Origin of the sequence: Halalkalibaculum roseum (assembly GCF_011059145.1) — a bacterium.
GTDB classification, from domain to species: domain Bacteria; phylum Bacteroidota; class Rhodothermia; order Balneolales; family Balneolaceae; genus Halalkalibaculum; species Halalkalibaculum roseum.
This window is the reverse complement of the sequence record NZ_JAALLT010000004.1, coordinates 230,687-692,059: the sequence shown is the minus strand read 5'-3', so window position 1 is coordinate 692,059 and position 461,373 is coordinate 230,687. Positions and strand designations below refer to the sequence as shown.

The following is a 461,373-nucleotide window of genomic DNA, read 5'->3' as shown; positions in this document are numbered from 1 at the left end:
CAAATTATCTCAATAATATCGGTACACTGTATAATCTAATAGGCAACCAGAATAGGGCTCTAGAATACTATGAAGAGAGTTTGGCCATTCGAGAAAAAATTGATCACCCCAGCCGGCTAACAACATTGTACAGCAATATAGCCAACCGGCGGTTTGACCTTGGGGATGTTCAGCAGGCCAAAAAGTATTATACAACAGTACTCTCTATTCGTGAAGAGCAGGGGAATGCAACCGAGATTGCGAAAACGCTGCTTGATCTTGCCAAAGTGGAACAGAAGAAAGAAAATCTAAGCCAGGCCCATGATTATTCCCGCCGCGCATTCGCAATTGCGGATTCCACAAAGGATTATTCACTGTTGCTGGATTCAAGCAGAAGGCTAGGTTTTATTAAAAGGGAAATGGATCATTCTGCCGAGGCGTTATCCCTCTTCAAGAACAGCTTTGCATACAGTCGTTTCTTAAGCAAACGCCACCAAATCCATCCCTTAATGACGCTTAGCGAGGCCTATGACAAACAAAACTCTGACAGTACGTTGGTATACGGGCAGGAGGCAATTGCACTGATTGAAGAAAGCCGTTCCAAGACGGGTTCCTATTCCGCTCTCAAGGCCGATTTTTTTGAACGATTTTCTGACTTCTATGTCGACATGGCCGGCTGGGAGTTGAAATACAGGAACGATGTATCCAAAGCTTATGCCTACGTGGAACGTGCAAAGGCCCGTACGCTTGCCGATGAATTGACCCAGGCTTCTCAACGCATAGATGAAGCCCTGCCTGACTCTGTCCGTATCGAACGGAATCAAAAACTATCGGCTATTGATAATTTATATTCCCAGCTTCGCGCCACAGAAAATACTGGAAAGAGAGAAGAACTGGAATCAAAAATACGAAAGAGCGAGCTGGAGTATGCGGCTTTCCAAAATGAGCTTCACAGCAAATATCCGGAATATAAAAAACTGGAACTTCAAGACCCGGTCACCATCCACACGGCACGGTCTATCAACAGTTCCGATACCGCTATCCTTGAATATGCCCTCAGCAATGAGCAGCTCCTTGTATTTTTTATTACCAGATATGGTCAGTCAGTACACAAATATTCCCTTAAAGAACTTGCGGAAAATAGAGACCTTGAACTAAAGGAATTGGTACAAGACTTCAAGGATGCTATTCTTTCGCAGGCCGGCAGGGAAGAGTTGGATCTGCGATCTTCTACTCTCTATGAACTTCTATTAGAACCTTTTGAGGAGGAACTTTCTGATTACAAAAATCTGCTCATTATTCCGGACGGACCACTTGCCTATCTGCCCTTTGAAGCTCTTCGAAATAATAACAGTTACCTTATCGAGCGATTTACGATCAAGTACTCTCCTTCTGTAACCAGCCTCACCTTGCTTAAAGATCCTGTTAAAGAGCAGAAAAGGGACCTGCTGGCCGTTGCCGGTTCAGAAGTTATGAATGTTGACTCGGAAACTGGGAGACGGATGATCTCCTATTCCGCACTGCCCTCTACACTTATAGAAATAGATTCAATCGCTTCACACTTTAGCAGGGTCACTAAACTGAAAGAAGAAGAGGTGACGGAGCCTATTCTCAAACGGCATCTAAATAACCGCTATCAATATATCCATTTGGCCACACACGGATATATTGATGAAGATCATCCTACACAAAGCGGCCTCAGGCTCATCGGCACGCAGAATATGGAGGTCTCTTCGGAAAATGACGGGTTACTAAAAAGCTCAGAAATATACCGCCTGAATTTAAACTCAGATATGGTAGTGCTCAGTGCCTGCAATACCGGGATGGGCAAAGTCGTAAAAGGGGAGGGCATGCTAGGCCTTCAGCGTTCTTTTTTCTATGCAGGAACCTCAACTGTAGTGGTTAGCCTGTGGAATGTATATGATCGGTCTACGGCTTCACTGATGAATGAGTTTTATAAGTCCATATTGGACCATCAACAGAATCCAAAAACTTCTATGTGGGATAGAATTGCCCGCAAGTTAGGTTGGGACGATTCCATCCCTTTTGGGGAAAAAGCAAAGGCCATGCAAACGGCAAAAATACAGTTAATAGATCACCCGATCTACAATCATCCCGTTTATTGGGCGCCCTTCATTGTGGTGGGGAGATAGAGGTATAAGGTATAAGGTATAGGGTATAAGGAATAAGGATGATAAGATAGATTTTAGCTACACATTTCTCTGTGAAACTCTGTGCTACTCTGAGTCAATCTGTGATACAGTTAAACTTATACCCTATACCTTATACCTTATACCTAAAACCCCCTACTCACGGGTGATTTCAATAAACTCCTGATTGTCCACTTCGGGAGCTTTATCGTTGTTGGCTAGCAGTATGGTAGTGGCATACATGGTTTTGGCAATTCTGGCCATTTTTTCAAACCGTATTTTATGCACTTCATCCCCGGGCTTGTGATAGTCTTCGTGCACGCCGGTAAAGAAGAATACAAAGGGTACCCCCAGTCTCCCAAAGTTCCAGTGGTCGCTTCTTCGGTAGAAGTGATTGGGATCTTCCAGATCATTATAGCGGCTACTCAACTCAATATTTCCCGATTGCTTATTGGCTACCTCAAGCAGGCTGTCAAGCTGCGAAGAGATGATTTTACCCCCAATAATGTAGCTGTAGTTCTCCTGACCCATTTTCTCATGTCTTGCATCTATTCGTCCGATCATATCGGTATTGATGTTGGCAACCGTCTTCTCAATCGGGATCACAGGATGATCCGAGTAATATCTTGAACCTAACAGGCCTTTCTCCTCACCTGTCACATTCAGAAATAGAATGCTTCGTCTGGGAAGATAGCCGTTTTCTTTGGCCTCGGTAAGTGCCTTCGCAATATTCAAAATGGCAACCGTACCGCTTCCGTCGTCATCGGCCCCGTTATAGATACGATCCCCGGTACTGTCGGGCCTTCCTATGCCTACATGGTCATAGTGCGAAGTGAGCACTACAACTTCATCCTTTAGTTCGGGATCTCCACCTTCGAGCAGAGCAAGTACGTTTTCAGTTGCTAATTTAGGTTTGCTGGTGTACGGCGTCTGGCTCAACGCATAGCCTGTTTCCACAGGTGAGAACTCCGTTATGGTATCTATCAGATTGGTTTTGAGAGAGGCCAGATCTTTGGATTCCGTCAAGTCCAGTATTCTTGCGGCCATTTCAGGATTGATTACCGTATAGCCTTTACTGAAGCCGCCTTGTGAGCCCCGGTTTAAATAATCCAGGGTCATGGATGACGGATTATTATAAATCGGCTGAATTCGCCTCGCAAGATCCTGAAATTCTGTTCGGCTCATGTCACGAATCAAAAGCAAGCCTTCCGCCCCTTTTTGTTCGACAATCGAAGCAAGTCTCCGTCGGCCGTCAATTGCAGGGTCAATAAGGGTATCGCCGTCGCTAAAATGTGGTATCTCTTCAAAAATCATCACCCATTTTCCGGAGAGATCCATACCTTCGAGGTGAGCGACATTATTTGCCGGGTCGTTTACTCCGAACCCCGCAAAGACGATTTCGCCACTCAGTGAATCGCTGCCACCGTATGAACGAATGTAAGAAGCAATTTTATCCAGGCTTTCCACAGAACGTTCAATAAGTACTTTCTGCCCGTCTTCCATCTTGTAGGTTTTGAAAACCGTACTATCTCTTTTAGTAGCCGAAAGGTCAAAGTTTTGATAGTAGGTATCGTTATCACCGACCGGTTTCAGTCCCATACTTTTATACTGTTCAGCCAAATACTCCGCTGCCATAATCTGCCCACGTGTTCCGGTCTCTCTACCTTCCATGGAGTCGGCTGCCAAAACTGAAAGATGTGTTCTCAGGTAGGGTACGGTTATCCTGTCCTGAAATGAGATCAGGGTCTCTGTATCGGTTGAGGTTTCTTTGACTGCACTGGAGTCGCTAACTGCGGAATTGCCGGATGAACTGCAGCCAATGGCCATACATATAACCAGGTAAAGTAGTTTCATATTACAATCTGTGCTTTTATAAAATAGGATTATTAGAGCTCGCTCTCTTTTTGTGCAGGTGAGCTGCCAATAATTTCATCGACGGGTTTCAGGTCCAGGTAAAAGTCTGTGGGATCGTCATTCTCTACGTACAGATTTATCTGTTGTTCCTTAAGCATCTCTAGTATTGCAAGAAAGGTGACTACAACCTTCGCCCTGTTATTCAATTCCATGCAAATCTTGCGAAAAGCCGTTCTCCCGCCCTTATGCAGCCGTTCCAGAACGTATTCGGTCTGTTGCTCTATTGTTACACTTATCTTTTCAACATGGTGCACCAGGTTCTGTTTTTTGATATCGGATAGAACCTTTTTAAAGGCTGCCATCAGGTCAAACATAGTGACATCCTGAAGAGCTTCCCCGCTGGCTTGTTTCTTGACCTGGTCTACTTCGTAGTGCCGACGGTAGTACCTTTTCTGGCTCTCATCCTCAATATCGCTCATCTTTTCGGCCATCTCTTTGTACCTCTTGTACTCAAGCAGCCGCTGAACGAGGGCGTAACGCGGATCATTCTCATCCATCTCGTCATCATCGGAGTCTTCTTTAGGAAGCATCATCTTCGCCTTGATCGACATAAGCATGCTGGCCATGAGAATGAACTCGCTAGCAACATCCAGATCCAGCTCTTCCATAAGGCGGATGTATTCCAGAAATTGCTCCGTGATATACGATATTGGGATATTATATATATCCAGCTCATCTCTTTTTATAAAGAAGAGCAGTAAATCGAGAGGGCCTTCGAAGTTTTTAAGTTTTACACGGTACATGCAATGGGATTGTCAAGGAGTCTGAGAACTGATATTAATGCTCTATTGATAAGAAAAGAAATTAAATAATGTTTTAATAGCCAATTTTTGGCGATATCACCTATTGTAAGGAATCGCTAAAAATGTTATAAATAGAATATTAAAGTTGTTGGCTTAACATATAGTACATGGAATATTCGGAACTGGCTAAAGCCATTAGGGAAAATGACTCATCAAGAGTCAATGAAATGATGCAAAAGCTTGTGCCTCGCCTCAAGCGCTTCTTAAGCATCCATATGAACGCATCGAAGTCTGATGCCGAAGATTGCGCACAAGAAACAATTTTACAGTGTATTGAAATCATCAAGCAAGACAAGCTTAGAGATACCGACAAAGTCCTTTCTTATATCATGACCTCCTGCCGGAATAATTATCTCAAGATGAAAGAGAAGATGAAAGAAGAAAATTATGAGGAGGTACCCGACCGCAATTATTCCTCCGCAGAGCAACTGCTGAACCTGCTGGATAAAGAGAGAAAACGTATCCTTGAGTGGTGTTTAAGGCAATTAAAGAAGGAATATCAGGATTTTATGCGGTACTGGTTTCAGAACCCCGGAGCCGAAGCAGAAAAGGTGGCAAAACACTTCGATTTGAGTGTCAGCAACACCTGGACTCGAAAACACCGAATCATAAGCAAATTAAATGATTGCTATAAGAAAAAAAGTGAACTTTAATTGTAAGGAATGCCCATCTCGTCGGTCATACATACAGTGCAATTAACATTGGTTGCTGTAATTGCAGCTTAATAAACTTAAATGCTGACCCCTACATATGGAAAATTCAAGAGATTTAAATCTTGAAAAACAAATTGACGCTTACATTAAAGGACAACTTTCTGCGCAGGAATCAGAAGATTTATGGAAAGCGTTATTGTTTAGGCCCGATTATATCGAGCTGCTGGAAACAGAACTGTATATTAAACGCATCATAGAAGAGCAGGATGCAAATAACGGACAAAAAGCGCCGTCTCCTTCCGGTAAGCAGAAAGAGACGAAAAGAAAAAGAAAGTTTAGTCCTCTTTTGAAATGGATGGCAGCAGCTGCATCGGTGGCAATACTCATTATTTCTATATCTTATATACAGAGTGAACAAGAAAAGAGCCTTCAGGAGCTGACGCTTGGTGAAATCAATATTGTGGAAAACCTGGCTTCCCCGGAAGTTATGCGCTCGCAGGATACAGAAATTACAGGTATCGATTCGCTATTGAATCTTGGATTCAAAGCTGCCATTTCCGGAGAGGTTGAAGAAGCACTGGGTTTCTATAATAATATTATTGAGAACTATAAGAATGCGCCTAATGTATCCATGGCCTATTTAAACCTGGGTATCATACATTATAATCGCGAGAATTATGATGAGGCCTCCGGTGCATTTGAAAATGCCATTCAAAATGTCCGCGATGATCGTATACTTGAAGAAAAAGCATTCTGGTATCTCGGAAATTCTTATGTGAACATGGACCGTTTCAAAGACGGAAGAGAGGCCATTCTCAGTGCCTATCGTATGAATGGTATTTACAAAAATCCTGCCGAAAGGCTTCTTGAAAAACTGGACGAAGAACTGGGCATAACCGACCCCGAATATTAAGACGCCCGTTATAAACATTGAGTCACAAAGCACTTCGATTGTTTGGAAATAATGAGTTACTTTTGACCCAACGATTGTCATTACTCATTATCAGCAGTTATCGTGCAAAACCCATTGTTAGACGCCTCCAATAACGACGAAGCCTTCGAGCAGACGGTTAGGCCTAAAAGCATTGAAGAGTTCATAGGCCAACAGAAAGTGCTTAGGAATCTGTCTGTATTCATACAGGCAGCCAAAAAGCGGGGTGAGGCTCTGGATCACGTAATCTTATCAGGGCCTCCCGGCCTGGGAAAAACGACCCTGGCACATATCATTGCCCATGAGATGGGCGTGCAAATCAAACCTACTACCGGGCCTGTTCTTGAAAAGCCCGGTGACCTTGCGGGAATGCTGACCAATCTGGACGAGGGCGATGTTATTTTTATTGATGAGATACATCGATTGAATCCGGTGATCGAAGAGTACCTCTACTCGGCAATGGAAGATTATAAGCTAGATATTGTGATCGACTCCGGGCCGAATGCGCGCAGTATACAGATTGACCTTAACCATTTCACACTGGTGGGCGCAACTACGCGAAAAGGTCTGCTGACCGCCCCTTTACGAGCTCGTTTCGGCATTGATATGCGGCTTGACTACTATGATGTGGAACTGCTACAGCGAATAGCTCTAAGAACGGCCGCCATCCTGAATATGGGAATCACAGAAACGGGTGCGCATGAAATAGCACGCCGGAGCCGGGGTACACCTCGAATTGTAAACAAACTGTTGCGCCGGACTCGAGACTTTGCCCAGGTAGAAGATATGGATACCATAACCGATGCCATTGCCGATAAAGCCCTGAATGCACTGGATGTTGACCAAAACGGATTCGACGAGATGGATATCCGAATCCTTCGGGCTATCATAGAGAATTACTCAGGTGGTCCGGTAGGTCTGGGTACCCTGGGTGTGGCAGTCGGAGAAGACAAAGGCACCATCGAGGAAGTTTATGAACCCTATTTGATCAAAGAAGGTTTTCTGCAACGAACCCCAAAAGGCCGCATTGCCACCCGTAAGGCTTTTCAATACCTGGGAGTAGATCCCGAACAGGAGGCACCCGGTTTTTTTGACTAGTATTTTGCCCCGGGATATTGGCTGATTTTGGTGTTAACTATGTTCTTTTTTTCTTAGCTTCAGTGCCGCTAAACTATATTAATTGAACTTCTTATTTTCATGAAACATCTTTTCACTTCCGAGTCCGTATCTGAAGGACATCCTGATAAAATTTCCGATCAAATTTCCGATGCTATCCTGGATGCCATGCTCGAGCAGGATGCTGATTCAAGAGTTGCCGTAGAGACACTCGTCACCACCGGCCTGGCTGTAATTTCCGGGGAGGTAACTACAGACGCCTATGTAGATGTACAGGAGATAGCTCGAAAGGTTATCCATGACATCGGCTATACCAAGAATTCATATCGTTTTGACTCCGAGTCTTGCGGTGTTTTGACTACTATTCACCAGCAAAGTGCAGATATTGCCCAGGGAGTGGATGAAGGGGAAAGCAAGAAGATGGGGGCCGGAGACCAAGGCATGATGTTTGGATATGCCTGTCGTGAAACCGATACGCTGATGCCTATGACTCTTCAGTATTCTCATGACCTGCTCAGGGAGCTGGCACACATCCGTAAAAATACTACGCTGATGCCTTACCTTGCTCCTGACAGCAAAAGCCAGGTAACGGTTGAGTACGATGATAACGGCAAACCAAAACGTGTGGATACTATCGTAATATCCACCCAGCATGATGAAGGAGTCGACCAGTCCAAAATTAAGGATGACCTCAAAAAGCATCTGATCCCGGAGATCATCCCTGAGGAGTTGATGGATCCTAAAACTATTTTCCATGTAAATCCGACCGGCAAGTTTGTTATTGGCGGCCCGCACGGGGATACCGGACTGACCGGCAGAAAGATTATTGTCGATACTTACGGCGGAAGAGGAGGACACGGTGGCGGAGCCTTTTCCGGCAAGGACCCTTCCAAGGTTGACCGCAGCGCGGCGTACGCTGCACGTCACATTGCCAAAAACATCGTAGCTGCAGACCTGGCAGATGAGTGCCTGATACAGCTGGCTTACGCAATTGGAATTGCGGAACCGGTATCTATCAACGTCAATACCTATGGAACCGGCAAGGTTAAAGATATGGAGCTGGCAGACGCAATACAGCGAACCTTCGACTGCACCCCTGCAGGAATTATTGATCGATTCAAGCTCAAGCGTCCGATCTATCAGAAGACTGCTGCTTACGGCCACTTCGGCAGGGAAGAGTTCCCATGGGAAAAGCTTGACTTCACGGATAAGATTCAAAATGCACTATAAACTTTAAGATAGTGTAGGACACCTCGGAGGTGTTCTACACTTTATAGGATAATACCTTAATTTTCTTGTTTTAGTCCCCCTCTTTGTGCTTTATTTATAGCAGTTCTTAACAACCAATTTGGCCTGCTATGAAATATTTCATTTCTCTTTTTTCCCTGCTCTTTATTTTAATCTTCCAGTGCACTGCCCAGAGAACCGCTTTTACCGATATTACGGTAATCCCTATGACCGGCGATGAACTGCTGGAGAACTATACCGTCATTGTGGAAGGGGATCGTATTTTAGAGGTTGGACCGGCTCAAGATATTTCGGTAAACGAAGAAACCACCGTTATTAATGGCAACGGCAAATTCCTGATGCCCGGACTGGCAGAAATGCACGGACATGTTCCACCTACAGATCCTCCCGCCAATGCACCTTCCTACTTTACGGATCAATATGTAGAACACACATTGTTTCTTTACGTGGCTGCGGGAATTACTACCGTCCGAGGCATGCTTGGTTGGCCGAACCAGCTTGAACTGAAAGAGAAGGTAAACAACGGAGAGATGATCGGGCCGAACCTCTACCTGGCCGGACCCAGCTTTAATGGCAACTCCATTGATTCTCCGCGGCAGGCCAGAGAAAAAGTTAAAACCCAAAGTGAAGAGGGGTGGGACCTTTTGAAAATACATCCCGGACTTACCCGCGCTGAATATGATGCCATGGCAGAAACTGCAAATAGCCTGGATATACGTTTTGGCGGACATGTACCCGAGGATGTCGGTATAGAGCATGCCCTAGAGATGGGTCAGGAGACAATGGATCATATCGACGGCTACTACCGGTGGCTGCAACAGTATGAGCAGCCGGAATGGGAGAGTCGCATGCAGCAAATTATTTCCAAAACCATAGAAGCCGAAGTATGGATTGTACCTACGCAGGCTCTGTGGGAAACAGTGATAGGCGCTGCCGACTTCGAGGCTATGCAACAGTATGATGAGTTGAAATATATACCTACTGCCCTCCGTAAAAACTATTTTGGATATGCTTCAAGGCAGATGGAGGAGCAAACGGAAAGCGAACGAGAGCAAGCCCTGAAAGAGGCTGAATGGCGACGCAAGCTCTTGGCAGAGATGAATCGGCGCAATGTACGTATTTTAATGGGTACCGACGCTCCTCAATTGTTCAGCGTTCCGGGATTCTCCATCCACAGGGAGTTGCCCCACATGGAAGCGGCAGGTATGAGCCCCTATGAAATTCTGAAAAGCGGCACGGTGAATGTCGGGGAATATTTTAAAAATGAAGACACCTTTGGTACCGTAGCAAAGGGGCAACGTGCTGACCTGTTACTGCTCAATGCCAACCCCTTGAATGATCTTGATCACCTGAAAAATCATGCAGGTGTCATGGTACAGGGTCGTTGGTATTCCAGGGAAATGATTGATGCCAAGTTGAAAGAGATAGAGCAAACCTACTCGGAATAGGTAAAAAAACGCAAATCAGTTGTAGTACACCTCCAAGGTGTACTACAACTTTGTTAGATAGATCTGTTGTCAGTTAGCCGAACCACCGCTGATAGTCTGTCCGAAGAAGATGGCATTCATAAACAGCTTATTGGTGCCGTACCAGAACGCCCTGAAATTCGGATTATCAGTCATGGTTATGACCTTGCCCCCGCCAAAACGACTTACTACTATGGCAGCCGTGCCTTTCAGTTTTTCCATATTCTCATCCGAAATATAGCCGCTCGCCAATGGCTCATCGGTGTAGTAAAGGGGAGTGGCGTATGGATTTTCCGCTTTTTCCATAAACAGGGTGCTGTTTCGGAATATTGTTAAGTCATCATCGTTATATCCATAGCCTAATGGGTGCGTCAGGTCAAGCTTGGTATTGAAGATAGAACCACCGATATACTGGGCACCTTGCGCCGCACTTCGATCGGCATAGGGGCGGGTCTCAACCTCTTCGTTCTCATCCTCCTCTTCACCCTCTCCCAAGAAGGTAATGTTCGCCAATTCATTGCTTTTGGCCCAGTTGATAGCATATTTGGTAGCTATCAGCGTGCCGCCTTCCCTGACCCAGTTTTTCAGTTTTTCTACGGAAGAGTCGGACATATCGTTATATCCTCCGCTTACCATCACAATGACGTTGTACTTGCTGATATCACCATAACGGAACCGGTCTTTGGTAATCAATGTGGGGGTCATGGCATAACGCTGGTCGAGCAGGTGCCAGGCTTCACCAACTTCGTAACTGCTGGTGCCGTCGCCGGCGATGATCGCTACATTCGGCTTCTCAAGATTTTCAAAGGTGCGGCTGCCTAGATCTATTCCTGAGGGGGTCAAACCTGTTTCTACAGAATAAACTGTTAATGCATCATCTGCTGCAGCCTGTTCAACCAGCTCATGAATGGTTTCGGCATCTACCTCTTGCGGACCCATCGGTACCAGTATGGTACCGTAATCAAATTCTCTGGTACCTTCAGAAACTATTGCTGTAAAAGGCTCTGCTGCTACTTTTGCACTCACGCCTCGGTCCAATATTCGATTCAGAGCCCGAGGGGCATAGTAGCCATCCCATTCAAATAAATAAGCGTAATCGCTGCGTCCGCCCACGACCTCGCCTTTTGGCATTTCGGGTACTCCCTCTACCCGGGCACCCAGCAGGTTTCGGTTAAACTCCCTGCTGCCCAACTCAGCAAAAGGCAGATTGTAAGCATATGGCATGGTCCAAGTGGAAACATCATAAAAGAGACTGTCAGTGAAAGTGGTTCTTCTTTCAAAAAGCGCCTCAATAAATTTGTACTGTTTTTGGTCTGAGGGAACTACAAAGGCAGAACCGCTCTCAAATTGCTCCCCGTCGGCTTCTAGGTTTCGAGCCAGGTTGTAGACTTCAATATTATGCCTTCTTAGCATTTCGGTGAAATGATAGGTTCGGGCCCGATCATTTGAAATACCGTACACATATCCTTTGACGGCGCTATTGGAGGCCTGCTCCTGAGCCTGACGAAAAAAGTCACGCTGGTAATTGAGAAACTCCGTTCGTAAACCCTGTGCTGAAGCCAGTGTGGAAAGAGAAGTTATGAACTGGTTCTTAATGGTATAAGGAAACTTGAGTACCCCATGGATAGTCTGCTGGGCATGACCCCTCGAGCTGGCCTGCTCAAACAGGATCCCAACTCCACCATTGATATCGGGATAAGTCGAACCCTTTCCGTAATAGAAATCATCAAAACCCTCTTCAGAATAGTAGAGACGCTGCTCTTCATCCAGAAAGTCTGCGTGGTACTCTGCCATCGCCTTGGTCAGATTCTGGTTTTGCTGAAGGGTCAGTGGGTGGGTTCGTGACTGAACGCCCGGTTGAAAGAAAAAGGTAGCGTTGCTCCCCATTTCGTGATGATCCGTAAGGATATTGGGCTTCCAGTTATGAAAAGTGTTGATACGTCCCTGGCTTTCAGGATGCTGAACCAACATCCAATCCCTGTTAAGGTCAAACCAGTAATGATTGGTCCTTCCGCCCGGCCAGTTTTCATTCAGCTCCATACTGTTGGGGTCCGAAACCAGGTTTTTGCTTTTATGTGTATTAGCCCAACCGGCAAAACGGTTCAGTCCGTCAGGATTTAAACTGGGGTCCAGCAATATTACCGAATTATTCAGCAGGTCGTCCATCTCTTCACCCTGGGCTGCAGCCAGATGATAGGCAACCAGCATCGAGGCATTGGAGCCACTGGGCTCATTTCCGTGGATACTGTAACCCATATAGAGCACGATAGGCATGTTTTCGGTATTTAGGTTAGCCGACTGAGACGGATCGGACAATGCCAGATGATTCTGCCTGATCTGTTCAAGGTTGCCGTGATTTGAAGTCGAGGTAACGGTAAGATACACCAGATCCCGATCTTCATAAGTTTTACCGAACTCAGTGATGGTGATCCGTTCAGATGCATCTGCCAGAGTTCTCATATACTTCAGAAGCTGGTCATGCCTCACATGCCATTCTCCCGGCACCATCCCGATCACTTCTTCAGGAGTAGGTATGTTGCTGTCGTAGCTGACATCTTGCGGTAAATAATAATCCATTTCTGCAACGCCATCGGATGGGTTTTGGGCACCGGCAGAAAATGAAATCAGGAATAATAGGGTAACTAGTATACACTTAAATCGTAACATAAATAGCTGCTTGTAATTGGTTTTAATCCTTGGCTAAATAAGGCCATATAATGGCTTATAGTAAAGAAAGTGTTTGAAAAATCTTTTAAAAACAGAAAGGCACCGGATGACCGGTGCCTTTGTTGGTTTCTTTTGAGAGGAACTACAAACTGATATCAGTAACGGAAAATGGCCGCCACCGTTGAAGTTTGCGGCATATCTTCTTTTTCAAGAGCATAGACGTTTCCACCCTGGGAGAGCGTCTTAATTGCCGCAGCGTTGATTAAGTCATGTTCACCGTTTTGCTTCTTACTGCTGTGATGAACGGTATCTTTATCCTTGTCAAACCAGCCCCAACTCTGCTCTCCGATGGTAACAAACAGAGAGTCAACCTTTCCGTAATAGGCCCCCTCTACAATTTGCGATAAGTTGTCTGTCTGTTTATCGCTGCCAATCAGGTCGGAATAGCGGCTGATATCATTATACATATCTTCCAGGAAGTATGACTTAATGATCTCCCAAGCTTCATCCTTGATCTCTACGTCGGATTTTGGATCCGGGTTGCCGCTTATTGACTGATCCATAAGTCGACTATAGTGGTTTACTTTTCTGTATTCTGCCATAGCCTCATCCACCCCGGCCAAAATAAGCGGGTCTCTCCTCTTTCTCATAATGGAGGTCACTTCACTTTCAATGGCCTTGAGGTAGTTTTGAACTTCCCTGGTATCGGTATCAGAGCTGCCGCCTTGTCCGTGGAAAATTGCATTTCCCTTACCCTGACCCGAATGGTGCTGTAAATGAGGTTCATTCACATCATATTTCAGATATTCATCCAGGCTGACAGGAGCATCCTCCAGATAAATAGTGTTTACGGATATGCGTGTACAGCGTAACAACCTGACTTCTTTCTGGCTGAGGCAGAGTACGGTAAACGACCCGTCGAGGGTAATCATCGGGATTAAGGGAGTAATTAAGAAATGATTGTCTACCAGCACCTGCTCCTTAAAGTCGAGCGGTACCCGAAAATACTCAAAACTGTCTTCAGTAATAAACACGGCCAATCCTTTGTCGGCATGCTGCCAGAAGATCGGCTGATCCAATAATTTCTTGGGCTCTTTCAGAAGTTCATCAATCTTAGACTGCTTGACTTCATACTCTCTTAATTCCTGCTCGGCTTGCTTCAGTAAATTCTTAAAACGTATTGGGTCTTGTTGTACTTCTTCACCTTTTTCATGCGTGGGAAGAAAAATGGATATGCTTGGATTCCCAGCTTTTTCAATAAGGCTTAAAATGGTTTCACGGGTAATCATATAGACCTCCAAATAATTATTATTTAAGATCCCAATGTAAATTTTTAAACAACAAAAATTCACTTAAGATTCGAAAACCATTTACAATTTTTGAAGATAGCAGGTAAAGCCTTGCAGGCCGGTTTATATTGATCCCAAAAATCAGTATATATTTTTTGTCAACAAAAAGAAGGGGATAATGCACAGCTCAGAAGAAGCAGAGAAGTCACATAGTTGGGATGGAATAAAACAGAGCCTCGGACCGGGTCTATTGATGGCCGCAGCTGCTATCGGAGTATCACATCTTGTACAATCTACCCGCGCCGGCGCTACATTCGGATTTGCAATGGTCTGGGCCGTTGTCCTCGCCAACATCTTTAAATACCCATTTCTCGAATACGGTCCGCGTTATGCGATAGCAACCGGAGAGAGTATGATAGAAGGCTATAAGCGCCTGGGTAAATGGGCAATCGGAATATTCATTGTCTTTACCATCGGAACCATGTTTGCCGTACAGGCTGCAGTCACCGTAGTAACCGCAAGCCTTGCGGCGGAGCTTACCGGTATTGCACTGTCACCCCTTGCCTGGAGCGCCATCATATTGGCAATTTGTATCCTTTTGCTGTTATCGGGACAGTATTCTGCTCTTGACGGGGCCATAAAGTTGATCATGGTAGTCCTTGCGGTCTCTACTGTAATAGCTGTGGGAGCGGCGCTGCTGCAGGGAGAACAGCATGCCATGCCTGCAAACCTAACACCTTCTATTTGGAATGTAGCAGGTGTATCCTTTTTGATTGCCCTGATGGGTTGGATGCCCATACCTATTGATGCTGCCGCCTGGCACTCGCTTTGGTCGCTGGAACGGGTGAAACAAACCAAGTACCAGCCCAAACTCAGGGAAAGTCTGATTGATTTCAACATCGGCTACATCGGGGCAGCTGTTCTCGCACTCGGCTTTCTGTTTCTTGGGGCCCTCGTCATGTTCGGAAGCGGTGAGGAGTATGCCTCAAGCGGTACCGTATTCTCGAGTCAGTTGATCAGCTTATATACCTCGAGCCTTGGACAATGGGCTTATCCGGTCATCATCATTTGCGCCTTTACCACCATGTTCAGCACCACCCTGACCGTGACCGACGCTTATCCAAGGGTTTCGCGGCGCATGCTGGAAGTTATGATACCCAATAGTTTTTCGACCAAAGACGACATTCTGCTTTACCGTTCTCTGCTGATTGTAATCTCGCTATTATCACTGGGTGTGCTCTATTTTATGGGAGACCGGTTTACCCTGATGGTAGATCTGGCCACCACGTTATCATTCCTCACCGCGCCGGTGCTTGCCTATATCAATTATAAGCTTGTCACTGCCGATCACATGCCGGAACACTGTGTACCCAAGCCTTGGCTTCGTTGGCTTAGCCGAGGCGGACTTGTATTCCTGACCGGCTTTGCGCTGCTATACATATATTGGCAACTGCAGTACGGCTGATCTTTTGCCTAAATAATTAATATCCCTCCCCGTGAGCCCACGGCACAATACGCTCCTGAAACACCATTATTTCAAGGTATTTTCAATTATCCTATTGTGTAACTGATTAGTTACACTTATATTGGTAACCAAACAGTTACATATTACCAAAAATGTATAATAGCATGCAAAGAGACGTTTTCCAGGCTGTGGCAGACCCGACCCGAAGAGAGATCATCGACCTTTTGGCCGGTCAATATCTATCGGTCAATGAAATTGCGGGCAATTTTGCCATTAGCAGACCCGCCATCTCAAAGCACCTGAAAATATTGGATGAATGCGGGGTATTGACCATAAAGGAGAAAGGAAGAAAACGTCTCTGCAGAACTGATGTCCGGAAACTGAAAGAGCTGGCTGAGTGGGTGAATCAGTACCGGGTGTTCTGGAATAGCAAACTGGACGCCCTTGAGGCATCGTTACTTAAGGAAGATAAAACCAAATAAAGCGGGTGGAGGATACCAATGGATGATAACAAGAAAAAAGCGCATGCAGCGGACTCTTACGGTGAGATGATTGAGACCGAAACAATTCGATTTGAAAGGCTGCTTCCCAGACCCATTGAAAGGGTATGGGATTACTTAACCGACTCTGATAAACGTGGAAAGTGGCTGGCTTCGGGAAAGATGGACTCTCGTGTAGGCGGTACTGTAGAATTAATATTCAAACATGATAACCTTTCAAAACACCCGGATCCTATTCCGGATAAATATAAAGATTTCGGCGAGGTTAGTACCATGCAGGGGACCATTACGAATTATGACCCACCCTACCTTTTAAGTTATACCTGGGGGGAAGCATCGGGTACCGATTCCGAGGTCACCTTTGAGCTTACTGAGGAAGCAGATAAAGTCAGGTTAGTATTGACGCATAGAAAAATTGGAGACGATCCCGAACAGCTAATAGGTATTGCAGCAGGGTGGCATACCCATCTTAATATTCTCACTAACCGCTTGGAGGGGGTGGAACCCAAAGGTTTTTGGTCGGTTCATATAGCCTTTGAAGAGGAATACAAACACCGGCTAAAACTATAGCTTTGCCTACCAAACCGTATGAAGCACTTGTCAATAAAGTCTTCATACGTCTGATAACATTGACTTTAGCTGTAACTTTAATTTTTAATTTGTATCGATTTCTCCATATTCCGGATCAATAAGTCACAAATCTAGATGGGGATAGTATGAAAAAAACTACCAGAAAAAGGTTTCTGATGGGGCTTGGTACATTAGGGACCGGGGCACTTGCCACCTGGTTTTTCAGAAAACCGATTATAAGAAACCTGATTTTTACAGGAGACTTCGATCCGGCAAAACTTACCAATGCACCTTCCGGCAGCGAGGACCTGTGTATCTTAACTTCAGGACAGACTGAAGGCCCCTTTTATTATCCTTCACCCGAAAGGGTTAATATTTCTGAAGACCGGGATGGACAAAAGCTTACTTTGCGGCTGCAGGTAAACCGGCATCCGAATTGTACCCCGGTTGAAGGTGCCGTGGTAGAAATCTGGCATTGTGATGCAGAAGGTACCTACAGCGGATATCCCGAAGAGATAACCCGAGATGAGTGGAAAACCTTTATCTTCTTGCTTAGGGAAGGTGAAGATAAAAACGGGGTATACCATGTTGATCCGGTCAATGAAACCCGGTTTCTTCGTGGACTTCAAAGAACAGACGCAGACGGGTGGGTGCAATTTGAAACTATTTTCCCGGGATGGTATGTAGGCAGGGTGCCCCATATACATGCTAAAATCATGGTTAGCGAAGACGAACAACTCACTACCCAGTTCTATTTTGACTCAAACTTGTGTGATGACATCTATACCCAAAAGGCATCTTATAGCAAATTTGGGAAAAGTCCCCTGGCCATTGAACAGGACGTCGTTTTATCGGGAGGTGATGCCAACGGTCTGTTGCTTAATGTTCAGCCTAATAATTAAGACAGTGAACTTCTGGAATGCCAGGCAAGAATCGGAGTTCATCGGGCTTGAGGCTCAGAGGTAATTAAATGCCATCCCGCCTAGTAAATAACTTCACCTACTGCTCAGGCTGGATCAGGTCCTCTGAATTATTCTTCACATTACCGACCTTTTTACTCACCGGGTAGAAATCTATGGCATCATCCGGAAAGGGCTTAAGTAATTCCTTAAGTGCTTTGGTATCGTGATTATTCGGATTTAACCAATCCTCCCACTCCTCCTTAAGTAACATGGCAGGCATGCGGTTGTGCAGTTCTTTCATCTTTTCATTGGCATCGGTAGTAACGATAGTATAGGTGGGAATTTTTTCCTTTCCGTCCGGGGAGTCCCACATACTATACAGACCTGCAAATGCAAACAACGGTTCGTGGGTCGGATAGATGTAGTGCGGTGTTTTATTACCCTTTTCACCTTTCCATTCATAAAAACCCGAAGCCGGCACCAGGCAACGCTGCTTTTCAAAATAGGGTTTAAAGGATTTCTTGCTATCCAGTGTCTCCGCGCGGGCGTTGATCATGCTATAACCCACGTTTTTCTCTTTTACCCAAAATGGCAGCAAGCCCCACCGGAAAGGCTTCAGGCTTCTATTTCCATCTCTGTTCTGACCGACAACAGGCATGCTTTGTGAGGGAGCCACATTATAGTTTGGGTTAAGACGATCCAGTTCTTCGCCATCGGCATCGAACCACTCTTCCAGTTTCTCTTTATTTTCCTTGAGCGTATATCTTCCACACATACTGTTTAGACTCTACTTATAAAATCTTAAAGCTTATCCCCAAAGAGTTAACAATAATTCTTACTCTTTGGTAGCGATTACTTCCGAATCATATACTCGAACTTCCGCCCATAGATCTTCATACTCATCAATAAACTCCAAATGAACCGGATGTTCGGCATAGACCTGGTAATCTTCCAGGTTCTCAAACCATGAGGAGAACGAATATCCAAAAGAGTGGTCTGTTACATCCCGCTGTTCCGTATCTCCCGGTATACCGATCTGGTAGTCGTACACCTCATCAATAGCCAATAGTATCTTCAGTCCTTCTTCGAATTGTGCTCTCTGATCTGTCGTCACATCATCTTTAAGATAGAAAAACACATTATGCTGCAGCATGCCCTCACTAACGGTCGTTTCGCTGCCGGCTGCTTGCTGCTGATTGGTGCTCTGAGAGCACCCTGCCACTACCATTGTTAAAAATAGGGTAATGAGTACGCTGTTACGGAAATTCATCATATTCTAAGTCTTCAGGTTATTTTGACGTATAGTTCGATATCAATCAATGCCAAAAAAGTAGGTTCTTTTTGTTGGCAACTTGGACTTTCATTGCCCTTTGTTCATCAAAAGAGAACATAAATTTTTCTAATCTCAATTAATATTTCTGAAAAAAGAATTTTATTACCCTTTGCTGCGTTATCTTCTCAACATGACAAAACATAATCTTTCGAAAATACAACGCTACATAAGAGAACCTGTCAACGGTTTAACCCACGGCCTGGGAGCTATTCTGGCTGTAGTTGGTCTCATTGCACTATTATATGAAGCCGTTTTACAGGATTCCATCAGCCATATTGTAGCCTTTTCCATCTTCGGTGCGAGTATGGTGCTGCTCTATACTTCCAGCTCGTTATACCATTCTCTGCCCGTCAGGGAAAAAGCACTTAAGTTTTTTCAGAAGCTTGACCACAGCATGATCTATGTGTTGATAGCCGGTTCCTATACTCCTATATGCTTGATTGTACTCGAAGGAAATTGGAAATGGGGTATCTTTATCACCGTCTGGAGCCTTGCACTGCTGGGCATCATAAAGAAGTTTTTGTATATGAAAACGCCTCGCTGGATCTCCACGCTCCTTTACCTAGGTATGGGTTGGATGGGTGTCATTTTGTTTCCCACCCTGTTTGAAAAGCTGCCTGCGGCCTTCTTGGGATGGATTATCGCGGGCGGCCTGGCTTACTCGCTGGGTGCCATTATTTACGGACTGGAAAAACCGAACCCCATACCCAACTGGTTCGGACATCATGAAATCTGGCACCTCTTTGTTCTGGCCGGTACCTTTTCACACTTCTGGGCTTTTTATTCCTATCTCTCGGGCTACGGGGTTTAACCTACCCGCATCAAATGCCGCTACTTAATGGAACACGGAAGACACCGGTATAGCTGATAGCCACGGCTTTCTTAATTTGTCCGCTGACTCTATTGTTATATATTTATTATAAGTACATTAATAATAGCTTCTTAGGCAAAGAAATTAGAAAACTAAAAAAGTCAAGAAGAGATAATTAAAACACACTTCTTCTAAGTCCCATAGGGACCTAATGCCGGTAGAAAATATCAAACCTAAAAATCCTTGTGCCGCTAGGTACAACATATAAATAGCAATATGGCCAATACCTACACACAAATTCATATACAAGCTGTATTTGCTGTTCAAAACCGAAAAAGTCTGATTAAAGACCCTTGGAAGGAAGAATTGTACCGATACATAACCGGCATTGTGCAAAATCATTCTCACAAGGTGTTACAGATTAATGGCATGCCGGATCACATTCATATCCTGATCGGAATGCGACCCGCTCAGTCCATTTCAGATTTGATCAAAATCGTCAAACAAGATTCATCTAAATGGATCAATAAGAAAGGGTATTCGGGTCATAAGTTTTCATGGCAGTCAGGATACGGCGCCTTTTCTTATTCTAAGTCTCAGCTGCCTAGGGTGATTAAATATATTCAGAAACAGGAGAAACATCATAGGAAGTTAAGCTTTCAGGAAGAATATCTTAATCTATTGAATTCGCATGGAATCAAATATGATGAACGGTATGTGTTTAAACGGGTAGAATAATTAGATGCTGTACCTACGGCACAGTCACCTGGAGGTGCTTTCTTTTTCTACCGGGATAAAGTCCCTACGGGACATTCTATCCTACCTAAAATAGGTGTTACCTCTACCAAATGGAACACGGAAGACGCGGGTAGAGCTGATTGCTTCCATGTTCTAAGTGTCTAAGTGGTAATCCATGAAACTTAGTTTGCCCGTTAATTCTCTTGTTATATATTTAACAGCTGCCATCCGATAAAAAACATTCACAGACTGAAAGCAGGTGGAACGGCTCACATGAAAAAAATCACAGGTATATTACTCTTTCTGCTCCTGTATGCATCCGCCTCTGCCCAATTTTATCCCACCCAGTATCGCCCGCCCAACTTGCAGTGGCAACAACTTGAGACCCCTCATTTTAAAATCGTGTTTCCCTCCGGTGAAGACTCTGTAGCCTGGCGAACCGGACGTATCCTGGAAAGCGAATACAACAAGGTACAAGATTTGGCTGACGGGAAATTATCCGACTTTCCCGTTATCCTTAACAACTATAACGACCGCTCCAACGGCTTTGTGACGCCGTTTCATTTCCGCTCCGAAATCGAGATTCCCCCAATTAAAGGGAAAGCCCTAAACCCACAATCAGGTAACTGGCTGGAGGCTGTGGAACCCCACGAGCTGGTGCATGCATTGCATTACAGCAACACGGGTGGTTTTGGTATTGGCGGATTGGTAAACCTATTTTCCCCTGACCTTGCCCGATCCTTTCACAGCGCCATTCCTTCCGGTATTACGGAGGGTCTTGCCACATATCATGAAACAGAATTCGTGGCTCCGAATGGTGGAAGGGGCAATCATCCCTATTTCTACAATCAATTCAACGCTGTTTTTGATAGTCAGGAGCGGTGGACCATGGGACAAATGTCCCACTTTCCGGAACACAATCGCCCATTCAACCGGCACTATATCGGCGGTTATGAATTTACTCGGTGGCTCCAAGATACCTACGGCAGGGAAACTACCCGCAAAGCCCTTAACTTCTATATTGACCTGCCCTTCCTGGGATATGGTGTAGCTTTAAAGCATGCCACCGGAAAATGGCCGGCTACGCTATATAATGAATTTGAAAAGTCAGTAGCGGAAGAACGAAGTAAAGATACAATAGCCCAAAAGCCTATACCGACCCTTGGTATTCCATTACAAGGTGCTTCCGTGCACAGACCAAAATGGCTGGACCCAAATACTCTTATTTTCTATGCCTCCTTTTATAATGGGAGCCCCGGGTTTTATACATACGACCTGAACTCCGGAAATCTCACATGCCTTGTCACCACCAACTCGGTGACCGATTACCTCTATGATCTATCCGATGACAAGAGTACTATTACCTACGCCTACTACCGATCCAGTGCGTTGTATGACCGAACCTATCTCTCCGAATTAGTTGAGGTCAACCTCAAGGACCAAAGTCAAAAAAGGCTTTCTCAAAATGGTAGGGTATATGCGCCCGAAATAAGCGGACAAAATACCTATGCGTTGCAGACCTCAGGCGCATCCAGCCGGCTGATACGTTTTAACACCGGAGAGCAAACCTCCAAGGTCATGGTCGATTTGGGTCCGCATCAAATCATTGAGATAGCAGTCAATCCCAAAGAATCCAACCAGTGGGCTGTTATTGTCAATAAAAGGGGCATACAGGGGCTTTGGCTGGTTTCCGAGCAGTCGGTTCAGGAAGACCTTCAACAAGACCCGATTTTGGCGTTTTCTAAAGGATCTATTTATGATATTTCCTGGCATGAAAACGGTGATAAGCTCCTCCTGACCTCTGACCATTCAGGGACCATGCAGATCTATGAGTATGATCTTCAGCAACAACAGCTGGTTCAACTGACACAGAGTAACTACAACGCTTTTGAAGCATCCTACAGCCCTGATGGGAAACGTATTGCCTTCATTCTCCAAAAAGAAAATGAGCAGCTGCCCGCTGTCCTGGAAATGGAATCTTTTGTATACAATGAAGTTGACCCATATTTATGGAAGCCAAACAAAGATAAAGTGGCTTTTATGGAACGCCCCGAGCTCGGTGAACAGGTGGAGACGGAGAGTCAGCAATGGGAGCAGTCATCTTACAAAACTGGCATTTCATGGCTCAAACCCCGGGCAGTTCTGCCGGTAGTCGAGGAAGTCGGGCGTACCGATTCCTACCAGATTGGAGCGACACTTCACAGTGGGAGTCTGATACAGGATCAAGCCTATTCCCTTGAGCTTACCGGTTATGAACAGCGTCTCTGGTATGATTTCAGCTACCGAAACAAGACTTATTACCCCGGTTTTAAGGCAAGCATATTCAGCGAGCCCGCTTTCCGTACCTTAAATTTTTCTTCCGACCAGGGTAATTTCAGTCTTCCGGCCGTGCGCCAGGAGCGAAGCTTCGCATTGAGCGTACCGCTTACCTACAATCTGGAGCGCAATGTTTACTTTTCCTCGTTTACTATTGAACCCGAACTTCGGCGTTCGCAGATACGATACCTGCCAACAGGGAGCGGAAGTGCTTTCTCTGACTTTGGTAACTTGACGATAGGCAACCTTTTCAGCTCCCTTCGGTATAAGCTACAGCAGAATATCCGGGATGTTCAGCCGAATACCGGACTCGTGTTATTCGGCGAAATAGAGCACTATTTTTCCAGTACTGATCTAATATTCAATGTAAACAACCAACAGTTTCGTCAATCATTCCTGAAACCTACCGCACTTCGCGGAGGGTTTTATACCTACCTGTCTCCATTAAAACAATGGAACCAATCCCTAAGAGTCAGCTTGCTCGGAATTACACAAACAGCCGGTGTTTTTGATAACCAGTTTTTGGTTTCGGATGGTTTTTCAGAATCCGTATTCCCTACAGCCAATAACGCACTAAGCCTGGGAACCCGCTATACAGTTCCCTTGATTTTCCCTGATGACGGGGGGCTGCTGTTACCGTTGTACCTGAGTAATATTTACCTGGTCGGTTTTACCAATACCGTTGCGGATGCTTCCGGTCGTATCACACTTGATCAAACCCGGACGGTTATCGGTGCCGGTATTCGCGCCCGTTTCAGACTATCGAACCTGGCTTTGGATATTGGTGTCGGGGTAGGCTATGAGCCAACCAGGGGAAAAACCAATATATTTGTCGGTAATTTTTAAATTGTAGTCTCTTTAGCTAGTATGTCGCTAAACCTATTTTTAACTGTTAGATAGTCAATGGATTAATGAAATTATTTCACAGCTTTTTGGTCATGCTTCTGGCCGTTTCACTTGCTATTATCTCTTGCAACAGCAAACAACCAAAGGAACCTGATCCCGTACGTCGCAAAAGCCCGACAGCCATTGCCTCTGTTAAACATGCCGATACCTATATCAAGGTGGTCTATGGGCAACCCTATAAAAGCGGTAGAGAAATATTCGGTGAGTTGGTTCCCTTTGGAGAGGTTTGGCGGACAGGAGCCAATGAGGCTACCGAAATAACCACTACTAAAGATATACTCTTTTCCGGGGAGCAGCTGGAAGCAGGCACGTACTCTCTGTTTTCCATTCCGGGGGAGGAGAGCTGGACCATCATACTTAACAGCGAGCTGGGACTTTGGGGTGCCTTTGAGTATGATTCTTCAAATGATGTGATGAGAATCGATGCAGATGCCCACCAGACTGAGCAGTCGGACGAAGCCTTTACCATTCAGTTCGAAGAAGTAACCGACGATTCCACAGAGATGGTGATTAAATGGGTACAGACTGAGGTGCGTGTACCTATCACATTCTTATCGGCAGATACGGCAACGTCGTAAATTTATTTAATTCAACTGTTAGGCAATTCGGAAACACTACCTGAATTAACCGATCTGACTTTAGGAAGCCCGTCTCTTGCGAACTTTTTCTATCAGCTCTTGAGGCACTTCCATTTCCATTCTTAGCAATTGGGAGGCGTGGGTTTTACCCTGGGCATCCAATTTAAGGGATACCGTACCGCCGCCACCGAGACTTTGGTGCAACACAAAGTTCAGCGCGCCGATATTAGGCATCTCGTACCGGTCCACATCCCCCTTACAGATGTGCTTCATGTGTTCCTTTACGACATCGGCCGTCAGCTTTTCTTTTAAAAAGGGGTAGACATCCGGGTGGCGTGCAATAATGCCCACGTTGCTGCCGTCGCCCTTGTCGCCACTTCGCCCGTGTGCAATATCAATAAGTTTTGCTTTTGGCATGGGTAATGAAATTCATTGGGTTCTTTTGGATTATATCGGTATGAATATATAGGCTGGCAGTATATGTGACAAGTGGCATCTTATCGTTAATAGCATTGCTTCCGCAGCACAGCTATGGAAGCAGGGTCAGAGATTCAGAATAGTTAGTACCCTATGCCTAGATGTTGTAAAAGGTTTAAGGAGTTCAATTCAATCTCTAAATTATTTTCCTAGTCATCCCGAGCTTGTCGTGGGATCTCATCCGTTTCTGCGGGTCTCTCTCTATCAATATATTTACTTCCAGGCTTGTAAGGAATCCTCCCTAAAAAGATCAAACCTTTAAGCAGACATATTTATTGAAAATACAATGCACACTTATCATCAACGAAAACAAAAAGCTTATTACGTCTATTTCATGACGAGCATTTCAAGAGTGCTTTATATAGGTGTGACTAATAACATTTATGCTCGAGTTCAACGACATAAAAATCCGAAAAATGGAACCTCATTTACTGGTCGATACCGAGTTTATAGACTTGTTTACTGTGAAATATTTAGCAATATCTATGATGCTCTTGACCGTGAAAAACAAATCAAAAAATGGAGGAGAGAAAAGAAGTTGGATTTAATTACTAGTGTTAATCCCTGTTGGAAAGATTTATCACTAGATTAGTTTTGAAAGCCATTAAGTAACGGATGAGATTCCTCCACTACGCCCAACAGACCGCGGGCTTCGGTCGGAATGACTTAAAGATTGCTCCTGCAACAGAGCGGTGGAAGCAAAAGAAGAGATTGTTTTACTCTGCGCCCCTCTGTGTCTACTCTGTGCAACTCTGTGAAATAGCCAACGATGGCTCATCCTTCATTCTTACACAAAAATGACAACTCCTTCTACCACTCTATCGCCGTCTGCTTGGCAAATACCTTGAAGCTGACCGGTTCATGTCCCAACAATTCAGTCAACCTTTCAACATCACCTTCACCGGCTTTTAAACCGTGCTCCTGAAAATAGGCGTACATGTGTCTGAAATCGTACACCATCCAATCCGGCATGTATTGCAGCATCTGCTCCTCCCAGCTGTCCAGATCATTGCCTCCATAAGAGATCGATTTATCGAGCGCCTCACTCCAGATCTCCGCCGTCTGCTCTCCGGTCAGCACCTCGGGGCCAACCAGGTTCAATATTTCATTAGCAGCCTGATCGGTAGTGAGCGCAATGGCTGCGGCTTCGGCGATATCCCTAATATCCACACGGGAAAGTCCAACATCGCCAATTGGCTGCGGGTATACCCCATACTGCAGGATAGCATCCTTAAACCAGTAATCGTTCTGATAAAAATTATTGGCCCGCAGAATAGTATAATCTATTCCCGTTTCCTTGATGGCCTGTTCGATGGGAATTTTTGCACCAAAATGAGGGAGGTGAGGTGCGTCATCCACGTTATGAACCGACAAGTAAACGATCTTTTTAACCCTCTCTGACTTGGCAGCAAGTAGTGCCATGAGCCCTTCACTGCACTCGGTTGGACTAACGGCATTCAACATAAACACCCGGTCTACCTCTTTGAATATCGACCGCAGTGTTTTAGGCTGTAGCAAATCACCTACTACCCCTTCGACTCCTTCCGGCAGCTTTTCAAAATTATCACTGCTCCGTGTAAGAACAACGATTCCTGTTTCTTCAGTTAACAGTTGATTTACTACTTCAGAACCAACTGTTCCGGTCCCGCCAATCACTAAGGTTTTCATAAAGCCTGTATTTAAGTATTAGTTCGTAATGTTCTTTGATGATTCTAGCACAGCCAAACCGGTTAGAGGTTTCCGCTTTCTAACAACACATACTAAAGTGAACATTATCAAAGTCATATAGCTAATGTAATGCTTAAATTGGAATCCTCTGTGTTAGAAATTATGCAGCGATATTCATTTATCTATACCGGTCACTATGTTATCTATGTATAGATATATTTTTCATCTTTTAAATTTTGAGGGATACAATTTTTAGTATGATTATTGAAGCATTCATCCAAAAAAATAATTTCCAATACCATGAAAAATATCGGTTTAGCTCTTGTTATTGTTCTCTTGCTGGCTTCCTGCAGCCAGGACTCCATCGACTCGAATAATGCCGCTTTCGTAACCTATCTGGGCAACGATACCCTTGCCGTTGAACAGTTTGAAAAATCCGGCAATGAAATGAATGCCAAAGTTATCCTTCGCAGCCCGCGTACTACCTTTACCTCTTATGATCTGGTGCTGGATAACACCGGGGCTATTGAGAGCATGACAGCCACCAAGTATTCACTGGATGAAGGTTTCGGTGGAGAAGGGACAACTGTTCAGACCATTGAACGAATGGGAGACAGTCTTCTGGTAGAGGTGAACACTTCGGAAGGCAGCAGAACCTATTCCGTATCATATGAACCAGGTGTTCTACCCTTTATCGATATGGTACACTGGCCCTATGAGCTGGCTCTTGAAAATGCCGCTTCCGTCGACAGGGATACGGTTGACCAGAGGATGCTGACCGGTTCTCGGTTGTCCAGTTTTATCCTGGCTGATATTGAAACCGATTCCATGACTATCCGGCATCCTTTCCGTGGAGTCATGGGCGTCGATGTGAATGAAGACGGGGACCTGCTCTTTCTGGATGCCGGTCTGACAACGCGTAAACTAAAAGTCCATCGCGTGCCTTCGTTGGATATCGAAGCTATTGGCGAAGACTTTGCGGCAAATGATGAAAGCGGTAACCCCTTCGGTGAACTGTCTAGCGCTGAAACCGGTGAATTTTCTTTCAAGGGAGCTAATTTCAGAGTGGAATACGGATCTCCCAAGAAGAGGGGACGTGATCTTTTCGGCGGTATTGTACCGTGGGGGGAACGATGGAGAACCGGGGCTAACCGGGCCACCCATTTCTATACTTCCACAGATTTAACCATCGGTACTCTTACTGTGCCGGCCGGCGAGTATACCCTCTTTACAATTCCGGAGCCGGATGGCGGTACGCTGATGATCAACAAGCAAACCGGACAGAACGGCCAATCCTATGATGCGGACCGTGATCTCGGACGTGTACCGATGGAAATCGACACTAAAGAAGATGTTACCGAGGCCTTTACCATTAATATCGAAGAGACAGAAACCGGGGGTGTACTTCAATTAATTTGGGGAGAAAGCGTCTTCTCCGTTGATTTTACTGTAAACTAGGCAAAAGGAAGGCCTATTATCGTTTCTTCTTGAGGGGTCTCTGATTCCTTAGCTTCACGTGATGAGTATTTACGTTATGAGATCCTTGTATCCTCAGGGATGAAGGGTGCAATAACTGCTTTTTCAATATTACACAGAATGACCCTAAGCTTTGGTAAACTAAAAGCGTAGTGAAAGGCAGCTTAGTCCGCCATCCAGTTTTCGGAATTCAGAGGTATCTGTTGTTACAATGCGGTCGTATCCGGCATCTTCAATTTTCTTCAATGTGGTAGGATACCCTTTTGGAATTATTATGGTAGTATTCACCCAAATGCAATTGGCGGCATAACTCTCTTCCAAAGCAACCTCAATCGTTCGGTAATCTTCTAAGAAGTCAGCATCTTTTAGCTCAGGACCAACAAGCATGGTATCATGCTCTAGGTATGATACCCCGGTCTTAAGATGTAGTAGGTTCTCAAGCTCAACCAGGATAGTGGCAAAACCGAATTTATGAAGGATGGCTTCAAGCTGTCTGGCTCCCTCCTCATTGGTTCGTCCCGAAAGACCAATAAAAAAGCGATTGCCCGCCATCATTACATCACCTGCATCCAGGGTGCCAGGCGGTTGAATCTCAACAATTTCGTCATAAAATTCCCACAACACCTCTTTAATACCTTCTGTTTCACCGCGGCGCGATGGTGCTCCGGGACGTGTAATCACCGCAAACTCAGGCGTGAGCAGAGCAATATCTTCAATGAAAACGGAATCCGGGTATTCTTCAGATGCCTCCAGTTGCATAACCTCTAATCCGCACTCCATTAGCGTTTGCACATAGCTCGCATGTTGTACCAGTGCCTTTTGGTAATCCGGTTCGCCTAGCTTCGCTGATGTTATTCCTTCAACTATATTTTTGCAGGGTTTTCGTACGAGAGCATGGGTAAACATGATATGTAATTGAGTTTTGTCTCAGATTGATAGATAATAAAATCAATGGAATTGATCCTGAAAATATTAAAAATGTCCACGGTCATGTTTGTAATTTGGCAATGGCTCTCCTTCCGGAGCCGCACACAGGACGGAGAAGAGAATATTATTCATAAAACAATCATCCATTGCTTCTGGTACCCGGCTCCGTAATCATTTTAAATATTTAGATATACTCATGATTTAATACACTTCTTTGAAGCAGCCTGTCTACAGTGTAAAATCATTTCTTCTTCCTGCCCAGGTAATGTATCAGTTAAACTCCGGCAAATATCGATGGGGATCGGCCAGTTTCATATCGGGGTGCTGGCTGATGAATTCATTGAAGAAATAAGAGTGTCCGGCCCCATAGACAATCAGGATACGGTCGCCCGGATCTGCGATGGAGGTCAAATTGGCAAAGATGCGCATATTCCTTTTGTACACCGAGGCATTAGGTTCTATCCCTAAATAGTTTTCATCCGCACCGACTTCCATGATCTGCATCCTGGCTTCCTGAATCCGATCTAGATAGGCATCACTGGCCTGCAAAGATAAGATCTGACCAATGGTCTTACTATTGAATAGTATGGAATCCAGTCGCGCATTATCTTTCTGCCACTGTTCCACAAACTCCACAAATTTGGGGTCATTCTTCTTCGCCCATTTTAGTACTTTCTCCATGCCCCATGGCTTCTTATAGTCAATGGCTTGCACCTTTTGATGATCCAACTGTTTTGCAAGGCGAAAGCCAACCTGCTCCCGTTCATTCACCCTTAGCTCATGATTATCATTTCTATAAGCCCGATACAGGCTATCCACGTAGCTACTGTCCTTTCGTTCGAACTCTAGTGCAATTTTATCGGGCCTGAATTCAGCCAGATTATTTACCAGCGTATAAATTTCGCTCTGTTTTTCTTCTGACTCCATATCATAAAATTCAGGTACGCTATTGAAGTGAAAGGAGCCTACTACCAATACTTCTATGGATGGTTCTTCTTGTTCAAAAAACTTCTCTTTAATAAACTGTTCTCCCTCTGTAGTCTGCTGTCCCATAACGGTAACAGGCTCAATCATGAATATGAGGATAAGTAGAAGAGGTATTATACCACGTTCTGTTGTAACATTTATGCCCCAAAGTTTAGCCGTAAAATCGATCATAAGTCTTAATATACGTCTATATTAACCTTTTGATTTATTATGACTTACGAATTGATATAAAGGATGTTACAATTCGCCTAAATAGCTAATCCTGGAATAGGTGAATATGGACTTTTACTTAGACTTCTATAATCGTTCTAACACAAATTTTGAAATCTGAATATCCTGTGTCGCAATTCCGGTTAGATCAGCAACAGTTATTCCCTGCTTTCTAACGTGCCGTTGTTTGGAAGAAATAAATTCCCCGAGCTCTATCACCGATTTTTCTTTGAGTTCTCCTGCCTGAATAACTTTATGCAGTTCCCCATGCTCCCGGCACTGCTCTGCTGAATCTACAACCAGGAGCTTAGCCTGCTTAAGAATATCGGGATCCAACTCCTGTTTGCCTGTGGTATCAGCCCCAACAGCGGTAATATGTACATCTTGACGCAGGTCTCCCGCATCTAATACCGGAGTAGTGGAAGGAGTAACGGTTACTATCAGATTACACTCTCTCGCTACTTCTGCGGCACTTAATGTCGTTTCAATCTCAAAACCGTACGAGCTCATCTCTTTCTTATAAGCCAATAGACTCTCTTCAGATCTTCCCCAAACCAATACTTTTGTGCAATCTATACTATGCTTTAAAAACCGAAGCTGCATTCTTGCCTGAATGCCGGACCCAATAATTCCAATTGCATCTACCTTAGCGGGAGCCAGATACTTTGCGGCAACAGCGCCTGCCAGACCGGTCCTGATATCAGTCAGATAACCTTCATCCATCAAAATGGCTTTGATCTGTCCGGTATTTTGACTGAACACAAGATTGAGCCCGTTACTAGAGCTGATACCCAGAGAAGGATTTTTATAGAACCCGGATGCAATTTTTATAACATAAACAGGATCGTCTTTGATATAACCGTATTTGATATGAACATCTCCGGGAGGTGAATCAAAGGTAAGGGTTCCAACTGGCGGAATTACCGCATTTCCGGAAGAATACGCGGTAAAGGCCTTTTCCATACACCTAATCAGCTCAAGTATTTCAGCCCGATCGATAATTTGTTTAATTCTTTTCTTGTGGATGACTGACTCCATACGGAAATTTTTAAATGATTGTAATTGGGACTACTATCTCCCAGAATGCAATTTAATCATTTCAGCTGTACGATTGGCACTTTCTACGGCTCCATCCATATAACCGGGAAATTCACTTGCCGTTTCAGAACCTGAAAGCAGCAGCTTTCCATCCCAGTAAGACTGCTTGAAAATGGGGTTCCCATTATTCTGATGCGGTAGAATCGGCTCTCCATATTCTGCAAAGGTGAATGGCTCATGACGCCAAACGGTTTCACGATAGCTAAGATAACTTAGGGCCTGTTCCCCATATATACTTTCCAATTTTTTGAGTACCAGACGCTTTCTCTCTTCTTCCGAAACAGTATGATAGGCATCCTTCAAAAATCCTTTCAGAGCATAGCCTAATCCGGTGGTTGCTGAGTGATCGTACATTTCCGGTATCGGACCGGTGTTACTGAAGAGGGTCCCGCTGATATTATTTTCCTTCCAAAATGGTTCTGGATAACTAAGTCCAAACTTGATGGATTCAGCCATCCAGGTATGCGTCTTCTTTGCCGTTTCAACAAGCGACCCAGGCAAGGAGGGATCAAATTTAATGCTTTCAACAAACAGTTTTGGGGGAATGGTAATGACGACATGATCGACCTCCAAGCTGCGATCTGTGGTTTTAACCAAACATGTATCCCTAGTGTTCAGAATAGTTAGAACCGCTTCTCCCATAATCAGATCGCCGGACTCAAGTGAATCAACCAGCGCTTCTATAAGGCCGCTGCTTCCCTCTGCAATTCGGTAGCTCGGTTCATCATTAGGCGGAAGCGTAACCAGCTGGGGCGGACTTGTTGAAATCGGTTCGTAATAAGCGCGTTCACCCATATACTGCTCTGTTATTTCCAGCCCAAGTTCTTGAAGCAGTCCAATCAGGTTTCCATGTTTCTTGCCCAACCAGGTAGCTCCCATGTCTATGGGTGGTTCATCATCTTCTTCAAAAGTAAATATTCTTCCTCCCGGCCGATCTCTTGCTTCAAGAACCGAAACCTCCAAGCCGGTATTTCGAAGACGATAAGCCAGCGTTAAACCGCTTAGCCCTGCTCCTATTATTGCTATAGATGTATTTTTCACTACTATATTCTGGTTCCCGTATTGCTCTTTCGAATTGTTGATTCCTTCACTTCCCATCTCCAAAAAACATTAAGGAACTTCTAATGTAAAGGGTTCGCTTTTCATTCGTCATACATGCGAAAGAACTTTAAAAGATGTATACAACCATTGACGTCCGACTGATTGCGGTCAGAAACGTCCAACAAAATGAGCACTTATGATAGAGCTAATTCAAAATATAAATACTGACCAGTTTGTGATACTTTTTTTAATTGGACTGATGCTGGCATGCGGCTCTATTGTCTTTTTAATTGATAAATTTATACCGCGTAAAAAGAAGCATTTGTAAGCAACGAGTTTGGTTTATCGGTGGTACATAGAACACCGGTGTTTAGGAGTGAATCCCGGCCATTGAAAGGCCGGGATTTTTTTATGTCCAAAATCTTTTCTTATCCATTATCTCATTGAAAAGAGGTCTCATCCAGTGAGGAATTCTCCTTGAAAAATCGCATTATTTCAAGGTTTAAATCATATATGAGAATGGTATCTCTTTGCTCACTGCCCATCTGACAAGCAATAGCATCCAGGTAACCGCAAATTTTATTAATCTCTTTTCTTGGTGGAAACTTATGTTCAAGGTGAGAAGCCATCAAATCATAATAGGGGATATTATCAATGACGGTTTCAAGCTGGGAGGAAAGGTTTTGCAGTCGCTTTGATAATTTTGAATGGCAGCATGAGACGTCATAGAATGCTTCTCTATGATCTGTAATAAACGTACGTATTTCTCTCAGTACCGCACGATAATTCGATACCGGTCTGGCGGTTAAATCCATAAAAACAGCCTAAACTCCAACGTATATTAGGTAGTCGTTTTTGTACTCCCGAATGTGACGTAACTATTTTTTTAGCAGTCACTTGTCAATCTTAATGAAACTCTGTACTCAAAACAATATTTATCGAAACCGGATAAAAATTTTCTATCGTTATTTATAATCCTTTTAAGAAATTCTTCTCAATACTGATTAGGGCTCACAAATCTGGTTACATTCTCTTTTCTTTGTTTGCGATGCTTGGTCTTTCTTCCACTGACTCTCTTTCTCCACATCTTGTAACTGGAGCTTGTAAGCTCTTTTCGCATGAGCTCTATGGTTTCCTGCTCACTTAAGCCAAATTGGTATTCAATAGCACCGAAGGGCGTTCGATCTTCCCAGGCCATTTCAATAATTCTGCACTTTTCTGCCTGACTAATTTTTTTTTCGGAACTCATCTCAAGAAACGTGTTTGATCTGTTTTCATTAATATGATCAAACCCCAATGAGCTCTTTTACATTCCTACAAGCTAACCGGAGACATTTTCTTCGGTGTTGCCTCCTGACTCGATTTCTCTCACCCGGTAAACTTTCCCGGCAGAATCCCGATATTTTTGCTCATCTATTCTGAATAATTCCAATCTCTCTGCTTGATCACTTTTATCGTTTTCATCCGTTTTCAGTTTCATCAGTATGGGAATCGTAAGGGTTTCCAATCCCACCAAAATACCCACAGCGGCCATTATTCTAAAGTAGGTTACATTTTCCAGTTCCAGCCAAATTGCAAAAATAATTTGAAGTGCCAGTATACAAATAGAGAGAGCCGTTACAGCCTGTACCCACTTGTGCCGCTTTTCCAGTTCGGGCAGTGCCAGTAAAAAAGAGTGAGCAAATGCAAAGGAAGCGGTAATTAATGAGCCTATTAATTTAACCCATGTATCTCCTATCAGGGAAGCCCAGATCACCAATAACAGCAGAACAACAGTGATGGCAGAAGTAATTAAACCACTAAGACCTACCACCATCATCTTTTTGCGCTCAATAAATGCGGCGCAAGACATAGCGCAGATACTGCCAATGGAGATGGTAAAGGTAGTAGCCAGTATGCGCTGCTGCAATTCACCAAATTCGTTGGAAAAGACAACCACAATTGCTATCACAGCAGTTAGAACCAAAAAACCGATAAAAAATTTCAGCAGCAGCTTTCTTATCCTTTCAAAATCCATACATATAATCCCTCTTTTGAGCTATTGAATAGAGTAAACTATCGGAAATGCCACCAACAGCAAACCTCGATGACTTTTAAAAATAATTCATTTAGGTTTCAAAGAGGATTATGTTACTGCCAGACCCCTTTTGTAGGCGAGCTTTTTAGCTCACAACCTCACCGACCTCAACCATTTCCCCACTCGGTATACCTGCTTCCTTTTGGACTCGGTCAATAGCATCGGGTGATATGACAGCAATCAGTCCGATTCCCAGATTGAAAGTCGCTCGCATATCCTCTTCAGGAACATTTCCCAGATCCTTGATGAGATTAAAGATCGGTGGACGCTTCCAGGAATCCCAGTCGATATCCAGTTTTAAATTATCAGGCAAAATACGCTTGGTATTACCCACTATTCCTCCCCCCGTGATGTGAGAAAATCCATGAACACCTTCCTGATCACGAAATTCTCGGATAATCGGTAAATATGACTTGTGTATAGCCAGCATAGCTTCTCCCACTGTTCCACCCAACTCTTCTACCCGGTCATTCACCCCATATTTGCTGAGGAGTACCTTACGAGCAAGAGAGTACCCGTTGGTATGCAACCCCGTACTGGGAAAGCCTATCAGCAGATCACCTTCTTGGATAGCTTCTCCATTGATTACTTTCGAGCGGTCTACCATCCCCACAATGGTACCCGCTAAATCAAACTCGCCTTCACTGTAAATGTCAGGCATTTCTGCTGTTTCCCCGCCAATCAATGCTACACCGTTTTCCTTGCAAGCTGTAGCAAAACCTTTTACGACCTGGTAACCGACCTCTTTCTCCAGTTTGCCGGTAGAAAAATAATCCAGAAAAAATAAGGGCTCTGCACCGCAAACAGCGATGTCATTTACACAGTGGTTGACCAGATCCTGTCCAACGGTATCGTACTTTCCGGTTTTAAAAGCTACAATCAGTTTGGTCCCGACACCGTCAACACTGCTCACAAATACCGGATCTTCGTATTGGGACAGATCCGGCCTGAAGAATCCGCCAAAACCACCAATATTGCTTAGTACGGCATCACTATGGGTCTCTTTGACCACATCCTTGATGGATTCCACCATCTCTTCCCCGGCCTTAATGTCCACGCCGGAATCTTTGTAGGTGAAACTCTTTGGAGGTTTCTCGCTCATAATACCTTTTACCAGTTTTTTCTTTCTTTCAAAGTAGTGATATGGGCCAGGTGGTGATTTCCATGCCATGCATAGTGAGCTGTAAGCAGTTTTAAACTCATTTCACCATTCTCAGGGTGACGCAGTGTTTTATCCCAGTCTTCCTTCGAAACAAATTCAAGCACTCTCACCCAACGCTTATGGACACCTCGAATGATATTCAAAGATACCTCAATCGGCAGATCATTATCTCTGAGTTCTGACCAGGATTTCTCATCATAAGCCTTTATCTCAGGATTTTCTTCTGTCAGTAAAAGCTTTACTCGAACAATGGCATTCATGTGACTGTCAGCCAGGTGATGAACAACCTGTTTTACAGTCCAGCCGCCTTCACGATATCGTGTCTTAACCTGATCTTCGGAGAGACCTAAAACAGCATTTTCCAAACGATCGGGTAACCGGTCAATATCCGACATCCATTCAGTGATCTCCCTGGATCCCGAAGTTTGATCATACTTAAATTTTCCTATCGGATATCTTAATTGGTCCATTTGGTTCTACACAATTTTGACTGAAACGAAGCTTAAATATAGAAATATTGAATCACCTTTATAAGGAATATTTCTCCACATTATCCACCGGAAGATTCTAAAAACAATAAGATTATATAATTTGTAGTACATAGTAGAGGCTGTGGAAATGTTGACAAAAAAGATCTCTACTTTTGAGTAAATTGATGTGAGCGTGATGTTGATAATATTGTTAATAAATCTGTCTTGTTTCTTAATGGTTTAGCGGTAAGATCATGAAGTTATCAACAGGAAGAGAGAGCAAAGTAAATGTCAAGAATTTCTTTTATACATTGGTTTTGAACTGTATAACTTGTTGATAACTGTTCAAAAGTGTTGAACCCTGTGGAGAATTTTTGTTGGTTTCGGAATTGAACTCTCAATTAACATTTATCAACATAGTAATCAACATACTTATCAACAGGGGTTTTTATGAAAGTTGTGCTGCAAAGAGCAAAAAATGCGTCAGTTAGTGTGGACGATGAAGAGGTTGGTGAGATCACCTCGGGACTTGTTTTACTGGTTGGAATCCACGAAGACGATACGGAAGAGGATATGGAATGGATCTGTGACAAGATACTAAAGATGCGCATTTTCGATGATGAGGATGGAAAAATGAATCTTTCTATACAGGATGTGGGAGGGGAGTTGCTGGTAATCTCGCAATTTACGCTTTACGGGGATGCATCTAAGGGAAACAGACCCAGTTATATTGAAGCGGCGGGACCGAAAAAGGCGAAAAAATTGTATAACCGGATGATTGAATACTTTGAGGATAATTCAGATTTAAAGGTAGAATCCGGCACCTTCGGCGCCTACATGGATGTCAGGCTAACCAACGACGGCCCGGTTACAATCATACTGGATAAATAATTAATTGCAAGCAGCAAATTACAAACAAGCAACAAATACAAATAATTAGTGCTATAAATTTTAAAATTAAGCATTGTTATTTGTTTGTATTTTGAATGTTGGGATTTGAATTTTACTAATTAAATGTCTGTCATATTTCTATTTATTGATGGCGTCGGTTTGGGGGATGAGGAGGCTCATAACCCTTTTGTAAAAAACAGCTATGACGCCTTTGCTCGCATGACCGACGGCCAGGCATTTACCCATAAGGCGGAACCCTTTCTCAATGGAAAACACCTCTTTAAGCCGGTCGATGCCACCCTTGGCATTGAAGGATTACCGCAGAGCGGTACCGGTCAGACAGCTCTTTTTACCGGAGAAAATGCACCCGGAAAAATAGGCAAGCATTTCGGGCCATTCCCGCATTCGGGTATCAAGCATCTGTTGAGGGAGCAGAGTATTTTTAACAAGGCGCAGAAACAGAGTTGCTCCTGTCATTTTATGAATGCCTATCCCGATATCTTTTTTGAGAAATCCGGGAAGCGAAATCGATGGAGCTGTACCACTCTAATGGCTAAAAGTGCCGGACTTCCTTTGAATAATACCGAATCCGTAAAAAAGGAGAATGCTATCACTGCCGGTATAACCCAGCAGGGGTGGCGGGAAAAACTGAATATAGAGATACCGGAAATAGATCCCGAAAAGGCGGCCCAAAGGTTACTGGAAAAAGGAAAATATTATGATCTCATATTGTATGAATATTACCTAACAGACAAGGCGGGTCACAGCCAGAATCACGAAGATGCGCAAAGAGTGCTCTCAATCTATAACCGGTTTTTATCGGAGTTAATACGAACTAAAAGAACTGAAGAAACACTCGTGTTAAGTAGTGACCACGGAAATGTAGAAGACCTATCCACTAAAACCCATACTTTTAATCAGGTTCCTCTGTTTGTATATGGTCCGGGAGCATCGGCTTTCGAAGATGCCGAAAGTATTATGGATATCACTCCGGGCATCCTAAATATATTGGAACACGGCTAATACAGATTTATGTGATCCTTGTTCTATTCATAAGGGTCTTCAGCCAGAGCCTTCTTGATTCGACTGAAGATCTCATCAATGGATCCTACTCCATACACTTCTTTCACAACTTCCTGTCCCTTATAATAATCCAGAACGGGTTGGGTTTCTTCCCAGTAAACGCTGAGTCTTTTTTTGACGCCTTCTTCGGTATCGTCTGAACGACCCTCACCGCGGCTTAGAATTCGTTTTATCAATTCTTTTTCCGGTACCTTCAGCATCAGGAAAGCATCCAGTTCTTCATTATTTTCATCCAAAATATCGTCGAAAGCTTCTGCCTGGGCAACCGTACGAGGGAAACCATCCAGAATATATCCGTCATCGTAGCGGCTCTTTTGAAGCTCCTCAGCTACCAGGTCGACAACCGTTTCATCCGGAACAAGTTCTCCGGCATCTAGAATGGATTTCACTTTTTCTCCAAGGTCGGTTTCGTTTTTAATAGCATTGCGGAAGATTTCACCGGTAGAGAGATGGGGGATATCGTACTCATCCTTGATAAGCTTCGCCTGTGTACCTTTTCCTGCGCCCGGTGGGCCAAAAATGATAATCCTCATGAAGTTAACTGATTGATTTTGGGAATAGTAATTTATTGAGCACAGAAAATAGCGCAAAAGCTCAGTACATTCAATGCTTAAATAGATCACCTTAGAGCGTAATATTCTGGCTTATCAAAATTTGGAATTGCTCCTGAGACACTTTCCAATTATGTTATTTGCGAGCGTAAACTCATCTTTTGAACCTGCTGATGTTGACCACTTCGTCATAAAACCAATCTCATATAATTGAATTTAATACCTGTTACCATGCTTAAAAAAGTCGGAATACTTGGCACTGTAATCTTACTGTCTCTTATGATATCTACATCAGCGCTGGCACAGAAAGAGCTGCTGAGAGCCGGACCCATGCTGGGCTATGTGGAGATGCAGGAAGCCAATATTTGGGTGCAAACTACAGAGGAGACAACGGTAGAAATACGTTATTGGATTAAGGGAAATGAGGAAGGTACGGATCAACTATATACCGGACGTACCGATGCCGCTAATTCATTCACTAAGCATATTAAGTTGCAAAATCTTGAGTTTGGTTCTGCCTATATCTATGAGCTTTATCTTAATGGAGAAAAGATATCGCTCGCTTATCCCACCGAATTTACCACTCAGAATTTATGGCAATGGAGAACCGATCCGCCTGCCTTTACGATGGCATTCGGATCCTGCTTGTATGTCAACGATAAAAAATATGACAGACCGGGTGATCCCTATGGAACCAGTCCGGAAATATTGGATGCCATAAATGCCAAAAATCCTGACTTGATGATTTGGATGGGCGACAATGTCTATTATCGTGAGCCTGACTTCTATTCTCTCTCGCGCATGGATTACCGCTATCGTGATGCACGTGATACGCCTGAGATGCAGCCACTGCTTGCCGGCGCCATTAACTTGGCAACCTGGGATGACCACGACTACGGCCCAAACAACTCCAATCGCTCGTATCGGATGCGTGAAGAGGCTGTTGATATTTTCAAGCGCTACTGGGCTAATCCCGGAAGCAATGGCGGAGGCATCTATACCAAGTACAAATACAATGATGTTGAGTTCTTCCTGCTTGATGACCGCTATTTCAGAGCACCAAATCAGGTCGATAATACCGACAAAGCCTACTTTGGTGAAGAGCAGATGCAGTGGCTCAAAGATGGTCTGGTGAGCAGTAATGCGGCCTTCAAAATTGTGATCAACGGTAACCAGGTGACAAATGTCGATAACACCCATGAATCTTTCCCCATGTATAAAGAAGAATTCGGAGAACTGATGGACTTCCTTGCAGAGGAAAAGGTAGAAGGGGTATTATTCCTATCAGGGGATGTACATTACAGCCAGTTATTGAAAACCGAAAGGGAGGGACTCTACCCCATATATGAGTTTACCTCATCGCCGCTTACGGCCGGAGTTTATGAAATTGCGGATAGCGAAGAGAACTATAATAATCCGCTACATGTAAATGGGACCTTGGTTACGGAATACAACTTCGGGATGATTGAAGTGAGCGGTCCGCGCCAAAAGCGGGTACTCACATTGAAAAGCTTTGACCGTGAGGGGAATCTTCTCTGGGAGCGCGAGGTCAGCAGAGAAGAGCTTAGTATATCGGAATAACTTTGTGCAACTCTGTGCTTCTCTGTGTACCTCTGTGGAATAGTCATTCGTATCTTTCTTTTCTATTGTAGGCACCTCATATTTTATGTATCGTATATCAACTAATAAAAGAGAAGTAAAAGCACCGCTATGACGTGGGATGAAGTACTGTCATTTATAAATGAGATATTAAACTATACCCTCTTTCAAATAAAAGAGACGCCGGTTACGGTCATCTCTATTCTGATTTTTCTATTTTTTATCTCAGGATTCATATTTCTGGCCGTGGCGGCAAGAAAGGCCTTGAATCGTAAAATTTTGCGGCGCTTCAAAATCGATGAAGGGACCAGCTACACACTCTCCCGAATAACCCAGTATGTGATTATTACCATCGGTGCTTTGGTCTCTTTCCAGTTTGTTGGAATTGATCTTAGCGGGCTTGCAGTAATATTCGGTCTCCTTTCGGTTGGTATTGGTTTTGGACTTCAAAATGTGACTTCCAACTTTATATCGGGACTGATCATTTTATTTGAACGGCCTATCAGTGTGGGCGACCGCGTTACTGTAAGCAATATTGAGGGTGATGTTACCGAAATAAATATTCGCTCCACAAAAGTAAGGACGGTCAATAATGTTTCTATCATTGTTCCCAATTCCGAATTTGTTTCCAAAGATGTGATAAACTATTCCCATGGTGATCCCACCTACCGCTTGGATATTAATGTAGGTGTCTCTTATGGTTCCGACCTAGATAAGGTACTCAAAGCGATGAGAGAAGTGGCCGACGAAAATAAGCATGTACTGCAAAACCCGGCACCTGATGTGCATCTAATAGAATTCGGGGAGTCATCTTGGAATATGCAGTTGCGTGCGTGGGTTGGCGATGTAAAAGATTATCCCCAGATAAGAAACGAGCTGAACCAAGCAATTGTAAGGAAGTTCAGGGATTACGAAATTGAAATTCCCTTTCCACAGCGTGACCTGCACGTCCGCAGTTCTGTTTCTTTACCGGTTAATAATAAAGGAAGCGCGGATAAAACGAATTAATCCATTTCACCCGCGCTTCTTTAAGCTTGTTGATCAGTTTTCTATAGGAATTGACTCAATATCCAGTTCCTGAACCAGGTTAGGTACTTCACCGGTTAGAATAGGTTCAATGCGCTGGAACTGGGCGTCCACTTTTGCCTCAAGGTCTTCGTACACAGCATATTGCTGCTCGGTCGGACGATTGTCGCCTGTACCCACTGTATTGGCTAGCGAAGCCAGTTTATTATTAAGCTTGATAGGATAATTGAGTACATCCTGAAATGATTCAGCCTTGGTCTGCATCAGCTCACTCTCTACATCAGAAAGCAGCTTTAGCATAGCGTCGGCCTTTTCCTGCACCTCGCTGTCACCTTCAAACTCTTCCTTGATATCATCGAGTTCGGATCGGATTTCACGAATCCTGTTGATGGTTTTATGCGTGGTGTCTAGCTTGGCTATAATGGTCTGGTGCAGATCGAATTGGGCCTGGAAGTCTTCCTGTGTTGTCTCGATGCGTGGATCTTTGGTAAGCTCGAAGGTACGGCTCATGACGGTTTCATCATCAACGATCAACCGAACTTCATAAGTGCCCGGGATGGCATCAGGTCCGCGTGTGGATCCTGCCCAGAGAATCTGACGACCGTCAAGATCGGCAGCACCGGGATAGCGCATATCCCATACAAAGCTGTTCAAACCCTCTTCGGATTTAAGCACATCGGAAGGAACTTCTCCCTCTTCTTCATAGAACTCCTCAGACTCCTTGACCGGTTCCCCTTCAAGGTTCTCTTTGTTTGAGAAAGTGCGTATTACATCACCATCCGATTCCAGGAACTGTAGTTTAATCTCCTCGTCTCCCGGGGTACGCAGGTTATAATGAATAAGTACACCTTCTTCCGGATTCTCGCCAAAGGTTTCTCCAGGATCTACATCCGAATGCCGGCCAAAGAGGTAGGTGGTTTCCGGCTTATAGAGATAGTGATCGGATTCGGAAACCTCGTCACTGAGCTCGTGCAGCACGTTTAGCTCATCAAGCACCCAAAAGGAACGCCCCTGGGTAGCTACAATAAGATCCTTGTCACGCTTGTGAACGGACAGGTCGGTAATAGGTACCGATGGTAGGTTTAGCTGAAGCGGCTGCCATAAAGTACCGTCATTGAAGGAGACATAAACACCTGTTTCGGTACCCGCATATAGCAGACCCTTTTTATTGGGATCTTCACGAATGACCCGGGTGAAATCCTTTGCAGGAATTCCGTTGGTAATTTTCGTCCAGCTTCTGCCGTAGTTTGTGGTTTTATACAGCATGGGAGTGAAGTCGTCAAACTTATAACGGTTTGCGGCAAGGTAGGCCGTACCGGCGTCATGCGGGGACGGATCGATGATACTGGCCATGGCTTCGGGCATACCATCCGGGGTAACCTCGGTCCAGCTCTCCCCATTATCCCGACTGACATGGATAAGCCCGTCATCAGCGCCGGTCCAAAGTACTCCCTGTTGAACGGGAGATTCGGCAAAGGTGAAGATAGTATTATAATACTCTACAGAGGTGTCGTCTTTGGTAATCGGTCCGCCCGACTCCTGCTGCTTCGATTTTTCGTTTCGCGTCAGATCGGGACTGATATCTTCCCAGCTCATACCTTCGTCCATAGACCGGTGGACAAATTGCGACGTTGCATAGAGCAGGTCAGGGTTGTGAGGGGAGATATAAATCGGAAATGTCCACTGGAAGCGATACTTCAACTCCGAGGCGCCGGCACCCATTGGGTTGTCGGGCCATACATCAATGCGGTCGCTTTGGTCGGTGAATTCATTAAACTTATTAAAGTAACCGCCGTAGCTACCGCCATACGTGATGTTGGGGTTTTCAGGATCGGGTGCGATATAACCGCTCTCACCACCGGCAACCGGTGCCCAGTCGCGTTCGGTAATTCCGTTATCGGCGGTTCTGCTTTTGATCCCAACCGTACTGTTATCTTGCTGAGCTCCGTAAATAAGATAGGGAAACTGGTTATCGGTGATAACCTGGTAAAACTGAGCGGTGGCATACTTATGGTACGATGACCAGCTGTTACCATCGTTATAGCTGACCTGGCCGCCGCCATCATCAGCCACTATCATGCGATCACCGTCTTCTGGTGAAATCCAAAGGTCATGATGATCACCATGCGGTGTCCGTACGCGATCAAAAGAACTGCCGCCGTCGGTAGATTTGTAGAATCCAACGTTCAGCACATATACTTCATTTTCATTTTCAGTTCCCGCAACGATGTGGGTATAATACCATGCACGCTGACGCAGGCTACGGTCACTGTTAATTCGTCTCCAGGTTTTACCGCTGTCGTCAGAACGGAATACCCCGCCGTTATCATTTTCAATGATGGCCCATACGCGATCCGGGTTTACCGGAGAGATAGCAACACCGATTTTACCCAGTATGCCTTTTGGCATTCCGGGGCGCTTGGAAATGTTTTCCCAGGTTTCTCCGCCATCGGTACTTTTATACAAGCCGCTACCTGGTCCGCCACTGGACATCTCCCAAGGGTTACGATAGGCTTCCCATAAAGAGGCATAAAGAATGCGAGGATTGGTTGGATCAATTTCGATATCCACTGCACCGGCTCGCGGATTGTTGTAGAGTACTTTTGTCCAGGTTTTACCGCCATCAGTGGTCTTAAATACGCCGCGTTTTTCATTGCCTTCCGTACCGAAAGCGTGACCCAGCGCGGCAACCCATGCAACATCCGCATTGTCCGGATGCACTACAATTTCTCCGATGAAATGAGTTTCACCCAATCCAACATGACTCCAGGTCTTACCGCCGTCCACCGAGCGGTAGACACCGTCACCGGCCGACATGTTACCCCTGATACAGGTTTCACCCATACCGGCATAAATAACATTGGCATTGGAGGGAGCTACCGTCACCGCCCCTACCGAACCGGTCTTGAAATAACCGTCGGAAACGTTATACCAGTTCTTTCCTCCATCCGTTGTTTTAAAAACACCGCCACCGGTGAACCCGGTATAATAGGTGTTCGGCTTATCCGGGTGACCGCTGACCGCAACCGACCGTCCGCCTCGATACGGACCGATATTGCGATAACTAAGATTTTTGAGAAATGACTCTTGGAATGTCGGGTTTGCGGTTTCGTCACCGTGCCCAAAGATCTGCGCCTCGGCTTCGGGCGCAAATCCAATCAGTGCGAAACAAACAAAAGCGACTGGAATCCAAAGGTAATTATTCGTTGCAGAAGAGTTCCATCCTAACATATATACCCCATTAATTATATTGATATTACATAGTCCGGCAAATAAAGTAATAAAAATGAATTAGTTCCATGGTAAAAAAATGTGAACCGCGATAGGTCCACTTTTACCGCTTTTATGCTTGCCGATTATTCCTATTTTAAACGCCATGAAAACAACAGGATTTATAGCCCGGCGCTACCTCTTTTCAAAGAAGCATATCTCCCTGATATCCACACTGACTATCATCAGTATAACCGGGGTAACTATAGGTACAGCCCTGCTCATCGTTGTTCTTTCGGTGTTTAATGGTTTTTTCGAAGTCATCAAAGATATCCTTCTAACGAACGACCCGGACATCCGAATTGAATCAGCGGAAGGGAAAGCTTTTCGGTACCAGCAGCAAGTGCAGGGTAATGAGGATGGCAACATGATAAATTATACTGAAGGAATGATGCCCGGCCTAGATGAGATACCCGAGGTGAGAGCGGCAGAGCCCTTCGTCACCGGTAAAGCGCTGCTGGTTTATAAACAGCGACGAAACAGGGTGGTAACCATAAAGGGCATTCAGCCGGCCAATTATAAAGAGCTGAATAACCTGGAAGAGAGCATTACAAGTGGGGCCTTCGATCTGGGTGTTCAGGACAGAATGCCCGGGCTTCTGATGAGCGAACAATTGATGAATGAACTGGGTGTTCAAGTGGGCGAACGCATTGTTCTACTCAGTGCCGAGGGGATGAGAAAATCACTTACCCAGTTTTCCTTACCGCGCACTTACCAGTTCGAGATACGGGGCGGCTATAGCCTGACTCAAATTATTGATGATGCCCCGGTTTATGTAGACCTGGAAGCGGGCCAGCGCCTGTTTGATTTTAGAAACACCGTGTCGGGTATTGACGTCAGGCTGACCGACAGTGATTTGGCAGCGGCCGTGAAAGATACTATGCACTCAAAGCTGGGGGATAACTATAAAATTTCAACCTGGTATGATCTGCAGCGACCGCTTTATGATGTGATGTATCTTGAAAAATGGGGATCCTATATCATTTTGATGATCATTGTCATTGTAGCAGTCTTAAATATAATTGGATCCCTAACTATGATTGTGATCCAAAAGAACAGGGATATAGGTGTGCTGTTAACGATGGGATACACACCCTCGGATATCAAAAAGATCTTTGTAAAGCAGGGTCTTTACATCGGACTAATTGGCTGTGTGCTGGGAGGGGGTTTGGGCTTGCTGATTAGCTGGCTGCAGCAGACCTATGGTTTGATAAAACTCTCTTCTGCATTTATTATCAGTGCCTACCCGGTAAGTATTGAGGTGCTGGATGTGAGTATTGTTTTGGCTGGGAGTCTACTTCTGTGTCTTGCGGCAAGCTGGTACCCCGCAAAACGAGCCGCCTTGGTGGAACCTGCCGATGCCGTTCGTTTTGAATAAAGACACTTTTACGCACGCCAACTAAAACTGTAAGCTCTTATTAAGACTTCATTTACGGGTTTTTACAATTGGTTATCCCTTCCCATCTTCAATGAAGGCCTTATTTCACACTATTTTCTTATCTATAAACCTAAGACTGACAATAACTTGCCATTAAACATTAGAAATTATTAATTATTGTAGCTGCATTACATTCACGAAACGTGATGAAGATGCAGAGCGAAAATAATTAACCAATATGTCTCTTAGGGGAATTTGTGATGTTGAAAATACGTGCCTTTCTAAAGCAACGTATTAGCCGTACAGCTCTCCAATTTACGATTGAATGAAATCAATTCATTCCATCAGATTCCACGCTTGCCAATTAATATGGGATTGAAGCAGGTGTCCGGAATTCTATACAGGGATATAGTATATACTAATCTAAACAGGTGGGGATTATGTTTAAAAAGATCAGTTACAGTGTAATTGCAATATTTTTATGCCTTCCGATTACCCTTTTGGCACAAGCCACGATTGAGGGTACCGTCACGGAGGCCAGAACCGGTGAGCCTATGCCCGGTGTAAACGTCATTATACAGGGCACAACTATCGGTGCGTCAACCAATGCCGATGGAAGATATTCCATTGAAAATGTTGACCCGGGCACCTATACGTTGGAGGCGCGATTTATAGGATTTGCCAGCAGCACACAGGAAGTGACCGTCAACACAGAAACGGTTGAGGTCAACTTTGTACTGCGGCAGAGTTCAATAAACCTTAATGAAGTTGTGGTGACCGGTGCCGGAGGACCCGTGGAAAAGAAGAAGCTGGGTAATTCTATTGGTACCATTGATTCGGAGGAGTTGACTACCGCGCCCATCAGTACCTTCTCTGATGTACTGCAGGGAAGAGAACCGGGCTTGGTCGGATTGCCATCCGGCGGTGCTACCGGCGAGGGTTCCAGAATTCGAATCCGGGGATCAGCCAGTCTATCCCAAAGCAATGAGCCTCTCATTTATATTGACGGGGTGCGTGTTGATAACGGCGGCGGTTTTGGCGGACTGGTCGATAATGATGGCGGATCGCCATCACGTCTCGATGATATTAATCCCGATATCATCAAACGCGTGGAGGTATTGAAAGGAGCCGCTGCAGCTACACTCTATGGAACGGAAGCCTCAAACGGGGTAATTCAGATTTTTACAAAGAAAGGAGCCGTTCTGGACCAGCCGCAATTTGATATTAAAATTCAAAATGCTGCCATTCGTTATCCTACGAATATTATTGAACCGAATACGGGTTGGGCAACCACGCAGGGCGTTGCGGATAATATGAATGATACCTACGGAACGAGTCTGGTACCCTATCAACTTCATGAAGAGGCTTTTATGGAGGAGATGTTTGAGACCGGTTATGGACAAAGCTATACGGCCTCCGTACAAGGTGGTAATCCCGGTATTACTTATTATGTAAGCGGACGCTGGTCCGATGAAAACGGACCCTTTGCTGCAGAGCAATGGCCCGGAATGCCGGCCGGCACCCAGTCACGGGTAGAGGATGAGAACAAAAAGCTGCAGTTCAATACAAATGTAAATATTTATCCCAGCGATAAGCTGCAATTTCGTATAACCACCGGGTACACCGATACCAAGCATTCTACCTGGCCGCTGAATAACAATACGGAAAGCCCGACTTCACTGGCGCTTTTGAGTAAACCGCAACTGGCTTCTCCAACCAACTATTCTGGAATTGTTGCTTTTGCGACGGTTGCCGAAGCTACCCAGCTGACCTTCGATCAGGATGTACAGCATTTCAACGGTAGCATTGGTACTAACTATCAACCCTTTGAAATGTTGGCCCTGGATGCAACTTTTGGGGTAGACTTTACGAACCAGTTCAGTGAATTCAACAGACCATTCGGCTGGAATATTAGCAACTTTACCGGGACGAATGTAGAAGGTGAACGAACGTTCTCCGACAGAAACAACCTGGAAATTACGGCTGATATTAAGGGTACCCTAAATAATACCTTGAGCGAAGATTTCGAGTCTTCTTTCATTTTCGGAACTCAGGGCTTTGTAACACGCGAAAATATTTCCTCAGGAAGTGCGGTAGGCTTTCCGGGACCGGGTCTTACGGTAAGTGAAGCTGCCGACCAGCAAGCTCTGGATGAAGATATTCTCGAAAACGTAAACCTGGGTGTCTTCGGGCAGGAACAGATCGGATTCCAGGATTACCTTTTTGGAACGGTTGGAGCCCGTTTGGATGCCAACAGTGCTTTCGGATCTGATTTCAGTGTGATCGTTTATCCAAAAGCATCACTGTCGTTTATTCCGACTGATGCTCCCTTCTGGGGAGATGGTGATGGAGTCATCAGTTCCTTATTGTTGAGAACTGCCGTCGGACAGTCCGGTCTTCAACCCGGAGCCTTTGACGCGCTTACAACCTTTACCTCCTTTTCTTCCACATCAGGAGCGGGTATTGCACCTCAAAACTTGGGTAATCCGGATCTTAAACCTGAAATATCTACCGAGTGGGAGCTAGGTATGGAGCTTGGCATGTTTGACGGGCGTCTTGGTTTTGAAACCACCTATTGGAACCGAACGGTCACCGACGCCTTGGTTGCCCGCCAGTTTCCTGTCAGTGGAGGTTTTGTAAATCCCCAGCTTGATAACATCGGAGAGCTTTCCGGTGAGGGGATTGAGATTAGTCTGCAGGGTACTCCGATCTCAACGCAGGATCTGCAGATTAACGTCTTCGCCAATACCGCCTATTTATATGAGAAAGTTGAGTCACTGGGAGGTGCGCCACCCATTAAGGTAAGCGGCAGTTATACCCGACACCGTAACTTTATTACGGAAGGATATGCTCCCGGAGCACACTTTGGTGCCAAACTCATGGATGTACAGGACGGGTTTCTTCCTGTAGACCTTAACGGTGATGGTCAGCCGGATAGCGAGCAGGAGTTGTTATCCTTACTTGCAGGATCAACATCCGAATTTACAACAGCATGGTTCTCCAATTTGCCTTCTTCAACATCGAATGTTCTTATAGTAGATGAAGACGGTGATGGAGATTTTTATGATCACTACCTGGGTAAACCAACCCCAGATTTCTCAGGAGCCTTCGGTACCGGTATTGATTACAAGCAGTTCAGCCTGAATGCACTCTTTGAGTACCAATTCGGTAACTACTATGTGAATAATCTCGGGGAAGCATTCCGAAGCGCCAATCCGGCTATTGGACGAAATACTCCCGAAACGGCCCGTGTAGACCGGGATTATGCTACCGGCGGTGTGGATTCAAATTACCAGCCTCAGAATGATCCTGAGGTACGCCTCAATGCCCTTAAAGATTGGGTAAACAACTACCTCGGATTAGCTCCCTTCCAGGGCTTGAACTGGGTACAACAGGCTGACTTCCTGAGATTCAGAGAACTCAGTCTTACCTACCGGGTGTCAAGGGAAAAACTGACTCCTTTAGGAATCAGGAACCTTTCATTTACTGCTTCGGGTCGAAACCTGGCATTATGGACGAAGTTTGACGGCGATCCTGAAGTAAATGAGGTAGGCCGTGGGGCAGGAAACTCGCTGGATCAGAACTTCCTGTCCGGTGTGTCTACGCTGGGTGTACCGATACCCCGCCGATTTATTTTCACCGTCAATCTAGGATTTTAATAAGAGGAGGTATGAAAATGAATCCATTTAATTTTTTGAATACAAAGAGGTTTGAAATGAAACATATAACAAGAAGCTTTTTAGCATTTGTAATTATAGCCGGTACGATGCTTGCGGGCTGTAATCTTTTGGATGTAAACAATCCGAATAGCCTGGTTGAGGATGATATTAACCAGCCTGTAACAGCAGAATTTCTTACCAATGGTTCGGAAGCAACCGTTGCAGATGGGGTAAGTGGTTTTCTTGCCGTCTATTCTGTAGCCTCCGACGAGCTAAACTGGGTCGGAAGTTTTGATGCCTGGCAGGATATCATGATTGGTAACTTTAACGATCCCACCAACCAGTTTGTGGACCAGGAATATCCCACGGTTTCACGAGCGCGCTGGTGGGCTGACGATGTTATCCAGCGGCTTAACGAATTCGACAGTGAGGGTTTGTTGTCAGACAGAACCCAGTTGAGCCGGGCCTATCTGTATGGTGCCATCATCTATGTTACTATAGCTGATATGTTTGATAATTTCGTGTTCACGGATCGTGCAGAAGGCGGACCTCCTATAGGGGAAGAAAACATGGTTAATCTTTACACTACCGCAGTCGAATACGTTGACCAGGGCTTGTCGGTAAGCGGTATTTCAACAGAGCTGGAAGCGGCACTGTTGGGGATGCGTGCAAGAGCCAACTATTCAAGAGCCATGTGGAGCAAGATGAATCCATCGGTAAATACGGCCGACCCTTTAATCAATGATTCAGAGGCCGTAGCGGATGCGCAGGCGGCACTGGCCGTTATGGGTGCAGATTATAAGTACCAGCTTACTTTTTCACCGAGTACGCTCAACAATTATGTTGCTCAGCAGACCAACCAGCGTATTGAGCTCGTTGTAAACCCCTCGGTTTATATCGTGGCTGACGATGCTGGAAGAAGGGTGAAAAACATCCAGTATGCTGACTCAACGGTTCAGCTTCAGGATCCAATAGATAATATCCCGGATCCGGTACTGTATAATTCCCTGGTAGAATTTATTACTGCCATAGAGTACGCCCCTATTACTGTTGTTTCGGCCAGAGAGATGCATTTGATACTGGCGGAAGCTGCAGCGGCGGGTAACGGAAGCGTTGACTTCAATACCCAGATAAATGCGATTCGTTCTCTGAACGACCTTACCGATTACAGCGGACAGATTACTCAGCTTGAAATGCTTCAGCATACACGACAGGTCAATCTGTTTCTGCAGGGAAGGAGATTGCACGACATGTATCGCTTCGATACAAGCTCACCGCAATGGGAGACCAATTCAACGGCGGAGTCCACTCCGGGGACCTTTTTCCCGATTTCCATAACTGAATGCAGGGCAAATCCTGACGTCAGCTGTTAGGGCACTCAATAAATCGTTAGTATATAGCGCTGTCGGGTTTAACCGGCAGCGCTTTTTTAAACTCAAAAACATAGGGATGGAAAAAAGATGGAGTCAGAAAATATGAGAGATGAGGTTAAGAGAACTAACACCATAGGAAGATATCTGTCTATGACAGCAGTATTCTTGCTATTTCTGTTTTTGGCAGGGGGTTTAGGGCTGGAAAAAAGTCAGGCACAAGACAATAGTGAAGAAGAGTACCAATATCCGACCAAGTTGTACAAAGCCATGAAATGGAGAAATATCGGTCCTTTTCGAGGTGGAAGGGTTACCGCTGTTTCCGGCGTCATTGGGGATGAAGATACCTATTACATGGGCGCAACAGGAGGCGGAGTTTGGAAAACCCATGATGGCGGAAAGACATGGAATAATATTTCCGATGGATTTTTCAATACCGGTTCCGTAGGGGCCATTGGGGTTTCTGCCTCTGATCCCAATGTTGTCTATGTGGGAATGGGGGAATCGCCGGTACGTGGTGTTACCACCTCCCACGGTGACGGGGTATATAAATCTACCGATGCCGGAAAAACCTGGGTACACGTGGGCCTGGAAAACACGCGGCAGATTTCCAGGGTGCAAGTACATCCCGATAATCCTGAATTGGTATATGTGGCAGCTCAAGGCAGTCCTTATGGAGCCAATGAAGAACGTGGCATTTACCGTTCTAAGGACGGTGGAGAAAACTGGGAACTGGTTTTGCATATCGATGAAGATACCGGTGCAAGTGACATGAGCGTCGATATGACCAATCCTCGCATTATTTATGCCGCTTTCTGGGATCATCGTCGTTTTCCCTGGAAAATTCGCAGCGGAGGTCCGGGCAGTAGCATCTGGAAAACAACGGATGGGGGCGATAATTGGGAGAAGTTGACCAACGGACTCCCCGACCTTATGGGGAAAATCGGAATTTCTGTATCTCGAGCCAATAATGATAGGGTTTTTGCCATCGTGGAAGCCAAAGGAGATGAAGGCGGACTCTATCGCTCTGATGATGCAGGAAAATCCTGGAAGCTCATCAACAGTGACAGGGTTATCCGTGCACGAGCCTGGTACTATATGCATGTCAAGGCCGATCCACAAGATGAAAACACGGTTTACATTATGAATGCCCCATTCATGAAATCTACCAATGGTGGAGAATCGTTAACACGTATCGAGGTGCCACACGGAGACAATCATGATCTCTGGATCAATCCGCATAATAACGCCAATATGATTAATTCCAACGACGGCGGGGCCAATGTGAGCTATAATGGAGGTAAGTCTTGGTCAACACAGAGAAACCAGCCCACCGCCCAGTTTTACCGGGTAAATACTGATAATCGATTCCCATACTATCTATATGGTGGACAACAGGATAATAGCACGGTAGCTATAGCCAGCCGTACCGGTGACGGCGGTATCGACTGGAAGGATTGGTATGCAACGGCGGGTTGCGAAAGTGCCTATCTGGCCTTTGATCCCGATGATCCAAAACTGGTTTACGGGGGATGTTACCAAGGCATCATCAATGAGTACAACCATGAAACGGAAAAGAGTAAAATGGTGATGGCCTATCCGTATCTTGGGCTGGGTACCAATCCAAGCGATCATAAATACCGGTTCAACTGGAATGCACCGATTGTTGCCTCCCCGCATGATCCAGGCACCATTTATCATGCCGGCAACCACCTTCTCAAGACCACTAATCGCGGTGTAAGCTGGGAAGAGATCAGTCCGGATCTCACCAAGGATGTATCTGAGAACCTGCAGGAAGGAGGGGGGCCAATTACCATAGAGTCAGCTGGGGGTGAAATATACCATACGATTATGTATGTGATGCCGTCGCCCCATGAACAACGCACTATATGGGTCGGAACCGATGACGGGCTGGTTCATATAACTCGAGATGAAGGAGAAAACTGGGATGAGGTGACACCCAATGGTGTTGAAGATGCCATGATCAATTCCATAGAAGTCTCTCCGCATGATCCCGCCACAGCATATGCAGTTGCCACCCGGTACAAATTCAATGACTTTACCCCGCATATTTACAAAACCGAAAATTACGGCCAAAGCTGGGAAAGAATTGTAGATGGAATAGGAGTAGAGTCTTGGGTGAGAGTAGTTCGCGAGGATAAACTGATTGAAGGGTTGCTGTATGCCGGTACCGAGCTGGGCATGTACATTTCCTTTAATGAAGGTGATGACTGGCAGCCTTTCCAGAATAATCTACCCATTGTGCCTATTACAGATCTTCAGATTCGCAATAATGATTTGGTAGCCGCTACACAGGGAAGAGGCTTTTGGATACTGGATGACTTGAGTCCGGTGCAGCAACTGAGCGAAGAGGTAGCGGATGCCGAGAACTACCTATTCAAGCCCGGTCTCAGTTACCAGGTTGGAGGCAGCCCGGGTGACGGACTTACAGAAGGGCAGAACCCGCCAAACGGTTCTCTGATCTATTACAGCTTTGCTGAGAAGCCGGATACCTCAGAGGTAGAAGTCAGGCTGGATATACTCGATGACAATGAAGAGGTTATCCGTACCTATGCTGTTGGAAATGAGGAGCCATATGATCATCAGAACAGTTCAGGAGACCAGCCTCAGGGGCTGCCTCTCGAAGAAGGGCTAAACCGCTTGGTATGGGATTATAATACCTCCGATATTACTTCAGTACCCGGCTTTTTCATCTTCGGTGGGACCTCCGGTTATACAGTTGATCCGGGAGTTTATACAGCGCGCCTAACCGTTGGCGAGCAAACCTCAGAGCAGGATTTTCAGGTTAGAGCCGACCTCCGTGTCGATCCATCAGACGAAGGATTGGCCGAAAAACAGCAACTGCTGGCTGAAACCTACAATCACATTGATGAGATCCATGAATCGGTGAATCAGATGATATCCATTCGCGACCAGGTGAAAGGCTTGATGAAGGTCACCGAAGACCGGTCAAACGGTGAGATGATAGCTGAAAAAGGCAAAGAGTTAAACGGCAAGATAACAGACTGGATTGAAAGCGTGATTCAGCCGGACCAGGAGACCTTCCAGGATGTCATCAATTTCCCAAATAAGCTGAATGCCCAGTTTATTTATCTTTATGGAATCATGAATGACAACCTGCCGCCTATTACCGATGGCTCAAAACAGAGGTTCACTGATCTGAAAGACCAATGGGAAAAGCGGAAACAGGATATGCAGCAAATTCTCAACACCGAGGTAGCGGCATTCAATGCCATATTCGATGAGAATAATATTCCCGCTGTGATTACGGAGATGGAATAGAAACTTCCACACTTCAGGTAAAGGTTTAGGAAACTTCGGAAGTTTCCTAAACCTATTACTTTAAAACCACGCTCATTTCATCTTCTCCTCCTTTTTTGGACCATAGCTTAATGGTCACTTCCTTGCCAGCCGGAGCTTCAACTTCCCACTCTCCGTAATAAAAACTCTCAAACCCCGAACCGCGTGTCCCCCTCAAAAAGGGAAACTCATGAGTGCTATGCTCATCACTGTTTCCGGAATCCAAAGAGAGCTCTACTGGTTTGGCTCGTCCTATAAACCGCGCTTGCTCCATGGAGGTATCCAGGTATCCTTCATTGACAATTTGGGCTCGCACGCTCCAGGTATTTTGACCCTTCCGCTCCACCTCAACATCCCGGATCTTCACTAAAGGAGTCAGCAAGCCGCGCCGCTTGGCAAACTCAGCCTGGTCAACGGCCACTTTCTTGAAATATGGCCCGGGCGGCGGATTTCGCAACCAGTATTTGGTGAATCCTCCCAGCTCAACCTCACCAAGCGATGGGTGTTCGTAGGTCTTCCAATCTACATATTTTTGTCCGCTTAGCTTTGGATCTCCTTCATGTTCATCCAGCCACTGCAACACTTTCGCTTGCACATCCGGACGTCGATATCGACCGGGAATCGCAAACAGGGGTTTGTCGCGAGGTATCTCTCCCCATCCCACTTCATTGACAAAGTCTTCCATGGTCCATAGTTCGGTAGTTGTTGAAAATATGCCGTGGTGCAGGTATCCCCAATCAACAAAAACACCGTGACGCGTGCCGGGTTGTTCCTCCGGTGTAAGATCCGGATCAATGGTGGTAAATTCATGATAGATGGAAGCCTGGGGATAGGTCGTGATTTCGGTACCCATACCAAGAATAGCTGTGTAGTCCTGTAAATCTTTTCGGGGGAGATCTTCGGTGGGGCGAGCTGAAAAAGGACGCAAGTGAACACCGCTGGTGGTATGATACGACTCAATCATGGCAATATTCGGCCGGTGTACGATGAACTCCACGATATTTCGGGAGTTCAATTCATCGAGGGGGTAATCGCCGGCACCACGGTACTGGCCATCATCCGAAGACCAGTGACCTGGGTAATTGCGATTGGTGATAAACCGGGTGTGAGGCGGATCGTTATTGATTTCGCCATCATCGTCATTGTCAATACCCTCATCATAAAGATCATAAAATGTGCCGGTTGAATCGCCCTCTTCTCGCCGCACCATTATTCTGGGATCTGCATCATAGGTTTTCCAGTCTCCATCCGGGTTTTCGACCCGCATCTTCAGAATTTCTCCATCCCCGTCCAGATCTTCCGGGCCGTCATCTCCATTCTCACCGGGTCCATAAAGACGATCGGCGTTATCAATGTCCATAGGATCCCAGTCTACCTCGCCCGTGATGTAGGCTTCTGCCCCATCAGGATTAGCCAGGGGTAGGATATACAGTACCCGGGAATCGAGCAAGCGGGTTATTTCTTCATCCTCGCCATATTGCGAGAGAAAGTAATAGGGTAAAAAAGTGGCGACCTCACCCCCCATCACTTCATTGTCGTGTTGATTACCGTCAAAGTAGGCGCCGGGTTTTTGTGACGCGGGCCCGGTATCCTTGTTTGTGATCTCTATCATCCACATCTCTCGTTGCCCCGTGGCGGTTTTGCCAATGGAATACAGTTCAACAAGTTGAGGATACTCCTCAGCGAGTTCATTAAGCATCGTAACCGTTTCATCGTAGGTATGGTAGCGAAAATCGTAATCGCTGAAGTCACCGCTTTGTGCAACTGTGGTAATGCAACCTGTTAAGCTTATTAGAGCGGTAAGAAATAGAGTGATTGAATAATTAGCTAGCTGTTTCATATGGTATTTGGTTTGTAATTATAGAGCTGGACCGAAAAGCAGTGCGTTGAGAAACAGTAGGTTGGTGCCATACCAGTATCCCCTGTAATTAACAGGTTCGGTCAGGTATATAACCCTGCCTTGCCCTACAGGATGGTCAATCGCATAAGGTCTGCCCGCTATTTTCTCTTTGTCGCTTTCAACCATAAATCCGTCCAGCAGAAGAGCGTTGGTATTTTCAGTATAACGGGCTATTACTTTGGCATCACTTTCCATTTCTACTTCATAGAGGATAACATTGGCACCTCTGGCTGCGAACTCTTTTCCATACCCGACTGACAGCAAGGGGCGATCTACCTTGATCTCAGGCTCCCACTCTACCCATTGCCCCGGTGGCGGGGAGTCATAGGTTTGCCATTCCGCCCGAAGGATGGTTCCAAAAGTTTGATCCGCGCTTCCATCGGAATGGATGTTTTTGCCAAGCACTGAATCTTTTGACAGGGCAAGACCGGCCTCTTTGGCGGCAATTATGGTCCCGCCCTCTTGCACATATTTTTTCAAGTTGTCCAGCTTTAATCGGCCTTCATAGTTGCGTCCGGTAGGCAACACAATGGTAGTATATTTCGATAAGTCCCTGTTTTCAAGAATCTCTTTCCTTACGGGGCTGAAAGTGATGTTAAAATCGATATCCAGCAGTGTGCGTATTCCAGCAAAAATATCGCCGTAATCGGCAGGCTCATCGGCCAGAACTGCTATGTGGGGATTCGGAATGTGCTCAACCAGGTCCGAATTGCCGAAATCTACTCCGCTATTATTGATAGGTGAATCGATACTGATCAGCTCTGCACTAAACTGCTCTGTGAGTTCATCAATACGTTCGTGGAGCTCATCCGGATTGCGACTGCTAATGATCGCGAACGATCCTTTTTCCAGAATACGATTCCCATGTCGGAAAGGACCCTTAAATACCCGAACTTTATAGTCTTCCTGCATAAGATTTACCGCAACTTTATAGCTGCTTTCGAGACTGGGTGGCAGAACATAGGCATAAGGGTTACCGGTGTCGGAACCGCTAGAAGATGAAACCAGGTTAATCCCTTGGTAGGGTTCGCTTTGTACTGAGGGAATGTTTTCCTCGACCGTATAAGCTTTCACCCCGAATAGGAGTGGCAGATTTTGCACCTGGGAATCGTAAAAGGGAACTTCACGGGGATTCCTGGGATCCACCATCGGGACCGGTGTTTTCAGGGTAGGGTCTAGTATAGATCGTGCCAGGCGGCTGTAAGGCTGAACAAAGTCGATAATATAGGCACCGCTTGGAAATTGGCGGTCGGCCGTCGTAGAAAGATCCATAAACGGACTCCCCTCTATACTAAAAGCTTCTGTTGTCATTTGAACTTCTATTCCCTGAATGCTTAATCGGTCGAGCAGTCTCTTTACCTTTGCCGGGTCAACGCCGGGCCCGGAAGCAGGAATCACTACACCCTGCACTTCGGCATCCCTGGCTTTTTCGGCGCTGGCAATTGATTGCTCATAGGCGTCCTTAAGCAGTTCCTGCTTGTTATTGCTCAGGGCTTCCATCACAGACCAGGTACCGATGATATGCCGGTCTATACCCATCTTGAGGGTTGCTACGGAACCGTCAGATCTTTTGACCGCCGGCTTGCCACCAATGCTCTCAAACATTTGTCCTGAAATCGAGGGACCCAAGAGGCCCCAGGTAATGCCATGGCCAAGGTAAGTGATACCGGCGTAATCCATGCCGCTTGACATGCTGTAGCCTTTTTTACCGAACTCTTCTTTCGCCAGATCAACAGAACGATTGGCCCATTTACGATTCACCTCCGGCCACATAGGATGATCGGGCGGACCCGTGGGAGTCATGAAGAAAACGGGCGGACAGCAGTGGAGGTCAAGCATGGTTTGTGGCTGCCACTCAACAGAGACTTCAGCCATGGCGCGAGTTTCCGGTGTTACAAACCATGTAAAGTCACGATTGATATCTATGCCCCAGGCATTTCCGTCACTGCGTAATCCCCAGGGAGTACGATTCTGTTTCGAGTTTGGATCTACAGATGAACCCGGTATATCGTACACATGATGCCATTCAACATTCTTGGCATGAGCATCAGGGTTGGGCATGGGTGACATGATAACCAGCAGGTTCTCCCTGATATTTTGGGTTACCGGATCCTCTTTGGTAGCAAGATCATAAGCTATCTGCATCGATCCTTCAACACCCGGCATTTCGTTAGCGGCATCCAGCACATAGATGTATAGCACGGAAGGGGTTTCCGCCGAAAGGGCGTCCACTTCACTATTGGGTAGAGGCTCGGTGGCCTTGGTCAATTTTTTGATATGCTGCTTTATCTCCGATTGCCTAGTCAGGTTTTGCTCACTCCCGACGATCACCAGGGGAAGGTCTCGTCCCAGAACACTTTTCCCATAACTGCGATATTCTACCCTAGGGGAATTTTTCGCCAGCTCTTCATAATAGGCTTCAAGATTTTGGGTAAGGCTAAAAGTACTGCCCAGTTCATATCCCAAAAACTCTTGGGGGGATGGAGGGGTTTGGGCTTTTACAGATACAATGCCCACCATCATCCCTATAGTCAGGCAAAGAACTCCATTCAGATACTTATTCATTGTATAGTGATTTTTTATTGGTATTAAGACAAATGCTTTTGGAGCTAGTGATCCAGTGCAAAGGGCAAGCGATTCTTTACGATATGCCCGTTGCTGATGATGACCACCGCATCCTGCAGGGATCGGATATCATCCAAGGGATTTCTTTCCACGATAATGAGATCTGCGTCGTATCCCTCGGCGATTTTTCCTGTGTGATCTTCAACCATCAACAGTTCGGCAGCCAGGGAAGTACATGAGCGAATGGCATCGAAGTGGCTCATACCGAGATCTACGAAATTGGCGGCTTCCATGGCAACACGGTTAATGCTTTCAGGACCGTAGCCTGAATCGGTACTGGCTACAAGCGGTACACCGTGTTCCATAGCAGTCTGGATCATCTGTTCCATACGAGGGAGCATATGCAACCCGCGAATGGTTGTGACCGGGTGATCGTAATCACCGCCCGGCTCGGTCAGGTCCACAACTGTGGTGTAGGTCGGAACAAGATAGGTGCCCTTCTTTTTCATTTGTAGGATGGTCTCCTCTTTCAGATAGGTCCCGTGCTCAATGCTTCTAACCCCGGCGGCAACGGCAGCTGCAGAACCTTCCGCCCCATGAGAGTGGGCCATTACGGGGATACCGTGTTTTGAAGCCTCATCAACGATAATGCTGAGCTGCTTCTCAGAGTATACCTGTTTTCTCGGATCGGTGTCAGGAGATCCTGCCCTTTCGGTTGCCCTGGTCTTTATGACCCTTGCACCTCTTTCTACATTGATTTGCACCAGTTTCCGAAGGGTTTTTTCCGTGGTTATCGGTTTGGAGAGATCGGCAAAGCGTAAATCTGCTAATAGGTCCTCCCCAAGGTTTGGCTGTACAAAAATGCCCGCACCGACAATTTCAGGACCCGCGAGTTTACCTTTTATAACCAGGTTGTTGATGGCGATGTCGTGGTAAGAATCAGACCCTGCGGTTCTCAGGGTGGTGACACCGGAATGGAGTGCTCGATCTGCCGAAGCTAAGCTTGAAATATGCGTATGAGCATCTATCAGTCCGGGTAATACATACCTGTTTCCTGCATCAATCACTGAATCTGCTCTCGGTACAGGTTCATTAGATTCCAGAATTGCCGCTATTTTTCCTTCTTTCAATAGTATCGAGACATCGGTTATTACTTCTTCCTGCACACCGTCAATGATATTGGCATTGGTGATTAGCACGGTTTGAGATGACTGCTGAGCGACGCTTGTGGATGTAAAGGTAAAGAGTAGGGTGAAAACAAGTAGCAGAGAGGATCGTAGAATTTTAAACATCACCATAAGTCCCTAATATTTATTTGTTAAGCTATAACAATTAAGCAAAACAAGAGAGTGATAGAAAAGGATATGTTGTAAAAGGATTAAAAAGGCAGGGGGAAAGGTGATAACTATACGGCCTGTGATTGATGAGATGGAATAAAAAAATAGCTGTAGGTTTAGGAAACTTCCAAAGTTTCCTAAACCTTTACTGTTTAGAAAAAGAAAAAGGGAATGAACCGTTCAGGCTCATTCCCTTTAGGGATTTACGGAGTCAGTATGGGATATAACATCTAAATGAGTAGTCAAACACTCACATATATAACCCACCTGATCAAGATTTATTGTGTAGAGTCAAACCGGAACGGCTCATCAATAGGCAAAAGGAGCGGGTTAAAGCTTTGCCTTACTCTTTGAGTCCCAGTTTCTTACAGATGCGTGCCAGCTCTTCCTTCTCCTTTTCGGTGAGAACGGAAAACTCTTCCTTAATATGATCGAGATGCTTTGGGAAAAAGGATTCTATAAACTTCTCGCCCTTATCCGTTAAATGAATGAGCATGGCTCTACGGTCGCTTGGATCTTGTTGCCGCTCGACGAAATTGCACTTTTCCAGGTTATCAATGACCAATGTGATATTTCCGCCGCTTTTGAGCAATTTTTCCCCTAAGGATTTTTGATTTAGGGGACCTAAATGCCAAAGGGCTTCCATAACTCCAAACTGGCTGACGGTAAGATCTGCTTCTGCAAGATGTCGATTTAGCCTGTTATTGATCGACTCTGTGGCTCGCATTAGTTTAATGAAGGCGTTGAGCGTTCTTTTTTCCTTCTTGCTTCCCTGGAAGTGTGTACCCATTGACTCTGCTGAATTATTAATTTGATATTAAATTAATAAAATTACAGATAACAAACAGGAAAATGGCGCTTGCTTACAGGCTATATGTGATTGTAACCGGGGCGTGATCGGAGAGGTCCCACTCCATTTCAATAACAGCATCTTCGGCCGCATCCAGTAGTTCGGGACTGCCCATATGATAATCGATTCTCCACCCCTTATTTCTGTCTTTCGAGGCAGCCCGGTAGCTCCACCAGCTGTAGAGGTCGGTTTCACCCTCGTGCAGGCGTCGGTAGACATCTTCATAACCGGTCTCCAGCAGGCGGGTTACCCATTCTCTCTCTTCAGGTAGAAAGCCGGAAGTGTTTTTATTCTGTTTGGGATTATGGATATCTATGGAGGTGTGACAGATATTGAAATCGCCGCAGAAGACTACCGGCTTGTCACCGCTTAAATATTTCTGGGCAAAGGGCAGGAAGTGATCCAGAAATTCCATCTTTAGGTCCTGCCGTTCGTCTCCCGTGGTACCGCTGGGAGCATAGATGGAAAATACAATGAGGTCAGAATATTCAGCCATGAGCACACGCCCTTCCTCATCGATCCAGTCAACACCAATGCCGGCTTCCACTCTTACTGGCTTTTCTTTGGATAAAATGCCAACCCCGGAATAGCCTTTTTTCTCGGCCGTATGGTATGCTTCATGGTAGGGCAACTTCTTTATCTTCTTTGGTACCTGGTGTTCAAGGGCTCTCAATTCCTGCAGGCAAATGATATCCGGATCGGTTTGTGCTACCCAATCCGTAAATCCCTTTCGCTGCGCCGCTCTTATACCGTTTACATTAAAAGATGATATTTTGACCATTATATATTTGTCTGTACAACCAAAGTTTGGAACACGAATAAAACGGACATGACCGCTTATAATGATTAGTCTGTGTAAGTCCGTTCAAGCCGCGTTTTCAGCGTTCTATGATTTGCTTTTGATGATGGCGAAATTTCGTTTACCGACTTTTAGGGTGAATTCGGTATCATCATCGAAGGCAACTTCATAGCCCTTGTCGGTAATCTTCTCATCGTCGATGCTGACACCACCTTGCTTCATCAGGCGCTTGGTCTGCCCGTTGCTATCCGTAAAGCCGGTGTCGGATATAATATCCAGTAGCCGAACTTCTTTACCTGATTCGTATTCGTAAACCGGCGCATCATCGGGTATCTCCTTGTTGATGACTGTCTGCTCAAAATGCACCCTCGCTTCTTTTGCAGCCTTTTCACCATGATACATACGGGTAATGGCAAGAGCCAGTTCGTGTTTTGTATCCCGGGGATCTTCTTCGGCGCGCTTTTTAAGTTTCGGCAGCTTGTCCACGGGTACGTCAGTGACCAGTTCAAACCAAGAGTAAATCAGGTCGTCGGGGATGGAGAGCACCTTGCCGTACATGTCGTTGGCATCCTCGGTGATACCGATGTAGTTGTCATACGACTTGGACATTTTTAGCGTACCATCGGTACCAACCAGCAGGGGCATCATCAGAGCAATCTGCGGCTCCTGACCGTCATCTTTTTGAAGGTCCCGTCCAACCAGCAGGTTGAATTTCTGGTCGGTGCCGCCAAGCTCTACATCGGAGTGTAGGTGCACGGAATCCTGACCCTGCGCCAGGGGATAGAGAAATTCGTGTAGCGAAATAGGTTCGTTGTTATTATAACGTTTTGAGAAGTCATCCCGCTCTATCATTCGCGCCACGGTTAGCTTCGAGGTCAACTTAATGACATCCTGAAATCTCATTTTGCCAAGCCATTCGGAGTTATAGACAATAGTCGTACTCTCTGGATCCAGAATTTTGGTAGCTTGGTCAAGATAGGTCTTTGCGTTCTCTTTGATCTCTTCTTCCGAAAGCGCAGGACGGGTAGTATTTTGTCCGGTCGGATCCCCGATCAGCGCTGTAAAATCGCCGATGATCAATATGGCCTCATGACCCAGATCCTGAAACTGCCGGAGTTTTCTCAGTATAACAGAATGTCCCAGGTGAAGATCCGGACGGGTGGGATCACATCCAAGTTTTATCTTGAGAGGTTTGTCCTGTTTGCGCGATTTCTTAAGCTTTTCCACCAGTTCTTCTTCAGGGACTATTTCGACGGTCCCGCGGCGGATAACTTCCAGCTGTTCTTCTACAGGTAAAAACGACATAAAATGATTCTTAACTTATTTATCTAAGGTTGGAAAATTTTCAATTGGGTTATATTTGCCCAGGGTTTTTTCTACCGTTTCGGTAAAATACTCGGCTCCGGGATATATCAGGGCAACGGCATCGTAGGTATAGGGAGCCAGGTAAATGATGTAGGGATAGGAAATAGAATTTTCCCGAGCCTCTTGAGAGGGCAGGTTAAACCCTGCCAGAATTAACAAAAGGGCACTCACAACAATGCCGCTCTTCAAAAATCCGAATGCTACTCCGGCCAGGCGATTTACAAAATTGAGTTTAATGGTTTCCAGGAATTTTTTGGATAAAAAGGCAATGAGCTGTACGGCCGAGATGGTTCCTACGAAAATCAAAGCCCCGGAGAGCAAAGGAATGTAACCGGCATTTTCACTGAACATTGGACGTATCAGTGAGGCTACGTTATCCATGTATTGGAAGGATAAAAATACGGCAAGCACAATCCCGACAATACTCAACACCTCATGAATGATCCCATTCACAAATCCACGATAACAGAAAAATACAATCGGAATTAAAATGAGATAGTCGAGAAGATTCATCAGGCCGTTACGAGAGTTCTTCTTTAACTACTTTACTGACGGTTGATCCTTCAGCTTTACCCTTCAACTCCTGCATGAGCACTCCCATCACCTTGCCCATGTCAGCCATGGTTTCGGCTCCCAGCTCTTCGATTTTTTGACGGGCGACATCTCTTACTTCCTCTTCGGAAAGCATTTTTGGGAGATAATTTTCAATAATCTCAAGTTCCATCTCCTCGTTCTCCACCAGGTCGTCACGACCCCCGCTTTGAAACTGCTCGATGGATTCCCGCCGCTGCTTGGCTGCCTTCATCAACACCTCAATAGTCTGTTCATCGCTTAGAGAGGCTTCGCCTTCCTTGCGTTCGCTGATCTCTTTTTCCAGCAGTTTGGCTTTTAACGAGCGCAGTACCCGCAGCCTGTCCTGTTCCTTGTTTTTCATGGCCTGTTTTAAGTCGGCCATAATTTGATCTTTCAGAGCCATGCCTGGAATTATCGTTTAGGTAAATTGCGATTGGTATTGCCGGCGCCACGCGCCTGGCGACAATAATAATATAGTCAAAAAAAAAGGTTCCATCCGCCATGAACGAATGCAACCTTTTCCATTTTATAAAGAGAACTTAAGACTGCTTCTCCTTAATAAACTCCTGAACACTATCCTGATCAACCATAGCTTCTTTGAAAGCGTATTTGTTGCGGGTAGTTTTGGTAGAAATGATTACTTTTGCCATGCGGCGGTGAGTCCCTTTACGCTGGGCAGCTTCTTCGCCAAATGATTGCTTCTTAGCCATAGTTAATTCCTTTTACTATTTAATTTCTTTGTGAACGGTATGCTTTCTCAGCACCGGATTGTACTTCTTCAGTTCCAGCCTGTCGGGAGTGTTACGCCTGTTCTTGGTAGTAACATAGCGTGAAGACCCCGGCTTTTCGGTGCACTCTAAAATTACCTGTATTCTATTACCTTTTGCCATAATGCGTTATTGCCTTAGTCACTTGTAATGCGGTGTCATCGTTGCAATCCAGAAACGAAAATTGAAGGATGCTTCCGCAACTATATATTCCTGTTTATACGTCTTTAATAAGAGTTCCTTTTTCTCTCGCTTCTTTCAATACGGCACTGATGCCTTTCTTGTTGATAGTACGAAGCGTTTTGGCAGATACTTTAAGTGTTACCCATTTGTCTTCTTCGGGCACATAGAACTTTTTCTTCTGCAAGTTCTGGTGAAACTTGTGCTTCGTTTTATTATTGGATTTGGAAGAGCGATATCCATTAAGTGCGCCCTTTCCTGTTATATCATCTTTGCGTGCCATATTCTTAAGTAAAAATCTAAGGTGTTTCTGTTTTTAGAGAGACCAGAAAAATAGCGGTATTAGCTAAAAAGATCAACGTTTCTTTTAAGGTAAAAAATTTTACATATTAGGGCTGAATTAAAGGCGGCCTACAGAAGCGGGAGCGATAGTTCTTGAAGTATCAAAATTCATTTTACGGGCACATCTCGACATATGTCGATAATTATCATTCTTTCTTTGATTTTGCCACATTTAACACTATTTTCAGGCGTCTTCATCAATATTTAAAACCCTAGTCACATCTACATTTATGGCGAAAAAATCTCCTTCGGATTATAAGGCGGAAAATATACAGGTTCTGGAAGGTCTTGAGGCGGTGCGAAAGCGGCCGGCCATGTACATTGGCGACGTTGGTCAGCGCGGACTTCATCACCTTATTAATGAGGTGGTGGATAACTCCATTGACGAAGCCCTTGCCGGATACTGCGACGAAATTAAAGTGATCATAAATAAAGACGGATCCATGACCATTTCTGACAATGGTCGAGGCATACCTGTCGATGAGCATCCGAAAATTAAATTGCCGGCTGTTGAGGTAGTACTTACCAAGCTTCACGCCGGGGGTAAATTTGACAAAGACACCTATAAGGTATCGGGCGGACTGCACGGTGTAGGTGTAAGTTGTGTAAACGGGCTTTCCTCTCATTTCTATTGCGAAGTTCACCGCGACGGGGAAATCTATGTGATGGAATTCGAGAAGGGTAAAACCGTTCAGCCCCTGAAAGTTAAGGGCAAGACGGACGAAACGGGTACGCTTATAACTTTTAAGCCCGATGCCGAGATATTTACCCAGACGACCGAGTTTAAGTTCGATATTATTGCTGAACGGATGCGGGAGTTGGCCTTTCTGAATCCCGAGATTACGATAGTTCTGCGCGACGACCGGGAAGAAGAGGATGAACTCAAAGAAGTATTCCACTACGAAGGCGGCGTGAAAGATTTTGTCTCATACCTCGACGAGAGCCGTGAGTCATTGATGGATGAGCCGATTTACATTTCCGGGGAAGTTGATCTGGTACCTGTTGAACTGGCCATCGGTTATAACCGAACCTATTCGGAAAATGTGCATTCCTACGTTAATAATATTAACACGCGCGAGGGCGGTACCCACATTACCGGTTTCCGGAGGGCGCTTACCCGTTCGCTGAAGACCTACGCTGAGAACAATCGCCTGCTGAAAACCAATGTCGGAATTTCCGGAGAGGATTTCAGGGAAGGCATGACCGCCGTACTCAGTGTTAAAGTACCCGAGCCGCAGTTTGAAGGACAGACCAAAACAAAGCTGGGTAACTCGGAAGTACAATCTGCTGTTGAGGTCATCGTCTATGAAAAAATGAACGAGTTCCTCGAGCAGAATCCGAAGACGGCTAAAAAGATTTTAGAAAAAGTGATACTGGCTGCAGAGGCACGTGAAGCAGCCCGAAAAGCGCGTCAGCTCATACAGCGAAAAAGCGCCATGAGTGGTGGCGGACTTCCCGGTAAGCTAGCCGACTGCTCCATCAACGATCCTGAGCATTGCGAAATTTACCTGGTGGAGGGTGACTCTGCCGGCGGATCTGCCAAGATGGGCAGGAACCGTAGTTTTCAGGCCATACTACCCCTTCGCGGAAAGATTTTAAATGTCGAAAAAGCTAAGATCAACCGGATCCTGGAAAACAACGAAATCCAGGCTATGATTACGGCATTGGGTGCCGGCGTCGGACATGCCGAAGAGGATTTCGAACTCGAAGACCTGCGATACCACAAAATCATCATCATGACTGATGCCGATGTGGACGGGTCTCACATCCGAACGTTGCTGCTTACCTTTTTCTACCGGTATATGAAACCGTTGATCGAAGGCGGACATGTCTACATTGCTACACCTCCGCTGTATCGCATCTCATACACCCGCGATAATATTGAGTATGCATGGGATGATGAAACCCGTGACAAAATTATTAAAGACCTCAAAAAGTCTAAGAAAAAGTTTGATGTCTCCCGATATAAGGGTCTCGGTGAAATGAACCCCGGACAGCTCTGGGAGACAACCATGGATCCGGAAACGCGTACGCTCCAGCAGGTTACGGTAGAGAGCGCGGCCGGCGCCGACAAACTGTTTTCAACCCTCATGGGTGGTGACGTAGAACCCCGGCGTGAGTTTATTGAACGCAATGCCAAATACGCTACCCTGGATATTTAAGAATATATGGTCCCGCTAACCCAAATAGCGGGACAACTACTTTTACCGAGGCGGGAGTGAATAGGCCTTGGATCGTTGAAGGCAATTACCGACAACCAAATAATCATATAACGAGTAAACCAGTAACAAGAATACTTCATGGCTAGAGAAAAGATTGTTCCCATTACGATAGAAGACGAGATGCAATCGTCCTACATTGACTATTCGATGTCGGTAATTGTATCCCGTGCCCTACCTGATGTTCGAGACGGACTTAAGCCGGTTCACCGCCGTGTTCTTTACGGTATGAGTGATCTCGGCATGCTGCATAACAGAAATTATAAGAAGAGTGCACGTATTGTCGGTGAGGTTCTCGGTAAGTACCACCCGCATGGCGACTCCGCCGTTTATGATTCTATTGTGCGTATGGTGCAGGACTTTTCTCTGAGATACCCGCTGGTTGACGGTCAGGGGAACTTCGGTTCTATTGACGGCGACTCGGCTGCGGCAATGCGTTATACCGAGGTTCGCATGCAGCGTATCGCCGAGGAGATGCTTACTGATATCAACAAGGAGACCGTTGATTTCCAAACCAACTTTGACGATACCCTCCAGGAGCCTACGGTACTTCCGAGCATGTTACCCAACCTGCTGATTAACGGAGCATCCGGTATTGCAGTCGGTATGGCCACCAATATGGCCCCACATAATATTACGGAAGTGATCAATGGCGTCGTGGCCTATATAGACAATCCGGATATTGAGGTTTCCGGACTTATGGAGCACGTTACAGCTCCCGACTTCCCAACCGGCGGCATTATTTACGGGTATGACGGGGTTAAAGAGGCCTATGAAACGGGGCGTGGAAAAATTACGATGCGTGCCCGAGCCAACATCGAAGAGATTCGCGGTAACAGGGAACAGATTGTTGTTACCGAAATTCCCTACCAGGTCAATAAGACTACGCTGATCCAGAAAATTGCTTCCTTGGTTCAGGATGACAAGGTTGATGAGATTTCAGAAATCAGGGATGAGTCGGATCGCGATGGTATGCGTATTGTTATCATTCTCAAGCGGAATGCCAATCCGGGTATTGTACTTAACCAGCTTTACAAGTACACCCAGATGCAGCAGACCTTTGGTGTGATCAGTCTTGCCTTGGTCAAGGGCCGTCCCAAAGTGATGTCTCTCAAAGAACTTATTTACCACTTTGTAGAGCACCGCATTGAGGTCATCATTCGCCGCACCATCTATGATCTCGACCAGGCAGAAGCTCGTGCCCACATACTTGAGGGTCTGAAGATTGCCAATGATAATCTTGATGAAGTTATCAAGACCATTCGGGCAGCCGACAGTCCCCAAGAAGCTAACGAAGCCCTGCGTCGCCAGTTTGCTCTGACCGATCTCCAAGCCAAAGCGATTCTGGACATGCGTCTTCAAAAGCTTACAGGTCTTGAGCGTGATAAGATCGAACTAGAATACAGCGACATCGTCGATAAGATTACAGAATATCGCGGAATCCTATCCGACCGAAACAAGCAGACCGATATAATTAAAGAAGAGCTGCTGGATATCAAAGATCGGTACGGTGACGGAAGACGTACAGAAGTGATTTACTCTGCAGAAGATTTCAATGTAGAGGATATGATAGCGGATGAGGATGTGGTCGTAACCATTTCCAATAAAGGATTTATCAAACGCATGGCCGTTTCCGGTTATCGTCGCCAGAAACGCGGTGGAAAAGGGATGAAGGGTACCACCACAAAAGATGAGGAATATGTAGAGCATCTATTTGTGGCTACCAATCACAACTATATTCTCTTCTTCACTGAAAAAGGTCAGTGCTACTGGTTGAAGGTCTATGAGATTCCGGAAGGTTCCAGGTTATCTCGGGGACGGGCTATCGTAAATCTTATCGATATTGATAAGGACGATTCCATAAAGACCTTTGTACCCGTTAAGACGCTGGATGATGAAGAGTATATCAACAACCACTATATAATAATGGCTACCAAAGGCGGTCAGGTTAAGAAAACAACGCTCGAAGCCTACAGTCGTCCGCGACGTGATGGCATAATTGCCATTAATATTAAGGATGATGATTCCCTGCTGGGTGCATCTCTAACTGATGGCGACAGCAGTGTTATTCTTGCCAACCGAAAAGGAAGAGCTATTCGATTCAGCGAAGAAGATGTGCGCGACATGGGTCGAAATACCTCCGGTGTGAAAGGTATGAGTCTCGGAAAGAATAACGAGCTCGTAGATATGGTAGTTATCAAAAATACCCATGAAGCTACCGTTCTGGCCATATCAGAAAACGGATACGGCAAGCGCTCGCTGGTAGAAGAATATCGGGAGCAAAGCAGAGGAGGGAAGGGAGTGATCACTCTCAAAGTCACCAAGAAGACCGGTGACCTCATTGCCCTCAAGGAAGTTTCTGATAAAGATGACCTGATGGTCATTACCGAAGGCGGAAAGGTCATTCGGATGAACTGCGGCGGTATCCGCACCATGGGTAGAAATACTCAGGGTGTTCGCATCATGCGCCTCGATGGCGAAGAACAGATAGCTGCCGTTACCCGTGTGGTCAATGAAGAAGAAGACGATACGGTATAGAGTCATTAAAAAGTTTTAGGAAACTTCCGAAGTTTCCTAAAACTAATAGAAAAGAACAATTATTAGAACAAGCCAAGTCTCAATGACTTGGCTTGTTCTATTTCAGGCATTATTTGTTACATGAAATTACCCGAGCAAATCTTCTGAAAATCCTACAAATAAAATTGGATCAACGGTTTGTAATTATTTGTTTTGGAACAAAGAGCCTTAAATAAATAGCAAGAGTTTTAAGAAGCATAAAACTTCAATGAGTCCTGCTACCGGTTTTTTAACAGGAACTCAAAATCAAAAGACAAAACATCAAAGTCATGCCCAGAAAGGAAATAGATTTGTCCAAACATGGAATCAAAGTAAATAATATCATACGCAATGCAGCGCCGGCGCAATTTTATGAAGAAGCGATCAAGAATGATACGGGATCTGTAATTGCCAATAAAGGGGCATTGGTGGTACGGTCCGGCAAAAGAACAGGAAGAAGTCCGGCTGATAAACGAGTGGTAGAAACAGATGGAGTTAAGGATGAAATCTGGTGGGGAAAAATTAACATTCCACTGGACAAGCATACTTTTAAAATCAACCATCAAAGAGCCACAGATTATCTTAATACACGCGAACGGCTGTACGTGATTGATGGCTTTGCCGGCTGGGATCCCAACTATCGTTTGAAAGTAAGAATCATAACTGAACGGGCTTATCATGCTTTATTCATGCAGAATATGCTCATTCGTCCTACCGAGGAAGAGCTTGAAAATTTCGGTGAACCCGATTTTGTAGTCTACAATGCCGGGAAATTTCCTGCAAATAAATACACCGAAGGGATGACCTCCGATGCCAGTGTGGATGTTAATTTCGAAACCGGACAGATGGTTATACTTGGTACCGAATATGCCGGGGAGATGAAGAAAGGCATTTTTACTGTCATGCACTATCTCATGCCAAAGGAAAACGTACTTTCCATGCACTGCTCGGCCAATGAAGGAGAGTCCGATGATGATGTCGCTTTGTTTTTTGGCCTTTCAGGTACAGGTAAAACCACCCTTTCGGCCGATAGCAGTCGCAAGTTGATCGGTGATGATGAACACTGCTGGAGTGAAGACGGTGTGTTCAATATAGAAGGAGGGTGTTATGCAAAGACGATTGATCTCTCTGAAGAAAAAGAACCTGAAATCTATAATGCAATTAAATTTGGTACGGTGCTGGAAAATGTTGGCTATGATCCTGAGAGCAGGGAAGTTGATTACAAGGACACCTCGATCACCCAGAACACCAGGGCTTCATACCCGATTGAATATATTTCGAATGCCAAAATTCCCTGTGTCACCGGACACCCGCGTAATGTGATATTTTTGACCTATGATGCATTCGGTGTGTTGCCGCCCGTCAGTAAATTGTCACCGGAACAGGCGATGTATCACTTCATCAGCGGCTATACTGCAAAGGTAGCAGGTACCGAAGTGGGGGTTGATGAACCGGAGGCAACGTTCTCAGCTTGTTTTGGAGCCGCCTTCCTGGCATGGCCGCCAACGAAATATGCTGAAATGTTGGCCGATAAAATGCGTAAGCACGATGCCAAAGCCTGGCTTGTGAATACGGGACTTACCGGCGGCCCTTACGGAACCGGCAAGCGAATTGATCTCAAACAGACTCGAAGCATTATCAATGCCATTCATGCAGGAGACCTGGATGATGTTGATTCCATAAAAGATGACGTGTTTAAATTTGAGATACCCAAAGAATGTCCGAATGTAGATTCAGGAATATTGCTGCCACGAGAAACCTGGGAGAACCCTAAAGATTATGACCGTCAGGCAGATAAGCTTGCAAAACTGTTCATGAAAAACTTCGAAAAGTATAAGGATGACAGTCACAGCTATATTCGGGAGGCGGGTCCTGAAATTTGATAAACCGCAAATAGGAAAAGACAGAAAGCCCGGATAACAATTCCGGGCTTTTTATTAACGGACTATTTGTATATACACAATAAAATCAATAGGTGAGTATAATATTATGATGTGGGAAAAAATTGAAGCCTGGCAAGTAAACAACTAAAAAATACAACACATATATAATTTGATAAATATGTAATATAAATAATAGTAAATACTATTACTTTGTTATTTTCCATCCATCATAACTTCAAGAAGATTGATTCTTTTTTCTATTAATACTTCCGGCTCGGCTATGACAACTTCTCTTGGAAATTGCAGGAGCCACTCATTAATAAAATCAAGATTATCAAACAAAAAGCTCAACCTAAATAAATTAGGATTAATCCTTTTTTTCTTAATAATCTTAGCCGGTAGATTAGCTTCAAATCGGCGCAAAGCAGATTCGGATACATCTACCACTATTTTGCTCGAACTCTCGTCAGACCGAAAAATAAGTGCCTCTGTGTCGATTTGCCCGTAAGGCACAAACTTTTCATCCAAAATTTGTATCTCTGACATGCGATCGAGCACAAAATTTCGAATTGCCTCTCTTTTGTGGGAAAAACCAATGACATTCCAATGGTCGCGAAAAAATACGATTAGATACGGGTCGATTTTTCGCTTGGTCATTTTCTCATCACTCTTGCTTCGGTAATCAAAACCGATGGATTTATTTTGGGAGATGGCGCTGCTGATCAGATACCAGTTCCCGCCGTCTATTTTTTCGGCTCCGTAATTCATATAGGGATCGACCACGGTACGCTCTTCTAAAGATTCCATGAACTCCCGAAGATCATCCGGCAGGAGTTCTTTGATTTTCAACTCCACACCTTCCGCATCTTCCACCAGTGTTTTGTCGACCTGGGATTTAACAAAATTGAGTCCCACCATAATAGTGGCCAACTCCTTGGATGTGAACATGAGGGGTGGGATTTTGTATCCGGGCATGATACCATAACCGCTGTATTCATCCCAGGTAACCGGAACATTCAATTCGGATAGGGCATTGAAATCCCGGAATACCGTACGGCGGCTGATGTCGAATTTTTCGGCTATATCATTTACAGTAAGCCGGTGGTTGGACTGTTGGAGAAGCAGAATAAGCTTCATCCGGCGCTCTGAACTTTTCATACAATGAGGTTAGTTTACCGCTTTGATACTCTTTATTGAAGCACAAAGATAGAGCTTTTTCAGAAGTGTTCTAAGTGAAGGAATTTAAGAACGGGAAATTACCACTAGGGCTTTATTCTTGTAAAAAGACTCCCGGCTTTCTTTATACAAATCATAAGCATTAACGGAAAATTCTTCAGAGGGTCCGGAAATTTCATCGGCAAAATTCATTCCTTTATAAAATATAATGTTCTGCCAGGGCAAGCCGGAAGTCATTTGCACGAGGTCATTTATCTTAAAAGCATGCTTGGTAACCATCAGAAACTCCCTGTTTATAGTTGCTTTTTCTATAGAAAAGTCAACGGCTGAGGCATTTTTGAGACCAAGGGTGCGGGCCATTTGTTTTACGGCCATTACTTTTTTGGTCACTATGTCATTTAAAATAAACTCTTTTTCCGGTGAAGTGATGGCAAGGGGCATCCCGGGTAATCCACCACCGGTACCGGTGTCTACAATTAAAGAGCTATTTTGGTACGCCGGAAGTCTATGAATAAGAAGGGAATGACGTATATGTTCAAAGATTGTTTCACGTGGAACATCCCGGCTTACAAGGTTAATGCGCTTGTTCCACCATAGCAGGCGATCCAGATAGGTGTTAAGCTGTTCTTTGTTTTGATCTATCAGTTCGTCTACGTATAGAAAGGTTTCACGTGGAACATCATGGTATGTGATATCTGATTGTTTCACGTGGAACATTTTATAGAACGCGGATGATACAGATAATATGAATACACGCTGATTATTTAATTTTTTGGAGTCTTAAGATCTGTGATAGCCCTTTTCGATTTAGTTTTTTAAATAAACCATTAAGACGGAAATATCGCTGGGGGTTACACCACTGATTCTGCTGGCTTGTCCAAGGGTTTCGGGTCTTACGCGATTTAGTTTTTGACGTCCTTCTGAGGAAAGAGAGTTAATGCGTTCATACTCAAGTGTTTCCGGTATGAGCATGTTTTCTTTTTGATTCATCTCCTCCACCATTTCAAACTCTTTTTCTATATAACCGGCGTATTTGATCTGTATTTCTACTTGTTCATAGACGCGTGGATCTTCGGTTATGGTTGCTGCTTTTTCTCTTAGTTCCGGATCTGCCTCAATGAGATTGTAGATGGAAATTTCCGGTCTTGGAATCAGGGTTTTGGCCTTAACCGGCTGGGAAAGAACCGTTGTACCTTGTTCTTTAAGCATGGGGTCCATCTTCTCGGGGTAGACGGTATAGTCAGCAATCAGGTCATGCAGCTTGTCGATGGCCTGCTTTTTCTCTTTATAATTCTTGAAGCGTTCTTCAGATGCGAGACCGATTTTATGCCCCAGCTCGGTGAGCCGAAGGTCGGCATTATCCTGACGAAGCAGTATGCGATGTTCAGCCCGGGAGGTAAACATGCGATAGGGCTCTTCAGTGCCCTTGGTAATTAGGTCATCAATGAGTACGCCGATATATCCTTCCGAGCGTTTTATTATAAACTCTTCGTCCCCATTGACTTTTCTGGCTGCATTGATACCTGCCATAAGTCCCTGGCATGCTGCTTCCTCATAACCGGTTGTACCATTAATTTGTCCTGCGAAGAATAGTCCTTCTGTAATTTTTGTCTCCATACTTCGCTTTATCTGATGAGGAGGGAAGTAATCATACTCTATTGCATATCCCGGTCTCAACATTACAACTTCCTCAAAGCCCGGTATGGTACGCAAGGCTTTAAACTGAACATCTTCAGGCAGTGAGGTTGAGAAGCCATTCAGATACATTTCATAGGTATCCCAGCCCTCAGGTTCCAGGAAAAGCTGATGACGATCCTTATCCGCAAAGCGATTTATCTTGTCTTCTATACTCGGGCAATATCTCGGTCCGGTAGATTGGATACGTCCGTTAAACATCGGACTCCGATCAAAGCCGGTGCGAAGCATGTCGTGAACCTCATCATTAGTATAGCCTATCCAGCAGGTAAGCTGTTCCTCTTTAGTGGGAAGATTTTCTGTAAGGAAAGAAAAAGGTTGAGGTTCCTCATCTCCGTACTGAATTTCAAGTTTGTCATAATCAATAGAACGACCGTCGATGCGCGGGGGAGTTCCGGTCTTCAGTCGACCGACTTCAAATCCTAGTTTTTCAAGGGCGGCAGAAATACCTACAGAAGCTCGCTCACCGGAGCGTCCGCCACCATACTGGTTTTCCCCAATATGAATCAACCCATTCCCAAAAGTACCGGTTGTAAGTATAACCGATTGCGCCTCAAAGGTTTGCCCGGTCTGTGTTCTGACGCCGGTTACTTTTTTACCATCATCGGTGGTAATTACATCAACGACATTGTCTTGCCTGAAATGAAGATTTTCTTTTTTCTCAAGCTGATCACGCATCTTTTTGGAATAGAGGGCGCGGTCGCTTTGGCAACGCGGGCTCCACATCGCAGGACCCTTACTCATATTTAGCATGCGAAACTGTACCCCGCTTTGGTCAGCAACAATTCCGGAAAGGCCGCCTAAGGCATCGATTTCCCGGACCAGTTGTCCCTTAGCTACACCACCCATAGCCGGATTGCAAGACATTTTGGCTATGGCGTCCAGGTTCATGGTGATGAGCAGGGTTTTGGCCCCTATTTCTGCAGCGGCTCCGGCGGCTTCACTGCCTGCATGACCGGCACCTACTACAATTACGTCGTAAGATGGATAAAGCGATTTCATTGATTAAGTGTATGTTTATGTTACACTTATAAGTTGTTATTATGTTATACAGCCTTGTAATACTGGTAGAAACTGCTTGATTTATAGAATGAGCAGCATATCAAGGCAAGTTTCCTAAAATAAGATATTTGCAGGAAAAATTTTAGACCCGGCAAATACATATATTTGAATCAATAGGATAAAAAGGAAAATGGAATGAACCGATCGGTCTCCTTAATTATTATTAGTAATCTACTATTAGATTTAAGGTATTAATGACAGCATTCCACAAAGCAATCATTCCGGCAGCAGGTTTGGGTAAACGTATGCGACCACTCTCTTCATATATCCCCAAACCAATGCTCCCGCTGGGTAAGAAACCGGTACTTCACCATATAGTAGATGAAATCCGAGCAGCCGGAGTCAAGGAAATATTGATCCCCACTCGATCCGATCATGAGGAAATAGGGGAGTATTTTCAAGATGATGGAAACATAACAATTAAGATCGATGATTCAGCAGGTGGCCCGGGTGAAGCCGTACTCACCGGAGAGGAGTTTGTTGATGGTTCTCCGTTCCTCGTCATATTCTCGGATGCACCACTTGCGGGTGAAAAAACTGAGAAAGTCATTCAGGGGATGTCAGAAATATTTCAAAAGAATTCCCCGGACGCGGTTATGTCCATTTATCCGGTGCCAAAAAAAGAGGCCGGTTCTAGAGGTATTGTTAAACTTGCAGATCAAAAAACGAACGGATTGTTTGAAGTAGAGACTATTATAGAGAAACCTGATTCAATTAGTATATCAGAACCTATGGCATCCACCTGCAGGTACCTGTTCACGCCGGATCTATTTGATGCCTTAAAAAATGCAGAGCGCGATGAGGATGGTGAACTGCAGCTGACGGCCGGAGTAAATGAATTACTCAGGAAAGGTGGTACTGTGTTAGCTAGTTCATTACCTAAAGGACTAAAGCGACACGACACCGGAAACTTCGATGGTTATGCTAAAGCTCAGGCAGCCTTTGGCCAGTATAAATAAAACTTTTCATTTACTAAATTTCATTGAGTTAGGTAGCTAGGTTCAACCTTTAACTTCTATTTATGCCAAATCCGGGTGCTAAGTTTATAATCTCATCGTGTAAAAAATGGAAGTAAGTAAGAAAATCAGGTATTCTAGTCTTAACTAAAGATATCTTTCAGCAGACCTGTCAGTATGTTTCGTTTTCAAAAAACCGTAATACAGGAAGGAGAATCCTATCAATTTTTACTTAGCCGGGATGAGGAGCCTTTGCGATATAAATATTTTATTTCTCTCCTGCAGGATAGTGAATCCTTCCGCTCTTTTTATATCAATTTGCTGAAGGAAGAGATTCCTTTCAAAGCGTATCAATGGGAAACGCCGCCGGTTACACGAGACAATTATGATCGCCGGTTTGAATTCGTCGTTTATAAAAGTCCCGGTATCGATCTTCCGGCCGATCCCGGACCTTTCCGATCCTATTTCAGGAATCTTCAGCTTGGGGAACAGGTGGCGGTTTTTGACAATCTGGGAGGAGATGCACGGCTGGTTGCTCCCGTGCCTGTTCGTCCGTCAAATAACTATTCCCATATAGGAGTTTTCACGGAGTCAGCCCCATTAGACCAACAGCATGTCCTTTGGAAAGAAACGGGTAGGGTAACAGAAAAGATGCTATCAAATCGCCCGTTGTGGCTCAATACTGCCGGAGGCGGTGTAGCATGGCTTCATATTCGTCTTGACTCAATCCCCAAATATTATCGGCACCGGCCTTATGCCCGGGATGCCCAAGGTTGAGAATTATTAACCGGATAGTATCGCCAGGGTTGACCATTCCGAATTGAAATGGTGCAACAGTATCCCACAGGCAGGTATTGGCATCTTTAAGAATATTCAATTTTTAGATCACTCAATAAAAAGAGAATGAACAAATAATTAGTCACCCGCTTCGTCGTTAAGTGTAAAATAGTAGCAGAATTTGTATATTGTAACGATGAACAGACCGACAAAAATCGCGCTGTTTGTAGCAGCTATTCTCTTTGCATGGAACGCAGCAGCGTTCTGTGCATCCGCCTCCGAGCATCGGTCTCTCTTCTTACAAACTCCCGTTCAAAGTATTCTCTCCAATGCCCACTCTCAGGGAGAGCCACTTGCCTATCCGGATAACCGGCAGACAAAACCCGGCATTTTGCAGATTGACTCTCTGACTGATGTAGAGCTTGGCGACCTGCATATGGATCTTTTCGGGATTCTATTTGTTCGCGTACCGCAATACGGCAATAAAGCGGGTATTGGTGCTGATACAGAAAATATTGCTCTTCTGCTGCAGCGAAAGAAGATCATCTATCCATTTCATTCTTTCTTATAGACCATCCTTTAGTAACTCTTTCCTACTTAAAAATTAACTCGCCGGTCGTGCAGAGTGAAACCTGCATTTATTTAATCCAACGGCAGGCTTTAAATCAAAAATACTACCAGGATGGAAATCGATTTAAGTTCAATTATTATCAGTGCAATCGTTTGGATGTTTTTTATCGTGCCGATTGCCTATGACCAGTGGAAAAAACACAAAAGATAATCGGCCAAATGGAAGGTCGAGATAATCTATAAATTTTGACAGTAGGGGATTTAGAAAACTATAAACTAAGCAACCTGTAGTTAATTACTTCCTTAAAATAAATTGCAGAACTCTTTACAAATATGTGGCATAAGGGATAGCAGCAAGGGGGATCTTTGGATGTTACAGCGTATCAGGCAATGACTTGATGAAGGGAATATCTATGAATTCAATATGCCGGTCGTTTTGAATAAATGGATCGATGACAACTTTGGTCCGTGCATTGCATTCCGAGCGATGAGAATCTGAAAAGGTCCCGTTGCTGCTCTTTTTTACATCGGAATAGGTGGTGTCATCGCCGCAGAAGTAGATAAACTGAAGACTGTCGGCATTAGCTTCTACTTTCCAATGGATAAAGTAGGTTTCTTCTCCCCTGATTTCTTCAACCTGCCAGAACGTATTTAAGAAGACCTGACCGCTGTATTTAGTGAACGGGTTGATAAAGCCCAGTGATATCAGCAGTGCTACTGCTATTTGTAAGCCAAGAGTTTTCAAAATGCCGGTAGACCCTTAATTACTCGATATTATCGTACAGGCAGGGCATTAGATTGGCAGAATATTTCTTATACGCGCTGCTAAGTGTTAATCTCTATCAACACCCGCATCCACCAACCCAAAATCACTAATGTACTCTCTTAGGGAACCCTTCCTGTAGCATTACTTCTTATTAGAAACTAAAACCAATTTATTAATGATTTGAGACTTAATATGGAATGTTAGATAAATTTAACATTTCCCGTTAAACTCCTTGCAGCTCTTTAACTTCGGGTGTTTGTCAATTCATTTATCTCGTGAAAAATTGCTTTGAAAAGCTTTATTGCAATGAGTGACTGGTTGTAAATACAATAAATGATGAGAATAGAAATGCAGACGAATAAAAATTGTATATACAAGCAAATATTAAGATTCTACCTTAGCTTAGGTGACAATGAGGTTAATACGAATCAGATAACTGCCCCCAAAAAGGCAGTATAATCTGCTTAATAAAAATGGCGAGATTATCCGTTACTCGCCCCGGGATTTATATACAGCCCAAGCCGTCAAGCCAACCACAGCGGTTGTTGCACCCAGCAGCAGGGCTATATTTATATCTCGTTGAATACGCTCGGCTTTCTGCAGGTAGGAAGATCCGACACCTTTATGTGCAATGATATTTTCCAATTCCCTGACTCGTTCTTCCAGTTCTTTTCTTGTTTTATCTTTAATACCCATAATGTTAGCTCCTTACTGATTCGATTTACCTATGTAACAATTTTCATTTGATAATCTATCCTTCACGATATCGGATATTTCAAACCGGTAGGTAAGGCGGTTGCTAAACTAACTTAAGTAATGAGGTAACTATATGTTTCACTACCTGTACAGCTCCATGAATGTAACCTCATCTTCATCGGTACCGACCATCACCAGCTCGCATTGTTCTGTGATACTGACATCAGGATCCGGATTAATAAGTTGATGGTCTTCTTTTTTGATAGCGAGAACACTGCATCCGGTCTGCTGTCGAATTTGTGATTCAATCAAGGTTTTTCCATTAAGCGCTGGTGGAGCATTGACTGTGAACACATTCAGACCTTCCGCCACAATAAGAATGTCATTGCGTTCCAGGATATTAAATATGGCATTTGCACCCATGGTCGCATAGGATAGAACAAAATCAGCACCGGCACGGTGCAGCGTTGACACGTTGCGTTGCAGGGTTGAACGGCTGATGACCTGTATATTGGGTCGCAATTTCCGGGCATATATTGTGAGATAGATATTCATATCGTCATCGTGCGTGGTAACCAGAATACAGGGTGCTTCATTGATACCCGCTTGATCGAGTACACTGAAATCTTCAGCCGCCCCGAGGATATACCTTTCATCCTGTTTCATACGATCCGGATTCTTATCAATGATTCGGTAGTTCAGGCCGCGCTCGTCAAAAGCATCTGCTATTCCGCGTCCAACGCGACCCGCACCGACAATAATCACCGGACTGGAAGTGGAGCGATAGATGGCCATGTATTCATCATAGGTCCTTAGTTGTTCAGGAGAACCGGCCATGATCAGTACGCTTTCGTTTTTGATAGTTAACTCTGGGTGTGGTTTGTTAAACTTGCCCCGTTCCCAAATACCGACAAGATTAATACCCATTTGTTCTCGCAAGCGACTTTCTTTGAGTGTTTTACCAACCAATGGAGTCTGATAAGCCATCGCTTCTGCGATAACCAACTGGTCGAAACGTCCGACAACATGTACACGACTATCCTGCCCTATGGTCCTACGCGAAAGGGCTCTTCCCATCATTTCACCCATGCGCATTACGTGATTACAACCGGCCATTTTGAGTAGGTCAATGGAGTCCGCAGAGTCTGCTGTCGCTACAATTGTGACATCCTCATCCAGTTCCCGTACGGTATTGCAGATGTTGGAGTTAACCATGTCGGTACCGGCGGTTACCACCATGGAAGCCTGAGTAACTCTAAGTTTTTTATAGGTTTCCGGATCATCTATATCTCCAAAAACGACACTAAAGCCTTCATCATGATATTCCAATGCTTTAGACAGTTCACTTTCCAGCAGTACATAAGTATAGTTATACTGCTCAAGCTTTTTCATGAAAGCCCTGGTGATGGGATTATAATGGGTAATAATGATATGGTCGCGGGTCTTCTCCGGTAGTTCTCGGGGTGCTCTTGCCCTGGATTGTGCCTCAAGCCACGGTGCGTAAAAAAATTGGATGAAGGTAAAAGGAAGTAGTATCAAAAGAGAGAGCATGCCCGATATTAACACAATCACAGAAAAAGCACGCCCAAGGTCGCTTGTAAAGGTAATATCACCGAAGCCAAGCGTAGACATGACAGTAAGGGTCCAGTAAAAGCCGGTCATCCAGCTATGATACCGGCCTTCATACTCCATGATATAGTGAAACAGAACCGAGTAAATGACTATGAGCAACAGTAGAACTCCCAAGAATCTGGCTAATCGCTTCAGATTATATTTGGTACCCCTGCTGGATATGATTTGCGTAAGTTGCGAGGTAAAGAATTTCAAGAATAAAGACTATAGGTTTAAGAATGATGCTAAATATGTTATCAATATTAGTTGAACTTCGCATAACTTAAAAATCAACTGCTAAAATGAATTGGAAGGTTTATGATTCAAAAGTTTGGCTGCTGTAAATATTCTTAGCCGGACTCATAGCTAGATTTACTTTTCAAAATGAACAGACTTAACCCATCTTTTCCCGAATTACCTAGATAGTTTGTCTACCGATATGAGATAAGAGACCATTTATTGTAGTCTGATTAAAGAGGGGGAGAGCTGAGTCGGTTTTATTAAAACGTTGGATTTAAGATAAGCAATAAGTAGTAAACGGTGCGGTTACTTTATGGCACAAAGAGGCGAGCAGGAGAAAGGTGTGTAAATGATAAATTGAGATAGTGAGAGGTTGCCGTCGGTACGTTTAGACATAGAAATTATACGGCATGGTATTTTAAAATGCCGGTGCATTTTTGGTAGTAGTTAATCGACAGAGTGTACTGATGTTTAACCTTCCAAAGGTTCTGTACTGGGGGCAACACCATCAAAAGCATTGTTTATGACCAGCTTCTTGACCTTTTTTGCCAGGTTTGTACAACCCTGAACTATTTCCGTATTGTTGCAGAAGTAGATTTCCTCATTATTGAGAATATCTTCAACATTTTCGCAGCTGCAGCGCATGATATCAAAATTGATCTCACCTAATTCGTTGCTGTACTGTCGTGCAAAATTGAGCAGTTCATCAATACTCATTTTTCCTTCTTCCAGTGATTTGTCTACTTCTTCATCGGTAAAATGAAGGTACATACATCCCAGAAAATGATATAGTGCACTTCTCGAGGAAATACATGCGGAGTAGTTCACAACATCCTCTTGCGGCTTGTACAGTTCTTCGGTAGCCTTTGACAGCAATTTATCAGCTTTGGCATACAGCTTGGTTAATCGTTCATCATTCATAACAGTCGGTATTTTTAGTGAATGTTGACGTTTTAGGGAAATTTCATGTTCAATTTAGTCCTAATATGGTTATTGATTGTTTTGCAAATTCTATGAGTGGAGTGAAATACACTCCCAAAAACAGGGTCGGTACCAATAATGACCCAAGTATTAACTTGGACTTGAGATTAAACGTGAGTTTTTCAGAATTGGGCTCAGGCTTAAAGAGAAACAGGTTTCTAGCCACTCGGATATAATAGTAGAGGGAGATAACCGTCGTTATACCGGCTATGGCTACCAGCCAGATCCAACCGGCATTAACGGCCGCCCCGAATATATAGAGTTTGGCTATGAATCCGCCTGTGGGCGGTAGCCCGGTGAGTGAAACCAGAAAGATCGTCATACTGATGCCTTCCAGGGGAGCCCGGTGTCCTAGTCCTTTGTAGCCTTCGATAGATTCGGTATGGACAGAGTCGGAAAAGAGCATGGCAGTGTAAAAAGCTCCCAGATTCATAAACAAATAGATGAACAGATATACCAGGATGGATGATACGCCCTGTTCAGAAAATATGACCACGCCCATTAGAATATAGCCCGCATGGGCTATGCTTGAATATGCCAGCATCCTCTTGATATTATCCTGCATGAGTGCAGTGAGATTTCCGACAATCATGGCAAGAGCAGCCATTATTCCAATAATAAGATCCCAGGGAATTTGATCCGTAAACAGCATTTCCCATATTCCGCCACCTGCTGTTTCGACAGCGCCAAATGACACCGAAAAGAAGCGAATGAGCAGTCCGAAAGCAGCAATTTTGGATGCCACCGCGAGGATTGCCGCGATAGAAAAGGGTGCGCCTTCGTATATGTCGGGAGCCCAGAAATGAAAGGGGACAACTGCCACCTTAAAGCCCATGCCTACCAGGATCATAGCAATTGACAGGTTGAACATGGTAGGTTGGGAAATACCGGCATTCAAGGTTTCGTTGATACCATATATATCCGTTGCCCCGGTTATACCGATCAGCAGCGTTAGGCCATATAACATGATGCCCGATGACACCGCACCATAGATAATATACTTCATGGATGACTCTGAAGAACGTCCTGACTTTTTGGTGAAACCCACCAATACATAGGAGCTGATACTGGTGACTTCAAAGGCCAGGTACATGAGTAACACATTGGTAGCACCAACCATCAGCAGCATTCCCAGCACCATGCCGGAAAGCATCATATAAAATTCACCTATTCGAGAGCGGTAGCTACTCAGCTCTGCGCTGTTCATGGAAAAGAGAACTACAAAGATTGCTGCCACTATTATGACCAGCTTCATGAAAACGGCAAAAGCATCTACAGCGACCAGGTCAAAAAAGACCGATTCGTTGACTCCCACTTGAAACAGTATGGCTACCCCGGAGAGAATGAGTCCGCCAAGCAAAATCCGGCCGCCGATCATTTTATCCCGCTTTATAATGATGTCGGCAAGAATGATCACACAAAGCGTAAGTACGAGTATGATCTCAGGATAAAACCAGCCGATACTATGAAGAATCTGTTGATCCATAATCAGTGAATAGTTCTGTTAGATAAATTGATGTTTGATCGACTTGGAGCTTTCTTCATCATACACCTCCAGCACTTATCAGTTCAACCAGACCGCTTAACGAGCTGTTTATGAGATCAATGGCCAGTGAGGGATAAATTCCAAGGAGGATAATGAGAATAATCAGAGGTACCAGGCTGATATATTCCCGTAGCGTGAGATCTTTCAGTTCTTTCCAGCGGTCGGGCACTTCACCGAGGTAAATACGCTGGATGGTCCATAGTATGTATGCAGCCGTGATGATGATGCCGGTTACCGATATTATGGTGATCCACCGGTAGGTTTCAAAGGCCCCGAGGAAAGAGAAGAGCTCACTGACAAAACCATTGAGTCCCGGAAGCCCCATAGCAGCGAACATACCGATCATGGCAATTCCGGTATAGCGTGGCATTTGGTTGGCCATGCCTCCAAAGTCGTTGAGTCCCCGTGTATGGGCGCGGTCATAAAGGACGCCCACGGAAAGAAAGAGTACCGCAGTAATGATGCCGTGGTTGAACATTTGAAGCACGCCTCCGACCATTCCCTGCGTATTGAAAGCTGCTATACCCAGGATCACAATTCCCATGTGACTGATCGATGAATAGGCGATCAGTTTTTTAAAGTCTTCCTGGGCCATGGCACACAAGGCACCGTAGATAATACTAATCATGCCGAGAATGGCCATGAAGTAACCGAAGTAGAGTGTGGCGTCCGGTAGTATTGGAAAATTAATTCGTAGCAACCCGTAAGCTCCCAGTTTCAGCAAAACTCCGGCAAGAATGACACTTATCGGGGTGGGCGCCTGTACGTGGGCATCAGGCAACCACGTATGGAAGGGGAATACCGGAATCTTAATGGCAAAGTTGATAAACAGTGCCATCCAGGCTACATAACGCCAGGTAGTATCCCAGCCGGATAGCAGTCCGCCATCCACAAAATTCTCCGGATTCATCATGTGGAGAATATTAAAGGTATGAACCGATTCGCCGGTAACAGGATCTGTATGGGCAACGCTAAAATAGAGTGCAAGCATGGTGAGAAGCATCAAAATACCGCCCACGAATGTGTAGAGAAAAAACTTGATGGCTGCATATTCCCGTTGCGGGCCACCCCATATACCAATAAGGAAATACATGGGCAGCAGCATGACTTCCCAGAAAATAAAGAAGAGGAAAAAGTCCAGCGCTACAAAGACACCCATAATTCCGGTGATCAACAGCAGGTAGAGTGCAAAGTATCCCTTTACCATTTTTTTAATATTCCAGGAAGAGATAACCCCGACAAAGGCAATTAATGCAGTGAGGATCACCATTAGGATACTGAGTCCATCTAGTCCCAGAAAATAGTCGATGTTGACTTTGCCCACCCATGGTACGGCGTCAACCGTAATCCAGTTGAAGTGTTCTACAAATTGCAGGCTTTCTATGTTGTTTATACCGGTCTTTGCCTGATCGAAAGACATGTAGATAATTCCGGCCAATACGACCTGAATGCCGGTTACAACCGCAGCCGTCCATCGCATGGCATCGCGTTTTGAATCAGGAAGCAGTAACACTAATGCCATTCCAAGAATCGGTATAAATACAATCCAGCTTAGTATGCCAAGTCCCAAAAATTGAAATTCCATATGTTCAGCGTCGCATTAATAGTGAATGTTAAATGTTCATTGAATCAGCAGGAAAAACAGAATCAGAAAACTGAAGACCACATACACGAGGTAAGTTTGAATATTTCCTGTCTGAACCTTGCTCAATAGGTTGCCGGCGTGATCAGCGGTTCTCGCTGTAGCGTTTACCAGTCCGTCAACAATGTAATCGTCAAACAGACCTGTGAAGCTTGAAACTGCTTTGGTTACCCATGCTGTGCCATTTACAATGGCATCGATAATATGCTCATCAAACCATTTGGAGATGCGCGTCAATAAAAACAGGCCGTTGACAAATACCCGGTCATAAAGCTCGTCAAAATACCAGCTGTGGAGCGAGCCTTTATAGAGCGGTCCGGCTTTTTTGACCATGCTGGAGGCATCAATTTTCTTCCAGTAATACATTGCCAAGGCAAGCAGAATACCGCCTAAAGCAAACAGTATTGACAACCCCATGGCTGATCCGTGGACCTCATGAAGATGTTCGTTAAAGAGGCTCAGTCCGGCCGGCTGAAGGGCTGCAGGTACGATGCTCAGGGGCCTGTCTATGAACTCATAAAACCATCCATCAGCAGCCCCAAATGGATTGAAACTGTAAAAGACAAAGAAGGAAACCGTAGCGAGTACCATTAATGGGATGGTCATGACCAGTGGAGATTCCTTAATACCGGCAATTCGTTCTTCATTTGACGGCTTCCCATGGAAAGTGAGCAACAGTAAGCGAAACATGTAAAAAGCTGTCATTCCCGCTACCAAAAAGCCGAGCATTGGGAGCAGCCAGTGTCCGTTCATGCTACTGAATGCCAGTGTACCGGCCAGGATCTCATCTTTGCTCAAGAAACCGGAAGTCAAAGGTATGCCCGAGATGGCCAGCGTAAAGACCAAAAAGGTGTAATAGGTGATGGGCATCCTTGATTTCAGCCCTCCCATATTACGTACGTCCTGGGCATCGGTATGGTGATCTCCCTGTTCATGCAGGATCTTATGCATGGCATAAATTACACTTCCGGCACCCAGAAAGAGTCCCGCTTTAAAAGCCGCATGCGTAACCAGATGCATAAAGCCGGCTGTGTAGGCGCCCACCCCGAGCGCCAGAATCATATAACCCAGCTGGCTTATGGTAGAGAAGGCGAGTACCCGCTTTATGTCGAATTGTGTAAGGGCAACAGAGGCGGCCAGGAACGAGGTAATGGCCCCGATATATGCTACAACGAGCAGGGCATCGGCGGTAAGCATGGGGAAGATACGGGCAACCAGATATACGCCGGCCGCTACCATGGTGGCTGCATGTATAAGTGCACTAACAGGTGTCGGACCTTCCATGGCATCCGGCAGCCAAACCTGTAGCGGGAATTGGGCTGATTTACCGATGGCCCCGCAGAAGATCAGCAATCCCGAAGCCGTCAGCCAACCTGTACTTTCAAATGGTAGCTGACCGGATTCCAGAAGGCGGAAAATCTCATCGAAAGTGAAGGTGTGAAAATTGACGAAAAGGATCATGATTCCAAGGAACATACCGAAGTCGCCCACCCTGTTAACAATAAAGGCTTTATTCGCGGCATTGGATGCGGACTTCTTCTCATACCAAAACCCGATAAGCAGGTATGAGCTGATACCCACCAGTTCCCAGAAGATGTACATAAAGAGCAGGTTGTCAGTGAGGACGATGCCAAGCATGGAAAAGGAGAATAAGCCTAGGTAGGCAAAGTACCGGGTGTACCTGACATCATCTTTCATATATCCGATAGAGAATAGGTGCACCAGGGCGCTCACGAGAGTCACTACCAAGAGCATTACCGAAGCCAGGTTGTCAATAGCAATGCCAAAGCTAATACTATAGCTTCCGATAACCAGCCACTCATAGCTGCTGCCAAACGTTTCAGAAGGATGAGCAAGAAATTTGTCAAAAAGCATTACCAGGGAGAGGATGCATGCGGTAATCAGCAGGCCGGTTCCCAACCAGTCACCTTTGCGAGGCAGTTTTTTCCCGAAAAAAATGAGCAACACAAATCCCAGTAAAGGAAGCGCCAGTATAATTAGTGGTAATGATGTATACATGCCTTATTTCCGGTTATTGTTAATAGTTCTCATGCCTGTCATCCTTTTAGCGAATTAATTTCATCGAGATTAACCGTCTTATGACGATTGTACATATTTAACACAATGGCGAGTGCGACAGCAGCTTCTGCAGCTGCGATGATAATGACGAAAAGGCCGATCATATGACCCTCCACAGAGAGATTTGTGAAGCGACTGAAGGCAATAATATTCAGGTTCGCCGAATTGAGAATCAGCTCCACACCCATCAAAACCATTATGACATTGCGCCTGGACAGTACAGCCAGAACTCCCAGGGAAAAAAGCAGGGCACCGACAATCAAAAAGTGTTCAAGTGCCGGTTCACTGAGCAATACTGCGTTTGATATGGCCGTGATCAAGAGGTTATTCATTGGTCGAAGCGGTTAGGCGAGTTGACATTAAAATGGCCCCGATAATGGCAATCAGCAGCAGTACCCCAACTACGATAAATGGCAGCACATAATCGTTCATGAGCAGTATTCCAAGATCATAAACGGTGCTGCTTCGCTCTTCGGGAATTACTGTAGGCCATGTCGTCGTGGTGTAGCTGTAAATCAAGAGGACAGAAGTAATTGCTGCCAACAGGGAAGCAGGAAGCAGGTTGACGGTCACTGCCTCGAATTTTTCAGTAAGCCCCTGGCTGGTAAGCATCATGCCAAATAGAATCAGAATAAGAATGCCGCCGACATAGACCAGTAGCTGAGTGGCTGCGATAAAATCGGCATAAAGCAGCACGTAAAGAACCGCTACGCCCAGTAGGGAGAACATTAGTGCAAAGGCTGAGTGCACAATGTTTTTAGAGAATACCATAATGCCGGCAGATACTATGGTAACCAGCGAGAAGAAATAAAAAACCAAGGTACTGACATCCATATTTATTCCTCTATTCTTCTGTCGATTTTGTTTCGGCCGGTGAATCTTCGCTTTTGTTTTTTTCGGCCTCTTTTTTTCTTGCGGCTTCTTCCTTTTGTCTTTGCTTTTCTTCCTGCTCCTTCTCCAACTTCTCCTTTACTTCCTCCACTTTATCAGGACTTAATTCACTGAATTGGAATAGCAGGTTATTTCGGTCGAATTCCGAGTATTCATATTCTGGAACCATGGTGATGCAATCTGTCGGACAGGGAGGAACACACAGGTCGCAATACATGCACTTCGCCATATCTATTTCAAAGTTGGTAACCCAGAACCTCTTGGGATTGCCTGTAGAGGTTTTTCCCAAGTCCACGTCAGAGGTAGCCTGTACGGTTTCAATGGAGATACAATTTACAGGGCAGGCTCTTTCGCAAAGCTTGCAGCCAATGCAATCGTCAATATTCACATAGAGCTTGCTTCTGGCCGTTTCGGGCAGTTCATCTCGTACATCGGGATATCGAATGGTTACCGAAGGCTGGAAAAGGTGGCGCATGGTCACTTTCATCCCAGTTAGGATCGATTTGAGTGTTACCAGGCTTTTTTTCAGTGCATGTACCATAGGTTTATTGTTCTAGCTTTAAAAAATCATTTCCCATAGTGCGATCAGTACAAAGTTTACAAAGGAGATGGGTATGAGGAAGCCCCAGCAGATTTGCATCAGCTGATCTACCCGGTATCTGGGCAGGGTCCACCGCATCCACATCATTACAAAAACCAGCACCATGCCTTTCAGTATAAACCAGAAGAAACCCCAAATCGGACCTGCCATGAATTCTCCAAAAGGACTGTTCCATCCCCCGAAAAAGAGTACCGAACCCAGCAGTGACAACAACAGCATGTCGGCATATTCCGCCAGCATGAAAATTCCCCATCGCATGCCCGAATATTCGGTTTGAAAACCGGCTACCAGCTCCGATTCCGATTCGGGTAGATCGAATGGCACCCTGTGTGATTCGGCTACGATAGAGATAAAGAAAATGACAAAGGCGATCAGCAGGAAGGGATTTTGAAATATCAGCCAGTCGGGCAAGAAACCGAGTGTTGTATTGCCCGTCTGCATTTCGGTTACGGTCATCAGATTCAGCGAGCCGGCTACCACCAGCACCGACAAAACGGACATTATGGTGGGCACTTCATAGCTTACCATCTGGGCCGCCGTACGCATACCGCCCAGCAACGACCACTTGTTGTTGGATGCCCACGCACCCATGAGGACGCTTAATGTAAGCAGGGAAGTAATGGCCAGGAGATAAAACACACCAATATCTACGGAACTGCCTATGTAGGCACTGCTAAATGGAATAACTGAAAATGCCGCGTACGATGCGGCAAACAGAAGAAAAGGTGCCAACTTAAATAGAAAACGGCTGGCATTGGTCGGAATGATATCCTCTTTTTGCAGCAGTTTCAGCATATCGGCAATGGTTTGGGCCCAGCCGTGCCACCCGCCTACACGCATAGGTCCCAGCCGGTCTTGTATATGAGCTGCCACCTTGCGTTCCATCCAAATGGCAAAGAGTGCATAAATACTGACCAGTACCAGCGGTAGTGCTACAAAGATTAGTAGTGCAATGACTGGCGAAGGGATAATATTTTCAAGCGTATTTAGCATAAGATCTTTTCATTCTCAGGTTTATTCATCGATCCACTCCTCCTAATACAATGTCAATACTTCCTACTATGGCAACCAGGTCAGATACCAGCGCCCCTTTTGAAATAGCAGGTAAAATGCTCAGGTTCACAAAGCTGGGTGTTCGGGCTTTCACGCGATAGGGGCCGGAGGAATTATCACTTACGATATAATATCCCAGCTCGCCTCTTGGGGTCTCGGTACGAACATAGACTTCACCCTCCTTAGGACGTACTCTTCTCGGTACGGCTTCCTGCACATCTCCTTCATCGGGCATTTGATCGAGGGCTTGTTCAATGATCTTAAGACTCTCAATCATCTCGCGAACCCGCACGATGTAACGGTCCCAGCAATCTCCCGTAGTGCCTACTTCGCCGCTGCCGACAGGGATATCGAATTCAAAGCGATCGTAGATGGAATAGGTATCATTTTTTCGGATATCCCAGGAAACGCCTGACCCGCGCAACATGGGACCGGAAGCCCCGTAATTAAGCGCTACTTCCTCAGGCAGTACACCGATATTTGCAGTTCGGTCAATAAAAATGCTATTAGTGGTGAGCAGTTCGTTTAGCTCATCGATTTTTGGGCGGAAAGAGCTAATAAACTCCCGTGTTTCGGTTTTGAAATCATCCGGTATGTCACGCATCAATCCACCGATGCAGATGTAATTGTAGAGCAGGCGGGCACCGCTTGCTTTTTCCAGAATTCGAAGAATCTTTTCCCTTTCGATAAAGCAGTAGAGGAAAGGGGTGAAGGCACCGAGGTCCAGCCCGAAGGTACCGATACCCAGAAGGTGACTTGCAATACGTTGCAGTTCAGCCAGAATCACCCGCATATATTCCACCCTTTCGGGTATTTCCAATTCCAGCAGTTTTTCGACGGCAATGACATAGCCCATTTCCTGGTTAATGGCTGATACGTAGTCGATGCGGTCGGTATAGGGAACAACCTTTGCATAGTCACCCAGAGATTCTGCATATTTTTCGAAGCAGCGATGCAGGTATCCGATGTCGGGCTTGGCCTTTTTCACCACTTCGCCATCTACCGTTACCTCGAGGCGCAGCACACCGTGAGTAGAAGGGTGCTGTGGACCCATATTTATGGTCATCGTCCTCTTATCAGCTTCTTGTGTCAATACTTCGGTCTTCATAGGTGCAAATGATATTAGATTCCTGTGGTCACTCCCCGGTATGATTCCTGTTGTTCGTAGTCTTTTCTAAGCGGGTGCCCTTCCCAGTCTTGTGGGGTAAGTATGCGCCGGAGGTCCGGATGACCTTCAAAATGAATACCCACCAAATCGTAGGCTTCACGTTCATGCCAGTTTGCTGTTTTCCAAATGGATTCAACAGAAGGCACATGGGGCTCCTCTTCCGGAACTCTAACTTTCAGTACCAGGGTATGTCCATGTATTGTAGAATGCAGATGATACACCGCTTCCAGTTCGTTTTCCTTTGGGTAGTGAACACCGCTCAAGCACATGAGGTAATTAAACCGGAGCTCTTCATCATCTCTCAAAAATTTGCAAACCTCCTTTATAGTAGGTGCAGAGACAAGGACCCACGACTGTCCGGTTTCCGCTTCGTTATAGGAGAGTCCCTCCTCAAATGTAGTATTCAGGTATTCGAATATGTCACTCATCTCTTTCATCAGGATTCAGCCTCCACGGGTTGTTTCTCTGCTTCTTTCTCTTCAACGATTGTTTCATTTGTGATACGTTCCTGTAGTTTCAGGAAACCTTCCAGGAGAGCTTCTGGCCTTGGAGGACATCCGGGTACATAGACATCAACCGGAATGACCTTATCCACTCCTTTTAGAACATGGTAACCGTGCTCCCAGTAAGGGCCTCCGCTATTTGAACAGGAGCCCATGCTTATTACATAGCGGGGTTCTGACATCTGTTCATAGAGTCGTTCAATTCGTGAAGCCATTTTCAAGGTCACGGTACCTGCCACGATCATTACATCCGCTTGCCTGGGCGAAGAGCGTGGAATGACGCCGAATCGATCAAAATCATATTCGGAAGCCGCGGTAGCCATCATCTCGATAGCGCAGCATGCCAGACCGAACTGTTCATACCACAATGATGATTTGCGGGCCCAGTTTAAGGCGCTTTCAAGCGAGACGATAATGATGTTACTGTCGTGGTATTTTTTATCTAGAAGTCCCATAAGTGAATCATCCTATTTCAATTGGGTTTGGGATTTAGATTTGTCTCCATAATCGGTTCTGCAACCGGGGATTCTTCTTCCTCATCTGCTTCTTCCACAACTCCGACGCCTTCGACATAGGTAGGGATCACCGGTTTGGGGAGATCCCATTGCAGGTGGCCCTTACCAAGTTCATAGGCAAATCCGATAAAGATTAGGAAGACGAAGATGATCATGGCTGTAAACGCGTACCATCCGATCTCCTGAAATACCATCACCCAGGGGAACAACAATAGTATTTCCACTTCGAATATGAGAAACATCAATCCGATGATATAAAAGCGGTTATTGAACTGTACGCGGGCCGAACCGAAAGGGGTTTCCCCGCACTCATAGGTTGCCAGCTTTTCGGCATTTGGACGATCAGGACGAAGAAATTTGGCCACCATGAGACTCATGGCTACGAAAAGAATTCCTACAATCAGGAAGAGTAAGATATTTCCAAATTCAGCAAGCATAGGATATGTACTGATGAGTTTTCATTATTTTGATATTTATACCTTAATATCCAAAATTAACTTAAATTTTTATTTTGCCCCCACTGCCCGAATGCTGCTATTTATAAAATAGCTCTCATACTTCATTACGTCTGAATTGCATCGAGTTGGTTGTTGCATTACATATACTTGTTGTGAATATGTCATTTTCACATTCATGAACACTAATTAACGGTCTGAAATAGGAACATAATCTCTTTCATTGGCTCCCACATATATCTGGCGGGGACGTGAAATCGGTTCTTTGTTATCACGCATCTCCTTCCATTGAGCGATCCACCCCGGTAATCTTCCCAAGGCAAACATCACCGTAAACATCTCGGTGGGGATATTCATGGCCCGATAGAGAATACCCGAATAAAAGTCCACATTGGGATACAGTTTCCTTTCTACGAAGTAGCTGTCATTCAGGGCAACTTCTTCTAGGGACTTTGCAATATCCAGCAGCGGATCATCAATGCCCAGCTCATTGAGCACTTTGTCGCAAACATCTTTGATAATTCTGGCCCGCGGGTCGAAATTCTTATACACACGGTGACCGAAGCCCATGAGTCGGAAATCACTGTCCTTATCCTTAGCCTTCTCAACCATTTTCTCCACATTACCTCCTTCTGCCTGAATGCGCTGCAGCATTTCAATAACCTGCTGGTTGGCACCGCCATGTAATGGGCCCCAAAGTGCACAAACTCCGGCTGAAATTGCAGCGTAGAGGCTGGCATGAGAGGAACCGGCCATTCGCACAGTAGAAGCCGAGCAGTTCTGCTCGTGATCTGCGTGCAGAATTAACAGGGTATCAAGCGCATTGGCCACAACAGGATTTACCTTGAACTCCTCTGTGGGCTGGGCAAACATCATATGCAGAAAGTTTTCGGTATAACTGAGTCGATTCTGCGGGTACATCAGGGGAAATCCTTTCGACTTCTTATATGACCATGCTGCGATAGTAGATACCTTGGCAAGTAGTCTGATGATGGTCAATTCAACTTCATCAGGGTGTAGCTCCGACTTGTGAGATTCAGGGTAGAAGGTAGACAAAGCACTGATCATAGAGGCGAGGACGCCCATAGGATGAGCCTTTGAGGGATAGCCCTCATAAAACTTCATCATATCCTCGTGAATCAAGGTGTGCTGGGTGATTTTAGAAATAAACTGATCAAGTTCCTTCTGCGTAGGCAGTTTGTCATATATCAGCAAATAAGCAACTTCAAGAAAGGTGGATTGCTCAGCCAGTTGTTCAATCGGATATCCGCGATATCGCAATATTCCGTTTTCACCATCCAGGAAGGTTATAGCACTTTTGGTAGACCCGGTATTTTTGTATCCGGTATCCAGGGTGATATACCCGGTTTCGTTGCGAAGTCGTGATATGTCAATCGCTTTTTCGTCTTCGGTTCCAACAACCAGAGGAAGTTCAAAGCTGCTTCCATCTAAGTCGATCGTTACTTTCTTGCTGTCTGACATATTCCTGTAATTTAATTTTTTAAATATTCTTATATCTGCAATATAACCCGTTAGGAGACATTCCAGGTATTACCGGTATGGAAAAGTTCCGTGACATTTTTATAAGGACTTTTCTCCTGGGAATCTTCGATAATATGGTGCAAGGTCTCGTCAAAACTGACGGATTCGGTATTTCTGATAATTCCCATGGCCACCGGATAGTCGGGAAGCTGCAACCTGGAAAGCGCAATATGCATCTGCGTTTCCATTTCTGTAGGATCATGCACCAAAGGTTCATGGTCACTGTCATCATCGAGTGATACCTTCTTCAGCTTCATACCATCCATTGCAATTCCGAATTCCTGATCTTTTCCGAAAATCATGGGTTTACCCTGCTCCAGGACCAGCTGATTTTCATCCTTCGTATCTTTACCTGTCAGCTGTTCATGGATACCATCAGTGAAAATAACACAGTTTTGCAGAACCTCAATAACCGAGGTTCCTTTATGTTTATAAGCCTCCATCATCACATCTCCCAGCATATTTGGACTTTTATCCGGGACGCGGGCAAAGAAGGTGGCACCGGCACTGATTGCCAGCTCTCCGATAGTAAAGGGAGGTTCATAACTGCCGTAGGGCGCTGTTTTGGTTTTGGTACCGAGAGGAGTGGTAGGAGAGGACTGTCCTTTGGTCATACCATAGATCTTGTTATTGAATATGATGATATTCAGATCCAGATTTCTACGGCAGGCATGAATGAAATGGTTGCCGCCAATCGCCATACTATCTCCATCACCGGTAACAACCCAGACACTCAGATCGGGATTTGCCAGTTTCAATCCGGTAGACACTGCGGGAGCACGCCCGTGCAAAGAGTGAATGCCAAAAGTTTCTAAGTAATAAGGCAGGCGTGAAGAGCAGCCGATACCTGAGATACAGACAATATCCTCCTTCTTATGATCCAGCTGGGTAAAGGTTTTCTGCATCATGGCAAGGATCATGTAGTCGCCACAACCCGGACACCATTTTACATTCCGATCGCTTTTAAAATCATTGACGGTTAAGGTCTCACCGTTTGTCTTGGTTTCGGTTTTCATAACTCAACCTCGAGTGTCTTGTAAATCTTGGATTTAATTTCGGATGTGAAAAATGGCTGGGCCTGATTCTTGTTAAACTGTACATATTCATAATCCGGTAGGGTGGATCTCAGGTATTTCACAAACTGTCCGTTATTCAATTCACAGACCAGGACGCGGTCAAAACGGTCAAATATTTCAGCCGTATTGCCCGGTAGCGGACTGATATAATTGAAATGTGTAAAGCCGATATTTTCGTAGCCCTCTTCAAGCAATTCCATAATGGCAGAATTGATAGCACCGTAGGTACTACCCCATCCAACGACCAGTAATTCTCCGGATTGGGCCCCGGAAACTTCCTGTTTAGGTAGTTTATTGGCAATGAGATCAACCTTTTTCTGACGGATCTGTACCATTTTCTCATGGTTTTCAGGGTCATAGGTCAGGTGGCCCGAAATATCTTCTTTTTCAAGACCGCCGATGCGGTGTTCAAAACCTTTTTCGCCGGGGACCTTCCAGTATCGATTGAGGTATTCGGGCTGTCTTAAGTAAGGAGCCCATTCTTCCGGCGTGCCGGTATATTCGGGAATGGTAATATCCGGCAGTTCACCCAAATCAGGGATTCGCCACGGACTTTTGCCGCTGGCAAGGTAAGAATCAGAGAGTAGTACAACCGGGGTCATGTGTTCCATGGCCAGTCTGCACGCCTGGTAACTGTAGTAAAAGCAGTCATCAGGAGAACTGGCAGCCAGAACTACAATCGGGGCTTCCCCGTGACGTCCGTATAGTGCCTGCAAAAGGTCAGCCTGTTCCGTTTTGGTCGGCAGGCCGGTTGACGGACCTGATCTCTGAACATTGATGACCACGAGCGGCAACTCTGCAATAACTGCGAGACCCATCGCTTCGGTTTTAAGTGAGATCCCGGGGCCTGAGGTACTGGTTATCGAGAGATTACCTGCGTATGCGGCTCCAATTGCTGCACAGACAGCGGCAATTTCATCTTCAGCCTGAAGCACAATGGCACCCAGATCCTTGCGGGCCGAGACCTCGTGAAGAATCTCTGATGCCGGGGTGATAGGATAGGAAGACAGGGAGAGCTTGCGACCGCTTTTTTCAGCAGCTGCCAATGCGCCCCACGCAATGGCGGTGTTTCCGTCAATATTTCTGTAGGTCCCTTTAGGCAGATTAGCCGGAGGAATAACAATCGAGGCCGGCAAGACATCGGTATTCTCCGCATAATAGTAGCCGGCTTTCAGGGCCCGCATGTTTGCCTGAATGAGATCGGGTTTTCCACTGAATTTTTTTTCAAAAAAATCAATAGTAGGCTCAATAGGTCGGTTGAAAAGGTGGTAGACAACCCCCAATGCAAACATATTTTTGCTTCGGGTGACCGACTGCATGTCCAGATCCAGATCTTTTAGGGCCTCTTTGGTAAGAGATGTCGCCGGCGCGGCAACAACCTGGTAATCGTCAAGGGAGCTGTCTTCCAACGGGTTCTCTTCATAGTCTGCCTTCTTCAGAAACTTCCTGTTAAAGTTATCCTTATCGGCAATAATGGTCCCACCCGATTTAAGGAATTTCAGGTTGGCTGAAAGAGCGGCAGGGTTCATTACCACAAGAACATCCACTTTATCACCGGGGGTATAGATTTCCGTGCCGCCTATTTGAATTTGGAAACTTGAAACCCCGCCTATACTACCTTGGGGAGCCCTTATCTCGGCGGGAAAATCAGGTACGGTCGTCAGGTCGTTGCCGGCTGAACCTGAAGACTGCGAGAATATTTCTCCTGTCAGCTGCATCCCATCCCCGGAGTCACCGGAAAAACGGACGACAGCTTTTCTCATGGTCTGTTTAGTTTTGGTAGAAGGCATTGGTTCCAGGTTTTAAAGGTGAATCTTTTTATCTCTTTTGGGCGATATTAATTATGCAGGAATGACTGCCGCTCCAAAAGCTGGTCTTCCGATTCTTCATGATCGGGATGGACGATGATACATTCCGGTACCGGACAAAACGCGATGCACTGTTCCTCTTCGTGGAAACCTTTGCATTCGGTGCATTTATCAGCTACGATGAAATAGAAGTCATCCGAAAGAGGCTCCTGCATTTCTTCCGCATCCACTTCATCTCCGTTCAATAAGGTAACAGTGCCTTGCAGGCTGGTACCTTCTGCCATAGACCATTCCGCGCCGGGCTCATATATTGCCTGATTCGGGCATTCCGGTTCACATGCAGCACAGTTGATACAGGTATCAGTAATCAGTAATGACATGGTAGTGTACTTTTTGAATTATATGTTGTTGAAAACAGGTTTTAAGAGAACTAATTCTAATTTAAGATATTTAGACAAAAAACTCTAAAATAATGTAGCTAAATTCGCGTTTGGATACAAATGCCGGATCAAAAAATTGGGAAAATTCACGTTCTGTAGTTGATACTTCGCCTTGCAGGGTAAACAAGTATGGATTCATCTAGGTGATATCCTCCATAGTGAATCCCTGAAGGGTCTTGATATAATTGGCACGTTCAAATTTTGAAGGATCTCCGATCGAAGATGAACTCATGGCTCCTTTCATTTCAGAGACAGACTCGTATTCTTTTTCTTCCATGAATTCTTTGATTCCTTCTGTTATGTCACGGAGCGTTCCTATTCCATTTTTGAGCAGTACTGAAGCCATCATTGCCACATCGGCACCTGCCAATAGCATCTTAATGACATCTTCGGCAGTATGAATACCCGAAGTAGCTGCGAGGCTGCCTTTCAAATGGGGTCGAAGCATCGCAATCCATCGCAGGGGGAGTCTTTTTTCAAAGCTGCTACTCAGCTCAAGGCTGGGTTCCACTTCAAACTCATCGAGGTCAAAATCCGGCTGGTAAAAGCGATTGAACAGCACCAGTCCGTCAGCTCCTGCTTTTTCCAGGCGGACAGCCATATTTGCAAAGGCACTGAAATAGGGTGCCAGCTTTACTGCCACAGGGATTGTGATGTTCTTTTTCACAGCCTTTACATCATTGATGTATTTCTGCTCAACCTCCTCCGCACTGAGGTTAGGATCTGCAGCGATATAGTAGATATTTAGTTCCAGGGCATCGGCACCGGCCTGTTCCATTTTTTCGGCATAAGACATCCAGCCTCCTTCCGAAACGCCGTTTAGGCTTGCTATGACAGGTATATCAACCGCCTCTTTGAGCTTCCGGATATGAGTCAAATAATCTTCCGCATTTAGGTTGTGATACACCCCGGGGTCAGGGAAATAGCTCAGTGCTTCTGCATAGCCTTCGTTGGCGTGCGTTAAAAAATGGTCCAGCGCAATATTTTCTTTTGTAATCTGCTCTTCGAATAAAGAATACATCACCACTGCTGAAGCACCGGCATCTTCCATTTTTTTGACGTAGTCTACTTCGGTAGATAACGGGGAGGCCGAGGGAACCAGAGGGTTTTTTAAGGTCAGGCCAAGGTATGTAGTTTCTAAGTTCATTGATTTATGCTTATTTAAATTTTCAGTCTCATGTTAATCCTGCGGCTCCTTTTCAGTCGCTGTTCCATTCGGCTCGAAGAGTGCTTCCATACGCTCGTAGATCTTCCACTGCTCCTTCACATCTTTTTGTGCATGATTCATAAGATCTTTGGCTACCTGCGGCTTGGATTTTGAAAGCATCAGGTAACGCATCTCATTATAGGCGTAGTCCTCAAGAGGAATTTTGGGTGGCTTTGAATCCAGTTGGAAGGGATTCTCATTCTTGTCAATCTTCGTAGGATCGAATCGGAACAAGGGCCAGTAGCCGGAGTCAACAGCCAGTTTCTGCTGGTTGAGTCCGAATTTCATGTCATAACCGTGGGCTATACAATGGCTGTATGCAATGATAATGGATGGACCCGGGTATCTTTCGGCCTCCAGTATGGCTTTCATGGTTTGCATATCACTGGAGCCGAGTGCAACACGTGCCACATAAGCTCCGCCTGAAGAAACAGACATTAGTCCAAGGTCCTTTTTGGAGGTGCGCTTACCGGCAGCAGCAAATTTTGCTACCGCACCCAGTGGCGTTGCTTTAGAACACTGTCCCCCGGTATTGGAGTATACTTCGGTATCCATGACCAGTATGTTCACATCCCGGCCGCTGGCCAGCACGTGATCAAGTCCCCCATAACCGATATCGTAAGCCCATCCGTCACCTCCGAAGATCCAGACGCTTTTGCGCACCAGGTAGTCGGCGATGCTGTAAAGTAGCTTGGCTTCTTTCTTATCCGATGATTTGAGTAGCTCTTTGAGTTCTGCAACACGTTCTCTCTGCTCAAAGATACCCGGCTCGGTGCTCTGATCAGCATTGAGAATCTCTTTCTTCAACTGTGGATCTATATCACCGTTTAAAGAATTGAGAAGTTCTTTTGCCTGTGTCTCCTGTTTGTCTATGGTGAGCCGGAAGCCGAGTCCGAATTCCGCGTTATCTTCAAAAAGTGAATTAGACCACGCAGGACCTAGTCCCTGGCTGTTTGTGGTATACGGTGTAGCCGGTAAATTCCCGCCATATATAGATGAACAACCGGTGGCATTGGCAATAATCATCCGATCACCGAATAACTGGGTGATCAATTTGATATAGGGTGTTTCACCGCAGCCGGCGCAGGCCCCTGAAAATTCAAACAAGGGTTCGAGGAATTGCGAACCTTTTACGGTTTCCTGTTTCAGTTCCGAGCGATCATACTCAGGAAGTGACAGGAAGAAATCCCAGTTTTCTTTCTCCTGTTCAATCAGCGGCTGAATTTCTGCCATATTGAGGGCTTTTCTTCCCACTTTCTTACGGTCCTTAACCGGGCAGACTTCCACACACAACTCACATCCGGTACAATCCTCCGGTGATACCTGAATGCTGACTTTGGTATTATCCGGCCATTCCCGGCCGCGTGCATCCATATATTTGAAGGTCTCGGGAGCCCCGGCCAGCAGGTCTTCGTCAAATGCTTTCATACGGATTACTGCATGGGGGCAAACCAAGGCACATTTACCGCATTGTATACAGATATCGGGTTCCAGCACCGGTATTTCCTGGGCGATATTCCTCTTTTCCCATTTGGTAGTACCTGTGGGGAAAGTGCCGTCAGGTTCAAAAGCACTTACGGGTAGGTCATCGCCATTACCTGCAATAATTTCTCCAATTACTTTTTGTACATATTCGGGTGCTTCTTTAGGAACGGCAGGCCTCATATCAATATCGGAGGTCACCTTATCGGGAATCTCTATCTTATTCAGATTCTCTATGGAATTGTCCACAGCCCTATAGTTGCTCTTCAACACCTCTTCGCCCTTACTGCCGTATGCTTTCTTGATGCCTTCCTTAATCAATTTTATGGCTTCCTCTCTAGGCAGTATTTCGGATATGGCAAAGAAACAGGTCTGCATGACCGTATTAATGCGGGTTCCCATGCCATTTTCACGGGCTACTTTGTAAGCATCGATACTGTAGAAGTTGAGATCCTTTTCAATAATCCGGCGTTGAACCTTTTCGGGTAGATTATCCCATACCTCTTCAGGCTCTAGCGGGGCATTTAACAGGAAGGTTGCCCCCTTTTGGGCTTTTTCAAGCATATCAAACCTGTCCAGGAACTGAAACTGGTGACAAGCCACAAAGTTGGCTTCATGTATCAAATAGGCGGATCGGATAGGATCGGGACCGAAGCGGAGGTGCGAGACCGTCGTTGCACCGGACTTCTTGGAATCATAGACAAAGTATCCTTGAGCGTAATAATCGGTATTGTCGCCGATTATTTTTATGGAATTCTTGTTGGCACTCACTGTCCCATCAGATCCAAGACCGTAAAAGAGTCCTTCAAAGCGATCCTCGGTACTCATCAGTCCGTTTACATTGAAATCCAGACTGGTATGGGTAATATCGTCTTCTATTCCGATGGTAAAATGATTCTTAGGCTTACTCTTGGTTAATTCGTCAAAAATTCGTTTAACCATGGGCGGAGTAAACTCCTTGGATGAGAGTCCGAACCGACCGTTTATGACTCTTGGGTTGGTATCGAAAGTCTTCCACTCTTCCGTTTGGTTTTCATAAAGGCTGGCAATCACGTCATTATAAAGAGGCTCACCTGTACTCCCGGGTTCTTTGGTACGGTCCAGCACTGCAATGCCCCTAACGGTTGCAGGCAGACTTTGAATAAGGTGATTCATGCTGAAAGGTCTGAAAAGACGTACTTTAACGAGTCCGACTTTTTCGCCTTGTTTATTCAGCTTATCTACCGCCTCATGTGCGGTTTCGGCACCCGAACCCATCAGAATGATAACACGCTCGGCATCCTCTGGTCCATGGTATTGGAACAAGCGGTAGGTCCTTCCGGTTAACTCGGCAAATTTGTCCATATGCTCCTGTACAATGCCCGGACAGTTGTCATAGTATTGATTAACGGTTTCCCTCGCCTGGAAAAAGACGTCCGGGTTTTGGGCGGTACCTCTTAGCACCGGGCTATCAGGTTTGAGAGCTCGGTTGCGATGTTCAATAATCCATTCGTGGTCAATCATGTCTGACATGACTTCCAGAGGAATCTGATGAATTTTCTGTACCTCGTGAGAAGTTCTGAAACCGTCAAAAAAGTGAAGAAAGGGAATGCGAGTCTGCAGGGTAGCGGAATGAGCAATCATGGCCATATCCATCGCTTCCTGCACACTATTTGAGCTTAGCATGGCCATACCTGCCAGGCGGGCCGTCATGGAATCACTGTGGTCACCGAATATGGAGAGGGCATGTGTAGCAACGGTTCTTGAGGCCACATGCACAACAGCGGGAGTGAGTTCGCCGGCTATCTTATATAGGTTTGGCAGCATCAGAAGCAATCCCTGGGAAGCGGTGAAAGTGGTTGTCAGGGCACCCGTCTGCAAAGCTCCATGCATGGCACCTGCGGCGCCGCCTTCACTCTGCAGTTCCACCACATCAGGAATGGTTCCCCAGATATTTTTTTTCGTTGCCATGCTCCATTCGTCAGCCCACTCACCCATCGGTGAGGCAGGTGTTATGGGGTATATGGCAATAATCTCACTTAGGTTATGAGCAACATAGGCTGTCGCTTCATTTGCATCGATAGTTACTTGTTGATTTTGCACGATTTCACCTTCTTATATCACGATTATGGTATGTTGAATTCTTTAAACTTCGACGATGAGTCATCTAATCTGAGGGTTCCACGATTTTGCTCATGCTGTTGCCGCTTTTAATTTCTTCGTTGAGGCTTACCAGGGTCTTATCCTCAAAAAGCCTGTATACCCGATCCCTGATTCTTTTGTAATCATTGTGGATGGGACAGGGTTTATCCGGATTGCATTTTCTAAAGCCAATACCGCATTGATCGAAAATGTCAAGCCCGTCTATGGCGTCTACGATTTCAAGCAGAGTGATTTCATCTGCGGGGCGACTTAATTTGTAGCCACCGGTCGGCCCTTTCATGGATACCAGTAATTTATCCTTGACAAGCATCTGCAATATTTTGCTCAGGAAGTGCTTTGGGATTTTTTTCTCCTCCGCAATTCTATTCAGATCCACATTTTTCTCATCAGACGAATGCAGTGCGATATAAAACATCGCTTGCAGACCGTAATGACATGATGCAGAAAACATGGGATCGTGTATTCATTAATGTTAAATGCCCACCGGGCATAGAGGTGATGCATAGGCATCACGGATGCAGTAAGGCACCGGATTTTGTATGGTTCTATTCCTTGAACTGATGATGACTATTTCAACAGGGAGGTGAATTACGCACTCATCCATACACACAAATAGGTTTGATCAACAGTTAGGATTGAAATTAAGATTTGGCGATTGCCAGGTTAACCTGTCCGCCGGGTCAATGTATTGCTTCAAATCAGCTCTAGATTCAGTGTGGACTGTTTTTGAATTAGGTCAATTAACTTTTCGTTGTTTCTGAATTTTCTAAAACTCAATGGGTCAGGACACACCACGTTGCATTGAGGCTCATCAAATACTCCCATACACTCTGAGCATTTTTCAGGTACTATATAGTGGAAGTTGTAGGAAAGCGGCGGGTACAATTGGTCGGCATTCAGAAACTTGTTGCGGCCAACCTTTACCTCACCTCGGAGCTGCGTGCCTTCGGCCAGCGACCACTTCATACCGGGTTCGTAAATAGCCTGATTCGGACATTCAGCAATGCAATATCCGCAGTTAATACAGGCATCTGTTATTCGTAATGCCATGACAGCCTCCAGCTATATGTTTGGATAGCAGGTATTGTTAATTCATGAAGCTAAAAGAATAATAAGATAATTAGACATAAAACTCCAAAATTAAATAATTAAAGTTTTATGGAAACGGAAAATGAGATGTTGGAGAGCTATTTTGAAGTCACTTTGTGTCCCAGTGATACAATGCTTTCGCCGCTCTTTACATCCTTGGTGAGCTCTTCCAGTGTCTTGTTTTCAAATAGGGTCTGTATTTTGTTGCGTATCTCCTTGTACTCCTGGTGGATGGGACAGGGATGTTTGTCGTCGCATTTTTTAAAACCAATGCCGCACTCATTGAAAATATCCAACCCGTCAATAGCTTCAACAATTTCAATAAGAGAGATTTCGGAGGGCGGGCGGTTGAGTCTGAATCCACCTTTGGGACCTTTCATGGATACCAGCAATTTATGTTTTACCAGTACCTGAAGTATCTTGCTAAGGTAGTGCTTGGGGATGTCCAGTTTTTCGACAATGCTGTTAAGGCCAATATTCTCTTCATCGGAATAATGCAGTGCCAGGTAGAGCATCGCCTGCAGACCATAATCACAAGAGGTTGAAAACATGTAAGTATGAGTGTTTAACTATTTTGGAGTGCCATGTCTAGAATATATAAAACTTTTATCCAAAATGATTTCATCCTTTTAATATTCAGTTATGATCACAGCTTTAATGCCAGATTCAAAGTTTTACTTAGCCATTATATTAAGTTGGGAAAACGGACGATAAATTGCGATTAGCTTACATCCATAATACCCCAACTGGACATAATGAGCATTCCTCCAAATTTTATGACCACAAAACGAGTGAGGGTGTAGTTTATCTATCCAATTAATGAAAAATACCGTATAAAATTATACGTACTATAACCATAATAAATCCTTGAAAAACAGTGATTTGATTGTTAAATATATAATCTAAACATCACTGGGAAATAAGAGAGAGCTTTTCCTAAAAAAATAAATAAGGGAGGTAGTTATGCAATTTCTAAAGAATGGAATATCCTTACTTGTCATAGTAATCTTTGTTTACATCCTGGCCGGGTGCAATGATGTAGCCACCAATGCAGATAAAGATCAAGCTTTGACCATAGATGCTTCAAAAGCCAAAAAATCAGAGCAAATGGATCGCAGAGCCGATTCATACACCTTTAATCCACCCGTATTTAGTATCGATGCAACACCTAGCGGTGGCATCATACTGGCCGAGACCGTTTTTCCGGGTACTGAGGTACCTCCGCCGGGTACGTCAACAACTGTGGTGAAAGAGATCCAAATCAACGGCAAGGTAAAGACTGTAACTGAATTAACTACTGTAACGAATTCTCCGATCAACGGATTGGAGTCTATAGGTAATGGTAATTTCTTTGCAACAGGAGGCGGCTTGGATAAAGCCGTGGGGGCAAAAGTTTTTCATGCTTCTAATGGAAGCCAGCGATTAATAGGAGATATTGAAAAATATGAAACCGATAATGATCCGGATGCAAACGCCGGGCTCGGGTGGAAGATTCCTGCATGTGAGGAAAATCCGGGTGCAGGTTTCACAGCCGGTCCACAATCTAATCCATATGGTGTGGCAAGTCTTGGTGGGAATGAAGCTCTTGTCGCAGACGCAGCAGGCAATGCTCTATACTGGACCAAAGCAAACGGGCAGCTAGAACTGGTTGCAACGTTAACACCTCCCACCGAATCGGGTATCGGATCCAGCAATTCCGAAGATTGGCTTGTATTGTTTCCGTTGGGAGAAGAAAGCAACTGTTATGTTCAGCCGGTGGCTACTTCAGTGGCTGTTGGGCCAAATGGTGATTACTATGTAGGAGAGCTCACAGGAGTTACCCCCACAAATATTGGTTTGGAGGAAGATGGTCCAACCACAGGTCTTTCCAGAATTTGGAGAATAGACGCCGGTGCCCGTGATGCAATATGTCCCTCAGATCAATGTGAAGTAGTAGCAAGCGGATTAACATCTGTACTTGACCTTGAGTTTGGTGCCGACGGGTGGTTATATCTCGTTGAGTATGATAAAAACGGTTGGTTCCCTGCAACACAAACTCCACCGGTTACAGCAGGGGGAACCATTAAAAGATGTGACGTACTCGGAGGGGGAGACTGCGAGGTAGTTTATGGCTCAGATGAAACGGTTATATATCCATCTGGTATTACCTTTGATAAATGGAACACACTTTGGTTGCTTAAAGAAAACCTGTTTAATCCGACAGTTATGAAAGTAAGTTTGGATTAATAATTATCAATTAATTTCACAGAGAAGCCCATACGGCATTTTGCTGTATGGGCTTTTTTTTACCCGTAAAGGAAATCTATAGGAAGTCAGTCTGAAGCAGCTGAGAATAATCCTCATGCTACCCAACTTTCGATTCCACAATATAGATTATTGGTAATTGAATGCCGGATCTTTGCTCGCCATTCTTCAGTCTACGGCCTGCCGGATCCTGCTTTCTGATCCCTTACTTTCCGTATTCAACCAATACAATTCGTAGATAACTGAATAGTATTCTTATTAACTAAGTCAGTTTCCGTATCAGTCGGACGATTCGTTTATTTGATGGACTTCTGCTCTTAGAGACTCGAAATTAATCGGTTTGGTAAAAAACTCTTTGGCGCCGGCATTAATGGCATTCTGATAATTTTCATCATCACCGTAAGCTGAAATCATACTCACCTGGATGTCAGGAAATTCTTTTTTTACCTGTTCAAGTAATTCCAGGCCCGACATCCCGGGCATATTGATATCCGAGAAAATGTAGAGAACGTCCGGTGGCTGACTGTTGTGTAAAAGCTCCATCGCTTCCTGACCCGAAAAAGCAAATTCAAGCTCAATAAATCCGCTGCGGATCTCTTTCCTGAATTTTTGCCGGAACAGCATTTCCACGTCTCGTTCATCATCAACAACTAATATTTTCATGCCTGATTCTACTTAACCTTTGATGTTATTTGTTTGTTCAACAGAACGGTCAGATATTGAAATGTCACATACACTACAACTCAATGATATCTTTTACCCGTGACATAATCTTGTACTATTCGCCCAAAACTTTGGACTTTTCATGCATTTTACGGTCTCCTATAGTATATGAGGTATACAGTGCAATTTGATAGTGCGCCGAATCGGATTAGCTTTTTGTCAGTTGTGCGGAAGAATTTTTGCATTAGTTAAGCATTCCAAAAAGTGGGATTGAATTTCTATATGCCGGATTCGAGAATCCACTGGGCCGCGTATTTGCCATGGGATAAAGGGTTTTCTTCACTCGGGTCGCTGGCAGAGTATGCATGCAAGATTCCGGTTTCCCAGGCCAGACCTCGTTCTTCGTTCACTATTATTTCATCGGGAGTTCGCCTCGTTGTGTCTTTTTTGCAAGGATAAACGAATAATGTCACTGACTGATAATTTCCACACTTGATGCCCGATTAACCACCGCTTGCCGCTGCATAATCACCAAATGATACGTGTGCGGGTTTGTATGATATTCCTAAATCCTGCTCAGCCGCTATTCCGCTATACACAAACCTGGGTTCATCGCTGGCCGGCTCATTGTTCAGCATTCTGGTGATGTCGGATACTTTCCAGCTCTCGTTGCTCAGGTAGTACTGTTTCCCGTGCAGACCGTCTGTGATTGCCGCCCTGTAAATACCCTCAGCCACGTCGCGCACATCCACGATGGCAAACTCGGTGTCGGTATCGAACAGCATTTGCACAAAGGGATTTGGGGCAATCTTATTCTTAAACAGGTATTGCAATCCCATAGACGTGGAATCATCGCGATTTGAGAGGGCAGGGCCCATCACCCCAACCGGGTAGACACTCACGATATCAACATCCGAATTCGGATGATCTGCAATATATTTCCGAACCACCTGGTCGGCATAATATTTAGCCTGCGCGTAGGGATGCCCTTCTTCGTTGAGATGAGGTTCATCGCTTTCGGTGTAGAGATAATCAGCAGGTTGACCTGCCACCGGCATTGGATACCCGGTATTGTACGAAGCAACAGAGGCAATAATGACTATTTTTTTTACCGTGGAAGTTTCATCTATGAGGCTAAGAAAGTTTTCAGTTCCTTTTATAGTCGGCTCGAATAAGTCTTTTGCAGGATCCTTCACGTCGAGCTGAAAAGGAGTACCGCCGTGCACCACTATATCACATCCATCTACAAAAGTCCTGAGTGAAGTGATATCCCGTGTATCCAGCGGATAAATATCCAGATTTTCCGCTCCGGGTAAGGTTCTTAAATGACTGTACTTCTTCTGTTTTTTTATATCCGTAGCCGATACCCGGACGCTGAACCCATTGGCAAGGAAGATTTTTGTGACATAGCTGCCGATATAGCCCGACCCGCCGATTATACCTACTGTTTTCATGTTGGTTCGATAAATGGTTGGTATGGAAGAACCGGATGCAAATTGGTCCCTGCTTCAGAACTTCTTGCTGTTGTAATTCAAAATGTAAGGAAATCAGACTAGGCGAACTTGTACTATTCGCGCAAATGTTTGGACTTTTCGGTTATTTGGATGAAAAGTTTAAAGAGAAAACTCATTTTAATGCTAGAAACTAAAAAAATAGTCTCCCCGGTTTCGGCCGGAGAGACTAATGGAATTGCAGCACTATAAATCTTATGTGCTTGGGCACTTGTTCATTTGGTACTATGCTTTTTTAAATGCTCTCCTGACTAAATTATGCTCTGCTTACCAATGAATTTTTTTAAGTAAACGAAATTACTCCCATGTTTGGAAAATCCGCTCTGCGAAATAGACACGGTCGTTTTTGCAGCTTACAACGGAGCTCATTTGCTGGCCGTGGCTATCAGCAATTTTATAATAGTTTTGAGCCATATTTCCCCTGTGTTCAAAACTTTGCCACCAGACGGCAGATATAAAATCATATTCAGCATCTTCGAAACCCAGGTAGGGCATCTGGAAATGGACACCGTATCCTCTCATATTATTTTTAACTGCTGCCTGATGCACCTCTTTCTGAACCTGAATGGCGTAGTCCATGGATACTCCTTCTTTGAGAGAGCAATCAGCCAGCTGAAGAGGCCATCGCTGATCTAATCGTTCATTTTCGCGATAGTCATCTATTACAATATGGTCCATCGTTGCGTATGTTAACCTGCAGGTGTGTGGGCTGTTTTCCCGGTCGGCATCAATATGTTTATTTACATAGTTGCCGTACTCTTTGTACATCTCCTGACCGTTGGGCCAGACACCCGCAAGGATATGGGTAACACCATCAAGGCGTTCGCCCACAATCATCGGACGCAATAGATACTGATTATACTTGCTTCCATCAGCTGTAACTTTTTCCCCGTACGTTTTTGCATCATTCATTACATCTTCAAATGTAAATCCTTCATTCAAGGTACAAAGGAGGTACTCCATGCGTACATTCTCTTCTGTTTCCTGAGCTAAAGCATCGGGAACCAAAAATGGAAGGGTTGCAAGCAGAACTATCATCACTTTTATTTTATTCATAACTGTTTATAGTTGATTTAAATTATTTTAAAAAAGTGGATTCCGTATAAAGTGGTTTTGAGAATGAGTGTCAGCGGTTACTCCAATTTCATGGAATAGATGGTTTGAACTTCTTAAAACCATATTGCTGAAATTCCCTCCTCATTAAATACAATACTGACTCCGGTATCATGCTACAGCATAAATACCCGCCATACTTGGACTTTCGGTGCAAATGTTAGGATTATCCGGTCAAATGGGGTCCTTTTGTAAGTAGAGAGGCGTTACGTAGACTTTTATAAATGTTATGAAGTAAACCCTTAGAGCATTCCTGCTTATCATCTCGGGAAGTGGTTAAATATTTAATCTGTCAATTTTACCACTAAGGCTTCGAGACCCGAAGGTTCATTATATGGCCAATCGATAATTGAATTCTATTGATTAAGCCAATAAACCAGAATTGTCAGTAAAGTCAAATAGACAACTTCCTAAATGCTGACGGGCTTTTGCCATACTGTTTCTTGAAAGCGCGGGAAAAATAGGCTTGGTCATTAAATCCCACTTCGAAGCAGACTTCGGCGATGGTCTTATCCGTCTGATTAAGCAGCTCAGTTGAACGCTGTAGTCGTATTGACCGTATAAAAGTACCGGCCGGTTGCTCTACGAGGGCATTTAGTTTCCTGTTGAGCTGGGAAACGCTCATATTGAGGGAGTATGCCAAGTGTTCTACACGGTATTCCTCATCTTGAAGATGCTCATTGATTACATCAATAGCTTTCTTCAAGAAAGCCTGATCAACCTTACTCTCTGCAATAGCTGAAGGTTTGAAATAGGTAGCCTTGCTGTATTGTTTTCTCAGATTCTTACGCTGTTCAATAAGAGTTTTAACCCGAGTTTTCAATTCCCGAGTATGATAGGGTTTGGTCAAGAAGGCGTCTATACCAACTTCAAGGCCTTCGATTTTTGCATCCAGCCCGGCCCGGGCAGTGAGCATAATAACAGGGATGTGGCTGGTTTTTTCGTTATTTCGAATTTTTTCACTGAACCGGTAGCCATCCATTTCAGGCATCATTAGGTCGGTGATAATCAGATCGGGAATTGAAGCCTGAGAAACTTCAACTCCTTCTCTTCCGTTTGCAGCCTCCATTATTTTGTAATCATCTTCAAGCTGTTCACGGATAAAAGAGCGAACTTCAGCATTGTCTTCCACGATCAGGACAATCTCTTCGTTTTCTGACAATATGCTCCCGAAATCGGGCAGGGCGGGGTACTCTTCTTTAGCAGTGGAGGAAGCCTGCACACTCAGCTCCTTTTCTTCTTGATTCTGAACATCAGAATCAACCAAAGGAAATTGAATCACAAATTCGGTTCCAACTCCTATCTCGCTAAACGCACTGATTGAGCCTTGATGGAGCTCTATCAACTCCCGGGCCAGCGCAAGGCCGATACCCGTGCCTTCATGTTTGCGTGTTACCGTTTGGTCGGCCTGGTAAAATCGGTCAAAAATATGCGGCAGTTGTTCTTCCGGAATGCCCATTCCGGTATCCTTCATCCGAATTTCAATCAACCCAGAAACCGGCAGGTCTATTGAAAGATCGATACGACCGCCGGATTCAGTAAATTTGAACGCGTTGGAAAACAGGTTTAAAAATACCTGTTCCATTTTTTGATCATCAAAATCCATGTTTATGACAGGTCGTGATGAATAGAAATTGAGCTGGATTTGATTGGCATCTGCAAGTGACTCAAACGAGAAAAAGATATTTTTGAGGAATGAAACGATGTTATGTTGACTTGTTTGCAACTCCATTTTTCCGGCCTCCAGTTTGGATAATTCCAGGAGCTGGTTAATAAGGCCTAGCAGCCGTTCTGCGTTGGTATTAACGGAGAGCAATTTTTCTTTCTTCTTGCGGTCCTCCTCAGCCTGAAGCAAGGTTTCGGTCTGACCCAAAATGAGAGTCAGTGGTGTTCTGAACTCATGAGAAATGTTTGCAAAGAATTGTGATTTTAGCTGGTCGAGATTTCTAAGCGTGCCGGTTTGAATTTTTTCAATCTCGAGCTCATTTTTTAAATTAAAGCGGTTCAGTTCGTATCGCCGCAAGGAATAAAGTACGGAAACAAAAACTATCAGATACAGACCATACGCCCACCAGGTGTGCCACCATGGGGGAGTCACGATTACTGCCAAAGCCAGTCCCTCTTCATTCCAGATACCGTCATTATTCGAGCCCTTTACCCGGAATGTATATTCGCCATGCGGCAGATTGGTATAAGTTGCGGAGGCAAGATTGCCGGATTGTATCCATTCTTCATTAAATCCTTCAAGCTTATATGCGTATTCATTCTTTTCAGGAGAAGAGAAGTCAAGAGCAGCAAATTCAAATGAAATTACGTCATCGCGGTGTGAAAATGTGATGTGATCAACTTCGGAAACTGCAGCATCGAGCAAGCCGCGATCTGTTTTATAAGAGATCGGGTGGGCACCCAGTTTGATCCCGGTAAGTACTACCGGGGGTTGATGTGGGTTGTCATAAATATCGTCCGGATAAAAATAGTTGAGTCCCTGTATTCCACCGAAAAAAAGCTCGCCGCTATCGCTGCGGAAATAGGCACCGGTATTAAACTCATTGCTCTGGAGACCGTCCTTAACGTCAAAATTTCGAAATGTCATACGTTCCGGGTTGAACCGGGAAAGCCCTTTGTTTGTACTCAGCCAGAGATTCCCAGCACCATCAGGCAGTATCCCATAAACTACTTCATTGGGCAGGCCATCTTGCTCAGTGATGTGTTCAAAGGTCCCCGCTCTGTAATCGAACTTATTGAGCCCGCCTGAGGTGCCAATCCAGAGATACTGTTCGGGTTGAGCGGGATCTTCAAGGATAGATTTTATATGATTGTTACTAAGGCTATTGGGCTGATCGGGATTGTTTAAAAAGGTGGTAAAGGTTTCACTTTTGGTGTCAAAACGAATCAGCCCTTCTGCGGTTCCCAGCCAAAATATTCCATTTATATCCTGGAATATGACCGGACGGGCTATCCCGATAGAGTATTCCGACGACCGGTATCGAAAGTGTTGGAATGAACCCGCCTGCTCATCTATCATTTTGCTAAAGTAATTGTACGTGGCTATCCAGATCGTTCCGTCACGGTCTTCAAACACAGCATTTACTTCCTGATCGCGAAGGCCGGAATCGTCTCCCGGTAAATATTTATAAAGCTTGGTTTGATTGGTATTCGGATTGAGCCGGAATAATCCCTGTGATGAAGCAAACCAAAGCATTCCATCCGATGCCTGAATCATGGAATAGGCACCGGTATTTCCGAATTTATCGATCATACCGGAACCCGCTTCATAGCTTTTGAGATCCCCGGTTTGGCGGTTCCAACGGTACAAAACATCTGCACTTATCCAGACATCACCTGAATTGTCTTCTAGTATGGAGCGAATGCTAAAACCTGCGATTCGTGAGGAAGGGTCCGGAGTTCTTTTAAGCGTTGAAAACCGGTTTGCTTTGAAATCATGAATATTAATGCCGAGACCCGAGGTTCCCGCCCAAAGAATACCGGTGTCATCTATCAAAAGACTGGAGATGATATTAAAACTGAGAGACTGCGGATCAAACGGCTTGTGCTGATAATAGGTGTATTGTTTTGTAGAGGGATCGAAGCGCATCAGTCCTGCGACAGTTCCAAGCCAGAGTTGCCCGTTTTGGTCTTCCGCAATTCTATTGATACTTCCCCATCCATACTCGAAAACCTCATACTTATTTGGATAGAATTCGTAGTTGCCGGAGTACCGGTCAAACTTTACAAGTCCGCTTTGGACTCCAATCCAAAAAGTACCGGCACGACTTACATGCATGGCTGTGATTTTGTGTTCTCCCGAGCCTGCAGGTGCTTCCGGGTGTTTGGTATCAAACTGAGTTCGGGTAAATGCCGTACTGCTTTCCTGGAATTGATTGAGGCCTTCCTCTGTGCCAATCCAAAATGTTTGATCTTCATCAAAAAACAGATTGCCCACCCTGTTACTGTTCAGACTACGATCGTTGGCCGGGTCGTGCAGATATTGCCTATAGCCGTAATTGCAGCCATCACTCTTATCTACAAGAATTTCAATCAGTCCGTCGCCTTTGGTCGCGATCCACATATTTCCGTCAACGCCCTCCGCAATATCCGTAATTTCATTGGTTACTAAACTTTCTCCTGTCTCATTTTCCAATGGGACTTTACAGAAAATTCCGGTTTCTGTATTTAAAATATTGATATCCCCGGTTAATGAACCGGTCCAGATATTTGCATTCCTATCTTCAACCAACCTGGTAACATACGCATTGGAAATGGAGGTGGAGTCGAATGGATTGTGCTGATAAACCACAAAATTACGGCCGTCATACCGGTTCAGCCCGTCTTTGGTACCGAACCACATAAAACCGCGACTGTCCTGAAGAATAGCATAGACGGCATTTTGTGACAGGCCATCGTCTATGGTTATATGTCGAAAGTTAACCTCTTGCGAGAATGCATCCGAAGCAATCAGACAGAAAACCGATAATATGAATCCTTTTAGAAATTGCATGTAGCATCGTGTCCCGTTTGAGATAAACTAACCCAAAGTAATTTCTTGAATATAGTCTTAAGCTTTATAAATATAATCATTTGAGGGTCAGTTTTATGTTTTTACATTTTCCGGAAGCGAAATACAAAACGTGGTTCCATTTTCCGGGTCGGAATTAATACTCATTGTTCCACCATGCGCCTTGACGATATCATTGGAGATACTCAGTCCCAGTCCGGTACCTTGCGTGCCTTTCTTCGTGGTAAAAAAAGGCTGCAGTATCTTATCCTTTAATTCATCCGGTATCCCGGGGCCATTGTCTTCGATTTCGAAGGTAACGGTACCACTATCTCTTTTGGTACGGACAGTGAGATTGGGCTCATACTTTTTATCAGGATGTGCTGATAGCTGTCGGCTGTCAGCTGTCAGTTTTTCCTTTTCTCTCATTGCATCAAATGCATTGTTGCACAGATTCAAAATCACCCGGCTGAAGTCTTCTGCAATCAGGTTTACATCATCGATGGACGCATCCAGATTCATTTTGATGTCTACATTGATAGGCTCTGCTCCGGCACGCATGCCGTGATAGGCCAGGTTCACATATTCTTTAATCAGAGGGTTGAGCGGTGTGGGTTCCGGCTTGCCGTCCCCGCCACGGGAGTGCTGGAGCATCGACTTGACGATAGAGTCGGCCCGTGAACCGTGTTCGTAGATTTTGCGAAGGTTGGATTCGATGTCGTCCAAAATAGCTGTCAGCTGTTGGCTGTCTGTTGTCAGCTTTTCTTTCACTTCCTCTCTTGCTTCCTCAATCAACTCAATACTCACATCCGAAAAGTTATTCACGAAGTTGAGCGGATTTTTGATTTCATGGGCGATACCGGCAGTGAGCTGGCCCAGGGAAGCCAGTTTTTCCTGCTGTATCAACTGATCCTGCGTGGCATGAAGCTCATTCAAGGCCACTTCGAGACGGTCCCGTTCTTCAAGAACGAGCCTTGCCTGTTGCTCTGCCGCCTGCAGATCCTCAAACCGCTGATAAGCAAGATCAAAAACCCCGGCAAAACGTTTCAGCGTATCCAGTGCTTCCTGGGGCGGATCTGGGACTTCTCCGGGAAGGCTGTATCCGATTTCACCATGCGACGTTCGGGCAATGATAAATGTGAGACCTCCGATCTCCTGAATGTCCTTCTCCGTCGGTGCATTCGGGTCGGCCTGCTCGTACCGGCCGTGGGTATTCATATTTTCTATATAGTCCCATGCATCATCTGCACTGAGGGGCATAATATATACAGGATCAGAGCTTCTTTCCCATTTAGCAAGACCGGGTATACTATCATGCACGAATTTCGGAATTCGAATAATCATCCCGATTCGATTACCATCTTCGGAGGTCATCGACATCTCATAGGACTCCTGCCTCCAGCGCATATGCCAAAAATAGTCCGCCTTGTGACCCAGTGAAATGAATTCCTTACGCATATTCACCACGATATCGAAGAGATCAGATGACTTTTGCATGGCCGTTACCTGGGCACGCACCCTTTCAAGTGCCAGTTCGATTTCGGATTCACGAGCCCTTTTTTCAGATTTTTGCAGGTCGAGAAAGCGGGTATAAGTCTGTTCAAAAACTTTGGCAAAACGCTTAAAGATGGAATGATACTCAGGTACTTCATCATATGTGATGAACATCAAATATCCCTGTTTGAAATAAGCTATGTGATCAACCTGCTTTTTGGGTAGCGTTATACCGGCTGATTCTAATTCATCAAATATCTTGTCAAGTGTAGGCAGGGAGGCCATATATCTATACGTTTCCTCCAATTCCTTACCCGCGTTTTTCTCGATGTATAGAGGCTCATCTTTATATGAATGCTCGGTAATGCGTTTAAAAATGTCTTTATCGGTAGGAGTATCAAATGGCTCAATAGGCCTTCCATCACCTGAACTCACCCATTGAGATATCACTGTTTTATCCTCATTAAAAATATTAAAACCGCAACTCCAAGGGTTAAGTCCCAAATCCTTGATCTGACTGAACATTTCGGATGCAGCTTCAGTCAATTCATCGCTGGATTGCATGGCCATGGTTCGGGATCGCACTTTTTCCAGGGCTGTTTCAATCTGTGCCTCCCGTGCCTGTTCTTCGGCCTTTTGCAGGTCGAGGAAGCGGGTATAGGATTGTTCAAAAACCTTGGCAAACCTATTCAGAATATCCTTTTCACCCTCTGTTATAGGACTTAGCTTTGTTGTAGCAATTGTTCCGTATTGATGCTTGGCCCAGATTTGGTACAAATCATTTGGTACGTCGGAAATCTTGAAGATGGGGTCTGAACTCGCAGAATACAGATAGTCAAACCACTCCTTAACCTCATCGCCATGAACTTCAAGTTCGATGAATTTGGAAGAGGATTTAAAATCCCTGTAGAAGTCGGACATCGTCTCATCAAAGTCCAACGGAAAAGTAGCGGGGTTTGGCTGAAAGTTTCCTTCAAAGTCAGTTGACCAGGTCAGTACATATCCCTCCTCCACATGAAAAATATCGATCCAGGATCGGTATACATCAATATCCAGAATCCGTAACTGTTCAAAAACAGTACGGGCAACTGAGGCCAGTTCGCCACTTTCTTGCATCGCCATAGATGCCGAACGTACTCTTTCGAGGGCTGTTTCAATCTCAAGTTCCCTGTTTTTGTATTCCAGTTCAGTGGTTCTGCGTTTTATAGCATCTCTTAATTCCTGATTTTCCTTTGAGACTTGTTCGAAACCTATTGTTTCTCCTTCATGTGCTTTTGAATCGGGAACTGAAAAATGCTGGTAAATAAATCGCCAGCCATCACTCGTTTTACGGAGCATGGAGGAGAAACGGAATTTTCCATAAAAGGTCCATTCATCACCGAACAGTAAATATGCGTCAGCCAATTCGGTTATAAATACAATCCCATCATAATATTGTGCTGTAAGCTTACTGTTTCTCTTTTGTGTTTTTCCCGAAAGCTGATCTGCAGTTGCATCAAAGAATTGTGTGGTATCCACTTTATTCAAAAAATCTTCAGCCACTGTGGAACCGACAAAACGATAGTCCTCGTCAAGGTAATGATCATAGGTTTTAACATCACCGTTCAGATAGCTATGCCACCACTCTTCATAGATCGGCATTATTTCCGCTTCCTGTTGTTTTGTTAATTTCATGGGATTACATTAGCTGAACATTTAAGGGATATTGGTCCAATTCCTGATCAATCAGATTTAAAATTAGTTCCACCCGTTCTTTGAGAGCCTCCGATTGGATATTTGTCGAAAAGTGCCAGGACCCGAATGTCATTCTTTTCTTCTAAGAGTTTTTGGCGAAATTTGAAGTAAAAACTAATCATAGAGGTAAGATTTGATTTCTTCCTGAAGGGACATTATTTGAGTAGAACGAAGTTCCAATTGGCTTGTCATGTTGAAAGACCGTCCAAGGTCTCCGATGAGGTAAGACTCAAATTCCGTCTCTTGTAAAAAGTTCTCTATCTGTTTTTGTGTGTCTATATTTCTTTGATCCTGAATAGATTCCATCAAAGTATAAAATCCTTTGTTTCCATCGCTGGTCAACACTTGATCAGACGTCTTTTCAGTCAAAAAATCATTTGGGACAGCAGCCATTAAAGGCTCAAAGGAGTTTTCCAGAAATCGAAGCGTGGAGGAAAGCACATCTTCTCTTTGTTTGAAATTGGAATAGTATTCGACCAATTTTTTCAAAAGTTCTTTGTTGGAGAATTTTTCAAAGGCTCCTCCGCTTTTGGCTGCTTCAAAAGTTGCATCAAAACTGATCGCCGATTCATTGTAATAGAGCGGTTCGGTATGTATTCCAAATTCCTCAGGTTTCACTCCCAGGTCTGGGTTTCTCACCCGATTGAGTAGCCAGGACAGGTTTTCAATTCTGTTTTTGTAAAAGGTGGAGAGATGCTTCATTTTCTTTTGATCATTCTCCAAGTCATCCAAAATAGTCTGATAGAAAGTTTGCTCACTGAGTTGATGTTGACGTTCCTCTTTCCAGGTGTTGAACTGCAGGGCAATCAAAATGCCTATCACCACTAGTAGGATCTCACCGATGGCATAGAGCAGATACTTTCGAACATTGGCCTGCTCTATAAGATTTTTACGAATTGTGCGGAAGAAATTTAGCATGCTTTAAGTTGTGAGTTTAATAGTAAAAACCGTTTTTCCCGGTTGAGAATGAACGTCCAGGTTTCCACCGTGTGCCTTCACAATATCGTTGGTAATACTAAGTCCTAGTCCGGTACCTTGAGTCCCTTTCTTTGTGGTAAAAAACGGTTGAAGAATTTTGTCTTTTGCACTTTCCGGAATACCGGTGCCGTTATCTTCGATCTGGATTACAGTGCCGGTTTCCATTTTCCTGGTTCGCACTGTAAGTTTTGGGTTGTACTTTTCCCCGTTTACTCTCACCTTTTCCCTCATTGCATCAAACCCATTATTGCACAAATTCAAAATGACTCGCGAAAAATCCTCAGCCACTAGAGGGATCTCACACACATTCTCATCCAGCTGCAGGTGAACATCTACATTTATCGGATTATTTCCTGCACGCATCCCATGAAAAGCCAAATTGGCGTATTCTTTAACGAGAGCGTTCAGTCCGGTGGGCTCCATTTTGCCGTCGCCTCCTCTGGAGTGCTGAAGCATCGATTTAACAATACCATCGGCCCGTGAACCGTGTTCGTAGATTTTGCGAAGGTTGGATTCGATGTCGTCCAAAATAGATGACAGCTGTTGACTGTCAGCTGTCAGCATTTCTTTCACTTCCTCTCTTGCTTCCTCAATCAACTCAATACTCACATCCGAAAAGTTATTCACGAAGTTGAGCGGATTTTTGATTTCATGGGCGATACCGGCAGTGAGCTGGCCCAGGGAAGCCAGTTTTTCCTGCTGTATCAACTGATCCTGCGTAGCATGAAGTTTATTCAAAGCTATTTCAAGACGGTCGCGCTCTTCGCGAATCAGAAGTGCCTGCTTTTCTGCCTTCTGCAGATCAAGAAATCGGGTGTAAGCACGTTCAAATTCTTTAGAAAACCGTTTTAAAATGCTTTTTTCTTCTTCCGAAAGTTTGCGACGGATATTTATCCCAAAACAGCCATAGCGCATGTACGCTTCTGAATAGTAGATACCATCAGGAAAATATTGAGCTTTCAGTTTTTCGGCTCCCGACAAAAGCTCCTTCCAGACGTCAAAAAATCCGGCGATATCCGGCGGAGGTATAAATTCTTGCAGGACCTCTTCAGGGTTTGCCCAGGCTTCAAAGCAGGCTGCTGTATAGGGTTCTGATTTATCGAGCGGATAGGTGACTTGTTTACTTTGCAACGAAGCTTCACCGTCATCTTCTTCAAACCAACTGGCCCAAAACTGATGGGTTTGATTGGCTTCATCCGGAAGCCATACGTAGGAAAATTCAGATGGGATGCCAAGGAGGATAAGTTGCTCATGAAATGCATTTGAAATAGAGTTTATTTCATCCGAATGCTGCATCATCATACTTTGAGCCCTGGCGCGCTCCAGTGCAGCCTCTATTTGTGCTTCCCGAGCTTGTTTCTCAGCTTTCTGCAGATCAAGAAATCGGGTATAGGTTTGTTTAAATACGTTGGTAAAGCGCTTGAAAATGTCGACGGCTTCCGGATTGTGGTTCAGTGAGATGAACATCAGATGGCCATGCGAGAAAAAACCACAATGTGTGACCTGATACCGGGGCAATTCAGCGCCCGCATCAACTATAGCTCTCATAAATTCTCCCACCACAGGGAGTGTATCCATATAGCTATAGGTTTGTGCCAGTGATTCCCCTTCAGATTCGAATACCAGGAAATCGTCACCCCGTCGTTTTGATTGCCGGATGGTCTTGAAGAAGACATCTTCGTTGAGCGGTATTTTTAGCGGATCCCCCATTTTTCCGTCCGGCCCTGTATTGTAGCCTATGAAATAACTGTCATCTTCAAACCAAAGGCTAAACCCGCACGACCATAATTCGATACCCAGATTTTTAATTTGATCAAACATCAGTTCAGAAGTCTCTATGAGCTCATCACTGTGCTGCATAGCCATCGTGCGGCTTCTCACTCTTTCCAAAGCTGTTTCGATCTGAGCTTCGCGGGCCTGTTCTTCAGCTTTTTGAAGATCAAGAAAACGGGTATAGGCCTGATCAAAAACCCTCGCAAAACGCTTGATGATATCAATGTTTTGCTCGGCTAATTCTTTCCCTTCAAAATCATTGATATTAAAAACGGCATTCTTCACTGCAACCGTTGAAATGGTATAGGTCGGGCTTTCGAATATCATGTTTAAAATATCCTTAGGTAAATGCCTGAATTCAGCAGTGTGTTCAATCACATATTCATAGAAAGAATCTTTTTCTTCTTTTGAATAGCATCCTACAAAGTAATCCAGTTGCTTTTCGAGGGCGTTGTAAAAATCTATAGGTATTGGATTATCAAAGTAGGGCAGACGATAATTGGTGATGACCAGACCATCTGCATTGTCTCCACAAACGTATGCATTCAGATCTCTAGAGCCCTCAATTCTGGTCGCAATACCCACTGCTGTGAAAGGAATCTGCAGGTCTTTAAATTTTTCGAAAAGAACTGAGACTACTTCAATCAGCTCCTCACTCTTATGCATGGCTAAGGAACGGGAGCGTACTTTTTCCAAAGCGGTTTCAATTTGAGCTTCTCTGGTTTGTTTTTCGGCTTTTTGCAGGTCCAGGAAACGGATATAGGTTTGCTCAAAGACCTTGGTAAAACGTTTTAAGATCTCATTTTCTTCATCGGAAAATCTTTTACCGAAGTGATTGATGATGAAAATGCTGACAAGTTTGCCAACACAACAGGATCGGGTATAGCCACCCGGTGCAGACAGGACTTCTTTTTTCTCTTTCTCACTCAGCTGAGACCAGGGTTCATGTTCAAAAAGAAACTTAAAAAACTCTTTCTTCTGCTCATTATTAAACTCTTCAGTGAAAAAGCCGGGTTCACCCTTAAGTCGGTTAAGAAGGTTGTTGTAAAAGGGCTTGTCATAGGCAGGAATAAGCACCTCATCCGAAGTATCAGCGGTTCCACCGGCTCCCCAGCAACGAATTTCCTGGTCAATTTCCTGATTTAGAGCTATAAAAGATCCGCCATTGTTACCAATGCCTAAACCTAGCAGCTCTTCATGTACGGTATGGATCACCTGTTGCAGCTCAGAAGTGTGGTGCATAGCCATCGACCGTGACCGTACTCTTTCCAATGCTGTCTCGATCTGGGCTTCCCGGGCCTGTGCTTCGGCACGTTGCAGATCGAGGAAACGAGTGTAGGTTTGCTGAAATACCTTCGCAAAACGTTTGAGGATTGCATTTTCCTCTTCGTTATATGGAGTGCCCGTGAAGTTTTCAATATAAAGCCCGATATCTTTTTCAATAGCGGTAGATATAGCCAGCCCGGGGCAGTTAAAATAAAATTCAGTCGCCTTTTCCGTAAGTCCTTCAATGTGGGGCAGCATCGTTTTATAGAAGCTGTTTTTCTCTTCAAAATTAAGCTGCGTGGTGAAAAATCCTGTCCCGGTTTTTTTTGCTTTCGTGAATTGCCGATCCCAAATGGAATCCAGATAGGGAACGGTAACTTTAGCCGGGAGATCCTGTGTTTCAGCCACCCAAAAACTCCAGTCTTTTTTGGGCTTATAATCCACGACGATACCGGCATGCTCTGCATTGATATTAAATTGTGCCAGTTGATTGAAGATTACCTTTACGACGTTCTGGAGCTCTGCACTGGTCTGCATTCCCATGGATCGGGAACGTACTCTTTCCAATGCTGTCTCGATCTGAGCTTCGCGGGCCTGTGCTTCGGCTTTTAGGAGGTCGAGGAAGCGTGTGTAGGTCTGGTCAAATTCTTTTGCAAACCGATGTAGGATAGACATCTCCGCATCCGTCAGAGACACTCCGGAATAATCATTTATGAAGATGGCCGTATTTTTTTGAAAGGCTATAGTAGTGGCATACGTTTCAGCGGCAATACAATACTCTTTTACCGGTTCCGGTGTATGTCGGAAATCGGTATGCTGAAAAATATGATTCAGAAAAGATTGGTTCTCTTCGGCTGAGTATCTTTGGATAAGCTCTTTTTGGCCCTGCTCTCTGGCTTTCCAAAGGTTTGAAATTACGGGATGGTCAAAATAGGGAAGGTGAAAGTTTGTGGCCGTTTCAAACCCTTCATTGGCCATCCACTCGTTCAGATCTTTTGAATCTTCATTGAATGTTATAAGAGCAACACCGTCATGTACTGGTATTTGAAGGGACTCCATCAGTTCAGATATGAGAGCGATTACATCCCCCAGCTCATCTGATTTCTGCATGGCCATGGTTCTTGCCCGTACACGTTCCAGGGCTAATTGTATTTCAGCCTCACGCGTCTGTGCTTCCGCTTTTTGGAGGTCAAGAAAGCGTTGATATAAAGTGCCAAATTCAGCAGCTATTCGCCTCACAATATCTTTTTTTTCATCTGTTGGCTCCCGATGATGGGCAAAGCCGATGTACCCGAACTTGCAGTAGCCTTCCGTAATGAAGAGGCCCTCAGGAAAATCTTTAATTTCCGGTACGGCGTTTTTGGGTATGGTAGAAATGATGTCCCCATAGACTTCCCACACATCCGGCAGGATTTCAGGCGGATATTCGTTGACATTGACCGCATTTGGCGTGCTTTTTTTCCACTTTTCGGCGGTGTCAACCCAGTCATCTACTACATTTAAATCAACTTCCTGTTCAGCAAAAACCCGGTAACCATTTTTACCGGTGGTTCTGAAGGTTAATGTGTTTTTCTCTTTATTGATCAGGGTTAAAACGGCATGGCTGGGATTTATACCCAGGATATCAAATTGTTCGAAGAGGGTGGAAAGTACGCTGCTTAATTCCGAGGAATTATGCATGGCCATTGCAGCAGCTCGTACCCTCTCCATAGAAGCGATGATTTGTGCCTCCCGAGCCTGTGCTTCGGCTTTTTGGAGATCAAGAAAACGCCGGTAAGCTAGGCTGAAGGCTCCGGCCATTTTAATTACAATTTCCCGGGTATCTGCCGAAGGTGGACTAATCAGATCGATACTCAATATACCATGAGGATGTCTGGCTATCGGATTCCACTGATGAGTCAGCTTTCCATTGGCCAATGCTTCCCTGAAGCCAGCTGCAACTGAAGGATCTACTTTTTTCCATTCGTCAATGGCTTTCTCAAGCTTTTCTACAGGATAATCCAGAACAAAATAGTCGTCGCCTGATTCCTGAATCATCCTCCAGGGTTCTCCCAGAAGATCATATTTATTAGGATTGTACCGAACAGTGGCGCTGTTCGGATCACCCATATTACCCGGACTGGAAAGATCCCAGGCAGTAACCATGCCATCCTTATCGATCAGCCAAATACTTACCCCTGTCAGACCTTCCACCTGCAGATTATTGAGTTGGTTTAGCAATTCCCGGTTCACTCTATTGAGGTCATCGGGGTGTTGCATGGCCATGGATTCAACCCGAACCCGTTCTATGGCTGCTTCAATCTCAAGTTCGCGGGTTTTATTTTCGAGTTCTGCGGTGCGACGCTTCACGGCATCCCGGAGCTCCAGATTCTCCCGGTGAATTTTGTCGATCGCCAGGGTTTCGCCTTCCTGAACTCTTATGTCCGGAAAGGAACCATGCTGACTAGCTATTTTCCACCCTTCTGGAGTTTCCCTTAAAAGAGTTGAACTTCTGAATTTTGAGTAGAACGACCAGTTGTTCTCCGCGAGGGTGTAAATGTCACAGAGTTCAATGATCTGAACCAATCCGTCAATCTCAGCGGTACTGACTTGCCGGTTTCTCATTTCGACGTTGCCGATGAGCTCTTCCATTTGCTGCTTAAAGAATGCAATACCTCCGGCTTTTGTATGGCATCGTTCCGTTTCGGAGGTACCGATCATCTCGAACTTGTCATCCAGTGTTGCGGAAAATGCATCGAGATCTCCGCCCTGGTAGCTGTTCCAGAAGATGTCATACACGGATCGAGCTTCTTCAAGCTGTTGTTGAGTCAGTTTCACAAGCTCATCCTCAATTGTATAATGTAATCCAGAATGGCAACCGGCCTGTTTCGGTTACCGATGTACTGCTCTCTGATCTGAGGTCTGAGGCATGTCCAAACAACCGCCGACATTATTTTGGGGATGATAAAAGCTAGATATTTGCAGCGGTTATTCTTCACAATTCATTGGATATGGAGTGATATATGGTTTCTCATCAGCATGGTAGTAACCATGATGCGTCATTATAAATACATTATTACCCGACTTTGGCTGAACGGACATCGTACCGGCAGAACAGTCACATTATCATTGGTTAGGATCAGCCCCAATGGTAACGCCCAGTTTCCCTTCATCGCCGGTAATGGATGACTTCTTGAATCCCCAAATTCCTTGAAAGTTAGATACAAGGATCAGCTCAAAGCAAGACTTGTAATGAATGAATTTTTAACAATATAGCCATAAACCGTAAAATGACAAGCCCCTGCCTGTATATTCCCTCTTCTTGAATGAATTTATACTATTTCAGAAAGACCCTGTTATTAACTTGCACATTATCATGAAAAACAAAGACACAAGGATCACTAAAATTTGGTTGCGAAAACCAGGGTAAACTTACTGATATCAATATCTCGGTTGCTTACAGATACGGTGCCGGAGGCCTGATTTTCCAGTGACATCTTCCATTGATATAATTCTGCAAGCGTATGTTGAACTTTTTGCAACAGGCCCCGGAAGGTCCCTTTTTTTTCGTATCGTTCAACCGCCTCTAAATTATTCCATATAGTAAAGGAAAGTACCTCATTTTCGTTTTCTGAATTGTCGATAATAAAGGCGTAGTGGCAACCCGGAACCTTGGCTAGTTCCGGTTGAATATCATTATAATAGATTCGATTAAATTCCTCTTTTTTTCCCGAGATAAGACTAAGGGAAAGAATTCGGAGATATTTTCTGGTGAAGGTCATCTGATCGGCTACTGAATCGGGTTCCAGTTTGGCCCGGTAACTTCTTATGGTCGGTTCATTATTAATCGGCTCATAGTTTAATTTATGTTCTTTTGAGAGTTGAATTTTCCATTCGGAACTTCCCTTCATATAAGGTCTGACAAGGCCGGTGTTTTTTTCGAAAGCACCCGACTTCACATAGGCATCAATCTGATTACTATTTTTCCACATCGTTAAAGATACCACCTGGTTGGGTGTGGAAATATTTTGAAGCAGTCCGGCAAAAATGCAGCCTGGAGTTTCCCGCAATACCGGTATAATGTTTTGAAGATAAACGGATTCGAATTCTTCCAGTTTGCCCGGTATCAAGGTGGTTTCTAATAAACGTACAAGCATAGTAGTACAGGTCTAATTGATTCTGGAAAGTACAATCATGGTCATATCATCAAATAACTGTTGATTGGCATTGTGATTTAAACTTGCCGCAAAGATGCTTTCCATAAGTTGGTCACCGGATACTTTGGAATTCTCTACTAAGAGTTTTTTCAGGGTATGCAAACCAAAAGGTTCGTCCTCCTGGTTGCGGCTGTCAATAATTCCATCGGAGAACACGATCAGCTTATCACCGGGCATGAACTCTATGGATCCTTCTTCATAAAACTGTTCTTGAAAAATTCCCAGGGGAATTCCTCCGTTGGTAAGCCGGGTAAAGGTACAATCCGGAGTTATCAATATTGGATGTTCATGACCTGCATTGGAATAGCGCATCGTGTGTGACTCGGTGTCGAGAATGCCCAGGAAAAGGGTGGCAAATTTTTCACAATCGGTACAATGAAATATCTGTCGATTGGCATCACGAAGCAAAGAACCAGGTCTTGGCAGGTAGTTTATTTGTCCCCTTAATATTGCCTGTAAGTTAGACATCAGTAGCGAGGCAGGCATACCTTTTCCGCTCACATCCCCCAGGCAGATTGCCCATCGGTTATCATCTATTTGAATAAAGTCATAATAGTCACCCCCTACGGAATGCGCCGAGATATTCCTCCCAAACAACCCGTAGTTATTTATGGTAGGATGTTCCTTGGGCAAGAGTTTTTTCTGAATTTTACCAGCAAGGTCTACTTCTTTTCTCATATCAGAAAGCTCCTGTTCCTCATGGTGGAGCCTTGCATTTTCCACTACTTGTGCTGATTCCGAGGCAATGATGGTAAGTAGTCTGAGGTCATCTTCTGTGAATCCCGTTCCACCTTTTTTATTGTATATGGTAATCATGCCAATGAGTTGGGAGCGAACCAGCAGTGGGGCAGATATGATGGAATGGATGCACTCTTTCCACCCAACATTGGAGAAGCGGTTATCAGAAGCGGGATTATTTACAAGAAGAGGGCTCTTGTTGGTTCTCATCCACTCCACGATACTCTGGTTGAGATGCACTTGGGACGGATCCTGTGTTCCAATAGCGCTTCTGGCAAGCGTTTTACCAAGACGGTGGGCATGCTCGTCAACCAGCGTGATATCCCCCTGTTCGGCATCGAAGGATCGAATAGAGTGGCGAATAATGATCCTCATGATCTCCTCGCTATCCATACTGCCGCTGATAGCCAAGGCAATTTCATTCAATGTTACCAACTCCTCAACGGCTCTGCGTAACCTTGAATTTTCTTCAGACAAATTCTTTATCTCATTGGTGAGATCATCAACTTCCTGTGAATATGAAAACTCAGAAGTCATATATGCCTCTAGAGATTGGAGCCTGTGGTTTTTATTTAAAGACCAAACAGGCCAACGGGCCTTCTACTAACTCAACATCATCTACTTATAATTTAGAATATTTTCTGTGATTATGAAGGATAATTTTCATCCTAATTAATATATGTTTAGGGATGTTCGCGCCAATCCTTGAGTTATTCTTAAGAAGCTGAAACGATAATCATAAGGGCAAATGAAAGGTCTGTATTCATTACTAGTTTGCCTTAACTCATTATCTTGTTTAGATTGAATTTAGAATGTCATTAAAAGAGGTTACAGTACCTTTGCTAATTATTCGAGGTAAGAAAAACAATTCATCTTTTAGACTGTTACCCCACCAACATTAAATAAAAAGGGATGTATTATGGGTAACAAAAAACAACTAATAGCAGTACAATTGTTAAGTCTCCTTCTGTTTGGGGTGACGGTATTTGCGCAACAAAATCAAGACACAACTGCGGTTTATTACGTAGCAGATTACAATGTTGAATGGGAATCATTGATGGAATGGAATCAAATGTACCGGGACCATTCCGTACCTACACTCCAGGAACTGGAAGAAGAGGGTATCATCACAGGTTGGAGTGCCTGGATGCATAACACTGGGGGTGAGTACAACTGGCGTTTAGTTATTGGCAGCTCTGACTGGGATAACTATGATGAATTCTGGGATCGATATTTGTCAGGTTATCCGGAGGAAGTGATGGAGCAAAGTGGTGACATGCTTACAAGCCATAGAGACCAAATATGGGATGCAGCACTTGTTAGATATGCAGAAAATGTTGATGAAACCCAATATATCTATGAAGCTCTCTACCAGATAAAATTTTCTAACATGCCATCCTGGAACAGTACCATGCGTGAGAGGGAAGTACCTTTATGGGATTCGGCGCTCGAAAATGGTTTGATTAAGGGTTACGTCGTACTGGGACATAATACCGGAGATCGTTACAATCACGGAAGAGTATACTTATTCAGCGAATGGGATGATATGGATGACTTCACCGGATCTGTAATGGGAGAAATCCTTTCTGATGCAGAACTTTGGAATAGAATGGGTAGCATGATTGAAGCACACACCGATGCAATTTGGGAAAGAGTGCCAGACCAGGTGGAAGAATCCAATTAAAAAGAGGACTTACACAAAAAAGCCCCGGGTTTACCGGGGCTTTTTATATGTTTATTTTACCTAAGTACGCAGATCTAAGGATATTTGTCACCTGGAAAAGACCAACGTGCCTTCCCAAACATGATCTGTTTTTTCAGAAGGTTGCATCATTACCAGACTATGTGTGGTACCGGTACCTGTGACATTCTCAAACCTCCCGGTGCCCCCGGTAAATTCGAAGGGATCGTTGAATTCAAATACGTACCCCGGTTCGTTGGTTGGTAGAATCTTTCCTTCAGGGATATCGACATATAATATATCACCATTTGCTGCTATTAAATATCCCTCGGTAAATTCATTGGAATAATAGGGAATCGATTCATCTTCGGTAAGCATGCCGTCATCCAGTAGTTCGGTAGCATCAACACAAAAGGTGATTCGGATATGAAACCGGCCCAGGTGTGTAGCCTCACCGTACCCTTCCTGCACGTTATAAAATAAGGGCGGATCCCCACATTTTTCCTCGCTTTCAGGACCGGGTTGAATACCGCCACCTGTAAAAAAATCAGCGCGGAATGGTTTCACCAGTTGTCCGGATTCAGATCCGAACTGCTTGGTTTCCTTGAGAGATAAGTTGTCTTACGAGCTAATACTATTCAATCCGGTATCGCTACATGCAATCAATGCAAATGTGATCACAAATAAAACTGATAAGTTTATACATGATATGCCACATTCTTTCATAAGACGCCTCTTTATTTTGAGGTTGAATAATAAGAGGGGACTAACATCCGGCAGCCGGTAGAGAGGAATAGCAAATAGTTGCGTAAATGATCCGTATTACATATAAATCAATATAGAGAATATTGAGAAAATAGGTTTATAATTTTCAACTATTTAGGAGGTGAAAAAAGAGAAGTTCGTGTATTATTAATTAAATGTAGCCATCAAGAAATTCTTTATTTTTTTACCGGCTAGAGTAATATCAGGAACCTATCTCTGATATAGTACCGCTCACCGACACGGGAATAGCTGCGCCAATGACTTTGAAGGAAATCCCAAAATGGTTTTAGTTTTCCATAGAGAAAAAGGCCCGCAAAGTCTGGCAGGCCTTTTCTATGATCAATTAAATTCTAATACATGTTATCGTATTATTTGGATCAGTTTTCCTTTAAGGAAAACAATGTTTTAGTGAGTGCTTTTAGGCAAATCCAGGGCCGGGTTTCGATCGAAAAAATCAAAGGGTCTCAACTCAAATGAATGCCAGAGAACCGGCATCACAGGCCAGTCTTCGGCGCGGACCATATGATGCATAGACATGGTGTACCAGAGAACGATATCTTGATTTTCAATAGAACGATTTGCACTGGTCCACTTGGGTAAACCTTCTCCGGGTTCACTTAAAGTAGGAAATTCACCGGCAGCAAAATACTCATTTTTATTCCGGGGAGTTACCCACAAGTGATTATTTATAAAGCCGGCTCTTCTTCGCGGATAATCATCCTTGCTTAATTTAGTAAGTGCCGTAACGCCGGGCATTAATTGATAGCTGGTAGGATACCCGACATGGTTTTTGCGCGAGTTACTTATTACTCTCCAAAGTGCGGGGTTCTCTATTTTCTTAATTAGTTTGCCATCCCTTTCATTTTTAGCAACAGTTGATTCGCCCACCCAGACGCTTCTTCTGGGATGGTCTTCGGGGAGAATTTTAGTAGTCAACCGGTCTATTTGTAAGCTGTTATCGCTACCATCTACATCCATATCCAAGCGATAACTGAAATAGTGATCGTGGTTAACAGCAACAATATGCGGATCTACAAACCGCCCGTATGCATCATCTCGTGAATTTGAGGATAGAGCTTCCGTGGCATCTTTCTGAATGGTGGATTTGGCTTCAGCAATACCTGTAGCACCTGCACGAACCACTATAGAGCCGTCCTGCTGAAACACCCAGTCCAGAATATAGTCGTAATTACCAACAACAGCGGCAGCTCTAACAACGAGATCGCGTTTGACACGGCTTTCCGGTCCCATCGCACTACTGTTATGTCGCCAGGAGGGATCACCTGACTCCCGTTCAAAAATGGCTATCAAATTTGGGACATGTTTTGGCTGACCGTTATCGTGCATAAACAGGCCGTCCATGTAATAAGCATAATCCGGGGCATCAAGGCCCCGTAAAAGGGGATTGGTAAATCCACCGGCGGTATATTCGCCTAAGTCAATGAAGTTTCTGGGATACCAGTCAAAGGCGGGGTCCATATATGGGACAAATATTTCGGATAGAAAACCTTCATACATAATTCTCCGCTGATCGTTGTCATCACCATAGGTAATGGTTGACATCACCATACCAACACGATGGTCCGGGCGAACATGAAACCTCCATTTTTGCCACTCTACTTCATGCCCTTCAATCTCAAATCCTGAACCGTTGGGTTGATGAATAATTATTTTTCCAGGCACTTCCCGTATATTGGGTATGGAAGAAAAGTTAAAATCAATGTTTGTATCTGAAGCAGGTACTACTCCTTCATCAACTACACGCAACACTTCCATAGTATGCATATCTGCTACTACCGTCAGACCTTGAATATGACGTCCCCACCTGTTCCGAAACCCTCGTGGATCACTGGCGTGTCCGTGAGCAATGCGACGACCTACTTCTTCTTCAGTACCGAAATAACCGGGTGGGCCAAAAAAGATGTCTATCAAAGTGAGATCATCATATCCCCGCTTTTTCATCGCTGCAATAAAATCCGGGTGCTGTTTGGCTTTTGCGGACATCTTCCCAAACTCCTCTCCCAGCCAAGTCGGTTGTATTCCTACAAGTTTTTCCCAAGATGCTAATGTTCGATTTTTTGCATCTACCACAGCTTTATAAGTATCTGACCCCTGGTGAACTGTAGCATATACCATCCTTGGAATAGTATCGGTACCGTTCCAATTCCAAACATCCTGCTTATCCGGTGAAACTAAATTAATATGTGAAAAGCGGGTCTCTGCATCGAGATTACCGGCTTCCTGAAGCGTTTCAAGAACCGTCCAGTATTCCTGCCAGGTTAAAGGATCAAGCGGATGGGAGTTATTTTGCGCAGAGATATTTTGATAAGACGCCATCAATAAAAGAGACATTAACAGAACTGAAAGTGTTTTCATAGATTTATCATAAAGTTTAGCAGGCAAACAAAAATCCAGGATCTGCTCGCATGTTATTATTGCATGTAAGAGTTCAATCTTAGCCTAAATACACCCTCATTCTTTACACTTGTATTTAGCTTTTAATAGAAATGACTTTGTCAATATAGCTATAAACCAAATAATGACAACTATTTGATTGGTTCTTTTGCCGGGTAACAGCTATGAACTATTCTGCACCGATGACCGGTAGTTATTAAACTGTACCGGTTGACTGATTTTTTATTCCGCTTTAAAAGTAGATCCTACTGTAGGAGGGAACTCAGAATACACGGATAGATTTGCCTGGTTTAGGTGGCTGATAATTTGTACCTCACTTATTGTAACCGTTCGAATTGAGCCAATTGCAAAACCTGAACTGATCTCGTCCATTTTAACTGACAAATTCTGTTTTTGAACCTGAACTCCAGATGTGGCATTGAATTTAATTGGGGAAAGAATTTCAATAAAAGTCGATTTTGTGACGAATAAGAAACTTACTGAAGACTTTGGAGATAGGTGCATATCAACTTTATTCGAATACCCATTAGTATAAGGGTCACAAAACATTTGTAGCTAAAGTCCAAATGTTTTATAGTGAGATTAACTTCAAGAGAATTAATTGTCTTCTATAGCAGCTAATACCTACTCAATTATAAAATTTAGAGAGGAGGTTATGCTATGATTAAAAAGAGTTATCACCTAATACTTGTATCGTTTTTTGCTTTTGGTTTATTAGTAACTAATGATGCTTATTCACAAACTGTTGTTGAAAGAGAAACCATATCATTTTTTACTTTGATACCTTGCGCAAATAATGGGGTCGGTGAATTTGTCATAGCTGATAATGTACAATTGCAATTTGTATCAAAATTGACTTTGGATGCAAATGGTGGGGTACATATTAAATCTCATGTTCAGCCTCATCAATATTGGGATTTAATTGGACAAGAAACAGGCGATAGGTATCAGGCTACAGGCTTGACAGGTTCTACTACCAATTTTATTTCTAATGGCGAGTCATTCAACTACACATTTTATAATAATTTTAGAATTATCGGACCTGGAACAGGTAATAATTATTTACTCCATGTAAATTCCCATGTTACTATCAATGCAAATGGAGAAGTAACTATTGATGCAATTAACGCCAGTGTGAGCTGCAAATAGTTAAAAAATTTAGAGCGAGCTTGGATATCTCGCTCTAAATAATTTTTCAATTTATTGTAAAGCAACTTTTTAATTACAAAGTTGCTAATCTTTATTTTCTTGTTACTTATCCTATCCATTTTTCCGAGATCAATAATTATCACAAGACCTTTTCAATATCTTAACAGAACTAATTTCAATCTTTGAAATTGACGTTTCTAAGTTCTCTTAGATAGGAAGCTGACGAACAAAAAATTCCCCAAGCACAACTCATCGCTAGGGGAATTATTAAGTAAGTCATGCCAAACTTACTATTATCTTACATGGTATTATGACTATTCAATTTGAGATGGTTACAACAAAAAATAAAAAAACCGGCTATCTGAAAATAACAGGGGAATAAAGGAAGGATTATTTGGATAAAGAGTTTGTTTCTCACCAGCTAAGGTATGCCTGTTGAAAATAAAATTGGTTACTAAGGCGGGTTCTAAGCTATTCTGAATTTTGTTCCGAAAGTGAGAGATCCTCTTTCGAAACAATACACGTATGTATATAAAAAAGCCCTTAACTCTATGTGAGTTAAGGGCTTGTGGAGATGCGATCCGGAAGGGACTCGAACCCTCGACCTCCTGCGTGACAGGCAGGCGTTCTAACCAACTGAACTACCGGACCGTATTTTTAATATCTCGAGATTCAAACGTCAAATACCAAACAAATCTCAATTGATAAATATTTAAAATTTGTGATTAGGACCCGTTTGAATCAGAGCACCAAATATAACCACCTTACCACTCATATGTCAAGGAATAATTGAACCTTTTTTATTTCTATTTATTATGAAATTCGAATTTACTTAGTCGGGGAAAAATGTTATTTAGCCATCGTTATGTATCAACAGACTTTTATAGAAATATCGTACGACATCAGCGTGGAGGTTAAGCCGCTCTATTTGGAAGAGGAATCGAGTCCGGTTGCCGGCAAACATGTGTTTGCCTACTTCATAACCATACGGAATATGAGCGACCAACCGGTACAGCTGTTAAAGCGTCACTGGGAGATCAGCGATTCTATCGGTGAGCAGTATAATGTGGACGGCGACGGGGTTATTGGCAAGCAGCCGGTAATCGAACCGAATGGCGAACATAGCTACAACAGCTTTTGTGTGTTAAAGTCCTACAAGGGGAGCATGAAAGGCTACTACCTAATGGAGCGGGAAGACGGCACAGACATTAAAGTGCGCATACCTGAGTTTCGTCTGGTTTCGCACATGTTGAATTGATGTCAACTTTTACCTGATCTTTACTAAACTTTTGGAAGTTTAGTAAAGCCGTTGTTATACAGTGCATAAAAAAAGGAGGACCGTAAGTATCAGTTACGGCCCTCTGTCGGGATGGTGATGGGATGTATGTTAGGGATACATTAACTTAACTGTTTAATGCTTGTTCTATTGCATTAATCAGTTCATCACTCTGAGGTTTCACTTTGCTTCTAAATCGGTGTATCAAATTTCCTTTCTTGTCAACGAGGAACTTCTCAAAATTCCAGTTTATTTCACCGCTGAAATCAGGATTTTCACTTTTCGTCAGGTAATCAAACAGTGGATGAATATCGTCACCTTTAACGGATACCTTTGAAAACATTGGGAATCCTACGTCAAAGTTCACCCTACAAAACTGTTTAATTTCCTCGTCCGTTCCCGGTTCTTGTCCCCCAAAATTATTGGCAGGAAAACCCATCACTACAAGACCTTGATCTTTATACTCTTCATAAATAGCCTGCAGACCTTCGTACTGAGGGGTGTATCCACATTTTGAGGCCGTGTTGACGATTAAAAGTACCTTTCCTTCATAATTACTCAGGGGGGTTACTTCTCCGTCGATGTTCTCGGGTTCAAACTGGTAAACGGTACCATCATCCATTTGTGTTAGGCTTATTCCCATAAGAGATAGTATTATAAGTAGACCCAGAGATTTCATAGTTTATTTCCATCAATTAATGTGATACGTTCAGATATGAAATGTGAAAATTTAACACAGCATTCCCGTTTGCTCGAAAATAAAAATATATTTCTGACACTCCTGGTTTTTCTGGTATTTTTTGCCGCAGATGCTAAGGCCCAGATGTTTTCAGTGGGTGGTGAACCCGGTCGAATCGATATTCCCACCACGGGTATTTACCTGGGTCTGGAACCTATTGATTTTGAATACCAGGGAGGTGCCCTGGACGTGCCTGCAAACGAAGGACGTTTTGCTTTTTCAGGATCCCTGGTGCGCCTTCGACTGGAAACACCTGCGCTACAGTTTTTCCTGGCTACCGGCGGGCAGCTCACCGGCATTGATGATTTTTCTTACTTTGACGCGGGTGTGCAAGCCGGGTACAGTTTTTCTATTCTCAGGCAGAAACAGCTGACCATCCAGATTCCTTTTCAACTGGTTTCCAGCCTGACTTCGGTGAATTCGGATGAGAGTATCACCAACGCTACGCAATTTCGCCAGGGGGCCTTGGCAGCCGGACTCGGTGGTTTTATCGGTGTGCGTCCTTCCGAACGCGTCAGAATACAGGCGGGATTTGTACCGCATTACGGGTTTTCTTTTGCCACCGGAGGTACTTTTGGGGGTAGCCTTGCAAAACTTGACGGGAAGTTCAGATTGTTTCTCGATCGCGTATTCGGGGATACCGGGTTGAGCCTGGGCTACAATTACAAATTTAACCGGTTTGACGTTGATGAGAATGAATTTGATTATGACCTTACCTCTCACAGCATTCTGGTAGGTGTAACATTCTAATAGATGTATGAAATCTGAAAAACTGATTATTGAACTTGAGCAGCTCGTGGAACAGGCGGGCTACACCATTCGCAAGGAGCGTGGCACGTTTCGTGGTGACCATTGCATCATGGAAGGAGATATGTTAGTGGTGATGAATAAAAACAAACCTCTTCAGCAGCAGGTTGGCTTGTTGGCCCGCGTACTGCATGACAAGGAGCTGCAGGATATCTACATTAAACCGGCGGTTCGCAAGCATCTGGAAGAGCTGTGGGATCGTTTCGATCAGTTTGCTGAGAGTGAAATTGAAGAACTGGACATTGACCTGGATTAAATGAAGCTTACCTTTCTAGGAACAGGCACATCGATGGGCGTACCCGTAGCAGGAGGCTTCGGTTCGGAGCGGCTGAAGGGAGATCCCAGAGATATTCGCTGGCGCTGTTCGGCTTGGGTTGAAAGCGAGGAGAGTTCTATTGTTATCGATACCGGTCCTGAATTTCGCCTGCAAAGTATTCGTTCGGGGCTGGATACGGTAGACCTGGTGCTGATTACTCATGAACATATGGATCATATCGCGGGACTCGATGACCTTCGTCCGTTCTGCTACAAACAGAATCAAAGCATCCCGCTCTATACTACGGAGAAGGCTGCCGAAGCCATTCGTTCGCGTTTCGATTATATGTTCGGTCCCAATCGCTATCCCGGGTCAACCTCTTTGGATATTCATGTTCTGGAGCGAGCCACGGAATTCAGGGATGTGAATATTGTGCCGTTACCGGCTCATCATGGAAATGTCACGGTTATGGGCTTTCGGCTGAATGATATATCCTACCTTACCGATGTAAAGTCTATCCCGGACAGCACCAAGGATATAATCCGGGGTTCCAAACTGCTAGTTCTGAGCGGATTGAGGTGGGAGCCGGAACATCCCACACACCTGACGATTCCTGAAGCGGCCGAACTGGCGGAGGAGCTGGAGGTGCCGAAGACCTATCTAATTCACATGAACTCCTATGTTAATCATGAGGAGAGCAACAAGAAGCTGCCGGATCATGTTCAACTGGCTTATGATCAGCTTATAGTCGAGGTGGAATAGAACACGGGAACCGCGGATTTTGTATCAGCGTCATCTGTGTTCCATTGTATTAGAGATATTTTTCGAGGTCTTTGTTTGACTTGAGGGCTTCTACGATTTGTTTCACACCTTGGGATTCATCGAGATTGCATACCAGAATGGCATCTTCGGTTTCTACTACAGCCAGGTTCTCAACCCCTACCAGGGTGATCAGCTTTTTGTTCTCACTGTGCACTAGATTGTTTTCTGAGGATTCCAGAATGGCAGTATCTGACTGGATCACATTACCCTTTTCGTCTTTTTCGCGCAGATCGTAAACGGCGCGCCAGCTACCAACGTCATTCCAGCCGAATTCACCCGGTACCACGTACACGGTTTCGGCTTTTTCCATGATGCCGTAATCGATGGAGATGGAGGGGCAGTTCCGGTAAAAGTTGTTGATAGCTTCACCCTGCTCATTGGTACCCACGGCCGGTTCCAGTTCTTCCATCTGCTCGTATACTTCGGGGAGGTGTTTTTTAAACTGATTTGCAATTACTGCAGCTTTCCAGACAAACATCCCGCTGTTCCAGAGGAAGTTGCCCGAAAATATAAACTGACGGGCCGTTTTCAGATCGGGCTTCTCCCGGAACTGAACAACCTTTTTTACTTCGTGTCCTTTTACGGTTTCATCGGAGTCCTTGCTGAATTCTATATAGCCGTAGCCGGTTTCCGGTCGGTCGGGACGGATTCCGATAGTTATCAGGGCGTCGTCTTCGTCAGCCTTATGGGCCGCTGTTTCCAGGATAGTGATAAACTTTTCCGGATTCCCGATGCTGTGATCGGCAGGTAGCACTACCATGGTTGCTTCCGGATCTTTTTCCTGCAGCAGTGTGGCGGCTGATGCTACGCAAGGGGCCGTATTTCTTGCTACCGGTTCACCGATGATGTTTGACTCGGGCACATCGGGAAGCTGTTCCTTAACCAGCTGCATGTATCGCTCGTTGGTGATCACCCAGACTCGCTCTGGCGGAATTACCGGCTCAATGCGATCGACCGTCTCTTGGAGCATGGTCCGGTCACCGAATATTTTAAGAAACTGTTTGGGCTTTTCTTTAGTGCTTCGCGGCCAAAAACGAGTACCGGATCCTCCGGCCATAATTACAGCATGTAGCATAGATTCTATTGAATTTTGAGAATTAATTTAAATATAAGAAGAACTTTCACGCAAAGGGCGCTAAGTATGCGCAAAGATATGGATTTACAAATTGTTTACAATTCGGTGAATACCGTCCTTTAAATATCGGCTATTAAAATTGATAAGCAGAGCCAACTTTAGTCCAGCCAGTTTTAAATAGGTTAAGGTTTGAGCAAAATGAACCGGAGCAAGTTTTTCAATGGATTTCAGTTCAATGATGACTTTATGATCTATCATCAGATCAATCCGATAACCAATATCCATTTGGATCTCTTTATAAATCATTGGCATGGGTAATTGTCTTTGAACAACGAAACCTGATTTAATTAAATCATAGGCAAGAGCCTCTTCATAGGCAGACTCCAGTAAGCCCGGCCCTAAAGTAGAATGCAATTGCAGGGCGACACCAATAATCTTATAAGATAACTCATTTTCATTCATCCTCTTCTCAGAATTCTTTGCGTATACTTAGCGCTCTTTGCGTGACTTAATGTTCTCTAAGAATATCTTGACTAGAGATGGGCTGGCTCAAAAATTAAATAATCACATAAACCCATTAATTAAAAACTTTACCTTTAGCCGAAGTTATACAATTGATTCCATTCTCAGTCAATTGTGTCCGAAACTGGGCTGCGCTGAACTTTTGTGAGGGTAAAACTGAAGGTAGATCCTACGCCGGGTGTGCTTTCAATAAAAAACTTCTCACCGTGTGCTTCCATGATATGCTTTACAATGGCCAGGCCAAGTCCGGTACCGCCTTTTTCCCGCGAGCGTGATTTGTCAACCCGGAAAAATCGTTCGGTGACCCGGTCAATATACTGCTGGTCAATACCAATGCCGGTATCTTGAATGTAAACGAGTATCCGGTTTTTATCCTTCGAAAATGGTTTAGTGCCTACCGTAACCGTACCGCCTGAACGGTTATATTTGATGGCATTTTCGACGAGATTGATCAACACCTGCTTGATCTGATTGCGATCGGCATGAACCAGGATGTTTTTACCGATATCCTCCAATTCTATTTCAACGTTCTCTTTTTGCGCCTTGTACTGCAGGCTTTCAACCACATCCTTGATCAGGTTACCTACATAAATATCCTGAATTTCTGATTTCAGCTCACCGGTTTCCAGCTTGGAAATCTCCATCAAGTCTTTGGTGAGGAAGGTTAGGCGGTTCACATTGCGCATCGCTTTTTTCAGGAACTGGCGGTTCACCTCTTCATCCTCGATGGCCCCATTAAGCAGGGTTTCAATAAATCCTTGGATGGCAAAGATGGGTGTTTTAAGCTCATGAGAGATATCACCGATGAACTCCTTGCGATAGTTTTCAATGCGGTTCAGCCGCTGTATCTCACGCTCCACCGTTTTACTGGCTCGTACCGATTGCGTAATCAAATAGTCCAATTCATCCTTATGGTCGGTGGAGAGGTTTTCATAATCCTCGAACCGCTTTCGGGCGATATTGCGGGTGATCCGATTCAGCTGTTCAAGACGTGAGAACTGAATTTTATAAATAACCCAATAGGCAATAATAGAGGTGATTACGGCGAGAGCAGCCATAAAAATGAGGGCATTCGAAAGCGGAATGCTAAAAAAAAAGTAGGAGAGCAGTCCGCCGGCTATTCCCACCGGTATTGCTGAGATCAGCGCACTGCGAACCGCAAGCCTGGAGTTCCGTTTAACTGGATTTTTAATCATTCCTTAAAGCGATATCCTACTCCTTTCACAGTTTCAATATACTCATCGCCCAATTTCTCCCGGATCTTTCGAACATGAACGTCAATGGTTCTGTCCACTACATAGATATTATCACCCCAAACCTGGTTGAGCAGGGTCTGACGATCCATCACCTTGCCCTTTCGGCTGGCCAGGAAATAAAGCAGTTCAAACTCCTTGCGTGGCAGCTGAAATTCTTCCTCGTCCTGCGTTACAATGTAGCGATCTTTGTCGATGACCAGGTCATGCACTTCAAGCCTGTTTCCGAAATCCTCATTATCCTCAAATCGCCGGAGTACAGCCTTGATACGTGATATCAATTTGGTTGTACTGATGGGTTTTGTGATGTAGTCATCTCCTCCCTTATTGAGTCCCTCTACTTCGGTCTTCTCGTCTCCCCGGGCAGTCAGGAAAATTATTGGGATTCGTTTCAGTTCTTCATCATTGCGAATCACTTCTACCGCTTCAAGCCCGTCCATCTTGGGCATCATGATATCCAGCAGGACGAGGTCCGGCATATGCTTGCGGGCCATCTTTATCCCTTCTTTTCCGTCCTCGGCTTTCAGTACGTCAAAGCCCTCTTTTTTGAGATTGTATTCTATTAAGTCAAGGAGGTCTTGTTCGTCATCAACAACCAGAATTGTTTTTTGTTCAGCCACAGGAAAAGAAATTAATTGGGTACAACTATAATAAACGAAAAAATAAGCTCTATTTCGTCACCATAGTACGAATTGCATGTTCCAACTTAAACCCAAGGTACATTAAATAATTGTTATCTCTTGAGCTGGGAAAGGGCATTTTTTATGAGGAGTTGCACGTCGCCTCCTGCATCATTTTCCCGTGCGGCGGCAACCACTGCTTTCTCAGCATCCCGTTTTTTAAAGCCGAGAGACTCCAGGGCCGATATGGCTTCGTCCTTCAGATTTCCGGAAACAGAACCGGAGGGTGCGGTTCCCGCGGTAGTGGCTATTTCACCAATCTTATCTTTAAGTTCCAGAATCATACGCTCAGCGGTTTTTTTACCTATCCCCGATATTTGAGAAAGGGCCGTTTTATCGGCCTGAACGATAGCCTGTATAATATCGGGAGCCGGGAGGCCGGAGAGTATTTTTAGGCCCAGTTTCGGCCCGACACCTTTTACACCGTTCAGCAATTCAAAGAGCTCTTTCTCGTCGGAAGAGAAAAATCCGAATAAGCGCTGATCGTTATCTGTGATGTGGTGGTGAATCAACAACTTCAGGTCTTTGCCCTCTGCCGGGAGCTGGTCGAAGGTCTGGCTGGATATTTCAACTTCGTAGCCGACATCATGCACATCAACTATGATGGCTTCGGATGCTTTCTTGGCAAGAGTACCTTTCAGATATGCAATCATGTTTTTGTCACTTAGATATTTCTGCTACGTGTATCGAGGTGTTGCCTGCTGTAATAAAAGGTTTCAATTTCAATCCCTGACCCGGTCCGGATTATTGGCTACAAATGATTCCCAGCTGCCTTTGCTATTATTCTGATGAAGTTTCTGTCCGGAAGAAGGTACTTGATTTTCAAGCGAGTTATATTTCATGAGATGACACCAGGCCACGGCAAGGGCGTCGGTGGCATCCTTGGAGAGCTTCTCCTCGGGAAGGGTAACCATCTTGCGAAGCATAAAGGCAACCTGATCTTTGCTGGCGTTACCGTTTCCGGTGATGGATTTCTTCACCTCTTTGGGATAGTACTCTTTTACAGAGATACCATTGTTTGTGATGGCCAGGATGGCAGCAGCTTGGGCTCTTCCCAGTTTCAGCATGGCCAGAGGATCCACCCCATAGACCGGCGTTTCCACGGCACAGGAAGTAGGATTAAACGATTTAATGATATCGGTTACCTTTTCAAAAATATGCTGTAATCGATCGGAGTGATCATCGAGATGGGCCAGTTTTATCACGTCACACCTCAAGGCTACCAGCTTGCCGTTTTCTTCCGTGAGAATAGAGTAGCCGGTATTTCTGGAACCCGGATCAATTCCTAAAATAAGGTCTGGCATCTGTAAGAGTTTGGATAAATATTTATGGTAATATAAAGGATTGGGTCTATGAATCCATAAATATAAAAAACCCCAGATCGAATCCAATCGAACTGGGGCTGAGGTTATCTATGCTAAGATTTAATAGCTGTGTCTTGGGGAACAATCAGCTTGTCAAGCTCTTAAATAATGTCTTTATGTAAAGCGTATTTCATTGCTGCGTTAAATCTATATTACTATACGTTGGCAACTTCTATTTATTGTATACGCCTTTAGACATTTAATGATGACTGTACCGGTTTTAGGAGGTAGTTCGTGTCAGTTCTCCATCCCCTTTCAATGCATCCTGTTCAGCATCCAACAGCTGACGGTATACATTGTCATGCCCGTAGGCTATGGCAAAGCGTGAAGCGCGAATACCGTTATGGTTTTGGATCAATGGATCGGCATTATGCTGCAGGAGCCTGTCTACCACATGAGCATGGCCGTATTTGGCTGCAATCATGAGGGCGGTTGCGCCGGCACTGTTGGTGATGTTGGGATTTGCATTATTATCCAGCAATGCATCTACGACCAGCTTGTCGCCTATTTTAGCGGCAACCATGAGAGCGGTATTTTTACTTTGATCCATCTGGTCGATATCCATTCCATTGTTAATCATCGATTCCAGAGAGTAGTGATCGCTGCTGCGAACGGATTCGAACAGCTCGGTATCCTGTGCCTGAATGGTAAGCGGCAGAGCTGCAAAAGCAGCTATTAACATTGCGGTGACTATTTTAAACGCTTGTTTTTTGTTGATCATAATAAGACCTCCATATTGAGTTATTAGGCTGGTAGGAGATACGGAGATTGTTGCGCCGGGATTGAAAAATGTGACGAGCAGAGCTTTGTCGTGTTGAGCCGGATGTGCAGATGGGAAAGACGGAAACTAATATTTTTAAGTGCAAACAAACCGGCTAAGTATTTTGCAACACACGGTGAAACCCCTGATCATAAAATCAAGGATAACGGCAATTATTTATAAATCTTGAAGGTATCCATCCGTGAGAAGTAGTCTCGTGCGGCATCCATCACCTTGGGTGCCAGCAGAAGGGCTACCGTCATTGTAGGAATTGCCATGACGGCGTACATACCGTCGATAAGGTTAATTACGGCGGATATAGTTGTCACCGATCCAAATATAATGGAGATGACGTAGAAGTAGTTATAATACTTCTGTTTGTCAGCTCCCACCAGGAATCCGAAACACTTGGTTCCGTAATAGGAGTAGGTGAATAGGGAACTGAAGGCAAAGACTGCTACGCAGAGAATTAACAGGTAGGGTCCTGTGGGGCCGAGGGCTTCTCCGAAAGCGGCTGCGGTAAGAGCGATTCCATTCTCATCGCCGGTTCTCCAGACGCCGGTAACCAGAATGGAAAGGGCAGTCAGTGTACAAACCAGCAAGGTGTCAATAGCAGGACCCATCATGGCAACCAAGCCCTCCCGGATCGGTTCTTTGGTTTTTGCGGCGCCATGGGCCAGGGTAGCGGTACCGATCCCTGCCTCATTGGAGAAAGCAGCGCGCTTGAATCCTGTGATGATAATCTGGCCGACTGCTCCGCCAAGTGCTGCCTGGGCCGTGAAGGCATCAGTCACAATGAGTTTCAGGTATTGGGGCAGTACGTCTATATGGATGCCGAGTATCACAAATACGATACCCATATAGAGAATCACCATCGCCGGAACCATCCGTGAAGCAACCTTACCGATACGCTTTATGCCGCCGAAAATGACCAGGGAAACGATTGCCAGTATGATCAAACCGGTAATGAGATCTCCGGTAAAATGCGCCTGTTCGGTAACCCAACCGTTTGGTATGTAGACAATTTCTCGCAGTGCCTGGGTAAGCTGGTTGGCCTGGAATATGGGAAGCGGACCGAATAGTCCCGCAATGGCAAAAAGCACAGCAAGCGGCTTCCATTTCCGGCCTAGCCCTTCCACAATCATGTACATGGTTCCGCCTTGTATGTGTCCTTCGCTATCTTTACCGCGATACATTATCGACAGGGTACAGGTAAAAAATTTAGTGGCAATGCCCAGGAAGGCGCTTACCCACATCCAAAAAACGGCACCCGGTCCGCCCATAGCAATAGCAACAGCCACACCGCTGATATTACCCAGTCCCACAGTGGCTGCCAGGGCACTGGCAAGCGCTTGGAAGTGATTGATATCACCCGGGTCATCAGGGTCATCATATTTACCCCTTAGTACCTGTATGGCGTGACCGAAATATCGAAAAGGTGTAAACCTGGAATAGACCATGAAAAAGAGTCCGCCCCCGCATAGCAAAATGACCAGCGGGGTGCCCCACATGAAACTTGAAAAAGCTGCTAAGATACTTTCTAGGGTTTCCAGAGTACTGTCCTGTTAATTGAAAATGTCAGTGGTGCATTCGTGTAAAGTAGATGAAATCAGTTGGCGGCGGGTCGATATCTGACTTCCTGAACAGGGTAGCTATCTGGGCACGATGGTGCTGTCCGTGAATGATAACATGGTAAAGTATATCCGATAGCTTGGTTTCGTAGGAGTCACCCTTTGTATTTTGATAGGAAATGAGAATATCGGGATCATCTTGGTGCTTAGACAACAATTCGTCCCATTTGTCAGGCATGGAGTTGTATATGTTTTCACATTTCTCCAGGTCGATTTCGGGCCATAGGTTCAGGTGATCAGAACTTTTGCTAACTGTCCGCAGGTACCATATCTGCTGGGTATTGAGCAGGTGTCCAAGCAGATGAAGGGCCTCTTGGTATTTATCGAGATCCGGATTTTCCCTCAGAACTTCCATCATATGCCGCGTAGCCCAGACATCGAATCTGAATAGGCGCTTAAGACGTGTGGTGGCATCCATTTTTATACCTACAGCTCTTTATGGGTGCCATCACAGAAAGGGGCATTGTCGGAATGCTTGCACCCGCACCAGGCAACACGCTTGGATTCTTCAACCTGTTCGATAATTGGCTTGAATTCCGAACCTTTATGGGAACCGTCGCAATAAGGCTGATTATCAGATTGGCCGCAAGCACACCATGCATATGTGCCGGCATCTATTTCCATTACAAATGGTTTCGTCTGTGCTATGTTCGGGTCACCCATATAGTTTTGTCTTTGATTCAAATTTTCGCATCCTTAGCATAGCAGGTTAGCGTAAATAATCCAAATAGACACAGGAAGTAATTACATGTTTTTAGCAGTTGATGCAGGTAACAGCAACATTGTGCTGGGTATCTATGACGGTGGAGAGTGGATACAGGTTTGGAGAATTGAAACGGAAAAAGATAAAGGTAGCGATGACTACCGCGCGATTTTTCTTTCCCATTTTGAACAGGCTGATATTCCATTGGAAACCATCAGCGGGGTGATGATAGCCAGCGTGGTACCGCACCTGACGGATCATTTGCAAAATGCCCTGCATGAGTTGACAGGGATTATGCCCCTCATTTTAGGTCACCATACAGATTCGGGTATATCCCTGGAGGCTGATAACCCTAAAGAGATTGGTCCGGACCTGATTGCCGGGGCTGTGGGCGCGTACCACTCCACTCAGGATACCTGCATTGTTGTGGACTTTGGGACGGCCACTACCCTCGTTGCGGTTGAACAGCCCGGTAGGCTTACGGGAGGGGTGATCTGTGCCGGACTTAAGATTACCATTGATGCCTTGATTGGTAGGACGGCTCTGCTGGGAGATATCCCGCTCAGGGTTCCTTCAAAGGTATTGGCAACAGATACTGTAGGTGCTATGCAGAGCGGATTGATCAGGGGACATGCCTGTATGGTAGAGGGGTTGATCAATAAAATAAAGGAAGAGATCGGTCAGGCGCAGGTCGTAGCCACCGGCGGGCTTGCCGAAACACTGGCTCCCTATATCGAAAGTTTCGATAGGGTGGATCCACTGCTGACGTTGGATGGGATGAGGATGATTTATGACAGAAGGGAGTAGTGAGAAGGTCAAAGGGAAGAGAATTGGGAATTCAGAATTCAGAATTCAGGAGTTTGAATTTCTCTGTTTCCGGCGCTCTGCTCCGGAAACAATGGATGGGGCAGTGATCCTCCCAGTGGTGTTTTTTTAAATAGCTACTTGCAATGGAACACTGATGCCTCGAATGATACGAATTAGCGCGGATTGATTGTAGATTTCCAGTTATGAAAATCAATTAAAGCTTGTTTTTTTCTTAGAAAAGAAGATCCCCTGTNTCAGAATTCAGAATTCAGGAGTTTGAATTTCTCTGTTTCCGGCGCTCTGCTCCGGAAACAATGGATGGGGCAGTGATCCTCCCAGTGGTGTTTTTTTAAATAGCTACTTGCAATGGAACACTGATGCCTCGAATGATACGAATTAGCGCGGATTGATTGTAGATTTCCAGTTATGAAAATCAATTAAAGCTTGTTTTTTTCTTAGAAAAGAAGATCCCCTGTTCCAGTATCCAGTATCCAGTATCCAGTATCCAGCATCCAGCCCTATCCTATCCCAAAATACCTGGAAATGCCATTGAGGATAAATTGAACGGCAATAGCCATGGCGATAAAGCCCATCATGCGGGTGACGGCACTCATGCCGGAAGGTCCGATGTATCGGGCTGAAATGGGGGCTAGACGAAGTATGAGATACGAGATCAGGGCCACTATTGCGATTGCCACCGTAACCATTAGCAGATCGAAAAAACCTTCAGCCTGAGATGCCAGACCGATGACAACGGCTATGCTACCGGGACCTGAGAGCATGGGCATGGCCATCGGCGTGAAAGAAATGTCATCCTTCTCCTTGGCTGCCTCACGATCTACCTCCGAAAGCTTACGACCTGGATCTTCAGGGCTCAACATGGATACAGCAGCGCGCATAATAATGAGTCCTCCCGCGATACGGATGCCAGGCAGACTGATGCCGAAAAAGCTCATGATGTAGGTCCCGCCAAACAGGAAGATGGTCAGCACCATGAACATATAAAAGGAAGATTTCCTGGCGATATTCGATCGCTCAGCATCGGTATTCTCCTCGGTCAAGGATACAAATACCGGCATGGCCGCCAGTGGATTCGCGACTGAGATGATTGAGGTAAATGCAGCAAGCAGGAACGTTGTTGTTCCTACAAAATAGCTGGAAAGTGGAACGGATTCTTTAATAAATTCTTCAAACATAGGCGCAAAGATAGGAAAGTATTGATGACAATTTAAAGACCACAGAAATTAATTATGATGCTTTCCAAACGATAAATTAAACCGTAGATTTAAAGCTTTGGAACTTACCATATTAAATAGTGAAATAATGAAAACGGCAGACAAAATCTCCTACAGTGAACTCATTGACAGAACCAAAAATATCGTTTCGGGTGAAGGGACTCGCGATGAAAAGCTGAATCAAGTTTGCAGCATGCTGGAAGAGCATGTGGAGATATTTGATTGGGTTGGTTTCTACCTGGTCGATCCGGATGCGGACCGTGAGCTGGTGCTGGGTCCTTATGTAGGCGAGGAGACGGATCACACCCGGATTCCGTTTGGAAAGGGTATTTGCGGCCAGGCTGCCAATTCATTGGAGACATTTGTAGTTCAGGATGTCAGCAAAGAGGATAACTACCTGGCATGCAGCATGGAAGTACAGGCTGAAATTGTGATACCGGTCATGAAAAACGACACCTTTGTGGCCGAGCTGGATATTGATTCGCATACGAAAAACTCTATTTCGGAAGAACACCGGGAGATGCTGGAAGAGATTTGTGATATTGTTTCGAAGCTTTTTTAATACATTAAAAGTCGGGCTACAATTAGGCCTGTAAACCTAGTTAAACAGAGTGATATGTCTTTTGAATTAAACAATGAAAAAGCGACGGATGTTCTGATATGGTGGGTTGAGGGAGCTGACGGAAGTATTGACTATAGGGAAGAAGAAACCGTTAAGAAAGTTATCGAGGATGTTAACTATAGTCTGGAAACATTTTACCAGGAGACCCTGATGCACCTGGGAGGATTGAGTACCGAGAATCTGAAAGAGCTTGTTGAAGATGCCGTTGAGTGGGGGGCTGATCATTTTGACGAGCATCGCAAACAGCGAACCGTCGCCCTGCTGTATGTCATAGCGGAATGCAATGGAACAATTACCGATGAGCAACAGGAAAAGATCGATAAGGTCAAAGAAGCCTTCGGTGTTGAAGATCCGGAAGATTTTTGATCTGTAGTCGGGGTTATGGTCGAGATAGCGAACTTGTTAGCCTCTGAAACTACAGCCAACTTAGCACATCGTACTTAGGTTTTTCCACTTCTATATAGCTTTCAAATATTTCATTGAGACTGGAATCTTTCTGCAGCTCTCTCCGGCTTTCTGAGTCGAGGTAGGCGATGATTTTTCCCTTATGTAGAATAGCGATATCATTACAAAGGTTCTCCACGATCTCCAATATGTGACTGGTAATGATAATCGTTTTTCCTTTTTGTTGAAGGTGTTTAAGGATAGCCTTCATCCTGCCGATGGAAATGACGTCTATGCTTTCAAAAGGTTCGTCCAGGAATAAAATCTCCGGCTCAGAGAGAATGGCGGCACAGAAGGAGAGCTTTTTACGACTGCCGGATGATAGCTTATTGATTTTGGCGTGTTCGAATTCGGTAAGTCCGAGATAATCCAGCAGGGAAGAAATTTTTTCAGCTCGCCCCTCCTCCCGGATCTCATAAATATCACAGATATAATTCAGGAAATCGTGACTGGTGAAATGCTCAAACAGCAACGGTGGCTGAAGCACCGAGGCAACCTGTTGTTTGATTTCCAGCTCATTTCCTTCGTTCAATTCCAATCCATTTATCAGTATCTCTCCACGGCTATAATCCAGCAGCCCCGTCAAAATGCCTATTAGCGTACTTTTACCGGCACCGTTCGGACCAATGAGTCCGAAGATGTTTCCGGTCGGTACCTCAAGCTGAAGGTCGGAAAGAACCTCCTTGGACTCGTAGGTTTTGCTAAGATGTTTTATTTCTATGGCACTCTTCATCAGAGCCAATTAATTGGTTTACGTAAAAAATGGTGCTGGTCATGAAAAGCATCATTCATGAGCAGTGATAAATTGCTGAACCCCGAAAAAATAGTATCTGAACTACCTTAAGACCCTAAGCAAACAGTTTAATAAATATGATAAAATCTATAGCAATATAAAATTAAGTCAATTAACCTTTTCTAAATCTGTTGTATTGACTAATAATGGACTGCTGAATGTACGCAACCTTTTGGTGAAAGGTCAGTGCTCTTTCCAGATCTGCATTAATATTTTATTATTGAAAGCATTGACAAGCACCTCCATATTTTGCCAGAGATAAATTACAATAGCGCCGATCAAAGCAGTCATAACCCATAGGCGGTAGAGTTCAAAATCCCCCAGCGGGACAAAGATGGTATATCCCAGCCCGAAAATAAGGAAGGTCATCATAAAGGTAACTTTCTGGGATACAATGGGATGTTTGAAGCTGAATGAGGTGTAGCTTGCTTTCTGGAAGTAGTAGAATGACGACCAGAGGAAAACAATCATGAAACAGAGAAAGAAAAAGGTATTGGCAATATAGATGCCGAAAACCGTACCGAGCTGGGGAAGATATACGATCTCTCCGATGGTTATGAGGTAGAAAATGAACAAGGGGACGGTAATGATACCCAGAAAGCGTTCTTTTAGCTGTTTCTCAAAAGAAAGTGGAAATTGTTTGTGTAGTAAAAATTCCCGATGCTCGTACCCGTACATATTAGCCATCCCCATGGCAAGCAGGGCAACCGGTATGGCTGCCAGCATGGTAGGGATGAGAATGGCACTTAGGTAATCGTTCTCGATATAAAGCAACAGCGGTACATATATGGCCGGAATTAACAGGATAGTCAGTGCCTGCAAGCGATTGTAAGGATGGGAAATCACATAGTAGTAAAACTTGCCCGCGTTGATGCCCAACCACTTACGCAGGAAAATCCACAGCCTGTTTTTTTGCTTCTTGAGCTTCTGGTTGACCGGTGACTGAAGGCCCTCTTTGGTTTTAAAAAAGTGATCCCGGAATATCAGAAAGACCAGCAGTGCACAGAAACCGTAAATTGCAGAGGCTGTGGCCAGATTATAATCCTTAGTAGCGGAAGACAGGAGCAGTCCGCCGGGAAGATACTCAAGAAAGCCGTTTATGCTTGACAGGCTGGGGAGGTAGCTGCTTAAAACCCGTGTGGATTGCCGGGAAATGATAGCAATAGCCTGAAAAGTACCAAACAGCAGGAAAATGGTACTGAATACTATAAGCTTAAAGCGCTTTTCTACTATCTTTAAAAACCTGTGTTTAAAAGAGTATATAATGGCGTAGTTGAGCAATACCACGATGATGACTACCGGTATATACATCACGTGCTTGATCTGCAGCAGTAGAAAAGCAGTCCATGTAAAATTATAGATGATGTTCAACGGGTGAAAGAATCCGATCAAGTTCAGGTGCCATGCCAGTTTATTAACCGGGTAGCCGAATGAGAGCAGCTTGCGGTTTTCTTCCATGTTAAGCAGCCGTGTGCTTGTAAAGGAAAAGTGCAGGATCCATAAAATGTTGGCAAAAACCAGCAGTATCAGGTAATGTATCTCCGGTGTAAGCCATGGCAGTTCCTTAAGTACCATCGGATTCTTATCAAAAAGGACGATGACCAGGGCGCTACCAAGCAGATTGGAGAATAATATCAGCAGAAAGATGATATAGCCGATCACTAATACCGTCTGGAATTTTGACAGACGAGACAGGAAAGAAGACCAGTTTAAAAGTATCAGTTTTCGAAGCATGTGCTATATTTGAATCAAGCCTGAAATTATACTACCAAAGATAGTCCTGTAAATGGATGATTCCAGCTTATTAATTAATTTATTCTCAATGATTTTAGGGCAGTTTGAACTCGCGGAAGCTGTTAATTATTCTAAAGAATTTTGTAAGACATATTCAATCCCACCCTTCAGATGATTCAGGAAGGGCTCACTGTCAAAGCTTTCAGAGGTATGTCCGCCACCCGTGTAGAAGATGTGCCCTCCCTCAAATTTGTGAAACCAGGCAATCGGGTGATTGTCCCCATTGTTGCCGCCCTCATAACTGTTTTCATCAAGGTTAATAAGTACGTTGATGCCCGGATTAATATCCATAAAATTGTACCACTCATCGGTTCTGATCCACTCCTCTGGGAGAAAATCGGTTGAAGGGTGACTCCTATCTACCACCTTAAGTCGCGCTTCCTGTATTTGGGGATGGCTCTCGAAATAGGCACCCACCATATCCCCATACCAGGGCCAATCATATTCCGTATCGGTTGCGGCGTGAATACCTACAAAACCGCCCCCATTTTGGATAAAATCTTCAAATGCATTCTGTTGAGTTTCGTTGAAAATATCTCCTGTGGTGCTCAGGAAAATTACCGTTCGGTAAGTATTAAGCGTATCAGGATTAAAAACGGAGGCATCTTCGGTATGATGAATACTCCACCCGTTTTCACTTGCTATCTTTTCCAATGCTTCAACACCTTTTGGTATAGAAGCATGCCGGTAGCCTTCGGTTTTAGTAAATACCAGCAGCCGGGGCTGGTCTTGCATGTCCGGCACGGGAGATCGTGACTGTTCACTGCATGAGTAGAGAGATAGAGTACAAAAAAGAAGAATGAAAACAGGAAAGAACGTGCTTTTAGGCATGATAATAAAATCGCATTGAGAAGTAGTAATTTAACAGTGTGATAAGAATACTTGTTTAATAAAAAAGAGGCAATCCGTATTGGATTGCCTCTGAAAGGGTCAACAAAAGATAAGGCAAAACTTACAAAGCGACTCCAACAACGATGGAAAAGACACCGTTTTTACCTTGTCCGTTATCAAAAGCATCATTTAGTCCGAAACCGTACCGGGCACCGGCATTGAGTTTCGTCAGACCCAGGTTAATATCCAGACCGGCACCAACAATACCGCCAAAGTCAGTTTGAGCATTGTCGATTTCAACGCTTCCACCGCCACCGGAAATCTCACTGTTCAGGACAAAACCTACGTAAGGACCGACATATACATGAGGAGTGGCAGGACCGGGAGCGAAGCTAAATTTGGCAAGTACCGGAATTTCGAGATAATCCAACTCTACGGTTGCTCCTGATTCTTCAGCCCCTTTTTGAGTGTAGAGTACTTCAGGTTGAATAGATACAGGACTCATAGGAACCTTGAAGTTTAAGTAACCCCCAACCATAATTCCGGTTCGAGAATCAGGTCTATCTCCATCTAAATCATTGAAATTGGCGAAGTTTAATCCCGCTCTTAGGCCAAAATTAAGCGGTGATTGTGCTTTAAGCGTGTCTACACCGGCGGATGTTACCAGGCCGATTACAAGTAGTAAAGCGAATAATTTTTTCATAATAGAAGTAATTAGTTTTAGAATGATGGCAAATACTTTATACAAAGATGAATCTATAGTGAGATGTTACAAATAACAGGCTAGATTAAATAATATTAATAATTCTAGACATCTTAGTATTTAATCAATTATACGTATTCAAATACGTAAAAATAATATTATAAATATCCATATATCCCGGTACTTAGTACGTATTCTACAGTTTATAGATGCCTGCTATTTATGGTATTGTAGTGCCTGTAAGTTAGAAGTAATGTGGTTGTTTTATTACTTTGCTATTTGGAAGCGGAATTATCTAAGCCTCTAATCGATTCCGCTATTCATTCAAAAGCTTTATTTACAAGAATGCACCCCAGGTACCTTTTAACAATTATAGTCGCAATTTCTGCATTGTCAGTGGCGTGCAATCAATCGGATTTGCCGACAAATATTCCCGACGATCAGTTACCGGTCATTCAGTCAGTTGAACCCGATAGCGGTACTTACGGCACAACTGTATCCATACGCGGAGACCGTTTTAGTGATGCTGCACAAGGTTTGAAAGTAGCTTTCAATGGTGTAGAAGCTGAGATAAATACCATTTCTGAGAGCGAAATTGAGGTTACGGTCCCGAAAAGGTCAAAAACAGGTCCCGTTTCGCTGACTATAGGCAAACAAACTGTAAGTGGACCTGTCTTTAACTATCTGTTAACCGTCACCGTAACCACGGAGGCAGGCAGCGGATTTGAAGGAAATGTGGATGGGGAGCAATCTTCTGCTCGTTTTAACCAGCCCTGGGGAGTTGAGGTTAATGATGCCGGTAGCATTTTCATATCGGACTATCATAATACCGCTATTCGGAAAGTTTACCGGAGTCAGACAGTATCGACCTTTGCTTCAGGTTTTACGAGCAATCCGATGGGTATGGCACTGGGTGTAGATGGGACTCTTTATGTTGCAGGTTCATTTAATAATTTGGTTCATGCTATCAGTCCCGCAGGAGAAGTAACGCGATTTGCAGGAAGCGGGTTTATCGGTGATCAGAATGGTGAAAAGCTATTAGCCACCTTTAATGTGCCGGCCGATGTTGCAATAAAGCAGTCCAACCTCACACTATATGTGGCCGATGCTTTCAATAATAAAATCAGGGTCATTAGTCCGAATGGAGAAGTATCTACCTTGGCAGGTATGAGAGCACGAGGTTATCGAGACGGTCCAGGGCCACAAGCGCTCTTTTACCGGCCGGTCAGTCTGGCTTTGAACTTGGAAGAAACGGTACTCTACGTCTCAGATTTATTTAATCACAGGATTCGTAAGGTCGACCTGAATACCGGTTTTGTCAGCAACTTTGCGGGGGAAGGTGTTCGAGGATTTAAGGACGGGCCGGTGGATGAGGCACGCTTTAATGAACCCCTAGGGATAACCGTGGATCGCGATGGGACCATGTACGTGGCGGATTCCGAAAACCACAGAATCAGAATGATCAAAGACGGAATGGTAACTACGATTGCAGGTACCGGTGAAGCGGGACTACAGAATGGATCCGGAAAAGAAGCGCGTTTTAATGATCCCTATCACCTAGTTATAAGCCGAAATGGGGGGTCTGTTCTATTCGTCGTGGATCGCAAAAATAATGTCATTAGGCGCCTGTTGATTGAGTAGCAGGGCCCTGTACTTCATTTTGAAAAGTCTGATTTCAGTTCTTTTCCGGCGTGTTTTATAGCACGTCTTTTAGATACTTTCCGGTATAGCTTTTTTCAATCTCCATGATCTCTTCCGGAGTTCCTTCCCCAACAATTTGTCCACCTGCAAAACCGCCTTCAGGACCGATATCAATAATATGGTCAGCACATTTGATGACGTCCAGGTTGTGTTCAATGATGATAACAGTATGCCCGTTGTTAACCAGCTCGTTGAAGGAGTCCAGCAGTTTGGCAATATCTTCGAAATGAAGTCCTGTGGTGGGCTCATCGAAGAAGTAGAGCGTATGGTCGCCGGCCGATTTTGATAGGAATTTGGCAAGTTTAACTCGCTGTGCCTCTCCACCTGAAAGAGTGGTGGCACTTTGCCCAAGTTTGAGATACCCAAGGCCCACATCCTCCATGGGTTGTAGACGGTTGGTGATTGAAGTTTCATCCACAAAAAACTCCAGTGCTTCGGAGACCGACATTTCCAAGACATCGTGAATATTTTTGCCTCGGTATTTAACCTGCAGTACATCCTTACGATAGCGTTTACCGCCGCACTCTTCACAGGTCAGTTCAATATCGGCCATAAACTGCATCTCAATTTTCTGTATGCCTTCGCCCTGGCAGTTCTCACATCGGCCACCGGGAACATTGAATGAAAAATGTCCGGGTTCGTAACCCATAATCTTTGACTGCCTCGTATTTGCAAAGAGATCGCGGATTCCGTCAAAAGCTTTGGTGTAGGTGGCAGGATTGGATCGGGAAGATCTGCCGATAGGTGACTGATCGACCATTTCTACCGAATCGATATTATTGAGACCCGAAAGGGCTTTGTGTCTGCCCACCTTATCGTTGTAGGTACCCATTCGCTTCTGGATGCCTGCATAGAGGGTATCATGTACCAACGTGGATTTTCCGGATCCGCTGACACCGGTTACGCAGATTAGTTTGCCAAGGGGGAAATCTACCTTAAGGCTTTTCAGGTTGTGTTCGGTAGCACCTTCAAGGGTGATGGCCTTATCATTTCCTTTTCTGCGTTTTTCGGGTACCGGTATCTCCTTTCTTCCACTCAGGTATTTCCCCGTCAGGGTTTTTGAATCAAGAAGCTTTTCATAGGTGCCTGTGAAGTTGACTTCACCGCCATGAACCCCGGCAAAGGGTCCGATGTCAATGATATTATCTGCAGCTTTGATCATTTCGGGATCATGTTCAACTACCAGTACGGTATTGCCAATATCTCTGAGAGATTTCAGTATATTTATGAGACGGTCATTATCTCTCGGGTGAAGACCTATAGTCGGTTCATCCAGTACATATAGACTGCCGATCAGTGAACTTCCCAGGGAGTTTGCCAGGCTGATCCGCTGTGATTCACCTCCGCTCAGGGTATTGGCAAGACGGTTCAGGGTAAGGTATTCGAGTCCGACTTCATCCAGGTACTTCAGACGCTTACGAATCTCATATAATACCTGGTCGGCAACTTCCTTCTCAAACTCCGTAAGTTCCAGGTTTTCGAAGAATTCACGGGCATGGCCGATGGTCATTTCACCCACTTCACCGATATGTTTATCATTTACTTTTACATAAAGAGCATCTTTTCTTACACGGTATCCTTCACAATCCGGGCAGCGGCTGTACCCACGATAGCGGGAATAAAACACACGCATGTGCACTTTGTATGACTGGCTTTTGATATCCTCAAAGAAGGGCCGGAGGCCGACATATTCATCTTTGCCCTCCCAGAGTATCTTTTTTACCTCCTTGGAGAGATCACTATAGGGTGTATCGATGGGTAAACTGTATCGAGCAGCAACTTTGATAAGGTCGCGCAGATTCTTGCTGAATTTTTGTCCGCTGAACGGTGCGATGGCCCCGTCACGTATGGTTTTCTCGGGGTCGGGAATGACCAGATCTTCATCTATGCCTGAGACCTGTCCGAAGCCCTCACAGGTATCGCAGGCACCGTAGGGATTATTAAACGAGAACATTTGAGGACTCGGTTCTTCAAACTCAATGCCATCCATCTCAAAGCGCTCACTGAAAGGAAGTTCCTCCCCGTTTCGAATCTTCAGGGAACAGCGACCGTGACCCTCCTGAAAAGCAGTTTCCAGGGAACCGGCAATACGACCGCGGGTATCTTCGTCAGTCTTGACGGCCAGGCGGTCAACCAGCACCCGGTAGTCGTCGGTATCGATATCACTGGGATCCACATCATCGGTGGTCATATCCAGCATCTCTTCATTGTCTAATTTAAGCAGCCGGGTGAATCCTTTTTCCTTTAGAACCTTCAGTTCATCTTTTACTTTCTTCTCCTCGTGTTGGGGAATAGGAAAGAGTATATAGAATTTTGTGCCTTCCTCGTATTCATCAAATAGCCGTTCAATAACTGTTTTTGTTGTATCCTTTCCTACTTCACGGCCGGATTTCGGGGAGATCGTATGACCGATACGGGCGTAGAGCAGGCGCATATAATCATAAATCTCCGTTGTGGTACCTACCGTGGATCGGGGATTTGTGGAGGTAGTTTTTTGCTGAATGGCCATGGCCGGAGAGATACCTTGCATGAAGTCTACGTCCGGTTTGTCCATGCGTTCAAGAAATTGTCGGGCGTAGCTGGAGAGGCTTTCCACATACCGGCGCTGTCCCTCAGCGTAAATGGTATCAAACGCCAGGCTGGATTTGCCGGAGCCGGATACCCCGGTGATGACCGTCATCTTGTTACGGGGTATTTCAACGTCAATATTTTTAAGGTTGTGTACGCGTGCACCTTTGACGATGATGGGGCGTTCTTCAGTATCGGGGCTGCCGTTTTTTTCTTGTGTAGTGACTGCTTCTTTCTGGGCCATTCAGGAATTAACTTAACATTCGAATAAACAGGTTAATATACGAATTTTGGAAGAGAATATGGGTATCGTAATTTGAGAAAAATGGTCTTGTACAGCTTGTTTGTAAGCCTCTTGTGTGAACAGGGATCCACTTTCAACCGTTCGGAAATGGGTAAGGGCTAAAGCCCTAGTAGATTGAAGAATATCTTTTTATTCCCCGACCTGAAGGACGGGGCAATGATTGGAGGCTATAATGGGGCAGTTTGCTAGAATGAACCTACTTGGCTTTGTACCAAACTTATAGTAAAAGGAGGCTGATAATTTGTAAACCGGGCTGTAAGGAATACTCAATTTGTCGGTCTAACAGTTATTCCAAAGAATAATTTATCTGAACACATTATGCCTTATACTCGGCTGGTTTTGCATGCTGTTTGGTCGGTCAAAGAAAGGAAACCTTTGATGAGCAAGTTTAATAAAGATGCTTTATGCTGTCACATTCGGGAATATGCCACGGGAAAGAACATTCATCTACTTAATATCAACGGTTGGCTTGATCACCTGCATGCTCTTATCTCTTTATCAACTGATCAAAATGTGGCAACGGTAATGAATTTGATTAAGGGAGAATCGTCGTATTGGGCTAACAGGAATCTATTTTGGGCAGAGCACTTTGGCTGGCAGGATGACTATTTTGCGGTATCAGTTAGCCGTTCGCATGAAGAAAGAGTATACCGATATATTGAAAATCAGGAGAAACACCATCGTCGCAAAACATACCTGGATGAATATTATGAATTTATTGATCGATTTAAATTCGAAAATAATCTTTCAAAATCCTAAGTGCGTTAACTGGGGTCTATACCAAAATGAGAAATATGTTCAGTTGCCCTGTCCTTCAGGGCAGGGAGGATAGTGTATATAATGAATTGCAACAGGGCTTTAGCCCTTTACAAGGCGGGTATATTTATCAACCACAATCCTCTCTGTGACCCTCCGTGCTTCTCAGTGCAACTCTGTGGTACAAACACAGAGGGCACCATTCCACAGATCTAAAATTTCGATTTTAGTTTACAAATTTGAGTAGTGCATTTTACCCGGCTGTTGGTTATTTATGAAAGGAGTAAATGAACCCAAAAAAGAAAGGCGTAACAATGTGGAATAACACCAAAACAGAATCAACCATCCTGAAAACCGGCGCTTGTCTACTTGCATTTTGCTTCAGCATGCTTTGGGCCCTGAATGCATATGCCCAGGACAACGCAGAACAGCCGGAGGGCAAAGTTCTCCAAAGCAGCCTGGAAACCTATAATATCGAAACCGGTGAGCGCGAAGTTGTATATCAGGTCAAAGACCATATTGAGGCGCCCAACTGGTCACATGACGGCAGCTATTTTTTATTTAACAGCAACGGTAGGCTTTATACCATTCCAGTAGAAGGTGGCGAGCCCAAGCAGCTGGATACGGGCTTTGCCGATAATTGCAATAACGACCACGGCTTCTCACCGGATGGCAGCATGCTGGCTATCAGCCATTCACCGGAGGGAGAAGGATCTAAAATTTACGTTATGCCCGCCACAGGAGGTACGCCGCGCCTGGTAACTGAAAAAGCTCCATCCTATTGGCACGGCTGGTCACCCGACGGTGAAACTCTTGTCTACCCGGCCCAGCGCAACGGCGAATTTGATATCTATGCCATATCCGTGAATGGTGGAGAAGAGACTCGGCTAACAACTGCGGAAGGCCTGGACGATGGCGCCGAATACACACCGGACGGAAAGTGGATCTATTTCAACTCGGTTCGTACGGGTGTGATGAAGATATTCCGTATGCGACCGGATGGAACCGGCGTAGAACAGATTACTTCCAATGAGGAGTATGGTGACTGGTTCCCGCATCCATCGCCGGATGGAAACCATATTGTCTTTCTTTCCTACGATGCAAGCGTGGAAGGGCACCCGCCCAACAAAGATGTGGTGCTTCGGCTTATGCCTATAGAAGGCGGTGAACCTGAAGTAGTGGTTGAACTCTTCGGTGGACAGGGTACCATCAACGTGCCTTCCTGGTCACTTGACAGCAAGAAATTCGCTTTTGTGAGTTACAGCTGGGTTGACACCGATTAAAATTAATGTTGATATGCTGGCGGGCTCCTGACCCTTCCAGGATGGTTTAAAGACTAATGGAAAGGCGACTGCCAATCTCAACTTTGTGCTTTCAAAGTAATCACATCTAATTTTATAAATTCTAGATACGCAGCAGAATGAGTCTTGATGTACCTACCCGTCAATTTCAGCGATGGATTGAAGAAGCCGGAGAGCTTATAGCTGAATACTATGAAGAGAAATCAGATAAAAGAGTATTTGCCGGTAAGTCCGCCGGGGAGGTCATAGCCTTATTTGACGAACCCTTACCGGAAAAGTCTTCTGAAATAGAGAGCGTGCTCTCTGAAGTGCGTGAAAAGGTACTGGAGAGTATTACCAACAGCGCAGGACCCAAATATTTCGGTTACATAACCGGCGGTGGGAACCAGGTGGCTGTGCTTGCTGAGATGATCAAGGCTTCACTAAATCAGAATAATTTGAAATGGCACTCTTCCCCGGTCAGCACCGAAATGGAGCGGCTGGTCATGCGATGGGTGGCAGCATTTATCGGCTATCCCGAGACCAGTGCGGGGGTATTACTCAGCGGAGGGTCTGTCGCCAATTTTAACTGCCTGGCCGTGGCAAGAAAGATCAAATCGCCGGTAGATGTGGCTGAAGAAGGAGTATATGGGAGTCCGCCTCAAACCGTCTATGTCTCGGCTGAGGGCCATTCGAGTTTTGACAAGGCGGTTGATATGCTAGGGCTTGGTAAGAAATATCTGCGAAAAATTCCTGTGGATGAAGAACAACGTATCATCCCTGACGCCCTTGATGAAGCGATCGGGAAGGACAAAGAAAATGGCCTCCATCCTATATGCGGAATTGGCGTAGCGGGAACCACAAATACAGGGGCTGTTGATGATCTCAATGCAGTCGCTGATATCTGTGAAAAGCACAATATCTGGTGCCATGTGGATGCGGCATATGGTGGACCCGCTGCGGCAGTATCGGGCGTGAGTCACCTGTTTGACGGTATTGAACGCGCGGATTCTGTGGTAATCAATCCCCATAAATGGATGTTTGTGCCTTTTGAAGCCGGCGGAGTGCTGGTTAAGGACCCGGAGCACTTACGGGCCACTTTTAGTACTATTCCCGACTATCTAAAATCCGACAAAACCGGTGATGCAAGAACGGATCTGATGGAGTATAACCTTCCGCTGACCAAAGAGTTCAAGGCGCTGAAAGTTTGGATGACCCTCAAAGCCTACGGTGCCCAAAAAATCAGAGAGACAATTCGAGAGGATATTGACAAGGCAGCATACCTGGTAGAGAAAATCAAAGTAGAGCATAGCCTGGAACTGATGGCACCCGCCCCATTGTCGATTGTCTGTTTTCGGTATCGGTCACCCGGAGCGGAACGTAACGAAAAGGAGTTGAATAAGATTAATGATGAGCTTATTCACCACGTGGAGCAGGATGGAAGAGTATTTCTGACAGGAACCAAAATCGATGGAGCGACAGCCATGCGGGTTTGTTTTATCAACCATCGTACGGAGCGAAGGCATATCGATGAGTTGGTTGAGGTGGTTTTGGAACTAGGTGAACTGGTGAGTGCCTGACTATTCCACAGAGCGACACAGAGAAGCTCGGTGGATCACAGAGTTAATAACTTAACTGTCACGCGGTAGTGAAATGGGGTCAATTCCGTTGTCATTTAGAACTTGTTTCAGGATCCTTAGTAGAAGTTAAAGCTACAGCGTTGATCCGGAGTTCTTAATAGATCCCGGATCGGGGTCCGGGATGACAACAACTTTTCTTACCATTTAGCCCTGTCTCTGCATCTTATTAATAACCCTCTGGACCTTCTCCTTGAGCTTGTCATAGTGGGAACCTTTCCAGTAAACTTTACCGCAGTCTTTACATCGGTGATATTGGTCACACCACTCACGTACCTTCGGAGGAACTTCTTCGCGTACCTCCTCCGGTGAAACCTCGTCAAGCATACCATTGCAGGTCATACATCGGCTGAAAGGTTGAATCATTTCAAACAGATTAAAGCGGGAGAGAACCTCATCCAATTGTTGGTCAGGATCTTCGGAACGTACCCAGTACCCGTATTGTGTGGAGCCGTGCCGAAGCAGGTTCAGGTTCCGGGTGAGTATCATTCTCTTCTCATTGTTTGACAGGCGAATGATCTCTGCATCTTCTTTTTCCTCATTTATTAAGGTATCAATCCCCAATAATCTAAGGTCACGACCCAGCTTTGCTAAATGGCTGTCGGCGATAAAAGCGGGAGGAGACGAGAATATCGTTTCAAGCTCATCAGGATCCACTTCTTCCATTGGGAAGACTTCAATTTCATCGTCTGGCATAACATTATAATCTGCCGATTCCGGTGCGCCATTGACCAGAACCCGGAATACTGCCGTATGTGGAATACCTTTAGATTCCATAAGGTCCTAGACCGAGGGTGATAGTTCAAAAGAGATCGTCAGACGGGTGGGATCCGATAACCCTTTATCCAGAAAATCATTCAGGGAACCGTGTACTGTGAGGCGGATCTTTTTATCGGGTTTTGACATATAAGAAGATGAAATCTGGTCATTAGTGGGTAATTGCGGAAAATATCACATATATTTGGCCAAAGAACACCATATATAGGACCTCTTATCACAAACTTGTAAATGCAATCGTTTTTGAGAAACGGCGAATTTTGGTTATTTTTAAAATCTTTTTACAAGGCTCTGACGGCCTATTTTTATGTGTAAACTCATCTTAATTCGAACATTAGAAATACAGTGAACGGGTATGGATTTATTTGAAAAGCTTCAGGACAGGCCAAGTCCCCTCGGCGAATTTACTTCAGAAGGATACGGTTATTATACCTATCCCAAGTTGGAAGGCCCGCTCGGTCCGGTAATGAAGTTTAATGACAAGGATGTTATTGTTTGGAGTATCAATGACTATCTGGGTGTAGGGAATAAAGAAGAAGTTTTAAAATATGATGCAGAAGCCGCTGCAAAGTATGGGTTTAGTGCTCCGATGGGTGCTCGATTGATGACGGGTAATTCCGATCAGCATGAAGCCCTTGAAAAAGAACTGGCTGATTTTGTACACAAGCCATCGGCACTGCTGCTGAATTACGGCTACCAGGGAATCATGAGTGTCATCCACGCCTTGGTTGACCGCAACGACTTTCTGATCTATGATGAACTGAGCCATGCATGTATTGTAGACGGAAAACAGCTGGCTATGGCCGATAAATCAGTCTTCAAGCACAACGATATTGAAAGTTTTGAAAAGCAGCTTGAAAGAGCCCACCGTAATAAAAAGCCTAACTCCTCAATTCTGGTTGTAACGGAAGGAGCCTTTGGTATGACCGGTGATCTTGGGATATTGAAAGAGATCATTGCTCTTAAAGAGAAGTATCCGTTCCGCCTTTTGGTGGATGATGCTCACGGTGTAGGAACCATGGGGAAAGACGGTTCTGGAACAGGAACGCACCTCGGCTGCCAGGACGGTATTGATATTTACTTCGGTACCTTTGCTAAAGCTTTTGCCTTAATCGGGGCTTTCGTTGCCACGGAAGAGCGCGTCGTTGAATTTTTAAAGGCAAATACACGAAGCCAGATTTTTGCCAAGTCGGTGCCCATGCCTATTGTGGAATCCGCACGCAAGCGTCTCAAGCTTATTCAGGACCATCCCGAATGGAGAGAGCAGCTTTGGGAAAACACCAACAAGCTGCGTCAGGGTCTCATTGATATGGGCTATAATGTACTGCCTGCTGAGTGTCCGGTAACTCCTGTCTTAACAGAAGGAAGTACTGAACTGTGTCAGCTGATCATGCGCAAGCTCCGTGAAGAGCACGGCGTCTTTGTAAGCGGTGTTGCCTACCCGGTAGTGCCCAAAGGCACCGTACTGATCCGATTGATTCCGACAGCATCACATACGGATGAACATATTGAAAAGACGCTGAAAGGCTTTGAAGCCATTAAGGATGTGGTCTTTGCCTCTGCCAGCGAAAAGAAAAAGATGACTGCCTGATGAAAGGCACTCAATAATTCTTACTGACCAATTATAAAACAGACCTCCAGGGTTACCGAATCTTGGAGGTCTGTTTGTTTAAGAAGCATCGAAAAAAGAGGAAAGGCTATAACTAACCCTCCAAGGGTCCTGACCCTTGGAGGGTTAATAGGTTATTCAATTTCAGGTCAGGAGGTTAGGAAAACAGTTTTCGGAAAAACTCCACAACGCCGGTTCGCTCATCTGCTTCTCCCGTGCGGCCGCCACTCAGTTTTTCATAACTTGGACGAGGCAATTCCATTTTGTTCTTGCTACGCTCTTTTTTCTCTTTCTTGCCCTTGCTCCCCCTCTTGGGTCGGCTGTCTCTTTTCTGTTTTTTGCCCTTCTTCTTACGTTCTTCAAGCTTTTCAACAACCTTTTCAGGAAGCGGCAACTCTTCGGGTGACTGACCGATTTCATTTTTAAGTTCCCGGATATCACTCTGGTCCTGTTTCGAAACCAGTGACACGATTCGGGACGCTTTGCCGGCTCCCACCAGGTTAGCCCGATACTTGTATTCATCAGGGTCATTAGGCACGTCGTAATTAATGACTTGGGTGACCTTGTCAAGGTTCAGTTCACTGGCTGAGATATCGGAAACCAGCAGGAACTGTACATCGCCATTGGCAAAATTGGCAAAACGCTGTGATCGCTTCTCATCAGAGAGTTTGCCATGAAGGCTGGTCACCTTCATATTATTTTTTCTGAATATACGGTAGAGCCTGTCTGTTCCCCTTTTGGAGGCCGTAAAAATAACACACTTGTCGGCCGGTGTTTTTTCAATATGAGCCATAAGAGTAGTAATTTTCATCCGGCTCGGTACATTGATGTAACCCTGACTGAGGTCTTTAGATACTTCTGGCGGGCCCTGAAGCGTCTGTCCGTTTGAACCCAGGTTTTCGAAGCCTATCAGTGCAGGACTCTCCAGAAAGTTATCGGCCAGTGACTTGACATTATTATTCAGCTCATTGGTGAACAACAGTTTCTGAGACTCACTCATCACCCGTTTTTTGATCTTTTTGAGCTGCTCTTCAAGACCGATATCAATCATTTCATCCAGGCCATCGATGACCAGGAATTTCACATTTCGAAGTATAAAGAGGTTATCCTCCATGATATCCAGGAGTCTGCCGGGGTTGGCCACCAGTACGGAAGTACCGTTCAGAACGGCTTTTTCCTGTGCTTCCCGATCGCCGTCCATATCAATAGTAGCGGTGGTGACTTCTTCGTGTTTGGCCAGTTCAGAGATTTGCCCCACGATATGATGGGCACCTTTGGGATTGGGTGTTAATACCAGTACCAGTGTACCTTTTTCGTCCTTGTTTTTGGAAATGGTATCAACGGTGGTAATGGAGATAACTTCAACCTTACCTTGGATATCACCGGCTTTTACAAATGCGTTTTTACCATCCAGAAATGCAGGAATTATCGTTTCTTGTAGGGAAGTCGGATTCGTATTTCCCAGGTCGTTCAGCCCTTTTAGTACAGAAGGGTTCAAGTTTAGTTCATCAAATTTCAACGTTCTCACCTTTCTATTTTATTATCATTTTGCTTCTTAGCATCGCTTCAAAATCAAACGATGTTCATCAGGTAGAAGAATATACAAAACTTATGGCCTTCACTCATCCTGATTCACAGATTTTGATGCACCATTTTTAAAGGATGAATGAACCTTCAGGCCTTCACTATTTCTACGTGTATAAACGAAAAAAATTGCCAATATGAACAGCATGCCGAATATTCCAATCAGGCCTGCTTCCGGACCAAAACTGCCGCCTGTGAGATACTTTTCTCCTCCCTGCCTGATTTGAACCAGTGACCCTCTGAAAGGAGTACCGCTAACGGCAAATCCTAATAACCCCCCCTGAACAAAATTCCAGGAAATATGAATTCCCACAGAGATGCCAAGTCTACCTGTGACCAAAAATGGCACAGCCAGCATGACACCTGCAAATACGATATTGACAGTAGAAATGATCGTTGCATTGGGATTCCCGGCATGAAGCAGACCAAAGATCGTTGAGCTTATTAGAACAGCAAGCAAAGCCGCTTTGAACAGGCTGACTCTTTCAGAACGAAAGCCTTCTACCAAGTTGATGATTTGGTAGCCTCGGAAAATCAGCTCTTCGTAAAAACCGACGATGAGCATTGCCATAAAATAGCTTAAGATCCATACCAGGTAGGGGATAGTGGAAGACCTCTCCCAGCCGTAGCCGGTTATTTCAATCCAGCCGGCAGACCATTGAATCACAAAAATCAGGCTCATTGCTGCCAAACCAAGCAGGAGCCCAAAACCCAGCTCACGAAACCAAAGACGGTTGCTTGCCAGTCCGTAATCACTGAAAGCACGTTTATCCCAAAGCCGGGTGGCAATCCACACGCTGAGGATTCCTGCAGAGCACATGAGTAGGGCATCGTAGATTTTCAACGGCGCGATACTCAGCACATTTCTGACAAGCATAAATCCAAAAACAAGCAGCACGAATAATATAAACTGCAAAAATATCCGCCAGCCGGCTCTTAGCCGCTGCTCTTCATGGTTGACAAAAATATTCATAGCCACGAAACAATCTGTTATCTTTGAAAGTTGATTAGAATAAATACCTCTTTGACACCATCAGCAAATTTAATTTAACATAACCGGTTTACAATGAGTGAGCGACTAGCACGACACAGTGAAAAAAGTGTTATTGAAGAAGAGTTTCAGGTTTCGACACATCGGGATGAATTTTTTGAGCCCGACTACAATATAAGTCCTGGATCGCTTATGCCGGTGGTATATGAAGAACAGGAGGAAAGAAAAATTTACAACTTTCAGTGGGGACTGATACCCGAAAATGCGGATGCCGAAAGTGAAGGAAAGAAACATTACCAAGCCAAGTCGGAAGAGGTTGAAGAAGATGAGTGGCTAAGTGAATGTTTTGGGAAACGTCGGTGCATTGTTCCCGCCAATGGGTTTTATAAATGGAAGACATCCGAAAAGAAAAGCACCCCTTTTTATATCCGGTTGCTGGCCCGTGAGATTGCCGGATTTGCAGGTTTGTATTCCGTCTGGCAGTCAGGGAGCGGACGGGATGTCTACTCATTTACGCTTCTGACCACCCAAGCCAATGCGCTGGTTCAACCTGTTGATGACCGCATGCCGGTAATACTGCAGCCCGATGATTATGAGCAGTGGTTGAATAAAGATGCGGATGCAGAAGATCTTAAAAAACTATTGCAGCCACTGGGGATGACGGAAATGGCGGTAAACAGGGTATCCGAAAAGGTCGCCGATCTAAACAGCCAGGGCCCGGAGCTTATTCAGCCTATTCCAAAATAGGATCAACGTTCGATCCGCATCGTAGGATAAGCCAGATCAATATTGTCGTGTTCATCAAATCGGTCCAATATATCTTCCCAGATCGCCTGACTAACCTTGCGACGTGTCCTCGGGTTGGTTAAGTGTCGAATAGTAAGATTTACGCCGCTGTCTAGCACATCCGTATAAACGATGGGGGTCAGGTAGCGGTAGTGAATAAGATAGGATTTTGTTGCCCGTTTTACCTGTCGCTCTGCTTCATTTACAAAATCTTTCAGGTGTTTATCAGCAATTTCTTGCAGTATTTTCTTAGCTTTTTTCCAGTCGCTTTCGAAGGTTATGAGAACCTGGATTTCATTCCAGATAAATTCAAAGTCACTGGTATAGTTGGCGAGAGAATCGGTAAAAACCTTGTGATTCGATACATGTACAACACGTCCGGTGCTCTGGTCGGCATGCACCCAGTTTCCGATCTCAAGGACTGTAAATTTAAAGAGCCTGACATCAATTACATCCCCTTTTACATCTCCAATTTGAATACGATCGCCTACCTCAAAAGGCTTGCGCCATAAAATAAAGGCCCATCCCGCAAAATCCGAGACCGGGTCCTTGAGGGCGATGGCAAGACCGGCACTGAGAAGACCAAGAAAAGTAGAAAACGATTTAAATCCGTCCGACCAAATGCTGCCGATGATAAAAAGTCCAAGAAAGCCGGATACATAAGTCAGGTTCTTACGCCATTTATACTGTAGCTTCTCATCGTCGATCTTTTTATTGATGATTCTAACGGCAATCAGACGAATCAGCCATAGTCCCAAAATAACGATTATCGTTGCGGCAATCTGGTAGGAAATACTGGGAAATTGCTCAATAAACGTTGAGAACTCCTGGTTAAGACTTTCTAGATCCATTTACGGCAATAATTATTAAACTATAAGGTTTAAATACGGTATACAGACTGCTTGCGCAAGCAGCAAAATTAATTGATTACCCTTCGTTGTAAAAAAACGGAATTTTGGGTACCTTTACTAGTTCGAAATTCACCCGTACAAAATAAAATTATGCTTTACTATACCATACTTACGCTGATCGTTTTGATCTGCATACTATTGACGATTGTTATTTTACTGCAACCAGGTAAAGGATCCGGTTTGTCAGGCGGTATCGCCGGCGGATCACTGAGCGGAGGAGCCGGACTTGGAGCCCGTAGAACGGCCGACCTCTTGTCGAAATCGACAACCGTACTGGGAACCGCTTTATTGGTTCTGTGTGTATTGGCAAACTTTGCAATCGATGCCGGTGGATCAACACAAAGTGCCGTGCAACAAAGCGGAGTTGAACAACCTGTGCAGGACAATGGAGGGCTTGACAATCAGTCCCAAACGCCTTCCGCTGTCCCCGAGCTACCTCAACAGCAGAATCAAGGTTCCGGGTCTGATGGAGATGCTTCCGGTTCAGATGATGGAGGAAGCAACTAGCAGTTATTTAGTCTAAATTTTTATTCAGCCCTGTCTCATTCTTGAGGCAGGGCTTTTTTATTTACAATAAATCTGGTGATTTTGGTCAGAAGGTCAACGGAACATTACTGATCAAGGAAATATTACATGCCGGTTTTTTGGACGTTATTTCGGTGAGCTGATTTTTAGAACCTGGGAATAGTACAAACCGGAAAAGGTTTGTACTAAATTCTAATCTTTGCTAAAGGCACGCATCTTGTTTGCATGATAGTAATGCAACCGGAACGCGTGCCTTTTCTTCTATAGGAAATAAATATTATTAGATTATTCTCCTCTATTTACCGATACAAAACCTCGAAAAAATGCTGTCAAGCACATCCTCATTGGTGATTTCGCCGGTGATGGTCCCCAGCTCATTAAGTGCAGCGCGAAGGTCAATGGATAGGAAATCACCTGTCATACCACGGTCCAGAGCCTGTAGTGCGCTGCGAACATGTTCCTGGGCTTTGAGAAGGGCATCCCGGTGACGCGAAGAGGTTACAAGCAGGCTGGAAGCATCGTAATGCTTGTTTTCCAAGGCCCGCTGTTTCATCAGTTTTTTTAGTTCTTCAATCTTTTCGCCTTCCAGTGCCGAAATTTTCAAATCATAATCCAGACGTTCTTCCTCTTTTTCAAGTTCTATATCTTTTTTGGTGCCCACGAGTACAAAGGGGGTATCACCTGCTTTCTTCTGAAAACCGCCAAGGTCCTCTCGTTCTTCCGGAGCGAAAGGTTTGGATAAATCCTTTAGGTAGACGGCCAGATCTGCCTCCTCAAAAGCTTTCTGAGAACGCCTGACCCCTTCGGCTTCTATTACATCTTCGGTTTCCCTTAAACCGGCGGTATCGATAAGTTTGAACAGGAGTCCGTCGTAGCTCCAGTCTACATCGATGGTGTCTCGAGTGGTACCTGCAATTTCGGTGACGATGGCCCGATCCTTACCCACAAGGGTGTTAAGCAGCGTTGACTTCCCGGCATTGGGCAAGCCGATAAAGACGGTTTTCACCCCGTGTTTGACCAGGCGACCTGCTTCGTAGGTTGATAGCAGGTTATCAATCTCTTTATCCAGATCCATAAGCAGCTCTTCCAGTTCTTCCTTGTTGGCAAATTCCACATCTTCTTCAATGAAGTCGAGCTCAAGCTCTACCATGGCCGTGGCATCGATGATCTGCTGTCGGAAGGTTTTGATATGTTCGCCTAGGCGTCCTTCCAGCTGCTGGTGAGCTGCATCCAGTGCTTTTTTACTTTTGGCATGAATGAGATCGGCAACAGCTTCAGCCTGGCTCAATTCCATCTTACCGTTGAGAAAAGCCCGCTGTGTAAACTCGCCGGGCTCTGCCGAGCGTATGTTCAGTTCCAGAATGGTCTCCAGCACCTGCTGGGTAACTAACACCCCGCCGTGACAGGATATCTCTACCGTTTCCTCACCCGTATAGGATCTTGGGGAATGAAACAGCGTAACCAGCACTTCATCAATAACTTTTCCAGATTGGTCTATGATGTTACCAAAATGAACGGTGTGGGATTTCTGATCCCGGAGGTCTTTCCCATCAAAAGCGCGGTTTACCTTGGCAATAGCCTCGTTGCCCGAGACACGGATGACAGCTATGCCGCCTTCCCCTACAGGGGTGGCAATAGCAGCAATAGGCTCTTTCTGGATAATCTTCAACTCCTTGTTCATGAACGAATCATTCTAAATTTGACTGATAAACCGAGATGCCAAGTTTTGCTAAACTTGGCATCTTTGCACTATTAAATATAAGGTCTTTAGCAGGCACAATGAAGCCGCTAACTACTTCCCATCGTAAAGGCAGGAACGTCAACAGTACAATTTATATTGAAAGCATTTAGAATGAAGGTAATATCTAATTCATAAAATGATTTTCACCATGTCGACTAGTCGAAACATGTTTTGTCTGCTATTCCTCCTGATATTTGCCGCTAGCGCACCGCTAATGGCACAGGATAATATCTCACCTGATCGGCCAGGAATTGGAGACGGTTCCTATATCGTCGAGCCTAAAGTCACGTATCTGGAAATTGGGGTAGAATATTTTACCGTGAATGATCTCAACCAGTACAGTTTGGGACAGTTAGTTTTTCGCAACGGTCTTTTATCCGGAGTGGAGCTAAGAATGTTGCTAAATTCATTTGTAGTTCAGAGCTTCCCTTCAACCGATTTCACCGGAGTACCTGATCCCGGGGTGGGACTGAAATTCAAACTTTTCGACCGTCCCGGTAGTAACTTGCGCCTATCAGGATTGACCACTCTTTCCATTCCGGTAGGATCTACCGATTTTACGACCGATGAGTGGATACCTTCAGCAGCCCTGCTGGCCGATTACAGTTTGACCGACTATGCCGGCATTTCTGCCAATTTAGGTTACACTTTTGATGTCGGTCCGTTTCCCGATGTATGGAAAGTAACGCTCACTCCCGGATATGCCTTGCCGGGGGATTCGAATATCGGGATCTATGGTGGTTATGCCGGATTTTATAGTGAAGGAGTTAATGAACACTATATCGAGGCCGGATTCACCAAGCATGTTAAGTCATTTCTTCAGCTTGATCTTAATGCCGGACTGGATGTAGAAAGCCAGGGTACATTTATAGGTGGCGGACTGGCGTTGCAGCTATAATCAATACAAAAAAACCACCCTTGGAGGGTCATGAACCCAAGGGTGGTTTAGAAACATTATAGTCGTAAAAAAGATCTTGCTTTTACTCTACGTCGCCCATCAGCTTTTTAACGCCGGGACTCGCAAGCAGTGCGATGATTCCACCGCCGCCAACGAATAACGCAACGCTCCAGAAGAGGTTTGTTGGGGCAAGGGTTTCGAGCTGTCCCGCCATAATACCGGCAAATAGGTTGCCAAGAGCTGCAGCTACAAACCAGATTCCCATCATCTGACTGACACGGCTTTTCGGTGCCAGTTTGGTCATAGATGAAAGTCCAACCGGTGAGAGTGCAAGTTCACCGCAGGTATGTAGAAAGTAGGTAACTACCAGCCAGGCAGGAGTTACGGGATTCGCAGCGGTAGCATTGGCAGCACCCCAAGACAGTACAAAGAAACCTGCAGCAAGTCCCAGCAAACCGAGTCCGAATTTCACCGGTATGGATGGATTGGCATTACGGTTTGCTAGCCAGGTCCAAAGCCACCCAAAAATCGGTGCAAAGATTACAATAAAGAAGGGATTGATCAGCTGCAGTGTACTGGCTGGAACTTCCGTACCCAGAATTACACGATCGGTCAAATCTTTTGCGAATAAGTTTAGCGAGGATCCTGCCTGTTCAAAACCACTCCAGAAAATTGCAGCCAGAATGAAGAGCCAGAAGATGACGCCCAGTTTCTTTTTCTCTTCAGAGGTGTGACCTCCGAAGAAGATGATATAGGCAAAAAATGCAACGGTAATGGCAACGGCAGCATACCCTAGGTACTCAGCCATTGCTTCAAGCGTAACAGTAATGGCACCTGATGAGACAAGGAATCCAAAAATAACCAGAAGGGCGGTTATAAAGGATAGGATGCCATAGAATTTCTTGCTTCTCTTTTGAAGTATTTCCTCACTTTCACCGGTTTTCAGATCGCCTGCATCACCTAGAAATTTGAATCCGTATTTATAAGAGATCAGTCCAAGTACCATACCGAATCCTGCAAGAGAGAAGCCGTAATGCCAGTTGTATCCTTCCCCAAGAATACCGCAAAGCAGGGGACCTAAAATAGCACCCACGTTGATACCCATGTAGAAAATTGAGAAACCTGCATCACGACGGGCTCCTCCTTCCGGATATAAGTCGCCAACCATGGAACTTACATTCGGCTTGAGCAAGCCGGTACCGATTACAATCAGGGCCAATCCGATGAAAAAGAAGGTGGTAGTCGGTACGGCCATACTGAAGTGTCCGGCGGCAATGATACAGCCCCCTACAAAAACGGCCTTCCTTTGACCCCATAACTTATCGGCCACCCAGCCGCCCGGCAGGGACAATACATAAACAAAGAAGGTATATAACCCGTAAATGGCTGTTGCTTTACCGACGCTGAATCCAAGGCCGGGATTGCTGCCCATAGCCTCGGCCGTCATGAAAAGCACGAGCAGGGCGCGCATTCCGTAATAACTAAATCGCTCCCAGAGCTCTGTGAAAAATAATGTTGCCAAGCCTCGGGGATGTCCAAAAAATCCCTTCCCGCTGGCGGCGTTCATAGCTCCCGACTGTTCCTGTGCCATGTAATACCTTTGGTTTTAATTAGGTTTGCTGTTTTAAAGGCGTAATCACGTTTAAGATGCCGTGCATGATAATTAAACCTTTAAAGTGAAGCAAGAATATAGATGCGGGAAGGTATTTGTTAGTATAAACCGTCAGAAGTATTAGGCGAAACAGATAAAGAGTCTGAATACTCCGGAAATTACTTGGATTAAGTGATGATAATGGCAGGAAGCCGCAGTCAGCAACTTCCTGCTTTATGACTAAAGTTCTATATCAAGAGCAATTTGATTATTGCTCGCGAATTAATCAGGGCATTTTTATCTGAGATCTACCTGGTATAAGTATTTTTTAAACTCTTTAAGAATAGTTTGTCCCATAGCGCTTGCGGAAGCAGTGCCAGAACCCGTGATCAGGCGTCCGTCAGTAATAACGCTGTCTGTTTCAGGTTCAGCCCGGACCATATCGGCTCCGCGTTTTTCAAGTTCCTCCCTAAGCATTTTTGTGGTAAATGAAAGGGCGTTATCTGCAACATTTGGTTCATTACCCGGTGCAGCCAGCTTTTTACCATCGATCAGGTAGCTGCCATCGGAAAGAGTTACATTCAATAACCCTGCATAACCATAGCCGATGGAGGCTACAATACCTTGGTTCTCCCAAATTGTTTGGGCAATTGTTTGCAGCGGACCGTTATTTTCTATATCACTAATTGCACCCAGACTTCCGATAATATATACAGCAGGATAATCATGGGAAGTAATCTGCTCGGGTCTAAGAGTTTGTGTTATTTTCTTTCGGGCGGCTTTATCGTTCAGAAACCAATCATTAACCGTGTCATCTAAGTCAACACCGTCAAAGGGTGCAATACCACCTTCCGGGGATACGAAATCAACTTTGAACCCGGCTTCGGTTATTGTCTTATATGGGTATGCTGCCTCTGAAAGGTGAAAGCCACCGGATTTTTCAGAAGAACCCGGTGAATTTTGACTATTAACAAAAAAGAGTACATCTCCTTTATTCATAAAGTATAGGGGTAACTTAAAAATTATGTTTACATCACAACCAATAGGCTAATGGCTGGTACAGCGATATCAAATGATGTACATCACTTTTTTCGTGTGAGTTATATCACAGTTATTTTGGAGAGAGGTCGAGTCGACTTAGGGTTTCCCTGCTAAGTCCAAGAAAACCAGCCAGGTATTTTTTTGGCACTCTTTGTATCAGGTCGGGCTGCTTTTCCAGTAAATTCCGGTATCGTTCTTCCGCATTCTCCCTGAGCAGTGAGAGGATACGCTGCTGCAGGCGGATATACCCCAGGTTGAATTTAATACTGAAAAAACGATCCATCTTGTGGAACTCGCGGCAGATCTTTCTTCTGTTCTCCAGAGAGAGGGCTAGCATCTCACAATCTTCGATGCAGTCAATATTGATGGAAGCCGGCTTCTCACTGAAGTGCGCCTGGTAATCACTTATCCACCAGTTTTCCATGGCAAACTGAAGGATATGTTCTTTGCCTTTGTCGTCAATGACATATGCTTTCAGCAGTCCCTTTACAACAAAAAAATCATAAGGAACCGGCATTCCTTCCTGTACAACAAACTGATTTTTTTTAAATCGTCTCTCTTTAAAATGCGAGGTGATGTATGTGAATTCTTCATCGGTAAGAGCTTCAATCTCTTCAATCTCCTTGCGCAGCTTTTCTTTCACCGTATGTGCCTGATTGCCTTAATTAATAAATTCAGAAGAAGATACATTTTTAAATTTATAAGTAAGACAAAAAATGATATTTAAATTAAAAAATCATATAAAAATAGTATTTGATCTCAATAAATAAGTCTTAGGGAAGGTTTACATTGAAAATTGAGTCAGAAGTGAAAAATGTTGACTGCTTTTTAGTTCCAATTCGTGATTTTCTGAATATACTTATGACCTTGTTGGTGCCAATAGGATGTACCTTCTGAACAGATACCACTTGAATCGAATGAGTAACCTGTTGAATCCTATGAGTGTATTTGTTTGCGAAAGCATTACCGACCCTGCTATGAGAGCGCCGCTCAAGGCCAGCAATGCCCCAACCCAGTTGGCAGAAAGAAAACCATAACCGAGACTAATAGGTATACCGCCCAGGAAAGCACCCAGAGCGTTGGCAATATTAAAAGCAGCCTGATTAAATGAAGAACCCAACTCTTCTGCTCCTTTTGATGCACGTATCATCAACATCTGCACGGGAGCCGCAATGGAGAAAGAAACGGTTCCAAGTGCGAATGTCATTATCAGAACGGCAATTTTACTACCTGCGAGAAACGTAAAAAGTAATAAGCTAAAGCTCATTACAAAGAGAAGAATAGATGTTGCGGTAACGGGCGAATACCTGTCCGCCAGTTTTCCTCCGATCATGTTTCCTGCGGTCATCCCTAATCCGGCAATCACAAGTATGTAGATAACCAGGTATTCTTCAAATCCCGTAACCTGAATCAACAGGGGAGCTATATAACTGTACCAGGCAAAGAAACCGCCTGTTCCTATGGCTGTCACCATCAATACCATCCAGGGTTCTTTTCTTTTTAACAGGCCCATCTGTTTAATTAAACCGGGGCCTGATTTGTTCGGTAAAGCTGGCATCCAGAAAAAGAGGCTAAGCATGGTACCCAGGCCTATTAAACCGACCAGGGCAAAGGTGATGCGCCAATCAATATGTTGCCCGATGTAGGTTCCCAGAGGAACACCGATGATGTTGGCAATGGTAAGTCCACCGAACATAACAGCCACGGCTTGAGCTTCCTTGCCGTTTGCAGATAACCTGCCGGCTACCACAGCCCCTACCCCGAAGAAGGCCCCATGCGGCAATCCGGAAAAGAAGCGTGTCACCAACATTATTTCATAAGTACCTGAAAAAGCTGTCAGAGTGTTGAATAATGCAAACCATGCCATCAAACTGATAAGGACAATCTTTTTTTGGAACCGGTTACTTAACAGTGTAAGTGTCGGTGCACCGATGACTACCCCCAGGGCATAGGCCGAAATGAAATGTCCGGCTTTGGGTATGCTTATACTCATAGATTTTGCCACTTCCGGCAAAATACCCATGATTACAAATTCTGTCATTCCAATACCGAAGCCACCCAGAGCGAGGGCATATAGTGCTTTGCGCATCATAAAAAATGAGTCTCTAATTGTTTAATCGGTTTAATAGGATCTCTAATAATATTTCCTTTAAACCTGTTATTATTAGTTTCGCGCCCATGCTACGTTTCAGGTACCGGGATTCCAATGAGATAGGTCACAATATTTTGGTGAGCTAGGTCACATTTTTAAATCATATTATCTTATTCCGGATGTATTTATAACCCTCATTAGATTTAGTATCACAGCTGTATTACCTTAAGGAAAAAGTGAACCAAGAAAGAGGATAACGTGATGGAGACCAAGGCTGATACCAATATCAAGGCACCTACGGGAACCGGATTACAATGCAAGGGATGGCACCAGGAGGCTGCCATGCGCATGCTCATGAATAACCTGGATCCTGATGTAGCCGAAAAACCGGAAGAGCTTATTGTCTATGGCGGAGGCGGAAAGGCAGCCCGCAACTGGGAAAGTTATCATAAAATTGTGGAAACGTTGCAGCGACTGGAGAACGACGAAACGCTGCTGGTACAGAGCGGAAAGCCGGTAGGCGTATTTCAGACCCATGAGGAGGCTCCAAGAGTGCTTATTGCGAATGCGCACCTGGTACCCAAATGGGCGAACTGGGATGAATTTCGAAGACTCGATAAGATGGGCCTGACTATGTATGGTCAGATGACGGCCGGCTCCTGGATTTATATCGGTACGCAGGGCATTCTTCAGGGAACCTATGAGACCTTTGCAGAATGTGCACGGCAGCAGTTTGGCGGAACCCTACAGGGCAGGCTGCTGGTTACCGCCGGACTCGGTGGCATGGGAGGGGCACAACCGCTAGCTGCAACCATGAATGGGGCTGCTTGCATTGGAGTTGAAGTGGATGAAACAAGGATCGACCGTCGTGTTGAAACGGGCTATTGCGATATCAAATGCAAAAGCCTTGATGAGGCCCTGGAAAAAGCGTTGGATGCCAAAGAGAAAGGTGAAGCTTTGTCAATCGGACTATTGGGTAACGTTGCCGAGGTGTTGCCTCAAATGCTACAGAAAGGCGTCATCCCTGATGTGTTGACCGACCAGACTTCGGCTCATGACCTGCAGCTTGGATATATACCGGCAGGCTACACGCTTGATGAAGCCAATGAGAAAAGGGAGAGTGATCCTGAGGGCTACCAAGAAGATGTGCTTGACTCCATGGTTACACATGTGGAAACTATGCTCAAGATGCAGCAAAAGGGAGCGGTCACCTTCGACTATGGCAACAATTTGCGCGGACAGGTTGCCGATCACCGGGATATGGAAGAGGCATTTAATTTCCCGGGCTTTGTACCGGCATTTATTCGTCCGCTCTTTTGCCGGGGATCGGGCCCTTTCCGATGGGCGGCACTCTCGGGTAAGCCGGAAGATATCTATACTACCGATAAAGCGGTTCTTGAGACCTTCCCTGAAAAAGAGGCTTTGGCGCGATGGATCAAAAAAGCACAAGATCAGGTGCACTTCCAGGGATTGCCCGCTCGTATTTGCTGGCTGGAGTATGGAGAACGGGCTGAGATGGGGGAGAAGTTCAACTGGCTGGTGAAAAAAGGAAAGGTGGATGCGCCGCTGGTCATCGGGCGTGATCACCTGGACACCGGATCGGTGGCATCTCCTAACCGCGAAACAGAGGATATGAAAGACGGGTCCGATGCGATTGCCGATTGGCCGCTGCTGAATGCGATGCTCAATACAGCCAGCGGGGCTAGCTGGGTATCGCTGCATCACGGCGGAGGAGTTGGCATCGGATATTCTATTCATGCCGGAATGGTGTGTGTGGCCGACGGAACTGAAATGGCGGACCGACGGCTGAAGCGTGTACTGACCAACGATCCGGGCAGCGGGGTAATGCGACATGCCGACGCAGGTTATGAGGAAGCCGTTAAAACGGCTAAAGAACGTGGTATTGACTTACCAATGGTGGAGTAAACAGTTAGTAGAATGGGTTGCCAACCCGTTCAGCACAATCCAAATAGGACAATCCGTCGGACGGGCATCTTGCCCGTCCATTTTTTTAAAAATAGTTACCCGGTGCAATTAAAGTGTCTCAAAAGAAAAAGAAAGCTGCTATTGCTAAATCAGCATACGTAATATCAATGAAAAGCTGACAGAATCCATTACGATTAATGAGATGAAGAATTTTAAAAATTATATAATCCGGGTAGCGTTCACCTATGTCATATTGCTTCCAATAAGCGGCTGTTCCCTGATTGAAAACAACAACAATGAGAATACCCGTGATCTTCTGCGTGCCTGGGAGTTGGCAACCATTACCGATGAGACGGGAAATACTATTGAATTATTCGATGGGGAGGTACACACTCTTCGTTTTTCCAGCGAACGTACGCTGGGCGGAGAAACGGCTTGTAACTTTTATGGGGGAGATTTTTCAGCTGAAAGAGATGGCAATATACGGATAAATAATATACTTACCACCGAAATAGCCTGTGAACAGCCCAATCACAGCCCCGAATATCTCAGTGCACTGGGTGAAGCAGATGAGTTTTCCGTGCATAGTGGGAGACTGGTATTGCGTTATGGAAATGCCGGGGAGCTAATTTTCGAAGAACGGCTGGAGTAAAAGTGCAGCCCTTTTACACCAGCTGTATCTCACCTTCTTAAAGAAAACCGGTATATTGCATGAAACCTGCGGACACGTAAAACGTGAAAGGGGTGTACTCCAAAAACAAAAAAGTGTGTCATGGAAACCATCATTATTATTTTGGGAGCTCTCCTGATCCTTGCCGGGCTATTAGGCTCTTTCCTGCCTGTGTTGCCCGGTCCGCCCATCAGTTACATCGGTCTGATACTGCTTCAATTAACCTCCACACCTCCCTTCACTATTCAATTCCTGGCGGTTTGGGCTCTGATAGTCATTGCCATCATGATACTTGACAACGTGGTTCCGGCCTGGGGAGCCCGTAAATATGGTGGTTCACCTTTCGGTGTATGGGGTAGCATCCTGGGTTTAATTGCAGGTTTTTTCTTTCCGCCGATGGGTATAATCATCGGTCCGATAGTGGGTGCTTTCGTGGGTGAACTGGCCGGTGGAAAAACATCCGACCAGGCCTTGAAAGCTGCATGGGGCTCTTTTTTAGGCTTCCTTGCCGGTACCTTAATGAAGGTTATTGCTTGCGGCATGATGGGGTACTATTTCTTTGTCAATATGTAGATAAGTTCAAAAGAAAGATTATCGGAATCGGGAGTTGCCTGAAATCAGTATTTAATAACTGTAACGGGTCTGTACATGACTGTTAATTAATTGATGTACGTTACCAAGGGTATCTTGTTCCTCTCTAGTTGTTGGTGTATACTGCCTAAATATTAATAGTAAAAATCTTAGTGCAACACCGGATTTCTATGCAGCAGAGTATTCCCAAAAGAATTTTACCTGTAATTGTTTTTGCACAGTTTGCAGGTACCTCTCTCTGGTTTGCGGGCAATGCGGTTATTCCGGATCTTGTAGTCGAGTTACAGCTGAATGAATATGCAGTCGGTTATATCACATCCGCTGTTCAGTTCGGTTTTATCAGCGGGACGCTACTTTTTGCTTTTTTAAGTGTTGCCGATCGCATTTCACCAAGTAAGGTATTCCTTGGATGTGCGATCCTCGGTGCAAGTGCCAATGCCCTCACAGTTTACAGTGGCTCACTATCTGTATTGATTCTTGTTCGTTTTGCCACCGGCTTTTTTCTTGCCGGTATCTACCCGGTAGGTATGAAGATAGCATCCGATTGGCACGACATGGGGCTGGGAAAAGCACTGGGTTACCTGGTCGGAGCCTTAGTTCTGGGGACTGCTTTCCCACACCTCGTCAGGTTCATCGCATCTGAACTGCCCTGGAGGGTGATACTTTTCGCGACTTCATGGCTGGCAACAGCGGGTGGTGTTTTGCTCTATTTCACAGTACCTGACGGACCCTATCGGAGTAAACAGAGTATATTTCAACCATCAGCATTATTTAAACTCTTCAAACATTCCAATTTTCGGGCTGCTGCTTTCGGCTATTTTGGACATATGTGGGAGCTTTATGCATTTTGGGCATTCGTCCCGATTATGCTCACCTATTATAATGAGATGAATCCGGGTTCGGGTTTACAGGTCGGCATTTGGTCTTTTATCATCATCGGAATTGGCGGTGCAGGATGCGCGATAGGAGGTCATCGATCGCTAAAATCAGGGAGTAAACGCGTGGCGCAGTGGTCATTGGCGATCTCCGGACTCAGTTGTCTATTATCTCCACTAATTTTTGATCTTGCCGCCCCCGTTTTTTTAATGTTTCTGATGGTATGGGGATTCTTTGTGGTATCCGATTCTCCACAATTTTCAACTCTGGTTGCAGCTTCATCCGATCGTGATTATGTAGCTACCGGACTTACCATAGTTAACAGTATCGGTTTTGCTATTACTATCATCAGCATTCAATTGGTTAACATGCTCTGGGCAAACCTTGGGAGTCCGTTCGTTTTTCTCATACTGGCTATAGGTCCGGCCCTGGGTTATCTGTCTCTCATACAGTATGGGAAAAACCCAAAATAGAATACGGTTGACGCGAATGCTGCAGGTTTACACCGATTTTAGTATACAATACACAAAATAATATGTGTGATATCCACACTTATCTGCGACTATCCGTGTTCCATAGTTTCAATTTATTTTCATAGTACGACTTCAGAACAAAAAAGGCCTTTTTCTTGATACCGTCATCTGAAATAAGTCCCTTTCGATTCCATTCATCCTGAATATCCGGCAGCTGTCTTCGTGGTGACCTGAAATCAGCCAGTATCCACGGGGAAAGGCCACTCAGACCGTCAATCTTATCAATCATGTTGAGGGTTTCACTGTACAGGTAAGCCTGGTATTCTTCAGACCAGCGGGTGAGGCTGTCGGCGTGGAAACCCTGCTTGGCACCGGCCCCGAACTCGGAAATGATTACCGGTTTGTTTTGGCTGATTTCCCACGTGATTTCACGAGCTTTGGAAGGCAATCCCTCATACCAGCCGATGTACTGGTTGAAGCTCAATACATCAACCACATCAGCAAAAGGATCATCAATAGTACGAATATTTGGATTTCCTTCAAGGCTACTCTGTTCAAGGGCTGCGCTGATCAGCCGGGTTTTGTCCAGGGATCGGGTAAGGGTGGCCAGTTCGTTGAGGAAGTTGTTTCGTGCTTTACTGACGGGTGTTTCATTGGCCATTGACCAGATGATCACCGACGCCCTGTTTCTGTCTCTTTGGATGACCTCATTCAACTGATTTTTTGCATTTTTAAGAGTAGCGGTATTATTCCAGTCGATGGTCCAGTACACAGGAATCTCCTCCCAGACCAGGATACCCATTTCATCGGCCAGTCGAACCATGTGCTCGTTATGCGGATAGTGAGCCAGCCGAACATAATTGCACCCCAATTCCTTGGCCCACTGCAGAAGCTGTTTCGCCTGCTTCTTGTTACGTACCCTGCCATCATCAAAGGGCCGCTCTTCATGAATGCTAATTCCCCTTAGGAAAACCGGTTGATCATTGAGCAGTATCCGGCCGCCTTCTGTTTCTATAGTACGGAAACCAATCCGGTCTTCTAGTGTATCGGAAGGTGTGGTGAGGACTACTTCATATAGATATGGATTTTCTGGTGACCAGTAGTTTATGTTATCTGACTTCAGGTCTAGAGAGGCACTACCTTCGCTATCAGTATTTAAGGTCTTCCTTAGATCCAATTCCGGTATGGAAATAGTGACTTCTTGGTTTGCAGAAGATGTACCATCCAAACTCATAAATCCTTCTATAGTTTGAGCATTCTCCGGACTCAACTGAATCATGTAGTCGCGAATAAATGTCTGGGGCATTTCCACAAGCTTTACATCCCGAGTGATGCCCCCGTAGTTCCACCAATCGGTATTCAGGGTCGGGATTCCCTCTTTTTTACGGGTATTATCGACCTTAAGGATCAGGAAATTGTCCTTTTCATTTAGCAGGTTGGTAACTTCAAATGAGAACGGGGTAAATCCCCCGATATGGGTTCCCAGCTTAGTACCGTTCAAGTATACTTCCGCCTTGTAATTTACAGCACCGAAATAGAGTAAAACTCTGCTACTATCGGTTTTCCGGAGGTAGTCAAATGACTTTTTAAACCAGACTGATCCTTCATAATAGTACAGTTTTTCTACCTGTGAATTCCAGTCACCCGGTATCTCCATTGTCGGGGATCGGTCAAAATTGTATTCCACGAGATCGGTTTTATCATCAGGTTTGGCGTTCATGAAAAATGCGTTCTTACCGGGATTTTCCATTTGGTCGAAGGGTTCATACCGGTAATTGTAGTATCCGTTTTCGTAGGGATCGACAACGTAGTGCCACTCTCCGATCAAGCTTTGCGCGGACCTGTTATAGATATTGACCGGAACAATATTTTGCGCAAATGAACAGGATGCATAAAGAGTGAGGATAAAAAGAACTGTTGCAATGTTTCTCATGGAGATGAGTAATCATTTTTAAATGAATAATAATTTGTAAACTACTCTTTGGCGGGAGAAACCGAAACATGAATTTTAAATAATCGTGTAGTAAACCCACCGTGGAATTACTTGACAATTGCATTAAACAGATCAGGATAGTCTAATCTATTTTTAAATAGAAAAATCAATATTAAGGGAGAATCAACCAATGAAACGCATTTGCACAATACTTTTTTCAGTTTTGCTTCTATATGGAAGTTTACAGGCACAAGACAGAAGGGAAAAAGTAAGATCAATTACTGTAGGACAAGAATATACAGACTCACTCGCATTGCGGAGTTCTCATACTTATGTCCTCGATGCTGATTCCGGGCGGTTTGTTTACGGATTCGTCGATCAGTTAAGTGTTGATGTTGAAATTGAGATTAAAGATCCTACAGGCAAAATCATCGGTGCTTTTGATATTCCTGCAAGAGGGAAAGAGCTCTTTCAGTTCGATACGGAAGAAACAGGTAAATACAGTATTAAGGTGATGCCTTTTGAGGATGAGGAGGGCCGGTACTCCTTTACAGTGTCCCTGCTAGAAGCTGTTGCCACCGAGTCTGAAGAGCGGGTTGATCAACTGATGATAAGCTATAGTGGAGATGAGGTGCCCGGTGCTGCAGCAATGGCGATGAAAGATGGAGAAATAATTTTTGCCGAAGCCTATGGGATGGCTAGCCTAACCTACGATATCCCGTTTGAAGTAGATACACGTACGAATATCGGTTCCACCTCCAAGCAGTTTACAGCTTTCGCTGCCGCTCTGCTTGCCGAGCGAGGTAAGATTTCATTGGATGATAACGTACGTAAATACATTCCAGAGCTGCCGGAATTTGAATTCCCGGTTACCATCAGAAATCTGCTTACCCATACCAGCGGTTACCGGGAGTACCTGAATACCCTGGCGATGAGAGGTCATGATTTGAGCAGCTCTCTGGATAGGGCAGAAATAATTGAAGTTGTTCAGCGCCAGCCCGATCTGCAAAACAAACCCGGAGCCGAATGGAATTATAACAATACCGGATTTGCCCTGATGGTTGAAATTATAGAACGGGTTACTGAAACTCCGTTTCCTGAATGGATGCAGGAGAATGTCTTTAACTCTTTGCAGATGAATCATTCTATGGTTCGCCATGATCAGAACCAGGTAGTACCCGGCAGGTCGCAAGGATACGCCATTGGCGAAGGTGGAAATTATGTTGAAATGACAGACCTGGGTGGCGCCATGGGAGCAGGCGGTATCTACACAACGCTGAAGGATTTAGCTAAGTGGATTCGAAATTTTGAGGATCCTAAAGTCGGCAACGAAGATATTATCAGGGAGATGACTACCCCGTTTGTGTTGACGAGTGGCGATACCACTGGTTATGGCCTGGGGCTGTTTGTGCAGGAGTATAAAGGGTTGAAATATATACATCACGGCGGCGCGGATGTGGCCCATCGCTCTATGTTGATGTATTTTCCAGAGATTGATGCAGCTGTAGTGACCCAAAGCAACAATGCCAATTTCAGAGGAGACATACCTCAGAAAATTGCCGATCTATTTTTCGGAGAATATATGCAGGAGGATGGGTCGGCACCTGTAGAGGAAACGCAAACAGCAGCCGATTTTGAATATGATCCGGAAAACTTTGAGCCACTCACCGGACGATATGAACTCAAGATTCAACCCGGATTCATACTTACCTTCTCACGAGATGGAGACCGAATCTATACCCAGGCTACCGGACAGCCAGAAATCGATATCAGGGCAACTTCCGATTCAACCTTTAGCCTGGTGGGCGTGAATGCTGATATTACTTTTCATAGGAATGAAGATGGCTCGGCCGATTCACTGACCCTGCACCAGAACGGCCATCATGTGGCAACCCGTATAGAATGGAATCCTTCCCAGTCCGAAATGAAGGAGTATTCAGGAACCTATTTAAGCAATGAACTTCAAACATTCTATACGATTGCTATAGAAGACAGTAGTCTGGTACTAAAACACTATAGCATGGATGATATGACCATGACACCGGGTGATAAAGATTCATTCTCGGCGGGCTTTCCCATTGCAGAGATGAAATTTGTTAGAAATGAGGAGGGTGAGATCGTCGGATTCGAAGCTTCCAATGGTAGAACCATGGGTGTTCTATTTGAAAAATGGGAGGAATAGTCAGCTAGTTTGATTACAATCAACTCTCTCATCAACCCTCCAAGGGTCATTCGACCCTTGGAGGGTTTGGTTCATAAATATCATTTGTCCGAATTAGTCGGCTTCATTAACCTCAATCCAGTAGCCGTCAGGGTCCTGAAAATATACCTGGCGAACCCCATCGGCTCGGGTGGTAATGCTTCCCGGTCTAGCTTTGGAATCGTGAGTCAATATGTTTTTTGATTTCAGGTGAGAGATAAATCCGTCAAAATCATCCAGTTTCATTGCCAGGTGCACGCCAACATTGGTATGTATACCACGGTTATCTCCCTCTACGATATGCAACTCTGTACTCTTACCGATGGAAAACCATCTGATATAAGGCTTTCCTGTTCTATTTTCAATTTCATCCAAACCCAAAACGTTTTTATAAAATGCTGCGCTGGTTTCCAGGTCTTTTACTTTGATCGTGTAATGATCGAAAGTCAGTTTCGGCATAACAATTGGTTGTTTGAACTTAATTTTCGCTAGTCATGATAAAAAGAGGCTGCATTTCAAAGCTTTTGTAAAATGGGCGCAGGCGTTCCCTATTATAGTGTTTTTCAACATTCACAAATTTTTTACGGCTTGTTACCATCTCAACCGGAATATTATCATATCGCCCATTTTTAAGTACCACCAGTCTGCCGTGAATATTATTCAAGATAAGATCAAGAGCCAGATTGCCATAGGCCATGGGTACTATGGAGTCTATGGCATCGGGATCGCCACCCCTAACCATATATCCAAGCTTTTGGGTAATGGTATTAATTTTTTTGCCATTGTTAAATTTAGGTGAGAGTCTTTTCAACTCTTCAGATACAAGGTCACCAATGCCACCTAATTTTTTATGACCATAAGCATCGGTTGTTGCATCTTTAAAGACCATCTCTCCTCCTTCAAACATGGCACCTTCCGATACCAGTACCATGGAATAACGGCTTGGGTTTTTTTCACGGTCATAAACCAGAAGCTCAGTAAGGTGTTCCATATCAAACTTATATTCAGGAATGACGCAGCGCTGAGCAGCTCCGGCCATAGTTGGAAGCATAGCAGTAAAACCTGCATAGCGCCCAAAAACTTCCATGACCAAAAAACGCTCATGAGATCCTGCAGAGGTTCTGAGACTGTTTGCCAGATGGATAGTACGGGTAATACAGGTGCTGAAGCCGATACAGTAGTCGGTGCCCGGAACATCGTTATCCATGGTTTTTGGAATTGCAACTACTTTAAAACCTTCGCTGTTCAGGCGCACCCCGTAACTTAGGGTGTCATCTCCGCCGATAGGTATCAAATAATCGAGTCCCAGAAAATCCAGGTTTTTTAACACTTCAGGTGTTAAGTCGTTTATTTCATCTGAGTAGGTATCCATAAGATGACTGGGCACCCGGTCTTTTTTAACTTTGCTCGGATTTGTTCGGGAAGTGTGTAAAAAAGTACCACCGGTTCGACCGGCTTTATTAACGACCTCTTCGGTTAGCTCCTGAAAATTATTGCTGTTATCATATTCCTTGTCACGAATAATGTCAATTGCACCACCCCACCCACGACGGATACCGATGACCTTGTAACCTTCCCTTAAAGCTCTTATCGTTACCCCTCGAATAGCAGGGTTTAAGCCGGGAACATCTCCTCCACCGGTCAGGATACCTATAACTCCTTTAGTCTTTTTAACTGTAGCCATTTATTCAGTCAAATTTTTAATGAAGAGTAAAAAAATAGATCAGCATATCATGCATAGTATTAATATAGCTACTGCAGGTTAACTAACAACTGTTAAAAAAGGCTGCCGTTACTAACGATTACTCTTACCGGTAAGGCCGGCTGTTAGTATTGGATACTAATTCCCGTGCATAGCTACAAATTTCCAGGATGTTTAGGCCAAGGATTTCATTTCAGAATCGAACCTGCGAAAATTATTCATTAGGAAAATAGAGGTCTTCTTAGTAAGATATTTTGTCAAAAGAGCCCCCACCTGAATATCACCTGAGACATTTTGCTATAAGCCACCACAACGGGAACTCAAAAAAGGTGCGTAGTATGAGAGGTTTGTCAATTGAAGGAATGACTAGAGAGCTAAAAAAAGCTGAAAGGCGTTATAGCGGTATATGGATTTTCAATAAGTTTATTGTAGCTTTTTTAATCTCGGTAGTTTTTATGAGCTGCCGTTACAAGGATGAACGTATTGTAGTTGATGACCGTGCTCTTTCTGACCAAAACCTGGTTTCTGAATGGTTAGCCTATGGAGGTACTCATTATGAACAGCGTTTTAGTCCGCTTGAAGATGTTAGCACAGCAAACGTCAATGAACTAAAGGTAGACTGGTTTTTAGACTTACCTAATGATGTAGGATTGGTATCCACACCCCTAGTTGTTAACGGTATCATGTACTTTACGGGTACCATGAATATTGTCAGGGCTGTTGATGCGGTATCTGGCGAGCTTATTTGGGAATACAATCCTGAAGTAGGTAAACATGTGGCAGGTAAAAGACAGGTGGGCTGGGTTCATAACCGCGGCTTATCCTTTTATAAGGGAAGTGTATTTGCTGCAACATGGGACGGGAGGTTGATTTCCCTGGATGCTCAAACGGGAAAGCTCAATTGGTCGGTTCGAACTTTTGATGAAGACAAAGCACTCTATATTACGGGAGCTCCTAAAGCATTTAAAGACAAGGTGTTGATTGGCAACGGGGGAACAGAAAATGGCCCTTCCCGGGGTTTTGTAACGGCTTATGATACCAAAACAGGTGAGGAAGCATGGAAATTCTATATTGTTCCCGGTAATCCCGCCGATGGTTTCGAAAGTGAGGCCATGGAGATGGCTGCTGAAACCTGGACAGGGGAATGGTGGAAACATGGCGGTGGTGGCAATGCCTGGCACGGTTTCACCTATGATCCCGATTTGGATGTGCTGTATGTCGGCACCGGTAACGGCTCGCCCTGGAACAGGAAAATTAGAAGTCCGGAGGGAGGCGATAACCTCTTTCTCTGTTCAATTGTAGCACTTGATCCGGATACCGGTGAATACCTCTGGCATTATCAAACAACACCCGGAGAAACATGGGACTACAATTCCAACATGGATATTGTCTTAGCCGATTTGGAGATCGATGGAGAAGAGGTAAAGGCCATATTGCATGCTCCCAAAAACGGATTTTTTTATGTGATTAACCGGGAGACAGGCAAACTGATTTCTGCCGAACCATTTGCAAAAACCACCTGGGCCTCTGAAATAGATACCGAAACCGGACGGCCGGTAGAAGTGCCGGGCGCCCGATATGAGGAAAATGCCGCACTCATTTTGCCATCACCCTGGGGAGCACATTCATGGCATGCTATGTCATACAATCAACAAACCGGGCTGGTTTATATACCGGCTTTGCATCTTGGTACAGAGTTTACAGATGAAGGACTGGATCTGGCTAACTGGCAGTCGGTTGAATTCGAAGGGGGTATTGGAGTGAATATAAGTATCAATGAAGATGAGCGCGGGGATTATCCTGCCTCTCTTATTGCCTGGGATCCTGTCAAACAGGAGAAGGCCTGGGAAGTTCCGCAAGAACATTTCTGGAATGCAGGAACACTGACTACTGCCGGAAATCTGGTATTCCAGGGGCGATCTGACGGGATGTTACTTGCCTATGATGCTGCTACCGGTGACATCGTTTGGGAGTATAATGCAGGTTTGGGTATTTCTGCTCCACCCATTACTTACAAAATAAACGGCCGGCAATATATATCATTATTGGTCGGCTGGGGTGGCGGATATGCCGGTCTTGGGGGAATTCCTGCTTCCGAACTGGGATGGGCGTACAGGCAACACACCCGCAGACTGATTACCTTTTCTCTAAATGGGAGCGCCGCGATGACTTCTTTGCCACCACCCAAGGTACCTGAACCAATCAGCGCCCGTGAGTTTGTTTTAGACTATAAGCTGGCCAATAAAGGGGCAGTCGTATATAATAAATGTGATCAGTGTCATGGTCCGGCTGCTTATTCCGGAGGGATGGCTCCTGACCTGCGGGCATCAGCCATTCCTCTGGATGAATCTGCATTTGATCTTATTGTACGAGAGGGGACTAAGGTTGATATGGGGATGCCTGCCTTTAGCCAACTTACTGATGAAGAATTGCTTGCACTTCAACATTATATCAGGCAGCAGGCCGGACAAAAAAATCTAGAATAAAACAGTACATATTCTGGCTGCCATCATTGGCATATTAGTCGCTTATATGTATGAACTAATTGGATTAGCACAGGAAAATTTGTATTTCGTGATATTCATGTCCATCAAATACCGAAATATGACATTACCCAATAATCGGCATTTTTTCACCTTTATCATGTTATTCGTTGTACTTGCATATACAACATCATGTACTGAGGAAACTTCAACTAGAAATATTCAGATTCTAACCGGGGCTGATATAATTGATGGGACGGGGAAGGCTATTATTGAGCATGGTGTAATACTTATTCGTGACGGCCGTATTGAATGCGTAGGTGAAGAGGGCGACTGTCCAAATCCTGCGGGTGCTGACATTATCGATGTAACGGGCAAGTATATTACACCGGGACTTATTGACGGACATGTTCACTTTTTTCAGACCGGGTTCTTTGACAGTCGTCCCGACGCGATGGATATTACGGATACCTACCCATATTCGGAAGTAGCGGCATATCAGAAGCAGCACCCGGAACGCTACTATAACTCCTATCTTTGCTCCGGTATAACGGGGGTGTATGATGTCGGGGGGATGTCTTGGTCTGTAGATTTCCAAGAGTCAGCCGAGCAGAATCCGAACGCTCCGCATGTTGCCGCTGCAGGTCCTCTTATCACCCCGGTTTCGGGTGCCCCTTTTGACTTGCCTTCTGACAAAGTACTCGTTCCCTTAGAGAGCGCCGAAGCGGGTATCAAAACCGTCCAGTACCTATCGGCACTTGGATCGACGGGCATCAAGCTGTGGCAGCTGGATGCCGATAATGATGAGTATATGGATCGTGTAAGGGCTGTTGCAGAAGAGACCGAAAGGCAAGATAATAAGTTGATTGTACATGCAACTACTTTAGAACAAGCTACAGCTGCTGTTGAGGCAGGTGCAAAGCTGCTGGTTCACAGTGTAAGTGACGTTGCGGTGGATCAAAATTTCTTGGATCTAGCTAAGCAGCAAGGTACCTATTACAACCCAACCCTGATTGTTTCAAGCGGTTATATGATGGCTTACCGGGCGGCGGCCGGTATTGAGCCCCTGCCGGTTGATGATCCCAATAGCTGTGTGGATTCCAAAACACTTGAGCTGGTGAACAATTCTTCGCAGTTTGAGGATCATTCGCGTTTTAGCGATGCATTTCTGGAGCGGATCCAAGATTTTGATATCGAAACTGATCGGGTGAGTGAGGTAGCAATGCAAAATCTATTGAGAGTTTATGAAGCAGGCATACCTATCATTGTGGGTACGGATGCCGGAAATCCGGGAACCCTGCACGGACCTTCGATTTATGAGGAGATGGAATTTATGCAGGAAGCGGGTATACCAGCCGAAGACCTCATTGTGATGGCCACTCGCAACGGTGCGGAAGCCATGGAACGGGGAAATGATTTTGGAACCCTGGAAGCGGGTAAACTGGCTAATCTTATTATACTGGATGATGATCCCTCGGAAGATATTTCAAAAATGCGTAGCATCACTCATACCATGATTAAAGGGGTGTTAAAAAAGGTTGTAGAAATACCTAAATAAGTAAGCTCCAACTTTTCAGAAGTTATCAAATAACAGTTACATGAACAGGGAATTTAATAACTTTGGAAAAGTTATTAGGTGTTATTATTTCATCCTCCAATTTTGTATATCTACCTATTAGACCGTAACTAAAATTTCATTGCCATGAATTCCTATCTAAGCACTGCACTTTCGTTGATTATAATATTGTTTTTGAGTGCTGATGTACACGCTCAAGAAAAACAACTTGGTAAAATTGACTTCCTCAATTCAGGAGCGACAGAAGCCCAGGCTGATTTTATGGAAGGAGTTAAGTTTTTGCATAATTTTGAATATTCAGATGCCGCCCGGGCATTTAAAAGAGCTAGAGAGATAGATCCTGACTTTGCCATGGCTTATTACGGTGAGGCGAAAACGCACAATCATCCCATTTGGATGCAACAAGACCGGGAAGCTGCCATGCAGGTATTGAAAGAGCTAGGCGGTAGTGTAGCTGAGCGCCAGTCCAAGGCTCCTACACAAAGAGAGAAAGATTATCTGATGACACTGGAGGTGCTTTACGGTAATACTCCTCAGTCAGAAGGCAAAAGCAAAGAAGAGCGTGATGATCTGTACCGTCAGGCAATGAAAGAACTTCATGAAAAGTATCCTAATGATCATGAAGTAACGGCATTCTACGGTCTTTCCATTTTGGGCACAGCACACGAAGGAAGGGATTACAAAACTTACATGCAGGCTGCAGCGCAGCTTTTTAAAGTATGGAATGAAAATCAGCAGCATCCCGGCGCGGCTCACTATCTGATACACTCTTTCGATGACCCTATACATGCTCCACTGGGATTGCCAATGGCGAGAGCCTATTCTAAAATAGCACCTGCGGCAGCTCATGCGCAGCATATGACATCACATATCTTTCTGGCACTGGGGATGTGGGATGATGTTGTGGATGCCAATATCGTGGCCCGGAATGTGCAGACCGATCGCCAGAAGGAACTAAATGAACAAACCTCAGTCTGCGGGCATTATCCCTGGTGGCTGCAGTACGGGTATCTTCAGGAAGGAGCAACCGATAAGGCAAAACAGGTTCTGAATACCTGTAGTGAGAGAATTGCCGAAGATGCAAGCTCCGGGGAAATGTGGCATTTTGCCGTGATGAGGGGACACCAAATTGTTGACTCCGAGAACTGGTCCGGCGCGGATACTTGGACAGCTAAATATGATACCGATACTCAAGGAAGCCTCAACTACTTTTACACCTCGGCTCTGGCTGCTCTGATGAGAGATAAAGAATCCACAGCTCGTGAAAACCTAAACAAGATACTTAAGCTGCCTCAGAGTGCCGAGCGGGATATTCAGGCTGATCAGATTAAAAGTCTGCTGCTGATTGAAGAGGGAAACCCCCAGGAGGGCCTTAAGTTACTCAGGGAGACCGTAGCAGCTGAACTGGAATTGCCCGTGGATTTTGGTCCGCCAACCATCGTAAAACCTTCCCTTGAGCTGTTGGGTGATGTACTGCTCGAGATGGAAAACTATGGAGAAGCAGTGGAAGCATACGAAAGACAACTGGAGAGGACGCCAAAACGGAGGCTTTCGCTGCTAGGAAAAGAAAAAGCCATGGGCATGGCTACTAGGTAAAGGTACCCCCAACCCTGACAGGCTTCGCAAGCCTGTCAGGGTTGGGGGGGAGGGTAGAAGTAGGATAAAAATTCAGGAGAGAGACATTGATAAAGCTTGAACCGCATAAATATTACCATATCTACAATCGCGGTAATAACCGTGAAAAATTATTCCATCAGGAAAGAAATTACGACTACTTCATTAACAGGTATATTCATCATTGCTATCATGTATTAGATACTTACGCATACTGTTTGATGAAAAATCATTTCCACATGTTGGTCAGTGTTAGATCTGAAGAGCTTCAAGAAGAGTTATTCCAAAAGGTGGATTTGAACTCCAATAAATTACGATCTCCATCCAGGCATTTAAGTAACTTTTTTAATTCCTACACGCTATCGATCAATAAACAAGAAGATCGGGTTGGCAGTCTATTTCAAAGACCATTCAGGAGAAAGGAGGTCAGCACCGATAGCTATTTTCGTCGACTTGTTATTTATATTCATCAAAACCCTGTAAAGCATCGATTTGTATCTAATATCGAGGGATATCCATATTCATCTTATCATTTCTATTTCCGAGAAGGTGAATCATTCCTAAATAAAAATAAAGTGCTGCAGTTATTTGATGGTATTGAGAAGTTTAGGGCAGCTCACGTAGAAATGCTTGAAGATTTTGATCAATACCCAGAAGAAGCCTGACAGGTTTCTAAAACCTGTCAGGCTTCTTCTGGGTTATTCCGGTACCTTGGTAGCCTGCCAGTTAACGGCTTTCCACTGTCCTTGTCTTTTCACAAAGGTACCACTGTTCAGGTATTCGGTACGTTCTTCACCGTCTGTTAACTCTGTTTTGCCTACCAGTTTGAATGCAACAATAGCTACCTTGCCATAACTGCGGATCTGAATATTCTCGGCTGACCATTGGGTAGCTGGTTCGCTTTCCTCATTGCCGCTGCTTTGTAATCCATCCATGATTCGTTGTTTTCCATAGCGCTGGCCGGAAGAGCTTGTATAGATCAGGTCTTCCGCCCAAAAGCGATCATGCATTTCCACACTGTTTTCACTGGCTCCCTGGAGAAATCGATTAAGTAAACTGGTTAACTCTTCGTTTACCTGTGACTGCTGGGCAGAAAGTCCTGATACCAAAAAGAATAAAAATATGGAGAGCAAGGGTAGTTTTTTTATCATGATTGTCACTTTGTTGTTGAACTATCTATTTATCGCTGGAATTTTTTGCCGGTAACCAGAGTATACTTGTCAATCCCGATATCCTGACTCGTAATAGTTTTTGTGGAAGAGCTGTCACTCAATGCCATTTTCCACTGGTATAAATCACCCAGGGTATGGCTCAGTTTGTCAAGAAAACTGTCAAATCTGCCGTCTTCTTCATAGCGGGCTATGTGCTCCTGCGAGTCCCATATGGATAGGGAAAGCATTTCTCCGTCATTACCGGAATTATCAACGAGGAAAGCATACTTACAGCCTTCAACACTTACTAATTCAGGTAATATTTCAGAATTATAGATTTCAGTAAACTCCTCTTGGGCTCCCTCACGAACTTTATGCGAAATAATCCTCAAGTAAGTTCTCTCAGATGCTACTTTTTCGGATAAAGGTTTTTCATCTTCCTCTACAGGGTAACTTTTAACGACCGGATTACTGGCGACCGGGGTATATTCAACCATATTATCTTCTGATAGCTGTATTTTCCATTCTGAGCTCTCCTCAAAAAGAAGGCGAACCTGATCGACGTTTTGGTCATATTTGCCCGAAGCTATGTACTTTTCTGCTGATTCCTGTTTGTCCCAGATAGTAAGTGAGATATACTCCTTGGGTTTGTCCAGGTTCTTTAAAAGGCCGGCAAAAATACATCCTTTCGTTTCTTCCAGTACCGGCATGATCAGATCAGTGTATATCTGTTCCAATTTAGATATGTCTTTCATGCGAATACGGGCTTCTACGAAACGTATGAACATTGGTCGGTCCCCCCCCTTATTGATTTCGGGTTAATACAACAGCCGTCATATCGTCGAATCGTTTTGACTGTCCGCTGTGTTTGATGCTTCTGTTAAAAACTTCATTGATCATGGTCTCTGGATCGGTTTTGCTCTCCTGTAATTCTAGCAAAGCTTGCTCGAGCCTCTCTTCTCCAAAACGTTCATCCTCAACGTTTATACTGTCTGTGATACCGTCGGAGAAAACAAACAGGCAATCGCCTCTTTCCAATGAAATGGTTTCTTCTGAATACTCTTGTCCTTCAAGAACACCCAATGGCACCCCTCCGGATTGCAAACGTTGATGAGTACCGTCTGACTTAAGTAAAAAGGGATATTCATGTCCCGCGCAGGAAAAGACCAGATTATTTTGCGATAGGTCGAGGATGCCCAGGAACATGGTTGCAAATTTTTCCGAACTGGTACTTTGAAACAGTTGATGGTTGGCTTTATTCAATATGTCAGAAGGGTTCTTGAGGTGAAGCACCTGTCCGCGCAAGATAGCCTGGAGGTTAGACATGAGCAGGGAAGCCGGCAGCCCTTTTCCGCTGATATCTCCGAGACAAAGCGCCCAGCGGTTATCATCTATCTGAATAAAGTCAAAATAGTCACCTCCCACGGTTTGTGCCGTCAGGTTTTTACCTGAAAGGGTATAACCTTCGACCTGCGGAGCGGTTGAAGGGAGCAACTTTTTTTGTATGCTGGAAGCCAGCTCCAGTTCCCTGCGTACAAATTGCAGAGCCTGTTCCTCCTCATACAGCCTGGCATTTTCTACTACCTGTGCTGACTGTGCTGCGATAATCGACAACAGGCGCTGGTCTGATTCGGTAAATTTTGCATCGCTGTTTTTGCTTTTGTTGTAAACGGTAAGAATGCCGATCAGTTTGGAACGTGCCATCAGCGGAGCACTGATTAGGGAGCGTATCGAAGATTCCCACTTAGTATTTCTGAATCGCTGGTCGTTATCAGGATCATTGATCATCAACGGCTTCTTGTTGATTTGCATCCAGCCCAGAAGATTCTGATTGAGGTGAAGGGGTGTTCTTTCGGTAGAGCTAACCATACTTCGTACAAGCGTCTGACCGGTATCAGATTTTTCTTCATCCACAAGGGTGATATCTCCCTGCTCTGCTTCGAGGGCTCTTATAGATTTACTGATAATGGAGCGCATAATTTTTTCACTATCCAGGCTACCGCTTATAGCTAAAGCCAGGTCGTTTAAAATAGCCAGCTCATCTACCGCCCGGCGCAACCGGGTATTCTCTTTGGTCAGTCGCTGTAACTCTTGCTCGGTTTGCTTTTTATTATTGGTGTCTTTGAACAATGCTAGCTGAATTTATTTATTATTTGCTCCTATTCACCCGCCGGCCAGTAGTTTTTAAAACATGATAGCACCGGATCATCTCTGTGAATTTTACCGTGCCTCTCTAATTACACGGATGAATAACGGTTTTCCCCACCGCTTGGTTAATAAATCAAACTACATATTTTTATGAATAAATCTACTTTTATCAGAGATATTTGGTTAATAGTAACCAAATGGGGCGTCACTTGCGGAGTGATGAGATTGGGTTGATGAAAAGATTCTGCTATCTTGTTCAGGTAAATTTTAAAGTGATAAATCGGGAAAAGAATTGTGAAGATTAGCGTCAAGAACTTGTACAGGGATCTGGATCAAAGAGTCTCTACTCTGAAGAGCGATATGTCTTCCGTCAAACAGTCAAGAACCATTGTTGAGGAAGCCCTTCAGGGTAACGAACCGTTATACGGCATCAACACGGGTTTCGGGGCACTGGCCAACAAGCAGGTTAACAAGGAGCAGCTAAAACAGTTGCAAAGAAACCTGATTCTTTCCCATTCGGTTGGTGTTGGGGAGTTGATTCCGAAGGACATATCCCGCCTGATGCTTCAGCTTAAAATTCATGCCCTTGGTATCGGGCATTCAGGAATTTCCGTTGAGACCTTTGAGCGTTTGATCTATTTCTGTGAAAATGATCTGATTCCTGCCATGCCGGAGAAAGGCAGTGTAGGTGCATCCGGTGACCTGGCGCCGCTGGCTCATATGTCCTTGCCGCTGCTCGGTTACGGTTTTTTCTGGAATGAAGAGGGTACGGATACTATCCCGGCAGAGAAGGTTCTGAAGCAACATGATATAGAACCCATCGATCTCCAGGCAAAAGACGGATTATCACTCATAAACGGTACACAGCTTATGAGTGCCTACGGGTCCTACGTGCTGGAAAAGAGCCTTGCTCTTACAAAAACGGCAGATCTAATCGCCGCTATGAGTCTGGAAGCGCTTCAGGGAAGCATCAAGCCCTTTGATGAGCGCATACACGAAATTCGTCCCCATAAAGGTCAGAAAGAGGTGGCGCAAAATGTAAGGGATCTTCTCATGAACAGTGAAATCCTGGAGTCACATCGCAATTGCGGCAAGGTTCAGGATCCCTACTGCCTGCGTTGCGTCCCCCAGGTTCACGGAGCCAGCAGAGACGCGTTGCGACACTGTGTTGGAACCATAGAGACGGAGATCAATTCGGTTACCGATAATCCACTGGTTTTTGAAAACGGAGATATTATCAGTGGGGGCAATTTCCACGGCCAACCGTTGGCGCTGGCCATAGATTATGCAAAGATTGCTCTTGCCGAGTTTGCCAGCATTTCTGAAAGAAGAACCTACCTGCTGCTTGAAGGACACGATGGCCTGCCTGAATTGCTGATGGAAGAGACCGGGATAAACTCGGGTTTTATGATACCTCAGTACACATCAGCTGCGCTGGTTTCAGAAAACAAAGTTTTGTGCCATCCGGCATCTGTAGATTCCATCCCAACCAGCCTTGGGCAGGAAGACCATGTAAGCATGGGCAGTATCGGTGCACTGAAGCTGTTGGAAGTATATCATAATGTGGAGCAGGTACTGGCCATTGAGCTGTTTACTGCGGCCCAGGCGCTGGACTTCCGAAAACCGCTACGCCCGGGGAAAGGTGTTGAAGTTGCGCATGAATTTATCAGAAACGCCATTCCACATGCCGATACCGACCACTATTTTAAGGACGATATCAATAATGCCGTGCGGTTGATCCAGGAAAGGAAGATTACCGAAGAGGTTGAAGAGCAACACAAAAAACTGGTATAACGATGCCTAAACTCACAAACATCGGTTATCTGGCAACCTGCCGACAAGAAGGAAGGCAGCATGAAATTCACCTTATCGAGGATGCAGCCATTGTCTGGAAAGGTGATAAGATTGTCTGGGTCGGTAACGAGGTTGACTTGCCCGCAGAGTATGAGGACGAGAAAACTTTCGATGCCGAACAGGCGATGGTTATACCCGGACTGGTTGACTGCCACACGCACCTGGCTTTCGGTGGATGGCGTCCGGATGAATTCGAGATGCGCCTGAAGGGTAAAAGCTATCTGGAGATAGCCAAGGCAGGAGGCGGTATTCTGTCTACAGTCAGGGAGACTCGAGAGGCTACGGTTGAGGAACTGTATGAAAAGGCTTCCGGATTTCTGAGCGAAATGGTCAGGCTAGGGGTGACGGCTGTAGAATGCAAAAGCGGGTACGGGTTATCGGTTGAGGAGGAGCTTAAGATTCTGGAAGTTTACCGTCGCCTATCTGAAGAACAACCGGTTCATATGGTATCTACATTTTTAGGCGCTCACACCTTTCCTGCCGAATACAGGGAAGATCATACCGCTTATGTCGATCTGGTTATTAATGAGATGATTCCGGCTGTCGCTGAAGCGGGCCTTGCCGAATTTTGTGATGTTTTCGTGGAGGATTCGGCTTTTTCTGTAGAGGATGCCAGACGCATTCTGGTTTCGGCACAAGCAGCAGGGATGGTACCTAAACTTCATGCTGACCAGCTGACCTCCTGCGGGGGAGCTGAGCTTGCAGCCGAGATGGAAGCCGCAAGTGCTGATCACCTGGAGAAGATTTCCGATAAGGGTATTCTGGCAATGGCTGAAGCAGGAGTGGTAGGCGTCACATTGCCTCTGGCATCTCTCTACACACAGGAAACCCCACTGGATTGCCGCAGGCTAGTAGATGCGGGACTCGAAGTTGCGGTTGCAACAGATTTCAATCCGGGATCCGCACCGACTTTTGACTTACCTTTAGCGATGATGCTTGCCTGTAACCAGGGGAGGCTGACACCATTGGAAGCATTAAAAGGCGCAACCATCTATGCTGCCAAAGCCATTCACCGGCAGCGGGAAATCGGCTCCATTGAACCCGGTAAATCAGCTGATTTTGCTCTGATAGATGCCCCGGACCCCAACTTTTGGATGTATCACTTCCGCCCGAATACCTGCAGGGAGGTATTTCTGAAAGGTGAGAAGCTAAATATGGGCGGTTGATAATTTTTTTAAGAAATTCCGCAAGTTTTTACCGGGGCCGGCATCTAACCACTTGAACACCTTAATAAACAAGTGGAGCACATTATGAAGACACTACCCTATTTAAAAACTTTAGCACTCACCTTCACTCTGGTCGGACTCACCGGCTTGAGCTATGCCCAGCAGGGTCCCCGGAATAACAATATGGATCGTATGGAAAGAATGCGTGAAATGCATCAGCCGGGGAACCGCATATTTGCACTTCCTGATTTGACTGATGAGCAGAAGGAACAGTTACGTATTGTGATGACAGATAGCCGCAAGGAAATGCTTCCCTTGCAAAATCAGGTTCGGGTAAAGGCCGCACAACTTATGACCTTGCGAACAGCTGAAAATGCAGATATAAATGCAATTAATGCGATGGCCGATGAGATAAGTAGCCTAAGAGCTAATATGATGAAGACACGTCTGGCTTCGGAACAAGAAATTCGAGCTCTTTTAACCGATGATCAGCGTATCATTTTCGACAGCCGCAGGCAAATGAGTAAAAAAGACGGACCCGTTAAAGGTGCGTTGAGAATGCGTCGCGGAAATTGATCGGAATCAAATAGCGAGTATGGGGAGAGATAGGTATCCTCCCTATACTTATCTGTACACTCTTTAAGTGAATGACCTGAACCTATATTCTAACGTATATTTCTTCGATTGCAAGAATCCGAACTCATTAAGCAGCTTCAGCTCGGCAACCGTGAAGCCTTTCGCAGGTTGGTTGAAGATTATAAAGATCGTGTTTATAACACCTGCCTGGGTTTTCTCAGAGATCCGCACGACGCTGAGGATATGGCGCAGGAGGTATTTATGAAGATTTATGAGTCTATTGGTGATTTCCGGGAAGACGCCGCACTTGGTACCTGGATATATCGAATTGCAGTATCCAAAAGCCTGGAATTGATTAGAAAGCGAAAGCGAAAAAAGAGATTTGCCTATTTTCAGGCCTTGTGGAATAAAGACGGAGTACCTGATGAAACGGCTGATCGGGATTTCTTCCCGCATCCGGGAATCGCTGTTGAAAACAAAGAACGCGCAGAAATTTTAATGAAAGCAATTCAAGTGTTGCCGGAACAGCAGAGGATTGCATTTACATTGCATAAGTTAGAGGATTTAAGCTACAAAGAGATCGCCGGGATTATGGATAACAGTTTGTCGGCTGTAGAGTCCTTAATACACCGGGCAAAGAATAATCTTAAGAATGAACTCCATGAATATTATACATCGGAGATGAACTAAGACCACAGAAAATTAACGTACTGGTAGCCAGCATGATGGATAACAAAGATAAGGTTCAAAAAGAAGTTGAGGAGACCATGAAAGCCCTTGACGGTGTCGATCGAGCATCGACGGATGAATATTTCTTTACGCGATTGGAGGCTCGTATGTCTCGCAATGAGGAGCACGCTTCCCGGTTACCGGGGCTTTCATGGGGTATCGCTGCCGTACTGATTATTTTGTTTGTAAACACTTATACGCTAATCTCCTTTACAGGAAGTGAGAACTTCGACGATGGGATAAGCGAACAGGAGATAACGGCACTTGCCGAAGAATATGCCTTGACGGTGCCTTCACTGTACGAACAAGAAATCGATGAATAATGGAATATAAAACAAAATACCGATGGGCACTGACCGGTTTTTTGGTCATGCTAGTTCTCAACATTGCAGTTATTACGGGAATTTGGATTCTTCGTCCCGGCGGCGGTCCTCCTTTCCGCGAAGGACAATCACAATTCCGGGTGCAGCGCTTTATTGAACGGGAGCTGAACCTTAACGAGGATCAGAAACATAGATTCAGAGAACTTCGAAGGGATCACATCAGGGATACCCGCACTTACTTCAAGGACATTCGCATGGCTCGAGGTGAGCTGTTTCAAGCACTGAGTGATGATGCTTCAGATGCCTCTGTTGATAGTCTTACAACAGTTATTGGCCGGAAACAGCAGGAGCTGGAGCAAGCCTTTTACGATCATTTTTCTCAATTGAGAAGCATCTGCGATGAAGAACAGAAAGCGAAATTTGATCGTATTATCCTGCGGATGATGCAAAGGGTTGACCCCTCGCGCCAAATGGAAAGACGGAATGCCAATTGACTATTAAATATGGAAACATTTTCTAAAGTAAACCTGAAGGACAAATTTTCACTCTTTAAGGACCAATGGAGTCCAAAAATTGTAGGTGAGTTAAACGGTCAGTTTGTCAAACTGGCAAAAGTTGAGGGCAGTTTTGACTGGCACACTCACGAAGAGGAGGATGAACTATTCCTTGTGGTGAAGGGATCACTTACCATAAAAATGAGAGAAAGCGATGTAACACTTGAAGAGGGGGAGTTTTTCATAGTACCCAAGGCCGTTGAGCATAAACCCGTGGCAGAACATGAGGCATGGATTTTACTATTCGAACCAAAAAATACCGCCCATACCGGGAATGTTCAAAACGAAAGAACGGTGGCCATAGAAAACCAGGAGTGGATCTAGTTTAATGGAGATCCGAATCAGTTTACTGTTCTGTTGAAATTGTGAAATAACGATAGTCAGTCGAAACCGTCAAATCTATATTAGTTCCTTACTACTCTTGCCTGCTGCCAACAAATTTGTCACTAACCTCTTGTTTTGTTTGAAAGGTTTACATACTGTATCCAAATAATAATCAGTGTGTTGGTTAAATAATGTGGTTCCTGGAAATGATTGGAGCCGTATAACACAAATAAGTCTTAAAACGGGAGGCAGTCATGGAGCAACGGGATAATGTAATCGCATGGGTAGAAATACCGACCAATAATCTTGACAGGGCAAGGAAGTTTTACGAAGCCATATTTGAGACGGAATTACAGCCCATGGAGCTGGGAAACGGCCTTAAAATGGCCATGTTTCCGGTGAAGGAAGGAGGTGTCGGTGGCGCACTGTGCGAGCATAAGGATTTTTATACACCAAGTCATGAAGGTCCATTGGTATATTTAAGCGCCGAGCCGGATCTGCAACAGGTATTGGATCGCATCAAGAAGCAGGGAGGCAAAGAGCTGGTACCCAAAACCCAGATATCCGAGGATTATGGGTACATGGCCGTGTTTGAAGACTGCGAAGGAAACCGGGTGGCTCTGCACTCGAGCAGTTAAGTCACTCTTCAACTTCCACAATCATTTCAACTTCCACTGCGATGTTGCGCGGAAGGGATGACATGCCTACTGCGGCGCGGGCATGTTTGCCTCGTTCTCCGAATACCTCTACCATGAGATCAGAGAAGCCGTTTATTACTTCCGGCTGGTTGCCAAAGCCGGGCGGACTGTTAACCATGCCGTTGACCTTTACAATTCTCTTCACCTTATTTAGGTCACCCAGTTCCGCCTTGAGTACGGCTAGTTGGTTTATTGCTGTTAAACGAGCTGCCTCCTGTGCCTCTGAAAGGGTCAGTTCTTCGGTCACTCGCCCTGTAATATAACTCCCGTCTGACTTCCTCGGGCCTTTGCCGGCGAGGAATAGCAGGTTGCCGCTGCGCACGGCATTTACGTAGTTGGCAACAGGTGCGGATACTTCCGGTAGTTCAATTCCCAGCGCGGCCAGACGTTGTTCAACATCAGGTTGCTCCGTCGATGCAGCTGTCTCAGATCCGGTATTTTCTTTTTCAGGGGTACATCCCAACAAAACTGACAACAAAAAAACGAAGAATAATCTATACATAGGTATGAGGTTTTGATGCATACCGGTATCCGGTAATTATTAGGATGGTAACTATTCAAAGGTTAAAAGCCAATTATTGCAGCCGTTATTAAGCTTTTAACCTTCATTTGGGCTTGCTCATGTTTATGAATATCCTTTAACTGATTGATCATAAAATTAAATACCATACACTTTTATGAAATTGCAAAAACCGGCACTTGAAATTCCAAAGACCGCCCAAAATGATCCCAGGGTTGGACATCTGATAAACACGGAAAGGGATTCAGCAAAAAATATCAGAGTTGCCATAATTGGATTTCCATCCGATGAAGGAGTTCGCCGGAATAATGGTCGCCCGGGTGCGGCAGCAGCTCCGGATGAAATTCGTCGGCAACTGTATAAGATGACACCGCCGCCCGAAGGGAAGGAACAGTTTGCCAATCTGCTTGACACTATTTTGGATATGGGAAATCTAAGTGTATCAGTGGATCTGGAGACCTCTCAAAGTGACCTTGGAAAAATCTTAGCGGAGCTGCTCTCTGAGGATATTTTGCCGATTATTTTAGGAGGGGGTCATGAAACGGCTTTTGCTCATTTCCTGGGATATGCGGAATCCGGATTGGAGACAGCAATCTTCAACCTGGATGCCCATACGGACGTTCGTAACTTGAATGAAGGAAAGGCGCACTCCGGTTCCCCATTCAGACAAGCCATGGAACACCCCGGCAAATGCTGCAGCAAGTACCTGGTAGCCGGGCTTCAGCCTCATTCGGTTGCGGAAGAGCACCTGATCTATATCAAAGAACAGGGAGGTAGTTATGTTTTCAGGGATGAGACCAACATCACCTCTATTTCGGGCATGTTCCACGAACACGAAAGCGATAGAATGATGGTGACTTTTGATATGGATGCTGTGGACGATGCCTATGCACCGGGCGTCAGTGCTCCCTGTACCAACGGATTGCATCAAGACTTGTGGTTAACAGCAGCTTACCTCGCGGGAAGAAATGAACAAGTCACGTCATTTGACCTGTGCGAAGTAAACCCTTCTTTTGATCGCGACGGTCAAACAGCACGGCTTGCAGCATTAACCATCTGGCAATTTCTTCTGGGTCTCAGCCAGCGATGGTAGTACACGAATTACCTATGTTCTTTTACGGTTTGATCTTGATATCGATCTTTTGGGTAGGATCCTGTTCCTTATTTCGTATAGCCAGCTGCTGAATTACATTGTTGGATAGCTCTACAAAGGCACGTGCCGACTCTGATTCCAGATTTTCTTCCAGTACAATTGGCTTGCCGTCATCACCGCTCTCTCTAACCGACTGCTCCAGCGGTATTTCTCCCAGGAAGTTCGACCCCATACGCTCCGCAAGATTTCGTGCTCCGTGTTTTCCGAAGATGTAGTATTTCTTTTCAGGCATATCCGGTGGAATGAAATAGGCCATATTTTCTACGATACCCAGCACCGGTACATTTACTTTTTTAAACATGGCAACTCCTTTTCGGGCATCGTCAAGTGCAACGGTTTGCGGCGTTGAAACTACAACAGCGCCGGTCAATGGGACTGTCTGAACCAGGGTAAGCTGAATATCACCGGTTCCCGGAGGAAGGTCCAGCACCAGGTAATCGAGTTCGCCCCATTCAACTTCCTGCATAAACTGTTTTACAGCACTTGTCACCATCGGCCCGCGCCAGATCATGGCTTGGTCAGGATCCACCAAAAGGCCCATGGATAGAAATTTGACCCCGTGTTTTTCAAGCGGAATAAGCTTTTTCTGGGCCGTGATATTCGGACGTTCATGGGTGCCGAACATGGTCGGAATACTGGGTCCGTAAATGTCGGTATCCAGCAGACCTACTTTAGCTCCAGTTCTTGCGAGTCCGCACGCCAGGTTGACGGCCACGGTTGATTTACCGACGCCACCTTTACCCGAGGCAACAGCAATGACATTGTCTACCCCGCCCAGTATTTCATCCGGCTCCTGTTCTTCTTTTTTCTTGCGGTGGCCCTGCCCGGGAAAGGCTTCTGATTCTTGCTGTTCGGAATCGTCCCTGAATTTGGAAATATTTACTGCCGTTGTAATATCCAAAACCGCTTCACTGTCTACATACTTGTGTATGGCTTCCCGGCACATCTCCTTCAGCTTGTTGTCAAGCTTCGGATTTTTCTCAGGGAGGTCAATGGTAAAAGCGATGAATTTGTCCTGTACGATCAGGTCTTCAATCGTGTTCAGGGTCACAAGATCCTTACCCATTTCCGGGTGCATTACATGGGTAAGGGCAGTGCGTACTTGTTGTTTATTAATAGACATTGGCCGTTTCAGAATTACTTCAATTTGTTTGAACCCCATAAAGATAAACAATTACGATCAGATGCTAAACGCTTTATCGGTACTGAATATTCACTTTAAAAAGAGCCGGGATAAAGAAGAGTTAGTAATACATCAGGTCAATCTTTAATTAAGAATTCATTCTCCATTCTATTTATAAATGGTTAACTTGAAGGCTTGTTATGGATGCAGGATTCCGGATGCAAGGTGCAGGGTTTTTGGTACCGAAATTATTTGCATTCTGTGTCATACATCGCTACAAAGTGCTATAAAATTAAAATACGTAAGACGAGACATGCTAAACCGTACACCTTTTTACGATATTCATGAAAAATTAAACGCCAAGCTTATCGATTTCGGTGGATGGGAGATGCCCGTCCAGTATGAAAGCATCAAAAAGGAACATAATGCCGTCAGAAACAAGGTCGGTATGTTTGATGTATCCCATATGGGAGAGTTTTTTGTCTTTGGTCCCGAAGCACTTGACTTCATACAGTATGTGACCATCAATGACGCCTCAAAGCTAAAGCCCGGCAAAGCACAGTACTCAGCCATGTGTTATAACGACGGGGGTATCGTGGACGACCTGATTGTGTACATGCTTGACTATAACCGTTATATGCTGGTAGTGAATGCATCCAATATTGAAAAGGATTTTGATTGGTTGACCAATCACAAGCATTACGATATGAAGCTTGAAGACCGTTCTGCAGCCATGTGTCTGTTGGCTGTTCAGGGACCTGATTCGGAAAAAGTATTGCAGAAACTTACGGATGTAAATCTGAGTGAAATAGGATTCTACAATTTTGAGATCGGTGATTTTGCAGGCTTTGAAAGAGTGATTCTCTCTGCTACCGGGTACACCGGTGAAAAAGGCTTCGAAATATATTTTGATCGTGAAGATTCCAACCCTGCTAAAATCTGGGAGTCAATCATGGAGGCAGGAGAGGAGTTTGATATTGAACCCTGCGGATTGGGTGCCCGTGATACGCTACGCCTGGAAATGGGCTATGCTCTTTATGGCAATGATATCACCAAAGACACAAATCCGTTGGAAGCACGTCTGGGTTGGCTTACGAAACTCGACAAAGGAGATTTTATTGGCAGGGAAGCCATTCAAAAAGCAAAAGAGGAAGGCGTTAAAAAGAAACTGATTGGTTTCAGTACTGAAGAAGATCGCTCCATTCCGCGTGCCGGCTATACTATTGTGGATGAAAACGGTGAAGCTATCGGAGAGGTGACCAGCGGATCACGTTCAATTACACTGGAAAAAAATATCGGGATGGGATATGTAGATACCGAGTTCGCCAAAGAGGGAACAAAAATATATATCAGCATTAGAAACAGGCAGGCCGAAGCGGTAGTGGAAAATCCGCCATTTCTAAAGAAATAAGTTATTTTAGAATAACACTTGCCTTGGATACAAGAATATTAAATATCTACACAGATAATGATTAAAGAGCTTGAAGTATTCACTTCGGCTACCTCTTTTCAGGAAGACGAGATGCGAGGTAAGACCGCGGTGATGATTGATGTGTTACGAGCCAGCTCAACCATTGTGACGGCACTTGCCAATGGGGCCAAGGGTGTAATACCTGTAGCCGATATGGGAGCAGGCAGCAAAATTTCCCAAAGCATGGATACGGAAAATATTCTGCTTTGCGGTGAAAAGGATGGGGAGAAAATTGAAGGATATGACCTTGGCAATTCCCCGTTTGAATATACACCTGAGCTTGTCAATGGCAAGACGATTATCCTGAATACTACCAACGGTACCAAAGCGCTGATGCGTGCCTCGCATGCCCGGCATATCACGGTAGGCAGTTTTCTGAACCTGGGAAGCGTGGTTGAATACCTGAAGGATAAAGAACGAATAATTTTGGTTTGCGCAGGCTGGAGAGGGCGTTTGTCTCTGGAAGATTTACTTTGCGCTGGTAACATTATTTACGAACTTACGAGCGGTGAATTGCCCGATACAGCCTTTGACGGGGCTAAAGTAGCTTTTGGCCTTTACGAAAAATTTGGTGATGATATAGAGAAAACGGTGCTTTCTTCCAATCATGCCCACAGGTTGCAGGATATCGTGGGTACGGAAGATTTGTCTTATTGCAGCAGGGTTAACGCAATGGATGTACTGCCCGTAATGAAAGAAGGAATTATTACAGATTTTCATGGCAAAGAAAAGTAGTTCAGGAAAACTTACGAGCGGCTTATCAGAATCCCGTAAGCTGGAAATCCTGGGGATATTAATCATGGCTATCGGCGCGCTGCTGGCCTTGAGCATTATTACCTACAACAGCGCGGATTACGCCCTGATCCAATCGCTTTCTACAGATACCATTTTTACAGTTGATGAGGGTCCCGCCCTACGTATACAGAATGGATTGGGTGTTGTTGGAGCCTATTTGTCATACGTATTTGTTTACCTGCTCTTCGGCTATACCAGCATCATTATTCCGATACTCATTCTCAGTTACGGCTGGTTTATCTTTCGCGGTTTTGATGTGAAACAGCTTTTATGGCCGACCGCCTATGGAATATGGACGATGGTTCTGCTCTCAACAATCTTAGGCTGGGTCTATAATCGATACGAGGCCTACTCTTCGGTATGGAACGGTTCTGCAGGAATAGCCATGTCGCGGGTACTTGAAAACATCACAGGAATCGGGTCTATCGTTATTTTGGGAGTGTTGTTTGTCGTCACAGTTTTGATGCTGCTCGATCGCGACCTCCAAAAAACAGTAGATTTCATTAAAAGTACGGTTGCTGAATGGAAGGAAAAACAGGCCGAAAAGAGGGAAGAACGTGCCCAAAAGAAGGCGGAAAAAGCAAAGCAAAAGCAGGAACAGCAGGAAATCGAAGCTCAGCGCCAGGCAGAGCAGAAGATGAAGCAGCGACAGGCTTCGACTCAGGCCCGTCAGAATTCGGAGCCTGCCAAAGAGCAGTCAATCGATGACATTGTTGAGCGTTCCCAGGAAGAAGATCTGGAACGCATGCGACAGCAGAAGGAAGAAGTTAAGGATCTTGATCAACGACCCCGTGCTATTATTGACAAAGGAGAAGCGGAAAAAGTAGTCGACGAAGAGGAAGATGATGTAGACATTGCTGTTTATGTTGGGAAGGGTGATGAAGAGGCCGATGCCAAAGAGCTGGATCGCCAGAATAAGGACAAGGCCAAAGAAGTACCGGAAATCAAATATAAATTTCCGACCATCGACCTGCTGGATTCACCCCCGCATGAGGGTAATGAAGTGGATCTGGAAGAGATTAAAGAGAACAAGCGTATCATTCTCGACAAGCTCAAAAGGCACAAGATCGAGATACTCAGTATTAATGCCATCGTAGGTCCAACAGTAACGCTTTATGAACTTGAACCGGCCCCCGACGTCAAGATCAGCAAGATCGAGAGCTATGCGAACGACCTGAAAATGGCTACAGCTGCTCACGGGCTTCGCATCATTGCGCCGATACCCGGGCGATCGGCTGTTGGTATTGAGGTGCCTAACGGGGCACGGGAAACGGTTTATATCAAGTCGGTCATCAATACTAAACGTTTTGTGGAAACCGATATGGAGCTGCCGGTTGCCTTCGGTAAAACGATTGAAAACGAGGTGTTTCTGGTTGATCTCACCCGGATGCCTCACCTGCTCATTGCCGGTGCGACCGGTTCGGGTAAAACGGTAGGTATCAATACCATCATCACCTGTCTGCTTTACAAGTGTCACCCGGACAATTTGAAATTCGTGATGATTGATCCGAAGAAGATTGAACTATCGCTTTTCCGAAATATTGAGCGCCATTTTCTGGCAACCCTTCCGGGTGCGGAGGAGCCTATTGTTACCGATACAACCAAGGCCCAGGAGACACTGGAGAGTCTCACCAAGGAGATGGATGAACGGTACGATCTTTTGAAGATGGCCATGGTTCGTGATATCAAAGACTATAACAGGAAATATGAAGAAGGTGACTTGGACGAAGAACTTGGACACCGTCACTTGCCTTATATTGTGGTTGTCATTGATGAGCTGGCTGACTTGATGATGACGGCCGGCAAGCAGATTGAGGAACCCATTGCCCGTCTTGCCCAGCTGGCCAGGGCCGTAGGCATTCACCTTGTGGTTGCAACCCAGCGTCCCTCAGTGAATGTAATTACCGGTACCATAAAGGCGAACTTTCCCGCACGGATTGCCTACCAGGTGGCATCAAAAGTTGACTCCAGAACCATTTTGGATACCGGCGGCGCGGACCAACTGATCGGACGCGGAGATATGCTTTTTACCAACGGAGGAGGCATGACGCGTATTCAGAACGCTTTTGTGTCTACCGAAGAGGTGGAGAAGATTACCGCTTTTATCGGTAATCAAATGGGATACAAGCATCCGTATCACTTACCCGTTATAGAGGACGAAGATGGAGTGAGCGACATCCCGGATCCTCTGGAAGATATTGATGAATATTTTGAAGCAGCTGCAAAAATTGTAGTGCTTCACCAGCAAGGCTCGGTATCGCTGCTTCAGCGCAAACTGAAGATAGGCTACAATCGTGCCGGAAGGATCATTGATCAGTTGTATAACGCCGGGGTGGTTGGTCCTTACCAGGGCAGTACCGCACGCGATGTACTGGTGGATGATGAAGATGAATTAGAACAATTACTTGATGAACTTGACGAATTTGAAGGTTGATTTTTCTTTACTAATTGGTGCCGCACTGCTTGTACTGACAGTAGCTCTATTGAATCCGGTTGCTGCCCAGCAGTCGGCTTTCGATAAGCTAAAGCAACGTTTTGACAACGGTGAGATATTCCATGCCGAGTTCCAGCACCAATATATCGATTCCTATACCCAGGATACCGTTTCCAATAAAGGCTCTATCTGGGTAGGGGAAGATAAGTACAAGGTACGGACCCAAAACCAGTCGGTCGTCGTCGATGGCGAAACATCCATGGTTTTTGATGACAGCCGTAACCGGGTAATTCTCAGCAAATACGAACCCGCGGAAGATGATTTTGCCCCCTCCCGTATATTAAACGGGGCTGACTCTACTTACGCCATCGAGAGTCAGGAGAGGCAAGACGGCAAGGTTTTCATAAACTTGGTTTCAGAAGATCCCTTTTCCGTATTCCAGGCGGTTGAAATCACTCTCAACACTGATCTGATGCCGCTGCGTATTTTCGCCAAAGACCAGGCCGACAACCTGATTACTACCTCGTTTAAAGAAGGAAAATTTATTGCACCTGAACAGGGCATGTTTAACCTTGATTACCCGGAAGGTGCTGAAATTGTGGATATGCGTAACCAGCCATAATGTTTAGAAAAACGTTCAAAATAGGCCTTGCTCTGGTATTAGGCGGGATCTTTTTGTGGCTTGCTTTCCGTAATGTCAACCTTCAGGAGCTTTGGGAATATGCACGCAATATCAGCTATGGCTGGATTTTGCCTTTGGCACTGACATCCCTTGGCAGTCACTTTTTAAGGGCCGAGCGCTGGCGCCTTCTTATCGAGCACGACAAAAAAGATCTCAGCCGGGTCACGCTAATATCCGGAGTGATGGTGGGATACCTGCTCAACATTGTGGGTCCCCGTTTAGGTGAAGTCAGCCGTCCTGTCTATGTTGCAAAACGTGAAGGTTTGAGCTCGTCGAAACTGATGGGCACCATTGTACTGGAACGGATCATCGATCTGGCCACCATGATATTCCTGATGGTGGTGGTCTCTGTTTACCTCGTAGCTGACCTTTCGCTTTTGAGGCAGATATTCGGGGATGAGACGGTGCATTTCCTAACGGAAGGTTATACCATGGTAACGGTGCTTTGGGTGCTGTTCTTCACAGGTTTTATCCTTTTAATGGTTTATTTGACAATTAAGGCGGCAAGAGCACTGGGAAGACGCTTTGAAAATGTTCAGGTATGGGTAGAACGAATAGAAGAAGCGGTCATCATGTTCAAGGACGGTCTGCTTTCGGTACGTGAAGTACAGCGCTGGTGGCTCTTCATATTTTATACTCTTCTTATATGGTTCGGTTATACGCTAATGACCTACATTCCATTCTGGATGTTTAACATGCAGGAGGTCTACCAGCTGGGGTTCCTTGATGCCCTTGTGATAACCGTCATCTCTGCAATCGGTATTGCTATACCTTCACCCGGCGGCATTGGTACCTATCACTACTTTGTTAAGCAGACTCTTTTGGTGCTGTTTGCGGTGCCTGCTGTAGTCGGATTGGCTTATGCTACCATAACGCATGCTTCCATGATACTTATTGTAAGCTGCTTTACCCCCGTTTTTCTGGCTATCGACAAGTTTTTGGCAGCCAAAAGAGGTGATCCCTTATTCTGACTCTGAGGATCAGTTTATATACTGATTTTGGTAATTCCTATCTTTCAGACGAGCACTGAATAAATATCAGCGAAGGAAACAGAACCCGGATAATAATGTATAAAGCAATGTAAATACACATTAATCGTTGCTAATTTTTTAGTACCTTTAATGATGTTTGACCGGCTAACTATTGATTACTTACGTAAATCCAATGTCACGTAACTTTACCCTGTTTCTTTTCTCTATATTTTTACTGGTATTAACGGTTCCATCTATTGCTCAGCAACAGGATACTGAGAACTCTCTGCTCCCTGAGATTGATCCTCAGGATATTGAGATTCGCAGCCAGTTCAAAGCACGCTTCCCTGGCATCCGGCGCCAGCCTATCCTGGGCTTTGATCCGACACCGCGTGTTTACCAGGTCGATCCCAATCGGCAGCCCTTTATGGAAACACAAGAACAGGTTGTTGCCAACCTCCCGGTGAGTGAACTTTCACGACCAAATCCACCGGGGTATAATCCAATGACGTACTCGGAAAATATTCAAGCCTACTCCCGGCTGGGATATGGCAGCTACAGCAGCCCCGAAGCTACCTTCTGGGGCGTTCACAGGCTCAGCGAAACCAGCTACGTAGGCGGAGATTTGGACTTTTCTTCTTCCGATGGTCACCTGGACGGTCAGCCTAGCAGTTTTCGTTTCTTCAACGCCAATGCAGAATATGCCACGAAACTGGATCAGGACACGCGTCTTCAATTCAATGCAGGCGGGCAAAGTGACTTTCACTATCTCTACCAGCTTGAAAATCTGCTTCCCGCACAACAACAGCTGGGTAAAGATTATACAGGTTTTCACTTAGGTGGTGAACTCAGCCGTTTCCAGAATACTATTGACGGATGGAACTTAGAAGCCGGGCTGCAATATTTTGATGTAGATCTGGAAGACGACACATTTACCGGTGATGTCAATGAAACGGTATACCGGGCATCTTTTGCGAAACGATGGGCCGGGAACAACGTCAGTGAAACATTTACGGTGAAAGGCGGGGTAAGAAGCGGGGTCTACGATATCGGTGATCAGCAGGAAGGATGGACCACGTTGCAGGGCGGTGTGCAGTACCAGCGCCTGTTTAACTATATCACCAAAGTTACGGGTGAAGCAAATGTCTATTATGCAGCCGATTTCGTCGAAGATAAGGTCTACTTTGCTCCTTCCCTGCAGCTGGAACATACCTTTGCCGAAGGGTTAAAAATAACCGGAAAAGCAGAAGGTAAACCCTACCTGAAAAGTGTGCGTCAGCACCATGAATACAACAGGTTCATTGCTTCCGATAATATTTTGCGTCACGCCTACGAGATCAAAGCTTCAGGAGAGGTCAGCCTGGAGTACTTCCGGGGTTCGACACTACACGGAGGGGTGAGCTACTCGAATACAAAGAATTTGCCTTACTATTCACAGAGCACACCGACACCGGGAAATTCTTTTTACCGGATTAACTACGAAAATGCAACGAATTTCAGAATTTACGCAGGTTTAACGCACCAGCTCCTGCCCGAACGATTCTGGGTAAATGGCAGAATCTACGCCCAGTCTCCAAAACTGGATGGAGGTGATAAAGTACCGTTTCAGGAATCATGGGGGATAAATTCCAGTGTTCATATCAGTCCGATTAAACGCATAACTGTAGAAGGATGGCTTGACTACATCGGCAAGCGGGAGACGGGCATTACCGGACAGGAGCTTGACGGTATTTTCTTGCTTGGCGCCCAGGTGGATCTGGAAATTACAGAACGATTCGGGGCATATTTCCGGGGAGTGAATCTGCTGGATGACAATTACCAGGTTTGGGAAGGTTACAGCGAGCGACCGCTGCAGTTATACGGAGGAGTGACAGTAAAACTTTAAGCAAGATATGGATCAAAAATTTTTAGGGGCTTTTTCGGAGATACTCAGAGAAGAGATTGCGAAAAAAAATGAGGTTTCAGTAGACGGATTGGGTGTGTTCAAACCCGAGCACAAGAAACAGTACCAGAAGCAGTTTGATGACGGCAGAGTGGTCATGATGCCTCCTAAAGATTTAATTACATTTGTTGCCGATAAAAAGTTGATGAATGACAGTGAATAGAAAGAAACTGATCGATTTACTGGCGGAGAAGACGGGTTTTGAAAAAGCCTCGGTAGAAGAACAGCTGGATCTTTTTATGAATCAGCTCAGTGCTGAATTATCCAAAGGAGAATCATTCGAAGTAACAGGCCTTGGGACGTTCAGCCTTGAAGATAATGGGATAGTTTTTCAGGCCGGGGAGAAGTTATCTACGGAAGTGAACTACAAGTATGCGGGTATGAAACCCATTGAGCTGATCGGGGCCTATAAGGAGACGCCCGATATTTCTACCGGCCGTACTTCAAAAGATAGCTCTGAAACAGAATCGGTTCCGGGAGTGGAGGAGTATAGCGAGGAGATGGACACACCGGTGGAAACAGACAAGGAAATCAAAAAAGATATTCCCGAGCAACCTGCACCGGAAAAGAAAAAAACTGCAGCAGAAAAAGAGAAGCCTGAAACTCCTGTAAAAGAAGAAGGTCAGAAAGTAGCGCAAAATGTAAATACGCCTAAGAAATCTTTGAAAAAAGAGAAAAAGCCGGCTGCGGCTGCCTCAGCGAAACCCACTGCTTCTTCGAAAAAGCCTTCATCTGTTAAAAGGAAAAAGGAAACAACGGATCCAATAGGGAAACTGCTCGTTGCTGCTGTGGTAGTCATTGCGCTGGGTATTTCAGGCTGGATGTTTTACGATCTGGGATATTTTGGAACTTCCGCAGACACCGGTAACAGTAACGGAGTATCGGAAAGCGCTGTGGAAGAGACCTTGAAAACCACTCCCGGGCAACAGGAAAATTTTGCAGGAGAGGAAAATAATTCGGCAATTGACTCTGTTACCAACGAGAAAAGTGCTGGTATGGATAATTCTTCGGAACAGGTTGATACGAATTCGACTTCAAGTATTACCAGCATTGCCGAAGCATCGCGTCAATCCGCATACGGATTGCGGGGAGGGGCATCGCCCAATGTGGATGACGGCTACACGATTGTAGTACATTCTCTGCGGGACGAAGCCAAAGTACGAAAGCTGAATGAAGAACTGATGCAGTCGGGTTATCGCACGGTTATTTCAAGAGCCAATATCATGGACACGACGTTTTGGAGACTAGGATTGGGCCGGTTCAAGACGATAGAAGATGCTCAAATGGCATCACAGACGCTGCCCAGTCCTTACAAGAGCAATCACTTTATCAAACGCATTCAATAATCTAATTCTAATAGACAGCATATGTTTTCAACGATTTCACTTATCATTCTACAGCAGGCGGATACCGTTGCCGCTGATACCCTGAGTCTGGCAGCGCAAGATGAAAGCATGTCCATTTTAGGATTGCTTGCCGAGGGAGGTATCCTGATGATACCCCTGTTCCTGTTATCGCTCCTGGCCGTATATGTTATTGCCGAGCGATGGCGCTCCTTGAACAACTCCCGTATGGAGATTGACGGATTTCTCCGCACCATAGAGGGGATGCTGAAAGACGGTGACCGACAGAGGGCACTGACTTACTGTGACGGGATTGATAAACCTCTGGCACGCATATTGAAGGCAGGCATCAGGAGGTTGGGTCGACCTATTCGAGATATTGAAGATGCAATCCGTAACGCCGGAAAAAAAGAGATCTTTCACCTTGAAAAAAGAATGAACTGGCTGGCAACTATTGCCGGCGTTGCCCCGCTCATCGGTTTTACCGGCACGGTTACCGGAATGATTGAAGCATTTATGGATATACAGTCTCTGCAGGGAAATGTAAATCCAAGCGTATTGGCCGGAGGTATCTGGGAAGCTCTTATCACCACGGCAACCGGTCTTATCGTAGGAATCATAGCCTATGGGTTCTATAACTTCCTGCTGGGTAAGATCAACCGGATGATTCACGAGCTGGAAAACGCCTCTGCCGATTTCGTTGATCTTTTGCAGACCCCGTCAGCCAAAAAAGCCAAACAACGTGAGGAAGTCGCATAATGAATTTTCGCAAAGATGAAGACCGTATGGAGCCGTTGACGCTGTTCTCACAGTCGTCATTGACGGATATCGTACTGTTGCTGCTGATTTTTTTCCTGCTGACATCGTCTTTTGTTACCAATTTCGGTATAAAAGTGGATATCCCTAAAGCAGAGACCGGTGCGGAAACACAAAACCAGTTCATCACGGTAGCCATAACCAAGGACGGTGAATACTATGTTGATGGCAATCTGACGAGCAGCGGAATGCTGGCTTCTTCCATCAGAAATGCCAAAAACAACAAACCTCAGGGTACGCTCGTTTTGAGAGCAGATAAAGAAGCAATCATTGACAATGCGGTACGGGTCATGAATATCGCCAAGGCTCTTGAGCTAAGGATAATTATGGCTACTGAAAGAGGTTCTACCTAACTTTTTGACATGAAATTTTTCGATAACATAGATGAGGAAGATCGCTTTGCGATAATGGTCACGGCAGGCATACATGTTGTGCTGACCATCATCTTTATACTCTATACCTTTTCTATCAATCAAAATGCGAGACCGTCTTTTATCGAGGTGGAATTCGGCGAGTTTAAAGCAGGTACTATTGCTGAACGATCTGAGGTAAAGAACCAGGAGGTGGCTACCCGACCGAATCCTTCTGAAATTGAACCGGAAGAGCCCCAGCCTGAAGAGCCTGATCCCATCGAAAAGCAACAGGAAACCACTCAGGAAACCGTAAAACCTGTAGATGCCCCGGAGCAGACGGAAGAAATTGAAGAAGAACCTATTGAGACCCCTGAAACGGACAAAGTAGATCCCAAGCAACAGTCCGACACCCAGGAACAGGAAGAGGTAACCATCCCCCCGAAGACCAAGAAAGCAGAAACCCAACAGGAAGGGGCAGAGACCAGCGGTGATGTCAAAGGAAATACCGGTGATGTTAATGCTGACCAAGGTACCGGAAACGAGACTGAGAAAAGCGCTCCTTATGAGCTTCAGTGGGAGGGTGATTTTGATCGTACTGCCAGGGTTCAGCCACTTCCACAAAATAATAGCGACATTGAAGCGACTATTAGTATTCGTTTTGAGGTTAAACCAGATGGAACTATTGGACGTATTATTCCTATCAAAAAAATGAACCCAGAGCTCGAGCGTGAAGTGATGAGCACCCTCCGGAGCTGGCGTTTTACCCGGTTGCCCTCCGGTGTACCGCAGCAATCGCAATGGGGTACCATAACCTTCCGCTTCGTACTCGAATAACTTTTACCACTTAGTACACTGAGTGACTAAGTGGTGATAAATAAAAAAGCCCCGAGATTTCACTCCCGGGGCCTGGCTATTAGGGGTAGCTTAGGTCAGTAATTAATCGTCGTCCCCGTCTCCATCGTCGTCATCATCATCATCATCTTCCTCATCGTCGCCGTCATCGTCAAGATCGTCTTCGTCTTTTTCGGCTTTAAATGACTTCTCGATATTCTCTTCAATCTGCTCCTTATTGTCGGGGTCAGTCGGATCAAGTTCATTGCCAGCTTCATCTAAGAACCAGGAGTTGATATCCACGATCAGGTTGATATCAACATTGGTGGTATTTTCATCGATTTGGATGGGTGGATTGAATTCAAATTCAATCTCAAAATCCTCTTCACTTTGAAAGCTAAAGTCTTCTCCGTTATAGGAGCCTTCAATGATAATGGAGGTCTCTTCTGATCCTTCTGTAAAATCAGGGTCATTTACGTTGTCATTATCATCCAGACCTTCGATTTCCATTTCAAATTCATCATACATTCCCGGAGCAATATCTGCCGCGGCCAGCTGATAGGGAGAGCCGTCTAATGGGAGTTGTATCACCTGGTTTTCAATCTCGAAATCCAAAGAATCTTCTTCTACGCTTTCAAGTTCCAGCTCCTCAACCAGCATTTTGACACTGCTAAGAGTAACATGACTGGAAGTTGCTTTGGGTGCAACAGGGGCGCTACCGGCTGTAGCAACCTGCATATTTACATTTACGGGTTTCGGTGCATTGTTATTGCTGTCGCTGATTGAGCAACCTGCGGCAATAAACGTAGTCAGCACTGCTGCTACAAGTATCTTGGTGTTAGTAACTATTGAATTCATGACGCTAAGAATATTGATTAAGATTATCAGATGTCTTCATGGGTTATACACATAAGCCAAGGGGGTACCCCCAAAGATTATCGGAAGTCATCAGTAATAATTTGAAAATCAGGTCCTATAGCTGTTAAAAAAGGAAAAGAAGGGTTCCATTCCTGTACTTTTGCGGGTCAATTTTGCACATTGAGCCACATTCAAATTAAACCTGATGTAAGTATGCTTGTTAAAAAACGTTCTGCCTGTTCACTGATACTATTTATACTGCTTTTTGTTTCTATTCAAACAACCGATGCCTTTCAGCAATCTGATCTGTTCGCCCTGGAAAATGTCTTTGACCTTGAATATGCTTCCGATCCGCAAATAGCACCGGGCGGAGATCAAATTGTGTATGTCAGGAACTTCATGGATATCATGGACGACCGACGGAAATCAAACCTTTGGATTATCAATGTCGATGGCCCCCGGCACCGTCCCTTGACCTCCGGCAATGCCAATAACTTTTCTCCTCGCTGGTCACCCGACGGTAGCAAGCTGCTCTATGCCTCCACCGAAAGCAGTTCCACGGAACTTTACATTCGCTGGATGGACACCGGTCATTCCGCTAAAATTACCAACCTGACTCATTCACCGGGTGGACTATCCTGGTCGCCGGATGGCAGCATGATTGCATTTACCATGTTCGTACCGAAAAAAGATAAGCCGCTGGCTTCCCTGCCCGGCAAACCGGATGGAGCTGAGTGGGCCAATCCTGCCAAAGTCATCGATAAGTTGAAATACCGTGCCGATGGGGCCGGTTACCTGGAAGATGGTTATTCCCATGTGTTTGTTGTTCCTGCCGAGGGAGGGACGCCGCGACAAATTACATCGGGTGAGTTCAATCACGGTGGTAGCCCGCAATGGACTCCTGATGGAGAACATTTGATAATTTCAGCCAACCGTCATGAAAACTGGCGTTATGACCCTAATAATTCGGAAGTTTATAAGGTTTCTGTTTCCGACGGTTCCGTAACGGCATTGACCGATCGAAAAGGTCCGGATAGCAACCCGGTTATCTCCCCCGACGGTTCACAAATAGCGTATACCGGATATGACGAGAAATACGAAGGATATCAAGTCAGTAAACTATATGTGATGAATAGTGACGGTTCAGACAGTCGGTTGATTACCGGTAATCTGGATCGAAATGTGGGCAATGTTCAATGGGTCACCTCCGGAAACCAGATACACTTTCAGTATGATAACGAAGGGAATACCAGGGTGGCGACGGTAACTATGGACGGAGAGGTACAGGACCTGGCTGAAAATGTGGGAGGTACCTCAATCGGACGCCCTTATGCCAGCGGTTCCTTTACCGTAGCATCAAACGGTACCTTTGCCTATACCCATACCCGACCAAGCTATCCTGCGGATGTGGCAGTTGCAGCCAGGAATCAACAGGCAAGAAAGATCACGCAGCTCAATGAGGATCTGTTCGGGCACAAAAAACTCGGGGAGGTAGAGGAGGTATGGTATGAGTCTTCTTATGATGGCAGAAAAATTCAGGGTTGGATTGTAAAACCGCCGAATTTCGATCCCGATAAAACCTACCCAATGCTGCTGGAGATTCACGGCGGACCCTTTGCCAATTACGGAGACCGTTTTTCTGCAGAAGTTCAGCTCTATGCGGCAGAAGGTTATGTAGTGCTCTATACCAATCCAAGAGGCAGCTCGGGCTACGGAAAAGAATTCGGTAACCTGATCCATCACAACTACCCCAGCCAGGATTATGACGACCTGATGTCGGGCGTGGATGCGGTATTGGAAAAAGGCTATGTAGATGAAGACAGGTTATACATCACCGGTGGAAGCGGGGGCGGCGTGCTTACGGCCTGGGCAATCGGTAAGACCGATCGTTTCAAGGCAGCAGTCGTGGCAAAACCTGTAATCAACTGGTACAGCTTTGTGTTGACGGCTGATAACCCATCCTTTTTCTATAAATACTGGTTTCCCGGATTACCATGGAATAACCTGGATCATTACATGGAGAGATCACCTATCTCTCTGGTTGGAAACGTCACGACGCCAACTATGCTGCTGACAGGTGAAGAAGACTATCGCACCCCCATGTCAGAAACCGAGCAGTATTATACGGCTCTAAAGCTGAAAAAAGTGGAATCGGTGATGGTTCGCATTCCCGGCTCGGGTCACGGCATAGCCTCCCGGCCCAGCCAGCTTATGACGAAGGTTGCGCATATACTGGAGTGGTTTGAGAGGTATTAGTATAAGCCGCGAATTGTCGCGGATTTAATTAAATAGTAGAGCGATTTGGCAAATCGCTCTACTATTTATCTGATAAAAAATCCTTAGAAAGTTCTAATACTGTTCCACTCCGAAATCCTCTACATGAAGATTCAAGCGGTGATTCACCCTTAGTCCCACATAGCCTGCGGTATCAACCTGATCTTTACTAAGCGTTTCCACTTCTGTACCGTTAACGAAGAAACTGACAGAATTTTCACTCACTTCAACCGCTAAGGTATTCGGAACCGAACTTTCTGTGGTGTCGGTATAAGTAACCATGGCATCGGTCTTGGTCCAGTCCTTGACCAGGGTGGTTTCATTGCCTGTACGCTTTTTAATAAGATAATCTCCACTGTTTCTAAGCAGGAAATAAGTATAGGTTTGATTCTCTACTTTCAGATTTTGCCCGCCGAAAAAAAGACCGAAGGCTTCATTTCTTCCCTGGGGATCAAAAAGAAAGATTTTTGTGTGGGCCCGGTAGGTACCTTCAGCCATGCTTTCCGGATGCCAGAAGATAGCTCGCGGGCCGGTAGTAATATGCCACCCCGGTTTCATATTGACGAAGTAGATATCGGCAGATTCCGGGTCAGAGCCGATGATTACACTTTCATCAGGATTATCCAGACGAACCTCCCACTCAGAGGGGACGGCTAAATTCTTAGGAACCGGGTTTTGTGGATCCGGCTGCTGAGCTTTTGCAGTTTGCAGCGTCAAAAAACTCATCAATACCAATAGTGAAGCACTTAAAAGTAGGGATCTCATAATATTACGATTTTGCGATTTGGGTGGAATACTAGATACATAAAATTACCCAAAAAGTTAAAGAACGAGTTTATGGGTAAAGCAAAATTTAATTGCGCATAACGACGGCCGGCAGTACATTTCAAATTCCGGGATGTTGCGCATAAATATAGTATAATAAATTACTTAATAAGGTAGCGCAGGGGTTAGAATTCCGGGATTCCATTTCTCAAAAACTTAACCTTTGTTGAGGTGACTTATGAATTGCAAACCAATCTCTCTAATTACAGCAATGATGGTCAGTCTGCTTCCTTTACTGGCTGTTCATGCCCAGGATCAAACAGCTGCTACTCAATTATTTACAATTCACGAAGATGTAGTAATACCTTCGCGAGTGGTCGAATATGAAAAAGCCGCCAAGAATCTGGCTGATTTAATGAAGCAGCATACTATTGCAGGTATGCAATACTCAGCTGCCAGCGGTGATGATTTCACCTATATTTATATCAGTCCGGTAAGCAATTATGCTGGACTCGATGCTATCAATGCCGGCTTTGCGGAGCTTCAGGATAAAATTGGTAAAGAAGCTTTTGATAGAAACATGAATATGTTCAGCGGCAACTACCACAGTCACAGAGACTATATGGTTCGCTTGCATCCAGAATTATCCTATAAACCCGAATACGGAAATCAAATGAATGTTGGTATGGATTTCCGGCATTGGGATTTCTACCATGTATACCCAGGGAAGGAAGCTCAAGTTGCAGAAATCGCCAAAGAATGGATTGAACTGAACAAAAGCATGGATATACAACAAGGCTACCGTTTGTATATGGGTGACATGGGAACGGATATGCCGCTTGTCATCGTAGCTCATTCAGCAAAAAATGCTTCAGATTTCTATAGTAATTATGAGAAAAATATGAAGAAAATGGGTTATGCAGGTAAAAAACTCATGGAAAAGACTATGGCCATCACATGGAAGATTGAAAGGAGAGAAGGATCTATGCGTCCCGATCTTTCTTATATTACCCAACCGGTGGTAACGGCATCAGACGGTAATTAAACAGAACTGTGATTTAGAAGGTGAGAACCCGGCAGGAATAACATCCTGCCGGTTAATTTTATTGGATTTCGATTCTATGTCCGTTCAGAATTTTAAACACACCCCTTCACAGACCACCAAAAGGGTCTTTCTTTTTTATTTAGTGAAAACTTTTGATAATATACTCAGACGTCTCCAGGTATTGATATAGGTAATAAACTGATTCTTCAAGAGTTAACACCTAAAGGCTACCTGCACGCATACCGGCTCTTACCTGCCGCAAACCAAGTTTGATCACTATGTACAATTCACGTTTACGAGCAATTGTTTTGTTACTTATGGCTTTTTTGATTGCTTCATGCAGCAATACCCCTTCCGGTAATATTGATGATACCGATAACGATGATGTGGGCAATACTCCGGTGATCTCGGCAGATTGTGAAAGTGGTTTGGCGGGCGAATATCCTTGCAGCAATGTAAATCTACTGGCACATATTCCTGTTGCTGATCTTTTGGGAGAACGGTTAAACGATATTTGGGGATGGACTGACACTCAAACCGGTAAGGAATATGCTTTAGTGGGAATGACGGATAGAGTAACATTCGTGGATATAAGCACACCTACCCAGCCATTGGTTATTGGTACGCTTCCTGAATCCATAAATAATAAAATGAAGAGTTCCGCTTCTAAAAATCTGTATGATGAAGAAGAGAATTCGACATGGCGGGATGTTAAAGTGTATAAAGATCATGCTTTTATAGTTAGTGACGGCCAGCCTCATGGACTTCAGGTTTTTGATTTAACTCAATTGCGAGGGATTGAGGAACCTCCTGTAACTTTTACAGAGAATGTACACTTTACAGCTTTTGGTAATGCTCATAATATTGCAATCAATGAGGAATCAGGATATGCATATGTGGCCGGATCAAATCAAGTGGGGGGAGGATTATATATTTTAGATATAAGTGACCCCTTGAATCCGGTCTTTGCAGGTAGTCATGCTGATTCATCAGTCGGATTTGCCAGGTCAACCCCAAATGGTACTAGCCCTACCGGTTATGTTCACGATACCCAATGTGTGATATATAACGGACCGGATATTGATTATGTGGGAGATGAAGTTTGTTTTAATTCAAGCGAAACACATCTGGTTATTGCTAACGTGACGGATAAATCATCTACAGTGACTATAGGGAAAAGTGATTATTCCGGACAGAGTTATGCCCATCAAGGGTGGCTGACGGAAGATCATCAATATTTTCTCTTAGATGATGAGCTAGACGAAAGCAATATTGGTACACAGACAACCACTTATATTTGGGATGTTAAGGATCTGGAAAATCCAATGCTGATAGGAACCTATACAGGCGAAAGCAACTCAATTGATCACAATCTGTATGTTAGGGATAATCACGTATATCAGGCAAACTATACATCTGGACTTCGGATATTAAATCTTGATGATATATCCTCAGGAAATTTGAGTGAAGTTGCTTTTTTTGATACCTATCCTTTAGATAATGCAACGAGATTTGACGGAGCTTGGAGCAATTATCCCTATTTTGAAAGTGGGATTGTCATTGTAAGTGATATCTCGAACGGCTTGTTTATACTTTCCCCTCAACTATAACAAATCCGGGAGGGAGCTTATGAAAGCTTTAAAAATTATCGGCGGTATCATTTTGCTGCTGATACTCGCCATGTTTCTGATCGGTTTGATTAGTCCCAGAGCCGAGTACGAAAATAGTATTACTATCAATGCACCGGTGGAAGAGGTCTGGCAGGTATTTACCGATTCTGAAAAGATCGATCAGTGGCTATATGGGGTAACAGGAATAGAAAAACTGGAAGGAGAGCCCTTAACCTCCGGGAGCAGGTTTAAGCTGTTCTTTGATGTTGATGGTGAACAGTTTGAAATCACGGAAGAGGTGACCGACGTTGAACCCAATAAACGATATGCTTTCAGTATGCAAAGTGAGCCCCTGAACTCTAAGGTTGATATAAGCTTTACCGTTATTGATTCTGCCAAAACACAGCTTACCGCCTTGACCACAGCCGAAGGCAACGGTGTTTTGTGGAAACCGATTATCCGTTTTTCAGGATCTATGATGAAGCAGCAGTCGCAGATTTCCTATGAAAATCTTAAGTTGCTGGTCGAGTCCGAATGACTATACCTATTCACTGAGAATCCCGTTTCTGCCAGATATATTTATAGAAGAGAAGAGTTTAAATAAAACTAAGCCGGCTAAGATTCAATCTAGCCGGCTTTGCAATTTGAGAGGCAATTCTGTTAGATAAACGATATTCGTACGGTACCGCCGGAAGTCCGGGCGGAAATTTTTGGGCCGCCTCCGTTAATGCTTCCTTCCACTTCATCACGCTCTACCTTGCCGGAAAAGTTCTTAAGTTCGGTACGGACTCTGTTTCCGCGCAATTCCAGATCCATACCCAGACCATCCGGTACTGAAATATTTACATTGCCACCGCTGGTTCGTAAATCTATAAATTGTCCGATACTGGCAATATCAGCGTTTATGCTCCCCCCACTGGTGGATGCCTCTACAGTTCCGCTGATTCTTTCAAGATCGATATGACCGCCTGAGGTACGCAGGTTTATGCTTCCATTGGTATTTAGCACATTGATGTGGCCTCCGCTGGTTCTTGCGTTCATCTCTCCTTCGAAATCACTTATTTCAATATGTCCGCCCGAGGTCCTTGCATCTACGGTGCCCATCAGGTTCATAAGCTGCAGGTGACCGCCACTGGTTGCAATTTCCTGGTTACCTTTAAGTCCGTCGGTTTCAATATGTCCGCCACTGGTTTTCAGGTCACTGCTCATTTCACGCGGGGTGTAAACAACAAATGAGATGGAGACGTTATTGTTATTCCAAAACTTCCAGTTATTCCCGTTTTCTCTTTTGGCTATAGCTCTAACGGTATTTCCGGATTGACTTATGTCGATTTCAAAATCATCCAGGTCATAGTCGGATGCGGATAAATCCCTTCCGTTTTTTCGGACATACATTTCTACGCGTACACGATTGGATTCTGAAGCCTTAACAGTGATATGCCCGCCCGAGGTACGTACATTCAGATTACCGGGGGTGCTCACGGTAAATTCTTCAACTCGGTAAGGTTCATCCTTAACCGTTGTATTTGCTGATGCTGTGGAAACCAACAGTATCATACTTGCAAATGACAGTACAAAAATAAGAAGTACTTTCATTTTGTATCGATCTCTGGTACTCATAAATCCTCTTTTTTCAAGTTGCTTTATTGTTACAATCATTACCCAATACGGTGAGATCTTCAAATAGTTTCAGGCGGTGTAACCGTACGGCAATCTATTGTACAACGGATACATAATTGGCTCAACAGGTGGCAGTTAGCCCTATATCTTTTGCATGCATTTTATTATTTTCGTGTCTCCCAAAAATTAAGAGAATTGCTTAGATGAAATTACCATTTGCACTTGCCAAGAGATTCGTCGCCGGAGAAGATTTAAAGCAAGCTATACCCAAGGTTGAAGATCTGAACAGCAAAGACATAAAGATAACCCTTGATTTATTGGGTGAGAATGTCACGGATCGGGAAACGGCAGATGAGACGGTCGATGAGTATATCGAGCTGCTTCGCAGTATAGAGAAGGCCGGTTTGGGAAGCACCATATCTATTAAGCTTACCATGCTCGGCCTGGATATCGATTATGATTACTGCAAGCAAAATCTCTTTAAGCTGCTTGATGTGGCCCGTGAGGAGGATCAGTTTGTGAGAATTGATATGGAAGGATCCGATTACACACAGGTGACGATTGACCTGTTCAAGGAAGCCTTTAAAAAATACGGCAAACACGTTGGTATTGTCATCCAGGCCTACCTGCATCGCAGCAAGAATGATATCCCGGAACTGGCTGAGATGGGTGCCGATATTCGCCTGTGCAAAGGCGCCTATAAGGAACCGGAGCGTATTGCCATCCAGAATATGCCTGCTATCCGGGAAGCCTTTAAGGAGTATGCTAAAATTCTCTTTGAAAAAACCACATACCCGCGCATTGCCACTCATGATGACGAGCTGGTTGAGTGGACCAAAGAGTACACCACCGAGAATAATATAGGCAAGCCGCGTTTTGAATTTCAGATGCTCTATGGATTGAGGCAGGATACCATGGAAGAGCTGACCCGAGAAGGATACAATACGCGCGTCTATGTTCCTTATGGCACAATGTGGTTCCCCTACTTTAAAAGAAGACTGCTGGAAAGAAAGGAGAACATTTGGTTCATACTCACAACCATGTTCAAGAAATAGTAATGAAACATGCAATTATGCGGATAGAGTCTTTCAAGAGTGATCACATCATTCAGCCTCCAATCCTGACTGATCGATGACAATCGAATTTCTGCTTAGCCCGGAATTTCACCACTACCTCATTGGTGCATCATTTATGCTGGCCGGCATTCTTCATTTCCTAAAGCCTGCCTTTTTTGTGCAAATCATGCCCGATTACATCCCTCGACATACATTGATGGTATACCTGAGCGGTGTAGCTGAGATAGCCGGGGGATTAGGAATACTGTTGCCCGAAGTCAGATTTGAGGCAAGTATCGGACTCATTCTATTGCTAATAGCTGTTTTTCCTGCCAATATAGATATGGCAGTAAAATCCATCCGTAAAAGAGGGTGGTCTGAATTATATAGTATATTGCTTATCGTAAGGCTGCCGCTTCAGTTCGTATTGATGTACTGGGTATACTGGGCGGGTATTGCGAACTAGGGATTTTTACGGGGGAAGGGAGCAAAGCAGACGGTGGAAAAGGAGAATGGAGAAATAGTTGCCGGATTCATTAATATTGGTTGTCATAAGCAATGATGGCCGGTTCAAGCGTGGATGCTTGAACCAGTAAAGTTGGCATCGTGATTATGGCAATTACCATTCCCTTACGGTTATATCCATAAATATAGGCCGGGAATCAATAGTCGACTGAAATTCAGGTAGCAAAGTTTAGTAAAATACTAAGCTGATTTTAAAATCTAGGCTACAGATTTATATAAAGATCTTCTCTACATTTAATCATGAAATGGGCTTTTCTTAAAAATTATAAACTGTTATTACCTATAGCATTGGGTTTGGTTGCCCTTTCAATTCCCCTTCTCCGTGATTTTCATATCGAATCGGCACTTCTCGCAGCTTTTATAGGATGTTTTTGGGCGGGATGGAAAGCCTCCAAAAAGAGTTCAAATGGTAATGATATCTCACAAGCTCTATCTATTCTAGGGTATCTCTATTTGTTCGGACTTCCACTACTGGTTTATACTATACTTGCGGGCTGTTTTAGTTTACATGGTCTTTACTTCTGGGTGCTCTTTCCCATACCGAGTGTCTTTTTTGGAACAGCTGTAGGACGCCTTTTTCGAATCTTGAATATCCCCTACGGACGAATGGTCACGGTTCTCGTTCTTTTGGGAGTTTCGTTTGGCGCTTTGATTCTGGAATTCTATAGCTACCCCCAGGTTTATTTCTTTAACCATGTGTGGGGCGGCTGGCCGGGTCCCATCTATGACGAGACTGTTCAGGTAACGGGCAGCCTGCTCAACTTTCGATTGCTGACTCTGATGTGGATTTGTCTGCTTTGGTCGATCCCTCATACCCGATCTTCGTCCATTGCGAAAGTCTTTGTTACAGTATTGATTTCTGCCATAGCACTCTTCTACTTGTACCTGCCCCAGTTGGGCATCATATCTCCGGAAACTTATATTCAGAAACAGCTGGGAGGCCAAAGAGAATCAGATCACTTTACACTCTACTATGATGAAGGTTCATATACCGTTGATGAAATTGATCTTTTAGTGAAGGAGCATGAATTCTATTATAACCAGATTAGTCAAAAGCTTGAGCTGTCACCGAAAAATGAGAATCATCGTATAGAAAGTTACCTCTATGCACACCCCTGGCAAAAGAAAAAACTGACAGGCGCAAAGTTTACCAGTTATGTTCCGGTTTGGCTTGAGCAGGATCAGCTTCATATAGCAAAACAGCAGCTCTCCGGAAGCCTGAAGCATGAGATGGTTCATGTTTTAGCCAAACAATTTGGAAACCGGTTGCTGAATGCCAGTTGGAGTATCGGCTTGATAGAAGGTCTGGCTGTGGCCGTTGCCCCCGATGAGTCCACCAACTCCACTATCGACCAGATCGTAGCCTCGGAAAAGCCCTTGCCGGATGCTGACCAAATGGAACATTCACTTTCACCCTTGGGGTTTTACGGTGGTCGATCGACAGTCAACTATACTACTTCCGGCTCATTTGTGCGCTATCTACTTGATGATTACCCCGTCTCGAACTTCAAGCAGGCATATCGCAGCAGTGACTTTTCGGACGCCTACCGTCAACCGTTCAGTGAATTGGTCAGGGGTTGGCATAATCATCTAGATACCGTAAGCGTGGATTCTGTAGATCAAAGAATAGCACGTCGACTGTTCAGCATCCCCTCCTTATTTGAGAAAGACTGTCCGCATATAGTGTCGGATTTTGCTGCTCACTGGGATGACTATCAATATCATCTGGCTGATGGAGATACCGCCAAGGCAGTCAATAGTCTGGATGAGGCCTTTATTCTGAAACCGGATAATCTTTTTATTAAAACTGAATGGACGTTCAGAAATCTACAGCAAGGCAATCCTGAACGCGTACAACAAAGAGCCGCAATCGAGGATACGCTGGTTGATTTACAACTTCTCTATGCCGATGCCTTTAGACTTACCGGGGATCATACAGAGGCAGGTAAATATCTGAGCGGTGGGGTTAAACTATTTGAAGAAGATCCGGAACCTGATTCATTATTAATAGCCGCCATTGAAACCCGATCGGATTCCCTGCAATGGAGCTATTACCTGGATCTTAGATATGAGAATAAGCTTGTACAGGAAAATATGTATCCTGATTTATTATACAGGACCAAAATTTTGACTATGAGTCAGGTAGCTGAAAAGGAACAATGGTCGAAATTCATTGCTTATTCTAGACTGCTTTCTGAATTCCCGTTGAATACCCGCTACTTTGACCGGTATCTCTACATGTTGCATCTGCTTGGATATTTGCAGGAGTGGGAACTTGCGGAGCTTTGGTTGTCCAAATTGGAAGCAATGGATCATAGAAAACGGTTTGAGGAGAGATTTCATCAGCAAAAAGAGTGGATAACATTTTTAAAACAATCAGAGGCTTCAGGGTAGTTATGAGTCAAAAGGGCGATCAATATTCCCTCTCCATAATTGAGGCCAATTGGAAAAGTCTGCTGATAGTGGTACCTCTTGCGGTGCTCATAGTATACACATACAGCCTGGTTTGGGGTTGGGGAAAAACAAGCAGTGATCTTCTGGTCATGTACAGGCATTACGGTTTTGCTTTGCTTCTCTTGGTAACAGGGACATTTCTTCATGAATTGTTGCATGGTGTAACCTGGATGAAAATGGGGGGTCTGGATTGGGATGACATAAAATATGGCTTTAAATTACGGGTAGTAACACCTTATGCACACTGCAAAAAACCAATAGCTGCAGACGCTTATAGATGGGGCATTTTATCACCGGGTATCCTTTTGGGTATGCTACCTTTTACTGTCAGCCTGCTATTGGGTAATGCATGGCTATTTATATTTGGATTTATATTTACATTGGCAGCCGGCGGAGACTTTCTGATGTTCTGGATTATCCGGGATATTCCCGCTGATCGATTTGTTGAAGATCATCCCGAGAGAGTGGGCTGTAGAGTTGTTACTCAGAATTAGTTTATGATGGGTTTAAAAGCAGAAGGCCCAATTTTAATTTTAACCGGTTTCGAAATTTAACACCGATATGACCACTGAGAAACAAAACTTTGTTTTATACAACGATTACAAAAAGTATCCTGTGGAAGAAATGCGAGCACGCGCCCGAAGTTTTTATAAGCTGTTAAAGAGAAGAAGAACCGTGCGTGAATTTTCAGAACGTCACGTTCCCAAGGAAATCATTGAAGATTGTATCAGGGCTGCAGGTACTGCACCAAACGGGGCAAATATGCAGCCTTGGCATTTTGTCGTTATAGAGGATATCGGGGTTAAAAAGAAAATTCGTGCCGCTGCCGAAGAGGAAGAAAAGGAGTTTTATGGGAGAAGGGCTTCCGAAGAATGGCTCAAGGCTTTGGCTCCACTGGGCACAGATGAAAAAAAGCCCTTTCTTGAAAAGGCGCCCTATCTGATTGCCATATTTGCCGAGAAGTATGGGTTAACTGATGAAGGGGATAAGGTGCTAAACTACTACGTAAAAGAGTCGGTGGGAATAGCAACCGGTATGCTGGTGACGGCTATCCATAATGCTGGCCTGGCCTCTCTCACACATACGCCGAGCCCGATGGGGTTTTTAAACGAAATATTAGACAGGCCTTCAAATGAGAGTCCGTTCCTCTTGCTGGTTGTCGGATATCCGAAAGAAAATGTTAAAGTGCCTGATATTACTAAGAAACCATTAGAAGAGATCGCTACATTCATCTAGGGAAAGAGGTCATGCCGGAGAAAGAGACACAAAAGAAGAATAGAACCTGGAAAAGAGAAGTGCTGGACTGGATAGTCATTCTGGGTATAGGTTTGTTCGTATATGCAATGGGGTGGCATACCGAAATAATCGGACGTTTGCAGCAGGCAATTCTTTGGACCGGAATCATACAAGCCGATACGGATATGGAGTCTGCCGATCGGGAAACGATTGATTATGATATGCTGCTCGTTAGCTTGGAGGGCGAATCTACCAACCTGTCTGAGTTTAAAGGTCAGGTAATTTTCCTGAACTACTGGGCAACCTGGTGCCCGCCCTGTATTGCTGAAATGCCAAACATTCAATCGCTCTATCAAGAATTTAGGGACAAGCCGGGGCTCACCTTTGTCATGGTTTCTCTGGATGAGGACCCTCAGAAAGCAAAAGACTTCCTGCAAAGAAAGGGTTTCACTTTCGGTTCCTATCAGCTGGCCGGCAGACGTCCGGAAGTTTTTCAGAGCAGTGTTATACCGACTACCTATGTTATTGGACGTGATGGAAGACTGGCTTCGAAGAAACGAGGTATGGCTAATTATAACACTGATGCCTTTAAGAATTTCCTCAATCAATTATTAGATGAGTAATAGTTTCGATTGTTATATCTTTAGTTTGCTCATTTGTAGAAATAGATTGAAAATGGTAATCTAGTTAAAGCAAAAAAAAATAGTTCAGCTTCGCCAAACATTAATAGAGACCACCTATACGACATGAAAATCCGGTTATTTAAGACACTCTTAACGCTTGCAATTTTATTTGTTGGAATCAGTCAAGCAGAAGCTCAAACAAAGGATCAGCCTTCCTGGTTGAATGCCTATTTCGGACACCAGGAATTTGACGGTGATCTGGGCAATGAAATGCTGGAGTTTAATGTTGGGGCTGACTGGGCCGGAGGTATCGGAATCAGCCAGTATCTGCACCGGTATCTGGATCTAGAACTTGCCATTATTTATGGACAGCTGGACTATAAGAACTTTGGCGATCCAATCAGTCCGCTGAAAAGGCTTACCCAGTTTGAAAAGTATTTCATAAACGTAAACACCCTGTTGAAATTTCGCCCGCTGCGGAATCCCTATCCGGTTCAGCCATATATCGGTACCGGCTTTGGTATTACACGGGTTTGGGGCAGTTTATATCGTATCACCTCTATCTCGCCGAGGGAATTGCAGGAACTGCCTACAAGTAACAAAACGGCATTCCAGATTCCGCTTCAGCTGGGTGCGGATATTAGGATTACGGATAACATTTACGCAACCGCCAACGCCACCTATAATCGCACCTTTTCGGACGGTATCGACGGAAGGGGCGGCGAATTTGATATTGATGGAACCGATCACGATGATTTCATGGTCTATTCGGTTGGTATAAAGTTCGGAATTAACAAAACCAAGGATGCCGATGGGGATGGTATCAAAGACAAGGATGATCTCTGTCCGAACAAGTATGGAACTTCTTTCTGGGGTTGCCCGGATAGTGACGGTGACGGTATCGAAGATAATAACGATGCCTGTCCTGAAGTTGCTGGAAGGTCAGAACTGGACGGATGTCCTGACAGCGATGGCGACGGCATCATCAACAGCAAAGATCGGTGTCCTAACCGGGCAGGCAGTTTTGAAAATGAAGGCTGCCCGAATGATACCGACGGTGACGGGTTATTAGATGATGAGGATGCTTGTCCCGAACGACCCGGAAATCGGGCAAATAACGGTTGCCCGGAAGATGCCGATGGTGACGGAATTATCAATTCAGAAGATGATTGCCCGCAGGAAGCAGGAGTAGCAGAAAATAACGGATGTCCTAAGCCCGAGCCCAAACAGCTGGAAGAAACCGTACAACGAGACCTTGAAAACATTATACAAAGTCTGCAGTTCAGGGTCAGCAGCTCCAACATTGATCCTTCCTCTTATGATGAACTTACCCGGCTGGCTCAAATAATGCAGGAGGATACAGAACTGCGTCTGATTATCAGGGGCCATACCGATAATACGGGCAATTCAAATGCAAATCTCGAGCTTTCCATCGACCGTGCCAATGCGGTTAAGGACTTCCTCGTAAAGCAGGGTGTGGATGCTGATCGCATAGCAGCATTCGGCTATGGTGAAACGAGACCTATAGCATCCAATGATACACCGGAAGGACGCGAGCAGAACAGAAGAGTGGAGCTGGATCTCTATTACCCGCAATAGTCTCACCAAAAGAACCTGTTGAGTTGAACAGCACCATCAAAGCAATCGGCGACCTTCAAAAAGTCGCCGTGGCTTTGATGTTAAACATCAGGGCGCGATCTGCACCAATGGGATGCAACCCTACTTCTTCATTAAGAAGGTTTTGAACCGTTACCTGTAGACTTAGCCGCCTCTCCCAGAACCATTTTAGGGCACCAATCTCCAGATCTACCTGAGAAGGCAAGGTGCTGTCGTAGGTTCCTGAAAAAACGGGAAATAGATTGTCGATATCCTGGTATTCCCTTCCGTCCAGCGCATTGAACTCTATCCATCGGGTTGAACTGCGGTACCTGCCTTGCAAGGAAACGGCAAAATTTCGGACCGGGGCAAGGTCTAACCGGTATGAAATTTGGACTCCGGGAACCTGGCGAAAATAGTTTTTATACCTTCGCGAACCCAGAAGGGTAGTACGAAAATGAGTGGAAAGTCTTTGTCTAAGCCAATCCATAGTTTGATAGGTGGCGGACGTTTCAAAACCGAAACGTGCACCCTGTTCACCGGTAATTTCAAAGCTACCCGGTGTTGATCCGGTTCCAAAATCATAGTCCACTTCCTGCCAGGGGATGTTGAGATCGGTATGGTGCGTCAGCTCCGAATTAAGAGAGAAACTAAGCCGCTCTGACAGCTCAAGGGTATTTTGAAGATTGAAATGATAGAGACTGTTTTTCCCAAGATTAAGAGGGGAATCCAGTTGAATACCGAGTTCCCTGTAAAAACTATAACCGCGGGTTATCCAGTAACCAAATGAATTCTGACGGATTGGAAGCGTTTCGCTATAGGTAGCGGCAAGCTGCATCTCCCATCCTTCACCTTCATTGTGGTTGTAAAGAGCACTAACTGTTTTTGCAGTTTGACGGCGGGATACATTCAGACCCGCGTTGAACCGGTAACGGGATGTACCACCTGCTGATAAGTCGAAGCTCACCAATATACCGGTTATGGCGTCATTGATTCTACGTATTCCCGGAGCCTTGGTTGTTAGATCGTCGTAGCTAATAGCACCGGTTAGGGTGTAGTTATTATTTGAATAGGCAGCGGATCCTTTGAGCAGATTACCGAGCTGGCTCCAGTCAAAAACATAGTCATGATCGGGATTTCTTTTTGTTAGCTCTTTCTGATTCACAATATATCGTAAACCGAAATTCCAGGATTCCCGGTTGTATTTGGCATCGAATGCAAGCTGACCGTACCGGGTTTCTGAGGGTACTTCCCGGCCAAAAGGCTGCAAGAAGAGATAATTGCGATCTTCGGCAACAATTCCCCTTGCCCTGATAGTAAGCCTGTCAGATTTATAGCCGCCTTCCAACATTCCGCTTTGTGAATTGGTTTGAACAGGATAAAAGCGGGTGCCTCCAAGAGCTCTCATGGTGCGGTGTATTCTCTGATGAGTCAGGGGGTCGGTCTGCTGATGGCGTCTCAAGACATACGTGCCACGCCCGTACCAGCTATCTTTTCCGAAAGAAATTTGTCCCCCTGTATCAGGTCCCCAGCGATCGACATTCGGTGTGACCTTGGTTGAATCATATACCCAGGGACCGGGGTCTCCGGTTTCATTGCCCAGATAGACATTCCCGCCGGCATGCAAACCGGGACTTACTGGACTGTTTTGAAAATCAATGACGCCTGCTGTATGTACGGTATGTTGGTATGTTGATGGACTGGATTTCGTTGTTATCCCTTCAACACCCGGTAGGTAAATAGGCAGCATATTCAGGCTTTGCCATCCAAAAAAATTGATATCTACAGGTAATTCGTCAATCATTAGGGAGGGTTGCATCCCGTAATTACCATATAGTCCGTTGCTGAAATGGTAAGTGTACATGTCAACTGAAGAAAAGCTCCAACTGGGATTGCCAATTACAAGGTCCGCCGGTCGAAGTGCGGTAGCATCGGTTAGAGTATCGGACTTTACTTCCGACAATGCCTGTCCCATCACAAAGTGAGGTACGGTGAGAATGGATATCAGAAATAGTAAAAACCTCATTTTAGTCCCTTTCTTAACCAGTTTGGGGTGTCAAAGGTGTACATAATACCTGCCGAGAGGTAGTTCAGTTGGATGGGATGATAGGTCAGTGTACGGTTGTAAGATAGGTCTGCATAGGCACTGAATTTATCGGATAGACGATAGGTCCCGCGAAAAATCAACTCGTAGGCAAATTCACTTTCGTTGCTATCGAAAGCATAAAACCATGAGCCGCTTGGACTCGGATATCGTTTGGCATTCTTATAATGAAAAAATTTGGTGCCGAATCTTAGTAAGGGACTTATAAATAAATTCTCACTTACGGCAAAGTCGTAGCCCCATCCAAGGAAAATATAGGTGGTGCGGAAATCGGAGTAATCCGGTAATTCCGGTGAATGAGTGAATTTAGAGTAACGCAGTCCGCTTTCGAGTTCACCGGCATAAAAAGGAGTTCGGAAATTGAGCTGAAGGCTTGGTTTGGAATCCCAGCTATCTAAAAGTTCATTACCGGAAATGGTATATCCCATGGTAGCTCCTACAGAAATAGTTTCAAAGGCTTTCTGTTGTGCAAATAGCAGGGTTGCATGCAGCCAAATAATAAGTGCAGCTAGCGGTATTAGATTTCCAGGCATAAGCGGCTCGCTTGATAGGTTCTTATAGAAACTCTTCTATTGGATTTAGACAAACTTTGCGGTTCAAGGATGAATAAAATAACATTAAGCCCTACAGTTTAAAATGCTTATACTTAAAGTTATAGACCTATTTCGGGATAACATCATTTTAAAATATCATCGGAAAATGTAGCCAGAACCATTTTAAGAATTCCTAAGGTGATTAATAAATGGATGATTTAAAAGCGGAACTGTTCTTAGAAGCTAGCAGAAAGTCGCTGAATGGTGTTGCTATACTTTCAAGAGAGGGAAAAGTGGAATGGGTTAATCAAAAATTTTGCGAAATCAGCGGCTTAGATTCTAAAAAGCTGTTGGGCAATTGCATAGACACAATTGCAAGTGATCTGAAACAAATCCGTTTTCCTATTGAACAGGAGGAGAAGTTAACCTTGTTTGTCAATAAGGAGCTGTGCAAAAAAGCAATCCTGAGCCTTAAACCTATTGGTGAGAAAGATGGAGGCGGATATCACCTGGCGGAACTCACTTCTTGTGAGGATACTACCGACAAGGTGCTGGAACAAGAGGTGAAAGAGCATCGAAGAATTATCTCTTCTTTGAATGAAGGTTATATCCTGGTTGACGAACATGCCAATATTCACGATGTAAATGCCGCCTATTGCGAGTTAGTCGGCTATAGCCGGGATGAACTGCTCTCCATGAAGCTGACCGATCTCAGGGAGGGCATGACCAAAGAGTACCGGGAGAATTTTGTTAAGCAGGTGCATCAGGAAGGGGGAGTTAAATTCAGGACCCGGCACCGTAAAAAAGACGGAAACCTGGTAGACCTGGAGGCAAATGCAGCGGCTTTTGAGAGAAATGGCACCACTTTTTTAGCAGGTTTCGTTTGGGACATTACTGATCGGCTTGAGTCCCAAAAAAGGTTGAAGGAGAGCGAACAGCGATGGCACCAATTGGTAAACAACAATCCTCTTCCGGTGATTATCAGTACCGGGGGAATAATAAACTTTGTGAATCGAGCAGCTCTGGAGCTTTACGGCACTGACGATAAAGATAAAGTATTGGGAAAGTCAGTATTGGATTTTGTTCCTGACGAGGACAAAGAATCCATCACTAAACGTATTGAAAAGGTGAACAGAGGTGAGAAAATCAGCTCTTTTGAACAGACTTTGATGATGCTGAGCGGGGAAGAAAAGCAGGTGGAAGTGCATACGGTTCCTATTGTCTATAAAGGGGAAAATGCTGCACAGACAGTATTTAAAGATATTACTGAGCTCAAGCAACGGCAGCGACAGATTAGAATAAACCAGCAGCGGTTTATGTCACTGTTCAGGAACAATCCGCACCCCGTTTACTACTTTGATATGGAAGGCAATTTTATGGGGGCTAACAAGAAAGTGGAAGAGATCTCAGGATATCCCGAGAGCGAGCTGCTGAATATGAATTTTGCCCCCATCATTGTAGAAGATGACCTTGAGAGAACGATCAGCCATTTTGAAGCTGCTGCAGGGGGAGAGGTACAGGAGTACGAGATAAAAATTAAAACAAAAGAAGGGGATATCAGGGACCTGCGGGTCAATAACTTTCCCATGAAAGTGTTCGACGAAATTGTTGGTGTTTTTGGCATCGCGGAAGACATTACGTCCTCCAAAAAGGCCAAGGAAGACTTGATTAAGAGCGAACAGAAATGGCAGCATCTGGTTGAGGATAATCCCCAGGCTGTTCAGGTGACGATCCATGGAGAGATTGTATTTATTAATGAGGCAGGCGCAAGGCTTTACGGTGCCGAAAAACCAATAGAGGTGATCGGACGTTCGGTTTTTGAATTTAGTCATCCTGATTATGTCGATGAGATAGAGGAACGATTAGAAAAAATTGAACAGGATAAGGAAATTGAGAAAGCGCATGACCATAAGATCATTTCCCTCGATGGGGAAATAAGGGATGTGGAGATCAGTTCCATTCCTATAGAGTATCAGGGGAAAGAGGCCATTCAGACGGTTTTATTTGATGTGACTGACCGTAAAAAGAAAGAGAGTATCATTGAGGCCTCTCTTATAGAAAAAGAAGTACTGCTTAAAGAGATCCATCACCGTGTTAAAAATAATATGGCGGTGGTTTCCGGACTGCTGGAGCTTCAGTCCATGAATACGGATGATGAGGAGTTGAATAAATTGCTTAAGGAAAGTCAGCTCCGAATTCATTCCATGGCGATGATCCACGAAAAACTATACCAGACAGAGACGTTCTCGGTTGTGGATTTCGGTGATTATATTCGGGAACTGGTTCAAACTATTACAGACACCATCGATACTACTGACAAGGAAATCACGGTTGACTTTCATTTGGGTTCAGTACGCCTAAACATAAATCAGGCTATTCCCGCGGCTCTAATTCTCAATGAAGTAGTAGTGAACAGCTTCAAGCACGCTTTTAAGGGTCGGCAAACCGGTAGCATAGCTATAACGGTTTCTGAAGAAGGTAATGCCGTTGTTTTGGAGGTCACGGATGATGGGATCGGTTTACCCAAAGACTTTGAACCGGAAGATATTCAGAGCCTGGGTACCACTCTTATCCATACGCTATCTTCTCAATTGCGGGGAGAACTTATCTTCGAAAACAGGCCGGACTGCTCCGGGACCTATGTCAGACTATCCTTTGAAAAGGATATTTGACGGTGATTTATACAGAAACTCTTGGACGAAACAATTTCAGGCAAAACGGTCCGCCAGGCGGTTTATAAGATAGCCGCTCTCTTCAAGTGCCTGGGTGGCAAAACTGCCAAAGAAATCGGTCACCGATTCGAACTCCTTTATAAATCCCTGCTTGTCGTCTGTTTTAACCATCTCAGCAAGCTTGTCGTTATGTTCAATAAATTTGAGAAGCAGCTGTCTTCTCTCCTCATTTGCAAAAACGATGTCGGCATACAGTTCGGCGCTCTGGGCAAAAATTCGTCCCGTCATCATTAGCTCGGCACGATAGATAGGACTCGAGTAGTTAAGGATATCCTTTGGGTTCAGGTCATAGGTTTTCATGAATGAACCGTGAAGCAGTGCGACGAAGTGCCTGAGTCCCTGAACCATGTGCATGACGTGGTCGTGTTTTTCTGCTTCGGCCTCAATGACCCGCATGCCCCAGAGCCGGCACTGTTCCACAACCCACTTGCTTTTTGATTCATCACGTACCGGGCAGTAGACCATAAGTTGCTTGGACAGGTTTTGAACATCTGGGCCGTGCATGGGGTGGAGACCAAGTATCGGGCCCGGATGTACTTTTTGCATGGCTTCAATAGGGGTAGTTTTGTTACTGGTGAAATCGGCCAGAATGGTTTCTTCTTTAAGCTTGGGAGCGAGTCGTTCGATTACGTCAACTGTAGCATTGATGGGAACAGATACGATAGCGAGGTCTAGCTTGGGAGCAATCTCTTCCAGCTCATGCCAGTTGTGTTTGTCAATTTTATATACTCTGTGCCCGGTCTGTTCTGCAATTTTTGAGTAGAGACTACCCATTCCTCCCTTGGCACCGACGATAAGTATATCCATAGGTTCGTCAGTTGCCCGTGGAAATTTGCTGGCTGACTGACTGGCTCTTGAGGCCGCCATGATCATACGCAGGAAATCTTCGGCCCACTCCGGATCCAGATCATGTTCAATAGCCATATCCCGGAAAGCAGCTGTTTTGTCATCTTCACGTTTAGGGGCAAATATCGGCAGTTGGTTTTCAACCTTCTTTTCAATGACCTCCCGAACTATCTCTTTGCGTTCACTCAGTAGGTCAAGAATTTGCCGATCTATTTGATCAATACGCTCTCGCTGCGGTGTCAATTGCTGTTCTTTTGGAGACATTCTTAGAAGGTTGTTGTGTTAAAGTCGAAACTTTCAAAAATAAGGATTATTCCTGCCGAATTCGGAGGATAATATTTGATACCTTAAGAGTCGCTGCTTCTCATAAATAATTATTTCAATTGCCCTAAAAATATGTGATTTTTGATGAATGATTACAGCTATTTTACGTTTTATGATGTTTGATTAAAGTACTTGCCTCAGGTTTCGAATAAAAGACCCCTGACAGCTATCAGCCGACAGTACATGGCTATACTTTTATAATAAAATCATCCAATTAATTCGGTTTCTTTATTTGAATCGTTAAAGCTTTTTGTTGATGTCTCACTTTGATTTACAATCTCCCTGGCCAGCGGCCGGTGATCAACCCCAGGCTATTGAAGAGCTGGTGCAAGGTATAGAGAGCGGTGATAAATATCAGACGCTTCTCGGAATTACAGGGTCAGGAAAAACCCGTACAGTCGCCGATGTTATCGACCAGGTTGAACGACCTACGCTGGTGATGAGTCATAATAAGACCCTGGCAGCCCAGCTCTACCGGGAGCTGAGTGATTTCTTCCCAAATAACCGCGTCGAGTTTTTTATCTCTTATTACGACTATTACCAGCCTGAAGCTTACATCTCGTCACAAGACAAGTACATCGAGAAAGATCTATCCATAAACGATGAGATACAGCGTTTGCGCCTGCGGGCTACGAGCTCCCTGCTCTCTGGAAGACGCGATGTGATTATTGTTTCAAGTGTGAGCTGCATTTATGGTATCGGTTCGCCATCGGAATATGAGAAACTGATCATCAGCCTGGAGACCGGGATGGAGATCCCAAGAAATACCCTCCTCTATGATTTGGTGGATCTTCATTATACACGAAAAGACAACGACTTTGGCAGGGGTACCTTTCGTGTACGAGGCGATGTAGTGGATTTATACCCGGCCTATGCCGAAGACGGTCTGCGTATCTCCTTTTGGGGAGACGAAATTGAAAAGATGGAGATCTTCGATGTCGATTCAGGGGAGATTCTGGAAACAGTAAACGAATTCCGGATTTATCCCGCATCCCACTATGTAACCACCCAGGATCGTTTGGAGGATGCTATTGAACAGATCCGTGATGAGTTGAACTGGCGGGTGGAAGTCCTGAAGGATGAACAGAAGTACCTCGAAGCCAAGCGCCTGGAACAGCGTACCCTCTTCGATATCGAAATGATGCAGGAGATTGGTTACTGCTCGGGTATTGAAAACTACTCCCGTTACCTGAGCAACCGCAAGCCCGGTGAGCGTCCATATTGTCTATTCGACTATTTTCCTGACGATTTCTTGCTGGTGGTGGATGAGAGCCACCAGACCGTACCTCAGATTTCGGCCATGTACGGCGGGGATAGGTCCCGAAAAATAGAACTGGTGGAGCACGGTTTTCGTCTCCCTTCTGCTATGGACAACCGACCGCTGACATTCGAAGAGTGGGAAAGCGTAGTGAACCAGGCCATCTTTGTCAGTGCCACGCCCAGCGATTACGAATTGGAGAAGAGCGGTGGCGTGGTTGTTGAACAGATAGTACGACCTACCGGTCTCATGGAACCCGAAATTGAGGTGCGTCCGGTAGACAACCAGATTGACGATCTCATAGACGAGATCCGCGATCGTGTGAGCAAAGGCCACCGGGTATTGTGTATCACGCTTACCAAACGATTGAGTGAGGAGTTGAGCGAATATCTCAAGAATATCGGTATCTCAGCTGCTTACATGCACAGCGAGCTCAATGCCATGGAGCGAGTCGAGGTGCTCTATAAATACCGGCGCGGTGACTTTGATGTGCTTGTCGGAATTAACCTTTTGCGTGAGGGTATTGATATTCCGGAGCTCAGCCTGGTGGCCATTCTGGATGCGGATAAGGAAGGATTTCTGAGGTCCGAGACTTCACTCTTCCAGATTGTCGGGCGGGCAGCGCGTAATGTAGAAGGAAAAGCGATCATGTACGCTGACAAGATTACCGACAGTATGCAGACGGTGATCGACGAAACCGAGCGACGCAGGAAAATTCAGAAAGAGTACAACGAAGAGCATGGCATCACGCCGAAAACCATCGAGAAAGAACTTAAGCCTCTGGTAGACCCTGCGCTCATATCCACCAAGAGTTTCGACCTTGACGAGGGAAGAGAAGGTGAAGAGGAACCGCTGGAGCTGGTGAAAGTTGCGGAAGAGGGTATCAAGTACAAGGCCAACCCGGCCATGAAAGAGGTCACCTTTGAGAGCAAGGAAAAGTTTATGGAATATCTGAAAGATTCCATGTACACTGCGGCTAAGAATATGGAGTTCGAAGAGGCCGCTCGAATACGCGACCAAATAGAACAATTAAAAAATGAGTTATAGAACACGGTTGACACAGATCAAGCTGATGGCCGCAGATAAAGCATAATATACGTTGGTAATCTGCTCAATCTGTGTAATCAGTGTTCCAATATTTCTATGAGTACATTAGCTTATCTGCGAAGTTTTTTTATGGACAAGGATGTGGCTTCCGTAACGCCTACATCCCGATTTTGTGTGCGCACGGTCTGTAAGCCGATTGATTTTTCTAAGGACTTGAATATCGTTGAGTACGGTGCAGGTACCGGTGTTTTTTCCAAATACCTTCTGAAGCACATGTCCCTCGATTCACAATTATACCTATTTGAAACCAATGACATTCTGTACAAGAAACTGCTGGAGATCAAAAATCAGCGGGTCCATTTCTATAGAAAGAGCGTAGAGCATGTGACCGAAATTCTGGGTGAAGAGCTGCTCGGAAAGGTCGATTATATCATATCGGGTATACCTTTCTCATTTTTGGATGAAGCCCAAAAAGAATCCATTCTGAATCAGAGTAAACAAATCTTGAAAGAAGGGGGAGGATTCCTGGCCTATCAGACCTCAGGACATTTAAAAGATCCGCTGGAAAAAACTTTTGGCAACGTAGAGACTGAATGGGAGTGGCGCAATATCCCGCCGATGACGGTTTACAGGGCTTTTAAATAGATAAAACCCTGAGAGGGTGCAAGACCCTGTCAGGGTTAGTAATCAAAGCAAATAAGTAAATCAGGAAAAACTACTCTTCTTCAGAAGAAGCTTCTTCCTTTTCAGCAACGGGCTCTTCTTTTGGAGCAGCTGCTTTCGCATTACTGTTATTGTCTGTCATACGACGATCTTTCTCTTTGATACGTGCGGCTTTACCTCTTCTGTCGCGCAGGTAGTAAAGCTTGGAGCGACGAACGTCTCCTTCCTTTTTGACTTCGATTTTCGCAATAAAAGGTGAGTAGAGTGGGAAAATACGCTCAACACCGATATTACCCGCTGATATTTTGCGGACGATAAAGGTTTGATTCGGTCCTGTTCCCTTGCGTGAGATAACCACGCCCTGGAATTGCTGAATGCGTTCCTTGTCACCTTCGCGAACTCGGTAGTGTACGTTTACCGTATCACCCGATTTGAACTCGGGGATATCGTCGTGTACAAGTGATTGTTCTGCTAATTTTAACTTATCCATGGTTGTTTCCTCTGGCTAATGTTCTTTTCTAAATTTTTTAAATAATTCTGGTCGTACGTTTTTGGTTCGCTCCAGCGACGTTTTGTGTCGCCATTCTTCAACTTTTTTATGATCTCCTGATCTGAGCACGTCAGGCACTTTCATGCCTTTGAATTCGGCCGGCCGTGTGTAGACCGGACCTTCCAGCAGATCATTCTGGAAGGAGTCGCTCAAAGCACTTTCGGCATCACCCAATACTCCGGGAAGTAGCCTAACCATGGCATCGATCATCACCATAGCGGGCAGTTCGCCACCTGATAAGACATAGTCACCGATGCTGAACTCTTTGGTGATCAGTGCATCGCGTACGCGCTGATCCACGCCCTTGTAATGTCCGCATAAGAACATAACGTTGCCTTTGAGTGATAGCTCATTGGCATGTTGCTGTTTGAACGGGATACCATCCGGTGCCGTGAAAATAATTTCATCATATTCCCGCTGCTTTTTCAAATGATTGATGCAGGAGAATATAGGCTGCGGGGTGAGAACCATTCCGGCTCCACCACCATAAGGGTAGTCATCCACCTTGTTATGCTTGTCTTCCGAATAGTCCCGGAGATCGTGGATCTGTATTTCCACAAGGTCGCTTTCTCGTGCATTGCCGACAATACTGTGGCTCAGCGGACTTTCAAGCAGCTGTGGTACAGCCGATATGATGTCAATTCTCATCATGCTATAAGTTGGTCAGTTGTTCCAAGTTTTGGCAATAAATGATACTCTGATCTTCATCGACTGATTGTATGTATTCATCCACAAAAGGGATGAGCAGCTTTTCTTGGTCATCTGTGATGACCTCCAGGATGGGATGCGCCGGACTTTCGATTATACCTGTGATGATGCCAATATTGTTATTTTGGTCATCTTGAATTTCAAACTCCGTATAATCAATGGCCTCATCGCCATCAACAAGGGATTCTGCCTTTTCACGTAACACGTAAACTGCAGAACTTTTAAGCTCTTCAGCCCTATTGCGATCGGACACGTGCTCAAATTTTACAAAGAACGAAAGCCGGTTGTTTTTTTCCTGAACCCGAACCGACTCAATCCGGGCGGGGACTAAATCCCCTCTGGCATTCTGAATATGAACCAGATCAATTTCATCAAAAAGTTGCGGAGCGAAAACCTCGGAGATGATTAAAACTTCTCCTTTAACTCCGTGCGACCGGGCAATATGCCCAATCATTAAATACTGGTCTTCAATGGGTTCCAGCATGTTATTCCATTCAGCCCCATGTCAGCTTTACCAAACTTTCAAAGTCTAATAAAGCTTCTCTTAAAGCTGAGCTTGGATTAATAATTTATTACCCTTCCTTTTTATCTTCCCAGGCGCGTTGAACGGTAACCCGGTCTTCATCATCAGGGACAAAGCCTTCAAGCTCTTCTAAAGGAGTATTCTCAATATGCTCAATGGCTTCTTTAGCGAGCATTTCAGTTGAAACCTGTTCCGGTTCGGAAGCTGCTTCTGCCTCTTCTTCTTTCTCTTCCTCTTGGGCTTCCGCTTTTGCTTCTTCCTCAACTTCCTCGGTTTCTTCCTCTTTAGCTTCTGCTTCTTGTTCTTCGGCAGGCTCTTCTTCTGTTGCTTCAGCTTCTTCCTCAGTCTCAGCTTCCACTTCTGCTTCAGCAGTTTCTTCCGTTTCTTCAGCTTCTGCCTCTGCCGTTGCTTCTTCTTCTGCTTCGGTCTCAGCTTCAACAGTTTCCGCAGCAGCTTCTGTCTCTTCAGTTTCTGCTACTTCTTCTTGAGTTTCGGCTTCTGCTTTAGCTTCCTGCTCTTTTGATTCCTCTTCTTGAGCAGATGCAAGAGCTTCTTGCTTGGCTTTCTCTTTGGCAGCTTCTTCTGCTTTCTTCTTAAGCTGCTTTTGGAATTCCTTTTCTTCAGCCTCAAGCATAGCGCGCTGTCTTTCTTTGCGGCTCGGCTCTTTCTCTTCTTTGGCTTCGCGAGCTTCACGCCATTCGGTAAGAGCTTCTTCTATCTCTTCTTCCGACTTGCCCCAACGAATCAGGTGCATCTTATACATGATACCCTGCTTTTTGAAGATGGAACGTACGGTATCGGAAGGCTGAGCTCCTTTTTTGAGCCAGTGGATGGCACGCTCTTCGTCGAGCTTGAGCTCGTTGACGGCTGTAATGTTGTTGAAACGTCCGAGATCTTCAATGATTCGTCCGTCTCTTGGTGAGCGGCTGTCCGCTACCACTATGTGGTGCAAAGGTCGTTTACGACGACCTCTTCGTTGTAATCTTATTCGTAACAATGTATTTCTCCTATTTACTTATAATTTGCGTTGATTAATAGAGGAAGTTGTCGGAATCTTGCGCAAACTTTAGGATCTCCCGATTGGCTAAAAATCGTCAGATCCATTCTATTTCAACACTAAGTTTCTTTTATCCGAAGGGAAGATTCTTCATCCCTTTCATCATCTTGCCCATTTTACCCATTCCTGAGAACTGCTTCATCATCTTCTTCATCTGATTGAACTGTTTCATCAGGTCGTTGATATCCCGAACCTTGGTTCCGGATCCCTGGGCGATTCTGCGCCTGCGTGTCCCGTTCAGTATTTCGGGATTTCTTCGTTCTTCAGGGGTCATGGAATTAATAATAGCTTCAATGGGCTTGAATGCGTCTTCGTCAATTTCTTTATCCTGCAGTGCTTTGCCGGCTCCCGGAATCATTCCTACCAAATCCGAGATATTGCCCATGCCTTTAATCTGCTGAAGTTGCTGCCTGAAATCTTCCAGGTCGAACTTGTCTGACTTAATTTTCTTTTGAAGCTTTTCGGCTTCCTCCTGGTCAAACTCCTTCTGGGCTTTTTCCACCAGCGAAACCACATCACCCATACCCAAAATTCGCTGGGCCATCCTGTCGGGATAGAAGGGCGATAGTGCGTCAAGTTTCTCTCCGGTACTTACAAATTTGATCGGTTTTTCAACAACCGTTTTAATAGAGAGAGCCGCACCGCCGCGTGTGTCACCGTCAAGCTTGGTGAGAACCACGCCGTCGTAATTGATTCGTTCATTAAATTCTTTTGCCGTGTTCACGGCGTCCTGACCCGTCATCGAGTCGACGACGAAAAGTGTTTCGTTGGGCTGAACGGCTTCTTTAATTTCAGCCACCTCGTTCATCATCTTCTCGTCCACGTGCATGCGTCCGGCCGTATCAATGATCACTGTATCCAGCGCGAGACTCTTGGCCATGGATACCGCTTCTTTGGCTACCCTGACGGCGTCTTTCTGTTCAATAGAATAGACAGGAGTACTGATCGATTCCGCCAGCGTCTTTAGCTGGTTGATAGCAGCGGGACGATACACGTCGGCTGCAGCCAGAATTGGATTCCGGTTGTTCTCTTCCTTCAAGTATTTGGCCAGCTTCGCCGAGAAGGTGGTTTTACCCGAACCCTGTAAACCCGCAATCAGAATGACCGTCGGCGGAGTGTGGGCGACTTCAATGTCTTCCCGCTCCTGACCGAAGATGGTCACCATCTCGTCATATACAATCTTGGTGAACTGCTGTCCGGGATTAACCGCAGTAAGCACATCTTCACCCATTGCGCGGTCTTTAACCTTATTCGTGAATTCCTTGGCAACTTCATAATTCACGTCGGCATCGAGTAGGGCGCGGCGTATTTCACGTACCGTCTCAGCGATATTGACATCACTGATCTTGGCTTCACCCTTCAGGCTTTGAAAGGCTTTCTCAAGTTTTGACGATAGATCTTCAAACATAAGTTAACGTATGCTTACAAGTAGTTGATTACGGTTTTTGGACGTATGTCACAAAGTCCCGCAAAATAAGGACAAAAATGGGTCTTATCAACAGAATAAAATCAATAATATTGGAACACAGATTACACGGATTCTACTGGTTATTGCAGATAAAAATTACATAGTAGTCTGCGTAGATTCGTCGAATCCGTTTTATCTGTGTTCTATTTTAATTTCGGAATTGGTGATTCATATTTATTATTTTCCGACTTCAATAAATCTAAGCAATAAACAGGATTGGGTATAGTCATGGCTGAGCAACAAGGATATGGACTGTTAAAAGGTAAAAAAGGAATCATTTTCGGGGCACTGGATGAGCGCAGTATAGCCTGGCGTATTGCTCTTGCCTGCCAACGGGAGGGAGCCGAATTTGCATTGTCCAACGCACCGGTTGCTCTGCGACTGGGAGCCCTTGATGATCTGGCCGAAAAGACCGGTGCTTCCGTGTATCCCTGTGATGTTTCCAAGGAGGATGAGGTGGAAGATCTCATGCAGAAAGTGAAGGATGAATACGGTAAGATTGATTTCATGCTTCACGCCATCGGGATGTCACCCAATATCCGAAAAAATAAAGAATACAAAGAACTTAACTACCATTGGTACCAGCAGACACTGGATATATCTGCTGTTTCCCTCCATAAGATTCTTCATTTTGCAGAAAAGAAAGAGATTCTGAATGACGGTTCCAGCATTGTTGCGCTCTCTTATATCGGCGCCCAGCGCATTTTCTCCAAGTACAGCGATATGAATGATGCCAAGGCCCTGCTGGAAAGCATTGCCCGGAATTACGCCAGCCGCCTGGCCGACAGGGGCATTCGTGTAAATACTGTTTCCCAGGCACCTACCCAGACTTCTGCCGGAAGCGGTATCAAAGGATTTGACGGGATGTATACCTTTGCGGACAAGCTGGCGCCTATGGGCAATCCTTCGGCAGATGAGTGCGCCGATTACTGTGTAACCCTGTTTTCAGATCTAACCCGGAAAGTAACCATGCAAAATCTCTATCATGACGGCGGATTTGTGAATGCCGGTGTTAATGAGGAAATGATTGAAGGACTTGCTAAGCTCTATGGCGGTGAAAATGAGGATGAGTAGCATCTAATTTCTTAGGGTTAGGACACCTCCAAGGTGTCCTAACCCTCTTTCATTACTTTCTCATCAAAAAGATACCTTTCTATTTTACTGTTTGCCCGAAAGTTGGTTAATTAATCCCATCCTCTACCAACATCAAACAAATGAATAACCAGATATGAAACAGTTTTCAGCTTTCGCCCTGGTTTTGCTCTTTACCTGTTTCTTGGCAACACCACAGATTCAGGCACAGGACAAAACACCTACCATCAGTGAAAAAACAAAAGGACTCGATAAGCAGGAAGGATTTTTTACCTATTACTGGGATGAAAAAGAAGGGAAAATCTGGTTGGAGATCGACAAACTGGATCAGGAGTTTTTGTATGTGAATTCCCTAGCCGCCGGTGTCGGGTCAAACGACATCGGACTTGATCGTAATCAACTGGGCGACGATCGCGTTGTTTACTTTGACAGGAGGGGTCCCAAGGTGCTAATGGTGCAGCCCAACTATTCCTACCGGGCTATAACCGATAATCAAAAAGAGACAGAATCGGTGCGAGATGCTTTTGCCCAATCAGTTTTATGGGGGTTTAAAGTGGCTGCCGAGAGTAAAGGGCGCGTGCTGGTTGATGCAACTGACTTTCTTCTTCGTGATGCACACGGTGTGGTTGATCGTCTGAAAGGCATGAACCAGGGGAACTACCGCCTTGATGACTCCCGTTCGGCACTCTACAGGGATGGTACGATGAATTTTCCCAAGAATACGGAGTTTGAAGCAACCTTGACCTTTACAGGTGACGCATCGGGAGGATATATCCGTTCGGTCACACCATCCTCGGATGCTGTGACGGTTCGCCAACACCACTCTTTTGTGGAACTGCCGGATGATGACTATGAACCAAGAGTGTTTGACCCACGATCGGGTTATTTCGGGACTGATTACCAGGATTACAGCACCCCAATCGGTGAATCGCTGACCAAGCGTTTTATCACCCGTCATCGCCTGGAAAAGAAAAATCCGGGTACTGCTATGAGCGAACCCGTAGAGCCTATTATCTATTATCTCGACCCGGGCACACCTGAACCGGTGAGAAGCGCCCTGCTTGATGGAGCCCGCTGGTGGAACCAGGCTTTCGAAGCGGCGGGATATCGAAATGCATTTCAGGTTAAAATGCTTCCGGAAGACGCTCACCCCCTTGACGTTCGATATAATGTCATCAACTGGGTCCATCGTTCTACTCGCGGCTGGTCGTATGGCTCGTCGGTTGTGGATCCTAGAACTGGAGAAATCATAAAAGGGCATGTACTCTTGGGTTCTCTTCGGGTGCGTCAGGACTACCTGATTGCCGAGGGTTTGCTTGCTCCCTATGAAGATGGACAACCGGAAAATGATCCCATGATGGAAATGGCACTGGCTCGCATCAGGCAGCTATCGGCTCATGAAGTGGGACATACGCTTGGTATCGCACACAATTTTGCGGCCAGCACTAATAGCAGGGCATCGGTAATGGATTACCCGGCGCCTAAAGTGAATATTGATGAAAACGGCAATCTGGACTTATCAGAAGCCTACGATTCCGGTATCGGTGAATGGGATAAGGTGACCGTGGCCTACGGCTATCAGGACTTTCCGGAAGGTACGGATGAGAAACAGGGTCTTGATGAGATATTAAATAAAGCTTTTGAGGATGGACTACTCTATATATCGGACTACGATGCACGACCGGCGGGCGGGGCTCATCCGAAAGCCCATCTTTGGGATAACGGGACGGACGCTGTCGATCAGCTAAATCACATCATGAATGTCCGTGAAATTGCTCTTCAAAATTTTGGAGAGGCAGTAATCCCCAACGGTCGTCCAATGGCAACTATCGAAGATGCACTGGTGCCTATTTACCTGTTTCACCGCTATCAAATAGAAGGAACCGTGAAGCTGATTGGCGGCATGGACTACACTTATAAGTTACGGGGAGACAGTCAGCCAGGCCCCGAACCATTGGCACCTGCGCAGCAACAGGCCGCTCTTGAAGCGATGCTGAGCACCATTTCGGTTGAGGCTTTGCGCATGCCTGATGCTATTATTGACATTATTCCACCCCGACCCATCGGTTATTATGGTTCTCGTGAGTTATTCAACAGTCACACGGATCCTGCATTTGACCCGCTGGGTGCCGCAGAAACGGCTGCTCATGCCACAACCTCATTGTTGTTCAATGCCAACCGTGCTGCAAGGCTAGTCGATTTTGAAGCCCGTAATCCGGACCATTTGGGACTGGCCGAAATGATTGACAAAGTATATGAAAATACTTGGATGGCGGAGCCTCAAGATGGATACAACGGGGCTATTCAAAGGGCTGTCAACTTTGTTACATTGTATAACCTGTTACAATTGGCGGCAGATGAGGATGCTTCAAGCCAGGTCAGAGCGATTAGCAATGAAAAGCTTGTTGAACTGTATGACTTTCTCAATAAAGAGGAGAAGGCTACCGAAAGCGAGCAGTGGCTTGCGGCTTACAATTATGGTGCCAAATTGATTGACGGTTTCATGGAGAATCCCGAAAGAATTGAAGAAATGACGCCTCCATTGTCACCACCTCCCGGCTCGCCCATAGGTAGCACAGATTCGTTTTTAGGCTGCTCTTGGTAAATTGTGGCAAGGGAAAACCAGAAGATTATTTTGTAAGGACAGCCAAGGCCGGTATCCCCGGGGATGGGGGTTATGAGTTTAATTTGAATAAATAACAAGGCGGGTGTGATGCCCGCTTTGATTAAATGGTATGATTGCACCGGAAGATTTATTAACCGGATATGCCAATGGAATTTTTCCCATGGCGGATGCTCGCGATGATCCCAAAGCTAAATGGTATACCTCTCGACGTCGCGGTATCATTCCACTGGACAGCTTCAAAGTCTCCTCCAACGTACGTCGTATTGTCCGTAACCACCATTATCATGTAAAATTTGATTATGCCTTTAGGCAGGTAATGGAAGCCTGTGCAGACCGCAGTTCTACATGGATATCTGATGAGATCATCGATTCCTTTTGCAATCTTCATGAGATAGGTCATGGCCATTCGGTAAGTGTCTATGATAAGCAGTGGGAGCTTGTAGGCGGGCAATACGGCGTATCGCTGGGGGCAGCATATTTTGGCGAATCGATGTTCGGGACAGCAAAAGAAGCCTCAAAAGTTGCCCTGTTTTGGACCCATCGTTCGTTGGTTCAAGGAAATTTTGAGTTGTGGGATACTCAATTCTGGAGCGAACACCTGGCACAATTCGGCTGCATTGAAATTCCGGCGGAAGAGTACCGGGAAATGCTCAAGAAGGCAATCAGGAAGGATGCCTCTTTTGACCCCGTTAACACGGATAATCTGTAAAAAACGTCTATCCAAATCTGGCTAATATATTAAACCCTCCAAGGGTTCGATCGAACCCTTGGAGGGTTAGTGATAGCTTTGATCTCTTTTCTAATACTCCCTCACAACAATCCTGTTCATTGCTTCTTCGCGACTAATATTTCCGCGGTCGGCCGATTCCAGAACCGATTTCTCGATCTGCAAGTCAACTCTCTCGGGTATCTCTTCTACAGGAGAAGATACCGTAGCGGAGAGCAGAACATATTGACCGGATCTTACCGAGCTAAGTGTTTGACCGTAATCAACGAGATACTCTTTTAGGTTTGCCATAAATTCATCGAAACGCTTTGTGACCTCTTCTTCTGTCTCTTTTTGTTTTTTGGAAGATTCTTTGAGCCTTTCCTGTAATACACTCTCCACTTCAATTTGGGCTCTTTGATCATCGTCATTAAAATCCATACCGGCAATTTCGGGCATTCTGATTATAAATGATCCGGAGGGTGAGGTATATCGAACATCAAAAAAGAACAGAGCACCGAAGTTATCCAGATAGATGTGATTGACAGAACCGCGAATTCGAAATGCTTTATCCTCTTGCTCTTTCAATGCAGTCTCAAAAATATTGCCCATCACTTTTAGATCCAGGCGTCCTTTTTCATTTTCTTGGGCTGTACTTGTCGTTATACGATTGTTTAATTCTGCCTCGTCGATACTGCCTGACCTATAGGCCTGCAGGTCGCTTTTAGTGGTCACAACCGATATAGTCGGCAGGTTAGGTTTATTGGTTTTGTCTTGGCTACCAACAGAGAAGGCAAAATCAGAAACTCGGCTCGGGGAGTTGTATATGATCATGATGCGATCATCCCCGGAGAGTTGACCTAGCGTGGATCCATAGTCCCTCAAAAATTCTTTTATGCGTTTCGTAACATTTTCTTCATTAACCTGGCTGTCTGTTGATTCATTATCGGAATATCGAAATGAATACGAGTAGCTGCCGCCATTCTCCTTGCTGCTGTAGGCAATAAACCCAGGACTATCACCCGGTATAGTGAAAATAACACCATAATCCGGAAGGTAGGTGCCGCGTATGTCTTTTCCTCTGGAGAAAAAGCTACCCGAGGAAGCAATGTGAACTCTGGTGTTCTGATCCTCCCATTGGGTTTTAAAGAATTCTTGTAAGATGCTTTCCATAATTTTGATATCGCGCTGCATCCGATTCATATCTATGGAATTTTGTGCTTTCAGTGTTGGAACCAAAAGCAGGGCAGCTGCCAGTAGCATAATTGTTTTTTTTATGTAGTTCATGATGGATACCATTATTCGTTTTCATTGAAATTTACATTCTGTAATACCTCACCCAGATACCGGTTGGTCTGTTGCCATCGATACCCATTAGATTCCTGAATACGACTGAGTTGGTGGTCAATAAGCTGCAGGTCATTCATTCGCTGCTGTTCAAAGTAGCCCACAACCTGACGCAACTGCTGGTTGTTTTCTTCTGCCAGAGCTTGCATATATTCGGTCAGCATAGCGGCATTTTCCCGGCGAATCTGCTGAAGGAAAGATTCTGCCTGTTGTGTGCTTAAGCCTTCATTGACAACAGGCTGATAGCCCAGGCTCAGCGCGTAACCTGCATCGGTAGGGGCTATATGTACCTTTGCTACCGAACCGATAATCATGAGCAGCACAAATCCGGCGGCAATTGCAAAACCGGTTTTACCAAGATAGGTTTGGGGAAGCAGGTTTCGGGCCTCATTCCACCAGCTCCGGAAAGAACGTTTACGCGGTTCCATGACCAGTAATTTTTGGTCGGGCTCCCCCGCCGGCATGCGCTGTAGCAGCGCCCTGGTTTGTTCCAGCTTATCCAGCTCTTGCTGCAATCCCGGGTGCTCTTCCAGGTAATTTTCCAGTTCTTTTTTCTTTTCGGTGGATATCTCATCATAGAGATAATCCATAAAGAGATTTCTTGCCAGTTGATCATTCATAATTCAGTGCCTCCATTTCGATATTCCATTTCTCAAAAATTGTTCGCAGTGAACTAAGTCCATAATACATGCGTGATTTAATAGTGTTTTCCGGTTCTTCGAGTACTTCTGCAATCTCTCGGAATTTTAATCCTTCATATTCTTTCATAATGACTACTATCCTCTGCTCCGGTGGAAGCTGGTTCAATGCCTGTTGAAGTATTGTACCCAATTCTCGCTGCTGTATGCTCAAGTCCGGATTTCCATTGATGCTTTTTACTATGGGTGATTCTTCTATGGTTTCCAATGGCTGAGAGCGTTTCCTGCCCGCTCGCTTCATTTCATCCAAACAGAGATTATTTGCAATTCTATAGATCCATGCAGAGAATTTATCAGCGTCATCCAGAGTGTGAAGCTTTCTATACGCTTTGATAAAGGTTTTCTGTGTAATCTCCATCGCATCGTCATGACTGGAGAAATAACGGTAGGCAAAACGGTGGATACGATGTTGCCACCGCTCAACCAGGTTGTTGAAAGCGTCAATATTGCCGCTTCGAAACTCCTTTATCAATTTTGCATCGTTCATGAATGTTGCTTCCAGACGTTAGCGGTACTTTATGCTGCTATCTAGAAGTATGACGAAGGAAGGCGCAGAAAAGTTTTAAGTGAAATGAAAATAGGACAATAAAAAACCCTCCAAGGGTCCCGAGGACCCTTGGAGGGTTTAGTAAATATTACTTTAAAAGTATTGTAACTACGCGTTCAGCGAATAGGTCTTCAGCACCTTGCGCACCTGCTCTTTGATACCATCCGGACCGATGCCGACTTCGTCGTGCAGCTCTCGCTGGGTCCCGTGTTCAACAATGCGGTCGGGGACACCCATAATAGTTACCGGAATGTGGTAAGGTTTGTCAGCCAGGAATTCGGCGACGGCACTACCGAATCCGCCCAGCTTGGTACCGTCCTCAATAGTGATGATATGCCGGTAGGTTTGGCAAACCTGTTTTATCAATTGCGTATCCAGCGGTTTGGCAAATCGCATGTTTAAGTGTCCGGCATTAATGCCTTCTTCTTCCAGATCATCCAGCGCCTCAATTACATAATTGCCCATGGGACCGAAGCTGAGAACGGCAACATCTTCACCTTCTCGGATGCATTCTCCTTTTCCGATTTCCATTGACTGAAATTCTTTTCGGAAATCCATTCCGGTCGCCTCGCCCCGGGGATATCTGATAGCCCAGGCGTCATCCTCATATTTTGATGCTGTATACATCATATCGCGCAACTCCTGCTCATTCAGCGGTGATGAGATGATCATATTCGGGACTGCGCGCAGGTATGAAATATCATAAAGTCCGTGGTGGGTCGGCCCGTCAGCTCCTGCAATACCGGCCCTGTCAATACAAAAGACCACAGGCAGATTCTGAATGGCAACGTCGTGAATGACCTGGTCATAGGCTCTCTGCAGGAATGAGGAATATATAGCTGCGAATGGCTTTTTACCTTCAGCAGCCAGCCCGGCTGCAAATGTAATGGAGTGCTGTTCGGCAATTCCTACGTCAAAAGCCCGATCCGGGAAGGTATTCATCAACGGCCAGAGACTTGAACCGCTGGGCATGGCAGGGGTGATGCCTACGATACGTTCGTCTTCTTCGGCCAATTCTACGATGGCATCACCAAAGATGTGCTGGTAGCGCGGTATCTTAGGACCTTTTTTCTCAGGTGCCAATGATTTACCGGTAATCTTGTCAAACGGACTGCTTTGGGCATGCCACTTGGTTTGTTCGCGTTCTGCAGGTGCGAACCCTTTGCCTTTAACAGTCACGGCATGCAACAGTTTAGGTCCGGGGATATCCTTAAGGTCTTCCAGATGCTTGCGCATGGTATCCACATTGTGACCGTCAACCGGTCCATAGTATTTGAAGCCCAGTGCCTGGAACAATCCGCCCGGTGTGATGGCCGTTGTTACTGCCTTTTCAAGGCGTGAGGCTACTTTTCTCATTTTTTCACCGGCGGACTTGAAATGACCCAGCATGTCATAAATCTCGTCGCGAACCTTATTGAAGGTCTTGCTGGTAGTAATGTCTGTCAGGTACTCTTTTAGGGCACCGACATTTGGGTCAATAGACATGCAGTTATCGTTCAGAATAACCAGCAGATCGGAATTCATAGCCCCGGCGTTGTTCATGGCTTCAAAAGCCAAGCCGGCGGTCATGGCACCGTCACCGATTACGGCAACTACCTTTTTGTCTTCATCACTTAAATCTCTGGAGACGGCCATTCCGAGTGCGGCAGATATGGAGGTGCTGGAGTGTCCAACGCCAAAGGTGTCGTATTCGCTTTCACTTCGTTTCGGGAAACCGGAAAGACCGCCGTATTTCCGATTGGTATAAAAATTTTCTCTTCTACCGGTTAAAATTTTATGGCCGTAAGCTTGATGACCGACATCCCAGATTAAAAGATCTTTTGGGGTATCATATACGTAATGCAAGGCGACAGTCATCTCTACGACTCCTAAACTGGCACCAAAATGCCCTCCGTGAATCGATACCGTCTCAATGATATAGTCTCTCAGTTCATCGCAAACCTCTACAAGTTGATTGGGATCCAGCTTCTTTAGATCTGCAGGAGAGTTGATGTTGGCTAACAGCGGTCCGGGTTCTACTTTGTCGAACTCCATATTCATAGTTCAGAGATCTTCATTATCAGCGTGTTGCTCATTTACTTTCTCTATACGCAACTCTGCTTGTTCAAGTGTTTCAGTGCATTTTTTTGAAAGCTTAATTCCCTCCTCATATAGCCGGATGGTGTCTTCCAGCGATATGGACTCGTCTTCAAGCTCGTTCACAATTTCTTCTAACCTTGATAAAGCCTCTTCAAAGCTCTGTCGTTCCTTCTTGCTCATAAAATGGAGAATGGAGTGGTATTATGTTAAATATAGATGGTAAGTAAAAAGATTAACCGGCAGATTCCAATTCTTTTTCCTTCTGTTCCTTCTCTTTCTTCTTTTTCTGTTTTTGTGATTCCCGGTCAAACTGCTGAATAAACGAATCCAACTCACTTCCGCTGAGAAATGATATCTTTTTTGTCTCCTTATACTGCTCATAAAATACGGATATCAATGCAGCCGAAGGCACGGCTATTAGGAGTCCCAGGAATCCGAACATAAAACCGAATAGCAGCAAAGATAGCATTACCAGCAGTGGGTGTAAACCTACGTGCTGCCCGACCACTCTGGGCACAATAAAGCCGGATTCAAGTACCTGCTCGATGGCAAATACAATGTAGATTCCGGGCAAATAGATGTACCAAGGTTCACCCAGCGTGGCACCGACAATTGTTGATACCGTTATGCTGAACCAGAGGCCGAATGTGGGTATAAAATTGGTGATACCGGCGAATATACCGAGTACCAGTGCATAGGGTACTCCAACGAGGTAAAAGCCGATACTTAGGTTGATAGCACTGATGACCACAACTATAAACTGTCCCCGGAGGTAAGCCCCTACGATTCTGCTAATCTGAGTGGTGTAGTCGGTAGAAACGTCACTGGGCGTAATTAGTGATCGTACGAAAACACCAATTTTTTCATAATCGCGGATCATAAAGAAACACAAAAAGGGCATGAGAATAACCAGGAACAGGATGGCAACCAGGCTTCCGATTCCGGTTACATAGGTTGATGAAAAGTCGGTAAGGCTGGAGTAGAACCTGTTGATCCAAATCTCTAGTTGTCCGGAAAGCTGTGTTTTTAGTTCGGCCGATTCAAAGCCTATTCGTTCTGCTAGCGTCAGAATACCCGTACTTTCAATCCAGCCGCCGGTATCCTTTCCAACCTCATTGACCAGATTTCCTATGCGGGTTAGCTGTTCAAGAACTGCAGGTACGGCAAAGAAAAGAGTCACGGCGAGAATGCCAAGGCTGACAATGGTGAATAAACCTGCTACCAGTCCGCGCGGAATTCTCCGAATTTCAAGCTCTTCCACCACAGGATTTATAATAAATGCAATGATATAAGCCAGAACGAATGGAATTAACAGGTGCCCCGAATCGTACACCAGCCAGAGTCCCGCGGCAAATGAAGTGGCGTAGAGTAGGGCTCGTGCAACCGGTTGCTGCCGGATGGGATATAGAACGATACCTATAAGCAGTGCATAGCCCAAAGGATTGATCAGGTGCTCAAGCAGGTACATCAGAAAAAGCAATCCCGCTATCCCTCCTCCCAGGAGGAGTAGCTGACCACGTTCATTTAACCATGACTGTGAGTATTTTGCCATATATAGATATTATTCAATAGTGCACGAAAAGTTACAGCTTCGTTGCAAATGATCCAATTTTGCCTTTTTTCTTCAGGCGTCCTTATGGTACTTCAGGGGCTATTCCCAATACGAGCGACTAACTTTTCTTCCGTCTGAACTGAAAACGACAGCACCTTCAAAACTGGTATATAATATGGTTGTATTCGATTCTATTAGTCTTTTAACGGCTTCCTGATGAGGATGTTTGAATTTATTGCTTTTATCAAGAGAGACCACCGAGAAATAAGGACTCGCAGTTTTCAGAAAATAATCAGAGGAACTGGTTTTGCTACCGTGATGGCCTACCTTTAGAAAATCGGTATCCAGCAGGTTTCCATAATGTTCTAAAAGGCGCTGTTCCTGGGCTTGACCGGCATCTCCCATAAACAGGAATTCGGTTGACCCGTAAACCAGCTCCAGAATTATTGAACGTTCATTGGGATCATCGTCCTCAGCCGACTCTTCCGGACCATATAGTAATATTCGCATCGAAGGATCAAGACTGATCAGTGTACCGGCCGAAACTGAAACTACGGGGATATACTTTTCAGCAGCCCTGGTGAGATATGACCGGTAGAGATTAGAATCATATTGGTAGCCAGAGTTATAGATAGTATCAATGGGTATGTGTTCAATTAATTCGAGAATGCCACCGATGTGATCGGCATGCGGATGGGATAAAAATACTGCGTCAAGCTTATTAATTCCTTCTCCCTTCAGGTGAGGCAGGATGGTGTAGCGACCGCTGTTAAAGCCCGGGGTCCAGCGTCCTGCATCGATCAAAATACTCTTACCAAGCGGGGTTTTAACAACTGCCGCATCCCCTTGGCCAACATCAAGGACAGTCACTTCAAGCTTTGGAGGCCTAAAGTCTTTGACTAGTGCCGTTATTTGCTGAACAGAGATTAGTGCTAATACAATAATTAGCATTTTCCAGCGGAGTGCCGGGACGGACAACGATGCGAGTAAGAATATCACTGCCGCCCAAATTAGAAAAAGAATCGGACCGGGAGAAGAAACCTGCACCCAGCTATTATCCCAAGCCGCTAAGGTGATGACGAATTTATTCAAACCCTGCAGGAAATACTCGGCCGGCAGAATTAAATAAAATCCTGCCGGCGCTGAAATAATCGATATGAATAGCATAAATACTGCAAAGGGAAGAATGATACCCAGGAAGGGGACAATGACGGCATTTGCCAGAGGTCCGATAAGTGAAAACTCACCGAAATAATGACTTAAAATAGGGAAGAGACCCGCCTGCACAACCGCCGAGACCATTACGATACCAATCAAGGGTCCAAGCCGGCTATAACGCAAGCGATTGGGAAGGAATCTGTTTATAGTGGGAAGAGTGAGCAGAATGATATACACCGCTGAAAAAGAGAGCTGGAATCCGATATCAAAGATGGCGGTAGGATCAACAAGTAATATGATAAGGGCTGCCAGGGCGGTGAGATTGATGGAATCCCTTAATTTATTAAACAGACGAGCATAAATAATAAAACCTCCCGTAATGGAAGCGCGGGTAACCGAGGCCGAAAAACCGGTAAGACCCGCGTAATAGAATAGAATTAAGACAAGTATCAAAAGCCCGGTTTGCCTACCGAAACGGTAGGTCCAGAAGAATGGGATGATCACCCAGAACGGTGCTAAAAGAAAACCGACATGTAATCCTGAGACGGCCATTATGTGAGATAATCCGGCCCTCGAAAAAGAAGTTTTTTCCTCCCTACTGAGCTCATTTTTATAGCCAATCAGTAATGCTTTGGCCAATGGCGCCGTATCACTGCTGAAATTGCGATCAATGATACTAAGAGCAGATTGTCTAATATGATTCCAGCTGAATGTTCTAGTACCCGGATAAATTGCATATAAACTATCAATCCCGGCTTGAACAAATATGTCTTGCGAATGGAGGTATGCTTTATAGTCAAATTCATGCGGGTTTCGCTTACCGCCTAAAGGGTAGATTGTGGCCGTAAAATTAATCCGGTTGCCTGCTTTAATCATTTTGCTATGGCTGATGAACTGTTCCGGTTTTAGCACAGCTCGCAGGGAGTAGCGATCGGCGAGAAAATGGGCTTCCGGGCTAATCGTAGTATCTACAGCTACATCAATTTGATAACTGCCCGAATCGGTAGTTCGCATATTCTGCACTTCTCCATTGAAAGTAACTTTCTCCCAAACCAATGCATCTAAAAATTGCTTATAAAAGGGTTCCTCTCTTTGCACCTGAAAGGAGTAACGATAGGCACCCAGAAGGAGAAGCGATACCAGGTAGCAGGACACGGATAAATGATATAACCGGAAAGTGAAATGCGGAATTAAAATAAACTGTACAATAAAAAGCATGGCAAGTGTAATGCCCAGCATGCAAGCCCATAAATAGCTTTCTATAGCCAAATAATGTGAAAGCAGTATGCCGCCGATCATCAAAAGTGACAGGCGAACGGCCGGATATTTCGCAAAAGGAAAACGGTAGTTATTTATGTATGTGTGAGAGCCGGGCATACCTGTAAGACTGGTGCAAAGCGCTATCCTTACAGTACTTCCAACGCTTATTTTAAGAATCGCGGTAAAGGAGGCTTGTTGGCATTGAAAAACAGTGATTCATTAGTTAAATGTTGTATCAGTAATTTGAAAAACTGAAGTTGCTGGTTATAATGACGCCAGTATCAAACCACTAACTTTGAAAGTTATGATTATGGGATTTTCTAAAAGATTATCAGTGAGTATGCTCTCCGTTTTTTTACTAATCGGGGGTATGCTGCAGAATGCAAACGCACAGGATACCACTAAAAAAGACTGGGCTATCGTTCTGCATGGAGGGGCCGGAACTATCTCTAAAGATTTGCCCGATTCTGTAAAGCAAGCCTACATGAATGATTTGGATGAAGCCATTTCTATTGGAGAAGAAGCGTTAGCAAACGGTGAATCGGCTATCGATGTAGTTCAGAAGGTGATCAATTACCTGGAAGACAATCCTAAGTTCAATGCGGGAAAAGGTGCTGTATTTACACACGAAGGGAAGCATGAGCTCGATGCCGCAATCATGGTGGGAAATACACGGAATGCCGGTGCAGTTACCGGGGTCACCTCGGTGAAAAATCCGATCAACCTGGCAAGAATGGTCATGGAAAACTCAAAGCATGTCATGTTTGCCGGTGAAGGGGCCGAGGAGTTTGCTATTGAAATGGATGTAAAAAGAGTGAACCAGGACTACTTCTATACGCAACGAAGATATGAAGCCTATAAAAGGGCAATTGCCGAAGACTCAGAATCCGGACTTCTTGATTCCTCCGAAGATTACTGGGAAGATGATAAGTACGGTACGGTCGGTTGTGTGGTGCTGGATCAGGAGGGGATGCTGGTAGCAGGTACCTCTACGGGAGGCATGACCAACAAAATGTACGGACGCGTGGGTGATGTACCTATTATAGGCTCGGGAACTTATGCCAGTGATGTAGTTGCAGTATCCATGACAGGCTGGGGTGAGAAGATTATGCGTGCGGTTTCCGGTCACACCGTCAGCAGTTACATGAAATTTAAGGAGGGAGCGACGCTTGAAGAGGCAGGAAACTACTTGTTAAATGATGTGTTAGAGCCCGGTGACGCCGGCATGATAGCAGTGGACAAATACGGAAATATGTACATGAATATGAATACCAGCGGTATGTTCCGTGCCATGTCCGATTCAGAAGGAAACCGTGAAGTGGCTATATGGGAGTAGGTTTAGGTATAAGGTATAGGGTATAAGGGGGGGTTCGAGCAATAGATGAACTGTTCGTGTCCTTATACCTTATACCCCTATACCCCCAATATCACTCAAAACCGCGGTTAAACTGTTGCCGCAATTCCTGAACATAAATGCCGATGTCGTTCCTCAGTTCGAAAAGAATTTCATGCAGGTAAGCATACTCATCCTTTTCCATAAACGGCGTTTTCTTCATATAGTCTTGCAGTAAATGGAGTCCGTTGTTAGCACACTGCAGTGCTTTCTTGGTGTAGACGATATTGCCGCCCAAAAAATCCTGTTCAAAACCGAAAGAGTATCCGCCGGCCAGTTTCGCCCCTATCTTGAGCACATTGGCTACAAAGTCGTTGAACTGTGGACTTAGATACTTTGGGTGAATACCCTCCGACCATTGCAGTACGTGAGCAGCCAATTCGCGAGCATCGTTGTAGATGTCCAACGATTCGATGGATCCGTAATCAGACATTACATAATCGCCGCTGAGCTCTTTCCAGTCTTCTCCCTCGTCGAAATCATCATACGACTCATCCAGCGAGTATTCATCTTCATCGTAATCATCGAAAAAGAAGTCGTCTAAATCGTCATCCAGCTCATCCTCCCAATCTTCGTCATCCTCATCGGGGAAATAGGCATCTTCAATTTGAAGTTCTTCCTCGATAAAGGCATCCACGGCTTCCAGTTCATCTTTGTTTTCTTGTAGGAGGGTGATCCAACGGGGGATATTTCCGGAAGGGTCGGGAGCGATGAACTTTCTTAACTGTTCGCTCTTCTTTTCGATTTCATTCAGGTGAGCTTCCCACTGGTGCTCATCCCAAATGCCATCATAAAATTCACCTTTTGGCATATATACGAGATATGTAAGGGTATATAATTTTGGTTACTAATATAATTGTAACAAATTCTCAGCTTTAGTGGCAATAAAAAATGAAGGGCTGTTCTTATTTTTTAAAATATATGCTCAGTAAATGCTATAAGGCCGATATTTGAGACATTATAAAATATAAATAAACGGAGAGAGCCGGTTAAAGTTTTTCTAGTACGCCTGTGATGACCTGGGTCATTTTTGGTTCAGCCATTCCAGCCGCTTCCAGCACGTCTTCTATATTTACGGGTTCCAGCGCATCGGGCAGGCATTCATCGGTAATTACCGAAATGCCCAGCACTTCCATACTCATGTGCACTGCCGCAATAACTTCGGGCACGGTACTCATGCCGACTACATCAGCCCCGATTAATCTCAGGTAGCGATATTCGGCCTTTGTTTCAAGGGTCGGGCCGCTCAAGGCCAGATACACGCCTTGATGCATCTTGATACCCTTTTCAAGAGCTACATTTTCAGCAATTTCCAACAGCCTCTCGGTGTAGGGTTCGCTCATATCGGGGAACCTTGGTCCAAGCTCGTCATCGTTCGGACCTATAAGCGGGTTGTCACCAAGCATATTGATATGGTCATTGATCAGCATGATATCACCACGCTTGTAATTCGGATTCATGCCTCCACAAGCGTTGCTTACAATCAAGGTATCGGTTCCGTTTGCCTTCAGAACACGCAGCGGGAAAACAATTTCCTGCATTGTGTAGCCTTCGTAATAGTGGAATCTTCCCTGCATTGCGACGATCTCTTTACCGCCAAGTTCACCAAAGAGCAGTCTGCCCGCATGACTTTCAACCGTGGAAACCGGAAAGTGCGGGATGTCTGCATAAGAGATAGTGTGTTTTACATCGATCTCATCAGCAAGGTGTCCAAGCCCGGTACCCAAGATGATGATATAATTCGGACGCATATCCGTTTCATCTTGTATGTAGCTTAAAGCTTCATCACGTTTTGTTCGGAACTCTTCTACGGTTTCTCGCTGCATACTGCTGTCAGGTGGTTAAACTTTTGAAATTTATTAGCTGAGATGATAAAGAAACTATATGAATTTAGGTATAAGGTATAAGTATCTATACGACTTGATATATTTTTAAAACTGAATGAGGATTTATGTTCGTTTTAAGTGCTGATAAGCAGAAAAGATTCTGACTAACCCCTTATACCCTATACCTAAATCCTCAATCAAGCTCGTCAATCAGGTCATCTACATCTTCGGTGCCGGGAGGAAGTGTCTGAGCATCTTCATCTGTAGCGTCGGAAGAGCTGTCGGATGTACGATTGTTTATTTTTGATCTAAACTTGCTGTCAAATTCCTTCTCTTCGCTTTTGGGTACTTCAAATAAAGCGGCTTCATCCTTGGAAAACTGATCGAGGGATTCCTGAGCCAGTTCAAGATAGGAGCGGATACCGCCAATGATCTCCTTGCGGCGGTCCAGCAGCCGGAGTATACTCTGACGAATTTGCTGCCGCTGCTGGTTGGCTTCTCTTACGATGGTATCAGCTTCCATCTCAGCTTTCTCAATTTTATTTCTGGCATCCTTTCGCGCCCCGGCCAGCTTCTGTTCGGCAGACTCCTTGGCCGTTTGAAGTGTTTCATGAAGTGCTTCTTCAACTCTTTCGTAGTGCTTGAGTTTCTCCTCCAGGCTTTCTATTTGCTGCTCAAGTTCCCGATTTTTGGCAACCAGGTGCTCCCACTCGTTCGACATCAGGTTCAAAAATGCCTGAACCTCTGCCTTGTCATATCCTCGTATGGATTTTTCAAAATTTTGCTGCTTTATCTCAAGTGCTGTAAGCTTCATAGTGGTAAATATTTGCCTGCCAAAAGATCTGTTATAGTGAAACGTCTACTCTCGCAACATGTTCCTCAAGTTACCATCTGAAGATTTGGTCTCTTGATTTTCCTCGTCTTCTTCAATTTCAATGGTTCGCCGCGGCTCCTCGATTTGCTTAGGCGATGAGGATCCGGATCGTGATTTGGAGATGGTATGCTGATCTTCATCGGTGACAATGGCTTCCAGGTTCTGAAGTCGCCTATCTGTCTCTTTCTTATGCTGCATGAAAGCCCTGGCCAAGCGCTCAAAGGTTTCATCATCATAACTGTTCCCACCCAGCCATGTACGGATAATTTTAAAAATGTTATAAAAAATGAATCCTGTTAAACCTACTCCGCCTATTATGGCTAATATTGATAGTACAAATTCTTCTCCACTCATGATCTGACCTTGTCTTTTTCTTGTAAATCGTTGGTTAACCCACCTTCTCTGGGGGCCTCAATTTGTTCATAGCTTTTTTTATTCTTCATTCCTTGCTTAGCGAGGGCGTCTTCCAGGTTGCTGACTCTCTGTTGCATTTCTTTTTTATGCTTAATAAATGCCTGGGCCAATTGATTATAACTTTCACTTTCAACATTGTTATCGCGGTACCGGTATTTCATCCAGGTACTGATCAACCCTGTTGCACAGCCAATGGCAACAACTGCTATCACCATGATAAATTCAGGTTGCATTATTGGGTCCTCCGTTTTTCAGCTAATTCAGATACTTTCTGTTTATTCTCTTCGGCATGATCTATCTCCTCGATCTCAATTTCTTTCATACCTGCCCCGGCACCCGTTTTAAATTCCTCCGGTTCGCCTGCTGCAATGGCCTCAAGATTCTCTATTCGTGTCTTAAGGGAATTGACAAGCTTTCGCACATCATCCACTTCCTGTTCGTTTTGACGGCTTTTGTTCATCAGTTTCATTTTGTTTTTCTGGTATTCCAGAATCATTCCGCCGATGATTGCCACTAATGGTATGAGCACCCAAATCCAGCTTGCCATAATAGAAGGTATTTCATTAATGTTAATATAATGTACTAAATCTCAGGGATATTGAAAGGTTGGTTTCACGATTAATCGTCACCATAGTTTCGTTCTCCGAATATCGCGCGTCCTACCCGTACCATTGTTGAGCCTTCTTCAATGGCAATTTCCATGTCGTTAGTCATGCCCATCGAAAGCTCATCAAGTTGAATGTTCTCGCACTCCCATTCCCGGTGACTGTCACGAATTTCTCTAAGGAGCCTGAATTCAGGACGTACTTCCTCCACTTTATCGGGATCCACAAACGTTGCCATGCCCATCAGTCCGCGCACTCGAACATGATTTTTGCCTTGTGCATACTTCAGAATTTTCTCCAAATCTTCGGGTTCGCATCCGCTCTTCTGGTCCTCGCCGCTTATGTTCACCTGTATCAGTGTATTAATCACCCTGTCAATGCGGGATGCTCTTTTTTCTATTTCTCGTATGGTCTTCTTTTTGGGAACAGAATCAATCCAGTTCACACGTTCAACCATATACTTAATCTTGTTGGTCTGAAGATTGCCAACCATATGCCATTGAATATCATCATGCTCGCAGGCATCCATCTTATCCTGCAACTCTTTGGCACGGTTCTCCCCAAAATGAATTTGTCCGCATCCATAGGCCTCTTCAATATCTTCAAGAGGTTTCATTTTGCTGACGGCTATAAGCGTAATTTCATTGCTGTCTCTCCCGGCTTTCTGGCAAGCTTGTTCAATCCGGTGTTGAACATCTTTTAAGTTTTGGCAAATATCTTCGGACATAAATCAAAAGTTGGTTTGGAATACCCTTGCAAAATAGTGGGTATCGTATTTGGTTAATAAGGATTTAATTTCACTGAACGAATTCATTAAAAATAAGCTTTTAACAAACGGATTTAAATCGTATTTTTGGAGTCTGAATCAAAGATATGATCAATAATTTATTCGACTCGGTTCTGAATAAACTTAAATTTAGCAATCGTTATTTATTTGTTTCTAGGCGTCTTTGGTCTGCAACCTGTAACTCTAAGAATGGGGGCAGATAGCCAGCTATGAACATCCAGGTTCGGCATATTTCTACCTTCCTGAATCAATGGGCACCGCCCAACACGAAACTGGATTATGATAACGTAGGTTTACTGGTCGGAGATCCCAACAGGCACATTTCTAAAGTTCTTACCTGCCTCGATGTCACTCTGGATGTGGTGGATGATGCCATTAATAAAGGGTGTGAACTGATTGTTGCCCACCATCCTCTCATTTTTCAGAGCATAGACAGTATCAATCCCGTGAATGAGCAGGGTAAGATTATATACAAGCTAATTAAAAATGATATAGCTCTGATTGCAGCTCACACCAATCTGGATGCTGCACTTGATGGGGTCTCTTTTGTGCTTGCACAAAAACTCGGGCTAGAGAATGTAAAGTTTCTGGATAACAGCTATAACATCAGCCGGAAGATTGTTTTGACCACTTCTCATTCAGACAGTGAGTCTATGCTTAAGCTTTTGAACTACTACTCGGCTGAAGAAGCACATTATTATACTGTGGAAGGACGGAAAGGTCAGCAGTATACCTATGAAGCCATTATTGACGAGCATAATGTATCCGGACTCAAAAACGAATTGAAGAAAAACGGGCTTCTCGAGCAGAGTGACTTCAGGATCATGGACATTGCCAGTCCCTCAAATAATGTGGGGATGGGTGTGGTCGGTTTTTATAGGGACCAGGGATTGACCCAGCACGATTTTCTTAATGTGGTATCCAGGGCACTCGACACCGATGCTATTCGTTATTCAGGCTCTGCAGACCAGATCAAGAAGGTAGCTGTTTGCGGCGGTGCAGGCGTTTCACTTGCACGAAATGCCATCAGGGAAGGTGCGCAGGCTTTTGTGACAGCCGACATCAAATACCACGATTATTTTACGGATGCAGATGATTTTATTTTGATCGACGTAGGCCATTATGAAAGCGAGATTCCTATTGTAGAAGCGCTTCAAAAAGAGCTTTCTGAGGCTTTCGAAGAACTCGAAATATTCGAGACCGGGGTGAATACCAATCCGATGAACATTCACATAGCAGATTTTAAACAAAACCAACAGGACTAAACGATTACAAAGCAATCTATGGAAGAAGTACTTCAACAACTAGCCAATCTTCAATACATCGACAGCCGAATTGACCAACTAAAACAACTGCGAGGGGATCTACCGGAAGAGGTTCTGGATATTGAAACTGATATTAATCGGTATGAAGCTAAGTTGAATCAACTCGAGGAAGAAGAGCAGAACCTGAAAGTTGAGCTGAAGAATATGGAGCTCGAGGTGAAGGATGCTGAAGAGAAAATGAAAAAATATGAAGATCAGCAGACCTCGGTTCGCAACAATCGTGAATACGATGCCTTAACCAAAGAGATCGAAGCTCAGAAGCAGGTAATTGAAAACGCCGAATCCAGGAAAGAAGAAATTGAAAAAAGACTGGAAGAGATTGAACCGGAAAAGGAAGAGGCAAAGGAACATCTTGATGAGGTCAAAGAGCTACATAAAGAGAAAAAAGAAAACCTGGATAAGGTAGTTCAGGAAACCGAGGACGAAGAAGAAGAGCTCATCAAAACGCGTGAAAAAATTGAGGAAGAGATTGACGAACGGTACCTGAGAAGCTACAAGCGTTTACGTAACGGGCTTTCAAACGGCCTGGCAGTAGTAGCTATGGAAAAGGGTGCTGCACTGGGTATGGCACTGCCGCCACAGACGCAGGTAGAAGTTCGCCGCAAGAATAAGATTATCATTGATGAAAACAGCGGTCGAATTGTAGTAGATCCTTCATTCTTCGAAAAAGCCAAGAAAGAACTCTCCTGATTGGTTCTATTCTTCTATGATTGCAAACTGAAGGGGTTTTAAATCCCTTCAGCCCTCCTGTAGGTTACTATTGGTCTTTTTCCTTATCTTTATTAGTGGATGATCGGGTAATCGCCCGCCTGCGCCAAGGCTTCGGCGGGCAAGTTCTATAATTGGGACTTGCTCACCGAAGCTTTACGCGTAGGTGAGAGGAAAGTCCGAACACCTGCGAGCATTGTGCTTCCTAACGGGAAGATTCGGGAAACCGGATAGCCAGTGCCACAGAAAATATACCGTCCGCCAGCCGGCGGATAAGGGTGAAATGGCGGGGTAAGAGCCCACCGCTCTGGTGGTGACATCAGAGGCATGGCAAACCTCACAAGGTGCAAGTTCACGCAGGCTGTGCGCTGCTCGTCGCTATACGGCCGGGTGGAACGCTTGAGCCCGTGGGTAACCGCGGGACCAGATAAATGATTACCGGCCACATTTATTGTGGCTTACAGAATTCGGCTTACAGATCATCCAAACTATTCATAAAGGCTGCCCGAAGCACTACTCGGGCGGCCTTTACTATATGCCCCTACATTAACGAATACTAATTCTTATTGGCAATAGAATTTATTTATTTATTTGAATGCGGAGTGTGGCTAATTAGAATTAAAAGGGGTTTTATAATGGTGACGGACGGTTATATCAGAAGAAGTTGTAAAAAAATCAGCATACTTCTGGCTTTTTCATTTTTCGTAACAATTTCAGGCTATTCGCAGAATATTTTTCTTTCTGATTCACCGGGGCTGTTGACTTACGGTCAGTTTTCCCAGGTGCAGCAATTCGATGGTGCTTCGGTTGGACTCAACTATTCCTTAAACGGCAAAACCGCCTTTGGAATTAGTTATGGTTCCAATTCGCTCAATAACCGCAATTACCAGTCGGTTAGCGTACTCGCTAATGTTCTCATCAAAAAGCAATCGGAAGGCGATATATTGAATTTTGAAGTGATGCCTTCCTTTGAACGAAAATATCACAATCCTACCAATCAGAATCTGAGTCTTTTTGCGCTGGGTACCGGCATTTCCAGGGACTTCAGCCAGCGGTCTGACATCAACCTTATTCCGCGTGCTTCTTTTTCCTATCTCATGTCTCCCTCGGTAGGCCTCACCAATTATTTTTCAGCCGGTTTGGATATGGGTTTGGGTTACGATATCAGCAGCAACTTAAAGCTGATCGTCAATCCCGGTCTGAATGTTCGCATGGATACCGGTAGCTATAATGGGACATTCACCGGCGGTTTTCTGGTTCACTAAACCCTTCTCTAAATTGTTGCCACCATCGGTTCAGACCGTGAAGATTTAAAAATAATCATAGGGAGAGGGCCATGGATTTATCTCTTTCCACAGAAGCTTAACGCCACTTTTGCACGTAAAATATTATTAACAGCCTATAAACTTTGTCAACCTTAGTACGTATAATGCTGTCAATTTAGAGGGTGTGTCTGTTGCTTTTCTTCATCTTCTAAAGAAAAAATGTCGCCAATCTAATTTATTAATAATATGAATAAGCTAATATTGTGTATGGGGATGGTACTCCTGTTAGCGACAGGATGCGAAAAAAAGAAGGGTGAGAACCAACCGGAAAATAGTGTAATAACTGCGGCAGATAGGGTTGAGAAAGGAAGGTATTTGATTATGACCTCCGGTTGCAACGACTGTCATACGGATGGTTTTATGCAGGATTCGGGCAAACCCGAGAGCAACTGGCTTACGGGATCGGCTTTGGGGTGGCAGGGTCCTTGGGGAACAACGTACCCACCAAACTTGAGGTTGACGGTGCAAACACTCTCTGAGCAGCAATGGCTTGATATGCTGAAAACGAGAAAAGGCATGCCTCCCATGCCATGGCCGAGTGTCAACGCCTTTAATGAAGAAGATGCAAGAGCATTGTATGCCTATATTAGGTCACTAGGCCCAAAAGGTGAACATTCTCCACTGGCACTTGCACCCGGTGTTGAACCTCAAACACCCTATCTGTCGATGATGCCTCAAAATCTTCCGCTGGCTGTTTCAGCCCAATGATAGGTAACATGAGTATTAATGACCGTAGAAAAGGCTGAATTCTGAAGCCTTTTCTATGGTATTACATATTCACTTTGTAGGTGCCTTTATACTTACGTTCCAGCTCCCGCTTGGTATCTCTCTCTTTGATATCTTCGCGTTTGTCGTATTTCTTTTTACCGCGGGCCAGGCCAAGCAGTATTTTAGCGTATCCTTTTTTGAAATAAACTTTAAGGGGGACCAGCGTGTAGCCTTTTTGGGTCACAGCTTTATCCAATTCTGCTATTTCCCTCTTGTTTAGCAGCAGTTTTCGCTCACGACGTTCATTATGGTTGGCGTAGGAACCGTGGGAATAGGGTTTGATATACATGTCGCGCAGCCAGACTTCTCCGTCTCTCAGGTAGGCAAAAGCTTCCTGAATACTGGCTTTGCCATTTCGAAGTGATTTGGCTTCTGTCCCTTTCAAAACGATGCCTGCTTCATACGTTTCTTCTACATCATACTCATGCCGGGCCTTCCGGTTCTTAATGGTCGGTGTAGAATTTTGGTTGTTGGACATCTACAAATTGGTTACACATTAGTTGTATTGCTCCTACAAAAGGTAAGCTTTTTATAGGACTGTATCAGGTGAGACGTGAAACGTGAAACGTAATGCTTGATGCAATTTATTCAGAACTACATCTTACCGTCTCCCGTCTCCCTTTTCACCTTTCACATACATCAGTAATTAAATCCCAGTTCGTTCAATTGGCTCACAATATCCTGACCTGGAGATTTGTCCGGCATTGTGCTGTAGATATTCATAATCTGGTCAATTTCAGATCGCGCTTTCTGGTTCTCCGGATTGATTTTTAGGACTGCGATATACTGCTCCAATGCGGATGTCATTCGGTTGCGCATGGTACTTCCTTCGGGCCCGCGGTACTCCAGGTAAATACCGTAATTCAGGTAGGTTTTTTCCTTTAGGCGGTCGATGTCGGCTTCGGTCTCCGAGGGATTGGCATCATCAAGGAGATTGAGCGCTTGCTCGTATTTGTCTTCAGCGATCAGCTGATCGATCCTTTCTGAAAGGTTTTCCGGAGTACCGGAACTGCAGGAAATAAAGAACAACATAAGGCTTAGGGATAGGATATACTTCATATATGAGGAGTAAGTGTTAAAAATTTGGTTGAAAATATACGGAAATATGTTCCATTGTGACAGAATGAGAGGCTCGAAAAGTCAGATAAAGTATAATGGATTGGGACTAATACATAGTATAAATATGATCATGCTCAGCCATCCAAGAAATTTACGCGTGGGACTCAGCTGACGTTCATAATATGCCGGCGGATGCTCCACTCGTACAAAATAAGCGATAAAGAATGACCAGACGACCCAGATCAAAGACCCCGTGGTTGTGATGCTTCCTTCCACAAGGTAAAGATATGCAGCAGATATGGCCATTGAAATTAGGAGCAAGGGGGCTATCCATTCATAGTCCTTATGAAATGCTTTATTGAAAAGCACGAAGAGTACTCCGGCCCAGATAAACCAGCTATAGATGCCGGAAGGATGACTCAAGCCCCAGCTTTCAAGCGAAAGATGAACAAAAGGTATGAATTCAATGCCTGCCAGCACCGTCAGGATTCCGAAAGCAATGCGTGCCACTATCCGGTGCTTTTTAAATCCGATCAAGGAGTATAAAATATGCCCCCCGTCAAGCTGTCCGACAGGCATGAGGTTAAGTGCTGTGAAAAAGAGGCCCAGCCATCCTGCAAATAAAAAGGGATAGTGATACATTTCCCACATGGGCGGCACATTTTCAAAAAATTGTGCTAAAAATGAATAGAGCAGCGTTTCTCCCACTATCAGTACATTCCCATTGGTACTTTCGGTTGGCATTTCGGGAAATACACCGTTTGCATTTACATATTCCTTAACCCCTTCGTGTCCTGCGAATTGGTTGATATAACCCGGTTCAGGAAGTGTGGAGAACCCGATAATCAGTACAGCCAGGGAGACTACAAAACCTGCAAGGGGACCTGCAATCCCAATATCAAACATCTTTCTTGTGTCATTTATCTTCTGCTTGATACGTATGACTGCACCCATTGTGCCGATTCCAAGTGGAATGGGGATAAAATAGGGCAGTGTAACTTTAATTTTGTGATATTGGGCAGCAAAGAAATGCCCGAATTCATGTACGCCCAGAAAACCGAGCAGCAGTGTGGCAAAGAGAACACCTCTTAGCAGATCTTCGGAATTGGGCATAACGACAGGGAAAAGGGAACCGGAAAATCCGACAAAACTCGCCCCAACAAGGCTCACAGAAGCAAAGGTCAGGATAAAAAGACCAAGATGCTTCAGGATGGTCTTGGTATCGAACTCTTTGGGCCGATCGGTTATGTGATTGGCCTGGTCAGGCTGATCGGATGCTTCAAAATACTCTTTCGGCCACTTGGTGGTTTTATCTATGTCGCTCAATGTGTTTTAATCTATAGGTTTGTCCTTGCAATGGGCATAGTCATACAACGAGCACCGCCCCTTCCCCGGCATAACTCGTGACCCAGAAAAGAAATAGCAATTTTTTCCTTGCCCGGTTCAAATTCACGGTCTTTATACATATCGATAAAATCAAATTGATTCATAACGGTATATCCATGTTCTTCCAGCATTTGGAATGTTCCGGTGTTTCGCTCATAACCGACAATAATGCCGGGAGCAAGTGCAAAAACGTTTGCACCGTCTGTCCATTGCTCACGAAATTGACGAGTTCTGTCTTCTCCTCCGCATTTGATGAACGTAAATTCGCGCTCCATCAATTTTTCCATGGCATACTTAAGAGAGGGAAGGGTCTCGCTTGTTATAGAACCGTTATTGTAAGTCATGGAAACAATATTGTTTTTCCTCTCGGTAATAGCAGGAGGGAACACGATGCATTCATCTTCACTGGCAAAGGTAAAGATGGTATCGAGGTGCATCGAAGATCTCTGTTTGGGAATGTCTACTGCCAATACTGTTTCAATTCCGCTTTCCAGAAGTCCTTTCGAAGCCGTCATCAGTCCGCTAAATGAAGTGCGCTCACTCATTCCGATAATCACCAGCTTCTCTGAAGCTACCAGCACATCTCCGCCCTCTATAGATGCCTGATCAGCAATAGGGATTACATGTTTGTTGGTTTCCTCAAACATAGGATGAAAGCGTACCAGGGCTTCCATGAGCAGCGCTTCCCGGTACCGGGCTTTTTTTGCAGGTTTTGAAATAAGCACATTTTCACCAACCATCGCGGCGAGATCGCGGGTAAACAAGAGATTTGGCGTAGGACTCAAGGTAAATCTGCCTGAGGATGCGGATCCTTCGATCACAAATTTCAGAAGGGCTTTCGGACTCAGGTCCTTCAACTCTTTTTTAACAACGTATAAATTCAGTTCAGGCAGTTTGTCTACAAGGCTGTCAATGAAATAATTTCTTGCCTCATCCATCTGCAGTGTTTCAAGAAACAGGTCGGTAATTTCATAAATCTGACCATCCGAAGGCATAGCGGTTTTGAAAATATCCAGCATATCCAAATGTTCCTGTTTGGCATCTTCCTCAAAGATGATGTCATCAAACAGTAACTCGTCTTTATGTTCGGGATTTACCAGTGATACTTCATTGCCCGGTGTGTGAACAATTACACCCTTAAGTCTTCCTGTTTCTGAGGTAACATTCAATTTCATAGTCATATTTATTTATGATGAACAATCCGGCTGATGTGTCAACAAATCGGATGTAATATTACTAACCTGTACGCAGTGCGGCGTAATATACGTTTTAGAGAGCCTTTTAATAAAAATACTTTAATGAAGAATTTGAAAATAAATTTTCTAATTTAATTCGCACGATACATTGTTAAAAGCTGTTGTAATGCGGTGATACAAAAATACAACGTATAGCATAGTTCGTAATGTCCAATAAAGCGGAAATAGAATCTCTTATTTATTTACTTGAGGATCCAGATCCTTATGTAAAAACCAACGTCAGGAACAGGCTGTTCGAGCTTGGTGAACAAGCTGTACCTCTTCTGGATGAGCAAAAGAGTCAGAGCAAGGACGATGAAGAGCGAGAGCTGATCAATGATATCATCCAGTGGATAACCTATGGCAGCCTGCAGGAAGACTTTTTGGAAGTTCTTGAGAATGGACTCGGAAATTTGAAACAGCTTGAAGATGCTGTCTTTATTCTGGCCAGGTTCGAGAATCCTACTCTGAGAGAGGAAGAATATAAACGCAAGCTTGACCGCTTTGCCAGCATGGTCAGTGATGACCTGAAATACCAGCTGGATGACAGCAAAAAGATGCACATCCTTCTCGACTTTGTATTCGATGAGTTGAGTTTCAGGGGCAGTAATGTTGATTATTACAATCCTGATAACTCATACCTGCACCGGGTCATCGACCGCCGGCAAGGACTGCCAATTTCATTGGCATTGATTGTACTCTTTCTTGCGCGTCGTCTTGAACTGCCTTTTTACGGGGTTAACATGCCGATCCATTTCATGCTAAAATACAAAGGCGAGCTCGACGAGATACTGATTGATCCTTTTGATAGAGGAAAAACGGTGACCTATAACCAATGCTACTTCTTTTTGAAGCAAAACGGAGTGGAACCAAAAAGTGAGCACTTTGATACCGCTCAGCCCTATGAGATTCTGGCGCGTTGTATCCGTAACCTTATTCAGAGCTATTCCCGTCTGGAAAAAGAAGATAAGGTTGAAAATCTGAAGAGTCTGCTGAGTGCCGTCGAAGCTATGACGCCACAGGGCTGATTAGCTTCAGCTTTTTATTTTAAACTCCGTCTCGCCTGTTTCTGAGTACTCGAAGGGATTGATCTGGGAGGCTATACTGTAGAAAGACTCCGCTTCTTCCGTGTTTCCTTCAAAACGGTGTATGTCTCCTGCCAGTTTATAGAGCGTAGGATTGGTAGGAGCCTTATCCAGTAACTCTTTGAGTTTAGGAATGGCTTCCTGAAATTCTTTGTCGGTCACCATCATCTGAAGTTTGTAGAGTTCCGACTGCAGTGATTGCTGCTCAGCCTTTAACTTACTTAGATAGTGCTTACATCGCGAAAATATATTCCGATAGTAGTAAAAACGTACCAGCTGGTAGATAAGTGAAGTGGGCAGATCGACGTTGTCCAGGCGATCTTCCAGCCGCCTCATCAGTTCTCTCTCCTCCATCACCATCATTAGATGCACCAGCTCGCAGAGTGTATCTGCATCATGTTCAGCCTGCATCATCTCTGTTTTCAGTTCATCGGTAAACAGCTCGCTGAAATAATCTTTTAGAGGTTCCTCCGGAAAAAGAGGATTTATCAGCCTGTCGATAGCCAGGAGCTGGTCAAACCGGCTTTTTGATTTAAGCTCTTCTTCCGAATATACTTCAATGCCCCACTTTTCATTGAAATAAGCAACATTCTTCCAGTACTGTTCACTTTCCGTATCCAGGTTCAGTCCAAAGGTGGTGGTTCCATATTGATGATCTATAGAAACTTCCGTGGCAATACCCACTCTGTGTCCGTTTTTACGTGCTTCAAAACACAGATCGATGTCTTCAAAAAAGGCAAGCTGGTAGGACTCATCCATCCGCAGGTCGGTATCGAGCCTGATCATCATGCAAAAACTGTCAAGATACTCAGCTCGAACCAGCTCTTCATTATATTCTTCCTGATAACGGGTGGATTGATCAGGGTTCAGTGTTTTGTTGGTCATGGGACCGATGATCGCATATCGCGGATGTTCGTCCATCAGTCGTTCCAGTTCGGATATCGCATCGCTTTTAAGATTCACATCATTGTGTAGCACACAAGCGTATTCCCCGACGGCTGCATCAAGCCCCTGATTCACTGAAGCAGCAAATCCCTTATTATTAGTATTGGTGATGATCTCGCAGCTAAAAAATTCTTTTTGCTCCAGCTCTTCCAGATAGTCGTGGGTATCATCAAGACTTGCGTTATCAATGACGATGAGTTTGGTTGTTTTTGGATCGCAGTGTTCTGAAATGGAGATCAGGCAATGTTCCAGTACTTCTTTGCCGTACAACGAAGTTGGAATGATGATGCTGGTTTTGATATCGGCATTTTCGGGCCTGGTGTTTTGCTCGGCAATCAGCTCATGTTTCAATTCTGAAGCTTCTACGAATCGTCGCTTCTTTTCAAGGATCTGTATTTTAAGCTCTTTTGCTCTCGGGTGATTCGGTTGCTGGGCCAGGACTCTTTCTACCAGTTCCAATGCGGAGCCAAGCCGGCCTTCTTGTTTCATATGGAAAGCTTCGGCAAGCTGTTCATTCTGGAAGTCGGCTCCTTGCTTTGGAGTATCTTTTTCAGGGATGTCCCCATACAGTTGTAAGGCTTTGCTGCGAACTTCACGATTTAAATCCGGGTTGCGAAGCAGCGAGTATATCATCTCCTTCTTATCCGTCCCGGGCAGGGGTACCGGTTTGGCCATGCCGGAGAGGGTGCTGAATTTTTCTACCTGTTCATAGCTAGCCGATTCCGACAAGAAAAGGCGCATGCTAAGTTCCAGTCCGTGATGGCTTTGCTGGTAAGGATTAAAGAAGAGCTGTTCGGATGGTATAGCTCCCAGGTTCCAGATAAACGAGGCATCATCATGCCAGGTTTGTCGGGCTATGTAGGAGAGCCATTCATCGGGTGTTTCGGGTAGCTGAAGCTGCTGAATGAAAAAGCTGCACTTCGGATTATCCTTTGCTCTCTGTATCACGGATTTCAACCTGCTTTCATCGACTTGTTCCAGGGAGCTTGGGCACCAGACCAGGGAGCTGTTGCACTGCTGGAGGGCTTCGTTCAGGCAATTTCCCCTGCCCGTCGATTCCTCGTGCTGAAAGAAAAAAGTGCGTTCGTGGTCGTAGTAATCGAGCAGTGATTTGATGGCGTCGCTGCTGCCGTCGTTGGAGGCATCATCAATGAGTATCAGTTCAAAGGGGATGCTGTTAAGTTCAAAAACAGATGACAAGGAAGATTCGATGACATCCCGCTGGTTGTGGAATGTAAGAATGATAGAAAGCGATAATTTCTCAGGCATAGGTCTATCTCAATTCTTCGAATCTGTTTGCCGAAATATACGATATGAAATGAGAAACGCGAATCGCGTATTAATTTGATTGTTGGAATTTGCAAGATAAGTTTTACCACTTAGTCACTTAGTGGTAAAGTAATTTAGAAGCGTAACGTAAAAATAGTGCCCTTATCTTCGTCTGATTTTACTGTCAGGGTGCCCTTATGCATGCGCATGATCTGTCTGGAAAGGCTCAAGCCTATACCCGAACCCCCGCGATCCGTGGGTTTGCCGGTGCTGTAAAAGGGGATAAAGATTTTTTGCACATTCTCTTTTGAGATCCCGGTACCGTTATCGCAAACTTGAATTACTACTTTCCCGTCGCTGTCCATGAATCCCTTGAGTGAGATCTTTGCATTCTTAACATCCTCAAGTGCCCGAAAGGCATTCTTCATCAGATTGATGAGCGTCTGCTCGATCAGGTGCGGGTCGGCAGTTACTTCCAGGGTTTCCGGATCTACGTCAACAGTTATATCAACATCCTGGGCTTCAGCCTCGCCTTTGTTCAGATTTCGAAGACGCATCAGAAGTTCTTCTACTGGAAAGTGCTCGTAATGCGGTTCCGGTATCTGAGTGAAATCGCGGTAGGAATTGACAAAGCGCATCAGACCCCGGCTGCGATTCTTGATGGTTTGGAGTGCCTCTTTCACGTCCCCGATGGCTTCCTTGTCAATAGAATAATGATCATTCTTTTCTACTGATTTCTGTTCAAGCAGCATGTGAACAGTATCAGAAAGAGATGAGATCGGGGTAATGGAGTTCATAATTTCATGGGCTAGCACCTGCGTGAGGTTTTGCCAGGCCTCCATCTCCTTCTCTTCAAGTTCTGTATGTATGTTCTGGAAGGAGACCAGCTTATAGAGGTCATTGTGCATGCGGAACTCCGTGGCATATATGGCCAGCTGCAGGGTTTCATTATCTACCATGACACGTACAAGGTTCCGGTTCCCGCTCTTCAAAGCCATAACTGCATTCAGCAAGGGTTCACTGATTTCACCCAATGCCTTGATATTTCGCAGCGTTGGGATCTGGAACAGACGTTTTGCTGCCGTATTAATAAGCTCAACTTCTCCACGATGATTGAAGGATATAAGTCCAATACCTACATGCTGTACTACGGTTTGCAGATACCTAAAGTGCTCCTGTTTTTCGGCGCGCTCCTTTTTGAACTCCTCGATGACCCTGGTAAATGCCTTGTTCAGGGATTCAAAAGAGGATCCTAAACCGTGATCGGGAAAGGCCCTGGAAAAGTCAGAATAGCGAATGGAATTTAGAAAACGGGTCAGTTTTTCATTTGTTCGTTCAACATAGCGGATTAGCTGAATCACTTCCAGAATGACGACGACAAAAAGGAGGGTCATGCTGACATAGTATTCGGTGCTGAAGATTAGATACAGCCAAAGCCCCAGGGTGCCCATCAAAAGGAGCACTCGCCAAATAACACCGAATCGAAAATTTTTGATCATAAAATCTAAATTATTGGAACACTGAATCCACAGGTACTGCAGATTCTCACAGATTATTATATCCGCCTTCTATTATAGATCATATTTTTCCATTCGGCGATAGAGCGATGCGCGTGTAAGACCCAGTTCATCGGCCGACTTGGAAATGTTGCCCTCATGTTTATCGAGGGCTTTGCGGATTACGGTTTTCTCTACTTCCTCAAGGTTATAATCATGGAATACCATTGTGGAGTCTTCACCGTGCAGGGAAGTCAGTAGAAAATCTTCCGGCTGGAGCACCGAATGGTCGGTCATAATCACGGCGCGTTCAACGGCATGCTGAAGTTCTCTGACGTTGCCGGGCCATTTGTAGGATTGTAACTTGTTCAGTGCCGGGTCGGATATTTTATGAATGTCTTTATCATACTTTCGTGAATACTGCTTCAGAAAGTGATTGGCCAGCAAAGGGATGTCAACGGTACGGTCACGCAGCGCCGGCAGGTGAATTTCAATGGTATTGATACGATAGAGCAGGTCCTGTCTGAACTCATTATTGTGTACCATTTCCTGTATGGGTTCATTTGTGGCACAGATCAGTCGAATATCTACCTCCACCGGTTTATTCGAGCCAACCCGGGTTACTTTCCTTGTTTCTATAGCTGAGAGCAGTTTGGGCTGAAGCTGAAGAGGGAGATTCCCGATTTCGTCCAGAAAGAGTGTTCCGCCTGAAGCAACTTCAAAGCGTCCGGCTCTTGATTCCTTAGCATCGGTAAAAGCACCGCGTGTATGGCCGAACAGTTCGCTCTCAAAAAGGTTTTCCGGTATGGCACCGAGGTCCACGCTGATAAAAACCTCATCGCTCCGGTTGGATCTGCGGTGCAGAGCCCGTGCCACAAGTTCTTTGCCGGTTCCATTTTCACCGGTAATGAGTATGTTGGCGTCGGTTTTGGCCACTTTTTCAATGGTCTCAAATACCTTGTTCATTGCCGGGCTTTTCCCGATGATATCCTGGTAGTGCTGGTCGATATCTGCGCTCAGCTGTTTCTGGCGGGTTTTCAGGGTTTCTACTTCCCTTCGTGATTCGGTGAGGTTCAGTGCGGAATGCACTGTGGCAAGCAGCTTTTCATTCTGCCATGGTTTTAGCACAAAATCTGTGGCGCCCAGTTTGACAGCCTTGACCGCTTTCTCCACATCCCCGTAGGCAGTAATCAGAACAACAGCCAGCGATGGATCTATCTCAAGTATGGTTTTCAGCCAGTGAAATCCCTCTTTACCGCTACTGACATCCTCAGTGAAATTCATGTCGAGCAAAACCAGGTCGTAATCGTAGTTTTTCAAAAGGTTAGGGATGGAGGATGGGTTCTTCTCAGTATCGACTTTTGCGACATGTTGTTTGAGAAATAACTTGGCTGCCTGAAGCACATCCGTATCGTCATCAACCACTAAAACTCGTCCGGATTTTTCCTTGGTCATGGAGTCTAAATTTGAGTATAGGAACACATATGAAACGGGTTAAGCTGATTTACGCAAATTTTTTGTAGAAGTTTTTTATAACTAGCAGTGTAAATCAGCCAAATCTGTGTCATCCGTGTTCTATGTATTCAATTATCGTACCTGAAATAATTTGTGGCATTTATGGGCTTAAACCGTCATTATAAGTAATCAAGATAGTAAAAGTGTTCGATATCGAACACCCCATGTATCACAGTGCACAACTTTTTTTGATCAACTGCGTATTAGAATGCCGTCGGGGTTATTTTGACTTTGGCACGCAAATTGAATTACTAAGTGTATGTATAAGTATAACCAGCAAGAAATAGCAATATAATTTAGATGTCACAGAACTCAGCAGCAGCAGATCTATCCAGTGCCGGGATGGATAAGAAACGAGAGAAAAAAACATGGACGGCCAAGCGTATTGGAATGATTGTGGGTGGTTTGGCAATTGCAGCCCTTTTTATCTACAGTTTTTTCCTGATGGATGTCCGATCCACCCTGAATGTGGACCGGGCCAAACTTACTGTCAGTACCGTGCAGGAGGATTCCTTTCAGGAGTTTATTCAGGTGACAGGTACGGTTCAGCCTATTCAGACGATTTACCTTGACGCCATTGAAGGAGGAGTTGTTCAGGAAGTATACCGCGAGTCGGGTACCATGGTGGAACAGGGTGATACCATTTTAACACTTTCGAACTCCGCGCTCCAGTTGAACGTGTTGAACCGGGAAGCACAACTGTATGATCAGATTAACAATGTGCGTAATTCGAGATTAAATCTGGAGCAAAATACGTTGCAACTGCAGGAGCAGCTGGCCAACGCCAAATCCCAGAGAGATATTCTGGAATCACAATTTCAACGCCAAAAGCAGCTGGTAGAAAAGAATCTGATATCCCAGCAGGAATTTGAGGAGACGAAAGAAAATTTTGAATACCAAACGAGGCGATACGAATTAACTTATGAGTCCTACAAGAAAGACTCGGTGCAGACCATAACCCAGCTGCAGCAGCTAAATGATTCGGAAGATCGAATGTACCGAAGCTTGAGTGCTGTTCAGGGCATATTGGACAATCTGGTGGTTACCGCGCCTACTTCCGGCCAGCTGAGTACTATCGAATTGAATCAGGGACAATCCATCTCACAGGGTGAGCGGATCGGTCAGGTGGATATACTGGATAGCTACAAAATCAGGGTAGGTATTGATGAGTATCACCTCTCGCGAATTTCTACCGGTCTGAGCGGATCCTTTGACTTTAACGGGGCTGAGCATGACCTGGTGATCACCAAGATTTACCCGGTAGTAAATAACGGTCAGTTTGAGGTCGATATGGAATTTGTGAATGAACCGCCAACGGGACTGACCCGCGGACAAACAACGAGAATTCGCCTTGAACTGGGTGAGTCGTCGAATGCCATCTTGCTGGCGCGCGGTGGGTTTTACCAGACCACAGGAGGTAACTGGGTATTTAAAGTCACTGAAAATGGTGACCGGGCAGTGAAACAATCGATTCGCCTAGGCCGGCAAAATCCGGAGTATTTTGAAGTACTTTCCGGCCTAGAGCCTGGAGATAGAGTCATCACCTCCAGCTACGATACCTTCGGCGATAATGAGGTTTTAAATCTAGAATAATTTTAACCACTCAGGCACTGATAAACTAAGTGTATTGAGTGCCTAAGTGGTATTCAAATTTGACCATCAACCAACACAACGCATCATGATTAAAACAAAGAACCTTAAGAAGATATACACCACGGAAGAGGTAGAAACGACCGCTCTCAATAATGTGAACCTTGAAATCAATGAAGGTGAGTTCTGTGCCATCATGGGTCCATCGGGATGCGGAAAGTCGACCCTGCTTAATATTATGGGCCTGCTTGACAACCCTACCGAAGGAGAATACCATTTCCTGGGCCATGAGGTTTCCAATAACTCCGAGCGGGAGCGGGCACAGCTACGCAAAGGGAACATCGGATTCATCTTCCAGAGTTTTAATCTGATTGACGAGCTCACGGTGTTTGAAAACGTTGAGCTTCCGCTTCTATACCTCGGTGCCTCCTCCGACGAACGCAAGGAAAAGGCCGAAGCGGCTTTGGAGCGCATGAGTATGATGCACCGCCGCAACCACTTCCCACAGCAGCTTTCCGGCGGTCAGCAGCAGCGCGTGGCTATTGCCCGGGCTGTGGTCGCCAATGCCAAGCTGATACTAGCCGATGAGCCCACCGGTAACCTGGATTCCGATCACGGTGACGAAGTGATGAAACTATTGGCCGAACTCAACGAAGCCGGCACAACGATTGTGATGGTTACCCACTCCCCACACGATGCCGATTATGCGCGGCGCGTCATCCACCTGTTCGACGGGCACGTAGTTACCGAGAATATGCAGGAAGGATTTCACGTGTAGCAGTTTTCACTGATCCCTGATATCTGTAAACTGTACTGCAACGTTTTTAAAAATTTTACGTCTACACTCTAGAACGAATTAACCAAGGGTGGGGATGGATCCATGATCAAAAATTACTTAAAAACGGCATTTCGAAGTTTCAAAAGGCATAAAAGTTCATTCTTAATCAATGTTATCGGGTTGTCCATCGGGATGGCCTGCAGTATTCTCATCTTCCTCTGGGTTTTTGATGAGCTGGGTCATGACCGCTTCCATGAAGATATCGATCAGATTTACCAGGTCATGGAACACCAGACCTACTCAGGAGATAAGTTTACCACGCAATCGACTCCCGGGATCTTGGCCCCTACACTTAAGGAGGAGGTGCCTGAATTCCAGTATATAGCTACCTACACCTGGAATATGGATTTTCTATTTACCAAAGGGGATAAATCCCTTAAAGAAAACGGACTTTATGCCCGTCCTGATCTCTTCCATATCCTTTCGATTCCGCTCTTACAGGGTAACCGTGATCAGCTGCTTACCAAACCCAATTCCGTTGTGATCTCTCAACAGATGGCCATGAAGTATTTCGGGGAGTCTAATCCGGTAGGTGAATCTATCACTCTGAACAACGAAGAGCTCCTCACCGTCACCGGTGTGTTTCGAAAACTTCCGGAGAATTCATCCATTCGGTTTGATTTCGTACTACCCTTCGAAGACTGGCTCAAGACCAATGATTGGGCTCTCGAGTGGGGGAATAATGGTCCGCGTACCATCGCGAAGCTCCATGCCGGTGTTGACGTAGCCGCATTGAATAACAAGATCAATGATTTCATTAAAGAAAGGAATGAAGACTCTAATGTAGATCTTTTTGTCTATCCTTATGCCGACCTGTACCTGTATGGACAATTCGAGCAGGGAGAGCTTGCCGGCGGGCGCATAGATTATGTATACCTTTTTTCTATCGTCGCTGTCTTTATTCTTCTCATCGCTTGCATCAACTTCATGAATCTGAGTACTGCCAAAGCGGGGCGAAGAGCTAAGGAGGTGGGTATCCGAAAATCAATTGGTGCCACCAAAGGGTCGCTGGTGGGTCAGTTTATAGGAGAATCCATGATGATCACGTTTTTCTCACTGCTGCTTTCCATCCTGCTCGTAGAGGCTTTCCTACCGGTCTTTAATGGACTGACCAGCAAGGCGATAGATATCAATTATTTCGAGCCTGTGCTTTTATTGATCTTCCTGAGCACAGCCCTCTTTACCGGTTTGCTAGCGGGCAGCTATCCCGCTTTTTACCTCTCATCTTTTGAAGCGGTAAAAACACTGAAAGGAGCCATAAAATCATCGACTGGTGAGATCTTTGCGAGGAAAGGGCTTGTCATATTTCAGTTTACCTTATCGGTGATACTGATTATCTGCACCATCGTTGTTTACCAGCAGATACAGTTTACGCAGACAAAGAACCTGGGCTATGACAAAGACAACCTATTGTATTTTACCGTCGAGGGTGATCTGAATAACAGTTGGGATTCTTTCCGTCAAGAAATTTCAAATGTCCGGGGTGTTACTTCCATTTCCAGGGCCGGGGCTACCTTTATGGGGCGAAATAACAATACTTCGGGTCTAGAATGGCCAGGCAAGGATCCCGAGACCCGAGTACTCTTCGAAAACGTAAGTGCCGATTACGGACTGGTGGAGACCCTTGGTTTTGAATTAGCCGCCGGGCGTACTCATTCCAGGGAATTCGGAGCGGATACTTCCAGGATCATTATCAACCAGCGAGCAGCTGATGTTATGGGTATGGATGACCCTGTCGGTAAGTTCATCACGCTTTGGGATCAGGAGACAGAAATTATTGGTCTTGTAAAGGATTTTAACTTCCAATCATTACGGCAGGAGGTGGAGCCCCTATTTTTCAGATTGGCACCGCAATATACCTGGAGAGCATATGTGCGTGTAAATAACAGCGAGATTCAGAACACTATAGCGGGGATTGAGAATGTCTACAAGAAATTCAATCCTACCTACCCGTTTGAGTATGAATTTATGGATGAGCAGTATGCCGCCTTATACCGAAGCGAGCAGCGAATTGGGGATTTGGCAAAGTATTTCTCCATTTTTGCCATTCTAATTTCCTGTCTGGGACTATTCGGTCTATCAGCTTTCACCGCTGAACAGCGTTCAAAAGAGATAGGAGTGAGAAAGGTATTGGGTGCCAGTGTGCAGAACCTTGTACTATTGCTAACCAAGGATTTCACAAAACCGGTGCTTTTTGCCATCATGATCGCCATACCGATTTCATGGTGGATGATGGACAGCTGGCTGTCTGATTTCGCCTATCGCTCCGGTCTTGACTGGTGGATATTTGTGCTATCGGGTAGCATGGCTATTCTTATCGCCTGGCTGACGGTAAGTTGGCAATCGATCAGGGCAGCGTGGGCAAACCCTGTGCAGAGTTTGAAGAGTGAATGATTGCAGTGAACAGTTTACAGTTAGCAGTGTGTCAGTGAACAGTATTAAGAATTCAGAACTCAGGAGTCAGAATTCAGAATTCAGAATTGCATCAAAAATTTGACTTAAATCCTGCTAACTGCTCTGTGCAACTATGAACTCCTCTGTGACACTCTGTGGAATAGCCAAGAGCACAATCTAAATAAAGCCGCTTATTACTTCTTCTGGCAGTTCTGACAGTAATAACCGTTTCGGCCGCCGACCTTTATTTTCTCAATAGTCCCACTGCACTGCGGGCATTCAAGGGCATAAAATATCTTCAGATATCACAATAGTCCGGGTAGACACTTAAAAGTTGAAAGTTTGTAAAATTAAGTTAAATTGAACTTATCTATCTGAATATCATAGTCTTACGCTAAATATGCTGTGAATATTGCAAATAGAGATATCAATGATTTATACGCCTAATCCAACATTTAAACCCCTACTATTATGAACAACAGCTACAAGTCGTATTCTCTGCTGTTTGTTTTGTTGCTTCTCTCACAGGTTGCAATGGCACAATTTACAGTCAGAGGTACTATAACAGATGAAACAACCGGTGATCCCTTGGTTGGAGTCAATGTTTTCCACCAGGAATCACAGAGTGGAACAACGACTGACATCGACGGTGAATTCACGCTGGAATTGCCCGGGCAATCGGCAACCCTGCGCATCACCTATATCGGGTACATTTCAAAAAATATTGAGGTGTCAGCTACCAACAATGAGGTCAATATCACACTTCGTCAGGATGTAGCCAATCTTGAGGAGGTGGTTGTAACCGGTTTGGCAACTTCAGTCAGGCGATCGAACTTGGCCAATGCCGTTTCTTCGGTATCTGCTGATGAACTGGTTGGCAGTTCGCCGACTCAAACCCTGAGCTCCGATCTTTACGGTAAGGTCACGGGTGCCAATATCAGTTCCAATTCAGGCGCCCCGGGCGGAGGTATCTCTGTTAAACTTAGGGGTGTCACCACGATCAACGGTTCTTCCGAACCGCTGTATATTGTTGACGGGATCTACATGAATAACGATGCTATCGCAAACGGATCCAACGCGGTTACCGCAGCGGCAGCCGGGGGTAGTTCTTCAAACCAGGACAATCCGGTTAACCGTATTGCCGATCTGAATCCCAGTGAAATTGAAAGTATAGAGATTTTGAAAGGGGCTTCAGCTGCCGCTATTTACGGTCAGCGTGCCTCCAGCGGTGTGGTAATCATCAAAACCAAACGGGGTAGTGCGGGCAAGGCCCAATTTAGTGCCTCGCAGTCTATCGGTATCACAACCATTCAAAAGAAACTGGGCCAGAGGGAGTTTACGGCCACCACAGCCGAAGCCGCTTTCGGCAGCACCGGACTGGCACTATTCAATGAAGCGCAAAGTTCAGGACGAGGCTTTTTGGATTATGAAGAGCTGATGTACGGAAATGAAGGCTTGCTTTCGAAAACGCAGCTCAGCAGCAGTTTCGGTAATGAGAGCACCAGCTTTTATGTAAGCGGTACACTACAGGATGATGAAGGCATCATAAAAACTACCGGTTATGAGCGACAGTCTATCAGGGCGAATGTGGATCATAGGTTCACTGAGAAACTGAAGGTTTCCGTCTCTTCCAACTACATTCACTCGGAATCACGTCGCGGGCTGACCAACAATGACAATACCGGTACCACTTTCGGGGTATCCATGGTTGCTACGCCCAGCTTCATCGATCTGCGTCCGGATGAAAACGGGATCTATCCCTCTCACCCTTTTAACGCTGCAAACCAGCTCCAGACACGGGATCTGTTCTCAAATAATGAGGGTGTAAACCGGGTGCTTACTTCCGTACAGCTCGATTATAACATCTTGCAACAGGCAGAAAATCTGCTGAAATTTCAATTTACCGGCGGTGTGGACTTTTTCAGTCAGAAAAACAAGCTGGTATTTCCCAGTGACCTGCAGTTTGAACAGGCCAGCGGGGCCCCGGGAACTCTTATTGAAACCAGTACCGACAACCTGAACACCAATACTTCGGCACTGCTGGTTCACACCTACATGCCGCGAAGCGGATTTACACTGGTTTCACAGTTGGGTTACACCTCATTCAATAATGACCAAAATTCGGTACTGAATGTTTCGAACGGCGTTTTAGGTACGCAGACTAACGTTGACCAGGCCGTATCCGTAAATGTAAACCAGACCCGGGTATTTCAACGCGACCGAGGTTTCTTTTTACAGGAAGAGCTGAATCTCAGTGATACCTACATTGCTACGGTAGGTTTGCGAGGGGATAAGTCAGACCGAAATGGAGATGTTGACAAGATCTATCTTTACCCAAAGGCTTCGTTTGCCTGGAACCTTACCAATATGGATTTCTGGGAAAACGATCTGGTAGATAATCTCAAATTCCGTGTAGCTTTCGGACAAACCGGTAACCTGTCTACCTTTGGGTCCAAGTTTACATCACTGGCTCCATCCAATATCGGTGGATTCGGCGGAATTCTGGTCACGAATACTCGTGGTGTGGAAGACATCAAGCCTGAGCGGCAGACCGAAATTGAGGGTGGCTTTGATTTGAGTCTGGCTGACGGATTAGCTTCTCTCAGCTTTACGGTCTATCAGAAGTCGATTGAAGACATGTTGCTGCAGCGAGAGCTGGAACCCTCTACCGGCTTCAGTTTTGAAAGCTTCAACGCCGGTGAGATGCGCAATCGTGGTATTGAGATCGGTCTGGATATGATACCTGTCAATTCCAGTGATCTGCGATGGAGCTCTACGCTAAACTTCTGGAAAAATGTATCTAAAGTCACAAACCTTCCGGTACCCGCTTTTGATGTGGGCGGATTCGGTACCTCCTTGGGTGTCTACCGGATTGAAGAGGGCAAATCTGCCACTCAGATTGTCGGACTGGATCCGGAGGTCGATGGAAATGGAAACTTGGTTACCGATGGCAGTGGAAATCCCAGTATAATTACCAAAAAACTGGGGGACGGCGAGCCTGACTTCCAGCTCTCTTTTTCCAACCAGTTCAACATCTTTAAAAATGTTGATTTCTCCTTCCTGCTTCACTGGAAGAAGGGTGGAGATACGATCAACCTGACGGAACTGCTTTATGATCTGAACGGTACCACTCCTGATTATGATGATACGGATCTGACATTTGCCGATTATCAGAACCAGGCTGCAGGTATCACAGATGACACACCCAATGGGGTTAAGCGGTTAAGTCTGCTTGGAATAAGTACGGATCAGTTTGTACAGGATGCTTCTTACCTGAGAATGAGAGAAATAGGCCTTTATTACAATGTTCCTGTTTCATTTACCTCAGCTCTGAGTGAAAGCATCAGAGGAATACGGTTTGGTGTTTCTGCAACCAATCTCTTTACCATTTCGCCTTACAGGAGTTACGATCCTGAAGTTTCTAACTTCGGCAATCAGCCTATAGCGCAAAATATTGAGGTTGCACCCTATCCTTCATCCAAACAGTATTATTTCCATTTCAATATCGACTTTTAATCCATACAGGTAATTGATTATGAATTTTTCCAAAAACATCTATCTAAAACATACAGCACTGCTCATTGTGCTTGTTGTGTTCGTTTCGGGATGTGATATCTTCAAGATTCAGGATCGTCCCGATCCCAACAACACTGAGTTAGGCACCGTGATCAACAATCCGACGCGGTCTGAGGTAAACACGCTCGTAACCGGTACGGAGTCGGGTCTTAGAACCGATCTTCGCATCTATCATATCAATACCGGTATGATAGGACGTGAAATGTACCGTTTCCTGGCTGCGGAGCCTCGTAACACAGGTGATCTTCTGGGTAAGGGTAATTCCGAGCTCGATGCCGGATCTTTCTATACTACCCGTCCATGGGCGGCATTTTATACCAATATTCGAAACGCCAATATTCTTATTCAGTCGGTAAACACCATTCAGGGTGATGCCCTTTCCGATGCGGAAAAGAATGGCGTTTACGGGTTCGCGAATACCATCAAAGGGTATCAATACCTGATGGCATTGACGATGCAGAATGAAAACGGTATCAGACTGCAAAACGAGACGGACTTACAGCAAACCGGCGCAGTATTAAGCAAGGATGATGCCTATGCAGAAATTGCTGCCTTGCTGGATGATGCAGCCACGGATTTGCAAAATGCGGGCGCTGCATTTAGCTTTTCACTATCCAGTGGATTTGCCGGTTTTGATACACCGCCCGGATTCCTTCAGTTCAATCGGGCTTTGAGAGCCAGGGTTGCAGCCTATCGCGGGAATTTTGATACTGTATTATCAGCCCTGGATGATTCATTCATTGATGAAACAGCAGATCTTGGGCTGGGGGTTTACCACGTCTATTCCACCGCCACTAATGATCAGCTCAATCCGGTATTTGCAGATCCCAATGCAGGTTCCGGCGACAGTTGGGTTGCACATCCATCATGGGTGGCTGACGCTGAAGCAGGTGACGAACGGGTTGACAATAAGGTGGTTCTTCGCGATGAAGAAGCTTCATTAGATGGACTAAGCAGCAACTACGGTCTGTTTGTCTACCAGTCGCAGACTGCTCCTTTCCCAATGATCCGAAATGCAGAATTAATTCTGTTGCGCGCGGAAGCCCTTGCACAGCGGAACAATGCAGGTGATCTGGATGACGCCGAGGACGACATCAACGTAATTCGTGATGCTGCCGGACTGTCTGATTTCGATCGCGGTTTAGGCGGACAGGATGCCGTAATTGACGAGATGCTACGTCAACGACGTTATGAACTTTTCTTCGAAGGACACCGGTGGATTGACATGCGTCGCTATGATCGACTGGATCAACTGCCTATTGACCGCGCAGGTGATAACGTGTGGGAATCCTTCCCGATACCTGAAAACGAAAACGTTTAAAGATCTCAATTAACATCATTTCTGAAAGGCCGGGTCATTGATCCGGCCTTTTTTATTTATAAATACAGATTGGCTGTTCGATTTCGTACATCATCTGTTTCAAATCGCACATTACTATGCTGAAAACATCACGTTTAGAGATTAATGAAGCAGATAGAGAAGGCTGGTACGATTATTGGATACTTGGTTATTAGGTAACAGATACCGGTTGTCGGTTGCTGTATGATACCATAACCAAAAAGTGATAACCCATACTAATGATACGCAACTATATTAAAATTGCCTTTCGCAACCTGTTTAAAAACAAAGTGTATTCGTCCATCAACATTTTTGGCCTTGCGATAGGGATAGCATGCTGTCTGCTCATAGGAATGTATGTCATCAATGAGTGGAGTTATGATACATTTCACTCAAAGTCGGATCGTATTTACCGGGCCTGGGTCAATGAAACTACCCCCGACGGCAGGGAGATAATGAACACAGCTACCCCGGTTATTTTGGGACCCACTTTGAAGAGCAATATCCCGGAAATTGAACATCTCACATACCTGTATCAATTCAGCAACCTGGCTAAAACCAGCGAAGAACAGGACCCTTTGACGGAGCAGGTTTTGGCAGTAAATGATGACTTTTTTAAAATTTTTGATTTCAAGGTTATCAATGGAAACAGAGAGGCCTTATTTAGTTCTCCTTCCTCGGTTGTAATTTCTAAAGAGGCAGCTGAGCGATATTTCGGTAATGTAGATCCTATACAACAGGTACTTTCTATTCGCACCGGTGATGAATACCGTGATTTTACAGTGACATCTGTAATTGAAAATCCGCCATCTAACTCCAGCATCAGATACAGTGTGCTAATACCCACCCAGAATCTTGAGGATCTGGTTGGTCAGCAGGGTATGGAAAGCTGGTTTAATATTTTTGGAAGTACCTATTTAACCTTGTCAGAAGGGACAGACCCTAAACAGCTGGATGCCAAATTTGCCTCTATGATGGAGGGCGCCCTGGGTCCCGAGTTGTATGAGGAAACCAACTATACCGTCGGACTTCAGCCACTTACTGATATTCATTTGAATACAGAGCTGCCGGCTGGTATTGCGGTAGTCACCGATCCGGCCTATACCTACATTTTAGCAGCAATTGCAATGCTGGTGTTACTGATAGCCTGTGTGAATTTTATGACTCTCTCCATCAGTCGCTCAACTTCCCGGGCCAAGGAAGTGGGTATACGAAAGACTATCGGTGCCGTTCGACAACATCTGATGTACCAGTTTTGGGGTGAATCGTTTTTGATGTCGCTGCTTGCTATGGGGGTCGGAATCACCTTTGCCGAGGTTTTGCTGCCATTCTTTAATGATCTTTCACAGACTACTTTGCAGCTCAGTTATAATCTTGAGACCGTTGGAAGCCTGTTACTGTTATCGCTATTCATCAGTCTGATAGCCGGTATCTATCCAGCGTTGATTTTATCGGGCTTCCGACCGGTAGAGGTATTGAAAGGGCGGTTGAATCTTTCTGGGGATAAAGGTCGATTTCAACAGTTTATGGTTGTATTCCAGTTCTCTTTTTCAATAGTACTGGTTATAGGAACCATAACTATATATAAGCAACTTCAGTATGTGCAGAATAAGAACCTCGGTTATCAGGAGGACCAGGTACTGCAGTTGGAATCCGGTTTTACAAATTCTCCTCAGGTTCCTATTAATCAGATTCTGGAGCGGGCAAGCAGCAGGAAGCAGATTTTAGAAACAGAACTCTCTTCACTGCCTGATGTACAGGTTATCAGTACCTCTTCCTTTACGCCTGTTCAAACAGCTGGCTGGTTCCGAATGGGCTTTTATAATGATCAAGAGCAGTCTACCGATTTCCATGCTAACTTTGTAGATGCCGACTTTATTCCGGCACTGGGAATAAAGTTGATAGCGGGTCGGAATTTTTCTGAAAATAATCCTTCTGATTCACGCCGGGCAATAATTGTTAATAAGGCAGCGGTAGATTATTTCGGTTGGGAAAATCCTATTGGTCAACGCCTATCGGGTAAGGATTTCATAGATCATGAAATTATAGGTGTGGTTGAAGATTTTCATTATGAGTCTTTACACACTCCCATTGAGCCGTTGATATTAGCCCAGAATCCAGAAATTCTATTGAGCGGAATATCCAATTTGAATATCAGGAATTCATTTGACCCGAGATATACCCTTAAATTCAGTTCCGGCAATTTAGAGGGCATGGTCAGTTCAATTCAGGAGGTTTGGCAGCAGGTTGCACCGGAAGCGCCCTTCAATTACACCTTCATAGATGAAGTACTGGATACCCAATATCGCCGGGAGCAACGTCTCAGCCGTATTGTAACCACAGGAGCCACTTTAGCCATAATAATAGCCTGCCTGGGACTTTTCGGCTTGGCTTCACTGATGGTGGTACGTCGAACCAAGGAAATAGGGGTCCGTAAAGTATTGGGGGCTTCGGCTTCCAGTATAGTATTGTTGGTAAACAAAGAATTCACACAGCTGGTGGCTATCGCCTTTATTATCGCGGCTCCGATTGCCTGGTATGCCATGTCTCAATGGTTACAAGACTTTGCCTATCGCATAGATCTGGGTATTGGTTTGTTTGCACTTGCCGGTCTGGCTGCCTTGGCTGTAGCCTGGCTGACGGTCAGCTACCAGTCGGTGAAAGCAATATTTGTTAACCCGGTAGAAAGCTTAAGAAGCGAATGATGAACAAATAACAATGAGTAATTATCAATTAGCAATAAAGATCGGTTACCAAATTGTTAATTGCACTTTGCTAATTGAATAGTGCCATGCTTAAAAATTATTTTAAAATAGCCCTGAGGAATCTTAGAAAACAGAAACTGTACTCTGTGATTAATATTGCAGGTCTGAGTATAGGTATTGCCGGCTGTATAATAATTTTTCTGTTCATCCAGGATGAGCTCTCTTTCGACAGGTTTCATGAGAACGTGGATAATATATATAGAGTCGAAGAGCTGCGTTATGAAAAGCTGAAATCGGATATTGAACCTACCCCATTCTACGATACCTCACTTCCTGATGGGGTGAGTAAGTTACCCTGGTTGCCTCTGCCATTGGGTCCAACAATTGCTGAGTTATTTCCGGAAATAGAACATTTCTCGAGAGTAGATGAAAATACTTTCCTTGCACGTCATGAAGACCGTTCCTTTCAACAGGAAGTACTGATGGCTGATTCTGCATTTTTTAAGATGTTTTCATTTCCTCTCCTCGAAGGAACAGCAGAGGATGCATTGAATGATCCGGGGAAGGTTGTATTAACTCTGAATACGGCCAGGAAATATTTCAAAGAAGATAATCCTGTCGGTAAAACACTTATCGTTACTATCCAGGGTGAGGAAAAAGTCTACACGGTTTCTGCTATTGCTGAAGAGCCTCCCGAAAATTCCAGCATCACCTTTTCTATGGTAATGCGCACTGAGAACAAGCCCTATTATGAATTTAATATTGATCGTTGGAACAGTTTTAATACACCACTTTTTGTAAGTCTCTATCCCGGAGCGTCAGCCGATCAATTTGTAGACAAACTTAGAGATTTTGCTGAAGAGCGATACTCTGAAAGCCGGCAAGCGGCCAGGGACCGGTTGGGCATGCCTGAAGATGCTACCGTAGCTGAGTTTGATGTGACCCCTTTAAGCGGCATTCATCTTGATGCTTCGGCACATTGGCACAAAGTCAGTAATTCATTGTACTCCTATATTTTGGGTGCCATAGCAATATTGATACTTGTTATTGCATGTATCAACTATATTACTCTGGCGCTGGCCCGATCTTCAGGTAGGGCGAAAGAGGTGGGCATTCGAAAAGCCTCCGGCGCACGGCGCGGCCAAATAGCGCTTCAGTTTTGGGGAGAGACTCAGTTGCTCAGCCTGCTGGCCCTGGTAGCCGGAGTCTGCCTGGCCGAGCTGGCGTTGCCCCTATTCAATAATATTGCCGGTAAAACACTGTCGATCAGTTATACCGGTGATGCAGGCTTCCTGGCAGTTCTGTTTGGAATAACACTGTTATCGGGCATCCTCGCGGGCAGTTACCCCGCGTTGATCCTTTCAGGTTTTCAACCTGTAAAAGTGTTGAAAGGGCTCAAGGCCTATGCTTTCAAGCCAAGGCTATCGAAGGCATTGCTCGTTATACAGTACAGCCTTTCTATTTTTCTCATCATCAGTTCTCTTGTGATGTTCCGACAAATGGAATATGTAAGCGGCAAGGAACTTGGCTACAATGAAGAGCAGGTTGTGTTCATACCTACTCATACGGGCTGGAACGAAAAGGGCACCCGGTTGATGGAGCGTTATCGAACTGTTTTGAGTGAAGTGCCGAGTGTGAGATACGTGAGCGGAATGGCACCTGCCATAACCCAGGGGTCGAATATTTACGCTTTCGGTGTTAATGGTGAGGAGAAACGCTCTCACATTTATTATGTGGATGAAGATCTGATTAATACACTCGGTATTGAACTCGTTGCGGGCCGAAATTTCTCTGAAAGTCGACCCTCTGATGTTACCGGTTCCATCATCGTGAATGAGTCTCTGGTAGAATCTATGGGATGGGAAAACCCTATCGGACAAAACCTGCCCTGGAAGGGAGAAGAGAATCCGTCCACAGTTATAGGCGTAGTGAAAGATTTCCACTTTCTATCCATGGAATCGGAAATTGAACCGATGCTATTTCATATGGATCCGGACCAGGGGGGTATAAACGCGGTAGCGGTCAAAATCGGAGAGGGTATGGTTGCTGAAACCTTGCCCAAGCTCGAAAGTGCCTGGAATAGGGTAGCACCCTTTACTCCATTCAATTATTGGTTTCTGGATGAAGCGCTTTCCCAGCAGTATGAAGACTACCAAAGATGGTTGAATATTATGGCTGCTTCTACGGCACTGGCTATTCTGATCTCATGTCTCGGGCTTTTCGGACTAGCAGGTTTAACAGCCTTAAATAAAACGAAGGAGATAGGCATTCGCAAAGTGCTTGGAGCCGGTATTGATCAGATTATTCTGTTGTTGAACAAAGACGTCGTGAAGCTGATTGCTGTATCGCTGGCACTGGCAGCTCCGGTATCGTGGTATATCATGGAGCAATGGCTTTCTGACTTTGCCTATCACATAGAAATTGGGGCCGGAGTATTCGTGTATTCTGCCCTTACAGCTCTGCTGATTGCGTTAATGAGTGTAAGCTATCATTCTATAAAAGCTGCAATGCTTAATCCCGTGGATAGTTTGAGAAGTGAGTAGGTGTACGTGAAAGGTTAAATATGGAACGTCAAACTTGAAAAGTGGAAGTTGAACATTTAAAGTCATGATTAAGAATTACCTTAAAATTGCCTGGCGTTATCTACACAAGAATAAAATATTTTCATTTGTCAATATTACAGGATTGACGCTGGGCTTCTTCTGTTCCATTCTTCTTGCCCTTTATGTCATAGATGAATTGCGTTTTGATACATTTCACGAGGATGCTGCACGAACCTATAGGATTATTCAAAAAATTGAAGAAGTGGACGGCGAAACTAGAAAAGTGGCAACAGTCGCTCCGCTGGTAGGACCGGAAGCTGTTGCACAATTCCCGGAGGCAGAAACCTATCTTCGGCTGATCGAAATTGGCAGGCTGACCGTAGGTAACGAGCCACAAAACAGGGATTACGAACGCATCTGGATAGCTGATTCCAATTTCTTCCAATTTTTTGATTATAAGGCTTTATACGGCAATCCTACTGAGGCGCTCAGCCGTCCGGACAATATTGTTATTACCGAATCTACGGCGAAAAAATATTTTGGCAGAACGGATGTAGTTGGTGAAAATCTATATACCAATGTATTTCAGGCGACCGTTTCCGCAGTTATTGAAGATTTTCCGGACAATTCCCATTTAACTATTAATACCATTCACGCTGTTCCTACCTGGGAGCGGGAAATCGGGCAGTGGAAGGAGTGGGTCAGCTCAAATTGGACTTCAAATTCTTTTGTAACCTATCTAAAGATGCGCCCCGACTTTGACAAAAAAGCATTTGAGGGAAAGTTGACTTCCCTGGTAACTGAAAACTATGGGGAAGAAGTCAACTACCAGAGTAACTTTAGTTTGCAACCTTTAACAGATATCCATCTCTACTCAAGCGAAATTCAGGGAGGTATGAATTCACGGGAAGGGAACCCCTTATATACCTACATGTTCATTATCATAGCTGTGCTGTTGCTGGCCATTGCCTGTTTCAATTATATGAATTTGTCTACGGCTGCTGCCTCGCGACGTACCCGAGAGGTAGGGATGCGAAAAACACTTGGAGCACAAAAATGGCAACTGATTGGCCAGTTTGTTGGGGAAGCACTGCTAGTCAGCACCTGTTCTTTGCTGCTTGCGCTATTTGCTATTGAACTGTTGCTTCCTCAGTTAAATGTATATCTCAATAAAAGTCTATCTCTGCCCTTTGATAATATTCAAATGTATACGGTTTTGGGTATTATTGTTCTAATAGCTGGCATTTCTTCTGCTATTTATCCTGCCTTTTTTCTATCCCGGGTTGAGCCTGCAACGGCACTTAAAAAAGAGATTAAAATTGGAGTCAATACTTTTTCCTTGAGGAAAATACTTGTAGTAGCCCAGTTTGCTATTTCCATCGTCATGATATCTACTACTATTATAATCTATAACCAGCTTCAATATGTTGAGCAAAAAGATTTGGGTTTCAATCTAAATAATTTACTGGTTATAGATATCAATAGTGGTGCCTTGCGTTCGCAGTTTGAGAGTATCAAACAGGAATTTGAAAAACTCAGCGACATAGAAACTGTAACGGTTTCATCCAGAGTGCCCGGTGAATGGAAGAATTTCCCAATTGCCAATTTGGAACACCGAGGCAGCGATGCAAAATCTCAGGCTATTTTTGTCGGTGTTGATGAGGATTTCCTGGATACCTATAATATTGAGTTGCTTGAAGGCCGAGCTCTCCGAAACGATGTGGCCGACTCCAACTCTGTTATGTTAACAGAGATGGCTGTGAGGCAACTCGGTTTGGAAGATCCTATAGGGCAAGTACTGGATGTTCCGAGCACAGTATGGAGTGGGGATTTGAATGAGCAGGATACACCTTACTCTCCGCGCGTGGTGGGTGTAATCAAAAACTTTCACTTCCAATCTTTCCGCGAGGAGATGCGCCCGATGATGCTGGCATCCTATCGCAATCCTATTCATAGCATTGATTATTATACCTTGCGTGCATCCAACGCCAATTGGCAGAATATTCTTCCTTTACTTCAGGAAATCAATAGTCGTTTTGATCCGGAAAATCCAATGGAGTATACTTTTTTGGGGAACCGTTTTGACCAATTTTATGAGGAGGATCGCATTCGAGGACAATTGTTCATGGTATTTTCAATGATAATTGTTTTGATAGCCTGTCTCGGACTATTTGCATTGGCTTCGTTCGCAATCGAGTATCGTATCCAAGAGATTGGAATACGAAAGGTGTTGGGTGCTTCAGCCTTTGAAGTAAACTGGCTGTTATCTAAAGATTTTGCCGTACTTATTGGAATTGCATTCATTCTAGCGGTACCTGTGGCTTGGTATGCGGCACAAAGCTGGCTGCAGGAATTCGTTTACCGGATAACCATTCCGATTTGGGTATTCCCGGCGGCCGGCCTGACTGCATTATTCATTGCTCTGGCAACAATCTCATACCAGACACTGCGGGCGGCTTGGATGAATCCGGTGAAGAGCTTGGGAAGGGAATGAAAAGCGGACCGATAACCGCAGCCTGATGACTGGAAAAAGTAGTTACCATTCCTCTTTATTCAGTCAGTATATATGAAATGAACTATCAGGCTTCAGCTATCAGCTGCCGAGAGCCGAAACCTGACAGCTAAAAAGCAGAATGTTATGATTAAAAATTACTTAAAAATCGCCTTTCGAAATCTTCGCAATCAAAAAGGATATGCTTTTATAAACATATCTGGACTTGCAGTGGGTCTGGCTTGCTGTATTCTGATTATGATCTACGTGACACACGAACTTTCGTATGACAAACATCATGAATATTCAGATCGGATATACAGGGTAGTTTCAAAAATTGATTTTTCCGGTAATTATCTTGAGTTGGCAACGGCTCCGGCACCGATGGGTCCGACGCTGAAACAGGACTTTCCCGAGGTGGAGGCGGTGACCCGTTTCCGACCTATTGGCAGCCGTATTGTGAAAAGAGGTGATATGAACATCAAGGAAGATGGGTTGGTATTAGCGGATCCAAGTGTATTCAGGGTCTTTACCATTCCCATGCAATACGGGGATCCGGAAACGGCGCTTGAGAAGCCTAACACTGTAGTCATTACCGATAAGATCGCTCAAAAGTACTTTGGCAAATTAGATGCCGTCGGTGAACGTATCATCATCCTGGATGAATTTGAATTTGAGGTTACCGGTGTTATTGAAGAGATGCCATCCACTTCACATTTTCATTTCAACTTCATGCTTTCCATGTCTACCACAGAGGAGGCCGAGAATAACAGCTGGTTCAGTAATAATTTTCGTACTTATGTACTGCTCAAGCCGGGGGTTGATGCAGAAAGATTTGAGGAAAATTTTGAAACCATAAAAAAGCAATATGTCGAACCGCAACTCAAGAGTTTTATGGGGATCAGTCTTGATGAGTTCGAGGCAGCAGGGAATAGTGCGGAATATGCTTTGCAACCGTTAACAAGCATACATCTTTACTCCGATCTGACCGGTGAATTTGAACCGAACGGAAGTATCACATACGTATATATATTTTCAGGTCTTGCGGTGTTCGTGTTATTGCTGGCTTGTATCAACTTTATGAACCTGGCGACAGCAAGATCTTCAGTCAGGGCACGTGAGGTGGGTATCAGAAAAACGCTGGGTTCAGCCAGGTCACAGCTTACTGTTCAGTTCTTGTCTGAAACGGTCCTATTAAGCATTCTGGCTATGTTTGTAGCCCTCTTTTTGGTGGAGTTGTCTCTGCCTTATTTCAGCAATCTTTCCGGTACGGATATCAGAAGCGGGTACTTAAATGAACCCACGATTATGGCAGGCCTTTTTGCAGTCGTACTTATCACAGGGTTGTTTGCCGGAAGCTACCCGGCTGTGATGCTATCCTCCTTAAAACCGTCCAGAGTGCTGAAAGGTGTTTTTTCTGAACAGTGGCGACATATTTTTATGAGAAAAGGATTGGTGGTATTTCAGTTCAGCATTTCAATTGTCATCATTGTAGGTCTGCTGGTTATTAATAAACAGCTGAACTTCATACAGAGCAAAGAGCTCGGTTTTTCGAAAGACCAAATTATCATTGTTGAGGATGCCTACACCCTGGGGAGCAGCTATGCTGTGGATGCCTTGAAAGAAGAAATGCTAAAGGACCCCATATTTAAATCGGCCACTATTTCAAGCTTTTTCCCAGTACAGGGATATAGTAAAAATGACCTGGTCCATTGGCCAAAGGGAGAAGAGCCAACCCAGAATAATACGGTTAGCATGCAAACCTGGACGGTGGATGAGGACTATATTCCAACGTTGGGTATGGAACTGGTTGCCGGCCGTAATTTTGATGAAGAACGCGGTACGGAAGAGCAAACGGTCATCCTAAATGAGTCAGCTGTCAAACGATTCAAATTCGAAGATCCGGTTGGAGAGTCAATCGTAAGCTATGGGTTCGATCATAACGGTAATATTGATAATTCGCAGGTTAGGGAATATCGAATCATTGGTGTGGTTAAGGATTTTCACTATGAGTCGCTTCGGCGGAATATCGAGCCCCTGGGACTCTTTTATGGAAAGAGCAGTGGAAATGTGGCATTTGCTATAGGTGCTTCTAACAGCAGGGAGGCCATAGAGAAATTGGAAGCCTGGTGGAACGAGAAAGCACCCGACAGGCCGTTCAATTATTCGTTTATGGACCAACAGTTTGAACAGATGTATCGATCAGAACAGAGGGTACAGAACCTGATGACGGCTTTCTCGCTGATTGCCCTTTTCATTGCCTGCCTGGGTCTCTTCGGACTCTCAGCACATAGTGTGAATCGCAGGACCAAAGAGATCGGTATTCGCAAGGTGATGGGAGCTACAGTTCCGAACGTGCTGGCCTTAATTTCGGGTGAATTTCTGAAACTAGTTGTTATCAGCTTTTTGATTTCCATTCCGATCTCCTATTTCGCAGCTACGAGGTGGCTTAATGATTTTACCTATAGGACAAACATCGGTGTTGATATTTTTCTGTTGACAGGTTTGGGGGCCATCCTGATTGCCTTACTGACTGTAAGCGGGCAGTCGGTAAAAGCAGCTCTGATGAATCCGGCAGATAGTTTGAGGAGTGAATGAATGGCAGGTTGCAGTGGTCGATAATAATTAACAATGGGTAAAATAAAACTTTTGTTATAATTGAATTTATTCGCGAATCGCCTTGCAGGTGGTGGTATTTGGATGGCCTCATGTTTGATGTACTAACTTGTATTTGCTGTTATTTAAATTTTTCAATGTATAAACACCATTATGAAACATCTCTTTCTGTCTGCTCTGTTATTGGTCCTGTCTGTAAATCCGGGTTATTGTCAGGAAACGTTTTCCAATACAGTGAGACTCGATGAAAGGGTGGCTTCTCCCAGGGCAACACTTCAGGATGTCGCCTGGGTTCAAGGCCACTGGAAGGGCGAAGCATTCGGAGGATTTGTGGAAGAAATATGGACGCCCCCACTGGGCGGTTCGATGATGTGTGCATTCAAATTAGTGGTCAACAACAAAGTACGCTTTTATGAGATTGTCACTCTTTCGGAAGAAAACAGCACATTGATGCTTCGACTCAAACACTTCCACAAAGACTTAAAAGGGTGGGAGGAGAAGGACGAAACGGTAGATTTCCCCTTGGTTAAGATGACACCGGGAAAGATGTTTTTTGATGGATTTACATTTGAGAGAATCAGTGAAAACGAAATGAATATTTACGTGATAATTGAACAGGAGGACAAAGAGCGAGAAGCTAAGTTTAATTATAAGAGAGTGCTTTAGGGATAGTAAATAGCTCGAGGTTAAGGTTGCAGCCATTTACAAAATATTTAAGAATTATTTGGAGACTTTGATAAACAGTGACGAGTGTTCACGCTTTTCGCCTTTCCTATTCGAACGTGGACGCTTGAACCAGCCTTGAGTTGAAATAATTAAAAATTACGAATTACGAATTTTGGAGTCAGAAGGATAAATCAGTCAGCTTGTTCCACCATCAAGCTGTTCGTTTTCGCACACAATCTGTTTCAAACCGTACATAAAGAAGATTAAAAGGGCTCATTCCTCAACCTAGTCGTCATCTTCAATCTTGGTACGATTATTGGATACCTGATACTAATTAATAGTAATTGGTTAATCGCCAGGTTTTTCGGGTGACCAGTAACAGGTAATAGGTATCAGGTATCAAAGCAATGCTTAAGAATTATGTAAAAATCGCATTTCGTACTTTTGCCAAGAATAAAAGTTTTACCTTTTTATCGGTCTTAAGCTTGTCAGTTGCCATTGCCAGTGTAATATTAATCGGACTTTATGCCAGGCATGAATTCAGTTACGATCGCTTTCATGAAAAATCAGATCGTATATATCGACTCACTACCCAAAGCATGAATCGGGAAACTGAAAGGAGTGTCGGATTCGTACCGTTACCACTGGCTCCCTACCTGCAGGAGAATTATGCCGCTGTTGATAATTTTGCCAGGGTTTGGGAATACAGACGATCGATGCCTGTTACTAATCCTGAAAAAGATCGAGTGTTCTACGAAGATAATTTCGGATGGGCAGAGCACACCTTCTTTGACATTTTTGATTTTGAAATTATAGCAGGAAATGCAGAAGACCCATTAGATGAATTTCGAAGCGTGGTCATTTCACAATCGATGGCTGAAAAGTACTTTGGCAATGAAAACCCCATAGGAAAGCCGCTATATTTCCAGGGAGAAACTGATATTCCCTTATATGTATCCGCCATAATGAAGGATTTTCCAACCAACTCTCATTTAAATTTTGACTTCATTGGTAACATTAAAACAGCAGCTGAGGATTTTTGGGCGGGCGGCAGAGTAGGACAGGAGTTTTTTGATCAGTGGGTGAATCTCTTTGTCCCCGCTTATATTCTGGTTGAACGGGGAGCTGATCTTGAACCTGTTTTAGCCGAAGCCTCCAGACAACTGAATAACTACTTTGAAATACCGGGATCCACCTATGAGGTGAAGGCTCAACCAATCACTGAAATACACTTGCATTCGGCTCTTGATGTAGGAGAATGGGGCATAAACGGTAGTTCGGCTAATGTGTATGCCGTACTTATTGTTGGTCTGATTATCTTGCTGTTAGGGTGCTTCAACTTTATTAACCTGGTTACGGCTCAGGCCGGTAAGCGAGTAAAGGAGGTCGGTCTCAGAAAGACGTTGGGTGGTACACGCCAGCAATTGATGGCTCAGCATTATATAGAATCCTTCTTATTGGTACTATCAGCGGTTGTTTTGGCCTTGGTTATTGTAGATGTGGTTCAACCTTGGGTAAGTGAATTCAGTGGTATAGAAAATGTGTATAGCATATTGATTGATCCACAGTCTTGGTTGATTTTCGCAGGATTTACATTAATGCTTGTACTTATGGCAGGAGCCTATCCCGCTGTTTTTGTATCCAAGTTCAGCCCTTCAGATGTGCTCAATGGTACATTTTCTGGACATCTCGGGGGTGGATCTCTTCGTAAAGTATTGGTTATGCTACAATTTGCATTAAGCGGTAGCCTGATTGTAGGTACCATGGTAGTTTACCAGCAGTTACAATATATGCAGGAGAGCGAGTTGGGTTTTGCCGAGGAGCAGGTCGTGGTGATTCCCATCCACCGTGATAATGCTATCATTCCCAACTTTGATCGCGTCAAACAGGCCTATTTACAAAACAGTAATGTAAAAGCAGTAACGGCATCTTCACACCTGATGTTTGCCACTTTTACCTATACCAATACTTTCCAGGTTCGGGGATCTGATCAGGATTACCGCTGGGAACGCTACACTGTAGAAGGTGACTATCCGAAAGTATACGATTTGAATTTTATCGCAGGACGTTCCTTTCGAGCTGATTCCCCCGCAGATACCAATGCGGTAATTCTAAACGAACAGGCAGTTAAAGATCTGGGTTTGAAGCCTGATGAAGTGTTGGGTCGGATAATGATCAACCGATCCATGGGATTGGAGGGGGAAATTGTAGGTGTGGTGCAAGATTTTCATTACCAATCATTGCATGAGTCCATTCAGCCATTTGTATTGATAAACCGACCGGATATAGTGGATTACATTTCGGTAAAGATCAATCCCAATGAAGTCGGTAACACCCTAGATTTTTTAGAAACAACCTGGAAAGAAGTTATTTCGGAAGCATCCTTTGGCTACTTCTTTCTTGATAATACTTTTGCCGCATTATATTCCCAGGAGGAGTTGCTGAACAACGCGATTCTGAGTTTTTCTTTGATAGCCATTTTCCTGGCTTGTTTGGGTCTGTTCGGATTGTCCCTGTTTACCGCTGAACGACGTACGAAAGAGATTGGTGTTCGCAAAGTATTAGGGGCTACGGTCTGGGATATTGTCCAACTTTTGGGCTCTGATTTTACAAAACTAGTTGTTTTGGCTCTTTTTCTGGCATTTCCATTATCGTACCTGGTGATGAATAGCTGGCTCAGTGATTTTGCCTATCGGATTGAGATCGGAGCAGGGGTGTTTATTCTGTCAGCCATCGCGGCGCTGTTTATAGCAACTGTAGCAGTTAGCTATCACTCTATAAAAGCAGCATTGGTAAATCCGGTAGAGAGTTTGAAAAGTGAATGATGTATACGTTAAACGTAACATTTAAGATTTGAAAAGTGGTATCTCAGGCTGATGAAAGATGACTGTAATTTAGACTTCCGTCATTTGTCATACCTTAATAATAAACAAGTCATTGACAATTAGTGACTGACATAACAGCTGAATACTGGTGGCTGTTATGAAGGGAAATCCTCAGGTAAAACTATAAAAAAATGATAAAAAACTACTTAAAAATCGCATTTAGGAGCCTTTTAAAAAATAGGGCATATACTATTATAAATGTTCTAGGTCTTACGGTCGGGCTTGCCTGTTGCATATTGATACTGCTTCATGTACAAGATGAGCTCTCGTACGATGAGTTTCATACCGAAAAAGAACATATTTACCGCGTAGCCCTGGAGCGGATTTATCCCGATCATACCAGTTACTATGCCATCATTCCCAGTGGCTTTTCCGAAGCTTTTGCAGATGAAATTACCGGTATAGAAGCATCAACACGGCTCTTGGGTTTTCCTAACTTTACCAATATTGTCGAATATAAGGATAAAGTTTTTGAGGAAAATTATGTGTTTTTTGCTGACTCTAATTTCTTCAAAATATTTGATTTTGAGTTGCTGCAGGGGGACAAACATTCAATTCTGAAGAATCCCAATACAGTGATATTAACCCAATCTACGGCTCAAAAATATTTTGGAAACGAAAATCCGGTTGGGAAAACAATTGAGGTTAATGATAACGAAACTACGGTAGTTGGAGTGATGCAGGATGTGCCTGACAATTCACACATTACCTTTGATTTTTTAAGTTCAAGCACCAACCTGGGGTTTTTACAGCAGCCTAACTATACCGGTTTTTCATCTTATACCTATGTAAAACTAAAATCTGGTATAAGTTCGCAAGAAGTGGAAAGTAGAATACCGGAAGTAGTTGAGAAATATGCATCCGGACAAATAGAAAGAGACTTAGGTATTTCTTATAGCGAATACAAAGCTGCAGGTAATGGCTATAATTACTTTCTGCAGCCTATTACAGATATCTATCTTCATTCGAACCTGCAAAGTGAAATCAAGCCGAATGGGAGTATAGTCTATGTATATATATTTATCTCCATAGCTATACTAATCTTAGTTATTGCCTGTATAAACTTTGTGAATCTGGCAACAGCACGGTCGGCAGAACGTGCCAGAGAAGTAGGAGTACGAAAAGTCATGGGTTCGGATCGCAGTCAATTAATTCGGCAATTTTTGGCTGAATCGGTTTTTATCAGTCTCATCAGCCTCGTAATGGCGGTAGGAGTGATACAGATCATCCTTCCCGCTTTTAATATTCTGGCTGGCAAGGAGTTGGTAATTGACTTTCTTGGAAGTGCTATGATCGGACCCTCCCTGCTACTATTCGCAATTGTAGTTGGTTTACTGGCCGGAATATACCCAGCCTTTTATATCTCTTCGATGAAACCCGTTGAGGTAATGAAGGGTAAGTTTCAGTCGAACAGCAAGGGTCGGTGGCTGCGAAACGGCTTGGTTATCTTTCAATTCGCCATATCTATCATACTTATCTCAGGTACCCTGGTGGTAAATAGTCAAATGGATTATATAAGAGATAAGAGGCTTGGTTTTGATAAGGAAAACGTAATGGTGGTAGAAAATTTTAATAATCTTCAGCAGCCGGAATCTTTCAAGCAGCAGGTTAAAAATCTTGCAGCGGTCCGAAGCGTGGGTGCCACCGGTACCATGCCCGGAGATAATTTTTTCGGTATTCAGTTTAGACAACCGGGTGATCAGGATATACTGACCACAAAAGGATTGACGGTTGATGACCATTTTATTGAAACAATGGGTATTAAACTACTGGCGGGTGAGTCCTTTGCCGAAGGTATAGACGATTCTCTTCATGTAATATTGAATGAATCGGCCGTTCGTGCTCTTGGCATCGAGAACCCCGTAGGTGCGAGGCTCAATAACACCAGGAATATCAATGATGAGCAGGTTACGATTAACTTTACCGTAATCGGAGTGACTGAAAATTTTAATTTTGAATCTCTAAGAACCGATATAACACCGCTAGCTATACTTAGCTCGGAAAGTGCTATTGGGTTCGAAAATTTTCTAACGATACGCCTTGCAGGTGCCGGATTTAATGAGACCATTGAGCAGATTGAGGCCCTGTGGACCGGCATGATACCTGACCGGCCGTTTTCCTATACCTTTTTGGATAACGATTTAGAAAAAATGTATGAGTCGGAACGTGTATCCGCAAAAATTTTCGCCATATTTTCCAGTCTAGCAATTATTATTGCCTGCGTCGGTCTTTTCGGATTGGCCGCCTATACGGCCTATCAACGTACCAAGGAGATTGGCGTACGTAAGGTGCTTGGAGCCAGCGTGCCCAATATTGTACTGCTACTGTCTAAAGATTTTGCCCGGCTTGTAGGATGGGCATTTATTATCGCAGTCCCCATTGCCTACCTGGTAATGGAAAATTGGCTTCAAAACTTCGCATTTCGAATAGAACTGGGACTCACAACATTTTTAACGTCCGGACTCATTGCACTGATAGTGGCATTGATCACGGTCAGTTTTCAAGCCGTTAGTGCTGCGGTAACGAACCCGGTAAACAGTTTGAGGAGCGAGTAGACGAAAGGGAAAATTGAGAGACAGATGTGAGATGATAGAATTGGAACAGGGAATAACGTGAAATGTGAAATGTGAATTGGCAGAAATGATTGACCGATAATCAAGGGCCGCTTTTATCTCTCGCCTGTCATTGGTCTGCTGTAGATCGTCTCACATTTCAAGTTCACCCTGTAACCATTTTACCATTTTTACGTGTCATTAAGAGTCTGTTACTATTGAAAATATCGGGTATGTGATATGCTGAAAAATTACTTTAAAATAGCCCTGCGTAATATCCGGAAGAATCCGGGGTACTCCTTTATAAATATTTTTGGACTCGCCCTTGGAATGGGTGTCAGTATTTTAATTCTGCTCTATGTTCAGTACGAGTTGAGTTATGATACCTACCATGAAAATTCTGATCGCATTGTCAGGGTTTCCAGGCAGTGGTTTAACAGTAATGGAGAAACGAGTTTGCATTTGGGGCACGTAGCTCCACCGTTTGCACCGATGTTGGAAGAGGATTTTAACGGCACCATACAGGAGGCTGTTCGCTTCTTGCAGATCAATCCGTTGATTAGATATGAAGACAAGTCCTTTGTAGAAGATCGCTTCTTTTTTGCCGATGCTGAGGTATTTGATGTATTCAGTTGGGAAATGCTTAAGGGAGATCCGGAAACAGCCTTAACCTACCCGGATGGTTTGGTGCTTACTGAACATACTGCCAAAAAATACTTTGGTAATGAGGATCCTATTGGAAAAACGCTGGAGCTTGAGTACCAGGGAACCAGACTGCCCTTCCAGGTAAACGGTATCGTGAAGAATGTGCCGGAGAATTCCCATTTTCAATTTGATTTTCTTGCCTCCATGGAACCGGTAATACAGTTTTACGGAGGCCGGGAACAGATGATGAATAATTTTGGGAGTAACAATTTTGCTACCTACCTGTTGCTTCCCGAGGATTATGACTATGAGAACCTTCAGTCGCAGATACCGGACTTTATTAACCGGCACTTGACAAGTTTTGGTGGTCCCGACACTGATCCTTCGGAAGTTACAATGCTTAATCTTTGGCCACTTACAGATATACATCTCTATTCCAACCTGGATTCTGAAATCGAGGCTAATGGGAATATTGAGTATGTATACCTATTCACCGCTATAGCGCTATTCATCCTGCTTATTGCCTGCATTAATTTTATGAATCTTTCCACTGCCCGGTCCTCCCAGCGTGCCGTGGAGGTTGGGTTAAGGAAAGTTGTGGGTGCCGATCGTGGCTCACTGATCAGACAATTCATCGGTGAATCAATGATCCTGGCGGTCATTGCCCTTGCTCTGGCTCTCTTCTTTGTACAGTTGATGCTGCCCTTTTTCAATGAGTACCTGGCCATAAACGCGGGTTTAGAACTAACGGAAAATTGGAGGCAGCTGGCCGGCTTGGCAGGTGTAGTGTTATTCGTAGGATTGATTGCCGGCAGTTATCCAGCCTTTTTTCTATCGGGTTTTCAGCCGGCTAGCGTTCTGAAAGGCACCTTCAGCGTAGGGAGCAGCCATCGTCAATTTAGATCGGTACTGGTGGTAACTCAATTCACAATATCAATCGCCCTCATTGCCAGCATGATTGTAGTGTATAATCAGCTGGAATTTATGCGCACTAAAGATCTTGGATTCGATAAGGAAAATATTGCAGTACTTCCCACCGGAGAGAATATCAATTCCAATTACGAAAATATCAGACAGCGCCTACTGGGACATCCCGGAATAATCAATGTTTCGGTATCCAGCCGGGTACCGTCAGGAAGACTCCTGGATTCCCAGGATACGCAGGCAGAGGTCAATGGGGATCTGCAAGAGATCAATACCCGGATTGCAGATATTCATGTGAGTCATAATTTTATGGAGACCTTTGGTATAGATCTTGTTGCGGGCAGGAATTTTGATATCAACCTTGCCAGTGATTCTACAGAATCTTTTATCTTGAATGAGTCAGCCGTCCGGGCAATTGGCTGGTCAAGTCCGGAAGAAGCCATAGATAAGGAGTTTCGATATGGCGGACGAAGCGGGCGAGTGATCGGTGTCACCAATAATTTTAATTTTGAGTCCCTACACCAGACTATCGCACCGATTGTATTTCTTATTCCAGATAATCGAATCAGAAATGTCGCGATAAAGATACGAGGTGATATGAGAACCGAGACCCTTGACTACCTCGAAGAGCAGTGGGCAACTTTAAGGCCTGGCTATCCCTTCGATTACTTTTTCGTGGAAGATAATTTTGACCGGCAATATGCAAATGAAGAGCGTTTGGGAGAGATTTTCGGATATTTCTCCCTGCTTGCCATAATTATCGCAGCCCTTGGTTTATTCGGTCTGGCCTCTTTTACGGCGCAGCAGCGAGTCAAAGAGATTGGAATACGCAAAGTGCTGGGTGCGAAAATTTCACAAATTGTATTGTTGCTTTCAAAGAAGTTCACCCTTTTGGTTATTACCGCATTCATCATTGCGGTACCGGTAGCCTGGATTGGAATGGATCGCTGGTTGAGTGATTTCGCCTATCATATTGAGATGTCAATATGGACTTTTGTGATGGCGGGGGTTGTCGCTCTGCTTGTGGCATGGCTTACAATCAGCTATCAATCCCTGAAAGCGGCCCTAACGAATCCTGTTAATAGTTTAAGAAGTGAATGATTACGGGTTACAGTGAACAGTGTGTCAGTAATCAGTATTCGAAATTTTGAACTCAGGAGTCAGAATATAGAATTGCTCTTTGCATAAATTTGGATTTTTAAAAGTGAAACGTGGGATGATTAATAGGGCAATGGTGTCGGGTGATTACGCAAACGGTCGTCAGTCGTCTGTTCCGGTCAATGTAAGTGAAACCTGACAGCCGTCCCGAAGGAAACTCTTTGGAATAAAGCAGAATGTTATGATAAAAAATTACATAAAAATTGCACTTCGAAATCTTAGAAAATACAAGGGATATTCACTAATCAATATCCTGGGACTTGCGGTTGGTATTGCGGTTTGTATGCTGATCTTCAGGTACGTTTCCTATGAGCTGTCTTATGATCAGTATCACTCAAAATCCGACCGTATCTATAGGGTTACTATGGACCATCCACAGGCTCATATTGCTTTAACCCCTTCAATGATCTTGCCTACCCTTGAAAACCTGTATCCGGAAGTGGAAACAGGGGTACGCATTTATGATGTAGGCAGGTTCCAGCCGCTTGTCATACGCAATGATAACAAAGTTTTTGAAGAACGTAAGTTTGCATACGCAGACTCTACCCTTTTCCGGGTGTTCGACTTTGAATTGTTGTCAGGCAATTCCAACACCGCACTGGCCAAGCCGAATACCATTGTGATCAGCAGGGAGATGGCATTGAAGTATTTCGATAATCATAACGCGATCGGAAAAAGTCTGGAGGTTAACAATCGTGTATTTGAAGTGACGGGGGTAATGGAAAACATACCGGGTAACAGTCACTTTCGATATGATTTTTTTGCGTCGCTGATAACAAGAAGCGGTTGGAGTGAACTCAGTGATGATACCTGGCGCTCTGCCAATTTTTATACCTACCTGGTGCTGGATAATCAGGGCGGTGCATCCGGTTTAAAGCAAAAAGTAGATGCTTTTATCACGGAAAATTTCCCGGAGAATGAGTTCGCAGCTTCTTTGGACTTACTTTTCCAACCGCTTACAGATATCCATCTTTATTCGGATGTCGAGGGGGAAATCGCACCCCAGAGTGATATTCGTTACGTGTTAGCTGCCACAGCTATTGCCATCATCATTTTGATCATTGCTTGTATCAACTATATGAACCTTGCTACGGCACGGTCGGCGCGAAGGTCACGGGAAGTTGGAATTCGAAAAGTTCTAGGCTCCGAGAAGAGACAGCTTATCGGACAGTTTTACGGGGAGTCCGCTTTTTTAACCATGCTGGCTATTGCCCTTTCTCTATTGATGATGGAACTGTTCCTCCCATGGTTTAACAGTCTGACTGGTCAATCTATCTATATTGACTATGCCTCGTATGAATTCTGGTTAGTATTGGCAGCAACCGGTCTCCTAGTAACTTTGGTAGCCGGAAGTTATCCGGCACTCATGCTTTCATCTTTTAATCCTTCAGAAGTTTTAAAAGGGAAAAAAATAAGCAGCGGGAGTTCAAAGCTTCGAAAATTCCTGGTAGTATTTCAATTTGCAGCATCCATTTTTATGATCATCTGCACCCTGGTGATTTACCGTCAGATTGATTTCATCCAGGAGAAGGAGCTGGGTTACAAACAGGATAATGTACTGGTGCTGACAGCTTACAGTGATGTTGAAAACCGCTTTAACACGTTGCAGAACGAGTTGATGCAGGTTTCGGAGATTAAGGGCGTGGCCATGTCATCCGAAACACCGACGAGTATTCGCGCAGGCTACGGACCGGATATTGAGGGTGTGGAAGAAGGCCCGAATTTCATCATCAACGCATTAAGGGTTACACCGGGCTTTACCGATGCATTGAATATTGAGCTTGTAGAAGGACGTGCTTTTACGGAGGGAGACTTTACAAGGGCAAACCTTCAGGAAGACAGGGAGTATGCTATGTTGGTTAATGAGGCTACCGCCCGTCATTTTGGAATGGATCCTGAAGAGCTGGTTGGGAAAAGAGCCTCAATTGGTGGAGGCAGCGGCAACATTGTGGGTGTGGTTCGTGACTTCCATTTTTCCTCCCTTCACAGGCCGATTGAGCCACTGTTTATATTCCCGAGAGGCAGTTTTAATAAACTTCTGATAAGTTTCCGGAGTGCTGACGTCAGAAATGTTTTGGAAGATACTGAGGCGGTATGGAGTAATCTTTTCCCCCAATATCCTTTCACCTATGAGTTTCTTGATCAGGAATACAATGCTCTGTACCAACAGGAAACCAGAGCCGGTTACATATTCAACAGTTTCGCAATCCTGGCGATTTTTGTAGCGTGTCTTGGGCTGGTCGGACTTGCCTCATACCTGGTTGAAGAACGGAATCGCGAAATTGGCATACGAAAAGTGCTCGGTGCAACCTCGGCCCAGGTAATGGCCTTGCTTTCAAAGGATTTTGTTATACTGGTTCTTGCCGGCTTCCTGATTTCCGTGCCACTGGCCTGGTACGCCATGGGTGAATGGCTGCAGAACTTTGCCTACCGTATTGATATTGGTTGGTATGTTTTTCTAATGGCGGGAGGAATTACCCTGCTCATAGCTGTAGCTACGGTAAGCTATCAGGCACTGAGGGCAGCAACACTTGATCCGGTTGATAGTTTGCGGAGTGAGTAAATTTTTAGTCATGAGTCATGAGTCATGAGAGGTGCGAGGTGAGAATTTAGATTTGAGATTTATAAATTAAATATGAATAAAGCCGGTCGGATGTTCGTTGCGGTTAGAAAAATACCAACAGCTGAAAACTGACAGCTTAAAGCTTACACGGATGATTAAACTTAGAAATATTGATAAATACATAGACAAGCGTTTTCAACGTACCTTTATACTCAAGGATATTAATCTGGATATAGAAGAGGGTGAGTTTATTACGGTGATGGGTCCAAGCGGTGCCGGTAAATCGACCCTTCTTAATATACTCGGTTTTCTGGATGATCCATCGGAAGGAGAGTACTACTTTTACGATGAGGCTGTTCACAGTCTTAGTGAAAAAAGGAAATCGGATTACCACAAATCCCACATAGGCTTCGTTTTTCAGGCTTACCACCTTATCGATGAACTGACGGTGTACGAGAACATCGAAATGCCCTTGCTGTACCGTAAGGTTAGGGGAAAGCAGCGTAAGGCGATGGTGGCTGATATGCTAGACCGTTTTAATATCGTGGCGAAGAAAGATCTGTTTCCTCCGCAACTTTCAGGCGGACAGCAGCAGGTGGTCGGTGTGGCGCGTGCCCTCATCGGTAATCCAAAATTGATACTGGCAGACGAACCTACCGGGAACCTGCATTCTGAACAGAGTGAAGAGATTATGGAGCTGTTTACCAAGCTCAATGAAGAGGAGGGTGTTACGATTATACAGGTGACCCATTCCGAGAAAATGGCCGGTTACGGCAATAGAATCATTAATTTAAAAGACGGGACCGTTGTCGAGGAGAATCCCTATGAAGATCAAAAAGTAGACATGGAGAGCTGACTGGCTTGTCATTTACAAATCCTCTGCCCGGGATACGAATTTCTGCTGGATTTTTCTTAACGTATCGTCGGGTATATGCGGGTATATTCTTTCTCTTACAACAGAGTAAAGCATCACATTTAAATACCTGCAGAATTGGATTTAAAAATGCTACCTGTTCAAATTTGTAATGCTCAAGAAATTAAAATACTTATTTTCAACCGATAACGAGCCGGGAAAGGAGGAAGTCAACATTTCGGGGGTTATTGAACAGATTAAGAAGAAAGAGTTAGCAGAAGATATCCCACTTGGTCAGCGCATACATACATTAAATTACAGCGATTTGGACCTCTTTCTGGATCGAGATATTACTGAAAATTACAGGGTTGCTGTATATCGGGGCAGGGAGCGAATCTACTCTTTTTCCATCTATGCCGATCAGGGTGATTACGAGAGCCTGAAAGAGGGGTATGAAAAAATTATTCAATTCTTGAATGGGGAATCAAAGGTTAATCAACTCCCGGATAACGATAAAATTAAGGGTTTCTTCTATGGTTACTAGAATTCAGAATTTACTATTGGCACCTATATTAATTGTCGTATTGGTGCTTAGTTCAACAGGTGCATTTGCCCAGACAAGTACCGTTGAAAAGGTCAGGGAGTATCGAATACAACATGAATACGATATACTTAATGAGTATCTCACCTTTTTGAAGATACCGAATGTGGCATCCGACCTGCCTAACATTAAACGTAACGCCAACTACCTTGTAAAGGAATTCGAAAAACGCGGAGCCCGGATGGAGTTATTGACGTTGCCGGACAAGCCTGATGTGCCGCCGGTGGTTTATGGCGAACTCAAAACCCCCGGTGCTGAACGAACGCTGATCATTTATGTGCATTACGACGGTCAACCGGCAGATCCAAAAAATTGGACTCATAACCCCTGGGAACCAACTATTTACTCCGGTTCTATGCAGGAAGGCGGTAAGCCTGTTTCATTGAGTGAAAGCAACGAAGAGGTGAATCCCGACTGGCGGATTTACGGGAGGTCAGCCTCCGACGACAAGGCGCCATTCCCTGCCATCCTTCATACGCTTGATGCCCTTAAGCAATCGAGTATTGCTTTGACCTCCAACCTCAAATTCTTCTTTGAAGGTGAAGAGGAAGCCGGTTCGCCGCATGTGCGTCAGATTCTGGAACACTACAAAGATAAATTTCAGGGTGATCTTTGGCTCTTTTTCGACGGTCCAAAGCACCAGAGCGGTCGACCACAGGTAGTGTTCGGCGTCCGTGGTGTGACGGGCATGGAGGTTACGGTCTACGGGCCTTCCCGTCCTTTGCATAGCGGACATTACGGCGGATGGTCACCGGTTCCGGGTCAAATGCTTGCCGAGCTTTTGTCCACCATGAAAAAAGAGAGCGGAGAAATTCTGATCGAGGGATTCAACGAAAATACGGCCCCGATCACGGAGGCTGACCAAAGAGCATTTGAGACCTTGCCCAATTACGACCGGCAAATTAGGGAAGATTTGGGACTGAACTGGACCGAAATGGAAGGCCGGTCTCTGATTGAAAGCTACATGTTTCCGACATTGACCATAAGGGGTCTGGAAAGCGGAAATACAGGGGAGCTGGCTAGAAATGTCATACCGACCAAAGCAGTGGCCAGTCTGGGTATCAGGTTGGCAAAAGGCAATGATCCGGAACGCATGAAAGACCGGGTTGAGGCACATATTGCCAGTCAGGGCTACCACATTGTCAGGCAGGAGCCCAATATGGAAACCAGGCTAAATAACAGAAAAGTTGCTAAAATAACCCGCGGCGGCGGTTACCCGGCTGTACGGACACCTATCGATAATCCCATGGCACAACAGGTTGTTGGTGCAATTAAAAAAGCTACTGAAGAAGAGATCATTCTTTACCCGACATTCGGAGGCTCATTACCGCTGTTTCATTTTGAAGAAGTCATGCAAACTCCCATTGTGATTGTACCGATTGCCAATCATGACAATAACCAGCATGCACCGGATGAGAATATACGGATTGGTAATATCTGGTACGGGATGGATATTTATGCCGAAATATTTACAATGGATTAAAAAAATGGGACACGGAGTAAAAGAACCGTGTCCCACATAGGAATACTTAATTTCCGCCTCTTCCGCCACGATTGCGTTTGCCACGCTTTTTGCCCCTGTTTGATTTTTCCTTATTCCCGCCTCGGCTGTGTTTAATGGTACCGCGACTACGGGTTTGTCTCTTTTGCGCTTTAACAGCACCGCGGCTGCGTTTGCTATTATTGTTTTTGCCAACTGCTTTTCTATGTTTGGCTTTACCGCGGTTACGATCTATACGATTATTTTTGAACGCCCCTTTTCCGCGATTATCCCGGTAACGTTTGTCTGTATACCGGTTCCCACGATTCAGGTGCTTTTTACCAATCCTGTGATTCGGTTTTATAGCCTGTCGTTCATACAGCCGGTTTCTATTGGAGTAATGATTTCCAATTCTCACAGCACTTCTGTACCGGTTGAATTTTTTATGATGGTGGTTGCCGGCAACCCATTTGCGATAACGGATTACGTGGGGATGCGCCTTATACTTCCATCTCTTCGGCAGCCGGTAAGCAGGAGCCTGCAGAAATGCCAGGGATAAACCGTCCAGCCAGATACGTACCGAATAGCCGGGGTTGTAATAATCGTTATAGGTGAATCGATGACTCTGATACCAGTTGTACCCGCGAAGGCTGATCAGTAGTTCTCGATCCCTGAAACCGTCTCGATAGCCGGCTTCATACACACGGGAATCATATACCAGTTCATTGTACCGGTGATGGTAATAGTATTCGTCTATGACCCCATCCATATAACCTTTCAAATAGGCCGATTCGTAATCGTGCCGATAATTTTGACTTTCATAATTCAGGTGAAAATGGATGAATGGCCTGAAGGATTGGTAGCTCAGTTCGAAACTGAAGTTCTGCGCCTGCATAGGCATGGCATAAGCCAATAGCAGCAATAATGATATTAGTAACTTTTTTAACATAACAGCCTCCTGGTTTGTTTATGAGGATTACCTATTAGATAGCCAACAAAGGTGAGGCTGCAAATAACATGAACATGTATCACATGATCATGTTAATAGACGCTTCAATCGGGCTATAATAGCCATTAAGCTGTGTTTTAAAACATTGCTTAAATAGGTATTCAATAATTTCAGAAATTGATGTGCTTTCATTCGACAGTATGAAACCCTTTCCCTAGATGTGGCTTTTCATAACATCAGGTTTGCTATATAACCCAAAAGCGTTGAGGGATTTGCTCCAGATTTTAACATTCAGGAGAAAGCGCTTGTAAGGTTCAGGTAATTAGTAAAGGATATAGACTGCTCTGTAGGCCGCGGGTGCTGAATACCACTGAACAAAATAAATTGAGTGAGGTAGGTCGATGAAAACCTTTTTAGTTGTTTTACCGATTTTGACAATAATACTCGGTAGAGTTTACGTAGAAAATATGACAGTATACGAAAGTCAAATACTAACTGTCCCCGTTCTAACGCCCTTTGACACTACGAATTTTGATCAGGAAAAAGCTCTTAAAGAGCTGCGGGAAAAAATTAGGGGAAGAGAGCAGGAAGCCGCCGGTCTTGTATTTGATAATATCCGGTCTTTTGAGCGTACAACAGCAGATAGATTTCTACGGATTATGGAGATGGGCTTCGGTAAGTCACTTGGTGTAAGGTGTACACATTGCCATAACCCCGGTGATTGGAGCAGTGATGAAAAGCCTCAAAAACAGATCGCCAGGGATATGATGAAGATGGTAGGAAGGATCAACCAAGAGCTGTTGCCGGCTATAAATAACCTTGAAAGTGAGAGACCAATAGTAAACTGTACAACCTGCCACCGTGGACAGGTTAAACCCGCCCTAAATATCAACAATTAGCACGCTCTTTTTACTGGCAAAATTATACCGGATTTAATAATCTGTATTCTCTTGCTGGTCACTTATCTCAAAAAATGGGGGTAACATATGAAATCCATAATAACACTGATATTTGTGTTAGTCACAGGCACTATCCTTGGCTTTGCACAGGAAAAAGAAACCGGTCCCGAAACCTTTGAGATGGTTTGGGAAGGCCAACCTATCACCATGCAGAAGTATTTCATTGTATTCCTAAAAGAAGGACCTAACAGAAATCAGCCGGAAGAAGAGGCCAGGAAAATTCAGGCTGAACACCTGGCCTACCTTGGAGGTCTGTTTAAAAAAGGTGTGCTTAACTTAAACGGTCCGTTGGGGGATGATTCTGAGATTGCCGGTATCTCGGTATATAATACCGCAACCATGGAAGAGGCGATCAAGCTGGCTGAAGCGGATCCGGCAGTGAAAGCCGGCAGGCTGGTTGTTGAGGCTCATCCCTGGTGGCTGGCTAAAGGCTCTTCCGTTAAATAATTGATTGAGTAAGTTTATGCCTGCAGGTTATTCAGGAACACCACTCATAAAAAAACTGGGTATTAAACCGGGATTTAAGATAATGACCGAAAATGAGCCGGATCATTATTTTGAAATGCTGGGTGAATTGCCTCCCGATGTTACCATCCTTGATGACGGCGAGGAGGAAGCTGACTTTATTCACCTTTTTGCCAAAAATGAAGAAACACTACAAAACGCATTGCCACCGCTGAAAGATAAATTGGCCAGAGACGGCATGCTATGGGTCTCCTGGATCAAGGGCGCATCAAAACGTAACACAGATATTAACGGTAATGACGTACGAAGAAAAGGCTTGGAGCTGGGACTTGTCGATATAAAAGTATGCGCGGTAGATAAAAATTGGTCGGGTCTCAAATTCATGTATCGAAAAGAAGACAGGTAGTAGACATTCCTTATATCTGTCCGTTTCCGTACAGTAGATGTAAGAATACGGACGCTTAATGACTGATTATCTTTGTTTTGAGGTATAAAAAGCCGTGTCAACCTGATTGGTATGATTGTTGATATCACAGATAGTAGTTGCCGGTTATTGGTTTTTTAAGATGGATTTGCCAATAACTATTATGAATAACCAATAAACCGTGTCATGCTCCTAAACTATCTTAAATTAGCCCTCCGAAATTTATCCAAGCAAAAAGGCTACACCGCCATAAATGTCATTGGACTTGGGATCGGTATGGGTATTTGTCTGTTTCTTTTTCTGTTGGATCAATATGCTATTAACTTCGACACCCACCATGAAAACAGCCACCGCATTTACAGGCTTGCTGACAAGGTTAAAACCAGTTCCGGAAGTATCGTAGATGCAGCCATCACCCCTGCTCCCTGGGCTGAAGCAATAACAGATGATTTCCCGGAAGTAGAATCATTCGTTCGATTCACGGGACAGAACAGGACTGTAGGCTACGGAGATAAAGTATTTACCTTTGAGGTGGAATTTGTAGATGAGACCATACTTGATGTTTTCACTTATCCGCTTAAGTACGGCAATAAAGAGACGGCTTTACAGAATCCTCATTCAGTAGTATTAACTGATTTTATAGCCGAGACGTATTTTGGAAATTATAATCCGGTCGGGGAAACAATGATGATTAATGATGTCCCCCATACAGTTACCGGTGTTCTGAAAAAGCAGCCTTCCCAGAGCAGCCTATGGTTTAATATGTTTGTTCCTTTCTCTTCCCTCGATAAACAGAGCTACAGCAATATTGATAACTGGGAAAACCATAATCTCTATTCCTATCTGCTGCTCAGTGAAAGCGCTGACCCCACAGAAGTCGAGAAAGATTTGGAGCAATTTATTGTAAAGAACTTTGGGGAAGAAGGGCTGGAAAAATATCAGCCTCACCTGCAGAATCTTGAGGATATTTATCTAAGGTCCAATTTGTTTGCTGAACACGGAGACAGTCTTGACATATCTTATGTATACATCTTTACGGCAATTGGCTTTCTCATACTGCTGATTGCCTGTATCAACTTCATAAATATGGCGACGGCGAAGGGTATTGAGCGGGCTCGTGAGGTTGGCATGCGAAAGGTGTTGGGTGCCGGCAAACAACAACTCATTTTTCAGTTCTTGTCGGAAGCTTTTTTGATGTCTCTCATTGCTGTTTTTCTAGGACTGACCCTGGTGGAATTTGCCCTACCCCTCTTCAATGATCTGGCGGAATGGAATGTGCAGGCTGCCTATTTTGAGAATGGCTTTTATCTGATAACTGCTGTGTTATTGGTAATTTTAGTTAGCCTGCTGGCAGGCGGCTATCCGGCCTTCTATCTCTCCTCTTTTAAACCAGCACCCGTACTTAAAGGAAGTAAAACAACCGGTAAGAGTCGGTCCTGGTTGCGGACAGTACTAGTGGTAAGCCAGTTCAGTGTCGCTGTCTTTTTGATTATTGGGTCATGGGTGGCTGACAGCCAAATAGAATACCTGCAAAACAAAGACCTGGGATTTAAGTCCGGAAATATCATGGTGTCCAATTTGCCTCCCAATTTAAGCAGAGAGAACAAGTTTATGATTAAGGAGGAGCTTGAAAGGAAGTCAGCGGTTAGCGGCTCATCATTGACTGCTAATATTCCGGGTGAAGACAGCGGTTCCATCAGCAGTTTCAGGCCTGAGGGGCAGTTTGAACAAGACGGTTTACTTGTTAATTACTATGAAGTGGATAACAGCTTTATTGCGTTATTCGAAATTGAACTGGTGGAAGGAAGAAATTTTAATGCCGTACAGGCCGGTGATACCACAACGTCTGTCATTGTCAATAAAGCTGCAATCAGCCAATTCGGTTGGGAAGATGCGGTTGGAAAAACCATCGCAGAAAGCACAGGTGAAACGACGAGAACCTATACGGTTATTGGGGTAGTAGAGAACTTTCATTTTGAGACACTGCACAACGCTATTCGTCCTCTCATTTTAAAATATCGACCTGAAGCCTTTCAACGGATTGCCATAGAATTGAATACTACGGAACTTGCAGAAACTGCCGGTGAAATTAACACCTTTTTGAAGCAATTTAATGCGGGACTTCCCGTAGGATACTTTTTCCTGGAAAGTAATTTGGCCGGTGAATATGTAACTGAGGAAGTGATCAGCGAAATGCTTCGATATTTCACCTATCTTACCATTCTGATTGCCTGCATGGGTCTGCTGGGACTCGCTGCCTATACTACCTATCAGCGAAAAAAAGAGATTGGTATTCGTAAAGTGCTGGGAGCCAGCGTATACAGTATCATTACAGGATTGTCACTGGAGTTTGTAAAACTGACGACTATCGGATTTGTCATAGCTGCGCCAATTGCCTACAACCTTATGCGGGAATGGTTGAACAGTTTTGCTTACAGCACGGAAATAAGTCTATTTATGCTTGCGGGAGCAGGTTTTCTCACGGTGGCAATAGCTATGGCAACAATAAGTTATACTACAATTCGTGCCGCTAACACAAACCCGGCAGAAATATTAAAAAGTGAATGATGAACGAGCGATCTGCCGATTGGTTAGAGGCTGATTGCAAAAACCTAATACCATGAATAACATACGCGTCCAATTTACCATACCGAACGTTGATAAGATGGCTAACCTGGAGGTAAATATTAATGGGGAAAAGCGAAAGATGAAGTTCAGGATAGTCAACTTTGACTGGAACTCCGAAACCGGCAGTTCAGAAGAACTCATCAATGTGTTGCGAGAACAGATAAAAAATTATGACAGTGAGTGGGAACTGTATCATATCGGCACACCACAGAATGATCAGATTCCGGTGACTTTCAGATTCCATAACGGTTAATATTTAAGAGGTCAGCGATTCCATTTTGGCACTTCGCGGTTTATCTCAACTTTCTTGTAACAAATTCCCGCGAGGCAACTCTTCTTTATAACAGATAGTATATTTGCCAGCCCGTCTTGCAAGTATACATCGGTGACAGCATTGGGTACCTGGTAGCCATCAAATAAGCAGCATGGTTCGTAATTATTTAAAGATTGCCTTTCGCAATCTGGTAAAGAGAAAGGCTTATACATTCATAAATATTTTTGGTCTTGCAATTGGATTAGCCTGTTGCCTTCTGATCAGCATGTATGTGTTAAATGAGCTGAGCTACGACCGGTTTCATGAGAAGGCAGATCAGATATACCGTATCAAACAAACCTCTCTCAATACTGACGAAACATCAGCTACAACCACGTTCAAAACCGGACCTATGTTGGAGGCTGAGTATCCGCAACTGGTAGAGCATAGCGTGCGTTTCTTCAACATGCAGCAGCCTACTCATACCATGCTGGATAGGGAGACCGGGAATTCATTCAGGGAATCAAATTTTTACTTCACCGATTCCACTTTCTTTGAGGTATTTGACGGGAAACTGATCCGGGGAAATCCGGAGCAGGTATTGGATAATCCCCTGTCGCTGGTGATGACTGAGGAGCGAGCCAGGGTATATTTCGGTGATGAAAATCCCATTGGAAAAACATTGAGCTTTCAGGGTCGGGGCAGCATGAGTCTGGAGGTTACCGGAATCATGGAAAGCTGGCCGGAGAAGTCCCACATGAAATTCGATATGTTGGCATCATTTTCAAGTGTGGATGTATTGTACCGGAGGAGTCCGGAATATGATGAGTCATGGTGGTGGAATCCTGTTTGGACCTATGTGGAACTGAAAAATGCAGGTTCTGCCGGTGAGCTTGATGACCAGTTGGAGGCTTTCGCTGACAAGTACTATAATCCCAATCGGCCGGAGGGAGAGGAAGTCAGTCTCGGCTTGCAGGCACTTACCGATATTCATCTCTATTCGAATCTGGAGCAGGAGATGAATCCAAACAACTCTATTTTCTACATCTATCTTTTTTCAGCTGTGGCAGTGCTCATACTGGTCATTGCCTGTGTAAACTTTATGAACCTGGCAACAGCACGTTCTGCAGAAAGAGGACGGGAGGTAGGTATGCGTAAAGTACTGGGCGCTGATCGCCGTCAGCTTTTCAGCCAATTTATGGGTGAATCTTTTCTCATGAGCTTCCTGGCTGTCGTACTTGCGGTAGTACTAGTCTATTTCACGCTACCGATCTTCAACGATTTTATAAGCAAGAATCTGGCATTCAATATCTTTGATAATGCTTTTCTGATTGGAGGACTGCTCTTTCTTTATTTTGCGGTGGGTTTCCTGGCCGGTATTTATCCTGCTTTCTATCTTTCTGCTTTTAATCCGTCCGTTGTTCTGAAAGGTGAAGCGGATAAAGGAAGTAGAAGTGTACTCTTTAGAAAAGGGCTGGTGGTTTTTCAATTCTCACTTTCTGTGATACTAATTATCAGTACGGTTCTGCTATATATGCAGCTGCAGCATATGCAGTCTAAGAAACTTGGTTTTGACAAGGAACAGGTGGTCATTTTACCCATGGAGCAGAATCTTATAGCCTGGGAGTTTGACCAATTCCGGGAACAAGCCATGAGTGACCCAAACGTCAGAACCGTTACAGCAACCAGCAAAATCTTGGGAACCGATGATCAGCAGACCTGGAAAATTTATCCGGCAACAACCCCCGACGAAGGGGAGAAATCCTCATTGGCCCTGCATGTTACATACAACTTTCTGGAGGCCTATGATATCAATCTTATTGCGGGCCGAACATTCTCCAGATATTATCCTACGGATAAGAAACAGGCTATTTTGATCAATGAAGAGATGGTCAAAAGGCTGGGTTTTGAAGAACCCGAAGATGCCATTGGTGAATTGTTTTACCATGAATTATCTGAGGAAGAAGTAAAAACGCTTACCGTTATTGGAGTCACAGAAAACTTTAATTATACCTCAGTCAAAAAAGAGATCAAGCCACTGGTTATTCGACTCTCTGAGGGAACACGTCCCATATTGCAGACGATTTCAAATGCAGTGGTTAAATTAGGTCCCGGTGGAGTTAATGAGGGATTAAAGCACCTTGAGGAGGTATGGGCTGAAGTCAATCACATCGACCCCTTTCAATATTCCTTTCAGGATGAAGAACTGGATAAAATATATGCCGCAGAAATGACACTGGGTCGGGTAACGGGCGTATTTACGCTCTTATGCATACTGGTGGCTTGCCTGGGACTTTTCGGGCTGGCTTCCTTTACAGCATCCAAGAGAACGAAGGAGATTGGCATTCGCAAAACCCTTGGCGCTTCTCTCAGCCAGATTTTGGTTCTACTGTCAAAAGAGTATGTGCAACTGGTTCTGATTGCAAATATCATTGCCTGGCCCGTAGTTTATTTTCTCGCGAGAGGCTGGTTGCAAGACTTCCCTTACCGTATCAACCTGGGATTAAATCTCATTGGTGTTTTTGCAGCAACCATCCTTCTGAGTGTTATCATTTGCCTTGTAACCGTGAGTTATAAATCCTTGAAGGCTGCGCTTATCAATCCCGTTGACAGCATCAAACAGGAATAATTATTAAACCTCTTTGCTTTTAAAGTTACTGGCCTAACTCATTGGTTTAGCAAATCCGCTCACGGTAAAGTTTTAAATGAGGGACTATTCATTGGGCTTTAATTTTACCTATCTTAATGCAGTTTCTCTATCTGCTCTTTCAATAACCATGAGTACAACTTTTCTTATGAAACAGGCGATTTTACTAATACTGGCAGCGGTTTATGTGACGATCGGCTGCGGAGTTCAAACCAACGTCGACGGCAATATTCGTTATGATATCAGATTTCCGAATGCGGCTCATCACGAGGCCGAAATAACTCTTACGATAACCGACCTGGATGCTATTCCTGTGAAGGTATCTATGAGTAGAACCTCGCCGGGTCGCTACGCGCTGCATGAGTTTGCTAAAAATGTGTATAACGTGAATGCCATTGATGGAGAAGGCGATACCCTGGATATTTTTCAGCCGGACCTCCATAACTGGATAGTGAGTGGTCACAACGGGACACTAAAATTCAGTTATACCTTATATGCCAATCATGTCGACGGAACCTATTCGGGAGTCAATGAGCAGCATGCTCATTTAAATATTCCGGCCTCATTGGTTTGGGCACAGGGAACAGAAATGCAGAATATGACCATAGCCTTTCATCCGCCCGAAGGCAGTAACTGGAAGGTGGCTACCCAGCTGAAATCCACAGAAGATCCGTACGTATTTACTGCCCCGAATTTTGGTTATTTGATGGATAGTCCAACTGAACTCAGCAACTTTATGCTTCGGGAATGGACTGTTCCGGCTGATACTACAAATTACAACATCAGGCTGGCCCTGCATCATAACGGTACTGAAAAGCAGGCCGATGAATATGCAGAGATGGCAAAAAAAGTGGTTGAAGAGCAAATTGCCGTTTATGGAGAACCGCCTTCCTATGATTATGGAAGCTATACCTTTATCGCTGATTATCTGCCTTATGTTTACGGAGATGGCATGGAACATCGCAACTCCACAATTCTTACCAGTCAGCGATCTCTTGAAGAGGGAGCTATGCGGAATTTATACACGCTGTCTCATGAATATTTTCATGGCTGGAATGTAGAACGTATACGCCCGCAGAGTCTTGAACCTTTTGCCTTCCAGGAGGCCAACGTGTCGGGTTCACTATGGTTTGCCGAAGGATTTACGAGCTACTATGATGATTTGATCGTCCGTCGAGCGGGTTTGATTGATGACCGGGAATATGGCCTCGGATGGGGCGGGACATTGAATTATGTACTCAACTCACCGGGCAATCAGTTTTATAGTCCGGTTGAGATGAGTATGCAAGCTCCTTTTGTGGATGCCGCCACTTCCGTAGATGATCAGAATAAGGAGAATACTTTCATCTCGTATTATTCCTGGGGAGCGGTAATCGGTCTGGGTCTGGACCTGAAGCTCAGAACAGAGTTCGAAAATATCACTCTTGATGATTATATGCGTGCTATGTGGCAAACTTATGGGATACCGGAAAAACCCTATAGGCTGGAAGACTTGAAAAATACGCTTGCCAAAGTTACCGGGAACCGGCAATTTGCTCAGGACTTTTTTGATCGGCACATTTACGGTTCAGATATGATTGAACTGAAACCGCTTTTTGCCAATGCGGGATTTCTTCTTAGAAATGAATTCCCCGGGAAAGCAGTGATTAGCTACGGGAGTGAGAGAATAAATTTTAAAGCAGGGAGGCCGACCATCACCGAAAATACCTTAATAGGCAGTCCGCTTTATAAAGCCGGGATTGATCAGGATGATGTGTTGATTAGCCTTGGCGGTGAAACAATAACCAACGCCAGGGATTTGCAACGAATACTGAACGCCCATTCTCCGGGAGATACACTTGGTGTAAGTTATGAGTCCGTCGGTGAACGCTACGATACCACGCTGGTCCTGGTCGAAGATCCCACCCTGGAACTGCTACCCTATGAGCAGGCGGGTATGGAGGTGACAGAAGAGATGAAAACCTTTCGGGAAAGCTGGTTGGGGAGTAAAGTAACAAGTGATGAGTGAGATGGAAGACATGAGACGTGAAAAGTGAAACGTCAAACAGGTTACCTCTTCTACTCCTTCCACCGCTTTGATGTGGAAGGAGGGAGCCTCTGAGTCACTCCGTGCTTCTCTGAGTAACTCAGTGTAACAGACCCACGTCGAACGTCTCACCTCCCATCTATACTATTCCATACCTCATTCACTTTGCAAGTTTTGTATAGAATTGGCCTTGGCGGCGCGCAGGGTTTGTGAGCCTATAGTTAGCATAGCCAGCAGAACCGTACCCAGTACACCGGCAATAAATATGACAGGACCGATAGCGGTCTTATTACTCACTTGTTGCAGCCACAGATTATTGATGAACCAGGCCAGAGGCGTACCTATTAGAACGGCGATTCCAACCAGAAACAGGTACTCTTTGGAAAGCAGATAGACAATGTTTCCTGAAGTGGCTCCCAGAACCTTTCGAATACCAATCTCTTTTATTCTATTTTCCGCTGAGTACATTGCCATACCCAGTAGACCAAGACAGGAGATCAGCACGGAGAATACGGCGATCAGGCCGAGCACCTTAAGGAAATCTCCGAAAAGTACCAGAATCGGACTCTCCTGCAGCTGCTCATTGAAAATCTTGTATTTCAGAGAATAGACACTGTTGAGGTCCAGCCAGGTACTTTCCAGATAATTAGCAAAAGATGCTGTTTCTCCGGCTCTTATTTTTACCACGGCATAATAATAGTTATCCGGATTATACCGCATTAATATCGGATCTTTACTTCGTAACGGATTGGCCGAGATAAAATCATCAATCACGCCTATGATAGTGTAAGATGCGTCATTTATTTCAACAGGTTTTCCCAAAGCTTCTGTGGGAGAACCAAGGCCAAGCTTGTTGACAGCTGATTTACCCAGGATTGCGGCATCGGTAGAATCACTCCCAATTTCAGGGTTAAAGTTTCGCCCCGTGAGCAGATTCAGGCCCATTGTTTGTATGTAATTCTCATCCACATCAAATGAGTGACCTCGAATCGGGTCAGTTAGAGACTCTGAATTTATCCATGCACCCGTAATAGAGCCTAATGCCGGTACTTTTGAACTGGCTGCCATAGAGATTACATCAGTATGATTGGCATACCTCGATTCAAATCTCTCATACGATACATCCTGCAGGGCTACATTAATGATATGTTCGGAGTTGAAACCGTGATCTACATTGACCATGAAATTAAACTGTTTGAACAGTATGATAGCCGTAATGATAAATACGAGAGAAAATGTAAATTGGCTGACGATAATAGTTTTCCGTATCGCAATGGCTGATAATCCTTTAATGGAGCTTATTCCTTTTAGCACCTTTGAGGGTTGAAAGGATGAGAGGTAAACTGCCGGATAAATGCCTGCAAGAACCCCCACAAAAACGCTGAACATCAAAAAGAAAATATAAACCCAATAGTGGTTGAAAAGGCTCAGGTCAATCTGATTCTCCGACATATTGATTATGAATAGACTGTTGAACTCAGGAAGCAGCCACTTTAGGATCGCTATGGAAAAGAGTAAAGCCAGAATGGCGATAATAACCGATTCGGTAAGGAACTGTTTAATGACATTCGATCTGAAGGCTCCCAGAACTTTCCGTACACCTACTTCCTTGCCTCGGTTTAAGGCTTTGGCAATTGTCAGACTTACATAGTTAAAGCAGGCAATAAGAATGATTATTAGTGCAAATCCGATAAGGAACCAGGCTATAATACCCGGAATGGAATTACCAACTTCATTCGAGATGATAGGTCCCAAATTTATTTTGGTCAAAGGCTGAAGTACAAAAGAGTTGATGATGTTTTCTCCTTCTTCATCCTGGTAGTGTCTTGAGATAAGGGAAGGAAATTGTGACGTTAAATTATCCTCTTGAGCCTGTTCCTTTATCTTTAAGTAGGTATAGGACTGGTAAATATTATTTTTCCAGTCAGACAGTGATTCGGTAAGTGCAGTTTTTGAAGTTAGTGAGGCATAGGAGACCAGCACTTCAAAATTAAAATGAGTCTTTACCTCAGTATTCACAATGCCGGTAACGGTATAATCTCTGTCACCCAATCCGGTAAGCACTTTTCCCATAGGATCATCACTGTCGAATAGTTTTTTCGCTGTTTCGGGCGACAATACGATATTACCGGGTTCTGAAAGTGCGGTTTGCGGATCTCCTTTCAATAGCTCAAAGTCAAATACTTTGAAAAAGTCGCCATCCGTAAATACACCATTAAGGTTAAAAGTTTTCTCGCCGACCCTGATTTCACCGCTATAGTTACCTCGCAGGCGTACCGCTTCTTCCACAGCGGGTATCTCCTCCTCCAGCTTCGCGGCAAGATCTGCTGGAGAGGTAGCGTAGAGAATTGCCTCATTATTACCACCGGATTTAAAATCAGAATTGACGCGATAAATGCGATCTGCATGCTCATGGAAACGATCATAACTACGCTGGTCAATAATGAATAGCATGATAAGCAGGCAGACAGCCATGCTGGCAGCCAGACCCAGAATATTAATAAGGGAAAAGCTTTTATGTTTTTTGATGCCTCGCCAGGTTACTTTCAGGTAATTTAAAATCATAACAGTATTCCAGATTAGTGATTGTAGTATGAAATAGGGGATGGATCTAAGAACCTGGCTCCACAAAGAGAGGTAAGCATAGCTTCGCCCTTCATTTTTCTTGTTCCAGTAGTATTCTTCTTCCAGGTCACCGATCAAATGGTGCAGGTCATGTGGTAGCAACACATCCAATACCTTTATGATGAATGGAGTGGAGTAATTCTTCATGTCAAAGTTGCTTTTGAAGGATACCATTCAAGTCCAAGGTCAGGCAGATCAGACCATGTTTGTTCTTGTACCGTTTTTACCTGTTGAAGGGCGTTAACACCTTTCGAGGTGAGCTTGAAAAACCGCTTGGAACGACCGCCGCGCTCATCAGTTGGGTCACTGTCCCACGTAGTGAGATATCCACGTTTTTTTAGCCGTTTCAGAGGTACATAAACCGATCCAACGGAAAAATCTTTTCCTAGTAATTCGGACAGGTGCTGCCTGATTTCAAGGCCATAGGCGTCTTCCTGAAGTCTCCAGACACTCAACAGCAGCAATTCCTCCATTCGGGTAAGCAGATCCATCACAGGCATTTATTTTAAGATTTAAAACAAATACGGGTAACCTGTTAAAAGGTTGCAATAAAAGTTTAAGGATAGTGCTAGCTATTTCACGGAGTGTCACTGAGAAGCACAAAGTTACATGGAGTAAAGAAGGCTGGAGAAAGGAAAATGAGATACCGGAAGAAGGACTAAGGAAGTGGTTATTCTCTGTGTATCTCCGATCTTCTCTGAGTAACTCTGTGTTACAGCCCAAGATTAACGCTTCATGCCTCAATACTCATATCTCCCTTCTCCTTGGTAAGCTCCTTTACTATATAAATTAATATACCCGTTGCAATGATCATCAATAAGAGCCCCCAAACTGCGCTGCCGAAGAATAGCTGTCCCATTCCATAAAGAAAACTTATGATGGATACCGCCGCTAGGGCCACTTTTATAACAGCGGGCCAGATAGGTTCCACCGGTTTGCCATCTTTGGTGAATTCCTTCCATCCGGGTCCGCCGGGCTGAACCTGGTCGAAGAATTTCTGAAGGGTCTCATCTTTTTCAGGAGACGTCATCAGGGTGACGGCGATCCAGGAAATGGTAGAGAAGATGGTTGTGAATATCATTTTGCTCGCAAAGTCATCATACCCGATTTCAGGCGCAAGAAAACTTCCTATTGCGGCAGTAATCATAGCCGTTATCTCACTCCAGGCATTGATCCGCCACCAGAACCAGCGAAGCATAAATACGAGTCCGGTACCGGCACCGATGGAAAGTATGGCTTCCCAACCCCCTTTTACGGTATCAAAGAAATAGGATACCAATATGGCCAATGCCATGATGAGCAGGGTGGCGATTCTCGAAATCCAAACATAGTGTTTTTCGGCTTCGGCTTTGTTTTCAAATCGATTCGGAGGTTTGAAATAACGCTTATAGAAATCGTTAACGACGTAAGAAGCACCCCAGTTGAGGTGGGTTGACACTGTAGAGACAAAAGCGGATAAAAATGCTATAGCCAACAGACCCAGCAGTCCGGCGGGTAGCAGGTCAAGCATCAACAGCGGATACCCGGTCTCCTTATCAGCCAGATTTGGATAGACAATGAGTGAAACAAGCGCTACCAGTATCCACGGCCAGGGTCGTATGGCGAAATGCATCACATTAAAAAGCAGGGTTCCGCCAACAGCATTTTTCTCGTCTTTGGCCGAAAACATGCGTTGGGCAATATAACCCCCGCCACCCGGTTCGGAACCGGGATACCAGGAGGCCCACCACATCATACCCACCCACACGAGTGCTGTTGAAAGGAGAATTTCAGGATTGGTAAATGGGTTAAAATCCAATACCCAGGGATCAGGTCCGAATTCTGCTATCAGCTTGGCATTCATTTCATTCAGACCCCCAACGTGGTCGACCGCAAGCCAGGCAAGCATGATGGAACCGGTCATGGCAATGATAAACTGGATGAAGTCTGTGACAACGACGCCCCACAGTCCTGAGATAGCTATATATATTCCAATAAGAAAATAGAGCGCAAAGATGATCATCCACTGGTCGGCACCCGTGACCACGGTCAGGATTTTTGCCATCCCCACTGTCACCCATCCCAGGATAATACAGTTTATTGGAAAAGCCAGGTAGATGGCTCGGAAACCGCGAAGAATGCTGGCAGGTTTTCCACCGTATCGCAGTTCAATAAATTCAACGTCGGTTATAACATCGGCGCGCTTCCAGAGTTTGGCATAGAGAAATACGGTGAATAGCCCCGAAAACATGAAGTTCCACCAGATCCAGTTACCTGCAATACCTTCACTGGCAACAATGCCGGTCACGGCGAGAGGGGTGTCGGCCGCGAATGTTGTGGCAACCATGGAGATTCCGATAAGCCACCAGGGTAGGTTTTTGCCACCTGTAAAAAAGTCCTCGAGATCTTCCTGTCCTCTTTTACGGGCTATAACAGCCACGGCAAACATCAAAATAACGTACCCGCCCATCACCAGGTAGTCGAGTAAAGCAAAATGCATAGGTGCGTGCTAAATGCCAGGTAATTTTCATCTAATATAGAATTCAATTTAAGAGTTACAAACCGATAAACGATTTATGCCTTAAATAGCGTTGCTAATTATCAATAAAAGTCAGTTTATTACTAATAGAACACGGAAAAAGCTTACAAGAAGTATGACTTATTTTACTATACATGTTTCTTTTGGATATCTGTGATCCCAGTTAATTCGCTATAAATGGCCATAACCAAGTATAACATAGGATGTACCGGCTGGAGCCTAAAAGAGTGGGTCGGTACTTTTTATACCGATGATGCTAAGCAGGATGACTATTTATCCCAGTATGCTTCGGTATTCAATTCCGTGGAGGGAAATACCACATTCTATAATATTCCCAGTGCTAAAACGTTGAAAAGCTGGGGCAGTAAAACGCCGGATAATTTTAAGTTTTGTTTTAAGTTCCATCGCTCCATTACTCACGAGCGACAGCTGCATAATGTGGAAGATGAGGTTTTGCAGTTTCTGGATACTTTTGATCCCATTGCCGACAGGCTTGGTCCTTTTCACATCCAGTTATCTTCCGGATTCCCTCCTGAATATTTTGATCGCCTGGAAAAACTCTTTTCCTACCTTCCCACGGTTTACAGCTATGCCCTTGAAGTTCGGCATCCCAAATTTTTTGATCATGGGAAGCTAGAGCACCGCCTTAACCGGCTGTTAAAGAGTTACAGCATCAACCGGGTGATATTCGATACGCGAAAGCTCCACGCTATGAAATCGAATGAGCCATCTATCACTGAAGCACAGAATAAGAAACCTAAGGTTCCGGTTCGGTTTGATACCACGGCTTCTCGTCCTTTTGTCCGTTTTGTTGGAGCCAATGACGCCCTTAATAATGAGCCCTATCTTAAAGAGTGGGCTATCATAATTGCTGACTGGATCAAAGAAGGGCTGCATCCCTATATTTTTACCCATGCACCCGACAGCAAGAATCAGCCGCCCATTGCCCGCAAATTCCATCAGCTATTATCTGAACTTATAGATATGAATCCAATGCCTGCATGGCCTATTGAGCGGCAGAATGAACAGCTGAATCTGTTTTAATGGAACACGGATTAATCAGGTAATACCGGTCATCAATAAAAGTAACTTTTTATAAACCTGATTTACGTCTTTCGTGTTCTGTAAGGTAGGCCGCTAAGAAGAGTGATAAATCCATACCAAATGCTTATATTTGACGTCTTTTGGAAATGAAATTATCAGTAAATTAATGCCCGAAACAGCTACAGATACCCAGAAATTGATTGAGGAAGAGGCGAAGAGGCGACGTACCTTTGCCATTATTTCTCACCCCGATGCCGGTAAGACCACACTTACCGAGAAGCTACTGCTTTATGGCGGTGCCATACACGAGGCCGGTTCTATCCGCCAGCGTAAAGCCTCGCGTTATGCCGCATCCGACTGGATGGCCATTGAAAAGGAACGGGGTATATCGGTCACTTCCTCCGTACTTCGTTTTGAAAAAGATAATATCAAATACAACCTGCTGGATACGCCCGGTCACAAAGACTTTTCAGAGGACACGCTTAGAACCCTGGTTGCCGCGGATACGGCACTGATGGTAATTGACGTTGCTAAAGGCGTCGAGGAACAGACCGAAAAGCTGTTTGAAGTGTGTAAGATGCGGGAGATCCCCATCATTACTTTTGTGAATAAGTGCGACCGTCCGGGTATGGAACCGCTGGAAGTGATGAGCAATGTAGAAAACCAGCTGGGTATCGAACCGATACCGGCATCATGGCCGCTGGGCTACGGTAAAGATTTCCAGGGGATCTATGACCTGATTGGTAAAAAATTATATTTGCTCAGAAAAGAGAAACACGGCGCCAAGAAGGCCGAAAAAGAAGTATACGATCTGGAAGAAGGTCTGGAAAAGGCGGTATTGTCGCAGGCCGAAAAAGATCGTTTTCGTGAAGAGGTAATGCTGACAGAAGATCTTTTTGACTCCATGGATCCTGAGGCGTATCAGCACGGCAAGTGTACGCCTATGTTCTTCGGGTCTGCGCTCAATAACTTCGGACTTGATGTATTCCTGGATTATTTTTCAAAATTGGCCAATCCGCCGCAACCTTATGAGAACGAAGACGGTTCCGAACGGGTGATCACCGATGATTTCTCGGGATTTATTTTCAAGCTTCAGGCAAATATGAATCCCGACCACCGTGACTGTGCTGCTTTTGTTCGGGTGACATCAGGAAAGTTTGAACGCGGTTTAGAGGTAGAGCAAGCTGACGGTAATGGGAATAAGAAAATAAAGATGTCAACCCCGCATACATTGATGGGCGATGAACGTCATATTCTGGAGGAAGCCTATCCGGGTGATATTGTTTCCCTTTTCAACCCCGGTTCATTTCGAATTGGGACAACCATCTTCAGCGACCATCCGGTTCGTTTTAATGTGATACCCCTGTTTACCCCGGAGCACTTTATGAAAGTGTCTACAAAAGACCCCTTCAAAAGGAAACAGTTGCGAGAGGGTCTGAAACAGCTTGCCGAGGAGGGTGTGGTTCACGTGTTTGAGGTCCCCAAAGGAGTGGGTAATGAGCTACTGTTGGGAACCGTAGGAGCACTGCAGTTTGATGTGGTAAAACATCGTATGCAATCGGAGTACAACTGTGAACTCCACATGACTCCCGTTACCTACAACTCAGCGCGCTGGCTGCCCGAAGACCAGGAAGTTATTGACAAGCTTGAGAAAAGCTATTCAACCCATGTCACCAAAGATATGGAAGGGAACCCTATCGTACTTTTCGACAGCACCTATGCCCTGAACCAGGCCGAAGAGAAAGTAGGTAGTGAGAATCTCTATAAGTTCAAGCAAAATTAGTCGTGAGTATTGAGTCATGAGTCTTGAGACTTCAGATTTGAGAAGTTTGGTTGGTTGCCTATGGTGGTACCACAAAGTAGCACTGAGAAGCACAAAGCTTCACAGAGAAGTTCACGACTCAAGACTCACGACTAGGCATCTTATTTCCCACCATTAGCCTGCAGGTCTTCGATACATAGCTGATCTAGATTGGGAACCTCTCCATTAAAGTTTTGAAATATATTCCCTGTTTCTACAGCCGGCTCCATTAGACAGCCGTCGGTGGTACAATGAGCGCTGCCGCTGGTTTTGTGATCAGACTGCGTAGGAGTTCCGTTACCTACCAAGCCCATGTTGTGTCCCACTTCGTGACGAAATACCGTGCCTTCCACTTGTTGTCTGCTTGGAGCTGTAGGCGGTGTTCCGCTTATATCTTCGATCGTTTGCCCAAAGAAAGCCATGGAGGTATTCCAGTAGGCGATACCCAGTACATTGGAATCCGAATACTCCCCATCCACAATTAAAAAGTACGCATGAAGCGTACTGCTACCTGTTTCGGTATAGTTATCGCGTTGTTCTTCTTCGATAGCTGATATATCTTCGGTGGTATAGCTGCTTTGTCCGCCGGCTGCAATTTGAGTGGTTGTAAAGGAAATGCTGTTCTTGTTCAGGCGTTCTTCTAAAAATGTCTTAAGACTGTTGAGCCCTTCCTGTGTCGGTTCATAGCCTTCCATATAATCAATCTCTATTTCCAGGCTGGTGTATTGGTCGCTCTCCAGAAATGATTTGGCAGAATCTCCGGGGGCGGCTTTGCTATTGAATTGCGGTTCCGGGTCTATATCCGGACCGGTACCTGAATCCGAACAAGCATAAGCCAGAAAGGTGAGTGCAAGTAGTGCAAATAGTATTTTATTTCTAAGTGAAATCATAAGTAACAGTTATTGTGATACGTGTTTTTAAAAGTTTACAGTTGGAATGCTTTATTTGCCGCCGTTGGCTTCGAGGTCTGCAAGGCAGTTGGCATCCAGCGGGGTTATCTCATCACCGCTGACGGCGTTTTGAATGAGTTCGGTTCTTTGTGTCGCGTAATACATCAGGCATTGGTCATTGTCACAATGATTTCCATGATCGGCATCCTGATGCGGTGTTTGCATATCAGTTCCTGAGTTAGGGATGTTGACCAATCCGAAAAGATGACCGAATTCATGCCTGAAAGAGATCGCCTCAATCTGGTATCTGGAGGGCGGACCAATACCGCTGCTTGCCTCCTCATACGAGGGCCCGAAAAAGGCATTCGAGGTATTATAATATGCAATACCAAGCAGATCTCTTTCCTGGTATTTGCCGTCTACAATAATCATATATGCTGCAAGGGTATCCTGTGCGCTAAAGGTTGATCGTTCTTCCTCTTCAATGGCACGAATTTCATTAGCGCTATAGCGATCTTTGCCACGCGATTCGATCTGTGTCGGTTCTTTTATAGAAATGGACTGTTTATGCAACCGTTGTTCAAAGAAAGCACCTAGACTGTCGAGAGCCTCTTCATTTGGTGCATACCCCGGCATGTAATCCACCTCCAAAACCAGGTGAGTAAAATTTGAGTCAGCCAGGAAGTCATTGGCTGCCGTACCCGGTTGGACTTTATGGTCGTAGTCCGGGATAGGAGGCATCTGATCGGGATTGGTAGAGGTATCTGAGCAGCCTCCTAACAAATTAAGTGATAGAACAAGGCCAAGTACAATCGTAAATCTCAATTTTGACATCTTAACCATTTGTTTATTTTCAGAATACGCATCGTGGAAGTTAAACCGGTTTTGGCGGTTGATGTTTCATCATACACTTCATTGCGTGATACGCAAGAAATGTTCGTTCAGATTATTATCCTGTAAAATGTCTTTATACTCTTACGCTTATGGATGTAGATATTGTTGAAGCGGACTATCAGAACCCCAGGCACTGTTCGGATATCAAATACCTTACTAATGCCTATGCTAAGGATGAAATGGGTGGAGCACATCCTCTCCCGCAACAGACTTTGCAGGAGATGATTGAGGGGCTCCGGGGTACTTCCAACGCTTTTACAATGATTGCCTATCATAAGGAAACTGCAGTGGGCATTGCAAATTGCTTTGTAGGTTTTTCAACCTTCGAAGCGAGAAAACTTATAAACATTCATGATCTGGCTGTTCTGCTCGATTACAGGAACAGGGGAATCGGTGAATTATTGCTTCAGAGTATACAGAAGAGAGCCCGAAAACTGAAATGCTGCAAGCTTACCCTGGAAGTCCGGGTGGATAACCCGGCGCGACAGCTCTATGAGCGCTTCGGCTTTGAAACCGGGGATCCTGAAATGCTTTTTATGACCAAAGAGTATTACTGAGTTTAGCCCATCAGAGTAATTGAAATCGTATTGGTATAGCAAAATGCATTAGTATCAGTTTACCATGCTCCTGTCTACCCTGGTAGGCGTATGTTCGCCGGAGATGATTCCTTCAGCGGCCCGGGCGATAGCGTTTATGGTATCAGTAATATGTTGAAGGTCCACGGTTTCAATTTCGTCGGTTACCCTGTGGTAATCCGGATCAACATCGATGGGGGTCGTACTGATGGAGTGCGCCGGTACTCCCAGCCTTGCTAGTGTGGCGTTATCCGAACGGTAAAACAGATTCTGGTTGGGATATGGGTCCGGAAGAAAGGTGTAATCCATTCCCTCTGTGCTTTTCTGCAGGAGTTTCCCGAAACTGGACTTTTCAAATCCGGTAATCCAAGCGGAGTTCGGTTTTCCGGTAAATGGCTTCCCGATCATCTCAATATTAAACATGGCAACGATGTTATCCGGATGCAGCTGCCGAGAAAAGTATTTGGATCCGTATCCCCCTGCCTCCTCAGCGGTAAAAGCTACGAATAGTAGCGTTCGTTCCGGTTGGGGTTGTTGTGAGAAATACCCGGCCAGTTCAATAACTGCGGTGGTGCCCGAAGCGTTGTCGTTGGCTCCGTTGGCAATGGAATCACCTTCAACAGGCTGCACGACACCAATGTGATCATAATGCGCGGAGAAGAGTACGATTTCATCCTTTCTTTTGCCTTCAATTTTCCCGGCTACATTGGCAAGAGTGAGCTGTTCCACATTTTTATCAAGTGAGATGCTAAAGTTTTCAGGTTCTTCAGCCATTATGAATACTTTATCGTGTTGGCTTTCTCCCGAGAAGCTACGGTTTGGTCTCGAAAAATAGGGCCGGTAGCGTTGAAACATATCTGAATGGGTTGGATCAACAAACACGATGAGATCCTCTTCAAGTTGATTTAAATTGCTAAATTCCGACCTAAAATCAGCACCCGTTGGAATAGATTTTACATCAGTCTGTGCATTTTCCGACCACCTGATATTCCTATTACTTGCTAAAACAAAGAAGTTGTCAGTATCCAAAGCTTTTCCATCCACCGTAATCCGGGAATTTTCAAGGGATATGGATTCCATGTGGAATTCCTGGAGGTAGTCATCTTCCTCATCCAGCGTTTGCAATCCAAATTCAGAAAACTTTTCAGCTATGAAATCTGCAGCTTCCTCAATATGAGGAGTAAATACTTTGCGCCCTTTCATCTCATCTGCACTAAGTGTTTTCATGATTTCGGAAACATCTTCCTGAGTGGTCTGCGCAGCGATGGCAAGAGGCAAAGAAGTTATTACAATGACTAGCAGGATTAATCTCTTCATGAGGAATCTTGGTTGTAGGATGATTGACCGCTAAATGAACGGTATTGGTTATAGTTGAATTCAGTTAAGTAGATGGAATACCTAGGAACAGCTCTTTTACCTTTATTCAATGATGAAAGTTGCAAAACATATGATGTAAAGAATTTGACCACTTTTCAGATGATTTCAGCCGTTTCACCTTGCCGCTATTATCCTTAAATTAGAGCCCTTTTGAAATTTCTGTATAATTGAATTGTTGAGTTGCTGAATTAGTTTTCTATCCGGACTATTATTTTGGATTGTTTAGACTTGCAGGCAACTGACCAACTCAATTATTCAACCATTCAACAAATCAATAATTAATTTTATCATGGCTAAAGAATTTGATGTTTGCGTAATCGGATCGGGCCCGGGTGGATATGTAGCGGCTATCCGTGCATCTCAACTTGGTTTCAATACGGCAATTGTGGAAAAACGACACCTCGGTGGTGTTTGCCTGAATATAGGTTGTATTCCAACCAAGGCGCTGCTGAGATCTGCTGAAGTATTTGAAAATATCGAACATGCCGGAGACTATGGAATTAATGTGAAGGATTATTCTGCCGATTTTGGAGGCATGGTAAAGCGTAGCAGGAATGTTGCCAATAAAATGAGTAAGGGCGTTCAGTTCCTGATGAAGGCCAATAAGATTGAAGTCTTTGAAGGTAAAGGGGTCTTTGAGTCAAAAAAACAGATCAAAGTCGTGGATGATAAAGACAAGACCAAAGAGCAGATTAAAGCCAAGAATTTCATAATCGCTACCGGTGCCCGTCCCCGCGAATTGCCAAATATCAAGATCGACGGAGAGATGGTTATCGATTCCGAAAAGGCCATGCAGCTTGAAAAACAGCCTAAGAAAATGGTCATCATAGGCGCAGGTGCCATCGGCGTTGAGTTTGCCTACTTCTATCATACCATCGGTACCGAAGTCACTATCGTCGAGTTACAAGACACACTCGTTCCGGTTGAAGACAAGGATGTAGGCAAAGAGCTGGGTAAAATCTACAAGAAAAAGGGTCTGGATGTACGAACCGGAAGCACCGTTGAGAAGGTTGAGAAGAAAGGAAAAGGTGTGAAGGTTACTATTAAGTCCGGTGACAAGGAAGAGACCGTTGAAGCGGACGTTGTTCTATCGGCAGTCGGTGTGACGGGTAATGTGGAAGGAATCGGACTGGATGAGATTGGGGTGGAGTATGAAAAAGGCGCTATCAAGATCGATAAAGAGACCATGCAGACCAGCGTCGACAATATTTACGCCATCGGTGATGTAGCGGGCGGACCCTGGCTGGCACACAAAGCATCACACGAAGGTATTATCTGTGTTGAGAAACTGGCCGGTGAAGACCCGCTGCCCATGAATTACAACAACATTCCCGGATGTACCTACTGTGAGCCTCAGATTGCCTCTGTTGGATATACCGAAGAGCAGGCGAAGGAGGAAGGCTATGATATTAAGGTTGGCAAATTCCCATTCTCAGCCAGCGGTAAGGCTTCCGGACTTGGACATGAAGAGGGCTTCGTAAAGGTAATTTTTGATGAGAAATACGGCGAATGGTTAGGATGCCATATGATAGGGTCTCATGTAACCGAATTGATAGCTGAAGCGGTGGTTGCCCGTGACCTGGAAACTACCGGACATGAAATTATCAGCGCCGTTCATCCGCACCCGACTATGTCAGAAGCCGTAATGGAAGCGGTAGCAGAAGCCTACGGCGAAGGCGTGCACTTGGGCTCCAAGCCTAAGAAAAAGTAAAATTAAAAATTAGGAATGACGAATTAGGAATTGTCAGCAAGGACATTCCTAATTCTTAATTTTTAATTTCTAATGCTAACCAATGAATTCTGTTGAAATATATGATTTAGACCGTGCACCCTACCCGCCGGTGTGGGATCTGCAGGCAGCTGTTCAGCAGCGTCTTATTGATGAGAAGCAGGCGCGTCGCAAGCAGAAGCTCTACAAGCCGGGGGAAGAGAGCAACGATGTACTGCTTTTTGTTGAGCATCCGCACGTCTACACGCTGGGTAAAAGTGGTGATTCAAACCACCTTTTAAAAGGCTTGAAGGAGCTTTCGGATATTGATGCGGAATATATTGAAATTGACCGCGGAGGAGACATTACCTATCACGGTCCGGGGCAGATTGTAGGCTATCCCATAATGGATCTGGATCGTCATTTTACAGATATTCATAAATACCTGCGCTACCTGGAGGAAGTGATGATTCTTACCTGCGCCGATTACGGAATCGAAGCGGGACGCATTGACGGATTAACCGGTGTCTGGGTCGGAGACGAAAAGATATGTGCCATGGGCATTCGCTGTTCCCGCTGGGTTACCATGCATGGATTTGCGCTTAACGTGAATACCGATTTAAGTTATTTCAATCATATTGTTCCCTGTGGAATCAATGACAAAGAGGTAACCAGCCTGCAGAAGATACTGGGACGAGAAATTGATCCTGCTGAAGTAAAAGAACGGTTGCTGAAGCACTTTGCAGAGGTCTTTGAAGTGGATATCATCAAGATAGAATCGCTGCCTGAACTGGACAATGAATTTTCGTATCTTAAAAGATCATCAACAGCAGCAGCCCAATAACAGTTAGTGACGAAACATGATTAAAGAACTGAATGTAGTAGACAGAAAAGAAACCACGCAGAGGCGCCCGGATTGGCTTCGTGTAAAGCTGCCTTCCGGAGAAAAATTCAAAGAAGTTTCCGATACCATTCAAAAACACTCCCTGAACACTGTCTGCTCAGAAGCACGTTGCCCAAACATGGGTGAATGCTGGGGTAACGGAACAGCTACGTTCATGATTTTGGGTGATGTCTGCACGCGCTCCTGCTCGTTTTGCGCTGTAAAAACAGGTCGCCCCATACAGGGTTTGGATTGGGATGAACCGCGTCGAGTCACCGATGCGGCCAGTAAAATGAATCTAAAACATGTGGTACTTACCTCTGTCAATCGTGATGAGCGAAAAGACGGTGGCGCACCCATTTTTGCAGAATGCCACCGAATGCTGCGCGAAGAGATTGAAGGGGTAACTATTGAGTCACTTATCCCGGACTTTCGCGGTGTTTGGGAAGCCCTTCAGATTGTTATTGATACTCCCCCCGATGTGTTAAGTCATAATCTGGAAACGGTTCCCCGTCTCTATAGGGAAGTACGTCCACAGGCCAAATATGAACGGTCTCTAGAGTTATTGCAGCGCTGTAAGGATCAGGGTCTGCGAACCAAAACCGGAATTATGGTAGGTCTCGGAGAAAAGCCTGATGAGGTTGCCAAACTCATGCAGGACTGCGTTGATCACGATGTTGATGTGCTGACTATCGGACAATATATGCAACCGACTAAGATGCACCATCCGGTAGAGGAGTGGGTACATCCCGACCAATTTGCAGAGTATAAAAAAATCGGTGAGGAACTGGGACTCGAGCACGTTGAAAGCGGACCTCTTGTGCGTTCTTCCTATCATGCTGAGCGTCACGTATAGCTTCTTTTCCTCACAATTTTAGAAGAATACTCGACTATTCCCCTTGATCTCTTATATTGGAATAGTTCAGCACATCAAAAACTAACTGATTATGCTTGCACTAGCGGTTGTAATTGTACTGAGTTATCTGATTGGGTCCATTCCTTCGTCCATATGGGTAGGAAAAGTGGTAAAAGGTGTAGATATAAGAGATCACGGCAGCGGCAATGCCGGGGCCACCAACACCTTTCGTTTACTGGGCTGGAAACCCGGAGTGGTTGTTCTGGCTATAGATTTTTTTAAAGGATACTCCAGTTCTTTCTGGGTCAGCCAGCTAGCTTATTTTATCGGATCAGGTCCGGTAGCGCTCTTCTCTTTTTGGGATGTAGACCCTTTCCTGCGCATTGTGTGCGGGGTGGTAGCGGTAATCGGTCATATGTTTCCTATTTATGCGAATTTTGACGGTGGCAAGGGGATGGCCACTGCTGCAGGTATGCTTTGCGGTATCGAACCAGTTTCGGTGGGCATCACCGCGATTGTATTTGCTATCGTCATGTTTGCCAGCCGATATGTTTCTCTGGCTTCCTTAATTGCGGCATTTATTTATCCGATTGTATTACTGGTTCTTAGGTACGGGTACGACTGGCCTATTGCAGGAAGTGTATTGATATTTGGAGCATTGGTCGGCTTGGGGATCATCGTAAAACATAAAGGCAATATTAAACGTCTGATAGAGGGCACTGAAAACCGGGTGGGATCTTTCAAACCCGCCACCGGTTGGCTTAACAAGGAGAAGCAACAAGAACAGAATTAACAGCGTGAAAAAAGTAACCGTTATAGGAGCCGGTAGTTTCGGAACGGCCCTGTCTATAGTGTTGGCCAGAGCCGGCAACAAGGTCAATTTGTGGGCAAGGGAGTCAGAAATCGCTTATGGTATCAATAATCAGCATCGTAACCCATCTTATATAAGTGATGTAACCCTGCCTGATGCTGTTGTCTGTTTCAACGATCTGGAAAAATGCGTGCCGGGAAGGGATATGATCGTTTTTGCTACACCCTCGCATGCCATGCGCGAAGTTGCCAACACGGTTAAACCCCATCTCACAGGTGAAGAAATTGTTGTGAGTGTTGCGAAGGGGATTGAAAACGATACCTTTATGACAATGTCGCAAGTACTCAGCGAAGTACTTGAAGGGGTTATTATTGATGACAAGATTGGTGTATTGTCGGGACCCAGTCATGCGGAGGAGGTCAGCAAATTCAGGCCGACTACCGTTGTGGCAACTTCCTTTTCTAAGAGAACGGCCGGTATCATCCAGGAAACGTTCATGACCCCAATGTTTCGAATATACCTGAACTACGACATTATTGGCGTGGAGATAGGAGGGGCGGTAAAGAATATCATGGCGATAGCTGCAGGTATTGTGGATGGAGCAAGCCTCGGGGATAATGCCAAGGCGGCTCTAATCACTCGTGGACTTCATGAAATAAAACGTTTGGGCATGAGATTGGGAGCTTCGCAGGATACGTTCTCTGGACTTGCAGGCGTGGGAGATCTCATAGTTACCTGTACCAGTGAGCACAGCCGGAACCGGTATGTCGGCTATCATATAGGCCAGGGACTGAAGCTCGATGATATTGTTTCTAAAATGAATATGGTTGCCGAAGGGATCAGAACAACCAGATCCGTTTATGATTGGAGCAACAAACTGAATGTAGAAATGCCCATCACAGAAGCGGTTTATAAGGTTCTTTTTGAAGAGAAAGATCCTAAAGATATGCTTTATGATCTTATGACGAGGAATCCCAAGGAAGAAATTATGATTTAAGGTAGGTTGCAGAATTAAGAGAAGATGAGAGCTAAAGTCTTTCATCTCATCTTAATAAAAGAATTTTAGTTTCGTTGTAACTAAAAAACAAAGCGGCTATGTATTTCAAAGACTCCGGCACGGCTACCATTTCAAAGATGGATTACCTGGATGTGAAAAATTTGGCACAGACAGGTGAAGGAACCTTTCTCGAATTTAAGAGAACCATTCCATCAGCAGAGAAAATTGCCCGTGAAATAGCAGCTTTTGCTAATACCAGCGGTGGCACCCTCTTGATAGGGGTCGACGATGATAAATCCCTTATCGGAGTGGAAGGCTACCAGGAAGAGGAATTTCTGCTCAACCAGGCTGCCAATGAGTTATGTGATCCAAAAGTATCTATCACCATTGAAATTGTGCATTTCGGTGAACGGGATATTTTGGTTATTAAAGTACCCGAAGCGGAAAATAAACCTATTTTTGTACGCGATGATGAGAAGTCAAAAGTGTATGTAAGAAATAAAGATCAAAATAAGGTGGCCAGCCGCGAACGAATTGAAGTGCTAAAGAAAAAGCATTCACCGAAGGGGGTCACTTTTCAATACGGACCGGAGGAACAAAAATTATTTCGCTATTTAAATGAATACGGCGAAATAACTGTTATCAAGTTTTCACACCTGATTGACAGCGATCAATCCAAGGCTTCCGGCATACTGGTAAATCTGGTGAGCGCCGGAATATTGAATTTATTTACTAAGGATAATATTGATTATTTTACCTTTTCACGGAATTGTGAATCGTTTTAACGCTTAGGAAAAGATAGAAACTGATGGCAAAAGAAGAGAACTTAGACGATGTGATTGCTGATCTGATTGACAGCGATGATAAGGAGCAGTCTGCAGATCAGGCAGCTGCCAAGACTCCCTCTTCTCCATTCGATGGTATTGATGCCTCGGCAGAGAACTTTTCTGGAGATAACACCGTAAGCCTTACCGAGAGAGCAGCCAAACAGGTTCGTAAAATTATGGCTGAGGAAGACCCGGACAACAATCTCTATCTGCGTGTGGCTGTTGAAGGTGGCGGATGTTCCGGTCTGAGTTATAAGCTCGGTCTTGATCACAGGACGGACGAAGATGAAATTATTGAGAGCCAGGGGCTTGAGATATTGATCGACCCCCGCCATATGATGTACCTGGAAGGTATTTCCATTGACTACCCTGACGGACTTGATGCACGCGGTTTTACCTTCGATAATCCCAATGCCTCAGAATCCTGCGGTTGCGGATCCTCATTCGCTATCTGAGGCAATTGGTGCTCGTCTTATAAGTGATACTGATGCTTTTCTCCTTATTCTCAGTTCAATAATACGGGATCGCCGTATCCCAGATCCTTCAGTCGATCGAGTTGGGTGTCAGCATCTCCCACAACCAGGTAAATCATCTTGTCGGGATCAGCATACTTATTAGCCAGTTCACTGATTTGTTCTTTTGTCATCTCTTTGACGAGCTGTTCTCTCTCCTTTATATAATCGGCCGACCACCCATAGGCACTCATATTTTGGAGCAAATTCAGCTTTGCACCATAGGTTTCAAATGCCCTGGCATTGCTTTTCAAAAGAAAGCTCTTGGTGGTTTCGAGATCCTTGTCTGTAAAGGTACTCGGGTACTCCTCAAGGATATCTTTAACGAGCTGCGTCGATTCATAGGTCACATTGGTACGAACTCCGCTTCGTATTCTGAAGGCTCCTGCAATGGTTGTGCCGGTGAAACCTGAGCCGATGCCGTAAGTATACCCTTTTCCTTCCCGCAGTTCCTGGGTAAGCCGTGAGGCAAATCCGCCTCCGCCAAGAATATAATTCATAACCGTCGCCGGATAATAATCAGGATCGGTTTCCGGCATGGCAAGATATCCGAAATTCAGCACCGACTGCTTGGCATCAGGTACGTCATAGAAATAAACTTTTGATTCTGCTACAGGCTCCGGAGTTTCATATTCAGGTATTTCTGCCCCACTGCTCTCCCAATTGGTATTCAGCTCCTCCAGAGAGGCCACCACTTCTTGTTGCGTGACGGCACCGACAATATGAAAATCGGCCAGGGAAGGTGTTATATAATCCTCGTAAAACGCCTTTAGATCTTCGATGGTTATGGTCTCCACACTTTCAGTAGTTCCAAGAGGATTATTTGAAAGGATGTGATCCTCTCCGTAGATCAGTTTGTCAAATTCGTTGGATGCAATGCTGTTTGGATCGCCTTTTTGCTGGGCGATCTGGCTGAGAACACGCTGTTTGGCGAGATCAAATTCCTTTTCGTCCCATCGCGGCTCTAGTATAATCTCTTCAAGCAAGTCTATGGTGGCTTCGTAATTTCTGGAGAGCGTATTGCCGGTTATGGTTATATCCTGACTGCCGGCATATACGTTGATATTTGCTCCCAATTCGTCAATAGCTTCTTCCAGTTCCTGTGGAGTCTTGTCTGCGGTGCCCTTGGGCATCAGTTCGGCTACCAGGTTAGCAACGCCAATTTTTTCGGGATTTTCTGCCAGTAGTCCACCTTTTATTCTAAGGTTAAATTGAACCAGCGGGAGTTCATTATTCTCAATGCCGAAGATAGCCATCTCATTTTCCAGGTCTGTCGACCACACTTCAGGGATATTCAGTTCCGGACTGTCGCCGTATGGCGGTTCTTTTGAACGGTCAAAAGATGAAGGAGTTTTCTCATAGCTGCTACTATCCGGCAGGTTAAACTCTTCATCTTCACGGCCCATAACAATCTCTTCCTCGGTGACCTCTGCAGCCACAGAGTTTTCCAGGGTGAGTTCACCGCTATCCAGAGGCACAAAACTGGTTGCCACGAAGTTTTTACCCTTGATGTATTCATCGTAAACCCTCATGATATCACTGCGGGTAACAGCTAGCGTGTTTTCAATATCTTCATTGATAAACCCGGGATCGCCTGCAAATATATTATACTGAGCCAGCTGGAAAGCTTTGCCCAGAACGCTTGAGAGTCCGTTATAAAAATTGGTTTCAATACCTGCCTTGATACGCTTCAGGTCACTGTCATTGAAGCCTTCTTCCTCAAACCTGGCAAATGCTTCATCAATGGCAGCTGAAACTTCATCCAGGTCAACATCCGGATTCGCCCTGACACGAATGGATATTTCCCCGGCCAGCTCCGAGTTTCGGCTGTACATGCTGACATTGGAAGTTAGTTGCTTTTCATCAATAAGAACCTGGTTCAAAGGAGCTTTCTTGCCGTCACTAAGTAATTGTGTAAGTATCTGAAGGGCATAGGAATCGTCGTGGAAATTTTCAACACCGCTCCAGGTCATGCGCAGTTCGGGAAGGCGTGCAAAGTTATCCTCGTAGTACAGTTTTTTGGTTTCTTCAAGCTGAGCATATTGTACCTCAAGCGGTTCAATCTCCTCGCCGCGTGGGATGTCGTCAAAATACTTGTGGACCCATTCTCGTGCCTGCCCTGAATCAAAGTCCCCGGCAATGACCAGCGTCGCGTTATTTGGCACATACCAACGATTGTAAAATTCCTTAACATCCTCCAGGGTGGCGCTTTGCAGGTCCTCCAGGGAACCGATTACCTGCCAGCTATAGGGGTGGCCTTCGGGATAGAGGTTTTTATCAATTACATAGTTGGTGTGACCATAAGGGCGATTGTCAACACCCTGGCGTTTCTCATTTTTTACTACCTGTTTCTCTTTGGCAACAACTGCCTCTGTTACGGTATTGATAAAGTAACCTACCTTGTCGGCTTCTGCCCAGATCATTTTTTCAAGAGCATCATTGGGTACCGTTTGGAAATAGTTGGTACGGTCACGGCTGGTGGAACCATTGGCACCCGAGCCGCCTATGCGACTACTCATCTTATCAAGTCCTCCCTTGCCTAAATTTTCCGATTCCAGGAAGAGAAGGTGTTCAAAAAGATGAGCAAATCCCGTCTTTCCTTCCTTTTCCCTGGCAGAGCCCACATGGAAGGTTAGGGCAACCGCTGTCACCGGATCAGATGTATCTTTATGAAAAACCACCTCTAGGCCGTTATCCAAAGTGAACTTCTCGTAGTCTACCTTAAATTCTTTGTCATTGGTGCCGGAGCAGGAAATGAATAGGAATATTAGGAGTAGGATAGCCGGAGCATTGGGAATAAAAATCGATCTCATGGTAGCGTATTGGGTTAGGGTGACGAACGTAAGTGGGAATATAGTACTCAGAAAGGAAAGGAGTATAATAATAATTGGGGTCGTCACACCGCGGATCAGATGATACCGGAGCCACCGCAGAGCGGACGGCTCAGGCTAGTTAGTTTAATTTTTCTTTCTCGTCAATCTCTGCGTGGTTGACGTAGCACCGGACGCTCTGCGTCCATTCGCCAAGCTAAGGCGATAATTACCTGGGCTCTACGTTTGATTTGGATCTTCTATGCGGAAAAGTACCTTTCTCTAGAAGGTAGAAGGTAGAAGGTAGAAGGTAGCTAGTTCATCTTTGCCTTGGCCTGCAGAAGAATATCTTCAATTTCATCCTGTGAGACATAGTAGTGCTCGTTGCAGAAATGGCATACTAGTTCCTGTCCCTCATCACTGATCTCTTTCAGGTCGTCGTAACTCAACATGGCGAGAGCATCCACAAATCGCTTGCGGGTACAGCGGCAGAAGAAGTCAACCGGCTGCCTGTCAAGCTCCTTAACCTTTATTGGGTGCATGACCTTTTCCATCAGGTCATCGATGTACAAACCATCTTCAAACATTTGATGAATAGATCCAAAGTTCTTCATCTTCTGCTGCAGCTTGTCAATTTTGCCTTCGGGTGCATCCGGCATCCTCTGAACCAGAACACCGCCGGCTTCTGTGACAACGCCGTCATCATCAATTCCTACATCCAGTAAAATGGCCGAAGGCACCTGTTCCGACTGAACCATGTAGTAAGCCAGATCATCGGTTATGTTGCCTTTTACCAGTTCAATGGTACTTCTGCGCGGTTCGGCTTCGTTGTACAGGGTTTTGGAAAAGGTTAGCAGTCCGATTCCGAGACCGTCACCGATTTTCACATCTTCCTTGCTATAATCCAACTCTGCTTCGGGCCTCTGAACATACCCGCGAATTTCACCTACCCGGCTTGCTTCTGCTACTACTGATCCAACCGGACCATCACCTTCAAAACGAAGTTGAACGCGTTCTTCTCCCTTTAGCTCGGAGGCCATTAGCATGGTTCCGGTAAGAGCCCTGCCCAATAAGACCGTATTCAGCAGGGAAAGGTGGTGTTTCTTTTGGGCGGTCTTAACGACATCGCTTGTTTTTACGACTGAAATTTTAAAATGACCGTCTTCGGTAATGCCCTTAATAAGACGATCTTTCATTTTAAAATCTTCTTTGGATATCATGGTAAAAAATGGAGTTTGATTTACTTATTGGCACATCTAACAAAAATGGCGACCCAAACATTTTGAGCCGCCATTCATTCTAATGTTTCATAATGTTCTATTGCTTCCCGCGATACATTTCCCCTACGTGTCCGGAAAATTCGCTTTTGGAAGAGTAGATACGGTGAATTCTGCCCACATTATTAATGCGCTTTTCAGCAAGGATATTTGAAGAAACAAAAGTTGGCGTGTCGTTTTCTTCTGAATAGTTCAGTATATCCAGGATGGTATCGTAGATCTTTGAGGCCTTCTGGTGTGCTCTTTCCGGATTATATCCTTCCAGTTCACTTGCAACATTAATCAGTCCGCCTGCATTGATCACGTAGTCAGGCGCATAAATAATGCCTCGGTCCATCAGCTCCTGTCCGTGCTTATCTTCCCGGTCCAGCACGTTGTTGGCGCCGCCGGCAATGATATCACAGTTGAAGTGATCGATAGTGTCGTCATTGACAATTCCACCCAGTGCGCAGGGGCTGAAAATATCTACATCCAGGCCATAAATACTGTCGGGATCAACCACCGTAGCGTTAACTTCATCGGCCAGTTCTTCCACTTTATCTTCGTAGATGTCGCTGATATAAAGCTCGGCACCTTCTTCTGCAAGCAGCTTGCACAGGTATGAACTAACGTGTCCCGCGCCTTGAACAGCAATCTTTCTTCCGTTTACCGAATCGTTGTCGTAGGCTTTTTTGCAGCATGCTTTGATGCCCATGTATACTCCGTAGGCCGTGACGGGAGAGGGATCACCGCTGCCACCCAGTGACTTGGGTATGCCGGTAACGTATTTAGTTTCTGAATTAACCCATTCCATATCCTGCACATCTATACCGACATCTTCGGCGGTGATGTAACGTCCGCCCAGACTGTCTACAAAACGCCCGAAAGCACGGAACAACTCCTCGGTTTTATCGGTACGCGGGTCGCCAATGATCACGGCTTTACCCCCGCCCAGGTTGAGACCGGAAATGGCAGCCTTGTAGGTCATGCCTCGCGACAAACGCAGAACGTCTCGTATAGCCTCTTCTTCATTGTTGTAAGGCCACATTCGCGTTCCGCCCAAAGCAGGTCCGAGTGTGGTATTGTGAATGGCTATGATTGCCTTGAGACCGACACTGGGTTCGGAACAGATAACAATTTGCTCATGCTCATAGGTTTGGAGCTGGCTGAAAAGCTTAAAATCGGAATCCTTCTTTTTAGCCGTCGACTTATCCACTGTAGTAGATTGCATTATGATATGGGTTAAGTTGTTATAGCTTTAATTCAGAAGGGTTGAAACAGAATCCGGACGGAAACCTATCAATGGTTACGATCTTAAACCGTCGATGTACTGTAACAACCGGTAAATAGTCTTTTTTTGTATGCTGCTTTATTCAGGTAATGTCTGCAAAGCTTGATTAAAGTAAGAAAAATTAAACAGATCTAGAAGCAAAAAGAGGGATATTCTATCCTTTCAGACTGAGTTATATCCGTTTGGGTTCCATGAAAAAGCTTTAATGAATTTTACTGACTAAATTGTATCTTTGTTGAATGTAAAACAGGCATGTAAAATGCCGGATATACTTAGCTTTGGGCTTGATCGCCTTCTGCTTTTTTGTGAAAAAAAGAAAAAAAATAGAACATTATGTCTTTTCGCTGGGTCTTTTCAGAACCCGAGAGGGAGGAGGCTGCATCCATACTTCAGGAGGAGCTGGGCATACCGCAAAAGATTGCCTATCTGCTAGCCCTGAGGGGTATAGATACTTATGATAAAGCCAAGTCTTTTTTCAGGCCGGATTTAGAATTAATACACGATCCTTTTTTGATGAAGGATATGGACAAGGCGACCGATCGTCTTGCTGAGGCCATCCGGGAAAGGGAGAAAATTATAGTTTACGGCGATTATGACGTTGACGGCACTACCGCGACTTCTATTCTCTATACTTTTCTTAAGGATTTTGGGGTGGATGTTGACTACTACATTCCTCATCGGTTTAAAGACGGATATGGAATTAACATAGAAGGTATTGAATATGCTGCCCAAAAAGAGGCCAAACTCATCGTTTCGGTTGACTGTGGCATAACAGCTGTTGAGGAAACCAAAATTGCCCGGCAAAAAGGTATTGACCTGATTATCTGTGATCACCACAATGTTGGAGATGAGATTCCCGATGCTGTTGCCGTTCTTGACCCTAAAAGAGAAGATTGTAACTATCCTTTTGACGGATTGTCCGGGGCGGGAGTAGGTTTTAAGCTGGTCCAGGGAACCATCCGCAAGCTTGGACTAAGCGACCAGCTGGCGTTTCAGTTTCTGGACCTGGTTGCAATTTCCACCGCATCTGATATCGTCCCCCTCGTTGACGAGAACCGCGTGTTGATGCGTCAGGGTTTGAAACGGATCAACACCGAACCTCGTGTTGGAGTCAAGGCCCTGCTGGATCTGATTCAAATGGAGGTCGGTTCTGTGAGCACTTCCAGTATTGTATTTTCTATCGGCCCGCGAATTAATGCTGCCGGAAGGATGGGTGATGCCGGCAAGGCAGTAAAGCTACTCATCGCAGAAACGCCTGAGGAAGCCAAAGCCAGGGCGCATGAGCTGGAGTCGATCAACATCAAAAGGAGGGATAAGGACAGCAAGACGATGGAAGAGGCCATGTCGATGGTCGACAAGAACTACAACCTGGAGAAAATTTCCTCCATGGTTTTGCACCATCCCGACTGGCACCTGGGTGTCATTGGAATTGTAGCATCACGTCTGGTGGATACTTTCTACCGACCTGCCATTATGCTCAGTACAGTCGATGGAAAGATTAAGGGTTCAGCTCGCAGTATTAAAGGATTTAATATCTATGAAGCATTGAAACAGTGTGAGGATTTACTGGAGCAGTTTGGCGGGCATGAATATGCTGCCGGGCTTACCATCAAGGAAGAAAACCTGATTGAGTTTAGAAAACGCATCGATGAAATTGCCTCCGGCATGCTCTCGGAACAGGATTTTGAACCGGAGCTACGCATCGACTGCGAATTGAAGCTGGAAGAAATTGACATGCGTTTTTGGAAGCTGATGAGCCAGTTCGAACCTTTTGGGCCTAGAAACCTGCGTCCAAACTTTGTAAGTCGGGATGTCAATGTAGTTGGTGTTCCAACGATCGTAGGTTCGGGACATTTGAAGATGAAAGTTTCGCAGAATGGATCCGGGGTGTTCGATGTGATCGGATTTAATATGCACGAGTACCTGCCTATTATCAGAAACTCAAAAAACAAGACCATTGATATCGCTTATTCTTTGGAAGAGAACTACTGGAACGGGCGCAGGTCATTACAAATCAGGCTTCGAGATATCCATCTCAGGAAAGATGAATAAAATCGGGAAGCGTACTTTTGTTATAGTTTAAAAGCTGTTATATTTGGCAACTCTAAAAGCAAGGGACTGTAGCTCAGTTGGTAGAGCATACGACTGAAAATCGTAGTGTCGGCGGTTCGATTCCGCCCGGTCCCACGCGAAGCCTTGCGGTTCTCGAAACCGCAAGGCTTTTTTTATGCCCTCCGTTTTACAAAGCCGAACATCTTAGAATTGTTTAATTGACTTCCAATAATGCCAAATGAAGGGCTATTCTGTAAGATTCTATTTGAAGAAATTAGCTCTTTTCATTATTTAAAAGCACAAGAGAGACTGTCGAATAGCATATTTATAGAAATAAATTGTGAAACATTAAGATTTTTTAATAATATACTCAAGAGATTAAAAAAAAAGATCTCATCGTTGGCTTAAAAGTTTGCAATCTGAGGTAATAGGTACTAAGAGAAGAGAGGATTCCCCATGAATGAAAAAACGTTAAAGAAAGTCCTCATCGTTGAGGACGATATGTTACTGTCCCTGGTAGAAGAACGTCTCATAGAGAAAATGGGTCATAAAGTAGTTGCAAAAGTGGGTTCGGGAAAAGAAGCAATTGTCAAGGCTAAAGAGCTTAAGCCCGATATCATTTTGATGGATATTGTCTTGAAAGGAGAGATTGATGGCATCGAAGCCATGGAAGAGATACGTAAGCACTCTCGAGTGCCCGTTGTTTACCTTTCCGGAAACTCTGATCGCTTCAATTTTGAAAGAGCTAAAAAGACCGGTTTCACAGATTATCTGGTTAAACCCATAACCAGCAACGATCTTTACAAGCCTTTTGAAAAAGCGTTCGCCAATAGTAAAAAAAGCAACAAAGATTCTGCCACACCGTCAAGAAATCGAGAAGTTGGGGTAAGTTAATCAATTCAATCGGAATGTCGGTGCTTTAAAAGCACTCTCCCGGTTTGTTTACCCTCTAGGATTTTCTGTATTTCCGGTTCTAAATTCTCCAGGGTAACTTCTCTGGTGATTTCTTCCATTATATCAAGTTTCCACTCCCCGGCAAGAAGATTCCATATTTTTCTACGCATGGACATCAGGCATATTCCTGAATCAATACCCATAAGGCTGACTCCTCTTAGGATGAACGGGTAAATACTGGTATTCAAATGATGTCCCAAAACATTGCCACAGCAGGCTACCGTACCGTTATGCCCGGTCTGGCGAATGACGGCGTCGAGCATCTTTCCGCCCACTGTATCAATGGCTCCGATCCATCGTGACGATAACAGTGCTTTATCAGACTGTGGATATACCTTATCCCGATTAATAACTTCATGGGCACCAATACTTTTCAGAAAATTTTCCTGCTCTTCAACCTTACCTGTTGCGGCAATGACCCGGTACTTCTCCTTGGAGAGAATTGCCACGGCAAGGCTGCCCACTCCACCGGTAGCCCCGGTAACCAGTACATTTCCACTATCCGGCTCTGTACCATTATGTTTGAGCTTATATACACCATAGGCGGCGGTAAACCCGGCCGTTCCATAAATCATACTTTCCCGGAGCGATAATCCATTTGGGAGAGGAACAACCCAGTCGCCGGGTACCCGGATGTACTCGCCGAATCCACCCGACGTGTTTTGTCCTAGGTCATAGCTGGTCACAATGACCTTGTCACCTTTACTAAACCGTTTGTCACTGCTCTGTTCAACGGCGCCGGCAGCATCAATGCCCGGAGTATGAGGATAATGTTGCGTAACCCCTCTATTCCCTGAAGCGGAAAGGGCATCTTTATAATTCAGTGATGAATATTGGACCCGGATCAGCACCTCATTGTCGGGAAGAGAAGATAATGGTCTCTCCTTGACCTGTCTTAGAAATTCACCGTTTTCATCTTGTTCAACGACCAGTGCTTTGAAAGTTTTTCTGCTCATATCGGTCAGTTAAATAACTTTTTCAACCATTTCAATTTACCGGAATAGGGAGCATATCGCATCGGGTTATCCGGCCAGGTCGGTTTTTTCACAATACTCTTCTTATGTGAAAAGAGATCAAAACTTCTCTTTCCATGATAACTGCCAAAACCGCTCTGCCCTAAACCGCCGAAGGGCAAGTTCAAATTACCCAAATGGGCTATAGTGTCGTTGATACAACCGCCACCGAATGGGAGTTCTTCTATAATTTTTTCCTGTAGGCTTTCATCTTCGCTAAAAAAGTAAAGGGATAGAGGTGAAGGCTTGCTTCTGACGGTTGCAATGATATCGGAAAGTTCTTTATAACTCATAACAGGCAGTATGGGTCCGAATATTTCTTCCTGCATTATGTTATCATTCCAATCAATATTTTTTAGTACGGTTGGAGCTATAAAGAGATCCTGCTCATTTGTTTGACCTCCGGTAACAAGTGTGCCGTCCTCAAGATATTTTTTCAGCCGGTTGAAATGTTTTGTGTTTATAATTCGAGCATAGTCAGGACTTTTTTCAGGTTCATATCCATAAAAGTTTCTGATTTCCTCAGTCAGATGTTTTAGCAGAGTTTCTTCAATATCTTCTTGGACATATATGTAGTCAGGCGCCACGCAGGTCTGTCCTGCATTGATGAATTTACCCCATGCAATCCGTTTTGCTGCAATTTCCACATCGGCGTCTGAATGGACAATGGCGGGGCTCTTGCCTCCCAGCTCCAGCGTAAGTGGTGTCAACTGTTCAGCCGCCTTTTTCATAATGATTTTTCCAACCCTTGTACTGCCGGTAAAAAAGATATAGTCGAGGGGTTCATTGAGTAGCCCTTGTGTTGTATCTACTGCTCCCTCAACTACGTTCAGGTAACCATCCTCAAAGTTGGAATTGATCATCTCCGCGAGAATTGTGGAGGTATGTCCGGATATTTCCGAGGGTTTGACGATAGTGCAATTACCTGCTGCGATGGCACCCAGGGCAGGGGAAAGGCTCAGTAATAAGGGGTAATTCCAAGCTCCGATCACCAGCGCCACGCCATAAGGTTGCGGGTAAATGTAGTTGCTCGATGGAAAGTTGATAAGCGATCCCGTTACACGCTCCGGTTCTGCCCAACTTTTTATGTGCTTGAGGATATGGTCAATCTCCCAATAGAGTATACCGATCTCGGCTCCATATGCTTCCAAAGAGGGCTTTCGAATATCTTGTTTAAGAGCCTCCAGTAAGTCATCTTCATAATCCTTAAGCACGGATTTCAGCTTTTTCAACTGCTCAATGCGAAAAGCGAGATCTCTTGTAGTGTTTTGATTGAAAAAGTCGCGCTGCTTCGAAACAAGCTCTGTGATACTACTCATTCCTATTCCTCCCTGTAAACCTGTCCATAGATGAATAAACTCTAAAAAATTTACCTGCCAACAAATCAAAAACCCTGGTGGGTAACACTCCTTTTAAGAAAGGTGTCAGTTTCACCATAAACGGCTCTCTGAGGATTATTTTATTATTTTTTACTGCGTTTATGATTTTTTCTGTGATTTCATCGGGATCAAGAAATGGTGTGAATAGCGGTGCCCTCACCCCCTCAAACATTCCTGTATCAATATAGCTGGGCTGTACTGTGGTAATCTTAACATTGCTCTTTGTCTGTTCCATTTCCAGCCGCAAGGATTCCGACCACCCGGTCACTGCCCACTTGCTGGCGGCATACACCGACATGTTTGGGTTACCCATCAGGGAAGAGGCGGAAGAAATATTAATAATGTGTCCTGACCTACGGTCAACCATTTCCTGCAGAAAAGCTCGTGCTGTTAACATCACTGCTTCAATATTTACAGATATCGTTTTCTGAATATCCTCAGAACTTTGATTCAGAAATGCTTTTCCAACCACTATTCCTGCATTATTGAATAGAATATCAATATCACCGATCTCTTCCTTAACCAGTGTGGCGGTTTTCTCTATTTCTGAGGCGTCTGAAAGATCCACTTTGTAGGTATGACAGATCCAACCCTCCTTCTTACATTCATCAGCCAAAGCCTGCATGGATTCTTCGTCAACATCCCATACTACCAGGTTTTTGGCTCCTTCCCTAAGACTTTTTAAGCTCAAAAGCCGTCCTATACCATTAGCTCCACCGGTGACCAATATATTCTTGTTCCTGAACGAACTCATAAATACACTTTCTCTGTAAGACTGTTTTTAAAAAGGTAAAATAATATATAAATCACGCGTATTCTTCATTAATAGGTTTTGTCATTATTCGCTGCTTCACGTATGTTCTAGATATTCAAAATAGTTTAAAAGAATGGAAAAGGATAGCCGGGAAAACTTGGAAAGACGTGTGCAGCGGCTTGAAAAAGAAGTGAAAGCGCTCAAAAGTCTTTTACAGGATCAGGAGTCAGCAGATTCTGTCACCCTCTCTTCTAAGACTGATAAGGTTACTCTTAAGAAATCTCCGTCCGCCTCTACGCCTAAGAAGGAGGTTACGGATACTTCTTTTACCGATAAAATTCAGCTGGGTGAAAACTGGCTTCAGCGATTGGGTATCGGGCTATTGCTGCTGGGTGTAGCTTTTCTATTCAAATATTCTATCGACCAGGGTTGGCTTATTCCACCTATTCGAAGCCTGATCGGTTTGGGAATCGGCTTATCATTATTCATTACCGGGCTACAGCTGGATGAAGCTAAAAATACCTTGAAGCAGATCTGCCTGGGAGGTGGGATTGCCACATTTTATATAACCGGCTTTGCAACATTTCAGCTCTACAGTTTTGCACCGGCAACTGTGGTCTGGATTTTTATGGTTGTGGTAACCCTTTTATCCTTATCGCTCTCACTTCAGCAAAACGAACCAATACTTTCAGTTGTTGGTACGCTGGGAGGTTTGGGCACACCTTTTATGCTCTATACCGGCAGCGGAAGTCTGTCTGCATTGATTGTATATACAGCTGTAATTCTTAGCGGTGCTTCGGCGATGTACGTGGTAAAAGGATGGAGATCATTGATTTGGACCATGACCCTGGGCAGCTTTTTAGTTATGCTGGTAGGTTTTTACAATAACATTATTGATATGGCAGAACCAATTTTTTCAGACCGTCTGTCATTACAAGCAGGTATCTTGATATGCCTTGCAGTACTTTGGGTTGTCCCTGTGTTTAGAGAAGTGTTAACAAAGCAGAGCCCGGATAAATGGCCCGATCCGACGTTTCAGAATAAAGACGGTTCGGTTGATGATTATGCAGCATATCTAAGCAACCCATCCGTTCAGCTTCTGGCATTGGTAGTTCCAATTGCCGGTTTTCTCTATTCGATGGGACTATGGAATATCTCAACAGAAGCTTGGGGCGTTATTGCCATGGCCTACTCTTTGGCAATTGGCTATATGTACCTGCCGCTGCGTAATGTGGAACTTATAAAACTTGCCTCCATTCATGGTTTTACGGCATTGATCCTGTTGACCATATCATTCTTTTTGTTGCTGGAGGGTGAGCTCTTGTTTATCGTACTGGCACTCGAAGGCTTAGGCTTGAGATTTATAGCCAGCAAAAATAAGGATGAAGAGCTGTCACTGAGCTCTCATCTACTGTTTGGCATCGTCACGGTCTGGATGCTGAATGAGTTTACCAGCTATCATCAGCCGGAGCTGGCTGTTTTTAACCTTCCGGCCCTTACACAGCTGATTATCATTGGCATAGTAGGACTGGCTGTCCCTGTTTGGCTGGATACCCGAAGCAGCAAGAGGATTTACAGATTGACGGCGCACCTTGGTCTATTGGGATGGTTTCTTTCAGAATTAACCTTACTTGAAAATGGGCATGCCTATGTTTCAGTATGCTGGGGAATCTATGCCATAGCCCTGCTGATATATGGCCTGACAAAAGAAAAAGATGATCTCAGGATGGCAGCGATGGGTACCATATTCCTAGTTGTGGGAAAATTATTTCTTATCGATCTATCCCAGCTTCAGGCGATATGGAGAATCTTACTCTTTATTGGGTTTGGAGCCCTGTTTTTATTAATCAGTTATTATGTGCAAAATAAATTTTTAAATGAGGATGTCCCCGCTGACCGAACCGGTGAGATCGAAATTTGAAAACTACTTGCAATGTATGTATAACATTAGGTTCAGGGATGTGAGCAACAGATTTATGAGTCGATAGGAAATGGAAAAGTTTTTAATTTCAAACGGAACATTAAACAAAAACAGATCGCCAATAAATAGAAATTGCGGTCTGATAAATACCAGGATAGAGCATTATGATAAGACAAGCTTCAATACTACTTCTTTTCACACTGGCAATGACTATGGCCTGTCAGCAGCAATTATCGGTTGAGCAAGCTGCGGAAAGCATAACGGAACAAAGCCTGATGGAGCCAATTGAAGTACTCTCTTCGGATGAGTTTCAGGGAAGAAGTACCGGTACGATTGGTGAAGAAAAGACAGTGAATTATCTGACCGAAAAATTTGAAGAAATGGGGCTTGAAGGAGGAATGCCTGATGGCAGCTATACCCAGGATGTGCCGCTCATCGGACAAACGACCGAACAGGATGCGCAAGTTAGGATTACTCGTAATGGAAGTACCGTTCACGAATTTGACTATTACACAGATTTTATGGCCTGGCCCAGTAACCTGGCAGAGAATGTCAGCATTGAGGATGCAGAGTTGGTATATGTAGGGTATGGGATTCAGGCACCTGAAGAAAACTGGGACGACTTTAAAGACACTGATGTTGAGGGCAAGATCCTGGTAGTAAAAAATAACGACCCCAATGAGGATCCCGGACTCTTCAAGGGAGAGACTCGCCTCTATTATGGGCGCTATGATTATAAGTACGAAAAGGCCCGGGAGATGGGGGCACTCGGTGTGCTGATTGTTCATACCACTCCATCTGCAGGGTACGGCTGGAGCGTGGTGGCCAACAGCTGGAGCCGGGAAAGATTTTACCTGAGGGGCAACGAAGCCATGCAAAATTCCCCAACCGAGTTTAATGGCTGGCTGACGGAAGAGGCTAGTACAGAGCTATTTAACAGCGCGGGTCTTGATCTGGAAGAACAGCTTCAGGCTGCCGAGAACAGGGACTTTGAGCCGGTTGCGATGAACGGACTGCGATTGAGCCTGGATCTTGAAGCGAGCTATCGCAATAAGGACGCAAAGAATGTGCTGGCTACTATTGAGGGTTCAGACAGTGATCTTAAAGAGCAGTATATGGTATTTACCGCTCATCATGATCACCTGGGAGTAACCCAGCCTGTGGAAGGAGATTCTATAAATAACGGCGCGCTGGATAATGCAGCAGGCGTGAGTGCGCTGCTGAACATGGCAGATGCCTACAAACAGATACAAGGTGATTTGAAGAGGTCGGTACTATTTCTGGTAGTAGGAGCGGAAGAAGTTGGTTTGTTAGGCTCGAGCTATTGGGCAGAACATCCCACTGTTCATCCCGGTAATGTTACTGCAAATATCAATCTCGATGGAATGAATGTATACGGTAAGACGAAAGATATTGTATTGGTCGGATACGGACGTAATTCGGTAAGTGACGTGATTGAAGCCGAGGCTGAGGAAGAAGGCAGGGTTGTAAAACCGGATCCTCATCCCGACCGTGGCTATTTTTATCGGTCAGACCATTTTCCTCTGGCCAAGAAGGGTATACCGGCCATTTTCCCGAACCCGGGCACCGAATTTGTAGACAAACCGGAGGGCTACAGTGCTACGGTGGACAGCCTATCTGACGCAAACTACCACTCTGTTAACGATGAAATCAACGAGTACTGGGACCTAAGCGGAATGGTGCAGAATGTACGTCTCTATTTTGAGGCCGGATATGAAATCATTAATGATACTGAAATGCAAAGCTGGCAGGAAGGGGATGAGTTCCAGCAGGCACGAATGGAGATGATTGAAGCTGCCCCAGAGTAGATCAATTTTTAGAATAAAAGAATGCGATGTTTTATTCGTTAATCATTGGAATAAAGCATCGTGTAAACGATATTATGCATTGTTATTTTTAACCGGTGTTCAGGGCACCACCGCTTTGGGTGCTCTACTGAAAAACGTCAAATGAATCAATAAAACAGTTATGAATCTTACCTCACTATTCAAACTAGCACTTTTATCCATCTTCGTAATAAGTTGTGGGAGCAATCAGAATGATGCTTCTGCCCAGGAGAGCAATACCAACGCAAAGCTGACACTCACAGAGTATAGCGACTACCAGTGTCCGGCATGTGCCTATTTTTATCCTATCGTAGATAGCCTAAAGCAGACCTATGGAAATGATTTGGAAGTGGTATACAAAGATTTCCCTTTGAACAGTCATCAATATGCTGCTCTGGCTGCACGGGCAGCAGAAGCAGCTAAAAACCAGGGGAAGTTTTTGGAAATGCACAACATGCTTTTTGAAAACCAGCGACAGTGGGCTTCCGGTGACGCCCAGTCACGAATTATCGGTTATGCCAAACAGATCGGTTTGGATATGAACCGGTTTGAGCAAGACCTGAATGCCGCGGAAACCCAGCAGGCAGTTATGGAGGAGAAACAGGAGGGAGTTCAGATGGGCGTTGATTCCACCCCGACTTTTTTCATCAACGGAGAAAAACTGCAGCAAAATCCGCCTTCTTTCCAGGATTTCAAGGCTCTTATTGATGTCTACATGAAGGATACTAATTAGTATGGTTTATGAATTTCTGAACAGGAGTCCACAATTCGATGAAAGTGTCTTTGTAGCCCCGAGTGCCGATATCATCGGTGATGTTACCTTGGGCAAAGAGAGTAGTGTATGGTTTAATGTGACCATCAGGGGCGATGTAAACTGGATTGAAATAGGCGACCGGTCCAACATTCAGGATAACACCTGTATCCATGTAATGAACCAGACGGGTCCCACCAGTATAGGAAGTGAAGTTACCGTGGGTCACAGTGCCATGATTCACGGTTGCACCATTCACGACAGGGTATTGATTGGCATACAAGCTACCATACTCGATAAGGCGGTTATTGAATCGGATGTAATTGTAGCCGCTGGAAGTCTTGTTCCACCGGGAAAACATCTTGAATCAGGATACCTCTACATGGGCTCACCGGTCAAAAAAGTCCGTAAATTAGAATCAGAAGAGCTAGAGTCTATTAAAGGACATGCGGATAACTATGTAAAATACGCCCGTGCCTACCAGCAGAAAGATACCTACGAAGAGAATCCGTTTTACGAGCCGAAGACATAGGTGAATTCTAAATGTTGAATTAAGCAGAAGAATTATAGTCAACAGCTGCATAGTACTCATAATGCATTTGTTCAATTTATATACGCCCATTCTAATATCATAACTTGACTGATATATTGAAGTAATTTAGTGTGTCCAGCATCCAGCATCCAGCATCCAGTATTTAACATTTAAAATCGACCCATCTTGTCGGGTATTTATCTTCACATACCGTTTTGCAAGCAGTCTTGCTCATACTGTGATTTTTATTTCGTTACGCGAACGGGAGAACAGCCTGATTTTGTGGAAAGCATGGTGCGCGAGATTCATAGCTATGCTGACACCGACTTTGTCAACGAAAAAGTAGAGACACTGTATATCGGGGGCGGCACACCATCCTTGCTATCAACCGAACAGTTGGAACAGTTGATGGAGGCTGTCCGTGACACTTTTGACACGGATATCCGGGAGACGACAATTGAAATGAATCCCGATGATGTGACGAAGGAATATCTTGATGCATTGAGGGACATGGGTATCAACAGGGTAAGCATGGGGGTACAAAGTTTCAATCCCGAATTACTGAAATTCATGAACCGAGCCCATGACCGGCAGGAAGCTTTGAAGTGCCTGGAGCTCTTGAGTAAATCCGGTTTTCAGACTTTTACTGTAGATCTTATTTATGGCAATCCGGGGCAGAGCCTGGAAGAGCTTGAAGATGATGTCCGCGAGCTGCTGCAATTCGATCCTCCCCATGTTTCGGCGTACTCCCTTACCATAGAGTCCGGAACCCGGCTGGGCAAACAGGTTGAGCTGGGACGCCTGACACCGCCGGAAGATGATAAGGTTTCAGATCATTTTATGCTCCTAAATGAACTGCTATCGAATGCCGGTGTTTACCGCTATGAAGTAAGTAACTATAGCAAGCCTGGACACGAAGCTATTCATAACAGCAACTATTGGAAGCACCATAACTATATCGGGATGGGTCCGGGTGCTCACTCTTTTTGGTGGGAACAGGATGCCTTAGCAGAACGCTGGAATAACAAAGCCGATCTAAGGAACTATATAAAGTTCAAACAAACTGCGAACAGAGATAATATTACTGAAGAGAAAGATAACTTAAGCCGGCTAGAATTATCTGAAGAGCGAATCATGATGGGCTTGAGAACCCGGGAAGGTATAACGCTTAAGGAAATGGAGGAGCGCTATGGATACCTTTTTGGTGAACGGCAAATAGAATATCTCAGAAAGAGAGCCTCAGAGGGTAAAGTAAATCTAACGAAAGATGGCAGAATAGTTCTTACCGATATAGGCATTGTGATTGCGGATGCCATCATACTGGATCTGATAACCCTGCATTAATAAGATTTTTGCTAGGCAATCTGTCTTAAATCTTCTTAAGCGGTATAAAATTACCGGCATTGAGGCAGTGAAGATTCATTGCTTTTTAGTCATAAATAGAACATTTTTGGGGCGCATAAACTAAGGTGTGGCAACAACTTAAATCACCCCGGCACATGAAAAATAGTTTCAGGGCTTTTATGAGCGGTATCATTGATTATGCGGGATTATTTCCTCCTGCTGATCTCTCTCTGGATCCCGCTATCAGAAATTTTGCAGCCTACCGAAAAAGTGAAAAAGCCTGGATGCTCTCTCGCTTCATAATCCCTGCCGCAACGTTGAATGATCTGGAGGTGTATGGAGAAGAACTTTTCAAGGAAGGCGAGCCATTTCGCTTCTCTGTTTTGGGTGGCGGGACAGAAACACTGAATGATTTTGAAAGTGAAATTGGAAGGGTATTCAAAAGTTGCAATGATTTTAACGACGGGCATGGCCGACATGTAGTTACTGAGGTATTGGAAATAAAGCTCCCCAAAGAAGCTGTGTTGAGCGGTGATTCAGATTTGATCAGCAGCGTGTTGGACATGACCCACCAGGCAAGCAGTCAATACTCCGGGAGTCCACAAACAGTATTTTTTGAAGGTTTTTATGAGGAGAGCTGGGAAAAGGATATTGAAACGGTGCTCGGGGCTCTTTCAGAATTTAATGAAAAACATCAGAGTGATTCCGACATGCTTCATGTGGGTTATAAGTTGCGTTGCGGTGGTACGCAGGCTGACATGTTCCCGGGAGTGGAAAAAGTGGCTTATAGCATCAACGCTTGTAGAGAATATAATCTGGCCCTTAAATGTACCGCCGGACTCCACCATCCGGTACGTCACTATCATGATAGCGTTCAGACCAAAATGCACGGTTTTTTTAATGTCTTCGGGGGAGCACTGCTCGCCTATGCTTATGACCTGAATAATGAGGAGCTTTCAGAAATAATCAGTGAAGAAGATCCCGACCACTTTTCATTCACTAACGAGCATTTTAGCTGGAAAGACCTTTCAATTACCACCGAAGATATCCGTGAACTTCGGGAGGTGGCAGTCACTTCATTCGGCAGCTGCAGTTTTGAGGAGCCTATTGAAGATCTGCAAAAGTTAAATCTATTATAATTGTAATTGAATGTTGAATTGAGTTATAGCCTCTTGATTCGGGTTTCGAATATTCCTTTCAATTCATAATTCATGATTTTTAAATCTTAATTCAAAATTACAGAGATGCATCCAACCAACGACCCTGATTTGAGATCTTTTATTGATGTCGCACCTGAATCGCATTTCCCTATTCAGAATCTGCCTTATGGGGTTTGTCGCCCAAAAGAAGGTGGCGAGGTTTATATATGTACCGCCATCGGAAATTATGTGCTTAATCTGGCTGAACTGGAGCAGGCGGGAGTCTTTGATGGGCCGCAACTGGACGGTAAAAGGGTGTTTTCCGAGCGAACACTCAATAAATTCATGTCACTGAACCGTGCTGCTTGGCTTGAAGCCCGTACAACCATCAGTAACCTGCTGAGTGCTGACGAGCCAACACTACGGGATAATCAGAGTCTACGTGAGGAGGTACTGATTCCTATGGACGAGGTTGAAATGTTGATGCCGGTTGATATTGGGGATTATACGGACTTCTACTCATCAGAACAGCATGCGTTCAATGTGGGAACCATGTTTCGTGGGCCTGAGAATGCCCTGAAACCCAATTGGAAACACCTGCCGGTAGGTTATCACGGTCGAGCCAGTTCGGTGGTACTCAGTGGTACCAACTTGCACCGGCCGCAGGGTCAAGTGCTGGGTGAGGACGGCGAGACGCCTGAATTCAGTGCCAGTAAACTCTTGGACTTCGAACTTGAGATGGGTTTCGTAACCGGACCCGGAAATCAGCTTGGAGATCCGATTCCTGTCAGTGAGACAAGGGAGCATATATTTGGACTCATGATCGTCAATGACTGGAGTGCCAGAGACATTCAGAAATGGGAGTATCAGCCTTTAGGTCCATTTTTAGCAAAGAATTGGGCTACTTCGGTTTCTCCGTGGATCGTAACGCTTGATGCTCTGCAACCTTTTAAAACGGAGGGCCCCGAACAGGATCCCGAGCCTATGTCATATCTGAAAAGCGATGAAGGATGGTATGACATCAAGCTGGATGTATTTCTACAAGGAGAGAAAATGGACAAGCCGCACAAGATAGCTGCTTCCAATTATAAGAATCTGTATTGGAGCATGAACCAGCAGCTGGCTCATCATACTATAACCGGTTGCAACGTGCAGCCAGGAGATCTCCTCGCCTCAGGAACGATCAGCGGTGAGACCGAAGATTCCTACGGAAGTATGCTGGAGCTAAGCTGGAAGGGTGAAAAGCCTCTCAAGTTTCCCAATGGCGAGCAACGTACTTTTATTCAGGACGGCGATACCATAACCATGACCGGCTATGCCCAGGGCGAAGGGTATCGAGTTGGCTTCGGCGAAGTTACCGGCAAAATTAAGCCCGCAAAAGAGCTGAAGTTTTAAGAAGCAAAATCGGAAACGGAGAAAGGGGGAAAAGAGACCGGATAAAAAGAAAGTGTGGTCCGGTAAATGCAAAAACATTGGCCCTTTTAAAATGCAAAATTAAGGCTGTTTCAAGCGTCTACGCTTGAAACACTTATGACAAGCGTGGACGCTTGTCATAGCATCAGTGATTGATTGAACCAGTCTAATTTGAGATGTCCCTATTGCCGTTGACCATTTGTCCGGACTCCGGTCTCCCTTATACTCTATACCTTGCCATTTACTTAATCAGTGTCATCTTCTTCACCAGTACCTTCTGGTCGGTTACCAGCTGGTAAAAGTAGACACCTGAGGCCAGGTTGCTTCCGTTGAAACGGACATCGCGGTAAAAACCTGCCGGTCTCTCTTCGTCTACAAGCGTAGAAACCAGTCTGCCGGTAATGTCATATACTTTCAATTGTACTCTTGACTGGGTGCTTAAATTGAATGGAATAACAGTGCCAGGATTAAAGGGATTCGGGTAGTTTTGGATAAGAGAAATGGCTTCCGGAATATCTGAAGTTACTTTTAGACGGTAACTGTCTCCAAGATTCTCATTCCCGTTTCCTATCACTATTCCCAGTCTGCTAATACTGCTCCACTCCCATGGCGTTTGCTGTACAATGCCCTGGTTGCCGCCCCCGGTCATAATCTGTTGCTCTGTGCTACCGTCTTTCAGATAGGCAATCAACCCGAGGCCGGTTGAAGCATTGGATCTGCTGAGCTCAACTCTGATAAAGCCTTCCGACTCCTGTCCGGGACTTAACTCAATATAGTTCGCTGCAAATTTCTGAAGGCCGACAGAAGTAGTGGTACTGTCTTTACCGCTGAAACGTTCTTTAATGGTCGGATTCGGATACAACGTGCGTTCCTCAAATCCATAGTTATCGACACTGTTCAACTGTCCGGCCGCAAGGTGCCAGAGATGGGATTCTATATAATCTCGCTGAAAAATATCGGCACTTCCCAGCACAGATTGTATGGCTTCTGTAAAACGGGTGCCGGTAGGGTTTTGCTGCAAACGATCCCATACTTGAGGCCAAAAATCCGGTCCGTACTTCTCCTCAAAATATAGAGCCCAGGATACATGAAAGTATGAACCCGGATAAAAAGAGTTCTGCGGGTTTTCGAAAATAGAGCTTGAGTTGTTCAGGTAGTTATAGTAATCGTTGACATTATCATACACTACCTCTTCCATAAGGGTGGCATCCATCTCAACCCAGCGGTCGCTTTCTCCGGCCCACTCCGTCGCCACATACTGAATAGCATGTTTCAGCTCATGAGCAATAGTAACTTTAAGGGCACCGATGGGATTTCCCTCAGGATCGGTATTAGGAGGGAAATTCTGGAAGTTGTTGTGAACCTCAATATAAGTTGTGTTTCCTGAGATAGCTGTTTGGCCATAAAAACCGAAATTCCGGAAATAGATATCGTAGGGGTCACCGGGTATTATAGGATCGGAGTAATTTAGTGTGGCTATTTGATGCCGCCATGAGGAGTCTGCTGCTATACCTGCCTGTTCTACATAATCGGGGATTCCATTTGCCGGACTGGTATCATCAAGCGGAACAGCATCAGTACCTGAAGTCTCATAGTGAAATAAAAACATTCCTGAAGGCGAAAGATACGTCTCTTGGGCTTGCGTAACTGAAGTACCGGTGAGGGTTTCAATTTCAGTAACTGTCGACTCAGATAGCTGATTCTTGTGTTTTATAAAATCAACTTGGGCCGGTGTTCCGCATTTAACGTATTCTTGATCACCTATAGTAAACTCTGATGGCAGCTTTTCCTTTTTTAATCCGGCATAAAATTTATAGAGTATCTTTTGGTCCAGGTTGATCCGTCCATCCCGGTAGGCCTTATCAATATCATGCATGATTCGATGACTATGACTGTCGACCGGTTGCTGAGCCCTAACTTCAGTGGCTGCCAGGATTAGCAACAGTGCGCATAATATTATGGTTGGAATTCGTTGTAATGACATCAGTATAGTATGAAAATCAAAAGATGAAATAGGTTCATTTCTTGACGAATAAGTCTTATTTTTGCCATCTGCAAAAAGGAAACCACTAAGAAGCAAAGTGCACTTAATGCCTTAGTGGTAAGTAAATAAAACAAATTATGTACGAAGTTATACTTTATTACAAATTTAACAAAATTGATGACCCCGAGACCTTTTGCGAAGAGCATAAAAGCTTTTGTAAAGACTTGGGCGTCAAAGGTCGCATATATATCAGTGAAGAAGGAATTAACGGTACCCTGGGAGGTACTCCTGAGCAGGTTGCAACCTACAAAGAACACCTGACTTCCTTACCCGGTTTTGATAACATCGATTTCAAGACGGATGAGAGTGACTATATTCCATTCGCCAAATTAATTTGCAAGACCCGGGATGAAATAGTAGCCTTGCACAAAGAGGATGTGGATCCGGCCCGTGGCGGGAAATATCTTGAACCTCACGAGTGGAGGGAGGTATTGGAGAGTGACGAAGATTATGTGCTTATTGATGTACGGAATGACTATGAATCAAAGATCGGACATTTTGAAGGAGCCATAACTCCTAATGTCGAAAACTTCTATGAATTTCCGGAATGGGTGGATAATCTTGAAATCGACAAGGACAAAAAGGTTTTAATGTACTGTACGGGCGGTATCCGATGTGAAAAATTTTCGGTACTCATGAAGGAAAAAGGCTGGGACGATGTGAACCAGCTGCACGGTGGAATTTTACGCTATGGTAAAGAAGAGGGTGGCGTACACTTCAAGGGGAAATGCTTTGTTTTTGACGATCGGCTTGTGGTCCCCGTCAATGAAAAAGATATGGAGCCTATAGCCGAGTGTGAAATCACCGGAAAGCCGGCTGATACCTATATTAATTGTGCCAATATGCAGTGCAACAAACTGTTTGTCTGTTCCGAAGAAGGGGCTCGCAAAATGGAGGGTTGCTGTAGTGAAGAGTGTCGGCAGAGTGAATATAAGCGCCCTTTTGACCCGGAAAATGCATTTCGACCTTTTCGTAAATGGTATAACTATTTTGATGAGGATTTTAAGGAGCGGGAGTTGGAAGAAAAGAAGTAGCCTTCCTTCTTAGACATGCCAAGTTTTAAAAACTTGGCATGTCTAACTAATCCTTTAAAAATGCCCGGGCAATAGAGGTAAAATGCTTGGGTTTGTCCAGGAAAGCATAATGTCCCGCATTTTCCATCACGACCAATGCTGCGTTTTGAATGCCCTCGTCCATACGTTCTCCCTGGTATATAGGAGTTGCTTCGTCATTCCTACCCCAAAGAAGCAGTACCTCATGCGGTATCTTGGGAAGTGTGGCCTCCAGGTATTCAGTCACCGATTTTACGAATGTTTCTCGCATCACGCCGCTTAGTTCGGAATACTCCGAGGAGCCCAGTGCTTTCCAGGCTGAAGTATTGCGCAGCCATTTTAAGGCATTCTCTTTGGAGCCGGATGGCAATAATAGAAATGGCGCTTTCAACAATTTGGCGGTATATTTTTTGAGATAATAGGATGGCTTTCTTCGGGGCTTCATACCGGCTCCTCCTGTAATCAGGACCTTCTCCACCCATTCCTGTCCAAATGCACGGGCACATAGTTTTAAGGTAATTCTTCCTCCAAAAGAGTGAGCCAATATATCTACCGTTTCATCACATTCATTTTCTATAAACGATTGAACCATATCTGTATAATCGTCTATAGACCACGACCGGTCAGGCTCGGGTGTATCGCCAAAACCCGGCAGATCGATTACGTAGCAGCATCGAATATCGGATAACTGTTTGGCAACAGGCATCATGACCCGGCTGCTACTTCCCCACCCGTGAAGGATGATCATAGGTTTCCCGGTTCCTGTTTTTCGATAGGCAACAGGGAGGTTGTTATAGCGGTATGTGCGCTTGTCTGTCATTTCTGTGCGTGAACATCCGAACAAAATTTCTTGAAAACAAGCTACAATTTGTAAGGAATGAAGGTCTGGGAAGTCATACCAAATAACCGGTAATTGTTTTAGCAAATGGGGTAACAAGATGAAAAGAAAACTGTTCTTCTGGCTTGAAAATTTGAAAATAACCAAGGCTGAGCGCGTATCTCTTACGGTTTTGATGGCTATTCTGTTAATAGTGACACTCATCAGAAGCCTGATACCCGTATCTTCACCCTACGATGAACAATACTATTCGGAACTGGAAACTGAGTTCAAAAAGCGAACAGAGATTCTGCGTCAAAAAGAGAATGCTATCCTGGCCAGGTATCATCCCGAAATTGAAAAGGTTTCAGCAATGGCTTCCGACACCATTCCTGCTGACAGTATTAAGGTCGAAAAAGCTGCAACCGGGGAAACGATGGATCAATCTCTTTTAGCCAGGATTAATATCAATACGGCGGACGCCAAAACGCTGGAAAGTCTCCCCGGTATTGGTCCTGCCTATGCCTCAAGAATTATCGAATACAGAACGAAAAACGGGGCATTTACTTCATACGATGAGCTTTTAAAGATCAAGGGAATAGGGAAAAAGCGATTGGAAAAGTTGCTCCCATTTATTCAACTTAAGGATCCTATTATGAATAAATGAATCTGCAATGTCTAATCGGATATTATGGGCTGATGACGAAATAGATCAGCTTAAGCCCCATATTATTTTCCTGGAGAATAAAGGGTTTGAAATTACACCTGTCACAAACGGTGATGACGCTGTTACGCTCATTAAAGAGCGGATTTTTGACATCGTTTTTTTGGATGAACAGATGCCGGGCATGGACGGTCTTGCTACGCTTAATAAGATAAAAACCATTCAGCCTTCTCTTCCTGTGGTTATGATCACCAAAAGTGAGGAGGAGTCGATCATGGAAGATGCCATCGGTGGAAAAATATCCGATTACCTGATTAAGCCGGTCAATCCGAACCAAATCCTGCTTACGGTAAAGCGTATTCTTGACCGAAAACGAATTCGCTCTGAAAAATTTGCGCAGTCCTACCTGAGAAACTTCAACAAGATTTCCCAGCGCATTCGTGAAGAAACAACCTGGGAAGACTGGATCAACATCTATCAGCAGTTGATACGTTGGGATATTGATCTGCAATCGGGCGAAGAATCCTTGTTGCAGGTATTGCATGACCAGTATCGTGAAGCGAATAAGATGTTCGGGCGTTTCATTGAAGAGCACTATCGGAATTGGTTAGATCAGAAAACACCCCAGCGACCGGCGCTCTCCATAGATATTATGGGAGAATATGTATTCCCGCATATCAAGAACGGTCAGACCACTATGTTCTTCGTGATTGACTGCATGCGCTACGATCAATGGCTCGTTTTTGAGGATCTGCTGACTGAATATTACAACATCGATACCGATTTTTACTATTCCATCCTGCCGACGGCAACACCTTATTCCCGCAATGCTATATTTTCGGGACTGTATCCCAAGGAGATCATGGAAATATATCCGAAGCTTTGGCATAGTGGGGAGGATGAGAGTTCATTGAACCAATATGAGCAGGAACTGTTGCAGAAACAGCTGGAGCGGGAGGGACTGAATATCAACGCCAAATACGAGAAAGTACTTCATGCGGAGGAGGGGAAACGGGTAACGGATCGTATCATGAATTATACCCAATCGCCCTTGAGCACTTTTGTCTACAATTTCGTGGATACTCTGGTTCACTCAAGGTCGGACTCTGATATCCTTAAAGAAATTGCTCCCGATGTTCCGGCTTTCCGGGGACTTACCAAGACTTGGTTCGAGCACTCTTCACTCCATGACATATTTAAGATTCTCTCGGACGAAGAGGTTACCATAGTGATTACCAGCGATCACGGTGCAGTGAGAGCTCTTCGTGATGCCAAGGTGTATGGGGACAAGGATACCTCAACCAGTTTGCGCTACAAATATGGCAGAAATTTAAATGCCGACGAGGATGCGACCATCTTTATTGATGATCCGGCATCCTATAAATTGCCCGCCCCGGGAATAGTGAACAATTATATCATTGCTAAGGAAGACTATTACTTTGTTTATCCGACCAACTATCACCGTTACCAAAGCCGGTATAAGGATACTTTTCTGCACGGCGGTGCCAGTATGGAAGAGATGATTTTGCCTATTGCAACCCTACGCCCTAAGACATTGATGCGCAGATAGATTTTGTGCTTTGGTTAATATTTCGACTTCTTTGCAGATTATTCAGCCTTAAGCGGACGTACTTTTTCAAACAGGAACAAATATCTGTATTAAACATTTCTCTAAACCAAAATGAGCAGTGAGAAAGAATTTATAAGTGAGTCAGAAGAGCAGACCAAAAAGTTTGCTGCTGATTTTGCCCGGAGTCTCAAGGCCGGGGATGTGGTCTGCCTTGAGGGTGATCTCGGTGCGGGGAAAACCCATTTCGTTAAGGGAATGGTAACAGCTTTTGGTATAGAGGAGTCGGATGTACAATCGCCTACTTTCACGTTGATCAATGAATACCCGGGAAGTATACCGCTCTATCATTTTGATTGTTACCGGATGGAATCGGTTCATGAGGCTATTGAGATAGGTGCTGAAGAATATTTTTATGGGGAGGGCGTTTCAGTTATTGAATGGCCGGAACGGATTCGCGATATTATCCCCGCCGAAGCTGTTTGGATTACCATTACATCACTCGCCCCGACAAAGCGAAAATTTGTCATACAGCAAAAAGGAACATAATCCTATATATTAAGCCCCATGGGCGCAAACAAGTTATCATATCGTCTGGATCGTTTGCCGGTTATTTATCCATTTAACCGCAGGGCGGATAATAATATCCAGTTGGGTGACTTAGTCTATTACGGTCCTTGTCCCGAATATTACGGGATCGGAGAAGTAGTCAGGCTGCTTGACGGTTATTGTATTGTAGACTTCAGGGGCACCGGTTTGCTTAATATTCAGAAAGATGCCATGGCGCTTAAGTATCTAATCCCTATCCACAAGCTAAACCTGGGTCACATCTTAAAAAGTACCTGATCTTACTCGTTTTTTAATTCCCTGGTGAACTCGGTTTCTGCTATCAGGTCTTCACTCTTATCTCTGCCAAATAGCCAGAATAGTATACTTGCAAACAACCCGGGATAGAAGGGTTCGAGTCCCAGGAAGGTATATGAATAGGCTTCGGTACTATAAATGGTTCCCAATACTAACCAGGTCAATGAAATACCTATACATACCACCATGGTGGGTACTACCCAACCCTTCTTCAAGGTGAACAGACGTATATAGATACCCAGTACGGGTAACAGTATGCCAGGAATCATCACCGAACCAATTACGTACCAAATGTCGATGACGCTTGGATAGACGATAATCAACAGGATACCAAGTACGGCTGCGAGCAGTACACTAATACGGGTCAGTCGGTTATTCGAACTATTCGGAAACAGTTTTACAAGCAAGTCTCTTCCCAGTGTTTGTCCGGAAAGAAACAGGTAGCTATCCATAGTTGACATGATAATGGCCAATAGTGCGACAAAGAATAGACCCTTCATACCAACAGGCAATATTTCATTGGCAAGATAGGGATAGACCATGATCGGTTCAGCAAGGTCAGGTCCTAAAATGGCCCAGCCGAACATGCCGCTGAATAGGGTCATAAAGTCAAATACCGACCAAAGGACAATGGAAATAAATATGCCTTTTTGGGCTGTTTCAGGAGTTTTGGCGGCTGCAGCTCGCTGGTGGAAGCTGGGGTCTACGAAGGTCCAAAGTGCAATGAAAAACCAGACAAGGATATACTGTATGTCCTGTCCGCCGGTCAGATCACGGTAATTGTCTGGTACGGCGTTCCACAATTTGCCAAAGGAACCGAATTCAACCCCGGCGTAAAAAAGCAGAAAAGCGAATCCTGCAAACATCAGTATGACCTGCAGCATATCCGTGCGGACGACTGCACTAAAGCCCCCAAACGTTACATAGGCTACCGAAAAGAGAGCTACTGCACTGGCGTACCAGAGAAAGTCACCGGCTCCCCCGGTCAGGTATTGAAATATGAGTCCAAGCATCAGGATGTAAGGTGCCGGACTAACCAGGATAAATACCGGAATTGCAGAAAAACGGCCGGCTTTCTCCCCGTAAAAATTACCGACAGCTTCAGGGAGGGACAGGGCCTTGTTCATTCTTATTTTACCCGCCAGCAGCCAGGCAAAGAGTGCAGAGAAGATATAAAAAGGAAAACCGAACAATAGCCATTGCGAGATGCCGAACTGGTAGCTGTACTCACCTACGCCGAGTATCCCCCCGTACCATGTAGAGACAAGGGTAGCTACAAAAGCAGGTAAGGTCATTTTCCTGCCCGAGAGGAGAAAGGCTTCTTCATCCTTGTCTTCGCCTTCCCGTTTCCAACTCAGAAAGACCAGAAAACAGAAATAAAAGAGGATGATTCCCCAATCCAGTAGGGTAAAGCTTAGTTCGCTCAAAGAATGCTGGTTTGTTTCAAAATAGCTGGAAGATATTCGTTACGAACTAAGGCTTCAACAATTTGTAAGATTATATGCGGCCTTACCACCAGGTGTACTAAGTGGTAGAAAGTAAAGAACTATCTATCCTGAAGTCAGAATGGCATCTTACAGGGATCTAGAAATATTTTTGATTATCCGCTATGGTCTAATTAGGAGCAATACCATGTGTCTTTACACTGATGCACCATTTGCTGAGTAAATAGATTGGATTGGCTAATTTAAAAGTTCAGGTACTATTTAAACTGGCAACTCACCTAATTTTTGTCATCCCGAAGCCCCGCCGAGGGATCTCATCCGCCCTAACAGTGTTTCATGTCATTTGCTAAATAAAACTTTAATGGGTGATGTAAGGATCTGACATTTAAATGGTCTATTAAGAAAGACTTTTCCATATGCTTTATCAAAGAAAACATAACCTGTATTACGTTTACATCATGGCAAGTATTTCCAGAGTGATTTACGTAGGTGTCACCAATAATATCTACAATAGGGTAATGTGGCATAAGGGGGAAACTGATAATAATAGCTTCACATCCCGGTATCGGGTAACGAGACTAGTATACTATGAAGAATTTGAATATATAGATAGGGCCCTAAGTCGTGAAAAACAACTTAAAGGATGGCGTAGAGAGAAGAAGTTGAAGTTGATCAATAGATTAAACCCTCAATGGCAAGATTTATCATTGCAATGGGAGAAATGAGAACAAATAATGAAAGGATTTTGAATAGTTTGTTACTTGCATTTAAACATGGTTTTTCATTTATCAAACGGATGAGTTTCCTCCGCTTCGGTCGGAATGACACCTAATGAGTTCGGGGTTAATAATTTGAAAGATAGCTTTTATTAAAAGGCTAGCCCATTTCGTTCTAAAGAGGGTTAAGTGCGGTTTTATGATAATTTCCTTTAATTAAGAGCTTGAAATTCAGCTATCTCTCTCGCGCAATGAACATCAGAAGGTCACCCTCTTTGTGGGTAATTTCAATGGGGCTTGAAACCACTTCATTGGATGAACCGTCCCTTACCCCATTCATCAATTTTTCATCCGTTAGGGAATACTTCAGTCCCTCGGTATGAATACCGGTAACCTCACCTGATAAAGGGAACAGTGAAATCTGGGTGCCCGGTTCCAGCTCCTTTCGGTAGATGTCGGGAAGAATAAAGGTATCACCATAATTATCCTTATAGACAAGGGAGTTGAAACTGTTGTTGAACTGCTTCATTACCGAAAGATTTTTAAGTGTCTGGTCAAGCCTCTTGCCGGTCGCTCCCAACACAATCAGTTCCATCGCCCCTTCATCAATAGCTTTTTTCAATGCCTTTTCCAAGTCATTTGTCTCCTGGTCAGGGTCAAATAAGACCATGTACGATTCACTGTCGGGGTATTCAAAACTGTCAAGATCACCTATAACGATATCGGGCAGCGTATTCAAGCTGTGTGCTACATTGCCTCCACCGTCTGCTGCAATAAATAAATCAGCCCACTCTAGACATTCTCCAAAGAGTTGCTTGGAAGGCGGTGATCCGTTACAAAGTATCAGCGTTTTCATGATTATGGTGAATATATAAACTTCTTTTGCAGCATTCGAAAGCATTAAATCAAGCCGGTTGAAAGGGGTGAAAAAAATATTGCTTTCTTCCATTCTATACCCCATTTTAGTAAGCTTATTTTTTAGCTTAATAATTCATTTTCATCATGTTTGAAGAGCTGGTCTCAAAATTGAAGGAACATCGCACAGTGGGTGTTTATTCGCATATACGTCCGGACGGTGATTGTATCGGTGCCCAGGTGGCGGCGTGCCGATGGCTTGAAAAGAATGGAATTCGGGCTTTTGCATTCAATGATGATCAGATTCCTTTAAACCTGCAGTGGCTCACTGACTTTTATACCATTGAAGAGCCCCGTGAGGAGACCCTCAAGCAGTGCGACGCATTTCTTTTGCTAGATGGAAACTCACCTACTCGTTTCGGAAGCTACGCAGAGTATATGGAAGACGATCCCAAACCCAGCTATATGGTTGATCATCATCCGGATCCCCAGGATGGGTTTGATATGACTATTTCCGTTGAGGAGGCTTCTTCTACCTGTGAGCTTATCTTTCATCTCTTCCTTCAAAACGATATCAAGCAGCTCGACAGTAAATCGGCCAAGGCGCTATATACCGGAATTCTAACTGACACCGGCTCCTTGCAGTATGACAGCGTCACCCCGGAAACAATGAATATTGCTTCGGAACTGCTGCGTATCGGTGAGTTTCGTCCCAACGTAGTTGCTGAAAAAGTATTCTCAAACAAGCGTCTGAACCAGCTTCACCTTTTGAGTAGGGCGATGAGTACTATCAAGCTGCATGAAGACAATCAAATCGCTACTATGTACGTTACAAGCGAAATGTTGGAGGAGACCGATACAACCAATGATGATTGTGAGGGCTTTGTAGCCTATCCGCTGAGTGTTGCCGGTATTAAAGCCGCAATATTGTTCAAAGACCTTGGAGAAGGGGTCAAAATGAGCCTGCGCTCCAAAAGCAATGAAGTAGATGTGAACAAGTGGGCACGTGAAATCGGCGGTGGCGGACACAAAAAAGCTTCGGGTGCATGGCATCCCGGTCCGCTTGAAGAAACCATTAAAGAAGTAGTTGGCATCGGTTCCAAACAACTGGCCGAAATTGATAAGTCGTAATTACTGCTTCACATAAAAATTATGTTCAAGACGCTTTCCGGTATACTAGTAGCCATTTCTATTCTTTTTTCAGCTTGTTCTCAACAGGAACCGGCGCCAGTTAATGATAATGCTTCTGTTTCAGTGGCTGACTCCGGACCTGTTCGAACTTCTCCGGGACTGGCCGCGAGTGACAGTGAGGGATACACTACACAGGATGCAGTTACCCAGGATGCAGATCAGCAAATTTACAACAGCCGCCATACCGCCATCACAGAGGCTGTAAAAAAAGTTAGTCCTGCAACCGTCAGCATTACGGTAACCGAGGTTCGGCAGGGAGGAAGACGGCTGGCATTTGATGAATTTTATAACCGTTTTTTCTTTGCTCCTACCGAACGCGAGTTCAGCAGCATGGGGTCGGGATTCATCATTAGCGAAGACGGTTTAGTAGTGACCAACGAGCATGTCGCCGATAAAAACGCTCAGAAAATTATGATTTCCCTGACGGATGGCACCCAATACGAAGCAGAGATTCTGGGAGCTGACGAACTTGCCGACCTGGCACTCTTGAAAATTAAAGCTGATAGGAAGTTTCCTTATGTAGAGTTCGGTGATTCCGATGAAGTAATGGTAGGAGAGTGGTCACTTGCTATCGGCAATCCTTTCGGACTCTTTGAGGCCGCCCAGCCATCGGTAACGGTTGGGGTAGTCAGTGCTGTCAACAGAGATTTCAGACCGGATCCTAACCAGCCCCGGGTGTATCTGAATATGATTCAGACCGATGCCGCAATTAACAGGGGGAATTCAGGCGGGCCACTGGTGAATAGTGCCGGTGAAGTGATCGGGGTGAATACCTTTATTTTTACGGGAGGAACCAGCAGCGGCTTCGTAGGTTTGGGATTTGCTATTCCCAGCAACCGGGTAGAAAAAATTATCGACCAGCTTGCCTCCACCGGAGAAGTATCTATGGCCTATAATCCCGGAATGGAAACCACTGAGATGACCTACCAGCTGGTCAGAAAATACAACCTGCCGCAAGTGCCCGGCTTGCTTGTAACCAGTGTCAATAAAGACGGTCCGGCATTTGAATGCGGTATTGTTCCCGGAGACATCATCCTGAAAGTCGGGGACGAGCGGGTGCAGAGTCAGATGCATTTGAAAGCCCTCTTTCGTGAGTACGCCGAAGGAGATACGATGCGTATCGAACTATTGAGGAAAGGTCAACGATACGAAGCAAATATGGCACTGAGACCTAAAGCAGAAGAGTAGCAGCTAGTTAATTTAATCCCTGTTCCTGTTCAAAAATTTCTCCACTCTTTGATGATGACGTTTGTCTTCCCAGAATTTGGAAAAGCTATCCAGCTCCTCATGTATGGCTTTCCATCGGGCTTCGGTTATGCGCAGAGCACCCTCCTTTAATGTTTTGATGAAGTCACGGTCATTATGACTCAGCTCCTCTGCCCATTGCCAGGTATTGTCTATCAGCTCATTCTCTATGCTCACTCTATTGATCAATTTGTGAGAAAGGGCAGTATCTGCTTCAATCACGGCGGTTTCCGCCAGCCATTTCAGTGCTGTGGATCGGCCGACAATTTCTACCAGACGGGTAAGTCCGCCCCAGCCCGGAGGCAGGTAAAACTTACCTTGTGTAAACCCAATGACAGCATCTTCCGAAGCAATTCTGAAATCAAAAGCAAGCATGGTTTCCCAACCGCCGCCATAGGCTGCCCCGTTGATACACGCAATCGTCCAGCAGGGGAGCTGTTCGATTCGTTTAAAGAGGGATAGCATCCTTTTTGCCATGGGTTTGGCTTCTTCTGCTGTTTTGATGGTATGAAATTCACGGAGGTCTCCTCCCGATATGAAGTGACCATCAGTCCCGCTAAGCACAAAAGTGCGGATAGATGCATCAGACTCCAACCGATCAATGGTATTTTCCAAAGCGTCCATTAGCGCAAAGTTCAAGGCATTGCGCGATTCAGGGCGGTTGATGGCAGCCCAAAGGGTGTGATCTCGCTGTTCAATATTTAAAATGTTCACTATGCTATAATTTTTTAAATTAACACGATTTTACAATTGTCATCATAAGTCAGTTGTCATGCGTCTTTTAAACAAGGATAAGATAAACAAAGCTCTCACGTCGAAAATTGTTGATGCCCGGGTCGCACAGGTATTCAACAGCTTTGACAAAGTATTGGTCACCTCTTCTTTCGGAACCACCTCTGCCGTACTGTTGCATATCATAAGCAGAATCAAGCCCGATTGTCCCATCTATTTTATAGATACGGGTTATCACTTTAAAGAGACAATAAACTATAAAAATCGGCTGACCCGATTATTGAATTTACAGGTAATTACCCTCAAGCCAGATCCGTCGCGACACATGACAACCCAAGTGCAGCAGATGTGGAGCAAAGACCCGGAAATCTGTTGTGCTATCAACAAGAATGAGCCGTTGAGGAATATCAAAACGGAGTATAATGTTTGGGTCTCCGGTTTGATTGGATACCAAAGTAGTTACCGCAACTCCTTAAGAATACTTGAAGAGCAGTCGGATATCCTGAAGTTCTATCCGCTGATCGACTGGAACAAATCACTGGTTGATGAGTATCTCGAAAATCACGGATTACCATTTCACCCGCTGGTAGATAAGGGATATCATTCGGTAGGTTGTACCCACTGTACAGTTCCCGGCTTAGGTCGCAGCGGCCGCTGGGCAGACTCCCCAAAAACCGAATGCGGACTTCATAATTAAGGATTGAGGGATTGAGGGACTGATTTACTGAGGGATTGAATTATTGATTTACTGATTTATTGAGGGTATGAGTTAACGTTTAGCGCCAACTCAATTAATCAGTCCCTCAATCCTTCAAAACTACCTATATGTCTTCGATTTCGTAGTTGATGACTTGGCGTTTTGAATTTTTTAACAGCCAGTGCTGGTATTCCTGGTTGCCTTCCTGCTCGGTCAGCTGTACGGAAATAACACAAGGGCAGTCGTAACTGTGCATCTCTTTGACCCGCTCTGTCAGCTCTTTCACATTGTGATAAGGGGTTTTGGCGATGAGTATGCACTCCGAAGCCTCTTCTATTTCATCTTCCCAACGGTAAATAGCTTCCATTCCGTCAATGATATTGACGCATGCTGCAAGACGCTCTTCAACTATTTTTCTGCCGATGGTTTTGGCTTCCTTTTTATCTTTGGTGGTGATATAAACTAAGCGGAGATTATTAAACATGGATGATTTCTCAAATAGGCTTTACGATTTGATAGCTATCTGAATCTACAAAAAGCTGCGCTATGTCTCAGGTGACTTTTATTAGAATGTAGAAGTAGGGGTCACAGCAGTTCATAAGTGATTATTACTGTTGAAATCACAGCAAAAAAGCCGTAGTTTTCGTGGCTTTGAAAATTCGATCACAGTGTTGATTACATGCGAGAGTGGCGGAATTGGTAGACGCGCTAGATTTAGGATCTAGTATCTTAACCGATGTGGGGGTTCGAGTCCCCCCTCTCGTACACACATCCAGTAAATAGTAATGAACGAGAACGCATTTCGTTCGCAATTAAACCATTATTTGGAGTAATTCCGTGGATATATCCGTACAAGACATAACTTCTGTTGACAAGGAAATTATTATTTCAGCCAACCGCGAAGATCTCGAACCTAAGTTTGACGAGGCTTACAAGAAGTATAAAAGCCAGATTCAAATGCCGGGTTTTCGACCGGGTAAAGTGCCGCTGAATATCATCAAAAAACGTTTTGGTGATGAAATTGAGCAGGAAGAGATCAACAAATATGTTCAGGAAGTGTTTGAAAACGAAGTGATTCCTGAATATGAGCCGGTAGGAGAGACCCAGATGCTGGATCTTTCATGGGAAAACGATGAGTTGGAAGCCAAATTCAAGATTGGCTCAGCCCCTGAAGTTGAACTGGCTGATTTAAGTGAAATTGAAGTGGACCGTCTGGTGCATGATGTAACCGATGAGGAAGTGGACGAAGAGTTAAATCGGATTCTGGAAAACCAGGGTAATTGGGAAACAGTTGATGAGGAAATAACTGAGGACTGCAAAGTTACAGTTGATGTCATTCACCTGGACGACGATGGTGAACCCGTTGAAGGAGAGAAGGATGAAGATCAGGAAATCGATCTTAGAAAAGATGAGTTCAAGGAATTCAAGGATGATCTGGTTGGGAATAAAGCCGGGGACGAAGTGGATGTTGAAATCGGACACGATGACCACAGTCACAATTTCCACCTGGTCATCAAAAAGGTTCAAAAGCCACATAAGGCAAAGCTGACTGATGAGTTTGCAAAACAACAGACCGACGGCGAAGCTAAGAATGTAGATGAGTTCAAAAGCCTGATCAAGAGTCGTATTCAGAACTACTACGATCAATCAGCCGACGATCTTTTCAAGAACGATGTAATTGATTCCCTTGTTGAAGCGCATGACTTTGAAGTTCCTGAAGTATTCCTGGAACAGGTAAAAAACCGCTACGTTCAGCGAGTCGCTCAGCAGTCGGGTGGCGAACTTCCGGCTGACTTTGATGAGGAAGAATACAAGGAAAATATCAAGGACCGGGCTCTCAGAGATGCTAAGTGGACCTTCATCAATAATGAACTTCAGGAAAAATTTGATGATATCGAGATAAAGCCCGAAGATGTGGATGAATACTTACAGGCGGAAGCTGCACGTTATGGAGTAACCATTGACCAGATGCGAAATATGTTTGCACAGAATCCGCAGCAGCTGGAAAGCCTGCGCAACAGTATTCGCGAAGACAAAGTCTTTGATAAGCTAAAGGATGAAGTTAAGATTAGTGAGATCGACAAAGATGAGTACCAAGAGAAATACGACGAAAAAGTTAAGGCCAAGGAAAAAGCAGCTGCCAAATAGATTATAGATTAATATAAAATTCAAAAAGACGTACCATGCAAAAGCAACCACTATTTGAGATGCCCGAGTTCAGTGATGTAGAACGTATTCAGAACAACAATTTGGTCCCCATGGTTGTAGAGAAAACCAGCCGGGGAGAGCGGGCATATGATATCTACTCTCGCCTGTTAAAAGACCGTATTGTCTTTATGGGAACCCCTGTAAATGATGTGGTAGCCAGCTCTATTGTAGCACAGATGCTCTTTCTGGAGTCGGAAGACCCCGAAAAAGATATTAATTTGTATATTAATAGTCCTGGTGGCGTTGTTTCGGCCGGACTGGCGATTTATGACACCATGCAGTATGTTAAATGTGATGTGGCTACTACCTGTGTAGGTATGGCTGCTTCCATGGGTGCTGTATTACTAACCGGCGGCGCGAAAGGCAAAAGAAACCTGTTGCCAAATGCGCGTGTAATGATTCACCAGCCATTAGGCGGTGTACAGGGACAGGCCAGCGATATTGAGATTGAGGCCCAGGAAATCATACGAATTAAAAATCTATTGACAGGCATCATCGCAGAACACAGCGGACAGGATCAGGACAAAGTCATTGAGGATTCTGATCGTAATAAGTGGATGAGTGCTGATCAGGCGCTTGATTACGGTTTGGTTGATAACATAATGAAGCGTTCTGAGAAAAAATCTTAAGGAATAAATTCCTTTTATCATGAGTGAGAAAGAAAAAGACAGCACTATTCACTGTTCCTTTTGTGGCAGATCCAGCCATGAAGTAAACAGCATGGTTGCCGGTCCAAACGATGTCTATATTTGTGACCGCTGCGTATCTGATGCTTCAGGAATTGTAAAGAGTGATTTGGCTTCGATGGCCAAGAAGAGGGATGATAACTATAAGCCCCTCATGAAGCCTGCTGAAATCAAGGCCAATCTAGATGACTATGTGATAGGTCAGGAGCAGGCTAAAAAGACCCTCTCTGTTGCGGTTTATAACCACTACAAACGAATCAGTGCGGAAAAACAGGATCCCAACGACGATACCGAAATAGAGAAAAGTAATATTATTCTGTTGGGACCGACCGGATGCGGTAAAACATTACTTGCCCGTACTCTTGCCAATATCATTGATGTTCCTTTCACCATTGCCGATGCAACGGTTCTTACCGAGGCCGGCTATGTGGGGGAAGATGTTGAAAGTATTCTGTCCAGTCTGTTGCAGGCTGCCGATTATGATGTGGATCGTGCCCGGCGCGGAATTGTTTATATAGACGAAGTTGATAAAGTGGCACGTAAAAGTGATAACCCATCTATCACCCGTGACGTATCCGGTGAAGGTGTGCAGCAAGCCCTGCTGAAAATTCTGGAGGGTACGGTTGCCAATATACCGCCCAAGGGTGGACGTAAACATCCTGAGCAGAGCTTTATACAAGTCGATACTTCCGATATTCTGTTTATTTGCGGTGGGGCATTTAGCGGACTTGAAGAGATTATTGCCCGACGCTTATCGGTCAGCTCGCTCGGTTTCCATACCGATGAACAAGTGAAGTTCAACAAGGATGATCCCGATATTTTTACCCACGTGGAGCCGGAAGACCTGCAACAATATGGTTTGATTCCTGAACTGATCGGTCGACTGCCCGTACTTTCAGGACTGCATCAGCTGTCAAAGGATGCCATGATCGATATTCTCGTGAAGCCCAAAAATTCCTTAAATAAGCAGTATAAGAAACTATTTAAGATGGAAGGGGTGGAACTGATTTTTGAGGATGATGCCCTGGAGGTAATTGTTGAGAAAGCGCTGAAACGCAAGACAGGTGCCCGCGGGCTGCGTTCTATCATGGAATCGGCTATGCTCGACATCATGTTTACGCTGCCGTCTATGAAAAATATTGAGCGCTGCGTCATCACTAAGGAGACCATCGAAGATAACGCACCCCCCGTCTACGAAAAGCGCAAGGCTTCGGCGTAGGATAGATTATTCTCCGGTTTTTATTCAGATTTAAATGGCAAGAAGCTAGGATTCAGTCCAAAAATTGCAGGTGAGGTTTTTACTTAATCTTCTCTAAAAGCTTGCCATTTTCATAACGTTCCTGTTCAACGACCTCTCCGTTCTTATCAAATTCGGTTACCAGGCCGTGGAAATTATCAGGATGATTTAGAAAATGAGCCTCGTAATGTAATCCTCCTTCCAGACGCCAGTATCTTTGGATGCCGATGTAGTTGTTTTCGGGGGTAGGATAAATGAATTCGGACATCAGGTCTCCTGACATATAAACTTTCTTCCTTGCAGGAATTCCCTCATCATAGTCAAAAAGCGTACGGAAGAACACCTTGCCCAATCCGTTGTAGCTTTTATGAGCTATGGTGTTACCGTTTTCATAAATGGTTTCACGTCGGAGGATTCCGGTTTTAGGATCAAAAAGTTTGTTTGACCCTTCAAACAGCTCTCCTTCTTTGGTCTTCCATCTTACAAATGAAAAGTTGTTATCCACAGCTACTGTATCAGGTATCAGTTCAGTTTCGTAGGTGCCCAGGAGGTTATCCTTATCGACCACCCGCGTATTAAAAACAATGACCAATAATGGTATGAGGGGAGTTAACAATGCTATCTTTAGCGAGCTGAGTACCAATGAATTCGACTTCGTCATCATGAGCAGTCGTTTCTTTGTTAGGTAGAAATTCAGATTGCTGGCAAAGCTTACCTTGCTGTGATTTTTAGTGGCTTCCAAGAGCTGCTCCTGGTAGTTCGAAATATTGTGATACTTTTTCAATACATGATCATCCGCCAGATATTCGTGGTTGATTTGAATGGACCTGCTGAACAAGTAGACGGCCGGATTGAACCAGAAAAATACCTTGACCAGCTCCACAAATAACACATCCAGGGTATGGTTCCCGTTTATATGGGCCAGCTCATGTTTTAGTATCTCATCACTGATGAGTCCATTTTCATAGTCACTTTTGTTTACAAAAATGGCATCCATAAATGAATGGGGAGCGACCTTGTTCTCCGCCAGCCTGATTTTCGTGGTGCCCAGATCAATATATTCCAGTTTCTTCATTTTCGCATAAATGGAGTAAATCCCATAGATAAACCTTGAGAGGAGAAACAGGGTAATCAGACAGTAGGTTGAAAAAAGCAGAAAACTCAAAGAAAATCCTGATGAGTCCGTAGTTTGATCAGGAGCCATTCCGCGAATTTCACTTTCGGGGAAGGCATTTGCTGTGACAAAGATCGAGGGCGCTTTTTTAATGGCCGTAATCTTTTCGGCTTCCATTCCTGCTATCTGATCCCCGGGCCGGTAAATAAAATGATGTTCGGCATCAAGTTGATCAAGAGCAGGAAAGGTAAGTCCAATGACTAAAGCCGCCAGTAAATAAAACCGGTTGAAACGATAGGTCTTCTGGTTGGCCAGCAGCAGCTTATAGATAAGGTATAAGGCCAGCAGGCTAAGAATAGAATTTAGTATGTAGGCAATCATAGTGTCTCTTTTTGAATTGCTTGTTCTTAAAGGTTCAGACTCGGTTATCCAACGGTAATGCGCAAGACTCTGGCAGTTACTTTATCTTCTTCACCATTTCTCCGTCTTCGTACCGCTCCTGGGTAATGATATTTCCCTCTTCGTCATACTCTGTCATAAGTCCTTGGTAGATTTGATCACCGGTGTAGGTGACTTCAGCCCCGAGTTGTCCATTATCATGCCAGGTACGAATATGTCCCATACCGTCTTCACTTTCGGTAGGCGGAATATTTTCATAAGATAAATTCCCATTGACATATATCTCTTTTCCGAAAAGAGGCTCATTAAGGTACACAGTGTGTACTTGTCGAAAAATATCGCCATCTATTGTCATCTCGGAACCTGTATGAATTCCATCCTCGAAATATAGCTCCATGTACAGGCTGTCATTCTTGGTGAAATATACCTTTTGAGTTCCCGTAAACAACTCACCGGAAGCGGTAAAACGAGCAGATAAAGCTTGAGGTATACCAAGTTCCTCAGAGCGATCAAAATCAACATGGAGTTCAGGTACATGATATAATCTTCTGGAATTAGAATCCGAATAATCAGTCTCTTTAGTGCAAAAAGTAAGGATGAGTAATGCCAGCACAGGTAACAGCAGAAAGCTTTTAAAGCCAGACCGCAAGGGCGAATACTCCTTGATCATCATCTTGATTCTTTTTTTGGTCAGAGAAAAATCAATATGGCTCGTAAACTGTTTCATAGCTTCTATTTAATTTTCTCGATGAGTTCCCCATTCTCGTAACGCTCCTGCTCAATGATGTTTCCCTGCTTGTCATAAAGAGTCATCAAGCCTTGATACTGTAAATTTTCTATGTAGTAAGCTTCATACTTTAATTGGCCATTAGGATGCCATTGTTTTATATATCCCAGACTGTCTGTTGATGTGGGGTTGACCCATTCTTCAATCATTAAACCATCTTCATTGTAGTGCTTGGTGGTTTTAAACTTCTGCCCGACATAACCGTATTCATATTTTAACTTCAGGCTTCCATCATCGTGGTATGCTGTGGTGCTTTTTAGAATGCCATCCACATATTCAGATTCGCTTAGAAGTTGGTCATTGTTTACATCTCTGAATTGCTGGGTACCGGTAAAGGGATTTCCTGCGGAATCATATCTGATACCCATGCCTCTTTGCTCAATGTTCAATTCATCGGACCTTTGGGGATTTACATAGAGGTTAACATTGGTATAAAGCTTGTCAGTGCTGCCACTTACCTTATGAGGATAACTCTTTTCTTTACTCTGAGTACAAAACATCAATGAAAACGATAAGATAAGCGGTAGCAGAAATATTCCTTTTGAACCCGAACGAAATGCCGAAAACTTTTTAGCCATCATTTTCATTCGCTTTTTTGTCAGCGAATAACTGATACCACTGGTTGTGCTCATTTGTTTGTTTCCGGAAGAGACCCGTATCAGCAGATCCTGGTAATCGCTGATCGAAGAACTGTTGCTAATGACTGATTCATCCGCTATAAACTCATGGTTCAGTTGAATAGCATGTTTGTAGAGATACATAAACGGATTGAACCAGAAGATGACTTTCAAAAATTCGATGAACAAAACATCCAGGGAGTGGAGCTGGCGGACATGCGTGAGTTCGTGATCCAGGATTTCCGGTTCAATCTTTCCATTTTTGAATGATTCCTTCTCAAGGAATATATACTTGAAAAATGACTGCGGGGTGACGGACCCATCCAGCAGCACCAGGTTAGCCGGCCCTGCTTTTTCAAGGTTCCCGGCTTTGATTTTATTCCATATTTCTAACAATCCACCTGCAAATCGGATCAACAAGAAATAGGTGACCAATACATACAACCCAAGTAATATTTCTAAAGCACTGAAAGGCCAACCCGGCTCTTCAGCGGCAAGCGGGGTGATCTCCGCCCGTGGTTTCGCATTCTTATCAGGGGTAATAAGCGGCTCCACAGAGTTGCTTACGGCTTCCGCGGGTGCATTACCCACTCGCTCCATCTGCTGTATTTCTATTCCTGCAATTGTCTGATCCGGATGAATCTCAAATGAAATCAATGGAGCTGTCAGTCCAAAGATCAGGGCTAAGAGTAAAAAGAACCGGTTGAAGCGGTGCATCTTTTCGTTTTCCAGCATCAGCCTGTACAATACATAAAGTAGCCCCAGCAGTAATGTCGATTTAAACAAGTAAATGATCATTTGTGCTTCCTCTCTATCTCTTTTTCAACAATGTCTTTTAATTCTTTCAGTTCCTCCTCGGTAAGCTCAGTTTCTGAGGTAAAGAAAGAGGCAAACTGGGAGGCTGAGTTGTTAAAAAACTTCTTGATGAGCCCGTTTACATGTTTTGAAAAATAGTCTGATTTTTTGACCAGTGGGTAATACTGCCGGGCACGTCCCATTTGTTTATAGCCCACGAATCCCTTATCCGTCATGCGTTTAATTAGCGTGGCCACCGTGGTCGGTGCCGGCTTCGGTTCCGGGTATTCCTCTAGCAGATCTCTCATAAAAGCCTTCTCCAGCTTCCACAGGTACTGCATCAGTTCTTCTTCGGATTCAGTAAGTCCCATATTGTTCTACAAGTTTAGAATTACTTCTACAAATGTAGAATAAAAATTAAAACTTCCAAACTTTTTTATAATTATCTAATCAAAACCATTGTCCTGATACTTCACATTTACTATAAATATTCACTATGATCTAAAATCAGTCGATCTATTAATAATAGTTACGCTTATACCATTCTATTCGCACTGCTAATTATTGCATATGCATTATTGGGTATTTTTATAGATTTTGAATGCTCAATCACGCTATCTCTCAATCGTCTATGAAGTATTACCTCACATCGAATAGAATTAACATGGTGCTGATCGGCATGTTGCTTCTGCTGGGTATCGGCTCTTTTGCCTATAACCAGCATCTCATCGACCAGATGCTTCGCCAGGAGAGTACCAGCGTGGAGCTTTGGGCCAAGGCTATTGAATATGCCAGCAACCCGGTACAGGAAGAGATAAGCCGTAAGCTGCTGATGGCCGCCAATGAGCTTGAAGACAATCCCACGGTTTCCGACAGCCTTGTTGCGATGATAGAAGAAGCGGAATCGGACCGGACCTCCCAGAATTTCGTCGTGCAGGAAATCCTGTTGAATGAGAGAAGAGCCAATGTGCCTACAATTATTGTGGATCAGGACGGTGAGATTATATTACAGAATAACGTAGACAGGGAGCTGAACCAGGAGCTTATCAATGAGTTTGCAGCCATGCACCCTCCCATTGAAATCAGACTTGGGGATGACAGCTACTACCAGATGCAGTATGTCTATTATGGGGAAAGTCCTACCGTGCAGTTATTACGCTATTTCCCATACATACAACTGAGTCTGTTGGCCCTTTTGCTCGGAATTGCTTACGTGAGTTACCGGACCATTACCAAGTCGGAGCAATCGAATCTCTGGGTCGGTATGACCAAAGAAGCCGCTCACCAGCTGGGTACACCCTTAAGCAGTTTGTATGGGTGGATTGAGTTGCTGCGAGAGGAGAAGAAAGATGACGAATTCACCCAAAAGATTTGCGGTGAGCTGGAAAATGACATCAGCCGGCTTAAAGGGGTGGCCGAGCGATTTAATAAAATCGGGTCTGAACCTGCACTGGAGCTGCAGCGCATTGAACCCATCCTGGACCAGGTAATCAGCTATATGGAGAGAAGGTTACCGCAGCTTGGAAAGGATGTAGAGGTAAGACGATCTATTGAGACCCACGTTAAGGTGCGTCTCAATTCAGAACTATTTCAATGGTCATTTGAGAACCTGATAAAAAACGCCATGGATGCCATCAACACTAGCAAGGAAGATTCCTATGTGGCTATTCGGGTGCACCAGATAGAAAACGATCTGATTATCGATGTTGAAGATTCAGGCAACGGCATTGAGAAGCAATATCATACTGAAATATTCAAACCCGGCTACAGCACAAAGAAGAGAGGATGGGGACTGGGACTTAGCCTGACCAAACGGATCATTGAAGACTATCACAAGGGGAAAATATTTGTGCTGCGGTCAGAACCGGGAGTGGGCACTACGATGCGTATCGTGCTGAAAATGGAGGATAAGGGCTGATACGGATACCGGTAAAAGGAGAAAAGGTGACTGGAAACTAACCGCAGATTTACACGGATTTATTGTTTTATAGATTTTTGTGATTCAAGCGTGGACGCTTGAATCAGCCTGAATTGGAAGGTGTTACTTAGTACCACTTTTGTGTGCCTTAGTGGTAAAGACTTTTTAATCAGACTTGAAGCCTCTCTTTTCCGCGTAATCCATCAATTCGGCTTTGAGGAGGTTTCTTCCGCGGTGCAGTCGGGAACGAATGGTTCCGATAGGTACATCCAGCATATTGGCTATCTCTTCGTAAGTAAAGCCTTCTACATCACAAAGAAGTACTACAGTCCTGAAATCTTCAGGCAGTTCTTCCAGGGCATTGGAGATGTCATCGTCAATAAGCTCACGAAACATGCGATCTTCCAGATCGGAGGTATCGGTGCGATCGGCCCGTATTGTCTCATAGAATGAGGACACTTCATCATAATCTACCTGGTTGGGTTGCTTCGACTTCTTTCGGTAGTTATTGATATACGAGTTCTTTAGAATACGGAACAGCCATGCCTTAGCATTCGTCCCTTTTTCATAGCTGCTGAAAAATCGGAACGCTTTGACAATAGTATCTTGCACCAGATCTTCCGCATCATTCGGATCTGACGTAAGCCTTAAGGCAAAATTATACATGGCGTCCAGATGCGGAATAATCTCTTCCTCAAAATCCTCCTGCTTCTGAACTTCGTCTTTTGTTAGTTCGGCCATCCCGGTTTTTAAAAGAATATTTAACTGGTTTAAATAAATTTAAACTCTAATGATAACTAAAATAGTAAAATCAGTATATATATTCAGTTATTAAAAGTTAAATAGATTGTATTGATGCATGCAGTAGTAAAAATCTAACGAAGTTCAATGTTAAAGCTTTTATGTGAAGTTATATTGAAGATTTGTAAGCCTAAATCCACTATAGGAAGGCCACAACCATAAGATCGTAGATTGCATGAGTCCACGCTGCCATACCAAATCCCCTAAATATGTAGATGGCATTCAGTGCAAGTCCGAACAGAAAACGGAAAAGGAAAGAGCTAAGTGTAAAGGTATCACCCAAGTCTCCGATATAATGAACCGCACTGAATAACAAAGCAGCAATTACCATGGCCAGGGCAAATCTCAGCCACTTGGTTTGTACCATATATTTTAAGACCAGCAGTAGAAGACCTACCAGAATTACCCTGAAGAAGAGCTCTTCGTAGAGCCCGGCTCCCAGGGAAAGGGCCAGCTGTTGTAAGGTGCTGAGGGATTCTACGGTTTGATAGGCTGCTATCTGAAGCAGCCCGCTAACGGTTGTGGAGATGAGCAAAGCCAAAATAAAGGCATAAGCCGAAGCTTCAATAAGCATGGTCATAAAGTAGCCCGCCTTCAGGCTGCCCAGTTTATTGCGTTCCTTGTAGAGAACAAAAATGCCAATCAGTGCAACAAAAATGAGTGTGATGGAGAGCACATCTTGTCCGAAATAAGAAAACAAAGTCTTTATCCACACATCAACCGAAATGCGTACTACCTGTTCGGTATCGGGCTGAGCAACAAAGATGAGAATCTCATACAGCAACAATAGGGGCAAACTGATCAGATAGCTATAGAGCAGCGTATGGGTGCTGTTGAAATAACTCTTCAGACGCGAACGTGAAGGGGCTTCACTCATTGATCCTGGTAAATTTTAACCCTCGGTGAATTTGAAGCAAAACTTAAAGCCTGCCATGCACCGTCAGACAATTTCAGTCCGTTGGAAGAGATCCGATCGTTGATACGGACATAAATTCCCTTGTTGTTTTCGGGATTCTCGATAAAGATGATGGTGCCCAGCGCTATATTGGAGTGCGCGGCCGTAAGCTCATCCGGAACAAACAACTCACCGCTTGTTGTAGTTTGCCCCTTTTCGGTATCACTGTATGTGGAAACAGGCGTTTCACCTAAGTCCTTAAGACCGGCTCCCGTTTTATAAGGATTTTTATAGGATTTGGTAGCGGGAGCCAGTACCGTGACCTGTTGTCCGATTTGAAAGGTGGATGTGGTTACATCCGGGTTGAGTGCTCGAAACTCTTCTTCACCCATCTGGAACCTGTTCAGAATAGTTTCCAGATTTTGCCGCTCTCCTATTCTATAGTTTACGAATTTTCCCTGGGGAGAGGACTCGGTAGCAGACTCGGCAACCGAAGGAGGTGTTGACCGGGCTTTCACCGTGAGTTGCTGCCCGATTGATATCGTGTTGCTGCTTAGATCATTGAGCGTTTTCAGCTCGTCCAAAGTCATGTTATGGGCACGGGCAATTTTGTAAAGTGTATCCCCACTCTTGACTGTGTAGTAGGTGTTTTGCTGCGTTTCGTTCGAGACTACAATTGAATTACCGGCACCGGTACCGTTATCCGTGTTATCAATTGATGAGGGATAGATGATCAATTCCTGGCCCACATTCAAGTTGTTATTGTCAAGGTTATTCCATGACTTTATTTCGGCAATGCTCACTCCGTACTGCTTGGAAATTGAAAACAGCGTCTCCTGGGGTTCCACGGTATGGGTTTTGGCTGATTCCTGGTCGGCCGACTGTACAATGAGTGTCTGCCCAATGGTAAGTTGGTTGTTCTGCAGGTTGTTCCACTCTTTCAGTTTCTGGACAGTGACCTCAAACTGCTGAGCGATACTGAATAATGTTTCTCCGCTTTCTACGGTATGGGTCTTCTGTTGAGCCGTTGCTACATTGACAAACAGAAAGCATAAGAAAGTGGTGATAAATACCTTAATAGATAGTCTGATAGTCATAAATCTAGTTCTGCATTTCAATTTCAAGTTCGGCCAATGCTTCTTTCAATTCGGAAACGTTGCGTTTGTGTTTGTTATTGGCCGCAATTTTCACTCCTTTTTTATAAGTGCTTAAGGCATCTTCCTGCCTGCCATACATTTCATACAATTTGCCCAAGTGGTAATATACGCCGTCGTAGCCGGCGTCATCCTGTTCAATATCCTCAAACAGAATTCTGGCTTTGTTAAATTGCTCTTCCTTCATGAACTCCAGAGCCAGAGCGAATTTAGAGAACGAGTCACGCGGATTTTTCTTAATGTATCCGGCCAGTTTTTTAATCTTCGAATTCGATGCACTCATGAATGGTTTTCGGCTTCTTAATGTGTACTCGACAGACAGATTTCTGTTTCAGATAAAAATACAGAAAATGATACAGGGAAAAAGGGAAATTTATATTTGAGCAACTTCATAAGCTTCAAATGAACTTACAGAGAAGAAAGTGCATCTGTTTTTTCCAAATCGATACATTTAGAAATAAGCCACCGCCTAAACATGCCAAGTCTCTTAAGACTTGGCATGTTTGTTTACCGGGCCTGGTAACGTTCTTCAATCTCTTCGATGGAATCGCCGCCGAACTTATCTAGAAACGCATTTGCCAATACCGGCGCGATGACGTTTTCTATGACCACAACGGCACGTGGCAATGCACATACATCCGAACGTTCGTACCGGGTATCTTTCTCTTCTTTGGTCTCAATATCAACCGTCTTGATAGGCGTGAGCATGGTTGGGATCGGCTTCATCACACCCCTGATGATCAAAGGCATTCCGGTGGTTACACCGCCTTCCAGTCCTCCCAACCGGTTGGATCCACGACGATAGTTTCCGTCTTCATAGGTGATTTCATCGTGCACTTCCTGCCCGTGTCGTCGACCTGCTTCAAAACCCAGCCCGATCTCCACTCCTTTCATGGCCTGCGTACCCATGATGACCTGTGCCAGTTGTCCCTCCAGTTTGCGGTCCCAATGCACAAAACTCCCCAATCCAGCCGGCAGCCCGGTAACAACAACCTCGTAATGTCCTCCGAGTGAGCTGCCTTCTTTTCGCCTGACAATAATTTCATCGCGCATTTTTTGGGTCAGTTCTTCATCCAGGCAACGAACAGGTGATTCATCCGCGGCCTTGAATACGGTTTCGGCTCCATCTTTCAGCATGGGATCCACCAGGTTTCTGACATCTTCCCATGGTTTTTCGTACCCGCTGCTACCGATTCGAATCACATGTCCGCCTATTTCAATTCCGAAATGTTTGAGCAGTTTACGGGCAGGAAAACAGCAGGCCACACGTATGGCGGTTTCCCTTGCACTTGAACGTTCAATGGAAGGACGTATATCATTGTATCGGTACTTTTGGATGCCAATGAGATCGGCGTGTCCGGGCCTTGGTACTGTTATCGGATCAACATCTGCGCCGTCGCCCTCTTTGTTCATCACTTTAGGCCAGCCGGCATCATCTTTCTCATAGGCGCGATTCGGCATTTGCATAGCTATAGGTGCCCCTGTCGTTTTGCCGAAACGGACACCTGAGGAAATTTCAGCCCGATCCTTCTCAAAAGCCATCCTCCCGCCACGTCCGTATCCTTTCTGGCGGCGTGCCAGATGCAGGGCAATATCATCCTCGCTTAATTCAAGTCCTGCAGGTACGCCTTCCACAATGCCCGTGATCTTTGGTCCGTGAGATTCACCGGCGGTTAGATATCTGATCATAGTTTGGTTACTTCCTTTATTCTAAAGTTAAATCGTGATCGAGCAGCTTTTCCTTGAAATCGTAGTTAGACACCCTTTCAGAGAGACTGCGTAAATCGTTGCAACCTTCTGTTCTCATGGTTTCGATGCGTTCTACATCACCCAGCACGATCAGGGAATCGCCCACTTTCATACGGTCATCGCTGCCGGGATTAAATGTTATATTCTGTTCGTCAGCCGGGATGATGGCAATTATAACTACAAAGTATTTCTGACGAATCTGGGCTTCTTCCAGGGTTTTTCCGGCCAGTTCTGCTCCTTCAAAAATTGTGATTTCATCGAATACGTGATCCTGTGTCTCACCGGTGATGCGGTGGATAAACTGATCTACATGCGGTCGCAAAATAACGTTGGCCATCCGGTCGGCCCCGATTTCGTACGGTGAAATAACCTTGTCGGCTCCCGAGCGTTTGATCTTACGAGTATTTTGCCGCTCGTTGGTACGCACTAAAATAAAAATGTCTTCTCGTAGTTCCCGGGCAATCAGTGTGGTAAAAACATTATCCTGGTCTCTGGATAGCGCACAAACAAGTCCGCGTGCCCTTTCGATTCCCGCCTCTTTCAAGACACTCTCTTCCTGGGCGTTGCCCTGTACGTGAATCAGGTCGTCTGCTTTTATTCGTTCAATACTGCTGTCCCTGTTTTCAACCACGACGATGGGGATATTGGCTTCTTTCAACACCTCAGAGATACGGTGCCCAATGCGACCATATCCACAGACGATGTAGTGATTTTCCATCTTCTTAAGTTGTTTGTCCATAGCCCGCCTCCTAAATAGTTCGCTTTCAAAAAGTAATTGTGTAGTTTGTGATGCTATATACGAGATGACGCCAATTCCCATCACAAATATGATCATGGTTAAAATGCGTCCCGCCGAGGTCAAATTTTTCAGCTCGGAAAATCCAATGGTGGTAATGGTTATGAATGTCATATAGAAACCGTCGAAGAAACTCATGTCTTCAACGAGGTGATATCCGAGGGTGCCGAATGCAAACACGACGACGAGAACAGAGGTAGCGATGGCAATGCGCAACGCAACAATATTATCGATGATATCACTATACAATCTTCGCATAAGTTTTTTACCTTAGGGACGCCCGAAAAATTTGTACGTAATATAGTCTAAAATTAGAGCGCACGAAATGTTAACCTGCTTCAAATGGGAATAGTTTACTACAGTTTTAAGTAAAGTTCACTTCTATGGATGCCTTGCAAAAATTTGGACAATACGGTTTGCTCTTGTACAGGGCCTTGCGCTCCTTGTATGAATTCAAGACTTATAGCAAGAACTTAATAAACGAGCTTGTAAAAATCGGTTATGAATCGGTGCCCATTGTAATACTGACGGGGGTTTTCACCGGTGCCGTAATGACGCTGCAAACTTCTTACCAGCTCGATATTGTATACGTACCGGTTTCGGTAATCGGATCAATTGTTTCTCAATCCCTGCTGATTGAACTTTCTGCCGTGATAACCAGCTTGGTTCTTGCGGGTAAAGTAGGAGCACGAATTGCCACAGAATTGGGAACCATGAGGGTAAGCGAACAGATTGATGCATTGGAATCAATGGGTTTTAACTCCGTCTCCTTCCTGGTGGTACCGAGGGTGTTATCCGGTTTAATCATGTTTCCGATTCTGTATATTGTAGCTTCAGTGTCAGGTATCGGTGGCGGACTGGTAGCGGGTGTTTTGTCGGGTGCATTACCGGCATCTGATTTTATGCTTGGAGCCAGGCAGTTTTTCTTCCCCTGGGATGTGACTTTCGGATTCCTAAAATCTTTCGTATTCGGTTTCGTGATCACTTCAATATCATGCTATAAAGGATATTATGTGACAGGAGGGGCCGAAGGCGTGGGAAAAGGCACCACACAAGCAACCGTTTTAAGCTGTATATATGTTTTGCTGGCTGACTTTGTACTGGCAGCCGTAGTACTATAACCCTGCATTATGATTCAGATACAAAACCTTACAAAGAGTTTCGGTGATAACCTGGTGTGGCAGGACGTCTCCTTCGATATAGAAGACGGAGAAACCATTGCCATTATCGGCCGATCAGGTTGTGGGAAGTCAGTGCTGGTAAAACATTTGAATGCATTGATTTATCCTGATGAAGGAAATGTGATTATTGATGGGAAAAACATTTTTGAGCTTGAGTATGTTGAACTTCGTAAAATGAGGCAGCGTTTTGGGGTTCTGTTTCAGGGTTCCGCACTTTTTGACTCCATCAACACCTTTGAAAATGTTGCTTTCCCACTGCGATATTTTACGGAAAAGGATGATGAGCAGATACATGATGAGGTGATGAAAGCTTTGCAAATGGTGAACCTGGAAGATGCAGCTGGGAAAGCTATTTCAGAGTTATCCGGCGGAATGCGCCGCAGAATAGCCTTGGCAAGGGCTACCATCCTAACACCGGATTATCTTATCTACGATGAACCGACTTCCGGACTGGATCCTCAAACATCCGATGAGATTAATGAATTGATCATTAATTTGGCAAAAAACATGAATATTACATCTATTGTAGTAACGCACGATATTCACAGTGTGCTGGAAATTGCGGAGACCGTCGCATTTTTAGAAAACAAGCAGCTATGCTGGCACGGTACGGTTGAAGAGATGAGACAAAGCGATAATAAGCTATTGAAAGATTTTGTTACGGCAAGCGAATATAAAATTTAATTAGAGCAACATGGCAGCAGTAAAATTGAGCAACGAGGCGAAAGTCGCAATTACCATAGTGGCGGCATTAATTGTGGCCTTTCTGGGTTTTCGTCTGATGAATGATGTACCCATATTCCGTCGATCTCACCAGGTGGTGACTTATTTTGAGAAGGTTGATGGTCTTACAGCAGGCAGTATCGCTTATATCAACGGGGTCAAAGTGGGTTCCGTGAAAAGAATTGAGTTGATTTCAAAAGATAGTGTAAAGGTTACGATGAATTTTGATTTGGGTGTGGACATACCTGTCAATTCTATAGCACGGCTTGAATCATCCGGTCTGCTTGACGATAAGGCCATAATACTCGAGCCGGGCGATTCAGATGAATATGTAGAATACGGAGGTACCATCCGGGGCGAATATACGGGAGGAATGCTGGAGACCCTTAAAGACGAGGGACAGAAATTGAGTGATGATGTGTCTCAGTCATTCGATCAGCTCAACGTGTTGCTTGAAAAGTTGAATACAACCATTTCTGATGAGAATCAGAACAAAATTGATGATATCCTTGGTGATCTGAAAACAACTACTGATGAGATATCCACATTATTGAAGAGCAAACGAGGAGAGCTGGAGTCGAGTATTGATCACGCAAATAACATTCTTGCCAACCTCGACACGGTAAGCACTGATAACAAAGAGCGTATTGACAGTGTGATGGTGGGTCTGGATAATTCACTCAGAAGAATAGAGAGTTTGAGTACGGAACTGGAAAAGACAGGGGTTAGTCTCAATGAAATTCTGGTCAAGGTGAACAATGGAGACGGAACCCTTGGCAAGCTGGTAAACAACCCCTCATTGTATAACAATCTCGACAGCCTGTCAGCAGAAATGAAGCTGCTTATCAAGAACATCAATGAAGATCCCCGCAAATATCTGAAACATATGAGGCTGATAGAGGTGTTTTAGAAGTGATAAGGGACTGATTTACTGAGGGATTGAGTTGGGTCAATTAACTAATTATTCCATCAACAACTCAGTAAATCAGTAAATCAAACCTCAACAATTAAATCAGTCCCTTCTTCGTTCACCTACTTCTACGATTGCTCTTAGTACATGCTTGTTGTATATTTCGAGGCTTTATAAGTTAACAGCACAATCTAGTTTTTGAATCACGATTATTAACATTTTAAAGAAGCAGTAAGAGGTTTATTTCATGGGTGTAATGGAAAAAATGAGGAAGAGCACCGGCGTCATTTTGTGGGTGCTTATTTTCTCTTTTGGAATACTCTGGGCATTGGCAGATACAAAAGTATTTGATGCCATGCAGGCAGGCCCAAACAATCTGGGTGAAGTGAATGGCGATCCTATTTCCCTGGAAGAGTATAACAGCAGAATCAGTTACTACATAGACCAGTATTCACAACAGACCGGTAATTCCATCACACCGGAGATGCGTGCCTACTACGAAGATCAGGCATGGGAAGAGCTGGTTTCCAGCAAGCTTATACAGCAGAAGATGGATGATCTTGGCATCACTGTTACCGACCAGGAAGTGGTTGAGATGATTACCGGTGAAAATCCTGATCCTTTCATACGCCAGCAGTTTCAAAGAGAAGATGGGACCATAGACCGAGTGGCATTGCAGTCAGCTATCGAAGCGCCTGAAAACAGCCAGGTATGGGTGATGGTTGAGCAGCAACTGCGTCAGAAAAGACGCCAGCAAAAAATGTCGAACTATGTACAGTCTGCCATGGAAGTGAGCAGCTATGAAGTTGAGCAGGCATATATCAAAAGAAATACTTTTGCTGATGTTTCCTTTGTACGCTTTCCTTTTGCTGAGATACCCGACAGCGCGGTAAATGTTACCGATTCTGATCTGCGTTCTTACTACAATAATAATGAAGAGCAGTACACGCGACAGGAATCCTATCGTTTTAAATATGTAAGCTTTGATAAAACAGCCACTAAGGAGGACACGGCCAGGATACAAAAAGAGATGCAGGATCTCCGATCCGATTTTGAACAGACTGAAAACGATTCTCTTTTCCTTGTTCGATACCAGTCGGCTACTCCCTACAGCGCCGAGTTTGTTAAAAAGAGTGAGATAAATGAAAAGTACCAGCCGGTCCTGGACCTTGAAAATGGGGAAGTAAGTCAGGCTATAACCCAAGACGGACAAGTATTTTCCATTAAAAAGCTTGATGAGAGACAGGACGAAGTGAAATTCGTAGTATTCACATTCGACATCACCGCAGATCCGATTGCTACTGTGGATAAAAAGGCTGAAGAAGCCGATGATTTCAGCTTTTTTGCTGAAGAGGACGGTTTTGAGGAAGAGGCCGAACGTCGCGAATTTGAAGTGAAAGAAGCCTTTGCTACCAAAGGCAATCCCTTTATTGCAGGCCTCGGACAGAGCCGACAAATCATGAATTTTCTGGAGACTGCCAGTGAAGAAGAAATTTCCAGTCCTATTGAACTTTCCAACCAGTTTGTGGTACTGAAAGTGACGGAGATTACTCCCGAAGGTACCCGGCCTTTTGAGGAGGTAAGAAGCCAGATTGAAACGATAGTCATCAATAGCAAGCGTAAAGAGCAGCTTGTTGACCGGGTCAATAATCTTTTGGCCTCCAATGAAACCCTGGAAGCTATAGCATCGGCTTCGGGAAGAGAAGTTTCCACTGCCGAGAACCTGAGTATGAACGCTTCTGTAATTCCCGGAGCAGGACGTGAGCCACGTGTAGTTGGTGCTATCTTTGGACTGGAAGAGTCAGAAACCTCCGGACCGATTAGCGGAGACAATGCAGTGTTCGTTGCAAAAATTGATAACAGGACTGATGCGAATCTTGAAGCGATGACGGCTGCAACACGCAATCAGCTGCAGCAGCAACTGCAACAGCAGAAGAGTGCTTCCTTCTCGCAAGTTTGGATGGAGCAGCTGAAGGAAGAAGCCGATATTGAAGATTATCGAGCAACATTGCTGCGCGGAGGCTGATATTATCGCTATTTGATATGAGCAAAAGGGTAAGAAGGAATGCTTCTTGCCCTTTTTTGTTTTATGCCGGAAATACAATGAAAACCGGTAATAAAGATTTAATTTATACCATCACTCGTGACTGAAAATAATTCCTATAACGAGAACGATCGAAGATGGATGCAGCTCGCCCTTGAAATTGCAGAGCGGGGAGCAGGCTATGTTTCACCCAATCCCATGGTTGGTTGCGTAATCGTCGATTCCGAGGGGAATAAGATCGGCCAGGGTTATCATGAACGCTACGGTCAGGCGCATGCCGAGGTCAATGCCGTAGAGTCGGTCAAAGATACCTCCCTGCTGAAGAATGCCACCGTATATGTAACCATGGAACCCTGTGCCCATGAGGGTAAAACACCACCATGCGCGGATATGCTGGCCGGTTTGCCAATCAGGAGAGTTGTGGTTGCCATGCAGGATCCTACTGCAAAAGTGAATGGCAAAGGGATTAAAAAGCTCAGAAACAACGACATTCAAGTGGATGTCGGTCTATTGAAGGAGGAAGCTGAGCAACTGAATGAGTTCTTTCTCCATTATGAAAATTACAACCGGCCGTTTGTTACCCTTAAAATTGCCCAAACACTTGACGGGTACATAGCTGCCCCCGATGGAAGTTCGGAATGGATTACCGGAGAAGCCTCCAGGAAGAGAGTTCACGAATGGCGCAGCCGCTATGATGCGGTTATGGTCGGACGAAACACCGCTCTGCTCGATAATCCACGCCTTACCGTACGTCATGTTGAGGGACGTCAGCCCAGACGCATTGTCATCGACGGAAAATTGGAGCTGCCCAAAGATCTCAACCTCTTTACCGATCAATATGAGGAAAAGACCATCATCCTAACGCACAATAAAGAGAAGTTTGAAAATGAAGCCGATCCGATGCTCAGTATGCTTCAATCGGACTATTTCCGCGGATCGACTTTGTTGTTGCCGGAAAAAGACGGTCATACCGATCTGAATGAAGGACTCAAAAAGCTTGCGTCCGAACACCGGGTGACTTCTATTTTAGTAGAGGCCGGACAAAATTTAGCCTCGGCTTTATTGCGAGAACGTTTAGTGGATAAAGTGGCTTGCTTTATAGCTCCCAAAATGCTGGGAGGAGGGACCCGTTCGGTAATGGGAATGGGTGTCAATCGTATGAAGGAAATTCTTAACTTAAGGGATACGAATTGGGAACAGGTCGATGAAGACATGCTGTTTACCGGATACTTGTAGGTTATACAGTGGTCAGGAAACACCAGTTTTAAGAAATACTCTAAAAATTTAATAGCAAATAGGATGTTTACCGGAATCATAAAAGAGGTAGGAAAGATAGAAAACGTCATAAATTTGGACGGAGGTAAAGAGTTTACTGTTGCCTGTGATCTGGCCTCAGGACTTGAAGTAGATCAAAGTATCAGTATCAATGGTGTTTGCCATACTGTGACGGCCTGCAATACCGGTACTTTTACCGTACAGAGCGTGGAAGAGACTTTGCGGAAGACCAACATGGGTAGCCTGGTCGAAGGTGACTCAGTTAATCTTGAGCGTTCCATGCGTCCCGACCAGCTGATTGACGGACACATTGTACAGGGCCATGTAGATGCAACTGGTGAAATTACAGCTATTGAAAAGGAGGGCACGGACTGGCTTTTTAGTGTTGAATATCCTGAATCCTACCGTGACCTCATTGTGGGGAGGGGAAGTATTGCTATAGATGGAATCAGCCTTACTGTGGCTTCAGAAAAAGACAACCGCTTCAAGGTTGCTATCATCCCCTATACCTATGAACATACGAATATGCGGGACAGGGAAGAGGGAGACCGAGTAAACCTGGAATTTGATGTGTTGGGCAAATATGTAGTACGATATCTGGAGAACAGGGAGTAAAAGGCCAATCTTCAGGTAACAAACTGCAAAATTCAAATTTAACTTCCCTTTCTTCACATCCACGGGAGATTAATTGGGCTTCAATTTTTTATAAAATTAAATTATCTCTAGAAACCGACCGGTCTTCTTCCCGATGGGCTGGATGAACGTTCGAGGTTCTTGAGCAGGGGCAGTTTTTGGAAGATACTTTGTATCTGTGCACTGTTAAGTCGGAGAGCAAAAGCATAGTATTGAAACTCACCGAAGGGACTCATCTGGAAGCTAAGGTTCCACATATGCAGGCTTCGGCTAAGTGAAAATTGCGAGGGCGTTAATTCTTTATCAATAAAGTCGTAGCCCAGCTGTGTCTGGAAACTCCACTTGGGTGTAAGTTGAAAACGGATATTACGGGCATTGAGTGTAGCTGACTTACTATTTTCACTATTCGGCCTGGGATTCAATCTCCAGCTATACCTGAAGTTGAAGGAGACCGAAAAGGGAGAACTGGTTCTCTGCACAGGCCGCCTGTTAAAATTAGAATCCATTTCGTGAAAGATAGACTGGTCATAAGGGTCATAACTCGCGGGGAAATAGTATCTATCGTCCACACGGGTGCCTCCTTGTGAATTGAAACTATAGCTGGCGCTTACACTGAAGTTGGTCAATTCTGCCAGTTGCCTGGAATCCGTAATAAGGAAATCGTTGAAACGAATACCCAGGGAATCCCTCTGGTAGAAGTTAAATTGGGCATTTGCCCGGATGTTGATCCCTTTGATGATGCGAGATGAGAAAGAGGCATTGAGATCGCTTAGGTTCAGACTGTCAGCGGCAAAATTATAACTCGTATTGAAATCAAGTCGGTCAATCAGGCGTATTACATTCTCTTTCTTTTCTCCGGTAGAATCCCTTCGCACCTGTTTGGCCTCGAAGACATTGCTTAGATTGAACGACAGCGCGCGCTGTTCACCCCTTCCGGGTCCTCTGAATACCTCGTTTTCAAAAATGGAGTAGCTTCGCGTGTTACCCAGAGAATCGGTTTGAACGTCCCTGTAATATCCCCAAAAATCACTCCCGAAATCCGGGCTGTAGCTGAAAGAGAGAGAGGGCCTGAGAGTATGACGGAATCCTTCAAGATTACCGATTTTGCTGTTTACGATTCCATAAACGGTAGTTGACATGCTCAGGCCTGCAGAGAATTCACGGGCGGCTTCAAAACCGCGTACCTGGCGAGTCTCTATCTGGTTGGTTTCCTCATTAAAGCTTCTACGAATAGAAGTGGGATACCAGTACTCCGTATAGTCTCCGCTGGCACTCAGGTTTATAAATCGGCTGGGCAGCAGGTTGCCAAAACTTATATCGGCCTCCTGGCGGAAACCGTACTTGTAGTGGTCATTGTCTCCGGTAGCCTCCCGGTATTTGCTAGGATCGAGCAGTGCTTCAAACCAGTTGATTTCTGCTGAATCGGCTGCTATGGGCTGATAACTGAAATCAGACTGAAAGCTGTTCTGGTATCGGATGGAAATATTTTCATACCAGGCTGCTCCCTCCGATCCGGGCCGGTCGCTTTCAAAAGGAGAAAACTGTTTGAGGCTAAAGTTGGCATCCGGGCCCGATAGCCGCGTGGTGTTATTATTGAAGTTTTGATTCTGGCGAGCAGAGATGCTGAAATTATAAACGTTCTCCGGATGCCTGTAACGGTAACTTATACTTGAGCTGGTACTTACTTCGGCGCGTTCATCAATATCGAATGAATTTCGTCTGTTAAAATCGGCCGTTCTCAGGTTAATGTTGGCAGACATGTTAGCATATGGCGAGAAGTCCTGGTTATGGGATATGTTGATCCTCTTCTGTGTATTGATCGTAAAATTCGGATCGGTCGGTTCCAGTCCCCGCTCCCGTGAATAACCTACCTGTATACTTCCGCTGTAATTATCTCTATTGCTGTACCGGGTGCTGGTATCCAGGAAGAATGTTCCGCTGGTGAAAATATCCACTGATGCTTGACCTACCAGGTAGTCATTGAAATACTGGAACCATCCCAGGTTTTGAACACCGATACCCCGTGTGGCCTGGTTCTGGGAAACATAGGTCGGCTGCAGCAGGCCAGACTGTTTCTGGTCTATTTTCCCCGGCAGATAACCGAAAGGAAAGACAAGCGGGTAAGGGATATCCAGGATATAGAGCCTGGCATTGGTAAAAAATACCTTTTCCTGGTTCACCACCTTCATGCGGTCGGCTTTAATGTAGTAGTGGGGGTGGTCGAGGTCGCAGGTTGAGTAGATAGCATCTTCCAGGAAAACCACATGTCGGCTCTGGTTTTTAACTTTGGTTCCGGTCAGATATCCCTGGTCGACAGCAACCCTGGCTACTTCAAAGCGACCTTTCTCTGTCTGGTAGTTAAAACTGATACTTTTGCTTCTGATGCGTTCGCTATCTCGTAACAGCACCGGCTGGGAAAGGGTATCCTGCGGAGTTTGGGTTGCGGCCCGTACCACGCTGCTGTCCAGATTCAGTGCAATTTTACCCGAGGTCAACTCACCCGACTGGTGGATCACTTTGGCAGAGCCAAACAGGGTGGCAATGCGGTTTTTCTTGAAATTAAAGACAAGCGAATCAGAAGCTTGAAAGTTAACCTGTCCTTCCTGTTCAGGTGCGCTGGACTGTGAGGCCTGGGGCTGTCCGCCTCCTGTTCGACCGGACCTAAGGCTATCAGGTATATTCGTGTTTTGAGCGTAACCGACCGAAACAAAAAATCCTAAAATAAAAAAGACAGCCAAGGCTGTTGACAATACGCATCTTATATGTGCAATAGTTGCTATCATCAAGGAATGTTAGGAGAACCGGGTAGAGCCGCAATGCTTTGGATCATTCAAATCTATAACAGCGAAAGCAATGAAGAAAGTATAATTTAATAAGGTCGGGAGGCTGATTGCTGCTATTTTTCAACCTTTATTTTGTAAACGGTTTCCCCTTCTTTTTTCATGCCGTACTCCTCACGGGCAATACGCTCAAGTAAAGCGGGGTCGTTTTTCAGATCCTCGATTTGCTGTTTTAGTCTCGCTGTTTCAGCTTCCAGTTGTTCGGTCTTCACTTTCAGTTCATCTTTGCGCTGGCTAAGATCATAGCGCGTCCAAAGGCTGTAGGTGTCGATAAAAGCGAACCAGATGAAAAGAAATCCTCCCAATATGAGCATCAGGAATGACTTGCGCCATCGTAGAGGATTGAAGATCTGAAAATTCATGTAGAACCTGTTAATAGCCGCTTTTAAATGGTAACTTTGAAACGAAAATAGGGGATTTTTCTATATAATCGCAATGCCCTCTGAGAATCTTGCAGATAAATGCGTTACGTTTTAAATATTTCTGTGTTGTTAGGGTTTAGACTATGTTATTCAGTATTCGATTATGTTTTATCCTCTCAATTAAGCAAAAGATGTAAAAGGTATAACACTTATGGATGAAGGTAACAGGAGATCGAATATTCAGACCGGTATGAACGTGGCTATCGTGCTTAAAAAAGACCAGCGGAGCGGGAAACTTACTGAGGGCAGGGTGAAGGATATTCTTACAAACAGTGCCACACATCCTCATGGCATAAAAGTGCGGTTGCAAGATGGACAGGTTGGCAGAGTGAAGAAAGTCATCTCTAAAAACTAATCCCGGGGAATATTTTTAGCTAAACATTATGAAAGAACACATATCCTGTATTCTTTGCGGTAACAATGCGAGTCCATTTGGCAGAGTTCGAGAACGGGACTTTTATGAGTGCCAAACCTGCAGGGCTGTGATCATGGATCCTGATTACTATGTTGATCGGGATGATGAGGTCTATCGCTATGAAACGCATGACAATGATGTGAATGATCCGAGGTACCAGAATTTTGTCTCTCCACTGGTGGATGCGGTGAAAAAGGAATATGAGTCCGGGAAAACCGGACTGGATTACGGTTCCGGTACGGGACCTGTAGCGGCTAAACTGCTTCGTGATGCCGGTTATGAGGTTACTACCTACGATCCTTATTTTGAAAGAAACCCGGGTGCATTTCTGACCAATTATGATTTCATTATATCCAGCGAAGTGGTTGAGCATTTTCACCATCCGGCCAAAGAGTTTCGTCTGCTCCGGGAGTTGCTAAAGCCCGGGGGACATCTCTACTGTATGACGCTGAGGTATGAGGATGAGATTGACTTTGAGAGCTGGCACTATGCACAGGATGAGACCCATGTTATTTTCTATCGCAAGGAGACGGCTGAGTGGATTAAAGAGGCTTTTAATTTTTCTGGGCTTGAATTTGAGGAGCGGTTGTTTATTCTCGAGAAATGAGTAGTGAATTGCTTCCGAGCGGAGCACCGGAAGCAGAAAAGAGGGGGGAGAGGGTCTTGAAGCAGTCAATAATTCTCACCTTACCATTCCCTCATTCCGCCGCTCTGCTGCGGAATGAATGGGTAGATTTGTGCTACATGGACGAAGAGTTGGAAGCCAAGTATGCTGAGTAATTCCAATTAGGCTATTTCAAGCGTCCACGCTTGAAACATATTAAGCTATCAAAATACATTTTGTAAGATCCGAGCGTGGACGCTCGAATAAGCCATTTAAAAGTTATTGCTGTTTGCCTCTCTATGTATTGCCAGGGAGGTCTACTCATTGCTCCCAGAGCATAGCATTGTTTATTCTGAGGAAGTGAATGTTGGGGCTTATCTGTAATTAGATTGTTCATTTTTGGATGGCCAAAAACGAACCAAAAAGCCACCGGGGGTCTTGAGATGTTGTTTTAACTAAAGGCATTAGGTAAATCCAGCTTTAATGCATCTGAAGCTTCTGCTAACGACTTTCCCGCAATACCCCCGGACCCCGGATTGCTTATCATTAGCTTTGAGCATAATTTTTTAAGACTGTGGTTAAAGAAGTGGGTGTTTATCACTGAGGAAGAGAAGTTGTTACTTGCATCCCTCATTCCGCTGCTCTGCTGCGGAATGAATGGGTTGTAGTGCTACCCGATCGGAGCACCGGAAGCAGTATGGAGTAGGTTCAGGTTCATTCACTAATGCCCGAAACTCACTCACCGAAAAACCTATCTCTTTCTAAAGGCGTCTTCGTAGTGCTTGATATCGGGAGCTTCGTTATGCTGCTGTGTGATGGCGATTACATCAAAACGGGCCGGGGCGGTATCCATTTTACGTTCGTAAATCCATGCCTCAGCTGCTTTATATAGGTTTTCTATCTTTGATTTGGTTACGAACTCTTCCGGTTTCCCAAATTTTTCGGTAGTCCGTTTCTTAACTTCTACAAAGACGATACAGGTTTCATCGTAGGCTACGATATCTACTTCTGCCCGTTCAAAATAGTAGTTGCGGTCGAGAATGATATATCCTTTGGATTCGAGGTAAGAAACAGCCAACTCTTCTCCCTCATCGCCAATCTGCCGGGTTGTTTTAGCGCTCATCTTTGGATGGTTTCTCAGTCGTTTTGGTCATGCTCTCTTTGATAGATTCTTTCATCTCTGCAATTTTCACCAGCTGCTTGAGGAACTTAAGATTTTTCTTGTTGATGTATGGCAGCATGGCTTCGGTGAAACGTTCGAACATCTCCAGAAACCGTATAAAATTCTCTATACGTTCTTTAAACTCCTTCTCTTTTGGGCTTTCGGTACTGCCCGCTTCAAAGACTTCCAGGCACTCCTCAAGATTCTGCCTGATGGGAGCCACCTCCCGTTGTTGGCGTTCGCGAACTATTGTTGAAACGATATTCCAGACGTCTTTTTCGGCACTGTAAAAATCTTTTCGCTTACCTTTAAAGTGAACCTTGTGAGCCAGCTGCCACTGCACCAGGTTTCGCAGGTTCATGTTGGCATTTCCGCGGCTGATATCCAAACGTTCCATAATGGTATCGGTATCCAGAGGTTCAGCCTCTGCATAGAGCAGTGCATGAATTTGTGCCATAGTTTTATTGATGCCCCAGGCCGATGCCATCTCCCCCCAAAGCAGGACAAATTGCTCCAGGGCTTCTTCATAGTTTTGTGAACGATCCTCAGGCACAGCGGATATCTTATAGGTTCAGAAAAAACCGGTTATCCGGCAGTATTCTCACTTTTGGCAGACGTCTTCTTTTCATCTTTTTTTGAAGCTTTAGTACTGCCATTCTTGCTCTGCTCTTTTTCTCTTTTGGCAGCCTCTTTTCGGTCGGTGTCCTTATAATCTGTGACATACCACCCGTCACCTTTATAAACCACCCCTCCGCCACCGGTAATTACGCGCTTTACAGGTTGCCCCGTTTCAGGACATTCGGTTAATGCATCGTCGTTTATACTCTGGCGTATCTCGAAAGTGGTTCCGTCTTTTCGTTTATACTCGTATGTAGGCATGATATTGTTAAATTATTCTTCAGTTCAGTACGCTAAAAGCAAAAAGTATACCGATATAGTTTATTCTGCAAAAAAGATCAGAGAATGGGAAGTCACTGTCAATTTTGACAGGCTCGAAATCGCTGTATTAGGCCAATTCCAATAATCCTTTTCTCAGACGAATCATTGCTTCCTCAAGCTCGTCCATCGATGAAGCATAACTGAGCCGGATACCGTTAGGCTCACCAAAAGCATCTCCGGGAACGGTTGCCAGTCCCTGCTCTTCTATCAGATACATGCATAAATCCGTACTGCTGTTGATCTCTTCACCTTGATGGGTTTTCATCCCAAGATAATGGGAAATATCAGGAAAAACGTAGAATGCTCCTGATGGTTTGAAACACTTAAGTCCGTCTATGCTCTCGAGTTCTTCAACGATGAAATCTCTGCGCTTCTTAAACTGCTCTCTCATGTATGTGACCGCAGTCAGGTCACCTGTATATGCGGCTTCCCCTGCTTTCTGTGAAATTGAGGAAGGAGCCGATGTCTCCTGGCTCTGGATCTTAGCGACGGCGTCCACGACGTCCTGGGGACCTGCCATATATCCAAGTCGCCACCCGGTCATGGCAAAACCTTTGGAAAAACCGTTAATAAGAAGTGTTCTGTCGGCCAGGTCCGGCGCAGCTTGCAAGATGCCGGCATGCTCATTCTCAAAAACAATATATTCATAGATCTCATCAGAGATAATGTAGATATCGGGATAATCCTGAAGCACCTCGGCCAATTTTTTCAGCTCTTTAAGCGAGTAGCAGGCTCCTGTGGGATTGGAGGGCGAACACAGTACGAGCACCTTCGTTCGCTCGGTAATAGCTTCTTCTAGTTGTTGAGGTGTCATCTTATAATTAGCATCAAAAGAAGTGCGGACTGTAACCGGTTTCGCTCCGGCGAGTTTGGCCATTTCCGGATAGGAAACCCAGTAAGGTGCAGGTATGATGGCTTCATCGCCCGGATCCAACAGGGCCAGCATGCTGAATCCCAGCGACTGCTTGGCACCGTTGCTGCAAATTATTTGCGAGGGATCATAATTCAGATCATTATCCCTTTTCAGTTTCTTAGATATGGCATTCCGCAACTCCGGTGTTCCCGTATTCATGGTATAACCGTGAAAACCGTCTTTAATAGCTTTGATGGCGGCACTGCAAACGTGCTCCGGGGTATTGAAATCCGGCTCTCCGGCACTCAGTGAGACGATGGATTTTCCCTGTCGCTTCAGCTCTTTGGCTTTAGCAGAAATTTTAAGCGTTTCGGAAGGCGCTACCGACTGTGCACGTTTTGAAATCATGTAACTAATAATTGGTTATGAAGAGCTTTGGAACGTCCTGAAAATAGTAAAAAGCGCTATGGTTATCTATTCGGTTGATCAATTTCATCAACTCGACAGAGACCGGTTTATGAAGGCAGATCTCCGAGGATCTCGCAATACGAATTATCAATTATCCATGACCGGCAGGTCGCTCGGGGATTACTTATCCTTGAATTTTTCTCGAAGGGCTTTGGCAACATGAGCCGGTACGAAGGAAGAAAGGTCACCGTCCCAATAGGCCACCTCTTTAACCAGTGAAGCGGATATAAATGTGAGCTGTTCATTGGGCATGAGAAAGATGGTATCGACTTCCGGAGCCAGCCGTCGATTGGTGAGGGCCATCCGAAATTCGTACTCAAAATCGGAGATCTGCCTGACTCCGCGCACCAGCGTCTTTGCATTTTTCTTCTTTGCAAAATCTACAAGGAGTCCTGTAAACTGTTCTACCTCTACCTTTTTTGCCCATTCCTTTCCTTCCAGGCATTTTCGCAGCAACTGTTCCCGTTCATCCCCGGTAAAGACAGCTTCTTTGCGCTTGTTGACAGCCACAGTTGCTATAACCGTATCAAACAATTCGGTAGCACGTTCCATTATGTCAAGGTGACCGTAAGTAATGGGATCAAAAGATCCGGGATAGAGTGCAACAGTTTCCATGTGCTATTTGGCTAAATTAGGATTGGTCATTTTTACTGGCTTGCGGGGATAAAATACTGATGAGTGTCTTGCCATACTCCTTTTCCATCAGGGAAAATTTATGTTCCCTGAAATCATAATGCGTATTGTGTTCCAGAATCAGCCAGCCGGACTCTTTCAGCCAGCTATTTTGGAAAATAGAATCGACTATCTCATTGAGTTCTCCATAGGTGTATGGGGGATCGGCAAAGATAAAGTCGTATGGAACAGCCGGCCCCTGAAGAAACTGCTTGACATCCATGGTAACGGTGCGGATCCGATCGCCGACCTCGAATTCCTGTGCAAGTTTTTCAATGTGACTGATATTCCGAGGTTCCTGATCTACAAAAAGTACCTCCGCCGCACCTCTTGAAATAGCTTCAATGCCCAGACTGCCTGAGCCCGCAAACAGGTCGAGCACACGGCTGTCGCGAATGTATTTCCACGACTCTATGGTTGAAAAGAGCCCCTCCTTGGTTCGGTCGGTTGTTGGACGAACATCCAGATTTTTTGGAATATTTATTCTGCGCCCTTTCAGCGTACCGGTTATGATGCGCATATCGATTTCTAATTCTTGGTTTACTTAATAACGCAGGAAAGGTATAAGGTATAAGGATTTAAGGAAAATAAAATTCAAGAACCTTTTCCTTTTCAGGGCTTGGACTCCAGCGCAAGCATTACTGCGGGATATGCGAGCTCCAGGTTGAAACCATAGGTTTCTTCTTCGGCCTCTACTTTAATCTTGTCAAGCGTATCCATTTTGATAATGCTTCCGGCATCATCCCAGAAAGGCTGTAATATATCTATGATCCGGTAAGACTGGCTTCCATATACGTGAATCTCTTCATGGAGGCCCTGCATCCAGCTGAGTTCTTTGGTGTGCTGCATCCAGAGGTAGGGAAGGTCTTCAGCATCATCGAAGGTCAGGTAAGTGGCTCCTCTCAGTTTACCCAGGATGTAAGAGCTTACGGAAATGCAGTTATCGAAGCAGCAAACCGTCATAAAAGATCCCCCGGGATTGCAATGCCGTATCCACCGCTCACCCAGTTCAAACTCACTTACCAGCTCAATGGTTGAGGCATCAGGTGTCAGCTTTTCCAAACCTCGTAATGCTTCGGTATTGCGCAGCAACAAAAACTTATAATCCTGGTTGCTTAGCGTGTACCAGGTCGGCTGGATCTGCTTGCGGTCTACACCCTTCATAATGATTGAGATATGGGCTTCCCGCTCATCAGAACTGTCATATACCAGTTTAGGGAGGGTGGTCCAGCACTCTTTACTGGGAAAGGAGAGTACCCTGATATGATTTATGCTGTACTGCTCCTTGAGTTTCAGGACGGTCTCCCTGATGCCAGGAAAAAGCTCCTTGTCACCGCTTAAAATGGCACGGGTGACATCGAAATTAAAGTCGACCGAACCGATTCGGGCCAGCTTCTTTGTATCGTAAATATCATTAACTGCGTAAAACAGCTGGTTGTCAAAGAAGCAAAGCCCGAGGCTTGGTTTCAGTTGATCCATTCTCCATTATTCCCAACTGGCTGCGTTAAGCAGAGTAGTTCGTTCAAGGTCGCCGATTTTGTCATCCGTATCAGGATCTTCAAGAAGATAGATGGGAGGACGAAGGGTATCGTTCAACGTATACTGGAATTTGCTGTGTGGAGGACGAACCGAGTAGATAAGTGAATCGGGATTGTACGGCTGCCCCATCTCGTTTCGGTAGAGGGAATCTCGCATTGCTACCATTGCAGAATCGGTCTTTAGATATTGTACCAGCGTGTCGAGACCTCCTTCAGTTGGGGGAAAGTCACCGGTTTCTCGTTCAAATCTTACCAGTACATCACGGATGGTTTCCATCTGGTGGTGTACTCGCTCCGTCATTTGCTGACGTTCGATAACTTCCTGATATGGTCCGACTATGGATTGGTAAAGAAAGTATCCCAGAACCAAAATGATTATCCCCAGAACGATACTTAACAGTTGGTTTCGTCTTTCAACATTCATGTTGCAATAATTGTGTATTAATAATATTTAGCGAAATTCGGATTTTGAAAATACATTCCGACCCATTGACATGCAACTCCATCTCCGAAGTGCCAATTAAAGAATTTAATACTTAATAATCACACTATATCTAAAATTTTTACGATTAATAAAGCTATAGAGAAATAAGCCTCTATGGGCAACAATCACTTTTTTGGCTGTAATTGGTAGACTTTTTCAATCAGGTAGGATGAAAGTCCGCGCCGGTGAAATTTGACCAGATCTTCAAAGATGGACTCTTCGTGAAGCAAGCTTATTGTAAAATGCTTTCCATAGAGTTCTTCCAGTTCTTCAGGGAACACCGCGAATGGGGGTCCGTTCATTTCCTCCTGTTCATACTCAAATGTGTTGAGAAGTATCTTGGTATCCCTATCACACATTTCAATAACTTTTTTTGCATATAGTTTTCGCTGCTGTTGGGTCAAGGCAATCAGGGCGGCCTTGTCGTAAACCGCGCTGATTTCAGGAAGAAATGATCGCTTCAGCTTCATAAAATCACCGCACCAAATTGAAATATCCTGGCCCTGATAAACAGTGAAGGAGGCTTTTGGGGAGGTGTGATAATCCAGCCCGTTTTCTCTAAAAAATTGCTCTGCTGCATTTTGTGAAACATCAACACCGATGACCCGGTGTCCCTGGTTTTGCAGCCAGAGAAGGTCCAGGCTTTTACCGCATAAGGGTACCAGCACCGTTGCATCTCTTTCAAGTTGTAACTCAGGCCAGTAAGCAAGCAGGTTGGGATACACCTGCTGCATATGCCACCCGGTATTGCCTTTGTTCCAGCGTGACTTCCAATAACTAATTTCCATTGCGCTGAGGTATGTTTATTTTAAAACCCAAAAATATGGAAGAAGCCTTTCATAACCCAAACAGCTGCACTTCTTGAATAAAAAAGTCCTAAAACTGGCCATCCCCAATATTATCAGCAATCTCTCTGTACCTCTGCTGGGAGCTGTTGACACGGCACTGGTAGGACACCTGGAAGAGGTCTACTATCTCGGAGCCATTGCCCTTGGCGGTATGATATTCAATTTCATCTTCTGGGGCTTCGGATTTCTTCGAATGGGTACAACAGGAATTACTGCCCAGGCTTTTGGCGAGCAAAACAAAACCGAAAGTGTGATGACACTGGTTCGGGCATTGCTCGTGGCCGGGGTGTTTAGTTTTATGATTTTGCTGCTTCAGACCTGGATTGCCGATATCAGTTTCTGGTTGGTGGAGGCTACGCCGGAAGTGGAACGTTTTACGAAAGTTTATTTTGATATACGAATCTTTACTGCCCCGGCAACTCTTGGACTGTATGCTATAAACGGGTGGTTTCTGGGTATGCAGAATGCCCGTTACCCTATGATCGTAACGGTTGTATTGAATACATTAAACATAATACTGGATGTAATTTTTGTGTATTCATTGAACATGAATGTTGCAGGGGTTGCCTGGGGGACATTGATAGCCCGGTATGTGGGGCTGGCATTGGCCATCGGTTTGCTCATGGTTAAGTACAAAAGCTGGCTGAAAGCCTACGTTCGGGAAAAAATTCTTGAAGTGGAACCGCTAAAAAAATTCTTCAGTGTCAATCGTGACATCTTTATCCGAACCCTCTGTTTGATCTTTACCTTCTCATTTTTCACGGCCAAATCAGCGGAATTCGGAAATGTTATATTGGCAGCCAACACTATTCTTCTGCAGCTCTGGATGATCGTGTCGTATGGGGTCGACGGTTTTGCCTTTGCTGCGGAAAGCCTCATAGGTCGTTATAAAGGCTCTGGAGAAAAGGATAAATTGAAGTCAGCGGTAACCCATTGCTTCTTTTGGGGAATAGGGATCGGTTTTACAGCCTCGCTGGTATATGCGTTATTTGACGAATCCATTCTTTCTATTTTTACCAATCAGCAGAATGTGATAACTACGGCACTGATCTTTTGGGGATGGACCATCGCGGGTCCGGCAGTGAGTAGCTTCTGCTATATCTGGGACGGCATTTTTATCGGTGCAACCGCGACAGAGCCGATGAGAAATTCGATGATTATAGCCACAGTCCTAATCTTTCTTCCGGTCTATGCATTAGGAGTTTCCTATTTTGGGAACCATGCCATCTGGCTGGCCTTGACGCTCTTTATGGTTGCCCGGGGTGCCACGCTCACGGTGTATGCGCCGAAGTATATTTTGAGATAATAGTTTAAAAGACAAGTCTATTTAGCAAATTATAACAGGCCCATTGGGATTTAAGGCTGATTCAAGCCTCCACGCTTGAATCAAGTGAGTTGGGAATTTATAAACGCTATGTATCAAGCGTGGAGGCTTGATACAGCATGGATAATTCTGCTTACTCTGCTCCGCTTCAGAAGAAATATTCCTAAGGCAAGATATCTGGATGAAGTAAAATCAAATTGATTGAGAAGCCATTCAATTTAATTTGTATAATAGCTGCTTATGATATCAGTGAATTAATAACCTGATTTTTCAACTGCTATTTAAATTAGGCATTCAGATGAAACACATACTTCTCCTGCGACATGCCAAATCTTCCTGGGACGATTCCAGCCTGGATGATTTTGATCGTCCCCTCGCCAAGCGTGGAAAGAAGGATGCTCCCAGAATGGGAGCCTTTATCAGTAATTCAGGTTACCTTCCGGATCATGTTTTCTCTTCTACGGCGAAACGGGCCCGTCAAACTACCACCATGTTTTGCGAAGTGGCCGGATTGGAAGATGAAATCATATCATGGACTGATGACTTCTATTATGGTTCTGCCTATGATTACCTGGAGGCCATCCAGGAAGCTTCCGAGAGTGCAGAAACAATCATGTTGGTTGGCCATAATCCTAAAATGGAAGAAACAGCCAGTCTGCTTTGCAGCGATAGCAAAAGCTATACCTTGCGCATGCCTACCGCGGCACTGGTGTGCCTGGAACACCCTGCGGTGAAATGGAGTCAGGTAAAGGAGGGGACGGCACGAATCAAGTGGATGATGATACCGAAATTGCTAAAAAAGCTATAAGACAAATAGAGTCAGTTGCTGATCTCATAGTATTTTCTGCTGCGATTTCCGCCATCCCTTCGGTCCATCTTTTCGAGTACCTGCTCAACGGCTTCGTGCGGATCTTCACAATAGTGGTCGGGGCCCAGGAATTCTTTAAGTCCCGATTTCTCGATTACATCCCTGACGGGTCCCTTCAAACCACTGATGTATAACTCCATGTCCCATCCTCTGAGGGTCTTGATGATGGATTTCAGCGAATCGGTGGCTGTGGTGTCAAGCATGTTTATACTGCTTCCGTCAATGATTACAAAATGAGTGTTCTTGTCCTGGTGCTCGCTCTTCTCCAGTATAAAGTCCCGGAAGAATTCCGCGTTGATGAAGGAAAAGGAGGCGTCAACCCGCAAGATGAGCACGCCGTCAATTCGTTTGGCTTTGGGGTTTCTATCCAGGTTCTTGAATAGCCGTGTGCCGGGTATTACACCGAGTTCAGCAACGGCGGGTTTGCTGTACTTAAACAACATGGTGAGCATGGAGGCCCCGACACCTAATAAAATGCCTTCCTGTATACCGATGAGAAGCGTGCAAAAGAACGTGAAGGTCGCAATGACGCCCTCGCTCTTTTTAGTCTTGTATAAAAATTTTATCTCCTTGATATCTATCAGTCCAAACACCGACACAATAATAATGGCAGCCAGGATAGGCATGGGCAGAAAGTAGAAAAAGGGAGTAAGGAAAAGCAGGGTGAGTACCACTACACCCGAAGTGATTACGTTCGACATCGGGGACTTTGCCCCGGCTTGTTCGGCAGCAGCAGAACGTGAAAAGCTGCCGGATACCGGAAGAGAACTGAATAAGCTTCCCATAAAATTGGATGCCCCAATGGCTACCAGCTCATGATTGGAGTCGACTAGATAGTTATTTCTTTTGGCAAAGGCTTTACCCAGCGAGGCCACACTCATAAACTGAACGAGGGCGAGGGTTAAAGCTGTGGGTAACAGCCTTCGCATATTCTCGAAACTCAGCTGGGGAATAGATATGGGAGGCAAACCTTCGGGTATGGTGCCTACAATTTCTACACTCTGTTCTTCCAAATCAACCAGCCAGGCTATTAATGTGCCCAGGGTTAAAACAATAACAGACGCAGGCAGCCTTGGAAGCAGATGGTTGAGGGTCCAGAGAACCGCAATGGCAGAAGCGCCCCATATGAAGGTTGGTATATCAATCTGGTCGATCTGTCTGATAACCTCATCTGCTATCACTAATATAAATTGAGTGTCAGGCAGGCGAATACCCAGTAGGTTATGCAGTTGGGTGAAAGCAATGATAATGGGAGCCGCCATTGTAAAGCCTGCGATCACCGGCCGAGAGAAAAAATTGAACAGTGCCCCCAGCCTGAATGATCCCATGAGCAATTGCAATATCCCGGTCATCATGGTCAGCAGGATGACCAGTCCTACAAAATCAGAATTAGCAGGATTGCTTATCAAACTGACACCTGCAGCAACGATCAGCATGTCAACGGCCACCGGACCCACCGAAAGCTGCTTAGAAGTGCCGAAGAGAGGGTACATCAACAAGGGAATCACACCGGCATACAGACCGTAAATCGGTGGCATACCCGCAATGACCGCATAGGCCATTCCCTGGGGAATAAGCATCATGCCTGTAGTTAAGCCGGATTTAAGATCACCGGAAAACTGGATTCCGTCATATTCAGAAATCCAGTCGGTAATTTTAAATGTTTTTTTCAGCCAGTCTTCCATACTTCACGTTAAAATGGCCAAAATATTGGGATAAAAATAGTTACGAGTTTCTAAAATCTGCATTTTCAATAGGCAACACTTTTTTCAGTCGATAAATTTAAAATGACCATTATCCAAAAATGATATTCATTTGTTATCCGTCTGCAGTTAAAATACCGGATACCAATTTGACCGAACAAGGAAATTGAAATAAAATAGTTGTTTGCCAAAAGATCTTACCTGCAGATCAGGTTGGTAACTCCCGAAAAGATTGCAATTAGCATTAAGAAGATCTTTCAAATTTTATGTACATTACATCGTTAACGTAAATTATTCAAATAATCGAATAAGTTTGGTCTATGAATTACAAGCATAACTTTTTCTACCTGTGTAAAACCCCATTAAGTGCAGAAGGTCCGGGAGATGTAGAAATTATTTCCAAAGCGGATGACAGTGAAGATTTTCCACGGTTATTTCAGGAGTACGAAGAGCTGCGATCTCATGCGTTTAACGATGACAAGCTTTACAGCATCGTCAGGGCTGATGATATCTACGATCTTATCAGAACAGGTACTGAAAAAGAGGCCAAAGAAGAAGCTTTTGAAAAAGCTCAGCAAGAAATAATTACGAACCTGCAACACAGGGTTATGCAGGATAAGGATGCCAATGCTAAAGCTATCCTTAAGGAAGTACACGATATAGAAGCATAGCACATCTTTACAATTTTTGACCCTCTAACTTACCTTCTTGCGGTTTCATATGGCTGCAAAGGATGAATACGGGTTCTCTGTTGTCTATGAAGACGATGAACTCTTCGTAATTGACAAACCGGCCGGCATGCTGGCGGTACCGATACCGAACAGCAGCGTGATGAATATGCTGGACCTTGTGAAAGAGCGTTTCCGGGATTCTGCCTACACCGATGCAAATACCGCTCATCGTATAGACCGCTACACCAGCGGACTTATGGTATTTGCAAAAACTGGAGAAGCCTATGATCATCTATTTTATCAATTCAAGAATCACCTTCCCAAACGATCTTATCTTGCCATTATCAGGGGTCTCATGTCGACGGATTCCGGTGAATTGAATCATTATCTCAAGCTGGTAAAAGAGGGATTCAGAAATATCGTAGTTGATGAAGATGATCCTGATGCTACGCCGGCGCGCCTGACTTATAAAGTATTGGAGCGATTTCTTTCTACCAGCCTGGTACAGGTCAATCTCGACACCGGATTAAAGAACCAAATAAGGGTACAGTTTAATGCTATCGGCCACAGCCTGGTAGGTGACAGGCATTATGCCCCTGAAGAGAAAAAAGAGAACTTGATAAAAAGACAGGCTCTTCACGCCTGGAAGATTTCGATAACACATCCTGCCACAGGCAAGGAAATTGAATTTACCGCCGATCTGCCTGCCGATATGCTGCGCTTGGTGGACCATTATCGGTGGGAGAGAGACATGCGGTCTTTGTAGGGTTTGCCCTGTCTATATTTCCAATAAGATCTTTCTATACAGATATAGGAATGTTTTCAGCTGCTAACATGTAATTGTGTGTGAACATTACATAAACAGATTTATGATTATAGAAGAAATAAAGAGATTCTTTTGTGAACTAGCGACACAGCTGTCGGAGAAATACCGGCGAAAGTGCGATGTAGAACAATAATATTATTAATCAAGTAAAGCGGAGGTAACATTATGGCAACCGCAACAGATTCGGTGATGGATTTAGAAATTAATATTGGTATTAGCGAAACGCATAGAAAAAAAATTGCGGATGAGTTGTCAAAGGTACTGGCTGATTCTTATATGCTGTATCTGAAGACACATAACTTTCACTGGAATGTTACCGGTGAGCATTTCCACTCCCTGCATGAGCAGTTCGAAGAACAGTATACCGAACTGGCTGATGCTATTGATGAAATTGCTGAGCGCATACGTGCACTGGGCCACAAGGCACCTGGTTCTTTCAAGGAGTTCCACCAGTTAACATCCATTGAAGAAGATACCGAGAAGCCAAAAGCTATGGAAATGGTGCGCAGACTGGCTGTCGCTAACGAGCAAGTTCTGCGAACAGCTCGGAAAGCTCTGGATCCGGCTAAAGAAGCAGATGATGAAGCAACAATCGACCTTCTCACCCAGCGCCTGCATGTACATTCCAAAACCGCCTGGATGCTAAGAAGTCATCTTGAATAAGTTATTCGAAACCATTTAAAGTAGGAAACAACTACGAAAGTAGATCCTATTAGCTCAAGATTATTCAACAATACTAATTTAACTCGCAAGTATTATGGCTAGCAGAGAAGAGTATATTGAAAAACTGGAATCACAATTAAAAGAATGGAACAGTCAGCTTGATGAGCTTCAGAAAAAAGCTGAAAAGCAGTCACAGGAAGCAAAGACACGCATCAACAAGCGTATTGATGAGCTCAAAGCAAAAAGAGCTACACTTAGAGTAAAGCTTGACAAAATTAAAGAATCCGGAGATGAGGCATTTGAAAAAATTAAAGACGATGCCGAAGATCTCTGGTCAGACGTTAAAAAAGGGTTCTCTGACATCCGCTCTATTTTGCAGGAGAAATAGTCAGTAATCGATCTTTTGAGAAAGGCGGCACAGTTGTGTCGCCTTTTTTTATTTTACTACAAAATTGTTTGAGGCAATTACTTTATGAATTCTGATATCAAACTATGAAGAAACCTGAGGAGGGATGGCGAAGGAAGCTTTATACCATAATATTTGAAGCGGATACTCCCGCCGGTAAATTATTTGATGTAGTACTTATCGCAAGTATTATTTTGAGTGTTCTGGCAGTTATGCTTGACAGCGTCCAATCCATCAGGCAGGATTACGGCAGTCACCTTTATATCGTAGAATGGTTCTTTACGATCTTATTTACTATTGAATATGTATTGCGTATTGCCTGCGTGGATAACAAACGCGGCTATATCTTCAGTTTTTTCGGGATTGTTGACTTCCTTGCCATCATACCTACCTACATCGGTTTATTCTTACCGGCCAGTCGATACTTGTTGGTTATAAGAAGTCTGCGCATCCTTCGCATCTTTAGGGTGCTTAAATTGGTACAGTATATCAACGAGGCCAATTTCTTAAAAGAAGCACTGAAAGCAAGCCGCCGAAAAATATTCGTATTTCTATTTGCTGTGATGACATTGGTGGTCATAGCAGGATCACTCTTGTATGTAGTTGAAGGGGCCGAAAATGGTTTTACGAGCATACCGAGAAGCATCTACTGGGCCATTGTAACACTGACCACTGTCGGATTTGGAGACATTGCGCCCCAAACAAGTCTTGGGCAGGCATTGGCATCGCTTATCATGATATTGGGCTACGGGATCATTGCCGTACCGACCGGAATCGTCAGCTATGAGATGTCCAATACCCTAAAAAGTCAGCTGATTTCACCGATGTGTCCTTCCTGTGGCAAAGAGAATCATGATGTTGATGCCCTCTATTGCAATCAGTGTGGATCAAAGCTTTTGAAAGAATAATATTCTGCCTTATAATCTTCTAATTTTATAGCACGTAAATAAAAAACAAAAAGAGGGGTTAGCCATATGGAAGATTTCAATAATATCCAGGAAACGATCATGCCATTCATCATCACATATGGGCTGGATCTGGTAGGGGCCATCATTATTTTATTTGTTGGATGGATTGTGGCCAATTGGATACAAAAAAGAATTAAAAAAGCAGGACGAAAATCAGAAAAGCTGGATGAGACGCTGACAACCATTTTTGCCAAGACGGCCAAGGTAGTCGTAATGGTTGTGGTCATTATTGCTGTCTTGCAGCAGTTTGGTGTTCAAACCGCCAGTATGCTGGCCGTAGTAGGTGCTGCAGGTTTGGCTATAGGTTTGGCCTGGCAGGGTACGCTCTCTGATATCGCCGCCGGAATCATGTTATTGATAATGCGACCTTTTAAAATAGGTGATGCTGTGGAAGTAGCAGGGACTTCAGGAGTGATTGATGAAATCGGGTTGGTTCTAACCAAGATGCACACCTTCGATAATATCGCTATGTATATTCCCAACTCCGATATTTGGGGTACCAAAATTATGAACTACGCCAAGAACGACACCCGGCGTGTGGATATGGTATTTGGTTTCGGATATGATGATGATATGGACAAAGCGATGCAGATTGCACGTGAAGTACTGGAAGCTGATGAACGTGTACTGAAGGATCCCGAACCGCAAATTGCTGTTTCTGAGCTGGCTGACAGTTCGGTTAATATTATCGTCAGACCGTGGACTGCCAAGGAAAATTACTGGGGCCTTAAGTTTGATGTCACCAAGCGGATCAAGGAACGGTATGATGAGGAAGGTCTCAACATCCCTTATCCACAACGCGATGTTCACGTATTTCAGCAGAACGGAAGCTGATTAATCGCGAATAAATTTTTGATGTGCAAAGCAAGACGCCGGCTTTAAACAGTCGGCGTTTCTTTTTGGATGAATATTAAAATGGTAAGCGGTCATTGTAATAAGTTGCGTATAAATATTATCTTGGCTAAACTGAATGGCTATGCAAAAGTTTCATAGCAAATTTGAATTGCCAAGTGTCCCAAAGAGGGTTTTGTGAATACAATTATGGAAGAAAGCAATAAGACATCCCAATATATTTATGAGGATGAATACTCATTTCTAACCGAAAAAAACGAACTGTTTCTAAAGGAAAGTTTGCACTTTTCAGAAAGAAAGCTTTCTGAGGTTGAAGAAGGTGAGCTGGAATCATCTCTGAAGGAATTAAAAGAAGCCTTTTCAAAGCTAGAAGAGGAGGTTGAGCAACTGGTAGCAGAAGAGAGCCCGTCGTTAGAAGAAGTTGAGAGTTTGAAAGATGCGCTCAAAAATAAAGATGCTATCGGTGATTTTGATGCATTGTTTGACAGGCTGAACTCTCTTGATATAACAACAAGTGGAGGGGATTCACCGCAAGAGGAAGAACAGGAAGCCACTTCTGATACCTCAGCAAATACGGAGACCGCTGAAGAAAAAAAGGAAGAGACAACGGCAGATAACAGTAGTAAAAGCAAATCTTCTGAGGCTGAAAAAACAGAATCTGTTGCCAAAGAAGATGAAGAGACCGATGGAAATGGGGATGAAGAGTCCTCAGAAGATTCCATCGAATTTTACAAGGATATCCTCCAAAAAACCGATAGCCTGATCAAGCAGGATGACTGGCCCTATGTTACCATGGAGCTTGATAATCTCTCCCGGAAGTGGGGTGAAGGTCCTGATCTGGATACGGAAGAGGTTGGCAAACTCTACAGCAAATTCACATCTAAAGTTGAAGAGTTTGAAAAACGCAAACAGGAGCACTACGAAAAGCTAAATGAGCAGAAAAAAGAAAATCTGGAGCGAAAGAAAAAACTGCTCAGTCAGCTAAGAGATATTGTAGAAAATGAGCAGTGGACGGCAACCGGCAAGGTTGGTAGCCTGAAAAATAAATGGGGTTCCGTCGGACAGCTGCCAAAAGGGGAAGGAGAAGACCTCGACGAAAAATTTGACCGTCTCATCTCAACCTTCAACGATCACAAGGTAGACCGTCTTGTAGAAAAACGTCAGAAAGAGGAAGATAATCTGATGATCAAGCTGATTGTGCTTGATAAGATGGAGAATGTGGCCGGTTCGATCGATGAAACTACAAGTGACTGGAAGAAGATCGATGATCAATTCGAGGATCTTACCAAGCAGTGGAAAAAGATCGGAAGGGTGCCAAAGGAGAAATCCAACGAAGTGTGGCAGCGTTACAAAAATGCCCAGGATTTATACTACGATAACAAGTACAAATTTGATAAGAAGCACCAAAGCAAGGTCGATAAGTTCCGGGACAAGAAAGAGAATATTATAGAAGAAGCCGAAACATTACTTGAGCAGGATGACCTGGCCAAAGCGGCGCGCAAGATCAATAAGCTTCACCGCCGCTGGAAAAAGGTGGGTAATCTGCCTCAGCGATTGGAAGACAAACTCTGGGACCGTTTCAAAGCGGCTACCGATGCTTTCAACGAACGAAAGTCCAAGAATTCAGACAAGCTTCATGAGCAGGAAGAGCAGCATTACCGGGAGAAGCTGGAGCTCATAGAGGAAGCGGAGGCCATAAAAGATACCACGGATTGGGATAAGGGTCATAAGAAAATGCAGAGCCTTATGGACAAGTGGAAAGCGGTCGGACCGGTACCCCGTAAAAAGTCCAACAAGATCTGGAAAAAGTTCAAGGGCGCGATGGACGTATTCTATGACCGACGCCGTGAGCATTTTAAGGAGGTCAAGGAAGAGCGCAAGGATAACCTTGAAGAGAAGAAGGAAATACTGGAAGAGTTACAGGCGCTGGGGCAACATGAAGATCCTATTGAAGCCGTCAATATTGCCAAAAAACTGCAGGCAAAATTTAAAGACGCCGGATATGTGCCCATTAAAAAGAAGAACAAGATCTGGAAGCAGTACCGGGAAGCTTGTGATGTGATTTACGATCGCTTCAGAGCGGCTAAGTCTGGAGATAAATTCGATCAGGAATTGGCCAAAGCCGATCTTGACTCCGACGACCGATCGAAGATTCAAAGCATGCGTAAGGAGTATAAAAAGATACAGAAAGAAGTCAGGCAACTGGAAGAAGAAGTGATCAAATTTCAGGAAACGAAAACCTATTTTAAGCCTTCCAAGAAAGGCAACTCTCTACTCGATGAAGTTGAACAAAAAATAGAAAACGCCGAAGAGAAGCTGCAGGATAAACAAGATAAACTGGAATCCATCACCCGCGAGATGGAAGAAATCAAAGATGAAGCCTGAGATAATTAATATTCTATAATTCTCACCTCATCCCTTTTTGTTTTTCTGAAAATAGGCTTTTTTTACGGATTAATTTAAAGTATCACTGCAGATTCCATACGTGGGTAATACATCTCCAAATAGTAAATTGGACCTCAGATTCTGGGGTGTAAGGGGCTCGACACCATGTGCCAACAAGGACAACATGGAGTTCGGTGGAAATACGACCTGCCTACAGATTCATTTACCGGATACCGATGAGTTGCTCATCATGGACAGCGGGACGGGGATCAGGAACCTTGGCAACCACCTTCTGGAGAGCAAGGACAAGGTGCGTGGACGAATATTCATAACCCACCCGCACTGGGATCATATTCAGGGCTTTCCATTTTTTAAACCCATCTACAATCCGGAAAATCACTTCGATATTCACATGCCTTCGCAGGCCAACGGGGGGTGTAAAGAGATTTTGTCGGGTCACCTGACGAAAACTTTCTTTCCGGTAACATTGGAGATGATTGACGCCAATATTGAGTATATCACTCAAAAAGAAGATCGCCAGGATTATGGGCATTATGAAATTGAGTACATGCTTGCCAATCATCCTATCAATACGGCCATTTATAAAATTTATGTCGCCGGTAAAACTATAGTGTTCTGTCCGGATAATGAACTGACTCCTATTGCAGAAAAAACAAATGCCTATTTCTATACTAAGTTCAAGGAGTTCTTATCCGATGCCGACCTCTTGATTCATGACGGGCAATTTGACCGGCAGAGCTATAAAGATAAAGTTGGTTGGGGCCACTCGGCATGGGAAGAAGCCGTTGAATTTGCAATTAGAAGCGGCGTTAAGAAAATGATTGTTACGCATCACGATCCTGATTCGGATGATGCTTTTTTATATAAACTTGATGAGAAAATACATCTCGAATACGCCTCTCATTTCGATATGATATCACTTGCCAAGGAGGGGGCGGTGATAAGGATATAGGGTTATTTTATTTAAGCTGCCTTTATATTCATTGATTCTCTTTTTCTGATTTCGGCGTCTTATCTCACACCTATTTCTTCTGCTTCCGGTCTCTGCTCCGGAAGCAAATGCCTTGTTCATTCTCAATTGATTTCACTTTAGTTTACTATTTCGAAGAGCATCTGTGTGCATTTTTGACTGGCCAAAAACGAACCAAAAACCCACCGGGGGTATTGAGATGTTGTTCTGGCTATAATTGTCCTTTTGATATTGTTCATCTACAATCAACGCCTTTATGATAAGCTTTCCCGCAATACCCCCCGGACCCCTTTTTCAGTGTACAGGATACTGTGTCAGTGATCAGATGTGTATTCTGTTTGAGTGAAACGAGTAATTTTTGGTCCGGCATTATTTACCCAATCTAATAGCCTTCATTAGGTGTCATCCCGACCGTCAGCGGAGGGATCTCATCCATTATGGACTTAGCATCTTTTGAAGAAGGGCACCTTGCCATACTGTCCATCAAAATAAAAAAAGCGGCAGCTCCGAAATGGAACCGCCGCTTTTAGATAACTCATCATTCTAATTAAAAATAATAACGCACACCAAGAGCGGCGTCGACATCAAAATCGGTCTCGGGAATGATGTTGACGATCGGGGCAACCTCCAAAAAGAAACCAATGGGGTTCTCCTCCAGCAGGTAGTTTACTCCGACGGGTACCCTCGCACCTAGAAGAACATTTTCATCACCGGGATCAGGATAATCATCAGCGAAAACAATTCTACCGCCTATTCCATAATAGACCGGCAGCTGACCTCGTTCAATTTCATCTCCAAATACTCCAAAATGATGCCACAGATAATCGGCATGAAGGTTAACGGCATCATAACGTCCGACTGACCAGGCTAAACCGGCATCGAAAGCGGTATTATCCGACGTCCATGCTTTAAAGCTGATTCCCGTGGGTTCACCTACCATCAGTCCGAGACCTACTTTATTCTCGGATTGCTGGGCGTGGGCCGTATTCAGAGTTGCAGCTAAGAAAAATATACTCGCAAGAGTTAGCAGTAACTTCTTTATGTCCATATAAATTTTGTTGGTTGTTATTATTTACGACATTTTTTAAAGCGATTCAGCGGCAATAAGTTCCATCGGACCATATCGATAATATTTTGGAATGATTAATCCGAGGGAAGTTTTATTTCGTAATATCTTTAAAGCGTTCAACATCAAACCTACAGTCTAATATAAAGGAAGTTTTACTATTATGGATCAAACTTACTACAACCCCGAGGATTTAAAGAAGTTCGGAGATGTCTCCGAGTTTCAGGAAGAGCTGGCTGAGAAATTTTTTGACTACTATGGTGCCGTTTTCGAAGACGGTGCTCTGAGCGCCAAAGAAAAGTCGCTGATTGCACTGGCTGTGGCTCACACCATTCAATGCCCGTATTGCATTGACGCTTACACAACCGATAGTCTGGAAAAAGGATCCAGTGAAGAGCAGATGATGGAAGCCGTGCATGTGGCAACGGCGATACGGGGAGGGGCATCTCTGGTTCATGGAACGCAGATGATGAATCACGTTAAAAAATTAAGCATGTAAGCTAACTTTTATGAAGTCATTAAAGGCGCAAAAACATGATTTGTCCAGGCCGGAGGTGCAACTGGATGTAATCAACAATCACACTGAAAAACTAAAGAAGCTGCCCTTATTTAGCGAGAAGCTGGAAGGTGCAGATCTTTACCCCCTCAGACCGACCGGAATCGAAATATTCCAGATTAACGTGGGTTATATGTGTAACATGACCTGCAAGCACTGCCATGTAGATGCCGGTCCCGACAGGGATGAGGTCATGAGCCGTGAGACGCTGGAGCATTGCCTTGAGGCTCTGAAGGGCACTGACATTGAGACAGTAGATTTGACCGGCGGGGCACCTGAAATGAATCCCCATTTTAAATGGTTCGTCGAGCAGGTTACTGCCATGGGCAAACATGTAATTGTGCGTTCCAATCTTACCATCCTTACTACCACTCCCAAGTACTGGGCTTTGCCAGAATTTTTTGCAAAACTCGGGGTGGAAGTCACCTGTTCACTGCCCTTTTACAGCAAGTTTCGCACTGACAGCCAACGGGGGAAGGGTACCTATGATAAGTCTATTGAAGCACTGAAAATGCTCAATGAGATAGGGTATGGAAAGGAGGACACCGACCTGATTCTCAATCTAGTATATAATCCCAATGGCGCCTATCTACCCGGTGATCAGGAAGACCTGGAGAATGAGTTCAAGCGCGAGCTTCAAAGAAAGCATGATATCGTTTTCAACAGTCTTTTCACCATTACCAATTTGCCAATCAGCAGGTATCTGAATTTCTTGTTGATGTCGGGCAACCTCGAAGAGTACATGGAGAAACTGGTCACCTCGTTTAATCCATCTGCCGCCGAAGGGGTGATGTGTCGCAATACCATTTCTGTAGGTTGGGACGGTACGCTGTACGACTGCGACTTTAACCAAATGCTGGAGATGAGAACCAATCACGGGGCACCCTCGCACATCAAAGATTTTGATTTAGGAGCACTGAATGATCGCGAAATTATGATCAATCAGCACTGTTTCGGCTGTACGGCCGGTGCGGGCAGCAGCTGTGGCGGGGCGACTGCTTAGGGATTGAGGTATAAGGGAGAGGGTAAAAGGAGCTCGATCTTGATTTTCATTTATTTAAAAGTAATTAGTTTTACTTCGTAGAAGGTAGAAGGTAGAAGGTAGAAGGTAGAAGGTAGAAGGTAGAAGGTAGAAGGTAGAAGGTAGAAGGTAGAAGGTAGAAGGGGGCAGAGTTAATCTTTTAAATTTGGTGCTAATACAATACGGATGTCGGAAGAACGATTGTTAATCATATTTGCGAAAAATCCGGAGAAGGGTCGTGTCAAGACACGTTTGGCAGAATCTCTCGGGGATGAGAAAGCGCTCGAGGTGTATCACAAACTGCTGGATCATACGCTAATGGTTGCCGAGCACTGTGAATGTGACAGGGAGCTGTGGTTTTCGCGATATATCCCGGAGCAGAATAGCCGGGGAACCAGCGGTTTTACATTTAAACTGCAACGGGGAGAAGATCTAGGTGAGCGTATGAGCCAATCATTTCAAGAAGCTTTTGAAAACGACTATCAAAAAGCAGTGATCATAGGCAGCGATTGTGCCGAACTGACTTCAGAAATAGTGGAGCAGGCTTATAAAAAACTGGAAGATCATAACCTTGTGCTGGGACCTTCCGTAGATGGCGGCTACTATCTGTTGGGTATGAAACGGTATCATGAAGAACTGTTTGAAGGTATCAGTTGGAGTACAGAAAAGGTGTTTCAGCAAACCCTGGAAAGCGTAAAGGAATTAAATCTGGATATCGGATTCTTACCCGAGCTCAATGATGTCGACATTGAAGCTGACTGGCGGTCAGCGAAAGACAGCTTTAGTGAGTCATGAAGATCAGTGTTGTCATCCCCGCTTATAATGAAGAAGAGACCATAAAAGAAACTATATCTTCAATCCGTCGGCATAGTGCCGGTCACATCAAAGAGATTATAGTGGTTGACGGGGGGAGCGAGGATGCTACAGTTGAAAGGGTGCAGGAAACAGAAGCGTGCTTGGTAACCTCCCCGGCCAAAGGCAGGTCAGTTCAGATGAACTACGGCGCCGAAGTTGCCACCGGTGATATTCTCTATTTTCTACATGCAGACACGATTCCGCCAAAAAACTTTGATTCCAACATCCTCAAGTCGGTTACTAACGGAGCCAAGGCGGGTTGTTTTCAACTCTCTTTTGATCGCGACCACCCACTGCTTGATTTTTATGCCTGGTGCACACGTTTCAATATTGACGCTTTCCGCTTCGGAGATCAGAGTCTGTTTGTGTCAGCTGAAACCTTTGCATCCATCGGCGGTTTCAGGGAAGATCATATTGTGATGGAGGATCAGGAACTGATGAAAAGACTAAAAAAGAAATTCTCTTTTGATCTACTTTCAGACGCGGTGCTCACCTCGTCACGAAAATACAGCGACAACGGTGTGCTAAAACTTCAGCTTGTATTTACACTCATTTTCATGCTCTACCAGGTAGGGGTTTCACAGACTAATCTTGATTTAATCTACAAAAAGCTAATTCATTAATAGCGTATCGTTTATTAAATTATGTGGCTAAACTAATCAGCAAGACGAATGAGGTAATCAAGACTTAACAGTTAGGTAACCTTAGAATCTATATATTTGTCACGCTAATAGAAGATCAGCTACTTCATATATCATTACTAACCTAACCAATAAAACTTATCGATTATGAAACGTTACATAAGCATCTTTATTGCTTTAATGATGTTTCCGGTCATAGCGTCGGCACAAATTAGCGGACGTGTGATGGAAGCAGGAACAAACGACCCATTACCTGGGGCGAATATTATAATTAAAGGAACCCAAACGGGAACATCTGCGGGGACTAATGGAACCTTTACAATTGATGCGGAGGAAGGAGATATTCTTGTTGTATCATTTGTCGGTTATCTTTCAAAAGAGGTTACTGCCGAACCCGACATGCGAATATTCCTTGAACCGGATGAAAGAACACTAGGTACTATTGTAGTATCGACTAGTGTAATTGATATTGCAAGAGCTCGACAAACGCCTGTTGCAGTCTCTACCATTTCTCCGACTGAGATTTCCCAAAAAGTGGGTAATCAAGAGTTTCCAGAGATCATGAACGATACTCCGGGTGCTTATGCAACGAAACAGAGTGGTGGCTACGGTGATTCCCGTATTTCTCTGCGTGGTTTTGATCAAAGCAATACAGCTTTCCTGATCAATGGTCAACCTGTTAATGACATGGAGAATGGCTGGGTTTACTGGTCTAACTGGCAAGGCTTAACCGACGTTGCATCCGGAATCCAGATTCAGCGTGGTTTGGGAGCATCTAATCTTGCTGTACCATCTGTAGGTGGAACCGTATCTATATTTACCAAAACATCCGAAAATGAGAGAGGCGGTTCCGTTTCTCAGTTGGTTGGAAATGACGGTTATACCAAAACGTCAGCTTCATTTAACACAGGTAAAGGTGAAAATGGCTGGTCTGGTTCTTTTCTTTTGAGCTACTGGGCTGGAAATGGGTATGTTTATAATACCAGTGGTGAAGGCTGGACATATTTCGGAGCTGTTGGTTATGAGCCGAATGATAACCATTCTTTCAACCTCTCTATACTAGGTGCAGGTCAATGGCACCACCAGCGTGATAATTGGGTCTCCATTCGTGACTTTGAGAACTTTGGAGATGAAGGAATTGATCCTCGATGGAACACAAACGGTGGTACGCTAAATGGTGACGAATTCAACATGGAGCGTAACTTCTATAATAAACCTCTTGCTACCTTGAACTGGGATTGGGAGATTAGTGAGAACGTTTCTCTTGCAACTTCCTTGTATGGTTCTGCCGGCCGTGGCGGAGGTACCGGACCTCGGGGACAGTACTTCTTTAATTCTGATATCGATCTTTATCCTTTTGGAGGAATTGAAGACCTTACTGAGCATTATTTAGAAGAGGGAGACGGAGCTGCTTCTCGAAATGCGGATGGTACCATTAACTATGACAATGTTGTACAAGTTAATCGTTCAACTACATCGGCATACACGGGCGGACTTGATGCCTATAACGGACAGCTTATTGGCTCAAACGGATACAGAGATAACGGTGTAAATAATGCTGTAATGGTCCGAAGAGCCTCTATGAACTCTCATAACTGGATTGGCGGAATTTCCAAGCTGAAAGCAGAGGTGGATAAGTTTACTTTCTCATTGGGAGTTGATTTACGGAAATACACAGGTTATCACTACCGCGTACTCAATAACTTGATGGGTCTGGATGGCTACTTCTCAGGAGGTAGTGGCTCTAGGGGTAATCAAAATTCACTCGGGATGATCCTTGAGAGTGATAATGCCATTGAAGCATCTCCTTTTAAAGATACCGGACTGACCGGTCCCAAAATCGACTATTACAATATCGGTTTTGTAAACTGGCAAGGTTTTAACGGTATGATTGAGTATGACAGCGGCGATAAATTTACAGCTGTTATCCAGGGTGGTATCTCAAATCAAATGTACCAAAGAGAAGACTTTTTCGATGAGCCCGACAACACACTCTCTGACAAGAAAAATGTCTTGGGCGGATACGTTAAAGGTGGTGCAAACTATAACATCAATGACAACCATAATGTTTTTGCTAATGCCGGGATTATTTCCCGACAGCCACTCTTTGATGCAGTATTCCCTGGATTCCAGAATGATATCAATCCGGATCTCCAAAATGAGTTGATTACTTCCATAGAGTTAGGATACGGTTATACCTCATATAATTTTGATGTGAGCGTTAACCTCTACTCTACTGTATGGGGTAACCGATTCATTGAGTCTAGTTTCCCGAACGAACAGGGAACCTTCGGAACCGCTCAGTTTGATGATGTAGATGAACTGCACAATGGTATCGAGGTTGAAACGACCTATCGCCCAACAAACAGGCTTAAGCTGGAAGGTATGTTGTCTATAGGTGATTGGAAGTATACCAATGACTTTAGTGCAACTCTGTTTGATGATAGCCAAAATCAGATTGGTACAGCTACGCTTTACACCGATGGTGTTAAGATTGGCGATGCTGCTCAGTTTGTTGGTTTCATTGGAGCCGACTACCGTCTCGGTGATTGGAGTATTGATGCCGGTTATCGACACATAGATAACCTCTATGCTGAATACAGCATTACCGACGATGCATTTACCGAGCCGGATAACCCAGGAGCTTTAGAGCTTCCATCTTATGGATTGGTTGATCTTGGCTCAAGCTATACTTTTGACTTCTTAGGTCAGTCAGCTTCACTAAGGGTTAACATTAACAACCTGTTTGATAAAACATACATTGCGGAATCTAATTCCAATATTCATGCTTCTTCCGGAGACGAAACCTGGAAAGGTATCAACAAGCGTAACTTCGTTTGGTACGGCTTCGGTCGAACATGGAATGCATCTATAAAATTTGATATCTAGTATTTCTATTAATCAAATAGTATAGTTTAAAGGGCGGCTTTTAGAGCCGCCCTTTTTATTTTATACTCATATCGAACTAAATCAGATGCTGAAGTATGAAGTCTTATAGAAAATTATACACTACGCTTTTTGTCCTGTTTCTAATAGGCGCGATAGGGTGCACGGAATCAAATACAAGTAATGATCGTGCCTTAACCCCGGAAAACCAGCTACTCCTTATTTCCTTTGACGGATTTCGCTATGATTACCTGAACCGTGTATCCACACCACACTTTGATTCACTGGTAGCTAATGGTGTCAAATCTGAAGGCCTGATTCCTGTTTTCCCAACCAAGACATTTCCCAACCATTATTCTATCGTTACGGGCCTTTATACGGAGAACACCGGCCTGATTGATAACACTATGTACGACCCCGAATTTGAAGAGTGGTACCGCATCAGAGACCGGGAGGCCGTTGAAAATAAGAAGTGGTACGGGGGCGAACCCATTTGGAATACTGCTGAAAAGCAGGGATTGCGAGCCGGGACCATGTTCTGGGTTGGTTCGGAAGCCCCGGTTCAGAATATGCGTCCCACCTTCTGGAAGCCATTCGACGGAGGAATGTCGTACACGGCTCGGGTTGATACCGTAGTCAAGTGGCTCACTTATACTGACGATAAAGCGGTTGATTTTGCCACCCTCTATTTTGAACTGGTGGACAGTAAAGGCCATAATCACGGTCTTCAATCAGACTCCCTGGATCTGGCCATCCAAAGGGCCGACAGCCTCCTGGGTTACCTGAAGGAAAACCTGCGTCGCGCAAACAACTGGAGCAACATGAACGTCATCGTAGTATCTGACCATGGCATGGTAGACCTCTCGGCAGAAAAAACCATCATGCTCGATTCCATAATCAATTTGGATGATGTGGAGCGCATACGATGGGCGCCTGCCACTATGATACAGCCCAAAGAAGGAAAGACGGATGAAATTTACCGCTTGCTAAAAGAGAATGAAGAGAACTACCGGGTGTACCGTAAAGATGAATTGCCCGAACGATACCATCTGAAGAATAACAGGCGAGTTCCCGATATTGTAATGGTAGCTGATCTGGGATATACTATACTGAACGAGGGCTACAAGGAGCGATTTATGAACAACTTGCCCGCTGCCACCCACGGCTATGACAATAGGGCAAAGGCCATGCATGCTCTTTTTGTAGCTAAAGGTCCCGCTTTTAAATCTGGAGTTACCATACCTGAATTCAGTAATATTCATATCTATGAGCTGATGAATCATTTGCTGGGTACAAATCCGGCACCCAATGACGGAACCTTAGATAGTGTAAAGGTAATGTTGAAGTAAGCGTCGTTAGTTTCATAATTGTGAACTTAATATTTACTGTTTATAGAAATGAGTTCTTACTTTTGGCCGCCAAAAGTAAGACAAAAGCTCTCGGCGGCAATTGCTTTCGGGCATGGTTTACCCGTACGTGTGCACAAAAACAGTGCTCACTGTGTGAGCGATTTTTGTGATTTCTCACGTACTATGGAAAAACCATGCTATTCCTCAACCAATTGATGCCGATTAAATTGAAAGGTATTAGCATTTCTCTATGCACTATCAAGCTATATAAGATGAATGCTTGCCTGGCGTTTTTCCCATAGGGATGCCTCTGGCACGGGGTGTTTTTGGACGCCCAAAAGAATTCCAAGTCTTGTTGCTTATTTCGGGAAATAAATAATAGTAAGGACATTCAATGATAGACAAAATCATGATGCGGTTTGTTGTCGACTGCCTATTGTCTTAAAAATACCATATTAACGAACAAGCAATCGATTACATCCCATAAATAAAACGTTGCATCTATCCCTTTAAGCCGAGATATTTAGGCCAAAATAAATTAAAAAACAGAATTAGCTGACGAATGGCATACGTAGTAACCGAACCATGTATTAATTGTAAATATACTAACTGTGCAACAGTATGCCCTGTTGATGCTTTTCGAGAAGGTCCCAACTTTCTCACCATTGATCCGCTCGAATGTATAGACTGCGACGCTTGCGTTGCCGAATGTCCCGTTGAAGCTATTTATCCCGATGATGAAGTACCCATGGAGTGGGAACATTATATTGAACTCAATGAGAGACTTGCCGAAAAATGGTCATCCTATGTAATCAACGAGCATAAAGAAGACCGCCCCGATGCCGACGAATGGGCTGAAGTGGAAGAAAAATTCGAATTGCTTGAAGAAGACTGGGACTGATAGAGCATGATTAGGTGATTATGTGATTAAGTTATTTTTTACCTTACCTAATCACCTCATAACTTAATCACCTATCCTGAATTGAGGAAATCGATACCTGAAATTATTACGATCAGAGATAAGGTACTGGACCTTTCTTCACCGAAGGTCATGGGGATTCTAAATGTTACCCCCGACTCTTTTGCGGATGGAGGTGAGTACAATGCGCTTGACTCTGCTTTGGGGCGTATCGGACTGATGGTTGCGCAGGGAGCCACTATTATTGATGTTGGAGGTGAGTCTACGCGCCCGGGTTCTGACCCTGTTACAGAAGACAAAGAGCTGCAGCGCGTGCTTCCGGTTCTTAGAGAGGCCATAGCCCGATTCCCTGATACCCTATTTTCTATTGATACCACCAAGTACCGAGTAGCGGAAGAGGCCCTTAAACTGGGCGTACACCTGGTCAATGACATCAGCGGGCTACAGAAGGAGCCACGATTTGCCGAACTGTGTGTTCGCTATCAGGCAGGTTACATTTTGATGCACTCCCAGGGTAACCCCAAGACCATGCAGGATGATCCCTCGTATGATGATGTGGTTGAGGATATCAAAACCTTTTTTAGCAAGCAGATCGAAAAAGCCGAAGAAGCCGGACTTGAGAAAATTGTTTTAGATCCGGGAATTGGTTTTGGAAAGACCCAGCAGCACAATATCTCCATTTTGAAAAGGCTCCGTGAATTTGTTGATTTAGGATATCCCCTGCTGATAGGAGCATCCCGTAAGTCTATGATTGGAAGAATACTCGGAAACAGAGAGGTTGATGACCGCGTCACCGGAACCGTAGCCGTTCATTATCACGCTATGATGCAGGGAGCAAAAATTATCCGTGTTCATGACGTAAAAGAAGCAAATGACTCGATTTTGGTTTATAATGCATTGGCTGGAGATTAGAAGCTGGAGGTTGGAATTTAGATGTTGGATGATAGAGATTTGAATCTTGCAAGTTATCTACTGTTTGTTTTGGTTTTGCTATCTAATTTCCAACTTCCAACTTCCAACTTCCAACGTCTAACTTCTAGCGTCGTCCCATGAAATAATTATTAAGCACTAACTCACTATTTACCTTAGACCCTAAACAACGCTACCGTGATCCCCATTGGATTCTTAGAATTTGGCATTAAAGACTTTATCGAGGTCTTTATCATTGCCATGGTGCTGTTCTACCTTTACCGGTGGATACGGGGAACCTTTGCCATTCAGGCGGCCGTAGGACTTGTGTTTATAATCATCATCAACGCGGTGGTCAGTGCGTTGGGTCTTAGCACCATCAATTTCATACTTCGTCGCATACTTGATGTTGGGGTACTGGCGGTATTCATCATCTTTCAGCCTGAAATACGTAAACTACTCTACAGCCTGGGTCAGAATACCAATCTTGATCGCTTTTTTGTCAGCTCCAGTTCGGAGAGTATTATTGATGAAGTCATTGACGCGGCGAGAGCCATGTCACACTCCAAAACAGGAGCACTCATCGTTTTTGCCCGTACCTCTTCGCTGCAGGATCTGGTGGATGTGGGATTCAAGCTGGATGCCCGGGTAAACAGTGAACTGCTGCAGACCATTTTCAATAAGCACACCCCACTTCACGACGGGGCCGTAGTTATTCGCAACAACCGGATCGTGGCGGCAAGCTGTTATTTACCTATATCGCAGAATCCCAACATTTCAACCGTATTCGGTACCCGTCACCGTGCAGCAGTGGGTATCACCGAAACCAACAATGTCTTTGTACTGGTTATTTCCGAAGAGACCGGGCGTATCTCTATAGCCCGAAACGGTTCGCTTACCAGTGGACTGACTATTCAAAAGCTTCGTATAGAGATGGAAGAAACCCTCGGCAAGCAGAAGATCGATGACGAAGAGGTGGGCTTTTCATCCACCCAGGCAGAGATGAAAATCGGCTAATATTTTGGCCTAACTTTTTTGCATCCCTTTCGTAGTACATGCCTTAACACATTGAATAAACTTATTTTTGCCATGTTTAAACATAGCTTCATACTGTTAGTTACCTCCATTGTTTTTCTGTTCACACTGAAAGCCGAAGCCCAAAAAAGTGATGAGTTTAACTTGGATGAAACATATGCTATAGCTGAGAATGGAACAATCAATCTGGACAGCGATGATGCCAATGTAACCATCACCGGCAGCGACCGAGAGGATGTGAGAGTAGTGGTAAATTACCGGATGAGGGTCAGAGGCTTGTCCTTTGGTAATAAAGAAGGGTTTGAAATGATTGTGGAAGAGGATAACGGGAACCTCAATATCTTCGAAAAAGAGCGTGAAAATAGTACGAAGGTCGTAGTGGGTTCTTCACGTGAGGAGTATGAAATTACCATCGAGGCTCCCAGAGGTGTAAGCTTGAAACTCAATGGAGATGATGAAAACTACCGTATATCATCTATAGATGGCTCAATTGGTATCGATGCCGATGATTCGGATGTTGAGCTAAATGAGTGTAACGGAGATGCCTTTTCAATAAAGCTGGATGACGGGGAATTGTTGATGGATGGCGGTAATGGATCGCTCGAGCTTGAACTGGATGACGGTGACGCCAGAATTTTCAATGGCAATTTTAGTGATGTTCATATTGACACCGATGACGGCGATGTAGACTTAACCACTTCTCTGGCTGACGGAGGCAATTATCGGTTTAGTACGGATGACGGTGATCTATTGTTGAATATTGCAGGAGGCGGAGGAGAGTTTGTGATTCGCCATGATGATACTGATATCTCCACAAGCAGTGAATTTGAAGAAACCATGTCTGATGATGATCTATCTATTTACACGCTGCCGCTGGGAAATGCCAAAATAAATATTGAGACGGATGACGGGAATGTAGTGCTGAGGGTGATTTAACTCAATGAGGCAGGTTGTAAGTTAATTACTTATTGTACAGGTCAATGAGCTTTTGAGCAGCCTTGAACGAACTAATGGTGCCCTCCAGCACTTTCCGCTCGATCTTTTTTCGCTGACGCTTAACGTTCGGATCATTATAAAAAGCATCCTGGAGGCGGTTGTTGATGCTCTCATACATCCAGTGCTTAGCTTGGCGGTTTCGTTGCCGCTCAAAATAACCGTTTTCATTGGTGGCGGAGATGTAATCCTGAATCAGTTCCCACAGCTCCTCAATGCCGGTCCCTTTCAATGCCGAACAGGTGGTAACTTTCGGTTCCCAGCCTGATTCTGAAGGAGGGTACAGATGCAAGGCGTTCTTATATTCACGTACGGCCTGCTGTATGTGTTTGTCGGTACTGTCGTCAACTTTGTTAATGGCAATGGTATCTGCCATCTCCATGATACCGCGCTTGATTCCCTGCAATTCGTCACCGGCACCTGCCAGCATCAGTAGCAGGAAAAAGTCTACCATGGAGTGAACAGCAGTTTCCGATTGCCCGACTCCTACCGTTTCAATGAAAATGGTATCATACCCGGCTGCTTCGCAGAGATAAATGGTTTCCCGGGTCTTGCGGGCTACACCACCGAGTGATCCTGCCGTAGGAGAGGGTCGGATAAAAGCGTCGGGATTATTCGCCAGGGTTTCCATGCGGGTCTTGTCACCGAGGATACTGCCCCGCGTTTTTGTACTGCTTGGGTCAATGGCGAGAACTGCGAGCTTTCTTCCGTTACCGGTAATGTAGTTACCCATTGTCTCAATAAAGGTACTCTTGCCAACGCCCGGCACACCGGTTATACCGATGCGAATGGATTCTCCCGTTTCGGGGAGGCATTGTTCTATGATTTCCTGTGCAAGATCCTGGTGCTCGCTCCGGGTGCTCTCGATTAGCGTGATGGCCCGGCTTAGAATGGTTCGATTCCCGTTTCGTATACCGTCAACATAATCGGAGAGGGTAAGGCTCTTGTTCCGGTCTCTGAAGTTTTGCAGGCTATCGGGATTGATGGAATTGCCGGACTCCACTCCCTTGCTTACCGAAAGAGAAGAGTCGTTATTTGCTTCCTTGTTTTTACTCATATAAATAAGTTATCGCAAAATACCTCAGTGGTTATTCTTCCGGCTCTCAATTAAAATGTTCAGGATTTTTTGAGCGGCTTCCGAAATAACCGTACCGGGGCCGAAGATGCCAACCACACCCTGGTCATATAAAAATTCATAATCCTGCTGCGGTATCACGCCCCCAACTATAACCATGATATCATCTCTTCCCAGGTTTTCCAGCTCTTCAATGACTTTTGGAACAAGGGTCTTATGTCCGCCGGCCAGACTGGATACCCCAAGAATATGCACATCGTTTTCGACAGCCTGTCTGGCAGCCTCCTCGGGTGTTTGGAATAGCGGACCGATATCCACATCAAAGCCGAGGTCGGCAAAACTGGTGGAGATCACTTTGGCACCACGGTCGTGGCCATCCTGACCCATCTTGGCCACCATGATGCGCGGTCTCCTACCTTCCAGCTCGGCAAATTGATCTGCCAGCTCACGGGCTTTTTTGAAATTGTCATCCTGGTCTATTTCTGAAGAATACACGCCTGATATTGATCTGACGGTTGCCTTGTACCGGCCGAACTCTTTTTCCATGGCATCGGATATCTCACCAAGGGTCGCTCGCTTGCGGGCCGCATCAACTGCTGCCTGAAGCAAGTTGCCATTTCCGGATTTAGCAACATCGGTTATGTGGTTAAGGGCCTGCTGAACGTCATCTTCATTGCGCTCGCTGCGAAGCTTTTCCAGTCGCTTGATCTGGGCCTTACGCACTTTGGTATTGTCCACTTCAAGAATGTCAATTGGGTCTTCTTTGTCAAGTCGGTATTTATTGATGCCGACTATAGTATCCTGACCGGAATCTATACGTGCCTGCTTTTTGGCAGCTGCTTCTTCAATTCTCATTTTGGGCAGTCCCGTTTCAATGGCTTTGGCCATACCACCAAGCTCTTCAACTTCCTCAATCAGTTCCCAGGCCCTTCGGGCAATTTTATCAGTGAGGTATTCTACATAATAGGAACCGGCCCAGGGATCCACTGCTTTGGTAATGCCGGTCTCTTCCTGAAGGTAAATCTGAGTGTTTCGGGCAATGCGGGCCGAGAAGTCCGTAGGCAGTGCTATAGCCTCATCTAGCGCATTGGTGTGCAGCGACTGGGTATGTCCTAAGGCCGCGGCCATCGCTTCAATTGTGGTTCTTGCCACATTATTGTAGGGATCCTGTTCGGTCAGACTCCAGCCCGATGTTTGGCTATGAGTGCGCAGTGACATGGACTTCGGATTATCCGGATTAAACCGCTTCACAATTTTAGCCCATAGCATGCGGGCGGCGCGCATTTTGGCAATCTCCATAAAATGATTCATGCCTATAGCCCAGAAGAATGAAATACGGGGTGCAAATTCGTCAACATCCAGACCGGCATCGATACCGGTACGCAAGTATTCGAGACCGTCGGCCAGGGTATAGGCCAGCTCCAGATCGCAAGTGGCCCCAGCTTCCTGCATATGATAACCGCTGATGCTGATGGAATTAAACTTGGGCATATGCTGTGACGTGTACTCAAATATATCTCCGATGATACGCATGGAAGGCTTAGGTGGGTATATATAGGTATTGCGCACCATGAATTCCTTTAGAATATCATTCTGAATGGTACCGCTCAGCTGTTCCTGTGAGACCCCTTGTTCTTCTGCGGTTACGATGTAAAAAGCCATAATGGGAATCACCGCCCCATTCATGGTCATGGAAACCGACATCTCATCCAAAGGGATCTGGTCAAAGAGCACCTTCATGTCGAGAATGGAATCGATGGCCACACCTGCTTTACCTACATCACCTGTAACCCTGTCATGGTCTGAGTCATATCCGCGGTGGGTAGCCAGGTCAAAAGCAACGGAAAGACCTTTCTGACCCTGAGCAAGAGCTTTGCGGTAGAATTTATTGGATTCTTCCGCCGTAGAGAAACCGGCATATTGCCTGATAGTCCACGGCCGAAGGGCATACATGGTGGAGTAGGGACCTCGAAGGTAGGGAGGTATTCCGGCAGCATAATCCAGGTGCTCCAAATCAGCAATATCCGATTCAGTAAATACCGGCTTGACGCCGATTTTTTCGGGCGTCTGCCAGGTATCATCTACCTTGCCATTTGGGCTTTGGCCGTTGGTAGAAAGTTTCGACTTATATGATATCTCAGAAAAATCAGGTCTCATAAATTATCAAGGTTTCGAATAAGATTAATCAGCTATTGTATGTGCGTTTGTGCATTCACCTGATTGTGCCTATTCGCGTTCGTTGATTCCCAGCCTGCTGTGAAAATCTTTTAGGGTTACCAATACATTACTCTTGGCATGAATGAACTCTTCAATGCCATCTTTCCGATATTGATCAAGTTCTTCTTTAGGATATCCTGCAAGCACCATGATGGGCTGTTCATCCAGTTGATTTATTTTACTGCAAAGGTCGGGGACGAGCTGTATGTATCCCTCATCCGAGCTGCAAATTACAGCTATATCGGGTGCGTGTTCTCTAACGGCTTCCACAGCTTCATCTACCGATTCAAAACCTATAGGATCTTTAATTTCGTAACCGGCGCAGGCGAAAAAGTTGGAGGTAAAGGAAGACCGCGCTTTACGCATTTTTTTATTTCCAAGTGGCAGGGTGAGGACCTTGGGTCTTTCGGATTGCTTTTCTGTTGCCATTCGTAATTCCTCAAAAGCCTCGCTGCCGCGATACTTCTGAACGGTTCGGTAATTTTGTTTGCTCCAGTCTTCTTGGAACAGCTTTGGAACCAGATCGCCCAGAGCAGCTCCGTCGCTCAATGCCTTGCGCAGGGATGCAATGAGCGCTTTTTCCGATTCATCCAAAGTGAAGTCGTAATCATTGCTTTTCAAAGATACCGTAGCAAATTCATTGCTGAGCTCTTTCTCTTCGGTCACCTTTTCACCGGCATTTGGGTACTTATTGGTACCTACGAACACTCGTCCCCTCGAAGCGATTTGTCGATCGCGTTGCTGCTTGGAATTCTCCAGAGCAACCTGAACCGTTCCATTTTGCAGGGATTTCAAAAGTCCGCCCTCCAGCTCAATTTCCTGAAACAGTGACCATGCTTTTTCAGCAATTTTATCAGTCAGCATCTCTATATAATAGGAACCTGCAGCGGGATCGGTGACTTTATCAAAATAGGATTCCTCCTGCATAATGATCTGTGTGTTACGGGCAATGCGCTCGGAAAAATCATCAGGTTTTTCAAAGATTCTGTCAAAGGGATGAACAGTAAGGGAGTCGATGCCTCCTATGGCAGCGGACATGCCTTCCGTTGTGGAACGCAACATATTTACATAAGGATCATATACTGTCTTATTCCAAAGGGATGTTTCAGCATGGATGTAGGCCGGTATCTCTTCATCCGCTTCATAGGCTTGCAGAAGCTGTTTCCATAACAGTCGCAGGGTTCGAAACTTTGCTATTTCAGGAAAATATTTTGAGCCTGTAGCCAGCATAAAATTTATGGATCGGGCAGCGGTATCAGAATCCACGCCGCGATCGGTTAGCAGCGCCAGGTATTCAGAAGCTGCGGCCAAGGAAAGCCCCAGTTCCTGAACGATGGTGCCCCCGGCATTATGCCAGAACCTGCCATCTGCACTCAAGGGTTTGATACTTCCCATGTTGCCGATGCTATGTACCAGGTCGGTTATTTCATTTTCAAGAATCTCTTTTCTTTTTGGAAGCTGACCTTTACGGGCTAAGTATACAAATGGATCATAACTGAAGATCGCTGAAAGAACTTCCCCGGATTTTCCTTCTGGTTCAAGGTTTTGAAGCATTGCCAGATAAATGGGAGTGGCCATGGCTGAGTCAAAAACGAGGGTAGTCGCCGAGAGATTTACATCACGAAACAGCTTCTCAAAACTGTTCTGCGACTGCACCGAGGTACCTTCCATATCGCCGCCCAGCATTCCGGATGTGCTTTTGATCTGAAAAGTGAGCTCCAGGGCATCGGCACCACGTTCCAGAGCACGGTGCATTGACTCGCGGGCATCTTCTACCTCCTTGTCAAAAATGGGCGCGCAAATATACCAGCTGTTATTCTCTTTCTTGTTGCCGGACAGAATCGGTGTTTTGAGACGACCTTCTTCAATATCTTCTATTCGATAGAAGGGTAGGATGTCAAAACCTTCACCCGTATCCCACCTAAGCTTCTCTTTGTAATCAGCTCCACGAAGGTCTTTTTTTATTACTTTTTCCCACTCTTCGGTAGATACAGGTGGAAATTCATCAAAAAAGTGGTCCTTATGTTCGGTCATAGTGATTTATTTATACTGGTTTTATCGCGCAAATAGTATAAAAATAATAATTACACGTTTTCGTATGGTACATCACACATCTGTTTAGGGATTGAATCAATCATTTGTCTTCGTGATGATCCCTGCAGTTCTTCTACATCAAAATAAACAGGCTGTTGTTACTTTACTAACCCGTTCATGAACATCGATTACTTCTCAAACCCTCCTAAAAGAACGCTAAAAATATACTTATGATTTCCTATATTGATGACGGTATTCAATTGAAAGAACATCGAATTTAAAGCAAGCTATTGCATGGAACAAGTAGAACAGATGATGCCTCCCTTGACGAAACTTACCGAAGATGAGCAGATGCTAAAAGAGGCGGCCGCCGATTTTGCCAATACCGTAATCAAACCTAAAGTTCAGGAGATGGATGAGAAGGCTAAGCTGGATCCCGATCTAGTGCAGCAGTTTTTTGACATGGGTCTGATGGGTATTGAAGTGCCTGAAAAATACCAAGGCGGAGGAGGTACCTTCTTCATGTCTATCGTTGCTATTGAAGAAATTTCAAAGGTTGATGCTTCTGCAGCAGTTTTCATGGACGTACAAAATACCCTGGTTAATAACGCATTTTTGCGTTGGGGAAGTGAAGAGACCAAGCAGAAATATCTCCCTCAGCTTGCAAATAAGAAGGTAGGAGCTTACTGTCTTTCCGAGGCCGGTTCCGGGAGCGATGCTTTTGCCCTCAAAGCGACGGCAGAAGATAAGGGTGACCACTACAAACTAAACGGTGCCAAGCTCTGGATTACCAATGCCAATGAGGCTGACATATTCCTGGTATTTGCAAACCTGAATCCCGATGCAGGATATAAGGGAATTACCGCGTTTATCGTAGAGCGCGATTTTGAAGGATTTTCGGTTTCCAAGAAAGAGAATAAGATGGGCATTCGTGCCAGCTCAACCTGTGAAATTTTACTTGAAGACTGCATCGTACCTAAAGAAAATGTATTGGGTGAAGTCGGTAAAGGGTACAAGGTTGCCATTGAGACACTAAATGAAGGACGAATTGGAATCGGTGCACAGATGATCGGTATTGCGCAGGGTGCTTTCGACGCTGCCTTGGCTTATACCCAGGAACGCAAGCAGTTCGGACAGGCAGTATCTGACTTCCAGGGGGTACAATTTCAGCTGGCTAAGATGGCAACCGATATTGAAACCGCACGTCTGCTGGTCTACAATTCTGCAAGGCTGAAGGAGAATGGTGAAAGTTTTTTGAAAGAGGCAGCCATGGCCAAGTATCACTCTTCGGAAGTTGCCGAAAGCGTCAGTTCATTGGCAATCGACCTGTTTGGCGGATATGGCTACGTGAAAGAGTATCCTGTTGAGAAGTTTTACCGTGATTCAAAAATCGGTAAAATCTATGAGGGGACTTCTAATATGCAGCTTAATACTATTTCAAAACTGCTGTTAAAGTAGTTCTGGCACATATAAGTAAAATAAAAGTCCGGATACTTATCCGGACTTTTTCTATTTGTACCAATATTTGTGTTATAAGTAATTAAAAAACAATTATTTAATAAATTTTTCGGAAATCGAATAAAAAATGATTTTTCCGGAATGATACTTACGACATTCCATGTTTGCGTGAGATGACCAGTACATAGGGATAGTTATATATTTACGAAAATTGTAATCATGTAATTAATTATGCAATCTAATATCGACAAACATCTACAAGAGCTCAGCAAAGACGAGAAGGCCTACAAAAAGTTAAAAGAGCTGTTTAATGAAGTAGAGGAAGAAAAAGAGAAATACCAGCAGCATCTAAACCTGTTGGAATCTGCCATTCAGAACGATTATGACTCGATTTTAATCACGGAGCTTGATCTTGAGAAGCCGGGACCTAAAATTGTCTATGTAAATGACGGTTTCTGCAAGATGACAGGTTACAGCCGTGAAGAAGTTATTGGCAAAACACCCAGAATTTTGCAGGGTCCAAAAACTGATCGTGCGATATTAGATAAGTTGAAGCGCAAACTTAGAGAAGGCCAGGCATTTTTTGGTCAGGCTATCAATTACAGAAAGGACGGAACCGAGTTCGTCAACCAGTGGGATATTCATCCGCTGACCGACTCAGAAGGCAAATTGACACACTGGGTCTCCTATCAGCACGATATAACCGAGCGTAAGCGTGCTGAAAAAGTACTGGTCGATACCAATGTTGAATTTGATGATCTGCATGAAGAGTCGAAACGAACGGTCATTGACGTTGACGAGCAAGGAAATATCGTCATGGCCAATAAGTCGTTCCGTGAGCTCGTAAATTACGATAAAGACGAACTGAAGCAGATCAAAGTTTGGGAACTCTTCCCCAAAAAGTACCGAACATCCCTTCAGAATAGATTTGAAAATGATTTTGACCTAAAGAACTTTGACGCCCAGGAATTCAAAGGTATTATCAAGCATAAGAACGGTGTGCCTATCCAGATCAAGGGCAAAACCGAAATTCTTGAGCTGAAAGACCAGGATTTGATCCGTGCTGAGATTGAAAATATCTCCCTACAGAAGCGCATCATGGATACTCTCAAAAAGCGTAACCAGAATTTTATGAACGTTTTTGAGAAGGCATCTGAGTTTAATTACCGGGTAACTATAGAGAACGGTAAACCCGTAATGGAATATGTTTCTGAGGACTTCCCGGAAATGACGGGGATTTCACCTGAAAAAGTGAGACAACCGGGAGGTTTGAAAGAACTGGTTCACGATGATGACTATGATAAGGTAATAGATCACTTCCAAAAGATACTGAAAGGCAATCAGTCAACTTGTGAGTATCGCATTAGAAGTAAGGAAGGAGATTATGTAGATATTATAGATTACGGCAAGCCACGATCGGATGAAGACGACAATGTAATCTGTGCCACAGGGGCCATAAGTATAAAAGTAACTGCTGATCCGGTTTAATCGGTCCGGGTATATAGATCGGAACAAATATTTGTTATCTTGGATAGAAAGAGAACCGTTAACAAATCATTGATATGGCGGATATCCAGGAAATACAGCAGAACATTATTAAGGAGTTTGCCGCTCTTGTAGATTGGACCGAACGCTATAAATATATTATCAAACTCGGTCGTGATCTTGAACCGCTGGATGAAGAGTATAAAATTGAAGACAATCTTGTGAGGGGATGTCAATCACAAGTGTGGCTTCATACCAGGCTGAAAGACGGGAAGGTGATCTTTGAGGCCGATAGTGATGCGGCAATAACCAAAGGATTGGTTGCCCTCATGGTTCGGTTCTATTCCGGGCAAGATCCTGACACCATCATTTCCACCAAACCGGAATTTATACAGAAAATCGGCATGGAAGAACACCTTTCTCCGACCCGATCAAACGGTTTAGCTTCCATGGTGAAGCAGATGAAAATCTATGCTATGGCCTACAAGACAAAAATGCAGCAGGAACAGGCTGAAGCCTGATTTTACGGCTTTTTTAAGCATGCCGGGTTAAAGCATCTTAATAAATATTTTACGGGATAAGTTTTAAGGTTTGCTACATTTCTATACATTTATGGTAAAATTGCTATCTGATACAGCCTGATGCCTACATTATCCAACATAAAAGAAATTGCCCTGGGGAAGGACCTGGCAAAGGATAATGTTGCCAAGATTAAAAAAAGCGGTTTAATCACTCTCAACACCGTTTCTTTCTCGCTTGTCGGATTTTCACTGCTTTTCCTGGTAGCATTTTATATCAACAGTTCGGTTTCGCTCTCCTGGTTCTTTTTGAGCGAAGCGGTTGCCTTTTCACTTATTCCAATTCTTGCCAGAAAGGGCTATGAGAATACTTCAAAATTCCTTTTGATCGCCTACGTCGTGATTGGGATCATTATTCTCAGTTCGGTTTTCGGAAAAGACATGCTGATTCAAACCTTTTTGGTACCGGCCTGCGGTCTTTCCATCCTTCTGTTTGAAAAAGAACAGGTACGCCTGCGAAACATAGGCATCATGATGTGTGTAATAGCTTATTTTGTATTGGATTATATCATTTTTGACAAGATTTACATCTCTACCCAGGGATCCAATCTTATCAAATGGAGCATTCTGGGTTCTGCCTTCATTACTACCTGGATGGTCTTTAACAAGTTTTCCGAGTCTAAAGACCTGGCGGAAGAGCGCACGGAAGAATTGCTTCAACAGACACAAGAGCTCAACGATGAACTGATTCAGAAGAAAAGCGAGCTGGAGGATAATGTTAAAAAGCTCGAAGAGGCCAAAAAGAAGGTAGAAGAGGGTTCTAAGGCCAAGACAGAATTTCTTTCCACCATGAGTCATGAAATACGAACCCCGATGAATGCCATTATCGGGATGACCAACCTGCTCGCCAAAGACAATCCCCGGGAAGATCAGCTGGAGCAACTGGAGATACTCGACTTCTCCGCGAAAACCTTGCTATCTCTGATCAATGATGTACTTGACTTCTCCAAAATTGAATCCGGTAAAATTGAATTTGAAGACCTTGATTTCGATTTGCCTTATCTGCTGAAGGGCATTATAGAAAGCTTTCGTTTTAATACCCAGAAGAAGGGCATAGAATTGAAATTGGAGATTGAAGATGACGTGCCGGATGTATTGCTGGGCGATTCTAACAGGCTTACTCAGATTTTAAATAACCTGGTAAGCAATGCCGTAAAATTCACTGACGAAGGTGAAGTTAAGATCGGAGTCAATAAAACCGGCCAGGAAGACAATGACGTCAGCCTGCAATTTTATGTTGCTGATACGGGTGTTGGAATTTCAAAGGATAAGCAGGAGAAAATATTTGAAAGCTTTACTCAGGAGCGAACCGACACCAGCCGCATCTTCGGCGGTACCGGGCTGGGACTGACCATCAGCAAAAAGCTGGTTGATCTGCAGGGAGGTTCTATCCGAGTCGAAAGCACTAAAGGCGAGGGCAGCACCTTCTATGTAGATTTAACCTATGAACTTGGGGATGAATCCCAGGTTGACAAATTGCAGTCTGATAAGCGTATCACTTCGAAGAGTCTGGAGGGCATCAAAGTCTTGCTGGTTGAAGACAACTTAATCAACCAGAAGGTGATGACGCGATTCCTTGAAAAGTGGAATATGAAAATTACAGTTGCCAATAACGGTAATGAGGCGCTGAACAAAGTAGCAGACGAACACTTCCACATTATTCTCATGGACTTGCAGATGCCGATGATGGACGGCTACCAGTCATCACAGGCCATACGTACCATAGACGACCAAAGAAAGCGCAATATACCTATCATCGCATTGACGGCTGCCGCTCTGAAAGAGGTTAAAGAGAAAGTATACGCTTCCGGGATGAATGATTTTATTACCAAGCCTTTCAATCCTGTAGAGCTACAGGAAAAATTGGAGTATCATATCCTGGATAAGCAGAGTAAAGCCAATACCACCAATACTTAAACGGAACCTGCTCAAGTCGGGTATGTTTAAGGTATTCCCTGATCGACATCCAGTCACTCTCAGGGCGAAATCAATCAATTAAAGTCTGAGTCGTTAATCTTTCAGAGTAAATCCGATTTTCAGGGTCACCTGCCACTGCTGTACATGATCTTCATCAATAGTACCCCGGGTTTCCATAACCTTAAACCAGCGCAGTTCATCGACTGAATTTGCGGCTTTGCTTACTGCTCGTTCTATAGCATCTTCAATTGACTTGTCGGATGTACCGGTAATCTCAATTAACTTATAGGTGTGATTTTCCATGATTTACTAATGAATTGATGAGTTAATATTCAAATGAATCAGGAAATAGTAAAAAAAGAAATGTATCGGGTAAATAAGAAGCGAGGAGACATAAGGAACCCCGAATACCGAAAACGGGCAACCGGGGTAAGCCCGATAAAATAAAGAAAGCACCATTCAGGGATGAATGGTGCCTAAAAATAAAAAACTTGAAATTAAATGGGTATCACTTCCTGTGCCTGAAGGCCTTTCTCGCCTTCTGCTACAGTAAACTCAACCTTCATACCTTCTTCCAGCTTTTTATAGCCTTCCATTGCAATTTCGCTGAAGTGAACAAAAATATCTTCACCTTCTTCGCGAGTTATGAATCCGTATCCTTTACCATTATGAAACCACTTAACGGTTCCGACTTCTCTTTCTGCCATGCCTAAATCTCCAAATATTAATCTTCTTATGCTTCCAATTAAAACGTTGATAATACATGAATTTTATACATGTTTTATCGAACGGTATAAGTATAATATTTTTTTTTGATAAACCCTATTATTCCATAAAAAGGCCCTTTACAGGGTTAAGTATACTATTTATCCCGAAAGCTTTGCAGCTTTTAAAGGGTCATTACCACGTAAACATATTTGCTACGAGGTATTATAATTATACCGTCATAAAAATAAGTGTAGTGTCTTGGAACTTCAAAAGAGGGTATTCTTTCAAACGTAAAATCATAGCCACGCTTCAGTAAAAATTGTCGATCAAACTGATTATCCGAATAAGGTCAGGAGTCCACATCCTTACATCCCCAACCGGAATGGGTAGTCTTATTAGCCTTAGGTCCAAAGCGGGGCGGACGATAACGGATGGACACCCCTTCGGTAAATACAGACTCTTGGTCGAAAAAAGGTAGCTCGGTACAGTCGATGTTATCTGAGCCGGGATCGGCCGCTGAGCCCGATTTAAGGTAATTTTGGTAGGTAGAGTCAATACCCTGAATATTTTGGCCCACCTCATGCATATCGTAAACAGAAAGTGAAACTACGGTCTGTATGGATTTCGTCAGCCGGAGGTAGGAATCTTTGGATAGTTTGTCAGCAACTTCACGAGCCTCAACATCAGGCCGGTTCTCTAATATGAAAAGCCCCTCTGTGTCGATATGTGACAGATGCAGGTTTTGGGGTGAAGCCAGCAGGTAACGGGTATGAGGCTTGAGTGCATGTACCATATCCGGAGATCCGTTATTACAGGTTGAAAGCGTAATAAGGTCAAACTTTTTGAGATCCCCTGGTAGGAAGCTCTGAATGCCCGAACTGAAAGTATCCGTATTCATGTACGTGCTGCTCAACGAATGGTAATATCCTTTCCCGTTTTCGTAGGGAATCTCGTGCCCAAAGTAGAGAAGTGATCTGTGTTTAATGGAATCTCCTGTCGATTTGAATTCATCATAAAGTCGGGCTTCGGCTGAGAATGTGCCGGAATCGCTTTGCCCTGTTGGGGAGTATCGCTTCTCAGAAATGCGTTCTCCCGCTCGGTAATGAATGAACCGGCGATCCTTTTTGGGAAAGATCCATAATACCTTTCGTTCCGGCCGCTGGTGAAAGATGAACACTTCCCCACTTTTCGCCTGTTCACCCACGCGAATAGCTTCTTCCAACACTTTTCGGTCGGCTTGGAGGGCTCTTCCAAGAGAGTCATGGTACAGATAGTCTGCATCACCGTGAATAAGGTAGATAATGGAATAATTTGCGTCTTGATCTTGCGACCCAAACTCTCCGTTTTGCTTTTTCAGGGATCCCGAAGAGGAGCAGGCAGCTAAAAAGAAGAGTATAAGGGCAATGTATAAAGAGGAAAAAGAGGTGCGTGAGAAGAGGTTCTTCATAAGAAAAAAAGAGCGGCTTATGCCGCGCTTCTACACAATTAGGTTTTGATATTGTTTATAGGAGCAACAGTATGATAATGATCAGCAGCAACACAGTAACGCTGATAGTAATGGTCTCATCAGCCTGTTCTAGGTCCTGTTGCACATAATGGGCAAAGTTGTTCAACTGGTTATTCTTTACGGCCGCAAACCCGTTATTGCCATTGAGTTCGTTTTTCTTTTCGACTATGGTAGATCGGAATTTTGCAATGGCGGCTTTATTATCCTCAGAAACGCCCTTCATGCCGGATACTTTGTCGAAGGTGTCGATCATATTGTCAAAAGAGTCATTCAATATGCTCCGTTTTTGATCGGGGCTCTCTGCCTTTTCTACCTTTTGAACCACATTGTTAATATATTTCTTGAACTTTGCAGTGGCATCATTTCCCTGGGCAATCGCCGACAGCTGGAAACCGATTAGCAATAAAATAAGTAAGCCGAAGGTCTTAAAAATTTTCATAGTAACTCCGTGGTTATTAATAGGTTAAATAAAGGCTGCTAGTGATTATAATAAATTTGTGTATATAAATTAAGTATCCACCTATTACCTGAACAATTATGACAAAGCAAGAGCTTAATGAACTCCGGGAAATCATCGAAAGGCGCATTGAGGAGACCAAAGAAGAGATAGCACAATTGAAAGAACTCACAAAACCTGTGGCTCCGGATAATGCCATTGGCAGATTGTCCCGGATGGATGCCATCAACAATAAAACCATCAATGAGGCTTCCCTGCGGGAGAATAAAAGCAAATTTCAGAAATTGGAGAGAGCTTTAGAACGCTTAGGAGAGGAGCAATTTGGAGATTGTTCAAAATGCGGTGAGTCCATTGCTTTTGGACGTTTGAAAATTATGCCGTGGACAACCCGGTGTGTACGATGTGCATGAGTTCTATTTAGTATTCCTTATCTACAGAGCAGGGACACTAGGAGCTCATATTTTCTTGAAACGCCTACGGTGTTACGAATGGTACTGCTTTTCTGTTTCCTCCTTTTCCACCGGCTCTTCCTTCCAGATTCTGTTGATGGGATCTGCCAGGTCCTGGTAGGTAAAAGGCTTCGATACAAATTCATTGAAACCTTCTTTCTTGAGGCAAAATTTTTCGTATCGATCTGAATTCCCCGATACAAAAATAACCGGTACATCGGTGGTCTCCCTCATGATATTGGTGGCTTCGAATCCATCCATTTTTCCACTGAGGGAAATATCCATAATGACAAAGTCAGGCTTCACTTTTCTAAAGATCTCTACGGCTTTTTCGCCGCTGGTAACCTTTCCTACGACTTTGTGGCCCATTTTAGTTAAGAGTCTCTCTTCAAGAAGGGAAAGAATCAGATTATCTTCGACGATAAGTACTTTTTTTTGAGGTGTTGGCATAGGTAAACCCCGAATAAATTAATAGAACTTGCAGGTGTTAGTGAGAGTGTGACGACTTACCAATAACTTGGTTACAAGTTTTAAAGCATACATCAGGGCAAGTCGAAAACTGTTTGATATTTTATGTGATGAATAATGTATCATCACTCATACAATGATGATTTTAGTTATCAGTGATTTTGGTGCTTAGTCATTTTCTGCTTTGACCGGAACCGGAATGAGACGAACCTGCAGGGTACTGATGACTTTAGCCGCCCACTGTTTCCGTGTCGGGTCCTTCTCTTCAATCCATTTCAGAAGCTTTTGAAAGAATTTAACCTCCGGTGAAGTCATGATGATACCGGTAAGCATAATCAGTGAACCGAATGGCAGGGGTGTGAAACTCACAAGTATTCCCAATAAAAAACAAAGCACTCCCAAAAGTGGACGAAACGTGTCATAAAACTTTAGCATGATGATATTTATTTTTATTTGTATCCCAAATTTTAAAACTCCTATGTACTGAAACCTAAGAGCACCAACGTTTTACATGTGACGACTCTCGGGTCGGTTGGTTACAATAATTAATTATACCGACCTGCAAAAGAACTATTACTGTATTCTAACTTCAAACCCGGTATTTTAGAAAATTGTAATAGAAGCCCTGATTAACTTCGCCAAGGGAAGGAATAAATTTGAATCCAGATTTAAGTTTCATCGTGAATCAAGCCGAACATGTTTTAATCCTGGGAATCGTTTGGCCGGAACCGAAATCTTCGGCGGCGGGACATCGCATGATGAACCTTATCCGGCTCTTTCAGGCAGAAGGCTGGAAGGTAAGCTTTGCCAGTCCGGCGGCACCCGGTGAGTTCAGTTCAAATTTGGATCAACTGGGAATTGATACCTACAATATTCAGGTAAACCGTTCAGAATTTGATCAATTTGTACAGGATTTAAATCCTACCATCGTTTTATTCGATCGTTTTATGATGGAAGAACAGTTCGGTTGGCGGGTTGCAGAACAGTGTCCGAAAGCGCTTCGTGTACTCGATACGGAAGATCTTCACTGCTTGCGGAGGACACGAGAGAAAGCAGTTAAAGAAGGCCGGTTATTTGAGACGAATGACCTGCTGGAAGAGGAGATATCCAAAAGAGAGATAGCAAGCATTTTAAGATCCGACCTGTCGCTTATAATTTCAGAATATGAAATGAATCTGCTTAGGGATCTATTTGATGTGGATTCGGAAGTGCTTTGCTACTTGCCCTTTATGGAAAATGCGATTGATGAGAACGCGACCTATGACGTGCCCGGATTTAAAGCACGTCGGCATTTTATTACCATTGGCAATTTCAGTCACAAGCCTAATCTTGATTCGGTAATATACCTTAAGCAGGAAATATGGCCGCTTATTCATCAAAAACTTCCCGAAGCGGAGATGCATGTATACGGGGCTTACCCCACTCAGCAGGTTGAACAGATGCATGACCCGGCAAAGCAATTTCACATTAAAGGAAGAGCAGACGATGCTGAGAGCGTGATAAAAAATGCCAGGGTCATGCTTGCTCCGCTGCGTTTCGGGGCCGGATTGAAAGGAAAGCTGCTGGAAGCGATGCGCTGCGGCACACCCAACGTGGCTACCGATATCGGTGCGGAGGGAATGGTATCAGAGCGAAGATGGAGCGGATTTATTGCCAACAGACCGGAAGTATTCGCCAAACGGGCTGTACAATTATACACAGACCCGGAAGAATGGAGAAATTCAGTAGATGCGGGATGTCATATTATCAACGAAAAATTTGCTGATACTTCCCATCACAACGACTTTATCAAAAGGTTGAAGATTATAAATCAAAACCTGGCGGAACATCGCAAGCACAATTTCACCGGTTCCATGCTGATGCACCATACCATGGCAAGCAGCCGGTACATGTCCCGTTGGATAGAAGAGAAGAATAAAAAGTGAAAACCGAAACCGGATTTTTCTACTTTCGTACTTAACAAATAACTTTTAATCAAAGAGTTCGATTCTTGAGATATCTATTTATAGATTTACTGTTTCTTTTATTATTTCTGCCCTCATTATCCTTTTCACAATCCAGCAACGACGACCCTATATCCGAATTTCAGATCGAGGCTTTTTCAGCAGATTTGGACTCATTGCGAAAGGCGAACCATATACCGGGACTGGCCGCAGCTATTGTGAAAGACCGAGAAATAGCCTGGTCAAATGGATTTGGGAGTTCTCATTTTGATACCGGTGATGGGGAAGTATTTAAAGCGGTAACGCCTGATACCCCTTTCTGGATTGCTTCGGTAACGAAAACTTTTCTCGGGCTTCTTTTTCTGCAGCTCGAAGAGCAGGGAGAGATTGATTTAAATGATAGGATCAACGAGATGCCGGGCTGGGACAATTTTTGCTCGTGGCTGGCTGGATCTGAAATAGTCTTTGGCCGTAATTTACATTGTGATGCTTCAATCACCATTCGCAATGTTTTAAACCATACGGTTAACGGTAAACCGGGAACCGGGTTCATGTATAACCCACTAATGTATTCACGACTATCACGGTATATAGAATATGTCTATGGAAATCCCATATCCGCAGCCGAAGGCCGCCACAATACGATGGCCCAGCTGGTACAGGAACATATTTTGGGTCCGGCAGGAATGAATCGGACCATGTCGAGTATGTGGCAACGCGATAAAGCGCTGGTGTATTTTGATATGTCCCAAGGATTTGAGTACAACGATGGGGAGTACGTTCGCCAAAGGCATATTGAACGGCATCTCGCAGGGGGCGCCGGTATAGTCTCAACTGTTGCTGACTTGGCAAAATATGATATAGCTCTTGACAGCGGCATCCTTGCTTCCGATTTGGTGATGGAAAAACTTTTTACTCCTGCTGTGGCTCCAGTCGGGACAACGCTTCCCTATGCGTTTGGATGGTATGTGCAGGAATATCGAGGAGAGAAGTTTATCTGGCATGCCGGCTGGGATGAAAAAGCCGGGTTTTCTGCGCTTTTCCTCAAGGTGCCTGAGCGGAATCTGACGTTGATTTTACTGGCGAATAGCGAAGGAATATGGTGGGGGAATCCGCTGGATGGGGCAGCGGTAGAAAAGTCGGAATTTGCCCGCCTGTTTATGGATCGGTTTGTTTATGGGGAAGAAAGATGAGTAATTAGGGAGGAGATTCAAGGATGTCATATAAATGACATAAAGATGACGTAAACATTGTCAATTCCTTTCAATAGATTTTGATAAGATAATTTTTTTAAAAAAATCAATTGAGATGATTTCGAAGGAAATTAAAGAGGTACGTATTCAGAAAGGATATTCTCAGGAAAAACTAGCTAAAAAATCGGATCTTAGTCTGCGTACCATTCAAAGGGTAGAAAATGGTGAAACTGAACCGAGAGGAGATACCATTAATCGAATTGCTGAAGCTCTTGGAGTGCCTGCAAATAAGTTAATAGGGAATCAAAAAGTTAAAGATAACAGTTATTTAACCTCATTACATATATCTGCTTTAAGTTTCTTACTGTTTCCACTATTGGGGATACTTATTCCAATCTTACTTTCGACTATTCAAAGAGATGAGAATTGGCATCTTACCGTAAATGCTAAAAAACTACTCAGCTTTCAAATAACCTGGAATATAGTACTCTTTGTAGGGCTATTGGGTTATCTGAGTTGGTGGAATTACAAAGTCGGTACCATAACTGTAGTAAGTCCATCTATAGTCAGCAGTATCTATATGCCATTATACCTACTGGTTGGCGGTTTATACCTGTATAATTTCATCGTTGTCAGTTTCAACATCATACAAGTAAGTTCAGGCAAAGAAGCTTGGTATAAACCCCGTGTTAATTTTATGTCATGAAAAGGTTAATGACAAGTAATGTTAAAATGGGTCTATAGAATAATTTCAATTGGTCTTAGGCTCATATCTTTTATTCATATTACTTATATAGTAAAATGATGATATTTATCTTCCCTATTAATTTTCGATAAGATTACATAATATAATTTACACCAGACCTGCCACGGGGAAGAGATACCGAGACAGGATGTGGCAGAAGTACTGGCTGAAGTTATGGAAAAACCACGAACGTCAGGTCTGGAACTTTCGCTAACCAAAGGTGAGACCCCTGTTAATCAGGCTGTAGAAAATGTGTTGCGGTTAGTAGAAGAACACTAAGATAATGATCTTAAAACTGTTTTAATCAGACCTGCCGGGTATTTTTAAAAGGGAAGTTCGTCATCCACATCGAAAATCTCTTCGCTGGGACTCGGTTCTGTTTTCTGTGTGTCTTCACCGCCTTTACCGGGCATGGATGTGGTACCTTGCTCGGATGCTTTTTCAATTTTCCAGGCTTTGACATCTGTATACCAGTTTCCGTTATATTCACGACTCTGAATGTCGATGTGAGCCACGACCTCTTCCCCCTTCTGAACATCAGCTTTATCAATGCTATCGCCCCACTGGGTGATACAGATCTGCTTGGGGTAATCTCCGTCGGTTTTAAGGATAAAATCACGCTTGCGCCAGGGTCCGTTTTTACTTTCTCCTGACTTCTCTTCAAGTATCTGTTCTACGGTGCCTTTGAGTTGTAAATCCATTGGGTGTTAATCTTCTGCTGATTAATAAATTCTTTGATGTCTTGTATGCCGAACCGGATTCCAATAGGAGTGCAGGCGATCTAAGTGGCAAAATGTCTTGTAGCAATTTATTCTTAGGTGCAGGCCTGCCTTTCCGATAAAATTTGAGGCATAATATAAGTAAAAAAATAAAGGATTAAGAGGCCGACCTTTACCTTGTTGAATGAATAAGTTATGTAACTTAACTCTTCACAGGGGGATGCAGCAACAGAAGCGTAAGCAGTGCATTTCTTTGCAGGGTTTCCGTAAGGAAAATTTTTTCGTGGTAGGCGTGTGCTCCTTCTCCTACTGCACCCAATCCGTCGATGGTGGGAGAGTAAAGATTGCTTAGATTACCGTCGGATGCTCCTCCTGATACGCCCTCATGAAGGTTAAGATCGAGCTCTTCCCCCAGACTCTGTGTAATATTCCACAACTTCTCATTGGCTTCGTTCTTCTCAAGTGGGGGGCGGCGGATATCACCGGATACCTCCAGTTTAACACCTTCTATTTCAGGTTTTAAGTTGTAAATTTCCTCTTTGATGCGTTTCCCATCTTCCTTGGTCGGGACGCGAACATCCACGATAGCTTTGCTTTTTGCTGCTATTACGTTAGTACGTTCTCCACCTTCTATGGTACCGACATTCACACTCACGCCGTTTTGGGGATCATTGAGCCGAAACAACTGCTGGACAATGTGAGAAAGTCCAAGTATGGCGCTGACTCCTTCCTCAGGTGCCAGTCCAGCATGGGATGGTTTTCCTTTAATGGTGATAGTAAACTCCCCGATACCCTTTCTGCGTGTTTTGATTTTTCCTTCGGTTCCGAGAGCAGGCTCCAATACCAATGTGCGCGACGCCTTTTTGGCTTCTTCAATAATCAGCGACTGCGATTCTTCACTGCCGATCTCCTCATCTGAATTGATCAGGAAAACCGGCTGAACGGGTAGATCTTTTTTCAGGTATTGAATAGCCCGAAGGGCGAATATCATCATACAGAGTCCGGACTTCATGTCAAAAACGCCGGGACCGAATACCTGGTCTTCTTCTACCCTGAATGGCATGTCCTTGATGGTTCCCATGTCCCAAACCGTATCGCAATGACCTATGACCAGCTGTGTGGGCTCTTTGGGGTCAAAATTTGCAGGTTTGCACAAGAGGTGTCCGGCCGTCTCCCGGCCCGGGATATGTTCAACGCGGTACTGCAGTTTTTCAAACTCTTTGGTCAGCAGCGAAAGGATATCGGAAAACCGGTCAGGTTCATTCGAGGGTGTTTCCATCTCTACCAATGCTTGCAGTACACCCAGGAAATCCTCCTTATGATTCTCAAAATACCTGTTCAGCTCTTTGGCTCGTTCAGTCATCAGTAGAATCTATCTTTTAAAATCCTCGGGAAAGGGAAAGGCGTTACTTTTCCGAATTTTGCTGAATCGATCGGGATGCAGGTAAGCCAGCAGGGGTGAATCGTAAACAAGCTGGGCGCCATCAAAGTTTTTGCTCTCTCTTCGGATGGCATCCTCATTGACACAGGCTGCAACGACTTCTCCTATTACCAGTTCCCATTCTCCGAACTTTCCCAAAAATTGGGAGAGCTTGCATTCGAGATTGAAGTATGAATTTTCCAGAAATTTGCCCTCGATCTCAGTGGCATCGGTCATCGGAATTTTCTTCAGTATGGGCTTGCTGTCGTCTTTTTCACGTCGGGAAGCCGAAAGGCTGGAAATGACAACCTGGTCAGGGCGGGGAAAGCTTACCGTAAAAACCTTCTCTCTTTCTACATTCCGGTAGGTACTCTTACGCGGGGTTCCGATGAAGCCAAAATACTTGCTGAAACCCATGGGCATGGCCATATGCTTGGGAGCCATGTTGAATGAACCGTCGGGTTCTTTGCTGCCGATGATAACCAGAGAGTGTACGGTGTAAATACGGTTCCACATCTCATCATCGACCGAAATCTTAATCATATTTGAGTTTTTATTGTCACCCATAATATCAGCTTTTGGTTTCGGTAATGGTATAATTCAATTGCCAGATATCACTCAGTTCCAGTATTTCAAGAATCTCGAACAGAATATCGGGAGGATTTATCAGCTTCAGTGTTTTACCCGATTTGTCCCAATGATACATAAATATCACCGCTTCACTGTCCAGGATTTTACAGTTGCTGAAGTCAATTTCCAGATTTTCAATTTCTTTTGTAGTACGACTTTCAATCTTGTATCGCGTAAGGATGTCGAAGTTATTCAGCAGGGTAACTTTGAGTGTGTCCTTACTTTTACGAGATTCAATGATACTCATCGGCAATCAGTGTCTTAATTTTTTCCCCGAACTCAGAATAGATTTCAATCAGCTCTAAATCCAGCTCCGAATATACTTTCTGCAGTCTAAGATAATGCGATTGTTTGTGAAATAAGGGGGTTAACCCGGAATAGATAAAACCAAGGTCTTTCATCCCATCAAACTGCTCAGGAGTAGCGGCATTTTGCAGGGGAAGATCAAGGAATATGGCATTGAGATCTTCCTGTTTTTTGAGACTTGTCATCATTTCAGAGAGTACCGTTACAAAATCAGGACCATACTTATTTACCACCAGCAAGGAGGTTGAGTCGGAATAGTTAATGGAGAGATCAATATCTGACTTTTGAGCCATTCTATAATTGCTACTGTTACTCGCTCGGATGGGGATGTTCAATTCCTTAAAGGTATCCGTTATGATATCACAATATTTTGCCGGCATATAAACCGTAACTTCCTCGGGGATGAAAAGAGGAAGGAAGTCAATGACCACTGAAACCGACTGGGGATAATCTTCATTGAAGCCGGTAAAAATCACATTTCGGGTATCTGCCAGCATGAGGGCAGTGGTTATGAAATTGTATTTATTATTAACTTTTTGACTCACCGGATGGTTGGTCACCGCTTTTCCATAAAGACCTGCCAGCTTTTGATCCCTTGCCATTTCAATCAGGCGTTTCATCATGTTACTCATAATACCCCGCTTACGATATCCGGGAGACACTACCGCCTCACCTACTTCACCGATATTGGAGTCGGATTTTTTGAGTACGGCGAAATAACCTAAGGACAAGCCGTCATCATCCCTGACAATAACACCCAGTTTCTCTTTTCCCAGGAGGGTTTCCTCGATTTTCTTCGGATAATAGAGCTCTTCCTTGCTATAGGTATATTTATAGGTTCGGTAGATGAGTTTGGCTATGTCTTCGGCATCGGAGGGAGCTACTTGCTGATAGTTAAAATTATCCGCCTGCAGATCGGGTTTTTCAATTTCTTCAGCAGTTGGCTCCTTTGGTTTTTCTGCCCGCGACCGTTCAAGCATCCTGTCGATGCTCTGTACGTCAATCTCCTTGGAAAGGTGAAACTCCTTTCCTTCCTTGCCCTTGTTTACAAAGACAAACTCATCGCAAAACCGGCGAATCAATCGGAATCCTGCGCCTTCAAAATCTCCTACCTCGCGCATCTTATTGCTGTCATATCGGTGCCGGTCCGGATCAAATGGTTCGCCCACCTCGCTGACAATGATTTCTACGTTGGTGAGATTATGTCGATAGGAAATTTCGAAATGGGCGTTGCTCTCAGTTGGATAGGCAAAAAGTATGATATCGGTGATTAGCTCACTCAGGGCAATGGTGAATTTGATGGCTTGCTGATCTTGTACCCCGCAGTTCAAACACCAGGTATAGGTAAAATCACAAATGGGACTTATAAACTGCTCGTCTATGGCTATGTTAAACTGGGCATCCATCCTTGATTATGAAGCGTTATTACCAGTGTATAATGGCATTCTATTAAAATTTTCGAACTGCCCGTGTAGGGGTTTTTACGCTCCCTGTACAGAAGTCATTTTTACAACTGCATCATATTCCCCATAAAGAGTCCGCGATAAATGAGATAAATGCCAAAAATCACGGCAAGTACCGGTACTGCTTTATTTATTCGCCTGCGCATTTCAATGCTGAATAAACCCGGTGCCAGTGACATCGCCATCATTGCCGGGAAAGTTCCCAAACCGAACAGTATCATATAAACTGTACCGCCAAGTACGGTTCCCATAGTCAGAGAACCGGCCAGCCCTATGTAGACAAAGCCGCAGGGAAGCAACCCATTTAAAATCCCTATTGTAAAAAGTGTGGAAAGACCACTTTTCTTAAAAAGTTTACCGATTTGTTTCTTTAAATGATCATAGAAAGTGTGAGCTCCCAGTTTGCTTTTGATGGCACGAAAATAGCTGCTTTTCAGGAGCACCGAGGCTATAATGATAACTCCCAATACTACCGATAACCCTTTTTGGAAACCGGCCACGGCTATAGATTGACCGATCAGTCCGAAGATGAGGCCCATCAGCGCATAGGTTACTATACGTCCGGTATTGTAGAACGCCCTTCCCGAGATAAGTTTAAATGTCGACCCCCCGGATCCCGGCAGGGCCAGGGCAATAGGACCACACATGCCAATGCAGTGAAAACTGCCGAAGAAACCTATTGCCAATGCGGTCCATATTTCCATCTTATAAAAAGATACTTTCTTCTTTAAAATAGTTTTGCCCGTTGCTCGACCAGCTTACTTTTACCAGCCATTTTCCCCGGGCCAGGTTTTGGCTGCTGATTTCCTGAATCCCGTTTTGGTTCAGATTCAGGTCAATTTTTTGATCCATGGAAGAATCGTTGGGCCGGTATAGTTCCACGGTTCCCTTCAGGTTATCCAGGGCCAAACTATTCGGGAATTGCAATCTGACCATTCGGTCACCGGGCATCAGCTTAATTTGAACGGGCTGGCTCATGGCAGAGGCCTGCTCAACCCGGTCTATATGTTCCTGATAATTCACAGCTCTTTCGTAGTGATTTTCGGTTACCATGTGGTAGTCGAGACTGACCACGTAAGCGACAACGGAAAGAGTGGATATGATAAAAAGTACAATGGCCACGGTAATGCCTTTGCCCCAATCCCAGCTGAAGCCGCTAGGTTTATCCTTTTCTGATTGTTTATTCATAGTATTAATTTTCGTTTTGAAGTTCAGGACCTATGAAACCGGATGTGACAGTCTCCACCAGCTCTCCGTCGGCATAGATATTGAATGTAAGTTCGGTTTGAGCTCCCTCCAACTCGTCTCTGGGGAGAATGATCAGGAAGCGTCCCTGAGTAGAACCCTGGGGAGGTACCGATTTGAAATTTCCTAGTGGGTTCAGTTCCCCTTCCGGGCTTTCAAGGTCAATCTCATAATTTACGGTATCGAAGGTCTTGTTAATCACCCTGAGCTCATAAATGTTGCTATACTTATTATCAGGGAGAGTCTGGAACAGGGTGCCGGGTTGACGAAGTATGGATGTTTCGGTGTCGGGTCGCATACTTAAGAGGGTAAAAAAGGTGATAAGCAGTACAGCTAATATTCCGCTGTACCCCGCAACACGGGGCGTAAGAATCTTATCTTTATCTTTTCTGATGGCGTTTTCAGAAGAGTAACGAATGAGCCCTCTTGGCTTATCAATCTTTTCCATGACATCATCACAGGCGTCAATGCATGCCGTGCAATGCACGCATTCCAGCTGGGTACCGTTGCGGATATCGATTCCCATGGGACAAACCTTTACACACTGGTTACAGTCAATGCAATCACCGAAGTCGGTAATGGGTGACACTCCCAAATCCTCAACGGTAGCTTTTCTGCCCACATCGTTTCTTTCAGAAACCTTGCCCCTTGGCTCGCCTCTTTTATAATCGTACATCACGTTGATAGAGTTATTGTCGAGCAGTACCGACTGCATTCGACCGTAGGGGCAAATGAAATGACAGACCTGTTCACGTAAAAAAGCGAATACTCCGTAGAACACCCCGCTGAAAATTGTTATCGCGGAGAGTCCGGCAAGGTGCTGGGAGGGAGGATCGGTAATTATGGTAAACAGTTGATCCTTTCCGATAATATAGGCTAGAAAGAGGTTGGAAATCAGGAAAGCCATACCGAAGAAGACGCTGTGTTTGAGGCCTTTCCGCCAGATCTTGTTCCAGTTCCAGGGAGATCTGTTCAACCTGATCTGACTTGAACGGTCTCCTTCAATCCAGTACTCCACTCGCCTGAATACCATTTCCATAAATATGGTCTGGGGGCAAGCCCAGCCACACCAAAGCCGACCGAAAATGGCCGTAAAAAGTACGATGAATACGATAAACGCAAGCATTCCGAAGAGCAGTAGGTGTAGGTCCTGGGGCCAGAAGGCCATGCCGAAGATCACAAATTTTCGTTCCAGAAAATCCAGCAGCAATAAGGGCTGGCCATTAACGGTAATAAAAGGCCCGGAAAAGAAAAATAGCAGCAGCAGTACGGCTACTATATTCCTTGCCTTGTAAAATCTACCGCTCGGCTCTTTAGGATAGATCCAGTTTCGTTTTCCTTCTTTGTTTACGGTTGACAAATGATCTCTGAAGGAATCTTGATCTATCCGTTTATCTTTATCTACGGACATTATTTGGGGTATTTCTGTGACCCTGAACAGAGTTCAGGGTCATAAATTTATGAAATTATGATTCTGATGAAGCTAATGGACCTTCGGTACAGGGCTGGGCTCGATTCATATCCGCTGCTTTGGCTCCGTCGGGTTCGGTGCCTTGCAGGGAAGCAATATAGCTAACCAGTTGCTGAACCTGTTCATTGCTCAGCTTCGAACCGCTGCCGTAGGGCAGCATACCCATGTCGGGGTACCCGTTGATGATGCTGGATGCAATATCTTGCGGCTGGCAGCCGTGCATCCAGTACTCGTCAGTCAGGTTCGGTCCTACCAATCCCTGACCGTTGTTACCGTGACAGGTAAAGCAGAGCTGGTTGGGATTCATGTAGAGTTCCCTGCCGGCTTCTATATCCGATTCATCATTACTTATTGTCCAGGTGAAACTTTCAACCGGGTCTTCCTGCTCCTGTGAACCGAATCGGGCTTCTGCAGCCGCCATTTCCTGCTGGTATTCTTCGTGCTGGGTGGGTCCCCATCCCAATACCTGGTAATAGAGCATATAACCCACACCGAAGGCGATGGTAAAATAGAACAGCCACAGCCACCAAACCGGCATATGATTATCAAGCTCACGGATGCCGTCGTATTCGTGATCCAGCAGCTTATCCTTCTCGTCGTCAAATACTTTCATGATATTTTATGTTTGTGATTATCAATTGGATCGTCTGACTCCAGAGGCAGACGGGAGACATCTTCGAAATGTGACTTTCCTTTTTTTACCAGGTAGATGATCAACCCGATAAAAAAGCCCAGGAAGAGTACCAGTGATATGCTGGGGAAAATGCCAATCCCTTCTATTGATCGTAAAACCTCTTTATACATGTCGACTTTTAATTTTGTGCCTTCTGTTCTAGCATGCCTGTTCCCAGAACCTTGCTGGATGGCAGCTCTTCAAAAGGATTATTATTGCCTTTGATATCGATTCCGAGACGCTGCAGGTAAGCGATAATGGCTATAATCTGCTTGTCAGAGGTGATTTCAATGCCTCCCACCTCTTTGAAACCGGCTTGATGCAGTCCCTGTGTAATCTCGTCAGCCTGGGCCTTCAGATCTTCCAATGCCTGGTCTTCATAGCCTTCGGCATAGGGGACGCCCACAGCGCGTAGGGCGGAAATCCGCTCGTCGATGGTCTCCATATCCATCTCCTGGCTAAGCAGCCATGGGTAAGCGGGCATAATGGAGCCCGGGGAAGTCGAGTTAGGATCATGCATGTGGCGCAGGTGCCAGGAGTCGGGATACTTGCCACCGGAGCGATGCAGGTCGGGGCCGGTACGTTTGGAACCCCATAGGTGAGGGTGGTCGTACACAAATTCTCCCGCTTTGGAATACTCCCCATACCGTTCGGTCTCCGAGCGGAAAGGACGTATCATCTGCGAGTGACAGTTATTACATCCCTCGGCGATATAGATATCGCGTCCTTCAATTTCCAGCGGGGTGTAAGGCTTGACGCTTGAAATGGTCGGTACGTTGGAATCAACGAGTGCCGTCGGCACGTATTCAATTATACCGCCGATCAATATCACTACAAGGGTCAGGGCAGTAAATTGCACCGGTCGGCTTTCCAGTCTACGGTGCCATTTCTCATTGCTGTTTCCGGCAGGATCCGCAATCGGTTGTGCCTGATCCTCTTCAGCCGCAACAAACTGTCCGCTCTTGGCTGTACGATACAGGTTGTAAACCGCAAAGCAGGCACCGATGATGAACAAGGTGCCGCCAAAGGCTCTGAGCGCATACATAGGAATAATCTGCTGTACTGTTTCCAGGAAGTTTGGATAAGCGAGCAGACCTTCGCTGGTAAATTCTTTCCACATGAGGCTTTGAGTGATTCCACCCCAGTACATGGGGATCACATAGAAGACTGCACCCATAGTAGCAAACCAGAAATGTACATTGGCCAGTTTGATGGAGTACAAGTCGGTTTTGTAAATGCGTGGTGTGATATAGTAAAGCATGGCGAATGTCAGGCCACCGTTCCAAAGCAGGGCACCGAGGTGTACATGACCGATAATGTAATCGCTGTAGTGCGCAATAGCATTGACATTGGCTATAGATAGCATCGGCCCTTCGAATGTGGACATGCCATAAGCGGTGATACCCACAACCAGGAATTTAAGAACCGGGTCCTCGCGAACTCGATCCCAAGCTCCGCGAAGAGTTAGTAAGCCGTTAAGCATACCGCCCCATGAGGGTGCAATCAGCATCAGGCTGAAGACAGTGCCAAGTGCCTGGGCCCAACCCGGAAGTGCCGTATAGAGCAGGTGGTGCGGACCGGCCCAGATGTAGAGAAAAATCAACGACCAGAAGTGGACAATAGAGAGCCGATAGGAAAATATCGGACGATTGGCTGCCTTGGGGATGAAGTAGTACATGATCCCCAGGAAGGGTGTGGTAAGAAAGAAGGCCACCGCATTATGCCCGTACCACCACTGAACCAGGGCATCCTGAACGCCGGCATATACCGGGTAGCTCTTGAGGATGGTAGCCGGAACCTCTATAGAGTTAACAATATGGAGTACGGCCACGGTGACGAAAGTAGCGATGTAAAACCAGATAGCCACATAAAGATGCCGCTCTCTTCTTTTCCAGATTGTCATCAGCATGTTGATGCCGAAGATGACCCATATTACTGCAATAGCAATATCAATAGGCCATTCCAGTTCGGCGTATTCCTTACTGGTTGTGATACCCAGAGGAAGGGTAAATACGGCAGAAAGAATAATTGCCTGCCAGCCCCAGAAGTTTATTTTGCTTAGTGCTTTGCTCCACATTTCTGCTTTACACAGCCTGGGCAGGGAATAGTATACACCATAAAATATGGCGTTACCTGCAAAAGCAAAGATTACCGCATTGGTATGTAGCGGTCGCAGTCGCCCGTATGAGAGCTCCGGTATGAAGCCGAGAAAATCCGGATAGATTAGTTTCAGGGCCACGGTAAGACCGACGAGGAACCCGATGATACCCCAGAAGACTGTCGCTATCCCGAACTTCTTGACTATATCATTGTCGTAATAAAAAGTATCTACAGCCATTAATCGTTATTTGTTTTAGTTGTGTTTGTTGATTGTTCTTTTGTATTTGATGTATGTTTGTCGAATAAAATGCGAATGGACGGTGTGTAAGAATCGTCGTACTGCCCATCTTTAACTGCCCATATGAACAGGCCGAGAAAGATGAGTGCCACCAGTAAGCTGAATCCGATTAGCAGAAATATCACTTCCATGTCAGTAACCCCGTATTTTTAGCGGCCAGATGCGTTCCCGCAGTTGTGAAGATCATGATACTGATTGAGCTGAGAGGCATCAGTATGGCGGCGACCAGCGGTGAAAGCTGTCCTGCTACTGCGAAACTTAATCCGACAATATTGTAAAGCAGCGAAAGCCCAAAGCTCAGCTTAATTACCCGTATGCTGGCTTGGGAAAAATCGAGAAACTGATTCATCTTACTCAAAGAGTTACCGTCGAGAATGGCATCGCAAGCCGGGGTGAATGCACTGATATTGTCTGTGAGGGCAATACCGAAATCGCTTTGCCGCAAGGCACCGGCATCGTTTAGACCGTCTCCGATCATAATGACATTACCGCCATCCTCCTGGAGACTGCGAATAAAATCCAGCTTCTGCTCAGGACTTTGTTCAAAGCGCAGAGCATGGGCCGGAAAATAGGGTTCGAACTGCTTCTGTTGTGAATCATTATCACCCGAAATCAGATAGGTTGATAAGCGTTCTTTGAATCGATCCAGCATCTCCTCCATACCGCTACGATAACTGTTAGCTATCTCAAACCATCCTTTCCAATGGCCGCCAATAGCAATATGAACCACAGAGACAGCTCGCCCGGCGGCTGTTTCCGGAATAGTATCTTCTTTTAAATGAGATGCGACAAAAGATTGTGAACCAAGCCTGAGTTGAATGCCATTTATTTCAGCAGATATTCCTTTGTTTACGGTTTCTTCAAAATGGGAAACATTACCAAGATCTTTTTCTTCCAAGCCGGCAGCAATCTTCTGGCTAAGCGGGTGGATGGAGTGTTGAGCTGCTGACTTGATCATTGCTTTCTCATGCGATGTCAGAGGTGTTCCATGGAAGGTTACATCCGCATTATCTGCCTCTGTAAGTGTGCCCGTTTTATCAAATACGATAGAAGAAGCCTTTGCCAGCTTTTCAATCACTTCAATTCCTTTGATATAGAGTCCGTTTCTGGAAAATATGTTTAGGGCCGAACCCAGTGTAAAAGGTGTAGAAAGTGCCAGGGCGCAAGGACAGGCAATAATCAATACGGCCGTGAAGACCGTGATGGCCATTTCCACACTAACCGGCCACCAGAGCAGTCCGGCGGTTATGGCGATCATCAATACAGCCAGGGTAAAATGTGGACTAATTCTATCTGCCAAAGAGCTAACAGCCGGTCTTTGGATTGAATCATCAAATGCTGAATCATTCCACAATTTTGTGAGGTAGCTGTTGGAGACCTTCTTTACGGTTTGCATGGTGGCCGCAGGACCGATGATTTTTCCGCCGGCATATATAGTTTCTCCTTCGGTAATCTCAACCGGCTCCGATTCACCGGTTATAAAGCTGTAGTCAACAAAGCACTTTTCCGATTGCAGTTCGGCATCAGCGGGTACCAGCTCGCGATTTCTGATAATGAGAGTAGTGCCTTCCTCCAACCTGTCTATAGATTGGGTTCGCTCATTCCCGTTCTCATCCTGAACGGTAACGGAAATGGGGAGGTATGACTTGTAGTCGCGGTCGAAGGAGAGCCGTTCATATGTTTTCTTCTGGATCATGCGACCGATGAGTAGAAAAAATACCAGTCCTGTCAGGGAGTCCATGTATCCGGCTCCTATCCCGGTGCTGATTTCATAAACACTGCGCGAAAAGAGAGCCAGTATACCCATTGATATGGGGACATCGAGATTGATGCCTCCCTGGCTAATGGCAGCCCAGGCTGATTTCAGGTAATCACCGGCGCTATAAAACAGCACGGGAATTGCGAGCAGTATGTTTAGTATGCCGAACAGGGTATGAAATGAACCCTGGTTGTTCAAAGTAGAGCCGGAAAGATATTCCGGAAAACTGAACAACATGATGTTGCCAAAGGCAAAACCTGCCACTCCCATTTTCAGCCACAACTTTCTGTCGGGGGAGGGTGATTTCTTGCCATCAAGTTTTTCAAGGCGTAATTCCGGCTCGTAGCCTATAGAGGCCAAAAGCTCCACAATGGATCGGAGCCCGGTTTCATCATCTCTGAAAGAGATACTGATTTCCCGTTTCATGAAATTCACAGAGCTCTTCGTAACACCTGGATCTAGCTTGTATAGGTTCTCCAACAGCCATACACATGACGTACAGTGTATATTGGGGATGTAAAAAGAGACGGTCCGGTAATTGTCGTTCTTAAAATCGGTGAGCTTTTCAATAACTTGCAGGTCGTCGAGGTAGTCAAAACGTCCTGAGTTCGTATACTTTTTAAATGAAATGCCGGGCTGACTTTCAAGACAGTAATAGGTGTTGAGTTCATTTTCGTCAAGAATCTCATAAACCATTTTACACCCACT

Annotated in this window: 394 protein-coding genes, 3 tRNA genes and 1 other RNA gene (2 of these 398 only partly in view); 196 read left to right on the top strand and 202 right to left on the bottom strand. The window is 44.7% G+C overall.

The window, feature by feature from the left end; all coding sequences use genetic code 11:
- Positions 1 to 2,132 carry the 3' portion of a CHAT domain-containing protein gene (locus tag G3570_RS14900; protein ID WP_165143623.1) on the top strand. 796 nt of this gene lie to the left of the window's left edge, so only the last 2,132 of its 2,928 coding nucleotides appear in the window; the start codon falls outside the window, past its left edge; it ends in the stop codon at positions 2,130 to 2,132.
- Between the two features lie 153 nt (positions 2,133 to 2,285).
- On the opposite strand, the gene G3570_RS14895 is transcribed toward G3570_RS14900, so the two are convergent.
- Together G3570_RS14895 and G3570_RS14890 are read right to left on the bottom strand one after the other, a co-directional pair.
- Entirely contained in the window at positions 2,286 to 3,983 is a 1,698-nt protein-coding gene (locus G3570_RS14895) for a M28 family peptidase (protein WP_165143622.1), read from the bottom strand.
- A 32-nt stretch (positions 3,984 to 4,015) separates the two neighbouring features.
- A complete protein-coding gene (locus tag G3570_RS14890; RefSeq protein WP_165143621.1) occupies positions 4,016 to 4,786 on the bottom strand; it encodes a segregation and condensation protein A in 771 nt (256 codons plus the stop codon).
- Between the two features lie 167 nt (positions 4,787 to 4,953).
- Here G3570_RS14890 and G3570_RS14885 point away from each other — a divergent pair, with 167 nt between their 5' ends.
- The 5 genes from G3570_RS14885 (at position 4,954) to G3570_RS14865 (ending at position 10,242) form a co-directional block, all read left to right on the top strand.
- On the top strand, positions 4,954 to 5,499 hold the full coding sequence (locus tag G3570_RS14885; RefSeq protein WP_165143620.1) for an RNA polymerase sigma factor: 546 nt from the start codon (positions 4,954 to 4,956) through the stop codon (positions 5,497 to 5,499).
- A gap of 97 nt (positions 5,500 to 5,596) precedes the next feature.
- Complete coding sequence (locus tag G3570_RS14880) at positions 5,597 to 6,412, top strand: tetratricopeptide repeat protein (protein WP_165143619.1); 816 nt, start codon at positions 5,597 to 5,599, stop codon at positions 6,410 to 6,412.
- A 102-nt stretch (positions 6,413 to 6,514) separates the two neighbouring features.
- Positions 6,515 to 7,528, top strand: coding sequence for a Holliday junction branch migration DNA helicase RuvB (gene ruvB / locus G3570_RS14875; protein ID WP_165143618.1), 1,014 nt, complete (start codon positions 6,515 to 6,517; stop codon positions 7,526 to 7,528).
- A gap of 99 nt (positions 7,529 to 7,627) precedes the next feature.
- On the top strand, positions 7,628 to 8,776 hold the full coding sequence (gene metK, locus G3570_RS14870; protein ID WP_165143617.1) for a methionine adenosyltransferase: 1,149 nt from the start codon (positions 7,628 to 7,630) through the stop codon (positions 8,774 to 8,776).
- Positions 8,777 to 8,904: 128 nt separating this feature from the next.
- Entirely contained in the window at positions 8,905 to 10,242 is a 1,338-nt protein-coding gene (locus G3570_RS14865) for an amidohydrolase family protein (protein WP_165143616.1), read from the top strand.
- A gap of 69 nt (positions 10,243 to 10,311) precedes the next feature.
- Here G3570_RS14865 and G3570_RS14860 read toward each other — a convergent pair whose 3' ends face one another.
- Both G3570_RS14860 and G3570_RS14855 read right to left on the bottom strand, forming a co-directional pair.
- On the bottom strand, positions 10,312 to 12,927 hold the full coding sequence (locus G3570_RS14860; RefSeq protein ID WP_165143615.1) for a M14 family metallopeptidase: 2,616 nt from the start codon (positions 12,925 to 12,927) through the stop codon (positions 10,312 to 10,314).
- Positions 12,928 to 13,082: 155 nt separating this feature from the next.
- Positions 13,083 to 14,216, bottom strand: coding sequence for a baeRF7 domain-containing protein (locus tag G3570_RS14855; RefSeq protein ID WP_165143614.1), 1,134 nt, complete (start codon positions 14,214 to 14,216; stop codon positions 13,083 to 13,085).
- Positions 14,217 to 14,394: 178 nt separating this feature from the next.
- Between G3570_RS14855 and G3570_RS14850 the strand changes: the two genes are divergently transcribed.
- The 4 genes from G3570_RS14850 to G3570_RS14835 all read left to right on the top strand — a co-directional run bounded on the left by G3570_RS14850 (position 14,395) and on the right by G3570_RS14835 (position 17,653).
- Entirely contained in the window at positions 14,395 to 15,681 is a 1,287-nt protein-coding gene (locus G3570_RS14850; protein WP_165143613.1) for an Nramp family divalent metal transporter, read from the top strand.
- A gap of 164 nt (positions 15,682 to 15,845) precedes the next feature.
- Positions 15,846 to 16,163, top strand: a complete 318-nt coding sequence (locus tag G3570_RS14845) for an ArsR/SmtB family transcription factor (protein ID WP_165143612.1) — start codon at positions 15,846 to 15,848, stop codon at positions 16,161 to 16,163.
- An 18-nt stretch (positions 16,164 to 16,181) separates the two neighbouring features.
- Entirely contained in the window at positions 16,182 to 16,751 is a 570-nt protein-coding gene (locus G3570_RS14840; RefSeq protein WP_165143611.1) for an SRPBCC family protein, read from the top strand.
- A 146-nt stretch (positions 16,752 to 16,897) separates the two neighbouring features.
- A complete protein-coding gene (locus tag G3570_RS14835) occupies positions 16,898 to 17,653 on the top strand; it encodes a dioxygenase family protein (protein ID WP_165143610.1) in 756 nt (251 codons plus the stop codon).
- A 97-nt stretch (positions 17,654 to 17,750) separates the two neighbouring features.
- Here G3570_RS14835 and G3570_RS14830 read toward each other — a convergent pair whose 3' ends face one another.
- Positions 17,751 to 18,428, bottom strand: a complete 678-nt coding sequence (locus G3570_RS14830) for an SOS response-associated peptidase (protein ID WP_165143609.1) — start codon at positions 18,426 to 18,428, stop codon at positions 17,751 to 17,753.
- A gap of 60 nt (positions 18,429 to 18,488) precedes the next feature.
- Positions 18,489 to 18,926: a Dabb family protein gene (locus G3570_RS14825; protein WP_165143608.1), complete on the bottom strand. Its 438-nt coding sequence runs from the start codon at positions 18,924 to 18,926 to the stop codon at positions 18,489 to 18,491.
- A 190-nt stretch (positions 18,927 to 19,116) separates the two neighbouring features.
- Here G3570_RS14825 and trhA point away from each other — a divergent pair, with 190 nt between their 5' ends.
- The 4 genes from trhA to G3570_RS14805 all read left to right on the top strand — a co-directional run bounded on the left by trhA (position 19,117) and on the right by G3570_RS14805 (position 24,335).
- On the top strand, positions 19,117 to 19,797 hold the full coding sequence (gene trhA / locus G3570_RS14820; RefSeq protein ID WP_165143607.1) for a PAQR family membrane homeostasis protein TrhA: 681 nt from the start codon (positions 19,117 to 19,119) through the stop codon (positions 19,795 to 19,797).
- A gap of 276 nt (positions 19,798 to 20,073) precedes the next feature.
- Entirely contained in the window at positions 20,074 to 20,535 is a 462-nt protein-coding gene (gene tnpA / locus G3570_RS14815) for an IS200/IS605 family transposase (protein WP_165143606.1), read from the top strand.
- 273 nt (positions 20,536 to 20,808) lie between these two features.
- On the top strand, positions 20,809 to 23,697 hold the full coding sequence (locus tag G3570_RS14810) for a PD40 domain-containing protein (protein ID WP_165143605.1): 2,889 nt from the start codon (positions 20,809 to 20,811) through the stop codon (positions 23,695 to 23,697).
- A gap of 65 nt (positions 23,698 to 23,762) precedes the next feature.
- The gene (locus tag G3570_RS14805; protein WP_165143604.1) at positions 23,763 to 24,335 is read left to right on the top strand and encodes a DUF2911 domain-containing protein; all 573 of its coding nucleotides are present in this window, start codon (positions 23,763 to 23,765) and stop codon (positions 24,333 to 24,335) included.
- A 60-nt stretch (positions 24,336 to 24,395) separates the two neighbouring features.
- Here G3570_RS14805 and G3570_RS14800 read toward each other — a convergent pair whose 3' ends face one another.
- Positions 24,396 to 24,752, bottom strand: a complete 357-nt coding sequence (locus G3570_RS14800) for an AtuA-related protein (RefSeq protein WP_165143603.1) — start codon at positions 24,750 to 24,752, stop codon at positions 24,396 to 24,398.
- A 346-nt stretch (positions 24,753 to 25,098) separates the two neighbouring features.
- Here G3570_RS14800 and G3570_RS14795 point away from each other — a divergent pair, with 346 nt between their 5' ends.
- Positions 25,099 to 25,404, top strand: coding sequence for a GIY-YIG nuclease family protein (locus G3570_RS14795; protein ID WP_165143602.1), 306 nt, complete (start codon positions 25,099 to 25,101; stop codon positions 25,402 to 25,404).
- 218 nt (positions 25,405 to 25,622) lie between these two features.
- Here the strand turns inward: G3570_RS14795 and G3570_RS14790 are convergent, their stop codons facing one another.
- Entirely contained in the window at positions 25,623 to 26,480 is an 858-nt protein-coding gene (locus tag G3570_RS14790; RefSeq protein WP_165143601.1) for an SDR family oxidoreductase, read from the bottom strand.
- 300 nt (positions 26,481 to 26,780) lie between these two features.
- Between G3570_RS14790 and G3570_RS14785 the strand changes: the two genes are divergently transcribed.
- Entirely contained in the window at positions 26,781 to 27,938 is a 1,158-nt protein-coding gene (locus G3570_RS14785; protein WP_165143600.1) for a DUF2911 domain-containing protein, read from the top strand.
- Positions 27,939 to 28,097: 159 nt separating this feature from the next.
- On the opposite strand, the gene G3570_RS14780 is transcribed toward G3570_RS14785, so the two are convergent.
- From G3570_RS14780 to G3570_RS14740, 9 genes are all read right to left on the bottom strand, one after another.
- Complete coding sequence (locus tag G3570_RS14780) at positions 28,098 to 28,862, bottom strand: dimethylarginine dimethylaminohydrolase family protein (protein WP_165143599.1); 765 nt, start codon at positions 28,860 to 28,862, stop codon at positions 28,098 to 28,100.
- 291 nt (positions 28,863 to 29,153) lie between these two features.
- A complete protein-coding gene (locus G3570_RS14775) occupies positions 29,154 to 30,041 on the bottom strand; it encodes a DUF5694 domain-containing protein (protein WP_165143598.1) in 888 nt (295 codons plus the stop codon).
- Between the two features lie 126 nt (positions 30,042 to 30,167).
- The gene (locus G3570_RS14770; protein ID WP_165143597.1) at positions 30,168 to 31,118 is read right to left on the bottom strand and encodes a Rossmann-fold NAD(P)-binding domain-containing protein; all 951 of its coding nucleotides are present in this window, start codon (positions 31,116 to 31,118) and stop codon (positions 30,168 to 30,170) included.
- A gap of 33 nt (positions 31,119 to 31,151) precedes the next feature.
- Positions 31,152 to 32,276 carry a flavin monoamine oxidase family protein gene (locus G3570_RS14765; RefSeq protein ID WP_249067147.1) on the bottom strand — a complete coding sequence of 375 codons (1,125 nt, stop codon included), beginning with the start codon at positions 32,274 to 32,276 and terminating at the stop codon, positions 31,152 to 31,154.
- A gap of 383 nt (positions 32,277 to 32,659) precedes the next feature.
- Positions 32,660 to 33,034, bottom strand: coding sequence for a hypothetical protein (locus tag G3570_RS14760; protein ID WP_165143595.1), 375 nt, complete (start codon positions 33,032 to 33,034; stop codon positions 32,660 to 32,662).
- Between the two features lie 179 nt (positions 33,035 to 33,213).
- Entirely contained in the window at positions 33,214 to 33,468 is a 255-nt protein-coding gene (locus G3570_RS14755; protein ID WP_165143594.1) for a TIGR03643 family protein, read from the bottom strand.
- Positions 33,469 to 33,540: 72 nt separating this feature from the next.
- Positions 33,541 to 34,236 carry a hypothetical protein gene (locus G3570_RS14750; RefSeq protein ID WP_165143593.1) on the bottom strand — a complete coding sequence of 232 codons (696 nt, stop codon included), beginning with the start codon at positions 34,234 to 34,236 and terminating at the stop codon, positions 33,541 to 33,543.
- Between the two features lie 145 nt (positions 34,237 to 34,381).
- Positions 34,382 to 35,398: a phosphoribosylformylglycinamidine cyclo-ligase gene (gene purM / locus G3570_RS14745; protein WP_165143592.1), complete on the bottom strand. Its 1,017-nt coding sequence runs from the start codon at positions 35,396 to 35,398 to the stop codon at positions 34,382 to 34,384.
- An 8-nt stretch (positions 35,399 to 35,406) separates the two neighbouring features.
- Complete coding sequence (locus G3570_RS14740) at positions 35,407 to 35,928, bottom strand: YfiT family bacillithiol transferase (RefSeq protein WP_165143591.1); 522 nt, start codon at positions 35,926 to 35,928, stop codon at positions 35,407 to 35,409.
- Between the two features lie 450 nt (positions 35,929 to 36,378).
- On the opposite strand from G3570_RS14740, the gene dtd reads away from it, so the two are divergent.
- Positions 36,379 to 36,819 (top strand): D-aminoacyl-tRNA deacylase, encoded by a 441-nt coding sequence (dtd, locus tag G3570_RS14735; RefSeq protein ID WP_165143590.1) that lies wholly within the window; start codon positions 36,379 to 36,381, stop codon positions 36,817 to 36,819.
- A gap of 123 nt (positions 36,820 to 36,942) precedes the next feature.
- Positions 36,943 to 37,842 carry an alkaline phosphatase family protein gene (locus tag G3570_RS14730; protein ID WP_165143589.1) on the top strand — a complete coding sequence of 300 codons (900 nt, stop codon included), beginning with the start codon at positions 36,943 to 36,945 and terminating at the stop codon, positions 37,840 to 37,842.
- Between the two features lie 23 nt (positions 37,843 to 37,865).
- Here G3570_RS14730 and G3570_RS14725 read toward each other — a convergent pair whose 3' ends face one another.
- Positions 37,866 to 38,435 (bottom strand): adenylate kinase, encoded by a 570-nt coding sequence (locus G3570_RS14725; protein ID WP_165143588.1) that lies wholly within the window; start codon positions 38,433 to 38,435, stop codon positions 37,866 to 37,868.
- 249 nt (positions 38,436 to 38,684) lie between these two features.
- Between G3570_RS14725 and G3570_RS14720 the strand changes: the two genes are divergently transcribed.
- A complete protein-coding gene (locus tag G3570_RS14720; RefSeq protein WP_165143587.1) occupies positions 38,685 to 40,034 on the top strand; it encodes an alkaline phosphatase D family protein in 1,350 nt (449 codons plus the stop codon).
- Between the two features lie 129 nt (positions 40,035 to 40,163).
- Positions 40,164 to 41,060, top strand: a complete 897-nt coding sequence (locus tag G3570_RS14715) for a mechanosensitive ion channel family protein (protein ID WP_165143586.1) — start codon at positions 40,164 to 40,166, stop codon at positions 41,058 to 41,060.
- Positions 41,061 to 41,093: 33 nt separating this feature from the next.
- On the opposite strand, the gene G3570_RS14710 is transcribed toward G3570_RS14715, so the two are convergent.
- Complete coding sequence (locus G3570_RS14710; RefSeq protein ID WP_165143585.1) at positions 41,094 to 44,309, bottom strand: WD40/YVTN/BNR-like repeat-containing protein; 3,216 nt, start codon at positions 44,307 to 44,309, stop codon at positions 41,094 to 41,096.
- Positions 44,310 to 44,454: 145 nt separating this feature from the next.
- Between G3570_RS14710 and G3570_RS14705 the strand changes: the two genes are divergently transcribed.
- The 4 genes from G3570_RS14705 (at position 44,455) to G3570_RS14690 (ending at position 54,058) form a co-directional block, all read left to right on the top strand.
- The gene (locus G3570_RS14705; protein WP_165143584.1) at positions 44,455 to 45,726 is read left to right on the top strand and encodes an ABC transporter permease; all 1,272 of its coding nucleotides are present in this window, start codon (positions 44,455 to 44,457) and stop codon (positions 45,724 to 45,726) included.
- A gap of 440 nt (positions 45,727 to 46,166) precedes the next feature.
- Complete coding sequence (locus G3570_RS14700; RefSeq protein ID WP_165143583.1) at positions 46,167 to 49,385, top strand: SusC/RagA family TonB-linked outer membrane protein; 3,219 nt, start codon at positions 46,167 to 46,169, stop codon at positions 49,383 to 49,385.
- A 56-nt stretch (positions 49,386 to 49,441) separates the two neighbouring features.
- Complete coding sequence (locus G3570_RS14695) at positions 49,442 to 50,758, top strand: RagB/SusD family nutrient uptake outer membrane protein (RefSeq protein ID WP_165143582.1); 1,317 nt, start codon at positions 49,442 to 49,444, stop codon at positions 50,756 to 50,758.
- A gap of 150 nt (positions 50,759 to 50,908) precedes the next feature.
- On the top strand, positions 50,909 to 54,058 hold the full coding sequence (locus G3570_RS14690; RefSeq protein ID WP_165143581.1) for a WD40/YVTN/BNR-like repeat-containing protein: 3,150 nt from the start codon (positions 50,909 to 50,911) through the stop codon (positions 54,056 to 54,058).
- A 55-nt stretch (positions 54,059 to 54,113) separates the two neighbouring features.
- On the opposite strand, the gene G3570_RS14685 is transcribed toward G3570_RS14690, so the two are convergent.
- From G3570_RS14685 to rpmB, 11 genes are all read right to left on the bottom strand, one after another.
- Positions 54,114 to 55,916: a M14 family metallopeptidase gene (locus G3570_RS14685; protein WP_165143580.1), complete on the bottom strand. Its 1,803-nt coding sequence runs from the start codon at positions 55,914 to 55,916 to the stop codon at positions 54,114 to 54,116.
- Between the two features lie 18 nt (positions 55,917 to 55,934).
- Positions 55,935 to 58,541, bottom strand: a complete 2,607-nt coding sequence (locus tag G3570_RS14680; RefSeq protein WP_165143579.1) for a M14 family zinc carboxypeptidase — start codon at positions 58,539 to 58,541, stop codon at positions 55,935 to 55,937.
- Positions 58,542 to 58,585: 44 nt separating this feature from the next.
- Complete coding sequence (locus G3570_RS14675) at positions 58,586 to 59,833, bottom strand: amidohydrolase family protein (RefSeq protein ID WP_249067145.1); 1,248 nt, start codon at positions 59,831 to 59,833, stop codon at positions 58,586 to 58,588.
- A gap of 388 nt (positions 59,834 to 60,221) precedes the next feature.
- Positions 60,222 to 60,668 (bottom strand): MarR family winged helix-turn-helix transcriptional regulator, encoded by a 447-nt coding sequence (locus tag G3570_RS14670; RefSeq protein WP_165143577.1) that lies wholly within the window; start codon positions 60,666 to 60,668, stop codon positions 60,222 to 60,224.
- 73 nt (positions 60,669 to 60,741) lie between these two features.
- Positions 60,742 to 61,509: an exodeoxyribonuclease III gene (locus G3570_RS14665; RefSeq protein ID WP_165143576.1), complete on the bottom strand. Its 768-nt coding sequence runs from the start codon at positions 61,507 to 61,509 to the stop codon at positions 60,742 to 60,744.
- Positions 61,510 to 61,614: 105 nt separating this feature from the next.
- Positions 61,615 to 62,832: a tyrosine--tRNA ligase gene (gene tyrS, locus G3570_RS14660; protein WP_165143575.1), complete on the bottom strand. Its 1,218-nt coding sequence runs from the start codon at positions 62,830 to 62,832 to the stop codon at positions 61,615 to 61,617.
- A gap of 15 nt (positions 62,833 to 62,847) precedes the next feature.
- Positions 62,848 to 63,405, bottom strand: coding sequence for a CvpA family protein (locus G3570_RS14655; protein WP_165143574.1), 558 nt, complete (start codon positions 63,403 to 63,405; stop codon positions 62,848 to 62,850).
- Positions 63,406 to 63,412: 7 nt separating this feature from the next.
- Positions 63,413 to 63,868, bottom strand: coding sequence for a GatB/YqeY domain-containing protein (locus G3570_RS14650; RefSeq protein ID WP_165143573.1), 456 nt, complete (start codon positions 63,866 to 63,868; stop codon positions 63,413 to 63,415).
- 136 nt (positions 63,869 to 64,004) lie between these two features.
- On the bottom strand, positions 64,005 to 64,175 hold the full coding sequence (locus G3570_RS14645; protein WP_165143572.1) for a DUF4295 family protein: 171 nt from the start codon (positions 64,173 to 64,175) through the stop codon (positions 64,005 to 64,007).
- A 15-nt stretch (positions 64,176 to 64,190) separates the two neighbouring features.
- Complete coding sequence (rpmG, locus tag G3570_RS14640; RefSeq protein WP_165143571.1) at positions 64,191 to 64,355, bottom strand: 50S ribosomal protein L33; 165 nt, start codon at positions 64,353 to 64,355, stop codon at positions 64,191 to 64,193.
- Positions 64,356 to 64,449: 94 nt separating this feature from the next.
- Positions 64,450 to 64,695 (bottom strand): 50S ribosomal protein L28, encoded by a 246-nt coding sequence (gene rpmB / locus G3570_RS14635; RefSeq protein ID WP_165143570.1) that lies wholly within the window; start codon positions 64,693 to 64,695, stop codon positions 64,450 to 64,452.
- A 289-nt stretch (positions 64,696 to 64,984) separates the two neighbouring features.
- Here rpmB and gyrB point away from each other — a divergent pair, with 289 nt between their 5' ends.
- The 3 genes from gyrB (at position 64,985) to pckA (ending at position 71,412) form a co-directional block, all read left to right on the top strand.
- Positions 64,985 to 66,916 carry a DNA topoisomerase (ATP-hydrolyzing) subunit B gene (gyrB, locus tag G3570_RS14630; RefSeq protein WP_165143569.1) on the top strand — a complete coding sequence of 644 codons (1,932 nt, stop codon included), beginning with the start codon at positions 64,985 to 64,987 and terminating at the stop codon, positions 66,914 to 66,916.
- Between the two features lie 138 nt (positions 66,917 to 67,054).
- Entirely contained in the window at positions 67,055 to 69,511 is a 2,457-nt protein-coding gene (gyrA, locus tag G3570_RS14625; protein ID WP_165143568.1) for a DNA gyrase subunit A, read from the top strand.
- A 308-nt stretch (positions 69,512 to 69,819) separates the two neighbouring features.
- Entirely contained in the window at positions 69,820 to 71,412 is a 1,593-nt protein-coding gene (pckA, locus tag G3570_RS14620) for a phosphoenolpyruvate carboxykinase (ATP) (RefSeq protein ID WP_165143567.1), read from the top strand.
- A 213-nt stretch (positions 71,413 to 71,625) separates the two neighbouring features.
- Here the strand turns inward: pckA and G3570_RS14615 are convergent, their stop codons facing one another.
- The 3 genes from G3570_RS14615 to mnmG form a co-directional block, all read right to left on the bottom strand.
- Positions 71,626 to 72,570, bottom strand: a complete 945-nt coding sequence (locus G3570_RS14615; RefSeq protein ID WP_165143566.1) for a helix-turn-helix transcriptional regulator — start codon at positions 72,568 to 72,570, stop codon at positions 71,626 to 71,628.
- 84 nt (positions 72,571 to 72,654) lie between these two features.
- The gene (locus tag G3570_RS14610; protein WP_165143565.1) at positions 72,655 to 73,296 is read right to left on the bottom strand and encodes an RsmG family class I SAM-dependent methyltransferase; all 642 of its coding nucleotides are present in this window, start codon (positions 73,294 to 73,296) and stop codon (positions 72,655 to 72,657) included.
- 99 nt (positions 73,297 to 73,395) lie between these two features.
- Complete coding sequence (gene mnmG / locus G3570_RS14605; RefSeq protein ID WP_165143564.1) at positions 73,396 to 75,285, bottom strand: tRNA uridine-5-carboxymethylaminomethyl(34) synthesis enzyme MnmG; 1,890 nt, start codon at positions 75,283 to 75,285, stop codon at positions 73,396 to 73,398.
- 254 nt (positions 75,286 to 75,539) lie between these two features.
- Between mnmG and G3570_RS14600 the strand changes: the two genes are divergently transcribed.
- The 3 genes from G3570_RS14600 to G3570_RS14590 all read left to right on the top strand — a co-directional run bounded on the left by G3570_RS14600 (position 75,540) and on the right by G3570_RS14590 (position 77,649).
- Positions 75,540 to 76,304, top strand: a complete 765-nt coding sequence (locus G3570_RS14600; protein WP_165143563.1) for a sugar phosphate nucleotidyltransferase — start codon at positions 75,540 to 75,542, stop codon at positions 76,302 to 76,304.
- 174 nt (positions 76,305 to 76,478) lie between these two features.
- Positions 76,479 to 77,078 (top strand): DUF6940 family protein, encoded by a 600-nt coding sequence (locus G3570_RS14595; protein WP_165143562.1) that lies wholly within the window; start codon positions 76,479 to 76,481, stop codon positions 77,076 to 77,078.
- Positions 77,079 to 77,274: 196 nt separating this feature from the next.
- Positions 77,275 to 77,649, top strand: a complete 375-nt coding sequence (locus G3570_RS14590; protein WP_165143561.1) for a hypothetical protein — start codon at positions 77,275 to 77,277, stop codon at positions 77,647 to 77,649.
- Positions 77,650 to 78,021: 372 nt separating this feature from the next.
- Here G3570_RS14590 and G3570_RS14585 read toward each other — a convergent pair whose 3' ends face one another.
- The 24 genes from G3570_RS14585 to G3570_RS14470 form a co-directional block, all read right to left on the bottom strand.
- Positions 78,022 to 78,393: a hypothetical protein gene (locus G3570_RS14585; RefSeq protein WP_165143560.1), complete on the bottom strand. Its 372-nt coding sequence runs from the start codon at positions 78,391 to 78,393 to the stop codon at positions 78,022 to 78,024.
- 510 nt (positions 78,394 to 78,903) lie between these two features.
- Positions 78,904 to 79,110, bottom strand: coding sequence for a hypothetical protein (locus tag G3570_RS14580; protein WP_165143559.1), 207 nt, complete (start codon positions 79,108 to 79,110; stop codon positions 78,904 to 78,906).
- Between the two features lie 141 nt (positions 79,111 to 79,251).
- Positions 79,252 to 80,937, bottom strand: a complete 1,686-nt coding sequence (locus G3570_RS14575; protein ID WP_165143558.1) for a potassium channel family protein — start codon at positions 80,935 to 80,937, stop codon at positions 79,252 to 79,254.
- A 495-nt stretch (positions 80,938 to 81,432) separates the two neighbouring features.
- The gene (locus tag G3570_RS14570; protein ID WP_165143557.1) at positions 81,433 to 81,882 is read right to left on the bottom strand and encodes a hypothetical protein; all 450 of its coding nucleotides are present in this window, start codon (positions 81,880 to 81,882) and stop codon (positions 81,433 to 81,435) included.
- A gap of 49 nt (positions 81,883 to 81,931) precedes the next feature.
- A complete protein-coding gene (locus G3570_RS14565; protein WP_165143556.1) occupies positions 81,932 to 83,428 on the bottom strand; it encodes an NADH-quinone oxidoreductase subunit N in 1,497 nt (498 codons plus the stop codon).
- Positions 83,429 to 83,486: 58 nt separating this feature from the next.
- Positions 83,487 to 85,073 (bottom strand): complex I subunit 4 family protein, encoded by a 1,587-nt coding sequence (locus G3570_RS14560; RefSeq protein WP_249067140.1) that lies wholly within the window; start codon positions 85,071 to 85,073, stop codon positions 83,487 to 83,489.
- 36 nt (positions 85,074 to 85,109) lie between these two features.
- Positions 85,110 to 87,149 carry an NADH-quinone oxidoreductase subunit L gene (gene nuoL / locus G3570_RS14555; protein WP_165143555.1) on the bottom strand — a complete coding sequence of 680 codons (2,040 nt, stop codon included), beginning with the start codon at positions 87,147 to 87,149 and terminating at the stop codon, positions 85,110 to 85,112.
- Between the two features lie 38 nt (positions 87,150 to 87,187).
- Positions 87,188 to 87,541: an NADH-quinone oxidoreductase subunit NuoK gene (nuoK, locus tag G3570_RS14550; protein ID WP_165143554.1), complete on the bottom strand. Its 354-nt coding sequence runs from the start codon at positions 87,539 to 87,541 to the stop codon at positions 87,188 to 87,190.
- A complete protein-coding gene (locus G3570_RS14545; protein WP_165143553.1) occupies positions 87,534 to 88,043 on the bottom strand; it encodes an NADH-quinone oxidoreductase subunit J family protein in 510 nt (169 codons plus the stop codon). The genes nuoK and G3570_RS14545 overlap by 8 nt, the downstream gene beginning before the upstream one ends.
- Positions 88,044 to 88,053: 10 nt before the next feature.
- Entirely contained in the window at positions 88,054 to 88,641 is a 588-nt protein-coding gene (locus G3570_RS14540) for a NuoI/complex I 23 kDa subunit family protein (RefSeq protein WP_165143552.1), read from the bottom strand.
- An 18-nt stretch (positions 88,642 to 88,659) separates the two neighbouring features.
- Positions 88,660 to 89,694, bottom strand: coding sequence for an NADH-quinone oxidoreductase subunit NuoH (gene nuoH, locus G3570_RS14535; protein ID WP_165143551.1), 1,035 nt, complete (start codon positions 89,692 to 89,694; stop codon positions 88,660 to 88,662).
- Positions 89,695 to 89,719: 25 nt separating this feature from the next.
- Entirely contained in the window at positions 89,720 to 90,862 is a 1,143-nt protein-coding gene (locus tag G3570_RS14530) for an NADH-quinone oxidoreductase subunit D (RefSeq protein WP_165143550.1), read from the bottom strand.
- 14 nt (positions 90,863 to 90,876) lie between these two features.
- Positions 90,877 to 91,350 (bottom strand): NADH-quinone oxidoreductase subunit C, encoded by a 474-nt coding sequence (locus G3570_RS14525; protein ID WP_249067138.1) that lies wholly within the window; start codon positions 91,348 to 91,350, stop codon positions 90,877 to 90,879.
- A gap of 8 nt (positions 91,351 to 91,358) precedes the next feature.
- The gene (locus tag G3570_RS14520; protein WP_165143548.1) at positions 91,359 to 91,880 is read right to left on the bottom strand and encodes an NADH-quinone oxidoreductase subunit B; all 522 of its coding nucleotides are present in this window, start codon (positions 91,878 to 91,880) and stop codon (positions 91,359 to 91,361) included.
- A 17-nt stretch (positions 91,881 to 91,897) separates the two neighbouring features.
- On the bottom strand, positions 91,898 to 92,377 hold the full coding sequence (locus tag G3570_RS14515; protein ID WP_165143547.1) for an NADH-quinone oxidoreductase subunit A: 480 nt from the start codon (positions 92,375 to 92,377) through the stop codon (positions 91,898 to 91,900).
- 207 nt (positions 92,378 to 92,584) lie between these two features.
- On the bottom strand, positions 92,585 to 93,877 hold the full coding sequence (locus G3570_RS14510) for a citrate synthase (protein ID WP_165143546.1): 1,293 nt from the start codon (positions 93,875 to 93,877) through the stop codon (positions 92,585 to 92,587).
- A gap of 50 nt (positions 93,878 to 93,927) precedes the next feature.
- Positions 93,928 to 94,953 carry a 2-oxoacid:ferredoxin oxidoreductase subunit beta gene (locus G3570_RS14505; protein WP_165143545.1) on the bottom strand — a complete coding sequence of 342 codons (1,026 nt, stop codon included), beginning with the start codon at positions 94,951 to 94,953 and terminating at the stop codon, positions 93,928 to 93,930.
- A complete protein-coding gene (locus G3570_RS14500) occupies positions 94,950 to 96,776 on the bottom strand; it encodes a 2-oxoacid:acceptor oxidoreductase subunit alpha (RefSeq protein ID WP_249067136.1) in 1,827 nt (608 codons plus the stop codon). Before G3570_RS14500 ends, G3570_RS14505 begins: the two co-directional genes overlap by 4 nt.
- 74 nt (positions 96,777 to 96,850) lie before the next feature.
- Positions 96,851 to 97,201 carry a 4Fe-4S binding protein gene (locus G3570_RS14495; protein ID WP_165143543.1) on the bottom strand — a complete coding sequence of 117 codons (351 nt, stop codon included), beginning with the start codon at positions 97,199 to 97,201 and terminating at the stop codon, positions 96,851 to 96,853.
- Between the two features lie 199 nt (positions 97,202 to 97,400).
- The gene (locus tag G3570_RS14490; RefSeq protein WP_165143542.1) at positions 97,401 to 98,408 is read right to left on the bottom strand and encodes a dihydroorotate dehydrogenase-like protein; all 1,008 of its coding nucleotides are present in this window, start codon (positions 98,406 to 98,408) and stop codon (positions 97,401 to 97,403) included.
- Positions 98,409 to 98,441: 33 nt separating this feature from the next.
- Positions 98,442 to 102,032, bottom strand: coding sequence for a pyruvate:ferredoxin (flavodoxin) oxidoreductase (gene nifJ / locus G3570_RS14485; RefSeq protein WP_346267313.1), 3,591 nt, complete (start codon positions 102,030 to 102,032; stop codon positions 98,442 to 98,444).
- A gap of 64 nt (positions 102,033 to 102,096) precedes the next feature.
- The gene (locus G3570_RS14480; protein ID WP_165143541.1) at positions 102,097 to 102,543 is read right to left on the bottom strand and encodes an RrF2 family transcriptional regulator; all 447 of its coding nucleotides are present in this window, start codon (positions 102,541 to 102,543) and stop codon (positions 102,097 to 102,099) included.
- A 242-nt stretch (positions 102,544 to 102,785) separates the two neighbouring features.
- Positions 102,786 to 103,142, bottom strand: coding sequence for a 4Fe-4S dicluster domain-containing protein (locus G3570_RS14475; RefSeq protein ID WP_165143540.1), 357 nt, complete (start codon positions 103,140 to 103,142; stop codon positions 102,786 to 102,788).
- A gap of 137 nt (positions 103,143 to 103,279) precedes the next feature.
- Positions 103,280 to 103,732, bottom strand: coding sequence for an RrF2 family transcriptional regulator (locus G3570_RS14470; RefSeq protein ID WP_165143539.1), 453 nt, complete (start codon positions 103,730 to 103,732; stop codon positions 103,280 to 103,282).
- 412 nt (positions 103,733 to 104,144) lie between these two features.
- Here G3570_RS14470 and G3570_RS14465 point away from each other — a divergent pair, with 412 nt between their 5' ends.
- Positions 104,145 to 105,407, top strand: a complete 1,263-nt coding sequence (locus G3570_RS14465; RefSeq protein ID WP_165143538.1) for a ScyD/ScyE family protein — start codon at positions 104,145 to 104,147, stop codon at positions 105,405 to 105,407.
- A gap of 297 nt (positions 105,408 to 105,704) precedes the next feature.
- Here G3570_RS14465 and G3570_RS14460 read toward each other — a convergent pair whose 3' ends face one another.
- The 8 genes from G3570_RS14460 to G3570_RS14430 all read right to left on the bottom strand — a co-directional run bounded on the left by G3570_RS14460 (position 105,705) and on the right by G3570_RS14430 (position 123,269).
- The gene (locus G3570_RS14460) at positions 105,705 to 106,088 is read right to left on the bottom strand and encodes a response regulator (RefSeq protein ID WP_165143537.1); all 384 of its coding nucleotides are present in this window, start codon (positions 106,086 to 106,088) and stop codon (positions 105,705 to 105,707) included.
- A gap of 278 nt (positions 106,089 to 106,366) precedes the next feature.
- The gene (locus tag G3570_RS16510) at positions 106,367 to 106,498 is read right to left on the bottom strand and encodes a hypothetical protein (protein ID WP_282958244.1); all 132 of its coding nucleotides are present in this window, start codon (positions 106,496 to 106,498) and stop codon (positions 106,367 to 106,369) included.
- 93 nt (positions 106,499 to 106,591) lie between these two features.
- Entirely contained in the window at positions 106,592 to 107,542 is a 951-nt protein-coding gene (locus G3570_RS14455) for an NAD-dependent epimerase/dehydratase family protein (RefSeq protein WP_165143536.1), read from the bottom strand.
- 354 nt (positions 107,543 to 107,896) lie between these two features.
- On the bottom strand, positions 107,897 to 108,655 hold the full coding sequence (locus G3570_RS14450) for a hypothetical protein (protein ID WP_165143535.1): 759 nt from the start codon (positions 108,653 to 108,655) through the stop codon (positions 107,897 to 107,899).
- A gap of 451 nt (positions 108,656 to 109,106) precedes the next feature.
- Positions 109,107 to 113,210, bottom strand: a complete 4,104-nt coding sequence (locus G3570_RS14445; protein ID WP_165143534.1) for a hybrid sensor histidine kinase/response regulator transcription factor — start codon at positions 113,208 to 113,210, stop codon at positions 109,107 to 109,109.
- A 93-nt stretch (positions 113,211 to 113,303) separates the two neighbouring features.
- Complete coding sequence (locus G3570_RS14440; RefSeq protein ID WP_165143533.1) at positions 113,304 to 116,375, bottom strand: ATP-binding protein; 3,072 nt, start codon at positions 116,373 to 116,375, stop codon at positions 113,304 to 113,306.
- 174 nt (positions 116,376 to 116,549) lie between these two features.
- Positions 116,550 to 117,353, bottom strand: a complete 804-nt coding sequence (locus tag G3570_RS14435) for a DUF6090 family protein (protein WP_165143532.1) — start codon at positions 117,351 to 117,353, stop codon at positions 116,550 to 116,552.
- A 3-nt stretch (positions 117,354 to 117,356) separates the two neighbouring features.
- Positions 117,357 to 123,269: an ATP-binding protein gene (locus G3570_RS14430; protein ID WP_165143531.1), complete on the bottom strand. Its 5,913-nt coding sequence runs from the start codon at positions 123,267 to 123,269 to the stop codon at positions 117,357 to 117,359.
- Between the two features lie 213 nt (positions 123,270 to 123,482).
- Between G3570_RS14430 and G3570_RS14425 the strand changes: the two genes are divergently transcribed.
- Positions 123,483 to 123,620, top strand: a complete 138-nt coding sequence (locus tag G3570_RS14425) for a hypothetical protein (RefSeq protein WP_165143530.1) — start codon at positions 123,483 to 123,485, stop codon at positions 123,618 to 123,620.
- 212 nt (positions 123,621 to 123,832) lie between these two features.
- Here the strand turns inward: G3570_RS14425 and G3570_RS14420 are convergent, their stop codons facing one another.
- Both G3570_RS14420 and G3570_RS14415 read right to left on the bottom strand, forming a co-directional pair.
- Complete coding sequence (locus G3570_RS14420; protein ID WP_165143529.1) at positions 123,833 to 124,588, bottom strand: antibiotic biosynthesis monooxygenase; 756 nt, start codon at positions 124,586 to 124,588, stop codon at positions 123,833 to 123,835.
- Positions 124,589 to 124,600: 12 nt separating this feature from the next.
- Positions 124,601 to 125,923 carry a PP2C family protein-serine/threonine phosphatase gene (locus G3570_RS14415; protein WP_165143528.1) on the bottom strand — a complete coding sequence of 441 codons (1,323 nt, stop codon included), beginning with the start codon at positions 125,921 to 125,923 and terminating at the stop codon, positions 124,601 to 124,603.
- A 382-nt stretch (positions 125,924 to 126,305) separates the two neighbouring features.
- Here G3570_RS14415 and G3570_RS14410 point away from each other — a divergent pair, with 382 nt between their 5' ends.
- Positions 126,306 to 127,070 carry a hypothetical protein gene (locus G3570_RS14410; protein WP_165143527.1) on the top strand — a complete coding sequence of 255 codons (765 nt, stop codon included), beginning with the start codon at positions 126,306 to 126,308 and terminating at the stop codon, positions 127,068 to 127,070.
- 87 nt (positions 127,071 to 127,157) lie between these two features.
- Here G3570_RS14410 and G3570_RS14405 read toward each other — a convergent pair whose 3' ends face one another.
- Both G3570_RS14405 and G3570_RS14400 read right to left on the bottom strand, forming a co-directional pair.
- Positions 127,158 to 127,634 carry a hypothetical protein gene (locus tag G3570_RS14405; RefSeq protein ID WP_165143526.1) on the bottom strand — a complete coding sequence of 159 codons (477 nt, stop codon included), beginning with the start codon at positions 127,632 to 127,634 and terminating at the stop codon, positions 127,158 to 127,160.
- 603 nt (positions 127,635 to 128,237) lie between these two features.
- Complete coding sequence (locus G3570_RS14400; protein WP_165143525.1) at positions 128,238 to 130,208, bottom strand: copper amine oxidase; 1,971 nt, start codon at positions 130,206 to 130,208, stop codon at positions 128,238 to 128,240.
- A gap of 699 nt (positions 130,209 to 130,907) precedes the next feature.
- On the opposite strand from G3570_RS14400, the gene G3570_RS14395 reads away from it, so the two are divergent.
- A complete protein-coding gene (locus G3570_RS14395) occupies positions 130,908 to 131,396 on the top strand; it encodes a hypothetical protein (RefSeq protein WP_165143524.1) in 489 nt (162 codons plus the stop codon).
- Between the two features lie 577 nt (positions 131,397 to 131,973).
- On the opposite strand, the gene G3570_RS14390 is transcribed toward G3570_RS14395, so the two are convergent.
- Positions 131,974 to 132,047, bottom strand: a tRNA-Asp gene (locus G3570_RS14390).
- A 214-nt stretch (positions 132,048 to 132,261) separates the two neighbouring features.
- On the opposite strand from G3570_RS14390, the gene apaG reads away from it, so the two are divergent.
- On the top strand, positions 132,262 to 132,654 hold the full coding sequence (apaG, locus tag G3570_RS14385) for a Co2+/Mg2+ efflux protein ApaG (protein WP_165143523.1): 393 nt from the start codon (positions 132,262 to 132,264) through the stop codon (positions 132,652 to 132,654).
- 145 nt (positions 132,655 to 132,799) lie between these two features.
- Here the strand turns inward: apaG and G3570_RS14380 are convergent, their stop codons facing one another.
- Positions 132,800 to 133,351 carry a glutathione peroxidase gene (locus G3570_RS14380; protein WP_165143522.1) on the bottom strand — a complete coding sequence of 184 codons (552 nt, stop codon included), beginning with the start codon at positions 133,349 to 133,351 and terminating at the stop codon, positions 132,800 to 132,802.
- A gap of 36 nt (positions 133,352 to 133,387) precedes the next feature.
- Between G3570_RS14380 and G3570_RS14375 the strand changes: the two genes are divergently transcribed.
- The 3 genes from G3570_RS14375 to G3570_RS14365 are packed head-to-tail and all read left to right on the top strand — an operon-like array spanning position 133,388 to position 135,236.
- Positions 133,388 to 134,161, top strand: coding sequence for a hypothetical protein (locus G3570_RS14375; RefSeq protein ID WP_165143521.1), 774 nt, complete (start codon positions 133,388 to 133,390; stop codon positions 134,159 to 134,161).
- 7 nt (positions 134,162 to 134,168) lie between these two features.
- Positions 134,169 to 134,474 (top strand): hypothetical protein, encoded by a 306-nt coding sequence (locus G3570_RS14370; protein ID WP_165143520.1) that lies wholly within the window; start codon positions 134,169 to 134,171, stop codon positions 134,472 to 134,474.
- Positions 134,475 to 135,236 (top strand): MBL fold metallo-hydrolase, encoded by a 762-nt coding sequence (locus G3570_RS14365; RefSeq protein ID WP_165143519.1) that lies wholly within the window; start codon positions 134,475 to 134,477, stop codon positions 135,234 to 135,236.
- Positions 135,237 to 135,285: 49 nt separating this feature from the next.
- Here the strand turns inward: G3570_RS14365 and G3570_RS14360 are convergent, their stop codons facing one another.
- From G3570_RS14360 to G3570_RS14315, 10 genes are all read right to left on the bottom strand, one after another.
- The gene (locus G3570_RS14360) at positions 135,286 to 136,371 is read right to left on the bottom strand and encodes a mannose-1-phosphate guanylyltransferase (protein WP_165143518.1); all 1,086 of its coding nucleotides are present in this window, start codon (positions 136,369 to 136,371) and stop codon (positions 135,286 to 135,288) included.
- An 84-nt stretch (positions 136,372 to 136,455) separates the two neighbouring features.
- Positions 136,456 to 136,833 carry a GxxExxY protein gene (locus G3570_RS14355; RefSeq protein WP_165143517.1) on the bottom strand — a complete coding sequence of 126 codons (378 nt, stop codon included), beginning with the start codon at positions 136,831 to 136,833 and terminating at the stop codon, positions 136,456 to 136,458.
- Positions 136,834 to 136,997: 164 nt separating this feature from the next.
- The gene (locus tag G3570_RS14350) at positions 136,998 to 138,089 is read right to left on the bottom strand and encodes a sensor histidine kinase (RefSeq protein ID WP_165143516.1); all 1,092 of its coding nucleotides are present in this window, start codon (positions 138,087 to 138,089) and stop codon (positions 136,998 to 137,000) included.
- Positions 138,086 to 138,766 carry a response regulator gene (locus G3570_RS14345; protein ID WP_165143515.1) on the bottom strand — a complete coding sequence of 227 codons (681 nt, stop codon included), beginning with the start codon at positions 138,764 to 138,766 and terminating at the stop codon, positions 138,086 to 138,088. The genes G3570_RS14350 and G3570_RS14345 overlap by 4 nt, the downstream gene beginning before the upstream one ends.
- A 113-nt stretch (positions 138,767 to 138,879) precedes the next feature.
- Positions 138,880 to 139,479 carry a Holliday junction branch migration protein RuvA gene (gene ruvA, locus G3570_RS14340; protein ID WP_165143514.1) on the bottom strand — a complete coding sequence of 200 codons (600 nt, stop codon included), beginning with the start codon at positions 139,477 to 139,479 and terminating at the stop codon, positions 138,880 to 138,882.
- A 69-nt stretch (positions 139,480 to 139,548) separates the two neighbouring features.
- Positions 139,549 to 140,130, bottom strand: coding sequence for a crossover junction endodeoxyribonuclease RuvC (ruvC, locus tag G3570_RS14335; protein ID WP_165143513.1), 582 nt, complete (start codon positions 140,128 to 140,130; stop codon positions 139,549 to 139,551).
- Between the two features lie 280 nt (positions 140,131 to 140,410).
- Complete coding sequence (locus G3570_RS14330) at positions 140,411 to 140,911, bottom strand: ankyrin repeat domain-containing protein (protein ID WP_165143512.1); 501 nt, start codon at positions 140,909 to 140,911, stop codon at positions 140,411 to 140,413.
- 212 nt (positions 140,912 to 141,123) lie between these two features.
- Positions 141,124 to 142,461 carry an alanine/glycine:cation symporter family protein gene (locus G3570_RS14325; RefSeq protein ID WP_165143511.1) on the bottom strand — a complete coding sequence of 446 codons (1,338 nt, stop codon included), beginning with the start codon at positions 142,459 to 142,461 and terminating at the stop codon, positions 141,124 to 141,126.
- Between the two features lie 67 nt (positions 142,462 to 142,528).
- Complete coding sequence (locus tag G3570_RS14320; protein ID WP_165143510.1) at positions 142,529 to 142,999, bottom strand: DinB family protein; 471 nt, start codon at positions 142,997 to 142,999, stop codon at positions 142,529 to 142,531.
- Positions 143,000 to 143,007: 8 nt separating this feature from the next.
- Positions 143,008 to 143,244: a CDGSH iron-sulfur domain-containing protein gene (locus G3570_RS14315; RefSeq protein ID WP_165143509.1), complete on the bottom strand. Its 237-nt coding sequence runs from the start codon at positions 143,242 to 143,244 to the stop codon at positions 143,008 to 143,010.
- 85 nt (positions 143,245 to 143,329) lie between these two features.
- On the opposite strand from G3570_RS14315, the gene G3570_RS14310 reads away from it, so the two are divergent.
- Positions 143,330 to 144,091 (top strand): type III pantothenate kinase, encoded by a 762-nt coding sequence (locus G3570_RS14310; protein WP_165143508.1) that lies wholly within the window; start codon positions 143,330 to 143,332, stop codon positions 144,089 to 144,091.
- A 518-nt stretch (positions 144,092 to 144,609) separates the two neighbouring features.
- Here G3570_RS14310 and G3570_RS14305 read toward each other — a convergent pair.
- Positions 144,610 to 145,287: a MarC family NAAT transporter gene (locus G3570_RS14305; RefSeq protein WP_165143507.1), complete on the bottom strand. Its 678-nt coding sequence runs from the start codon at positions 145,285 to 145,287 to the stop codon at positions 144,610 to 144,612.
- A gap of 127 nt (positions 145,288 to 145,414) precedes the next feature.
- On the opposite strand from G3570_RS14305, the gene G3570_RS14300 reads away from it, so the two are divergent.
- Complete coding sequence (locus G3570_RS14300) at positions 145,415 to 145,888, top strand: GAF domain-containing protein (RefSeq protein ID WP_165143506.1); 474 nt, start codon at positions 145,415 to 145,417, stop codon at positions 145,886 to 145,888.
- A 54-nt stretch (positions 145,889 to 145,942) separates the two neighbouring features.
- Positions 145,943 to 146,314 carry a ferritin family protein gene (locus G3570_RS14295; protein ID WP_165143505.1) on the top strand — a complete coding sequence of 124 codons (372 nt, stop codon included), beginning with the start codon at positions 145,943 to 145,945 and terminating at the stop codon, positions 146,312 to 146,314.
- A 49-nt stretch (positions 146,315 to 146,363) separates the two neighbouring features.
- On the opposite strand, the gene G3570_RS14290 is transcribed toward G3570_RS14295, so the two are convergent.
- From G3570_RS14290 to G3570_RS14275, 4 genes are all read right to left on the bottom strand, one after another.
- Positions 146,364 to 147,125 carry an ABC transporter ATP-binding protein gene (locus G3570_RS14290; RefSeq protein WP_165143504.1) on the bottom strand — a complete coding sequence of 254 codons (762 nt, stop codon included), beginning with the start codon at positions 147,123 to 147,125 and terminating at the stop codon, positions 146,364 to 146,366.
- 243 nt (positions 147,126 to 147,368) lie between these two features.
- Positions 147,369 to 148,919 (bottom strand): hypothetical protein, encoded by a 1,551-nt coding sequence (locus G3570_RS14285; RefSeq protein ID WP_165143503.1) that lies wholly within the window; start codon positions 148,917 to 148,919, stop codon positions 147,369 to 147,371.
- Between the two features lie 126 nt (positions 148,920 to 149,045).
- The gene (locus tag G3570_RS14280; protein ID WP_249067132.1) at positions 149,046 to 149,714 is read right to left on the bottom strand and encodes a ThuA domain-containing protein; all 669 of its coding nucleotides are present in this window, start codon (positions 149,712 to 149,714) and stop codon (positions 149,046 to 149,048) included.
- Between the two features lie 217 nt (positions 149,715 to 149,931).
- Positions 149,932 to 150,513: a porin family protein gene (locus tag G3570_RS14275; RefSeq protein ID WP_165143501.1), complete on the bottom strand. Its 582-nt coding sequence runs from the start codon at positions 150,511 to 150,513 to the stop codon at positions 149,932 to 149,934.
- Between the two features lie 417 nt (positions 150,514 to 150,930).
- Between G3570_RS14275 and G3570_RS14270 the strand changes: the two genes are divergently transcribed.
- On the top strand, positions 150,931 to 152,154 hold the full coding sequence (locus tag G3570_RS14270; protein WP_165143500.1) for an IPT/TIG domain-containing protein: 1,224 nt from the start codon (positions 150,931 to 150,933) through the stop codon (positions 152,152 to 152,154).
- 55 nt (positions 152,155 to 152,209) lie between these two features.
- Here G3570_RS14270 and uvrA read toward each other — a convergent pair whose 3' ends face one another.
- The gene (gene uvrA / locus G3570_RS14265) at positions 152,210 to 155,026 is read right to left on the bottom strand and encodes an excinuclease ABC subunit UvrA (protein WP_165143499.1); all 2,817 of its coding nucleotides are present in this window, start codon (positions 155,024 to 155,026) and stop codon (positions 152,210 to 152,212) included.
- A gap of 378 nt (positions 155,027 to 155,404) precedes the next feature.
- On the opposite strand from uvrA, the gene tnpA (G3570_RS14260) reads away from it, so the two are divergent.
- The 3 genes from tnpA (G3570_RS14260) (at position 155,405) to G3570_RS14250 (ending at position 158,702) form a co-directional block, all read left to right on the top strand.
- Positions 155,405 to 155,845: an IS200/IS605 family transposase gene (gene tnpA / locus G3570_RS14260; RefSeq protein WP_165143498.1), complete on the top strand. Its 441-nt coding sequence runs from the start codon at positions 155,405 to 155,407 to the stop codon at positions 155,843 to 155,845.
- Positions 155,846 to 156,228: 383 nt separating this feature from the next.
- Entirely contained in the window at positions 156,229 to 157,125 is an 897-nt protein-coding gene (locus G3570_RS14255; protein ID WP_165143735.1) for a TolB-like translocation protein, read from the top strand.
- 137 nt (positions 157,126 to 157,262) lie between these two features.
- The gene (locus tag G3570_RS14250) at positions 157,263 to 158,702 is read left to right on the top strand and encodes a pyridoxal phosphate-dependent decarboxylase family protein (protein WP_165143497.1); all 1,440 of its coding nucleotides are present in this window, start codon (positions 157,263 to 157,265) and stop codon (positions 158,700 to 158,702) included.
- A gap of 204 nt (positions 158,703 to 158,906) precedes the next feature.
- Here G3570_RS14250 and G3570_RS14245 read toward each other — a convergent pair whose 3' ends face one another.
- Both G3570_RS14245 and G3570_RS16505 read right to left on the bottom strand, forming a co-directional pair.
- Positions 158,907 to 159,536 (bottom strand): Mut7-C RNAse domain-containing protein, encoded by a 630-nt coding sequence (locus G3570_RS14245; protein ID WP_165143734.1) that lies wholly within the window; start codon positions 159,534 to 159,536, stop codon positions 158,907 to 158,909.
- Between the two features lie 6 nt (positions 159,537 to 159,542).
- Positions 159,543 to 159,665, bottom strand: a complete 123-nt coding sequence (locus G3570_RS16505; RefSeq protein ID WP_282958243.1) for a hypothetical protein — start codon at positions 159,663 to 159,665, stop codon at positions 159,543 to 159,545.
- Between the two features lie 226 nt (positions 159,666 to 159,891).
- Here G3570_RS16505 and G3570_RS14240 point away from each other — a divergent pair, with 226 nt between their 5' ends.
- Positions 159,892 to 161,127 carry an aminotransferase class I/II-fold pyridoxal phosphate-dependent enzyme gene (locus G3570_RS14240; protein ID WP_165143496.1) on the top strand — a complete coding sequence of 412 codons (1,236 nt, stop codon included), beginning with the start codon at positions 159,892 to 159,894 and terminating at the stop codon, positions 161,125 to 161,127.
- A gap of 175 nt (positions 161,128 to 161,302) precedes the next feature.
- On the opposite strand, the gene G3570_RS14235 is transcribed toward G3570_RS14240, so the two are convergent.
- Complete coding sequence (locus G3570_RS14235; protein ID WP_165143495.1) at positions 161,303 to 162,664, bottom strand: DEAD/DEAH box helicase; 1,362 nt, start codon at positions 162,662 to 162,664, stop codon at positions 161,303 to 161,305.
- 99 nt (positions 162,665 to 162,763) lie between these two features.
- Positions 162,764 to 163,702 (bottom strand): CPBP family intramembrane glutamic endopeptidase, encoded by a 939-nt coding sequence (locus tag G3570_RS14230; RefSeq protein ID WP_165143494.1) that lies wholly within the window; start codon positions 163,700 to 163,702, stop codon positions 162,764 to 162,766.
- 93 nt (positions 163,703 to 163,795) lie between these two features.
- On the opposite strand from G3570_RS14230, the gene G3570_RS14225 reads away from it, so the two are divergent.
- Positions 163,796 to 164,467, top strand: coding sequence for an SOS response-associated peptidase (locus tag G3570_RS14225; protein WP_165143493.1), 672 nt, complete (start codon positions 163,796 to 163,798; stop codon positions 164,465 to 164,467).
- A 2-nt stretch (positions 164,468 to 164,469) separates the two neighbouring features.
- Here G3570_RS14225 and G3570_RS14220 read toward each other — a convergent pair whose 3' ends face one another.
- The gene (locus tag G3570_RS14220) at positions 164,470 to 165,357 is read right to left on the bottom strand and encodes a mechanosensitive ion channel family protein (protein WP_165143492.1); all 888 of its coding nucleotides are present in this window, start codon (positions 165,355 to 165,357) and stop codon (positions 164,470 to 164,472) included.
- Positions 165,358 to 165,507: 150 nt separating this feature from the next.
- Here G3570_RS14220 and secG point away from each other — a divergent pair, with 150 nt between their 5' ends.
- A complete protein-coding gene (gene secG, locus G3570_RS14215; RefSeq protein ID WP_165143490.1) occupies positions 165,508 to 165,924 on the top strand; it encodes a preprotein translocase subunit SecG in 417 nt (138 codons plus the stop codon).
- 313 nt (positions 165,925 to 166,237) lie between these two features.
- Here secG and mnmE read toward each other — a convergent pair whose 3' ends face one another.
- Entirely contained in the window at positions 166,238 to 167,623 is a 1,386-nt protein-coding gene (gene mnmE, locus G3570_RS14210; protein WP_165143488.1) for a tRNA uridine-5-carboxymethylaminomethyl(34) synthesis GTPase MnmE, read from the bottom strand.
- Between the two features lie 208 nt (positions 167,624 to 167,831).
- Here mnmE and G3570_RS14205 point away from each other — a divergent pair, with 208 nt between their 5' ends.
- Positions 167,832 to 168,581 carry a transporter gene (locus G3570_RS14205; protein WP_165143486.1) on the top strand — a complete coding sequence of 250 codons (750 nt, stop codon included), beginning with the start codon at positions 167,832 to 167,834 and terminating at the stop codon, positions 168,579 to 168,581.
- A gap of 82 nt (positions 168,582 to 168,663) precedes the next feature.
- On the opposite strand, the gene G3570_RS14200 is transcribed toward G3570_RS14205, so the two are convergent.
- The 4 genes from G3570_RS14200 to G3570_RS14185 form a co-directional block, all read right to left on the bottom strand.
- A complete protein-coding gene (locus G3570_RS14200; RefSeq protein ID WP_249067126.1) occupies positions 168,664 to 170,172 on the bottom strand; it encodes a peptide MFS transporter in 1,509 nt (502 codons plus the stop codon).
- Between the two features lie 297 nt (positions 170,173 to 170,469).
- Positions 170,470 to 171,171 carry a type 1 glutamine amidotransferase domain-containing protein gene (locus tag G3570_RS14195; RefSeq protein WP_165143484.1) on the bottom strand — a complete coding sequence of 234 codons (702 nt, stop codon included), beginning with the start codon at positions 171,169 to 171,171 and terminating at the stop codon, positions 170,470 to 170,472.
- A 112-nt stretch (positions 171,172 to 171,283) separates the two neighbouring features.
- Positions 171,284 to 171,856: a cyclic nucleotide-binding domain-containing protein gene (locus G3570_RS14190; protein WP_165143482.1), complete on the bottom strand. Its 573-nt coding sequence runs from the start codon at positions 171,854 to 171,856 to the stop codon at positions 171,284 to 171,286.
- A 216-nt stretch (positions 171,857 to 172,072) separates the two neighbouring features.
- Positions 172,073 to 173,305: an MFS transporter gene (locus G3570_RS14185; RefSeq protein WP_249067124.1), complete on the bottom strand. Its 1,233-nt coding sequence runs from the start codon at positions 173,303 to 173,305 to the stop codon at positions 172,073 to 172,075.
- A gap of 261 nt (positions 173,306 to 173,566) precedes the next feature.
- Here G3570_RS14185 and hutU point away from each other — a divergent pair, with 261 nt between their 5' ends.
- The 4 genes from hutU to G3570_RS14165 all read left to right on the top strand — a co-directional run bounded on the left by hutU (position 173,567) and on the right by G3570_RS14165 (position 177,841).
- Entirely contained in the window at positions 173,567 to 175,231 is a 1,665-nt protein-coding gene (gene hutU / locus G3570_RS14180) for a urocanate hydratase (RefSeq protein ID WP_165143480.1), read from the top strand.
- 202 nt (positions 175,232 to 175,433) lie between these two features.
- A complete protein-coding gene (locus G3570_RS14175; protein WP_165143478.1) occupies positions 175,434 to 175,883 on the top strand; it encodes an META domain-containing protein in 450 nt (149 codons plus the stop codon).
- A 120-nt stretch (positions 175,884 to 176,003) separates the two neighbouring features.
- The gene (locus G3570_RS14170) at positions 176,004 to 176,474 is read left to right on the top strand and encodes a DUF456 domain-containing protein (protein WP_165143476.1); all 471 of its coding nucleotides are present in this window, start codon (positions 176,004 to 176,006) and stop codon (positions 176,472 to 176,474) included.
- Positions 176,475 to 176,662: 188 nt separating this feature from the next.
- Positions 176,663 to 177,841, top strand: coding sequence for an MFS transporter (locus G3570_RS14165; protein WP_165143474.1), 1,179 nt, complete (start codon positions 176,663 to 176,665; stop codon positions 177,839 to 177,841).
- 79 nt (positions 177,842 to 177,920) lie between these two features.
- On the opposite strand, the gene G3570_RS14160 is transcribed toward G3570_RS14165, so the two are convergent.
- Entirely contained in the window at positions 177,921 to 179,774 is a 1,854-nt protein-coding gene (locus G3570_RS14160) for a glycoside hydrolase family 2 protein (RefSeq protein WP_165143472.1), read from the bottom strand.
- A 190-nt stretch (positions 179,775 to 179,964) separates the two neighbouring features.
- On the opposite strand from G3570_RS14160, the gene G3570_RS14155 reads away from it, so the two are divergent.
- On the top strand, positions 179,965 to 181,956 hold the full coding sequence (locus G3570_RS14155; protein WP_165143470.1) for a serine hydrolase: 1,992 nt from the start codon (positions 179,965 to 179,967) through the stop codon (positions 181,954 to 181,956).
- A 93-nt stretch (positions 181,957 to 182,049) separates the two neighbouring features.
- Here G3570_RS14155 and G3570_RS14150 read toward each other — a convergent pair whose 3' ends face one another.
- A complete protein-coding gene (locus tag G3570_RS14150; RefSeq protein ID WP_165143468.1) occupies positions 182,050 to 182,433 on the bottom strand; it encodes a VOC family protein in 384 nt (127 codons plus the stop codon).
- A gap of 19 nt (positions 182,434 to 182,452) precedes the next feature.
- Positions 182,453 to 183,658 carry a 6-phosphofructokinase gene (locus G3570_RS14145; RefSeq protein WP_165143466.1) on the bottom strand — a complete coding sequence of 402 codons (1,206 nt, stop codon included), beginning with the start codon at positions 183,656 to 183,658 and terminating at the stop codon, positions 182,453 to 182,455.
- A 473-nt stretch (positions 183,659 to 184,131) separates the two neighbouring features.
- On the opposite strand from G3570_RS14145, the gene G3570_RS14140 reads away from it, so the two are divergent.
- The 4 genes from G3570_RS14140 (at position 184,132) to G3570_RS14125 (ending at position 190,014) form a co-directional block, all read left to right on the top strand.
- Positions 184,132 to 186,162 carry a PQQ-dependent dehydrogenase, methanol/ethanol family gene (locus G3570_RS14140; protein WP_165143464.1) on the top strand — a complete coding sequence of 677 codons (2,031 nt, stop codon included), beginning with the start codon at positions 184,132 to 184,134 and terminating at the stop codon, positions 186,160 to 186,162.
- 157 nt (positions 186,163 to 186,319) lie between these two features.
- Positions 186,320 to 187,717: an amidohydrolase family protein gene (locus G3570_RS14135; RefSeq protein WP_165143462.1), complete on the top strand. Its 1,398-nt coding sequence runs from the start codon at positions 186,320 to 186,322 to the stop codon at positions 187,715 to 187,717.
- Positions 187,718 to 187,861: 144 nt separating this feature from the next.
- Entirely contained in the window at positions 187,862 to 189,331 is a 1,470-nt protein-coding gene (locus G3570_RS14130) for a tetratricopeptide repeat protein (protein ID WP_165143460.1), read from the top strand.
- A gap of 239 nt (positions 189,332 to 189,570) precedes the next feature.
- Positions 189,571 to 190,014 (top strand): hypothetical protein, encoded by a 444-nt coding sequence (locus tag G3570_RS14125; protein ID WP_165143458.1) that lies wholly within the window; start codon positions 189,571 to 189,573, stop codon positions 190,012 to 190,014.
- A gap of 33 nt (positions 190,015 to 190,047) precedes the next feature.
- Here the strand turns inward: G3570_RS14125 and G3570_RS14120 are convergent, their stop codons facing one another.
- Genes G3570_RS14120 through G3570_RS14110 form a run of 3 tightly spaced genes read right to left on the bottom strand, consistent with a single transcriptional unit; the run spans position 190,048 to position 192,630 of the window.
- Entirely contained in the window at positions 190,048 to 190,500 is a 453-nt protein-coding gene (locus G3570_RS14120) for a nuclear transport factor 2 family protein (RefSeq protein ID WP_165143456.1), read from the bottom strand.
- 29 nt (positions 190,501 to 190,529) lie between these two features.
- The gene (locus G3570_RS14115) at positions 190,530 to 191,288 is read right to left on the bottom strand and encodes an antibiotic biosynthesis monooxygenase family protein (protein ID WP_165143454.1); all 759 of its coding nucleotides are present in this window, start codon (positions 191,286 to 191,288) and stop codon (positions 190,530 to 190,532) included.
- A gap of 16 nt (positions 191,289 to 191,304) precedes the next feature.
- Positions 191,305 to 192,630, bottom strand: a complete 1,326-nt coding sequence (locus G3570_RS14110) for a PP2C family protein-serine/threonine phosphatase (RefSeq protein ID WP_165143452.1) — start codon at positions 192,628 to 192,630, stop codon at positions 191,305 to 191,307.
- 312 nt (positions 192,631 to 192,942) lie between these two features.
- Here G3570_RS14110 and hutH point away from each other — a divergent pair, with 312 nt between their 5' ends.
- From hutH to G3570_RS14070, 8 genes are all read left to right on the top strand, one after another.
- Positions 192,943 to 194,442: a histidine ammonia-lyase gene (gene hutH / locus G3570_RS14105; protein ID WP_346267305.1), complete on the top strand. Its 1,500-nt coding sequence runs from the start codon at positions 192,943 to 192,945 to the stop codon at positions 194,440 to 194,442.
- 2 nt (positions 194,443 to 194,444) lie between these two features.
- A complete protein-coding gene (gene hutI / locus G3570_RS14100) occupies positions 194,445 to 195,668 on the top strand; it encodes an imidazolonepropionase (RefSeq protein ID WP_165143450.1) in 1,224 nt (407 codons plus the stop codon).
- Positions 195,669 to 195,752: 84 nt separating this feature from the next.
- Positions 195,753 to 196,244, top strand: coding sequence for a Spy/CpxP family protein refolding chaperone (locus G3570_RS14095; RefSeq protein WP_165143448.1), 492 nt, complete (start codon positions 195,753 to 195,755; stop codon positions 196,242 to 196,244).
- A gap of 108 nt (positions 196,245 to 196,352) precedes the next feature.
- On the top strand, positions 196,353 to 196,934 hold the full coding sequence (locus G3570_RS14090; RefSeq protein WP_165143446.1) for an RNA polymerase sigma factor: 582 nt from the start codon (positions 196,353 to 196,355) through the stop codon (positions 196,932 to 196,934).
- A 32-nt stretch (positions 196,935 to 196,966) separates the two neighbouring features.
- Positions 196,967 to 197,296 carry a hypothetical protein gene (locus G3570_RS14085; RefSeq protein WP_165143444.1) on the top strand — a complete coding sequence of 110 codons (330 nt, stop codon included), beginning with the start codon at positions 196,967 to 196,969 and terminating at the stop codon, positions 197,294 to 197,296.
- Positions 197,296 to 197,790: a Spy/CpxP family protein refolding chaperone gene (locus G3570_RS14080; RefSeq protein ID WP_165143442.1), complete on the top strand. Its 495-nt coding sequence runs from the start codon at positions 197,296 to 197,298 to the stop codon at positions 197,788 to 197,790. The genes G3570_RS14085 and G3570_RS14080 overlap by 1 nt, the downstream gene beginning before the upstream one ends.
- 9 nt (positions 197,791 to 197,799) lie before the next feature.
- Positions 197,800 to 198,174: a cupin domain-containing protein gene (locus tag G3570_RS14075; RefSeq protein ID WP_165143440.1), complete on the top strand. Its 375-nt coding sequence runs from the start codon at positions 197,800 to 197,802 to the stop codon at positions 198,172 to 198,174.
- A 254-nt stretch (positions 198,175 to 198,428) separates the two neighbouring features.
- Positions 198,429 to 198,812: a VOC family protein gene (locus G3570_RS14070; protein WP_165143438.1), complete on the top strand. Its 384-nt coding sequence runs from the start codon at positions 198,429 to 198,431 to the stop codon at positions 198,810 to 198,812.
- Position 198,813: 1 nt separating this feature from the next.
- On the opposite strand, the gene G3570_RS14065 is transcribed toward G3570_RS14070, so the two are convergent.
- Complete coding sequence (locus tag G3570_RS14065) at positions 198,814 to 199,374, bottom strand: RidA family protein (RefSeq protein ID WP_165143436.1); 561 nt, start codon at positions 199,372 to 199,374, stop codon at positions 198,814 to 198,816.
- A gap of 175 nt (positions 199,375 to 199,549) precedes the next feature.
- Between G3570_RS14065 and G3570_RS14060 the strand changes: the two genes are divergently transcribed.
- Positions 199,550 to 200,485 (top strand): formimidoylglutamase, encoded by a 936-nt coding sequence (locus tag G3570_RS14060; protein ID WP_165143434.1) that lies wholly within the window; start codon positions 199,550 to 199,552, stop codon positions 200,483 to 200,485.
- A gap of 22 nt (positions 200,486 to 200,507) precedes the next feature.
- Here the strand turns inward: G3570_RS14060 and G3570_RS14055 are convergent, their stop codons facing one another.
- Positions 200,508 to 201,668: an Mrp/NBP35 family ATP-binding protein gene (locus G3570_RS14055; RefSeq protein ID WP_165143432.1), complete on the bottom strand. Its 1,161-nt coding sequence runs from the start codon at positions 201,666 to 201,668 to the stop codon at positions 200,508 to 200,510.
- A gap of 313 nt (positions 201,669 to 201,981) precedes the next feature.
- On the opposite strand from G3570_RS14055, the gene gcvT reads away from it, so the two are divergent.
- From gcvT to G3570_RS14000, 11 genes are all read left to right on the top strand, one after another.
- Positions 201,982 to 203,079 carry a glycine cleavage system aminomethyltransferase GcvT gene (gene gcvT / locus G3570_RS14050; protein WP_165143430.1) on the top strand — a complete coding sequence of 366 codons (1,098 nt, stop codon included), beginning with the start codon at positions 201,982 to 201,984 and terminating at the stop codon, positions 203,077 to 203,079.
- A 57-nt stretch (positions 203,080 to 203,136) separates the two neighbouring features.
- Positions 203,137 to 203,874: a 2-phosphosulfolactate phosphatase gene (locus G3570_RS14045; RefSeq protein ID WP_165143428.1), complete on the top strand. Its 738-nt coding sequence runs from the start codon at positions 203,137 to 203,139 to the stop codon at positions 203,872 to 203,874.
- Positions 203,858 to 206,368: an FtsK/SpoIIIE family DNA translocase gene (locus G3570_RS14040; protein ID WP_165143426.1), complete on the top strand. Its 2,511-nt coding sequence runs from the start codon at positions 203,858 to 203,860 to the stop codon at positions 206,366 to 206,368. Before G3570_RS14045 ends, G3570_RS14040 begins: the two co-directional genes overlap by 17 nt.
- The gene (locus tag G3570_RS14035; protein ID WP_165143424.1) at positions 206,343 to 206,990 is read left to right on the top strand and encodes a LolA family protein; all 648 of its coding nucleotides are present in this window, start codon (positions 206,343 to 206,345) and stop codon (positions 206,988 to 206,990) included. The genes G3570_RS14040 and G3570_RS14035 overlap by 26 nt, the downstream gene beginning before the upstream one ends.
- A complete protein-coding gene (locus G3570_RS14030) occupies positions 206,990 to 208,021 on the top strand; it encodes a lysylphosphatidylglycerol synthase transmembrane domain-containing protein (protein ID WP_165143422.1) in 1,032 nt (343 codons plus the stop codon). Before G3570_RS14035 ends, G3570_RS14030 begins: the two co-directional genes overlap by 1 nt.
- Before the next feature lie 193 nt (positions 208,022 to 208,214).
- Positions 208,215 to 209,906: a TonB-dependent receptor gene (locus G3570_RS14025; RefSeq protein ID WP_165143420.1), complete on the top strand. Its 1,692-nt coding sequence runs from the start codon at positions 208,215 to 208,217 to the stop codon at positions 209,904 to 209,906.
- Positions 209,907 to 209,913: 7 nt separating this feature from the next.
- A complete protein-coding gene (locus G3570_RS14020) occupies positions 209,914 to 210,126 on the top strand; it encodes an HU family DNA-binding protein (RefSeq protein ID WP_165143418.1) in 213 nt (70 codons plus the stop codon).
- Complete coding sequence (locus G3570_RS14015) at positions 210,113 to 211,309, top strand: SPOR domain-containing protein (RefSeq protein ID WP_165143416.1); 1,197 nt, start codon at positions 210,113 to 210,115, stop codon at positions 211,307 to 211,309. Before G3570_RS14020 ends, G3570_RS14015 begins: the two co-directional genes overlap by 14 nt.
- A gap of 21 nt (positions 211,310 to 211,330) precedes the next feature.
- Complete coding sequence (locus G3570_RS14010; protein ID WP_249067122.1) at positions 211,331 to 212,065, top strand: MotA/TolQ/ExbB proton channel family protein; 735 nt, start codon at positions 211,331 to 211,333, stop codon at positions 212,063 to 212,065.
- Entirely contained in the window at positions 212,065 to 212,475 is a 411-nt protein-coding gene (locus G3570_RS14005; RefSeq protein ID WP_165143414.1) for an ExbD/TolR family protein, read from the top strand. Before G3570_RS14010 ends, G3570_RS14005 begins: the two co-directional genes overlap by 1 nt.
- Before the next feature lie 9 nt (positions 212,476 to 212,484).
- A complete protein-coding gene (locus G3570_RS14000) occupies positions 212,485 to 213,309 on the top strand; it encodes an energy transducer TonB family protein (protein ID WP_165143412.1) in 825 nt (274 codons plus the stop codon).
- A gap of 102 nt (positions 213,310 to 213,411) precedes the next feature.
- Here G3570_RS14000 and G3570_RS13995 read toward each other — a convergent pair whose 3' ends face one another.
- Positions 213,412 to 214,164 (bottom strand): hypothetical protein, encoded by a 753-nt coding sequence (locus tag G3570_RS13995; RefSeq protein WP_165143410.1) that lies wholly within the window; start codon positions 214,162 to 214,164, stop codon positions 213,412 to 213,414.
- 213 nt (positions 214,165 to 214,377) lie between these two features.
- Between G3570_RS13995 and G3570_RS13990 the strand changes: the two genes are divergently transcribed.
- Entirely contained in the window at positions 214,378 to 216,420 is a 2,043-nt protein-coding gene (locus G3570_RS13990; RefSeq protein WP_165143408.1) for an alpha/beta hydrolase family protein, read from the top strand.
- Between the two features lie 93 nt (positions 216,421 to 216,513).
- Here G3570_RS13990 and G3570_RS13985 read toward each other — a convergent pair whose 3' ends face one another.
- Positions 216,514 to 217,203, bottom strand: coding sequence for a hypothetical protein (locus tag G3570_RS13985; protein ID WP_165143406.1), 690 nt, complete (start codon positions 217,201 to 217,203; stop codon positions 216,514 to 216,516).
- Between the two features lie 238 nt (positions 217,204 to 217,441).
- Between G3570_RS13985 and G3570_RS13980 the strand changes: the two genes are divergently transcribed.
- The 3 genes from G3570_RS13980 to G3570_RS13970 all read left to right on the top strand — a co-directional run bounded on the left by G3570_RS13980 (position 217,442) and on the right by G3570_RS13970 (position 220,396).
- Positions 217,442 to 218,248, top strand: coding sequence for a hypothetical protein (locus G3570_RS13980; protein WP_165143404.1), 807 nt, complete (start codon positions 217,442 to 217,444; stop codon positions 218,246 to 218,248).
- A 278-nt stretch (positions 218,249 to 218,526) separates the two neighbouring features.
- On the top strand, positions 218,527 to 219,858 hold the full coding sequence (locus G3570_RS13975; RefSeq protein WP_165143402.1) for a choice-of-anchor B family protein: 1,332 nt from the start codon (positions 218,527 to 218,529) through the stop codon (positions 219,856 to 219,858).
- Positions 219,859 to 219,877: 19 nt separating this feature from the next.
- On the top strand, positions 219,878 to 220,396 hold the full coding sequence (locus G3570_RS13970; RefSeq protein ID WP_165143400.1) for an SRPBCC family protein: 519 nt from the start codon (positions 219,878 to 219,880) through the stop codon (positions 220,394 to 220,396).
- A 122-nt stretch (positions 220,397 to 220,518) separates the two neighbouring features.
- On the opposite strand, the gene G3570_RS13965 is transcribed toward G3570_RS13970, so the two are convergent.
- A complete protein-coding gene (locus G3570_RS13965; protein WP_165143398.1) occupies positions 220,519 to 221,478 on the bottom strand; it encodes a DUF4097 family beta strand repeat-containing protein in 960 nt (319 codons plus the stop codon).
- Between the two features lie 203 nt (positions 221,479 to 221,681).
- Here G3570_RS13965 and G3570_RS13960 point away from each other — a divergent pair, with 203 nt between their 5' ends.
- The 7 genes from G3570_RS13960 to G3570_RS13930 all read left to right on the top strand — a co-directional run bounded on the left by G3570_RS13960 (position 221,682) and on the right by G3570_RS13930 (position 228,970).
- Positions 221,682 to 222,533: a proline dehydrogenase family protein gene (locus tag G3570_RS13960; protein ID WP_165143396.1), complete on the top strand. Its 852-nt coding sequence runs from the start codon at positions 221,682 to 221,684 to the stop codon at positions 222,531 to 222,533.
- Between the two features lie 76 nt (positions 222,534 to 222,609).
- Positions 222,610 to 222,999, top strand: coding sequence for a DoxX family protein (locus G3570_RS13955; protein ID WP_165143394.1), 390 nt, complete (start codon positions 222,610 to 222,612; stop codon positions 222,997 to 222,999).
- A gap of 299 nt (positions 223,000 to 223,298) precedes the next feature.
- Positions 223,299 to 225,452 carry a hypothetical protein gene (locus G3570_RS13950; protein WP_165143392.1) on the top strand — a complete coding sequence of 718 codons (2,154 nt, stop codon included), beginning with the start codon at positions 223,299 to 223,301 and terminating at the stop codon, positions 225,450 to 225,452.
- Positions 225,453 to 225,454: 2 nt separating this feature from the next.
- Complete coding sequence (locus tag G3570_RS13945) at positions 225,455 to 226,006, top strand: DUF3267 domain-containing protein (RefSeq protein WP_165143390.1); 552 nt, start codon at positions 225,455 to 225,457, stop codon at positions 226,004 to 226,006.
- A 67-nt stretch (positions 226,007 to 226,073) separates the two neighbouring features.
- The gene (locus tag G3570_RS13940) at positions 226,074 to 226,748 is read left to right on the top strand and encodes a nitroreductase family protein (protein WP_165143388.1); all 675 of its coding nucleotides are present in this window, start codon (positions 226,074 to 226,076) and stop codon (positions 226,746 to 226,748) included.
- An 11-nt stretch (positions 226,749 to 226,759) separates the two neighbouring features.
- Positions 226,760 to 227,371, top strand: a complete 612-nt coding sequence (locus G3570_RS13935; RefSeq protein ID WP_165143386.1) for a TlpA family protein disulfide reductase — start codon at positions 226,760 to 226,762, stop codon at positions 227,369 to 227,371.
- A gap of 123 nt (positions 227,372 to 227,494) precedes the next feature.
- Positions 227,495 to 228,970, top strand: coding sequence for an OmpA family protein (locus G3570_RS13930; protein WP_165143384.1), 1,476 nt, complete (start codon positions 227,495 to 227,497; stop codon positions 228,968 to 228,970).
- Between the two features lie 55 nt (positions 228,971 to 229,025).
- On the opposite strand, the gene G3570_RS13925 is transcribed toward G3570_RS13930, so the two are convergent.
- The gene (locus G3570_RS13925) at positions 229,026 to 230,993 is read right to left on the bottom strand and encodes a TonB-dependent receptor (RefSeq protein ID WP_165143382.1); all 1,968 of its coding nucleotides are present in this window, start codon (positions 230,991 to 230,993) and stop codon (positions 229,026 to 229,028) included.
- Positions 230,990 to 231,604, bottom strand: a complete 615-nt coding sequence (locus G3570_RS13920) for a hypothetical protein (RefSeq protein ID WP_165143380.1) — start codon at positions 231,602 to 231,604, stop codon at positions 230,990 to 230,992. The genes G3570_RS13925 and G3570_RS13920 overlap by 4 nt, the downstream gene beginning before the upstream one ends.
- 209 nt (positions 231,605 to 231,813) lie before the next feature.
- On the opposite strand from G3570_RS13920, the gene G3570_RS13915 reads away from it, so the two are divergent.
- The gene (locus G3570_RS13915) at positions 231,814 to 234,276 is read left to right on the top strand and encodes a PAS domain-containing sensor histidine kinase (RefSeq protein WP_165143378.1); all 2,463 of its coding nucleotides are present in this window, start codon (positions 231,814 to 231,816) and stop codon (positions 234,274 to 234,276) included.
- 36 nt (positions 234,277 to 234,312) lie between these two features.
- On the opposite strand, the gene tyrA is transcribed toward G3570_RS13915, so the two are convergent.
- Positions 234,313 to 235,446, bottom strand: coding sequence for a bifunctional chorismate mutase/prephenate dehydrogenase (gene tyrA, locus G3570_RS13910; RefSeq protein ID WP_165143376.1), 1,134 nt, complete (start codon positions 235,444 to 235,446; stop codon positions 234,313 to 234,315).
- A gap of 316 nt (positions 235,447 to 235,762) precedes the next feature.
- Between tyrA and uvrB the strand changes: the two genes are divergently transcribed.
- Both uvrB and G3570_RS13900 read left to right on the top strand, forming a co-directional pair.
- The gene (uvrB, locus tag G3570_RS13905) at positions 235,763 to 237,811 is read left to right on the top strand and encodes an excinuclease ABC subunit UvrB (protein ID WP_165143374.1); all 2,049 of its coding nucleotides are present in this window, start codon (positions 235,763 to 235,765) and stop codon (positions 237,809 to 237,811) included.
- Positions 237,812 to 237,907: 96 nt separating this feature from the next.
- Positions 237,908 to 238,456, top strand: coding sequence for a class I SAM-dependent methyltransferase (locus G3570_RS13900; RefSeq protein WP_165143373.1), 549 nt, complete (start codon positions 237,908 to 237,910; stop codon positions 238,454 to 238,456).
- Positions 238,457 to 238,526: 70 nt separating this feature from the next.
- Here G3570_RS13900 and rplS read toward each other — a convergent pair whose 3' ends face one another.
- The 5 genes from rplS to ffh all read right to left on the bottom strand — a co-directional run bounded on the left by rplS (position 238,527) and on the right by ffh (position 242,720).
- Positions 238,527 to 238,964 carry a 50S ribosomal protein L19 gene (gene rplS / locus G3570_RS13895; RefSeq protein ID WP_165143371.1) on the bottom strand — a complete coding sequence of 146 codons (438 nt, stop codon included), beginning with the start codon at positions 238,962 to 238,964 and terminating at the stop codon, positions 238,527 to 238,529.
- Between the two features lie 15 nt (positions 238,965 to 238,979).
- Entirely contained in the window at positions 238,980 to 239,672 is a 693-nt protein-coding gene (gene trmD, locus G3570_RS13890) for a tRNA (guanosine(37)-N1)-methyltransferase TrmD (protein WP_165143729.1), read from the bottom strand.
- A gap of 4 nt (positions 239,673 to 239,676) precedes the next feature.
- Positions 239,677 to 240,216 carry a ribosome maturation factor RimM gene (gene rimM / locus G3570_RS13885; RefSeq protein WP_165143369.1) on the bottom strand — a complete coding sequence of 180 codons (540 nt, stop codon included), beginning with the start codon at positions 240,214 to 240,216 and terminating at the stop codon, positions 239,677 to 239,679.
- Positions 240,217 to 240,304: 88 nt separating this feature from the next.
- A complete protein-coding gene (gene rpsP, locus G3570_RS16570) occupies positions 240,305 to 241,252 on the bottom strand; it encodes a 30S ribosomal protein S16 (RefSeq protein ID WP_165143367.1) in 948 nt (315 codons plus the stop codon).
- Positions 241,253 to 241,382: 130 nt separating this feature from the next.
- Positions 241,383 to 242,720 (bottom strand): signal recognition particle protein, encoded by a 1,338-nt coding sequence (ffh, locus tag G3570_RS13875; RefSeq protein WP_165143365.1) that lies wholly within the window; start codon positions 242,718 to 242,720, stop codon positions 241,383 to 241,385.
- A 288-nt stretch (positions 242,721 to 243,008) separates the two neighbouring features.
- Here ffh and G3570_RS13870 point away from each other — a divergent pair, with 288 nt between their 5' ends.
- The 3 genes from G3570_RS13870 to aat all read left to right on the top strand — a co-directional run bounded on the left by G3570_RS13870 (position 243,009) and on the right by aat (position 247,207).
- Complete coding sequence (locus G3570_RS13870; RefSeq protein ID WP_165143363.1) at positions 243,009 to 243,854, top strand: enoyl-ACP reductase FabI; 846 nt, start codon at positions 243,009 to 243,011, stop codon at positions 243,852 to 243,854.
- A 154-nt stretch (positions 243,855 to 244,008) separates the two neighbouring features.
- On the top strand, positions 244,009 to 246,477 hold the full coding sequence (locus G3570_RS13865) for a zinc-dependent metalloprotease (RefSeq protein ID WP_165143361.1): 2,469 nt from the start codon (positions 244,009 to 244,011) through the stop codon (positions 246,475 to 246,477).
- A 130-nt stretch (positions 246,478 to 246,607) separates the two neighbouring features.
- Positions 246,608 to 247,207, top strand: a complete 600-nt coding sequence (gene aat / locus G3570_RS13860; RefSeq protein WP_165143359.1) for a leucyl/phenylalanyl-tRNA--protein transferase — start codon at positions 246,608 to 246,610, stop codon at positions 247,205 to 247,207.
- 90 nt (positions 247,208 to 247,297) lie between these two features.
- Here aat and G3570_RS13855 read toward each other — a convergent pair whose 3' ends face one another.
- From G3570_RS13855 to G3570_RS13825, 7 genes are all read right to left on the bottom strand, one after another.
- A complete protein-coding gene (locus G3570_RS13855) occupies positions 247,298 to 248,491 on the bottom strand; it encodes a hypothetical protein (protein WP_165143357.1) in 1,194 nt (397 codons plus the stop codon).
- Positions 248,492 to 248,502: 11 nt separating this feature from the next.
- Positions 248,503 to 249,171, bottom strand: coding sequence for an anti-sigma factor family protein (locus G3570_RS13850; protein WP_165143355.1), 669 nt, complete (start codon positions 249,169 to 249,171; stop codon positions 248,503 to 248,505).
- The gene (locus G3570_RS13845) at positions 249,164 to 249,736 is read right to left on the bottom strand and encodes an RNA polymerase sigma factor (protein WP_165143353.1); all 573 of its coding nucleotides are present in this window, start codon (positions 249,734 to 249,736) and stop codon (positions 249,164 to 249,166) included. The genes G3570_RS13850 and G3570_RS13845 overlap by 8 nt, the downstream gene beginning before the upstream one ends.
- Before the next feature lie 168 nt (positions 249,737 to 249,904).
- Positions 249,905 to 251,830: a 1-deoxy-D-xylulose-5-phosphate synthase gene (dxs, locus tag G3570_RS13840; protein ID WP_165143728.1), complete on the bottom strand. Its 1,926-nt coding sequence runs from the start codon at positions 251,828 to 251,830 to the stop codon at positions 249,905 to 249,907.
- 9 nt (positions 251,831 to 251,839) lie between these two features.
- The gene (gene xseB, locus G3570_RS13835; protein ID WP_165143351.1) at positions 251,840 to 252,055 is read right to left on the bottom strand and encodes an exodeoxyribonuclease VII small subunit; all 216 of its coding nucleotides are present in this window, start codon (positions 252,053 to 252,055) and stop codon (positions 251,840 to 251,842) included.
- 52 nt (positions 252,056 to 252,107) lie between these two features.
- Complete coding sequence (locus G3570_RS13830; protein ID WP_165143349.1) at positions 252,108 to 253,427, bottom strand: AI-2E family transporter; 1,320 nt, start codon at positions 253,425 to 253,427, stop codon at positions 252,108 to 252,110.
- Between the two features lie 99 nt (positions 253,428 to 253,526).
- Positions 253,527 to 255,962 carry a DNA internalization-related competence protein ComEC/Rec2 gene (locus tag G3570_RS13825; protein ID WP_165143347.1) on the bottom strand — a complete coding sequence of 812 codons (2,436 nt, stop codon included), beginning with the start codon at positions 255,960 to 255,962 and terminating at the stop codon, positions 253,527 to 253,529.
- Positions 255,963 to 256,215: 253 nt separating this feature from the next.
- On the opposite strand from G3570_RS13825, the gene G3570_RS13820 reads away from it, so the two are divergent.
- Complete coding sequence (locus G3570_RS13820) at positions 256,216 to 257,181, top strand: isoaspartyl peptidase/L-asparaginase family protein (RefSeq protein ID WP_165143727.1); 966 nt, start codon at positions 256,216 to 256,218, stop codon at positions 257,179 to 257,181.
- 91 nt (positions 257,182 to 257,272) lie between these two features.
- Here G3570_RS13820 and G3570_RS13815 read toward each other — a convergent pair whose 3' ends face one another.
- The 7 genes from G3570_RS13815 to G3570_RS13785 form a co-directional block, all read right to left on the bottom strand.
- Entirely contained in the window at positions 257,273 to 258,049 is a 777-nt protein-coding gene (locus tag G3570_RS13815; RefSeq protein WP_165143345.1) for a hypothetical protein, read from the bottom strand.
- Between the two features lie 178 nt (positions 258,050 to 258,227).
- Positions 258,228 to 259,064: a purine-nucleoside phosphorylase gene (locus tag G3570_RS13810; protein WP_165143343.1), complete on the bottom strand. Its 837-nt coding sequence runs from the start codon at positions 259,062 to 259,064 to the stop codon at positions 258,228 to 258,230.
- Between the two features lie 193 nt (positions 259,065 to 259,257).
- Positions 259,258 to 259,878: a DivIVA domain-containing protein gene (locus G3570_RS13805; RefSeq protein ID WP_165143341.1), complete on the bottom strand. Its 621-nt coding sequence runs from the start codon at positions 259,876 to 259,878 to the stop codon at positions 259,258 to 259,260.
- A gap of 45 nt (positions 259,879 to 259,923) precedes the next feature.
- Positions 259,924 to 260,292 carry a hypothetical protein gene (locus tag G3570_RS13800; protein WP_165143339.1) on the bottom strand — a complete coding sequence of 123 codons (369 nt, stop codon included), beginning with the start codon at positions 260,290 to 260,292 and terminating at the stop codon, positions 259,924 to 259,926.
- Positions 260,289 to 260,585, bottom strand: a complete 297-nt coding sequence (locus G3570_RS13795; RefSeq protein WP_165143337.1) for a hypothetical protein — start codon at positions 260,583 to 260,585, stop codon at positions 260,289 to 260,291. The genes G3570_RS13800 and G3570_RS13795 overlap by 4 nt, the downstream gene beginning before the upstream one ends.
- On the bottom strand, positions 260,585 to 260,899 hold the full coding sequence (locus tag G3570_RS13790) for a hypothetical protein (RefSeq protein ID WP_165143335.1): 315 nt from the start codon (positions 260,897 to 260,899) through the stop codon (positions 260,585 to 260,587). The genes G3570_RS13795 and G3570_RS13790 overlap by 1 nt, the downstream gene beginning before the upstream one ends.
- Positions 260,900 to 260,970: 71 nt before the next feature.
- Complete coding sequence (locus G3570_RS13785) at positions 260,971 to 261,684, bottom strand: YggS family pyridoxal phosphate-dependent enzyme (protein WP_165143333.1); 714 nt, start codon at positions 261,682 to 261,684, stop codon at positions 260,971 to 260,973.
- A gap of 269 nt (positions 261,685 to 261,953) precedes the next feature.
- Between G3570_RS13785 and G3570_RS13780 the strand changes: the two genes are divergently transcribed.
- The 5 genes from G3570_RS13780 (at position 261,954) to G3570_RS13760 (ending at position 265,810) form a co-directional block, all read left to right on the top strand.
- Positions 261,954 to 263,009: a Nif3-like dinuclear metal center hexameric protein gene (locus tag G3570_RS13780; protein ID WP_165143331.1), complete on the top strand. Its 1,056-nt coding sequence runs from the start codon at positions 261,954 to 261,956 to the stop codon at positions 263,007 to 263,009.
- A gap of 18 nt (positions 263,010 to 263,027) precedes the next feature.
- The gene (locus G3570_RS13775) at positions 263,028 to 263,759 is read left to right on the top strand and encodes a zinc ribbon domain-containing protein (protein WP_165143329.1); all 732 of its coding nucleotides are present in this window, start codon (positions 263,028 to 263,030) and stop codon (positions 263,757 to 263,759) included.
- A 95-nt stretch (positions 263,760 to 263,854) separates the two neighbouring features.
- Positions 263,855 to 264,268: RNase P RNA component class A (gene rnpB, locus G3570_RS13770), an RNA gene on the top strand.
- Between the two features lie 144 nt (positions 264,269 to 264,412).
- Positions 264,413 to 265,042, top strand: coding sequence for a hypothetical protein (locus tag G3570_RS13765; protein WP_165143327.1), 630 nt, complete (start codon positions 264,413 to 264,415; stop codon positions 265,040 to 265,042).
- Between the two features lie 246 nt (positions 265,043 to 265,288).
- A complete protein-coding gene (locus G3570_RS13760) occupies positions 265,289 to 265,810 on the top strand; it encodes a c-type cytochrome (protein WP_249067115.1) in 522 nt (173 codons plus the stop codon).
- A gap of 61 nt (positions 265,811 to 265,871) precedes the next feature.
- Here the strand turns inward: G3570_RS13760 and smpB are convergent, their stop codons facing one another.
- From smpB to G3570_RS13740, 4 genes are all read right to left on the bottom strand, one after another.
- Positions 265,872 to 266,348: an SsrA-binding protein SmpB gene (gene smpB, locus G3570_RS13755; RefSeq protein ID WP_165143325.1), complete on the bottom strand. Its 477-nt coding sequence runs from the start codon at positions 266,346 to 266,348 to the stop codon at positions 265,872 to 265,874.
- A 161-nt stretch (positions 266,349 to 266,509) separates the two neighbouring features.
- On the bottom strand, positions 266,510 to 266,929 hold the full coding sequence (locus G3570_RS13750) for a hypothetical protein (RefSeq protein ID WP_165143323.1): 420 nt from the start codon (positions 266,927 to 266,929) through the stop codon (positions 266,510 to 266,512).
- A gap of 81 nt (positions 266,930 to 267,010) precedes the next feature.
- Entirely contained in the window at positions 267,011 to 268,255 is a 1,245-nt protein-coding gene (locus G3570_RS13745) for a site-2 protease family protein (protein WP_249067112.1), read from the bottom strand.
- A gap of 11 nt (positions 268,256 to 268,266) precedes the next feature.
- Positions 268,267 to 269,490, bottom strand: a complete 1,224-nt coding sequence (locus G3570_RS13740) for an arginine deiminase (RefSeq protein WP_165143321.1) — start codon at positions 269,488 to 269,490, stop codon at positions 268,267 to 268,269.
- A 227-nt stretch (positions 269,491 to 269,717) separates the two neighbouring features.
- Between G3570_RS13740 and G3570_RS13735 the strand changes: the two genes are divergently transcribed.
- On the top strand, positions 269,718 to 270,578 hold the full coding sequence (locus tag G3570_RS13735) for a transglutaminase-like domain-containing protein (RefSeq protein ID WP_165143319.1): 861 nt from the start codon (positions 269,718 to 269,720) through the stop codon (positions 270,576 to 270,578).
- A gap of 6 nt (positions 270,579 to 270,584) precedes the next feature.
- Here the strand turns inward: G3570_RS13735 and G3570_RS13730 are convergent, their stop codons facing one another.
- From G3570_RS13730 to G3570_RS13720, 3 genes are all read right to left on the bottom strand, one after another.
- Positions 270,585 to 272,849 (bottom strand): glycosyltransferase, encoded by a 2,265-nt coding sequence (locus tag G3570_RS13730; protein WP_165143317.1) that lies wholly within the window; start codon positions 272,847 to 272,849, stop codon positions 270,585 to 270,587.
- Positions 272,850 to 272,983: 134 nt separating this feature from the next.
- On the bottom strand, positions 272,984 to 274,348 hold the full coding sequence (locus G3570_RS13725) for a sensor histidine kinase (protein ID WP_165143315.1): 1,365 nt from the start codon (positions 274,346 to 274,348) through the stop codon (positions 272,984 to 272,986).
- Positions 274,349 to 274,420: 72 nt separating this feature from the next.
- Positions 274,421 to 275,800 (bottom strand): sigma-54-dependent transcriptional regulator, encoded by a 1,380-nt coding sequence (locus tag G3570_RS13720; protein ID WP_165143313.1) that lies wholly within the window; start codon positions 275,798 to 275,800, stop codon positions 274,421 to 274,423.
- A 360-nt stretch (positions 275,801 to 276,160) separates the two neighbouring features.
- On the opposite strand from G3570_RS13720, the gene G3570_RS13715 reads away from it, so the two are divergent.
- The 3 genes from G3570_RS13715 (at position 276,161) to G3570_RS13705 (ending at position 280,682) form a co-directional block, all read left to right on the top strand.
- On the top strand, positions 276,161 to 277,453 hold the full coding sequence (locus tag G3570_RS13715; RefSeq protein ID WP_249067110.1) for an efflux RND transporter periplasmic adaptor subunit: 1,293 nt from the start codon (positions 276,161 to 276,163) through the stop codon (positions 277,451 to 277,453).
- 85 nt (positions 277,454 to 277,538) lie between these two features.
- A complete protein-coding gene (locus G3570_RS13710) occupies positions 277,539 to 278,228 on the top strand; it encodes an ABC transporter ATP-binding protein (protein ID WP_165143311.1) in 690 nt (229 codons plus the stop codon).
- A gap of 102 nt (positions 278,229 to 278,330) precedes the next feature.
- Positions 278,331 to 280,682, top strand: coding sequence for an ABC transporter permease (locus tag G3570_RS13705; RefSeq protein WP_165143309.1), 2,352 nt, complete (start codon positions 278,331 to 278,333; stop codon positions 280,680 to 280,682).
- A 194-nt stretch (positions 280,683 to 280,876) separates the two neighbouring features.
- Here G3570_RS13705 and G3570_RS16595 read toward each other — a convergent pair whose 3' ends face one another.
- A complete protein-coding gene (locus G3570_RS16595; protein ID WP_428841718.1) occupies positions 280,877 to 280,978 on the bottom strand; it encodes a zinc finger domain-containing protein in 102 nt (33 codons plus the stop codon).
- 175 nt (positions 280,979 to 281,153) lie between these two features.
- On the opposite strand from G3570_RS16595, the gene G3570_RS13695 reads away from it, so the two are divergent.
- From G3570_RS13695 to G3570_RS13630, 14 genes are all read left to right on the top strand, one after another.
- Positions 281,154 to 284,198, top strand: coding sequence for a SusC/RagA family TonB-linked outer membrane protein (locus G3570_RS13695; protein WP_165143307.1), 3,045 nt, complete (start codon positions 281,154 to 281,156; stop codon positions 284,196 to 284,198).
- A 19-nt stretch (positions 284,199 to 284,217) separates the two neighbouring features.
- Entirely contained in the window at positions 284,218 to 285,579 is a 1,362-nt protein-coding gene (locus G3570_RS13690) for a RagB/SusD family nutrient uptake outer membrane protein (RefSeq protein WP_165143305.1), read from the top strand.
- Positions 285,580 to 285,836: 257 nt separating this feature from the next.
- Positions 285,837 to 288,302 (top strand): ABC transporter permease, encoded by a 2,466-nt coding sequence (locus G3570_RS13685; protein WP_165143303.1) that lies wholly within the window; start codon positions 285,837 to 285,839, stop codon positions 288,300 to 288,302.
- A gap of 86 nt (positions 288,303 to 288,388) precedes the next feature.
- Positions 288,389 to 290,845 (top strand): ABC transporter permease, encoded by a 2,457-nt coding sequence (locus tag G3570_RS13680; protein WP_165143301.1) that lies wholly within the window; start codon positions 288,389 to 288,391, stop codon positions 290,843 to 290,845.
- A 64-nt stretch (positions 290,846 to 290,909) separates the two neighbouring features.
- Positions 290,910 to 293,339 carry an ABC transporter permease gene (locus G3570_RS13675; protein ID WP_165143299.1) on the top strand — a complete coding sequence of 810 codons (2,430 nt, stop codon included), beginning with the start codon at positions 290,910 to 290,912 and terminating at the stop codon, positions 293,337 to 293,339.
- 144 nt (positions 293,340 to 293,483) lie between these two features.
- Positions 293,484 to 295,934 carry an ABC transporter permease gene (locus G3570_RS13670; protein WP_165143297.1) on the top strand — a complete coding sequence of 817 codons (2,451 nt, stop codon included), beginning with the start codon at positions 293,484 to 293,486 and terminating at the stop codon, positions 295,932 to 295,934.
- A gap of 171 nt (positions 295,935 to 296,105) precedes the next feature.
- Positions 296,106 to 296,618: a DUF6265 family protein gene (locus G3570_RS13665; RefSeq protein ID WP_165143295.1), complete on the top strand. Its 513-nt coding sequence runs from the start codon at positions 296,106 to 296,108 to the stop codon at positions 296,616 to 296,618.
- A gap of 407 nt (positions 296,619 to 297,025) precedes the next feature.
- Positions 297,026 to 299,443, top strand: coding sequence for an ABC transporter permease (locus G3570_RS13660; RefSeq protein WP_165143293.1), 2,418 nt, complete (start codon positions 297,026 to 297,028; stop codon positions 299,441 to 299,443).
- A 191-nt stretch (positions 299,444 to 299,634) separates the two neighbouring features.
- Positions 299,635 to 302,058, top strand: coding sequence for an ABC transporter permease (locus tag G3570_RS13655; protein ID WP_165143292.1), 2,424 nt, complete (start codon positions 299,635 to 299,637; stop codon positions 302,056 to 302,058).
- A gap of 237 nt (positions 302,059 to 302,295) precedes the next feature.
- Positions 302,296 to 304,725, top strand: coding sequence for an ABC transporter permease (locus tag G3570_RS13650; protein ID WP_165143290.1), 2,430 nt, complete (start codon positions 302,296 to 302,298; stop codon positions 304,723 to 304,725).
- A 238-nt stretch (positions 304,726 to 304,963) separates the two neighbouring features.
- Positions 304,964 to 307,345, top strand: a complete 2,382-nt coding sequence (locus G3570_RS13645; RefSeq protein ID WP_165143288.1) for an ABC transporter permease — start codon at positions 304,964 to 304,966, stop codon at positions 307,343 to 307,345.
- A gap of 151 nt (positions 307,346 to 307,496) precedes the next feature.
- Positions 307,497 to 308,201, top strand: a complete 705-nt coding sequence (locus G3570_RS13640) for an ABC transporter ATP-binding protein (RefSeq protein ID WP_165143286.1) — start codon at positions 307,497 to 307,499, stop codon at positions 308,199 to 308,201.
- Positions 308,202 to 308,370: 169 nt separating this feature from the next.
- A complete protein-coding gene (locus G3570_RS13635; protein WP_165143284.1) occupies positions 308,371 to 308,742 on the top strand; it encodes a hypothetical protein in 372 nt (123 codons plus the stop codon).
- The gene (locus G3570_RS13630; protein WP_165143282.1) at positions 308,732 to 310,282 is read left to right on the top strand and encodes a M20/M25/M40 family metallo-hydrolase; all 1,551 of its coding nucleotides are present in this window, start codon (positions 308,732 to 308,734) and stop codon (positions 310,280 to 310,282) included. Before G3570_RS13635 ends, G3570_RS13630 begins: the two co-directional genes overlap by 11 nt.
- Before the next feature lie 46 nt (positions 310,283 to 310,328).
- Here the strand turns inward: G3570_RS13630 and G3570_RS13625 are convergent, their stop codons facing one another.
- The gene (locus G3570_RS13625; RefSeq protein WP_165143280.1) at positions 310,329 to 311,228 is read right to left on the bottom strand and encodes a hypothetical protein; all 900 of its coding nucleotides are present in this window, start codon (positions 311,226 to 311,228) and stop codon (positions 310,329 to 310,331) included.
- 467 nt (positions 311,229 to 311,695) lie between these two features.
- Between G3570_RS13625 and G3570_RS13620 the strand changes: the two genes are divergently transcribed.
- The 7 genes from G3570_RS13620 (at position 311,696) to G3570_RS13590 (ending at position 320,612) form a co-directional block, all read left to right on the top strand.
- Entirely contained in the window at positions 311,696 to 312,127 is a 432-nt protein-coding gene (locus tag G3570_RS13620) for a c-type cytochrome (protein WP_165143278.1), read from the top strand.
- A gap of 87 nt (positions 312,128 to 312,214) precedes the next feature.
- A complete protein-coding gene (locus G3570_RS13615) occupies positions 312,215 to 312,634 on the top strand; it encodes a YciI family protein (RefSeq protein ID WP_165143276.1) in 420 nt (139 codons plus the stop codon).
- A 16-nt stretch (positions 312,635 to 312,650) separates the two neighbouring features.
- Positions 312,651 to 313,058, top strand: coding sequence for a DUF3052 family protein (locus G3570_RS13610; protein WP_165143274.1), 408 nt, complete (start codon positions 312,651 to 312,653; stop codon positions 313,056 to 313,058).
- A gap of 204 nt (positions 313,059 to 313,262) precedes the next feature.
- Entirely contained in the window at positions 313,263 to 315,644 is a 2,382-nt protein-coding gene (locus tag G3570_RS13605; RefSeq protein WP_165143272.1) for an ABC transporter permease, read from the top strand.
- 52 nt (positions 315,645 to 315,696) lie between these two features.
- Entirely contained in the window at positions 315,697 to 315,957 is a 261-nt protein-coding gene (locus tag G3570_RS13600) for a hypothetical protein (protein ID WP_165143270.1), read from the top strand.
- A 172-nt stretch (positions 315,958 to 316,129) separates the two neighbouring features.
- Entirely contained in the window at positions 316,130 to 318,586 is a 2,457-nt protein-coding gene (locus tag G3570_RS13595) for an ABC transporter permease (protein WP_165143268.1), read from the top strand.
- A gap of 148 nt (positions 318,587 to 318,734) precedes the next feature.
- Positions 318,735 to 320,612: a M61 family metallopeptidase gene (locus tag G3570_RS13590; RefSeq protein ID WP_249067108.1), complete on the top strand. Its 1,878-nt coding sequence runs from the start codon at positions 318,735 to 318,737 to the stop codon at positions 320,610 to 320,612.
- Between the two features lie 174 nt (positions 320,613 to 320,786).
- Here the strand turns inward: G3570_RS13590 and G3570_RS13585 are convergent, their stop codons facing one another.
- The 3 genes from G3570_RS13585 to G3570_RS13575 all read right to left on the bottom strand — a co-directional run bounded on the left by G3570_RS13585 (position 320,787) and on the right by G3570_RS13575 (position 325,734).
- Positions 320,787 to 323,402, bottom strand: coding sequence for an ABC transporter permease (locus G3570_RS13585; protein WP_165143266.1), 2,616 nt, complete (start codon positions 323,400 to 323,402; stop codon positions 320,787 to 320,789).
- Positions 323,399 to 323,746: a PadR family transcriptional regulator gene (locus G3570_RS13580; protein ID WP_165143264.1), complete on the bottom strand. Its 348-nt coding sequence runs from the start codon at positions 323,744 to 323,746 to the stop codon at positions 323,399 to 323,401. The genes G3570_RS13585 and G3570_RS13580 overlap by 4 nt, the downstream gene beginning before the upstream one ends.
- Positions 323,747 to 323,988: 242 nt before the next feature.
- Positions 323,989 to 325,734: a sodium:solute symporter family protein gene (locus G3570_RS13575; RefSeq protein ID WP_165143262.1), complete on the bottom strand. Its 1,746-nt coding sequence runs from the start codon at positions 325,732 to 325,734 to the stop codon at positions 323,989 to 323,991.
- A gap of 216 nt (positions 325,735 to 325,950) precedes the next feature.
- On the opposite strand from G3570_RS13575, the gene G3570_RS13570 reads away from it, so the two are divergent.
- Positions 325,951 to 326,817: a DUF72 domain-containing protein gene (locus G3570_RS13570; protein ID WP_165143260.1), complete on the top strand. Its 867-nt coding sequence runs from the start codon at positions 325,951 to 325,953 to the stop codon at positions 326,815 to 326,817.
- 166 nt (positions 326,818 to 326,983) lie between these two features.
- Positions 326,984 to 328,600, top strand: a complete 1,617-nt coding sequence (locus G3570_RS13565) for a peptide chain release factor 3 (RefSeq protein WP_165143258.1) — start codon at positions 326,984 to 326,986, stop codon at positions 328,598 to 328,600.
- Positions 328,601 to 328,740: 140 nt separating this feature from the next.
- Here G3570_RS13565 and G3570_RS13560 read toward each other — a convergent pair whose 3' ends face one another.
- Both G3570_RS13560 and G3570_RS13555 read right to left on the bottom strand, forming a co-directional pair.
- A complete protein-coding gene (locus G3570_RS13560) occupies positions 328,741 to 329,508 on the bottom strand; it encodes a metallopeptidase domain-containing protein (protein ID WP_165143256.1) in 768 nt (255 codons plus the stop codon).
- A gap of 51 nt (positions 329,509 to 329,559) precedes the next feature.
- Positions 329,560 to 330,342 (bottom strand): zinc metalloprotease, encoded by a 783-nt coding sequence (locus G3570_RS13555; RefSeq protein ID WP_165143254.1) that lies wholly within the window; start codon positions 330,340 to 330,342, stop codon positions 329,560 to 329,562.
- 149 nt (positions 330,343 to 330,491) lie between these two features.
- On the opposite strand from G3570_RS13555, the gene G3570_RS13550 reads away from it, so the two are divergent.
- Positions 330,492 to 330,959, top strand: coding sequence for a GNAT family N-acetyltransferase (locus G3570_RS13550; RefSeq protein WP_165143252.1), 468 nt, complete (start codon positions 330,492 to 330,494; stop codon positions 330,957 to 330,959).
- A 54-nt stretch (positions 330,960 to 331,013) separates the two neighbouring features.
- Here G3570_RS13550 and G3570_RS13545 read toward each other — a convergent pair whose 3' ends face one another.
- Positions 331,014 to 332,294 carry a M20/M25/M40 family metallo-hydrolase gene (locus tag G3570_RS13545; RefSeq protein ID WP_165143250.1) on the bottom strand — a complete coding sequence of 427 codons (1,281 nt, stop codon included), beginning with the start codon at positions 332,292 to 332,294 and terminating at the stop codon, positions 331,014 to 331,016.
- A 349-nt stretch (positions 332,295 to 332,643) separates the two neighbouring features.
- Here G3570_RS13545 and lpdA point away from each other — a divergent pair, with 349 nt between their 5' ends.
- From lpdA to G3570_RS13510, 7 genes are all read left to right on the top strand, one after another.
- Positions 332,644 to 334,065: a dihydrolipoyl dehydrogenase gene (gene lpdA / locus G3570_RS13540; RefSeq protein WP_165143248.1), complete on the top strand. Its 1,422-nt coding sequence runs from the start codon at positions 332,644 to 332,646 to the stop codon at positions 334,063 to 334,065.
- Positions 334,066 to 334,147: 82 nt separating this feature from the next.
- Positions 334,148 to 334,906, top strand: coding sequence for a lipoyl(octanoyl) transferase LipB (lipB, locus tag G3570_RS13535; RefSeq protein WP_165143246.1), 759 nt, complete (start codon positions 334,148 to 334,150; stop codon positions 334,904 to 334,906).
- 16 nt (positions 334,907 to 334,922) lie between these two features.
- Positions 334,923 to 335,801, top strand: a complete 879-nt coding sequence (gene lipA, locus G3570_RS13530; RefSeq protein ID WP_249067106.1) for a lipoyl synthase — start codon at positions 334,923 to 334,925, stop codon at positions 335,799 to 335,801.
- Positions 335,802 to 335,892: 91 nt separating this feature from the next.
- Complete coding sequence (plsY, locus tag G3570_RS13525) at positions 335,893 to 336,594, top strand: glycerol-3-phosphate 1-O-acyltransferase PlsY (RefSeq protein ID WP_165143244.1); 702 nt, start codon at positions 335,893 to 335,895, stop codon at positions 336,592 to 336,594.
- Positions 336,595 to 336,598: 4 nt separating this feature from the next.
- Entirely contained in the window at positions 336,599 to 337,609 is a 1,011-nt protein-coding gene (locus tag G3570_RS13520) for an NAD(P)H-dependent glycerol-3-phosphate dehydrogenase (RefSeq protein ID WP_165143242.1), read from the top strand.
- A gap of 98 nt (positions 337,610 to 337,707) precedes the next feature.
- Positions 337,708 to 338,394, top strand: coding sequence for an AlbA family DNA-binding domain-containing protein (locus G3570_RS13515; protein WP_165143240.1), 687 nt, complete (start codon positions 337,708 to 337,710; stop codon positions 338,392 to 338,394).
- A gap of 23 nt (positions 338,395 to 338,417) precedes the next feature.
- Positions 338,418 to 338,891: a HesB/IscA family protein gene (locus G3570_RS13510; RefSeq protein ID WP_249067105.1), complete on the top strand. Its 474-nt coding sequence runs from the start codon at positions 338,418 to 338,420 to the stop codon at positions 338,889 to 338,891.
- A gap of 50 nt (positions 338,892 to 338,941) precedes the next feature.
- On the opposite strand, the gene G3570_RS13505 is transcribed toward G3570_RS13510, so the two are convergent.
- From G3570_RS13505 to G3570_RS13495, 3 genes are all read right to left on the bottom strand, one after another.
- The gene (locus G3570_RS13505; RefSeq protein WP_165143238.1) at positions 338,942 to 341,761 is read right to left on the bottom strand and encodes a M16 family metallopeptidase; all 2,820 of its coding nucleotides are present in this window, start codon (positions 341,759 to 341,761) and stop codon (positions 338,942 to 338,944) included.
- Between the two features lie 311 nt (positions 341,762 to 342,072).
- Positions 342,073 to 342,978, bottom strand: coding sequence for an Hsp33 family molecular chaperone HslO (gene hslO, locus G3570_RS13500; protein WP_249067103.1), 906 nt, complete (start codon positions 342,976 to 342,978; stop codon positions 342,073 to 342,075).
- Between the two features lie 97 nt (positions 342,979 to 343,075).
- Positions 343,076 to 344,245: a Glu/Leu/Phe/Val dehydrogenase gene (locus tag G3570_RS13495; protein ID WP_165143236.1), complete on the bottom strand. Its 1,170-nt coding sequence runs from the start codon at positions 344,243 to 344,245 to the stop codon at positions 343,076 to 343,078.
- Between the two features lie 393 nt (positions 344,246 to 344,638).
- On the opposite strand from G3570_RS13495, the gene recJ reads away from it, so the two are divergent.
- The 3 genes from recJ (at position 344,639) to G3570_RS13480 (ending at position 347,251) form a co-directional block, all read left to right on the top strand.
- Positions 344,639 to 346,357, top strand: coding sequence for a single-stranded-DNA-specific exonuclease RecJ (gene recJ / locus G3570_RS13490; RefSeq protein ID WP_165143234.1), 1,719 nt, complete (start codon positions 344,639 to 344,641; stop codon positions 346,355 to 346,357).
- Positions 346,358 to 346,419: 62 nt separating this feature from the next.
- A tRNA-Phe gene (locus tag G3570_RS13485) sits at positions 346,420 to 346,492 on the top strand.
- Between the two features lie 321 nt (positions 346,493 to 346,813).
- Positions 346,814 to 347,251 (top strand): response regulator, encoded by a 438-nt coding sequence (locus tag G3570_RS13480; protein WP_165143232.1) that lies wholly within the window; start codon positions 346,814 to 346,816, stop codon positions 347,249 to 347,251.
- A gap of 5 nt (positions 347,252 to 347,256) precedes the next feature.
- Here the strand turns inward: G3570_RS13480 and G3570_RS13475 are convergent, their stop codons facing one another.
- Genes G3570_RS13475 through G3570_RS13465 form a run of 3 tightly spaced genes read right to left on the bottom strand, consistent with a single transcriptional unit; the run spans position 347,257 to position 350,457 of the window.
- Positions 347,257 to 348,267 carry a YhdH/YhfP family quinone oxidoreductase gene (locus tag G3570_RS13475; protein WP_165143230.1) on the bottom strand — a complete coding sequence of 337 codons (1,011 nt, stop codon included), beginning with the start codon at positions 348,265 to 348,267 and terminating at the stop codon, positions 347,257 to 347,259.
- A gap of 5 nt (positions 348,268 to 348,272) precedes the next feature.
- Positions 348,273 to 349,643, bottom strand: coding sequence for an aldehyde dehydrogenase (locus G3570_RS13470; RefSeq protein ID WP_165143228.1), 1,371 nt, complete (start codon positions 349,641 to 349,643; stop codon positions 348,273 to 348,275).
- Positions 349,636 to 350,457, bottom strand: coding sequence for an SDR family oxidoreductase (locus tag G3570_RS13465; RefSeq protein WP_165143226.1), 822 nt, complete (start codon positions 350,455 to 350,457; stop codon positions 349,636 to 349,638). Before G3570_RS13465 ends, G3570_RS13470 begins: the two co-directional genes overlap by 8 nt.
- Before the next feature lie 133 nt (positions 350,458 to 350,590).
- Here G3570_RS13465 and G3570_RS13460 point away from each other — a divergent pair, with 133 nt between their 5' ends.
- The 7 genes from G3570_RS13460 (at position 350,591) to fahA (ending at position 359,386) form a co-directional block, all read left to right on the top strand.
- Positions 350,591 to 352,378 carry a DUF2339 domain-containing protein gene (locus tag G3570_RS13460; protein WP_165143224.1) on the top strand — a complete coding sequence of 596 codons (1,788 nt, stop codon included), beginning with the start codon at positions 350,591 to 350,593 and terminating at the stop codon, positions 352,376 to 352,378.
- Positions 352,379 to 352,542: 164 nt separating this feature from the next.
- Complete coding sequence (locus tag G3570_RS13455) at positions 352,543 to 354,207, top strand: M28 family peptidase (RefSeq protein WP_165143222.1); 1,665 nt, start codon at positions 352,543 to 352,545, stop codon at positions 354,205 to 354,207.
- A gap of 160 nt (positions 354,208 to 354,367) precedes the next feature.
- Positions 354,368 to 354,958, top strand: coding sequence for a DsbA family protein (locus tag G3570_RS13450; protein WP_165143220.1), 591 nt, complete (start codon positions 354,368 to 354,370; stop codon positions 354,956 to 354,958).
- A 1-nt stretch (position 354,959) separates the two neighbouring features.
- Positions 354,960 to 355,508 (top strand): gamma carbonic anhydrase family protein, encoded by a 549-nt coding sequence (locus G3570_RS13445; RefSeq protein ID WP_165143218.1) that lies wholly within the window; start codon positions 354,960 to 354,962, stop codon positions 355,506 to 355,508.
- Positions 355,509 to 355,694: 186 nt separating this feature from the next.
- The gene (gene hemW / locus G3570_RS13440) at positions 355,695 to 356,852 is read left to right on the top strand and encodes a radical SAM family heme chaperone HemW (protein WP_165143216.1); all 1,158 of its coding nucleotides are present in this window, start codon (positions 355,695 to 355,697) and stop codon (positions 356,850 to 356,852) included.
- A gap of 155 nt (positions 356,853 to 357,007) precedes the next feature.
- Positions 357,008 to 357,991 (top strand): hypothetical protein, encoded by a 984-nt coding sequence (locus tag G3570_RS13435; protein ID WP_165143214.1) that lies wholly within the window; start codon positions 357,008 to 357,010, stop codon positions 357,989 to 357,991.
- 105 nt (positions 357,992 to 358,096) lie between these two features.
- A complete protein-coding gene (gene fahA / locus G3570_RS13430) occupies positions 358,097 to 359,386 on the top strand; it encodes a fumarylacetoacetase (RefSeq protein WP_165143212.1) in 1,290 nt (429 codons plus the stop codon).
- 259 nt (positions 359,387 to 359,645) lie between these two features.
- On the opposite strand, the gene G3570_RS13425 is transcribed toward fahA, so the two are convergent.
- Positions 359,646 to 361,388, bottom strand: a complete 1,743-nt coding sequence (locus G3570_RS13425) for a T9SS type A sorting domain-containing protein (protein WP_165143210.1) — start codon at positions 361,386 to 361,388, stop codon at positions 359,646 to 359,648.
- A gap of 137 nt (positions 361,389 to 361,525) precedes the next feature.
- Here G3570_RS13425 and trhO point away from each other — a divergent pair, with 137 nt between their 5' ends.
- Entirely contained in the window at positions 361,526 to 362,482 is a 957-nt protein-coding gene (gene trhO / locus G3570_RS13420) for an oxygen-dependent tRNA uridine(34) hydroxylase TrhO (RefSeq protein ID WP_165143208.1), read from the top strand.
- Positions 362,483 to 362,528: 46 nt separating this feature from the next.
- Here the strand turns inward: trhO and G3570_RS13415 are convergent, their stop codons facing one another.
- A complete protein-coding gene (locus tag G3570_RS13415) occupies positions 362,529 to 363,320 on the bottom strand; it encodes an alpha/beta fold hydrolase (protein WP_165143206.1) in 792 nt (263 codons plus the stop codon).
- Positions 363,321 to 363,438: 118 nt separating this feature from the next.
- Here G3570_RS13415 and G3570_RS13410 point away from each other — a divergent pair, with 118 nt between their 5' ends.
- The 4 genes from G3570_RS13410 (at position 363,439) to G3570_RS13395 (ending at position 366,394) form a co-directional block, all read left to right on the top strand.
- The gene (locus G3570_RS13410) at positions 363,439 to 363,984 is read left to right on the top strand and encodes a ComEA family DNA-binding protein (protein WP_165143204.1); all 546 of its coding nucleotides are present in this window, start codon (positions 363,439 to 363,441) and stop codon (positions 363,982 to 363,984) included.
- A 7-nt stretch (positions 363,985 to 363,991) separates the two neighbouring features.
- Positions 363,992 to 365,551, top strand: coding sequence for a T9SS response regulator signal transducer PorX (porX, locus tag G3570_RS13405; RefSeq protein WP_165143202.1), 1,560 nt, complete (start codon positions 363,992 to 363,994; stop codon positions 365,549 to 365,551).
- A gap of 111 nt (positions 365,552 to 365,662) precedes the next feature.
- The gene (gene tsaE, locus G3570_RS13400; RefSeq protein WP_165143200.1) at positions 365,663 to 366,097 is read left to right on the top strand and encodes a tRNA (adenosine(37)-N6)-threonylcarbamoyltransferase complex ATPase subunit type 1 TsaE; all 435 of its coding nucleotides are present in this window, start codon (positions 365,663 to 365,665) and stop codon (positions 366,095 to 366,097) included.
- Positions 366,098 to 366,115: 18 nt separating this feature from the next.
- Complete coding sequence (locus G3570_RS13395) at positions 366,116 to 366,394, top strand: hypothetical protein (RefSeq protein ID WP_165143198.1); 279 nt, start codon at positions 366,116 to 366,118, stop codon at positions 366,392 to 366,394.
- A gap of 2 nt (positions 366,395 to 366,396) precedes the next feature.
- On the opposite strand, the gene G3570_RS13390 is transcribed toward G3570_RS13395, so the two are convergent.
- Positions 366,397 to 367,839 (bottom strand): sodium:solute symporter family protein, encoded by a 1,443-nt coding sequence (locus tag G3570_RS13390; RefSeq protein WP_165143196.1) that lies wholly within the window; start codon positions 367,837 to 367,839, stop codon positions 366,397 to 366,399.
- Positions 367,840 to 368,273: 434 nt separating this feature from the next.
- Between G3570_RS13390 and G3570_RS16565 the strand changes: the two genes are divergently transcribed.
- On the top strand, positions 368,274 to 368,582 hold the full coding sequence (locus G3570_RS16565; protein WP_165143194.1) for a GIY-YIG nuclease family protein: 309 nt from the start codon (positions 368,274 to 368,276) through the stop codon (positions 368,580 to 368,582).
- Positions 368,583 to 368,808: 226 nt separating this feature from the next.
- Here the strand turns inward: G3570_RS16565 and G3570_RS13380 are convergent, their stop codons facing one another.
- Complete coding sequence (locus tag G3570_RS13380; protein ID WP_165143192.1) at positions 368,809 to 369,522, bottom strand: thiamine diphosphokinase; 714 nt, start codon at positions 369,520 to 369,522, stop codon at positions 368,809 to 368,811.
- Positions 369,523 to 369,575: 53 nt separating this feature from the next.
- Between G3570_RS13380 and G3570_RS13375 the strand changes: the two genes are divergently transcribed.
- Together G3570_RS13375 and G3570_RS13370 are read left to right on the top strand one after the other, a co-directional pair.
- The gene (locus G3570_RS13375; RefSeq protein WP_165143190.1) at positions 369,576 to 370,559 is read left to right on the top strand and encodes a DHH family phosphoesterase; all 984 of its coding nucleotides are present in this window, start codon (positions 369,576 to 369,578) and stop codon (positions 370,557 to 370,559) included.
- A 21-nt stretch (positions 370,560 to 370,580) separates the two neighbouring features.
- Positions 370,581 to 371,807, top strand: coding sequence for a S1C family serine protease (locus G3570_RS13370; RefSeq protein WP_165143188.1), 1,227 nt, complete (start codon positions 370,581 to 370,583; stop codon positions 371,805 to 371,807).
- 12 nt (positions 371,808 to 371,819) lie between these two features.
- On the opposite strand, the gene G3570_RS13365 is transcribed toward G3570_RS13370, so the two are convergent.
- Positions 371,820 to 372,578, bottom strand: coding sequence for an enoyl-CoA hydratase/isomerase family protein (locus G3570_RS13365; protein WP_346267302.1), 759 nt, complete (start codon positions 372,576 to 372,578; stop codon positions 371,820 to 371,822).
- Positions 372,579 to 372,636: 58 nt separating this feature from the next.
- Between G3570_RS13365 and G3570_RS13360 the strand changes: the two genes are divergently transcribed.
- Positions 372,637 to 373,293 carry a phosphoadenylyl-sulfate reductase gene (locus G3570_RS13360; protein ID WP_165143186.1) on the top strand — a complete coding sequence of 219 codons (657 nt, stop codon included), beginning with the start codon at positions 372,637 to 372,639 and terminating at the stop codon, positions 373,291 to 373,293.
- A gap of 124 nt (positions 373,294 to 373,417) precedes the next feature.
- On the opposite strand, the gene cutA is transcribed toward G3570_RS13360, so the two are convergent.
- A complete protein-coding gene (gene cutA / locus G3570_RS13355; RefSeq protein WP_165143184.1) occupies positions 373,418 to 373,777 on the bottom strand; it encodes a divalent-cation tolerance protein CutA in 360 nt (119 codons plus the stop codon).
- A 197-nt stretch (positions 373,778 to 373,974) separates the two neighbouring features.
- On the opposite strand from cutA, the gene G3570_RS13350 reads away from it, so the two are divergent.
- From G3570_RS13350 to clpX, 4 genes are all read left to right on the top strand, one after another.
- Positions 373,975 to 374,058 (top strand) — tRNA-Leu (locus G3570_RS13350).
- Positions 374,059 to 374,130: 72 nt separating this feature from the next.
- The gene (tig, locus tag G3570_RS13345; RefSeq protein WP_165143182.1) at positions 374,131 to 375,441 is read left to right on the top strand and encodes a trigger factor; all 1,311 of its coding nucleotides are present in this window, start codon (positions 374,131 to 374,133) and stop codon (positions 375,439 to 375,441) included.
- Between the two features lie 59 nt (positions 375,442 to 375,500).
- Positions 375,501 to 376,130 carry an ATP-dependent Clp endopeptidase proteolytic subunit ClpP gene (gene clpP, locus G3570_RS13340; RefSeq protein ID WP_165143717.1) on the top strand — a complete coding sequence of 210 codons (630 nt, stop codon included), beginning with the start codon at positions 375,501 to 375,503 and terminating at the stop codon, positions 376,128 to 376,130.
- 19 nt (positions 376,131 to 376,149) lie between these two features.
- On the top strand, positions 376,150 to 377,406 hold the full coding sequence (clpX, locus tag G3570_RS13335) for an ATP-dependent Clp protease ATP-binding subunit ClpX (RefSeq protein ID WP_165143180.1): 1,257 nt from the start codon (positions 376,150 to 376,152) through the stop codon (positions 377,404 to 377,406).
- 79 nt (positions 377,407 to 377,485) lie between these two features.
- Here the strand turns inward: clpX and G3570_RS13330 are convergent, their stop codons facing one another.
- From G3570_RS13330 to G3570_RS13315, 4 genes are all read right to left on the bottom strand, one after another.
- Complete coding sequence (locus G3570_RS13330; protein WP_165143178.1) at positions 377,486 to 378,919, bottom strand: M56 family metallopeptidase; 1,434 nt, start codon at positions 378,917 to 378,919, stop codon at positions 377,486 to 377,488.
- Between the two features lie 76 nt (positions 378,920 to 378,995).
- Positions 378,996 to 379,664, bottom strand: coding sequence for a toxin-antitoxin system YwqK family antitoxin (locus G3570_RS13325; RefSeq protein ID WP_165143176.1), 669 nt, complete (start codon positions 379,662 to 379,664; stop codon positions 378,996 to 378,998).
- Positions 379,665 to 379,669: 5 nt separating this feature from the next.
- Positions 379,670 to 381,127 carry a M56 family metallopeptidase gene (locus G3570_RS13320; RefSeq protein ID WP_249067101.1) on the bottom strand — a complete coding sequence of 486 codons (1,458 nt, stop codon included), beginning with the start codon at positions 381,125 to 381,127 and terminating at the stop codon, positions 379,670 to 379,672.
- A gap of 8 nt (positions 381,128 to 381,135) precedes the next feature.
- A complete protein-coding gene (locus G3570_RS13315) occupies positions 381,136 to 381,507 on the bottom strand; it encodes a BlaI/MecI/CopY family transcriptional regulator (protein WP_165143172.1) in 372 nt (123 codons plus the stop codon).
- A gap of 260 nt (positions 381,508 to 381,767) precedes the next feature.
- On the opposite strand from G3570_RS13315, the gene G3570_RS13310 reads away from it, so the two are divergent.
- Positions 381,768 to 383,054: a sensor histidine kinase gene (locus G3570_RS13310; RefSeq protein WP_165143170.1), complete on the top strand. Its 1,287-nt coding sequence runs from the start codon at positions 381,768 to 381,770 to the stop codon at positions 383,052 to 383,054.
- A gap of 165 nt (positions 383,055 to 383,219) precedes the next feature.
- Here G3570_RS13310 and G3570_RS13305 read toward each other — a convergent pair whose 3' ends face one another.
- From G3570_RS13305 to G3570_RS13280, 6 genes are all read right to left on the bottom strand, one after another.
- Entirely contained in the window at positions 383,220 to 383,795 is a 576-nt protein-coding gene (locus tag G3570_RS13305; RefSeq protein WP_165143168.1) for a sigma-70 family RNA polymerase sigma factor, read from the bottom strand.
- A 199-nt stretch (positions 383,796 to 383,994) separates the two neighbouring features.
- Entirely contained in the window at positions 383,995 to 384,732 is a 738-nt protein-coding gene (locus G3570_RS13300; protein ID WP_165143166.1) for a CPBP family intramembrane glutamic endopeptidase, read from the bottom strand.
- On the bottom strand, positions 384,729 to 385,847 hold the full coding sequence (locus G3570_RS13295; protein WP_165143164.1) for a LysM peptidoglycan-binding domain-containing protein: 1,119 nt from the start codon (positions 385,845 to 385,847) through the stop codon (positions 384,729 to 384,731). Before G3570_RS13295 ends, G3570_RS13300 begins: the two co-directional genes overlap by 4 nt.
- Before the next feature lie 4 nt (positions 385,848 to 385,851).
- Positions 385,852 to 386,187, bottom strand: a complete 336-nt coding sequence (locus tag G3570_RS13290; protein ID WP_165143162.1) for a tetratricopeptide repeat protein — start codon at positions 386,185 to 386,187, stop codon at positions 385,852 to 385,854.
- Between the two features lie 224 nt (positions 386,188 to 386,411).
- Positions 386,412 to 387,590: a chorismate synthase gene (aroC, locus tag G3570_RS13285; protein WP_346267323.1), complete on the bottom strand. Its 1,179-nt coding sequence runs from the start codon at positions 387,588 to 387,590 to the stop codon at positions 386,412 to 386,414.
- A 19-nt stretch (positions 387,591 to 387,609) separates the two neighbouring features.
- The gene (locus G3570_RS13280) at positions 387,610 to 388,707 is read right to left on the bottom strand and encodes a potassium channel family protein (protein ID WP_165143159.1); all 1,098 of its coding nucleotides are present in this window, start codon (positions 388,705 to 388,707) and stop codon (positions 387,610 to 387,612) included.
- 125 nt (positions 388,708 to 388,832) lie between these two features.
- On the opposite strand from G3570_RS13280, the gene G3570_RS13275 reads away from it, so the two are divergent.
- From G3570_RS13275 to G3570_RS13250, 6 genes are all read left to right on the top strand, one after another.
- Positions 388,833 to 389,570 (top strand): MlaE family ABC transporter permease, encoded by a 738-nt coding sequence (locus G3570_RS13275; protein ID WP_165143157.1) that lies wholly within the window; start codon positions 388,833 to 388,835, stop codon positions 389,568 to 389,570.
- Positions 389,571 to 389,579: 9 nt separating this feature from the next.
- On the top strand, positions 389,580 to 390,314 hold the full coding sequence (locus G3570_RS13270; RefSeq protein WP_165143155.1) for an ABC transporter ATP-binding protein: 735 nt from the start codon (positions 389,580 to 389,582) through the stop codon (positions 390,312 to 390,314).
- 10 nt (positions 390,315 to 390,324) lie between these two features.
- Positions 390,325 to 391,263, top strand: a complete 939-nt coding sequence (locus G3570_RS13265; protein ID WP_165143153.1) for an MlaD family protein — start codon at positions 390,325 to 390,327, stop codon at positions 391,261 to 391,263.
- Positions 391,264 to 391,510: 247 nt separating this feature from the next.
- The gene (locus G3570_RS13260; RefSeq protein WP_165143151.1) at positions 391,511 to 393,289 is read left to right on the top strand and encodes a SurA N-terminal domain-containing protein; all 1,779 of its coding nucleotides are present in this window, start codon (positions 391,511 to 391,513) and stop codon (positions 393,287 to 393,289) included.
- Positions 393,290 to 393,406: 117 nt separating this feature from the next.
- Positions 393,407 to 394,543 carry a bifunctional diaminohydroxyphosphoribosylaminopyrimidine deaminase/5-amino-6-(5-phosphoribosylamino)uracil reductase RibD gene (gene ribD / locus G3570_RS13255; protein ID WP_346267300.1) on the top strand — a complete coding sequence of 379 codons (1,137 nt, stop codon included), beginning with the start codon at positions 393,407 to 393,409 and terminating at the stop codon, positions 394,541 to 394,543.
- Positions 394,544 to 394,606: 63 nt separating this feature from the next.
- Positions 394,607 to 395,197 carry a riboflavin synthase gene (locus tag G3570_RS13250; RefSeq protein ID WP_165143149.1) on the top strand — a complete coding sequence of 197 codons (591 nt, stop codon included), beginning with the start codon at positions 394,607 to 394,609 and terminating at the stop codon, positions 395,195 to 395,197.
- A 107-nt stretch (positions 395,198 to 395,304) separates the two neighbouring features.
- Here G3570_RS13250 and G3570_RS13245 read toward each other — a convergent pair whose 3' ends face one another.
- Together G3570_RS13245 and G3570_RS13240 are read right to left on the bottom strand one after the other, a co-directional pair.
- On the bottom strand, positions 395,305 to 397,998 hold the full coding sequence (locus G3570_RS13245) for a putative LPS assembly protein LptD (RefSeq protein WP_165143147.1): 2,694 nt from the start codon (positions 397,996 to 397,998) through the stop codon (positions 395,305 to 395,307).
- Between the two features lie 113 nt (positions 397,999 to 398,111).
- A complete protein-coding gene (locus tag G3570_RS13240; protein WP_165143145.1) occupies positions 398,112 to 398,417 on the bottom strand; it encodes an FtsB family cell division protein in 306 nt (101 codons plus the stop codon).
- Between the two features lie 211 nt (positions 398,418 to 398,628).
- Here G3570_RS13240 and G3570_RS13235 point away from each other — a divergent pair, with 211 nt between their 5' ends.
- Both G3570_RS13235 and G3570_RS13230 read left to right on the top strand, forming a co-directional pair.
- Positions 398,629 to 398,832: a YwbE family protein gene (locus tag G3570_RS13235; RefSeq protein WP_165143143.1), complete on the top strand. Its 204-nt coding sequence runs from the start codon at positions 398,629 to 398,631 to the stop codon at positions 398,830 to 398,832.
- 28 nt (positions 398,833 to 398,860) lie between these two features.
- Positions 398,861 to 399,499, top strand: a complete 639-nt coding sequence (locus tag G3570_RS13230; RefSeq protein WP_165143141.1) for a class I SAM-dependent methyltransferase — start codon at positions 398,861 to 398,863, stop codon at positions 399,497 to 399,499.
- Positions 399,500 to 400,247: 748 nt separating this feature from the next.
- Here G3570_RS13230 and G3570_RS13225 read toward each other — a convergent pair.
- From G3570_RS13225 to G3570_RS13185, 9 genes are all read right to left on the bottom strand, one after another.
- On the bottom strand, positions 400,248 to 400,619 hold the full coding sequence (locus tag G3570_RS13225) for a YraN family protein (protein ID WP_165143139.1): 372 nt from the start codon (positions 400,617 to 400,619) through the stop codon (positions 400,248 to 400,250).
- Complete coding sequence (locus tag G3570_RS13220) at positions 400,609 to 401,211, bottom strand: GbsR/MarR family transcriptional regulator (RefSeq protein ID WP_346267298.1); 603 nt, start codon at positions 401,209 to 401,211, stop codon at positions 400,609 to 400,611. Before G3570_RS13220 ends, G3570_RS13225 begins: the two co-directional genes overlap by 11 nt.
- A gap of 32 nt (positions 401,212 to 401,243) precedes the next feature.
- The gene (locus tag G3570_RS13215) at positions 401,244 to 401,537 is read right to left on the bottom strand and encodes an FmdB family zinc ribbon protein (protein WP_165143137.1); all 294 of its coding nucleotides are present in this window, start codon (positions 401,535 to 401,537) and stop codon (positions 401,244 to 401,246) included.
- A 127-nt stretch (positions 401,538 to 401,664) separates the two neighbouring features.
- Positions 401,665 to 402,858, bottom strand: a complete 1,194-nt coding sequence (locus G3570_RS13210) for a pyridoxal phosphate-dependent aminotransferase (RefSeq protein ID WP_165143135.1) — start codon at positions 402,856 to 402,858, stop codon at positions 401,665 to 401,667.
- Positions 402,859 to 403,038: 180 nt separating this feature from the next.
- Entirely contained in the window at positions 403,039 to 403,533 is a 495-nt protein-coding gene (gene coaD / locus G3570_RS13205; RefSeq protein WP_165143133.1) for a pantetheine-phosphate adenylyltransferase, read from the bottom strand.
- A 16-nt stretch (positions 403,534 to 403,549) separates the two neighbouring features.
- The gene (gene rsmD, locus G3570_RS13200; RefSeq protein ID WP_165143131.1) at positions 403,550 to 404,110 is read right to left on the bottom strand and encodes a 16S rRNA (guanine(966)-N(2))-methyltransferase RsmD; all 561 of its coding nucleotides are present in this window, start codon (positions 404,108 to 404,110) and stop codon (positions 403,550 to 403,552) included.
- A gap of 92 nt (positions 404,111 to 404,202) precedes the next feature.
- Positions 404,203 to 405,069 carry a hypothetical protein gene (locus G3570_RS13195; RefSeq protein WP_165143129.1) on the bottom strand — a complete coding sequence of 289 codons (867 nt, stop codon included), beginning with the start codon at positions 405,067 to 405,069 and terminating at the stop codon, positions 404,203 to 404,205.
- Positions 405,070 to 405,075: 6 nt separating this feature from the next.
- Positions 405,076 to 405,552, bottom strand: coding sequence for a hypothetical protein (locus G3570_RS13190; protein ID WP_165143127.1), 477 nt, complete (start codon positions 405,550 to 405,552; stop codon positions 405,076 to 405,078).
- Between the two features lie 185 nt (positions 405,553 to 405,737).
- The gene (locus G3570_RS13185) at positions 405,738 to 406,400 is read right to left on the bottom strand and encodes a thiopurine S-methyltransferase (RefSeq protein WP_165143125.1); all 663 of its coding nucleotides are present in this window, start codon (positions 406,398 to 406,400) and stop codon (positions 405,738 to 405,740) included.
- Positions 406,401 to 406,473: 73 nt separating this feature from the next.
- Between G3570_RS13185 and G3570_RS13180 the strand changes: the two genes are divergently transcribed.
- Both G3570_RS13180 and G3570_RS13175 read left to right on the top strand, forming a co-directional pair.
- Positions 406,474 to 407,766, top strand: coding sequence for an MATE family efflux transporter (locus tag G3570_RS13180; RefSeq protein WP_165143123.1), 1,293 nt, complete (start codon positions 406,474 to 406,476; stop codon positions 407,764 to 407,766).
- A gap of 316 nt (positions 407,767 to 408,082) precedes the next feature.
- Positions 408,083 to 408,592, top strand: a complete 510-nt coding sequence (locus G3570_RS13175) for a SixA phosphatase family protein (RefSeq protein ID WP_165143121.1) — start codon at positions 408,083 to 408,085, stop codon at positions 408,590 to 408,592.
- 11 nt (positions 408,593 to 408,603) lie between these two features.
- Here the strand turns inward: G3570_RS13175 and G3570_RS13170 are convergent, their stop codons facing one another.
- Complete coding sequence (locus tag G3570_RS13170) at positions 408,604 to 410,337, bottom strand: SulP family inorganic anion transporter (RefSeq protein WP_165143119.1); 1,734 nt, start codon at positions 410,335 to 410,337, stop codon at positions 408,604 to 408,606.
- Positions 410,338 to 410,675: 338 nt separating this feature from the next.
- Between G3570_RS13170 and G3570_RS13165 the strand changes: the two genes are divergently transcribed.
- From G3570_RS13165 to G3570_RS13130, 8 genes are all read left to right on the top strand, one after another.
- Complete coding sequence (locus tag G3570_RS13165; RefSeq protein WP_165143117.1) at positions 410,676 to 411,026, top strand: hypothetical protein; 351 nt, start codon at positions 410,676 to 410,678, stop codon at positions 411,024 to 411,026.
- Between the two features lie 49 nt (positions 411,027 to 411,075).
- Positions 411,076 to 411,792, top strand: coding sequence for an RluA family pseudouridine synthase (locus tag G3570_RS13160; protein WP_165143115.1), 717 nt, complete (start codon positions 411,076 to 411,078; stop codon positions 411,790 to 411,792).
- A 225-nt stretch (positions 411,793 to 412,017) separates the two neighbouring features.
- Positions 412,018 to 412,515 (top strand): Dps family protein, encoded by a 498-nt coding sequence (locus G3570_RS13155; RefSeq protein WP_249067097.1) that lies wholly within the window; start codon positions 412,018 to 412,020, stop codon positions 412,513 to 412,515.
- A gap of 94 nt (positions 412,516 to 412,609) precedes the next feature.
- Positions 412,610 to 412,903 (top strand): sll1863 family stress response protein, encoded by a 294-nt coding sequence (locus G3570_RS13150; RefSeq protein ID WP_165143113.1) that lies wholly within the window; start codon positions 412,610 to 412,612, stop codon positions 412,901 to 412,903.
- A gap of 104 nt (positions 412,904 to 413,007) precedes the next feature.
- Positions 413,008 to 413,829: an ion transporter gene (locus tag G3570_RS13145; protein ID WP_165143111.1), complete on the top strand. Its 822-nt coding sequence runs from the start codon at positions 413,008 to 413,010 to the stop codon at positions 413,827 to 413,829.
- A 66-nt stretch (positions 413,830 to 413,895) separates the two neighbouring features.
- Positions 413,896 to 414,723 (top strand): mechanosensitive ion channel family protein, encoded by an 828-nt coding sequence (locus G3570_RS13140; protein ID WP_165143109.1) that lies wholly within the window; start codon positions 413,896 to 413,898, stop codon positions 414,721 to 414,723.
- Positions 414,724 to 414,930: 207 nt separating this feature from the next.
- The gene (locus G3570_RS13135; protein ID WP_165143107.1) at positions 414,931 to 417,126 is read left to right on the top strand and encodes a DUF349 domain-containing protein; all 2,196 of its coding nucleotides are present in this window, start codon (positions 414,931 to 414,933) and stop codon (positions 417,124 to 417,126) included.
- 127 nt (positions 417,127 to 417,253) lie between these two features.
- Positions 417,254 to 418,099, top strand: a complete 846-nt coding sequence (locus tag G3570_RS13130) for an MBL fold metallo-hydrolase (RefSeq protein WP_249067094.1) — start codon at positions 417,254 to 417,256, stop codon at positions 418,097 to 418,099.
- Between the two features lie 565 nt (positions 418,100 to 418,664).
- On the opposite strand, the gene G3570_RS13125 is transcribed toward G3570_RS13130, so the two are convergent.
- Entirely contained in the window at positions 418,665 to 419,165 is a 501-nt protein-coding gene (locus tag G3570_RS13125; protein WP_165143105.1) for a hypothetical protein, read from the bottom strand.
- A 181-nt stretch (positions 419,166 to 419,346) separates the two neighbouring features.
- Between G3570_RS13125 and G3570_RS13120 the strand changes: the two genes are divergently transcribed.
- The 10 genes from G3570_RS13120 (at position 419,347) to G3570_RS13075 (ending at position 430,290) form a co-directional block, all read left to right on the top strand.
- The gene (locus G3570_RS13120; RefSeq protein WP_165143103.1) at positions 419,347 to 419,682 is read left to right on the top strand and encodes an arsenosugar biosynthesis-associated peroxidase-like protein; all 336 of its coding nucleotides are present in this window, start codon (positions 419,347 to 419,349) and stop codon (positions 419,680 to 419,682) included.
- A 10-nt stretch (positions 419,683 to 419,692) separates the two neighbouring features.
- Positions 419,693 to 420,742: an arsenosugar biosynthesis radical SAM (seleno)protein ArsS gene (gene arsS, locus G3570_RS13115; RefSeq protein ID WP_165143101.1), complete on the top strand. Its 1,050-nt coding sequence runs from the start codon at positions 419,693 to 419,695 to the stop codon at positions 420,740 to 420,742.
- 204 nt (positions 420,743 to 420,946) lie between these two features.
- Positions 420,947 to 421,555, top strand: a complete 609-nt coding sequence (locus G3570_RS13110) for a TIGR04282 family arsenosugar biosynthesis glycosyltransferase (RefSeq protein ID WP_165143099.1) — start codon at positions 420,947 to 420,949, stop codon at positions 421,553 to 421,555.
- On the top strand, positions 421,552 to 422,238 hold the full coding sequence (locus G3570_RS13105) for a TIGR04283 family arsenosugar biosynthesis glycosyltransferase (protein ID WP_165143097.1): 687 nt from the start codon (positions 421,552 to 421,554) through the stop codon (positions 422,236 to 422,238). Before G3570_RS13110 ends, G3570_RS13105 begins: the two co-directional genes overlap by 4 nt.
- 165 nt (positions 422,239 to 422,403) lie before the next feature.
- Positions 422,404 to 425,145 carry a TonB-dependent receptor gene (locus tag G3570_RS13100; protein WP_165143095.1) on the top strand — a complete coding sequence of 914 codons (2,742 nt, stop codon included), beginning with the start codon at positions 422,404 to 422,406 and terminating at the stop codon, positions 425,143 to 425,145.
- Between the two features lie 95 nt (positions 425,146 to 425,240).
- Complete coding sequence (locus tag G3570_RS13095) at positions 425,241 to 426,491, top strand: alkaline phosphatase family protein (RefSeq protein ID WP_165143093.1); 1,251 nt, start codon at positions 425,241 to 425,243, stop codon at positions 426,489 to 426,491.
- A 562-nt stretch (positions 426,492 to 427,053) separates the two neighbouring features.
- The gene (fdxA, locus tag G3570_RS13090; protein ID WP_165143091.1) at positions 427,054 to 427,392 is read left to right on the top strand and encodes a ferredoxin FdxA; all 339 of its coding nucleotides are present in this window, start codon (positions 427,054 to 427,056) and stop codon (positions 427,390 to 427,392) included.
- 150 nt (positions 427,393 to 427,542) lie between these two features.
- Positions 427,543 to 428,322 (top strand): dihydropteroate synthase, encoded by a 780-nt coding sequence (gene folP / locus G3570_RS13085; protein ID WP_165143712.1) that lies wholly within the window; start codon positions 427,543 to 427,545, stop codon positions 428,320 to 428,322.
- A 195-nt stretch (positions 428,323 to 428,517) separates the two neighbouring features.
- Positions 428,518 to 429,336 (top strand): diadenylate cyclase CdaA, encoded by an 819-nt coding sequence (gene cdaA / locus G3570_RS13080; RefSeq protein WP_165143089.1) that lies wholly within the window; start codon positions 428,518 to 428,520, stop codon positions 429,334 to 429,336.
- 72 nt (positions 429,337 to 429,408) lie between these two features.
- Complete coding sequence (locus G3570_RS13075) at positions 429,409 to 430,290, top strand: DUF4097 family beta strand repeat-containing protein (RefSeq protein ID WP_165143087.1); 882 nt, start codon at positions 429,409 to 429,411, stop codon at positions 430,288 to 430,290.
- A 25-nt stretch (positions 430,291 to 430,315) separates the two neighbouring features.
- Here G3570_RS13075 and meaB read toward each other — a convergent pair whose 3' ends face one another.
- From meaB to G3570_RS13060, 3 genes are all read right to left on the bottom strand, one after another.
- A complete protein-coding gene (meaB, locus tag G3570_RS13070) occupies positions 430,316 to 431,404 on the bottom strand; it encodes a methylmalonyl Co-A mutase-associated GTPase MeaB (protein ID WP_165143085.1) in 1,089 nt (362 codons plus the stop codon).
- A gap of 24 nt (positions 431,405 to 431,428) precedes the next feature.
- Positions 431,429 to 433,579 carry a methylmalonyl-CoA mutase gene (gene scpA, locus G3570_RS13065; RefSeq protein WP_165143084.1) on the bottom strand — a complete coding sequence of 717 codons (2,151 nt, stop codon included), beginning with the start codon at positions 433,577 to 433,579 and terminating at the stop codon, positions 431,429 to 431,431.
- Positions 433,580 to 433,648: 69 nt separating this feature from the next.
- Positions 433,649 to 435,673 carry a methylmalonyl-CoA mutase family protein gene (locus tag G3570_RS13060; RefSeq protein ID WP_165143082.1) on the bottom strand — a complete coding sequence of 675 codons (2,025 nt, stop codon included), beginning with the start codon at positions 435,671 to 435,673 and terminating at the stop codon, positions 433,649 to 433,651.
- Positions 435,674 to 435,967: 294 nt separating this feature from the next.
- Here G3570_RS13060 and G3570_RS13055 point away from each other — a divergent pair, with 294 nt between their 5' ends.
- From G3570_RS13055 to G3570_RS13040, 4 genes are all read left to right on the top strand, one after another.
- A complete protein-coding gene (locus G3570_RS13055) occupies positions 435,968 to 437,131 on the top strand; it encodes an acyl-CoA dehydrogenase (RefSeq protein WP_165143080.1) in 1,164 nt (387 codons plus the stop codon).
- 231 nt (positions 437,132 to 437,362) lie between these two features.
- A complete protein-coding gene (locus G3570_RS13050; RefSeq protein ID WP_165143078.1) occupies positions 437,363 to 438,619 on the top strand; it encodes a PAS domain-containing protein in 1,257 nt (418 codons plus the stop codon).
- A 74-nt stretch (positions 438,620 to 438,693) separates the two neighbouring features.
- Complete coding sequence (locus G3570_RS13045) at positions 438,694 to 439,137, top strand: SufE family protein (RefSeq protein ID WP_165143076.1); 444 nt, start codon at positions 438,694 to 438,696, stop codon at positions 439,135 to 439,137.
- Positions 439,138 to 439,257: 120 nt separating this feature from the next.
- Positions 439,258 to 441,111, top strand: coding sequence for an ATP-binding protein (locus tag G3570_RS13040; RefSeq protein ID WP_165143074.1), 1,854 nt, complete (start codon positions 439,258 to 439,260; stop codon positions 441,109 to 441,111).
- Positions 441,112 to 441,204: 93 nt separating this feature from the next.
- Here G3570_RS13040 and G3570_RS13035 read toward each other — a convergent pair whose 3' ends face one another.
- The 4 genes from G3570_RS13035 to G3570_RS13020 form a co-directional block, all read right to left on the bottom strand.
- Positions 441,205 to 441,414 (bottom strand): dodecin, encoded by a 210-nt coding sequence (locus tag G3570_RS13035; RefSeq protein ID WP_165143072.1) that lies wholly within the window; start codon positions 441,412 to 441,414, stop codon positions 441,205 to 441,207.
- 194 nt (positions 441,415 to 441,608) lie between these two features.
- Positions 441,609 to 441,818, bottom strand: a complete 210-nt coding sequence (locus G3570_RS13030; protein WP_165143070.1) for a cold-shock protein — start codon at positions 441,816 to 441,818, stop codon at positions 441,609 to 441,611.
- 350 nt (positions 441,819 to 442,168) lie between these two features.
- Positions 442,169 to 443,266 carry a clostripain-related cysteine peptidase gene (locus tag G3570_RS13025; protein WP_165143068.1) on the bottom strand — a complete coding sequence of 366 codons (1,098 nt, stop codon included), beginning with the start codon at positions 443,264 to 443,266 and terminating at the stop codon, positions 442,169 to 442,171.
- 55 nt (positions 443,267 to 443,321) lie between these two features.
- A complete protein-coding gene (locus G3570_RS13020) occupies positions 443,322 to 443,765 on the bottom strand; it encodes a hypothetical protein (protein ID WP_165143066.1) in 444 nt (147 codons plus the stop codon).
- A gap of 98 nt (positions 443,766 to 443,863) precedes the next feature.
- Here G3570_RS13020 and G3570_RS13015 point away from each other — a divergent pair, with 98 nt between their 5' ends.
- The gene (locus G3570_RS13015) at positions 443,864 to 444,193 is read left to right on the top strand and encodes a TraR/DksA family transcriptional regulator (protein ID WP_165143064.1); all 330 of its coding nucleotides are present in this window, start codon (positions 443,864 to 443,866) and stop codon (positions 444,191 to 444,193) included.
- Positions 444,194 to 444,265: 72 nt separating this feature from the next.
- Here the strand turns inward: G3570_RS13015 and G3570_RS13010 are convergent, their stop codons facing one another.
- Together G3570_RS13010 and G3570_RS13005 are read right to left on the bottom strand one after the other, a co-directional pair.
- Positions 444,266 to 444,682, bottom strand: a complete 417-nt coding sequence (locus G3570_RS13010) for a response regulator (RefSeq protein WP_165143062.1) — start codon at positions 444,680 to 444,682, stop codon at positions 444,266 to 444,268.
- Between the two features lie 186 nt (positions 444,683 to 444,868).
- A complete protein-coding gene (locus G3570_RS13005) occupies positions 444,869 to 445,135 on the bottom strand; it encodes a hypothetical protein (RefSeq protein ID WP_165143060.1) in 267 nt (88 codons plus the stop codon).
- A gap of 245 nt (positions 445,136 to 445,380) precedes the next feature.
- Between G3570_RS13005 and G3570_RS13000 the strand changes: the two genes are divergently transcribed.
- The 3 genes from G3570_RS13000 to G3570_RS12990 all read left to right on the top strand — a co-directional run bounded on the left by G3570_RS13000 (position 445,381) and on the right by G3570_RS12990 (position 448,542).
- On the top strand, positions 445,381 to 446,625 hold the full coding sequence (locus G3570_RS13000; protein WP_165143058.1) for a glycosyltransferase: 1,245 nt from the start codon (positions 445,381 to 445,383) through the stop codon (positions 446,623 to 446,625).
- A 65-nt stretch (positions 446,626 to 446,690) separates the two neighbouring features.
- Complete coding sequence (locus G3570_RS12995; RefSeq protein WP_165143056.1) at positions 446,691 to 447,836, top strand: serine hydrolase domain-containing protein; 1,146 nt, start codon at positions 446,691 to 446,693, stop codon at positions 447,834 to 447,836.
- 115 nt (positions 447,837 to 447,951) lie between these two features.
- On the top strand, positions 447,952 to 448,542 hold the full coding sequence (locus G3570_RS12990; RefSeq protein ID WP_165143054.1) for a helix-turn-helix domain-containing protein: 591 nt from the start codon (positions 447,952 to 447,954) through the stop codon (positions 448,540 to 448,542).
- Positions 448,543 to 448,904: 362 nt separating this feature from the next.
- On the opposite strand, the gene G3570_RS12985 is transcribed toward G3570_RS12990, so the two are convergent.
- From G3570_RS12985 to G3570_RS12925, 13 genes are all read right to left on the bottom strand, one after another.
- Positions 448,905 to 449,282, bottom strand: a complete 378-nt coding sequence (locus G3570_RS12985) for a DUF3127 domain-containing protein (protein WP_165143052.1) — start codon at positions 449,280 to 449,282, stop codon at positions 448,905 to 448,907.
- 220 nt (positions 449,283 to 449,502) lie between these two features.
- Positions 449,503 to 450,663 carry a M20 family metallopeptidase gene (locus G3570_RS12980; protein WP_165143050.1) on the bottom strand — a complete coding sequence of 387 codons (1,161 nt, stop codon included), beginning with the start codon at positions 450,661 to 450,663 and terminating at the stop codon, positions 449,503 to 449,505.
- A gap of 9 nt (positions 450,664 to 450,672) precedes the next feature.
- Complete coding sequence (locus G3570_RS12975; RefSeq protein ID WP_165143048.1) at positions 450,673 to 451,287, bottom strand: flavin reductase; 615 nt, start codon at positions 451,285 to 451,287, stop codon at positions 450,673 to 450,675.
- Positions 451,288 to 451,291: 4 nt separating this feature from the next.
- Positions 451,292 to 451,597: an STAS domain-containing protein gene (locus G3570_RS12970; RefSeq protein WP_165143046.1), complete on the bottom strand. Its 306-nt coding sequence runs from the start codon at positions 451,595 to 451,597 to the stop codon at positions 451,292 to 451,294.
- A complete protein-coding gene (locus G3570_RS12965) occupies positions 451,584 to 453,062 on the bottom strand; it encodes a GNAT family N-acetyltransferase (protein WP_165143044.1) in 1,479 nt (492 codons plus the stop codon). Before G3570_RS12965 ends, G3570_RS12970 begins: the two co-directional genes overlap by 14 nt.
- A gap of 101 nt (positions 453,063 to 453,163) precedes the next feature.
- The gene (locus tag G3570_RS12960) at positions 453,164 to 453,823 is read right to left on the bottom strand and encodes a sulfite exporter TauE/SafE family protein (RefSeq protein ID WP_165143042.1); all 660 of its coding nucleotides are present in this window, start codon (positions 453,821 to 453,823) and stop codon (positions 453,164 to 453,166) included.
- Position 453,824: 1 nt separating this feature from the next.
- The gene (locus G3570_RS12955; protein WP_165143040.1) at positions 453,825 to 454,307 is read right to left on the bottom strand and encodes a FixH family protein; all 483 of its coding nucleotides are present in this window, start codon (positions 454,305 to 454,307) and stop codon (positions 453,825 to 453,827) included.
- Between the two features lie 4 nt (positions 454,308 to 454,311).
- Entirely contained in the window at positions 454,312 to 455,775 is a 1,464-nt protein-coding gene (gene ccoG, locus G3570_RS12950; RefSeq protein WP_165143038.1) for a cytochrome c oxidase accessory protein CcoG, read from the bottom strand.
- A 55-nt stretch (positions 455,776 to 455,830) separates the two neighbouring features.
- Complete coding sequence (locus tag G3570_RS12945; protein ID WP_165143036.1) at positions 455,831 to 456,448, bottom strand: cbb3-type cytochrome c oxidase N-terminal domain-containing protein; 618 nt, start codon at positions 456,446 to 456,448, stop codon at positions 455,831 to 455,833.
- On the bottom strand, positions 456,445 to 456,639 hold the full coding sequence (locus tag G3570_RS12940; protein ID WP_165143034.1) for a cbb3-type cytochrome oxidase subunit 3: 195 nt from the start codon (positions 456,637 to 456,639) through the stop codon (positions 456,445 to 456,447). The genes G3570_RS12945 and G3570_RS12940 overlap by 4 nt, the downstream gene beginning before the upstream one ends.
- 8 nt (positions 456,640 to 456,647) lie before the next feature.
- Positions 456,648 to 458,846, bottom strand: a complete 2,199-nt coding sequence (ccoN, locus tag G3570_RS12935) for a cytochrome-c oxidase, cbb3-type subunit I (protein ID WP_165143032.1) — start codon at positions 458,844 to 458,846, stop codon at positions 456,648 to 456,650.
- Complete coding sequence (ccoS, locus tag G3570_RS12930) at positions 458,846 to 459,037, bottom strand: cbb3-type cytochrome oxidase assembly protein CcoS (protein WP_165143030.1); 192 nt, start codon at positions 459,035 to 459,037, stop codon at positions 458,846 to 458,848. Before ccoS ends, ccoN begins: the two co-directional genes overlap by 1 nt.
- Positions 459,028 to 461,373, bottom strand: partial view of a heavy metal translocating P-type ATPase gene (locus tag G3570_RS12925; protein WP_165143028.1) — the 3' portion only. The gene runs 102 nt beyond the window's last position; the window shows 2,346 of its 2,448 coding nt (coding positions 103-2,448); its start codon lies off the right edge, out of view — the gene reads right to left on this strand; the stop codon is at positions 459,028 to 459,030. The genes ccoS and G3570_RS12925 overlap by 10 nt, the downstream gene beginning before the upstream one ends.

What these genes read in the sequence shown, in the direction of transcription:
- G3570_RS14895 (WP_165143622.1), bottom strand. Translation starts at nt 3,983, where the DNA reads ATGAAACTACTTTACCTGGTTATATGTATGGCCATTGGCTGCAGTTCA.
- G3570_RS14890 (WP_165143621.1), bottom strand. Translation starts at nt 4,786, where the DNA reads ATGTACCGTGTAAAACTTAAAAACTTCGAAGGCCCTCTCGATTTACTG.
- G3570_RS14885 (WP_165143620.1), top strand. Translation starts at nt 4,954, where the DNA reads ATGGAATATTCGGAACTGGCTAAAGCCATTAGGGAAAATGACTCATCA.
- G3570_RS14880 (WP_165143619.1), top strand. Translation starts at nt 5,597, where the DNA reads ATGGAAAATTCAAGAGATTTAAATCTTGAAAAACAAATTGACGCTTAC.
- metK (WP_165143617.1), top strand. Translation starts at nt 7,628, where the DNA reads ATGAAACATCTTTTCACTTCCGAGTCCGTATCTGAAGGACATCCTGAT.
- G3570_RS14865 (WP_165143616.1), top strand. Translation starts at nt 8,905, where the DNA reads ATGAAATATTTCATTTCTCTTTTTTCCCTGCTCTTTATTTTAATCTTC.
- G3570_RS14860 (WP_165143615.1), bottom strand. Translation starts at nt 12,927, where the DNA reads ATGTTACGATTTAAGTGTATACTAGTTACCCTATTATTCCTGATTTCA.
- G3570_RS14855 (WP_165143614.1), bottom strand. Translation starts at nt 14,216, where the DNA reads ATGATTACCCGTGAAACCATTTTAAGCCTTATTGAAAAAGCTGGGAAT.
- G3570_RS14850 (WP_165143613.1), top strand. Translation starts at nt 14,395, where the DNA reads ATGCACAGCTCAGAAGAAGCAGAGAAGTCACATAGTTGGGATGGAATA.
- G3570_RS14845 (WP_165143612.1), top strand. Translation starts at nt 15,846, where the DNA reads ATGCAAAGAGACGTTTTCCAGGCTGTGGCAGACCCGACCCGAAGAGAG.
- G3570_RS14840 (WP_165143611.1), top strand. Translation starts at nt 16,182, where the DNA reads ATGGATGATAACAAGAAAAAAGCGCATGCAGCGGACTCTTACGGTGAG.
- G3570_RS14835 (WP_165143610.1), top strand. Translation starts at nt 16,898, where the DNA reads ATGAAAAAAACTACCAGAAAAAGGTTTCTGATGGGGCTTGGTACATTA.
- G3570_RS14830 (WP_165143609.1), bottom strand. Translation starts at nt 18,428, where the DNA reads ATGTGTGGAAGATATACGCTCAAGGAAAATAAAGAGAAACTGGAAGAG.
- G3570_RS14825 (WP_165143608.1), bottom strand. Translation starts at nt 18,926, where the DNA reads ATGATGAATTTCCGTAACAGCGTACTCATTACCCTATTTTTAACAATG.
- trhA (WP_165143607.1), top strand. Translation starts at nt 19,117, where the DNA reads ATGACAAAACATAATCTTTCGAAAATACAACGCTACATAAGAGAACCT.
- tnpA (WP_165143606.1), top strand. Translation starts at nt 20,074, where the DNA reads ATGGCCAATACCTACACACAAATTCATATACAAGCTGTATTTGCTGTT.
- G3570_RS14810 (WP_165143605.1), top strand. Translation starts at nt 20,809, where the DNA reads ATGAAAAAAATCACAGGTATATTACTCTTTCTGCTCCTGTATGCATCC.
- G3570_RS14805 (WP_165143604.1), top strand. Translation starts at nt 23,763, where the DNA reads ATGAAATTATTTCACAGCTTTTTGGTCATGCTTCTGGCCGTTTCACTT.
- G3570_RS14800 (WP_165143603.1), bottom strand. Translation starts at nt 24,752, where the DNA reads ATGCCAAAAGCAAAACTTATTGATATTGCACACGGGCGAAGTGGCGAC.
- G3570_RS14795 (WP_165143602.1), top strand. Translation starts at nt 25,099, where the DNA reads ATGCACACTTATCATCAACGAAAACAAAAAGCTTATTACGTCTATTTC.
- G3570_RS14790 (WP_165143601.1), bottom strand. Translation starts at nt 26,480, where the DNA reads ATGAAAACCTTAGTGATTGGCGGGACCGGAACAGTTGGTTCTGAAGTA.
- G3570_RS14785 (WP_165143600.1), top strand. Translation starts at nt 26,781, where the DNA reads ATGAAAAATATCGGTTTAGCTCTTGTTATTGTTCTCTTGCTGGCTTCC.
- G3570_RS14780 (WP_165143599.1), bottom strand. Translation starts at nt 28,862, where the DNA reads ATGTTTACCCATGCTCTCGTACGAAAACCCTGCAAAAATATAGTTGAA.
- G3570_RS14775 (WP_165143598.1), bottom strand. Translation starts at nt 30,041, where the DNA reads ATGATCGATTTTACGGCTAAACTTTGGGGCATAAATGTTACAACAGAA.
- G3570_RS14770 (WP_165143597.1), bottom strand. Translation starts at nt 31,118, where the DNA reads ATGGAGTCAGTCATCCACAAGAAAAGAATTAAACAAATTATCGATCGG.
- G3570_RS14765 (WP_249067147.1), bottom strand. Translation starts at nt 32,276, where the DNA reads ATGGGAAGTGAAGGAATCAACAATTCGAAAGAGCAATACGGGAACCAG.
- G3570_RS14760 (WP_165143595.1), bottom strand. Translation starts at nt 33,034, where the DNA reads ATGGATTTAACCGCCAGACCGGTATCGAATTATCGTGCGGTACTGAGA.
- G3570_RS14755 (WP_165143594.1), bottom strand. Translation starts at nt 33,468, where the DNA reads ATGAGTTCCGAAAAAAAAATTAGTCAGGCAGAAAAGTGCAGAATTATT.
- G3570_RS14750 (WP_165143593.1), bottom strand. Translation starts at nt 34,236, where the DNA reads ATGGATTTTGAAAGGATAAGAAAGCTGCTGCTGAAATTTTTTATCGGT.
- purM (WP_165143592.1), bottom strand. Translation starts at nt 35,398, where the DNA reads ATGAGCGAGAAACCTCCAAAGAGTTTCACCTACAAAGATTCCGGCGTG.
- G3570_RS14740 (WP_165143591.1), bottom strand. Translation starts at nt 35,928, where the DNA reads ATGGACCAATTAAGATATCCGATAGGAAAATTTAAGTATGATCAAACT.
- dtd (WP_165143590.1), top strand. Translation starts at nt 36,379, where the DNA reads ATGAAAGTTGTGCTGCAAAGAGCAAAAAATGCGTCAGTTAGTGTGGAC.
- G3570_RS14730 (WP_165143589.1), top strand. Translation starts at nt 36,943, where the DNA reads ATGTCTGTCATATTTCTATTTATTGATGGCGTCGGTTTGGGGGATGAG.
- G3570_RS14725 (WP_165143588.1), bottom strand. Translation starts at nt 38,435, where the DNA reads ATGAGGATTATCATTTTTGGCCCACCGGGCGCAGGAAAAGGTACACAG.
- G3570_RS14720 (WP_165143587.1), top strand. Translation starts at nt 38,685, where the DNA reads ATGCTTAAAAAAGTCGGAATACTTGGCACTGTAATCTTACTGTCTCTT.
- G3570_RS14715 (WP_165143586.1), top strand. Translation starts at nt 40,164, where the DNA reads ATGACGTGGGATGAAGTACTGTCATTTATAAATGAGATATTAAACTAT.
- G3570_RS14710 (WP_165143585.1), bottom strand. Translation starts at nt 44,309, where the DNA reads ATGTTAGGATGGAACTCTTCTGCAACGAATAATTACCTTTGGATTCCA.
- G3570_RS14705 (WP_165143584.1), top strand. Translation starts at nt 44,455, where the DNA reads ATGAAAACAACAGGATTTATAGCCCGGCGCTACCTCTTTTCAAAGAAG.
- G3570_RS14700 (WP_165143583.1), top strand. Translation starts at nt 46,167, where the DNA reads ATGTTTAAAAAGATCAGTTACAGTGTAATTGCAATATTTTTATGCCTT.
- G3570_RS14695 (WP_165143582.1), top strand. Translation starts at nt 49,442, where the DNA reads ATGAAACATATAACAAGAAGCTTTTTAGCATTTGTAATTATAGCCGGT.
- G3570_RS14690 (WP_165143581.1), top strand. Translation starts at nt 50,909, where the DNA reads ATGACAGCAGTATTCTTGCTATTTCTGTTTTTGGCAGGGGGTTTAGGG.
- G3570_RS14685 (WP_165143580.1), bottom strand. Translation starts at nt 55,916, where the DNA reads ATGAAACAGCTAGCTAATTATTCAATCACTCTATTTCTTACCGCTCTA.
- G3570_RS14680 (WP_165143579.1), bottom strand. Translation starts at nt 58,541, where the DNA reads ATGAATAAGTATCTGAATGGAGTTCTTTGCCTGACTATAGGGATGATG.
- G3570_RS14675 (WP_249067145.1), bottom strand. Translation starts at nt 59,833, where the DNA reads ATGTTTAAAATTCTACGATCCTCTCTGCTACTTGTTTTCACCCTACTC.
- G3570_RS14670 (WP_165143577.1), bottom strand. Translation starts at nt 60,668, where the DNA reads ATGGGTACACACTTCCAGGGAAGCAAGAAGGAAAAAAGAACGCTCAAC.
- G3570_RS14665 (WP_165143576.1), bottom strand. Translation starts at nt 61,509, where the DNA reads ATGGTCAAAATATCATCTTTTAATGTAAACGGTATAAGAGCGGCGCAG.
- tyrS (WP_165143575.1), bottom strand. Translation starts at nt 62,832, where the DNA reads ATGTCGTTTTTACCTGTAGAAGAACAGCTGGAAGTTATCCGCCGCGGG.
- G3570_RS14655 (WP_165143574.1), bottom strand. Translation starts at nt 63,405, where the DNA reads ATGAATCTTCTCGACTATCTCATTTTAATTCCGATTGTATTTTTCTGT.
- G3570_RS14650 (WP_165143573.1), bottom strand. Translation starts at nt 63,868, where the DNA reads ATGGCTCTGAAAGATCAAATTATGGCCGACTTAAAACAGGCCATGAAA.
- G3570_RS14645 (WP_165143572.1), bottom strand. Translation starts at nt 64,175, where the DNA reads ATGGCTAAGAAGCAATCATTTGGCGAAGAAGCTGCCCAGCGTAAAGGG.
- rpmG (WP_165143571.1), bottom strand. Translation starts at nt 64,355, where the DNA reads ATGGCAAAAGGTAATAGAATACAGGTAATTTTAGAGTGCACCGAAAAG.
- rpmB (WP_165143570.1), bottom strand. Translation starts at nt 64,695, where the DNA reads ATGGCACGCAAAGATGATATAACAGGAAAGGGCGCACTTAATGGATAT.
- gyrB (WP_165143569.1), top strand. Translation starts at nt 64,985, where the DNA reads ATGGCGAAAAAATCTCCTTCGGATTATAAGGCGGAAAATATACAGGTT.
- gyrA (WP_165143568.1), top strand. Translation starts at nt 67,055, where the DNA reads ATGGCTAGAGAAAAGATTGTTCCCATTACGATAGAAGACGAGATGCAA.
- pckA (WP_165143567.1), top strand. Translation starts at nt 69,820, where the DNA reads ATGCCCAGAAAGGAAATAGATTTGTCCAAACATGGAATCAAAGTAAAT.
- G3570_RS14615 (WP_165143566.1), bottom strand. Translation starts at nt 72,570, where the DNA reads ATGAAAAGTTCAGAGCGCCGGATGAAGCTTATTCTGCTTCTCCAACAG.
- mnmG (WP_165143564.1), bottom strand. Translation starts at nt 75,285, where the DNA reads ATGAAATCGCTTTATCCATCTTACGACGTAATTGTAGTAGGTGCCGGT.
- G3570_RS14600 (WP_165143563.1), top strand. Translation starts at nt 75,540, where the DNA reads ATGACAGCATTCCACAAAGCAATCATTCCGGCAGCAGGTTTGGGTAAA.
- G3570_RS14595 (WP_165143562.1), top strand. Translation starts at nt 76,479, where the DNA reads ATGTTTCGTTTTCAAAAAACCGTAATACAGGAAGGAGAATCCTATCAA.
- G3570_RS14590 (WP_165143561.1), top strand. Translation starts at nt 77,275, where the DNA reads ATGAACAGACCGACAAAAATCGCGCTGTTTGTAGCAGCTATTCTCTTT.
- G3570_RS14580 (WP_165143559.1), bottom strand. Translation starts at nt 79,110, where the DNA reads ATGGGTATTAAAGATAAAACAAGAAAAGAACTGGAAGAACGAGTCAGG.
- G3570_RS14570 (WP_165143557.1), bottom strand. Translation starts at nt 81,882, where the DNA reads ATGAATGATGAACGATTAACCAAGCTGTATGCCAAAGCTGATAAATTG.
- G3570_RS14565 (WP_165143556.1), bottom strand. Translation starts at nt 83,428, where the DNA reads ATGGATCAACAGATTCTTCATAGTATCGGCTGGTTTTATCCTGAGATC.
- G3570_RS14560 (WP_249067140.1), bottom strand. Translation starts at nt 85,073, where the DNA reads ATGGAATTTCAATTTTTGGGACTTGGCATACTAAGCTGGATTGTATTT.
- nuoL (WP_165143555.1), bottom strand. Translation starts at nt 87,149, where the DNA reads ATGTATACATCATTACCACTAATTATACTGGCGCTTCCTTTACTGGGA.
- nuoK (WP_165143554.1), bottom strand. Translation starts at nt 87,541, where the DNA reads ATGAATAACCTCTTGATCACGGCCATATCAAACGCAGTATTGCTCAGT.
- G3570_RS14545 (WP_165143553.1), bottom strand. Translation starts at nt 88,043, where the DNA reads ATGGATGTCAGTACCTTGGTTTTTTATTTCTTCTCGCTGGTTACCATA.
- G3570_RS14540 (WP_165143552.1), bottom strand. Translation starts at nt 88,641, where the DNA reads ATGGTACATGCACTGAAAAAAAGCCTGGTAACACTCAAATCGATCCTA.
- nuoH (WP_165143551.1), bottom strand. Translation starts at nt 89,694, where the DNA reads ATGCTAAATACGCTTGAAAATATTATCCCTTCGCCAGTCATTGCACTA.
- G3570_RS14530 (WP_165143550.1), bottom strand. Translation starts at nt 90,862, where the DNA reads ATGAAGACCGAAGTATTGACACAAGAAGCTGATAAGAGGACGATGACC.
- G3570_RS14525 (WP_249067138.1), bottom strand. Translation starts at nt 91,350, where the DNA reads ATGAGTGACATATTCGAATACCTGAATACTACATTTGAGGAGGGACTC.
- G3570_RS14520 (WP_165143548.1), bottom strand. Translation starts at nt 91,880, where the DNA reads ATGGGACTTCTAGATAAAAAATACCACGACAGTAACATCATTATCGTC.
- G3570_RS14515 (WP_165143547.1), bottom strand. Translation starts at nt 92,377, where the DNA reads ATGCTTGCTGAATTTGGAAATATCTTACTCTTCCTGATTGTAGGAATT.
- G3570_RS14510 (WP_165143546.1), bottom strand. Translation starts at nt 93,877, where the DNA reads ATGTCAGACAGCAAGAAAGTAACGATCGACTTAGATGGAAGCAGCTTT.
- G3570_RS14505 (WP_165143545.1), bottom strand. Translation starts at nt 94,953, where the DNA reads ATGAAAACCGAAACCAAGACAAACGGTGAGACCTTAACCGTCAATGAT.
- G3570_RS14500 (WP_249067136.1), bottom strand. Translation starts at nt 96,776, where the DNA reads ATGAGAAAAGCTGTCGTCCGTTTTTCCGGTGACTCCGGGGATGGGATG.
- G3570_RS14495 (WP_165143543.1), bottom strand. Translation starts at nt 97,201, where the DNA reads ATGTCATTACTGATTACTGATACCTGTATCAACTGTGCTGCATGTGAA.
- G3570_RS14490 (WP_165143542.1), bottom strand. Translation starts at nt 98,408, where the DNA reads ATGAACTTAGAAACTACATACCTTGGCCTGACCTTAAAAAACCCTCTG.
- G3570_RS14480 (WP_165143541.1), bottom strand. Translation starts at nt 102,543, where the DNA reads ATGTTTTCTGCATCATGTCATTACGGTCTGCAAGCGATGTTTTATATC.
- G3570_RS14475 (WP_165143540.1), bottom strand. Translation starts at nt 103,142, where the DNA reads ATGGCATTACGAATAACAGATGCCTGTATTAACTGCGGATATTGCATT.
- G3570_RS14470 (WP_165143539.1), bottom strand. Translation starts at nt 103,732, where the DNA reads ATGTTTTCAACCTCTTGTGATTATGGTCTGCAGGCGATGCTCTACCTG.
- G3570_RS14465 (WP_165143538.1), top strand. Translation starts at nt 104,145, where the DNA reads ATGCAATTTCTAAAGAATGGAATATCCTTACTTGTCATAGTAATCTTT.
- G3570_RS14460 (WP_165143537.1), bottom strand. Translation starts at nt 106,088, where the DNA reads ATGAAAATATTAGTTGTTGATGATGAACGAGACGTGGAAATGCTGTTC.
- G3570_RS14455 (WP_165143536.1), bottom strand. Translation starts at nt 107,542, where the DNA reads ATGAAAACAGTAGGTATAATCGGCGGGTCGGGCTATATCGGCAGCTAT.
- G3570_RS14450 (WP_165143535.1), bottom strand. Translation starts at nt 108,655, where the DNA reads ATGAATAAAATAAAAGTGATGATAGTTCTGCTTGCAACCCTTCCATTT.
- G3570_RS14445 (WP_165143534.1), bottom strand. Translation starts at nt 113,210, where the DNA reads ATGCAATTTCTAAAAGGATTCATATTATCGGTTTTCTGTCTGATTGCT.
- G3570_RS14440 (WP_165143533.1), bottom strand. Translation starts at nt 116,375, where the DNA reads ATGAAATTAACAAAACAACAGGAAGCGGAAATAATGCCGATCTATGAA.
- G3570_RS14435 (WP_165143532.1), bottom strand. Translation starts at nt 117,353, where the DNA reads ATGCTAAATTTCTTCCGCACAATTCGTAAAAATCTTATAGAGCAGGCC.
- G3570_RS14425 (WP_165143530.1), top strand. Translation starts at nt 123,483, where the DNA reads ATGATGCGTCATTATAAATACATTATTACCCGACTTTGGCTGAACGGA.
- G3570_RS14420 (WP_165143529.1), bottom strand. Translation starts at nt 124,588, where the DNA reads ATGCTTGTACGTTTATTAGAAACCACCTTGATACCGGGCAAACTGGAA.
- G3570_RS14415 (WP_165143528.1), bottom strand. Translation starts at nt 125,923, where the DNA reads ATGACTTCTGAGTTTTCATATTCACAGGAAGTTGATGATCTCACCAAT.
- G3570_RS14410 (WP_165143527.1), top strand. Translation starts at nt 126,306, where the DNA reads ATGGGTAACAAAAAACAACTAATAGCAGTACAATTGTTAAGTCTCCTT.
- G3570_RS14400 (WP_165143525.1), bottom strand. Translation starts at nt 130,208, where the DNA reads ATGAAAACACTTTCAGTTCTGTTAATGTCTCTTTTATTGATGGCGTCT.
- G3570_RS14395 (WP_165143524.1), top strand. Translation starts at nt 130,908, where the DNA reads ATGATTAAAAAGAGTTATCACCTAATACTTGTATCGTTTTTTGCTTTT.
- apaG (WP_165143523.1), top strand. Translation starts at nt 132,262, where the DNA reads ATGTATCAACAGACTTTTATAGAAATATCGTACGACATCAGCGTGGAG.
- G3570_RS14380 (WP_165143522.1), bottom strand. Translation starts at nt 133,351, where the DNA reads ATGAAATCTCTGGGTCTACTTATAATACTATCTCTTATGGGAATAAGC.
- G3570_RS14375 (WP_165143521.1), top strand. Translation starts at nt 133,388, where the DNA reads ATGAAATGTGAAAATTTAACACAGCATTCCCGTTTGCTCGAAAATAAA.
- G3570_RS14370 (WP_165143520.1), top strand. Translation starts at nt 134,169, where the DNA reads ATGAAATCTGAAAAACTGATTATTGAACTTGAGCAGCTCGTGGAACAG.
- G3570_RS14365 (WP_165143519.1), top strand. Translation starts at nt 134,475, where the DNA reads ATGAAGCTTACCTTTCTAGGAACAGGCACATCGATGGGCGTACCCGTA.
- G3570_RS14360 (WP_165143518.1), bottom strand. Translation starts at nt 136,371, where the DNA reads ATGCTACATGCTGTAATTATGGCCGGAGGATCCGGTACTCGTTTTTGG.
- G3570_RS14355 (WP_165143517.1), bottom strand. Translation starts at nt 136,833, where the DNA reads ATGAATGAAAATGAGTTATCTTATAAGATTATTGGTGTCGCCCTGCAA.
- G3570_RS14350 (WP_165143516.1), bottom strand. Translation starts at nt 138,089, where the DNA reads ATGATTAAAAATCCAGTTAAACGGAACTCCAGGCTTGCGGTTCGCAGT.
- ruvA (WP_165143514.1), bottom strand. Translation starts at nt 139,479, where the DNA reads ATGATTGCATATCTGAAAGGTACTCTTGCCAAGAAAGCATCCGAAGCC.
- ruvC (WP_165143513.1), bottom strand. Translation starts at nt 140,130, where the DNA reads ATGCCAGACCTTATTTTAGGAATTGATCCGGGTTCCAGAAATACCGGC.
- G3570_RS14330 (WP_165143512.1), bottom strand. Translation starts at nt 140,911, where the DNA reads ATGATCAACAAAAAACAAGCGTTTAAAATAGTCACCGCAATGTTAATA.
- G3570_RS14325 (WP_165143511.1), bottom strand. Translation starts at nt 142,461, where the DNA reads ATGTGGGGCACCCCGCTGGTCATTTTGCTATGCGGGGGCGGACTCTTT.
- G3570_RS14320 (WP_165143510.1), bottom strand. Translation starts at nt 142,999, where the DNA reads ATGGATGCCACCACACGTCTTAAGCGCCTATTCAGATTCGATGTCTGG.
- G3570_RS14315 (WP_165143509.1), bottom strand. Translation starts at nt 143,244, where the DNA reads ATGGGTGACCCGAACATAGCACAGACGAAACCATTTGTAATGGAAATA.
- G3570_RS14310 (WP_165143508.1), top strand. Translation starts at nt 143,330, where the DNA reads ATGTTTTTAGCAGTTGATGCAGGTAACAGCAACATTGTGCTGGGTATC.
- G3570_RS14305 (WP_165143507.1), bottom strand. Translation starts at nt 145,287, where the DNA reads ATGTTTGAAGAATTTATTAAAGAATCCGTTCCACTTTCCAGCTATTTT.
- G3570_RS14300 (WP_165143506.1), top strand. Translation starts at nt 145,415, where the DNA reads ATGAAAACGGCAGACAAAATCTCCTACAGTGAACTCATTGACAGAACC.
- G3570_RS14295 (WP_165143505.1), top strand. Translation starts at nt 145,943, where the DNA reads ATGTCTTTTGAATTAAACAATGAAAAAGCGACGGATGTTCTGATATGG.
- G3570_RS14290 (WP_165143504.1), bottom strand. Translation starts at nt 147,125, where the DNA reads ATGAAGAGTGCCATAGAAATAAAACATCTTAGCAAAACCTACGAGTCC.
- G3570_RS14285 (WP_165143503.1), bottom strand. Translation starts at nt 148,919, where the DNA reads ATGCTTCGAAAACTGATACTTTTAAACTGGTCTTCTTTCCTGTCTCGT.
- G3570_RS14280 (WP_249067132.1), bottom strand. Translation starts at nt 149,714, where the DNA reads ATGCAAGACCAGCCCCGGCTGCTGGTATTTACTAAAACCGAAGGCTAC.
- G3570_RS14275 (WP_165143501.1), bottom strand. Translation starts at nt 150,513, where the DNA reads ATGAAAAAATTATTCGCTTTACTACTTGTAATCGGCCTGGTAACATCC.
- uvrA (WP_165143499.1), bottom strand. Translation starts at nt 155,026, where the DNA reads ATGGCCCAGAAAGAAGCAGTCACTACACAAGAAAAAAACGGCAGCCCC.
- tnpA (WP_165143498.1), top strand. Translation starts at nt 155,405, where the DNA reads ATGCCTTATACTCGGCTGGTTTTGCATGCTGTTTGGTCGGTCAAAGAA.
- G3570_RS14255 (WP_165143735.1), top strand. Translation starts at nt 156,229, where the DNA reads ATGCTTTGGGCCCTGAATGCATATGCCCAGGACAACGCAGAACAGCCG.
- G3570_RS14250 (WP_165143497.1), top strand. Translation starts at nt 157,263, where the DNA reads ATGAGTCTTGATGTACCTACCCGTCAATTTCAGCGATGGATTGAAGAA.
- G3570_RS14245 (WP_165143734.1), bottom strand. Translation starts at nt 159,536, where the DNA reads ATGGAATCTAAAGGTATTCCACATACGGCAGTATTCCGGGTTCTGGTC.
- G3570_RS16505 (WP_282958243.1), bottom strand. Translation starts at nt 159,665, where the DNA reads ATGTCAAAACCCGATAAAAAGATCCGCCTCACAGTACACGGTTCCCTG.
- G3570_RS14240 (WP_165143496.1), top strand. Translation starts at nt 159,892, where the DNA reads ATGGATTTATTTGAAAAGCTTCAGGACAGGCCAAGTCCCCTCGGCGAA.
- G3570_RS14230 (WP_165143494.1), bottom strand. Translation starts at nt 163,702, where the DNA reads ATGAATATTTTTGTCAACCATGAAGAGCAGCGGCTAAGAGCCGGCTGG.
- G3570_RS14225 (WP_165143493.1), top strand. Translation starts at nt 163,796, where the DNA reads ATGAGTGAGCGACTAGCACGACACAGTGAAAAAAGTGTTATTGAAGAA.
- G3570_RS14220 (WP_165143492.1), bottom strand. Translation starts at nt 165,357, where the DNA reads ATGGATCTAGAAAGTCTTAACCAGGAGTTCTCAACGTTTATTGAGCAA.
- secG (WP_165143490.1), top strand. Translation starts at nt 165,508, where the DNA reads ATGCTTTACTATACCATACTTACGCTGATCGTTTTGATCTGCATACTA.
- mnmE (WP_165143488.1), bottom strand. Translation starts at nt 167,623, where the DNA reads ATGAACAAGGAGTTGAAGATTATCCAGAAAGAGCCTATTGCTGCTATT.
- G3570_RS14205 (WP_165143486.1), top strand. Translation starts at nt 167,832, where the DNA reads ATGTCGACTAGTCGAAACATGTTTTGTCTGCTATTCCTCCTGATATTT.
- G3570_RS14200 (WP_249067126.1), bottom strand. Translation starts at nt 170,172, where the DNA reads ATGGCACAGGAACAGTCGGGAGCTATGAACGCCGCCAGCGGGAAGGGA.
- G3570_RS14195 (WP_165143484.1), bottom strand. Translation starts at nt 171,171, where the DNA reads ATGAATAAAGGAGATGTACTCTTTTTTGTTAATAGTCAAAATTCACCG.
- G3570_RS14185 (WP_249067124.1), bottom strand. Translation starts at nt 173,305, where the DNA reads ATGATGCGCAAAGCACTATATGCCCTCGCTCTGGGTGGCTTCGGTATT.
- hutU (WP_165143480.1), top strand. Translation starts at nt 173,567, where the DNA reads ATGGAGACCAAGGCTGATACCAATATCAAGGCACCTACGGGAACCGGA.
- G3570_RS14175 (WP_165143478.1), top strand. Translation starts at nt 175,434, where the DNA reads ATGAAGAATTTTAAAAATTATATAATCCGGGTAGCGTTCACCTATGTC.
- G3570_RS14170 (WP_165143476.1), top strand. Translation starts at nt 176,004, where the DNA reads ATGGAAACCATCATTATTATTTTGGGAGCTCTCCTGATCCTTGCCGGG.
- G3570_RS14165 (WP_165143474.1), top strand. Translation starts at nt 176,663, where the DNA reads ATGCAGCAGAGTATTCCCAAAAGAATTTTACCTGTAATTGTTTTTGCA.
- G3570_RS14160 (WP_165143472.1), bottom strand. Translation starts at nt 179,774, where the DNA reads ATGAGAAACATTGCAACAGTTCTTTTTATCCTCACTCTTTATGCATCC.
- G3570_RS14155 (WP_165143470.1), top strand. Translation starts at nt 179,965, where the DNA reads ATGAAACGCATTTGCACAATACTTTTTTCAGTTTTGCTTCTATATGGA.
- G3570_RS14150 (WP_165143468.1), bottom strand. Translation starts at nt 182,433, where the DNA reads ATGCCGAAACTGACTTTCGATCATTACACGATCAAAGTAAAAGACCTG.
- G3570_RS14145 (WP_165143466.1), bottom strand. Translation starts at nt 183,658, where the DNA reads ATGGCTACAGTTAAAAAGACTAAAGGAGTTATAGGTATCCTGACCGGT.
- G3570_RS14140 (WP_165143464.1), top strand. Translation starts at nt 184,132, where the DNA reads ATGAGCTGCCGTTACAAGGATGAACGTATTGTAGTTGATGACCGTGCT.
- G3570_RS14135 (WP_165143462.1), top strand. Translation starts at nt 186,320, where the DNA reads ATGTTATTCGTTGTACTTGCATATACAACATCATGTACTGAGGAAACT.
- G3570_RS14130 (WP_165143460.1), top strand. Translation starts at nt 187,862, where the DNA reads ATGAATTCCTATCTAAGCACTGCACTTTCGTTGATTATAATATTGTTT.
- G3570_RS14125 (WP_165143458.1), top strand. Translation starts at nt 189,571, where the DNA reads ATGAAAAATCATTTCCACATGTTGGTCAGTGTTAGATCTGAAGAGCTT.
- G3570_RS14120 (WP_165143456.1), bottom strand. Translation starts at nt 190,500, where the DNA reads ATGATAAAAAAACTACCCTTGCTCTCCATATTTTTATTCTTTTTGGTA.
- G3570_RS14115 (WP_165143454.1), bottom strand. Translation starts at nt 191,288, where the DNA reads ATGTTCATACGTTTCGTAGAAGCCCGTATTCGCATGAAAGACATATCT.
- hutI (WP_165143450.1), top strand. Translation starts at nt 194,445, where the DNA reads ATGCCTAAACTCACAAACATCGGTTATCTGGCAACCTGCCGACAAGAA.
- G3570_RS14095 (WP_165143448.1), top strand. Translation starts at nt 195,753, where the DNA reads ATGAAGACACTACCCTATTTAAAAACTTTAGCACTCACCTTCACTCTG.
- G3570_RS14085 (WP_165143444.1), top strand. Translation starts at nt 196,967, where the DNA reads ATGATGGATAACAAAGATAAGGTTCAAAAAGAAGTTGAGGAGACCATG.
- G3570_RS14080 (WP_165143442.1), top strand. Translation starts at nt 197,296, where the DNA reads ATGGAATATAAAACAAAATACCGATGGGCACTGACCGGTTTTTTGGTC.
- G3570_RS14075 (WP_165143440.1), top strand. Translation starts at nt 197,800, where the DNA reads ATGGAAACATTTTCTAAAGTAAACCTGAAGGACAAATTTTCACTCTTT.
- G3570_RS14070 (WP_165143438.1), top strand. Translation starts at nt 198,429, where the DNA reads ATGGAGCAACGGGATAATGTAATCGCATGGGTAGAAATACCGACCAAT.
- G3570_RS14065 (WP_165143436.1), bottom strand. Translation starts at nt 199,374, where the DNA reads ATGTATAGATTATTCTTCGTTTTTTTGTTGTCAGTTTTGTTGGGATGT.
- G3570_RS14060 (WP_165143434.1), top strand. Translation starts at nt 199,550, where the DNA reads ATGAAATTGCAAAAACCGGCACTTGAAATTCCAAAGACCGCCCAAAAT.
- G3570_RS14055 (WP_165143432.1), bottom strand. Translation starts at nt 201,668, where the DNA reads ATGTCTATTAATAAACAACAAGTACGCACTGCCCTTACCCATGTAATG.
- gcvT (WP_165143430.1), top strand. Translation starts at nt 201,982, where the DNA reads ATGCTAAACCGTACACCTTTTTACGATATTCATGAAAAATTAAACGCC.
- G3570_RS14045 (WP_165143428.1), top strand. Translation starts at nt 203,137, where the DNA reads ATGATTAAAGAGCTTGAAGTATTCACTTCGGCTACCTCTTTTCAGGAA.
- G3570_RS14040 (WP_165143426.1), top strand. Translation starts at nt 203,858, where the DNA reads ATGGCAAAGAAAAGTAGTTCAGGAAAACTTACGAGCGGCTTATCAGAA.
- G3570_RS14035 (WP_165143424.1), top strand. Translation starts at nt 206,343, where the DNA reads ATGAACTTGACGAATTTGAAGGTTGATTTTTCTTTACTAATTGGTGCC.
- G3570_RS14030 (WP_165143422.1), top strand. Translation starts at nt 206,990, where the DNA reads ATGTTTAGAAAAACGTTCAAAATAGGCCTTGCTCTGGTATTAGGCGGG.
- G3570_RS14025 (WP_165143420.1), top strand. Translation starts at nt 208,215, where the DNA reads ATGTCACGTAACTTTACCCTGTTTCTTTTCTCTATATTTTTACTGGTA.
- G3570_RS14020 (WP_165143418.1), top strand. Translation starts at nt 209,914, where the DNA reads ATGGATCAAAAATTTTTAGGGGCTTTTTCGGAGATACTCAGAGAAGAG.
- G3570_RS14015 (WP_165143416.1), top strand. Translation starts at nt 210,113, where the DNA reads ATGACAGTGAATAGAAAGAAACTGATCGATTTACTGGCGGAGAAGACG.
- G3570_RS14010 (WP_249067122.1), top strand. Translation starts at nt 211,331, where the DNA reads ATGTTTTCAACGATTTCACTTATCATTCTACAGCAGGCGGATACCGTT.
- G3570_RS14005 (WP_165143414.1), top strand. Translation starts at nt 212,065, where the DNA reads ATGAATTTTCGCAAAGATGAAGACCGTATGGAGCCGTTGACGCTGTTC.
- G3570_RS14000 (WP_165143412.1), top strand. Translation starts at nt 212,485, where the DNA reads ATGAAATTTTTCGATAACATAGATGAGGAAGATCGCTTTGCGATAATG.
- G3570_RS13995 (WP_165143410.1), bottom strand. Translation starts at nt 214,164, where the DNA reads ATGAATTCAATAGTTACTAACACCAAGATACTTGTAGCAGCAGTGCTG.
- G3570_RS13990 (WP_165143408.1), top strand. Translation starts at nt 214,378, where the DNA reads ATGCTTGTTAAAAAACGTTCTGCCTGTTCACTGATACTATTTATACTG.
- G3570_RS13985 (WP_165143406.1), bottom strand. Translation starts at nt 217,203, where the DNA reads ATGAGATCCCTACTTTTAAGTGCTTCACTATTGGTATTGATGAGTTTT.
- G3570_RS13980 (WP_165143404.1), top strand. Translation starts at nt 217,442, where the DNA reads ATGAATTGCAAACCAATCTCTCTAATTACAGCAATGATGGTCAGTCTG.
- G3570_RS13975 (WP_165143402.1), top strand. Translation starts at nt 218,527, where the DNA reads ATGTACAATTCACGTTTACGAGCAATTGTTTTGTTACTTATGGCTTTT.
- G3570_RS13970 (WP_165143400.1), top strand. Translation starts at nt 219,878, where the DNA reads ATGAAAGCTTTAAAAATTATCGGCGGTATCATTTTGCTGCTGATACTC.
- G3570_RS13965 (WP_165143398.1), bottom strand. Translation starts at nt 221,478, where the DNA reads ATGAGTACCAGAGATCGATACAAAATGAAAGTACTTCTTATTTTTGTA.
- G3570_RS13960 (WP_165143396.1), top strand. Translation starts at nt 221,682, where the DNA reads ATGAAATTACCATTTGCACTTGCCAAGAGATTCGTCGCCGGAGAAGAT.
- G3570_RS13955 (WP_165143394.1), top strand. Translation starts at nt 222,610, where the DNA reads ATGACAATCGAATTTCTGCTTAGCCCGGAATTTCACCACTACCTCATT.
- G3570_RS13950 (WP_165143392.1), top strand. Translation starts at nt 223,299, where the DNA reads ATGAAATGGGCTTTTCTTAAAAATTATAAACTGTTATTACCTATAGCA.
- G3570_RS13945 (WP_165143390.1), top strand. Translation starts at nt 225,455, where the DNA reads ATGAGTCAAAAGGGCGATCAATATTCCCTCTCCATAATTGAGGCCAAT.
- G3570_RS13940 (WP_165143388.1), top strand. Translation starts at nt 226,074, where the DNA reads ATGACCACTGAGAAACAAAACTTTGTTTTATACAACGATTACAAAAAG.
- G3570_RS13935 (WP_165143386.1), top strand. Translation starts at nt 226,760, where the DNA reads ATGCCGGAGAAAGAGACACAAAAGAAGAATAGAACCTGGAAAAGAGAA.
- G3570_RS13930 (WP_165143384.1), top strand. Translation starts at nt 227,495, where the DNA reads ATGAAAATCCGGTTATTTAAGACACTCTTAACGCTTGCAATTTTATTT.
- G3570_RS13925 (WP_165143382.1), bottom strand. Translation starts at nt 230,993, where the DNA reads ATGAGGTTTTTACTATTTCTGATATCCATTCTCACCGTACCTCACTTT.
- G3570_RS13920 (WP_165143380.1), bottom strand. Translation starts at nt 231,604, where the DNA reads ATGCCTGGAAATCTAATACCGCTAGCTGCACTTATTATTTGGCTGCAT.
- G3570_RS13915 (WP_165143378.1), top strand. Translation starts at nt 231,814, where the DNA reads ATGGATGATTTAAAAGCGGAACTGTTCTTAGAAGCTAGCAGAAAGTCG.
- tyrA (WP_165143376.1), bottom strand. Translation starts at nt 235,446, where the DNA reads ATGTCTCCAAAAGAACAGCAATTGACACCGCAGCGAGAGCGTATTGAT.
- uvrB (WP_165143374.1), top strand. Translation starts at nt 235,763, where the DNA reads ATGTCTCACTTTGATTTACAATCTCCCTGGCCAGCGGCCGGTGATCAA.
- G3570_RS13900 (WP_165143373.1), top strand. Translation starts at nt 237,908, where the DNA reads ATGAGTACATTAGCTTATCTGCGAAGTTTTTTTATGGACAAGGATGTG.
- rplS (WP_165143371.1), bottom strand. Translation starts at nt 238,964, where the DNA reads ATGGATAAGTTAAAATTAGCAGAACAATCACTTGTACACGACGATATC.
- trmD (WP_165143729.1), bottom strand. Translation starts at nt 239,672, where the DNA reads ATGAGAATTGACATCATATCGGCTGTACCACAGCTGCTTGAAAGTCCG.
- rimM (WP_165143369.1), bottom strand. Translation starts at nt 240,216, where the DNA reads ATGCTGGAACCCATTGAAGACCAGTATTTAATGATTGGGCATATTGCC.
- ffh (WP_165143365.1), bottom strand. Translation starts at nt 242,720, where the DNA reads ATGTTTGAAGATCTATCGTCAAAACTTGAGAAAGCCTTTCAAAGCCTG.
- G3570_RS13870 (WP_165143363.1), top strand. Translation starts at nt 243,009, where the DNA reads ATGGCTGAGCAACAAGGATATGGACTGTTAAAAGGTAAAAAAGGAATC.
- G3570_RS13865 (WP_165143361.1), top strand. Translation starts at nt 244,009, where the DNA reads ATGAAACAGTTTTCAGCTTTCGCCCTGGTTTTGCTCTTTACCTGTTTC.
- aat (WP_165143359.1), top strand. Translation starts at nt 246,608, where the DNA reads ATGATTGCACCGGAAGATTTATTAACCGGATATGCCAATGGAATTTTT.
- G3570_RS13855 (WP_165143357.1), bottom strand. Translation starts at nt 248,491, where the DNA reads ATGAACTACATAAAAAAAACAATTATGCTACTGGCAGCTGCCCTGCTT.
- G3570_RS13850 (WP_165143355.1), bottom strand. Translation starts at nt 249,171, where the DNA reads ATGAATGATCAACTGGCAAGAAATCTCTTTATGGATTATCTCTATGAT.
- G3570_RS13845 (WP_165143353.1), bottom strand. Translation starts at nt 249,736, where the DNA reads ATGAACGATGCAAAATTGATAAAGGAGTTTCGAAGCGGCAATATTGAC.
- dxs (WP_165143728.1), bottom strand. Translation starts at nt 251,830, where the DNA reads ATGGAGTTCGACAAAGTAGAACCCGGACCGCTGTTAGCCAACATCAAC.
- xseB (WP_165143351.1), bottom strand. Translation starts at nt 252,055, where the DNA reads ATGAGCAAGAAGGAACGACAGAGCTTTGAAGAGGCTTTATCAAGGTTA.
- G3570_RS13830 (WP_165143349.1), bottom strand. Translation starts at nt 253,427, where the DNA reads ATGGCAAAATACTCACAGTCATGGTTAAATGAACGTGGTCAGCTACTC.
- G3570_RS13825 (WP_165143347.1), bottom strand. Translation starts at nt 255,962, where the DNA reads ATGCCCGGCTCTCACACATACATAAATAACTACCGTTTTCCTTTTGCG.
- G3570_RS13820 (WP_165143727.1), top strand. Translation starts at nt 256,216, where the DNA reads ATGCTGCAGAATGCAAACGCACAGGATACCACTAAAAAAGACTGGGCT.
- G3570_RS13815 (WP_165143345.1), bottom strand. Translation starts at nt 258,049, where the DNA reads ATGCCAAAAGGTGAATTTTATGATGGCATTTGGGATGAGCACCAGTGG.
- G3570_RS13810 (WP_165143343.1), bottom strand. Translation starts at nt 259,064, where the DNA reads ATGCAGCGAGAAACCGTAGAAGAGTTCCGAACAAAACGTGATGAAGCT.
- G3570_RS13805 (WP_165143341.1), bottom strand. Translation starts at nt 259,878, where the DNA reads ATGAAGCTTACAGCACTTGAGATAAAGCAGCAAAATTTTGAAAAATCC.
- G3570_RS13800 (WP_165143339.1), bottom strand. Translation starts at nt 260,292, where the DNA reads ATGAGTGGAGAAGAATTTGTACTATCAATATTAGCCATAATAGGCGGA.
- G3570_RS13795 (WP_165143337.1), bottom strand. Translation starts at nt 260,585, where the DNA reads ATGCAACCTGAATTTATCATGGTGATAGCAGTTGTTGCCATTGGCTGT.
- G3570_RS13790 (WP_165143335.1), bottom strand. Translation starts at nt 260,899, where the DNA reads ATGGCAAGCTGGATTTGGGTGCTCATACCATTAGTGGCAATCATCGGC.
- G3570_RS13785 (WP_165143333.1), bottom strand. Translation starts at nt 261,684, where the DNA reads ATGTCCGAAGATATTTGCCAAAACTTAAAAGATGTTCAACACCGGATT.
- G3570_RS13780 (WP_165143331.1), top strand. Translation starts at nt 261,954, where the DNA reads ATGAACATCCAGGTTCGGCATATTTCTACCTTCCTGAATCAATGGGCA.
- G3570_RS13775 (WP_165143329.1), top strand. Translation starts at nt 263,028, where the DNA reads ATGGAAGAAGTACTTCAACAACTAGCCAATCTTCAATACATCGACAGC.
- G3570_RS13765 (WP_165143327.1), top strand. Translation starts at nt 264,413, where the DNA reads ATGGTGACGGACGGTTATATCAGAAGAAGTTGTAAAAAAATCAGCATA.
- G3570_RS13760 (WP_249067115.1), top strand. Translation starts at nt 265,289, where the DNA reads ATGAATAAGCTAATATTGTGTATGGGGATGGTACTCCTGTTAGCGACA.
- smpB (WP_165143325.1), bottom strand. Translation starts at nt 266,348, where the DNA reads ATGTCCAACAACCAAAATTCTACACCGACCATTAAGAACCGGAAGGCC.
- G3570_RS13750 (WP_165143323.1), bottom strand. Translation starts at nt 266,929, where the DNA reads ATGAAGTATATCCTATCCCTAAGCCTTATGTTGTTCTTTATTTCCTGC.
- G3570_RS13740 (WP_165143321.1), bottom strand. Translation starts at nt 269,490, where the DNA reads ATGAAATTGAATGTTACCTCAGAAACAGGAAGACTTAAGGGTGTAATT.
- G3570_RS13735 (WP_165143319.1), top strand. Translation starts at nt 269,718, where the DNA reads ATGTCCAATAAAGCGGAAATAGAATCTCTTATTTATTTACTTGAGGAT.
- G3570_RS13730 (WP_165143317.1), bottom strand. Translation starts at nt 272,849, where the DNA reads ATGCCTGAGAAATTATCGCTTTCTATCATTCTTACATTCCACAACCAG.
- G3570_RS13725 (WP_165143315.1), bottom strand. Translation starts at nt 274,348, where the DNA reads ATGATCAAAAATTTTCGATTCGGTGTTATTTGGCGAGTGCTCCTTTTG.
- G3570_RS13720 (WP_165143313.1), bottom strand. Translation starts at nt 275,800, where the DNA reads ATGACCAAGGAAAAATCCGGACGAGTTTTAGTGGTTGATGACGATACG.
- G3570_RS13715 (WP_249067110.1), top strand. Translation starts at nt 276,161, where the DNA reads ATGTCACAGAACTCAGCAGCAGCAGATCTATCCAGTGCCGGGATGGAT.
- G3570_RS13710 (WP_165143311.1), top strand. Translation starts at nt 277,539, where the DNA reads ATGATTAAAACAAAGAACCTTAAGAAGATATACACCACGGAAGAGGTA.
- G3570_RS13705 (WP_165143309.1), top strand. Translation starts at nt 278,331, where the DNA reads ATGATCAAAAATTACTTAAAAACGGCATTTCGAAGTTTCAAAAGGCAT.
- G3570_RS13695 (WP_165143307.1), top strand. Translation starts at nt 281,154, where the DNA reads ATGAACAACAGCTACAAGTCGTATTCTCTGCTGTTTGTTTTGTTGCTT.
- G3570_RS13690 (WP_165143305.1), top strand. Translation starts at nt 284,218, where the DNA reads ATGAATTTTTCCAAAAACATCTATCTAAAACATACAGCACTGCTCATT.
- G3570_RS13685 (WP_165143303.1), top strand. Translation starts at nt 285,837, where the DNA reads ATGATACGCAACTATATTAAAATTGCCTTTCGCAACCTGTTTAAAAAC.
- G3570_RS13680 (WP_165143301.1), top strand. Translation starts at nt 288,389, where the DNA reads ATGCTTAAAAATTATTTTAAAATAGCCCTGAGGAATCTTAGAAAACAG.
- G3570_RS13675 (WP_165143299.1), top strand. Translation starts at nt 290,910, where the DNA reads ATGATTAAGAATTACCTTAAAATTGCCTGGCGTTATCTACACAAGAAT.
- G3570_RS13670 (WP_165143297.1), top strand. Translation starts at nt 293,484, where the DNA reads ATGATTAAAAATTACTTAAAAATCGCCTTTCGAAATCTTCGCAATCAA.
- G3570_RS13665 (WP_165143295.1), top strand. Translation starts at nt 296,106, where the DNA reads ATGAAACATCTCTTTCTGTCTGCTCTGTTATTGGTCCTGTCTGTAAAT.
- G3570_RS13660 (WP_165143293.1), top strand. Translation starts at nt 297,026, where the DNA reads ATGCTTAAGAATTATGTAAAAATCGCATTTCGTACTTTTGCCAAGAAT.
- G3570_RS13655 (WP_165143292.1), top strand. Translation starts at nt 299,635, where the DNA reads ATGATAAAAAACTACTTAAAAATCGCATTTAGGAGCCTTTTAAAAAAT.
- G3570_RS13650 (WP_165143290.1), top strand. Translation starts at nt 302,296, where the DNA reads ATGCTGAAAAATTACTTTAAAATAGCCCTGCGTAATATCCGGAAGAAT.
- G3570_RS13645 (WP_165143288.1), top strand. Translation starts at nt 304,964, where the DNA reads ATGATAAAAAATTACATAAAAATTGCACTTCGAAATCTTAGAAAATAC.
- G3570_RS13640 (WP_165143286.1), top strand. Translation starts at nt 307,497, where the DNA reads ATGATTAAACTTAGAAATATTGATAAATACATAGACAAGCGTTTTCAA.
- G3570_RS13635 (WP_165143284.1), top strand. Translation starts at nt 308,371, where the DNA reads ATGCTCAAGAAATTAAAATACTTATTTTCAACCGATAACGAGCCGGGA.
- G3570_RS13630 (WP_165143282.1), top strand. Translation starts at nt 308,732, where the DNA reads ATGGTTACTAGAATTCAGAATTTACTATTGGCACCTATATTAATTGTC.
- G3570_RS13625 (WP_165143280.1), bottom strand. Translation starts at nt 311,228, where the DNA reads ATGTTAAAAAAGTTACTAATATCATTATTGCTGCTATTGGCTTATGCC.
- G3570_RS13620 (WP_165143278.1), top strand. Translation starts at nt 311,696, where the DNA reads ATGACAGTATACGAAAGTCAAATACTAACTGTCCCCGTTCTAACGCCC.
- G3570_RS13615 (WP_165143276.1), top strand. Translation starts at nt 312,215, where the DNA reads ATGAAATCCATAATAACACTGATATTTGTGTTAGTCACAGGCACTATC.
- G3570_RS13610 (WP_165143274.1), top strand. Translation starts at nt 312,651, where the DNA reads ATGCCTGCAGGTTATTCAGGAACACCACTCATAAAAAAACTGGGTATT.
- G3570_RS13605 (WP_165143272.1), top strand. Translation starts at nt 313,263, where the DNA reads ATGCTCCTAAACTATCTTAAATTAGCCCTCCGAAATTTATCCAAGCAA.
- G3570_RS13600 (WP_165143270.1), top strand. Translation starts at nt 315,697, where the DNA reads ATGAATAACATACGCGTCCAATTTACCATACCGAACGTTGATAAGATG.
- G3570_RS13595 (WP_165143268.1), top strand. Translation starts at nt 316,130, where the DNA reads ATGGTTCGTAATTATTTAAAGATTGCCTTTCGCAATCTGGTAAAGAGA.
- G3570_RS13590 (WP_249067108.1), top strand. Translation starts at nt 318,735, where the DNA reads ATGAGTACAACTTTTCTTATGAAACAGGCGATTTTACTAATACTGGCA.
- G3570_RS13585 (WP_165143266.1), bottom strand. Translation starts at nt 323,402, where the DNA reads ATGAAGAATTACTCCACTCCATTCATCATAAAGGTATTGGATGTGTTG.
- G3570_RS13580 (WP_165143264.1), bottom strand. Translation starts at nt 323,746, where the DNA reads ATGGATCTGCTTACCCGAATGGAGGAATTGCTGCTGTTGAGTGTCTGG.
- G3570_RS13575 (WP_165143262.1), bottom strand. Translation starts at nt 325,734, where the DNA reads ATGCATTTTGCTTTACTCGACTACCTGGTGATGGGCGGGTACGTTATT.
- G3570_RS13570 (WP_165143260.1), top strand. Translation starts at nt 325,951, where the DNA reads ATGGCCATAACCAAGTATAACATAGGATGTACCGGCTGGAGCCTAAAA.
- G3570_RS13565 (WP_165143258.1), top strand. Translation starts at nt 326,984, where the DNA reads ATGCCCGAAACAGCTACAGATACCCAGAAATTGATTGAGGAAGAGGCG.
- G3570_RS13560 (WP_165143256.1), bottom strand. Translation starts at nt 329,508, where the DNA reads ATGATTTCACTTAGAAATAAAATACTATTTGCACTACTTGCACTCACC.
- G3570_RS13555 (WP_165143254.1), bottom strand. Translation starts at nt 330,342, where the DNA reads ATGTCAAAATTGAGATTTACGATTGTACTTGGCCTTGTTCTATCACTT.
- G3570_RS13550 (WP_165143252.1), top strand. Translation starts at nt 330,492, where the DNA reads ATGGATGTAGATATTGTTGAAGCGGACTATCAGAACCCCAGGCACTGT.
- G3570_RS13545 (WP_165143250.1), bottom strand. Translation starts at nt 332,294, where the DNA reads ATGAAGAGATTAATCCTGCTAGTCATTGTAATAACTTCTTTGCCTCTT.
- lpdA (WP_165143248.1), top strand. Translation starts at nt 332,644, where the DNA reads ATGGCTAAAGAATTTGATGTTTGCGTAATCGGATCGGGCCCGGGTGGA.
- lipB (WP_165143246.1), top strand. Translation starts at nt 334,148, where the DNA reads ATGAATTCTGTTGAAATATATGATTTAGACCGTGCACCCTACCCGCCG.
- lipA (WP_249067106.1), top strand. Translation starts at nt 334,923, where the DNA reads ATGATTAAAGAACTGAATGTAGTAGACAGAAAAGAAACCACGCAGAGG.
- plsY (WP_165143244.1), top strand. Translation starts at nt 335,893, where the DNA reads ATGCTTGCACTAGCGGTTGTAATTGTACTGAGTTATCTGATTGGGTCC.
- G3570_RS13515 (WP_165143240.1), top strand. Translation starts at nt 337,708, where the DNA reads ATGTATTTCAAAGACTCCGGCACGGCTACCATTTCAAAGATGGATTAC.
- G3570_RS13510 (WP_249067105.1), top strand. Translation starts at nt 338,418, where the DNA reads ATGGCAAAAGAAGAGAACTTAGACGATGTGATTGCTGATCTGATTGAC.
- G3570_RS13505 (WP_165143238.1), bottom strand. Translation starts at nt 341,761, where the DNA reads ATGAGATCGATTTTTATTCCCAATGCTCCGGCTATCCTACTCCTAATA.
- hslO (WP_249067103.1), bottom strand. Translation starts at nt 342,978, where the DNA reads ATGATATCCAAAGAAGATTTTAAAATGAAAGATCGTCTTATTAAGGGC.
- G3570_RS13495 (WP_165143236.1), bottom strand. Translation starts at nt 344,245, where the DNA reads ATGCAATCTACTACAGTGGATAAGTCGACGGCTAAAAAGAAGGATTCC.
- recJ (WP_165143234.1), top strand. Translation starts at nt 344,639, where the DNA reads ATGTCTTTTCGCTGGGTCTTTTCAGAACCCGAGAGGGAGGAGGCTGCA.
- G3570_RS13480 (WP_165143232.1), top strand. Translation starts at nt 346,814, where the DNA reads ATGAATGAAAAAACGTTAAAGAAAGTCCTCATCGTTGAGGACGATATG.
- G3570_RS13475 (WP_165143230.1), bottom strand. Translation starts at nt 348,267, where the DNA reads ATGAGCAGAAAAACTTTCAAAGCACTGGTCGTTGAACAAGATGAAAAC.
- G3570_RS13470 (WP_165143228.1), bottom strand. Translation starts at nt 349,643, where the DNA reads ATGAGTAGTATCACAGAGCTTGTTTCGAAGCAGCGCGACTTTTTCAAT.
- G3570_RS13465 (WP_165143226.1), bottom strand. Translation starts at nt 350,457, where the DNA reads ATGAGTTCGTTCAGGAACAAGAATATATTGGTCACCGGTGGAGCTAAT.
- G3570_RS13460 (WP_165143224.1), top strand. Translation starts at nt 350,591, where the DNA reads ATGGAAAAGGATAGCCGGGAAAACTTGGAAAGACGTGTGCAGCGGCTT.
- G3570_RS13455 (WP_165143222.1), top strand. Translation starts at nt 352,543, where the DNA reads ATGATAAGACAAGCTTCAATACTACTTCTTTTCACACTGGCAATGACT.
- G3570_RS13450 (WP_165143220.1), top strand. Translation starts at nt 354,368, where the DNA reads ATGAATCTTACCTCACTATTCAAACTAGCACTTTTATCCATCTTCGTA.
- G3570_RS13445 (WP_165143218.1), top strand. Translation starts at nt 354,960, where the DNA reads ATGGTTTATGAATTTCTGAACAGGAGTCCACAATTCGATGAAAGTGTC.
- G3570_RS13435 (WP_165143214.1), top strand. Translation starts at nt 357,008, where the DNA reads ATGAAAAATAGTTTCAGGGCTTTTATGAGCGGTATCATTGATTATGCG.
- fahA (WP_165143212.1), top strand. Translation starts at nt 358,097, where the DNA reads ATGCATCCAACCAACGACCCTGATTTGAGATCTTTTATTGATGTCGCA.
- G3570_RS13425 (WP_165143210.1), bottom strand. Translation starts at nt 361,388, where the DNA reads ATGTCATTACAACGAATTCCAACCATAATATTATGCGCACTGTTGCTA.
- trhO (WP_165143208.1), top strand. Translation starts at nt 361,526, where the DNA reads ATGTACGAAGTTATACTTTATTACAAATTTAACAAAATTGATGACCCC.
- G3570_RS13415 (WP_165143206.1), bottom strand. Translation starts at nt 363,320, where the DNA reads ATGACAGACAAGCGCACATACCGCTATAACAACCTCCCTGTTGCCTAT.
- G3570_RS13410 (WP_165143204.1), top strand. Translation starts at nt 363,439, where the DNA reads ATGAAAAGAAAACTGTTCTTCTGGCTTGAAAATTTGAAAATAACCAAG.
- porX (WP_165143202.1), top strand. Translation starts at nt 363,992, where the DNA reads ATGTCTAATCGGATATTATGGGCTGATGACGAAATAGATCAGCTTAAG.
- tsaE (WP_165143200.1), top strand. Translation starts at nt 365,663, where the DNA reads ATGAGCAGTGAGAAAGAATTTATAAGTGAGTCAGAAGAGCAGACCAAA.
- G3570_RS13395 (WP_165143198.1), top strand. Translation starts at nt 366,116, where the DNA reads ATGGGCGCAAACAAGTTATCATATCGTCTGGATCGTTTGCCGGTTATT.
- G3570_RS16565 (WP_165143194.1), top strand. Translation starts at nt 368,274, where the DNA reads ATGCTTTATCAAAGAAAACATAACCTGTATTACGTTTACATCATGGCA.
- G3570_RS13380 (WP_165143192.1), bottom strand. Translation starts at nt 369,522, where the DNA reads ATGGAAGAAAGCAATATTTTTTTCACCCCTTTCAACCGGCTTGATTTA.
- G3570_RS13375 (WP_165143190.1), top strand. Translation starts at nt 369,576, where the DNA reads ATGTTTGAAGAGCTGGTCTCAAAATTGAAGGAACATCGCACAGTGGGT.
- G3570_RS13370 (WP_165143188.1), top strand. Translation starts at nt 370,581, where the DNA reads ATGTTCAAGACGCTTTCCGGTATACTAGTAGCCATTTCTATTCTTTTT.
- G3570_RS13360 (WP_165143186.1), top strand. Translation starts at nt 372,637, where the DNA reads ATGCGTCTTTTAAACAAGGATAAGATAAACAAAGCTCTCACGTCGAAA.
- cutA (WP_165143184.1), bottom strand. Translation starts at nt 373,777, where the DNA reads ATGTTTAATAATCTCCGCTTAGTTTATATCACCACCAAAGATAAAAAG.
- clpP (WP_165143717.1), top strand. Translation starts at nt 375,501, where the DNA reads ATGCCCGAGTTCAGTGATGTAGAACGTATTCAGAACAACAATTTGGTC.
- clpX (WP_165143180.1), top strand. Translation starts at nt 376,150, where the DNA reads ATGAGTGAGAAAGAAAAAGACAGCACTATTCACTGTTCCTTTTGTGGC.
- G3570_RS13330 (WP_165143178.1), bottom strand. Translation starts at nt 378,919, where the DNA reads ATGATTGCCTACATACTAAATTCTATTCTTAGCCTGCTGGCCTTATAC.
- G3570_RS13325 (WP_165143176.1), bottom strand. Translation starts at nt 379,664, where the DNA reads ATGAAACAGTTTACGAGCCATATTGATTTTTCTCTGACCAAAAAAAGA.
- G3570_RS13315 (WP_165143172.1), bottom strand. Translation starts at nt 381,507, where the DNA reads ATGGGACTTACTGAATCCGAAGAAGAACTGATGCAGTACCTGTGGAAG.
- G3570_RS13310 (WP_165143170.1), top strand. Translation starts at nt 381,768, where the DNA reads ATGAAGTATTACCTCACATCGAATAGAATTAACATGGTGCTGATCGGC.
- G3570_RS13305 (WP_165143168.1), bottom strand. Translation starts at nt 383,795, where the DNA reads ATGGCCGAACTAACAAAAGACGAAGTTCAGAAGCAGGAGGATTTTGAG.
- G3570_RS13300 (WP_165143166.1), bottom strand. Translation starts at nt 384,732, where the DNA reads ATGAGTGAAGCCCCTTCACGTTCGCGTCTGAAGAGTTATTTCAACAGC.
- G3570_RS13295 (WP_165143164.1), bottom strand. Translation starts at nt 385,847, where the DNA reads ATGACTATCAGACTATCTATTAAGGTATTTATCACCACTTTCTTATGC.
- G3570_RS13290 (WP_165143162.1), bottom strand. Translation starts at nt 386,187, where the DNA reads ATGAGTGCATCGAATTCGAAGATTAAAAAACTGGCCGGATACATTAAG.
- G3570_RS13280 (WP_165143159.1), bottom strand. Translation starts at nt 388,707, where the DNA reads ATGCGAAGATTGTATAGTGATATCATCGATAATATTGTTGCGTTGCGC.
- G3570_RS13275 (WP_165143157.1), top strand. Translation starts at nt 388,833, where the DNA reads ATGGATGCCTTGCAAAAATTTGGACAATACGGTTTGCTCTTGTACAGG.
- G3570_RS13270 (WP_165143155.1), top strand. Translation starts at nt 389,580, where the DNA reads ATGATTCAGATACAAAACCTTACAAAGAGTTTCGGTGATAACCTGGTG.
- G3570_RS13265 (WP_165143153.1), top strand. Translation starts at nt 390,325, where the DNA reads ATGGCAGCAGTAAAATTGAGCAACGAGGCGAAAGTCGCAATTACCATA.
- G3570_RS13260 (WP_165143151.1), top strand. Translation starts at nt 391,511, where the DNA reads ATGGGTGTAATGGAAAAAATGAGGAAGAGCACCGGCGTCATTTTGTGG.
- G3570_RS13250 (WP_165143149.1), top strand. Translation starts at nt 394,607, where the DNA reads ATGTTTACCGGAATCATAAAAGAGGTAGGAAAGATAGAAAACGTCATA.
- G3570_RS13245 (WP_165143147.1), bottom strand. Translation starts at nt 397,998, where the DNA reads ATGATAGCAACTATTGCACATATAAGATGCGTATTGTCAACAGCCTTG.
- G3570_RS13240 (WP_165143145.1), bottom strand. Translation starts at nt 398,417, where the DNA reads ATGAATTTTCAGATCTTCAATCCTCTACGATGGCGCAAGTCATTCCTG.
- G3570_RS13235 (WP_165143143.1), top strand. Translation starts at nt 398,629, where the DNA reads ATGGATGAAGGTAACAGGAGATCGAATATTCAGACCGGTATGAACGTG.
- G3570_RS13230 (WP_165143141.1), top strand. Translation starts at nt 398,861, where the DNA reads ATGAAAGAACACATATCCTGTATTCTTTGCGGTAACAATGCGAGTCCA.
- G3570_RS13225 (WP_165143139.1), bottom strand. Translation starts at nt 400,619, where the DNA reads ATGAGCGCTAAAACAACCCGGCAGATTGGCGATGAGGGAGAAGAGTTG.
- G3570_RS13215 (WP_165143137.1), bottom strand. Translation starts at nt 401,537, where the DNA reads ATGCCTACATACGAGTATAAACGAAAAGACGGAACCACTTTCGAGATA.
- G3570_RS13210 (WP_165143135.1), bottom strand. Translation starts at nt 402,858, where the DNA reads ATGATTTCAAAACGTGCACAGTCGGTAGCGCCTTCCGAAACGCTTAAA.
- coaD (WP_165143133.1), bottom strand. Translation starts at nt 403,533, where the DNA reads ATGGAAACTGTTGCACTCTATCCCGGATCTTTTGATCCCATTACTTAC.
- rsmD (WP_165143131.1), bottom strand. Translation starts at nt 404,110, where the DNA reads ATGCGCATCATAACCGGTACGCTGAAAGGGCGCAGAATAAATATTCCA.
- G3570_RS13195 (WP_165143129.1), bottom strand. Translation starts at nt 405,069, where the DNA reads ATGGATCAACTGAAACCAAGCCTCGGGCTTTGCTTCTTTGACAACCAG.
- G3570_RS13190 (WP_165143127.1), bottom strand. Translation starts at nt 405,552, where the DNA reads ATGAATGTTGAAAGACGAAACCAACTGTTAAGTATCGTTCTGGGGATA.
- G3570_RS13185 (WP_165143125.1), bottom strand. Translation starts at nt 406,400, where the DNA reads ATGGAAATTAGTTATTGGAAGTCACGCTGGAACAAAGGCAATACCGGG.
- G3570_RS13175 (WP_165143121.1), top strand. Translation starts at nt 408,083, where the DNA reads ATGAAACACATACTTCTCCTGCGACATGCCAAATCTTCCTGGGACGAT.
- G3570_RS13170 (WP_165143119.1), bottom strand. Translation starts at nt 410,337, where the DNA reads ATGGAAGACTGGCTGAAAAAAACATTTAAAATTACCGACTGGATTTCT.
- G3570_RS13165 (WP_165143117.1), top strand. Translation starts at nt 410,676, where the DNA reads ATGAATTACAAGCATAACTTTTTCTACCTGTGTAAAACCCCATTAAGT.
- G3570_RS13160 (WP_165143115.1), top strand. Translation starts at nt 411,076, where the DNA reads ATGGCTGCAAAGGATGAATACGGGTTCTCTGTTGTCTATGAAGACGAT.
- G3570_RS13155 (WP_249067097.1), top strand. Translation starts at nt 412,018, where the DNA reads ATGGCAACCGCAACAGATTCGGTGATGGATTTAGAAATTAATATTGGT.
- G3570_RS13150 (WP_165143113.1), top strand. Translation starts at nt 412,610, where the DNA reads ATGGCTAGCAGAGAAGAGTATATTGAAAAACTGGAATCACAATTAAAA.
- G3570_RS13145 (WP_165143111.1), top strand. Translation starts at nt 413,008, where the DNA reads ATGAAGAAACCTGAGGAGGGATGGCGAAGGAAGCTTTATACCATAATA.
- G3570_RS13140 (WP_165143109.1), top strand. Translation starts at nt 413,896, where the DNA reads ATGGAAGATTTCAATAATATCCAGGAAACGATCATGCCATTCATCATC.
- G3570_RS13135 (WP_165143107.1), top strand. Translation starts at nt 414,931, where the DNA reads ATGGAAGAAAGCAATAAGACATCCCAATATATTTATGAGGATGAATAC.
- G3570_RS13125 (WP_165143105.1), bottom strand. Translation starts at nt 419,165, where the DNA reads ATGGACATAAAGAAGTTACTGCTAACTCTTGCGAGTATATTTTTCTTA.
- G3570_RS13120 (WP_165143103.1), top strand. Translation starts at nt 419,347, where the DNA reads ATGGATCAAACTTACTACAACCCCGAGGATTTAAAGAAGTTCGGAGAT.
- arsS (WP_165143101.1), top strand. Translation starts at nt 419,693, where the DNA reads ATGAAGTCATTAAAGGCGCAAAAACATGATTTGTCCAGGCCGGAGGTG.
- G3570_RS13110 (WP_165143099.1), top strand. Translation starts at nt 420,947, where the DNA reads ATGTCGGAAGAACGATTGTTAATCATATTTGCGAAAAATCCGGAGAAG.
- G3570_RS13105 (WP_165143097.1), top strand. Translation starts at nt 421,552, where the DNA reads ATGAAGATCAGTGTTGTCATCCCCGCTTATAATGAAGAAGAGACCATA.
- G3570_RS13100 (WP_165143095.1), top strand. Translation starts at nt 422,404, where the DNA reads ATGAAACGTTACATAAGCATCTTTATTGCTTTAATGATGTTTCCGGTC.
- G3570_RS13095 (WP_165143093.1), top strand. Translation starts at nt 425,241, where the DNA reads ATGAAGTCTTATAGAAAATTATACACTACGCTTTTTGTCCTGTTTCTA.
- fdxA (WP_165143091.1), top strand. Translation starts at nt 427,054, where the DNA reads ATGGCATACGTAGTAACCGAACCATGTATTAATTGTAAATATACTAAC.
- folP (WP_165143712.1), top strand. Translation starts at nt 427,543, where the DNA reads ATGGGGATTCTAAATGTTACCCCCGACTCTTTTGCGGATGGAGGTGAG.
- G3570_RS13075 (WP_165143087.1), top strand. Translation starts at nt 429,409, where the DNA reads ATGTTTAAACATAGCTTCATACTGTTAGTTACCTCCATTGTTTTTCTG.
- meaB (WP_165143085.1), bottom strand. Translation starts at nt 431,404, where the DNA reads ATGAGTAAAAACAAGGAAGCAAATAACGACTCTTCTCTTTCGGTAAGC.
- scpA (WP_165143084.1), bottom strand. Translation starts at nt 433,579, where the DNA reads ATGAGACCTGATTTTTCTGAGATATCATATAAGTCGAAACTTTCTACC.
- G3570_RS13060 (WP_165143082.1), bottom strand. Translation starts at nt 435,673, where the DNA reads ATGACCGAACATAAGGACCACTTTTTTGATGAATTTCCACCTGTATCT.
- G3570_RS13055 (WP_165143080.1), top strand. Translation starts at nt 435,968, where the DNA reads ATGGAACAAGTAGAACAGATGATGCCTCCCTTGACGAAACTTACCGAA.
- G3570_RS13050 (WP_165143078.1), top strand. Translation starts at nt 437,363, where the DNA reads ATGCAATCTAATATCGACAAACATCTACAAGAGCTCAGCAAAGACGAG.
- G3570_RS13045 (WP_165143076.1), top strand. Translation starts at nt 438,694, where the DNA reads ATGGCGGATATCCAGGAAATACAGCAGAACATTATTAAGGAGTTTGCC.
- G3570_RS13040 (WP_165143074.1), top strand. Translation starts at nt 439,258, where the DNA reads ATGCCTACATTATCCAACATAAAAGAAATTGCCCTGGGGAAGGACCTG.
- G3570_RS13035 (WP_165143072.1), bottom strand. Translation starts at nt 441,414, where the DNA reads ATGGAAAATCACACCTATAAGTTAATTGAGATTACCGGTACATCCGAC.
- G3570_RS13030 (WP_165143070.1), bottom strand. Translation starts at nt 441,818, where the DNA reads ATGGCAGAAAGAGAAGTCGGAACCGTTAAGTGGTTTCATAATGGTAAA.
- G3570_RS13025 (WP_165143068.1), bottom strand. Translation starts at nt 443,266, where the DNA reads ATGAAGAACCTCTTCTCACGCACCTCTTTTTCCTCTTTATACATTGCC.
- G3570_RS13020 (WP_165143066.1), bottom strand. Translation starts at nt 443,765, where the DNA reads ATGAAAATTTTTAAGACCTTCGGCTTACTTATTTTATTGCTAATCGGT.
- G3570_RS13015 (WP_165143064.1), top strand. Translation starts at nt 443,864, where the DNA reads ATGACAAAGCAAGAGCTTAATGAACTCCGGGAAATCATCGAAAGGCGC.
- G3570_RS13010 (WP_165143062.1), bottom strand. Translation starts at nt 444,682, where the DNA reads ATGCCAACACCTCAAAAAAAAGTACTTATCGTCGAAGATAATCTGATT.
- G3570_RS13005 (WP_165143060.1), bottom strand. Translation starts at nt 445,135, where the DNA reads ATGCTAAAGTTTTATGACACGTTTCGTCCACTTTTGGGAGTGCTTTGT.
- G3570_RS12990 (WP_165143054.1), top strand. Translation starts at nt 447,952, where the DNA reads ATGATTTCGAAGGAAATTAAAGAGGTACGTATTCAGAAAGGATATTCT.
- G3570_RS12985 (WP_165143052.1), bottom strand. Translation starts at nt 449,282, where the DNA reads ATGGATTTACAACTCAAAGGCACCGTAGAACAGATACTTGAAGAGAAG.
- G3570_RS12980 (WP_165143050.1), bottom strand. Translation starts at nt 450,663, where the DNA reads ATGACTGAACGAGCCAAAGAGCTGAACAGGTATTTTGAGAATCATAAG.
- G3570_RS12975 (WP_165143048.1), bottom strand. Translation starts at nt 451,287, where the DNA reads ATGGGTGACAATAAAAACTCAAATATGATTAAGATTTCGGTCGATGAT.
- G3570_RS12970 (WP_165143046.1), bottom strand. Translation starts at nt 451,597, where the DNA reads ATGAGTATCATTGAATCTCGTAAAAGTAAGGACACACTCAAAGTTACC.
- G3570_RS12965 (WP_165143044.1), bottom strand. Translation starts at nt 453,062, where the DNA reads ATGGATGCCCAGTTTAACATAGCCATAGACGAGCAGTTTATAAGTCCC.
- G3570_RS12960 (WP_165143042.1), bottom strand. Translation starts at nt 453,823, where the DNA reads ATGGAAATATGGACCGCATTGGCAATAGGTTTCTTCGGCAGTTTTCAC.
- G3570_RS12955 (WP_165143040.1), bottom strand. Translation starts at nt 454,307, where the DNA reads ATGAATAAACAATCAGAAAAGGATAAACCTAGCGGCTTCAGCTGGGAT.
- ccoG (WP_165143038.1), bottom strand. Translation starts at nt 455,775, where the DNA reads ATGTCCGTAGATAAAGATAAACGGATAGATCAAGATTCCTTCAGAGAT.
- G3570_RS12945 (WP_165143036.1), bottom strand. Translation starts at nt 456,448, where the DNA reads ATGAAAGTATTTGACGACGAGAAGGATAAGCTGCTGGATCACGAATAC.
- G3570_RS12940 (WP_165143034.1), bottom strand. Translation starts at nt 456,639, where the DNA reads ATGTATAAAGAGGTTTTACGATCAATAGAAGGGATTGGCATTTTCCCC.
- ccoN (WP_165143032.1), bottom strand. Translation starts at nt 458,846, where the DNA reads ATGGCTGTAGATACTTTTTATTACGACAATGATATAGTCAAGAAGTTC.
- ccoS (WP_165143030.1), bottom strand. Translation starts at nt 459,037, where the DNA reads ATGGAAGTGATATTTCTGCTAATCGGATTCAGCTTACTGGTGGCACTC.